Source organism: Serratia sp. 3ACOL1, assembly GCF_003668775.1.
GTDB classification, from domain to species: Bacteria; Pseudomonadota; Gammaproteobacteria; order Enterobacterales; family Enterobacteriaceae; genus Chania; species Chania fonticola.
This window is the reverse complement of record NZ_CP033055.1, coordinates 2,883,579-3,344,951: the sequence shown is the minus strand read 5'-3', so window position 1 is coordinate 3,344,951 and position 461,373 is coordinate 2,883,579. Positions and strand designations below refer to the sequence as shown.

The window sequence follows — 461,373 nt, the reverse complement described above, 5'->3', positions numbered from 1 at the left end:
GTTTCTCTTTGGTGAACTTGGGTTGAAAATCCCCCATTTCACTGTGTTTGTTGCGTTTGTTATTCACCAGGCGCCAGGCCCGGCCACGTATGTCAGTCATGTTAATGCCTCATCGGTTCATCGGGGTTCAGCAGCCGCGATAATACGAGAGGTAGTGCAGCAGCATCTTATGCCGCCCGGTAATGCTAACATTTCGGCTATAAACAATAAATCGCCTTGATCCCACCCTGTTCGAAATCGAGCGTACCGATTTCGCTTGGCTCCCTCAGCCATTGTGCTGGTAGAGTGAGGGCCAGGAAAAAACGACAAGGAGGTTTCCCAATGAACAGGCCAACCTGGGAAGAGTTCAGTTCGCTCTTCGAGAATCCCAAGCAAACCAAGGTGCGCAAGGTGCAGGCAACGCTTATCGCACGTCATCCAAACATTCTCAGTGGTTATGGGCCTGAGGATGACTATCTGGACGTTTTTAGCCGTGTGTTTGATATCGCGTTGGATTGGAAAGAGGGGATGGGCGTCTTTCTCGAATACCTGGCGGAATACTTAGGGCCGGACGTTTTGGCCGTCGAGTTTGACGATGATTATGAAGTGGCAACCGTTCGCTTTGCGGGGCGAGAGCACCTGTTTAACTGTTCCGAATTGGGCAGTGAAATGTTTGACGCCGATTTGGAAAGATTGCAAACGCTGATGAGAAGTCGCTATGTGTTCCGGCTATTCTTTCAAGGTGCGATCGACGATACGCTGAGATTCCTGGTGATCCCGGCTAATCTGTGGGAGCGGGCAGAAAAAGATTACGGCATGCAACGAATCTCGGCCTGCCTCATACCTTATGGTAGCTTGGTATCCCTTAAGGGCTATGACGCAACGCGTCGGTGGAATGGGCCCTACAGCAAACTTAAGCTGTTTCAGTTTGCCATTCCTGTGTTGATAGTGCTCGGTGCCGGGGTTGTGAGCTTCTATAATCCCCCCTCTGCTAATAGAGCAAGTGAGCTACCCACCTGTGAGAGTATGCAGAAAGTCTTCGGTAAGCTGTCAAAATCGCAAGCAGAAGCGTTGATCGATGACATGCGGCGAAAAAATACCTGCAAGCCCTAACTTATGCGATCGATATCTTTGTTCAGTAAATTCAGATGCTCAAGCAGAAACAGCGATACTGGCGGCCTTAATTGTTTCACCCCCACACATTTTGCGACTATTCCGGATCCATCGCGATGGGCATCGGTGGTACAGTGGCGCGATTTTCATTCATTTTGCTGTTTTTTTGGCTGTTGAACGCCGAGGTGTGAGTATGAGTAAGTTTATTGCTGCGGGCCTGCTGGCCGTTTTACTGTCCGGGTGTGCTACCGAATCACCTTGCGTACCGGTCTATGATGACCAAGGCCGTTTGGTACATACCAATACCTGCATGAAAGGCACCACTCAGGATAACTGGGAAACCGCCGGGGCGATTGCAGGCGGGGCGGCAGCGGTAGCTGGCCTGACGTTGGGCATTATCGCGTTAACCAAATAGTGATGCTTTTAGTAGAGGCACGTCTATGTGCCTCTACTGCTGTTCAATCTCAACTACGCTAGTCGCATGTTGCGCCTGAACATGTTTATCCCTAACAACTTTCCCTCCTCTAACCCATTACTGTTCCCCAGCGCGGGGTAAAACTGCACGATCAATAAAGCGAATTAACGCTTCACGGGAAGCAGTGCCTACTCTCTATTTAGGTATCTTTATATCAAACGGGGATGCTCAGTATTTTTCGGGTAATTTATTGATTTTAATTAATAATCCCTTTTTTATGACAATGTAGCCGCCTAAGTTCAGCTCTGACAGGGTTTTCATAATCCCGCTACGGGACAACTGAGTTCTGTCAATGATGTATTGCACTGCAGATACGGTGGCCCGGGTTTCAAAATCCTCATCGCTTAATGCACGCAGGCAGTTGCAGATAAGCTCATAGTTGGGCAGCGCTGTATTTAATTGCATATAGTCATCGTAGCGAGCGGTCAGATACATCAGCGTATAAGAAAGTGGTTTCCACAGATTCCTTTCCTCTATATGTATCAAGAGATCCTCTAGAGGAAGATGCATATATTCGATCGAGGTGTTGGCCTGAATAACAAGGTTGGCGGGGTCGTTCACTAAATTGTTGATGCCAATAATAATCGGGGCTTTAAAAATGCCGATAAGCAGTGAATCTTTGCCCCGCTTAAACTCACACTCTCCCTGTATTAGCGAAAAACACATCCTTTTGCCGTTTAAAATCAGCGGGAAGCGTTGCCCAGGTTTACCCTTGCGGATGCTGAGACTCGCCAACAGGGAGTCCTGTAACAACTGAATATGAGCGACGGGCTTAGTCTCGGAAAATTTTTTGCTGTTGTTCATGACCGACCACGAGGAAAACACGGATTGCAATGAGTATAGATGAAGTTGGTAGCAAAGATAAGCGGTTGGGGTTGCTAATGATAACCCTGCTCTAGTGCCTTCCTCTGTAGGTTGAGTCATGGTTAATCGGTGTGGGGAAACGGCTCACTGTTCAGAGGATGAACAATAGGTTGAGTCCATTTTTGGATCGTCGGGCCAAAAATGAATCACAAAGCCTTTGAGAGTATGAGGTGACTATAAGATAATGCTTAGGCGATGACGGCATTAAGCTGAACGTCAGGAGTGATATTCTCTCTTGTCAGCGAAGGCGATGGGTGTCTATTTTATTATATACTGAGGGTCTGTTTTTATTTTATCGAAATTATGAACTGGTTGATGATTATATTAACCAATCTCTGAAATGGACCCGATCGGCAGTATTTTTTATCATCACGCTATGCTGATTTTCAATATCGATAACGGAATCCTAGAGTTCATTCGAGTAAATGATATGTATGATTTGAGTAAAGTCACAGAACAGACAAAGGCGTTAGCCGCGGTTGAAGAGGTTTTAACGTCGATGAAGTCTATTGCTCAGATAAAGCAAGGAAGAACGGGGCAACGTTTTTATCTCGAGCAGAATGATCAAAGAGTCTGCTTTTTGCTTTACGGTGGAACCTGTATCGCTAAAAAAACCCAAGACTCGCTGGTGTTATCAACGATCAGATCGCCCAGTATCGTTGGATTACAGGATGTTTTCCATGTTAAATCGGATGCGCACCTGTTGGCGATCGGTGATGTTGAGTATGGCATATTATCGGTGGAGGATTTTTTTTGCCACGTAGAGAGCAAAAACCTATGGAGAAATATTTGTCTTATGTTGATGCTTTCCGCCACGCGGTTTAGTGAATATCAGCGGGAAACGGTAGGTATCAGTAATTATGAGTTGATTTGTAATTTTTTGACCTCACTGAGTATTGAAAGCTTTGAAATCAGGGCTACTACTACCGCGCTGGAGTATATTCAGGAACGTAGTCTGCTTTCCCGTAGCGGGATTATGAAAACCCTTTCATCATTGAAAGCGGGGGGCTATATCGATATTAAAAATGGGTTGCTGATAAAAATAAACTCTTTGCCAAAGAAGTTTTAATTATTGCCATAATCTTTTTGTCCCTTGGCGGTGACACTACGTCAAAACGGTGATCATGTTTCTCTACGCGTCCAGATAGCGCTCTTTTCTACATCACTTTAATAAATGGCAAGAGAAAATCGACATGATAAGAATATGTAGCTCATTGTTTTTTAGATGTAATGTGAAAGTTAATATGTAAATGAGGAAAAGTATTCCTTCGGTCCAAAATAAGACTTCTGGTGCTTAATTGTACCAAAAACTGGTTGAGCAGTTATTTTTACTATGGATAATACACATCAACAGATAACGAAGTGGTTAAGAGTAAAGTATCTTGATGTTTATCATTACCAAGCAATTACATACCTGGTCACAAGAAACACCCCAACATTCATTGGGTTAATTAAATAGTATTTAGTCAGGGTGATAATAAAATCGGATCGTTAGTCTAAAAAAAGATTTTTGATGCATTTTTGAACTAAAAACATGTTGAGCGACCATGATTACTGTGGATAATACGCATCAACAGGTAGCATAAAGATTTCGTTCTTAGCGTAACTCGCTAGTGTAAAAATCTTTTATTCTTGAAAGTGCAGAGTCAAATTCAGGTGATGTTGCTTGGTAATAGAGTTTTTTGAACCAATAAAAACCTGTGAATCCGTACGGTAAAAGCAATGTATTTTACTGTGTGGAAGGGAACTTATTACTATGGATATATTGGCGTAATAACGGGTCGCCTATCAAAAACAAAAATCATTTAGCCTGTTATATAGCCTTTTAATCACGGGAAGTTCGAGTTTAAAACTTTAAATAAAGTTATATAAAAGAATTTTTTACTTATTTTACGAGCATGGTTTTGTCTGGATTTAATCTTCGGGACGAAATTATCTCACCTCATTCAGAATAGCGAATGGATCGCTATGCTGGGTATTATGTTACACCTCATTAAACAAAGGATTATTTTCATGAAAAAATTAGTGATTGCTGTGTCTATTGCTGTTGCATCTTTGTCTTCTGCGTTCGCTGATGATGGCAAAATTAACTTCACCGGTGTAATTACTGATGATGCTTGCACCCCAGTAAACGATGTTAGCAACCCGCTGGAAGTACCTATGGGTACTGTGTCTAGCAAAGCTTTCAGCACAACTCAAACTGCAAATCCACACAAATTCTCCATCTTGCTGAAGGATTGCCCGCTTGCTGCAACAAGCGCCAAAGTGACGTTTGATGGCACCGCAGATAGCAACGTACCCTCCGTTCTGGCCCTGACTCAGGTAGCTGGTGTGGCGACCAACGTTGGTATTCAAATAACTGACAAACAAAACGTTGTCGTTCCATTGTATACCGAATCTTCTGCTTATCCGCTGACCGTGGGTGACAACTCGCTCGATTTCGTCGCTCGTTACTATAAAACTGGCACGACTGTCACTGCAGGCCCAGCCAACTCGACCACCAACTTCACGATCGTTTACAACTAATTGATTGTGTTTTTGCCCTCCCAGTAATGAAAGGGCATTCCTACGGGCCACCTCTGGTTGGCCCGCCTTTATCGGAGCACCTCGTTTTATGAATATCTGGTTTAAAGTCCTGTTTCTTCCTCTGTTAATGACTAGCGTACTGGCACAGGCTGCCGAAACTGGCGGTATCACCGTCGGCGGTACCCGGCTGGTTTATGACGGCGGAAAGAAGGAAGTTTCACTGAGCGTCACCAACTCTGACACCAACCCTTATCTCATCCAGTCTTGGGCGGAGACTCGAAATGGTGGCGCTGAGAAAGCCCCCTTTATCGTTACACCACCGCTGTTCCGTCTGGAAGGGAATCAGCAAAGCCAACTGCGTATCGTGCGCACTGGCGGCCAGTTGCCTGAAGATCGTGAGTCACTCTACTGGCTGAATATCAAGTCCATCCCTGCCACAAGTCAATCGGGGGGGCAAACACCTTGCAGATTGCGATTAAGACGAGCATTAAACTCCTTTACCGTCCGCAAGGCCTGAAGGGCGTACCTGAGAGTGTGACCAACAAACTGACCTGGTCACAGAGTGGAACCCGCCTGAGCGTTAACAACCCAACTCCGTTCGTGATGAACTTCCAACAGATCAAAGTGGGAGGGCGCGAAATCAACGATGTGAGCTATGTCCTGCCAATGAGTCAGGCAACTTTTACCGTCCCTGCCAACGTGAGTGGCCAGGTAAGTTGGAAGTTGATCAATGACTACGGCGGTGTTGGAGCAGAGCACACTACGGGCCACTGACAGTGTATTCAGGCAGGAGTGAATGTTCAGGTGTCGGAAGGGAAAATAACCTTCGTGAGCAAGGGAGTAATTAAGGATGATAAAGAATAACGGTCATGTACGGTTGCGTCTCAGCCGGCTAGCCTGTTTTGTTGCGGCTCAAATGGCGCTGCTCACAGGGACAATGATGAATGCACAGGCGCGGGACGTATTTAACCCTGCTCTGCTGGAGCTAGGTACTCCAGGACAGAACGCCATTGACCTTTCATCCTTTGAGGATAAAGGGGGCCAACTGCCCGGTACCTATCGCGTTGACATTTTTCTCAATAACGAAAAAGTAGAAACACGAAACGTTGAATTCCGACTGGCCCGCGACAGCAAAGGCCAAGAATCCCTGCAGCCCTGTATCCCGGTTGATGATTTGACCAACTGGGGTGTGATGACCAACAAATTTCCTGGGCTCGGCGCACCGGGCAGCGCTTGCGCCAACCTGGCTGAAATCCCCAGGCGAGCAGCGAGCTCCGCCTTACTGTGCAGCAGTTACTGTTGAGTATTCCCCAGATGGCCGTGAACAACTCGGCGCGTGGTACGGTTGATCCCAAGTATTGGGATGAAGGGATCCCTGCGGTCTTACTGAACTACAGCCTGTCGGGTTCCAACAACTATGCCAAAAACGGGCAGGGCAACGACAGCAACAGCCAGTACATGAACCTGCGCCCCGGCATCAATATTGGTGCATGGCGCCTGCGTAATTACACCACTTGGAACCGTAACGATAGCGGTGGTAGCGATGGCAAGGCTGAAGATCACTGGGACACGGTTTATACCTACGCTCAGCGTGACATTATGGCGCTCAAAAGCCAGTTGACCGCCGGTGACAGCTCCACTGACGCAGATGTGTTTGACAGCATCCCGTTCCGCGGCGCCCAACTGGCCTCCGACGACGAGATGCTGCCAGAGAGTCTGCGTGGTTATGCTCCCATTGTGCGTGGCATTGCTCGTACCAATGCACAAGTGACCATCCGCCAGAACGGTTACGTCATTTACCAGACTTATGTCACGCCAGGCAGTTTTGAAATTAACGATATGTATCCGACCGGCGGATCCGGCGATCTGTATGTGTCGATCAAAGAATCCGACGGCAGCGAACAGCAACTGGTGATCCCTTACGCTTCCCTGCCGGTGCTGCAGCGTGAAGGCCGCTTGAAATATGCGGTGGTTACTGGCGTTTACCGTTCCTATGACAATAGTGTGGATAAAACACCGTTGACCGAAGGGACGGTGATTTATGGTCTGCCAGCCGGTTTTACCGCCTACGGCGGTGGGCAGTTCAGCAGCAAGTATCAGTCTGTAGCGCTGGGCCTGGGCAAAAACCTCGGAGATTTAGGGGCCTTGTCCATCGATGTTACCCAGTCCTGGGCGAAGCAAAAAAATCAGGATAAAGAGAGCGGCCAGTCCTGGCGCGTACGTTACAGCAAAAACTTCGTACAGACCGGCACCAACTTCGCCATTGCTGGCTATCGCTATGCTACCGACGGCTATTGGGGCATGCAGGAAGTGCTGGATACCTACACAGACGGTAGCTCCTATTCGTTGCAGGAACGCCGCCGAAACCGTGCTGAGCTGACTGTGTCACAGGATTTATGGGAAGGTGGCGGCAACCTCGGCCTGACCGCGGCGCGAGAAGATTACTGGAATACTGACCGGCGTATGGAGTCGTACACCGCCAGTTATAACAACTCCAGGGACGGTATCAGTTATGGGCTGAGCTATACCTATAACCTTAACTCGACGGTGAACTACGGTTCCGACTCGCGCAGTAGTGGTCGTATTTACGATAGAGATCAGCTGTTTGCCTTTAATGTGAGTGTTCCGTTGAGCAAGCTGTTTGGCGATAAGACCTCAACCATCTATGCCAACTACATGCTCAATACCAGCAAGGAAGGTAATACCACCAATAGTGTGAGTGTCGGCGGTACTACGCTGGAAGACAACAACCTGAGCTGGAGTGTGCAGCAGGGCTATGGTTCACAGGGGCAAGGTAACAGCGGTGCTGTGAATACCGATTGGCGTGCGGCCTATGGTGAAATCAGTGGTGGATATACCTATGACCATAACAGCCAGCGCCTGAACTACGGTGCGCAGGGCGGGATTATCGCCCATGAGAACGGCGTGACCTTTGGCCAACCACTGGGTGAAACCGTGGCTCTGGTAGTTGCACCGCAAGCAAAAGGTGTCAGCGTACAAGGCCAGACTGGGGTTAAGACTGATTTCCGTGGCTATGCCGTGGTGCCGTATGCCAGCCCATATCGCAAGAATGATGTCACGCTCAATACCCAAACCTTCGGTGACGATACTGAAGTGGCTATCACTACTCAAACCGTTATACCAACGCGGGGTGCCGTGGTGAAAGCGACGTATCAGACCAGCGTCGGTTACCGGATATTGATGACGCTGCTCCGTACAAACGGTCAGCCGGTACCTTTCGGGGCCATTGTGACCAGCCAGGATACCAAGAACGCACAGGGCTTTATTGTGGGGGATGCAGGGCAGGTGTATCTCACCGGGCTGGGGCAAAACGGCCAGTTGAAGGTGAAGTGGGGTTCCGGAGCCGATGATCAATGTACCGTCATGTACAGTGTGCCGAAAGCAATTAGCGGCATAGCAAATATAAATGGTCAGTGCCGGTGATCTGTCGCCATTGATTATGAGGAATAAACATGAAGAAATTTATTTGTATAACAGCTTTTCTTAAAAAGAAAAAAGCATTCGGGCTGTTCATGACGGCAGTGATGGCGGGTGTGGTGAATATGTCAGTGGTTACGTCGGCAGAGGCTTGCACGCCTTTTCGTCAGACCATGAATGCTCCCGCGAAAATTAATTTAAACCCCTCGCTGGCAATAGGGAGTGTGGTGGCAACTGCCAACTTAACGTGGGCTCCGTTTTCAGCCCTCGGTGATTGCCCTGTTGCGTATAATACCCCATCAGGTGTATTTAGACTTACGGGGGAGGGGGTACCTAATGGGAATCTTTATCCCACTACCATTCCGGGGATAGCCTATCGAGGGTCGATAACTGATGGATGGGCCTCTGCATTGCAAGGTGTATGGCCACGAACAGTAACAATGCTAGTTGGTGGTCCAGGAGCAGCCGGAGGGACTGCAAAAATTGACTTTATAAAAACAGGTCCAATAGAACCAGGCGAATTTGGTGCACAGATCGTTATGAATGCCTCAATTAATAACGTACCGTGGTTTGAATTGTATCTGGCGGGCGAGATTATTATTGTACCCACGGTACCGGCATGCACAGTAACTCAGTCGGCAATTTCGGTACCTCTTGAAGATACTAATACATCTCAATTGGCTGCTCTGGGGAATACCAGTAAAGATAAAACCTTCTATATTCCATTGTCGTGCACAACGGCTACTAACATATCTCTGGCTTTCAGCGGTGATATTGCGGATGACACTAATGCGGTATTCCGTAATCTCAGTGGCAGTGCCAATGCGGCCAGTGTTGGGGTGCAAATATTGAAAGATGGCACGCCAGTGCCAACAACGCCGGGCAATTTTCTCAATCTGGGATTGAGCAATGGTAGTTTTACCGTGCCGATGACGGCCCGCTATTATGCATTAACCGATAATGTTGATGTAGGGGCTGTCAGTGCGATTGCCTATGCAACCATTGTTTATAACTGATTTTTTATTAGAAATGACCATTGCCTTTCAGGCAGTTAATTATATAAAGGAGTTTTAAAATGAATAAGTTTGCTAAAGGACTGATTGCTGCTCTGGTGGTAGGTTCCTGTTCTCTGGCTGCGCACGCGGCTGATACCACCATTAACATTAACGGTAAAGTTATCGCGGCGGCCTGTACTATCAACAACAGTGGGGCCTACACGGTCACGATGCCTGATGTCACTGCTGCAACCTTGAACCCACCAAGCTCTTCCGGTGACTGGAAAACTTTTGACGTGACCCTGAGTAATTGTCCGGTGGGGACCTCTTCAGTCACTGCGACATTTGACGGCACGGCCGATGTCGCTGATGCGGCCAAATATGCCAACACGACCGGTACGGGTTATGCTACCAACGTGTCTGTGCAGGTACAAAACCGCTCTGGCACCCCGGCTGACAAAGGCAAAAACAGCACTATGACAGTGAATGTGGACGGTAGCAAAAATGCCACTTTCGACCTGCAGGCGCGTCCTTTTAGTACCCCAGGTGGGGCGAGTGTAGGGGATATCAATACCGTCGTACTGATGAACTTCACCTACAACTGATTTGCCAATTACCTGGCAGGAGAGCTGCTCATGTTAAAACGTGTGTTTTTTCTCAACATGCTACTTCCCGCCCTCGCGGTCCTGCCGGGCACAGCAGCAAAAGCTGCTGATGTGACAATCACCGGTAAGGTTATTGCTGCATCCTGTACTGTCAGCCCGGTTTTGGTGGGGGGCAGTCGGTAGATCTGGGAACGTTGGGACGGCTCGGATTCCAACACGCTGGCAATGCCGGTGAGTGGCAACCTTTTGCCCTTAGCCTGACAGCCTGTCCGGCGGGAACCACTAAAACCACTGTAACCTTTACCGGTGTACAGGATGGTGTGGATGCAACCCTGTTCGCCAATACTGAACCGTCAGCCACTGCGGCCAGCCATATAGCCGTACAGTTGGCTGAGGATGCCAATCGCGGTGTCGTGTTGTCGGATAACAGCACCATGACTGTTGATATCGACAGCGTGAGTAATACGGCAAGTTTCCCGTTAGCGGCGCGCTTGTATACCCCCAGTGGGGGTGTTCAAGCCGGGAAAATATCCAGTACGGTACTGGTGAATTTTACCTATCAGTAAATTAGATATGACCAACGCGGTGGGCGCTCACTGCGTTGGTCTGTCTGCATGGCAGCTTGAGCTTCTCACACCATGCCAGTCGATGCCCTGTGCTTTGGGCGGGTGATTGATTAATGTTAATGATGCTACGGCATGATCATTTCACCCTGCAGTGCAGATGCACTTTACCTATCAATAAGCTCTAGTCAAGGCCGCGTCCGGTCTGATATCAAGGTTCTAACCCGCACACCAGTAAATATTTTCATGCCGGTATTATCTATTCAACCCTCCCAATATCAAGCGGGATGTTCAGTACTTATTAGATAATGTGTTGATTCTAATTAATACTAACCGATGCCAATGATTACCGATTTTTTTAACATGCCGAACAGCGATGAGTTTTGACGACATCTGAATTCATATCAGGAACATCGCGCTGTGCTCCCTTTTAACAAGGTGCATGATTTTAAAAATGTGGGTGATGAAAAAACTTACATAAATCGTTGTCCATTTTTGGATGGAGGGTGTAAAAAAACACCAGAAAACCTTTGAGCTCACTCTATCGATATAAGATAATGCTTAGAGCTAAGGGTGGTATTATTATCTGGAATATCTATTTCTGATGATGAAGGCTGCGTTTTTATTTTTATGGGACATCCAGGCAGGGAAGCTATTTGATTATTATCGAAAGCGTGAACTGGTTGAGACTTTATTATATTAATTTTATTGATGGTAATCTATTTTATCGGCATTGAGTTATTCTCATTACGTTATGGTGCCGTTACTATCCATAAGAGTATTCCATCGTTCATTCGAGTAAATGATATGTATGATTTCAGTAAGGTTATAGCTTACTCAAAACCCCACACCGTGATTGAGGAGATATTAGCGTCACTTAAACCGATTGTCCCCGTGAAAGTTGCACGGGCGGGACAACGCTTTCAGTTGGAACAGAAGGATAAAAGGATCTGTTTTTTACTTTACAGCGGCAGTTGCATTGTGAGAAGAGTAGAAGATTCTCTGGTGTTATCAACGGTAAGAGCCCCTTGCTTTATGGGGTTGCAAGATATTTATCATGCTAAACCCGATATCCATATTTTGGCCGTTAGCGATGTCGAGTACGGAGTCATAACGGTAGATGATTTTTTCGATTATGCAGACAAAGAAAATATCTGGAAAACCATTTGTTATATGTTGATGCTTTCTACCACGCGGTTTAGTGAGTATCAGCGGGAAACAGTCGGTGTTAGTAATTATGAGTTAATCTGTAATCTGTTGATGTCCCTCAGTATTGAATGCTTTGAAATAAGGGCGAGCACAACTGCATTGAAGTATATTCAAGATAGAAGTCGGCTGTCCCGGAGTGGCATCATGAACACTTTGGCGTCGTTAAAATCAGGGGGCTATATCGATATTAAGAATGGACTGCTGATGAAAATAAATGCCTTGCCTAAACGATTTTGATAATTTTTTGAAGTTCTGCGAAGTATGACTGATTGTTAAATAATGGAATGAAATATATGACGGCATTTAAAGAAATCGTGGCGCCTGTTTTATATGCCCAAGCGGATAAAACATGCTATATCAGGCAGGTATTGATTATTGATAATTGTCCGATGATCCAGATTGGGATCCGCCATGGGTTTGCTCAATCAGGCATTCAGGTCGAGGCTTACCAAACGACTCCCAAGGTAACGGGTGTATTGGAGTTGATGCACAGATACCAAGCTGATTTGGTGATGATAGAGTTATGCGGTAGTGGTGATTCGGTGCTAGAGAGCTTACGTGTGATTAGCCAACTCATCAGCAGCTGGCCTAAAATCCGTCTGATTGTGTGCACCTGCTTGACGGATAGTCGGTTGTTGAAACAATTGGTTACGATGGGGGTGAGTGGTATTTACCTTAAAAACGAACCGTTGTCAGCATTGGCACAGTGCGTATTTCAGGTGATGGCCGGTCATTATCATTACAGCTTCCAGACCGGTACGCTAGCCACAAACAGCAAGGCCTACCCCTATCCATTGACCCATCGTGAGCTGGATGTTCTTGAGCTTTTGTTTAAAGGGAAAAGCGTGACCACAACGGCTCAGGCACTACAGCGTGATATACGCACCGTTAGCGCGCATAAACGGAATGCCATGTTCAAGCTCGAACTGTATAGCGATAGCGATCTTTATCGCTGGGCAGCACAGGTGTCTGTTGCGGGCACTGCAGTCAATGGCGGGCAATAATGATGAAATCTCAATCATCAAATATCAATTTAGGTGTCTTGGCTTGCAACCCGCTGATGGCTTTGGGCCTTGCGTATTATATTGAGGATTTACAGCTCGGCCATCGCTGCCAGATGGCCACGATGTCCTTAACCGGCCTGGGGGATAGACTAAGACAGGCCACCGTTTCGGTGTTATTAGTCGATCTGAGCGGATCGCCACAGGAAATGGCCACCATAGCCCTGCGGCTAGCAATGCTACATGAGCAATGCCTGTCATTAAATATTGTGGTCTACACCACCTGTTGCGATGTGGCGATCCTGTCAACATTGCAATCTATGCAAAGGATCAGCCTGATTGCCCAGCAGGAAACGCCGGAGCAAATACGTCAGGATTTGACTGAGGCATTAACGGGGGGACACGTCCATAGCCCAAGCATCAAACTGTGTCTCAACAATATGAATGCGCTGAAACCGCTGGATCAATGCTCGTTGACCCGCAGTGAGCGCAACGTACTGATCCATTTGTATTCCGGCTTGAGTCTGACGGAGATCGCGAAATTATTAAATCGCAGTATCAAAACCATCAGCGCGCATAAATGCAGCATTATGCGCAAGCTGGGTGTCCACTGTGATGCCGAGCTTTTTCGCATTGCTCAGCAGGATGCCCTACTGGCTGGTGATGTTAAAGACGTTGCCTATGCTCTTCAACGCGCTTTAGTGGCAGGACTTTGATTTATGGAGCTCAGGAGTCCAACTTTGCAAGTAGCGGTGGTTTCGCCGTGCCAAATGGTGCGTATCGCTTTGCCAGCGCTGTTTAGCCAATGCTCCTGCAAGCTGTCCTGGCAGAGTGAGAACTATCAAGAACAGGTGTTGCAACAACTGCTGGAGTACCCGGTTGATTTGCTGATCATATCGTTACATATCTATCAGCCCAATTTACCGTGTGCTATCCGTTTGATCCAACGTTTACAGACCATACATCCTAAACCACGTTTAATCGTCACCATCGATGTGGATATCCCCTATCTGGTATCACGATTACGTGATTGGGGAATAGATAAGGTGATCACCTTGAGATTGCCATTGGCAGATTGGCACAAGCAGTTCCATCTTATTGATGGTCTTGAAATACCCTCCTTGATTGAACAACCCGCAGGCCGTCGTCAACGGATTAAGATAGCGAGCTTGTCCCCAATGGAATCTCGCATCATGCGTTATTTCCTCGAGGGTTTTTCTCTATCCGAAATCGCCGGTTTGATGATGCGAAGTATCAAGACCATTTCCGGCCAAAAAAGTCGCGCGCTGCATAAAATGGGGATCAGCCACTATGCGCAATTGGTCGCGCTGAAACCGGTATTCGTCGCAATTCAGAACGAATATGAAAGCGGCAGACTGATTAAAGCACTTCCCGACAAAGTGGTTAAATTGAGAGTGAGACGCCCGGGTTTTTGATGCGGGGCGCAGCATAGGCGCCCCGAACCTCTTACTGCTGCTGAGCCAGTTTTTTGCTGTCACAGCCGGTACTCTTGCATTCCCGCTCTACGCTTTTCAGAAAATCGATACGGCTTTGCATGGTCTTGTTTGAGCAGGCGACATTGATCATGGAGTCGTCGCTACATTGGCTGTCCCGATTTTTCAGCCATTCGATCTGCGACTGCTTCAGTGTCTGCTTTTGTGGTTGAGTCAGCAGTCCCATCACTTTCTTGTATTGCACGTTGATCTCTTGATCCAGTTGCACCATCTCCAATGCCGCGCAGTAGGTCACGTCATAAGGGGTGCGCGGGCTGTCACAACCACCAGCCAACGCAGTGGCAGAGACCAACAGCAGCGAACATCCCAAGATTGTTTCTTTAATCACTTTGCACTTCTCCGTGTTTGGTTTTGAACTGCCGAGTCCGGCAAGATAGTGCCGGACCGCGTCAAGTTTGAACTGAAGTGAATACTTCATCAGAACTGCTCCTCCAAATGTCAGATGTTTGTCCAACATTTGGGGGTCAGTTCACATGCGGCGCCCCTACGTAGAGTGCGATATCAAGCTTCAGTCGCCACCTTTTGCTTGTCGGAGTTCATGCAACTGTAGATCACCGGCAATACCAGCAGAGTCAGCACGGTAGCAAAGCCCAGGCCGAACATGATCACCACCGCCATACTTTGGAAGAAAGCATCGCTAAGCAGTGGGGCCAGGCCGAGTACGGTGGTAAAGGCCGTCAGCAGGATAGGGCGCAAACGTGAGGTAGCGGCGTCGATGATGGCCTCCAGGATCGGTTTTTCCTGCCGCTGCAACCCAATCTCCTCTACCAGCACAATGCCGTTACGGATCAACATGCCGCTTAAACTCAACAGGCCGATCAGCGCCATAAAGCCAAACGGAATACCGGTTAGCAGGAAGCCCACGGTTACCCCAATCAACGCTAGCGGAATGGTCAGCCAGATGGCGACGGCATTTTTCAGCGAGCTGAACATCAGCACGGTGATGATGAACATGATCACAAAGGCCACCGGCAGGCTGGTGAACAACCCGGCCTGGGCTTCCTTGGTACTTTCATAGTCGCCGCCCCAATTCAGTTCATAGCCACGCGGTAATGGGATGGCATCAATATCCGGTTTGATGCGTTGCAACAGTTCGGCAGAGGTTTCACCGCTCTGGGAGCTTGGATCGGCCTGAACCGTCAGGGTACGTTTGCGATCCCGACGCATGATCAGAGGATCTTCCCACTCGGTAGTAAAGCCGTTGACCACGTTGTCGATAGGAATAAACGCCTGCCGTGCCTGGCTCCAGATCATCACGTCGTTCAACCGTTCCGCATTCAGCCGCTCCGAGTCCGGCGTTCTTAACACAATCGGCATTAACCGTGTGCCATCACGATATAGGCCAACGGCGATCCCGCCAAAACTCATGCGTAGTGCACTGTCGATTTCGCGTTTATCCACCCCTAATTCACGGCCAAGATAATCCGAGAACTGCGGGCGAATGACCTTGCTGCGCTGTTGCCAGTCGTGCATGACTCCGTCGGCATTGGGGTCTGCGCTGGCGATGGTTTCTGCCTTGGCCGCCAGCGTGCGCAGCACGTTCGGATCGGGGCCGATAAAGCGCGCTTCGATGGAACTGTTATTCGAAGGCCCGAACATGATGCGTTTAGCCTGGGCGTTCACCTGGGGGAAATTATTGCGTACGTAGCCCTCTATTTGGCCGATCATGCCGGGAATTTGGTTGAGCTGTTTGGCTCGTACCATGATCTGCGCATAGTTGGAATATTGCCGCTGTGCGTTATAGGTCAGCATAAAGCGCATCGCACCCTGGCCGATGGTGACCATGGTATCGCTGACGCCGTCTTGCGCCTGGATATGCTGCTCGATTTCGGCGGCAATCTTTTCGGTATAGGCGATATCGGTGCCGTAGGGCAGCCAGAGATCGACGAAGAAGATCGGCGTATTGGACGGCGGGAAGAAGCTTTGGCGCACGTTGCCAAAACCGATCACCGAAACAACCATCAACGCGGCCAGCACCCCCAGCGTAATAGTGCGCTGGCGCAGCAGTTTGCCCAACAGGTTGCGATAGACGCGGAACAGCCAACCATCATAAGGCGATTTGACCGGCTCATCGGGTTTTGGCTCGGCCATTTTCTGTTTTTCAAACGCCCATTTGGTGAATACCGGCGTCAGGGTCAAGGCGGTGAACCAGCTCAGCATCAGCGAGATCAGCAATACCTGGAACAGTGACTTACAGTATTCGCCGGTGGCATCGTTGGATAAGCCGATCGGCGCAAATGCCAGAATGGCAATCACCGTCGCCCCCAGTAGCGGGAACATGGTGCGTTTGACCACGTTATTAATGGCCTGCAGGGTCTTCTCACCCTGTTGCCGCCCAACCAGCACACCCTCGACGATCACAATGGCGTTATCCACCAACATACTTAAGGCGATCACCAGCGCCCCGAGCGAAACACGCTGCAGCTCAATATTGAACAGCTTCATGATCAGCAGGGTGCCAAGCACGTTCAGCGCCAGCGAGGCGGCGATCACCAGCCCGCTGCGCACCCCCATAAAGATCAGCAGGGTGCCGACCACGATCAGCAGCGCCAGCAAGAAGTTCGTGATAAAACCGTTCACCGCGCCTTCTACTTCATGGGACTGATCGTAGAAAACGCTGATATCCATCCCGGCGGGGCGTTCGGCTTGCAGTTGGGCCAACCGGGCCTTGACCGCTTCGCCCACCACAATCACGTTCACATTCGGGGCAAAGGATACGCCGATAGAGAGCGCAGGCCGCCCGTTGGCACGGTAGATATTATTGGGGGAGTGGGTTACGCCCTGGCTGATGGTGGCGATATCGCGCAGGTAAACGCTGCGCGGGCTGCCCGGCTCGCTAATCAGCAGATTACCCAATTCTTGCACGCTGGCAAATTCCCCGGTGGGATGCAGCCTGATCGACTCGCTGCCCACCAACAGATCCCCGGCGTTGGACACCACGTTCTGCCGGCTCAACAGATCGTAAAGCCGCTGTGGGATAATATTGGCGGCGGTCATCTGGGCGCGGGAAATCTCAATCTGCACCTCTTCCGGGATCACCCCGACAATCCCCACCTTGCCCACGCCTGGCACCACCACTAACTCACGGCGTAACAGCTCGGCAAAGTTGCGTAGCTCCTGATTGCTAAAGCCGTCGCCATACAGCGAGAAGAAGAAGCCATACACATCACCAAAATCATCGTTCACTATCGGAGGGCTGGCACCGGGCGGCAACCGTATCGCGGCATCGCCAATACGCCGGCGCAACACATCCCAGATTTGCGGCAATTCGGCGGCTCCGTATTCGGCACGGATATTAATGGTGATCTGCGACAGCCCCACGCTGGAGATGGAGGTGACGTTATCGATATAAGGCAACTGCTGAATGGCATTTTCCAGCGGCAGGGTGACTTCTTCCTCCACTTGCTGGGCTGAAGCGCCGTCATAGCGGGTGACTACCACCGCAGTCTTGATGGTAAAGGCCGGATCCTCCAGCCTGCCGATGTTGAGAAACGCCAGCACGCCGCCAATACCTAGCAGCAGGATCGCCAGCCAGATCCGGGTGCCGTTGTTGATAAAGTTCTCTGTCAGTTTCATTACAGACCTCGCTCACGGACCCAGGCGCGCACTTCCTGATTGGGGCGCAGTTCGCGAGTACCGGCGGCGACAATCCGTTCACCATCGGCCAGACCGGATACGATCTGTATTCCGTTCGCGGTCAGTTGTCCGGTTTCAACCTGACGAGATTCCACAAACAGTTTGCCATCACGTTCCTTGATCACCCACACATGGGGCTGATTGCGTGGGCTGTTATCTGGGTTAAATATCGCTTCTACGGGCACAATGACATTGGCCTTCTGCGAAGCCCCGGCCAGATTACCGAGATTGATTTTCACGCTGCCACTCATTCCCGAGAGCATTGGCAGGTCTTGCGGGCGCGGCATCGTCAGGGTCATTTGATAGGTCAATGAGCCCGCGGTGGTATTGGTGGTGTGTTCTTTATAGCGGGCGGTAAACTCGCGGCCCGGCAAGTTGTTCAGAAGAACAATAGGCTGGTACTGTGCATTGTTTTCATCAATCACAATGAACAGATTTTCGGGGATGCTGAAGACCACATCCAGCGAATCCAGCGAGTTCAGGGTCGCTATCGGTTGGCCTGCCGGGATCACTTGATAGTTACGGGCAGTGAGCGTGGCAATCACACCGGTAAAGGGTGCACGGATTTGCATATCGTTCACTTCTTCCCTGGCCAACTTCAAGGCGGCCTGGGCCGAGTCACGCGCTGCACGATGAACATCCAGTTCGGCGCGGGGAATGACATTGCGGGCACTCAGGGTGGCGAAACGGTTGAATTGCGCCTGCGCCAGATCGAACGTGGCCTGTCGATCACGTAACCGCAGGCGTGCGTCATTACTGTTTAGTTCGGCAATCACTTGCCCCTTGCTGACCTGCTCCCCTTCACGTACCAGCAATTGCTGCAGTTGCCCTGGGCGCTTAAAGGCTAGGTCGGTACGGTCACCCGCGATAATCCTGGCTGGGAAGATGCGTACTCCTTGCTGAGCACTGTTGCTAACTTCAAAGATATTCACCGGACGGACGCTTTCGAGTTCTTTAGGCGTCTCCCTGTCACAGGCGGTAAGAAAAAGTGTGCAAAGCACAACGGCAACCAGTTTTATATTCACGATGCAATCTCTTAGGATCGGATTTTAGGGGAGCGATGAGCTAACTTATTGACCATATGCATCACGTCTTACCGCTCGTCTAGGCCAGCTCCGGCCTTTGTTCACGCTGCTGCGGGAACGTAATCTTGCTACTGTGACCGTAGGACACAACCACCTCGGATTTCACGCACTCCCGGCGCTATTCCCCTTGCCCGTTAGCGGGCGTGCGCCATCTCTATTGTTTCCTTCAGTTTCAACCACTCGTAGACTCTTCAAGCTTAGTATGCCGTTTGCCAACGTGAGTAAATTATCTTCAGCTCATGCCGTTGGCCCGGTTTCAGCTATGGCTAATCAATCAACGCTAATGATTTCCCGGCTAAGATGATCGGTAAAAGATAATCAGCACCCGCGGTGGGATGATGCCGATGATGGTACGGATTGAGATGATTCCTGGTTATGATCTGAATCATTTTCCGGATTATGGTTTTGGCTATTTTTTTACAAATCGACATCTTATTTAGGTTTTGTTTAGGAATCTTCTTTTTGCAATGTTATGTAAATAATCCTATTGGCTGTGAAATATCCCGTGATGGCGGATTTGGTATTACGTTTACGATTCATTGTCATTTACACATGTTGTGAAATTGTAATCCATAACTATTTTGTGATTATGATTTGGCGCAAGAAACCAACAAATTGTGTGATGATTAGAGGCGCATCGACGCTAAAGATCTTAATGAAATGATATTGATTGCCTAGTTCATTGAGAATAATGATTATTTTTTGAATTGTGGTTGTATTTAATCAGTAGGGAGGTGTTAATAATTTCTTAGTTAAAGTCGTTTTTAACATTTATTTATCAATTTGATTTAATGAAATAAACAACTGTGTTCGTTTTTACTACATTTTAAATGGGTTAATGTGTCTTTGGTGTTGTTATTTGTGATGTATGTTGTTTTATTTTATCACTAAAATATAACAGATACGATTAAATTGCGGGGTTTATATTTTTAATTGTTAATTTAAATGTTAATTATTTCGAGGTAAATATTATGACGGTGTAATATTCAGACATATTTTGAATTTATTTGAATTTAACTATTGCAATGAGATTTTACTCAATATACTTTCCTCCACCAGAAAGAAACTGGTAAGGAGTTAACTTCGTCATGCTAATTATGGCTCCCGTTTTTATCCGCATTTACCGTATTTCGATAATCACTTTTATATAAACTTTAGATAGAGAGCTATTATGAAAATTCGCGTACTTTCACTGTTGGTTCCGGCTTTGCTGGTTGCAGGCACCGCGGGCGCTGCTGAAATCTACAACAAGGACGGCAACAAGCTGGATCTGTTCGGCAAGATTGACGGCCAGCGCTACTTCTCCAGTAACGACTCGGTTGATGGCGATCAGTCTTATATGCGTCTGGGCCTGCGTGGCGAAACCCAAATCAACGACAGCCTGACCGGCTTCGGCATGTGGGAGTACCAGGTTAACCTGAACCAGGCAGAAAGCGAAGCCAACAACAGCTTTACCCGCGTAGGGTTTGCCGGTTTGAAATTCGCCAATTATGGTTCACTGGATTATGGCCGTAACTACGGCGTGATGTATGACATCGGTGCATGGACCGACGTACTGCCAGAGTTCGGTGGGGACACCTACGGTGCCGATAACTTCCTGTTCCAACGTGGCAACGGTTTGCTGACTTACCGTAACAGCGACTTCTTCGGCATGGTTGAAGGCCTGAATTTTGCTCTGCAATATCAGGGCACCAACGGCAGCGCCTCCGAATCCAACAACTACCGCGATGTATTGGCGCAGAACGGTAACGGCTACGGCATGTCCGTCAGTTACGATCTGGGTTATGGCATCAGCGCAGCCGGTGCGTTCTTCAGTGCCGATCGCACGGCAGACCAGAACGGCCGCAACAACCCGGCAATCCTGGGTAATGGCGATAAGGCTCAGGCCTATAGCACCGGTCTGAAATACGATGCCAATAATGTCTACCTGGCGGCCATGTTTACCCAGTCTTATAACGCTAACCGTTTTGGCAGCCGTAATAGTCAGGCTTATGGCTTTGCCGACAAGGCTCAGAATATTGAGCTGGTGGCACAGTATCAGTTCGACTTTGGCTTGCGTCCGTCCGTGGCCTACGTACAGTCCAATGCCAAAGACATTCAGGGCTTTGGCAGCCAGAACCTGGTGAAGTATGTTGATCTGGGGGCCACCTATGCCTTCAATAAAAACATGTCCACCTATGTGGATCATAAAATCAACCTGCTGGATGAAAACGACTTTACCAGCAAGGCGGGTCTCAACACCGATAACGTGACCTCGGTCGGTATCGTTTACCAGTTCTAAGCTTGTCCGTTTGGCTTAGCCCGGTACATCCGTGTATCGGGCTTCGCTACGTATGATAAAAAGCCCAGTGCCGCACACCTCGTGCTATCAACATTGCAAGTGGTTCCGCTTTATCCCTCCGATTATCGCCTCGTAATACCGTTTAGATTCTCTTTAATATCTTGCGTTCTTGATGTGGGGCTGCTTTTACGCTCAGGGAATTGTCCTTTATTAATTATTGTTATTTGGTACGGTATATCTAGTAGTGTATTTTCCTATTGTATTTAATCTTATTATTTAGCGAGAAATATCCTGCATTAGCGGCGTTATGATCTGGTTAGAATATGTCAATTGCCATAAAAATTATTATTGATCTGCTTTAAACGTCGGGCTATCCTTGGGTTAGAGCTCTTTTGATAGAGCGAAACAATTAACTTTAACTTAACTCCCTACGCTTTAATAAAGGTATGGCTAACCGTGCCTTTATATCAAGCGTAGGATTACTCTATCACTGATGATAGGCGTTACTCGGGCTGTTTTTGTTTCACTTTTATAAAAAGGACGATGTTGTGAAAAAAGTTAATACCTTCGAAGCAGATACAATTGTTGGCGGTAAATGTAAAAGAGTCTGTGCTGTTGAGTATGTGGGTGGCGCTGGTGGTGCTTGCTATCTAGTCAGAACTTGTCTGGATAAGAATGGCCGAATTGTGAGTCAGACTAGCTCATCTGTTGATCCTGCCAACTGCTCGGCTGGCCGGCCGTAAGCTCTTCCTGAGCTTCAGGATATAAGTTTGGGCTGATGCGATAGGATTTTTGCATCGGCCTGTTTGAAAAATGCTGCTTATTGATGGACAGGGATGTGATGGCTGTTGGCTCGCCAACGGCGCTACGTGCTAAATAAAAATGGCTATCCCTCCGTTATAAGATCTCATTGGTGTGCCTTTTTTAGGATGTATGGTTTATGTTCAAAAGACCCCTGCTGCTTCTCATTTATACCTTGGCGATCATCGTTATTTCCTCGTTGATCACAACGGCCTATTTCCACTATTTTGTATTGAATCAGGGCATCGAACAGCAAGCTCTGGTTGCCGTCAGCGATGACGAGATCAAGAATAGCCCGATCAAAGAGGGTAATACCATCGTCGAGATATTCTCTTACGGCTGCCACTACTGTGCCATAAACGAAGAGAATATTGCCAAGCTGGAAGCGCGTATGCCAGCAGGTACAAAACTGATCCGTCTGCATCTCAATAATGCGCAGAGCAATGGTCTGGCAAGTTTCGCCCCATTATTTGCCACCCTGACGGTGATGGGCATTGAACCTCAGCACCGTGAAAGTGCTTATAACGCCGTCATCAAACAGCAAAGCGATCTGAGTAAACCCCAAAATCTTGATAGCTGGTTGATGGAGAATGGTATCGATCTCGCGGCTTATCACGCAGCCAGTCAAACTCCGCAGGTCGCAGAGTTGCTGAGCTATATGACCATCGTGTCCGATCACTACAAAATCAACGCGACGCCAACCTTTATCGTCAGCAAGAAGTGGCTGGCTCTGCAGGATCGCGATTTCCCAGAATTTGCCGATCACCTGCTGTCGCTGCTGCAGCATGATAAACCGCTGGAGCAATAATGCGTTTCTTTGCTGTGTGGGTTTACCTGGCATGGAGAGAGGCCCTCGCAAAAATCGCGCAGAGTTTTTCGCCGTTGCGCAGAGCACAGGATAAGACCGTTTGCTGGTTGCTGCGGCATGGCGATTATCGTTGGTTTCTTGGGCTGGCGGCGCTTAGCCGCTGGCTGCGGTTGAATAACCGGGGGGAGCGCAGGCGTGCTTTTGTGGCCGCAGCCAATAAGCAATGCCTGATTGCCGATGGCCGTAAGGTGGATTTTGCCAAGATCAGCCAGCGTCGTCGCTTGCTGGATCTGGCCGCTGCCTATGCCGGTAATGCTCACCTCCTGGCCCAGTTGGAACAATGTCAGGTACAGCTCAACGCAGTCGTCGAGCCCTTGCACCGAGCAGGGCAACCGGTGGTGCTTGCACCGCTGCATATGGTCTCTGACGTATTGGCTGGCATGGTGGGGGCTGGGGTGTTTCCGGGGCAGGCAACGGTGGTGGTTTCTGCCAGTGCAGAGGTCTATCAGGAAAGAACGCGACAGCAAGCGGGAATTAACCTGACTTACTGCTCGATCCATGATGATAACCGGGCGATTGCCGGCAATTTGACTAGCGCGATTATGGCGGCGGCCGATCATCAACGCAATATCATGATTTTCCCCGACATCTCACCGGATTACACCGTTAATACCAATGAGGCGAAAACGGCGAAGCTGAGTTGTCGCCTGTTTGATCGCCCGGCCAACCTGCACAGCGGCGTTATTCGTATCGCCAGAGCCTTGTCTGCGCAGGTGGTCTCTTATTACCTGTATTACGACCAGGGAATAAAAATCCACATCTATCCGCCGATACCGGCCTGCAACCTGAAAGCCAAACTGCCGGAGCTGATTGAAACGTCGATCGTCAGGCACCCGGAAGATTGGCTGTTATGGCACTCACATTCGTTATTTTTTATCAATGAATAACCTGGAAATTAAAGAAGTCAGATCATGGAAAAGATAATCCCGGCGCTGGTGTTTCAAGGCGAAACGAATGAATGTGGGCTGGCCTGCATCGCCATGATGGCGGAAACGCAGGGCATCAGTGCGCCATTGGAAAGCTTGCGTGAGCGCTATCCCGCCTCGCAGCATGGCACCTCGCTGGCCACACTGTGCGACATTATGGCTGAACTGGCGATGCCCGCCTATCCCGTGGCCTTCGAGCACGGTGAACTGGCGGAAATACCGCTGCCTGCCATTTTACATTATGGGGCGAGCCATTATGTGGTGCTGGCCTACCGTAAAGGTAATCACGTTTGCGTGATGAACCCGGGCATTGGCCAGCAACTGTTGCCGATTGATGCGTTAAAAATGGAAATCAGCGGTTATGCGTTGGTACTGGACAGTGAAGCCCAGCCTGACCCCCAGGCGCTGGCCAATGTTCAGCCCAGTAAACGCTTCAGTGCGTCCGACACCATGAGCCTGAAAGAAACCGCGCGTATCCCTGGCATTTACCGGCTTATGATACTGGCGTTTCTGATCTCTTTAACGCTGTTTATTATGCCGACGATGGTCAGCAGCGCTATCAACCAGGTTTTTTCCAGCGCGGGAGAAACCGACTTTCCTTACTTCTACTTCCTGTTGGCATTTGTCGTTTCGACCACGCTGGCCTTTGCAGTGCGTTGGATCACCGAGCGCTTTATCAAACGCTTTGTGGTGATCAACAGCGTGGCGGGATTCTCGCGCCTGCTCAGTAATTCGTTGAACTTCTTTGATAAACGCGCGCCGGGCGAAGTCTTCAGCCGTTTTTCCAACTGGCAGATGGCGTCGGGGACTAAAATCGAGCTGGATAACGGCCTGCGTACCGATTGGATCATCGGCGCTATCGCACTGGCGGTGATGTGCTACATGAGCCCACTGCTGGCCATGGTGTCTGGTGTGGGGGTCACTCTGATGGGGTTGGTCAGCGTCTGGGCTATCTATCGTGACCGTTTTTACACCCAACAGTTGCAGGTCAAGACCGCTGAGCAGAGCGACTTTATCCTGGAGAGTATTCAAGGGTTCTCCACCATCAAGTCCGCAGGGTTGGACAGCCAGCGCAAGGGGATGTTTGCCAAGTTTGCTCTGTCGCTATTTACCTGTCGCCAGCAGCAGAAGATGTACGAGCAGGTCAAAAGCAGCCTCTATCAGTTGATAGGCAGTCTGGAGATGGTGTTCTTTATGTTGCTGGCGTTGCCGTTGCTGAAAAACGGCACTATCACGCTGGGTGAGTTCTTTGCCTACAGTTTTGTGCGTGAAATCTTCACCTCTTATATCACCAAGATTTTCTACTCCGTACTGCAAAAGAATCAGCTGCACGTGATCGATACCCGCGCCAGGGACTTGTTCCCATCACGGCCTGAACAGGATAGGGCGGAGGATGCGGTACCTGCACCGATCCCTAAATTCACTTCGCAGTTACGTTATAAAAATATCGCCTTTGCCTATGACGCCCAGCAGCCGGTATTGCACGACCTTTCCCTGTCGCTCAAACCCGGGAAAAGCATTGCTATTGTGGGTGAGTCGGGTGCGGGGAAAAGTACCTTGCTGAAGGTGATGACAGGCCTGATGGCACCGCAACAGGGGCTAGTGATTGTCGATGGCCAGCCGCTAGATTATCAGCAGGTGCACGCGCTTTTCTTCCTGCAAAGCCAGGAAGACATCTTGTTCAATGCCTCGGTGCTGCAAAATATCACTCTGTTTGATGAGGGGTTCGATGAGCGCAAACATCGGCAGATCGAGCGCTCCCTTGTAGGGCTGAATCTGAGCTCGGTGATAGAAAAACTGCCGGGGGGCTTGAATGCCCTGATCCGTGAGAGTCATGCCGGGCTATCGCTGGGGCAGCGCCAACGTCTGCTGCTGGCGCGGGCTATGTACAGCGATCGTCCGGTGCTGGTGCTCGATGAGCCTACGGCCAACCTGGATGAGGAAACGGCGCATCAGGTGATGACCACCTTGCTGACACATTGCCGCGAGCAGCATAAAACGTTGATCACCGTGACGCACAGCGAAAGCGTATTGCCGATGTTCGATCGGGTGTACCGCGTGAGCAACGGCCATGTAGTGAGCGTTGCTACGGAGCTTGAAGCGTCAGCGGCGTTAACCACGGCGGTGAGTTAATGAAGTTGAAAATGTTTGGCATGGATAAACGCAGGCTAGTGCCGATTGCCTTGCTGTGTCAGGTGGTGTTGATCGGCACGATTGCCTGGTTCATCGTTGGGCCTACGCACAATAATACCTATGACATCGAAGAGATCGCCCGTGGCGATATCGAGAAAACTGTGTTGGCCACCGGTATCCTCAAGCCGGCGCTGCAGGTCAGCGTCGGTGCGCAGGTTAACGGACAATTGCAAAAGCTGTATGTGAAGCAGGGCGATCGCGTCACCCGAGGGCAACTGCTGGCGGAAATCGATCCGACCTTACAACAGAATGAGTTGCGTAAATCGGAGGCTGCCTTGCAAAGCGCTCAGGCGCAGAAACAGGTCACCCAGGCAACGCTCAAGCAGTATCAGCAGGAATTGAAGCGTCAGATGAAGCTGGATCGTGATGGTTCAGGTGTGAAAAGCGATCTGGAGAAGGCGCAGGCGCAGTTCCAAACTCAGCTTGCCCAGTTGAAGGTCAACGATGCGCAGATCGTTCAGGCGCAGATGGAGCAGCAAACCGCGAAAGCCAATCTGGGCTTCACCCGCATCGTCGCGCCGATCGATGGCGAAGTGTTGGGGATCGTCACCAAGGAAGGGCAGACCATCGTATCGTCACAAACCGTGCCGACCATTCTGGTGCTGGCGGATGTGGACACCATGACGGTACACACCCGTATTTCGGAGACCGATATCCTGAAGGTGCGCGTCGGGCAACCGCTGTGGTTCTACGTTGTTGCCGATCCCAAACAGCGTTACGAAAGCGTGATGGGCTCGATCCAGGAAGCCCCGAACGAAGCCTTGCAGGAAGGTAACTCGTCAGGCTCTGCCAATCAGCAAGCTTCGGCGGTGTATTACAGCGGCGTGTTTGCCATTGCCAACAGCAAACGTCTGTTGCGCACCTCGATGACCGCTCAGGTCTTTATTATCACCGAACAGGTGAAAAATGCCCTGCGCGTGCCGGTGGCCGCCTTCGGTGAACAACAGGGTAAAGATCGTTATCAGGTGCAGGTGATGAACGGCAAACAGCTTGAAACACGCTGGATCCGCATCGGCCTGAACGACCGCCAGTTTGCCGAAGTGAAAGAGGGGCTGAAAGAGGGTGACCGCGTAGTATTGGCGCAGCATGCCATCGGGAGTGCTAGCAATGGTTAAGCCATCCGCTCCCTTGATCGCATTGAGCGGGATCTCCCGGCATTTTGTCTCCGGGTTGCAGACCGTGGCGGTGCTGAAAAATATCTCTCTCTCCATTCAGCGTGGCGAAATGGTGGCGATCATTGGCGCTTCCGGCTCGGGAAAATCCACGCTGATGAATATCATCGGCTGCCTGGACAAGCCCACGCAGGGGACGATGCAGATCAAGGGGATCTCCACCCAGCTTGCCAGCAGCGATCAGTTGGCCCAGCTACGCAGCCAGTACATCGGCTTTATTTTCCAGCGTTATCACCTGATGCCCTATCTGAGCGCTGCCGAAAACGTCGCCATTCCTGCCCTGTATACCGCGATGCCTGCGGCAGAACGCCAGACGCGGGCCGAATACCTGCTCACCCGGCTTGGATTGCAGCACCGAATGGATTACAAACCGGCGCAGCTCTCTGGTGGGCAACAGCAGCGTGTCAGTATTGCCCGCGCGTTGATGAACGGGGCGGAGATTATTCTGGCCGATGAGCCAACTGGTGCGCTCGACCGTGCCAGTGGTCAGGAACTGATGGGGATCTTGCATTCTCTGCACCGTTCTGGGCACACCATCATTATCGTCACCCACGACCGGGACGTGGCCAATCAGGCGCAGCGCATCATCGAAATCAGCGACGGCGAGATCGTGGCCGACCAGCGTAATGAGGCGGTAGCCCTACAGGAAACCAAACCTGCGTTGCCGGTTGCCGCGGCTACCGGGCGCAACCCGTTCTGGCCGAGCGTGCAAGAGGCGGTCAAGATGGCCTGGCGTGCGTTGCTGGGGCACCGGGCAAGAGCCTTTTTGTCGATGTTGGGCATCATTATCGGCGTCTCTTCCGTGGTGTCGTCAATGGCGGTGGGTGAGGGCGCACGTCAAAATATACTGAATGAAATTAGCCAGTTGGGTAGCAGTACCCTAGATGTTCGCCCCGGCCTGGGGTGGGATAAACCGCGTCCGGATCTCGCCCGCTCGCTGACGGTGGCTGATGTTGAGCTGTTGGAGCACCAGCCTTATGTCGACAGCGTGTCGCCGGTGGTCAGTAAAACCGTGGCCGCGGTGCGCGGTGGCAAAGAGGCGATGGCTTCGATTTCCGGTATCAGTAACGCCTATTTTCGTGTGCAGGGCCTGAATTTCCTTTCAGGTAACGGCTTTACCCGGCGCGATCTGGATGAGCGTGAGCCGGTGGTGATTATCGATCCGCAATTACGCGACACGCTGTTTGAGCCGGATGAAGTGGCTGAGGGTGGGATCGTCCAGCTTGCGGGTACCCCTTACCGAGTGATCGGCGTTGCCGAACGTAAAGGCGGCAAATACAGCGGCATGATGTTGGGCGCCTGGATGCCTTATACCGCAGTGTTGGAGCGCATGTCCGGCGATATGCCGATCGAGTCGATTATGCTGCGTGTGCATGAAGGGACCTCGCTTATCGAAGTGCAGGGGCGCGTCGAACGGCTGTTGGAACAGGCGCATGGCCGGCGCGACTTTTTCACCCAGACCAATGACCAGATGACCAAGGCCATCCGTAAAGCCTCGGATTCCATGACGCTGCTGATCACCGCCATTGCCGGGATTTCACTGCTGGTGGGCGGGGTTGGCGTGATGAACATCATGCTGGTTTCTGTCACCGAACGTACCCATGAGATCGGCATACGCCTTTCGGTCGGCGCGCGGCCTGCGGACATCATGCGCCAGTTTCTGATTGAGGCAATGGTGATCTGCTCGCTGGGTGGGTTGATTGGCATTATTGGCTCTGGGCTGGCCGGGGTGATTTTCTCCCTGGTGACACAGGAGTTCACCATGATTTTTACCTGGCCGCCGTTGGTGCTGGCCTGTGGGTTCTCGGCGTTAATCGGCCTGGGGTTTGGTTTTTTCCCGGCGCGCAACGCGGCGCGACTGCATCCAACGGAGGCGCTGGCGCGCGAATGATGAAGATCAAACTTCCTCTACTACTGTTGCCTCTGCTGCTGAGCGGCTGTGGTGCCTTGACGAAAAGCGACTATCAGCGGCCGATGCTGTCGGTGCCCGCCGAGTGGCGAGTGCAGGAGACCGGTTCTGGCTATCTGCAACACACTGACCACTGGTGGGATAACTTCGAGGATCCGCAGCTCTCCGTGCTGATTGGGCGGGTGCTGACCAGCAACAACGATCTGGCCATTGCCGGGCTGCAACTCCAGCAGGCGAGGTTGGCGGCCGGGCTGAAGAATACCAACCTGACGCCAACCGCCACGGCAAGCGGCGGGGTCAGTAATAGCAAGAACCTGCGTCAGAATACGAACTCCACAGAGTCTTACAACAGTGGGCTGGAGCTAAGCTATGAAGTAGATTTGTGGGGCAAGTTGGCACGAACCAGAGAGCAGTCGCAGTGGCAGGCTGAGGCCAAGGAACAGGATCGGCAAAATACCGCGCTGACGCTGATCGGCAACACGGCGCAGTATTATTGGCAGATCGCCAACCTTAATCAGCAAATCAAGCAACAGCAGGCAGGGCTGGAAATTGGCCAACAGACGCTGGCGATGGTGCAATCCCGTTATGACGCCGGTGCCGCCGGGCAACTCGACCTGCAACAGGCGCAGCAATCGCTGATCAATCGTGAGAACACCTACCGCACGCTGCAACAGCAGCGGGAAGAGAACCGTAATGCGCTGGCGATCCTGTTCAACCGTTCGCCCACCGATCGTCAGGCCGAACGACGCTCCCTTGATATTTCTCAGGAAGTGCCGGTAGCGAGCGCTTTGCCGGTAGAAGTCATTGCTCGTCGGCCTGATGTGCAGGCGGCAGAAAAGAGCCTGCGTGCTGCGTTGGCAGGGTCGGATGTGGAGCGTTTGAACTTCTACCCTACGCTTTCGCTGAGTGCTTCACTCAATGCGGGCAGCACGATTTTCCAGCAGTGGTTCAGCAACCCAAGCAGAAGCTTGGGGAGCAACGTTGCATTACCCTTCCTGAACTGGAATACCGTGCAACTGACCATCGAAATAGCCGATTTGGACGTCAAGCAGGCGGCGATCGCTTTCCGCAGCCAGGTCTACAATGCGTTGGCCGACGTGGATAACGCCATGTCGCAACGTCTCAGCTATCAACAGCAAAAAATCAATCAGCAACGCAACCTGCGGCTTGGTCAACAGCGTTTGGCGCTGGCCAACAGCCAGTATCAGGCCGGAGCGGTCTCTCTCCAGACTTTGCTGGATGCCGAGGATGCGTTATTGACCATCGAAAGCAATTTGTCAGATCTGCAGTACAACTATCTCAACGCCACCATGAAGCTGTGGTTGGCGTTGGGCGGCGGTGTGGAAAAAGACGGTGATATAACAGGATGAGATCATGAATAGAGAGGCTTTGCCACGTCGCGTGGTAGTTACAGGTTTTGGTGCGGTCACGCCATTAGGGATGAATACCGAGCAAAGCTGGGCGGCGATTATGGATTACCGCTTGGGTTATCGCTATTACGATAAATCTGCCGTGGGGATCCAGTCGCGTTTCTTGGGGGTGATCGACGACGAACCTGACTTGAAAGGGGTGCCTGCGGCGATCCGCCGCCGTTTGCCCCGCTTTGCCCGGTTAGCCTTGGGGGCGGCCCGCGAAGCGATGGAGATGGCCTTCCATGGGGAAAGCCCGGCAGCCTATTACGATCTGCTGGACTGCGGCACCATCATCGGCAGCGGCTGGGCGGGCCAGGATGAAATACAAAACAATCATGAGGACTTTTTGCGTGCAGGATTGGGTTCACCCTTTGGGTGTTTCCTGTCCATGCCGAATGTCGCGACGGCCGCCTGTAGCCTGTTTTGGGGGCTGCGCGGCTATCAGAATAGCCCGATTGCGGCCTGCGCCACCGGGACGATCGCCATTGGCGATGCGTTTGAGGTGATCCGCAGTGGCCGTGCCTCGATGATGCTGGCCGGGGCAGGGGAGTCGTTAAGCAGCGACACTGCCGTCTGGAATATCGATGTGCTGCGTGCTTTGACGAGTGAGCAGGACGACATCAGCAAGGCCTGCTGCCCGTTCAGCCTCGATCGTAACGGCTTTGTGCTATCCGAAGGTGCTGCCGTGTTGTGCCTCGAAGAGCGCGAAGCCGCACTGGCGCGTGGGGCAACCATCCTGGGGGAAATCAAGGGCTACGGCAATTACTCTGATGCCTTCGATTTTACCGCTCCCGCGGAAGACAAGCTTGCCCGGGTGAAAACCATCCAGCACGCCTTGCGGCAGGCCGGTGTGGTGGCGGAGGAGATTGACTATATCAATGCGCACGGTACCTCTACGCCGCTCAACGATCTGAATGAAACCCAGGCGATCAAACTGGCCTTCGGCGAGGCGGCTTATAGCACGCCGCTTTCCAGCACCAAGTCCTACTCTGGGCATCTGATTGCGGCGGCAGGCAGTTTTGAATCCATCATCTGCCTGCAAGCGTTGCAGCATCAGCTGATCCCTGCCACCTGTCACCTGAAAAATGCTGACCCGGAGTGCGATCTGGATTACGTCAGCGAAGGGCACCGCCCGGCCCGGTTACAGAACATCTTGAATCTGAGTTTCGGCTTCGGCGGCGCTAACGCGGCGTTGGTTATCGGGCAGGCATAAGTATGATCTTCAACTACACCCTGCGCGATGCCGAGGAGTGGGCCGCCTTTTCCGGCGACTACAACCCGATCCACTTTGATCTGCAACACGTACGCAAAATGGGGGCCGATCAACTGAGCGTTCACGGGATGCGTGCGATGCTGGATGTGAAACGTCATTTGAGTGCGGTGTTGCTTGCGACTCCGCTGGAGCATGACTTTTATGTTTTCAGCACCCGCATGCGCCGACCGGTGCTGTGCCAGACCCCGTATCACTTGCAGATAGCGGGCAACGGCAAGCAGATCACCGGTGAGTTGCGGGATTGTGCCACGCAGGAAAGCTGCTTCAGCAGCAAGCTGGCTCCGGCCAGAACACTAGACTTGGTGGCTTCCGATCACGAACATGCGCTGACCGTTAACGAGGTGATGGCACTCTGCCAGCCGTTCCCGGGGCAGGCATCGGATGCCGCTCAGGCGTGGAGTTTCTTTGACGCCCTGCTGTTCCAACTGCTGGTGAAATCGCCGGAAACCGTGGCGATGCTGGCGACGACGTTGCCGGAACTGCAGGCCACCACGCTGATTGAGGTGTTTGCCCAGAGCCCTGTGGTACAGACGCATCATGAAACCCACTTCAGTGCCCGATTATTCAACCCCGAAGCGCTTTTTGCACCCGAAGATCGGCTGTACTACCGCATTCAGCCGATGCTGGTGATCGGGAATGTAAGCAGCGGATTGGTGTTACGCACGGTGATCGAGGCCAGAACGCAGCAGCATCCGCTGCTCGCGACTTCCGTCACCTTAAAAACATGGCCAGTGGCCGATCATTAACATAGGGATATAACCATGGAAAACCACCAACAGGTTTACGACACCGTCACGGAAATGATTTGTGATGCCAAAGATCTCGAGATGGCCGATCTGGCGCCAGAAATGCCCCTGCACCAGTTGAAGCTGGACAGCCTGGACTATGTGGAACTGATGGTATTAGCCAAACGCGAGTTTGGGGCCACTCTCACCGCCGAAATGTTCATCAATCAGCCGACTATGACGCTGGGTGAACTCTGTCAAAACCTGGCCGATGCGCAAAAGTAATCTCATGACTAAACAATGGGTGTTGGTGACCGGTGGGAGCCGGGGGATTGGCCGCGTATTGGTGGAAGAGTTGGCCAAGCAGTGGAACGTGGTGTTCACCTGCCGTAACGGCCAGGCGGCCGGCGCGGCGGTGATTGAAGCCTGCGCGGGTTTGCCGGGCTGGGTGGAAAGCTGCGTCTGTGACGGCAGTGACGAGCTGGCGGTGAACCTTGTAGCTCCGCCGTTGCTGGCACGCCTCGGTGCGCCTTTTGCGGTGATCCATAACGCCGGGATCACGCTGGATGATTTGCATATCCAGCAAACCGGTGAGCGCTGGCGGCAGGTGATCGACACCAACCTCAACGCCATCTTCTACTGGAACCGCCACCTGCTGCCCGCCATGATGGCGCAGGGAGAAGGGGCGATGGTGCTGATGTCCTCGGTGACGGGCATCAAGGGCAACACCGGGCAAACGGCCTACGGGGCCAGTAAGGCGGCGATGATCGGCCTGGGGAAATCTCTGGCGCTGGAAGTGGCGCGCTTTGGTATCCGGGTGAACTGCCTGCTGCCCGGGATTATCGAAAGCGAGATGACGCAGGCTATTCCGCCGGAGGCGCTGAAGGCGCTGCGCAAGCAAATTCCTCTGCGTCGCTTGGGGAAAGCCAGCGAGGTAGCACGTACTACCGCGTTTCTCATCGGTGATGACAGCCGTTACATGACGGGGCAAATTTTGGTGCTAGACGGTGGTTTGACCGTCTGAGCGCGTTAATACCTCCTGTATCAAGTCGGGGCACTGTCTATCGGTGCCCCTTTTTATTGCCGTACGCTCCTGCGAATTTATTTTTCTCCGTTTGATTTTCAACCCAATCATTTTGCGTATTTTCCGATAAGGTCGCCTTTTTATATAGATGGTGGCTATGTTTTTAACTTATTTTATGTGCTTTTATTTTGGGATGATTCTCTGGCCGATCCGTTGTAGGACGCCTCTCCGTTTAATGTCCTATTGGTTGTCGGGGATGGGTATTATTCCATTTTCCATCAAGGTGCATTTATGTTGTATTTCTTGCTTTCATTATGTTGTTGTTATGTTGCATAACTCAACCCTGCTGTTTTATTAACCTATAACTGAGCTGAACTACTGATTTTAATCTAAGTGTTAGCTAAGTTGCGTTAGATCATGGGTAATTAGCATTGTTCCATGACCTGGCTGTTTCGTGATTACTTATCGGCTATACTCCGCTGAGGATCCAGGATGTTATCCGAAGGCAGGGGCAAATGCTCCTGAGCGTTGTTGTGGAAATAAAAGGGAGGAAAAATCCACATACTTTTGGTGAAAAGTCAAAGAGGTACTATGACCAGTCGTAAACATTTAACGCCTTCCGAAGTGGAAAAGCTGCTAGAGGCAACGCTGAAAGGCAAGAACCCAGAGAGAGATTACTGTTTGATTTATATGTGTTTTATTCATGGTTGCCGCGTGAGTGAAATCAATAGCTGGCGGCTGTCAGATATCGACCTTGAAGGTGGCAATATTTATATTCATCGATTGAAGAACGGCTTCTCAACGGTTCATCCTTTGTATGTGCGCGAGCGGAAATGTTTACAGCGTTGGATGGCCAAGAGAAAACATTACCGTGGCGCGGATAGCGAGTGGTTGTTTCTTTCTAACCGGGGATCTCGTTTATCACGCCAGCGTATTTATTGGCTCATTCGTAATTACAGTGAGGCGGCCAATCTGGAGGTCAATGCACATCCCCATATGCTGCGTCATGGCTGCGGTTTTGCCTTGGCGGACCGGGGAATAGATACGCGCTTGATTCAGGATTTTCTTGGCCATAGGAATATTCAGAATACGGTGCTATATACGGCAAGCAATGCCAGGCGGTTCAAGGAAGTATGGTGATTTGAGTAAGGAAAATATGTCTAATGAGTCACTTTGAACTAAATTGCAACATACTCTAAGGATACTCAAAAATAATGTCAACACTAACTATTCAATAATTCATATTGATCGATAAATTCATTAAATAACAACGAGTTAAATTGTTTTTCCCATAAAAAACCCTCATCCAGCCTTAAGTGTTTTCTTACTTGACCACCTAAAAAAATCCAAGATCGAAACTCGCCTGTTTTATAACTAGTTCATAATCCTTTTATATTTGTAATTTACAGAGCATTGAGCTATGCGTTGTTTGTTTTAAGGCCTTCCTTGGCACGTTAAACCAAAGGAGTCACTTTAGTTCAAAATGAATCGTTTGGCTGGAAAGGTATTACTGCCCCATTGCTATTTGCGGAGGCGTGTTTCAGTCGATGAACTAAATAAAAAGGAATGACATAGGGTTATGTCAAAAATAAACAAATGTGCGTATTTGAAGTGCATTATTTAAAAGGAAAAGTAGTATATGAACAAGAATCTGCTCGCCGTGGCTGTATTGGCTGCCTCCGCGTTTACCACCGCTGCGTTCGCTGCAGACGGCAAAGTCAACTTCGCTGGTGAAATCATCGATCAAGCTTGTACCGTGCATTCTGACTCAGAAAACCAGACCGTTACTCTGGGTAAAGTGTATGTCGGCGCATTCAAGGGTGGCGCTGGCGTCACTGCTGCCTCTAAGGATTTCTCCCTGATCCTGCAAGACTGCCCAGATACGGTTAAAGCGGCGACAGTGCGTTTTGATGGTATCCAGGTCGCGGGTAACGATGCCGTTCTGGCGCTGACCGATGAGCCAGGTGTTGCCACCGGCGTTGGTGTTCAGATTGCTGACAACAACAACAAAGTGATTAACCTGCACACGGATTCAAGCATTTACCCGCTGAGCAATACCGAAGATAACGTGCTCGGGTTTGTTGCACGTTATTACGCGACTTCAGCCACCGTAACGGCTGGCAAGGCTAACGCAGTGAGCAACTTTACCATTATCTATCAGTAAGTTTTATCCGCTCGGCTGATACGGGCGGTATAAGGCTGGTCAGGGGAACGAAAGTCACCCCCTGGCCTTTCTCTCAATGGTCGAAGTGGTGAATAAGCAATGAAAGTCTGGCGGAGCACAATAGTCGCAGCGCTGTTACTAACCTTTGGTGCGCAGGTACAGGCGGGCATTATTGTCGGCGGAACGCGCCTGGTTTATGACGGTGGTAAAAAAGAAGCCTCCCTGGGGATCAATAATCCGGATAAGGTGCCTTATCTCATTCAGTCCTGGGTTGACACAAACGAAGGGGATACCTCCAAGGCACCATTTATCATTACCCCCCCTTTATTCCGTTTGGATGGCGAGCAGAATAATATCCTACGTGTAGTGCGTGCAGGGGGGAATTTACCGACCGATAAAGAATCTCTCTATTGGCTGAACATCAAATCTATTCCTTCGGCCAAGAAACAGGAAAACAGTTTGCAAATTGCGGTCAAGACGCGCATCAAGCTGATTTATCGCCCTCAGGGGTTACCCGGTACGTTAGAGGACGCCGCCAAGACATTGACCTGGCAGCGTAGCGGTAACGCGGTTCAGGTGACTAATGCATCGCCCTATTTTATCACTCTATTCTCAGTCAAGGTTAATGGTAGCCCGCTGAAAAGTGTCAGCATGGTTGCACCGAAGTCCAGTGCACGCTTTGAACTACCCGAAGGTAGCTCTGGTGGGGCATTGAGCTGGGAAGTTATTAACGATTACGGCGGTATTACTAAACCGTTTATCGGGAATCTATAAAGGCATTCACCAGATTAAATACTACTAATCCCTGCACAGGTAGTACAGGGAAGGGACGCGGCTTGCCGGAATTTACTGGCGCGGCTGATAAATGGAGTTAAATGGATGAAAAACCCGAAGCGTATAGGCTCGCGCGGATTTAACCGTACCCAGCTGGCGTGGTTAATCCCATGCCAGGTTGCCATGTTAATGGGAATGTCCGGTAGCGCACAGGCCCGCGATTACTTTAACCCGGCACTGCTGGAGCTTGATAATCCGTCTCAGCGAGGGGCTGATCTGACGGTGTTTGAAGATGGTCGGAGTCAGGCCCCAGGTACGTACCGGGTTGATATCTATCTTAATGGGGCGATGATCGATACCCAGGATCTTGATTTCTCCCTGCAACGGAGCCCGGCAGGTGAGGATAGCCTGCAGCCTTGCCTAAGCAGCGATATGCTTGAGGCAATGGGGGTGAAGATCGCTTCCTTCCCCGCTATCCCGGCCTCGGGGCAGTGCGTTAATCTGGCGCAGATCATTCCCCAGGCATCGGCCACGTTCCGTTTTAATCAACAGCGGTTGGATATCAGTATCCCCCAGGCGGCATTGAACTCGACCGTCCGTGGCTATGTTTCACCAGATCAGTGGGATCAGGGAATACCGGCGCTGTTGGTCAACTATAACTTTAGCGGTGCCAATAGCTGGGCACGAAGCAGTAAGGGCTCGGACAGCAATAGCTATTATCTCAACCTGCGTTCAGGGATCAACCTCGGCGCCTGGCGCCTGCGTAACTACTCAACCTGGAATCGTGACTCTGATGGTGAAAGCCACTGGGATTCCATCAATACCTATTTACAGCGCGACATCGTAGCGCTGAAGAGCCAATTGATACTGGGCGATAGCTCCTCTCAAAGTGAGGTGTTTGACAGCGTGCCTTTCCGTGGCGGTCAGTTAGCCTCGGACGATGACATGCTGCCAGAGAGTTTAAGGGGTTATGCACCGACGGTGCGCGGCATTGCCCGCAGTAACGCTCAGGTCACAGTTCGCCAGAACGGCTATGTCATTTATCAGAGCTATGTGCCACCTGGGGCCTTTGAAATCAGCGATCTCTATCCGACGGCGGGCAGCGGCGATCTGCAAGTGAGCGTTAAAGAGAGCGATGGCAGCGAGCAGAGGTTAGTGGTGCCGTTTGCTTCCGTCCCGGTATTACAGCGACAAGGACGTTTCAAATACAGCCTGACCAGCGGCCAATATCGTTCATCCAACAGTAACGTGGATGATACGTTGTTTACTCAAGGCACGGCGATCTACGGCTTGCCGAGGGGGGCCACTCTTTACGGCGGTGTGCAGGCCGCTAGCAAATATCAGGCACTGGCTTTCGGCTGGGGGCAAAACATGGGGGTTATCGGCGCGTTTTCAACCGATGTTACTCAGGCTTGGTCTAAACCTGAATTTGCTGCCAAAGAGCGCGGCCAGTCGTGGCGTATGCGTTACGGCAAGAACTTTGTTGAAACGGGTACCAGCTTCACCTTGGCCAGCTATCGTTACTCTACGGCGGGGTTCTATACGCTACAGGAAACGTTAAATACCTATACCGGCGGCAAAACATCACAAAGTCAGAATCACAAGAAGAGTCGTGCTGAACTGTCGATGAGCCAAGCGTTATGGGAGGGGGCAGGTTCACTGTCGCTCAGTCTGTACAACGAAGATTATTGGAACGATCGGCGTCGTAACCAGTCGGTGAGCGTCGGGTATAACAATAGCTGGAACAGTATCAGCTATGGCCTGAACTACACCTTCAGCAGAGATGGTTATGACAGCAGTGGCGAACGCGTCAACTACGACGACCATATTCTCGCCTTTAATATCAGCATGCCATTGGGCGGAAGGCTATCTGACAGCTATGCAAGCTACAACCTGAATACCAGCCGTAAAGGCACCACCAGTAACTCCGTCGGCCTTAACGGTACCGCATTACCCAGTAATAACCTGAGCTATAACGTCAGCCAGGGGTACACCAGCCAGGGAGTCGGGGCTTACGGCAATAGCAGCCTTGGCTATCGTGGCGGCTTGGGCAGAGTCAACGTGGGGTATGGCTATAACCGTTCCGATCAACGCCTCAACTACGGTGTACAGGGCGGGATCCTCTTGCACGAAGACGGTTTGACACTCTCGCAACAGATGAATGAGACGGCGGTGCTGGTGAAGGCACCGGGAGCCAAGGGTGTCAATATAGCCAACCAATCAGGGGTGACTACCGACTGGCGTGGCTATGCCGTGGTGCCTTACGCCACGGTTTATCGCAAAAACAATATTGCGATAAACACCACTACTCTGCCAGATGATGTCGATATGACGATAACCAGTCAGACGGTGATCCCAACCCGTGGTGCCATCGTGCGCGCCGAGTTCAAACCTAATGTCGGCCAGCGGGTATTGATGACCCTGTTGAGGCAGGGGGCGCCAATACCGTTCGGTGCCACCGTAACCGATAGCAATGGGGGTGACAACGGCAGCATCGTCGGTGACGGTGGTCAGGTATTCCTCTCTGGGATGGCCGGTAGCGGCAAGTTGCAGGTCAAATGGGGCAACGCCGCGTCGCAACAATGCCAAGTGTCTTACAGTGTGCCGGAGCAAAAAGAAAGTGCCGGGATCCGTTTGATGAATGGCCAATGTTTATGAAGGCTTTAATGATGAATAAATGGAAATCGTTAGTGCATTATTCAGCCATCGGGGGAGTTATCGCCTTGGGGTTGGGGAGCCTGCCATCGGCGCAGGCCGCCATCGGGCAGTGCGAACCTGCAGGCTCGACTATGGGTTATCACTTTACGTTTAATCAGCTGTTCGACCATCCGGATAAGAACACGGCTGGCAAGACGTTTTATGAGGTGAATAAGGCCGAAAATGTGTGGCAGAACGAGGGGGACGGGTATCTGGTCAACTGCGACTGCGGTAGCGAAACTCGGATGAAAGAGTCGTTTATTATGGCTGTCCCAAGGGGGCGCCTCTGCCGGATGGGGATGGTAGTAGGCAGTTCTATTCGTTGAGCGGTAGCGAGGATTTTTCTGCCGCTATGGAGGTGTATATTGCCGGTGCTGTCAATAAATATTTCCCTGTGCCTTTCCCCGGCAATGGATGGATAGGGAATGGCTTTTTTAACCGGCCACAGGATTGTAAGGGCGTACTCTATGATAGTGGTGCACAAGGATTAGTTCATCTCTATTTCAGGCAGGCGGTTATTGGCACGTCGACAATAACGCATTCTCCCCTGTTGGATGTCTATATTAATTCGGATCCCAATGTAGGCCGGGGGAGCAGACCAACGGCCTCAGTGAGCATGAGCGGTAAGATCACCGTGCCGCAAAAATGCGAACTTAAAAACCCAATGATTACCGTGCCCTTTGGCAGCATTATGTCCACCGATTTTAACGTTAAGGGCCAAAAGCCAAGTACCGTCCAGATACATGAAGAAACCCTGTATCTGGAGTGCACCAACCTGTCGACGCGCGCAAAAATCAGCTTGCTGTTTGAGGGCGAGGTGAATCCTCATGATCCCACGGCTCTTAAGACCACCACTACCAACGGTTCGGTGACGTCGGATAATGATGATATTGCGATCAGAATTGAAGAAAAACGTGGTGGAAACACCCAGGTTATTACGCCTGGAGACAAACTGTCTATGGAAATGAATGGCTTGGGTAATATCGATAGTGATAGTCAGACGACATTGAATATCTACCCTATTAGCACGACCGGCAAAGCACCGAAAGTTGGAGACTTTGAGGCAACCGCGACTATTACGGTAAAAATGGAGTAATCCCATTTGCATCGGAAATCTCGGGCTTTCTGCGAAAGTAAGTTTAACTAAAATGGAGAAGGATATTTATTATGGATATGAAAGCAATTTTTAAAACGACTGCATTGTGCCTGGCTCTCGGTGGTATGGGGATCAGTTACTCGGCTCTGGCGGTCGATGCACGCATAAAGATCACCGGTACGGTTAAAGCTTCGCCGTGTTCGGTTGATGCCGTGGGGGGCGATGTCAATGTCAATCTGGGGGAGATCAAGGCACATACTCTGACCGCTGGTGCGGGGAGCGATTGGGAGAGTTTTAGTCTGGATCTGAGTGACTGCCCAGCTTCAACCACTAACGTGACGGCGGCATTCACCGGTACGGCAGCGGAGGAAAGCACGGATTTGTATAAGAACGAGGCGGCCAATCCTGCCGGTGCCGTGCAGATTGAAATGGTTGATGGCAGTTCATCAGCTAATCGCCGGTTGGGCAGCGGCAGTGATATGACCGTGGCTGTCGATCACTCCACCAGTAAGGCGAGCTTCCCACTGAAGGCGCGAGCTTTTAGCACTAACGGTGGTGCAACCCCAGGTAGTATTGAGGGCGTTGTGCAGGTGGCACTCACCTATCAGTAATCACCAGTAATACCCTCTAGCCATAAGAAAACCTGGCCCCACTTTTTTATGGTGGCTTTACCTGTGTCTGTTGGGTTAATTGCCTGGGGCTTATTAATTGTTGGTAGCTGACTTTATTTTCAATGTGTTGTTTGATCAATAAAAACAAGAAAAGATAGCCCTCATAACGATGAGAGGGAATGACATTTTTGCACACCAATTTATCAAGGAAGTAAAAAAGGGTATTTAGCAGAAATGGGAGGTTTAATATGACAGTGGTTCATACTTATCAGAGAGGGAGTGCGCATTCCCCCAGTCCTTATGGGCTAAAAGGGGACGGTGTGATTGTAATGGAATCTTGCCCCATCACGGCACTCGGAATGCGTAATATTTTGGCCCAGTCCTGTGGCCTGACGGATGAGGTACAACGGGTCAGTAATCTGGAGCAAATCCCAGGATTGATGCGCCACCGCCCGGCCCGGCTGTTGATTATGGAGCTGTGTGGTGAAGAAGAATCGGTTCTGGATGGTTTAAGGCTGATTGCACAGTGCCTGGAGCATTGGCCAACCACGGCGATGATCGTGTGTACCGCTCTTGACGATCCTCGGGTGCTGCAATTGCTGACCGCATCAGGCATCAAAGGGCTGGTGCTCAAACAGGAGCCTGGCGTTGCGCTGGCGCAATGCGTAAAGCAGGTCTTATCGGGCTGTCGTAGCTATAGCCATAAGGTGCGGCAAATGCTGAGCAGTCAGTCTGCCATTGGCAAAGCCTTGACGTCCCGTGAACTGGATGTGTTGACGCACCTGTTTTCTGGCAAAAGCGTGACCACCGCGGCGTTGATGATGCACCGTGATGTCCGCACCGTCAGCACTCACAAGCGTAATGCGATGCACAAGTTGGGCTTTCAGAATGATGGTGAACTTTATTTGCAAGGCAAGTGGATGGCAAAGACCGGCCCGGTGTTTGCCCGCTAACCCTTGATACCGCTATACACTTATTCTCTGGATGGAATCAACGAGATATTTATACAGGAGTCGTCTATGCAACCGTTGTCACAAAAGCCGCTTGGCTTGGCGTTAATGGATCGCAGCCCACTCACACTTACTGGGCTGTCTTGCTTTATTGGCACGCTTAACGTCGCCAATGAGATTATTGTGCAGGAAACCAGCATGGCTGCGGTTGCCGAAAGGTTGCTGTACCAACCTGTCGATATTCTCATCACTGAACTCAATGGACTGAATGAAACCATAGCGCAGTGCCGTGAAGTTCTACTTAATCTGTGCGCGCAGCAGCCTGAGTTACGGGTCATTGTTTACACCCGCAGCCAGACAGGGGAGGACCTGTGCAAGCTGCTTGATGTGGCCAATATCAGCGTGGTATCCCGTGGGGATGAGTTACCGCTGGTCGGGGAGTTCTTTCACCGGGTATTTAACGGTGAGCGCGTATTAAGCCCGTTGATCGGCTCTTATCTGGCGCGTAGCGATCCTGAGGATGTTTCAAGCCTGCATCATCTGACCCGTTGCGAAAATGATGTCCTGTCGTTCTTGTTCAACGGGATGAGCCTGCGGGAAATTGCTGAACTGCAACAACGCAGCATCAAGACCATCAGCGCGCACAAATGTAATGCCATGCGCAAACTGCAGGTTAAAAACGACAGCGAGCTGTTCTCGCTGAGAAAAAACATTAGCCAGCAGTTTGCCGGTGATTGATGGCTGGAAATCGCTTGATGCCCCGCCGTGCTGCCATCAAGTATGGCGGGGCATACCGCAGAGCTGACGGAACGGTACCTCGATCATCCAGCTATCCATAGATATTCAGACCGGCATTCTCGAAGCGGCCAAATCACGGCAGTATCAGGGTGATCGTGCCGCCAAGTTTGGCTTATGGCAATAAAGGCAGCCCCTGATATCCCATCGTGATCGGCTATGATATATAACATAAGAATATTGGCTGTTGCACAGCTAGCTACACTTGCGAAGTAAAGAATGCGGTGCCAGTTTGAATCGGTGGCCTGCGTTGGGTTAAATATGTATTACCCGAAAGCGTTCAACATTGCTGGCAGTATAAATAACGGTGTTCTGAATGTTGCGATGGCCCAGGTAATCTTGAATGAGTCTGGTGTCGATCCCTCTATCTGCCAGGGCATAGCCGCAGGAGTGGCGTAGCATATGGGGATGGACCTGGACGTCGATACCGGCTAATTCACCGTAGGACTTTATTAATCGGTAAAGTTGTTGGCGTGAAATTTGCCCACCGTGGCGAGAAAGAAACAGCCAGGGGCTATCAGGTTCCAGGTAGCTTGGGCGCTTTGCCAGCCAGCGGCCCAGCGCGATACGTTCGCGGATTTGAATAGGATGCTGGACCGAAAAACCGTTCTTTAGGCGGGATACGTGTAAGCGGTTGGTGGCCAGGTCAATATCCTCCAGCCGCAGTCCCCGTAGTTCGCTGACGCGTAACCCATGAATAAAGCACATCAACAGCATACAGCGATCGCGGCAACCGTTGGCGCCGTCCGGGACGGCGGAGATCATTCTCTCAATTTCAATATGGCTGAGATATTTGCGTTTTGTCATTCTCTTATCCCTAAGTTAAATAAAGCAAATATGGCGGGTGGTTTATTCATTTAAACATTGAATACCCTTATCAGCAAACAAAATAGCAGTGTGAATGCGGGGTTAATTCTGCGGCATTATCTTATTACTAGGCTTGAAGGGGGGTTAGTGGTTATTTATTAAGAAAAAATCAACTCACTTGATCATCAGGAAATCCTGTTTGATGGGTTTGAAAAGCGTATGTTTAGAAATGATTTACCTAATCTAACTGTTTAGTTGTTTATCTAATACGGTTTGAACATATTTGGGTTTATGCCTGTTTTTGAGATTTTTATTATTGTGTTAATAATATTTCTTAGCCCGATAAGCAGCTGCTTGCCCTCTATTTTCTTTAGTTATCGCCCCGCGTTTGGCCAGCACGGACAGGCCAGGGCCAGCATCTGCTCACCTAACAAAATGAGAATTGTTATTGATATCACGCTTTCGCCCACTACAATGCCCGCCAGTGCATGATTTTTGAATAGGGTTTCTGATGGAGTTGTTACGGGTGGTGTTCCAGCAGTATCGCTGGCCGTTTCTGGCGGTAATGGCGTTAACCATTGCCAGTGCGGCGTTGGGGATTGGCATCATTGCATTTATTAACGTGCAATTGATGGGCGCGGCGGGTAATCCGCTAGTGGTGTTGCCGCAGTTTCTCGGCCTGTTGGCCCTGTTGATGGCGGTTACGCTCGGCTCTCAGTTGGCGTTGACCACTTTAGGGCACTATTTTGTTTACCGGCTGCGTGGTCAACTGGTGAAGCGCATATTGGATACCCATATTGAACGGTTGGAGCAGCTGGGCAGTGCCTCACTGCTGGCTAGCCTGTCGAGCGATATCCGCAATATCACCATTGCTTTTGTCCGCCTACCGGAGTTGGTTCAGGGGGTGATCCTGACCTTGGGATCGGCTGCCTATCTGGGCTGGCTGTCGCCTGCCATGCTGGGCGTGACCGCGATATGGGTGACGATCACCATTTTGGGCAGTTGGTATCTGGTCTCGCGGGTTTATAGCCACCTGAGCAGCGTGCGCGAAGCGGAAGAGCGGCTCTATCTGCATTATCAAGCGGCGATCGACGGGCGCAAAGAATTGGCGCTGAACCGCGATCGGGCAAAAATGCTATTCCAGCAGGCTTACCAGCCCGATGCCGGTGACTACCGTTACCATATTATCCGTGCAGATACTTTCCACCTCAGCGCCGTGAACTGGTCGAATATCATGATGCTGGGCGCCATCGGCCTGGTGTTCTATATGGCAAACAGCCTGGGTTGGGCGAACACCACGGTGGCGGCGACCTACTCCCTGACCTTATTGTTCCTGCGTACCCCCTTATTACAGGCGGTTGGGGCATTCCCGACGCTGATTGCGGCCGAAGTGGCCTTCAATAAAGTGAAGGCGCTCAAACTGGCGGACTATGATCCGGCATTTCCGGCTCCACAGGCTCGCGCGTGGCAAACGCTGGAACTGCGCGACGTGGCATTCCACTATGCGGCGGGTGAACAGCAATCAGGGTTTGCGGTTGGGCCGATCAATTTGACGTTACGGCGGGGCGAACTGGTGTTCCTGATTGGCGGCAACGGCAGCGGTAAATCGACGCTGGCCATGCTGCTCACTGGGCTGTATGTGCCCGTTAGTGGGCAGATCCTGCTGGATGGTCAACCGATTACGGTTGCCGATCGTGAGGATTATCGTCGCCTGTTCTCTGCCATCTTTACGGATTTCTACCAGTTTCATCATTTGTTGGGGCCGCAAGGGGAACAACCGGACGCCGAACTGGTGGAAACCTGGTTGCAGCGCCTGAAAATGAAAAGCAAATTGGAGTTCGACGGTACGCGCGTCACCAATCCGCAACTGTCACAAGGGCAGCGCAAGCGCCTGGCCCTGTTGTTGGCGGTGGCTGAAAAACGGGATATTTTGCTGCTGGATGAGTGGGCGGCGGATCAGGATCCCCAGTTCCGCCGTACTTTCTACCGCGAGTTGCTGCCTCAGCTGCGCGAAATGGGAAAAACCGTGTTTGCCATCAGCCATGACGACCATTACTTTGAACATGCGGATCGTCTGCTGCAAATGCGAGATGGCCATCTGAGCGAACTGATTGGGGATGAGCGCCATCAGGCGAGCCGAGACTCCGTTAGCCAGCTTGATTGAATTGCTGAATTTGTCGGGGCGCACATGTTCGTCCCGACATGGCTAGCCGGTTGAGAAATATCTGTCGTCCCATAGGCCAGGGCTTGTTGAGTGATTGCTTATATCGATAATCAAAATCGCCGCCAATGATTTACTCTGTGTCTAGGGGAAAACGGTACATGGCCTTGCGCCCGTGGTACCGATTTCAATGGGCAACACGGTAGTCAGGGGGAGCAGGAACGCGCCGATGGACAATCAATCACTTATTCCCACCACAGAGGCTCCTCTAGCGGAAACGCTAAGATTTCCGCCATCCTGGAATCTCAATGAGCGGCAACAGCGCTTTATCGAAGATCTTTGGCTGGTGGAAGATCCTGCCGTGCCCGGTTCAGCCGATAATCTTGCGGCGCCCGGCCAGGATGCCGAATAGCATCTGCAGCAGCGTTAACCCCAGCAAAATCGTCAATGGCACTGTCCAGCCTTGCGTCAAATCATGCACCAGGCCAAACAAGGTCGGCCCCAATGCGGCCAGCAGATAGCCGATGGACTGCGCCATCCCTGACAGCACCGTTGCCTGATGATGGTGCTGGCTGCGCAGACCAAAGAAGGACAGCGCCAGCACCAACGAACTCCCCGCCCCAGCCCGGCAAATATCAGCCAGATCAGGGAGTGGGCAGGCAGCAACAGCAATCCGCCGACGCCAATAAAGATCAATAGCGAACTGACCAGGGCGATCCCACGCTGGTCGCGCGCGCGCGGCAGTGCGAACACCATCACAAAGTTGGCGGCGATCGCCACGATTTGATAAACAAACAGCTCGAACCCCGCCTGCTGCGGTGAGGTGCCGTGGCTGGCGGCAAAGGCGCTGAACCAACCGATAATGGTGTAGAAGGTGATGGATTGCAGCCCCATGAACAAGGCTACCTGCCAACCCAGGGCGCTGCTCCAGGGGGAGCGAAAGGTTTCTGCGGCCACCGGCGTGCCGGTTCGGGTAACCGGGTTGGGCTTGCGTTTCAGTTGGGGTAGCCAGATCGCCAGCGCGATAAACGCCGGCAGGCTCCAGCACAGCAGTGAAAAACGCCAGCCGTTATCGTTGAATGCCGCTAACGGCACCGCCATGCCGGAGGCGATAGCGGCCACCAGTGACATCACGGCCGCATAGGTACTGATCATCACCGCAGCCCGATGGGGAAAATCGCGTTTTACCAGCGTTGGTAGGACCACGTTGGCAAAGGCGATGGCCGCGCCGATCAACACCGTGCCCAACCACAGCATGCCATCCCACGGTTGTGAACGCAGCACGATCCCGGCGACCAGCAGCACCAGCGCCAGCCCAAGCGTGCGCTCAATCCCGATGCGCTTGGCCAGCGACGGTGTTAATGGCGATAACACCGCAAACAGGATCAGCGGCAGGGAGTTGAGTAACCCGGCGGCGGTGGCAGAAAGCATCAGCTGGTGCTGGATCTGTTCCAGTAACGGGCCTACGCTGGTTAAAGGGGCGCGCAGGTTAGCGGCCACCAGCATGATGCCGGCCAGCAATAAGAAACGCGTCAAACGACTGCGTTTAACAACACAATTTGCGGATGGTTCGGGTTGGGGCATGAGATCCTCGCATCAGGCATGCAGCCAATCAATACTGCACGACGGGATGCGTTGATTGACGTTAACGCTTACGTACTGGCAGGGCTGCCTGTATCTGCGTGCCAGTTTAGGAAAGATCGCCTCGCCTGACAAGAGGTTAAGGAAACCGCGCTTGGCAACCACCAAGTGACTTTGATCAACGCTAGGGAAACTATTGCTGGCAGCATTGCTCGCCATAACGGATAGTAACGGCAGTAAACTTATTGTGAGGAATCGCTATGTCTTCTTTCTACAGCCCCCGCCGTATTGTGCTTTACACCATCGCCGTGATCGTAATTTTGGTGATTGTCGGTCTGGTGACCCACCTGGGTGTCGGTTGGCTAAACTGAGCCAATTAACAGTTTTGTGATGTTGATCACCTAAGGAAAGAAAAGCCTTTTCGCTGCTGCCCGCCAAAGCCGCTTTCACTGTGCTATTTTTCACATACTCTTAACCTGCCGCCCTATCGGCCTGCGGCAGATTTCACTTTTCTCGCGCCCGGCGAGGAAATAGTTTCATTTCGTTTCGATCCGAAAGCTTTTTACCCCCATTTGCTGCTAAAACTGCCCTGTAACCCCGATCACAATTTCATTGCTTTCGCTTTGTTGTAATACCGCCGCAGTAGAGCGAAAGCCATCATCTCCCGGCCAAAACCGGAAACCTGAGGACCTATTGCTCATGCCAGTGAACACCGCTAAACGACGTGAACACATCATCGATCTGCTCTGCGAGCACGGAAGCGTGCGGGTGGAACAGCTCAGCAAACAGTTTGCCGTTTCCACGGTGACGATCCGCAACGATCTGCGCTTTCTGGAACGTAAAGGCTGTGCGCTGCGTGCCTATGGCGGGGCGATGCTCAACCAGCAGTTTGCCTTTGACCGCCCGTTACATGACAAAGGGCGTTTGAACCGCGATGTGAAATCACAGATTGCCTGCCGAGCGGCAAGCTATGTGCGGGACGGTGATGCGCTGATCCTGGACTCCGGCTCCACCACGGCCCAGATCGTGCCCTGGTTGAAACCGCGCCGCGATCTGGTGGTGATGACCAATGCGCTGAACATTGCCTATGAGCTTTCAGGTTACGACGGGGTGGAAGTGATGGTGTTGGGGGGAAGTGTCCGGCAGAACTCTTATTCGCTCTATGGCCCGGCTGCCGAGCAGCAATTGCGCCAGTACCGCTTCGACAAACTATTTTTGGGCGTCGACGGTTTCGATCTGGTTGCGGGGATCACTACGCCTCACCCCGGTGAGGCACACCTCAATCGTGTGATGTGCGAGGTGGCGCGCGAAATTATCGCGGTAGCGGATGCCAGCAAGTTTGGTCGCAAGAGCTTTTGCATGATCCGCGAAGTCGGGCAAATTCATCGGCTGATCACAGATAGCCGTCTTCCACAAGATTATCAGCTGGCGCTCAGCGATTTAGGCGTAGATGTGGTGATAGCCGATCGCGACTAGGGCGCCCTCATGGGGGATTCATGCAGCAGTGGTTACAACTGGTAGCACAGCACAAGGCCGGCCAGCCGGTGGGGATATTTTCCGTTTGCTCCGCGCATCCTTGGGTATTGCAGGCCGCTTTGCGGCAAGCAAAGGCACGTGGCACACCGGTATTGATCGAGGCGACGTCAAACCAGGTTAACCAGTTTGGCGGCTACACCGGCCAGACCGCCGCACAGTTTCGTGATGCACTGTGGCAGATGGCGGATGATATCGGGTTGCCAAGGAGCGCTATTTGGCTGGGGGGCGATCATCTTGGCCCCAACGCCTGGCAAGACCGCCCGGCATCAGAGGCGATGGCGCTATCCGAAACCCTGATTGACGACTATGTGCGCGCCGGATTTCGCAAGATCCATCTCGACTGCTCCATGTCCTGCGCTGACGATCCTACCCCGTTGGGAGATGAAGTGGTGGCACAGCGTGCGGCGCGCCTGTGCGCGGTGGCGGAACGAGCCTGGCAGCAAGCGGGTGGTGAAGCTCCGGTGTATGTGATCGGAACCGAAGTTCCGGTACCGGGTGGAGCGCAGGAAACGCTGCAAGGCATCCAGGTGACTACGCCACAGGCAGTCTTCGTCACGTTAGAGGCGCACCGTCATGCCTGGCAGCAGGCAGAGCTGAGCAGCGCCTGGTCTCGAGTGATCGCCTTGGTGGTGCAACCCGGCGTCGAGTTCGACCATCACAGCGTCGAACATTACCAACCGCAGGCGGCGCAGGAGTTAAGCCGCTTTATCGAACGCCAGCCGGGGCTGCTGTATGAGGCCCATTCGACCGATTACCAGGCACCCAAGGCCTATTCGCAGCTGGTGCGTGACCATTTCGCCATTCTGAAAGTTGGCCCGGCGCTCACCTTTGCGCTGCGTGAGGCGCTGTTTGCCCTCGATCGTATCGAGCGTGAATGGTTGGGGGAGCATCGTTCGGCCCAGCTGTGCGCCACGCTTGAGCAGGTGATGCGCGAACAGCCGCAGCAGTGGAGCCGCTATTATCACGGCAGCCCGCATCAACAGTATCTGGATCGGCACTACAGCCTGAGCGATCGCGTGCGCTATTACTGGCCGCAGCCACAGGTTCAGCAGGCAGTGGATGCGCTGATGGACAATCTACGGAGCAACCCAATCCCGCTGGCCTTACTCAGCCAGTATTTACCCGATCAGGCGCGGGCCTTGAATGCCGGTGAACTGAGCCAGGATCCGCAAGATTGGGTGATCCACAAAATTACCCAGGTGCTCGACGACTACCACTCAGCCTGTTACCCGGAGGTGCGCTGATATGCCCAATATTCTGATGACCCGTATCGATAACCGCCTGGTGCATGGCCAGGTCGGGGTGACCTGGACCAACACGCTGGGCGCCAATTTGGTGGTGGTGGCCAACGATGATGCCGCCGCCGATCCGGTACAGCAAAACCTGATGGACATGGTGGTCGCGGAAGGCGTGCAGACCCGTTACTTCACCCTGCAAAAAACCATCGACGTGATCCATAAGGCGGCGGATCGGCAAAAGATTTTTCTGGTGTGCAAAACGCCGCAGGACGTGTTGACGCTGGTGCAAGGCGGGGTGCCCATCACCTTTGTCAACGTCGGCAATATGCACTTCGCCGCAGGGAAACGGCAAATCCACAAAACAGTCTCGGTGGATGACGATGACATTGCCGCCTTTCGTGAGCTGGCGGCGTTGGGCGTAGCCTGCGAGGTGCGCCGGGTGCCGGATGAAGCCGGTGAAGCGATAGGCAAACTGCTCGCTTGAGCGCAGGGGGAAGCATGTTAACTGACGCGTTATTGATTGCATTGCTGGCGGGGCTGGCCGGGGTCGATCTGTTTAATGGCCTGACCCACTTCCATCGCCCGGTAGTGATGGGGCCACTGGTTGGCCTGATCCTGGGGGATGTCACCACCGGCTTATTGGTGGGCGGGACGCTGGAGTTGGTATGGATGGGCATGGTGCCATTAGCTGGTGCGCAGCCTCCTAACGTGGTTATCGGCGGGGTGGTCGGCACGGCGTTTGCCATCCTCACCAAGGCCGATCCCAAGGTGGCCATTGGCGTGGCGGTGCCGTTCGCCATAGCGGTACAGGGTTGCATCACGCTGCTGTTCACTGCGTTTTCACCCATGATGCACCGCTGCGATCGCATGGTGCAGGAACTGAACTGGCGCGGCGTTGAGCGGGTGAACTACCTCGGCATCAGCATTCTGTTTGTTTTCTACTTTGTGGTGGCGTTCTTGCCGATCTACTTCGGTGCCGATGCGGCCAGCGCCATGGTGCAGAAAGCGCCGACCTGGCTGCTGGATGGGCTGGCGGTAGCGGGCGGCATGATGCCGGCAATCGGTTTCTCACTGCTGATGAAAGTGATGATGAAGAAAACCTACGTGGCGTATTTCATCCTCGGTTTTATTTCGGTGACTTTTCTTAAGCTTCCGATCCTGGCGGTGGCGCTGGGGGCATTGGCGATCGCGCTGATCGATTTCTTTAACAGTCAACGGGCAGATGCGGACGTGACCAGAAAGCCTGTTCAACCGGAGGACGCCGAAGATGGCATTTGATGATTCTGACGATCTGCTGGCGCAAAAGGCCGCAAAACGCCTGGAACAGGCATTGGCCACCAGCCAGGTAGAGCAGGACGACTACGTTGGTAGCCGCCCGGCAGAAGCGCTGACGCGCAGCGATATCAACCGCATGGCCTGGCGCTCGCTGCTGCTGCAGGCATCGTTCAACTATGAACGTATGCAGGCCGGTGGTTGGCTGTACACCCTGATCCCTGGCTTGCGCAAGATCCACCGCAATCCTCAGGATCTGGCGAATTCGATGAAGATGCATATGGAGTTTATCAACGTGCATCCCTTCGACGTCACCTTCCTTTCGGGGTTGGTGCTGGCGATGGAACAAAACAAGGAAAAAGTCTCCACCATTCGAGCGGTGAAAGTGGCGCTGATGGGGCCGTTGGGAGGCATTGGCGATGCGCTGTTCTGGCTGACGCTGTTGCCGATCTGTGCGGGCATCGGGGCATCCCTGGCGCTGGAGGGCAGCCTGTTTGGGCCGATAGTGTTCTTGCTGTTGTTCAACGTGTTCCACTTCGGGCTGCGCTTTGGGCTGGCACACTATGGCTATCAGGCGGGCACCAGTGCGCTGACGCTGTTGAAAACCCATACCAAACGAATATCCCATGCGGCGTCGATCGTGGGCATGACGGTCATCGGTGCGCTGGTGGCCTCTTATGTGCATCTTTCTACGCCGCTGATCATGCATGCCGGTAAGGCCACCGTCGCGTTGCAAACGGACGTGCTCGATAAGTTGATGCCCAACCTGTTGCCGCTGTGCTTCACGTTGTTGGTGTTCTTCCTGATGAAGCGTGGTTTCTCACCGGTGAAACTGATCGGTGTGACGGTGGTGATTGGCGTAGTGGGTAAATTTATCGGTTTGCTGTGAGGAAGAGAACATGCCAGGAATTGTCATTACCGGCCACGGCGGTTTCGCCAGCGGCCTGCTACAGGCGGTAGAGCAGGTGGTGGGGGAACAACCCGCCTGTATCGCGGTGGATTTCCCTGTCCATATGGGCACGGCGGAACTGAAAGTGGCGTTGAGTGCCGCGCTGCAAGCGGTAGCGCAGCCGGACGGCGTGGTTTTTCTTACCGATATGCTGGGGGGATCGCCTTTTCGTAGTGCCTGCGAGTTGGCCGATGCGCATGGCAACTGTGAGGTGCTGACCGGGGTGAATATGCAGTTGGCTGCCGAAATGATGCTGGAGCGCGAAGGGCTGAGCCTGATCGAGTTTCGCGACATGGCGCTGGCCTGCGGCAAACGCGGCTTGACCAGCCTGTGGCACGAACGGCGTAAGGTGAAATGCGCCAACGCCGAGCCGGATGGGATTTAATCAAGGGGACCCGGTTCTCTATGGGAATGGAATCCCCTTGTATGTTGAGGCTAACTCGGTATCGGCAACGGGCTAAGTGCCATCTGGGCCGGGCCATGTTCATCACGGCTGAAACGCCAGCAGGTCTGGTGATATTTCGCCACGCTGTTGCGGTGTGCCACGCTGACCAGCGTGACTTCGGGCAATTCATCAACCAGCAGGCAATACATCAACTGCTCGGTTTCATCATCCAACGCGCTGGTGGCTTCATCCAGGAACAGCACATCCGGGCGGGTCAGGATCGCACGGGCAAACGCCAATCGCTGCTGCTCGCCCGGTGAAAGGCGATGGCTCCAGTTGGCGCTGGTATCCAACCAGCGTTGCAGGTGCTTCAGCCGACAGTTTTCCAGGACTTTCAACAACTGCTCATCGCTGTAGTCTTTATCCTGATGCGGATAGCTCAGCGCTTCACGTAGCGTACCGATCGGGATATAGCTGCGCTGCGGCAGGAACAGCGTCGTGAGATGTTTATCCAGGCCGATCTCACCGGAACCGTAAGGCCAGATCCCGGCAATGGCCCGCAACAGCGTGGATTTACCACAGCCAGAAGGGCCGACGACCAGCACGCGCTCACCGCGTTGCAGCGTCATGGTTGCCGCACTTAACAGTGGCTGTCCATCGGGCAGCGTCAGGCCAACATCGCGCAGCATTAGCGGCGAGTGGTCTTCTTGTTGCAGGCTGATACCGCGGGTTTGGTTATGGACTTCGTCCACCGCCGCGTTAAAGCCAGCCAGACGGTTAACGCAGGCTTTCCAGGTAGCCAGATCGGTAAACGCGTCGATAAACCACGACAGCGATCCTTGCACCTGGCCAAACGCGGAGGAGATCTGCATCAGCCCGCCCATCTGGATCGCACCGGAGAAATAGCGTGGTGCCGCCACCAGCAGCGGAAAGACAATGGCAAACTGGCCGTAGAAGTTACTGGCGATATTCAGCCGCCGGGTGATGCGCATGATCGACCACCAGTTGCTGCGGATGGCTTCAAAGCGGTTACTTAGCTGCTGCTTCTCTCGCGGTTCACCGTGATACAGCGCGATGGCATCGTTATTTTCACGGATACGGATCAGCCCGAAACGGAAGTTCGCCTCATAGCGTTCCTGATTAAAGCCGAGCATGACCAGCGGCTTGCCGACCCACCAGATCAGCAAGGATCCTAGTACCGCGTACAGCAGGGCAAACCACACCATATAGCCGGGCAGGGTAATGGTATGTTGGGCGATCACGAAGGTCATCGGCCCGCTGATATGCCAGAGAATGGTAATAAACGAACAGAGCGTCACCAGGCTGGAGAGCAGGCCGAGCGACAAAGATAAGGTGTACTGGGTCAGGACGTTGAGATCGTCGGAGATACGCTGATCGGGGTTATCGATAATCTGCTGCTGTTCGGTATGGTAATAGGCCTGATGTGCCAGCCACTTGCCCATAAATTTTTCCGTCATCCAGCGCCGCCAGCGCATCTGTAGGCCCTGGGTCAGATAGATCTTGTAGACCGCCAGCACGATGAAAGCCAACGCCAGATAGGTAAAGCGCCACAGCTGGGCTTTGAATACCGGGTAGTTCTTATTCTGCAGGGCATCGTAGAACACTTGGTTCCACTGGTTGATCAGCACGCTGATATAAACCAGCCCCAGAGATAGGCCCACGATGGCGATCAGCATCGCCCAGGCGCGCCATTTTTCTTCCGAAACCCAAAAGGGTTTGATCAACTGCCAGACGGCCCGTTTTTGTGTAGTGCTCGTGTTCATACAAATCCAGAAGGTATCGTTTTCTTCTAGCATGGGCACGAGGCTGGTAACAAACAAACCGCCACATGTAAGCAGTTTTGACGTGGCTCATTATTTGCAATACAGCGGAGATAAAACGAGCGCAAGTAACGTTGAGTAGCGTGAGGCGAGGGCGTCTTTGGCGCGGCGGCAAATCACAACACAAAATGAAATTGTTACAACTATGTTCGGGGCGAACATGTGCTCGCCCCGACAGATTTATTTCACGGCATCTTTCAGCAAGGCTTTCCAGCCTTCAACATTCCCCAAATACTCCTGCACGGGGATCTGGGATAGCCGCCCTTGATTATCCTCCAGGGCAAAGGTTGGGAAGCCATGCCCACGGACTTTGGCGAGCAGTGCGCGGCTGTCGGCAATATGCTGTGCCGTTGGTGCGCCGCTGCTCAAACGCATCTCGGCAATAAAGGCAGCAGGATCCAGGCCCAGCTCATTCGCCAGCGCTTCCAACACCGGCGTATCGGCAATACGTCGTCCTTCCCGGTAGTGGGCTTCCTGAATGCGGTGCAGCATATCCAGGCCTCGTCCGGCGAGCTGTTCAGCGGCCAGGATCGCAACGATCGGTGGCTCAGAGTCCATCACAGCCGTGGTGTCACGCAGTAGGCCGTTGAAGTAACCGTCGCCGAAGAGCTGGCCGGTTAGCTCGGCAATCCGCTTATCATGGGGCATCACGTAATTGCGCCATTCCTCGTTGATGGTTCGGCGGGCATTGCCGGTCATCATGCCACCGGCGTGCAGGGCAACGGTCAGGCCCGGAATAGCCTGCGCGGCCTTGGCCAGCGGTGCCGCTCCGTAGCACCAGCCGCACAGCGGATCGAAAATGTAATGCAGGGTCGTCATGTTTTTGCTCCTACCGTTTTACTGCGGCCACTTCATTTCGCCTTTCAGCACCTTGGCGCTCAGTTCCAGGCTAGAACCATCTTGCAGTTTTGGATAGTGCTGCTGCATGGCCGCGATCAGTTCAGCGGAGTTCTTGGTTTTTGGCAACTCGCTTTCCAGCGTGGTCAGATAATTGTGGGTAAAGGTCACCGACTCCAGCGTTTGTGCCGCTCCTGGCAGGAAGTGCCCCGGAACCACTACCTGCGGTTTCAGCGCCTTGATGCTTTCCAGCGTTTGCTGCCAATGCGCACGTGACTCGACAGTCTGATTATCCGCAATCCACGGATGAATATTGTCACCGGCTACCGGCACGCCACCCACCACGGCTTTCAACGATGGGATCCACACAAAGGTGCGATCCGGCGTTGGGCCATTGAGGCCTTTCACTTCGACCTGCTGGCCATCAATGCTAAAGCTGCTGCCCTGCAACGGTTGCGGTACGATCACGGTCTGCGGCGCATTCTCCTTCAGGATCGGCCCCCAATAGGCAAGTTTACCTGCCTGGGTCGCATTGATCGCTTTGATCGTTTCCGGTGAAGCAATGATGTTTGCCTCTGGGAAGGCGGCTTTGATCACGTCCAACCCGAAATAGAAATCCGGATCCGAATGGCTGATATAGACCGTGGTCAGCTTCTTACCGGTAGCCTTGATCTTTTTCACCAGCTCCTGCGCGTCGTTACGCTGGAATTGGGCATCGATCAGCGCCACTTCGTGTGGGCCGCTGACAATCTCGGAAGAGACCGGGAATACGCTCTTTTCGCCTGGGTTGTACACTTCCAGGGTCAACGTATTAGCCGCATTGGCGAAGGTGCTGAATGAAACGAAGCCTGTTACGGCCAGGGTCAGTAATGATTTCTTAAACATGTGCAGGTGCCTTTTGGGTGTTTGTTATCGTTGGCCAGATGATAGGTTGCATAGAACGGGAGAAAAACCGGATAATAAGCAATTATTCATTGCGTAAATCGAGCGAATCATGGATCGCATTACCGCCGCAGAGGTTTTTGTCACTATCGTCGAACGCGGCAGCATGATTGCGGCAGCGGATACCCTGGCGATGTCGCGGGCTATGGTGACGCGCTATCTGGCACAAATGGAACAGTGGGCCGGGGCGCGGTTGTTGCACCGTACTACGCGCAGGCTCAGCCTGACCGATGCCGGGGAACGCACCCTGGAGCGCTGCCGCCAAATGCTGGCGGTAGCGAAAGATATCGATCTGGTGGAAAACGAGCAGAGTGACGATGTACGTGGCCTGCTACGAATCACCTGTTCGCAATCGCTTGGCCAAACGGCGCTGGTGGGGGCGGTGGCGCAGTACCTGAAGCGCCATCCTCAGGTGGCGGTGGATCTGCAAATGAATAACCGGGCGGTCAATCTGGTGGAGGAGCGGATCGATCTGGCACTACGCATCACCAATGAACTGGATCCCAATCTGATTGCCCGGCCGCTTTCCAACTGCGCTTCGGTGATCTGTGCGTCTCCAGCCTATCTGGCCGCTCATGGTACCCCGCGTCACCCGCAAGATTTAGCTCTGCACAACTGCCTCACCTATTCCTACTTTGGTAAAAGCCTGTGGCACTTTGATGAGCAAGGCGTGAAGTCGGCGGTGGCGGTCAGTGGCAACCTCAGCGCCAACGAGTCGGTGGTGCTATTGGCAGGAACGCTGCAAGGGGCGGGGATCTCCATGCAGCCTTACTATTCCGCTGCGCCATTGTTGGCAAAGGGGGAGTTGGTGGAACTGTTACCGGGGTATCTGTCACAGACGATGGGGATCTACGGCATCTACACCTCGCGCCGCCAAATGCCCGCCACGTTGCGTACCATGCTGGACTTCCTGGTGGAATGGTTTGCCACCGATCCTGGCTGGCGTGCCACGCTGCGCTAGCGTTGGATCACCGAAGCCAGGCGGGCAGGCAACTGTTGCGCCTGCTGTTGCAAGTGCTGCACGAAGGCGTTGACCAGCGCGGAAGAGGGGCGGTGCAGCGGGCGGATCAGGCTCACGGTAAACGGCACCTCGACGCTGAAGGGCCGCACATGAACGCCATTATTGGCGTAATCCAACGCAGTCAGCGGGTTGACGATCGAGATGCCCACCCCGGCCTTGACCATCGCACACACCGAAGCGGCGCTGTGGGTCTCCATCACCATCCGGCGCTCGATGCCTTGTTCATGGAACAGCGCATCCAGCAGTTGCCGATAGCTGTCGGTGCTCGACAGGCTGATAAAGTTTTCTGCGTTGAAGTCCTGCGGCGTCAGCGTGCTTTTCGCAAGCATTGGGTGCCCGGCAGGCAGCACACACACTTCATTCATCGTCATCAGCGTCATGCGCTCGGTGCCTGCGGGCGTCAGGGTATTCTCCGTCAGGCCCAGATCGTGGCGCTGTGCCGAAAGCCACTCTTCCAGCAACGGTGACTCCTGCGGGATCACGCTGAAGCTCACTTCCGGATAACGATCGACAAAAGGTTTGCACACGGCAGGCAGCAGCGATTGGGAAAACACCGGCAGACAGGCAATGGAAAGCTGCGCCTGCTGGAATTGCCGGATACCGGCGGCCGCATTTTTGATGCGATCCAGGCCGTAATAAGAGCGCTGCACTTCTTCAAACAGCCGCAAGCCTTGCACCGTGGGGTAAAGACGACCACGCACGCGATCGAACAGTTGCAGTTGGATCAGCTTCTCGAAGCGGGCCAGTTCGCGGCTGACGGTCGGTTGTGAAGTTTGCAGCAGCGCCGCCGCTTCGGTCAGATTGCCGGTGGTCATCACCGCGTGGAAAATCTCAATCTGGCGCAGGGTAATAGCGTACATGGCGACACTCCACGGAGAGGGAAAGCCATATCATAAATGAATAGACTATGGCGAAATAGATATTTTTCACACCGAGGCCGCTGCGGCATGATGGTGGAAAATTTGATTATGGGAACCGAACCATGCCACGCGCCTTGAACGACACCTCTACCGCCCTGAACGCCGCCAATCTGCTGGCGCTGCCCCCACGTTTTGGTTGCCCAGTCTGGGCCTATGATGCGGATATCATCAGCCAGCGTATCAGCCAGTTACAGCATTTTGATGTGATCCGTTTTGCCCAGAAAGCCTGCTCGAATATCCATATTCTGCGCCTGATGCGCGAGCAGGGCGTCAAGGTGGATTCGGTGTCGCTGGGGGAAATCGAGCGCGCGTTAAAAGCCGGTTTTGAGCCGGGCGGCGAAGATATCGTGTTTACCGCCGACGTGCTGGATCACGCTACGCTGGCGCGCGTCAGCGAATTGAAAATCCCGGTCAACGCCGGTTCTATCGATATGTTGGAACAGCTTGGCCAGGTGTCTGCCGGGCATCCGGTGTGGCTACGTATCAACCCTGGTTTTGGCCACGGCCATAGCCAGAAAACCAATACCGGCGGTGAAAACAGCAAGCACGGTATCTGGTACGCCGATCTGCCGCAGGCGGTCGCCAAGGTGCAGCAATACGGCCTGAAACTGATCGGGCTGCATATGCACATCGGTTCCGGGGTGGATTATCAGCATCTGGAACGCGTGTGTGACGCCATGGTGCAGCAGGTGATTGCTCTGGGGCAGGACATCACGGCGATTTCCGCCGGTGGCGGCCTTTCTATCCCTTATCAGCAAGGGGAAGAGGCGATCAATACCGAACACTATTACGGCCTGTGGAACCGTGCACGTGAGCGAGTTGCCGCACATCTGGGCCATCCGGTGAAGTTGGAAATCGAGCCGGGGCGTTTCCTGATGGCCGAAGCAGGCGTGCTGGTGGCCGAAGTACGTTCGGTAAAACAGATGGGCAGCCGTCACTTTGTCCTAGTGGATGCTGGGTTCAACGATCTGATGCGTCCGGCGATGTACGGCAGCTATCACCATATCTCCCTGCTGCCTGCCGACGGCCGCAATACTGATAACCAACCGCTGCAAGACACCGTGATTGCCGGGCCGCTGTGTGAGTCAGGTGATGTGTTTACCCAGCAAGCGGGTGGCGGTATTGAAACCCGTCCGTTGCCGCAGGTGCGGGTCGGGGATTATCTGGTATTCCATGACACCGGGGCCTATGGCTCGTCGATGTCCTCCAACTACAACAGCCGCCCGCTGCTGCCGGAAGTGTTGTTTGAAAACGGTGAACCTCGGCTGATCCGTCGCCGCCAGACGATTGACGAATTGATCGGGCTGGAGCTGGTTTAAGTTGAAATTAACGCGCGTAGGGGCCAGGTACCACGGACTCGCGCAGTTTTAACTCCCCGACAAACGGCGTTAGCGGTTGTAGCGCTTCGCCGTTAATCAGACGCAGGGCTTGGGCTATCGCCGCTTCGATCATCGCGTCGATCGGCAGGTAGACGGTGGACAACGCCGGTTGCAGATAGGCGGCGCTTGGCTCATCGTCGAAACCAAACAGCGAAACGTCCTCAGGCAGGCGTTTGCCAGCCTGGTGCAGGGCCTTCATCGCGCCGATAGCCATATCATCGTTGCTGGCAAACAGCGCGCTGAATGAGTTGCCGCTAGCCAGCAGGGCCTTACAGCTTAAGTATCCGCCAGGTACGCTGCTATCACCGTTGTTGATCAAGGCATCATTGAACGCAACCTGGTGGTGTTCCAACGCCTGACGATAACCCGCCAAGCGGGATTGGGCGGTGGGTGTATCGATCGGCCCGGTGATGCAGGCGATCTCCCGGTGTCCTTGACGGATCAGATAATCCACTACGTTGAAGGCGGCCTGTTGCTGTTCGAAGAACACGCAGCGTTCACGGGCCTGCGGCAGATCGCGGTTAATGACCATCACCGGAACCGGCAGGTCTTCCAGCAACTCCATCAGGGCGCTTTCGCTCATAAAGCGGGTGTAGAGGATAATCGCGTCGCAACGGCGATCCGCCAGCAGCCGTACCGCCTGTAATTCATCTTCTGGCGTGTCGTGGCCATCGGTGACGATCAGGTGCTTACCGCTGGCCTCGACCAGTTTGGCGGCCTGGCGCAGCAAACGACCAAAGTAGGGGCCATCAAAATTGGACACTACCAGCCCAATGCTGTTGGAGCTTTTATTGGCCAGCGATTGGGCGAGAAAGTTTGGCCGGTAGCCCAGTTCATCCATTGCCTTGAACACCGCATCACGCGTGCTCTTCTTCACCTGGCCGGTGCCATTTAAAACGCGGGAAACCGTGGCTTTGGACACCCCTGCGCGCATGGAAACATCCAACATGGTGATCATCAATGGCTACCCTCTTTTAACGTCCGCTGCGGTAAATAGTGCAGAGTCTAGCATAGGGTTAGATCGGCTCGAACATGTTCGACCCCTACAAATTCAGCAACCTATGTTGTTGGGGCGCCTATCCATTGATTGGCGTAAACTGACGGTGCTGGCATTAAGGTGTTTTTCAGAGGGGATTAGCGTGTTTCGTATTGTGCATCTGGCGGACTATCCGCAGCATCAACAACAGGTTATCGATTGGCAGTGGCAGGCGTTTGGCAGCGAAAACAGCCGGGAATTCTTTGCCAGCGTGGTGGCCAGCAGCCTGCGGCATCAAGGTTTACCGATCACCTTTATCGCCCTGTTGGATGACAAGCCGGTAGGCACCGTAGGGCTGTGGCGCTGTGATTTGATCAGTCGCCAGGATTTAACGCCGTGGTTGGCCGCGCTTTACGTTGAAGAGAGCCAGCGCGGCAGCGGGCTGGGGTTGCAGCTCCAGCAATATGTGCAGGAGTACAGCCGCCGGGCCGGGTACAAGGAGCTGTATCTGTATGCCGAGTTTAGCGGTTATTACGAACGTCATGGTTGGCAGCACATCGGCGAGGCGCTGGAGTACCCGGATCGCCCCGTGCGCCTCTACCACCGCCTGCTAGATTAGTTTTGCTCGAAAGCGTTATTGATGCTGGCGACCGAATGGCGGCGTACCAGCGTCGGGCTGAACATATTGGTGATCTCCGGTAGCGGCTGGTTGTTGGCCAACGCTAATGCCAGCTCAGCTGCTTGCGTCGCCATCGCCACCACCGGGTAGCGGATAGTGGTCAGGCGTGGGCGCAGATAGCGCGAAATCAGCACGTCGTCAAAACCAATCAGCGAAATCTGGCCTGGAACGTCCACACTGTTATCACTGAGCACCGAAAGCGCCCCGGCGGCCATCGGATCGTTATAGCAGGTGATGGCGGTGAACTGCTTACCACGGCCCAGCAACTCGGTCATGGCCTGCTCGCCGCCAATCTCATCCGGCTTGCCGTAGGCAACCAGCTTCTCATCCACCGCAATACCGTGTTCTTCCAATGCATCCAGGTAGCCCTGCAATCGATCGGTAGCATCTGAAATCTGATGGTTGGAGCAGATGAAGGCGATCCGCTGGTGGCCCTGCTGGATCAGATGGCGGGTGGCCAACCAGGCACCGTAGCGATCGTCAAGCGCTACGCAGCGGGGCTCAAACCCAGGCAACGTACGGTTGATCAGCACCATGCCTGGGATCTGGCGCATCCAGACGGTCAGCTCATCGTCGGTCAGCTTCTTGGCATGCACCACCAAGGCCGCACAGCGATGGCGTACCAGTTGCTCAATGGCCTGGCGTTCTTTTTCGGCATTGTGGTAACCGTTACCAATCAGCAGAAAATTATGCGTGGCGTAGGCCACCTGCTCCACGGCTTTTACCATGGCACCAAAGAAGGGATCGGAAACGTCAGAGACAATCAGGCCCAGGGTTTCGGTGGATTGTTGTGCCAGCGCACGGGCATTGGCGTTGGGGTGATACTGCAATCCTTCCATGGCGGCCAGCACGGCGGTCCGTGAACTTTCGCTGGCTTTCGGGGAGTTATTTATTACGCGGGACACCGTGGCGACGGAAACACCCGCCAGCCTGGCAACATCCTTAATCGTGGCCATATCTGCAACACTTCCTGGGTAATCGCTTACATTCCTCAGTTTTGCGGAAAAAATCGCGCGCCGCAAGGGCTTGTATCGTTAACTTGTGGTGAGCGTTGCATTTATGGTTTTTAAATTCACCTTTTCGCCCCAAGCGGATCCCGGGTTAACGGGGGCTGCATGCGGTTAAGCGGGCGCAGCGCCCTTACATTGCATGGTATGGCTATTGAGCAAGTAACAAGAATAACCATGTCTATCAAAGGCAAAACTACATCGCTGGTTACACTTTGCGCCTGACTGTTGCGATTGGCCGCTGGCGAGAGTTTGGCGTGGCGGGGTAAATTGACTGTCCCAGAGGTATTGATTGGTGAGCAATCGACATACTCTGTATGTTGAAGCCATTTTCAATTGCACCAACCTACGCGGATGCGTAGGTTTTTTTTTGCCTGCCGTATAGTATTCTTCCCTCAGACAATTTTTAAGGCCATCAACCCCGAGGGAGAGTGGGATGATATATACCGTGTTACGTGCACTGTTTCGCCTGATGTTTCGTGTTCGTGTCGAAGGCGACGCCAAGCATTTTGAGCAGCAGAAACTGCTGATCACCCCGAATCACGTTTCTTTCATGGATGGCGCGCTGCTGGCGTTGTTCTTACCGATCAAACCGGTGTTTGCCGTTTACTCCAGCATTTCCGATCGTTGGTTTATGCGCTGGCTGAAGCCTTATATCGACTTCGTGCCACTGGATCCCACCAAACCGATGGCCATCAAGCATCTGGTGCGCATGGTTGAGCAGGGCAGGCCGATCGTGGTGTTCCCGGAAGGGCGCATTACGGTGACCGGCTCATTGATGAAGGTCTACGACGGGGCGGCCTTTATCGCCGCCAAATCTGGTGCCACCATCGTGCCGGTACGTATCGATGGCCCGGAGTTCAGCGTGTTTGGCCGTATGGCCGGGGTGTATAAACTCCGCGCCTTCCCACAGACCACCATCAGCATTCTGCCGCCAACCACTTTACCGATGCCAGAGGCGCCAAAAGCCAGTCAACGCCGGCAGTTGGCCGGTGACAGGCTGCATCAGATCATGATGCAGGCGCGCATGGATACCCTCAAACCGCAAACCCTGTTCGGCGCGCTGTTGGCCGCGCAGCATCGTTATGGCCGCTTCAAGCCCTGCATCGAAGACGTGGGCTTCAAGGAAGACAGCTATCATACGCTGCTCAAAAAATCGCTGGGCGTCAGCCGCATCCTGGAACGCTTTACCGCGCCGAAAGAGCATGTTGGCCTGCTGTTACCGAATGCCACTATTACCGCTGCCGCCATCTTTGGCGCTTCATTGCGGGGCCGTATTCCGGCCATGCTCAATTACACCGCCGGTGTGAACGGGCTGAAAAGCGCGATGACCGCGGCCACCATTAAAACCATCGTCACCTCGCGCCAGTTCCTGGAAAAGGGTAAATTGACGCATCTGCCAGAGCAGGTACCGGAGGCCAACTGGGTCTATCTGGAAGATTTGAAAGATACCGTCACCCGAGACGATAAGCTGTGGATCCTGCGTCACCTGCTCCAGCCACATAAGGCAATGGTGCCACAGCAGCCAGAGGATGCAGCGCTGATCCTGTTTACCTCCGGCTCGGAAGGCCATCCGAAGGGCGTAGTGCATTCCCATGCCAGCTTGCTGGCCAACGTGGAGCAGATCCGAACCATTGCGGATTTCACCCCGCGCGATCGCTTTATGTCCTCGCTGCCGTTGTTCCACTCTTTCGGCCTGACAGTCGGGTTGATCACCCCGTTGATGACCGGTAGCCGGGTATTCCTCTACCCAAGCCCGCTGCATTATCGCGTGGTGCCGGAACTGGTCTATGACCGTAACTGCACCGTGCTGTTTGGTACGGCGACCTTCCTCAACAACTACGCCCGCTTCGCCCATCCTTACGATTTTGCCCGCCTGCGCTATGTGGTGGCCGGGGCCGAGAAGCTGGCTGAAAGCACCAAACAGATTTATCAGGATAAATACGGCATCCGCATTTTAGAAGGCTATGGCGTCACGGAGTGCGCTCCGGTGGTGTCGATCAACGTCCCCCTGGCAGCCAAAGTTGGCACCGTAGGTCGCATTATGCCGCAGATGGAAGCACGTTTGATCAAGATGGCCGGCATCGATAACGGCGGCCGTCTGCAATTGAAAGGCCCGAACATCATGAAGGGCTACCTGCGGGTTGAGCGCCCAGGCGAACTGGAAGCTCCGGCAGCCGAGGACGAAAACGGCGTGCTGCAAGCTGGCTGGTACGATACCGGTGACATTGTCAGCTTCGATGAACAGGGCTATTGCACCATTCGTGGCCGTGTGAAGCGCTTTGCCAAACTGGCGGGGGAAATGATCTCGCTGGAGAGCGTGGAACAGTTGGCTGTGCGCCTGTCACCGGAAGGGCTGCATGCGGCCACGGTGAAAAGCGACAGCAGCAAAGGCGAAGCGCTGGTGTTGTTCACCAACGACGCCAGCATTACCCGTGATAGCTTGCTGCGGGTGGCTCGTGAGCAGGGCACCCCGGAGCTGGCGGTGCCACGTGATATTCGCCTGGTGAAGGCGTTGCCGTTACTGGGCAGCGGCAAACCGGATTTCGTTACTTTGCGCCAAATGGCTGAACAGCCGGAGAAGGCATAATGAATGCAACTGATTCCCCACTGCTGTCACGTTCAATGATCGCGGTGATCTGTGCCCAGTTTCTCTCGGCCTTCGGCGATAACGCCTTGCTGTTTGCTACCCTGGCGCTGATCAAACAGCAAATGTACCCCGATTGGAGCCAACCGATACTGCAAATGGCCTTCGTGGCTACCTATATCATCCTGGCTCCGTTTGTGGGCCAAATCGCCGACAGTTTCTCCAAAGGCCGGGTGATGATGGTCGCCAATGGCTTGAAGCTGGCCGGTGCGCTGGTGATCTGCTTTGGGCTGAACCCGTTCCTGGGCTATACCCTGGTCGGCATTGGGGCTGCGGCTTATTCACCGGCGAAGTACGGCATCCTGGGTGAGATCACCAGCGGCGATAAGCTGGTGAAGGCCAACGGGCTGATGGAAGCTTCCACCATTGCCGCCATCCTGGTGGGTTCGGTAGCCGGTGGCATGTTGGCAGACTGGCATATCGTGGCCGCACTGGCGGTGTGTGCCGTGGTTTACGGCGCGGCAGTCGTCGCTAACCTCTATATCCCGCGCTTGCCGGTTGCCCATAAGGTAGCCTCCTGGCACCCACGCGTCATGGGGAGCACTTTCTTCAACGCTTGCGTGGTGCTGTGGCGCGATGGCCAAACCCGTTTCTCACTGATTGGTACCAGCCTGTTCTGGGGCGCTGGGGTTACCCTGCGCTTCCTGCTGGTGCTGTGGGTACCGGTAGCGCTGGGCATTAGCGATAACGCCACGCCAACCATGCTCAACGCGATGGTGGCAATAGGTATCGTGGTCGGGGCCGGGGCGGCAGCCCGCTTTGTGACGCTGGAAACGGTTAAGCGCTGTATGCCTGCCGGGATCCTGATCGGCATCGCAGTGGCCTTCTTTGCCGTGCAAACCAGCATGCTGAATGCTTATGGCGTACTGCTGGTGATTGGTGTGCTGGGTGGCTTCTTTGTGGTGCCGCTGAATGCGCTGTTGCAAGAGCGGGGCAAACGCTCCGTTGGGGCGGGGAACGCCATTGCGGTACAGAACCTGGGTGAAAACACCGCCATGCTGCTGATGCTTGGCCTCTACTCTTTGGTGGTCAAATTAGGCGTACCGGTGATCGGCGTCGGGATCGGTTTTGGCGTCGTGTTCGGCCTTGCCATCACCGTATTGTGGATATCTCAGTTCCGCTCGAAAGCCTAACATCACTGGCTCACAATGTAGGGGCGCTGCATGCTGCGCCCGTTTAGATTTTCCCTACAAATTCAGCAATATTGCTAGGATGCCATCAATTTCAGGGTGCTGCTTGCAGCACCCTGAAAGCTTTATGGTGCTGGAATGGTGAAGCGGCTGTGGATCTCTTCCAGGGCCTGCAACACCTCCTCGTTCAGCACCACGTCAAAACTGTCGATATTTATCTTCAACTGCTCCAGCGTGGTGGCGCCCAGCAAGGTGCTGGCAACAAACGGCTGCTGGCGCACGAACGCCAATGCCATCTGTGAAGGATCCAGACCGTGCTTTTTCGCCAGCGCCACGTATTCGGCGATCGCCGCCTGGCTCTGTGCTGAAGAGTAGCGGGTAAAGCGGCTGAACAGGGTGTTGCGTGCCCCGGCCGGTTTGGCCCCGTTGAGGTATTTACCGGACAGCGTACCGAAGGCCAGGCTGGAATAGGCTAACAGCTCGATGCCTTCATGTTGGCTGATCTCCGCCAAACCAATCTCAAAGCTGCGGTTTAACAGACTGTAGGGATTCTGGATCGAGACGATACGCGGGAGTTCGTGTTTTTCTGCCAGTTGCAGGTAGCGCATCACGCCCCATGGGGTTTCGTTAGAGACGCCGATATAGCGAATTTTGCCGGCACGGACCTGCTCGGTTAGCGCTTCCAGGGTTTCCAACAGCGGGATGGTGGCTTTTTCATCGGTGTACTGATAGTTGAGCTTGCCGAAACAGTTGGTGGTGCGCTGCGGCCAGTGTAGCTGGTACAGATCCAGATAATCGGTATTTAACCGTTTCAGGCTGGCGTCCAGGGCGGCGCGGATATTTTTGCGATCCAACGCCTGCTGTGGGCGAATGCCCGCATCATTACCCCGGATCGGCCCGGAGACCTTGCTTGCCAGCACGATTTTGTCGCGGTTGCCGCGCGCTTTGATCCAACTGCCAATGTACTGTTCTGTCAGCCCCTGGGTTTCTGGGCGCGGCGGCACTGGATACATCTCTGCGGTATCAATCAGGTTGATGCCAGCGGCTAATGCATAATCCAGCTGTGCGTGGGCATCGGCTTCGCTGTTTTGTTCGCCAAAGGTCATGGTGCCCAGTCCCAGCACGCTCACTTCTAAAGAACTGTGGGGAATACGGTGGTATTGCATTAACGGCCTTCCTTCAATGTTAGCGCTTACGGGCGTGATGCCCGGTAAAACAGAAGCCAGAGATCCAACGGCGTAGCACGCCTTACTTGACTATAACCAAGCTAAGAAGATGGTGAAAGAGGAATATAACTGCCGGGGGTAGGGCTAAACCCCTGATTGATAATCCGTCAGGGGTCAGGATGATGCGGGGGCAGGATTAACGCTCGATAACCTGCGAGACCCGATCGCCGTTAATCTGGCGCTGGTTGCCTTGCTCGTCCTGATAGCTGATCAGGCCGGTATCCTTATCGATTTTAGGCTTACCCTGCGTGAGGATCATATTGCCGTCTTTGGTGGCCATCACATAGTCGCTGGAACAGCCTGCTAATCCGGCGACCATCATCAGGGCGGAAATAGCCATTACCCACTTTTTCATGCCGAACACCTTATATACCTAGAATAATTGTCTTAATAGAGTAGCAAACTCTGCCAAAGATGGCTTTCGGACGTATCCCATCTGTGTCAGGAGAAATGACGGTGAAAACAGGAGCGGAGGGCTAATCAAAGCGTAAAGTGCCTGGCCAGCAGCGCCCGGGTGAAGTTTTTCTTCAGATAGAAGCCGCGCGGCAAGGTGAGGATCGGTTGGCCCTGTTCGCCGGTGGCTTCGGTCAGTGCCTTGTTGTTGGCCGCTTTTGGCCGCAGCTGTAGCACTTCGCCATGGCGGGCGGTGATCCGCTCAACCTGGCCGAGCACGATAAGATCCATCAGCTCTTCCCAATCCCGGCGCAGCATCTCGGTTTCTTCCTGATTGGGTTGCCACAGCAGCGGGGAACCTACGCGGCGCTGTGCCAATGGGATTTGTCGTTCACCTTCCACTGGGATCCACAGCACGCGAGCCAGTTTGTGGCGTACGTGGCTGCTTTCCCAAGTCACGCCGCTATTGCCGGTCAGCGGAGCTACGCAGACGAAAGTGGTTTCCAGCGGGTTACCGGCGGCGTCGACCGGGATGGTTTTCAACTCAATGCCCAGCTCTGGGAAATCCTGCTCAGGCTTGCTGCCCGCCATGGCCCCCAGATAGAGCTCCAGCAGCATGCCGACCCAGCCTTTATCCCGTTTGAGATCCTTGGGAATGCTGACCTGCGCACGGGCTGCCAGTTCGCCAAGGTTAAAGCCAGCCAGCGCCTGGGCACGGGCTAATAATTGCTGCTCGTTTTCTGGCGGCAGCGGGGATAAACACGCCATAAATCAGACCTATGCATTATGGTTAAAAAACGTACCGAATTTACTCACAGCCTTAAAAGGGAAAAGCAGGCTGGGGAAAACAACAATAGTAGCATGATTTTGCATGACTTTTTGGCTACCCCATCGCGGTAGAAAATTTTCAGTGCGGGGTTGTGCACCTGTAGCCACCGACAATAAACAGGATCTTACACCTATTTATCCACAGATTTCTGGGATAACCCAACTTTTTGCCGATCACTGGTTTGATTTACAGCCTTGACGCGGGGCATTTTTTACGAATTTGGCGGTTTTATAGGTCGCTGGGTATAATAATCTGTGGATAAAATCCGCATTGGTGGATCTTTCACCAGAGAAAGATCCAAAGCGTGCATAGATCACATTTTTACCCTGTTCATAACTGTGTTTAAGTGTTTATTGTATTGTATTTAAAAGAATAATAAAAAATCAAAAATACGGCGGATTTTAAGTTCAATCGAGTTTTCCCGGCTTATCCCTAGAGTTCTTCACACACCTATCCACAGAAAAAGTGAATAAAACCGCCCTCGAACCTCGTTACATGTTTATAACTTTGCCATTATCTGTGAGTTATCCCAATGTTATCCGAGCGACGGTGCTGCAAAGCAGTGGTTTACCGCCTGTGGCTTGTGTGAAACAATCAGGTTATCAATACGAATTTATGCTTATCGAGGTAGTCCGGTGATCGATGATGATGGCTACCGCCCGAATGTTGGTATCGTAATCTGTAATCGTCAGGGGCAGGTCCTATGGGCCCGCCGTTACGGTCAGCACTCCTGGCAGTTTCCCCAAGGGGGAATAAACCCTGGCGAAACGCCTGAGCAGGCGATGTACCGTGAGCTGTTCGAAGAAGTGGGGCTGAGTAAAAAGGATGTGCGTATCCTGGCCTCAACCCGCAACTGGTTGCGCTATAAATTGCCAAAACGTTTGGTGCGTTGGGACACAAAGCCGGTTTGTATCGGCCAAAAGCAGAAATGGTTTCTGCTGCAGTTAATGTGCAATGACGCGGATATCAACATGCAGCGCAGCAGTACGCCGGAGTTTGACGGCTGGCGTTGGGTGAGCTTCTGGTATCCGGTGCGCCAGGTGGTGTCGTTTAAACGCGACGTGTACCGCCGGGTTATGAAAGAGTTTGCCGCAACCGTCATGCCAATGCAGGAACTGGCAGCGCAGCGGCAGCCTCCTGCTTATCGCCGAAAGAGAGGTTAAGTCAAACCGACTATGCTCACGCGCTTGCGAGAAATTGTTGAGAAAGTGGCCGCGGCGGCCAGTCTGACAGATGCGCTGGATCTTTTGGTCAATGAAACCTGTCTGGCGATGGACACCGAAGTCTGCTCCATCTATCTGGCAGACAACGACCGCCGCTGTTATTACCTGATGGCGACGCGCGGGTTGAAAAAGCCCCGCGGGCGAACTATCGCCCTGGCCTTTGACGAAGGCATCGTCGGCCTGGTCGGGCGGCGGGCAGAGCCGATCAACCTGGCGGATGCCCAAAGCCATCCCAGCTTCAAATATATTCCGCAGGTCAAAGAGGATCGTTTCCGATCCTTCCTTGGCGTGCCGATCATTCATCGCCGCCAGTTGCTTGGCGTGTTGGTGGTGCAGCAACGTGAACTGCGCCAGTTTGACGAAAGCGAAGAATCCTTCATGGTTACCCTGGCCACCCAAATGGCCGGGATCCTCTCGTTATCACAGCTAAACGCCATTTTTGGCCAGTATCGGCAGACCCGCATTCGAGCGCTGGCTGCGGCTCCTGGCGTGGCAGTGGCGGAGGGATGGTTAGATAGCAGCCAACCTTCACTCGATCAGGTGTATAAAGCCTCCACGCTGGATACCGTCAGCGAGCGCGAACGCCTGACACAGGCGTTGGAAGAGGCTGGGGCAGAGTTCCGCCGCTTCAGTAAGCGTTTTAGCGCCAGCTCGCAAAAAGAGAGCGCGGCGATCTTCGATCTCTATTCCCACCTGCTCAACGATGCCCGCCTCAAACGTGAACTGTACGCGGAAATCGATGCCGGTTCGGTGGCCGAATGGGCGGTAAAACAGGTGATTGAAGCCTTCGCTGCCCAGTTTGCGACCTTGCAAGATACCTATATGCGTGAGCGTGCCAGCGATCTGCGCGCGCTTGGCCAACGTCTGCTATTCCATCTCGACGATACCACCCAAGGGGCCAGCCAATGGCCAGCCCGTTTTGTGCTGGTTGCCGATGAGCTGACGGCGACCCTGTTGGCCGAAGTGCCGCAGGATCGCCTGGCTGGCGTGGTAGTGCGGGACGGTGCTGCCAACTCCCATGCCGCGATCCTGGTGCGGGCCATGGGTGTGCCAACGGTGATGGGGGCAGACATCCAGCCTGCGCTGTTGGCCCAGCGAATGCTGATTGTTGATGGCTATCGCGGCGAGCTGCTGGTCGATCCGGAACCGGTGCTGGTGAAGGAATATCAACGTCTGATCAGCGAAGAGCAGGAGCTCAGCAAGCTGGCAGAAGACGACGTTGAACAGCCCGCAGAGCTGAAAAGCGGTGAGCGGATCCAGGTGATGCTGAACGCCGGCCTTAGCCCGGAACATGAACAACTGCTGGGCACTCGCGTGGACGGCGTTGGTCTGTACCGCACCGAGATCCCGTTTATGCTGCAAAGCGGCTTCCCGTCGGAAGAGGAGCAGGTGGCGCAATATCAGGGCATGCTGCAACTCTTCTATCCGCATAAGCCGGTGACGCTGCGTACGCTGGATATCGGTGCTGATAAACAACTGCCCTACATGCCGATCAGCGAGGAGAACCCGTGCCTCGGTTGGCGGGGGATCCGCATTACGCTGGATCAGCCAGAAATCTTCCTGATCCAGGTGCGCGCCATGCTGCGTGCCAATGCGGGAACCGGCAATCTGGGGATCCTGTTGCCGATGATCACCAGCCTGGAAGAGATCGACGAAGCCAAGCGCCTGATCGATCGCGCCGGGCGAGAAGTGGAAGAGATGCTGGGATATGACATTCCCAAGCCGCGGATTGGCGTCATGCTGGAAGTGCCGTCGATGATCTTCCTGATCCCTTATCTGGCCGCACGCGTCGATTTTATCTCGGTAGGAACCAACGATTTAACCCAGTACCTGCTGGCGGTGGATCGTAATAATACCCGCGTTGCCTCGCTGTACGACAGCCTGCATCCAGCCATGTTGCAGGTGCTGAAATTGATCATCGATCAGGGGACGGCGGCTGGGTTGCAGGTGAGCCTGTGCGGTGAACTGGCAGGAGACCCGATGGGCGCTCTGCTGCTGGTGGGTATGGGTTACCGTAATCTGAGCATGAACGGGCGCAGCGTTGCACGTATCAAATATCTGTTGCGCCATATCGAACTGGAAGATGCGCAAGGGCTGGCCCAGCGGGTATTGAGTGCCCAGATGACCACCGAGGTTCGCCACCAGGTTGCGGCGTTTATGGAACGGCGTGGCATGGGTGGGTTGATCCGCGGTGGCCGTTGATTAGGCGTTGTCCAGCCCGTTAAGCGTTGACCTATTTTTTTACAGAACTTTTCCCTGCCGGCAAGCCCGGACGTGGTTAAGCCTATGTTATGATGCGCCATCTCAACGCGGTGCTCCCGTTGCACGGGCTTTGCACCGCGTTTGGCACCTGCCGCCCCCGCTTGGGGATGAATAACAGACATATTGTGGTGATAGATGAGCACTAGCTATCTGGCGTTTCCAAAATTTGATCCGGTGATTTTCTCTGTCGGCCCGGTCTCTTTGCACTGGTACGGTTTGATGTACCTGGTTGGCTTTGTTTTTGCCATGTGGTTGGCGGTACGCCGCGCGAACAAGCCCGGCAGCGGTTGGACCAAAGACGAAGTGGAAAACATGCTGTATGCCGGTTTCCTTGGGGTCTTTATCGGTGGCCGTGTCGGTTATGTGCTGTTCTACAACCTGCCGCTATTCCTGGATAACCCGCTCTACCTGTTCAAAGTCTGGGATGGCGGTATGTCATTCCACGGCGGCCTGATTGGCGTGATCGCGGTGATGCTGTGGTTTGCCCGCCGCACCAAGCGCAACTTCTTCCAGGTTTCTGATTTTATTGCCCCGCTGATCCCGTTTGGTCTGGGCGCTGGCCGCCTGGGTAACTTTATCAACGGTGAGCTGTGGGGGCGTGTCACTACCAATACACCTTGGGCGATGCTGTTCCCAAGCTCGCGTCCGGAAGATATCGCCATCGCTGCCGCCAATCCTCAACTGCTGCCGCTGCTTAACCAATATGGCGTGTTGCCACGTCATCCGTCGCAGCTGTATGAAATGGTGCTGGAAGGTATCGTACTGTTTATCATTCTGAACCTGTTCATCCGCAAACCACGCCCTATGGGGGCCGTTTCCGGCCTGTTCCTGATTGGCTATGGCACGTTCCGTATTATCGTCGAAGCTTTCCGCCAGCCGGATGCCCAGCTTGGCCTGTTTGACGGGGTGATCAGCATGGGGCAAATCCTGTCCGTGCCGATGGTGCTCGCCGGTATTATTATGATGATCTGGGCGTATCGTCGTCGTCCACAGCAACAACAGTCGTGAGGAAAAATGAAACAGTATCTGGATTTGATGAACAAAGTGCTCGCCGAGGGCACCCCTAAAGCCGACCGTACCGGCACTGGCACGTTGTCGATTTTCGGCCACCAGATGCGTTTCAACCTGCAGGAAGGCTTCCCGTTGGTGACCACCAAGAAATGCCACCTGCGGTCGATTATTCATGAGCTGCTGTGGTTCCTGAACGGCGATACCAACGTGGCGTATCTGCGCGAAAACAACGTCAGCATCTGGGACGAATGGGCTGATGAAAACGGCGATCTTGGCCCGGTCTATGGCAAGCAATGGCGTGCCTGGGGCGCGGCGGATGGTCGCGAGATTGACCAGCTAAGCACCGTGTTGCAACAACTGAAACAGGATCCGGATTCACGCCGTATTATTGTTTCTGCCTGGAACGTGGGTGAGCTGGATAAGATGGCCCTGGCCCCGTGCCATGCCTTCTTCCAGTTCTATGTGGCGGACGGCAAACTCTCTTGCCAACTGTATCAGCGCTCGTGCGACGTGTTCCTCGGCCTGCCGTTCAATATTGCCAGCTATGCGTTGTTGGTCCATATGATGGCGCAACAGTGCGATCTGGAAGTGGGCGATTTCGTCTGGACCGGTGGTGACACCCATCTGTACAGTAACCACATGGAGCAGACGCAGCTGCAATTAACCCGTGAGCCGCGTGCGTTGCCGAAGCTGGTGATCAAACGCAAACCAGCCTCGCTGTTTGATTACCGCTTTGAAGATTTTGAGATTGAAGGCTACGATCCGCATCCGCCGATCAAGGCTCCTGTCGCTATCTGATTTGCTGAGGGCCGTATCCGGCCCTCTTTCTTAATCCCGCTGAAAGTAGGCGCGCCGCATGCTGTGCCCGTGCTGCATTGCCAAAAATGCGAAGCCGTACTCAATTTCCCCCAGCTTGTTACCTACTAAGTAAAAATTCTGCGCATCATTTGCCAGCCTGAGAAAAGGTGCCTTTCATCGTACCTTTGGCCGATTACACTCGCCGTATGAACCGATATAAAAATAGCCCCGAACACCAGCAAGGCCTGACGCTGATCGAACTGTTGATCGTCATGGTACTGGCAGGGATGCTGACCTCTTGGGGGGTTAGCCAGTGGTATCACTATCAACAGGCGCTGCGGCTGGAGCAGACCGCCCAGCAACTGCTGGCATTCCTGACGCGCTTACAGGCCGATGCCAACTGGCATAACCGCAACGTTTTACTGTGGTTTCGGCCTGGGAAAATCTGGTGCATAGGCAGCGGCCCGCAGGCGGCATCCTGTACTGCATTGACGGACCGGGCCTTTACCCCAGAGCATCTGGATGTGGAGTTACAAGGTTATACCCAAAAGGAGATGGGATTTTATGGTGTACGCAACAATGCGCAGGCCGGGCATATCTTGCTGGGCAATCCGGCTGGCCGCATACGTCTGGTGCTCTCTGCCAAAGGGCGGTTGCGGCTGTGCAGCGAAGAAACCGCCATCCGGAGCCTGCCCTTATGCGCACCTTAGAACAAGGCTTTACCCTGCCGGAGGTGCTGCTGGCGATGACATTCGGCAGCCTGATTGCATTGGCGGCGGCGAAAACCTTACCGATACTGCGTCAGCAGACGGTTGATATGGGCCGTCATTATCGGTTGGATCTGGTGTTACGCCAGCTGGCTTTCGGGATTGAAAAGGATCTGCGCCGCAGCGGGTTTTGTGCCGGGCAGTGTCAGGGGCGTTCGTTGCTGATTGGCCATGCAGCGGGGGAAGCGCCGGGCAGCTGTGTGATCGTGGCCTACGATCTTAACCGCAATGGCAACTGGGAAAGCGGTGGCGATGCCGAGTATTTTGGTTACCGCCTGCGGGCCGGTGGGCTGGAGGGGCAAAGCAGCGTGACCCAGTGCCAGGGCAGCGGCTGGGAACGCTTGCTCGATCAGGAAGAGGTACGGATTGAGTCTTTTTCTGTCAACCAGATTGCAGGGCGCGATGGCAAATCCTTGATGTTATTTGCCCTAAGTGGCCGCTCAACGGTGCGGGCAAATATAGAACGCCGCCTGGAGTGGGCGGTCAGCATGGAGGCACCCTAGAGATGGATAGGCAGCAGGGGGGCAGCACATTGGCTGCGGTGATGTTGTTGCTGGTAATGGGGCTGATGCTGCTCACTGCCCAGCAGCGGCAATTGGACAGTGCGCTACTGCTGGCCGTCGATCAGCAGCGCTATCTGCGGGCCTACAACCAGGCGGCTTCGGCCTTAAGTTGGGGGCTGGCGCAGCCGTGGCCACGGGAGTCTCTACAGGCGAGCCACTGGTCTTGTCAGCAGATAAGCGGCGAGGCGTTGCAAGCCTGCGCCCGGCTCTCGGCCCGTACCGGTTTGGTGATGGTGCGTGGGGCTGGAGATTTCGCGGGAGCGGAACCTTTGTGGCTATACCAACTGGCTACACAGCAAGGCGGGGCAGGTGGCCACCTGCTGAAAGCGCAAAAAGGCGGCTGGCTGGATTTTTGTCCGGAAAAGCGGGAAAGCGACTGTGCTGATTAAACCAGCTGGCCGGCGTACTCAGCGGGGTTTCAGCCTGCCTGAAGTGTTGATTGCGGCATTGTTGTTCGCCGTCTCGCTGCTCGGGCTGTTACAATATCAGCAGGTGCTGTTGCAAGCTTTTCAACGGCAGTGGCAATATCGACAGGCCTGGTCGCTGGCGCACCAACAGCTGGAAATATTCAGTGCCGGTGCTGAAATAACCCATGCCATATCGCTACCGCCAAATTGGCACTACCAGGTCGAAACCCACCAGGCGCAAGGCTCATGCCTGCGGCGCACGGTGAAGATACAAACGCCGCTGCACCAACAGATTGAACTCAGCCGCTGGTATTGCGGCCAGTAGCGCGGGCGCAGCATGCAGCGCCCCTACGTAGTGAGCCGGTGAGGTTTGTCAGTCGTCTTGATCGGTATATTGGTCGAGATGCTCTCGATCTGTTCCTCTCCCTTTGGCCGAAGTATTCTCGATCGGTTCCCTCTCCCTGTGGGAAAGGGTTAGGGTGAGGGCGGTCACTGAAATTACGGCCAGTAGCACGAGTGTTGTTGGGCTTGCCCTGGACTGTTTTGGCCGAAGTATTCTCGATCAGTCCCCTCTCCCTGTGGGTGAGGGTTAGGGTGAGGGGAAACTATGTCGTCGGTAATGCCCTTTTTCGCTTCCAAGGAGCCTCATGTTTACGGTTTATCATTCCAATCAGTTGGACTTGCTGAAAACGCTGACCAGCGCGCTGATAGCCAGAGAACCTTTGGCCGATCCGTTTCAACAGGAAGTGGTGCTGGTGCAAAGCCCCGGTATGGCACAGTGGTTGCAGATGCAGCTGGCCGAGCAGTTTGGCATTGCCGCAAATATCGTTTTCCCGCTCCCGGCGACCTTTATCTGGGACATGTTCACCAAGGTATTGCCCGGCATTCCCAAAGAGAGCGCCTTTAGCAAAGATGCCATGACCTGGAAGCTGATGTGGCTGCTGCCAGGCATGCTGACCCGGCCCGAGTTTGCTCCTCTACAGCATTACCTGACCGATGATGCCGACAAACGCAAGATCCACCAGCTCGCCGGGCGCGTTGCCGATCTGTTTGACCAATATCTGGTTTATCGCCCGCAGTGGCTGGAAAGTTGGCAGCGTGGGGAGGCGGTAGAAGGGCTGGCGGAGGCGCAAAGCTGGCAAGCCCCCCTGTGGCATCGGTTGGTGGAATATACCCACGAGCTGGGTCAGCCTGAATGGCACCGTGCCAACTTATATCGCCGGTTTATCAGCGCGCTGGAGAATGCCACTCAATGCCCTGCGGGGCTGCCGCCACGGGTGTTTATCTGTGGGATTTCTGCCTTGCCGCCAATTTACCTGGAGGCACTGCAGGCCTTGGGTAAACATATTGATATCCATCTGATGTTTACCAACCCCTGCCGCTATTACTGGGGCGACATTCAGGACTACGCCTTTCTGGCCCGTTTGCAGAGCCGCAAACGCCGCCACTATCACCAGGCGCGGGAGCAAGGCTTGTTCCGCCAGCCGGAACAGGCAGCCCAACTATTTGATGCCGAGGGCGAACAACAGCTGAGTAACCCACTGTTAGCTTCTTGGGGCAAGCTTGGGCGCGACCATCTGTATTTACTGTCGCAGATGGAGGCGGTGCAGGAGGTGGATGCCTTTGTCGAGATCCCGGCTGATAGCTTGCTGCACGCCATTCAGCACGACATGCTGGAGCTGGAAGATCACGCACTGATCGGCACCACGCCGGAAACCCTGGAGCGCAGTGACAATAAACGCCAGCTCGATCCGCAGGATCGCTCCATCAGTCTGCATGCCTGCCACAGCCCGCAGCGCGAAGTCGAGGTGCTGCACGATCGGTTGCTGACGATGCTGGCAGAAGATCCCCAACTCACCGCGCGCGACATCATCGTGATGGTGGCGGATATCGACAGCTACACCCCGTATATTCAGGCGGTGTTTGGCAATGCCCCGGCCGGGCGCTATCTACCGTTTGCCATTTCCGACCGCAAGGCCAGGCAAGCGCATCCTGCGCTACAAGCCTTTATCTCCCTGCTGGATCTGCCCCAAAGCCGCTTTACCTCAGAGCAGGTATTGGCGCTGTTGGACGTGCCCGCGCTAGCGGCGCGTTTCTCGATTCAGGAAGAGGGGCTAAGCCTGTTACGCCACTGGACTGGCGAATCCGGGGTACGTTGGGGGTTGGATGATGACAACGTGCGTGAGCTGGATTTGCCCGCAACCGGGCAGCATACCTGGCGGTTTGGCCTGACGCGGATGCTGCTGGGCTACGCCATGGACAGCAACGCCGGAGATTGGCAGGGCGTATTACCTTACGATGAGTCGAGTGGATTAGTGGCCGAACTGGCCGGGCAATTGGCCGATCTGCTGGCACAACTCAGCCGTTGGCGGCAAATCCTCAGCGAAGAGCGGCCGTTAGCCGAATGGTTGCCGCTGTGCCGCCAACTGCTTAGTAGCTTCTTTGAGACAGACAGCGAAACCGAAGAGGCGTTGGCACTGATCGAAGAGCAGTGGCAGAAAGTGGCCAGCTTTGGCCTGGCGGCGCGCTATCCCGATGCCGTGCCGTTGACGCTGCTGCGCGATGAACTGGCCGCAAGGCTCGATCAGCAACGCATCAGCCAGCGTTTCCTGGCCGGTCAGATCAACTTCTGTACCCTGATGCCCATGCGTTCCATTCCGTTCAAGGTGGTCTGCCTGCTGGGCATGAACGACGGTGTCTACCCTCGCACTTTGCCGCCGCTGGGTTTTGACCTGATGGCGCAGCAGGTTAAGCGGGGCGATCGCAGCCGCCGTGACGATGACCGCTACCTGTTCCTGGAGGCGATCCTCTCTGCCCAGCAGCAGTTGTACATCAGTTTTATTGGCCGTTCCATTCAGGATAACAGCGAGCGCTATCCTTCGGTATTGGTCACTGAACTGTTGGAATATCTGCAGCAAAGTTATTGCCTGCCCGGCGATGAAGGGCTGGATGCGGACGGCAGCGCACGCAGGGTCGGTGAGCACTTGCTTAAACGCCATGCCCGCATGCCGTTTGCTGCGGAAAACTTCCTGCCGGGGAGTGAAGATCAAAGCTATGCGGCAGAATGGTTGGCCGCTGCCGATGGTCGTGGCGCTGCACATCCGGAATTTAATCAACCGCTGGTGGTGGAAGAGAAAACTCAGGTTTCTCTTGATGAACTGCTCCGTTTTTACCGCCATCCGATCCGTGCCTTCTTCCAGCTACGTCTTGGCGTTAACTTCATTCTGGAAGAGACCGATCTGCCGGAAGACGAGCCTTTTACGCTGGATAACCTCAGCCGCTATCAGTTCAACAGCCAATTGCTGAACACGCTGATCGAGGGGAGGATGCAGGCAAGTTGTACCAACGGGTGCGTGCATCGGGGGGATTACCTTACGGAGCTTTTGGTGAGATTTACTGGCAAAAGCAGCAGGAAGAAATGGCGGAGCTGGCCGAACGGGTGCGTGAACAGCGCCAGGAGAATGGCAGCCTGGAGTTGGATATCGACGTGGCGGGCATGCGTATTACCGGCTGGCTGCATCAGGTACAGCAGGATGGCTTGCTACGCTGGCGGCCAGCAACGCTTTCGGCCGTAGACGGCATCTTACTTTGGTTGGAACACCTGGTGTATTGCTGTGTTGGGGGGGCCGGGGAAAGCCGTATGTTTGGCAGCAAGAATTCCGCCTGGCGCTTCGCTGCGCTGACGAGCGAGGAGGCCCATGAGCAGTTGGCGGAGCTAGTGGCGGGCTACCGCCGTGGCCTGTCGCAGCCGCTGATGCTGCTCAATAAAAGCGGCTGGGCCTGGTTGAGCCAATGTTATCAGGCGCAAACGCAGCAGATAGACTGGGATGAAGAAGTTCAGGTCAAGGCGCGTGCCAAGCTGCTGCAAGCCTGGCAGGGCGATCAGCGGATCCCGGGCGAGGGGGCAGATCCTTATACTCAGCGTGTTTTCCGCCAAATGGATAATGTTCGCCTTGAACAAATCCTGAAAGAAACAGAGCGTTACCTGCTGCCCGTGGCCCGTAATAATCTTGGGTAACAATCCCTCGGTGGCACAGGTCGCAGTGAGGTGATAAAAATTTTACGCTTTTATACTCAACCATTGAGGTTAAGTCTGGTCTTACATAACGTATAGGCATATACGTTATAGAGTGGCGTACGCTGCGCCCCAACGATGTGGGCTATAGTGAGTTGAGTGTTTAAAACCGTAATGCTTTGAGTTAGAAATTGAATTTCATTGGGCATCGCTTTCGGTTGTGTCATTTTGCACCGTGCTGTCACCGTCAGGGAGTTGGCGTGACAGCCAGAGAACAGGGGTTTATTTTGGATATGCGCAGACTGTTGACCCGCATTACCGGGTTGATGTTATTGGTTATGTTTTGGGCGCCGTTAAGCTGGGCCGCACAAGGCTGGCAACCGCTGGCGGAAAAGATCAACAAAAGCGATCACGATCCGCGTGAATATCAGGCTATCAAGCTGGATAACGGCATGACCGTACTGCTGGTGTCTGACGCGTTGGCACCAAAGTCACTGGCTGCCCTGGCGCTGCCGGTAGGCTCACTGGAAGATCCCAACAGCCAACTTGGCTTGGCTCACTACCTGGAACATATGGTACTGATGGGCTCCAAGCGCTATCCAGAACCCGAGAACCTCTCCGAGTTTTTGAAAAAGCACGGTGGTAGCCACAATGCCAGCACCGCGTCTTACCGCACCGCATACTATCTGGAAGTGGAAAACGACGCTTTAGAACCCGCTGTCGACCGCATGGCCGATGCCATTGCCGAACCTATTCTGGATCCTGGCAACGCGGACCGTGAGCGTAATGCGGTGAATGCCGAGTTGACGATGGCGCGCTCCCGTGACGGTATGCGCATGGCACAGGTTGGGGCAGAAACCCTTAATCCGGCTCACCCTAGCGCACGTTTTTCTGGCGGCAACCTCGAGACTTTGCAGGACAAGCCAGGCAGCAAGCTGCATGAAGAACTCGTTGGTTTTTATCAGCGTTACTATTCTGCCAACCTGATGAAGGGCGTGCTGTATAGCAACCAATCCCTGCCTGAACTGAGAGCGCTGGCGGTCAAAACCTTCGGCCGTATTCCTAACCACGATGCGAAAGTGCCACCGATCACCGTTCCTGCGGTCACCTCGGAGCAGCAGGGCATCATTATTCATTATGTACCGGCGCAGCCGCGCAAGCAGCTGAAGGTCGAATTCCGTATCGATAACAACAGCGCCGAGTTCCGCAGCAAAACCGATACCTATATCAGCTACCTGATTGGCAACCGCAGCACCAATACGCTTTCCGACTGGCTGCAGAAGCAGGGGCTGGCAGATGCCATCAATGCGGGTGCCGACCCGATGGTCGATCGCAACGGCGGTGTGTTCTCAATCAGCGTTTCCTTGACCGACAAGGGGCTGGCGGAGCGTGACCAGGTGGTGGCAGCGATCTTCAGCTATCTGAAAATGCTGCAGGGCGAAGGGATCAAACAAAGTTATTTTGACGAGATCGCCCATGTGCTGAATCTGGATTTCCGCTATCCGTCGATTACCCGCGACATGAATTACATCGAATGGCTGGTGGACACCATGCTGCGCGTACCGGTAGAGCATACGCTGGATGCGCCGTACCTGGCCGATCGCTACGATCCTAAAGCCATTGCTGAACGCCTGGGTCAGATGACGCCACAAAATGCGCGTATCTGGTTTGTCAGCCCGAATGAGCCGCACAATAAAACGGCTTACTTTGTTGAGGCACCTTATCAGGTCGAGAAAATCAGCGCGGAACGCTTCGCGAAATGGCAACAGTTGGGTAAAGATATCGCGCTTTCTCTGCCGGGGCTGAACCCTTATATTCCGGATGAGTTTACCCTGAATAAGCCTTCACATGAGTTTACCAAACCGGAAATGGTGGTGAACCAGCCAGGGTTGCGGGTGCTGTATATGCCAAGCCGCTATTTTGCCGATGAACCCAAGGCCGATGTGACGGTCGCTTTGCGTAACGCCAAAACCATGGATTCAGCGCGTAATCAGGTGCTGTTCTCGTTGATGGATTATCTGGCGGGGATCTCGCTCGATGAGTTGAGCTATCAGGCTTCGGTGGGCGGGATTAGCTTCTCTACCTCACCTAATAATGGCCTGATGTTTAGCGCCAACGGCTTTACCCAGCGCCTACCGCAGCTGTTGACCTCGCTGATTGAAGGCTACTCCAGCTTTACCCCAACGCAAGAGCAGTTGGAGCAGGCGAAATCCTGGTATCTGGAACAGTTGGATTCCGCCGAGAAGGGCAAAGCCTTTGAGCTGGCGATCCAGCCGGTACAGATGCTGTCCCGCGTGCCTTATTCCGAGCGCAGTGAACGCCGTGAAGTGCTGAAAACCATAACGTTGCAAGACGTGCTGGCTTACCGCGACAGCCTGATGGCCGGGGCCACGCCGGAGTTGCTGGTAGTGGGTAATATGAGCAAGCAACAGGTGGACACGCTGGCCTCTTCACTGAAGAAGAACCTGGGTTGTACCGGTGTGGAATGGTGGCACGGCGAAAACGTCGTGATTGCCAAAAACCAGTTTGCCAACCTGCAGCGTCCTGGCAGCAGCACCGATTCGGCGCTGGCGGCGGTGTATGTTCCAACGGGGTATGACGAAGTGACCAGCATGGCCTATAGCTCATTGCTGGGGCAGATCATCCAGCCGTGGTTCTACAGCCAATTGCGTACCCAAGAGCAACTCGGCTATGCGGTGTTCTCCTTCGCGATGCCGGTTGGCCGCCAGTGGGGCATTGGTTTCCTGCTGCAAAGCAACAGTAAGCAGCCAGCCTATCTCTACCAACGCTATCAGGATTTCTACCCGAAAACGGAAAAGCGCCTGCGTGAGTTGAGCGATGCCGATTTTGCCCAATACAAACAGGCCATGATCAATGAGCTGCAACAGCGTCCACAAACCTTGGGTGAAGAAGCGGGCCGCTTCAGTAGCGATTTCGATCGCGGTAATTTCGCCTTCGATACCCGTGAAAAGCTGATCGCTCAGGTACAGATTCTAACGCCCGCCAAACTGGCGGATTACTTCCATCAGGCGGTGATTAAGCCACAGGGTCTGGCACTGTTGTCTCAGGTGAGTGGCAGCAGCCAGCAGAAAGCCGACTTTGCTGCGCCGGGTGAGGGTTGGGTGACCTATCCTAACGCCTCGTCACTGCAAAAAACGCTGCCTCGTAAAGTGGCGACGCCATGACGAAAGGCGTTCCTCAGCGGCTTGATCCACTGACGTTGCCGCTGTTTGGTGAACGGCTGATCGAAGCCTCGGCAGGGACAGGCAAGACCTTCACTATCGGCGCTTTGTATCTGCGCTTGCTGCTTGGCTTAGGCCAGGCAGCGGCGTTTTCGCGGCCGCTCACGGTAGAAGAGATCCTGGTGGTTACCTTTACCGAAGCGGCGACGGAGGAACTCCGGGGCCGCATTCGCAGCAATATCCACGCATTACGCATTGCCTGCATACGCGGACATAGCTCAGACCCGCTGTTTGCCGCGCTGATGGCGGAGATTGGCGATCTGCCAGAGGCCGCCGCGCAATTGCTGGCTGCCGAGCGCCAGATGGACGAAGCGGCGATCTACACTATCCACGGTTTTTGTCAGCGAATGCTTACTCACAACGCATTCGAGTCGGGCATTCTGTTTGAACAAACGCTGGTGCAGGACGAACTGCCGTTGCGCCGTCAGGCCTGCGCCGATTTTTGGCGGCGTCACTGCTACCCATTGCCACTGGGCGTTGCCCGGGCGGTTAGCCAGGAGTGGAGCGGCCCAGAGGCTTTGTTGGGCGATCTCTCGGGCTATCTGCATGGCGAAGCTCCCACTCTGCGTCAGCCACCGAAAGATGAAGAAACGGTGCTGATGCGCCATGAACAGATAGTTGCGCGGATCGATGCCCTCAAGGCGCAATGGCAGGCAGCGGCGGCCGATCTGGAGGCGCTTATCAGTCAGTCTGGCGTCGACAAACGCAGCTACAGCAGCAAGCATTTACCCAACTGGCTGAATAAGGTGGGCGAATGGGCGGGGCAGGAAACCGAAGATTACCAGTTACCTAAAGAGCTGGAGAAGTTCCGCCAATCGGTGCTGCTGGAGAAAACCAAGAAAGGTGAAGCTCCGCGGCATCCGCTGTTTGTGGCGGTTGATGAGCTATTTGCCGAACCCTTGACCCTGCGTGACTTGATCATGGCAAGGGCGTTGAGTGAAATACGCCTTTCTATTCAACAGGAAAAACGCCAGCGTGCCGAACTGGGTTTTGACGATCTGCTCAGCAGGCTGGATGCGGCACTGCAAAGCGCCGGTGGTGAACAATTGGCGCTGGCGATCCGCCAGCGTTATCCGGTGGCGATGATCGATGAGTTTCAGGATACCGACCCACAGCAGTACCGGATCTTCCAGAAACTGTATGTTGGCCGCGAAGAGTGTGGCCTGCTGCTGATCGGCGATCCCAAACAAGCGATTTACGCCTTCCGTGGGGCCGACATTTTTACCTATATGAAGGCTCGTTCAGAGGTAAGTGCCCACTACACCTTAGAGACCAACTGGCGCTCATCACCGGCGATGGTTGGCAGCGTTAACCGCCTGTTTGCTCAGGTGGAAAAGCCGTTCCTGTTTGGCCAAATCCCGTTTATCGAGGTGGCTGCCGCAGCGAAGAACCAGGAACTGGTTTTCGAGTGGCAGAATAAGCCGCAACCGGCCATGCAATTTTGGTTGCAACCCGGGGATGGGGCCGGAGTAAGTGATTACCAACAATTAATGGCGCGCTTGTGTGCAGCCCAGATCCGCGACTGGCTGAGTGCCGGGCAGGCCGGAGAAGCCTGGCTGGTCAAAGGGGATCAACGTCGCCACGTTCAGGCATCGGATATTACCATTCTGGTGCGTAGCCGCGCCGAAGCGGCGTTGGTGCGTGATGCACTCAGCGCGCTGGCCATCCCCTCGGTTTACCTTTCCAACCGTGACAGCGTGTTTGATACGCCGGAAGCCAAAGATTTACTGTGGCTGCTACAGGCGGTGCTGGCTCCCGAACAGGAGCGAACCCTGCGCTGCGCTTTGGCCACCGGGCTATTGGGGTTGGACGCCTTGACGCTGGATGGATTAAACCATAACGAGTCCGCTTGGGATGATTTGGTCAACGAGTTTGATGAATATCGTAGCCACTGGCTGCGCCGTGGCGTGTTACCAATGCTGCGTGAGGTGATGGCCAAGCGGCATCTGGCAGAAAACCTGCTGGCCAGCCCTGGGGGTGAGCGCCGTTTGACCGATGTCATGCACCTGGGGGAACTGCTGCAGGAAGCCACGGCGCAGCTGGACGGTGAACACGCGCTGGTGCGTTGGTTGGCACAGCAGATCGCTCAGCCGAATCGCCAGTCGGACAATCAGCAACTGCGGCTGGAAAGCGACCGCCATCTGGTGCAGGTGATCACCATCCACAAGTCGAAAGGGTTGGAGTTCGATCTGGTGTGGCTGCCTTTTGTGGGGAATTTCCGCCAGCAGCAGCAGGTGCTGTACCACGATCGCCAGACCTTTAAAGCCCTACTGGATCTCAATGCCAACGAAGAAAGCGTGGCCTGGGCGGAAGAAGAACGGTTGGCAGAGGATTTGCGCCTGCTGTACGTGGCGCTGACCCGTTCGGTGTATCACTGCAGCATCGGTATTGCGCCGTTGTTCCTCGGCACGCGCAAGAAGCAGGGCGATACGGATTTGCACCGCAGCGCGCTGGGATATCTGGTACAGGCGGGGCAGGCGGGCGATGCGGCCTATCTGCAAACCTGCCTGCAACAGCTGGCAACCCAAGGCATCGCGCTGTCGCTGGTGGATGCGCCGGGTGAACAGAGCTGGCAGCCCCAGATGGCCGCCGCCGCAGAACTGACGGCCAGGCAGTTTCCACGCAGGATGCAGGATTTCTGGCGGGTAACCAGCTATACCGGCTTGCAACAGCATGGCGCAAGCCGGATGCAGGAGCTGTTGCCGCGCCTGGACGTTGATGCCGTTGGTGAGGGCGATACGGCTACACCACCCGCATTTACTCCCCATACTTTTCCGCGTGGCGCGGCTCCTGGCACCTTCCTCCACAGCCTGTTTGAAGAGCTGGACTTTACCCAACCGCTAGATGAAAAGTGGCTATTGGAGCAGTTACAACAGCAAGGGCTGGAGGAGCATTGGTTGCCGGTATTATCCGGCTGGATGCAGGTGCTGTTGAATGCGCCGCTTAATAGCAGCGGCGTCGCGCTATCCGCCTTACCGTCGGGGGCCAGGCAGGCAGAATTACAGTTCTATCTGCCGATCGGCGGCCTGCTGCAAGCGCAGCAACTGGATGAGTTGGTAAAACGCTACGATCCCCTTTCTGCTGGCTGCCCGGCGCTGGATTTTCAACAGGTTCAGGGCATGCTGAAAGGCTTTATCGATCTGGTATTCTGCTGGCAGGGAAAATACTACCTGCTGGATTACAAATCCAACTGGCTGGGCGAAGACAGCAGCGCCTATACCCAAGAAGCGATGGCGCGGGCGATGGCGGAACACCGTTACGATCTGCAATACCAACTCTATACCTTGGCGCTTCACCGCTATTTGGGGCATCGTCTGGCGGATTACGATTACCCGCGCCATTTTGGCGGGGTGATTTATCTGTTTTTACGCGGGGTGGATGCCGAGCATGAGGGCAACGGTATTTTTGCCTGTCGGCCGGAGTTCGCTCTGGTTGAAGGAATGGATCGCCTGTTTAGCGGTGAAGCGGCCAACGTTGAGGATGGGCAATGATTGAGATTTTGCATCAGGCGTTGGCTCTGGGCGCCTTGCGACCGTTAGACGTGCAATTTGCCCAGGTGGTCGCCAACGATGATGAACCGGATATCCTGCTGGCAGCCGCCTGCCTGAGCTCGGAGGCTGGTGCGGGCCACGTTTGTCTGTTGCTCGAACAGCTATTGCCGGAGAATCTGTTTGGTGGCCGCCAGCCGGAGTTGGCCTTGGCCGCGTGGCAGGCTTGTGGGCAACCGGACGTGGCGAGTTGGCAACAGCGTCTGGCGGTCTCGCCAGCGATTAGCGATGGCAGTACGGCAACGCCGATGGTCCTGCAACAGCAGCGGCTGTATCTGCAACGCATGTGGCAGAGCGAAGGTGACGTCGCCACTTTTATCAGTAGCGACAGCGTGCCACAGGAACTTGAAGAGGCGCAGCTGCGCACTATCCTCGATCGGTTATTTGGCGCGGCCACGGACGAACCTGATTGGCAAAAAATTGCCGCAGCGGTAGCGGCCACGCGCCGCATCGCGATTATTTCCGGCGGCCCCGGTACTGGCAAAACGACCACTGTCGCCAAGCTGTTGGCGGCGCTGGTGCAGTTGGCGGACGGGGAGCGTCTGCGTATCCAGCTTGCTGCACCTACCGGTAAAGCAGCGGCTCGTCTAACCGAATCCTTGGGAAGCGCTAGCCGTCAGTTGGATTTAACCCCGGAGCAACGGGCCTTGTTCCCTACGGAAGCGGCAACGTTACACCGCTTGCTGGGGGCCCAGCCAAACAGCCAGCGCATGCGCTATCACCGGGGCAACCCGCTGCATCTGGATGTGCTGATAGTGGACGAGGCTTCGATGGTGGATTTGCCCATGATGGCAAGGTTGATTGCTGCCTTGCCCCCCAAGGCGCGAGTCATCTTCCTTGGCGATCGCGATCAACTGGCCTCGGTGGAGGCTGGAGCCGTGCTGGGGGATATCTGCCGGTTTGCCGAGCAGGGATATAGCGAAGCCCGTGCGGCGCAGTTGGCGCGCCTGACTGGTTGCCCTTTGCAAGGGCAGCCAGCGCAGGCCGAGGCAGCGGTGCGCGACAGCCTGTGTCTGCTGCGCAAGAGTTACCGGTTTGATGCCAAATCCGGCATTGGCCAGTTGGCTTTGGCGGTGAATGCTGGCGATAGCAAGCGCGCCCTGGCAGCGTTGAACGGCAGCTATTCTGACGTGGAGGGTTACCCACTGGCAGAAACCGAAGATTATCAACGGCTGCTGGATAGCTGCGCTGCCGGTTATCGCGACTATCTGCGGCTGGTAGCCGAAGGGGCAGGGGCCGTGACGATCCTGGATGCCTTTGGCCGCTTCCAGTTGCTCTGCGCCCTGCGCGAAGGACCATTTGGCGTTGCTGGGTTGAATGAGCGTATCGAAAGCGGGCTGCAGCGTGCCGGTTTGATCCGGCGTAATCCTGGCCCTGCCGGGCGTTGGTATTTAGGGCGGCCGGTGATGATTGGCCGCAACGATAGCGCACTGGGGCTGTTTAACGGCGATATTGGCATTGCCTTGCCCGGTGAGGGCGGCGATCTGCGTGTGCACTTCCAATTACCGGACGGCAGTATCAAATCGGTACAGCCCAGCCGCTTACCGGCGCATGAAACTGCCTATGCGATGACGGTGCATAAATCGCAGGGGTCGGAGTTCGACCATACGGCGCTGGTGCTGCCGAATCATTTTCTGCCGGTGCTGACACGTGAATTGGTTTATACCGCCATTACCCGCGCACGCCAGCGGCTTTCGCTCTATGCGGTAGACAAGGTGTTGGTAAGCGCTATCCGCACCCCCACGCAACGCCGTAGCGGGTTAGCCGAACGCTTGCAGATCGGGAAGTAACAACGGGTGGGCGCTTGCTAGTGCCGCCATACAATCAAACATAAAAAACGACAGGTGATGGGGTTTGATATCGTTGACAAACCCTCGCCGGGTTTAACACGTAGGGGCGCAGCATGCTGCGCCCGTCCAGATAATCAATGGGTTAGCTAGGGTAAGTCAAAGATCGGCCAACAGGATCTTCGAGCGGCGCTGGTAGTTATATAAAGCCTGCTTCTGCATCGGCAGCACGTCGACTTCCGCCGGAGTGAAGCCGCGCTCCTGGAACCAGTGGATGCTGCGTGTGGTCAGCACAAACAGCTTCTGTAGCCCCATCTGGCGCGCCTGGCTTTCTACCCGCTGCAGCAGCATCTCGCCCCGTGACGAACTGCGGTAATCCGGATGCACCGCCACGCAGGCCATCTCACCAATCTTCTCTTCCGGGAACGGATAGAGCGCCGCGCAGGCAATGGTCAGGTTATCGCGTTCGATAATCGTGAACTTGTCGATCTCCATTTCCAACTGTTCGCGCGAACGGCGGACTAAAATCCCTTGTTGCTCCAATGGGCGGATCAGCTCGAGTATCCCACCGATATCATTGATGGTTGCCCGGCGTACCTGCTCGGCGCTCTCCATGACGATTTGGGTACCGATACCGTCGCGTGAAAACAGCTCCTGTACCAGTGCACCATCCTCCTGATAGCTGATCAGGTGGCTGCGGCGTACCCCGCTGCGGCAGGCCTTTACCGCGCCGCGCAGGAAGCGCACGGTGCCGGAATGGTAGTCACCAGTCTCTTCCAACTGCTCAATGCGTTTTTGCGCATCGTTGGGGAACAGTTCGGAAAGGATATTGCCTTCCGCATCGGTCACCCCTTGTGATGAACAGAAGCCGATCATTTTCTCAGCCTTCAGCTTGATTGCCAACTGGGTAGCGACTTCTTCCGAGGTCAGGTTAAAGCTCTCGCCAGTTACCGATACCGCCACCGGGCCAATCAGCACGATGGCCTTACTGTCGAGTTGGCGATGAATGGCTTCTTCATCAATACGGCGTATACGGCCGCTATGGCAATAATCGACGCCATCATCCACGCCCAGCGGTTGAGCGATAATAAAGTTGCCGCTCACTACGTTGATGTGCGCCCCTTGCAATGGGGTGTTATTCAGGCTCATGGAAAGTCGTGCGGTAATATCCAGCTGTAACAAGCCAGCGGCCTGCTTGACCAACTCTAGCGTATGGGCGTCGGTCACCCGGGTATGCTTATGGTAAATCGGCTCGTAGTTATGCTGCGCCAGATTGGCGTCAATCTGCGGCCGCGCACCGTAGACCACCACCAAACGAATGCCCAGGCTATGTAACAGCCCGATATCATTGACGATACTGGAAAAGTTTTCATGTTCAATAGCTTCGCCACCCAGCATGACGACAAAGGTCTTGCCACGGTGAGTATTGATATAGGGAACTGAGTGACGAAATCCTTGCACCAGCTCTGTACTACGTTCCTTCACGGCAAGACCTCATTTGCATATTTATACGGTATTTTTGTATTTTTATTCTTTTATTGCGCCAAAGGCAAGTAGGAAATGAGAGTGATTTTTCTGACAAATGTGCTAACTGATTAATAAATTGAAAGATCATAAAAAGATTTTCTGATGACAGCGGTGAATGGATTGGGTAAAGTTTTTGCCATTGTTTTTTTTTGCTGTTTTTTTAATCGTTATTTTTACCGGAGCCGCATGCCTAACTCTAATCACAATCCGGGTCGCCGTCGTTTGTTGCAGGGGGTTGCCGCAACCTGGTTGCTGAGTGTGAGTCGCGTTGGTTTCGCCGCTGCTTCTCATGTGATTGCCGTCCGTGTCTGGCCTTCCTCGACCTATACCCGAGTCACGCTGGAATCCAATGTTCCACTGAAATACAAACAGTTTGCCCTGACCAATCCAGAGCGCATCGTGGTGGATGTGGAAGGGGTACAGCTGAATAGCGTGCTTAAAGGGATTGCCGGGCAGGTGCGCAAAGAAGATCCCTATCTGAAACAGGCGCGGGTCGGCCAGTTCGACAAGAATACCGTCAGGCTGGTGCTGGAACTCAAGCAAAGCGTCAGCCCAAATATGTTTACCCTGACACCCGTCTCCGAATACCGCAACCGCCTGGTGATGGATCTTTATCCAACCAAGGGGGGCAGCGGTGAAGAATATGATCCGCTGTTGGCGTTACTGGAAGATTACAACAAGGGCGATCTGGAGCGGACGTTACCGGCAGAAGCACCGCAAGCCGGTAAGGCTGGGCGCGATCGGCCGATTGTGATCATGCTCGATCCTGGGCACGGCGGTGAAGATCCGGGGGCTATTGGCAAAAACAAAACCCGTGAAAAAGATATTGTGTTGCAGATTGCCCGTCGTCTCAGTGCGCTGATCAAACGCGAACCCAACATGAGAGTGTTTATGACGCGCAATGAAGACGTGTTTATCCCATTAAAGGTGCGCGTAGCCAAAGCTCGTAAGCAGCGGGCCGATCTGTTTGTCTCGATCCACGCCGATGCTTTCAGCAACCGTTCGGCACGCGGTTCCTCGGTGTTTGCGCTTTCTACCAAAGGGGCCACCAGCAACGCCGCCAAGTTTCTGGCGCAAACCCAGAACGCCGCCGACGACATCGGCGGGGTCAGCAAGAGTGGCGATCGCTACCTGGATCACACCATGTTCGATCTATTGCAGACCGCCACCGTCAATGACAGTTTGAAGTTCGGTAAGGAAGTGCTGAACCGGATGGGTAAAATTAACCGCCTGCACAAAAATCGTGTCGATCAGGCCGGCTTCGCCGTATTGAAGGCCCCGGATATCCCGTCGATCCTGGTGGAGACGGCGTTTATCAGCAATCTGGAAGAAGAGCGCAAGCTGCGCACCAGCCATTTTCAGCAGCAGGTGGCGCAATCTATTCTGGCCGGGATCAAAGCCTATTTCGCCAACGGTGGCGCATTGGCACGGCGTTAAACCAGGCGTAGCCCAAGGAAGGGCGGTGTGGTTAATTGGGAAGGTAGGGGAAATTCAGATACAAAAAAACACCCGTTAAGGTGCTTGTCTGATGTAATCAAGATTGGTTGCGGGGGCCAGATTTGAACTGACGACCTTCGGGTTATGAGCCCGACGAGCTACCGGGCTGCTCCACCCCGCGTCCGTCTTGATACTGATATTATCGAACCAACCCTTCATGTGATACCGCCATTGCCGTATCGGTTGGTTGCGGGGGCCGGATTTGAACCGACGACCTTCGGGTTATGAGCCCGACGAGCTACCAGGCTGCTCCACCCCGCGTCCGTATAATACCTTTTCTTTCATCGAATCCAACACATTTTTGATACCGTTATCACAGTATCGGTTGGTTGCGGGGGCCAGATTTGAACTGACGACCTTCGGGTTATGAGCCCGACGAGCTACCAGGCTGCTCCACCCCGCGTCCGATGGAAGCGCACTATACTCTCCAGGCATTTTGTTGCAAACCCTTTTTGCATATAATTCACCGAAAGCCATTTATATGCTGAATTAGTCCCCAATTTGCGTTTTTTTTCATCATAATCATCTGGCTGGGAATTTTTAGCGGTAGCGATTCCTTTATCTATAGCCGTTTGTTATCGTTCAGCCAGTTTACCCGTATCCATTGGGTATGGAACATATCAGTCTGAGAGAGTGTGCAATGAAAGGACGTTGGGGCAAATACCTGCTCGGTGGGTTAGTGGTTGCGGTACTGGCCGGTTGTTCGTCAAAACCGACCGACCGTGGGCAGCAGTATAAAGATGGTCATCTGGATCAGTCGCTGGAGTTGGTGAATCGTCCCAATGCCAGAGGCGCCCCGATCAACGGCCAGGATTACTCTAACCAGCTGATGGAGATTAAGTACGCTTCGCCGTCGCTGTTTAACCGCAATAACTCCACCTATCAGGCAGTGCAAAACTGGATGGCGGCGGGGGCGGATACGCGCCAACTGAACCAGTTCGGCCTCAGCGCCTATCAGATGGAAGGCGTAGATAGCTATGGCAACGTCCAGTTCACCGGCTATTACACCCCGGTGCTGCAGGCGCGCTATACCCAGCAGGGCGAATTCCGCTACCCGCTGTACAGCATGCCAGCCAAAGGTAAGCGTCGCCTGCCGGATCGTGCCGGTATTTACTCAGGGGCGCTGGACAGCCGTTACATCATTGCTTACACCAACTCCCTGATGGATAACTTCATGATGGAAGTGCAGGGCAGCGGCTATGTCGATTTCGGCAATGGCCAGCCATTGGTGTTCTTTGGTTATAGCGGCAAGAACGGCCATGCTTACCGCAGTATCGGCAAGGTGCTGATCGATCGCGGTGAAGTGGCCAAGGCCGATATGTCCATGCAAGCCATTCGCCAGTGGGCGGATACCCACAGCGAAGCTGAGGTGCGCGAACTGCTGGAGCAAAACCCGTCGTTCGTGTTCTTCCACCCGGTGCCTTTTGCTCCGGTGAAAGGGGCCAGCGCGGTGCCGTTGATTGCCAAAGCCTCCGTGGCTTCCGATCGCTCCCTGATCCCGGCCGGTACCACGTTGCTGGCAGAAGTCCCGCTACTGGACAACAAGGGCAAGTTCACGGGAAAATATGAAATGCGCCTGATGGTTGCCCTTGACGTGGGCGGTGCCATCAAGGGCCAGCACTTTGATATGTACCAGGGGATTGGCCCAGAAGCCGGACACTCGGCAGGGTTCTATAATCACTATGGCCGGGTCTGGGTATTGAAAGGCGGTAATCCTGGGGCACAGCTGTTTAGTGCCAATCAACCGTTGACCACCTCGAGTGGTTCCCAGCTGGATTAGTTCGACCGTAGGGGCGCTGCATGCTGCGCCCGCAAAGCAGCGCCTAACGTTGTGATTCCGGTGGGTTTATGAGCGTCCTCAGGGCCGGATTTCCGGCCCTGACTATTTGCAACCAAGGTAAGTAAAGAGAAATGAGTACAGCCTATTCAGAGGCCTATCTACAGCGTTTTGGCGGTACGGCACGCCTGTACGGCCAATCGGCATTGGCCCTGTTTGCCCAGGCGCACGTTTGTGTGATCGGCATTGGCGGGGTCGGCTCATGGGCGGCTGAAGCGTTGGCACGCACCGGCATTGGTGCGATCACCCTGATCGACATGGATGACGTCTGCGTCACCAACACCAATCGGCAGATCCATGCTTTGCGCCAGCATGTTGGCCAGTCGAAAACCGAAGTGATGGCAGAGCGGATCCTGGCGATCAACCCGGAATGCCGGGTGACCTGCGTAGATGACTTTATTACCCCAGATAACGTCGCCGAGTTGTTGAATCATAATTTCAGCTATGTGATTGATGCGATCGACAGCGTGCGGCCCAAAGCGGCGTTGTTGGCCTATTGCCGCCGTTTCAAGATCCCGGTGGTCACTACCGGCGGTGCCGGTGGGCAGATTGATCCTACGCAGATCGCCGTGGCCGATCTGGCCAAAACTATTCAGGATCCACTGGCAGCCAAACTGCGCGAAAGGTTGAAGAACGACTTTAACGTGGTGAAAAACAGCAAAGGCAAGCTGGGGATCGACTGCGTCTTCTCCACCGAGCCGCTGGTATACCCGCAGCCTGATGGTTCAGTGTGTGCCTCGCGCAGTACCGCAGAAGGGCCGAAGAGAATGGATTGCAGCGCGGGTTTTGGCGCGGCGACCATGGTCACCGCGACCTTTGGCTTTATTGCCGTCTCCCACGCGTTGAAGAAGATGGTGGCAAAGGCGGCACGTCAGGCATAGCTGGCAGCGATAGCGTGCACCCTGGCCGCCAAGGCTGCCAGGCCGCTGGCTCGGGTGGCGCTGAGCTGGGCACGCAGCGCCAAGCTATCAAACAGTGCCAAAGGATCGATAGCTAAGACCTGCTGCGGCGTTTTGCCTTCGACTGCGGTCAGCAGGATCGCCAGCAGGCCGCGCACAATGCGTCCTTCGCTGTCGCCATAAAAATGCAGTGTTCCATCAGCCAACCTCTGGTGCCCCAACCAGACCCGGTTCTCGCAACCGCTCAGCTCCATCTCCGTTTGCCGCAGATCGGCCGCCAGCGATGGCAAGCGTTTCGCCAGCATGATCAGTTGGCGGTAACGGTCTTCCCACTGTTTTAGCGCGCTGAAGGTTGTTATCAGCGTCTCGGCGGTGATTTCACGGCCAAAAGGGTGAGGGGCAAGCATCGGTTCTCCATTTTGCATCTTATTCCGCCAGTAATTCGATGGCATTAGTTAACGCCAGCACCAGAGCATCGACGTCTTGCGGCGTGTTATAAGGCGCAAATGACGCACGTAACGTTCCGCTGACCCCTAATGCGGCGATCAAAGGTTGGGCGCAGTGTTGGCCCGCGCGTACCGCGATGTTCTGTTCGGCTAACAGGGTGACGATATCACTGTGGTGGATCCCGGCGATATCAAAGGCCAGCAGGCTGGAGCCGGAACTGCGGAAGCTGCGAAATCCGGGTAACTGCTGCAAACGCTGTTCGGCATTTTGCGCCAGGGCGCGGCTGTATTGCTCGGCGGCGGCCATATCCTGCGTTTCCAGCCAGCTCAACGCGGCACCCAGCCCCAGCACTCCGGCAATATTCGGCGTACCGGCCTCAAAACAGTGCGGCGGTTTTTGTGGCGTAAAGCCGCTGAAAGAAGCCTGCGTCAGCATTTTCCCCCCGCCTTGCCATGGCCCCATTTGGGCCAGCAACGCGGTTTTGCCATACAACGCACCAATGCCAGTTGGGCCATAGAGTTTATGCGCTGAGAAGGCGTAGAAATCGATATCCAGCCGCTGAACGTCGGCAGGGCAATGCACAATGCCCTGTGCGCCGTCGATCATCACTACTGCGTTGACCGCATGAGCCAACTCAATAGCCAGCGCGATATCCGGGCAGCCTCCCGTGACGTTAGACATTTGTCCCAAGGCCAGAATGCGGGTTTTCTCGCACAACAGCGTAGGGAGCAGCGTCAAATCTGGCAGGCGATCGGGGCCAAGCGGCAGCTTCACCACTTCGGCACCGGTCTGTTCTGCCACCATCAACCACGGGATCAGGTTGGCATGATGCTCCGCCTCGCTAACCAGGATCTGATCCCCGGGCTGCAGGCGTGGGCGAGCATAGCTCTGCGCGACCAGATTGATGGCTTCGGTGGTGCCACGGGTCCAAACGATATCGTCCGCACCGGGGGCATTAATCAAGGTAGCGACCTGCTGGCGTGCCTGCTCAAAGCGCTGGGTCAAATCCTGAGCCGCACGATGTTGGCTACGGTGTACGGTGGCGGCATCTGCGCTGTAAAACTGCTGCGTGGCGTCGATCACCGCCTGCGGTTTTAACGCGGTAGCGGCACTGTCCAGATAAATTCCCGCCTGTTGAAGGGCCGGGAACTGGCTGCGGAACAAGGTAGGCTCAAAAGGCTTCATCGGCTGATTATCAGTGGCTTTGTCAGCCATTGATCCTGTCCTATTTTGCCGTCAGAGACAAGTTATCCCGAACAATTGTCGCTGTTTCCTGGAAATCTGACGAAAGTTTGTTATGCTGAATATTGGCGTTCGAATGAGTCCCTTAAATAACAGAAATGAGTTTTACAGCATTTTTATCTACAAGGAGTCACAAATGAACAAGACAGCCGCAGTTATCGCTGCCCTGATGCTCACGTTTACCCTGGCAGCCTGCTCAAGCAACTACGTCATGCACACCAGCGATGGACGCACCATTGTCGCCGATGGAAAACCCAAGGTGGACGACGATACCGGGATGATCAGCTACAAAGATGCCAACGGCGTTGAGCAGCAGATTAACCGTGCCGATGTGAAGGAGATGGTCGAAGGTAATCAGTAATTTTCAGGCAAAAAAAAGCACCGCGAAGTTGGCGGTGCTGCATAAAATCACTATGGACAGACAGGGTAAATGTACAGGAAGTGAAAAACAGTAGCCTAGCTACCATGTCCGAATTGGCGGACAAATTGCAAACACAACATCACAACCACAAGCCAAAAGTTCATCGGCGTCCTCGACACCCAATCCCTTTTCGTTCCGGCCCAGGAAGTGTCGCCACTATAGGTATTTACTGGCGCATGCTCAACGGACAATTTATAATGGCTCGGATTAAAAAAACTAATGGCAATAGTCCACGCGGATGGGCTAGTGGCGTTATGTATCGTGCAGCCTGATCTCGTTTGCGAAACCCGGCGGCCATTTGTTACATAAATGTAACTAAAGCCGATGAATTGCAGATTGGCCGCTTAGGCGCATCCTTGCGCTCGCGGCATTTGAACATCCCTGTTCGGCACAGCCTGGCGGCGTTAAAGGCGCATTCAGCCGACAACGCCGCAGTTTGCAATACAAAAGGGTTAATTCATGTCTAAACGTCTCCCTCCTCTTAATGCTCTGCGGGTTTTTGACGCGGCAGCCCGCCATTTGAGCTTTACCAAGGCGGCAGAGGAGCTGTTTGTTACCCAGGCCGCAGTCAGCCATCAGATCAAGTCTCTGGAAGATTTCCTGGGGCTGAAACTATTTCGACGGCGTAACCGTTCGCTGTTGCTGACGGAAGAGGGACAGAGTTATTACCTGGATATCAAAGAGATTTTCTCTTCGATCAATGAGGCAACACGCAAGCTTCAGGCACGCAGTGCCAAGGGGGCTTTGACCGTCAGCCTGCCACCCAGTTTCGCCATTCAGTGGCTGGTGCCACGTCTTTCCAGCTTTAACTCAGCTTATCCGGGGATCGATGTACGTATCCAGGCCATTGACCGCGAAGAAGAAAAGCTGGCGGATGACGTTGACGTGGCGATATTTTATGGCCGTGGCAACTGGCCGGGAGTGCGCACAGAGCGTTTGTATGCGGAATATCTGCTGCCGGTTTGCTCTCCCAGCCTGTTAATGGGCGATCATGCACTGAAAGTGCCGGGCGATCTGGCTTATCATACGCTTCTGCATGATACTTCACGCCGCGACTGGTTGGCATACACCCGCCAACTGGGGTTACAGCATATCAACGTGCAGCAAGGGCCAATCTTTAGCCATAGCGCCATGGTGGTTCAGGCAGCCGTTCATGGTCAGGGGATTGCTCTGGTGAACAACGTGATGGCGCAAACCGAGATCGAAGCCGGTCGGCTGGTCTGCCCGTTTAACGATGTGCTGGTAAGTAAAAACGCTTTTTATCTGGTATGTCATGACAGCCAGGCAGAACTGGGTAAAATAGCCGCCTTTCGCCAATGGATCTTGGCGCGTGCGGCCAGCGAACAGGAGAAGTTCCGCTTTCGCTATGAACAATAAGGCCGGCTGCGGTGACGTTGTGGCTGGTGGATCTCGATTAAGGTGAATAATGATGAGTAGCCGTTCTATGCTGATTTTTGCTGCTATCAGTGGTTTTGTCTATGTTGCTCTGGGCGCGTTTGGTGCGCACGTATTGAGTAGTGCGCTTGGGGTCAATGAAATGGCCTGGATCCGCACCGGGCTTGATTACCAGGGGTTCCATACTCTGGCGATCCTGGGGTTGGCCGTTGCCATGCAGCGTCGGGTCAGCCTGTGGTTTTACTGGAGCGGAGCGCTGTTGGCGCTCGGCACCGTGTTGTTCAGCGGCAGTCTGTACTGTCTGGCGCTGTCTCACCAAAAGGTTTGGGTTTATGTCACGCCAGTAGGCGGGACCTGCTTCCTGATCGGTTGGGCATTGATGTTGATTGGCGCTTTGCGTCTGAGGAAAAAGGCCGAGCGCCATGAATAAGATCGCGTTGTACTGCCGCCAAGGCTTTGAGAAAGAGTGCGCGGCGGAAATTACCGACAAGGCCGCCCAGTTGGAAGTATTTGGCTTTGCCAGGGTTAAAGACAACAGCGGCTATGTGCTGTTTGAATGCTATCAGCCGGACGATGCCGATCGCCTGGCGAAAGAAATCCCGTTCCGTGAGCTGATCTTTGCCCGCCAGATGTTGGTGGTGGGAGAACTGCTGCGTGATTTGCCGCCGGAAGATCGGGTTTCACCGATTGTCGGCATGCTGATGGGCGTGGTCGACCGCGGCGGTGAATTACGGGTCGAAGTGCCAGATACCAACGAAAGCAAAGAGCTGCTGAAGTTCTGCCGCAAGCTGACTGTGCCGCTGCGCGGCGCATTGCGTGAGCAGAAAGTGCTGATGGCGCGTGAGAATCCCTCTCGCCCGGTGGTACACGTGTTCTTTATCGCGCCGGGCTGTTGCTACGTGGGGTATTCCTACAGCAACAACAACTCCCCGTTCTATATGGGGATCCCTCGGCTGAAGTTCCCGTCCGATGCGCCAAGCCGCTCTACGCTGAAGCTGGAAGAGGCTTTCCACGTTTTCATCCCGGCAGACGAATGGGATGAGCGTTTAGGCAGTGGGATGTTTGCGGTCGATCTGGGGGCTTGCCCTGGCGGCTGGACCTATCAGTTGGTCAAACGCAGCATGATGGTGCATTCGGTGGACAACGGCCCGATGGCCCCGAGCCTGATGGATACCGGGCAGGTGACCCATCATCGTGTCGACGGCTTCCGTTTTGAACCGACCACCAGCAAAAACTACTGGGTAGTGTGCGATATGGTGGAGAAGCCGGCAAAAGTGACCAGCCTGATGATCCAATGGTTGCTCAAAGGCTGGTGCCGTGAGGCGATCTTTAACCTGAAGCTGCCGATGAAGAAGCGCTACGAAGAGGTGGCGCAGAACCTGCAAAGCATCCACGAAGCCTTGGCCAACGAGGGGATTAGCGCAGAGATCCACGCCAAGCAGCTGTACCACGATCGTGAAGAGATCACCGTACACGTGCGCCGCATGTGGTCGGCCATTCCCGGCCGCCGCGACGAGCGCGAGTAAGGCATAGGGGCGTTGCTGCTGGCAGCGCCCTTAATTTATTGGCAAACGTAACTGTTGCAGATTGCCGTCCAGCGTTAGATCGGTACGCAAAGTGGCGACCTGCTTGCTGATATAGGCCAGCTCGCGGTGCTCTAACAGCTTGCTGTGCCACTTCTCCGGCACCTGCTCCAGGTGTTGATACAGACCATCCAGACTCCCCATCTGTTGCAGTAGCAATACCGCCGTTTTTGGCCCGATACCGGCAACGCCTGGGATCTTGCTGCTACCAATGCCTGCCAGTCCCCAATAATCCGTGAGCTGTTGCGGTAACACACCAAACTCTTGCTGCACAAACGGCATATCCAACCAGCGTTTCTGGAAGTAATCTCGGATCTGTACGCTGGGTACCAGCAGCTGGCAGTAGCCTTTGTCGGTAGAGACAATCGTCACCTGGTGGCCGCCAGCGGCAATTTTGGCCGTCAGGGTCGCAGCCAGATCGTCCGCCTCATTGCCTGCAGAATGCCAACTGGCCACCCCAAGCTCGGCAAACGCTTCGCGCAGCTGCGGCATTTCCTGATGCAGGTTTTCCGGCATCGGCGAACGTCCGGCTTTGTAATCGGGCAGAATTTGATGGCGCCAGCTCTCGCTACGGTCGTCTTCGTCGAACACCGCCACGGCGTGGGTGGGTTGGCTGTGTTGAATCAACTGCTGTAGCGCATGTTTGCAAGCGTTGACACAAGGGGATCCCTGCACCGCATGAATGCGGCGGATTAGGTTCAGAGCATCGACAATCAGTAAATGTATAGGCATAGGCAAGACAACAACGTCAGATAATAAGGGCGGCTATGACGCCGCCCAGAGGTGATGATCAGGCTACAATCTCGTAGCAAGGTACATAGGCGGTACCCGGCAGTTTCATCCTGTGCTGGGCGACAAAGCCCTGCAACAGGCTGTCCATCTGCTTCATCATCAACGGATCGCCATGCAGCTTGTAAGGGCCGAACTGTTCGATGGCATGAATGCCGTTCTCCTTCACGTTGCCCGCCACGATCCCTGAGAATGCACGGCGCAGGGCCGCAGCCAACTGTTCTGCCGGTTGATTCGGGTACAGGTTGAGGTTGGCCATGTTTTCATGGCTTGGCTCGAAGGGGAGCTGCAGGTCCGGTGCAATACGCATCGACCAGTTAAAGCTGTAGGCATCACCGGTATTACGGCGGTTTTCTTTCACCAGCGGCATGGCCTTTTTCATCTGACGGGCCACTTCGGCCGGATCGTCAATGATGATGGTGTAATGACGGCGTGCTTCCTCGCCCAGCGTATTCATGATGAATTCGTCCAGCACGCGGAAGTAATCGGCACTCTCTTTTGGCCCGGTGAGGATCAGCGGCAGGACCTGTTCGCTGTTTTCCGGATTCATCAGAATGCCCAACAGATACAGCAGTTCTTCTGCCGTACCGACCCCACCAGGGAAAATGATGATGCCGTGTGCGATACGCACAAAGGCTTCCAGACGTTTTTCGATATCTGGCATGATCACCAGTTCGTTAACCAGCGGATTCGGCGGCTCGGCGGCAATGATGGAAGGTTCGGTCATACCGATAAAGCGGCTATTGTGGTAACGCTGCTGCGCATGGCCGACGGCTGCCCCTTTCATTGGTGCTTCCATGGCCCCTGGCCCACAGCCGGTACAGATATTCAGCTCGCGCAGGCCCAACTGGCTACCGACTTTACGGGCATACAGATATTCGTTTTCATTGATCGAGTGGCCACCCCAGCACACCACCATATTCGGGTCTTCGTCGAGGTGCAGCGTGCGGGCATTACGCAGGATGGAGAACACCAGATTGGTGATATGAATGGAGTCTTCCGAATTCAGGTGTTGGAAACGCTCGGCGCTGTCAATTTGGCCGTGGACAAACAGGATATCGCGCAGCACCGCAAACAGGTTGGCCTGCAGTGAACGAATAATGCGGCCATCAACGAAAGCCTCTTCTGGCGGGTTCACCAGCTCCAGTTTTACGCCGCGTTCACGGCGCAGCACGTTGATATCAAAGTTTTCGTAACGCGACAGTAGCTGTTTGCTGTTGTCGGTCTGGCTACCGGAATTTAACACCGCCAGGGAGCAGTTGCGGAACAAACGGTACAGGTCGCTGCTGGCGGTACGCTTCAGCATGTCAACTTCCAGCTGCGACAACAAATCCATAGCGCCAAGTGGGCTGATATGTGTAATCAAGGTAACTCCTTTGCGCCCATAAACAGGGCGATAATAATCCTTACCTGTCTCTGTGCACTGCGGTAAGAATTTTGTATTGCCTACTGGAATGCCTGAGCAAAAAGCGGGCACTCTTGATTTAACCTTACCGCCGTCTCCGGATTTTTACCAATACAAACCGCCTGTTAGCTCAGTTGTTGAGCATTATTGGCGGGCTAGACGGCCATGCGACGGTTCGAACGCCACATTGCTGCGCCAAGGGTTGATATCCAGACCACCGCGCCGGGTATAGCGGGCATAAACGCTCAATTGTTGCGGCTGGCAGAAACGCAGCAGATCGTTAAAGATCCGCTCAACGCACTGTTCATGGAATTCGTTGTGATGGCGGAACGAAACCAGATAGCGCAGCAGGGCTTCACGGTTGATCTGCGGACCGCGATAGCGGATTTGCACCGAGCCCCAATCGGGCTGGTTGGTGATCAGGCAGTTGGACTTCAGCAGATGGCTGACCAGCGTTTCCTCAACGATTTGGCTACCGGCTGCGCCTTCCAGGTAGCCCGTATCGAACTCGTAGTTATCAATGCTGATGTCTTGCTGGTCAAGGCATTCGCCCTCCAACCGGGCGATTGGGCTGCCTTCAAGCCGATCGACGCTGAACAGGCTCACGCTGACATCCCCTTGCGCGCAGGCGGCGAGATCGCGTTGTAGCGTAGAGCGCACCGCTTCCCAGTCTGGGAAGCGGGTTTGGTTAAAGCTGTTGAGATAGAGCTTGAAGCTTTTGGACTCGATCAGGTTGACGCTGTTGGCGTTCAGGCTGATTTCTCCCACCGCGACCTGCGGCAGTCCCTTGGCATTGAGCCAGGAAAGTTCATACAGCGTCCAGATATCGGCACCGTGGAACGGCAGGCTATCGGGATAAAGCCCCAGTGGCTCTCGGTTCATGCTGCGAGGAACCGCTTGTAACAGTGAGGCATCGTAGCAGTCACGGTATGCGGTTGGCTTGCCCAGCGTCAGTGCCGCCAGAGCCTGATGATCTTGATAGGAGGACATGAGCTGTCACCTTGGTGTGAGATAGGTACAATAGGCACCAGTTTACCGTATGCGAGAAAAAATATGGACCATGATGTATCGCACGCCCTGCGTGAATTTACCCAGCGCTATGTCGACGAATGGCAGCAGCAGTACGGCCATGCCCCGGCTAGCCAGGAACTGTACGGCGTGGCTTCCCCCTGTATTGTCGAAAATCGCGATGATACGGTGCTGTGGCTGCCGCAGCCTTTCACGCCAGCGGCCAGCCTGGAAAAGGTGGAGCAGGCGCTGGAACTGCAACTACAGCCGGATATCCACACCTTCTATACCCAACAATATGCCGGGGATATGAGTGCGCAGTTTGGCGAGCATCCGTTGACGCTATTGCAGGTCTGGAGTGAAGACGACTTTATTCGGCTGCAGGAGAATCTGATTGGGCATCTGGTGACGCAAAAACGCCTTAAGCTCTCGCCTACGTTATTCCTGGCGACCACAGAATCGGAAATGACGGTGGTGTCGCTGTGTAATGTCAGCGGCAACGTGCTGCTTGAGCAATTTGGTAGCAAAAAACGCACGCTATTAGCCGCCTGTTTAGAAGATTTTCTCGATGCTTTACGCCCCAGAGTTAATTAATCGACTAATTTACCTTTAGTGCGTGTGCGAGATCTCTTACAAAAGCTGTGAGAGATCGCTTTTAATTTTTAACTATATTTAACCTTTTTTTAATTATTAACTATATATATCAATTTGTTACGAGTTTTTGCTGGTGTAGGTTAAGTCTAATTTACTGTAATCCGTCCTACATGCCCTTGTGAACGGAAAGGAAATAAGCGATCTTATGTCTACCGGAAGGAAGCCGGATGGAGCAGGAAAGCGTCAGGATGATGCAGCTTCAGGAAGAAGAAAGGGATGCACTCAGGAAGAGTGGAAAGGATTGGTATCAGGATGATACACAGGATGTTTCAGGATTGAAACCAAGGACACCTCCAGGACGGAGATAGAGAGCCAACACAGGATTGTTGGTGGGTCAGGAAGGCCGAGGAACCGCGTCAGGACGATGCTATAGGATTTTGCGAAGGATTGTTTTGGTCAGGATGGCCGAAAGGAAAAGTTTTCAGGGATTGAGCAGGGAGCACACTTGTAGCGGGATTAGCTATAAAACGAACCGGGGGCACTGTTAACGCAGTGCCCCCAACTTTTTGTCTGGAGCAAAGCCAGACAGCAAATTCTGCCTGACTTCCCCCTCAAGGTTTACCCGATTGCCCCCAACGTATCGCCCGTGCTTTGTTTCTTCGGTAGCAGGAACAGCGTGGCGAAAATATCCAACAGGTAAATAGCGGCCAGCAGGCTGATCGCAGCGGTAAAGGAAACCTGAGTGACCAGCGCACCGATCACCAATGGCCCCAGCCCACCGACGCCACGGCCCAGGTTGAACAGGATATTCTGCGCCGTGGCGCGAGCCTGTACCGGGTAGGTGTCAGAAATCAGTGCGCCGTAGCCACCAATCATCCCGTTAACAAACACCCCCATCAGAGCACCCGCAAACAGCATCAGCATCGGATCGGTGAGTTGCGCATAGCTTATGACCATCACCACGGCGCCAACCTGATAAATGACAAAGATGATCCAACGGGGAAAGCGGTCGGCCAATACGCCGAACAGCCAGATACCGAAGGTCATGCCGATCACCGTGACTCCCGTCCAGACGCCGGATTTGGTCAGTGAGAAGCCAAAATTTTTGGCTAGATAGGTCGGCATCCAGATCATCAGCCCGTAATAGCCAAAGTTCTGCACCGAGCAGAGGATAAAGATCCCCAGGCTGGCCTTGCTGGTGGCGCGATCTTTAAATAGCAGCTTTAATCGTTGAGTAAAGGAGAGTTGCTGTTCGCTGGTTTTTTGCTGCGTAAACTCTTTAGGTTCGCCCATGGTTCGGCGAATAAGGAAGGAAACCAGCGCTGGCAGCAGGCCCACCAGGAACATGCCACGCCAGCCGATATAAGGCAGCAACAGCGGGGTGAGGAAGGCCGCGGCAAGTACACCGAGCTGCCAACCCATGCCCACATAAGCCGAGGCACGGTTACGCTTCTCAGCGGGCCAGGCTTCGGCGATCAACGCCATGCCAATACCGAATTCGCCACCCAGCCCAATCCCGGCAAGGGTGCGATAGGCCAGCAAGTCCCAGTAGCCGACGGCAACGGCGCACAGGCCGGTAAACAGCGAAAACATCAGGATAGTGATGGTCAGCACGCGGATGCGGCCAAAACGGTCGCTGAGATGGCCGAAGATCACGCCGCCAATCACTGCGCCGATCAATGTCCAGGTCACCAGCGAACCGGCTTGTGATGAGGTGAGACCCAGTTCAGTGGTGATTACCGGCAGCATAAAGCCGAGTATCAACAGATCGAAGCCGTCCATAGCATAACCGGTAACCGAAGCCAGCATGGCTTTACCGGGCGTAGCGTGATTTTTATTGAGTGATATTGCGGGCATGTCTTTTATCATGTGTGATTTTTGGGTGCGCGTATTGTGCCGTGCCAGGCGTGGCGCCACCAGATAAAATTGGGTGCTTTGGGCTTAAATGTTATGCTTTGCGGCTCTCAGCCATAGGCTGATTTTACATACCTATACCCTATAGATTTCAAGTTGTCGCCTAGCCACAGCTTGAAAGATGACGGGGATAAATTGTTCGGGAATGTCGATGAGTATATCCAACCAGGTTCGCCACAATTTACAGGCGATTGAACAGTCCATGCGGGATCTGGCGCTGTGGCAGTTGACGCCGCCGGAAGCCGAGGCTTTTGCCAGCACGGAACCTTTTTGCATCGACAGCATGCAGGCCGAAGAATGGTTGCAGTGGATACTGTTGCCAAGGATGCACGCGCTGCTCGATGCCAATGCGCCACTACCAACGCGTTTTGCCATCACCCCCTATTTTGAAGAAGCGCTAAAGGATAAACAGCCGAACTGCCTGCCGCTGCTGTTGCTGCTACAACAGCTGGATTCACTGCTCAATATCGAGCTGTAATCGCGCTGTAAGTTAGACCTGCATGTTCGATCTGTATATGAGACCTGTATGTTCGACCGTAGGGGCGCAGCATGCTGCGCCCGCTTAGCCTCTCTGTTGTGGGCTTTACCAGCAATTTCCGATTTATGCGTAGCAATGCGCAATTCACGCGGTATGGCTAAAATAGAGTTTCCACCACCGTGTGGAACTAGTGGATAATGTGCACATTACCGCGAGTCACCAGGGAGGGTTTCGCTTGCTCAGACAAAATATATTCGGTTGGTCGGGGATCGCGCTAGGCGGTTTGGCGCTGTTATTGGCGATGGTGCATTTCTATGCCGGGCCATTTGCCCCTCAGCAGACATTGGAAAGCCTCGTTGCGGGCAAAGCGGTGGCTATCAAAGAATCACTGCTGGCCTCATTGGCTGGCCATCAAATCCCCGAAAAGGTCTCGCGGCCTCATTATGATGTGGATCGGATATTGAAGATCGTCACTGCCGTATTGGCGGTGGGGGCCGTGGTCTTGGGCGCTATTGCTGGGGCGTGTAAGGAAAACCCGCGCGCGGTTTCTGCTGCGGTCATGCTCGGTATTGGTACGCTGGCTTTTCAAATTGCCATGTTTGCTTTTGGCGTGATCATGACCATTCTTCTTATTGTATTGGTGTTGTCACTGATTTCTGGAATTGGTGCAGGCTGTTAGCTGCTTAGGTTCCTCCGTCGGGAACCTTGTCTCTGGGTGTCTTTCAAGGATTAATAAGGTGCTGCAATCATGGATTTGCTGAAGTTTATCCTCCGTTTGCCTTTTACGTTGATAAAAGGCCTGTTCCGCCTGTTGGCCGTGATTTTTGGCCTGTTGGGGCGGCTGTTCAAGCCGGTGGTGGGCAACCTGAACTGGAATGCACCTGCCTGGTGGGCAGCGGTATCTGGCGGTGTGAAGCGTGGCTTCCTGCGGCTGGAAGGCGGGGTAGACAAATATCCCAAAGCCATTAGCCTGTCGTTGCTGGTGCTGTTGTGCGCCGCGGGTGGTGCCTTCTACGGATGGCACTGGTGGCTGAATCGGCCACAGCCGATTGAACCGGCACCGATGGTGTATCAGGAAACCAGCGTGCGGGTATCCGATCCTGAGCCGGTTAACTATGCCGTGCAGAAATCTGCGCCGCAGCAGGTCACCCTCACCTTTAGAAACTCCGTGGCACCCTTGACCGATGCCGGCAAGGCCGTGGAAAAAGGTATCTCCATCAGCCCGGCCCTTGAAGGGCAGTGGAAATGGAATAATGCCTGGACCCTGGTCTTCACGCCGAAAAACCCATTGCCGATGGGCAGCAAATATGAGGTTAAGCTCGAGCCCGCCGTGTTGCTGGCCCCGCAGATTAAACTCGCCAATACCAACTACAGCTTTAGTGCCCCGGCTTTTGACTATCAACTTGGGCAAGCTGAGTATTTTCAAGACCCACAAGATCCGCAAAAGCGCAGCGCTATCTTCAACGTCAAATTCAATGCGCCAGTGGACGTGGCCAGCTTTGAAAAGCAGATCGCCATGGGGTTGATCGAAGCCAACGCCAAATCTGAGAAGAAACTCAATTTTTCCCTGGTCTACGATGCCAAGAAGCTGAACGCCTGGGTGCATTCTGAACCGCTGAAAGCGCTGGATCACGGTGGTAAAGTGCATCTGGTACTGGGCAAGGGCATCAAGTCGGTGGTGTCTGCCAATGAAATCTCTCAATCGAAAGACAGCTGGGTGTCGGTGCCAACTCTGTATAGCCTCACGGTGAAGGATGCTAGCGCCCAGGTGGTCGATAGCGATGGCAGCAAAGGCCAGCGTGCGCTGATCGTCGCCTTCAGCGACGCGATCAAAGACAAAGATGCCGGGCGTGCGGTCAAGGCCTGGCTGTTGCCGCAGCATAATCCTAACGATTCCGAAGCCAGTAACGAACCGGACGATTTTTATCAGTGGGGCGGGACCGAGAGCATCGAAAACAGCGTAATGGCCCAGTCTACGCCGCTGACGCTGACCCTGAATGAAGCGGAAGAGACCTATCAACCGCAGTTCAGCTTCAAGTTTGACGCACCGGCTCACCGCTTTATGCTGCTGGAAATCACTAACCTGATGACCTCTTCGGGCGGCTATAAAATGCCGGAGAAGGTCTACCGTATCGTCGAAGTACCAGACTTCCCGAAAACCTTGCAGTTTATGTCACAGGGTTCTCTGCTGTCGGTGAATGGTGACAAGCAAATCAGCGTGGCGGCGCGTAACGTGCCCGGCCTGCGTCTCGATATCAAGCGGGTGATCCCAAGCCAGCTGCAACATATCGTCTCATTCAAAAGCAGCGAATACTCTTCGGCCCAGTTCAACCAGCTTAACGATGAATATTTTACCGAACACTTTAAATATCAAACGGTCATCAACAACGATCAACCGGGTGAAGTGAGCTATAAGGGCATCGATCTCTCACGTTACCTGTCCACCAGCACGGATTCCCATCGCGGCGTGTTCCTGCTGACGCTGTCGGAATGGCAGCCAGAAAAGAAAAAGACGCAGGCCGCAGAGGATGAAGGCGATCAGGGCGAGCAAGAAGGGGATGATTCACCTAGCGTGGGGGATTCGCGCTTTGTTGTCGTAACCGATCTGGGCATCATTGCCAAACGTTCACAGGATAAAACGCGTGATGTGTTTGTCCAATCTATCCACAGCGGTGCGCCAGTCGGTAACGCCAAGGTTTCGGTGATCGCCAAAAACGGCGTGACGCTGCTTAGCCAGGTGACCGATGCCAATGGGCACGTGCGTTTCCCATCGTTGGACGTGTATACCAACGAACGCGAGCCAGTGATGTTCCTGGTGGAAAAAGAGGGCGATGTCTCCTTCTTGCCGACCACCCGCTACAACGACCGCGGGCTGGATTTCTCCCGCTTTGATATTGAAGGCGAAGAAACTCCGATCGATCCACGCACCCTGAGCAGTTACCTGTTCTCCGATCGTGGCGTGTACCGTCCGGGCGATACCTTCAATATTGGTCTGATTACCCGTGCGGCCGATTGGGGCGTTGCCCTGGCTGGCGTACCAGTGCGTGCCGAGATCCGCGATCCGCGTGACAAACTTATGACGACGGTGCCGCTGACTCTCGGTGGCAGCGGTTTCAATGAGTTGAGTTACACCACAGATGAGAACTCGCCAACGGGTGAGTGGAACGTCTACCTGTATCTGATTGGCAAAAATAACGACACTTCGACCTTGCTCGGCCATACCGCGGTCAACGTGAAAGAGTTTGAGCCAGACCAACTGAAGGTGAAGCTGGAGTTGACGCCGAACCGGCAGCAAGGGTGGGTAAAACCTTCTGAGCTGCAGGCGAACATCGATGTGCAGAACCTGTTTGGCACACCTGCTCAGGATCGCCGAGTTACCTCGAAGCTGACGCTGCGCCCGATGTACCCAAGCTTTGATCGCTTCCCGGATTACGCCTTCTTTGAGAACCGCCAGAATAGCGACGGTTTTGAAACTGAATTGGAAGACCGCACTACCAACGAGCAGGGCGTGGCGAACATTCCGCTGGACCTGAAGTCCTATGCCGATGCCACCTATCAGCTGCAACTGCTGTCGGAAGCCTTTGTGGCCGGCGGTGGACGTTCCGTTGCCGCCACCGCTCGTGTATTGGTATCGCCGTATGACTATCTGGTGGGCGTGAAGCCAGACGGTGATTTAGGCTACATCAACCGGGGTTCGGCGCGAAATCTGAACGTGATTGCCGTCGATCCTGCTCTGAAACAGATTGCGCTCGCCGATCTGAAGCAGGTGTTGATCGAGCAGAAATACATCTCGGTGCTGACCAAGCAGGATTCTGGCGTTTATAAATACCAGTCGAAAATGAAAGAGGTGCAGTTGTCCGAGCAGCCGTTGGCGCTGAGCGAGCAGGGCACCGATCTGACCTTGGCAACCGACACCCCGGGTGACTTCGTCCTGGTGATCGAAGATGCACAGGGCAAGGTGCTCAACCGTATCGCCTATAGCGTGGCGGGCAATGCCAACCTCAGCCGTTCGCTGGATCGCAATGCCGAACTGAAGCTGAAACTGAATCAGGCGGAATATCAGCCGGGTGAAGAAATTGAAGTGGCGATCAACGCGCCTTATACCGGCAGCGGTTTGATCACCATCGAAAAAGACCGTGTCTATGCCTGGCAGTGGTTCCACACCGACACTACCAGCTCGGTGCAGAAAATCCGGGTTCCGGCCGGGATGGAAGGCAACGGTTATATCAACGTGCAGTTTGTGCGCGACGTGAACTCCAGCGAGATCTTTATGAGCCCGCTGAGCTATGGCGTCATGCCGTTTAAAATCAGCACCAAAGCCCGGCAAAACGGCCTGGAAATAGTAACACCTGAGGTAATTAAGCCGGGTGAAAACCTGACGATGACGGTGAAAACCGATGGTCCTCAGCAGGTGGCACTGTTTGCCGTAGATGAAGGGATCTTGCAGGTAGCGCGTTACCGCCTGAAAGATCCGCTGGAGTACTTCTTCCGTAAGCGTGAGCTGAGCGTGGAAAGCTCGCAGATCCTCGATCTGATCCTGCCGGAATTCAGCAAGCTGATGGCGCTTTCGGCGGCACCGGGCGGTGATGCGGGTGAAGGGCTGGATCTCAACCTGAACCCGTTCAAGCGCAAGCGCGACAAGCCGGTGGCCTATTGGTCTGGTATTACCGAAGTCAACGGCGAGAAGCAGTTTACCTATCCAGTGCCGGATTACTTCAACGGCAAGATCCGCGTGATGGCCATTTCGGTTACGCCAAGCAAAATTGGCAAGGCCCAAACCTCCGCGACGGTACGTGACAACTTCATCATGACGCCGAACGTGCCTTACATGGTGGCTCCGGGGGATGAGTTTGATGTCAGCGTCGGGGTTAGCAATAATCTCGAAGGGTTGAACGGTAAATCTGTGGCGATCGCCGTGCAGTTGACGCCACCGCCGCAGTTGGAAGTGGTGGGTAAGGCCGAGCAAAGCCTGTCATTGGCGGAGAAGCGTGAAGGCGTGATCAACTTCCGCCTGCGTGCCAAGGCGGCACTGGGTGATGCTCCGCTGGTGTTTGATGCGCGTTATGGTGATAAAACCAGCCGCCGTACCATTAGCACCTCGGTACGTCCGGCAATGCCTTACCGTACCCAGACGGTGATGGGCCGCATGAGCGGCAGTAGCCAGAATATTGATAATCTGCGGCAGATGTTTGATGCCTATGCGCAGCGTAGCGCGGCGGTATCTCACTCCCCGTTGGTGCTGACCAACGGCCTGGCGCAGTATCTGGCGGATTATCCGTATTACTGTTCTGAGCAGATCGTCAGCCGTTCCATTCCGCTGATCATGCAAAGCCAGCATCCGGAAATGAAAAGCAGCCTGAGCCAGGCCGAAGTCAGCAAACAGCTGAAAAACCTGCTCGGCGTACTGCGTTCCCGCCAGAACGACAGCGGGGCCATTGGTGCCTGGCGTTCATCGCCGGAAACCGATCCTTTCGTCACGCCATACGTGGTGCAATACCTGCTGGAAGCCAAAGCGGCGGGTTATGCCTTGCCGGTAGGGATGCTGGAAGATGCCAACGGCGCGCTGCGTGAGCTGGCAGCCAACCGTTATGATGATATGTATCATCTGCGTCTGCGTACCTGGGCGGTCTACCTGCTGACCTTGCAGGGCGAAATTACCACCAACTCGCTGGCCTCGGTGCAGGATACGTTGCAGAAACTGTATCCAGACAGTTGGAAAACCGATCTGAGCGCCCTGTATCTGGCATCGTCTTACCGTCTGTTGAAAATGGACGATGAGGCTAATGCCTTGTTGCAGCCTAGCTGGAAGCAACTGAGCAAAGCCTATGACAAAGGCTGGTGGACGCAGAATTACTTCGATCCACTGGTGCAGGACGCAACGCGTCTGTATCTGATCGCTCGTCACTTCCCGGAGAAGGTCTCTTCCATCCCTCCGCAAGTGCTGGAGAACATGGTCAAGGCGTTGAAAGAAGAGCGCTACACCACCTATTCTTCGGCGATGAGTATCCTGGCGCTGGAAAGCTACTCGGCTCAGGTGGCGGCGCAGGCCAATGCCAGCGATTCGCTGACGATTGCGCAGCTCGGCAAGCAAGGTAACGTCGATCCGCAGGTGATTTCAGAGATGATAGGGCTGTTTGCCAAAGGCCAGTTTACCGCCGAGGCCAAGGCTATTCGCTTTACCAACAGCGCCGACGCTCCGGCCTGGTATGTGGTCACTCAGGCTGGTTACGATCTGGCTGCTCCACAGAAAGCCATTGCTCGCGGTTTGGAAATTACCCGTGATTACACCGATGAACAGGGTAAACCTGTCACTCAGGTGACGTTGGGGCAGAAGATCAACGTTCATCTGAAAATCCGCGCCAATTCGAAAGAAGGGCAGAGCAACCTGGCGATTGTCGATCTGCTGCCTGGCGGATTTGAAGTGGTGCAGCAAACGGCACCAGAGCCAGAATCGACCGGCGAAGACGGTGAAGCCAACGAGAATACGGACGCAGGGTGGCAGTCGCCACTGGCTGCCTCGGGTTCCACTTGGGCACCTGATTACAGCGATATCCGTGAAGACCGAGTGATCATCTATGGTAGCGCCAGCACCGACGTGCAGGAGTTTGTCTACCAGATTAAAGCGACCAACACCGGTAGCTTTGTGATCCCTCCGGCTTATGGTGAAGCCATGTACGATCGTGAAGTGCAGGCCATGTCTGCCAGTAGCGGTAAACTGGTGGTTGTACCGGCGGAAAGTCAATAAGCCATCGCGATGCCCCGCAGCGTTGAGCTGCGGGGTTCGTGGGTACCGAGACTCCATGACAATCCTTCCTGCATCTGCTGTGGCAAAACGCTGGCTGCAAAATATCTTGATGGCGGTATTTCTGCTGGCTCTGGGCCTGGTAGGTGCGCGGCTGTGGCCGCATCCTCCTCTTTCGCAGGGCGTGCCCTTCTCCACAGTTTACTACGATCGCCACGGGACGCTGATGCGCCTCACGTTAGCCAATGACGATCGCTATCGCCTGTGGACGCCGCTGGAAAAGATCTCGCCGCTGGCGGTGCAGGGTATTTTGCTGCATGAAGATCGCTGGTTCTATTACAACCCCGGATTTAACCCCGTCAGCCTGCTGCGTGGCTTTTGGCGCAGCTACGTAGCCGGTGGCAAAATGCAGGGCGGTTCGACCATCACCATGCAGTTGGCGCGCATGCATTGGCATCTGAATACCCGCACACCTGGTGGTAAACTGATGCAGGTACTGCGGGCCGTTCAGTTAGAACTCAGCTATTCCAAGCACGATATTCTGGAGGCCTATCTCAATTACGCCCCCTATGGCCGCAATATTGAAAGCATCGGTGCGGCCAGCCTGATCTATTTTGCCAAGGCACCGCAGGATCTCACCTTGCCGGAGGCGCTGACGCTCTCGGTGTTGCCGCAGTCACCCAGCTATCGTATCGACCCTAAAACCGGCGTGTTGGGGCAAGCCCTGACGCAGGCCCGTAACCGCCTGTTTCAACGCTGGCAAGGCGTGTATAGCACCGACAGCAGTCAGCGTGCCCTGTTTCAACTCCCTTTGGCACTGCGCCAGCCAGAACGGATGCCGTACATTGCTCCACACTTTATCGAACAGTTGCGCCAACAGACCCAGCAGTTAGTGCAGTTGGATACCCGTGTGGATACCACGTTGGATGCCGGGCTCCAGCGGCTGATCGAAAGGCAGGTGAACGCGTTTATCGTCCGTAACCATAGCCGGGGGATCCATAATGCCTCGGTGCTGTTGGTGGACAGCCGTGATATGGGGATAAGGGCGCTGGTGGGCTCTGCCGATTATTACAATCGCGAGATCCAGGGGCAGGTGAACGGGACCAATGCCAAGCGTTCCCCTGGCTCGACCCTCAAGCCCTTTATTTATGCCTTGGGGATGGAGCAGGGCGTGTTGCATCCGATGACCATCCTCAAGGACGTGCCTTCATCCTTTGGTGCCTATGCGCCAGAAAACTTTGACCGACGTTTCCTGGGGCCGGTAACGGCGACAGACGCGTTGAATTTCAGCCGTAATATTCCAGCGGTGTACGTGGCCTCCCAGCTACGGCAGCCGACGTTTTATCAATTTTTAAGCCTGTCCGGCATCGCCAACCTGGCCAGTGAAAACCATTATGGGCTGTCGTTGGTGTTGGGGGGCGGTGAAATCACAGCCCAGGAACTGGCGAAGCTGTATGCGCTGTTGGCCAACCGGGGCGCATTGCGCCCATTACGGATGCAAAAGAGTGATGCCTATCCGCCACCAATCCGTTTGATTAGTGAAGAAGCCAGCTTCACTACGCTGGATATGTTGCGTCAGCACCGCCGGCCTGGTGACACTTTGGCACAACGCTCGTCATCGCTGCCGGTCTATTGGAAAACCGGGACCTCCTGGGGCTTCCGCGATGCCTGGAGCGTCGGGATCTTCGGGCCTTACGTGCTGGTGGTATGGGAAGGGAATTTCGATAGCAGAGGCAACAATGTGTTTGTGGGGGCCGATGCGGCAGCCCCGCTATTTTTCAATATTATCGACAGCATTAACGCCAGCTATCCGGCCTTGCAGGAGCCGAAACATCCCTTCCCGAAACAGTTGAAGCGGGTGGATATTTGCCTGGCCAGCGGCAACCTGCCGACGCAATGGTGCCAGCAGAAAGGCAAAACCTGGTTTATCCCCGGCAAGTCGCCGATCAAGGTCGATACCGTCTATCGTCCGGTGGTGCTGGATATTAACAGCGGTGAGGTGGCCTGCCCGCCGTATGATGAAACACAAACCCGTACCGAAGTGTTTGAGTTCTGGCCTTCCGATCTGGCTAACGTGTTTGCGCAGGCTGGATTACCCAAGCGGGCTCCGCCGGTAAACCATTGCAAGGATAATGCGGTGGCGATCGGTGGCAGCCCGCCGCGCATTACCTCGCCGCTGAAAAATACCACCTATACCTTGCGGCAATCTCAACAGGGGCGTGACAAAATCTCCTTCAATGCGGTGACGGACGCGGACAGTAAAACGGTGTATTGGTTTGTCGATGATATTTATCTAGGCAGCAGTGCCAGTAAAACCGCCATCGATTGGCGGCCGGTCAACAATGGTCAGTATCGCATCCGGGCGGTGGACGATCATGGCCGGGCCGATAGCCGCCTGATCACCATTGAGTTGGTGAACTAAGATACCTCTCCCCTCACCCTAACCCTCTCCCACAGGGAGAGGGGACAGATCGAGCGAGTTTGAAATGGTAGTGACTTACCTTGGATAAAGAAGGTTATTGAGTTTGCTTCTACTTCCAAAACAGCTTTAGAGTTTGCTTGAGATTATCGCTTTACTTGCAAAAGAGCAGGGCCCATCAGCTCGCTATCCTTGCGAAAGAGGGTTGGGATGAGGGGGCGTAAATGCCCGCTTTCTGCGCCATCGTCTGCAAATGACCAAAAACATTACCAACGCGTAAGCCGTTATGCTCATACTCGTTGGTGATCCACGGCGTCAAATTACCCACCTGTTGCGCCGTCGCCAGCGAGAGCTTCAAATCGACATACATATCGCTGAAATAAATGGCGGCAAATACCGGTACCTGATTGTCGAGCAGGCGATCGCTGTCATACAGCGGTGACCACACGCGGCGATCGGCCAGCAGCTTAGCGGGCTCATTGAAGGGGCGCAGAGCGGCGATCTCGGTGAACATCCAGGGATAGATCATTTCCCCGGTCAGGTAGAGCGGGCGCCGATCCTCGGCGAAAGCATTGAAGTTGCCCCGTTGCCGCTCGGCGGCCCAGTTGGTGGCCTTATCCTGCGCGTAAATACTTTCATGCAGCGCGGCAAACAGAGGATTCTCCGCGTAACTGGTCAACGCCATCACCTGCGACAGGAAGGTGTCGCTGAATTCACCGTCTGGGTTAAAGGCTTCGTCAAACAGCCAAAGTAGCCGCTCGTAACCTTCACTCATGCCAAGATCGATCCCCAGGCTTTGCAGGCGGCGTACGGTCAGCCGGTCGCCATCGGGCAACAACACTTCTTCCTGCTCCAGCCTGTCGGCAATCTGGCCAAGCAGCGGCTCCAGATGTGGGTAACGCTGATAGAAGATGCGATTTTTGGCGATCACCTGCGGATAGGTATGAGCGTAGACTTCATCGGCATCGGGCTGCAGGCTGGCCAGGCCGCCGGTCATAAAGCAGCAGTGTAGGCCTTCTGGAGCCTGAGAAAGATAGGTCAGCGTGATAAAGCCGCCATAGCTTTGCCCTAGCGTGCTCCACCGGCGATCGCCAAAGCAGTTTTTACGCAGATATTCGGCATCGCTCACTATCGAGTCGGCGCGGAAGCAGGCCAGGTAATCTGCTGCCTGGTGGGCGGTTAGCCCGGCCAGACTTTTTCCTTCAATGCGGCTGCTGCGCCCGGTGCCACGCTGATCGAGCAGGATCACTCGATAACTTTTGAGGGCTTCGGCAATCCAACTGCTGCGTGCCGTAGGGCGTGGGCTTTTTCCTCCAGGACCACCTTGTAAAAACAGCAGGCAAGGGAGTTGTTCATCACGGCGTAACGGGTCAACCAACTCACGGGCAAAGATCTCAATGGTGCGGGTATCCTTGTTATCGAACCAATTCAGCGGGACCTGGACCAGGTGTTCACGTACCCAGATCGCTGGCAACAAATATTCTCGTTCAACGCTCATGTTTTTCTCTCCCTGTTATGGTGTTCTTTTTTTTCTGCCGGTTATTTTAATGCCATATCGGTGTTTACTTGGAGCGTTCAGATCTACTCTATTTTATCGATAAGCCACAATGGTCCAGAGTTTGAAGAGTGAACATCAGCGTAACAGGAGGAAGGAACTTAGCAAATGCATAAATGATTAAATTTTAGTCAATTCGTGTGAGAATGTGACTGAATAAGTATTCTTGACTGATGAATACAAAGTGAGGGCTGGTGGCGGGGAGCCACCAGTCAACATCGATCGGGCTCAGGCGTTATCTATGACGTCGGCAGCAAGGAACTCAAAGGGAGGGCTGGTTTTAAACTCAGCGGAAACCTCACCGGTAAAATCTGCCATCTCATCTTTACCCAGCGCCAGCTTTTTAACCGGAGCGCCAGCAGCAAAGTCGACCCGTTTCAGGTCTACCCAAAAAGTACTGCTGCCCAGTGCCGATTCAAAGTAGTACAGCTTGTTCTTTTGATCGGCCAAAGTGCGCCAGCGAGTGGAAGAAATATTGGGTTCTTCAGGGGTCGTGATGCCAAAGGGCACAGAAACATTGCGCATAACGCTCAGCACGCTAGAGGCTGCCAGCCTGGCCTGATGATATTTCGGGATAGCGTTGATATAAAACTGTGCGCGTACAAAACGGTCGGCAGCACGGTTTGTGCCAGGCAGCATGACGTTACCACCGATCCCTTGCCAGTACTTGGTGATGGCCAACTGCTGCTCGAAGGTAGGGGAATTGGTCAGGACCTGATAGTCGCGGCTATGGTGAATCACTAATTTGCCGTTAATGTATTCGAAAATGGCACTGTCCCCACTGGCATCGGACAACGACAAATGAAGGGAGGCCAAACGTTCCTGGCCAGGCACACCGCCGGTTACTACGATAAAGGGGGATTTTTCCAGTGCGTTAACCGCTTCTTGCACCGTGGCGAAGTTATCCAATGCATACTGTGCCCATGCTGCCAATGATAAGGTTGGCTGCTGGCCATCGAATGCCGGGTATTGAGATTCAACCAACCACAGCATATTGGCTACCAGGCCTTTTTCATTCATCCCATCGGTGGTTGCAACACCATAGGCGGAAGTCACGACGCTGCCGTATTTGGATGTCCATTTGATTGAGTTGCTGCCTGCATTACCACTGCGCTCCATTCCTTGTGGGAAAATCCACAGGTCAGAGTGCAACTGTTCTTTCCAGTCCATAGTGCGGCCGGTGATCACCAGGTTATCTTCGCCGTGGTAGACCGCGCGAGTACAGGCCATTGCCAACTGGGGTGAAAACAGAATGCCGCACATAGACAGTAAAAGGGGGGCTATCAAAAGCGTTATATTCCAATTCACTGTTATTTCTCCTTGCTACTTTTTGTACAGTGTAGGCACTACTGACCCGTGGGGCAAAAACGAGAGCGCCAAACGGGATTTTCGTTTCGTCATTATTTATGTTTGACGATAGAATCAATCAATTACCTATTTTCTCCCCCTGCAAACTGGCCAGCAGGCTGCAGCTTGCAGGGGCAAGGAGATAAAATGCATGATTAATCTATGGAAAAAATCACTCTATGAAGGTGTTGTACCAGGACGAACATCTGATCGCCGTTAACAAACCCTCAGGTTGGCTGGTGCATCGTAGCTGGCTGGACCGTCACGAAACGAGGTTTGTCATGCAAACCGTGCGTGATCAGATTGGCCAGCACGTATTTACCGTACACCGTTTGGATCGTCCTACTTCCGGCGTATTGCTGATGGCGTTGTCCAGCGACGTGGCTCGGTTATTGTCGCAACAGTTTGAACTGCATCAGGTACAGAAAACCTATCACGCGGTGGTGCGGGGCTATGTTTTAGAGGGTGGCACCGTTGACTATGCGCTGACGGAAGAGCTGGATAAGCTGGCGGATAAACATGCCACCCCGGACAAAGGTCCAAAACCGGCGGTAAGCCATTATCACCCCTTGGCAACGGTAGAGATGCCGGTGTCGATTGGCCGCTATGACACCTCGCGCTATAGCCTGGTTGAGCTGAAACCAGAGACTGGTCGTAAGCATCAGCTGCGCCGTCATATGGTGCATCTGCGCCATCCGATTATTGGTGATACCGCTCACGGCGATTTGCGGCAAAACCGTGGGATGGCCGAACATTTTGGTTGTTCACGCCTGATGCTGCACGCCAGCCATGTTCAACTTACTCATCCGGTGAGCGGCCAACCGCTGCATATTTCCGCGCCCTGGGAAGCGGATTGGCAAGGTGTCATGTCACAATTTGGCTGGCATAACGTGCTGCCAGAACTTGAGTTTCAGCAGGCTAGCGGTCAGGATAGCTAATCATTTTTTAACGGTCATAAGGGAGCAGCAACGATGGCTCAGGTCGGTATTTTCGTTGGAACGGTCTACGGTAACTCTTTGTTAGTGGCGGAAGAGGCAGAAAATATCCTGCAACAACAGGGCCATGAGGTCAAAGTGTTTGAGGAAGGGACGCTGGCAGAGTGGCAGTTTTACCGCCAGCATTATGCGCTGGTCGTGACTTCCACCACCGGGCAAGGAGACTTGCCTGACAGTATTGCACCGTTGTTCCAGGCTATCCGCGACCAGGTGGGCTATCAGCCGGAGCTGCGTTATGGCTTGATTGCACTGGGCGATAGCAGCTATGACAACTTCTGCGGTGCCGGGCGTACCTTTGATGCTTTGCTGCAAGAGCAGGGGGCGACGCGTGTAGGTGATGTACTGGAGATCGATGCGATCGAGCAACCTGAACCGGAAGTGGTTTCCTGCCCGTGGGTAGAGCAGTGGGGCGCCTTGTTGAAATAGCCTCTCGATGCCTGGTGGCGAGCAGCCAGGCACGACTTTATTCCTCCTATCTCCTGTGGTGATGATAAAGCAAAAAAAAACCTAATCCCTTAAGCACTCAAGGCCGCAGCCAGCAAGCGTTAAAGAATTAGGTTTTGCCTGCCGGAGCAGTAACAACCCTATCGATTACCGATTTACCCTATCACACAGAAAACCGGCAAAATGTGACCCCCCTCACCCTAACCCTCTCCCACAGGGAGAGGGGACTGAACGTGCCACAAGTTAACACCTGTACCTGCCTGTGACTCCGGGCTCGCTCCCTCTCCCAATCTCTTTGTTTAAGAGATCCCTGGACTCTACAGCGGGAGAGGGCAGGGGTGAGGGGCGACCAATTGTCCTAAACCGACAAATATTAGGCCGATGGTGGCGGTTATTTACCGCGCGTCAGCTTTTCCAGATCGGATTCGATCTCGGCAATCTTGTTGGTGACCACGTTTTGCAGATGCTGCAGGTCATCGAGGATCTTGCGTTTCAGATCCACTTCCACCTGATCGCGCTGGCAGAGTTGATCCAGTTCATCGATCACGTAGCGCAGGTTGGGGTTGATCTCATGGATCTCTTTGTAACCCTGGCCGGCATTGTCTGCCACCACGGTTTTGCGCTGGCGTGGATACTTGAACTTCACGCTCTTGGCAAAGAACTCGCCCTTATCTTTGCGGAAGTAAATCTTGAGGATGTCGTTATTGGCCTCCTGACGCAGGCTATAGCGATCGATATCTTCCGGTTGATTGATACCCAAGCTTTTCAGGTTGTCATACATAATAGCGCCACCTTTTAATCAACTATATTTGCCTGATTAGCCAATATGCAGTGTTGTAAGCTGCAAATCGAAACACATCAGGAATATTCCACTGCCAGAGAGTATGGCGAAAACGCCCGTCACAGACTGTGACGGCCCGCGTATTGAAGGCAAAAAAATGGCGGGTAATGCACCCGCCGTTCAAGCTTAGTCGATAGTGCGCAATAACTCATTAATCCCGACTTTGCCACGGGTCTTGGCGTCTACTTTCTTGACGATCACAGCGCAATACAGGCTGTAGGAACCATCTTTGGAAGGCAGGTTGCCGGATACGACCACGGAGCCCACAGGTACGCGGCCATAGTGCACTTCACCGGTTTCACGATCGTAGATACGGGTGCTTTGGCCCAGATAAACGCCCATTGAGATCACCGAACCTTCTTCCACGATCACGCCTTCAACTACTTCTGAACGCGCGCCGATAAAGCAGTTGTCTTCGATAATGGTTGGGTTGGCCTGCAATGGCTCCAGCACGCCACCGATGCCGACGCCGCCGGACAGGTGAACGTTTTTGCCGATCTGCGCACAAGAACCTACGGTGGCCCAGGTATCTACCATGGTGCCTTCGTCGACGTAAGCGCCGATGTTGACATAAGAAGGCATCAGCACGGTGTTACGGGCGATAAATGCCCCCTGACGCACGGTTGCCGGTGGCACTACGCGGAAGCCTTCCTTCTGGAAGCGAGCTTCATCGTAGTCAGCGAATTTCATCGGCACTTTGTCGTAATAGCGGGTTTCTGCACCGTCCATTACCTTGTTGTCGTTGATACGGAAAGACAGCAGGACGGCTTTTTTCAGCCACTGATGGGTAACCCATTGCCCCTCGATCTTCTCGGCAACGCGCAGGGCGCCGCTGTCTAGCAGGGCGATCACCTGGTTTACCGCTTCACGCGTTACGGTGTCTACGTTGGCCGGGGTAATATCCGCACGGCGTTCGAAGGCGCTTTCAATAACGTTCTGTAATTGCTGCATGCTGTTCTCTGTCCTGATTTTATTTACGAAAGGTTACTTTTATCACATTTTATCGGTTGGATTGAGTGCCTCTGTCAACCGTTGTTCTAATTTTCTGCGTGTTTGCGGATCCAGCGCCCGGCGATCGGCATCGGCCAAAATAAACAAATCCTCGACCCGCTCGCCGATGGTGGAGATACGTGCACCGTGCAGCGACAGACCCAGATCGGCGAAAACTTCACCCACGCGCGCCAGCAGGCCGGGCTGATCGAGTGCGATCAGTTCCAGATAGCTGCGGCGATCGGTGTGGGTTGGCAGGAAGCTGACCTCGGTCGGCACGCTGAAATGGCGTAGCTTGGACGACGGACGCCGAGCGCGCGGCGGTTGATAATCTCGCTGGGTGATCGCTTGCTCCAGCGCATGGCGGATCGCGGCATGACGATCCTGGGCCAGCGGGCTGCCATCCGGCTCCAGCACGATAAAGGTGTCCATGGCCATGCCGTCGCGGTTGGTGAAGATCTGGGCGTCATGCACGCTGAGATTGCGCCGATCCAGCTCACCGGCAACGGCGGCGAACAGGTAAGGGCGATCCGGGCTCCAGATAAAGATCTCGGTGCCGCCACGCGTGGCCTGGTGGCTGACCAGCACCAGTGGCTTGGTTGAGTCATGGGCCAGCAGGTGGCGGGCGTGCCAAGCGAGTTGATTCGGCGAGTGACGCAGGAAATAGTCGGCGCGGCAGCGGCTCCAGATATGGTGCAGCGCCTCTTCATCGATATTGTCCATGCGCAACAGTGCCAGCGCCTGTAAACGATGGTGGCGCACCCGCTCGCGCAGATCCGGGCTGTTCTGCATACCACGGCGCAGTTGCTTCTCGGTGGCGAAATACAGCTCGCGCAACAGGCTCTGCTTCCAACTGTTCCACAAGGTCTCGTTGGTGGCACAGATATCGGCGACCGTCAGGCAAACCAGGTAGCGCAGCCGGGTTTCGCTTTGCACTTCGCTGCTGAACTGCTGGATCACGGTCGGGTCCTGAATATCACGCCGTTGCGCGGTAACCGACATCAGCAGGTGGCAGCGTACCAGCCAGGCAACCAGCTGTGCTTCGCGTGAGTTCAAGCCATGCAATGCGGCAAACTCCAAGGCGTCTTGGGCGCCTAAAATGGAGTGATCGCCGCCGCGTCCTTTGGCGATATCGTGGAACAGCGCCGCCAGCAACAGCAATTCTGGGTGAGGCAGGCGAGGATAGAGCTCCACGCACAGCGGATGGCGTGGGCGTGTTTCCTCATCGGAGAAGCTTTCCAGCTTTTGCAGCACGCGCACGGTATGTTCATCGACGGTATAGGCATGGAACAGGTCGAACTGCATCTGGCCGACGATGCTGCCCCATTGCGGCATATAGGCCCACAGCACGCTGTGGCGATGCATTGGCACCAACGCCCGTGAGACCGCGCCTGGATGTCGCAGAATGGCCATAAACAGCTCTCTGGCCTCGGGAATGTTGCACAGTGGCTGTTTCAGGTGGCGGCGCGCATGGCGCAACTGGCGTACGGTGGTGGAGTAGATACCTTTGATTTCACGGTTGCGTACCATCAGGTAGAACATGCGCATGATGGCTTCGGGCTGGCGGATAAACAGCGTTTCGTCGCGCAAATCGATCAGATCGCCACGCAGTTGAAAATCATCGTTCAGCGGGCGCGGCTTCTCCGTGGCGTCCAATGCCAGGATCGCTTCATCGAACAGCTGTAGCAGCATGTGGTTCAGCTCGCCGACGCGGCGCGTCATACGATAGAAATCCTTCATCATGTGCTCTACCGGTTCATTGCCTTCCCCCTCGTAGCGCAGCAATTGGGCCACGCTGAGCTGGCGATCGAACAGCAGGCGGTTGTCATAACGCGGTAGCGCCAGGTGCAGGGCAAAACGAATACGCCACAGGAAGCTTTGGCATTCGTTCAATTCGTTGCGCTCGGCCTGGGTCAGGAAGCCAAAACCGACCATCTCATCGAGCGAGGTGGCGCCGAAATGGCGGCGGGCCACCCACATCAGCGTATGAATATCACGCAGGCCACCGGGGCTGCTCTTGATATCCGGCTCCAGGTTGTAGCTGGTGCCGTGATAGCGCTGGTGGCGTTGTTGCTGCTCGATCAGCTTGGCGTCAAAGAATTTGGGCGAAGGCCAGAAGCCGTCGCTGAAAATGTGCTTCTGCAATTGCAGGAACAGGGCGACATCGCCGCAGATCATGCGGGATTCGATCAGGTTGGTGGCAACGGTCAGGTCCGCCAAGCCTTCCAGCAGGCACTCTTCCAGCGTGCGCACGCTGTGGCCGACTTCCAGCTTGAGATCCCACAGCAGGGTAATGAATTCACCGACGCGAGCGGCCTGTTCATCGGTCAGGCGAGTCTGGCTGAGCACCAGCACGTCGATATCAGACAGCGGGTGCAGTTCACCACGGCCATAGCCGCCGACGGCCAGCAGCGCCGTTTCGGGGATAGTGTCAAAGCCGTAAAACAGCCACAGCCGCCGCAATAGCCGATCGATAAACTTGCTGCGCGCCGCTACCAGGCTTTCGGCACTGGCACCGGCATTGAAGGCCGCTGCCAGCCACTGCTGAAACTGCTCAAGCCGCTGTTTGAGGACCAGGCAATTGATCTCTTCATCGCCATAGGTGCTGGGAGCATCCGGCTTATTGGGTACGGCCGGGGTCTCTAGCTCACGATAATTTTCAGACATGTTTCGCCGCCCATAAAAAAAGCCGGCATAGGCCGGCTTGTCACAAGAACCCTGTGGTTCTTACATCTCGTGCGTAATGATGTTGGGGATGGTGTCATCCTTGCGCAACGTCATTATCTCGCAGCCGTTATCAGTCACCACAATAGTATGCTCATACTGTGCCGACAAGCTGCGATCTTTGGTTTTCACCGTCCAGCCGTCTTTCATGGTGCGGATGCGGTAATCACCGGCGTTGACCATGGGCTCAATGGTGAAGGCCATACCGGCCTGCAGCACCACGCCGCCGTCATCGGCATCGTAATGCAGTACCTGCGGCTCTTCGTGGAAACCTTCGCCGATGCCGTGGCCGCAATATTCGCGCACTACGGAGAACTTCTCTGCTTCAACAAACTGCTGGATGGCTTTACCCAGAGTGCGCAGGCGAATACCTGGCTTGACCATCTTCAAGGCCAGATACAGGCTCTCCTGGGTGATGCGGCACAGGCGCTCGCCCAGAATGGTCGGTTTACCGACGATGAACATCTTGGAGGTGTCGCCGTGGAAACCGTCTTTGATCACGGTCACGTCGATATTGACGATATCCCCGTCTTTCAGCACCTTGTCGTCACTTGGGATGCCGTGGCACACCACTTCGTTCACCGAGATACAGACCGATTTTGGGAAGCCGTGGTAGCCCAGGCAGGCCGAGATCGCCTGCTGTTCATTGGTGATATGCTCGTGACAGATCCTGTCCAGCTCGCCGGTGGTGACGCCGGGTTTAACGTGGGGCTCGATGATTTCCAGCACTTCTGCGGCCAGGCGGCCCGCAACGCGCATCTTTTGAATGTCATCAGGTGTTTTAATTGAAATTGCCATGAAAGTTAGTCCGCAGGTGTCGTTATGGTCGACAAGGTAGAAAGATAAGGCATTGAGTTATGGTATCAGCCCGGCTTGAGGCTGCCAAATTTCATTTGTGAAGGGCTAGGCCAACTGCAACAAAAGTTGGTGTCTGGGGCGGGTTTATGGTATAAAGCGCGCCGGCAGATCCGCATTCGGCCTTAAGTGCCAATGAGGAAATGACCGAAGTAGTTCAACTGCACTCACATTGTGTAAATAACACACACGTATCGACACATCCGCCGGGGTGCCTTGAGATGACTCACGTCATTGTCCGGGTCGGCGTTATGGGATACGTGGAGGCATAACCCCAATCAACTCTAATAGAGGTTTTAATCATGGCAACTGTTTCCATGCGCGACATGCTCCAGGCTGGTGTACACTTTGGTCACCAGACCCGTTACTGGAACCCGAAAATGAAGCCTTTCATCTTCGGCGCACGTAACAAGGTTCACATCATCAACCTGGAAAAAACCGTACCAATGGCCAACCTGGCTTTGGCTGAACTGACCAAGATCTCTTCCCGTAAAGGTAAGATCCTGTTCGTTGGTACCAAGCGCGCAGCAAGCGAAGCGGTAAAAGAATATGCTAACGGCTGCGATCAGTTCTTCGTGAACCATCGCTGGTTGGGCGGCATGCTGACTAACTGGAAAACCGTTCGTCAGTCAATCAAACGTTTGAAAGATCTGGAAATCCAGTCCCAAGACGGCACCTTCGACAAGCTGACCAAGAAAGAAGCGCTGATGCGCACTCGTGAACTGGCCAAGCTGGAAAACTCCCTGGGTGGTATCAAGGACATGGGTGGTCTGCCAGACGCTCTGTTTGTTATCGATGCCGATCACGAACACATCGCGATCAAAGAAGCCAACAACCTGGGTATCCCGGTATTCTCTATCGTTGATACCAACTCCGATCCAGACGGCGTTGACTTCATCATCCCTGGTAACGACGACGCAATCCGTGCAATCAAATTGTACCTGACCGCCGTTTCTGCCGCCATCCGTGAAGGTCGTTCTCAAGATCTGGCCGTTCAGGCGGAAGAAAGCTTCGTAGAAGCTGAATAATAAGGTCAAGCCCTTATTAACCAGGTATTGAATATGTTGGTTAGGGGGGCCTTTAAGGGCCCCTTTGCTTATCTGAATGAGAACTATCTCCGAGCGAGATAACCGAGGAAAAAGAAATGGCTGATATTACCGCTGCCCTGGTAAAAGAACTGCGTGAGCGTACCAGCGCAGGTATGATGGATTGCAAAAAAGCGCTGATCGAATCTAACGGCGACATCGAGCTGGCAATCGAGAACATGCGTAAATCTGGCGCGATCAAAGCGGCGAAAAAAGCAGGCAACGTAGCTGCTGACGGCGTGATCAAAACCAAGATCGAAGGCAACTTCGGCATGATCGTGGAAGTTAACTGCCAGACCGACTTCGTTGCTAAAGACGGCGGTTTCCAGGCTTTCGCTGACAAAGTGTTGGATGCGGCTTTTGCTGGCAAAATCACTGACGTTGACGTGCTGAAAGCGCAGTTCGAAGAAGAGCGCGTTGCGCTGGTGGCAAAAATCGGTGAGAACATCAACATTCGCCGCATTGCTTCCCTGGAAGGCGACGTGTTGGGTAGCTACCTGCACGGTGCTCGCATCGGTGTTCTGGTTGCCGCTACCAAAGGCGCGGATGAAGAGCTGGTTAAGCAGCTGGCAATGCACGTTGCCGCTAGCAAGCCTGAATTCGTCAAGCCTGAAGACGTGTCTGCTGAAGTGGTAGAGAAAGAGTACCAAGTTCAGTTGGACATCGCCATGCAGTCTGGCAAGCCGAAAGAAATCGCAGAGAAGATGGTTGAAGGCCGCATGAAGAAATTCACCGGCGAAGTCTCTCTGACCGGTCAGCCTTTCGTGATCGAACCAAGCAAGAGCGTTGCTCAGGTGCTGAAAGAGCACAACACTGACGTAACCAATTTCATCCGCTTTGAAGTGGGTGAAGGCATCGAGAAAGTTGAAGCTGACTTTGCTGCTGAAGTTGCAGCAATGAGCAAACAGTCTTAATGCTGTTAATGGAGCCGCCGCGAGGCGGCTCCATTTTATCCAGCCAGAGAAACGCCGATGGTGGGCCCCGCGTGCCCAGGCTAATCGGTTGAAAACCCCAATACTATTACTACTGCTTCTTAGGACAGAACACCATGGCAACCAATGCAAAACCCGTTTATCAGCGTATCCTGCTCAAACTGAGTGGTGAAGCCCTGCAAGGTGCAGAAGGCTTTGGGATCGACGCTAGCGTTTTGGATCGCATGGCTCAGGAAGTAAAAGAGCTGGTCGAGCTGGGCATCCAGGTCGGTGTAGTTATTGGCGGTGGCAATCTTTTCCGTGGTGCAGGTCTGGCACAAGCCGGCATGAACCGCGTAGTGGGCGACCACATGGGAATGCTGGCTACCGTGATGAACGGCCTGGCTATGCGTGATGCACTGCACCGTGCCTATGTGAACGCCCGCCTGATGTCTGCCATTCCGTTGAATGGCGTATGTGACAACTACAGCTGGGCAGAGGCGATCAGCCTGCTGCGTAACAACCGCGTGGTGATTTTCTCCGCCGGTACGGGTAACCCGTTCTTTACCACGGATTCTGCGGCCTGCCTGCGCGGCATCGAAATTGAAGCCGATGTGGTATTGAAAGCGACTAAAGTGGATGGTGTATACTCCGCTGACCCGGTGAAAAACCCGGACGCAACGCTGTACGAACAGATCACCTACCAGGACGTGTTGGAGCGTGAGTTAAAAGTGATGGATCTGGCGGCGTTTACGCTGGCCCGCGATCATGGCTTGCCGATCCGCGTATTCAACATGAACAAGCCGGGCGCACTGCGTCGCGTGGTGATGGGTGAGAACGAAGGTACTCTGATCACCAAATAACGGCTGTTTGGCCAAATTTCGCAGGAGCGGGTAACGCCAGGCGTTGTGTGCTTCTGATAAGTAAAATTCACGGGCTATACTTTTCAGTACAGCCTGCCAAGTAACCAGCTTCCAAGGGTTCGCAACGTGATTAATGAAATCAGAAAAGATGCTGATTCACGCATGGAAAAAAGCGTCGAAGCATTCAAAAACCAAATCAGCAAGATCCGTACTGGCCGTGCTTCTCCAAGCATCCTGGACGGCATCATGGTGGAATACTACGGTGCAGCAACGCCGCTGCGCCAACTGGCCAACGTCACGGTAGAAGATTCCCGTACGCTGGCGATCAACCTGTTTGACCGTTCTCTGGGCCAGGCAGTAGAAAAAGCCATTATGTCTTCCGATCTGGGCCTGAACCCAAGCTCGGCTGGCACCGTGATCCGCGTTCCGCTTCCTCCGCTGACGGAAGAGCGCCGTAAGGATCTGATCAAGGTTGTACGTGGCGAAGCCGAGCAGGGCCGTGTGGCCGTGCGTAACGTGCGCCGCGATGCCAACGATAAAGTGAAGGCACTGCTGAAAGACAAAGAAATCAGCGAAGATGAAGATCGCCGTTCACAAGACGATATCCAGAAAATGACCGATGCCTACATCAAACTGCTTGATGCGGCATTGGCCGATAAAGAAAAAGAACTGATGGATTTCTAATCTCCATCGCCTTGAAATAGAGCGTCGCCTTGGCGGCGCTTTATTTTTTGTGGTGCAGATCTCGTTTTATCGTACGCGCAGAGCGTAAACCAGCCGTGATGCAAGTTACACTGTGGTGTACTTCCGATCTCATCACGCAGTAGATTCAGAGCGACCTCATGAAGCAACTGACAATTCTGGGTTCCACCGGTTCCGTGGGCACCAGCACCCTGGCCGTGGTCAGGGAAAATCCCGACCTTTTCGCGATCAAGGCACTGGTAGCTGGCCGTAATGTGGCGGTCATGGCGCAACAGTGCATAGAGTTCCGCCCGAGCTATGCGGCAATGGCCGATGAGCAGGCCGCCAATGAGTTACGCGCCGTGCTGGCAGAAAACGGTGTGAAAACCGACGTGTTGGCAGGTGAAAAGGCAGCCTGCGAGCTGGCCGCATTAGACGACGTCGACCAGGTGACGGCCGCCATTGTCGGGGCCGCTGGGCTGTTGCCCACCCTGGCCGCTATTCGTGCCGGTAAGCAGGTGCTGCTGGCGAACAAAGAGTCTCTGGTCACCTGTGGCCGCTTGTTTATGGACGCGGTGCAAAAGAGCCAGGCACAGCTACTGCCGCTGGACAGCGAGCACAACGCTATCTTCCAGAGCCTGCCAGAAAGCATCCAACGCCAACTGGGGTATAGCTCTCTGGAAGCCCACGGCGTTTCGCGCATCGTGCTGACCGGTTCCGGTGGCCCGTTCCGTACTACGCCAATGGAACAGTTCGCCACTATGACGCCGGATCAGGCCTGTGCGCATCCCAACTGGTCGATGGGGCGCAAAATCTCGGTAGATTCCGCCACCATGATGAACAAGGGGCTGGAGTATATCGAGGCTCGCTGGCTGTTCAACGCCTCGGCAGAGCAGATGGAAGTGATCCTCCACCCGCAGTCGGTGATCCACTCCATGGTGCGCTATGCCGATGGTAGCGTGCTGGCCCAACTGGGAACGCCGGATATGCGCACGCCTATCGCCCATGCCATGGCTTATCCGCAGAGGGTCCACTCCGGGGTGGCAGCGCTCGATTTCTGCCGTATCGGGGCGCTGACCTTCTCTGAGCCGGAACGTGAGCGCTATCCTTGCCTGTATTTGGCGATCGAAGCCTTCGACGCAGGCCAGGCGGCGACCACCGCACTCAACGCGGCCAATGAAATTGCCGTAGCGGCATTTTTGCAGCAACAAATTCGTTTCACTGATATTTCAGCCGTGAACCAAAAGGTTGTTGAATGTATGGCGCTGGCGGAGCCCACCAGCATTGAGATGGTGCTGGAGATCGATCGTCAGGCGCGTGAGGTGGCTGGCGGTCTGGTTCGTAACCTGCGGGTTTAATCACTTGAGCGGGTTATGCTGTGGGTAAATTCGGCTCTGCTACATTGTCTGAATTTGCTGGTAAACTCGCCAGGCCGCCGTGTGGCCGTTTGTTCAGGCTTCACGGAGGTGTTATAGTCTGCGCCATAATCACCGGTTATACCGTTGAATAATGGCCGGATTGGCAGCCCTTTTTACCTGACAAACGCGGCCAATAGGGCAGTGCCAAGCCAGAAGACGGGGAAAACTTACGCCAATCTTTGCCGGGAGCTCCTTGGGGCATCAGGCAGGCAGACTGAAAAGCTGTGTCAGGCACACGGCTTTTTTTGCGCGTAAGGTCCGATATTCCGGCAAGGCTGTGGTGTTTCTACCGAGGAAATAAGTACGAGTTATGTCGTCCGCAAACCAACAAGAAGCTAATCTTTCTGCTCATGGGCCACGTCATGTCGCGATCATTATGGACGGCAATGGGCGTTGGGCTAAACGCCAGGGCAAGTTACGTGTCTTCGGTCATAAAGCAGGGGTGAAATCGGTACGCCGCGCGGTCAGTTTTGCCGCCAGTCACCATTTAGATGCACTCACGCTTTATGCCTTCAGCAGCGAAAACTGGAACCGCCCGGCGCAGGAAGTCTCCGCGTTGATGGAGCTTTTTGTCCGCGCACTGGACAGCGAAGTAAAAAGCCTGCATAAACATAATGTCAGGTTGCGTGTGATCGGCGATGTCAGCCGGTTCAGCGCACGTTTGCAAGAGCGTATCCGCCGCTCGGAGCAACTGACAGAAAATAACGATGGCCTGACGCTTAACGTTGCCGCCAATTACGGTGGCCGTTGGGATATTATTCAGGGAGTGAAGGATCTGGCCGAGCAAGTGCAGCAAGGTACGCTGTGCGTAGATCAGATCAGCGAAGAGTTACTGGGCGAGCGCGTCTGTATGAGCGATCTGTCTCCGGTGGATCTGGTGATCCGTACCGGTGGCGAACATCGCATCAGTAACTTTTTGTTGTGGCAAATTGCTTACGCCGAGCTTTACTTTACTGATGTACTCTGGCCAGATTTTGATGAACTTGTCTTTGAAGGTGCGCTGAATGCATTTGCACAACGCGAGCGTCGCTTCGGAGGAACAACACCTATCGACGCCAATGCGTCCTAGGGGGAACTTTTGCTGAAGTCTCGCATCATAACGGCTCTGATTTTAATTCCGATTGTTATCGCAGCGCTGTTCTTGCTGCCGCCGATGGGCTTTGCCCTGGTAACACTCGCTGTGTGCATGTTAGCCGCCTGGGAGTGGGGGCAGTTGGCTGGCTTTGCTGCCCGCCCCCAACGTATCTGGTTGGCGATATTGTGCGGTTTCCTATTGGCGCTGATGATGCTCAGCGTGCCTGCCTACCATCAGTCTGTTCACCAATTGCAGATCGCTGGCCCGCTGTGGTTATCGCTGGGATGGTGGCTGGTGGCTCTGCTTCTGGTGCTGTTCTATCCAGGCTCGGCGGCGCTGTGGCGTAATTCGCGCACCTTGCGGCTGGTCTTTGGCCTGTTGACCATCGTGCCGTTTTTCTGGGGCATGCTGGCACTGCGTCAGTTCGGCTATGAAGAGAATCATTTTACCGGTGCCTGGTGGTTGCTGTACGTTATGCTGCTGGTCTGGGGCGCAGATTCTGGCGCCTACATGTTCGGCAAGCTGTTTGGCAAACACAAGCTGGCCCCGAAGGTCTCCCCGGGCAAAACCTGGGAAGGGCTGGTCGGCGGGCTGGTCACGTCTGCCGTGATTTCGTGGCTGTTTGGCCGCTACGCGCCGCTAAACGTGGTGCCTATGACCCTATTGGTCTGTTCGGTGATTGCGGCCCTGGCTTCGGTGTTGGGCGATCTGACGGAAAGCATGTTCAAACGTGAAGCCGGTATCAAGGACAGTGGTCATCTGATCCCGGGGCACGGCGGTATTCTGGATCGTATCGATAGCCTGACCGCAGCGGTACCGGTATTTGCCTGCTTGATGCTGTTAGTGTTTTAATCCGTCATCGGCGGGGGAGTAAAGGGATTCTATGGTCAGCGTACTCTGGAACTTGGTCGCGTTTATTATCGCTCTGGGTATATTGATCACCGTGCATGAGTTCGGGCACTTTTGGGTGGCCCGCCGCTGTGGCGTCCGTGTGGAGCGTTTCTCTATCGGCTTTGGCCGTGCACTATGGCGCCGCACCGATCGTCAGGGCACCGAATATGTCGTCGCCATGATCCCCCTTGGCGGCTATGTCAAAATGCTTGATGAGCGCGTCGAAACGGTAGCTCCCGAGCTGCGTCATGAGGCGTTCAACAATAAAACCGTCTTGCAGCGCGCGGCGATTGTCAGCGCGGGCCCCATTGCCAATTTCCTGTTTGCCATTCTTGCCTATTGGATCGTCTTTATCATCGGCGTGCCGAGTTACCGCCCGGTCATCGGTGAAATTACTCCGCAATCCATTGCCGCCCATGCCGAAATTTCTCCGGGAATGGAACTTAAGTCCGTTGACGGTATCGAAACGCCTGATTGGGAATCTGTTCGTCTGGCGTTGGTGACCAAAATCGGTGATACGCAAACCGAGGTGGAAATTGCCCCGTTTGGTTCTTCACAAAAGGTGAGCAAGACCCTGGATTTGCGCCACTGGAGCTTTGAGCCGGACAAAGAAGATCCCGTGCGTTCTCTAGGCATGATCCCGCGTGGCCCGCAGATTGAATCCGTGCTGGCAGAAGTCCAGGCCGGGTCAGCTGCGCAAAAGGCAGGTTTACAAGCGGGGGACAGGATCGTTAAAGTCGATGGTCAGCCACTTGGCCGTTGGGTTACGTTGGTTAAACGTATCCACAACGCACCGGGGCAACCGCTGGTTTTAGAGATAGAAAGAAACGGCGCCCCCTTGTCTTTAACGCTGATACCAGATACAAAGCCGGTGGGAAAAGACAAAGCGTTGGGGTTTGCCGGGATTATACCTAAAGTTATCCCTCTGCCGGATGAGTACAAGACCATCCGTCAATATGGGCCGTTCTCTGCGCTGTATCAGGCGGGGGACAAAACCTGGCAGCTGATGCACCTTACGGTCAGCATGATAGGTAAATTGATTACCGGTGATGTGAAGCTGAACAACCTGAGTGGCCCGATTTCCATTGCACAGGGAGCAGGGGCATCAGCAGAGGTGGGTTTTGTGTATTATATGATGTTTCTGGCGTTGATTAGCGTCAACTTAGGGATCATCAACCTCTTCCCATTACCGGTATTAGATGGTGGGCATCTCCTCTTCCTGGCGATAGAAAAGCTGAAGGGGGGCCAGTTTCTGAGCGAGTACAGGACTACAGCTACCGCATTGGTTCGATCTTGTTGGTACTGCTGATGGGTCTTGCACTTTTCAATGATTTTTCTCGTCTTTAGGGGCGGGGACAGGTTAGGAAGAACGCATAACAACGATGGCGATGAAAAAGTTGCTCATAGCGTCGCTGCTGTTTGGCAGCGCCACCGTATACGGTGCAGACGGGTTCGTAGTGAAGGATATTCATTTCGAAGGCCTGCAACGAGTCGCCGTCGGTGCGGCGTTACTCAACATGCCGGTTCGCGTAGGCGATACCGTCTCTGATGATGATATCGGTAATACCATCCGTGCCTTGTTTGCCACTGGCAACTTCGAGGACGTTCGCGTACTGCGCGATGGTGATACGCTGATTGTTCAGGTTAAGGAACGCCCTACCATTGCCAGCATCACTTTCTCCGGTAACAAATCGGTGAAAGATGACATGCTCAAGCAAAACCTGGAAGCCTCTGGCGTCCGGGTTGGTGAAGCACTCGACCGCACCACCTTATCCAGCATTGAAAAAGGGTTGGAAGACTTCTACTACAGCGTCGGTAAATACAGTGCCTCGGTGAAAGCCGTTGTCACGCCGTTGCCGCGTAACCGTGTTGACCTGAAACTGGTGTTCACGGAAGGGGTTTCCGCCAAGATTCAACAAATCAACATTGTCGGCAACCATGCCTTCACCAACGATGAGCTGATCGCGCACTTCCAGTTGCGTGATGACGTGCCGTGGTGGAACGTAGTGGCCGATCGCAAATATCAGAAGCAAAAGCTGGCGGGGGACCTTGAGAGCCTGCGCAGCTTCTATCTGGATCGCGGCTATGCCCGTTTCAATATCGATTCGACGCAGGTCAGCCTGACGCCAGATAAAAAAGGCATCTATATCACCGTTAACATCACCGAAGGCGAGCAGTACAAGCTTTCCGGCGTGGTGGTGAATGGCAACCTGGCCGGTCATTCGGCAGAAGTGGCCCAGTTGACCAAGATTGAGCCGGGTGAGCTGTTTAACGGCACCAAAGTGACCAAAATGGAAGATAACATCAAGAAGATGTTTGGCCGTTATGGTTACGCTTATCCTCGCGTACAGACTCAACCTGAAATCAACGACGCGGATAAAACCGTGAAGCTGAACGTCAACATCGATGCGGGTAACCGTTTCTATGTTCGTCGCATCAAGTTCGAAGGCAACGACACCAGTAAAGATTCCGTTCTGCGCCGCGAAATGCGCCAGATGGAAGGGGCGTGGCTGGGTAACGATCAGGTCGAGCAAGGTAAAGAGCGTCTGAACCGTCTGGGTTACTTTGAGACGGTCGATGTTGAAACCCAGCGTGTACCGGGTTCTCCCGATCAGGTTGATATCACCTATAAGGTGAAAGAACGTAACACCGGGACGCTGAACTTTGGTGTGGGTTACGGTACTGAAAGTGGCGTCAGCTTCCAGGCGGGTGTCCAGCAGGATAACTGGCTGGGCACGGGCTACTCTGTTGGCATCAGCGGCACCAAGAACGACTACCAGACCTATACCGAGCTGTCGGTGACCAACCCGTACTTCACCGTTGACGGTGTGAGTCTGGGCGGCCGTATCTTCTATAACGACTTTAAAGCGAATAATGCCGATCTGTCTGACTATACCAACAGCAGTTATGGTATTGACGGCACGCTGGGCTTCCCAATCAACGAGAACAACTCGCTGCGTGCTGGCCTGGGTTACGTCCATAACTCCTTGTCAGAAATGCAGCCGCAGATTGCCATGTGGCGCTATCTGAACTCGATGGGCGATTATCCTGACTATATGGATCGTGCCAGCTTTACAGCCGATGACTTCACGCTGAACCTGGGCTGGACCTATAATAATCTGGACCGTGGTTACTTCCCTACCCAGGGTAACCGCACTACGTTCAACACCAAGGTGACCGTGCCGGGTTCCGACAACTCATACTACAAGATGACGTTGGACACCGCGCAGTATATGCCGCTTAACGATGACAAGACCTGGGTGTTGCTGGGTCGTGGCCGTCTGGGCTATGCCGATGGGTTGGGCGGTAAAGAAATGCCGTTCTATGAAAACTTCTATGCGGGTGGTTCAAGTACCGTACGTGGCTTCCAGTCCAACACCATTGGTCCGAAAGCCGTGTACTACAACTCCAACTCGTATTCTTGCCAGTACGCGCCAGGCACCAGCACCGCTCAGCCGATTTGTAGCTCGAACGATGCGGTGGGCGGTAACGCCATGGCCGTGGCAAGCATGGAGTTGATCACGCCTACGCCGTTCCTCAGCGAGAAATACGCCAACTCGGTGCGTACTTCGCTGTTTATCGATGCCGGTACCGTGTGGGATACCCACTGGGAAAACACCGATCAGACGCTGATGTACGGGGTGCCAGACTACAGCAAAGCGAGCAACATTCGCGTGTCTGCCGGTCTTGCGCTGCAGTGGATGTCTCCACTGGGGCCGTTGGTCTTCTCCTATGCGGATCCGATCAAGAAATACGACGGCGACAGGTCGGAGCAGTTCCAGTTTAACATCGGTAAAACCTGGTAATAACCGGTTTCACCCGTGGGCATAGCGGTACAAGAATCGCAAATGCCAGGCTTAAACAAGCTCATAGCGAGAGAAATCTCATTGTGTAATGTGATAAGTCTGGCAGATTGTGTACTTTCAAAAGTGTCATGTGACACAAATGGGTGATGGTAAGGAGTTTATAGTGAAAAAGTGGTTATGTGCCGCAGGCCTCGGTTTAGCAATGGCTGCTTCTGCAGGCGTTCAGGCAGCTGACAAGATTGCTGTTGTTAACGTTTCTAGCATTTTCCAACAGCTGCCAGCTCGTGAAACCGTAGCCAAGCAATTGGAAAGCGAATTCAAAGGCCGTGCAGGCGAACTCCAGAACATGGAACGCGATCTGCAAACCAAAATGCAGAAACTGCAGCGTGATGGTTCTACCATGAAAGCCAGCGATCGCACCAAGATGGAAAAAGACGTGATGGCTCAGCGTGAGAAGTTCTCTCAGAAAGCGCAGGCTTTCGAGCAGGACAATCGTCGTCGCCAGATGGAAGAGCGTAACAAGATCCTGAGCCGTATTCAGGATGCAGTGAAAGTCATTGCCAGCAAAGAAGGCTATGACGTCGTCGTCGATGTTAACGCTACTGCTTACTTCGCGGCAGGCAAAGATATTACTGCAGACGTGCTGAAACAGGTTAAATAACGCCATGCCTTCAATTCGACTGGCTGATTTAGCGCAGCAGTTGGATGCACAATTGCACGGTGATGGCGATCTCGTCATCACCGGCATTGCTTCTATGCATTCCGCACAGCCTGGCCAAATCACGTTTTTGTCAAACAGCCGCTACCAACAGCAGCTGGCTTCCTGCCAGGCGAGTGCTGTGGTACTCACCGAAGCAGACCTACCACACTGCCGTAGCGCAGCGCTGGTAGTTAAAAACCCTTACCTGACCTATGCGCGTATGGCGCAGTTGATGGACACCACGCCAGCACCCGCAGCAGATATCGCGCCAAGCGCGGTGATCTCTCCTGAGGCCAAGCTGGGGCAGAACGTTGCTATTGGGGCGAACGCGGTTATCGAATCCGGTGTTGAACTGGGCGATAACGTGGTCATTGGCCCGGGCTGCTTTATCGGCAAGCAGGCACGCATCGGCGCAGGTACGCGTCTGTGGGCCAACGTGACGATTTATCATGAAGTGGAAATCGGCCAGCACTGCCTGATCCAATCGGGAACGGTAATTGGTGCGGACGGTTTCGGCTACGCCAACGAGCGTGGCAACTGGATCAAGATCCCGCAGCTTGGCACGGTGATTATTGGCGATCGCGTTGAGATTGGTGCCTGTACCACCATCGACCGTGGCGCCTTGGATAACACCCAGATTGGGAATGGTGTTATCATAGATAACCAGTGTCAGATTGCACACAACGTGGTGATTGGCGAGAATACCGCCGTCGCGGGCGGTGTGATCATGGCGGGTAGCCTGAAAATCGGGCGCTATTGCCAAATCGGCGGCGCCAGTGTGATCAATGGTCACATGGAGATTGCTGACCAGGTAGTTGTCACCGGGATGGGAATGGTTATGCGACCAATCACCGAACCTGGGGTATACTCCTCTGGCATTCCGTTACAACCCAACAAAGTTTGGCGTAAAACCGCGGCGTTGGTGATGAATATCGATGAGATTAGCAAGCGCTTGAAAGCTGTCGAACGAAAAGTCGGAAAAGACTAATCACCACGGCCCGGGATGCTGGGTATAAAACGAAACGCGTTGGCAATGATGCCAAAAGCGCAAAGAGTTGTTAATTTGCGGCCTGCCTGATGATCTCCTTTTTGGGGTCAACGCAGGCCGTGTTGTTGATGCCATCAGTTTTTAGAGACAGGAAGAGTATTTTGACTACTGACACTCATACTCTAGATATTGCAGAAATTCTGGAACTGCTTCCTCACCGTTATCCATTCTTGCTGGTTGACCGTGTATTGGATTTCGAAGAGCATAAATATCTGCGTGCAGTGAAGAACGTATCCGTTAATGAGCCGTTTTTCCAGGGGCATTTCCCTGGTAAACCGATTTTTCCAGGCGTGCTGATTTTGGAAGCTATGGCTCAGGCCACGGGTATCCTGGCATTTAAGAGCGTGGGTAAACTGGAACCGGGCGAGCTGTACTATTTCGCCGGTATTGACGAAGCTCGCTTCAAGCGCCCTGTGGTGCCTGGCGATCAGATGATTATGGAAGTCACTTTCGAGAAAACCCGTCGTGGTCTGACCCGCTTTAAAGGCGTGGCGACCGTCGATGGAAAAATTGTCTGCGAAGCAACCATGATGTGTGCCCGCAGCCGGGAGGCATAATCCGTGATTGATAAAACCGCCTTTATCCATCCAAGCGCGATCGTTGAAGAAGGCGCCGTTATCGGCGCTGGTGCGCATATAGGTCCCTTCTGCTACGTCGGCTCCCAGGTGGAAATCGGCGCGGGTACGGTCCTCAAATCGCATGTGGTGGTGAACGGTATCACCAAGATTGGCCGCGATAACGAGATCTATCAGTTTGCCTCTATCGGCGAAGTGAATCAGGATCTCAAATACGCTGGCGAACCGACTCGGGTTGAAGTCGGCGATCGTAACCGCATTCGTGAGAGCGTCACCATTCATCGCGGTACTGCACAGGGAACGGGCCTGACCAAAGTCGGTAATGACAACCTGCTGATGGTCAACGTGCACGTTGCTCATGACTGCGTGGTAGGCAATTCCTGCGTGTTGGCCAACAACGCTACGCTGGCAGGTCATGTGGAGATCGACGATTTCGCCATCATTGGCGGCATGACCGCGATCCACCAATTCTGTGTGATTGGTGCCCATGTGATGGTCGGTGGTTGCTCCGGTGTCGCTCAGGACGTACCACCTTTTGTCATCGCGCAGGGTAACCACGCGACGCCATTTGGTATCAACGCCGTAGGTCTGAAACGCCGTGGTTTTGATAAGGATCAAATGCAGGCGATCCGTAATGCCTACAAGATCCTCTATCGCAGCGAGAAGACCTTCGACGAGGCTAAAGCAGAGATCGAAACCCTGGCGCAACAGCAGCCAGTGGTACAGCAGTTCCTCGATTTCTTTGCGCGTTCTACCCGTGGGATTATTCGCTGAGTTATGCCAAATCGTCCATTGACTATCGGATTGGTCGCCGGGGAAACCTCCGGTGATATTTTGGGTGCCGGATTAATTCGTGCGCTTAAGACGCACTACCCAAGCGCCCGCTTTGTCGGTGTCGCTGGCCCGCTGATGCAGGCCGAAGGGTGTGAAACCTGGTACGAAATGGAAGAGCTGGCGGTGATGGGCGTGGTAGAGGTGCTTGAGCGTCTGCCACGCCTGTTGAAGATCCGCAAGGATCTGACCCGCCGGTTCAGTGAGCTGAAGCCTGACGTGTTTGTCGGTATCGATGCGCCAGATTTCAACCTCACGCTGGAAGGCCGCCTGAAACAGCGCGGTATCCGCACTATTCACTATGTCAGCCCGTCCGTGTGGGCCTGGCGTCAGAAACGCGTTTTCAAAATTGGTAAAGCGACCGACCTGGTGTTGGCGTTCCTCCCTTTCGAAAAAGCGTTTTACGATCGTTTCAACGTCCCTTGCCGCTTTATTGGTCATACCATGGCCGATGCGATGCCATTGCAGGCGGATAAGCTGGCCGCACGCGCTACGCTGGGCATTGACCCGGGCGCTCGCTGTTTGGCATTGCTACCCGGCAGCCGTAATGCCGAAGTGGAAATGCTCAGTGGTGACTTCCTGCGTACCGCCCAATTGCTACGCGAGCATTATCCCGATCTGGAAGTGGTGGTGCCTTTGGTCAACGCCAAGCGCCGTGAGCAGTTTGAACGCATCAAGGCCGAGGTCGCGCCTGAGCTTAAGGTTCACCTGCTGGATGGCAAAGGGCGTGAGGCGATGGTGGCCAGCGATGCAGCTCTGTTGGCTTCCGGCACCGCAGCGCTGGAATGCATGTTGGCAAAATGCCCGATGGTGGTGGGTTACCGCATGAAGCCATTTACCTTCTGGCTGGCGGAGCGGCTGGTGAAAACCCCGTATGTCTCATTGCCTAACCTGCTGGCGGGGCGTGAAATCGTCACCGAACTGCTGCAACACGATTGTGTACCGGATAAGCTGGCCGCGGCGTTATTGCCGCTGCTGGAAGACAGCCCGCAGGCGGAGCTGTTGAAACAAACCTTCCTTGAACTGCATCAGAGCATTCGCTGTGGTGCCGATGAACAGGCCGCTCAGGCTGTGTTGGAGCTGGCAAAAGCATGATGGAACCCTTTGTTTACCCTGCCGCCCGGCTGTTTGCCGGTGTGGATGAAGTGGGACGCGGGCCTTTGGTGGGCGCCGTTGTGACCGCTGCGGTGATCCTCGATCCTGCACGGCCGATTGTTGGCCTGGCGGATTCCAAAAAGCTCAGCGAGAAGCGCCGCCTGGCGTTATACGACGAGATCGTGGAAAAGGCGCTGTCCTGGAGCCTGGGGCGTGCTGAGCCGGTCGAAATCGACCAACTGAATATCCTGCATGCCACCATGCTGGCGATGCAGCGCGCGGTAGCGGGTTTGCATATCGCACCGGACATGGTGTTGATTGACGGCAACCGTTGCCCCAAATTGCCGATGCGCTCGTTAGCGGTGGTGAAAGGGGATAGCCGGGTTGCGGAGATCAGTGCCGCGTCAATTCTGGCGAAGGTAACCCGCGATCGCGAAATGACCGAGCTGGATGCGATTTTCCCGGATTACGGCTTTGCCCAACACAAGGGCTATCCCACCGCGTTCCATCTGGAAAAGCTGGCCGTGTTGGGGGCTACCGAGCATCATCGTCGCAGCTTTGCCCCGGTAAGACGGGCGCTGGAGTCTGGCTCGTCAGCTAAGTAACCAAGCCGCATAGTTCACACGATGCTTAATATTACGCCCCCTCTCCTTTTGGGAGAGGGTCGGGGTGAGGGGAAATGGCTACGGTGATCTTCCCCACACCCTAATGTAACCCCGGTTCAGCAAGCTGAACCCCAACACGTTGGTATCTGGATATGGCCGAACCTCGTTTTATTCATCTGCGCGTGCACAGTGACTACTCCATGATAGATGGATTAGCCAAGATCGGCCCGTTGGTGAAAAGAGCTGCCGCGTTAGCCATGCCAGCCTTGGCCGTCACCGACTTCACCAATATGTGTGGTCTGGTGAAGTTTTATGGCAGTGCGCACGGTGCCGGGATCAAACCGATCATCGGTGCGGATTTCCATGTGCAAAGCGAAGAGCTGGGCGATGAGCTGGCACAGCTTACCGTGCTGGCAGCCGATAACGTTGGCTATCAAAACCTCACCCTATTAATCTCCAGGGCGTATCAGCGCGGTTATGGCCCGGCAGGCCCGGTGATCGATCGCGACTGGCTGATAGAACACCGCAGCGGGTTGATCCTGCTTTCCGGTGCACGCATGGGCGACGTCGGCAAGTTTCTGCTGCGTGGCAACCAGGCCCTGGTCGATCAGTGCCTGGAGTTTTACCAGCAGCATTTCCCGGACAGCTATTATCTCGAACTGATCCGCACCGGCCGTGGGGATGAAGAAAACTATCTGCACGCCGCCGTAGCCCTGGCGACCGAACGTGGGTTGCCGGTAGTCGCCACCAACGACGTCCGTTTCCTGGTGGAAGATGACTTTGACGCCCATGAGATCCGCGTAGCGATCCATGATGGCTTCACGCTCGACGATCCCAAACGCCCGAAAAACTACAGCCCGCAACAGTACATGCGCAGCGAAGAGGAGATGTGCGAGCTGTTTGCCGACATCCCGGAAGCGTTGCTAAACAGTGTGGAAATTGCCAAGCGCTGTAACGTCACCATCCGTTTGGGCGAATATTTCCTGCCACAGTTCCCCACTGGCGATATGACCACCGAAGATTTCCTGGTGCTCAAGTCCAAAGAGGGGTTGGAAGAACGTCTGGAATTCCTGTTCCCGGACCCTGAAGTCCGTGCCGAACGACGTCCTGAATACGATGAGCGTCTGGATCTGGAACTGAAAGTGATCAACCAGATGGGATTCCCGGGCTACTTCCTGATCGTAATGGAATTCATCCAGTGGTCGAAAGATAACGACGTGCCGGTAGGCCCGGGGCGTGGCTCTGGTGCCGGCTCGCTGGTGGCCTATGCGCTGAAAATCACCGATCTCGACCCGCTGGAGTTTGACCTGCTGTTCGAACGCTTCCTGAACCCGGAACGTGTCTCGATGCCCGACTTCGACGTCGACTTCTGCATGGAAAAACGCGACCTGGTTATCGAGCACGTGGCGGAGATGTATGGCCGTGAGGCGGTATCGCAGATCATCACCTTCGGTACCATGGCGGCGAAGGCGGTTATCCGCGACGTGGGGCGCGTGTTGGGCCACCCTTATGGCTTCGTCGACCGTATCTCCAAGCTGGTGCCGCCCGATCCGGGCATGACGCTGGAAAAAGCCTTTGCGGCAGAGCCGCAACTGCCGGAAATCTATGAGGCAGACGAAGAGGTCAAAGCGCTGATAGACATGGCGCGCAAGCTGGAAGGCGTGACGCGTAACGCCGGTAAACACGCCGGGGGCGTGGTGATTGCGCCAACCAAGATCACCGACTTTGCACCGCTCTATTGCGATGCCGAAGGTAACCACCCGGTTACCCAGTTTGACAAGAACGATGTGGAATATGCCGGGCTGGTGAAGTTCGACTTCCTCGGCCTGCGTACCCTGACCATCATCGACTGGGCGTTGGAGATGATCAACGCCCGTCGCGCCAAAACCGGGTTGGAGCCGATAGATATCGCGGCCATTCCGCTTGAGGACAAGAAAAGCTTCGACATGCTGCAACGCTCGGAAACCACTGCGGTATTCCAGCTTGAATCGCGCGGCATGAAGGATTTGATCAAACGTCTGAAGCCTGACTGCTTCGAAGACATGATCGCACTGGTGGCGTTGTTCCGCCCCGGCCCGTTACAGTCCGGCATGGTAGATAACTTTATCGACCGTAAGCACGGGCGCGAAGAGATCTCCTACCCTGATATCCAGTGGCAGCATGAATCGCTGAAGCCGGTGCTGGAGCCGACCTATGGCATCATCCTGTATCAGGAACAGGTGATGCAGATCGCTCAGGTACTGGCTGGCTATACGCTGGGCGGGGCGGACATGCTGCGTCGTGCCATGGGTAAAAAGAACCCGGTCGAGATGGCCAAGCAGCGCGGCGGTTTTGAAGATGGTGCCAAATCGCGCGGCATTGACGGCGAATTGTCGGTAAAAATCTTCGATCTGGTAGAGAAGTTCGCGGGTTACGGCTTTAACAAATCGCACTCTGCTGCCTATGCATTGGTGTCTTACCAGACGCTGTGGCTGAAGGCCCACTATCCGGCCGAGTTTATGGCCGCGGTCATGACCGCCGATATGGATAACACCGATAAGGTGGTGGGGCTGGTGGATGAGTGCTGGCGCATGGGCCTGAAAATCCTGCCGCCGGACATCAACAGCGGGCAGTATCACTTCCACGTTAATGACGAGGGCGAGATCGTCTACGGCATCGGCGCCATCAAAGGCGTGGGGGAAGGGCCGATCGAAGCGATTATCGAAGCGCGCAATTCTGGCGAGCAGGGGTATTTTAAAGATCTGTTCGACCTGTGCGCCCGCTCCGATATTAAAAAGCTCAACCGCCGTATTCTGGAAAAGCTGATCATGTCCGGGGCGTTCGATCGCCTGGGGCCTCATCGCGCCGCGTTGATGAACTCCCTGGGGGATGCGCTTAAAGCGGCCGATCAGCACGCCAAAGCCGAAGCCATCGGTCAGGCGGATATGTTTGGCGTGCTGGCGGAAGCGCCGGAGCAGGTAGAGCAATCCTACGCCAACGTCCCCCCTTGGCAGGAACAGGTGGTGTTGGATGGCGAACGGGAAACGCTGGGGCTGTATCTAACCGGCCACCCGATCACCCAGTACCTCAAAGAAATCGAACGCTATGCCGGTGGCCAGCGTCTAAAAGATATGCATCCGACGGATCGCGGCAAGATGACTACCGCCGTCGGGTTGGTGATTGCCTCCAAGATCATGATGACCAAACGCGGCAACCGCATCGGCATTTGTACGCTGGATGACCGCTCTGGCCGTCTGGACATCATGTTATTCACCGATGCCTTGGAAAAATACCAGCATTTGTTGGAAAAAGACCGTATCCTGATCGCGACTGGACAGGTCAGCTTTGATGACTTTAACGGCGGGCTTAAAATGACCGCTCGTGAATTAATGGACATCAGTGAAGCACGTGAAAAATACGCTCGCGGGCTTGCTATCTCGCTGACGGACAGGCAAATTGATGACCAGCTTTTGAACCGTCTCCGTCAGTCTTTGGAACCCCATCGCTCGGGGACGATTCCAGTGCATCTCTACTATCAACGGGAAGATGCACGGGCAAGATTGCGCTTTGGTGCAACTTGGCGCGTGACGCCGACCGACCGCTTGTTGATAGATTTGCGGACCTTGGTAGGTAATGAGCAGGTGGAACTGGAATTTGACTAAAATAGGAATGCTATGAGTCTGAATTTTCTTGATTTTGAACAGCCGATTGCAGAGCTGGAAGCGAAAATTGACTCGCTGACCGCAGTCAGCCGTCAAGACGAAAAATTAGATATTAATCTGGACGAAGAGGTTCAGCGCCTGCGTGAGAAGAGCGTTGAGCTGACGCGCAAGATTTTTTCCGATCTTGGGGCCTGGCAGATTGCCCAATTGGCACGCCACCCGCGCCGTCCTTATACCCTGGATTATATCAAACACATCTTTACCGACTTTGAAGAGCTGGCAGGCGATCGCGCCTATGCCGATGACAAAGCCATTGTCGGTGGTATTGCGCGCCTCGATGGCCGCCCGGTGATGATCATTGGTCATCAGAAAGGGCGTGAAACCAAAGAGAAAATTCGCCGCAACTTCGGTATGCCAGCACCGGAAGGCTATCGCAAAGCGCTGCGCCTGATGGAAATGGCCTCCCGCTTCAAGATGCCGCTGATCACCTTCATCGACACCCCAGGTGCTTATCCTGGCGTGGGTGCGGAAGAGCGTGGCCAGTCTGAGGCGATCGCCCGCAACCTGCGTGAAATGTCTCGCCTGAATATCCCGGTGATCTGCACCGTGATCGGCGAAGGCGGCTCCGGCGGGGCATTGGCGATCGGCGTGGGCGATAAAGTGAATATGCTGCAGTACAGCACCTATTCGGTGATCTCGCCGGAAGGCTGCGCCTCGATCCTGTGGAAAAGTGCCGATAAGGCACCGATTGCCGCAGAAGCGATGGGCATCACTGCACCGCGTCTGAAAGAGCTGAAGCTGATCGATTCTGTGATCCCTGAGCCTTTGGGCTCCGCTCACCGCGACGTACCGGCAATGGCGGCTTCGTTGAAAGCCCAACTGTTGGCGGACCTGGCGGATCTGGATGGCCTGAACAACGAAGAGTTGCTCAACCGTCGCTATCAACGGCTGATGAACTACGGTTATTGCTAAGTGGGCGCAGCATGCGGCGCCCCTACGGCGGGAACATGCTAGCCCTTACAAACGTCCACTCAGCAATATGAAACCGCCTCTCGGGGCGGTTTTTTTATGCACGTAAGACAGCCTAGGCTTTTTATGTTGTTATAAGCTATTGGTAGTTAACTAAAGGATAGCTGCGATGAATATCATTGCGATCATGAGCCCGATGGGCGTTTATTACAAAGACGAGCCTATCCGCGAGCTGCACGTGGCGCTGGCCTCAATGGGTTTCCAACTGGTGTTCCCGAAGAACAGCGGTGATCTGCTCAAGCTGATCGAACACAATGCGCGTATCTGTGGGGTGATCTTCGACTGGGACGAATACAGCCTGGAGCTGTGCAGCGAAATCAACGAGCTGAATGAATACCTGCCGCTGTATGCGTTTATCAACACCCACTCCACTTTCGACGTCCATCTGCACGAAATGCGTATGGTGCTCTATTTCTTCGAGTATGGTCTGAACGCTGCCGACGATATCGCCCAGCGCATTCGCCAGTATACCGATGAGTATATGGACACCATCACCCCCCCGCTGACCAAGGCGCTGTTCACCTATGTGAAGGAGGGGAAATATACCTTCTGTACGCCGGGCCATATGGCGGGCACCGCGTTCCAGAAAAGCCCGGTGGGCTGCCTGTTCTACGATTTCTTTGGTGCCAACACCCTGAAGGCGGATATTTCCATCTCGGTGACGGAGCTCGGCTCGCTGCTGGATCACACCGGCCCGCATCTGGAGGCGGAGGAGTACATTGCCCGCACGTTCAACGCGGAGCAGAGCTATCTGGTGACCAACGGCACCTCCACCGCCAACAAGATTGTCGGCATGTATTCGGCTCCTGCCGGTAGCACGGTACTGATTGACCGTAACTGCCATAAATCGCTGTGTCACCTGCTGATGATGTGTGACATCGTGCCGATTTACCTGCGCCCGCTGCGTAACGCGTACGGTATTTTAGGCGGTATTCCCCAGCGCGAATTTACCCGCGACAGCATTGCCAAGCGGGTGGCAGACACCGCCAACGCCAGCTGGCCGGTGCATGCGGTGATCACCAACTCTACCTATGACGGCCTGCTGTATAACACCGATTACATCAAGCAAACGCTGGACGTGGCGTCGATCCACTTCGATTCGGCTTGGGTGCCTTACACCAATTTCCACCCGATTTATGACGGCAAGAGCGGCATGAGTGGCGATCGCATCCCGGGCAAGGTGATCTATGAAACTCAGTCGACCCACAAGCTGTTGGCGGCGTTCTCTCAGGCTTCGATGATCCACATTAAAGGGGATTATGACGAGAACACCTTTAATGAAGCCTACATGATGCACACCACCACTTCGCCGCATTACGGCATTGTGGCTTCGATGGAAACCGCTGCGGCGATGCTGCGTGGTAATCCGGGGCGGCGCATGATTAATCGCTCCGTGGAGCGAGCCCTGCATTTTCGCCGTGAAGTGCAACGCCTGCGTGCCGAGAGTGACACCTGGTTCTTCGATATCTGGCAGCCGGAAGAGATTGACGAGGCACAGTGCTGGCCGTTGAACCCAGACGACAACTGGCATGGCTTCGGCCAGACCGACAGCGATCATATGTATCTGGATCCGATCAAGGTCACCATTTTAACGCCGGGGATGAACGAACTGGGTGAGCTGGAGGAAAGCGGGATCCCTGCCGCGCTGGTAGCGAAATACCTGGATGAGCGTGGGATCGTGGTGGAGAAAACCGGCCCGTACAACTTGCTGTTCCTGTTTAGCATTGGCATCGACAAGACCAAGGCGATGAGCCTGCTGCGCAGCCTGACGGATTTCAAACGTGCTTACGATCTTAACCTGCGGGTGAAAAACATGCTGCCGGATCTGTATGCTGAAGATCCGGACTTCTACCGCCATATGCGCATTCAGGATCTGGCTGCCGGGATCCACCAACTGATCCGCCAGCACGATTTACCGGGCCTGATGCTGCGTGCGTTTGACGTCCTGCCGGAGATGAAGCTGACGCCTTATGAGATGTTCCAGCAGCAGGTGCGCGGTAATGTTGAAACCTGCGAGATTGGCCAGTTGGTCGGCAAGGTAGCGGCGAACATGATCCTGCCTTATCCGCCGGGCGTGCCGGTCGTGATGCCGGGGGAGATGATCACTGAAGAGAGCCGTGCGGTGCTCGATTTCCTGTTGATGCTGTGCTCGATCGGCGAACACTATCCAGGTTTTGAAACCGATATCCACGGGGCCAAGTTGACCGAGGATGGGCGTTATCTGGTGAAGGTGCTGAAAACCTCACAGATTGACTCTTAAACCTGATTACGGCTCCGTATCAGCTCCCTCTCCCTGTGGGAGAGGGTTGGGGTGAGGGGTCACTAAATAACTTACGGAGTTCATCCATGTTGGCATTACGACAGGTTCACCATATAGCGGTGATTGGTTCTGATTACGCCGTCAGTAAGCACTTTTACTGCGATATCCTGGGGTTCACCCTGTTAGCGGAATATTACCGCGAAGAACGTGACTCCTGGAAAGCCGATCTGGCGCTGAATGGCCAATACGTCATTGAACTGTTTTCTTTCCCATCTCCTCCAGCCAGGCCGAGCCGCCCGGAAGCCTGTGGCCTGCGTCACCTGGCATTCAGCGTAGAGGATATCGAGGCATCGATAGCGCATTTACAGGCGACCGGGGTCGTTTGCGAGCCAATTCGGGTCGATCCCTATACCCAATCCCGCTTTACCTTTTTCAGCGATCCTGACGGATTACCGCTCGAATTATATGAACTATGAATGCTTAATCTGCTGAGAGCGGCCCAAGTTATGGGTCGTTATGCTATCATCGCGCCCTTGCCCTCAGTGTCCACAGAGTTATTTCCGCCATGCAAGAGCCTGTTTTCCGCGTCGGGGAGTGGCTGATCACCCCGGCCGACAACCGCATAAGCCGTGATGGGCGTCAACGGACGCTGGAACCGCGCCTGATCGATATGTTGCAGTACTTCGCTCAGCACCCGGACGAGGTGCTCAGCCGCGACGAGCTGATTGATAACATTTGGAAGCGCAATATCGTCACCAACCATGTGGTGACCCAGTGCATTTCCGAACTGCGCAAATATCTGAAAGACGGCGATCCAGACAGCCCCGAATACATCATCACCGTCCCCAAACGCGGTTATAAACTGACTGCACCGGTCATGTGGTGTGAAGAGGGGGAAGATGCGCCGCCGTTGGTACCCCAGGTGGCCGTAGTAATGCATGAACCGGAAGATGGCAGCGAAGAAGAGGCTCCCGCCTATATACCGCCGCGTCCGGCTACCAAGCCAAAGACCCTGTTACCCACTGCGGCAGGTCGTTTTTATCAACGCTCACCCTTTTGGGTCTGGCTGACTTTCCTGGCGGCGCTGTCTGCCTGCGTCGCCTTTGTCGGCATTGCGACCCTGTCTCAGCGCATTCCGGTGTCCACTATGCCGGTGTTGCTCAACCCGCGTGATATCGACATTCGTATCCAGGGCGGTAACAGCTGCAGCAACTGGACGCCACAGCTCTCTTATGTGGTTGGCGTGAGTGAACTGGTCACCGACGCGCTGAATACCTATTCCACGTTCCTGGTACACGATCAGACCAACTACAATTTTGCCGGGCCGAGCAGCTCCGGCAAGTCGTTGTATATCGAGTTTGTTAACCAACGCCATTACCGTGCCCAGCAATGCTTCCTGTCGGTGCGGCTGGTGGATAATGCCGACAGCTCGATCATGCTGGATAAACGCTACTTTATTACCACCGATAATCAGCTAAAAATTCAGCAGGATTTCCTTACCAGCCTGTCGGCGGCGTTGAAACAGCCTTGGCCGCAGCAACTGGCACAGCGTTTGGCGCAGCTGCTACCGCAAAATGGCCCGGCGCTGCAGCGTTTCTATCAGGCACATCAGTTGCTGGTACAGGGTGATGCGGACTCACTAACCCGTGCCAGCAGCCAATTGGAGGCGATAATCAAAGCCTCGCCAGACTTTGAGTATGCCGTTGCCGAAAAAGCGCTGGTGGATTTGCTGCGTAACTCCTACCAACCTCTTGATGCGGCCGAACTGGCACAGCTACGAACGGAAATTACCCGCCTGGAGGCGTTGCCGGTATTGGCTGATGCCCCCATCTTGCAGCAGATAGTTACCGTCGATGCGCTTTCCCAAGGGAAAACCGATGAGGCTTACCGCGCCATTAATAAAGCTATCGATCTACAGATGTCATGGTTGAACTATGTATTACTAGGCAAAGTCTACGAAATGCAGGGCCATAACCATCAGGCTGCGGATTCTTATATTACCGCCTTCAACCTTCGCCCCGGTGAAAACACGCTGCATTGGATCCGTAATGGCGTATTCCAAACCTCAGTCACCGCAGTTGTTCCTTATTTAGACAATTACGACACGCAAAAATAACTCCATTGCCAACCGCTGGCACAAATACAGCGACACTAAAAGTCTAAGGCTGGTGGGAGTCATACGGTTACGACCGTTGAGCGCAGGGATGCGCGATTCGAGCCCCCAAGGATGGGTTTACGGCGTGTCGGCGTTCTGCATGGCTCCCATCTGTTGCACCATTATTTACAGCTACGCATAGAATTTATCTTATTGTTTCTAAACAAACTTTATCTTTTCTTTAGCTCATCTTGCTATCTTGATATGTGAGTTAAAAACCTCCGGATATCATTTGTAGGATCATGAGCGTAATTTCACCTTATCTTTAGGACTTTATTTGGGCCTATCGTTAGCATCCTGATTATCAAGTCTGTTCATTAATCTCGCCTCTTAATGCTCAGCACTTATCAGCATCGATAATCAGGAGAAACTGACCATGGCTTCATCCAAGAAAATAGGGCTTATTGCCTGCACCGGCGTCGTCGCCGGTAATATGATGGGGAGCGGGATTGCCTTATTACCGGCAAACCTGGCAAGTCTGGGATCTATCGCCATCTGGGGATGGGTGATTTCTATCGTCGGCGCGATGTCATTGGCTTATGTTTACGCCCGCCTGGCGACCAAAAACCCGCAGCAGGGTGGGCCAATTGCCTATGCTGGGGAAATCTCCCCGGCGTTCGGTTTCCAGACTGGCGTGCTTTACTACCATGCCAACTGGATCGGTAACCTGGCAATCGGTATTACCGCCGTTTCTTATCTCTCTACTTTCTTCCCCGCGTTGAATAATCCGGTACCGGCCGGGATTGCCTGTATTGCCATCGTCTGGATATTCACCTTTGTCAATCTGCTGGGGGGCACCTGGGTCAGCCGTTTAACCACGCTGGGTCTGGTACTGGTCTTGATCCCGATAGTGATCACCGCCGTGGCGGGGTGGCACTGGTTTGATGTTGCAACCTATCAAGCCAACTGGAATACCTCGGGTACCACCGACAGCCATGCCGTGGTGAAAAGTATCCTGCTCTGCCTGTGGGCGTTTATCGGCGTTGAATCCGCCGCCGTCAGCACCGGGATGGTAAAAAACCCTAAACGTACCGTACCACTGGCGACCATGCTCGGTACCGGCCTGGCAGGGATTATCTATATTGCTGCCACTCAGGTGATGAGCGGGATGTTCCCTGCGGCGCAAATGGCTGCCAGCGGTGCTCCCTTCGCCATCAGCGCCTCCGCCATTATGGGTAACTGGGCGGCCCCGATGGTATCCGCTTTCACCGCCTTTGCCTGCCTGACCTCGTTGGGTTCCTGGATGATGCTGGTAGGTCAGGCCGGGGTGCGTGCGGCTAACGACGGCAACTTCCCGAAAGTGTATGGCGAACTGGATAAAAACGGCATTCCGAAGAAGGGCCTGCTGTTGGCAAGCTGCAAAATGACCGCGCTGATGGTGTTGATCACCGTGATGAACTCCAGCGGCGGCAAAGCTTCCGACCTGTTCGGCGAACTGACCGGTATCGCGGTGCTGCTGACCATGCTGCCTTACTTCTACTCCTGCGTTGACCTGATCCGCTTTGAAGGCGTCAACGTGCGTAACCTGCTGAGCCTGGTGGCGTCGGTACTGGGCTGTGGATTCTGCTTTATCGCCCTGATGGGCGCCAACTCCTTCGAGCTGTCCGGCACCTTTATCGTCAGCCTGATCATCCTGATGTTCTATGCCCGCAAAATGAATACCCGCCAGGTTGCCAAAGCAGCCGCAACGGTCAACGACAGCACCACGGCCAAAGCGCACTGAGATTGCGTGCTCTGACCCACTGAATTTACCCAGCCCCTTTCTTTCCGACCTGTCAGCCGCGACGGGAAGGGGCCCGCTTTGCCTGGAGAAATGATTATGAACGTTATTGCCATCATGAATCACATGGGTGTCTACTTCAAAGAAGAGCCGATCCGCGAACTGCATCAGGCGCTGGAAAGCCTGGACTTCCGTATCGTCTACCCTAATGACCGTGAAGATTTATTAAAGCTGATCGAAAATAATGCCCGCCTGTGCGGCGTGATTTTCGACTGGGACAAATACAATCTTGAGCTGTGTGAAGAGATCAGCCAGCTCAATGAATACATGCCGCTGTATGCCTTCGCCAACACCTATTCGACGCTCGATGTCAGCCTCAACGATCTGCGCATGCAGGTGCGCTTCTTCGAATACGCGCTGGGCGCGGCCAAGGATATCGCCGCCAAGATCAAACAGAACACCGACGAGTATATCGATGCCATCCTGCCGCCGCTGACCAAGGCGCTGTTCAAATACGTGCGTGAAGGCAAATATACCTTCTGTACTCCAGGCCATATGGGCGGCACCGCCTTCCAGAAAAGCCCGGTAGGCAGCCTGTTCTATGATTTCTTCGGCCCGAATACCATGAAGTCTGACATCTCCATTTCGGTTTCCGAACTGGGTTCGCTGTTGGATCACTCCGGCCCGCACAAAGAGGCCGAAGAGTACATCTCCCGCGTATTCAATGCCGAACGCAGCTACATGGTGACCAACGGCACCTCTACCGCCAACAAGATTGTCGGTATGTATGCCGCTCCGGCAGGCAGCACCGTGCTGATCGACCGTAACTGCCACAAATCATTGACCCATCTGATGATGATGAGTGACATCACGCCGATCTACTTCCGGCCAACCCGTAATGCCTACGGTATTCTCGGCGGCATCCCGCAGAGCGAATTCAGCCGTGCCACCATCGCCAAGCGGGTGAAAGAAACGGCGAACGCCAGCTGGCCAGCGCACGCGGTGATCACCAACTCCACCTACGACGGCCTGCTGTACAACACCGATTTCATCAAGGAAACTCTGGACGTTAAATCGATCCACTTCGATTCTGCCTGGGTGCCTTACACCAACTTCCATCCGATCTACAAAGGCAAATGCGGTATGAGCGGGGGGCGGGTTGAAGGCAAGGTGATCTATGAAACCCAGTCGACCCACAAACTGCTGGCGGCGTTCTCGCAGGCTTCGATGATCCACGTTAAGGGTGACATCAACGAAGAGACCTTTAACGAAGCCTATATGATGCACACCACCACCTCGCCTCATTACGGCATCGTGGCGTCCACCGAAACCGCCGCTGCGATGATGAAGGGCAACGCCGGTAAGCGCATGATTAACGGTTCCATCGAGCGTGCCATCAAGTTCCGTAAGGAAATCAAACGGCTGAAAGTGGAATCTGAAGGCTGGTTCTTTGACGTCTGGCAGCCGGAGCATATCGATGAGCCAGAATGTTGGCCGCTGCGTTCCGACAGCGCCTGGCACGGCTTCAAAAACATCGATAACGAACACATGTATCTCGACCCGATCAAGGTGACCATTCTCACCCCAGGGATGAGCAAAGAAGGCGAGATGCAACCGTTCGGTATCCCGGCCAGCCTGGTCGCCAAGTACCTGGATGAACGCGGCATCATCGTGGAGAAAACCGGCCCGTACAACCTGCTGTTCCTGTTCAGCATTGGTATCGATAAAACCAAAGCGTTGAGCCTGCTGCGCGCGATGACCGATTTCAAACGCTCGTTCGATTTGAACCTGCGGGTGAAAAACATGCTGCCATCGCTGTATCAGGAAGCGCCCGAGTTCTATGAAAACATGCGCATCCAGGAGCTGGCGCAGAACATCCATCGCCTGGTCGAGCATCACAACCTGCCGGACCTGATGTACCGCGCCTTTGAAGTGCTGCCAACCATGGTGATGAACCCTTACCACGCCTTCCAGAAAGAGCTGCACGGCGAAGTGGAGGAAGTCTATCTGGAGGATATGGTCGGCAAGGTCAATGCCAATATGATCCTGCCTTATCCTCCAGGTGTACCGTTGGTGATGCCGGGGGAAATGCTGACCGAAGAAAGCCGCCCGGTGTTGGAGTTCCTGCAAATGCTGTGTGAAATCGGCGCGCATTATCCGGGCTTTGAGACCGATATTCACGGGGCTTACCGCCAGCCGGATGGTCGCTACACGGTGAAAGTGCTGAAAGCGGAATAATGGCATCACAGGGGAAAGCATAGACGCTTTCCCCTTGGTTATCCTGATGGGAGTACACCATGAAAACACCCTCACAGCCGCGCGCTATCTACTATGTCGTTGCGATCCAAATCTGGGAGTATTTTAGTTTTTACGGCATGCGCGCGTTACTGATCCTCTATCTGACCCACCAGTTAGGCTATTCCGATAGCCACGCCATCACCCTTTTCAGCGCTTACGCCTCTTTGGTTTATGTCACCCCCATTCTGGGCGGCCTGCTGGCCGATCGCCTGTTGGGCAACCGCGTCTCGGTGATTGCCGGGGCGGCCTTGATGACCTTGGGCCACATCGTACTGGGGCTGGGGGCAGTCTCGGCCAACTCTCTTTACCTGGCGCTGGGCATCATTATCTGCGGCTACGGCCTGTTTAAATCCAATATCAGCTGCCTGCTGGGAGAGCTGTATCAGGCGCAGGACCCACGGCGGGAAGGCGGGTTTTCTCTGCTGTATGCCGCGGGGAACGTTGGCTCCATCCTGGCTCCGATCGCCTGTGGGTTGGCCGCTGAACGTTATGGCTGGCACGTCGGCTTTGCGCTGGCGGGAATAGGGATGTTTGCCGGGTTGATAATCTTCCTATCGGGGAGTAAACATTTTCGGCATACGCGTGGGGTGAATATTCCGCTGATACAGGCCACTACGCTAAGCTTGCCACATTGGTTCTGGCTGGTAGCCGGGGTGTTGTCTGCTCCGCTGTTTTTCGCGCTGTTGTTCATTCACGATTGGGCTGGCTATTTGCTTGGCGTCGTGTGCGCCGCTGCGGTGGTGATCGTCATGCGTATTCTCTGGCAGGTGAGCGGTGAGCAACGGCGGGGGTTATGGCAAATCATCATCTTGATGCTGCTGGGAACGCTGTTTTGGGCCTTTGCCCAACAGGGCGGCAGTTCAATCAGCCTGTTTATCGATCACTTTGTTGACCGGCAATGGTTCTCCTGGTCGGTGCCTACGGCGCTGTTCCAGTCGGTAAACGCCTTTGCGGTCATGCTGGGCGGCGTGCTGCTGGCCTGGCTGATGCGTGGCAGCCAGGGGAACGCTCAGACCGTGCGCATCTGGTGCAAGTTTGCCTTTGGCCTGCTGCTGATTGCCGTGGGCTTTATGCTGATGGCGCTAAATGCGCGCTGGGGGGAGCTGCATGGCCAGGCCTCGATGGGGATGATGGTAGCCGGGCTGGCGGTGATGGGATTTGCCGAACTGTTTATCGACCCGGTGGCGATGGCCCAAATCACCCGGTTGGATATTCCTGGCGTCACCGGCGTGTTGACCGGTATTTATATGCTGGCGACCGGCTCTGTGGCTAATTATCTCGCGGGCCTGATTGCCAACCAGACCACCGAAAGCCAATTGGGTAATGCGATGATTGAAGCTTACGGCAAGGTTTTCACCCAGATTGGCTGGGGAGCTGCAGGCAGTGCCGCCTTGGTGCTAGCGGTTCTGGTGTTGTGGTGGGGAATGACCCGGCGCAATGATAGCGCGGTTAATGCTTGATTGATGGCGGTGGGCTGGTTAACGTGCAGCTATGTAATGTCACGAAGCCCAATTGATGAAGACCCACCACCTCCTGACACAGATTGCCGACCATCTAGGGGCTGAGCGCCAACTGCTGCTGGCGTTCAGCGGCGGCCTGGATTCCAGTGTGCTACTGCACCTGTTGGTGCTATTGCGCCAGCAGCAACCGGACATTTCCCTGCGCGCAGTGCATGTCCACCATGGCCTGAGCCGTTTTGCCGATGATTGGGTGGCACATTGCCAGCAGCAATGCGAACGCTGGCAGGTACCGCTGGTGGTACAACATGTACAGCTTGAGGGACGGCCAGGGGGCATCGAGGCCGCGGCCCGTTCGGCCCGCTACGCCGCTTTTGCAGAAACGTTGGCCGTAGACGAGACTTTGCTGACGGCGCAGCATCTTGACGATCAATGTGAAACCTTCTTGCTGGCCTTAAAACGGGGCAGCGGCCCTGCGGGGCTGTCTGCCATGGCCGTACAAACCCGCTTGGGTAACAATCCCTTATTGCGCCCGCTGTTGGGAATATCGCGCCAGCAGTTGGAAGACTACGCACAACAGCACCAACTGCAGTGGATCGAGGATGACAGCAATCAGGATCCCCGTTTCGATCGCAACTTCTTACGTCTGAACGTTCTGCCAATAGTGAATCAGCGTTGGCCGCATTTTGCTGCCGCCACCGCGCGCAGCGCTGAATTATGTGCCGAGCAGGAGCAACTGCTGGATGAGCTGCTGGCCGAGCAATTAACCCAACTGCTGGATGGCGAAAACTCACTCGCTATCGCCGAATTGGCTACCTGTTCTGCGGCCAGGCGCTATGCTTTGCTACGGCGCTGGATTGGGCTGTTTGGCGTCACTATGCCAGCGCGAGATGGTTTGCATCGGCTATGGCAGGAAGTGGCGTTAAGCCGGGAAGATGCCGAACCGCAGCTGCAACTCGGGAACTACCAGATCCGCCGTTTCCGCCAGCGCTTGTACCTGCTACCGCTGTTGGCTGATCTGAGCGGCACACAATTGCCTTGGCCTAATAAGGCTCCACTGGCGTTACCAGACGGACTAGGTACTCTGTTCGTGGGCGAAGGTGAATGCCAGATACGCGCCCCTTTAGAGCATGAGTCGGTCAGCGTGCGTTTTACCGCCAAGGGCAGGGTACGGATTATTGGCCGTGCCGGTTCACGTCCGATCAAAAAACTGTGGCAAGAGTTGGCTATTCCACCGTGGCAGCGTGAACGTATCCCATTGGTCTATTATGATGAGCAGTTAATCGCTGCCGTGGGCGTATTTATTACTGAGGAAGGGCAAGCGTCTGCGGGGCAACCGGCCTGGCGGCTTGGCTGGAAAAAAAATAATAACAATCTGCTGTGAGGAGTGGGCAATGAAATTGGTAAGCGTAATGGTAGTGATGGCCGGCGTGCTGAGTTTTTCCGCCATGGCGGCGGGCGATGCGGCGGCAGGGAAGAATAAATCGGCCAGCTGCATGGCCTGCCACGGCGCGGAAGGCAAGGTTTCGGTACCCATGTACCCGAACCTGGCCGGGCAGAATCAAATGTATCTGGAGCACTCTTTGCAGGCTTACAAGAAAGGGGAGCGCTCTGGCGGGCAGGCGGAAGTAATGAAGGCCTATGTCTCGGGGTTGTCGGATGAGGATATTGCCGACCTGGCGGCCTATTACGCCAGCCTGAAGCCTTAAATGACGAGGGCAGCCCTTGGGCTGCCCTGTGGAGATGGCGTTACCGCTATATCAGTCTGACAGGCTGACAACCACGGTACCGATTTCCGGATGACTGAAACTGAGGATGTGATCCAGACGCAAGCTGAGAGCGCTACCGGCCTGATCGACAATCAGGTACTCAACGCCCTTGGTAAATTTCAACTCGGTGGCAATGCCTTCGAACTTCTCTCCGTCGCGTAACTCTAGCTTCAGAATGTAGTTATGCTGACAGGCGAGTTCCAGGCTTTCATAGTCATCGCAATTGATGGATTGGTACTCATCATTCATCAACATGGTCGCTCACCAATAAGTTAGCGGCGGCAAATGCCGCCTGTTCCCTAACGGAGGACGGTAGCTCGCTATTCGCGGCAACCTCGTCCAATGCCTTTAACACACATGCTAGTGCATCCGGCACGTAGCCTAGATCTCCACTGCCGATCTGAGCGTAAAAACGTCGTACTAACTCACAGTATTGTTGCACAATGGCCTCCCTTTAGGATCTCTGCATTATCGCCACGCAGGCTGCAATAAGGCACAGACACTCGGGGTTAAATCCTATCTAAAGGACTATAGCACAGGTGTTAGTGAGTTATTAGTTCCTCTTTTTGGGCATTAGTCCACTTCTGGCGCTCCCCGTGCTGGCTGCGGGCTGCCCTGATCAAGTACAATGTGGCCTGTTAATAAAGAGGTTACCCATGGCGCTGAAAGCAACAATTTACAAAGCCACGCTCAATATCGCTGATATGGATCGTCACTTTTACTTTGATACCACACTCACCCTGGCCCAGCATCCTTCAGAAACCGAACAGCGCATGATGCTGCGCCTGCTGGCCTGGATCTGCCATGCCGATGAACGGCTGGTGTTTACCAAAGGCCTGAGTGCGGAAGACGAGCCGGAAATCTGGCGGCGCAACGACCATAACGGGCTGGAAATGTGGATAGAGCTGGGGCTGCCGGATGAGAAACGCATCAAAAAGGCCTGCAATCAGTCACCTCGGGTGGTGCTTTACGCCTATGGTGATCGCGCCGGGCATGTCTGGTGGCAATCTATGCAGAGCAAGGTGGCCAACCACAAGAACCTGAGCATCCGTTTTCTTGATGATGAACAACTGTCCCGCTTGACCGCGTTAGCCAGCCGCAATATGACGCTACAGGCCACGCTGCAGGAAGGTACCATCTGGCTGTCAGACCTTCAGAATAGTCTGGAAATTCAATTTGCCGAATGGCAGCAGGCGCAGGTATAACCGGTGCTGGAACTGTCAAGAAACGTAGCCATACCGGACAACGAAATAGAATTAACGGCGATCCGCGCGCAGGGTGCGGGTGGCCAGCATGTGAATAAAACCTCAACGGCGATCCATTTGCGCTTTGACATCCGGGCGTCCAGCCTGCCAGAGTACTATAAAGAACGGCTGCTGGCGCTTAATCATCATTTAGTGACCGGTGATGGGGTGGTGATTATCAAAGCGCAGGAATATCGCAGCCAGGAAATGAATCGTGAAGCGGCACTGGCCCGGCTGGTGGCGCTGATCCAGCAGGCGATGGTGGTCGAAAAGACGCGCAGGGCAACCAAACCCAGCAAAGGGGCCAAATTACGCCGTCTTGAAGGCAAGGTGCGCAAAGGTGCCACCAAGGCATTGCGCGGCAAGGTTCAGCCTTAGCCTACGCCGTGGATATCAATGGATGACAACAGGAGAATAACTTGAAGCAAATAACTATCGCCCTGTTTTTAGCGGCAGGAGCCCTTTCATTGCTGGGATGTAACAATCAATACCAGCCAAAAGAACAAGCACTTCAGCCGATGCAGCAGAGCTATCAGGGCTTATTGCCTTGTGCGGACTGCACTGGGTTGGACACCTCGCTGTTCCTCGATGAGGACGGCACCTTTGTGTTGCAGGAAACCTATCGTGGCGCTAAAGGTGGCGATCAAACTTTTGCCAGCTACGGCACATGGGCGCGTACGGCGGATAAGCTGGTGCTGACCGAAAGCAACGGTGAAAAACGCTATTTCCACCCGGAAGGCAAGCAATTGAGAATGCTGGACCGCAGTGGGGCACCGATTGTCTCCCAGCTTAATTATGTGCTGACGCCGGTGACCAAAGCCTTGCCGAAAACGCCGATGCCGTTGACCGGGTTGTATACCTATATGGCCGACGCGGCGGTATTCCAGGATTGTGCCACTGGCAAAACCTTCCCGGTAGCGAATAATATTGCGTTGGAGCAGGGCTATCTGAAGGCTCAACGGGCGCCGGGCGAACCGGTATTCCTGATGTTGAATGGGCATTTCAGCGTGCAGCCTTCCATGGAGGAAGGGCAGATGCAAAAAGCGCTGATCCCGGAGCCCGGTGGCAAGATCGCTTTCGACAACAGCAAGAGCTGTGCTAACTGACCAACGGCGGCTAGCTCACTTTGTAGGGGCGCTGCATGCTGCGCCCGCTTAGCTTTGTTATCAATTTGAGCCTCTTCATTTTATGAGGGGGCTGCTAATTTGATCGGTTGATGAGGGCAGGTCTGTTGCGATTGGCTGGTTTTTTGCCAGCGCCCGCGAACGTAAATAGATCCCCGGCTTGATATGGCCAACGTAAACCAGCGCTTTGCTAGGTGCCAGCGTAGCAATATCCCCTTCACGCATATGCAGTAAATCGCCCGGGCTGACCCAGCCAGGGGCGGCCAACGTCAACGGATGCCCAGCGTTTTCAAACGCGGCAATCACAAACTCCGAGCAAAAATAGGACGACTCTGCGCCGGTCGGCGACTTGAGCTGGGCTGCGGCCAAACCTTTGACACATTGCTGGCGGAAATCGGCAGAGAAGGGGTTCAGCGAACACAGCTGCTTGGTCATCATAAAGGGCACCATCTCGGCAATGCCCAGATAGTTATACCGGCTGCCGGCCTTCTGGCTGGCGAATTGGCGGATCTGGCTAGCCTGCTCCGGTGTCAGATCGGGGATGCGCAAAGCAAACATCTTGTCGCTATGGGTCAGCGCGTCTTTCAGGCTGATAATCTGCACGCCTTCCCCTACCGCTTCGGCAACCTGGCCTTCGCCAATATACACGGCCACATGGCTGACTGACGAAGTACTCAAGATACGGATCCCGAGTGATTTCAAACCAATCGTTGAGGAGAACAGCAGGTCTCCCTCTTGCAGGTCGGCCTGATTGATTTCGCGCAGCGTTTTTCCTGGGGCGGAGCTTAACGATTGGAACTGAACGTTGACGGGATTGATGGAGTGTTTTTCACGGTCGGATAAGCCTACGTCCATGGTGCAACCGGTTAAAAACACCGAAAGCAAAGCAAACAGGCGGGTAGCCGAGGGGCTGCGTAATGGCATAAGTTAATCCTTTAACAACAACATCCATTAATAAAGCCCCCCATCTGGGGGCTTTGTCTAGCGATTAGCGTTGGATCTGGCCCAGCAGGAAATCAACGATTTCGCCGGTTTTGATCATCTGCTTCTCACCAACACGGCGGTTTTTGTACTCAATTTCTTCGCTGTCGAGGTTACGATCGCCGATCACGATGGAGTGAGGTACGCCGATCAGTTCCATATCGGCAAACATCACGCCCGGACGTTCTTTACGATCGTCCAGTATCACATCGATGCCGTGTGAACGCAGGGTATCGTACAATTCTTCAGCCAGTGCCTGCACGCGGAATGATTTGTGCATGTTCATTGGCAGAATAGCTACCTGGAACGGGGCAATCGCGTCCGGCCAGATAATGCCACGGTCATCGTGATTCTGTTCGATGGCCGCAGCCACCACGCGCGTCACGCCGATGCCGTAGCAACCCATGGTCAGCACTTGATTACGGCCATCTTCACCCTGCACGGTGGCTTTCATCGCTTCTGAATACTTGGTACCCAGTTGGAAGATGTGGCCCACTTCGATACCGCGCTTGATCAGCAGCGTACCTTTACCGTCTGGGCTGGCATCGCCTTCCACCACGTTACGGATATCGGCACTCTGTGGCAGCGGCAAATCACGCTCCCAGTTGATGCCAAAGTAGTGTTTGCCATCGATGTTGGCACCGGCGCCGAAGTCGCTCATAGCGGCTACGCTGCGATCGACAACCACTGGGATCGGCAGGTTGACTGGACCAAGGGATCCTGGGCCTGCGCCGACGATTGCACGGATTTCTTCTTCCGTGGCGAAAGTCAGTGGAACCGCGACCTGTGGCAGTTTCTCGGCCTTGATTTCATTCAGCTCGTGATCGCCGCGCACCAGCAGGGCAACCAGCTTGTGGCCACTCTCTTCACGGGCGTGCACCATCAAGGTTTTCACCGTTTTCTCTACTGGCAGTTGGAATTGCTCAACCAGTTCGGCGATGGTTTTGGCGTTCGGCGTATCGATGATGCGCAGTTCTTCCGTTGCCGCAGCACGTGGCTGAGCAGGGGCAACCGCTTCGGCCAACTCGATGTTGGCAGCATAGTCGGAACCGGTTGAGAACACGATATCGTCTTCACCGCTGTCTGCCAGCACCTGGAACTCATGTGAAGCGCTGCCGCCGATAGAACCGGTATCGGCCAGCACCGGACGGAAATCCAGACCCATACGGTTGAAGATCTTGCTGTAGGCTTCGTACATCGCGTCGTAGGTGACCTGCAGGGATTCCTGGGTGGTGTGGAAGGAATAGGCATCCTTCATCAGGAATTCACGCGAACGCATCACGCCAAAACGTGGACGAACCTCGTCACGGAATTTGGTCTGGATCTGGAAGAAGTTCAGCGGCAGCTGCTTGTAGGAGCTGATTTCGTTGCGGATCAGATCGGTGATCACTTCTTCATGGGTTGGACCAAGCACAAAGGGACGCTCGCCGCGATCGACAAAGCGCAGCAATTCCGGGCCATACTGCTCCCAGCGGCCGCTTTCCAGCCAGAGGTCTGCGGGCTGAACAACCGGCATGGAAACTTCGATCGCGTTAGCATTGTTCATTTCTTCGCGAACGATGTTTTCAACCTTCTTCAGAACGCGCAGGCCGGTCGGTAACCAGGTGTAAAGACCGGAGGCCAGCTTGCGGATCATCCCGGCGCGTAGCATCAGCTGGTGGCTGATCACTTCGGCGTCGGCAGGTGTCTCCTTCAGTGTGGAGAGCAGATATTGGCTTGTACGCATGGTGTTTTGGTTCCGTTAGAACTGCAAATTGCATCGGGCTGCCAGGGTTGGCCGCCAAAATTTTCAAAAGTGGTTTAGTTTACCAGCGCAAGCCGGTTGTCAAAAGAGAGCGGGCGGAATTTTAACGGGCGTCGAGCGACAACACTTCGCTTTGACTATCAACGATCCGCCAGCGCACGTTGAACTCCAACAACCATACCGCATATTCGCGCCCGCTGGCTTCTTCTTTTCGATAGGCGGGGCGAGGATCTTGCGCCAGAACCTGAGTGATAAAACGGCGCAGGTTGGGGTAGCGCCGCAAATGTTGCTGCAGTTGTTGTTCTGCTTCGGGCGAGAAATACACCGGCATATCACCAGCCGGAGCCGCCTGAGCAAAACCGGCTCGCGCTTGCGGATGGCTTTCGGCAAACGGCAAATAGGGTTTGATATCGACCACCGGCGTACCGTCAACCAAATCCAGGCTGCCCAACTCCAGTACCACCTCGCCCCCTTGAGTCCGTATGCCTTTCAGTTCGATCAAGGACATACCCAACGGGTTAGGGCGAAAGGTCGAACGGGTGGCGAACACGCCCATACGTGCATTGCCGCCCAGACGAGGAGGCCGCACGGTAGGACGCCAGCCTCCTTCCATGGTTTGATGAAACACAAACATCACCCACAGATGGCTGAACTCGCTGAGGCCACGTACCGCTTCGGGCTGATTGTAAGGCGGCAATAGCAACAGTTCACCGCCGCCGTCTTCAACTAGCCCAGGCTGACGGGGAACCGCGAATTTCTCTTTATACGGAGAACGGATGGTGCCGATCTGCTCAAAAACAAATTCGGTCATTTGGCAGAGACGTTAAGCGCAGAGCCTTGACAGATGGCCTGCTGGTAACAACCGGCGACGCCGCTGACAATCTGACAGTCATGCAGTAGCACCGCATTGGCCTTCATGTAGGAAGCTCGGGTCTGCATACGCTTACGTGCGGTATTCAGATTAGGCGGAGAGTCCTGAACCGTGGTCTGACAGGATTCGCCAGAAACCTCACCTAAATCGCGGAAAGGCTTGCCGACCAGTTCTTCTGCACTCTTGTACAGTTTTACCGGGGCCGGGCGGGCTGCTGGGGTGGCTTTTACCGGAGCGGGAGCGGCCGTAGTTGTTGTGCTGTTTGTTGTGGATGGAGCCGTGTGCTGCGTTGAGCATCCAGTCAGCGCGAGCGCTAACAAACAGAGAGGTAAAACACGCATTGAGAGTCCCTGCCATTTTATAATCAAAGTGGCGCTATTGAAGCAATCTCTGGCGCAAATAACAAGACGGGCCGTAGCCCGTCTTGCAATTATCGGAATAAAATGGCTATTGAATGATTACCAGCCTTTTACTGCGCCACCGTTAAAGATCTTGTTGGCCGCTTCGTTAACTTCGTCAGACTGGTAAGCCTGAACGAATTTCTTCACGTTTTCCGCGTCTTTGTTATCTTCACGGGCAACCATGATGTTGACGTAAGGTGAGTCTTTATCTTCAACAAACAGACCGTCTTTGGCCGGCGTCAAACCAATCTGGCTGGCATAAGTGGTGTTGATGATGGCCAGAGCGATTTGCTGATCGTCCAGTGAACGTGGCAGCTGTGGCGCTTCCAGTTCAACCAGCTTCAGGTTTTTCGGGTTCTCGGTCACGTCCAGCACGGTCGGCAGCAGGCCAACACCGTCTTTCAGCTTGATCAGACCCTGTTTTTCCAGCAGCAACAGTGAACGGCCCAGGTTGGTTGGATCGTTAGGCAGTGCTACCTGTGAACCTTCTTGCAGCTCATCAATGGATTTGATCTTTTTGGAGTAACCGGCGATCGGATACACGAAGGTGTTACCCACCGTAACCAGCTTATAACCACGATCCTTGATCTGTTGATCCAGGTAAGGCTTGTGCTGGAAGGCGTTGACATCGATATCGCCTTTGCTCAAGGCTTCGTTTGGCAACACGTAGTCGTTGAAGGTGACCAGCTCAACGTCCAGGCCATACTTATCTTTTGCCACTTTTTGTGCCACTTCAGCCACTTGCTGTTCAGCACCGACAATAACACCCACTTTGATATGGTTTGGATCTTTTTCATCCTGGCCACAACCGGCCAGAGCCAGAGTACCGATCAGTGCGCCGATTGTTGCGATGGATTTAAATTTTAACGACATATCCCTTCCTCAATTAGACTCGCATATGAAATACGCCTTACTCTTTATCCTGCCAGATGCAGCAAAGCTATCGAGTAGATGTCAGCGCGTGGGTAAAGTTATTTGTGGGTAACGGCCTTCACGAGACGGTCGCCACCAAACTGGATCAGATACACCAGCACCACCAGTAATATTAATACCGTATTCATCACGGTAGCGTTATAACCAATATATCCATACTGATAACCAATTTGACCTAAGCCACCGGCACCGACGGCACCGCCCATTGCAGAATAGCCCACCAGGGTGATCAGCGTGATGGTAGCGGCATTCACCAAACCTGGCAGCGCTTCAGGCAACAGCACTTTGGTGATGATTTGCATTGGGGTTGCCCCCATGGCACGAGCGGCTTCAACCAGACCTGACGGAATTTCCAACAGCGCGTTTTCTACCATACGGGCGATAAAGGGAGCTGCGCCCACGGTCAGTGGAACGATAGCCGCCTGCAAACCGATAGAGGTGCCAACGATCATGCGAGTGAACGGGATCATCCAGACCAGCAAGATGATGAACGGAATGGAACGGAAAATGTTCACCAACCCGGACAACACCTTATAGACGGTATTGTTGGCAATGATTTGCCCGGGGCGGGTCACATATAACAGTACGCCAACCGGTAAGCCAAGAACAAAGCCAAAGAAGCCGGAGACAAAGGTCATCGTAACGGTTTCCCACACGCCACGTGCCATTAACCACATCATTGCCTCAGACATAACCCAGAACCTCTACTTTTACCTGATTTTCTTGCAGGAACTCAATCGTTGCCTGTGCATCTTCATCGGAGCCGTGCAGCTCAGCCAGCATCACGCCGAACTTCACGCCGCCAGCGTAATCCATCTGTGCACTGATAATATTGTTGTTCACGTTAAAACGACGGGCCGCTTCTGACAGTAAAGGTGCATCGACCGAGCGTCCGGTAAACTCAAGGCGCAACAGTGGTTGACGGCCCCCGGTACGTTCAGGTACCAGACGTGCGGCATAATCATCCGGAATATCCAGATGCAGCGTAGCTTGGATAAACTGCTGTGCCAGCGGCGTCTTGGGATGGGAGAACACTTCGCTAACGCTGTCTTTCTCAATCAATTGACCTTGGCTGATAACCGCGACCTGATCGCAGATACGTTTCACTACGTCCATTTCATGGGTGATCAGCAGGATGGTCAGCCCCAAACGGCGGTTGATATCTTTCAGCAGTTCGAGAATGGAGCGGGTGGTGGCGGGATCCAGCGCACTGGTCGCTTCGTCGCACAGCAGCACTTTAGGATTGCTAGCCAGCGCACGGGCGATGGCCACACGCTGCTTTTGGCCGCCGGATAGATTGGCAGGGTAGGCATCGTGCTTGTCAGACAGACCAACCAGCTCCAGCAGCTCGACCACGCGTTTTTTGATTTCCGCGCGTGGGGTGTTGTCCAGCTCCAACGGTAGGGCAACGTTACCGAAGACCGTACGTGAAGAGAGCAGGTTAAAGTGTTGGAAGATCATGCCAATCTGGCGGCGTGCGCGCGTCAGCTCGCCTTCAGACAGGGAAGTCAGATCCTGGCCATCAACCAGAACGGTACCTGACGTTGGGCGCTCAAGCATGTTGGCGCAGCGGATCAGTGTACTCTTACCGGCGCCTGAGGCACCGATGACGCCATAAATCTGTCCGGCAGGAACGTGAAGAGTCACGTCGGAGAGTGCGCTAATGGAACGCGACCCCTGCTGGAACACTTTGGTGATGTTGGAAAGTTTAATCATATTCTTCTTATTTTTAGCTTGGTTGCCGTGGCCTAATAAAGAGAGACCTTGATCAGCGCCAAGGTCTGGATCAGATGTTAAGGCGTCTAGACGTCTAAGTCAACGTTAACGCTATTCTTCATCATTCTCAGTCTCGGCGAAAACATGCGATACTGTGGCGGTTTTCAGGCTTTCAGGAGCATACCGGTGACACAACGCGTTCCAGCAATTTTCTTAGATCGTGACGGCACGATTAATATCGATCATGGCTACGTCCATGAAATAGATGATTTCCAGTTTATCGATGGCGTGATTGACGCCTGTCGTGAACTGAAAAGCATGGGCTTCGCACTGGTGCTGGTCACCAACCAGTCTGGCATTGCCCGTGGCAAATTTAGCGAAGACCAGTTTATGCGTCTGACAGAATGGATGGACTGGTCGATGGCCGACCGCGATGTCGATCTGGACGGCATCTATTTCTGCCCACATCATCCTGAGGCAGTAATAGAAGAGTATCGCCAGGTTTGTGATTGTCGCAAACCGCAACCGGGCATGTTGTTACAGGCGCAGAAAGAACTGAATATCGATTTGGCCGCTTCTTATATGGTTGGCGACAAAATCGAGGACATGCAGGCAGCCGCGGCGGCAGGGGTAGGCACTAAAGTATTGGTGCGTACCGGCAAGCCAGTCACTGAAGAAGGTGAGAAAGCGGCGGATTGGGTGCTAAACAGCCTGCAAGAGCTGCCTGCAGCGATTAAAAAGCGGGTTTAAGCAGCGTTATGCATGAATAGTGAGCGGTCGGAAGAAAAGTGCATATTATCCCTTGTCATTCTGAACCAGCTCCCTATAATGCGCCTCCATCGACACGGAACATGTGAACAACTTCACAGAGTCTCCGGGGGTCGCAGAGAAAAAACCTGAAATTAAGGTTGACTCTAAAAGAGGAAAGCGTAATATACGCCACCTCGAGTTAGCAAGCGAAAGCGCGTAACTCACTGCTCTTTAACAATTTATCAGACAATCTGTGTGGGCACTCACAAGACGATATCCAGCTACTTCGGTAGCAAAAAAATATCAAGTCTTGAAGAGTGACCAAGCAGTAATTCATGCGAATGAATTATTACGAAAGTTAATTTTCGAGCATCGCTTCACGAGTTGAAGCAAATCAAGCTTTTAATTGAAGAGTTTGATCATGGCTCAGATTGAACGCTGGCGGCAGGCCTAACACATGCAAGTCGAGCGGTAGCACAAGGAGCTTGCTCCTGGGTGACGAGCGGCGGACGGGTGAGTAATGTCTGGGAAACTGCCCGATGGAGGGGGATAACTACTGGAAACGGTAGCTAATACCGCATAACGTCTTCGGACCAAAGTGGGGGACCTTCGGGCCTCACACCATCGGATGTGCCCAGATGGGATTAGCTAGTAGGTGAGGTAATGGCTCACCTAGGCGACGATCCCTAGCTGGTCTGAGAGGATGACCAGCCACACTGGAACTGAGACACGGTCCAGACTCCTACGGGAGGCAGCAGTGGGGAATATTGCACAATGGGCGCAAGCCTGATGCAGCCATGCCGCGTGTGTGAAGAAGGCCTTCGGGTTGTAAAGCACTTTCAGCGAGGAGGAAGGGTTCGGTGTTAATAGCACCGTTCATTGACGTTACTCGCAGAAGAAGCACCGGCTAACTCCGTGCCAGCAGCCGCGGTAATACGGAGGGTGCAAGCGTTAATCGGAATTACTGGGCGTAAAGCGCACGCAGGCGGTTTGTTAAGTCAGATGTGAAATCCCCGAGCTTAACTTGGGAACTGCATTTGAAACTGGCAAGCTAGAGTCTTGTAGAGGGGGGTAGAATTCCAGGTGTAGCGGTGAAATGCGTAGAGATCTGGAGGAATACCGGTGGCGAAGGCGGCCCCCTGGACAAAGACTGACGCTCAGGTGCGAAAGCGTGGGGAGCAAACAGGATTAGATACCCTGGTAGTCCACGCTGTAAACGATGTCGACTTGGAGGTTGTGCCCTTGAGGCGTGGCTTCCGGAGCTAACGCGTTAAGTCGACCGCCTGGGGAGTACGGCCGCAAGGTTAAAACTCAAATGAATTGACGGGGGCCCGCACAAGCGGTGGAGCATGTGGTTTAATTCGATGCAACGCGAAGAACCTTACCTACTCTTGACATCCACAGAACTTTCCAGAGATGGATTGGTGCCTTCGGGAACTGTGAGACAGGTGCTGCATGGCTGTCGTCAGCTCGTGTTGTGAAATGTTGGGTTAAGTCCCGCAACGAGCGCAACCCTTATCCTTTGTTGCCAGCACGTCATGGTGGGAACTCAAAGGAGACTGCCGGTGATAAACCGGAGGAAGGTGGGGATGACGTCAAGTCATCATGGCCCTTACGAGTAGGGCTACACACGTGCTACAATGGCATATACAAAGAGAAGCGAACTCGCGAGAGCAAGCGGACCTCATAAAGTATGTCGTAGTCCGGATCGGAGTCTGCAACTCGACTCCGTGAAGTCGGAATCGCTAGTAATCGTAGATCAGAATGCTACGGTGAATACGTTCCCGGGCCTTGTACACACCGCCCGTCACACCATGGGAGTGGGTTGCAAAAGAAGTAGGTAGCTTAACCTTCGGGAGGGCGCTTACCACTTTGTGATTCATGACTGGGGTGAAGTCGTAACAAGGTAACCGTAGGGGAACCTGCGGTTGGATCACCTCCTTACCTAAAGATATGCAGTTGAGTGCAGTGTCCACACAGATTGTCTGATGAAAAAGTAACGAGCAGAAATACCTTTATAGGCTTGTAGCTCAGGTGGTTAGAGCGCACCCCTGATAAGGGTGAGGTCGGTGGTTCAAGTCCACTCAGGCCTACCAAATTCGCACTTATGCTGCGTTATGCGCGCGGTCGTTTACCCAAAAGTAAACTTCCCTTCCGCATGCCTTGCCTAAGCACGAATTAACAGGATTTCCAACAGGAAAGACAGTTAGTCACGCGAATGGTAATAAAGGTTTCTGCAAGTGACTGTATGGGGCTATAGCTCAGCTGGGAGAGCGCCTGCCTTGCACGCAGGAGGTCAGCGGTTCGATCCCGCTTAGCTCCACCATATCCATATAGTCCTTGATAATACTTCAGAGTGTACTGGCAACAGTATGCTGCGAAGTATTTTGCTCTTTAACAATCTGGAACAAGCTGAAAATTGAAACATGACAGCTGAAACTTATCCCTCCGTAGAACTATTGGGGTAAGGATTAACCTGTCATAGAGTCTCTCAAATAAACAGCACGACAGTGTTCTCTGTTTACAGAAACACCTTCGGGTTGTGAGGTTAAGTGACTAAGCGTACACGGTGGATGCCTAGGCAGTCAGAGGCGATGAAGGGCGTGCTAATCTGCGAAAAGTGTCGGTAAGGTGATATGAACCGTTATAACCGGCAATACCCGAATGGGGAAACCCAGTGTGTTTCGACACACTATCGTATGGTGAATACATAGCCATACGAGGCGAACCGGGGGAACTGAAACATCTAAGTACCCCGAGGAAAAGAAATCAACCGAGATTCCCCTAGTAGCGGCGAGCGAACGGGGAACAGCCCAGAACCTGAATCAGTTCTTGTGTTAGTGGAAGCGTCTGGAAAGTCGCGCAGCAAAGGGTGATAGCCCCGTACACTAAAATGCATTAATTGTGAGTTCGATGAGTAGGGCGGGACACGTGACATCCTGTCTGAATATGGGGGGACCATCCTCCAAGGCTAAATACTCCTGACTGACCGATAGTGAACCAGTACCGTGAGGGAAAGGCGAAAAGAACCCCGGCGAGGGGAGTGAAATAGAACCTGAAACCGTGTACGTACAAGCAGTGGGAGCACCTTCGTGGTGTGACTGCGTACCTTTTGTATAATGGGTCAGCGACTTATATTTTGTAGCAAGGTTAACCGTATAGGGGAGCCGTAGGGAAACCGAGTCTTAACTGGGCGAATAGTTGCAAGGTATAGACCCGAAACCCGGTGATCTAGCCATGGGCAGGTTGAAGGTTGGGTAACACTAACTGGAGGACCGAACCGACTAATGTTGAAAAATTAGCGGATGACTTGTGGCTGGGGGTGAAAGGCCAATCAAACCGGGAGATAGCTGGTTCTCCCCGAAAGCTATTTAGGTAGCGCCTCGTGAACTCATCTTCGGGGGTAGAGCACTGTTTCGGCTAGGGGGCCATCCCGGCTTACCAAACCGATGCAAACTCCGAATACCGAAGAATGTTATCACGGGAGACACACGGCGGGTGCTAACGTCCGTCGTGAAGAGGGAAACAACCCAGACCGCCAGCTAAGGTCCCAAAGTCATGGTTAAGTGGGAAACGATGTGGGAAGGCATAGACAGCCAGGATGTTGGCTTAGAAGCAGCCATCATTTAAAGAAAGCGTAATAGCTCACTGGTCGAGTCGGCCTGCGCGGAAGATGTAACGGGGCTAAACCATGCACCGAAGCTGCGGCAGCGACGCTTAGGCGTTGTTGGGTAGGGGAGCGTTCTGTAAGCCGTTGAAGGTGAACTGTGAGGTTTGCTGGAGGTATCAGAAGTGCGAATGCTGACATAAGTAACGATAAAGCGGGTGAAAAACCCGCTCGCCGGAAGACCAAGGGTTCCTGTCCAACGTTAATCGGGGCAGGGTGAGTCGACCCCTAAGGCGAGGCCGAAAGGCGTAGTCGATGGGAAACAGGTTAATATTCCTGTACTCGGTGTTACTGCGAAGGGGGGACGGAGAAGGCTAGGCTAGCCGGGCGACGGTTGTCCCGGTTTAAGCGTGTAGGGGGGTGTTCCTGGTAAATCCGGAACGCTATCAACCCTGAGGCGTGATGACGATGCACTACGGTGCAGAAGTAGTTGATGCCCTGCTTCCAGGAAAAGCCTCTAAGCATCAGGTAACATCAAATCGTACCCCAAACCGACACAGGTGGTCAGGTAGAGAATACCAAGGCGCTTGAGAGAACTCGGGTGAAGGAACTAGGCAAAATGGTGCCGTAACTTCGGGAGAAGGCACGCTGGCGCGTAGGTGAAGAGACTTGCTCTCGGAGCTGAAGCCAGTCGCAGATACCAGCTGGCTGCAACTGTTTAATAAAAACACAGCACTGTGCAAACACGAAAGTGGACGTATACGGTGTGACGCCTGCCCGGTGCTGGAAGGTTAATTGATGGGGTCAGCCGCAAGGCGAAGCTCTTGATCGAAGCCCCAGTAAACGGCGGCCGTAACTATAACGGTCCTAAGGTAGCGAAATTCCTTGTCGGGTAAGTTCCGACCTGCACGAATGGCGTAATGATGGCCAGGCTGTCTCCACCCGAGACTCAGTGAAATTGAACTCGCTGTGAAGATGCAGTGTACCCGCGGCAAGACGGAAAGACCCCGTGAACCTTTACTATAGCTTGACACTGAACATTGAGCCTTGATGTGTAGGATAGGTGGGAGGCTTTGAAGTGTGGACGCCAGTCTGCATGGAGCCAACCTTGAAATACCACCCTTTAATGTTTGATGTTCTAACTCGGCCCCGTAATCCGGGGTGAGGACAGTGTCTGGTGGGTAGTTTGACTGGGGCGGTCTCCTCCCAAAGAGTAACGGAGGAGCACGAAGGTTAGCTAATCACGGTCGGACATCGTGAGGTTAGTGCAAAGGCATAAGCTAGCTTGACTGCGAGAGTGACGGCTCGAGCAGGTACGAAAGTAGGTCTTAGTGATCCGGTGGTTCTGAATGGAAGGGCCATCGCTCAACGGATAAAAGGTACTCCGGGGATAACAGGCTGATACCGCCCAAGAGTTCATATCGACGGCGGTGTTTGGCACCTCGATGTCGGCTCATCACATCCTGGGGCTGAAGTAGGTCCCAAGGGTATGGCTGTTCGCCATTTAAAGTGGTACGCGAGCTGGGTTTAGAACGTCGTGAGACAGTTCGGTCCCTATCTGCCGTGGGCGTTGGAAGATTGAGAGGGGTTGCTCCTAGTACGAGAGGACCGGAGTGAACGCACCACTGGTGTTCGGGTTGTCATGCCAATGGCACTGCCCGGTAGCTAAGTGCGGAAAAGATAAGCGCTGAAAGCATCTAAGCGCGAAACTTGCCTCGAGATGAGTCTTCCCTGGGCCTTTAAGGTCCCTGAAGGAACGTTTAAGACTAAGACGTTGATAGGCTGGGTGTGTAAGTGCAGCGATGCATTGAGCTAACCAGTACTAATGATCCGTGAGGCTTAACCTTACAACACCGAAGGTGTTTTAGAGTAGACGACAATTTTCAGCGAAGTTCCGAGATTGGTTCTGGTGGTTACGAAAGTAACGGCCAAGAATGAAACAGAATTTGCCTGGCGGCAATAGCGCGGTGGTCCCACCTGACCCCATGCCGAACTCAGAAGTGAAACGCCGTAGCGCCGATGGTAGTGTGGGGTCTCCCCATGCGAGAGTAGGACACTGCCAGGCATCAATTAAGCCAAGAGGCCATCCGCAAGGATGGCCTTTTTGCTATACGCAGAAAACAGGAAATAACAGTGAAAACCCCTCACCCCAGCCCTCTCCCAGAGTACCCACCGAGAACATCCTGAACACTTGTGTAGGGGAGAGGGAGCTGTCCGGCATCGTGGGTGAGCCTGTGTGGCTTCGGAAAGTTGGAACCTTTGATTAGCCCATGCCGTTTCGGCAGTGATGAGTAAGCAGAAAGATGGGTATTTCTGAGGAATATCAGCGGACTCGATCGGTTCCCTCTCCCTGTGGGAGAGGGTTAGGGTGAGGGGTCATTACTCGATCTGGCTTAAATTAACTGACCCTCAACGGGCCAGATGATAAATACTGTATCCTGTCGCAGCCCCTGCCACATCCCAGGCAAAATCCTTCCAGCTCCAGCCCGTACCGCCTTCCCGGCTGTCATACAGCTCTTTCGCCGCGCCCAAGCCTATCGAAAATAGCAGGCCAAAACTGCGGCTACGTGCTTCATTCCAGTTCTGGTGATCGCCATAGGCCGCGCCTGCGGCCGCAAATGCAGCGGAAGCGACAAAGTGTTGAGCCTTGTCTTTGCCGGTCCAGCTATCATTGGACATGTGGGTACAGCCACAGGAGAACAACAGTACCGGAAGGAGGAGAAGCGGGCGGAGTGGGCGCATAGTGAAAACATCCTGTCTCAAAATGTACAAAAAAGCCCGGCATTGCCATACCCGTCGCCTTTCAAGCTGCAGCGTTGTTACCTGCGTGCGTGAACCCCAGTCACTTACTAAAGTAAGCTCCTGGGGATACACGCACTTGTCGCCTAGCTGTGCTGTACAGGGATGTACGAATGCCACGAGCGCATGGATGCGCAAGAGCGGCCAACTTGAAATTCATAGGGTATCTGTGACATGAAATTACAATATACGGCTAATCAAGCGATCGATACGGATCCGACGCAGACGACGGATCAGCTTGCGCACCTTGACCGGATATTCCTGAATGCTTTGCAATTCGAGATAGTGCCCCACGACCGTGGTATGGGTGCGGATCGTTTCCAACTCTTTATGCCGCTGTTCCTGCATTTCGTGCTTGGGATCGTGGAACAGAATGGCGTTCTCCAGATCCAGCCGCCAGGCGCGCGGGTTGAGGTTGTTACCGGTGATCAACTGCCACTCGTCATCGACCCACATCCCTTTCAGGTGATAGCTGTTATCGCCGTCTTTCCACAGGCGCACAATCAGCTGCCCGGTATCAACATAGCGTTGCAGGCGGCTCAGGAAGCGGCGCAGGTTGATTTCGTAAAGATAAGGCAACGCACCGATAATCTTGAACGGCTGATCTTCAGGGATGTAGAAGTCATTGGCCGTCTTGTCACCCACGATGATCTCTACCTGTTTCCCTTGGCGCAGCAGATAAATGATATTGCGCACCAGCAAGGCTGGCAGGTTGAAGTAAGGCGTGCACAGCGTCAGTTTCTGATCGGTGCAGGACATCAGGTGGTGGATCGTTTTGTTCAGAATGCTCTGTTTACCCAGGCCGACTAATGGGGTGACGGCCAGCTCATCATTACTGGCATTCCCCTGAAATTGATAGGCGGCACGGCGTAGGGCAAAACGGAACAGGCGGATTTCGTTTTTGATCTCGAGGCTTTTGGGTCTGTCATCACGATCAAGGCGCTGCACGGCACCGGCGGTTAACAGATGCTGTTTGATGTAATCGCACAGGGTCACCGCCAACAGATTATTGGTGATCAACTGATAGCGATCGTAACGATACTTCTCATGCTGATGCAGATAGACATCATTAATGCTGGCACCACTGTAGAACACCGTATCGTCAACGACAAAGCCCTTCAAATGCAGTACGCCCAGCGCTTCGCGAGTATTGACCGGAACGCCGTAAATCGGCACCGAAACCTGCGGGTGCTGTGCTGCCATAGCGCAGTACCAGTCGGCATTGGTATTGGCCGCTGCCGCACCGATACGCCCACGTTGAGCGCGATGCCAGTCAACCAACACGCAGATCTCCAACTCAGGGCGCTGCTGCTTGGCTTGATAGAGCGCATTGAGGATATCGCGGCCCGCATCGTCATGCTCCAGATAGAGCGCTACCAGATAAATACGGGTTGTTGCGTTAGCGATCGATTCCAGCAGCGTTGCACGGAAATCTGCCGGCGTATAAAGGGTACGGACATCAGCAACCGTCTGGGGGAGTTTGGGCAGTTGTGCAAGGTGTTGTTGATGTTTGCTACGTTTAAATTTTGACAACATCACAGTGCGCTTCTTCTCTCATATTTGGATGGCCGGAACGCCACTTCCATGAATAAAATGCTTCGAACAATCGGGCGATAATACCACTAGTTGTCTCGATTGTGCGTATGTTTTGGCGTTAACTAGTGGATTCGTATTACATTGCGACAGCGGTCACGGCGTCGCCCCATCCTGTAGCGGCAGGGTTAAATTGACAATCCCCTCGTCAATTTGCACATCGACCTTGAACCCCAGTTTTTGTGCCAGCGTGACCATTCCGCGGTTATTCGGCATGGTAATGCCTGTCAGGCGGGTCAGGCCCTGCGCTCGCGCATAGCCAATCATTTTCATCAAGAGCTGTCGGCCCAGACCCAGGCCTTTCAGATCGGAACGTACCAGTACGGCGAACTCGGCATCGGTGTTGTCCGGATCTGACAGGGCACGCGTCACGCCGATGATCTCTTCGCCATCGCGTACCGCGACGAAAGCCATTTCTCGATCGTAGTCGATTTGGGTCATGTTAGCCAAATCGTCGTGGCTAAACTCGTTGATCTCACTAAAGTAGCGGTAATAGAGATCTTCCTTGGTGACGCGGTCGATAAAGTGCTTCAGCGCCGGTTCATCCTCCGGCAGGATCGGGCGGAACAGGCATTGTGAACCGTCTTTTAATTCAATGGTTTCTTCCAGTTCATGGGGATAAGGGCGGATCGCCAACCGCGCCTGTGGATCGCCACTGAAAGGCGTTAACTGCATGGAAACGTCCAGCAGGGTAAATTCGCTGCCGGAGGCTAATACCGGATGAATATCGAGGCGTGAGATCTCCGGGCAGTCGAGGATCAGGTTGGAAACCTGCACCAACAGGCGGCTTAAGCCGGGGATATCAAGCGGCCGCAGTGCACTGCGCCCACGGATTTTGCCTCCTTTCACTGCCTGCAACACCAGATAACGCGCCAGCGCCATATTCAGCGGCGGCAGGGCAACGGCGACCTGGTTTTCCTTGCGCCATTCGATGCCGCCTTCGCCGAGCATTATCAGCGGGCCGAAGGTCGCGTCCTGTTCAACGGCAATCCGCAATTCTTGTGCTCCGGCACGGTTGGCCATGCTTTGCACTAACAGACCGTGGATGCGCGCCTGCGGATAAGTACGCTTCACCCGATCGAGGATCGCTTCCGCTGCACGTTGCACCTCGGTGGCGGTACGTAAATAAAGCATGACCCCCTGAACTTCGGATTTATGCGAGATATCCGGAGAGCGCAGTTTCAACGCCACCGGGTAGCCAATCTGTTCGGCAATGTGCACCGCTTCGGCGCTGTCACTGGCAATCCAGGTTGGCAGGGTGCTGAGGCCGTACGCCTGCAGAATCGGCTGGACTTCATGGGTATCCAACTGGCTGGCCCCTTCGGTCAATGCCTGATGGATTAACTGGTGCGCGGCAGCGGTATTGGCCGTAAGCCCAATCGGTAGCGCCGGAGTTTCCTTCAGCTGCTTCTGGTTACGGCGGTATTCCACCATATGCATAAACGCGGTGACCGCGCCTTCTGGTGTGCGATAGGTTGGGATCCCGGCCTCGGTAAACAGGCGCCGGGCCTCCTGAGAGGAGTATTCACCACACCAGTTGGTTAACAGCGTAATGCGTTTCCCACGGGGGTGCTGGCGGATGGCCTCGATCAGCCGTTCGGCGGTCTCAGTACCCGGAGAGGCGGCGCTAGGGGCATGGATCAGCAGCAGGGCGTCATAGTCGTGGCTGTCGAGCAGCGGTTGCAGCGCGGCCAGATAGCGCTTGGGGGTTGCATCATCACGCAGATCGATAGGGTTTCCTGGCCGGATAAACTCCGGCAGGGCAGCGCTCAGCTTCTCCTGAGTCTCATCTGTCAACGTTGCCAGCTTACCGTTGCGGGAGATCAATTGGTCCAGCGCCATGGCTGCGGGGGCCGCGCCATTGCTGATTATCATTAGCCGCTCACCGCGCAGCGGGTGCATATGGCTTAAGGTTTCCACGGCGGAAAACAGCTCGTGAGTATCCTGCACGCGCAGCAAACCGGCGCGTTGGATGGCGGCATCGTAGGCGGCGTCTAATCCCTGCTGGCTGTTGAGTAGCTGCTGTGCCTGTTGGCTCCGGCCACTTTTGATCACCAGGATCGGTTTATTGCGTGAGGCACTGCGGGAGGCGGAAAGGAAACGCCGCGCGTCGTTAATGTTTTCCAGATACAACAGAATAGCGCTGGTTTTGCTGTCGCGGGCCAGGAAGTCGAGCAAATCGTCGACGTCGATATCCAGGCTATCTCCTAACGCGATGAAGTAGGAGAAGCCAACTTCCCGTTGTTGCGCCCAGTCCAGAATGGTGTTCGCCACGGCGGCAGACTGGGAGATAAACGCCAGCTTGCCTTTCTGAATGGGGACCGGCGAAAAGCTGGCGTTGATACCTTGCCAAGGTGCCAGCAAGCCCAGGCTATTTGGCCCCAGCAGACGCATTGAGTAACGTTGTGCGGTGGCCTTCAGCTCGGCGAATTGTTCCACGGGGGAGGAAAGTACGATGGCGGTTTTGCAGCCGCGTTCACCCAAGGCTTCGATCAGTGCCAGGTTACGCTGGGCGTTGGTACACAGCACGGCCAAGTCGGGAGTTAACGGCAGGCTGGCCACGTCGGGATAGGCCATTACGCCGCAGACTGCCTTGTAGCGTGGTGTGACCGGCAGTATCGGGCCGGTAAACCCGCCAGCTAGCAGATTGCGCATCATCAGGTAGCCAGCCCGGCCAGGCTGTTGCGAAGCGCCGAGCACGGCAATCGATTTGGGACGTAATAGCGCTTCTAACCCTCTCTGGCTCATGTGCGGCTCCTGCTCCTGATCGGTTTGCCTGAAAGAGGCAAATTATCGTCTGATTCTAGGCGCTTTGTGGCAGATTTGCTGTGACCGGTGCCTCTGGGCGGTGAGGTTTCCCGGCCAGATACTGTTCACGGAAGTAATTGAAATGTTGGCTCAGCCCGGTCGCGGCCTGTTCATCCCCCGCCTGTTGCAGCAGGGCGGCAGCGACTTCTGCCGTACAGTGCTGTTCGGGGCGGCTGGCAACACGTAGCAAATAGTCCGATGAGGCCAACACGTTCAGTGAAAAGACCGGGAACTGATTCAGATAGGGGCTTTTACGGAACATTTTGCGCGCTTCCGACCAGGTACCGTCAAGCATGATAAATAAAGGCGGCTTGCCACCTGCGGGCAGGCTGCTAACCACCGGGCGATCCGCATCGGCATAAGAGGCTGGGAATACCACGTAGGGCTGACGAGTGGGATCGTTGATGGCTGCCAGCAGGCCCGGATCGATTTCGGTGCGTGACCAGGTAAACGCCTGGGTATCAGGCAGGATATCGGCGATCAGGCGGCCGGTATTGCTGGGCTTTAACGGCTCTGCGCCGAACATGATCAGGCAAAAGCGGCTGTTGGCCTGCTGCGGTTTGATGGTGGCACACAGGCAGTTTTGCTGCGGCAGCAAACAACCCTGACAGCGTACGGCGCGGCTACCTCTGGCCAGAAACGGGCGTGTGGCGCGGTCTAAACGATCTTGGCGCAGACGAAGTACGGCGTTGTCAGTCATAGCTATCCTGAAAAACCGCCATTGTAGCGCAGAAAAAAGCCCGGCGGGAGAGGCGCACGGGCTATCTAGGCGATGTTATGCCGACAACAACTGGCGGCATAGTAAGCGCTTTTGCGTTAAACTAGCTCGTCAAGCCAGTTATCGAACGGCGCTTTCGGCATCGCGCCGTTGAGCATATCGACCATCTTGCCTTCACGGAACACCATGATGGTAGGGATGCTGCGAATGCGGAAGCGGGCGCTCAACTCGGGTTCGGCTTCGGTGTTGACCTTCACGAAACGCACCTTGCCAGCACGCTCCTGTGCCACGTCTTCAAAGATCGGCGCGAAGCTGCGGCACGGGCCACACCACGGGGCCCAAAAATCGACCACGATCGGCAAGTCGTCTTGCAGGAGCTGGTCCAGCGTGGCGGCGGTGGCGTTAATCACTTCACCGTCGAACAATTCATGGCCGCAGCGGCCACATTTAGCGCCGTCCGCCAGACGTTCTTCCGGCACGCGGTTGGTGGCATTACAAGCTGCACAAACTGTATTCATGGTTACCTCTGGGGCTGACGCAGCATGTTAGCCGCGTATATGTATCCTTAATGTTGCTTATTATCGGTAAAAGCGTGGCATTCGACCAAGTGATTTGTTCGATGAATTTGATAGATGCTAGCTTTTAGCGCAAGTTGGTGGCTTAGCGCACCAACATCAGGTAATCTTCGCGCCCTGCGCGTTGGTGGAGAAGACAATGAACGATTCATTTAGTGGCAAGAACGGTAAGGTTAAAGTGATGTTCGTCCGTAGTGACGACGATAGCGGCGACAACCGTAACAAGAATAAACGACCTGACGGCAAAGGCCGCCCGGCTGACAATGCACGCTCTGGCCGTGCCGGTCAGGATAAGGCGCGCGGTGGCGACCGTCGGGGTACCGATCCCCGTCGCAGCAGCAGTGAAAGCGATCGTCCTCGCCGTCCGGCGCGCACCGAAGACAGCGGTGGTTATGAATCACCGTGGAAAACCGTGTCCCGTCCTCCGCAAGAAGAACCGGCGTTCGATCATGGTGGCATCAGTGGCAAAAGCTTTATCGATCCCGAGCAGCTGCGCCGCCAACGTGCGGAAGAAACCCGTGTTTACGGCGAGAACGCCTGTAAAGCCCTGTTCGCCAGCCGTCCAGATGCCATCGTCCGTGCCTGGTTTGTGCAATCCGTAACCCCACGTTTCCGTGAGGCACTGCGTTGGATGGCGGCTAACCGCAAGGCTTACCATGTGGTGGATGAAGAGGAACTGGCCAAAGCGTCCGGTACCGAACATCACGGCGGCGTGTGCTTCCTGATTAAAAAGCGTCAAGGTCTGGATGCGCAGGCTTACCTGCAGAATGCACCGGCCAAAGATTGCGTGCTGGCACTGGAAGAAGTGGGCAACCCACACAACCTGGGTGCGATCGTTCGTTCTTGTGCTCACTTTGGCGTGAACGGCGTATTGCTTCAGGATCCAGCGGTGCTGGAGTCTGGTGCCGCGGTGCGTACGGCTGAAGGCGGGGCGGAACACATCAAGGCAATCAATGCCGATGATTTCCTCTCCGTGCTGGATACGTTCCGCAAAGCGGGTTACACCATCGTCACCACCTCCAGCCATAAAGGCACGCCGTTGGCGCAGGCTAAACTGCCAACCAAGATGGTGCTGGTATTGGGCCAGGAACGTGATGGCCTGAGTGACAGCGCTTGGCAACAGGGTGATATGAGCGTGTCTATCGGCGGGACCGGCAAAGTAGAAAGCCTGAACGTCTCGGTAGCTACCGGTATTCTGTTGGCCGACTGGTGGCGTCAGAATCAGGCGTAATCTGTTACGCAATAAAAGCTCGTTCGATTGCAGACAAAGCCCTGGCCGTAAGGTCAGGGTTTTGATCTATGTGACTAAATATGTCTGCAACTCTAGCCCTTAAAAATCAGCTTTCCCAGTTTTCTCAACTTTTATGTTGTCGGAAAATTTCTTTTGTGTCGCATAAAAGCTGCCAAGGGTAAAAGCTTTCAGCTGTTGATCCGTATCAGCCCGGCACGAAGCGCTGTCGCAAGCAGCATTGATTATCCCAAAAGTTACGGCCTTTTGTTTCATATCAAATTTGGCCTCTTCAAGACTGTTTTTTCCCATAGCGACCACACATCCAGTCACAATGGCCTGAGCTTTTTGCTCGTTCATGCGCAGTATCGTGTCATTGACGAGCTTGCTGTACCCATCATTGTTATACACATCGACGGCGAACTCGCGGCATTCATCATAATACGGACTGGTTTTGACTTCTGCGTAGGCAGGTATTTTCATGGCAGCACAACCCACCATACCAAGGCTTAATGCTGCAATCAGCGTTTTTTTTATCATGCTTTAGCCCAGAGATTCCCTGTTAGAAAAGTTTATAAATTCAACTAATATCCATTCTGGCACTGCGGCATTATTGTTGTCTTTTATGTACCCAAAATCCACAAAAATAGGTCGATGGGGAAAGCATCATTCAATTCTATGAGGCGGTCCATCTTTGAACCGCCCCATATCACAGAAGCTCTTTAGCCACTTCCATTGGAGTTTATGGACGTGACTCGATCAGTGGGCTCCGCCCCCACCGCCCCCGGAACTGAACGGTGGTTTGGCGAACCAGACCAGCGCCAGCAATATCAGGAACACCCCCGCCGAAAGCCAGAATATCTCGTTGGCCGAGATGATCAGCCCCTGCGCGGTGATCTCGTTGGCGATATACGCCGAAGCCTGCTGCTTGCTCATGCCTAGCTGCTCCAGCTTGCTGTACATCTCCTGCGACTGAGGGTTGAACGGATTCACAAACTCGGTCAGGTGCGAGTGGTGCATCGCCTCTCTGCTGGTCCACAAGGTGGTGGTGATCGAGGTGCCGATAGAACCCGCCAAGGTACGGGTAAAGTTCGACAGGCTCGATGCTGCCGCTATGCGCTCCGGCGGCAACCCGGACAGGGTAATGGTCGTCAGCGGCATAAAGAAGCAGGCGATGGCAAAGCCCTGGAAGAACTGTGGCCAGGCGGAAGCGCCAAAATCCATCCCCGGTTCAAACGTGTAGGCGCGCCAGTAGAAGCACACGGCATACATGATGAAGCTGAAGGTGACCAAACGGCGCATATCCAGACGGTTACCGAAGCGGCCGATAATCGGTGACAAGATCACCGGCAGCAACCCGATCGGCGCAGACGCCAAGCCGGCCCAGGTGGCGGTGTAGCCATATACCTCCTGTAGCAACTGTGGCAACAGCACGATCGCCCCGAAATACAGCATGTAGGCCAGGCTGATACACAGACAGCCGATGGTAAAGTTGCGCGATTTGAACAGCGACAAATCCACCACCGGGTGATCGTCCGTCAGCTCCCACACCACCAGGAACACCAACGCCACCACGGCCACGACGGTCAGGACAATGATCTCGGTCGAGTTGAACCAGTCCAGCTCCTTGCCCTGATCGAGCATGATCTGCAGCGCACCGATGCCAACCACCAGCAGCACCAGCCCGACGGTATCGATAGGTTTGATCTCGGTTTTGGTCTCCCGGCCTTTCAGCGTCGACATTGCAATCAGGATCACGAACAGCCCAATCGGGATGTTGATGAAGAAGATCCAGCCCCAGTGATAGTTATCGCTGATATAACCGCCCAGGATCGGCCCGAAAATCGGCGCGACGATCACGGTCATCGACCATAGCGCCAGGGCCATCGATCGTTTGGCGGGGGGATAGTTATTCAGCAACAAGCTCTGCGACAACGGGATCAGCGGCCCGGCGACGATGCCCTGGATCACGCGGAAGAAGATCAGCATGCCCAGACTGTTGGAGATACCGCACAGCCAGGAGGCCAGGGCGAACAGCGCCGTGGACCACAGGAACAGGCGAACTTCACCCACGCGTTTCGCCAACCAGCCGGTGATCGGAATGGAGATGGCGTTGGCCACCCCAAACGAGGTGATCACCCAGGTGCCCTGCGAGTTGGAAGACCCGAGGTTACCCGAAATGGTCGGTATCGCCACGTTGGCAATGGTGGAGTCCAGCACCTGCATAAAGGTCGCCATGGCGAGCGCGACCGTCATCCAGGCGAGCTGGGCACCTTCAAGCGGTTTCTGTGCCAAGGTAGCCTCCCGCTCGCTTAACCGGCGTTTGCATGGATCACATCGGCGATCATCTGATTCACCGGCGCCAGATCCAGCGTCAGCGCGCTGGTTTCAAACAGCGGTTTTTGTCGTACCGTATCGGAGAGCACCAGGCCGTCCAGATTGGTGGTGTCGACTTTGACCAGCGTAGAAAGACCGATACGCAGAGGATGCTCAGCAACCTGTTGCGCATCCAGTTCGATACGCACGGGTAAACGCTGCACCACTTTGATCCAGTTGCCGGTAGCGTTCTGTGCAGGCAGCAATGAGAACGCGCTGCCGGTACCCATATCGATACCCACGACCTTACCCTTGAACACCACGTCGCTACCGTACAGGTCACTCACCACGGTGGCCTCTTGGCCGATACGCATGTTGGCGATCTGCGTTTCTTTAAAGTTGGCATCCACCCAGACATGGTCTGGTGCCACTATGGCCATCAGAGGCGTCCCAGGGGAGATCTGTGCCCCCACCTGCACGCTACGGCGTGAAACGAAGCCGGTGATTGGGCTGACGATACGGGTACGCTGCAGCGCCATCCAGGCGTCGCGCATCTGTGCGGCGGCTTGCAGCACGGCGGGCTGTTTATCCAACGGGGTATTCAGCACCATCGCCTGATTGGCATTGTATTGTTGCACCGCGACTTCCAGTGCCGCTTTGGCATTGTCTACCGCGTCACGCGCATGTTGCAGCTCTTCGCGGCCAATGGCATCGGCGTTGCCCAGCACGATACGACGCTTGAGATCGTTTTCCACCTTGCTCAGCTCGGATTTGCGCAGCGCAATGTTAGCCTGATACTGCTTACCGTTGATCACCAACTGATGCGTTTGGCGCACGCTGTTGGCCAGCGCGGTTTTGGCCCGCTCAAACGCCTGTTCGGCGTCGGTAGGATCCAGCGTTAGCAGCACATCGCCTTTGCGGACAAAGTCGGTGTTATCGAAGGTAACGCTGTTCACGCTACCGGAAACCTGGGCCATGATCTGCACCTGATTGCCGGCCACGTAAGCATCGTCGGTTTCTTGGTGATGACGCAGCACCAGGAACCAATAGACTAAATAGGCCACCCCAATAATCACAAAAATAAACGTCAACAGCAGCAGCCAGAATTTACGCTGTCGTTTTTTGCCAGCCGGTTGCTGCGGGGTTTGAGTTTCCGCGCTTGCACTCATGGTCTTCTCCACGCTCTAAAATTATGCTTTAGGTTCCGCTGCCGCCGGGGCCTGGTAGCCACCCCCCAACGCGCGTACCAATGCTATCTTCGCCTGCATCAAGTTGCTGCTGGCATTCAGTTGTGCCTGTTGCTGCTGTAATAGCTGCAACAGGCTGGTCAACAGTTCATCACGCCCAATAATCCCTGCCTGGTATTTGGCGTTGGCGACCCGGTACACATCCTGCATGGATTGGGAGGCAGAGGTTGCCTGCAGCAGCTGCTTGCTACTGCTCTGTTGAATGGTGATGGCGTCGGCCGTTTCCTGTAACGCATTGACGAGCGTTTGGTTATAGGAACCTACCGCCTGATCGTAGAGTGCGGACTCTTCACCCAGCTTGCTGCGTAGCGCACCGGCATGGAAGATAGGCAGGGAAATGGCTGGAACCACGCCCCACGCCTGGCTGGCGGCTTCAAACAGATTCGGGCTGGTACCGCCGACGTTGGTGGTGGTCAAGCCAGCAAAGGCCGAGATCGACAGGCTAGGGTAGAACTCTTTGCGTGCCGCACTGACCCGTTGGTTATAGGACTCCACCAGTTGGCGCTGTGCCACGATATCCGGGCGTTTGCCCAGCAAATCCGCGGTGAGTTCGCCTTTGGGGGCTAACTGTTCTTCGCTTGGCATGGCCACCGGATGCAGAGACTGCATCGCATTCGGGCCAAGACCGGCCAGGGCGGCCAACTGGTGTTTCAGTTGTTCAATCTGTGACTGCAGCTGGATGATCTGCTGCTTGGCACTGTCGGCTTGAGCCTGGGTCTGTTGCGGGATTTCCACGCCGTAGATCCCGGCTTTATATTGTTTTTGGCGCAGGTCTGCCAGGCGTTGATTGTTATCCACCTCTTGTTGCAGCACATTCTCAAGCGCGTAATTCGCCTGTAACTGGTAATAAGCAGAGGCTACCGAACTGGTTAGCGTCAGAGCGGCCTGTGCCTGCTCGGCACGAGCGGCATCGATCTGCGCTTTTGCCGCATTGACCTGATTGCGATATTTGCCCCACCAGTCAAACTCATAAGCCAGATTCAAACCCAGCGAGTTGGTGGACTCATACACCGGGTTGGGCAGATAGCCAAAGCCCAGGTTGGTGTTTTGCGCCAGACGCTGACGGTTGATGCTGGCATTCAGATCCAGGTTAGGGCCGTTAGCGGCACTGGCTTCCCCCGCCACGCTTTGGGCTTCACGCACGCGAGCGCCCGCCTGTTGCAGCGAAGGCGAGTTTTGCAACGTCTGGGTCATCAGGCTATCAAGCTGGGGATCGTTAAGCGTGCGCCACCATTGCGGGCTGATGGCAAGCGAGCTGACTTTTGGCTGGTCAAGCTGTAGCTGCTGCGGATCCATCATCTTGGATTGCGGGGCAATATTATCGGTAGATGCGCACCCCGCCAGCAACAGAACGGCGAACAGCGGGGTGAATCTCCAGTTTAACGGGGATCGCATAAATTGATTACCTGAACAGGAATTATTGGGATAACTGTTCTGAAACTTCCATCTGATCCAAACGGGTCAACAATTTGCGCGTCAGCATTTCAAGCTGTTGCTGCTCCTCGTCGTTCAGCGTAGACCACAGAAAGTGCAGACATTTATGCTGCGGTGGCAGCAATTGTTCGAGAAACGCTTCCCCAGCCTGGGTCATATGCAGATGCAGGCAGCGGCGATCGTGATCGCTTTCCCGGCGCTCAATCCAACCGCGTTTCTCTAGTTCATCGGCAATGCGGGTGGCATTGGTGCGTGACGAACCTAGGGCCGAGCTTAGCTCAGAAGGCTGAATACTGTGGTTTTCCTGCGCATCCAGCGTAATGAGAGCCATAAACAAGGTTTCGTTGATTCCCTGTGCTTTCAGCATTTTATTGCGATTTTCCAACAGCTTGCCTTGCATATGCATGCATAGGCGGGTCAGCAGGATTTCCTGATATGGGAAGTCTTTCTGACGTTTGGCGCGGAAATTCAGCATTTGCTCTATGGGGGTAAACGAGCTTTCCATAATTTAGTGCCTCATTAATTTCGTTCGGTATAGTAACGATAGTGATTAATAATGTAAATCTTCAGCAAGGGGAATAATTTAGCAATTCGTGTCATTTGTAAGTTGTTTGTAAATGCTTAACGCCACAGACCCTAAGGTCTTGTGATTGAAGGCACAAATTCTGCCGTTCCGCAGGCTGAGATAGGTAAGGTTTGTTTATGTAACTGGGCGGGGCACTACGGCATCCTGCGGAGGGGATAGAAAGAAAACTTACCTGAGTAAGGTCGTTCATGGTGGTCCGGGGCGCAGGGTGCATAGGTCGCCAATAATTTACCGCGACAATATTACCAGAGTGTAAGTAATTTTCACACCCTGCGGCCTAATAAATTTCCTGGGTTATTATTTTCTTGCTAACTAGATCGAGGCCGGACCCTGCGGGTCATAGCGCTTGCCACGCCACCAGGTCAGCAGATTCAGCACGCACAATACGCCACCAATCGCCGCTACGCCGTTCCAACCAGCATGTTGATAAGCGGCGGCGGAAAGCACTGAACCCACGGCCCCCCCGATAAAATAGCTGGTCATGTAACCGGCGGTCAGGCGATTACGCGCCTCCGGCATGATGCGGTAAATCACGCTTTGGTTGGTGACATGCACCCCCTGCACTGCCAGATCCAGCACCAGAATGCCGATAATCAGCGCCCAGAGAGAGTACGGTGCCAACGCAATCGGGATCCAGGACAGCAACAGCAGTACCAGCCCGACGCTGGTGGTTAGCCCTGCTTTGCCCTTATCGGCCAGATGACCGGCGCGTGAGGCAGCCAAGGCGCCAGCAGCACCCACCAGGCCAAATAACCCAATCACGCCCTCGGAATAGTTGAAAGGTGGGGAAGCCAGCAGGAAAGCCATTGAGGTCCACAGCACGCTGAAGTTGGCGAACGACAAAGCGCCGATGATCGCGCGGGTACGCAGCAACGGGGTGAAGCAGAACAGGGAAAAGATGGACTTCAGCAACTGCGGGTAATTCAGGCCAGAATGCAGCTTATAGCGCGGCAAGGCACGCCACAGCAGAAGGGCCATCAGGATCATTAACACGCTGGCCACCCAGTAGATGGTACGCCAGCCGCCGAGGGCCGCCAAAGCACCGGCGACGGTACGTGCCAGCAGAATGCCGAGCAGCAGGCCGCTCATGATCACGCCGACGGTTTTACCGCGTTTTGCCGGGTGTGCCAAGGTGGCGGCGAGTGGTACTAAAAGCTGGGCCACGACGGAGAACAAGCCGGTGAGAGCCGTACCGAGGATCATCATCGATAAGGTGCTGGAAGAGGCGGTGATCAGCATGCCTCCGGCGGCTAACAGCGTCATAAAGACGATCAGCCCACGGCGTTCAAACATATCGCCCAACGGCACCAGAAATAGCAGGCCAACCGCATAGCCTAGCTGGGCCGCGGTGACGATAAATCCGGCCTGGTTAACCGATAGATTAAAGTTTTGTGCGATGGTTTCCAGCAGCGGCTGGGCGTAGTAGTTACTGGCAACCGCCAGGCCGGTGGCCATCGCGATTAACAGCGTCAGTGCAGGGCTAAGGCCCGGGTGTTCGGTTGGTTGGTTCATAGGTCTTCAATAATGGAAATCTGTGATCGAAGTATCAGGCAGAACAGAATGTTAAGGCAATGTATAATTTTTATCAGTATGCCGCAGGAAGGATGTTGGTCAGTTAAGTAAAGAAAACGGGCCCCTCACCCTAACCCTCTCCCACAGGGAGAGGGAACCGATCGAGTGGGTCTGAAAATTCGGTGATTTACCTTGGAAAAGGGGACAATCGGGTTTGCCGAGATTATCCCTTTATTGGCAAAAGAGCAGGGGCTAACAGCTCCCTCTGAAGTAAGAGGGGACAGATCGAGTGGGTCTGAAAATTCGGTGATGTACCTTGGATGAAGGGACAATCGAGTTTGCTGAGAAAGCCCCTTACTTCCAAAAGAGTAGGGGCTAACAGCTCCCTCTCCCTGTGGGAGAGGGTTGGGGTGAGGGGCGTTATGACTTGGCGGCTTCGGCGGCGGTTTTCACCCAACCGTCAAACGTGGCCTGGTGAGCCTTGATCCAGCCATTGACATGGTTTTGGATGTCAGCCTCGGAGGACTGGCCTGCATGCATCCGCAGGTTCTGCGCGTTGACGTCGGCAATCGGCAGTTTCATGATGGCAAACAGCTTGGCGGCGGCAGGGTTGGCCTGCGCCCACTGCTTATTGGCGGCAATATGCATGGTGTTGACCGGGAAGCCATAATTGGCCCCGTTCGGCAGCTTGGTATCGACATCTTTCAGCTCGCCCGGCAGGGAAGAGAACGGCACCTGCAGCCAGACAACGTCACGCCCAGGCACCATCACATCGCTGACCCAGTACGGCGTCCAGGTGTAATACAGCACCGGTTTGCCTTCTTTGAAGCGGGTGATGGTATCGGAAATCATGGCGGCGTAGTTGCCCTGATTGTGCTCCACGGTTTTGCCCAAGCCATAGGCTTCGATATGGTGATTAATCACCGTTTCACAGCCCCAGCCCGGGGTACAGCCGGTCAAGTCGGCCTTGCCGTCACCGTTGGTATCAAACAGCTTGGCAATTTTCGGATCTTTTAGCTGTTCAACGTTGGTGATGTGATACTGGTCGGCGGTTTTTTTGTCGATCAGGTAGCCCTGAGCAGCGCCGCTGACGTAAGCCCCTTCACGATAGAATTTTTTATCACCCCCGGCGGCCTGATACTGATCGGCGTGCAACTGATCCCAGTTCACTGCCAGAAAAGTAGCATCCCCTGCGGCGATGGAAGTGTAGGCCACGTTGTAGTCCACCTCACGCGGCTCTTTGACGTCATAACCGAGTTTTTCCAATGCCTTGCTGACCAGCAGCGTTTGGAAGGTCTCCTCGGAGATGGTGCTCTGTATCGGTTGTACCGAAATACCTTTTCCTGGCAAATCAGCAGCGGAAGCAACCTGTGAACCAAGCAGTGTGGTAAGGGCAATCGCCCAGATCCCTGTAGTGCGCATAGTTTTTCCTCTGTTATTGATGTTGTTTGGAGATAGCCCGCCAGGGCAGTAAGCCGCTGGCGGGTAGAACGATCAGGCTTTTTTGATAAACGGGCGAGCGATCAACCCGATTGGGCCGTGGGTATACCAGCGGCCTAGCCCTTTACTGCGGCGATCGCGCCCCAGCGACTGGGTGAGACGATCGAGAATAATGGCAAGAATAACGATACCGACGCCACCTACGGCGGCCAGCCCCATATCCAGGCGGCCGATGCCACGCAGCACCATCTGGCCCAGACCGCCTACGGCGATCATCGAGGCGATAACCACCATCGACAGCGCCAGCATCAGCGTTTGGTTAACCCCGGCCATGATGGTTGGCATGGCCAGCGGCAGCTGCACTTTAAACAGCAACTGGCGCGGGCTGGAGCCGAAGGATTCGGCGGCTTCGATCAGATCTTCCGGCACCTGTTTGATGCCCAGGATCGTCAGACGTACGATGGGCGGCAGGGCGAAGATGATTGTTACCACTACCCCCGGCACGTTACCGATACCGAACAGCATGACGATTGGCACCAGATAGACGAAGGCTGGCGTGGTCTGCATGGCGTCAAGCAGTGGCCGGATCACCTTGGCGGCATGTTTGCTGCGGGCCAACCATATGCCCAACGGCAGGCCTATCAAGATGCAGAAGAACAGGGCGGTGAGCACCAGCGCCAGCGTGACCATCGCCTGTGACCAGGCCCCGATAGCGCCGATGGCGACTAACGACAGCAGCGTGGCGGCCCCCATGCCGAGGCTGGATATCTGCCAGGCGATCAGCGAGAACAGCAAAATGGCGACTGGAGCAGGCATACCCAGCAAAAACTGCTGGAAACCGCTGAGGATGAAATCCACCGGCACGCGAATGCCCTGGAACAGCGGACGGAAGTGCAGCACCAGCCAATCAATGGCGTGAGTGACCCAGCTGTCAAACGGCACCCAAGCCTTGTGGAACGGATCCAGCAGGCTAAAGTGCTCGGGCTCCACTGGGGCGCTGTTAAGCCAGTCAGCGCTCGATGCGGCCTGATTAGCGGCATCATGGGGCACACTGTCTGCTGGTGCGCCGGTTGCCCAGGGATCGCTGCTGGTGGCAGCCTGGGTTGCCGGGGCGTCGTTAGGGGATGTGGCAGCCGTTGCCCATGGATCCTGATTATCACTCATTCGTAGGGCCCTCTTTATCTAAAGCCTGCAGCAGCATGCCTTTGGAAATAATACCGATATAGTTGTTGTCTTCCCCGACCACCGGCACGGCGCAAGGGGCCTGTGCTACCAGTGAGATCAGTTCGCTCAGCGGCATATCCGCCGGAACGGGCAGTGGGGCATCCAGCAAGGCGTCGTTCAGCGTCTGTTTAGCCGCCAGCGCCTGCTTGAGGGAGTCTATCGATACCACGCCGATAAATTTCTCGCGTTCGAGGACGTAGCCATAGTCACGGTCTTCATCACGCAGGATCTGCAACGCAGAGCGCGGACCAAAACCGGGGGTCTTACGGATCAGGGTCACCGGGCGACGTTTGGCGATATCTTTGGCACTGAATACGTGGCTGATATCGACGCCGCGGAAGAAGGTGCGCACATAATCGTTGGCCGGATTATTTAATATTTCATCCGGGGTACCCACCTGGATCACTTCGCCGCCCTGCATAATGGCAATACGATCGCCAATACGCATTGCTTCATCCAGATCGTGGGAAATAAAGACGATGGTGCGCTGATGTTTCGCCTGTAATTTGACGAGTTCATCCTGCATCTCGGCACGAATTAATGGGTCCAGCGCAGAGAAGGCTTCATCCATTAACAATATATCCGGATCGTTAGCCATGGCGCGGGCTAAGCCGACACGCTGGCGCATACCACCGGACAGTTCATCGGGATAGGCATTGGCATAATTTTCCAGCCCAACCTGACGTAACGCATCCAGCGCTTTTTCCTGGCGCTCCTGTAAAGGAATGCCCGCTAATTCCATGCCGAACGCGGTATTATTTAATACGTTCATATGCGGCATTAAGGCGAATGACTGGAACACCATGCTGATCTTATTACGCCGTACGGTGCGCAGCGCAGCATCGGATATTTTGGATATATCCTCGCCGTCAATCAGCACCTCACCTCGGGTGGGTTCTATCAGACGATTGAGAAGGCGTACCAAGGTGGATTTACCGGAACCGGAAAGCCCCATGATGACAAATATCTCGCCTTCTTCAATGGCCAGAGAGGCGTTCTTGACGCCAAGTGATAACCCCGTTTTTTCCAGCAGCTGGTCTTTCGTCAAACCTTTGTCTATCAGCTTAAATGCGCGTTCCGGGTGCTCACCAAATATCTTATATAAATTTTTAACTTCTAGTTTAATTGCCATGCAATTCGCTGTTTCCTTTGGTTTATTATCAAACGCTAAAATTGTCCTAATAGAAAATAAGAGTGCCCTATACCCTAACACACTGACATTCTGAGACAACCCTCAATGTTCATATCGTAAGATTTTTCTAGTGATATCAGGTTTGATGATTGGGCATAATTACCCGACTTTTACGCGGTTATTTAACCGTAATGAGCAACAGGAAATGGCATGATATATTGGCGACTATGGCAACTATTTGCAGGGAATATTGGCAGCGTCAAATGGGTAATTAATGCACGCATAGTAAAGTTCTGCGTGCATTGACGAACGGCAGGAAAATCAGCAGGTTTACCACCTTAGATCAGAGTGTGGGTTCTTCGCTGCTGGTGGGAATAACGACCAGTTCCACTTGCTGCTGCTGTAACACCGATCCCATTGCAGAGGGGGAGGTAGGTCGGTAAACAACGCGGTCGCCTGTCGGGTATTGCCGATTTCAACTGCCGCCGAAGCATGGAACTTGGTGTGGTCCGCAGCCAGCAGAATATGACGCGAATGCGCCATCATCGCTTTCACCACGCTGGACTCATTCACGTCAAATTCCAGCAGGTCGCCGTTGGCTTCGATTGCCCCTACGCTGGTGATCAAATAGTCGGCGCGAAAGCCTTCCACAAAGCTTACGGCGCTGGGGCCGATGATACCGCCGTTATTGGGGCGCAGTGTGCCGCCCGGCACCATCACTTCGAACTCGGTGTTTTTATACAGGATATGTGCCACCCGCAGGCTATTGGTAATGATGCGCAGGTGGCTGTGGTTCATTAGCGCCCGGGCAACATGCTCAACGGTGGTGCCGATGGTGATAAAAATGGTGGAACGATCGGGAATGTAATCGGCAATGGCCTCCGCAATGGCTATCTTCTCTTGTGTGTAAGAGAGTTCCCGTTGCTCAAAGGCCGTGTTGACCACGCTAGAGGCACGACCTGCGCCCCCATGATGGCGGCTAATCAGCCCCTGCTCGCTCAATTTGCGGATATCGCGCCTGACCGTCTGTGTAGACACTTCCAGCAATTGCGCCAGCTCGTCGATGTTCATATAGCCGCGCTTGGCGATCAACTGGATCAGCTGATCGTGGCGTGGGTTGCCGGTAAGTTCAGTCAGACTCATGCTCCACTCCCTTAATATTGTCATCGGCCAACCATATTATACAAAACTGGCCAGGAAAGAGTCAGTTTGATCACAATTGGGAATGCCAGCGCGCCCGCCAGGACGGGTACACTTCAATGCGGCAACTGCATTGGCGTAACGCACCGCCTGAGCTATATCGGGTTGTGAACCCAGGGCTACCGCCAGCGCACCGTGGAAAACGTCGCCAGCCCCCGTGGTATCCACCACCTCAACCGAAAAGCCTGGCTGATGTTTCAGTTGAGCGTTTTCCAGCCAGAAACAGCCATGTTTACCCTGAGTGACATAAACTTGTCCGTTTTTGTCATTTTTTGCTGCACGCAATCCCTGCTCGATATCTGTTTTTCCTGTCATCCGCAGCAAACCCGGTTCGGAGAAGGCGGCATGGTCGGCCAAAGCAACCAGCGGGCGGATATCCTGCGGTGTGACATCGGCGTCCAACAGGGTAGTGACACCCGCGCGCCGGGCCAAGGTGAAGGCAGTCAGCGCGCCCTGATGCCAACGCACGTCCGCCAACACCACATCGTACTGGCTAAAGTCGATGTTATGCAGCCATTCGGCATCCTCGGGTAAATCTGGGCTGGGATGGTTGATGATCATGCGTTCTCCCTGGGCATCCACCAGCACAGCCGATTGCGATGAGCGCGCCTGTGGGCAACGGCAGGCATGTCTGACATTCACGCCATAGCTGCCTAACTCGGCCAACAGGGTTTGCCCGGTGGCATCGTCCCCGACCCGGCCAATGAAATCTACCTCTGCGCCCAATCTGGCTGCGGCCACCGCAGCCGTTGCCGCCGGGCCTCCGCCAATTTCGCGGTAGTCGGTAGCAACATATTTCCCCCCGCCTTCAGGCAGTTTCTCTACGTAATACAGGCGGTCTTGCACTGCAATGCCTACGCATGCGATTCGAGTCATGGTCTGGATCCCTGGATGTTGATCTGTGTAAGCGAACGGTTTTCAGCAAAAAGTGGCTGCCGATCACGCTGCCACCATTTTAATTCACTCAAATGTTAAAAGAGTGACGGCTGTCAATTTTTTGACCATAAATTACAAATACGATCAAAAACAGACAAAAATGGTCTAATTTGTGGTCGGTGAGATGACACAGAGATGACACAGGTAACCAACAGGAGAGAACCATGGCACAGATCGCATTTATCGGGCTAGGGCAAATGGGCGCGCCGATGGCCAGCAACCTGATCAAGCAGGGGCACCGGCTGAACGTTTTTGATATCAGCCCGGCGGCGGTCAGCGCTTTGGTAGCTCAGGGGGCCAAGGCGGCAGCCAGCCCGGCGCAGGCGGCACTGGACGCGGAGTTCGTCATCACCATGTTGCCTAACGGCGAACTGGTGCATGAGGTGCTGTTTGGTGCCGAGGGGGTGTGCTGCACCTTATCGCCTGCGGCATTGGTGATGGATATGTCCACCATCCACCCACTGCAAACGGACCGGCTGATTGCCCAGATGCAGGCACGGGGCTTTAGCCTGATGGATGCCCCGGTCGGGCGGACTTCAGATCATGCTCAGGCTGGCACGTTGCTGATCCTGGCAGGTGGGACTGCCGAGCAGGTGGAGCGCGCAACGCCAGTGCTGATGGCGATGGGCTCGGAACTGATCAACGCTGGTGGGCCGGGCATGGGGATCCGCGTGAAGCTGATCAACAACTACATGAGCATAGCCCTCAACGCGCTGTCTGCCGAGGCTGCGGTGCTGTGCGAGGCGCTAGGGCTGTCATTTGACGTTGCGCTGCAAGTCATGAGCGGCACACCGGCAGGTAAGGGGCATTTCACCACCACCTGGCCAAACAAGGTGCTGAAGGGCGATCTCAGCCCGGCGTTCATGATCGATCTGGCGCACAAGGATCTGGGCATAGCGCTGGATGTGGCCAATCAGTTGCACGTTGCCATGCCGATGGGTGCAGCCTCACGTGAGGTTTATAGCCAGGCGCGGGCCAGCGGGCGGGGGCGTCAGGATTGGAGTGCCATTTTGGAACAGGTTCGGGCTGCTTCGGGCAGAGCGAATAACGCGTAACACTTAACGTAATTGCGCTTGCTATGCAGCGCGCAGAGGGGAGAAGAAATGCCTTATTTATCTGGTAACACCATGATCCAACATGCATGGGAAAACGGCTATGCCATCGGCGCGTTCAGCGCACACAACGCCGAAACCATTCGCGCCATTTTGCTGGCAGCCGAACAGGAGCAGGCCCCGATCATGATCCAGGTGGGGCAGAAAGTGATTAGCGTGATGGGTCTGGAGCCCATGAAGGCGATGATCGATGCGTTTATGCACGATATCACGGTGCCGGTGTGCATCCACCTGGATCACAGCCGCAGCTTTGAACAGACCATGCAGGCGGTGCAGGCCGGGTTCCAGTCGGTGATGTTTGACGGCTCTCACCTGTCATTTGACGAAAACGTGCGGATCACCCGTGCCGTGGCGGACGTTGCCCATGTGCTGAACATTGGGGTCGAAGGCGAAATTGGCAAGATCGGCGGCACCGAGGATGATATTTCGGTCGACGAAAAAGACGCCCTGATCACCAGCAGTGACGAAGCGCTGCAGTTTGCTCAATCGACCACGGTGGATTATCTGGCAGTGTCCATCGGCACCGCTCACGGCCTGTACAAACAGGAACCTAAGCTGGCGTTCGAACGCCTGCAAGAGATCCGCGAGATCGTCAAAAAACCGATTGTCCTGCACGGCGGCTCCGGCGTACCGGACGATCAGATCCGCAAGGCGGTCTCACTGGGGGTCGCCAAGGTTAACGTGGACACCGAACTGCGGCAGGCCTTCACCCAGGGGATGGCTGAAGTGCTCGACAAGGATCCTCACGAGTTTGTCTTGGCGGTGTCGCTCGGGCATGGCCGTGATGTGATGCAGGCCAAAGTTGCCGAAAAAATCAGGCTGTTTGGCAGCCAGGGCAAAGCCGCTCAGTTTTAAGCATCCGTTGCGCGGCAAGCTGCCGCGCTAACCATAGGGCATCGATTATGACAACCATTCAACGCCAGCATTTTGGTGAACATCAGGGGCAGGCCGTTTCCCTTTTCACGCTGACCAATGCCAACGGGATGCGGCTGTGTGTGACCGATTACGGCTGCATCATTACTCAGCTTTGGGTGCCGGATCGCCATGGGCAAGCGGAAGATGTCGTGATGGGTTTCGACAATTTGGCGGCTTATCAGGCTGGGCATCCGTTCTTCGGCGCGATTGCCGGGCGCTGCGCCAACCGTATCGCTGGTGGACGTTTCAGCATCGACGGTCAGGAATATATTCTGGCCACCAATGAACTCCCTACCGGGCAACACCTGCACGGCGGACGTCGGGGTTTTGACAAGTATGTCTGGCAGGCAAAGGAAGACGGCGACGGTATTATTTTCAGCCGTACCTCTATCGATGGTGAGGAAGGCTATCCGGGCAATCTGCAGGTTCGTCACCGCATCGGCCTGACGGAAGACAACGTGATGACGCTGAGCTTTGAGGCACAGACGGACAAGCCGACGTTGGTCAATCTGGTCAATCACAGCCACTACAACCTGCGTGGGCATCAGCACCTGATCCACGATCAGCAGCTCAAGATCGACGCCGACTTTATGACGCCGGTAGATGAAACCACCATGCTGCCCACTGGTGAAATCCGCCGCGTTGCCGGGACGGCATTTGATTTCCGCAACGCCCGTCGTCTTGGGGACGCCATGCTGCACCGCCCGGCGCAGGATTTTGATATGAACTACGTGCTCAAGCCGGCTGAGGGGGCTTTGCATCCCGCCGCCAGCCTGATTTGCCCGCAGACCGGGCGGGTGATGGAAGTGCACACCTCGCTGCCGGGCGTGCAGTTTTATAACGCCTTTAAGCTTTCCAACAAGATCTGGAATGGCAAGGCTGGCCATCGCTATCAGGCGTTTTCCGGCATCTGCCTTGAAACCCAGGCGTTCCCAGACAGCATTCACCACGCCCATTTTGGCAACGTAGTGCTGCGCCCAGGGGAAAACTATTACAGCCAGACTGAACACCGCTTCAGCACCGTGGCATAGATTTATTCGATTACTGGAAGCAATATGATGAAAAATAAAGCAAAAGTAGGTGTGTTGGCACTTGGCCGCGCGACCTTCGACGTCCCCTACGCGCAAGAGATGTTGGCGCAAGCCTGGCAGACGTTGAGCGGGATGGATATCGAGCTGGTGGGGGAGCCGGTATTGCAGTTTGATGCCGAATCGGCTCTGCAAGTACTGCCCGCACTTAAACAGGCCGATCTCGATCTGCTGCTGATCCTGCAAGTGACCTTTACCGATGCCTCCCTTACCACCGAAGTGGTGCGTGATTTCCCGGTACCCACGGCGATGTGGTCATTCCCGGAGGCCCGTACCGGTGGCCGTTTGCGCCTGAACTCTTTCTGCGGGGTGAATCTGGCTTGCCATGCCCTGAGCCGTGAAGCCATCAACGTGCAAACGCTGCACGGCCTGCCGGACGATAGCCGGGTGATTAACGAATTACAGCAGCTGGCGCAGGCCGCGGCGATCGTTAAACGCTTCAAACAGGCCAAGGTGATGGTGATTGGTGAACACCCGCTGGGTTTTGACGCCTGTAACTACAACCAGCAGCAGCTGACGCAGCACTTTGGCGTTGAGGTGACTCGCCAGCCGGTGCTGGAGTTTATTGAAGAGGTGAAGGCGCTGCCGGACAGCGTGGCCGATGCGCCTTATGCCCGCCGTGCCAAGGATTTCCCTAACCTGGCAGAGATGGATCAAACGGCCACCCGCAAAACGCTCAAGGTTTACTCTGCCCTGCGTGAAAAAGCGCAGCGTGAAGGTTACACCGGCATTGCCGTGCGCTGCTGGCCGGATTTCTTTACCGATTACGGCTGCGCTGCCTGCGGGGCGTTGGCGTTGATGAACGAAGATAAAGTGCCGTGTGGCTGTGAAGCCGACATGTTTGGCGTGCTCTCTTCGCTGATGGCGCAGTGGGCCTCTGGCAATGCGGCGTTCAATACCGACCTGGTGGATATCGATCCGCAGGATAACAGCGTGGTGTTCTGGCACTGCGGGCAGGCACCGATCGAAATGGCCGATCGCGATGGCCCGGTGCAGGCCACCATCCACTCCAACCGCAAGCTTCCTCTGCTGTCTGAATTTGCTCTGAAACCGGGGCGCATCACGCTATGCCGCATCACTCAGGGCGAGGGCAAGCTACGCCTGATGCTGGCCGGCGGCGAAATGATCAAGGCTCCGCTGGCCTTTTCCGGCACTGCCGGGACCGCGCGCCTGGATGTGGATGCAGACACTTATCGCCAGCGTCTGATTGCGGCGGGTATGGAGCACCACACTTCGCTGGTTTACGGCGAGCACCGTCCGCTGCTGCGCAAAGTGGCCGGTCTGCTTGGTTTGGACGTGATTGAACTGACCTGAGCGGGCGACCAACGCTTGGAAAAATACGGCATTTAACCTTTTGGAGAATGGATCATGGCTTCTCAGCAAGGCTTGGAACTTACGCAACACGCAGGTGGATTTACGTTGACCTTTCAGCAGCGGGTGCTGATACAGCACTCGGCTGCAGCTCCGTGCCTGTGGATTGGGCGCGGCAAGGCGGATATTGAGATGTTCCGCGGCAACTTCAGCATTAAAGACCAGCTCAGTGAAAAACTGGCGCTGACCGAAACCCAGATCGTCCCGCAGGGCAAAGGCTGGCTGATCCGCTTTAGCCGGGGCGATGTGGCCCAGTGCACGCTGGCAATCACTACCGATGCGCAAGGGCGGTTGGAAATGCAGCTGCGCAACAGCGACGGGCAGAACAACCGTATGTGGCTGCGCCTGGCTGCCCAGCAGGAAGATCACGTTTATGGCTGCGGTGAACAGTTTTCCTACTTCGACCTGCGCGGCAAGCCTTTCCCGTTATGGACCAGTGAGCAGGGGGTTGGCCGTAACAAGCAGACCTACGTTACCTGGCAGGCAGACTGCCAGGAGAATGCCGGTGGTGATTACTACTGGACCTTCTTCCCGCAGCCGACGTTTGTCAGCAGCCAGAAGTATTACTGCCACGTAGAAAACAGCTGCTACATGAACTTCGATTTTTCTGCCCCAGAGTTCCATGAGTTGGCGATCTGGCAGGATCAGGCGGTGTTGCGCTTTGACTGCGCCGACAGCTACATCAGCCTGCTGGAAAAGCTGACCGCGTTGCTTGGCCGCCAGCCAGAACTGCCGGACTGGGTGTATGACGGCGTCATCCTGGGCATTCAGGGCGGTACCGAGGTCTGCCAACAGAAGCTGGACGTGATGCGCGAGCACGGTGTCAAGGTCAGCGGGATTTGGGCGCAGGACTGGGAAGGACGGCGGATCACCTCTTTTGGCAAACGCCTGATGTGGAACTGGCGCTGGGACAGTGAGCTGTATCCGGAGCTGGATAAACGCATCCCGCAGTGGAAGAAGGAGGGGGTACATTTTCTGGGGTACATCAACCCTTACGTGGCCATCGAGAAAGAGCTGTATGCCGAAGCGGCAGAAAAAGGCTATCTGACCAAGGATTACGATGGTAAAGATTATCAGGTCGAATTTGGCGAGTTTTATGCTGGCGTAGTCGATCTTACCAAGCCCGAAGCCTATGACTGGTACAAGAACGTCATCAAAAAGAACCTGATCGAGTTTGGCCTCGACGGCTGGATGGCGGACTTCGGCGAATATCTGCCGACCGATACCGTTTTGCATAACGGCATCGATGCGGAAATCATGCATAACGCCTGGCCAGCGCTGTGGGCCAAGTGCAACTACGATGCGCTGGAAGAATGCGGCAAGCTGGGCGAGATCCTGTTCTTTATGCGCGCGGGCTATACCGGCAGCCAGAAGTATTCGGTGATGATGTGGGCGGGCGATCAGAACGTGGATTGGAGCCTGGACGACGGCCTGGCTTCGGTGATCCCGGCGGCGCTATCGTTGGCGATGACTGGCCACGGTCTGCACCACAGCGATATTGGCGGTTACACCACGCTGTTTGAGATGAAACGCAGCAAAGAACTGCTGATGCGCTGGTGTGAGTTCTGCGCTTTCACGCCGATGATGCGTACCCACGAAGGCAACCGCCCGGATGATAACTGGCAGTTCGATCATGACGTGGAAACCATCCGTCAGTTTGCCCGCATGAGCCAGGTATTCACCTCCCTCAAGCCGTATATCAAGCAGGCGGTGGCGCTCAATGCGCAGTCCGGCTTACCGGTGATGCGCCCGCTGTTCCTGCATTATGAAGACGATGCTCACACCTACAGCCTGAAATACCAATACCTGTTTGGCCGTGATCTGCTGGTGGCCCCGGTGCATGAAGAAGGGCGTACCGACTGGACGCTCTACCTGCCGCAGGATAGCTGGATCAACCTGTGGACCGGTGAACGGCATAGCGGAGGGGCCGAGGTGACGATAGCAGCACCAATGGGCCAACCGCCGGTGTTCTATCGGGCGGATAGCGAGTGGGCGGAGTTGTTTGCCTCGCTACGCACGCTGTAATCACCAACTGTCAGCCGCCCGTTGCCCAACCGGCAAGGGCGGCTATCTCTGGGAATAGGTGTTTTCCAAGGAGAATCACCATGAGTGAAGCTAACCAGGATCCGGTGAAGCTGATATTGCCCCTGCGCGAGAAATTCGCCTATGGCATGGGCGATGTCGGTTCCAACCTGCTGTTGTGTGTCGGCACGCTGTATCTGCTGAAATTTTATACCGACGTGTTGGGGATCCCCGCTGCGTGGGGCGGGCTGATCTTTCTCATCTCGCGTTTCTTTACTGCCTTTACCGACATGGGCACCGGGCTGATGCTCGATTCCCGGCGCAATATTGGCCCCAAAGGCAAATTCCGGCCATTTATCCTTTATGCCTCAATGCCGGTGGCGTTGCTGGTGGTGGCCAACTTTATCGGCGTTGGCGCCTCGTTTGATGTCACCGTTAAAACAGTGATCGCCACGCTGATCTTTATGGCGTTCGGGCTATTCTTCAGCATGATGAACTGCTCCTACGGCGCGATGGTGCCAGCGATGACCAAAAACCCGCAGGAACGTGCGCAACTGGCTGCCTGGCGGCAGGGCGGGGCGACGGTGGGTCTGTTGTTGTGTACCGTAGCGTTTGTGCCGATCCTGTCGCTGTTTGACGGGCGCCCACAGGTGGGTTATCTGGTGGGGGCGGCTATCTTCGCCTTCGTCGGCATGCTGTGCATGTGGTGGTGCTATTCCGGCGTCAAAGAGCGTTATGTCGAGATCCCGAAACCGGGCGCACCCAAGCCGGGTCTGTTGCAGTCCTTCAAGGCGATCGCCGGTAATAAACCGCTGTTTGTGCTGTGCGTGGCCAACCTGTGCACGCTGGCGGGCTTCAACATCAAGCTGGCGATCCAGATTTACTACACCCAATACGTCCTCAACGATATCACCCTGCTGTCCTATATGGGTTTCTTCAGCATGGGCTGCATCCTGCTTGGGGTACTGCTGGTTCCGACGGTGGTGAAACGCTTTGGCAAGAAAAACGTCTATCTTGGCGGCCTGTCGCTGTGGATCCTGGGCGATGCCATGAACTATATGTGGGGCAATACCTCCACGCTGTTTGTGCTGTTCTCTTGCCTGGCGTTCTTCGGGACGGCCTTCGTCAACAGCCTCAACTGGGCGCTGGTATCGGATACCGTGGAATACGGTGAGTGGAAAACCGGCGTGCGTTCGGAAGGCACGGTTTATACCGGTTTTACATTCTTTCGCAAGGTTTCCCAAGGGCTGGCGGGCTTCTTCCCTGGCGTGATGCTGGCGTATATCGGCTATGTTCCCAACGTGGCGCAGGGGCCTGGCACGCTGGAAGGCTTGCGGCAGCTGATCTTCCTCTATCCGTGTGGCCTGGCCGTGCTGACCGCATTGACTATGGGGCTGTTCTATCACCTGACGGAGAAGAACTATCTCAAGATCGTCGGTGAGCTGGAAGAGCGCAAGCGGGTGGTAAGCCCGGCTATGTAAACAGATAAAACCAACCCGTTTATGGCTGATCATTCTTGCAGCAGAAATACCCTATGGATTTCAAGTTGCAGCTAGGCGACAAGCTATCTCATCCCCAGGAGCTTACTTTTGGGTAAGTGACTGGGGTGAGATAGTGCAGGTAACAACGCTGCGGCTTGAAAGACGACGGGTATTTAAGGGTTAAGACAATAATAAGGATCTGCCAGATGGCCAACTCTTTATCCTACCAAGATCCCGTTACGCTGCGGTTGCCGCTGCGCGAAAAGTTTGCCTACGGCATGGGAGACTTCGGTTCCAACCTGATGCTGTGTATCGGTACCCTGTATTTGCTGAAGTTCTATACCGATATTCTGGGGTTGCCCGCCATCTACGGCGGCGTGATCTTTTTGATCGCCAAATTCTTTACCGCCTTCACCGATATGTTGACTGGCGTCCTGCTGGATTCGCGGCGAAATATCGGTGCCAAAGGCAAGTTCAGGCCGTTTATCTTCTATGCCTCGCTACCGGTGGCTTTGCTGGCCGTGGCCAACTTCCTCAATAGCGGGTTCAGCCTGAATACCAAAACCGTCCTGGCTACCGTGCTGTTTATGCTGTTCGGCCTGTTCTACAGTCTGATGAACTGCTCCTATGGGGCGATGGTGCCAGCCATGACCAAAAACCCGCAGGAGCGCGCGCAGCTGGCCGCTTGGCGGCAGGGAGGTGCAACGCTGGGGCTGCTGTTATGCACCGTGGGCTTTGTCCCGATCCAGATGCTGTTTACTTCACGTCCGGAGATGGGCTATCTGGTTGCCGCGGTAGTGTTTGCGACCTGTGGCGTGTTTTGCATGTGGTGGTGCCATGGCGGGGTCAAAGAGCGCTACGTTGACGTGGTACCGGCACATCATAAACCTGGCATCTTCAAATCCTTCCGCGCCATTTTCCAAAACCCACCGTTGCTGGTGCTGTGCATTGCCAACCTGTGTACGCTGGCGGCGTTTAATATCAAGCTGGCGATCCAGGTCTATTACACCCAATACGTGTTGCACGATATCCATTTGCTGCCCTATATGGGTTTTTTCAGCATGGGCTGCATTCTGATTGGCGTGCTGATGGTGCCAGCGGCGGTGAAGCGTTTTGGCAAAAAGCGGGTCTACCTTGGTGGCCTGTTGCTGTGGTGCCTGGGCGATCTGTGTAACTACGCCTGGGGCGACAGCTCGCTCTCTTTCGTAGCGTTCTCCTGCATGGCCTTCTTCGGGACGGCCTTCGTCAACAGCCTGAACTGGGCTCTGGTGCCCGATACCGTTGATTACGGCGAATGGAAAACCGGCATCCGCGCGGAAGGCTCGGTGTATACCGGCTATACCTTTTCACGCAAGATCTCCGCCGCACTAGCCGGATTGTTACCCGGCATTATGCTGACGCAGATCGGCTATATTCCGAATATTGAGCAGTCTGCCTCGGTGCTGAAAGGCCTGCGCGAGTTAATCTTTATTTATCCCTGCGTATTGGCGATGGTTGCCGCCGTCATGATGGGGTTTTTCTATAAGTTAAATGAGCAGTTATTTATGCAAATCATCACCGAGATTAATAACAAAAAAGGAAACCGTGACGAACAGGCCGAGCTTCATCCGGCAATCAATACGACAATAATCAAAGAAGTCTAAGCCAGGGTATTACCAATAATAACGCACAGCTGTCATGCCTAACGGCATGGCGGCGGGATTTTCGCATGCTTTTATCAGGATCAATTTCACAAGGAAACTCAACCATGCCTACTCTCTGGGGTTCTAGCAGCAATAAAACCAATACGATACTACTGGTAGCGGCGTTGTTTGCCTCAGCCAGCGCTCAGGCCGGACGTGCCTATCTGGAAACTCGTGAGGCTTATAATACCGCCTCTGAATTAAACGAAATCATCCTGCGCGGCGGCTATAATTTTGATGGTGGAGCCGGTGTGATGGCCACCAACGCCTATAACATTGGCAAGTTTGATCAGCTCAAGCACAGCTATAACGAGCTTGAGGGGTGGTATCCATTGTTCCGGCCAACGGATAAATGGACGGTGTCCCCTGGCGGGTTGGTCAACTCGAGCAGTGCGGGATCCGGCGGTGCCATCTACCTGGACAACAACTATAAATTCCTGCCGTTTTTCAACCTGACCGTGCGTTATCGCTATAACCATAATAACTATGATTCCATCGATTTTAACGGCAATCCGGCGCGTAATGATACCCATGAAATTGCCAACTACTGGAACTTTAAGCTCAGCGATGAGTTAAATTATACCTTCGAGCCACATTACTTTATCCGGGTAAACGATTTTAACAGCAAAAATGGCAAGAGCCACCATTGGGAGATCACCAATAAGTTCAGCTATAAAATAGATACCCATTGGATGCCCTATCTGGAGCTGCAATGGCTGGACCGTTGGAACGATTATAATAAGGAGCAGTATCGTATCCGCGTAGGGTTACGGTATACCTTTTAAACCACACAAATAAAAAATCCGGCCAAGTCTTGGCCGGGTAAAAAGAGCTGAATGTAACATTGATGCCGATATCGAAGGGGATATCTAGGAGCCATTATAGTCCCGCAATGTGACAGGCAGATGTCAGCCTAAGCCTTGCGGTATAAACGGCGCGGATGACCGATATTACCGTAGAGCATTTCGACTTGTACAAACTGGGTTGCTACGCAGTATTCCAGATAGCGGCGTGCGGTGGTTTTGCTAATGCCGGCATGTGCCACCACGTCTTCCACCGCGTGGGCTACTTCCGGCTGCTCGATGAACAACGCCTGCACCAACTCCAGGGTGATGGTTTCAATCCCTTTGGCACTGGGCTCGTTGGAAAACTGCTTGGACTGCAGGTTATACAACGCATCGACGCTGCTCTGGTCGATGACCTTGAAGGTGCGCTGGGTCTGCACAAACTGCATAAAGCGTTCCAGTGAATTGCGCAGCCGCTTATAGGATACCGGTTTGATGATGTAGTCGAAGGCCCCATTGCGGATCGCCTGGCTACAGGTATTCATGTCGCTGGCGGCGGTGATAAAAATCACCGAGCAACCGGGCTTTTTCACCGCGGCTTCTTCCATTAGCGCAATTCCCTGGCCGTCTGGCAGAAAGTTGTCCAGCAGGATCAGTCGGGGCTGGTGAGCATTCACTTTTGCTCTGGCTTCCGCCAGGGTAGCGGCATAGGCCACCACCCGCAGGTTGAAATTTTTCTCAAGAAATTCGGCGTGCAGCGTGGCCAGTTGCGGCTCGTCTTCCACGATCAGAACGTCCAGTGTCTCAGGTTGCATAGGTCGGATCCGGGTGCTTAAGCTTTGGGGATAAACAGCGAGAAAATGGCGCCGTGCGGATCGTTGTCCGACACTTCGATGCTGCCATGCGCCTGAGCGACGTGGCTAGCCACCAGGTGCAGGCCGATACCGTGGTCGCCCTTATCTTTGGTTGTCACGCCTTGTTCAAACAGCGTATCACGAACCTGCGGTGCAATCCCGGTGCCGCGATCGGCAACTTCGATCACCAGCTCGTTGCTGCTGTCATTGATATAGAGTTCTACCGCTTCGTGCGGCGCCGCGCATTGCAGCGTAGCATCGAACGCGTTATCCAGCAGGTTGCCAATAATCGACATCAGCTCGGTTTCATTCAGCGCGGCGGGGATTTGGCGCAGTTGGCAAGCGGGATCGAAACGGAGCTCGATGCCTTTTTCTCTCGCGCTGGAGTATTTGCCCAACAGCAGGCCACACAACGCGGCGGAGCTGAAGCGCTGGGAAATAAAATCGAGGATCTCCTGTGCGCCTTCCGACTGGGCTTCCACATAGCGGATGGCTTCGTCATAACGTTGCATATGCAGTAATCCGGCGAGCGTGGCCGTCCAGTTCAGCTGTTCGTGGCGCATGATGCGCAGGTTATCGGCATAGCGTTTTACTTGGCTAAGCTGGCTGCTGAGGGTGTTGATGTCGTTCTTGTCGCGGAAACTGATCACCCAGCCCTGTAGCTCCTCTTCCTGCATGATCCGCACCCGGCTGGCAATCACTCGCACATGGTTGAAACGGCACACCTCATCATGGGTGTCGTGCCCCAGTTGCGCTGCGGCAAAGAAATCGGGCTGCGACTGGATGATCTCACCGATGTGCTGGCCCAACAGATTATTGGCCGGTTGGCGCAAATCCAGCAGCTCACGCGCGGCGTGGTTAATCGTGATGATGCGCAGTTGCGGGTCTATGGCGATCACCCCTTCATAGATGGCTTCCAGCAGGGCTTTTTGCTGGCGCACCAGCAGCGCGATCTCTTTCGGCTCTAATGAAAACATCTGGCGTTTCAGGTTCTTCGATAACAGCCAGGAAAAGATAAACAGCGCCATCAATAGCAAGACGATCGAGGCCACGATCTGGGTCAGCGTATGGGCATTTAAACTGTCGATATGGGATTTAAGATAACCGACGGAAACAATACCGATCACCTGATTATTGCCATCGACAATCGGTGCCTTGCTGCGTAATGAAATACCGATCCCCCCATTGCGGATCGAGATAATACTTTTTCCTTCCAGCACCTCTTTATTATCGCCCCCCACCATGGGGGTTCCCAAACGATCGGCATGTTCGGAATGGTAAAGGTGCATGGTATGGCTATCACCGATCACAATATAGCTGGCATCGCTGCTGGCGCGGATTTTTTTCATCAGCGCGGCAATGTATTGCGTATCGTTATTTTCAACTGCGGTGACCAGGGAGGGGATCAGCGCAATTTCACGTGCCTGCACTTGGGCACGGGCACCCAGATCCCGGTGCAACTGCGCATCCAGTTTGTAGTAAGTGTAAACCCCGATCAGCGTCAGCAACACGCAGGAAAAGGCGACCAGGCACAGGAACAGTTTGATATGAAAAGAGAGTTTGATGTGCATGGTTTGCCGCGGATCCTGGTGTCTGTTTGGGTGACTACCCTATCATGAGTCGCCCTTGAAGTAATATTGCCCAAGATCAAGTTGTGAGCATCGGCACGGCTTTATTGTAAGGAGGAATATTGCACAGCGGCGTAGTGAACACTGAACGTGCGATAAAATCAGTAAAACTTAAAATAAGCCTATTATTAACGCCATTAACTCCACGGGCTATTTTACATAAAGGGTATTAACACCATAGAAACCATAACCCCCATTAAAAACCCTTTTTTATTTTGAACAAAATCACAGCGGTGACTCCAAGCGTTTCTCTATGATGGCCGAACAAACAATAAGAGGCCAGATTATGAGCACAACCGATGATTCCTACCTCGTTGCCAAAGATAAAACTGCCGATATTCCGCTGCGTGAGAAGTGGTGGCATATTCTGGATAATTACAAAATAGGGATTATACCGCTGCCCTTCTTCGTGCTGGCCGGAGTGCTGATCCTGCTCGATTGCCTGGCAGGGAAATTACCCAGCGATATCGTGGTGATGGTGGCGACGCTGGCGTTCTTCGGCTTTGCCTGCGGTGAGTTCGGCAAACGCCTGCCGCTGGTGGGGAAAATGGGGGCTGCCGCCATCTGCGCCACCTTTATTCCGTCCGCACTGGTGCACTATGGTTTGCTGCCGGACGTGGTGGTTGAATCCACCACCAAATTCTACAAGTCGACCAATATTCTTTATCTCTATATCTGCTGCATCATCGTCGGCAGCATTATGAGCATGAACCGCCAGGTGCTGATCCAGGGCTTCCTGCGTATCTTTGTGCCGATGTTGTGCGGTGAAGTGGCCGGTATGCTGGTCGGGATGGCGGTGGGCATGGCGTTGGGCCTGGATCCGTTCCAGATCTTCTTCTTCCTGATCCTGCCGATCATGGCAGGGGGCGTGGGGGAAGGGGCGATCCCATTATCGATGGGCTATGCCGCCATTTTGCATATGGAGCAGGGCGTGGCCTTGGGGCGTATCCTGCCGATCGTAATGTTAGGCAGCCTGACGGCGATCGTGATTGCTGGCCTGCTGAACCAATTGGGGAAACGCTATCCACATCTTACCGGCGAAGGTAGCCTGATGCCGAACAAGCAGGGCGATACCGAGGTCGCAGCAACGGAGAAACTGAGCGGTAACGTGGATGTCGCTACTATCGCCTGCGGCGCGCTGCTGGCCATCCTGCTGTATATGGTGGGCATGTTGTTACACCGGCTGATCGGCTTGCCGGCCCCGGTGGGGATGCTGTTTGCCGCAGTGGCGGTGAAGTTGGCACATGGCGTTTCGCCACGCATTCAGCAAGGATCGCAGGTGGTGTATAAATTCTTCCGCACTGCCGTCACCTACCCGATCCTGTTTGCCGTGGGCGTAGCCATCACGCCGTGGCAAGAGCTGGTGGATGCCTTCACCGTGCAGAACCTGATTGTGATCGTTGCCACGGTAAGCACGCTGGTGGCCACTGGTTTCCTGGTTGGCAAGAAGATCGGTATGCATCCGATCGACGTGGCCATTGTTTCCTGCTGCCAGAGCGGGCAAGGCGGAACCGGTGACGTGGCGATCCTGACGGCGGGCAACCGGATGTCGCTGATGCCCTTTGCCCAGATCGCAACGCGCATCGGCGGGGCGATCAACGTTTCGCTGTCGCTGCTGGTGCTGTCGCATTTCTATTGAGTAGTGTGTTGCCGATTTGCCCCGCGAGGATGCGGGGCTTTTTTTATGCTAGATGGCGTCAGGCATTTAGAACGCCCAGTCCTCATCCTCGGTATTCACCGCTTTGCCCATTACGTAGGAAGAGCCGGAACCGGAGAAGAAATCGTGGTTCTCATCGGCGTTAGGGGACAGCGCCGACAGGATCGCCGGATCCACTTGTGCCATTGCCGGTGGGAACAGCGCCTCGTAGCCCAGATTCATCAGCGCCTTGTTGGCGTTATAGTGCAGGAAGGTTTTGACCTCTTCCGTCCAGCCCACTCCGTCGTAGAGCTCTTCGGTATAACGCACCTCGTTGTCGTACAGATCCTGCAACAAATCGAAGGCAAAGTTCTTCACCTGCTGGCGGCGGGCCGGGCTGGCCTGCTCAAGGCCTTTCTGGAACTTGTAACCGATATAGTAGCCATGCACCGCCTCGTCGCGAATGATCAGGCGGATCAGATCGGCGGTGTTGGTCAGCTTGGCCCGGCTCGACCAGTACATGGGCAGGTAAAAGCCGGAATAGAACAGGAACGACTCCAGAAACACGCTGGCGACCTTTTTCAACAGCGGATCGTCGCTGCGATAGTGCGCCAGAATGATGCTGGCTTTTTTCTGCAGCGTGGCGTTTTCCTCACTCCAACGGTAAGCCTCATCGACATCCCGGGTTTGGCATAGGGTGGAGAATATCGAACTGTAGGAACGGGCGTGTACCGCCTCCATAAAGCTGATGTTGGAATACACCGCCTCTTCGTGCGGGGTGATGGAATCGGCGATCAGCGCCGGAGCGCCAACGGTATTCTGGATGGTATCCAGCAGCGTCAGCCCGGTAAATACGCGGATGGTAAGCTGTTGCTCCTTGGCGCTCAGCGTGGCCCAGGACGGAATATCGTTCGACAGCGGCACCTTTTCCGGCAGCCAGAAGTTGCTGGTCAGGCGGTTCCACACCTCCAGATCCTTGTCGTCATCAATCTTGTTCCAGTTGATGGCCTGCACTCGTCGCATTGTCATAATTTTCCTCACAGCGCGCAGGACACGCAGCCCTGCACCTCAGTCCCTTCCAACGCCATCTGGCGCAGGCGGATGTAATAAATGGTCTTGATACCTTTACGCCAGGCGTAGATTTGCGCGCGGTTAATATCGCGGGTGGTGGCGGTATCGCGGAAGAACAGCGTCAGCGACAGCCCCTGATCCACATGCTGCGTGGCGGCGGCGTAGGTATCGATGATCTTTTCCGGGCCAATTTCGTAGGCGTCCTGGTAATACTCCAGGTTGTCGTTGGTCATGTAAGGGGCAGGGTAATAGACCCGGCCAATCTTGCCCTCCTTGCGGATCTCGATGCGTGAGACGATCGGATGGATGCTGGAGGTCGAGTTATTGATGTAGGAGATGGAGCCGGTAGGCGGCACCGCCTGCAGGTTCTGGTTATACAGCCCGTGCATCATCACCGCAGCGCGCAATGCCAACCATTCCTCACGCCCAGGTATGGCGATATTGGCGTTGGCGAACAGCTCACGCACCCGTGCGGTTTTTGGCTGCCACGCCTGCTCGATGTATTTGCTGAAATACTCTCCGCTGGCGTAGGTGGAGTCCTCGAAACCGGTAAAACTGCTGCCGCGCGTTATTGCCAGCCGGTTGGAGGCGAGCAGGGCGTGGTAGGTCACGGTGTAGAAATAGATATTGGTGAAATCGATCCCTTCGTCCGAACCGTAGAAGATGCGTTCGCGCGCCAGATAGCCGTGCAGATTCATCTGGCCGAGGCCGATGGCATGGGAGGCCTGATTCCCGGCGGCGATAGACGGCACCGAGCCGATATCGCTCATATCCGCTACCGCCGTCAGCCCGTAGATCGCGGTTTCCACCGCCTTGCCGAAATCGGGGCATCCATGACTTTGGCAATGTTCAGCGAACCCAGGTTGCAGGAGATATCTTTGCCGATCTCGGCATAGCTCAGATCCTGATGATAACGGCTGGCGCTGTTGACCTGCAGGATCTCCGAGCACAGGTTGCTCATATTAATGCGCCCGGCGATCGGATTGCTGCGGTTGACCGTATCTTCAAACATCATGTACGGATAACCGGATTCGAACTGGATCTCCGCCAGCAGTTGGAAAAACTCACGGGCGTTGATGCGGGATTTGCGGATGCGCTTGTCATCCACCATCTCACGGTATTTTTCGCTGACGCTAATCTCAGACAGCGGCACGCCATACACCTGCTGCACGTCGTAAGGAGAGAACAGGTACATCTCTTCGTTATTCTTTGCCAGCTCGAAGGTGATATCCGGGATCACCACCCCCAGCGACAGGGTTTTGATGCGGATTTTTTCGTCGGCATTTTCCCGCTTGGTATCCAGGAAGCGCAGAATATCGGGGTGATGGGCGTGCAGATACACCGCCCCGGCCCCTTGACGTGCCCCCAGCTGATTGGCGTAAGAAAAGGCATCTTCCAGCATTTTCATTATCGGGATCACCCCGGAAGACTGGTTCTCAATGCGCTTGATTGGCGCACCAACCTCGCGGATATTGCTCAGCAGAAAGGCCACACCACCGCCGCGTTTGGAGAGTTGCAGCGCCGAATTCACCGCACGGCCAATCGACTCCATATTGTCTTCAATACGCAGCAAGAAGCAGGAAACCAGCTCGCCACGCTGCTGTTTGCCGCAGTTGAGGAAGGTGGGCGTCGCGGGTTGGAAGCGCCCGGAGATGATCTCTTCCACCAGATCCTGCGCCAGAGCGGTATCACCCGCTGCCAGCCGCAACGCCACCATGCACACCCGGTCTTCATAGCGTTCCAGATAGCGCTGGCCATCGAAGGTTTTCAGCGTATAGCTGGTGTAATACTTGAAGGCGCCGAGGAAGGTCTCGAAGCGGAATTTCTTGGCATAAGCCTGTTGGAACAGCTGCTTGATAAAGGCGAACTCATACTGCTCCAGCACCGCCGCTTCGTAATATCCCTCATCCACCAGATAGCGCAATTTTTCCGCCAGGTTGTGGAAGAACACGGTGTTTTGGTTAACGTGCTGCAAAAAGTATTGCCTGGCGGCCAGCCGATCCTTATCGAACTGGATGCGCCCTTCGGCGTCGTAAAGGTTGAGCATCGCGTTGAGCGAATGGTAATCCAGCGTGGCGCTGGCGGGCCTGGTCAGTTCTGTCGTTGCCAAAATGCGGTGACTCCCTGTTGAACGATAGCGACGTCTTGTGTAGTGCCGAGTAGCTCAAAACGATAAAGCACCGGTACCTGGCATTTTTTGGCGATGATGTCACCGGCGATGCCATACGCTGCGCCGAAATTGGTGTTACCTGCGGCAATCACACCACGCAGGTAACCGCGATTTTGCGGATCATTGAGAAAACGGATCACCTGGATCGGTACGGCACCGACGCTGCTGCCACCGCCATAACTGGGCACGATCAGGATATAAGGGTGATCCATCAGTACTTTTTTACTGCCAGCGATCGGGATGCGTATCGCTGGCAGTGCCAGCTTCTCAACGAATCTGTGGGTGTTCTCCGAACTGCTGGAGAAGTAGACCAGCGGATCCATGGCACACCTCAGGAGGTTAGGGCGTTAGCTAACGCGCCGATCTTGTCCGGGCGGAAACCAGACCAGTGATCGTCACCGGCAATAATCACCGGAACCTGCTGATAGCCCAGTGATTTAACGTGGTTCAGCGCTTGCTGATCCTGGGTCAGATCGACCACGCGATAGTCGATCCCTTGTCTATCCAGGGCACGGTAGGTGGCATTGCACTGGACACAATCTGGTTTAGTGTAAATAATAATACTCATGATTCGCATTTACCTTTTGTATTGAAGGAAAGGCGGATAAGTCAGAAAGTTGAGCATGATAGGGCGTTTCTGACGGCGTCACCAACCCAAGCGTTTCCCCCTGTGCGGATGAATGAATACTATATGTTGATATTTATATTATCAACATCACTATATGTGGTGTTTTTCGGTTTTTGGTGCGCAGGCCGCGCCGAGGCTGGAAAAGCGATGGGGAAATATTTTTTGCGATGCGGATCGAGCAGGCCGGGTTGCCCCGGCCAGCAAAATTACTGCCGCATGCTGACTGCCAGGCGGTTAAAGGCGTTCATAATGCTGATGGCAAAGGTCAGGTCGCTGATTTCGGCATCGCTGAAATGGGCTTTCAGGGCGTCAAAAGCGCTGTCCGGTGCGCCGGTTGCCGCAATCAGGGTGACCGCTTCGGCCCATTCCAACGCGGCACGTTCTGCCTCGCTGAATTCATGGCTGACGCGCCAGCCGGCCAGCGTATCCAGCTTGGCGTGGCTCGCTCCCCCTGCACGCAGCGCCTTGCCGTGCATATCCAGGCAGAAAGCGCAGCCGTTGATCTGCGAAACGCGCATAAACATCAGCTCAATGATCGCTTTATCCAGCGTGCCTTTTTCTAACCCGCCCAATGCGCTCACCATGGCTTTATAAGGGGCCGGTGACAGTTCGGCGTACTGCAAACGTTGCTTGATCATGTTCAAACCTCGGATTAATGACGTAACCAATGTATGGCGCTACTTTAGCCGCGATATGGTCTATGCTATAGAGCCATAAAATGATTATTTAACCAGGCCATGACACGTAGTGCTCATCAATTCAGACGGCCCATTTTCCCCTCACCCCAACCCTCTCCCAATGTACGGTTCGAGGTTCGTCACGAACACTTGTGTGGGGAGAGGGAGCCAGTCCGGAGTCGCCGTTGGGCGCAGGTGGTCATTTGTGGCACGGTATGTCCCCTCTCCCTGTGGGCTGTCTCTTATACACAACTCGGCATATTACTGTTTTTTATGGGAATTATTTCAAGCGAATCAATAGGGCACTCGGAAAAATTCTCTTTAAAATCAGCCTGCTATGTTTCTCAAATTACGGCCATTTGACCGCAACTTGAGATGTGTATAAGAGACAGCCCTGTGGGAGAGGGTTAGGGTGAGGGGGATTAAGCCATGACACGCCATATTTTTGCTACCCTGCGGCTGGACCACCAACAGGCCGAGCCCCTATACCGACAGATCTATCTGCGGATTAAAGACGCTATCGTGCAGGGCACCCTGATGGCCAACAGCCGTTTACCTTCGGTACGCGGCTTGGCTAGCGATCTGGGGGTAGCACGTGCGACGGTTGAGAATGCCTACGCTGCGCTGGTTGCCGAAGGTTTTCTGCAAAGCCGGGGCCAGGCGGGAACCTATGTCTCCTCCCAGTTGCTGAAAATGCCTGAGCGCGCCGAGCTCTCAGCGGCTCCCCCTTTGGCGACTCCGGCACCTTCCGCATTTCAGTCTCATCCCGCTGGGCCGACTCAGCCTTTCCAGCTTGGTCTGCCCGCGTTGGATGCCTTCCCACGGGCGGTATGGCAGCGCATCGTTGCCCGACAGTTGCGTGGCACTACGATGGCCGCACTGGCACACCCACCACCTAATGGCCTGCCGGAACTGCGCGAGGCAATCGTCCATTACCTCCACCTTTCCCGTGGCATTGTTTGTCGGCCGGAGCAGGTATTTATCTGTGCGGGTTATCAGGCTTTGATAGAGCTGGTGATCAACGCGTTGTTGCAGCCGGGAGAGGCGGTCTGGCTGGAAGACCCTGGTTATCCGGTTACCCAGCCGCTGTTTAGCGCCGCCGGAATGCAAATTGTCCCAGTGCCGGTTGATGAGGAAGGGATGGATATTGACGCCGGTATTGCCACCCGGCCAGACGCCCGCATGGCGGTGCTGACGCCGACTCACCAAAGCCCGCTGGGCGTTACCCTCAGCCTGGCCCGGCGTATGGCGCTGCTGGATTGGGCAACCCGTCACTCGGCCTGGATCATCGAAGACGATTACGACAGCGAATGCCGCTACTACGGCAAACCCTTGCCGCCGCTAAAAAGCCTCGACCGTCAGGGGCGGGTGCTGTACGCCGGGACCTTCAGCAAAACCCTGTTTCCGGCGTTACGCATGGCCTATCTGGTGGTGCCCGCAGAGCAGACGGCGGCTTTTGAGCGCTGTAGTCAGCTGCGAGGCTGTGGTTGCCCACCGTTACTGCAAGCCGGAGTGGCCGATTTTATCACCGGAGGGCATTTTTACCGCCATCTAAAGCGCATGCGGTTGCTGTATCGCCAGCGGCGCGCATGGTTGGTGCAGGCCCTGACACAGCGGCTTGCAGACTATTTGACGGTGGCACCACAGGCCGGGGGCATCCAGATGTTGGCTCATTTGAAGGCAGGGCTCAATGACAGTGAGCTGGCCAAGAGAGCCTGGCAACAAGGGTTGTCGATACAGGCATTGTCGGATTGGCAGATGTCTTCGCCTGCCGATAATGGCTTATTGATGGGCTTTGGCAACTTTACCAGCTATAGCGAAGCAGAGCGCGCGGTGGACCGGCTGGCGGCAATTATCGAGAGCGGAAAATAAAGCGGCCCACGGAAAACCGTGGGCCAGACGCACATCTGTTTTTATGGTTAAAACCAGCTACATGGGTTAACGCCGTGCAAGCAAGACGCCGAGCACGATACCAACAGCGGCACCGATGCCTACGCCCTGCCAAGGTTTGTCTCGTACATAGCTATCGGCATTGCCAACTACGTCGCGAGCATGTTGTGTCAGGCTGCTGGAACCGCTGAAGCGTGCACGGGCATCGCGTAATATCCCTTTTGCCTTGTTGTGCAGTTCATGCAGTTCTTCTTTGGTCTTGCTGCTGGAATCGCGTAATACTTCATCCAACGTATCTGCCAGCAGGTTCACGTCCTGATCGATGTCTCGTTCTACTTTATCTGTCTTGTTAAACATTCGACTCTCCGTTACGACACATGTCCTTTAAGTGTAGACCATTTTTAGAAGTGTGCTGGCGATCACGAAAATTAACGGCTATCCCCGCGAATAACGAGGCTTTTTTCTGGCTTTACCCCAGCCTGAGGGCCTGGCTACAGGCTCTGTACATTTGGTTACTCAGCGAAACCAATCACTCACGGAAGCCTGACATTGATTCCATTATTATCTCTTCAACGGCCCAACCGGGCTTACCGATAAACACAATCTGAGGATTTAAAGATGAAAAAAGTATTAGCGCTGATCGTTGCTGCCACCATGGGCCTGTCTTCTGTTGCTTTCGCTGCTGATACTGCGGCTGCACCGGCACCAACTGCGGCTCCTACTACTGCGGCTCCTGCGGCTGAGAAAGCTCCAGCTAAAGCGACTCACCACAAGAAAGAACACAAGAAAGCCACCAAAAAAGCACCAGAGCAGAAAGCTCAGGCCGCTAAAAAGCACAGCAAAAAAGCGCCAGTAGCTCAGAAAGCTCAGGCTGCCAAAAAGCATCACAAAGCCGCCACCAAACCAGCTCAAAAAGCTCAGGCCGCTAAAAAACACCACAAAGCTGCTGCTACCAAAGCGCCAGTAGCTCAGAAAGCTCAGGCTGCTAAAAAGCACCACAAAGCCGCAGCTAAACCAGCTCAGAAAGCCCAGGCTGCTAAGAAACACCACAAATCAAGCAAGAAAGCCGCTGCTCCAGCTGCTAAATAAGTGAAGATAGCGGAGCCGTCAAAGGTTCCGCATCCTCTGCTGAATACTCTGACACCCGGTTTTCCGGGTGTCTTCTTTTGAGGTGAGGTCATCATGATGAACCGCTACCTGTTTGAAGTGATCTTCAGTGCCGTCACGCTATGTGGTCTGGTGGTTGCCTGGCAATTGTTCCTGGCCAGCAGCTTCCTGTAATTATTGCCCTATAGGCGTTTCGTGCAGGTGCAGCCAGCGTAGCCCGTCGGCGGTCTGGGTAAAGACCACGGTAGAATAACGCAGGGTCGCAGGTTGGCCTGGCAGCGTTTGCTTCTCGCGATAGTTGACTACGGCCCCCGTTGCCCATTCTGCGACCATCTTCATTTCTTCGATCACAATCTCCAGCCCCGGCTTTGCAGCCCGATGCGCCTGGAAAAATGCTCCTAGCTCGTTAGATCCCAGCTTGCTGCCGTTTAGGGCAATCATGGAAAAATCTGCGTGAAACCGTGCCAAGAGCGGTTGCAGTTCCCCAGCCCCTTTTCCCAGCCAGTCGGCGATAGCCACATGGGCGTCAATCACTTCGGTAAAATAACGATTCATCAGGATCCCTGTTCAGCGTTGAGATGGCGCACGATGGCGCGGTTGGTAATACGCAGGCACAGCAGCATCGGGAACAGCGTACTGGCTGCGGCGAGATAAAAACAGTAACGATAGGCCACGATCGGTTCCAAATGGCCGAGCAACAGATTGAGCAACAGGCTGAGCAGAGTAACGCCAAAGCAAAAGCTCAACTGGCGGTTGATATTCCATAACGCGCTGGCATCGGCCAACTGGGTGTCGGCAACGGTGAGAAAGGCGCAGCTTTGTGCCGTGCTGCTACACAGGCTGCCACCCAGCCCCATCAAGGCAAACGCAAAGATTTGCCAGCTATGCTGCCCGGCATCGCCGATCTGCGATAAGGCCAGCATCCCCAGCCCTTGCAAAGCACAACCGGCAATAAACAGCGGGCGCGGGCCGCAACGGTTGAAAACCTTGCCGGTCAGGGTGATGGCGGCGAAAGAGGCCAGTGACCAGGGAACCATCAGCCCGCCAACCTGAGTGGCCGACATACCCAGCTGGTTTTGCAGATACAGCATAGCCACCAGACTGACGCCAATGAACAGACCAGGGATGCACTGGTAGACGATCATGGCGATGCGTAACTGCGGATCCAATACCAGCCGCAGGTTCAGCAGTGGGTGTGGATGGCGCAGGCTGTGCCGCAGGTAGTAAGCAAACACCAACAGCCCAGCGAACAGCAAGATTGCGCCTTGCAACAGCAAATGGGGTTCGCTCAGACGGGTCAGGCCAAGCAGGATCAAGGTGAGTGCCAGGCAGGCGCTAATCAGCCCGGTGACGTCCAGCCGTTTAACCTCGCTGGCCGCAGGCTCGTTACGCAGCCAAAAAATAGCCAACAACAAGGCCAGTGCTGCCAGTGGCAGATTGCTGAAAAATACCCAGCGCCAGTCAAGATGATCGACAATCAGGCCACCTAATGCCGGGGAGAGCGCCGGAGCCAGCAGCCCCACCAGCATGATGGCGGCGGAAAGCCCAGCGCGTTCATGGCTGCGAAACAGCTGATAGGTGAGCGTTTGGCCAATCGGGATCAGCAACCCTCCGCCCATACCTTGTATCACCCGCCAGCCGATCAGTGCTTCGATCGAGCCAGCGCGGCCTGCCGCCGTGGTTGCCAGCATAAACAGTACCAACGACAGTAAAAAAACCTGCCGCCCGCCAATACGTTGCGCTAGCCAGGCGCTGAGCGGGATCACCAGCGTCAGGCCAAGCAGGTAACCATTGCTGATCCAGGCCAGTTGGCTGATGCTGGCCTGCAAAGCATGGCCGATCGCTGGGTAGGCGACGTTGGCGATAAACATGTTGATCAGATCGACAAAGAATCCGAGCAGATAGACGATTGCCACTTTAGTGCGATAAGCCATGAAGCCTCCGGTTGAAGGCGTGCAGTGTAGCGGGCGGGAAAGGGCTGATAAATCGGCGCAGAGCGATTACACTGTCAAAAATATTTTGACAGTGGGTGGGTGAAAGATGCTCAATTTAGCCAGGTTAGCGATGTTTGTGGCGGTGGTCGACACCGGCAGTTTTACCGCTGCGGCGGATGCGCTGGGGCAAACCAAGGCGGTGGTTAGCTTTAACATCAAGCAGTTGGAAAGTGAGCTAGGCGTTTCATTGCTGGTGCGCAGTACGCGGCGGCTGTCACTCACCGATGCTGGCGAGCGCTTTTACCCGCGTTGCCAACGGTTATTACAGGATGCGGAATACCTGCTCGACGATGTGCGCCGCGATCATCATGGCTTGAGTGGCATTCTGCGCATCACCAGCACGCCGGAATATGGTGCGCAGGTGGTGGTTCCGGCCTTGGCCGCCTTCGCGCAGTTGCACCCGCGCTTACGCATTCAGCACGTTTCTTCTTCTTACCATGCGGATTTGATTTCCGAGCGGTTTGACGTGGCTATCCGCCTGGGTCAACTGGCGGACTCCAATCATCATGCGGCGCTGATCGATAATTTCGCTATCTTACCGGTGGCTGCACCGGCCTATCTGGCACAGCAGCCGATCGCGTCACTGCCCCAACTGGCTCAGGCTGCCTGGCTGGCCCACAGCCGTCTCCCTTCGCCGCTGAGTTGGCAAGTACTCACCCCTGAACGTCAGGCGGTGTTATTCAAAGTGGAAGATGACGCCAGGCTGATGGCCGATAGTGCCACTGCGTTGCTGACTTTCGCGTTACAGGGGGCGGGTGTGGCCCTGCTGCCAGAATGGCTGGTACGGCCCGTTATTGCTAACGGGCAATTGTGCCACCTGCTGCCAGATCACCAGTTTCCGGCACAGAGCATTTATGCACTCTATCCCAACACGCGCCATGTACCGGAGAAGGTCCGGGCGTTTATCGATTTCCTGCGGGCGCGGATAGCCACGGCTGAATAAAAGCCAGCACGGCAGCGATGGTTTGCTGGTGGGCATGTTCACGTTCAGCAGGAGAAGACCCACAGATAAAGGTTTCCCCTTCCTCCGCTAATATCTCCGGGGCTGTTGGGGTACAAAGCTGTAAGAAATCGAAGTGATTGCTGCCCGGCAGGACGACGGCCTTGATTGGCTGCTGCCCGCTGTGCGTTGCTAGCGACTCAGCTCCCAGGCTTTCCGGATCGTTACCTGGCATAAAATGTTGCGCGGCGATGACCAGCAGCGGCGCGCTGATTTGGCGCAGGCTGGCCGGTTGCAGATAGGGCACCATGCCTGGGTCCAAGGCGATGGCGAAGCGGATGCGGGCATCGGTGTAATTAGCGTCAAACTGGGTGGCAGAGATACTGTTCTTGTTAACACCGGCATAAAACAGGCAGTTAGGCGATCGTGGCTGCTGTTGGCAACCGGCAATAAAATCCTTTAACGCGACCCGGCCACCAATCGCAGAGATGGCGCTATAGCCACCTTTGGAATGCCCCGCCACGCCAATGGCCTGTGCGTTGATCCGCGGCTGCCATGTGCCATCCTTGAGCATGGCGTCGATCAGCGCCGAGATATCGCGCGTTTGTTGCCACAGTTCGAGCGATTTTGCCGGAATGGAATCACCGCTGGTGCTGCCCGGATGGTTGGCTGCAACCACAATCACGCCTTGTTCCACCAATGCTTTCGCCAGCCAAGCTTGGCTGCTATTGTTGCCACCGCTGCCGTGGCTGATGATCATCAGTGGAAAATGTCCGGTTGCTGGCGGGGCGTCTGGCAGAGCAGGGATGCCTGCAAATACCGGCCTGCCACCGACCTGTTGCAGCTGGCCTTGAGCGTTTGTGGGGTAATAGATACGGGTGACCAATGGGCGATCGCCGTTATAAAACGTTTGCAGGCGGCTGGCAACCTGCCAGGGGGCAGCGGTAGTGACACTGCTAAACAGCAGGCACAAGATCCATAACTTTTTCATAATGACTCCTTCAAGGGGAAAACCAAACCATGGCATCCGCGTTCTCCTGGCGCGACCTAGATCGCGATCCAGGTCGTTAAGCGATTGTTTTAGCTGATTATGGTCTCTACACTGGGGCGTTCCCGAACAACCACAGAGGTAACATGCCGCTTATCCCGCTGTCTTTTCTCTTCAGCCTGTTGTGCCTGGCATTGATCGTGCGCCTGGGTTGGCCACGGCCACACCGTTGGCTGCTACAGCTGTTGCTGTTGATCTGCGCTTGGCAAAGCCTGCTGGTGGGGATCCGTTTTGGCTATCAGCAACCTTGGGTCGCTATTTTGCAACCGCTGGGGGCCGCCCTGATCCCGCCATTGTGTTATCTGGTGCTGATGTTACAAGCCCGTGGGCCGATGGGGTGGCGCGTCGTTGGGCATCTGACGTTCCCGCTGCTGGTGTTATTGGTGCAGTGGCGCGCATTGGCGGCGCTGGATGGGCTGATCGTTATTGGCTATCTCGGTTACGGCGCGGCTATTTTGCTGTACCTACGGCGCGGCGAGAATGCCTTGCAGCAGGTGGCGCTGGCGGACAGTTGGCTGAGCTATCGCTTATGGTGCGGATTAGGCGGCCTGCTGATCGTATGCGGCCTGACCGAGTTGGCGATCACTCTGGATTATTCGCTGTTAGCCGGTAGGCATGCTGGTGCACTGGCGGCCTTTGGCAATGTGATGATGGTCCTGGGGATAGGTTTGGTGCTTGGCCGTGAGCGCCAACAGCCGGAACCCGAAGAGCAGCCCTTGCCACCAGCGAAAACCGAGGCGCTAACAGAGGATGACGAACACTGCTTTGAGCTGATCAACCAACGACTACGCCAGGACGATCTCTATCTGGAACCGGCGCTGAACCTGGCCCGGTTAGCGCGCAAGGTGGGCATACCGGCACGTAAGGTCTCTCAGGCGATTAACCAGCAGGCGGGGATGAACGTATCCCAATACGTGAATCAATTACGCATTCAGCAAGCGGCGCAGTGGTTGAGCAGCAGCGATCGCCCGGTGACCGAGATTATGCTGGAGGCCGGTTTCAGCACCAAATCCAACTTTAACCGTGAGTTTCTGCGGGTTCAGGGGATGAGCCCCAGCGAATGGCGTAGGCAACAGGCGGGTGGTCTATAGCTGCAGATTATTCCTAAACCAGAATGAGTACGGATAAATTAATTGTTTCATCTCCTGATTACGGTAAGGTCGCAAAGCTACCCAGAACTGAGAGGAGAAATAGATGTATTTACGGCCGGATGAAGTGGCTAAGGTGTTAGAGAGTACCGGTTTTGAGCGTGATTATGTCACCGATCAGACCTACGGTTTTCGCAAGGGCGAGCACTACGTGTATGTGAATCGGGAAGCGCGAATGGGCAGAATGGCGTTGGTGATCCACCCGGCGTTGAAAGAGAAGAGCCTCCATTTTGCTACGCCGACCTCGTTGATGCGAAACAGCGAGCAGTATCTTGAGTTTCCTCTGGATTTAAGCGGTGATACGCCCAACACGCGTTACGGCATTCCTCACGGTTTCAGCTCCCGCGATGCGCTCTCGCGCTATCTCTACAGCATGTTCCTTTAAACTCTCCCCCGTTGCCGGGGGAAAGCTTCACCAGTTGGTCAGCGCTTCCCGGTTATAACGTTCATTGTAGGCCCGGCGGAACTGCGCCAGTTCAAACGCATCCAGATCCAGTTCGGCAAAGTAAAACAGCGCCGCCTCGGTGTGCTCGGCGTGCAGTTCCGGCGACAGCCCGGCGCGCAGCAGCGTTTCCCGCCACAGGCCAATCTGCTCATCGTCCGCCTGCTTGATAAACGTCAGGTAGATAAACAGCATATAGGCGGCCTGATGCATCTCTTCGGTATAGCCGTTGTTCAACATGCGGATAAAGCTTTGGCTGTGGCGGCTGCCCATCTCCTGCAGCATGGACTCCACCAGCATCGGCTTTACTTTCAGCAAATGCGCCAGTGAATCTATCGCCTTGCGGGTGTCGGAAGTCAGGACACGATAGCCAATAATGAAAACTACGATCAGGGCGGCGATGATGATCCACGTCATGTATGATTTTTACCGTCTTGGTGCGCAGCATACGCGCCTGAAATTGTCAGTGTTGCTCGCCGCTGAAATTGTCTGCGGCCCGTTGTTTATTATGGACATGGCGATTAAAGGTCGCGGCATCTTGTGCCAGCGCATCCAAATGGGCACCCAGCATCTTGATCTGCTTGACCAGGGCATGCTGTTCCGGCACCGAACTGGCGGTGCTTAGTTTGTTGACCAGCTGTTCATTCTGCATGCGCAGCGCGGTTTCACGCCGTTGCGCTTCGGCCAACTGTTGTTGCAGAGCCTGGTAGCTTTGTTGCCATTCACGGTGCTGCTGTTCGAAGCTGGCTTGTAACTCATTCATTGCATTCTGAAACTGGATTTCCAGCTCGCGCATATTCATGGGTTGGATCCTTTGCGGCACTCAATAATGGCCTGCAGTATAACGAAAAGCGCTCATAACCTCACCCGTTGCCGTCAATTCCTCACTTGCAACCCTGGCAAGGCGTCTTACAATCAAGCCATTCCCACTAAAAGCAATAGTCCGCCGGTGGGTGAAATCTCCCGAGAGTGATGTGAAATGAGCAACGAAGAGAACGATTTTTTTGCCCAGGCAATGGCCGATGTCAGGCCGTTATCCGCGGGGCAATCCACGCTGTATCTCAAGGCGCAGGACCCCGTCGATAAACGTGCTCGCCGGGAAGCTCAGGCGTTACAGTTGGAGAACTTCCTCAGCACTGGCTTTCTGGACATTATTCCCTGCGATACCCCGTTGGAATATAAGGGCGAAGGTATTCAGCAAGGGGTGCTAGACAAGCTGCGTCACGGCCACTATCCGCCACAGGTCAGCCTCAATCTGCTGCGCCAGCCGGTCGAGAACTGCCGCCAGGCGCTGTTCCGCTTTATCATCCAGGCGGAGAAAGACAGCCTGCGTTCGTTGTTGATTGTGCATGGCCGTGGGCGGACAGATCAAAGCCATCCGAACATCATCCGCAGCTACCTGGCCAAATGGCTGGGGCAGTTTGAACAGGTGCAGGCGTTTTGCCGGGCACTGCCACGTGATGGAGGTGAGGGGGCGTGCTACGTCACCTTACGCAAGTCTGCCGCAGCCAAGGCGGATAACTTCGAACGCCATGCCAAACATAGCCGTTAAGGTGTAAGCATGGCGGCGCAGGGGAGCGCCGCCATAGAGGGAACGTTAGCGGTTAAACCACTTATAATCCAGAGAGTAACGGCCAGCACCTGTGACGGCAAGCAGCAGCAGGCCAGCGATAATACTGATGTTTTTAAAGAAGTTGATCTCGTTGCCGATCATTTCTGCCCCGCTAAAACGCCAGAACGGGTGGCCGATAAAGGCGGTGCCCAGCACATAGAGCGCATAAATGATGGCTATCGGCCGGGTGAAGGCCCCCAGCACGATGAAGATACCGAAAATGAACTCCACCACCACGGCGACAACCGCGGCCAGGTAAGGCATTGGCGTGCCGTAGCCTTCCATTGCCGTGACCGTGGCACCAAAGTTGGTCAGCTTCATCCAACCGAAAATCAGAAACAGGATCATCAGCAAAATTCTGGCCAACAGAATGGTGCCGTCTTTTAAACTTTCGCTCATTGTGAACCCCTTAACCACTACCCAAAATAGGTTGCTGTACCTGGTAAATACTAGATCAACTTCACATTTTATCTAGCGAGAAGGCATGAGAGAGTTCACGGAATATCAGCAGACGCCGAAGTCGTCGTCTTCGTGATAGGGGTTCACTTCATTGGCCTGTACCTCGGTGCGTTGTTCGACCCCCAGTTCAACCCAACTGCATACCAACGCCTCTCCATCCTCTTCGATAACGGTCATTTTTGGCCCACCGGTTTTACGCTGCACAAAATCACCCACGTTAAATGACATATCGTTTCTCCAGATCTGTTAGGGGGAAAACTGAGTATAGGAGACCGCAGGCATTCCTCTATAAACATCTCTCAGCCGCCACATATGCTGCGCTTATCCAGATTATCAATGGGCTAACTCAGAACGCCCCCTATCACCAAACATTGCTCCATTGCCACATTGCGTAGGGGCGCTGCATGCTGCGCCCGTTCAGATCATCAATGGCTTAGCTCGGGACGAACCCTCTGCTGCGCCCGTCCAGATACGAGGTGAATTGCCGTTTGTGCCTGAATTGGTTAAGTATTATGCTGGCAGCAGGAAAATCACTCTATTTAGGGAACATGATGACAATTGAAATTCGCCCGGCGGTGAAAGCCGATGCCAAGCTAATTCTGGACATGATTATTGAGTTGGCCGTGTACGAAAAGGCTCGTGATGAGGTGCGCACCAACCAGGCAGAGATCGAAGAAAGCCTGTTTGGCCCCAACGCCTGCGCAGAGGCGCTGATTTGCAGTGTCAACGGCGAGCCAGCAGGCTATGCGGTGTTCTTTATGAGCTACTCGACCTGGCTGGGTAAGAACGGCATCTACCTGGAAGATTTGTATATCACTCCCAAGTTCCGTGGGGCGGGAACGGGCAAAGCCTTGCTGCGCCATATCGCTCAGCTTGCTTGCGAACGCCGTTGCGGACGCCTGGAATGGAGCGTGCTGGACTGGAATCAGCCAGCGATTGATTTCTATCTCAGCATTGGTGCGGCTGCGCAAGATGAATGGGTGCGCTATCGTATGGAAGGCAAGGTACTCGAGCAGTTTGCCATGTCTTGATCTGCGCCCGCTTCGGGGGAGGCATCTCCTCCGAAGGCTGATATTTAATGCTTTTTTCCACCTCTGGCGCTATCCTCCCGCAATAGTGCTGCACCAATACCTTCATTTCCTGCTCGTTTTTTCCCCTGCTTTGTCCTGTGAGGTTTCCTACAACACCCATCGATGGGCGGCTTTGCCTCGTCTGGTTACACTAGAGCCAATAAAAATAAGGAGGTCTTATGCGGGACATTCAACAGGTTTTGGGGCGTTGGGGCGTGTGGGCACGGGAAAGTTCTTCTCTGGGATATTCGCATATCGCCGCCGGTTTTAAAGGGTTGCTGCCGGGCAGTAGCAAACAGCAGGCCTCTTGCTGTGACGAGGACGGCTTGGTGGTCGATCGCGCCGTTGCTCACCTCCAGGCCCTTCGTCAGCCGGAGGAGCTGGAACTGATCTTGCGTTACTACGTTTACGGGCAATCGAAGTCCGCCATTGCTCGAGGCTGGAAATGTTCGGAAGGCCGGGTAAGGCAACAGATGCAGGTGGCAGAAAGTTTTATCGAGGGTTGTCTGGTCAGCCAGAATATTCGTTTGGAAATGGATAGATAAACTATTACCGATAATAAAAAATAAAGGTTTTTTAAATTGAAGTGATTACTACCCCGCAATGCGGGGTGGTTTTGTTATTTTAAATAAATGGCGAAAAATAATTTAATAAAAATCTATTCGCTACGAGTTTTATCTAGTAAATTGATAGCGTGGTTATTGAGTTTCGCAGTTGGTAAAAATATTTTTTAAAATAAACTTCTCGCTACGAAATATATCAGCTAGAGTGCTATTACTGGTTTAATCCAAGGTGATGCACTCTTATCAATAGGGTTAAACCAGGAGGCGCCATGAGCACCTTGCGTATCAATGATTTGTTTGAGTCCAGGTTAACGGCCTGGGCTGAAGAGAACAATATTAAATACACCTTAGCTAATGTGACGTTTACGGCGGATGACGATCTTCATCTGGAACCGTTTATTGCTCCGGAGCCTGCGGTGGCGTTAGGTATTTCCCAAGAGGTGCAGACCTACAGCGGGAATTATCAGGTTAATATTGTGATGAAGAAAGGGACCGGCGCGAAAACGGGCTATCAACTGGCGGAGGAGATTATCTCATTATTCCCCAGGGGATTGGTGTTGGCGGACGATGCTTTTAACTGTTATGTCAATACTGGTGGCAATATCCTGCCAGCGATTGCCAAAGATGAACTATATACCCTGCCGGTCACCATCGGTTATTGGGCCGGGTATTAATGCCACAATAGTGTAGTAAACATCGCTGGGAGGGAACTTTCCAGCAAGTAAACCAAGCATACCGCCATCCGGCGGTTTTTTTATATCTGAAATTGGAGAATTACCATGGGTTTTGCATTACCAAATGGCGCCACCGTATTTGCTGGCGCGCCAACAGCACCAGGCGTAGTTACTACCGCAGTCAGCAATGCTAACGGCGCCGTATTTACCGTGGCCACCGGCCACACTCTGAAAGTGGGTGACATCGTGATGGTACGCTCCGGTTGGGGCCTGATCGACAGCCTGGTGGCCAAGATCACTGCCCAAGTGGATACCAGTATCACCATCGGTGCCATCAATACCACCGACGTGAGCTTCTTCCCGGCCGGTGGCGGCAAAGGCTCTTTGCAGAAGATCGCCAACTGGACGCAAATTCCTCAGATCACCGAGGTAGCGCAGTCTGGCGGCGATCAGCAATACGTGCAGGTGCAGTTCCTGGAAGACGATCGTCAGCGTAACTTGGCCACCTTTAAAGCGGCCAAAACGCAGACCTTTACCTTTGCGCACGATGCTTCCCAGCCAATCTACAGCCTGCTGCAGGATGCCGATCGCAATGGCGTCACGCTGGCGTTCTACATGCACGTGCCAAAAGCCAAGGAGCTGCGCTACTGGTCTGCGGTACCGGCTTTTGATCCGCAACCGACCACCGCGGTTAACCAGGTTGAAACCGTGCAGGTGGCGCTGGCGGTGCAGTCTTGCGATATGACGTTCTATAAAGTGACTGCTTAAACACGTCTATTTCCCCCTCAGGCTTGGTTGCCCGAGGGGCTAATAAGGATGAGTTAATCTGGAAAATGAGGAAATTATGGTTGAATTTAAATTGAATCCCAAGCCGACGTTTAAGGCGGATGTCTCCGTTCCGCGCCCTGGAGATGAAGATGGCGTACTGACTTTTACCTTCAAGCATAAAAAGCGTACCCAGCTAGAGCTGTTGGAAAAGTCTTTGCGTGAAACCCTGGAACTGCAAAGCGAAACGGGTATTTACAGCAATGATCCGATGGCGGATTTTTTGATGGAAATCTGCGCTGGCTGGGCTTTGCCTGACGAGTTTAATCGCGAAAATATGTTGGTGTTGTTGGATAACTACCCGCGGGCGTTTGATTCAATTGCCACTCTGTTTACCCGCGAACTGATGGCCGCACGCGGAAAAAACTGATAGCGCTTGCCAAAGCGTTTTATACGCCAGAGCCTGCCATTGAAGATCTCGGAGCCTTTGGCCTGAGTGCCGCCGATTATGATCCGGAGATCGTTGAAGCCTGGCCCGATATCTGGCCAGCGTTTCAGGTTTTTCAGGCCATGGGAACTCAGTGGCGCGTAGGCATGCAGGGTGTCAGCGGGCTGGATTATAACTGCCTGCCCTGGCTGATGACGCTTTATGGCGTGGACGATGAGGCAAGCGCGTTCAGTGATATTCGCGTAATGGAAAGCGCAGCACTTAGGATCATTCATAGTAAATAAATACTTATACCAGCATTAAGTTGGTTGGAGGGCAGTATGGCCAATTCAGACTCTATGTTGCTGCGTGAGAACATCAATAAGATGCAGCAGCTATATAATAAAGATTTACCTCAAGCAACTCTTGGCTTTGTGAGGGCTACTACTCGGATAACCGAGGCGGCCAAGTCATATTCTTTTGGGCTGCGAACCATTAATGAGAACTCCGGGGCCAAGGCGATACTGCTTATTTCCCAGTTGGGTGAGCTGGAGAAAACTATCAAAGGGGATAGGATAAGGCAAGAGAACCTCCGTAAATCATTGCGTCCATTGCCAGCTTATGAACTTAAAGTAGATCCGAAAAAAGAACCGGGTTTACTAAGTGATTATATCTCAGATAAACAGGCAGAGGCCGGTAGAAAAAGCTGGCAGAGTTACCTGGAAAGCGTAACCGATATTTCTGCTGCGGTAGTTCAGGTGGCCAAGGCCAGCCACGAGGGGCTGACGGAGATCCTTACCCGATTACTTACTACTGGCCGCTTTAGTTTTCATACTTTTTCTTCTTCTATTTTGCAGATGTCCGCCGGATTATTCAGCAAAATCATTAGCGGATTTGCGGTTGATAAAGCGGTGAAATGGATAGACTCAACCTTTTTCCCTGCGGCGGATCCCAATAAAACGGCTACGGATAACGCGGCCAAAACTGCGGCGGGCGGGGCCGATGCTGCCGCATTGGTAGAAGGTGGTGTCGGAGAGGAAAAAGGGGACTCTACCAAAGAGAAGCTGGATAAGGATAAGCAAACCTGGCAGGAATATTTCGAAAGCGTCACCGATGGTTATAAAGGGCTCAATGAAATTGGCCAGGCGGCCCACAAAGGATTATCTGACAATCTGACCGAATTGGTGACGACCGGTAAAGCTAACTTCAAGGAGTTTAGCACGTCGATTATCACCATGATTGTCCAGATGATCAATCAGATGTTGGTGGCTTATGCCATACAAGCCGCGATGGGATGGATCAAGGGGGCGTTCAGTCCTGCAGCGGACGCAGGATCGGCAAATAACGCTTTCTCTTTGGGCGCATACGACAACTTATCGTTTGATTCAGGTGGTTATACCGGCGACGGCGGTAAATACGATCAGGCGGGCGTGGTGCATCGTGGCGAGTTCGTGATGACCAAAGAAGCTACCCAGCGGATCGGTGTGGGTAATCTCTACGCCATGATGCGCGGTTATGCGGAGGGTGGCCTGGTGGGCGGCAACAAAGCCCCGATGTACGGCCTGGCAGCAGAGCAGGGGGGCGGCATTACGGTCAACAGCACCGTGGTCATGAACAATGACGGCTCGGCGAATGCGGCCAATAGCTCCTCTGCCGGTGACGGTATGGGCAAGCTGGTGCAGGGCATCGTTAATCAGGCGATCACCGAACGTTTGGGCAAAGAGCTCAAGCCTGGCGGCCTGATCTGGAATGCCTCAGCGGCCCGCTGAATCTCTTTATCAATCATCAATAGTAACAACCGCAGTCTGGCATCAGGCCTCATTAATTGCTCCTCAATCGTTGTTTCCCCTCACCCCAACCCTCTCCCACAGGGAGAGGGAGCTGGTATGGCGCCGTGTTCAGGTACATAAGTAACCTGTAACAAGGGTGATAGGAAAGACGAATGCATGATCCAATATGTGGCACGTACTGTCCCCTCTCCCTGTGGGAGAGGGTTAGGGTGAGGGGTCATTCTGGCCCTGTGACTGACGGTTATTACTGCTCGGAGTCTTTATGCTTATCGATACTTTCCAATGGCAAACCCAGGCCTCGCCTAGCGGTAACTTTGTCCATAACGTCAGAAGTGCGCAGTTCGGCGACGGCTATAAACAGGTCAGCAGCAATGGGCTGAACCAGGCGGTGCAGCAGTGGCAGTTGGCCTATACCGGCCATCCGGCCGTGACCCAGTCGATGCTGGCCTTTTTAAATCAACACGTGCTCGTCGCCTTTTTCTGGACGCCGCCCAACGGCAAGAAAGCGCTATTTCGCGTCAAGTCGGATTCAATTTCCGTCACGCCGCTTGCGCGCAATGTGGAGGCGTTGAGTTTTGCCTTTGAACAAGCCTTCGGCGTATAGGTGCAATCATGTCATTTAACAGTGAAGTGCAAAAGCTGGCGCCAGGGGAACTGATCCAGCTGATTGAAATTGATGGCACCGCCTTTGGCGCGGCCATCATGCGCTTTCATGCGCACAATATTCCCCACTCTCAGGCCGAGATCGCGGCGGCGGGCAACGATGCCCAGCGGCTGAAACCAAAATCGATCTGGTGGCAGGGAAACGAGTATGAGGCGTATCCCTACGAAATCACCGGCTTGGCAGCAACCAGCGACGGTTCACAACCAACGCCCAGGCTCAGCGTCGCCAACCTCAGCAATCTGGTGTCCTCACTGTGCCTGACCTTCAACGACATGGTGCAGGCGAAAGTGCGGGTACATGACACCTTTGCCAAATACCTGGATGCGGTCAACTTCCCCGAGGGGAACGCCCTTGCCGATGCTTCGCAGGAGCGAGTGCAGGTTTTCTACATCGACAGCAAAAGCACCGAAACCAACAGCGTGGTGGAGTTCCAGCTCTGTACACCGTTCGATCTGCAAGGCCAGCAACTGCCCTCGCGACAAATTCACGGGCTTTGCACCTGGTGCATGCGGGGTTGGTACCGCAGCGGCAGGGGTTGCGATTACAGCGGCGAAGCCTGTTTTGATAAGGACGATAAACCGATCGACGATCCGGCGTTGGACGTCTGTGGTGGCCGGGTGTCCTCCTGTAAAAAACGCTTCGGTGACGCGCAACCCCTGGCTTTTGGCGGGTTCCCTGGTTCCAACCTGTTGGGGAGGTAATGATGCAGGCTGAAATCATGCAGGCGATCTGTGAGCATGCCGCAGCGGAGTATCCCAATGAGTCCTGCGGTTTTGTGGTGCAGAACGGGCGTAAGGCGCGTTATCTACCGTGCCGCAATGTGGCGGAAAACGCGTTGGATAACTTTGTCATTTCCCCTCAGGAATACGCGCAGGCGGAGGATCAAGGCGAGATCATTCGCATCATCCATAGCCACCCAGATGTGCCCGTGTTGATCCCTTCGGAGATGGATCGCCTGCAGTGCGATCACTCGGGCATTGTCTGGGGCATCGTCTCGTGGCCCGAAGGGGATTACACCGAAGTTGTACCACGCGGTGAGCGCCCGTTGGTTGGGCGCAGTTGGCTGTTGGGCCATGCCGACTGCTGGTCATTGATCCGGGATTACTATCGCCAGGAACACAGCATCGCGCTGAATGATTACTCGGTGGAGCATGAATGGTGGATCGACGGTAAAACCCGCCTATATGACGATAACTGGTACGCCGAAGGATTCCGGGAATTTCAGGGGCCGATGCGCGCGGGCGATATGATCATGATGCAGGTTTCAGCCCCGGTTACCAACCACGCGGGCATCTATCTGGGGGACGGCATGATGCTACATCACCTGTTCGGCCAGCTCAGCCAGCGTTATCCCTACAGCGGATATTTTCAGGAGCGGACGGTACGCGTAGTCCGCAGGAAGGAGCTTCTATGATGCAAACAACAAGACTGATCCGGTTGGGTGGCCAACTGGGCAAAAAGTTCGGTAAAACTCATCGGCTGGTGGTGGCGGATACTCGCGAAGCGCTGCGCGCGCTGTGTATCACCTTGCCCGGATTTGAGAGCTTTATGATGAATGCCCATAAGGACGGCGTGCAGTTTGCCTTCTTTAATGGCCCACAGAATATCGGCCTGGCCGAGTTTGCTACCTCTAAAGGCAGCGCCGATATTCGCATTATGCCGGTGATCGCCGGGAGTAAAAGCGCCGGAGGGTTTCAGATTATCTTGGGAGTGGCAGCGCTGGTAGGGGCATTCTTTACCGCAGGCGGAACGATAGGACTTTACACTTCGGCGTTGGCTGCCTCTGGCGCAACAGCAACTCTTAGTGCCACGGCGGTTGCCGCTGTTAGCGGTTTAACAATGATGGGTGCTTCAATGGTACTCGGTGGTGTCATGCAACTGATGATGCCACAGCCGAATTTCGGCATGTCCTCTTCCCAGTCGGTAGAAAACAAACCCTCCTATGCTTTTGGCTCACCGGTCAACACCACGGCGCAGGGTTACCCGGTGCCGGTGCTGTACGGCGAACGGGAAATCGGTGGCGCGGTAATTTCCGCCGGTATTTACGCTGAAAACCAGCAATAACCCCCTTTAGGGCATTTTTCTACAGGTCGCATTCGCGACCTTTTTTGTGGGCGCAATATGACAAAGTTAACTATTCATGGGCGCAAGGGCGGTGGTGGATCGGCGCATACGCCGGTTGAAGCTCCCGATGATTTGCAGTCCAACGCTAAAATCAAAATCCTGCTGGCGCTGTCTGAAGGTGAAATTGCCGGTGAGTTAGACGGTACCCGCATTCTGCTCGACGGCACCCCGGTACATAACCCCGATGGCAGTGAAAACTTTACCGGCCTGAAGTGGGAGGTACGTAACGGCACCCAGACTCAGGATTACATCCAGGGTATGCCGGATGTAGAGTCTGAAACGCCGGTCAACGTCAAGCTGACCACCACGAACGTCTGGACCAAAACCTTCACCCGAACCGATATCGACGCGCTGCGTATACGCATGGGCTTCCCGGCGCTGTTCCAGCAGGAAGATAACGGCGATATGAACGGTTCACTGGTGGAATATCTGATCGAGCTTTCCACCGACGGCGGAGCCTATAAAACCGTGGTCACCGGTACGCTAAAGGGCAAAACCACCAGCCTGTACGAGCGCGATCACCGGATTAATCTGCCAAAAGCGACCACCAGCTGGACGCTGCGCATCAAGCGCATCACCCCAGACTCCACCAGCAGCAAGCTGGTAAACACTACCCAGATCCAGACCTACACCGAGATCGTGGACGCCAAGTTCCGCTATCCCAACACCGCCTTGCTGTTTATCGAGTTCGATGCCCAGCAGTTCAATTCAGTGCCGAAAATTACGCTCAAGCCGAAGGGCAAAATCATCCGCGTGCCGACCAACTACGATCCGTTGGCACGGACCTACAGCGGCAATTGGGATGGCAGCTTTAAATGGGCCTGGAGCAACAACCCGGCCTGGGTGTTTTACGATATCGCGCTGGACAAGAATTACGGCTTAGGCAACCGGGTGACCGCCGCCGAGATCGACAAATGGGGGCTGTACAGCATCGCGCAGTATTGCGATGAGCTGATTGATGACGGCTTGGGGGGCGGCGGTAAAGAGCCGCGTTTCCTGTGCGACGTGTATATCCAGTCGCAGCAGGATGCCTACACCGTATTGCGTGATATCGCCGCCATCTTCCGCGGCATCACCTACTGGGGCAACGACCAGCTGTTTGCCTACGCGGATATGCCGCGCGATGTGGATTTCGTTTATTCACGAGCCAACGTCATCGGTGGTGAATTTGCCTATGCGTCGGGGTCTTATAAGAATCGCTATACCTCGGCGCTGGTGAAGTGGGGCGACCCGGCCAACCATTATGCCGACGCGGTGGAAGCGGCTTACGATAACGAACTGGTGAAGCGCTACGGCGTTAACCAGACTGAAATCACCGCCATTGGCTGCACGCGGCGCACCGAGGCTCACCGCCGTGGGCGCTGGGCAATCCTGAGTAATGCCAAAGATCGTACCGTCAGCTTTACCGTCGGGTTGGACGGCAATATCCCGCTACCAGCTCGGATCATCGGCATTGCAGATGCCATGCTGGCAGGCAAGACCAACGGCGGGCGCATCCATTCTGCGCAGGATCGCGTGGTGGTGCTGGATCGTGAAGTAGCGTTTGGTAAAGGCGATCGCCTGATCGTCAATTTGCCAGACGGCACGGCGCAGACTCGTACCATCGCCAGTATCGCGGCAGACAAGCTTACGGTGACGCTGACCGCACCGTTCCGCCAGCAGCCAGAGGCTGAAGCCGTCTGGAGTATCGATTCCGACAGACTGGCGATCCAGCAGTTCCGCGTGGTATCGGTCCAGTCCAACGATGATGGCACCTTCGCCATTAACGCCGTTGAGCACGATCCGGATAAATACGCCTTTATCGATAACGGCATCCGCCTGGATGCGCCGCCAATCACCGTCACGCCACCAGGAGCGATGCCTGCTCCTGAGAATATCAGCCTCTCGCGCTACGACTATGTCAGCCAGGGGATTAACGTTGCCTCAATGCGGGTGCAGTGGCGTGCTGTGGCTGGCGCGGTGACCTATGAAGCCCAGTGGCGCAAAGATAACGGCAACTGGGTAAATGTGGGCGCGACGCCTTCACTCGGGTTTGACGTTAACGGCATTTATGCCGGTAACTACGACGTGCGGGTACGAGCGGTGAATGTGGTGGGCGTTTCCTCACAGTGGGGTCATGCCGAGCCGAGCTATCTGGCAGGAAAAGCGGGTGTACCGCCCAAGATTGTCTCATTGGCGGCAACCAAGGATGTGGTGTTTGGCATCCAGCTTTCTTGGGGCTTTGGCCAGAACTCTGCCGACGGCCTGAAAACCACCTTGATGGTAGCCAGCCGTGCGGATTTCGCCGACGAACGCTTACTGGCCGATGTGCCTTATCCGCAGCATCGCTATGACATGCAGGGCCTACGTGCCGGGCAGGTGCTGTACTTCCGCGCGGCCTTTACCGACAAAACCGGCAACCAGTCCGACTGGAGCGAGTTTGTGCACGGGATGGCTTCGGACAGCGCGGACGTGGTGTTGGCGCAGATCGCACAAAGCATTACCGAGACCGAACTGGGCAAAGATCTGTTGGAGAAGATCAACAGCCTGCCTTCGGATCAGAACGTCCAGGATCTGGCCGAGAAGATCGCCCAGGCGCAGGCCGATATCGAGGCGAACAGGGATGCGCTGCAAGGGGATGTCGATACCCTGCAAGCAGCGTTGAACAAGGTTAACGCCGAGCTGGCGGGCCGCAATGCCGATCTAAGCAATGCTGTTGATGTGCTGCAACAGGATTTGACGCAGCTGGGTAAAGCCGCCATCGAAAACAGCCTGACCATCGAGCATAACCGCCAAAAACTCGCCCAGGCCCAGGAGGCGCTGAATAGCGATATCAAGGATGCGCGCGGGGAAATTGACAGCACCCGAGCCAGCTTGGCGCGTGCAGATGCCGAACTGCAAGCCAAGGTCGATGCCCTTACCGGTGGCACCAACGCGGCCATGGCCGAGGTCGCTTCGCAAATCACTCAATTGCAGGATGATGACCAGCAACTGGCCAGCAAGCTAGATGTGGTGATTGCCAAGGCCGAGGGGAACGCTGCGCAAATCGCGCAGGAGAAAGCGGCGCGAGTGGATGCCGATGGGGCGTTAGCCAAGGATATCAGCTCGGTGAAAGCCACGGCGGATAATCAGCAGGGTTTGATTATCAAGCTGGAGCAGGCGCAGGCCGATGCCGATTCTGCTTTGGCTAAGGTGGAGTCCAACGTTTCCGCCAACGCCAAGGCAATCGGCAGCAACAAGACGGAACAGGACAAGGTTAACTCGCAGGTTACGCAGAAAACCGAAGCGCTGGCCGATCAGCAGAAGACGCAGGGCCAGCAGCTCAGTGGGCTGACTTCTGAGTTCAGTGAGAACCGGGCGGAGGTGACCCAGCAGTTGAAAACGCTGGCGGCGACAGACTCGGCTCAGGCCCAGCAGATTTCCGGTTTGCAAGCCAGCGCAGGTAGCAACACTGCGGCTATCCAGGCAGAGGCGAAATCCCGTGCCGATGCCGATGGGGCGCTGAGCCAACGGGTTGACGTGATCCAGGCGACCAGCCAGGAAAACACGGCGGCCATCACCCGCCTAGGCATCGCGCAAACCGAAGCCGAAAGCAGCACGGCCAGCCTGCAACAGGCTTTGGAGGCTACGGCCAAGGCGAATATCGAACAGGCGCTTAAGCAGGAGAACGATGTTCAACGTCTGGACGAGAGCAGCGCCCGGTTAACCACGGCGCAAACCGTTTTCGCCGATCGGCAGCAGGCACAGGCCCAGCAGATCACGCAGCTGGATGCGAATTTTGGTGATGTGTCTGCGCAGTTACAGCAGGAGATCACCACCAGGGCCAGCGAGACCGGCGCGTTATCGCAACGCTTTGACCATCTGAGCGCAGATGTCGGCAGTAATCAGGCCGAGGTGAATCAGCGTTTGCAAGCGCTGGTGGATAGCGGCAGTGCTCAAGCGTCGTTAATTACCGGCCTGGGGGCGGCCAGTGGCGAAAATAAAGCGGCGATCGCCGCTGAATCGCAAGCGCGGACCACGGCAGACGAAGCGCTATCTCGGCAATTGAGTTCGCTGGACTCCACCGTTGGGCAAAACACGGCGGCCATCAACGATCGGCTCCAGACGTTGGCCAATCAAGACTCGGCGATGGCGGAGCAGATTGGTTCATTAACGGCGACCTCCGGCGAAAACAGCGCGGCGATCGGCGAGCTGAAGCAGGCACAAAGCGACTCGGCGGGCTCACAGGCTTCACTTAGCAGCTCGCTTGAAGCCATTGCCAAGGCGGATATCGAACAGTCGTTAAAGCAGGCGGAAGACGTTATCAGCAATGACGTAGTCACCGCATCGATCAAGACCCAGCAGAACGTAATGGCGGACGATCAGCGCGCACAGGCGCAGCAGATAACCGAATTACGCGCGAGCTTTGGTGATGTTGATGCGCGCTTGATGACGGAACAGACGGTGCGTGCGGAAGCTGACAAGGCGTTATCCCAGCAGGTGACAGCGCTGGCAGGCACCGTGGGGGACAACAATGCCCAACTCAATCAGCAGCTGCAGGTGCTGGTGGATACGGACAGCGCCCAAGCCAAGCTGATTAACGATCTGACCAGCCGCACGGGAGCAAATGAGGCTTCGGTTACCGCCTTGAGTCAAACGCTTACCGATAACAGTAGCGCAACGGCTCAGCAAATTGGTGCTCTGCAATCCGCTACTGGTGACAATACTTCGGCGATTACCTCGCTGTCGAAAACCGTGACCGATAACCAATCGGCAACGGCTAACGATATCAAGTTATTGAATACGGCTGTGGGGGATAACAAGGCGGCAGTCCAACAGGTGAGTTCTGCGCAGGCGACCTTGGATGGCAAGGTCTCCGCAACCTGGTCGGTAAAAGTTGAAACCAGTAAGAAGGGGGAAAGCAGCGTTGCCGGTTTGGCATTGGGGGTTGATGACGCCGGTAACCGGCAATTCCTGGTGCGGGCCGATCGATTTGCCTTGGTGACCAAAGATGAAGGCAATGTGTCTGTTCCCTTTGCCGTGCAAAATGGCCAGACGTTTATTAACTCGGCGTTTATTGCTGATGGGACGATCACTAATGCGAAAATAACGGGTTGGATAGGCTCTGATAACTTCATTGATGGAAGACAGGGCTGGGCTATCAATAAGTCTGACGGTAACGCTCAGTTTAATCAGGTTTCTGTTCGTGGAAATATCTATGCGGATAGTGGGTACTTTAAGGGCGATATCACAGGGGCTAATGGGACATTTTCCGGGACGATACTTGCTAATAAAATAGTGGGTGATTTGGTCGATACGAATAGTATGCCTGATGTGCTTAGTGTTTCTAGGCATATCGAGAGAAATTCGTATGTAGATATCCCTTTAGTAACTATAATGGCCTCAAGTTTTGAGAAAAGAGGAGTGATTCAAGGGTTATTGCCTAATGGGTTGAGTCATTACCCTGAGCGTGGAGTGTCTGTAGTGCCTGGCAATGTCGCAAGCGTATGGGGATTCGGTAGCGCTAATGGTTCAATTAGTCTTCTTTTAAATAATAAAGTGATAGCAAAGTCATATAGGGATTATAGCGCAAATACTTATTTACCAGAAATAATAAGTACTATCCCAATAACTATTGGACCTAGTAGTGGAAATAATCAGCTAGTACTACGGCTGATCAATAATGGTAATGAGGCAAACTGGGTAGCATGTTTCTTACAATGCTCCATTATCTTATCGCGTTCAACACAGAATATTATTTTTAATAACGTCACTAACTAAAAACCGCTGCGAGCGGCTTTTCATATTTTGGAGTAAGAATCTATGTGGTACAAAACAGGCACGATCAATTTAATCGCTAATAACGCCGCCGTAACAGGTACAGGCACCGCGTGGGCCGATGCCAAGTTTGGCGTGATGCCAGGTATGATTTTATTGGCACCGGATAATAAGCTGTATGAAGTTAAACAGGTTAATAGCAATACTTCGCTGACTCTTAACAGCAACTATGCAGGCTCAACGGCCAGCGGGCAGAACTATGCGATTATTACCACCTATGAGGGTGATATCAGCCAGTTCTCCGCTCGCTTTGCGGCAATGCTGACCTTCTTCCAAGGTAGCCGCAATGATACGGTGAGCTGGTTTACTGGCTCCGGGGATATGACCTTTACCAAGGATGATGGTACAAAACTAACGGTGCCGACGTTGGCGAAGATCCAGTCGGATTATGTTTCTAGAACATCTACTCTCGACCAGAGTATTGCTAGTACAGTGCTTTTTGCCAAGCCTATTCGATTATCCAATGCATCTGGTTCGGCTGGCTTTATACCCGCATCTCAAGGGGCCTGGGTATCATGGAATAGGAAAACATCAACGGATGATGGTCTCACTGGTGCGACAGACTTCATTACTCATAAGGGGGGTTATCAAGGGGGGTGGAACTTTTGGAGTACTGATGGGTCTGCTATAAATCTTGTTGGTAAGCTAAGCTGGTCTGGATACTTATCTGTGATTGGTGGTTTGGTTTCTGTCGGTGACCAATCCATGCAGGCCGGTGTGACAACACCTAATTTATTATTAAGGTTTAAGGATGTTTCTGGCGTGGAGAAAGGAGCTGTTTATGCCCAAACAGACACCGGAGCCATGAATATTCGTTGGGGTGGTACAGCATATACAATGGCTTGTCGTACCGATGGTTTAATTACCGTGCCAAAGGGACATGTTATATCAACGGCAATATCAACTCCTCAAGAACTAACTGATATTGTGGGTAATAACAGTGCGCCACTGGCGTTTCGTGGTGCAGATACAGCAAGTTTTAATGTACCAAATAATTATAGTATAGGGACTTGGTATGGTTTTTCCGTTGTACCTACAATCGGTACATCTTTAGGGGAGGGAGTGGAACAAGGCAAACCTGTATTTTATGTTAATGCTCGTCAAGGTACCGCCTATGTATTAAAAAATATGTATATCGGCTCACTACCCGTCGTTAAGACTGGTGATTTTGGTTTGGGTGTTACAAATAGTGCAGAGGTTTTTGATTTTACTCAAAGCTCATCTCCTGCCGGTATACATCGTGCAATAGAAGGCCAAAATGGTGCTCCAGCAGGTGGCTCCGCAATGGTTGGGATGACGGCTTCTATTTCCGGGTCTTACTCGGGGCATATTTATACATCTCATGGAGCTACACCAGGGGCAATAAAACTACAGGCCGGTTGGACACGTTCCAATGGAACACTGGACTTTGTTTCCGCATGGCATAGTGGCAATACTACGGTTGATTCAAATGGTTTCATTAAGAAAGCATCACCGATCGCCCGTCTTTCCAGTAACCCAGAGAAAATGTCCGACGAATACCTGGATGGCTTTACCCTGTCCGGGCTGGCTGCGGTGAATGGCGAGGCTGCGGGCGTTACCGCAGAGCGAGTCTCGGTTGGCGTATACAAAGTGACGGGCTCGCTAGGTTTCGCGCTGGAAGGCTGGAACATCGAGGTCCCACAGGACGTCAACGGTAACCGCCTGTGCTTCGTCGCCACCGAAGCGGCCGAAGACGGCACGATCACGGTCAAGGTCAGCAAACGCCGCTTTGATATTGATACCGCAGCAATCGTTGCCGGGGAGGCGATGGATATTCCTGAAGGGCGCTGGATCGATCTGCGTTTGGAGATGCCGCCGGTTGAGGAGGTTCAGAGCGAGCCAGAACCGGAAAGCCACGAAGGCGAAATGGCGAGCGAGTAAGTTGTATCGACAGTGAAACGGTGTTGTCCTGAAGTTGCCCAGAACCGTTTTCTGTGAATAAGCTTGGAAAGTATTGGGGGGAGGCAGCCTCCCCAATATTGGATGTTTTAACGATGTTTAATAAAGCGAATAGCCATTACGCAGCAGGTTTTTGTACCGCCAGGATAAAGATCATCGGGCGTTCTTTTTCTTCATCCAGTGCCGGATTGTCGGCAATCTGCTGTGCCGAAGGACCCCACTCGTTCAGATAGCGGATGGTGAATCCCTGCTGGACCAGCAAATTGATATAGGTGCCCAGCATACGGTGCTGCTTGATCACTCCTTCCGCCAGCCAGTTGGAAATACGTTGCCCTTCTTGCTGATAGCCATTGATTGGCCAGGATTTTTGCCCTGCCTCATCCACCAACCAGCCCTGATGCTTTGGCGCAGTATAAATCGGGTGCTCGGCAGTAAAAATAAACTCCCCACCATTCACCAATGCCTGATAAACCGTAGCGAACAGCTTGCCGAGGTCTTCGATATAGTGCAGTGTCAGCGAGCTATAGACCAAATCAAAGCTGGCTGCCGGGAGCTGCAGTGCTTCCAGATCCTGCTGGAGGTATTCAATCGCCTGATCCTCGGTCATCTCTTTCGCCTTTCCCAGCATCTTCTCTGAAAGATCCATTCCCAGTACCTGGGCTGCACCTTGCTCACGAGCGCTGCGGCAGAACCAACCGTAACCACAGCCAAGATCGACCACCTTTTTGCCCTGCAAATCGGGCAGAATGCTGCGGATGGTTGACCATTCCGGCGCGCCATCTAAACCCTGCACCGAACGGCTTAGCTGCGCATAGCCGTCGAAGAAGGTTTGATTGTCATAGATATTTTGCGACATAACGTCTCCTGTATTATATAAACCGCATTACAGCGCGGCGGGTTAATGGTATTCGTTCAGCAAACAGACTGCCAACAAAAATAGGGCCTCTACCCCTTGTCTTTCAAGCTGCAGCGTTGTTACCTGCACTTGTCCACCCCAGTCACTTACAAAAGTAAGCTCCTGGGGATGGCCAAGCTTGTCGCCTAGCTGCAACTTGAAATCCAAAGGGTATAGGTGTGTATTTATGAGTGTAAAACTTTGTCATAGAGGGGCCTGAGTGAAAATTATTTCGGTGCGTCAGGAGCCAGCCTATCGCGATGTGGCTATCGATTATTTCCAGCGTCAGTGGGCATCGCCAGAGACCATGATGCTGTATCAAGACTCAATAACCCGTTGTATCGACGCGGTAAACCCGCTGCCGCAGTGGTATTTATTGCTGGATGGGGAAACGGTTGTGGGTTGCGCGGGTTTGATTACCAATGACTTTATCAGCCGCATGGAGCTGTATCCATGGCTATGTGCGTTGTACGTCGATGAGCATTATCGTGGGCAGGGCTGCGGTACATTGTTGGTTAACTACGTAGCCAAGGCTGCAGGCGAACTGGGATTTCACCGTTTGCATCTGTGTACCGATCATGTGGGTTATTACGAGAAATTGGGCTTTAGCTTTGATGGGCTTGGTTATCACCCGTGGGGGGAGTCGTCACGGGTCTATTCGTTGGATCTTGCCTAGGGGCGTAGGGGTTAAGCGGGCGCAGCATGCAGCGCCTCAACAAAAGAGTGAACGGGTTATTTGGGCTGGTTCCAAGGCATTTTGACCAACAGCGTCGCCATCCCGCAAAATCCGCTGATACCGGCAAATAGCAATCCAGCACCGACAAAGCCGGACAACAGGAAGAACAGGGGAGAGATTACATACCCCAAGATTGTCCCAGCCAGAATAAGGGAGCCAGCAGCGATCTGCACCTGTCGCATGATGGGGAGTGGCTGGTTGTTATCCTTGACGACAGCCAATCCCTGTTGCTTCCAACCGTTAATACCGCCTTCAAGCAGATAAACCTTGGCAGGCGTTGCGGCTCCTGCCAATAGCGCTGCGTTTTCTGCCGTACGGCGGCCAGACTGACAGTGAAAAATCACCACATCCTGTTCGCTAACGGCCTGTGGTTTGCCACCTTTCTCAATTTCAGGCAGCGATAGTAAGCTGGCTTGGGCAATATGCTCGTGGGCATACTCATCCATTCCGCGAATATCCAGCAGCTGCGCTCCCTGCATGATTAATTTTTGCGCTTGCTGGGCAGTTATCGTTTCTATGTTCATGGTGTCCTCAGGGGCAATAGATGGCTTTTAGCGTGCCGATGACCTGCTGCACGGCGCTATTTTTAATCGAGTAATTGATGCGCTGCCGATCGCGGGTGCTTTCAATCAGCCCTTCCTCGCGCATCTTGGCCAGATGCTGTGAGGTCGCTGATGGGCTAAGCCCGGTAGCTAGTGCTAACTCACCGGCACTGGTGCCTGGAGCATCGACCAGCATACAAAGGATCAACAGGCGGCGGGGGTTGCTCATGGCTTTGAGCAACGTCGCGGCGGCATTGGCACTGGCAAGCAGCGAGGCGTTTTCGTCAGTCATTTGTTATTTTAGTATTTGCTAAATTTAGTAAACACTAAAGTAATTGGCGGAAAAATGCACGTGTTTTTTCAAGCGGCAGACAAAGGCCAAACTTGGGCTCATGCACAACGATATATACCGGCTATAGGGAGCGGCGCGTGAGGCCTTCGTAAATCAGCTTAATGGCGAAAGCCCCAATCACCACACCGATCGCTCGGCTGGCTCCCCGTTGCATGCTGGCATAGGTGCGCCGTACCGCAGGCAAGGAGAATGCCTGGCTGAGAAAAACTCGCCAGATAACCGAACTGAGCACTATTCCCAGCCAGGCACTCAGTTTGGCCCAGGTGGGCGTATTGGCGCTGAGGGTTACGGAGAAGATACTGATGAAAAACAGCACCGTCTGCGGATTGGAGAGATCGGTGATCAGGCCCCGGCGGAAGAAGATATACCAAGGCGCACTGAGCGGTTGTTGCAGCGCAGGGGAGTGTGGCGTTACCTGCTTATTCATACTCTTATAGGCAAACCATAGAAGATATAACCCGCCGATGACCTTGATGAACGAGAAGATCCCCTCGCATTGGGTGATCAACGTTGCCATGCCAAACAGGCCCAGCCCGGAATAAAGGGCGTCACCCAGCGCTACGCCAAGCCCGGTAAGCATGCCTGCTCGGCTGCCGGAAGCCAGGCTGGTTTGCACCACGACGAACAGGTTGGCTCCGGGGTTAAAAAACGTTAACACAAACAGGCCGATCGTCAGGGTGATTGCATGTACTGGATCCATTGCGGCTATCCTTTCTGCGCTCAAACGCCAATGATATGGCTAGTCCTGCACCGGAGATGCGAATCTCATCACATCCACGACTGAGTAATGATAGAACCCTATCAGGCCCACTATAGGGCTAGGATCTAAACGGTGAAAAACCTTTAAGCAGCAGTTCTCAAATTGTGCTCGATCTGATAAAAAATAGACTTGTTGCTCGTGAAGGGACTCAACTATGACGTTTGATGAAAAGAAAGAACGGGCATTAGCGTTGATGGCAGAGAAAAAGATGTGGCGTAGCAATTATGCTCCACCACTCCTGCGCCAGTTGTGGAAGTTTGGCGTCCAGATCCCACCGCCACCGTTTATGCCGTTCTGGCTGAATGTGCTTTGCTTCGGCGTCTTTTTTGGATCTGTGTGGGGCCTGTTTATGTGGTTTACCATCTGGAACAGTGAAGGCTACAGCGTAATAATGGCGCTGCAGACAAGCTTGTTGGCTGGTGGACTGTTTGGCTTGATGATGGCGCTATATCACTATTGGCGCAAGAGGGTAAACAAACTGCCGGACTGGGACAGTCTTTGATTGGCGGGTGGGGGCATAAGTCATTCGCCTGAGCCCCCAGCAAACTGTGCTGTCAGCCTTTCGGCAATAAGGCACCAATCAGTGAGGTAAACACGCCCCCAGTGGTAAAGGCATGCGCTATTTTGTATTCCTCCCCCCTGATGTCTTTAAATCTGGCAAGGGCGGCTTGCGGGGAAGTGGATTGCAACTCTTCAAATTGCTTGGCGTAGCCTTTATCTAACAGGTGCTTTTGATTATCTGCGAAATCGGGTACAGAGTTATCCAGTACCACAATCTGCTCGTCCTTCACGAAAAAACTGTAAATCACCATAGTATCTTCCTTATTGATAGGTATGTGCGCCATCTGGCAGGGATACGGCTATGCATAGGTATACCAATAAATTACGGAGTTAGCTTGTTTTATAAGCCGGGTGACCGATAAGTTATACGATGTTAAAAGATTCGAGATCTTTCAATAGGGTGTTTGTTAGAGGCAAGTACAGCGAGTCAGTTCTGTGTTTAAAGCTGATAAAACCATATTTTAAGTAGAAAGCGCGCGCCTGTTGATCCTTCGCATCCACATGCATGGCCCAGATACCGGTGGTAGAGCGCGCGGCATTCAGAATGGCGTCAACTAGCAGTGAGCCGCCTAGTCCTTTTCCCGTATGTTGCCGAGCAACGGCTAAACGGCCTAAAAGGACAGCAGGTACGGAAGGATAACGGGGTAGCTTTTTGGTGAGGGTATCGGGCAACAAACTGATATCGATGGCACTGGATGACAGCGTGTAAAAGCCTGCAACGGTTTGGTCATCCGTGACAGCGACGTAACATTTGGTAAAGCGTTCCCGGCTATCTTGTCCGGCATAGCGTTGCAGATAGGTATCTAGCACAGGAACGCCGCAGCTGAAGTCTGCTTTATGGTGTTTCTTGGTTAAGAGTTCATAGGTAAAAGTATCCATCCATTATTTCCCCAACTCCTTGCGTCTTGCCATTGCTCGAAGCAGTGTTGGTGGAGTGACGGACTCTTCCAACAAAGAGGTTGCAAACTGTTGCTGATCTTCAATAGCTAACCTTAACAGGGCGGTTTCTTCAACGGCGCGTTTAGCCGCTTCTTGTGTGGCGGTAACGATAAAATCAGTCACTGTACGACCCTGTAGTTCTGCCGCATGCTTGATCAAGGCATGGAGTTCGCTAGAAACACGGGCTTCTAGCCTTGCTGTTGCTGCCATAATGACTCCTGATAGTATTTTTCCGGCAAATTGCCGTACGGTAAGTGTAACTGATTTACTTGAAACTGAGTAGCTTAAAAATTGTACTTCTCTGGATCGGTTCAAGCAATTAGGAACATGGCTGGAAGTGTGGTCCCTCAATGCCGACGTATATGCATTAGTTAACCAAATTCTCCGTGTGAAAAATTACTTTTTGTTGGTAACCCTTTAGTGATCTCTAATGCCCGTCAGTTAAGCAAAGCAATGCATCACAATACGTACAGTGACGCCCCTCACCCTAGCCCTCTCCCAAAAGGAGAGGGGACTGAACGTGCTACAAATTGGCTTCTGTACCTGGCTTAGGCTCCGTATAAGCTCCCTTTGAGTAGGGGGATGTTGTGGCCTTAGTAAGCGTTGGCAATGGTAACTCACTGATATTATTTATAATTACTGAATTTCAAACACAAAAAAGCCCGCAACGTGAATTGCGGGCTTTTTCGTCACTGTCGCCGGGTCTATCTGGTATCACTGGGCTGGGGGAGTCTGAATTGGTTATGTAATTCATTGAATTTACTTTGATAACTACTGGTTCAACTTTTCACTGGTGCCTATTTAGGTGCCTAAAAGTTTTTTTACCCCCTTTTTGAAGGGAGATAGAAGAGAGGTAGGGAAGAGGGCTAACATGATTTAAGTGCTCATCAGCCCGGTAGCTCGTCTGGCTCTGAGAATATGGTTATACCCGTTCTGGCAGTACCCCTGGGTAATGTTTGGCGATGATATCGTTCATCTTGTCCATCAACGCCGGTTTCTTAAATGTCAGATGCGCCGATCCTTTCATGAAGTATTTTATCGTAAAATACTCATCTTCATAAACTTCCGCCCTTTGCCGGTGGGCGCTGATATGCTCATACAGCCGAGCGGTGACATCCCTCCGATTATCCGGGATCGCCTTGCCCTCCAGCAGGAACAACATCCTTTCCAGATCCGCTAATTGATCCCGCCGGTAACTGTGGTTAAGCGTAAATCCCCATTGGTTGTAACTCACCAAACTGTTGACGATCACCTTCTTGCCAAATTTGCAGGGATGGTTGCTTTTGTAATCCCAGGAGAGCGACTTGAAGACGTTGATCACCCCTCTTTCAAACACTTCTCCCTTATCACGATGCAACTGCTCAAACGTGCTGTAAATGCTCTCTTCGCTGATGGCTGGGATAGTATCCCCTTCCAGGTTTCTGTACCACTGGTCACGGGCCTGAGCATCCATGATCGCGAGCATGCCGGAGCGCTTCATCAGATCTCGCCATATATCGCGATCAAGATTGCGGGTGATCACTGGCATGGCTGTTTCTGCTTTTTCCATCAGCCAGCAGCCGCAGCGGAAGTCCTGACGCATAGCCCAGTCTCTTGCCACTCCACCGCCAATACTGTTGGTCATGGTCGAGATATCTTCAAGTTGGTGGATAATAGACTCAATTTGCGCCAGAGCGGCATTACGCCCAACAACTATACATTCAATATTGGTTGAACAAATCACTTCGGTATGGCCGGTTAAAACTTCGGGTTCAGCATGAATAAGTGTCGACATAATTTTGTTTTCTTTTATTTAAGATAGGGATAAAAACAAGACGCCACCCAGTGGGTAGCGTTGATGCTTGTGAAGGGATCGTGCGTTACGGGAGTTATTGCGTTGGCTGATTTTTCATGGCTTGAAGGGTTAATGAGCAAGGCGATACAACATTATCGTATTTAGGTTCACTGGCTTTTTGCAGGGAATAACCGTGGTTATTGACCGCCTTGATCAACGCATCCAGCTCGATACCATCAACAGCAACGGCTATCTTCCCCATGTTCAGCCCCAGTACCTGGATACTGTCGACTTCAACATTCAGGTCGATCTTCACGGATGTACCCCCTGTCGTTGGTTTTTACCGTTGGTGATATGAGTGATGGCCTTGTAACCTCGGCGTTTCATCAGACCAGTAGCCTGTCGGGCCCGGAGAATATCGATAGGCGTAATAAACGGTGATTGTTCACGGATACTAAAACCGGTGCGATCAATACGGACCAGTTCATATTTTTCCACGATAAAATTCAGCGCATCCGCCAGGGAAATCCCTGCATTAAGATGCTCTTGGATCACACCCTCGTGACTAAAGGCGGTATCTTCCAGTGTCAGACCATAGTGTTGTTGCAATAGATGGGTCATCAATACCTGCCAGATCGCGATGGGTGATGGGCAAGACTGTGCCGCCCGTTTCGGGGTAACCAATACAGTTTGCATGATTGTTATCCTGATAGAAGGTTGGAAAAAGCGTGAATACTTGGGTGAGGGAAGGCCGTTTTATGCAGTTGTAGCTGATGTTGGATAGATAGATATATACACGTACCCGCAGGAGCCCAACGTATCGGCTTCGAGTGTCAGTCCGCTCGCATGGAGTGTGACGCAGTGTTGTTGTCGGGGATTGAGTTCAGCAGACATCAGCATCGACTCCAACTGCTGAAGCCATAGCGGGAATACCTGGTCGAGATGACGCAACTCGGCATCACTGAACTTCCCCACGATATCGGCACGGTCTGCCAGGTAATGCAGTTGGTGGCCTTGCTGTACCAGGCGAGCACCAAACTGTGGTGTGATGATACGTTTTAGTCCCCAGGCTGGTGGGGTGATATCAGCCCGCTGGGAGGGGGTATCAGGTTTACTATCGGTCATCGTTAAGTTTCCTTGAAATAGACACTGTCCCGCAATAAGGCTGGTGTGTGTCGTGGTTGAGAGAATGAGACAGGCTTTGGTGTGGCGAGTCATTACCAACTGAAGGTGGTAAAACCGGGTAAGACCTCACCCAGCGCATCAATATGTAGGTAGGTCAGTTGATAGCGTTTCATCATGGTAGTGACCAGATGACGACAAGGTTTGGAGAGTCCCAACCGTTTGAGTTGCAATATTGGGTGGGTCCACGCATCCAGACGGATCAGATAGCCGGTACCCGAAAACGAGATCCATTCGCCGTCGCTGAATTCATCCTGACAGTGGGAGATCCGGTACTACACCGTATTGTCGTCCTCGCTGATATGGGCCGAACTGCATTGCAGACCAAAACGCAAAAGCGGTGTAGTGTTGATCATTTTGTCCTCCTCACAGCCAGCCACGTTCGGCAAATGACACGATATCGAGCCCACCCACAACCAGGTGATCCACCACTCTCACATCAACCAATTCAAGGGCCGTCTTTATCCTGTCGGTGATTTGTCGATCAGCCTGACTGGGCTCGGCCAACTGGGACGGATGATTGTGCGCCAGTACGGCACTCGCCGCATTGTGCTTCATGGCAGACTTCACCAACTCACGGGGGTGAACGGTGGTACTGTTGATGGTGCCGGTAAACAACGTCTCCTGAGCTAGCAGACGGTTTTGATTGTCGAGCCACAGCACGACGAATATTTCACGCTCCAGCCCGGTCAGATGCAGGCGCAACCAGTCGCGGGTCACGCTGGTGGAGGTGAACGCCACTCCGGGCTCCCGTAACTGTTTTGCCAGCAGGTTCAGGGCGCGTCGGATGGTACGTTGTTCGCCAGGTGACATTTCAGCCGCAGTTGGGGATAACGTTATCTTCATGGTGAGAGTACCTTGTTGCTCAGTCAATCAGGGAGAAAATGGCGCGGCTGTCGGGGTGATGCAGTGCGTATTCCCGCAGGCGGTAGAAATGTTCGGTCATCGCTTCGCTCTCAGTGCGGCAAGCGTGGTGGCTGAAGGCCATCAGGCAGGCGGTGATCCCTGCGGCCTCAGCACTCATCTCGGCACCGTTACCATTCATACCGTTAAACAGTGACCACCGCTCATCGCCTTCTGGAGCCATAAAGGCCCCGCCGTTACTGAGCGTGTAAAAATCCCAGGAACCCCCGTGATAGTCGGCACACAGGCGATCCAGCCAGCCAAAGACATGAGGCTCCAGAATGAGCCATTGCGGTACGTTTCCAAAGTGCTGTAGCCAGAAACGGAGGCGCTGGCGGTTTGGCACAGCAGTGGCGGTCAGTGTGTTTGTCTGAGAGGAGGCTGTAGGCGGGGTAGAATGTGTATTCATGAAAAATATCCTTCTAAATTAAATAAATAACAAAACAGGCCCCACCGGAAAAACCGAGGGGCCTGTACGTTAGATAAGGGTAAGAAAAGTCAGTGAGCGCTTATGATGACTGCTCACACGAGGTCTGGCTGGCGTAATACTACAAAGTCCTTATTCGGAGATTAAAAACGAAAGGCCATGCTTCCCGAAGGAGGCATGGCCCGTAAGATGATCGATTGGTTGCTGATAAAGAAAGTTAACCAGCGGTATTCCTGCACCCGCTAAGGTCATCCAGCTCTTTTTTCGTATTCTTAATACCGGGAGTAAAGCTCCCTACTTTTTTATCATTAACATAAACATCGAACGTTGCGGCGTGACCAAGAGCATCAATAAACTGGATCCAGGCGTTGTCCCCATTTCGCCACCCCAGCGAAGAGGGTAACGGAAACTGTTGGTCATCGGTCACAACCGTTATTGCAGTTTTATCATCGCGTGAATCTGCACCAGTACCGTCAGGCAGGTCAATGAGCACGTGATGTTGCAAGATATTTTGCTCATCTGGGTTCATAGTGCAGTTAAGGTTAAAAACGACATTTTCCGAATTGGTGATCAGGTATTCTGTTACACCCTGACCAAAACCACTGGTCCACATATTCGGTATAGCCTGAGCGGTTGTTGCTGACACCAGAGTTGACACCATCAGCACTGCGTGAGGTAGACGCATAATTCTGTCCTTAAATCAGTAAATTGAATTTTTTGCAATCTGCATTATTTGTAATAAGCCCATGTATCCCCTGATATATTCTTGTCAGACGTTAATCAACATCAGGTCAGAATGATCAGTACCAACATCACCAACCAGGCCCAGAAATACGTGGGTTTCTGCCCAAGCGTTTTAGCCCGCCGCCACAGATAAAATGGGACCAGCTAGGCCAGCTTGCCAAAAGCCGCAGTATCCACCCCGGCTTTGCGAAAACATGATTTTCCTTATCTGTGAAACCCCCTGAGTCGCCCAGAGAAATTATTCAGTGGGATAGCTATCAGAAGCCCGGACCGAAGACGTTACTGGTATATTCACTCTTCTTTCGGGAAGTGGTTCAACAATTACCGGTGCGACGACACAATTCAGCGAGGCTTTGCTGTGCCACCCACTCCTGGAGCTTTCGGTCCTTTTCTGAGCGTTTAGCGGCCAGGGAGGCCTGTTGCTGTTTATTCACACAGTTATCTGGCATGACCATGACGACTTTCGGTGCTATCTGCTGTCTGACGTTTGCAATTTTAGCCTTAAGAACATCATCAGTATCGTGAACCGCTGGCCATGTGGGGTAAATAAGGTCATCAATAGCCTTATCCCGAACAGAGGACTGGCTATCAATAATGGCAAAATAGCACCCTTCACCTTTATCTTCTCCCTGATAAACCGTTTCAATATCGTTGTAGGTTTCACCGACAGGATTCAGTTTTAGTTGGCGAATGGTGTGAGCTTTCTTGTCAGCCAGGAAAATTGCACCGCCGCCACGGACACGTAGCAGAAACTGTTTCGTCCACGGGTAGTTATCAATCACGCTGGCTTGATAGAGCATGTTGTGCAGCTTATTGTCATCCATGCCATCGGCGGATTTCCAACCGTCAGCCTGCATGTATTGCCAGGCTTTGACTGTGCCGACGGTGTTTCCAGCGTCAGCCGGAAAAACAGCACCAAGGCAAAAACTGGCGGCCAGCACTGTAGTGGTAAGCAATTTCATTGTGATTATTCCTTCTGAGGTATAAGCCCGTTGTCAGTTGTGACAAGCAATGAATGGAAAAAGCGAAAGTGGGGTAAAGCCTGAAGAAAATCCGGGTGAGATAGGATGTCGCGCATCGCTATATCTGGAGCGAAGCTGCCGTTATGGAGCGTGACCGCCCGAATATCGGTCAGGGGAAAAACGGCAATCCGGGCCTGATGCTCACCCGTCAGATACCATTCTCCCTCACGCAGAACCAAGCGATAGGGAGCAAGGTCTGTGCAGCGACAACCGCTTCCTAGTAGCGTCACCTTCCGGTGTTCCGATACTGCGCTCACCAGTCGTGTGAACACGCCCAAGTCTGGGGATGACGCTTGGGCCACTCCCTGCCAGATAAGGCAGGGAGACTCACCAGGACCGCTCAACAGTGAAGCGACCAGATGGTTATCCATACCAGGAAACAGTGCTTCAACGCCCGACTGGCGGGCAAATGTCATCACAGCCAGCTCTCTCTGGCGGCCGCCGGACAGCAAGCGACACTGGCCCTTGCGATACTCTAGATCCAGATACATCAGCCGTTCCCGAAAGTCCCGGCGCAGGGTACGAACCGACACGCCAAATTCAGTTGCCAACGTTCGCAAATCTAGCGTTTCGCCCGCCACCAGACGGCTGATAATTAACGACAGCCTGACGGCAAGCCGGTCATGACGGCGTTCAGCCTGAGTCATGAGACAGGTTCTCCAGTGAGATAATTAGCTGAAAATAAAACAGTTATTTTAACGAGAGGCAGGGACAGGGAATGGACACAAGAAGACGTATTTTTTACTGTTGCCGAAATCAACTGTGACGGGGCTTAGAGAGAAAACATACCAAATTCGGTAGCTTATAAAACGTCATAACGGACAGGGTATGTCCCGAAGATAACGGCAGGTGCCCCAGCTCAGAAGAAAATCCAGTCCCAAACGGCACGGGCAACGGATACCACGGCCTCGCGGACGGTACGAATGATCGCTTTTAGTGGCGCGGGAATAAATGATGCCGCTTCAGCAGAATCAAACACCTCTCCCACCGCATAGCCAAAGCCCTCACGCGCCTGCTTTTTTACCGGTGCACTGCATAACCTCCCGTGCAATTGCGTCGCCAGAGGGCTGGTGGCACGGTCAGGCAGGCAACGCATCATGGTTTCGACCATTGACGGTAGATTCCATTCTGTCCTAGCCGAGACGACAGATACCGGATGATGCGGTGAAAATAGCTGGCGAATGGACTCTAACCTTGCCTCAATATTCACCAACTGATGCGGTGATGGCCCATTGCCGGTGACATACCATTCATGACTGGGTTCTATTTTGTCGGCTTGGTTAACGACAAACAGTACCCGCTGCTGGTAACCCGTCATCACTCGCCGGTAGAAGCGTTCATCGACTGAGAAAGCACGATCATCAGCTTTGATGACCCACAGGATTAAATCCAGCTCAGGGAGGATACGGCGATACAGAGATTCATATTCGCTGTCCCGTTGTTCACTTTCGCCAACCCCAGGCAAATCAACCAGCATGATTCTGTGATTGCTGCAATGCAGTCGGAAACGCAACGCATCACGAGTGCAGGCCTCAACATCACTGACCGGCGTAACCTCCCCCTGGAAAAGGGAATTGCAGAGACTACTTTTACCAGCACCAGTTTTACCCATAATACCTATCACCGGCTCGTATTGGGTCAGACTGCGGAGACGTTCGAGAATGTGGTTGCGGAGGGTGTGAGGCAGAGAGGCAAGTGGCTTCTCAATGGCCTTGAGGCCTTCAGATTTTTGCATATGGAGATCTCAGTGTGAAAAACAAAAATCCCCGCTATCCTGTCAGGATGCGGGGGATTCACCGAGATAATATCTATCTGAAATTATTTTGATCAACATGATTATTTCGTGTAGTACGGACTTCCTCTATGTGCCAGATATAGTCATTCGCACCCTGATAATTATACTTTGAAGTGATTCAGGGTATGCGCTTACTAGTTACGAATATTGTGCCAGAGTCATGTGATGTGATGATTGCCGCAACTCCGCAAAAATACACATGAAGAGGCCGGCTATTCGCCATTATTACGTGCTAGAGTGATGTTGCAGGAGGATGTTTGGTGATAGCCTAGAAACCCTAAGTGTTCGTCGATATCGGGCAGCATCCTTACGGTGCCTCACAGTATGTTTATTGGCCATCAGCAACGGATGCTAGGAATAAGTAGGTAGAAATTCATACGGAAGGAGGCAAGGTATGCCGAGAAAAACGTTCTTTTCATTCCACTATCAAGAAGATGTATGGCGTGCGTGGAATGTCAGAAACAGCTGGGTTGTGGGCAAAGATAAAGAATCAGTGGGATTCTATGATGCTAGCGTTTTCGAAGCATCACAGAAAGAAGGTGACAACATCCTGAAGAATTTTCTGCGCGAGGGGCTAAAAAATACATCGGTTACGTGTATTTTGGCTGGTCAATACACTGCTAGCAGGCGTTGGGTCCGATATGAAATTGTACGCAGCGTTTTAAAGGGAAATGGCCTGCTGACAGTTGACATTCATGGCGTAAAAAACAATGCGCAGGTTTTGGGGAAAAAAGGAATCGATCCACTTTCCGAAGTCGGAGTTTACTGTTCGAACGGACAAATTTATTTTGCTGAAATTAAAAACGGTAAATGGGTAAGGTATGAGGACTACACCTCAGCTATTCCTGCATCCGATCTGTTGTTTGCAGCCCCCACAACCTCGGCTGTAACGAGAATTTCAGATCATTCCCTAAGATATGATTACGCCGCTCAAAACGGCAGAGAAAACATATCTGGGTGGATTGAAACAGCCGCCGCACTTGCTGGCCGCTAGTCAACACGAGCTCTTACGTCTGAACGTTTTCATTTTGCCGGTGAGCTATCTGCGAACGGACTGATATGCGACGCCGTATTCTGACCAAGCTGTTCGGCTTAGAGTAGACAATCATGCCTCTAGATAAATATGGGTGCTTAGAATGGCAGTTAAACAACGCCTGGCGGGCGTGCGAATCCATCTATCCGGATCTAACAAAGAGCATAACGAAGATATTGCCCATTTTGTAGGCAAGCTGGCGGCAAAAATCTTCAGCGAAGGGGGATCGATAGTACATGGTAGTCACCCTTCGTTTAATGTTCCTCTAAAAAAGGCAGCCGAAGATTTTATTGCCGCAGGTGGAGACAAAGGCGCCCTCACTCTTGTAAGAGCAAAAAGCTTCGCTACAGATCAGTACGCTGCTGAAATCGATGATCAACGAGTGTATGCGGCCGTCGAGATAGTCCCAGTAGACTCCGAAGATGGAAAGTCGGAAAGCGGTTTGACACCCATGCGCGACTGGATGGCCGATCGCTCAGATGCGATTGTCTGTGTCGGTGGTGCCTGGTGGAATGTCAATAAAGCGAATGCGGGTGTGCCTAATGAACTTGATACCATGCTGGAGCTTGGAAAGCCCGGGTTCGTCGCAGCCGGGTTTGGCGGCGCTATTGCTGGCTATCTCAAGGAAGATCCGTCACTAACCAGCCGTCTAAGAAACGGACTGAACCAAGAGGCGAACGAGGTCATTGCGCATGGCACTAATGTTGATTCGGTTGTCGATATGATTGTCGAGCAACTCAAAAATTTGCCACTCGCACGAAGGAATGTAATGCGAGGCCGAAATTTCCGCATTTTGGCTTTAGACGGTGGTGGACTGAGGGGCACATTTACTGCAGCAGTGCTGGCCAAATGGGACGATATGCTCAAAGCCGGCGGCGGTAATGGCATCATCTCCCATTTCGATCTAGTTGCAGGTACATCGACTGGCGCTATCCTTGCCATCGGTCTAGCCCTTGGCCTGAACCCAAGTGAAATTCTGGCTTTTTACGAAGAAAAGGGCCCCAAAATTTTTCCTAAGGATCGAAAGCTGAGACATTGGCTCAAATCCAAACATGATTCAACCACCTTACGACAGCTACTTACAGAGGTGTACGGCGAAAAGACACTGGCTGCCGATTCATGCTGTCGCCTGGTCATACCTACTGTAAGAGCGAAACAGGGACAAGCAGAGGCGATAGTAACGCCTCACAGTCTAGATCGTACTGCGTATCGCGATATCTCTGCCGTCGATGCGGCCCTGGCTTCGTCAGCAGCACCAACATTCTTCGACGAGTCGACATGGGAGGGGCCAATCGCCCTCGAAACGTTCCTTGATGGGGGTGTTTGGGCAAACAATCCTATTTTGCCTGCGCTTGCGGAAGCTGTCAGATACCTAAAAATTCCACTGGATCGTATCGATGTGCTGAGCATTGGAACACTCAGCAGCGAAAGCGATTTTACTGACCAACTGGGGAAGGGCAAAGCCGGATGGGCACCTCATAGCGCTGACCTGTTTTTTGCTGCACAGGAGCACGGCGCACTCGCACTTGCTGCAAGTTTCCTAGGACCCACTCGCCATTTGCGCATCAACCAACAAACTCCTGTCGAAATCAAGCTTGATGACAGAGAGGCAATTCAGGAAATGGCTGCGCGCGGGAATGAAGCGGGAAAAGAACACTTTGCAGAAGTGCGCTCGAGGTTTTTTGATGGTCGTCATGCCGATGAATGGGAGCGTTTTTAACCAGCACTTTGCTAGAAATCAGTTCACATTATCCCAAGCTACTTTAAATAAATGAGGGTTGTATGTTCCTGGACTTGAAAATTGAGAATGTCTTTGCGTCCGTTTCAGAATGGAGTGATTCTGACGTCGCGTCCTACAAAGCGAAAAAAGACAACATTGCCATCAGGCTTGAAGAGTACCTGTTTAATGGTAACAACCTGCTGGATGCAGAGAAAATCCAGCAAAGCGTATTCCCAGAGACTGAGATTGACATATTCATCTCCCACTCACATAACGATGAAGATCAGGCCATCCGTATTGCTTTAAGCCTAGAAGAAATTGGCCTGAAGCCTTTCGTCGATTCATGCGCATGGGGCTACGCTGATGAGTTGCTTAAGAAAATTGATAACAAATTCTGTATCCCCCCGGGTTGGGAAAATTATAGCTACGCATTGAGGAACAGAACGACTACTAATGTTCACCTAATCCTAAACGCAGCGCTCCAGCAGATGATCCATCGCTCTGAGCTTTTCGTTTTCTTAGGCACGGAAAGTTCGATCAAGATTGATGAATACATGTCGGATACGGAGCGACTTTCCTCTCCCTGGATTTTCTCCGAACTTATGTTTGCACAAAATGTAAAACGGACAGAGCGCAAGCAACTCGAACTTGGAGGATTGGAGAGTTATGGGAAATTGAATGAGGCGGTGTTTGATAGTAAACCTCTTGAGTTTAGATACTTACTCCCGCAGTCCACTTACTCGATGGATTATAAGCAGTTTATTGAATGGCTAAGTTCCTACTCCCAGCCGGAGGCTCCCGATAGTATTAGGCGGATCCGCGGATTCGAACATATTGATAAGCTTTATGCGGAACTGGGGGTTGATGCGAAGCTACTAGAGGCACCTCGATTCAGCTGAGAAACCACACCTTTTGACGATAACTGTAATTGCATATAAGGGCGTCCATGCTTCCTATCTATCAGCTTGCTGTTATAGGCTCCCCTTCAGACGCGCAACTTCGCGATTTGGAGGATGCGGTTGACACTGCAGTGGCGATGTACGGGCTACGACTCGGTCAGGAGATCAGTTGGGAGGTAGCTCCCGAGATGTTTACACCAAACCAGTTGCGATCGAGTGCGGTTGTATTTTTTGGAGGAGAGGGCGTAAATCACCCAAGCTTACCGAGTTTGCTCCGCAGCGGTACTCCTGTAATTCCAGTTGTATCCGATCTACGACATATATCTGCGGAAATCCCTGAGCTGCTGCGGCCGCTAAACTGTCTGGCCTACGCAAATGGCGGTGCTAAGCGTGTCTCGATAGCTCTTCTTGAATGCGCTGGATTGCTTCCGAAACAACGAAGGGTCTTCGTAAGCTACCGTCGGGATGAGGCCAGAGTTGCCGCGCTCCAGATGTTCGATGCTCTATCAGCACGCCATTTCGACGTATTCCTTGATACTCATAGTATTGCGCCAGCAGAGGATTTTCAGACCATGTTGTGGCATAGACTCTGCGATTCTGACGTGCTGTTGATGTTAGATACTCCTGACTATTTTAATAGTCGTTGGACATCAGCTGAGTTTGGGCGGGCTCTCGCGAAAGGTATCAGTGTCCTTCGAGTCGCTTGGCCTGAAACGAAGCAGGCTCGTGGATTGGGTACTGCAAGCCTCGCTGAGTTAGCTGAAGGTGAGTTGGACGGCGGAACAGGACGTATCGAGAATTCCGCTATCGACCGCATTTGTCTTCAGCTTGAGACGGTGCGCAGCAAAAGTCATGCTGTAAGGACTATCAACCTAGTCAGCAACTTGCGCATTGGGATTGAGGCCATAGGTGGTGAAGTCATTGGTATGGGAGTGGGGAGGGAAATCAAAGTTCGTCTGCCCACAGGCCGAATAATAGTGGTCTACCCGACGGTCGGGGTACCGACGTCATCAACCATGCATGAAGCCTCAATGAACTATCCAGATGAATCAGTTGCTATACTGTATGACCATGTGGGGCTAAATCCTCAGTGGCTGAATCATATGGATTGGCTCGGCTCGCACATCCAGGCAACGAAGTGGGTGAAAGCATGCGAGGCCGGCTGGCAGTTTGCAGATTGGGAGGTTTAAAAAGTGGATTCTATTTTTCTCTCAGCAAGCGTCCCGGTCAATGGACGCGGTGATTATTACGAAACTGCTGATCCGTTCCTGATTCAGTGTGCTGTACGTGAGTTTGCCATCGCGGTCGTAAGAAAAATGAAAATCGTATGGGGGGGCACCCTGCAATAACACCCATGATCTGGAGTATTTGCGAAGATCTGGGCGTCGATTACACTCGCTCCGTTGTATTGTACCAGAGCCGATTTTTCGAAGGCCAGTACCCTGAAGAAAATGAGCGATTCGACAATGTCGTTTACACCGACGCAGTGCCTGATGATCTAGACGGCAGCCTACATCTTATGCGGCAGGAAATGTTGTCTCGATGCGACTTAGTTGGTGCAGTCTTTGTAGGGGGTATGGAGGGAGTTCAGGTTGAGTATGAGCTCTTTAAGCAATTTCATCCTGACGCAATAATTCTGCCGGTCGCCGCCCCAGGAGGCGCTGCACTGAGCCTTGCAAGGGATCATGGCTACTTCGATGGAGGCAGTCTGGAAGACGTGGATTTCGCATCTTTATTCGATCGTTATCTATCCAAACCGCTCTGCTCTCAATCCAATTGACAAGCAATAAGGCGGCATTGGGGTTGATCGGCTACGTTATCGATATTGATCTAGGAAAAATAAAAAAGGCATTTTTCACAAAGTCAGAGGCTCAGTCCGCAGAAAAAAGAGCAGTGGGTGGTCGATGAAATGCTCAGGAAATACTAAGAAACTCCTATCCTGGGCCTCAGCAGACCAATAAATTCGATATATTTCTATCCCACTCAATCAGCGACGCCGAGCTCGTTATGGGAGTAAAAACTCTTTTGGAGGAGCAAAGCCATAACCGATATCTCCATAAACCTAGAAGGAACTATCAATGGCTCGAAATGTGTTCTTCAGTTTCCACTTTGCTAACGACTTTTAGCGCACCCAGCAGGTGCGCAATATGTAGTGGTGAACTAATACTGGCCACCGCCAATGAGTGGGAGGAATTCAAAAGAAAGGGTGATACGGCGATTGAGAGATGGATCGACGATAGTCTTGTAGGCAAATCATGTGTAGTTGTCCTCGTGGGCTCAGAGACCGCTACCTGTCCATGGGTACTGGAGGAGATCGTTAGGGGTGGAACGCAGGAAAAGGCGTTGTCGCTCTTCGGATCAACCGTCTTCTTGATAGCTACCAGAAAACCTCTGTCGCTGGTTCTATCCCCTTCGATGCAGTCACACTGAAAAATGGCTATCTAGATATGCGAAGCTGATGACTCCAGCGGGGAATGATAGCAAAGAGGTTTATGCCTCCATCCAGGCCAACATCGAAAGCTAGATCGAGGACGCCATCACTACTTGTAAAAATTACAAACCTTAGAACCTCACTACTCACTGCTTTAGCTACGGCAGAAGGTCGGACATCGCAGGAGAGTCCGGTCTTCCAGATCATTATAGGGTGCACGTCTTGGTTGATATTATCATTTGAGGAAAGAAGTATGGCTCGTAATGTCACAACCGCGGAGCTAAGAAACATCTCCGCTAACAGCTCTCAAGCTACTCGCGATCACGTATTCAAATCTTTGGCAGCCACGGCTTCGATGAGTACGTTTCTATCGCACTCAAGTAAAGACAAGGGAGTTTTACCCGGCGCGATTCAGGTACTTCAGAATCATGGAGCCTCTGTGTACATCGATGAAATTGACCCCGAAATGCCACCTTACACATCCGAGGAAACCGCAGCTTTACTTAAACAACGCATTGCTCAGACAAAAAGATTCGTGCTCCTTACTACTAAAAATAGCAAGGAGAGCCGTTGGGTGCCTTGGGAATTAGGCATTGCTGATGGCGCGAAGGGGCTTTCAAAAATTGCAATATTTCCAGCCTCGGATACTGCAAACGATGATAGCTGGGTTAGCTGGGAGTACCTAGGGCTTTATCAAAGAGTCGTCTGGGGTTTATTGAAAGGACAACCACAGGAACTTTGGATGGTGCTTGATACAAAAGCAAACACAGCTGTTCCGTTGAGGGACTGGCTATCGGGGTACTGACCGCACCTCAGTGACATGGTGTGCCCATTGGATGCGTGCTTATTTGCTAATGCCTGTGGTGATAAGATGGCAGCAACTCAAGTATCTGAATTTGGATTGTAATCGACTGGTCATTCAAGTTGGAATGATTTTACGTCTTCTCGTTATTTATTATTCAGAACAGCATTATAGGATGAAGACTTTATGTATCTTGCAGAGCTCACGATAAAGAATTTTCGCAAACTGCGTGAAGCTACGCTGAAATTTCAACCTGGTTTGAATATTTTGGTTGGGCCAAACAATGTAGGGAAAAGTGCAGTGGTCGATGCTCTTCGGACGCTTCTTGCAGGTCATGATGAGATTTATCCTCGCTTCGATATTTCTGACAGGCATCGTCCACATGAAGGCGATCCAACTGGCGATATCAGTTTCCATTTTGTCTTCCGAGATCTTAGCCTTGAAGATGAAGCTGACTTTATAGCCGCACTCAAGCCATATGGGGACAAGATCATGGAGGCGCATATCCATGTTCTGTATACCGATGTGGATAAGACGGGACGATTCAAAGTCAGACGTTGGTGCGGCGATCATCCGGAAGTTTCACTAACCTCAGATATGATGGAGAACCTTCGTGGGGTTTATCTCCCGCCTCTCCGCGATGCCGCGCAGGGCCTTCGTCCTAACCGTAACAGCCAGTTGGCACGTTTACTTCATTTGCTCACCGATGAAGCAGGCCGTGATACGATCAACACGGCTTTAAAGGACCTTGACGAAACACTTAAACAGAATAAGTCCATTCAAAACACCCATAAAGCGATATCCACCAGACACGATTCCATGATGGGTGATCAGTTAGCGCAGGAGCTTGCCGTTGGGCTCAGCGTGACTGACTTTCAGCGCCTCTCTTCCCGACTGACCATGACGGCTGAAACCATGGAGATTGAAAAGAATGGATTGGGCTTCAATAATCTGATCTTCATGGCGGTAGTACTCAGTGAACTGGCTAAAAATCCTGATTCTGCTTTCAGGAGTTTGATTATTGAGGAACCAGAAGCGCATTTGCATCCCCAACTGCAACGCGTGCTGCTGCAGTACCTTTCAGGTATTCCAACGGGTGAAGGCGAAAAGCCTGTACAACTGTTTGTCACCAGCCATTCCCCGAATTTCGCTAGTAATTCAAAGCTGGACTCTCTTGTATGCCTGATCGAGAACGAAGCTGGCGTAGAGACCTTCTTTCCACGTGATATCACATTTGAAAAGGGAAAACGTGAAAAGCTGGAGCGGTATCTGGACGTAACTAGGGCTGAACTGTTTTTTGCTCGCCGGGTGATTTTCGTTGAGGGTGCTGCAGAACTCATGTTGATTGACGCGCTTGCTAAAAAGATGGACTTTGATCTCAGGAAATATGGGGTCAGTCTTATTAGCGTTGAGGGACTTAATTTTGACTCCTTCCTCCCGCTTTTTGGAGAGCAGGGGCTGCGAATTCCCGTCGCTGTAGTAACCGATGCAGATCCATTTGAAGAAGAAGAGGTTGAAGCCCTGGCAGAGGGTGAACAAGTTGAAGAGGAAATTGACGACATACTTGCTGAAGCTGCCTACCAGGAAGAAACAGACGCTCCTGATGGGGAAGAGCCTGCTGGCGATGCTGAGAAAAAGAAAAAAGTTAAAAGGAAAGAGGTGTATCCAGCGTTGGGAGATCAGGTGCGATTATCGGCAAATACCATCAAGATGAAGAATCTGGAGGATGATTTTGTGAAGGTTTTTCATGGATTGAAAACCCTGGAATACGATCTGGCACTCATCGAGACGAACCGCGACTCAATGCTTACTGCATTAGCCGACCCGCATCCAAAAATCTCAAAAGCTCTGCGTAAGATAGTTGATGCTCAGCCAGACAATACAGCAAAAGCCAAGGCGTTGTTCTGCGGTATGTTTGAGCGAAAAGGCAACGGCAATATTCAGAAAGGTCGATTCGCCCAGGCACTAGCTGAACAGATTTTAAAAGTGCCAGAATGTGAAGTGCCTGAATATCTTAAAAATGCTATCCAGCATGTCTGTCAGGGAGTGGCCAAACCATGAAACTATCAAATGAGCAGATAGACATTATCGATGCACCACTAGTGTCTATTGCTGTCACTGCATGCGCAGGAAGCGGAAAGACAGCTACAGCTATTCGTCGCCTGATCGCCATTCGACAGAAGATGCAAAGCAGTCGCGGCCGAGTTGTGTTGTTGTCTTTCTCTAATGTAGCGGTCAATACCTTTAATAAAGGTTATGCAGAGCTCGCAACTGCTCTGCCGGACGATGCTAATCGTCGACGGGTGGAGGTCGATACACTTGACGGTTTTTTTACCAAACATATTTTACGTCCCCATGCCTACCGGACTATGGCCGCGACTCAGGCTGCGTACCTGGTGTCCGGTTCGGAGCCTTTTCTAACCAGGTTTCAATATTGGCGTGAAGGCAGCCCTCCATTGCCATTAAAAGACATAAAAGTAGGTATGTTTAATAAAGATTTCTACTTTGTTATAAGCAAAGGGGATGAGCTGGAGCTGCTTGATAAAAGTGAGGTTTTAAAGATCGTTAATAGACTGGGAAAGACAGGTGCCTACACTCATGATCTTGGCCGGTATTGGGTTTATCAGACTCTAGTCTCACAACCAGCTGTACTGCGTGCGCTGGCAGCCCGCTACCCGCAAATCCTTGTCGATGAATCCCAGGATTTGGGTACAGTGCATCAGGAAATATTAGAATTACTTATATGTTCAGGGGTTCAGGTAACTCTTATCGGGGATGTAAACCAGGGGATTTATGGCTTTGCTGGTGCTGACGGAGAGTTCCTGAAGAGCTACGAGGCCCGTGCTGAGGTGACCGGCTACAAGCTTACTCGCAACTATCGTTCCCTGCCGCCAATCATTAACATCGCCAACTCTCTCTGCGACCGTAATGACGAGCCCGACCGGCAGAACGAACAAGGTGGCGCATTTTTCATCGGATATAAGGAATCTGAACTGCCCAAATTAACTGAAGCATTTAAGGCCCATATCGATGAGTTAGGCATGCAGCTTCAGGATTCAGTAATTCTTTGTCGCGGGGTGAGGAGAGCTGAAGTAATTGCGGGTAGAGCCTCCCCGCCAGGGCAAGGTATGGTCAAAGTCTTAGCAGAAGCATCGTTGTTACGAGATCAACATAGTAACTACCATGGCTGCTTTAAATTGGTCTGCCGGGCAATCATTGGCTTACTGGACAATGCCCCCATGGGCTCAGTTCAGGACTTCAGGGGCTATCACATGAAGACGGAATGAGCGGGCTGAAGCGACTACTATGGCGTTTCAGTCGCAGCGCAGATGTGGGACTCCCCTCGTCTGCGCTTACAGCGAAAACAGACTGGCACACCAAGTTATTAACGAATGTCAAAGCGCTGCTCGCAGAGATTGAAAAACAATACGGATATAAAATTGCTGGCACGCTTGGCACCAAACTGACAAAAAAATCACTACCGGAGCTGCCATTGGCGAGTACTGCAGTCACTCAGACACATGGACTCAGGGTAGAAACGGTGCACCAGGTTAAGGGGGAGTCTATCGGCGCAGTTATGTACCTGGCGAAGAAATCCCATATCGAAGCGTTGCTTTCAGGCACAGGTGATGAAGAAGGCCGGATTGGGTATGTCGCAATCACCAGGGCAAAGAACTTATTTTGGCTGGCTGTGCCACAATCATGCCTAAAAGAATTAAAGGAGAATCTCATTAGCGCTGGTTTTCAGGAACGGATCTAACCTGCCGTCATTGCCCCTGCCTGAACCGGATTAAACGCAAAACTGGACTTATGCTCAGGTTTTTATCCGCCATCCCTCTTGGATGGCGGCTTTCTTAATTGCTACTGACTTGCTTACCGTTGATTAATACGCGGCAATGTTATTAATTTACCTTCGGCATTGATAAACTTCGAACTTTCGCTTCATGCCCTGAGACATTCAACAAGTTTTTTTATGGCTTCAGTAAGGGCGAATTTCGTTCTTTGAGAGCCAGTAAATATTTTACTTCGTCGTAACAGGTTCGTAAGCGTCCAACGAAGGCCGTATTGTCTGAGGTTGGGTAACCTAAGCCCTTAAGGAGCTACAAAATCCACGTTGAGTGGGGGACTGGTCGAAGGCCAAACGAACCATGCTTCTGAATGAGCTAGAAACTGTGTAGGAAGAAGCGAAAGAAGCATTGAATAAAAAGGAGCTCAGGTCTTCTTTATCGGTGAGCAACGCGCTGATAACCCGGAGATCTTTTACGTCACCGATTGCCGGTTAATCTGCGCGATTATGGGACATATAACTTATCCCTGACGTAATAAGGCCTTCTCACGCAGAGAAGGCCACTGGCGAGTTATAAATCGATTTGGCTGCAACCGAAGTTACGATCCCCTTCCCCAAAAACTTTGCTTTCAACTTTGGTGAGGTAATCCAGTCGGGTTAACAGCGCCTGGTAGTTCTGCTGGAAGTCAGCACTATTGGTATCCAACACATAGCGACAGTTTTCAGGGAAATGGACCAGACCTGGGTGATCGTCCAATTCCAGCCTTAGGGCGCTGTACCAGGCTCCGGTGATCATCCCTCTCAGGTTATTGGCCTGATCGTAATCTCCCAAGTGGTAATAGGCGTCTTTGTTGAACAACAGGCAAGTGTGATAGTGGCATTTACCTGATTTCGAGTATTCTTTCGCCCATATCAAAAACATAGGGCTGGGGTACACTCGTTTACCTTCACGCTCTTTACGGATACGATCAGCTACCAGTTTAGCTCTGAGGGAATCCCGTGTCCGCGATATCTCTCCGGGTTCAAAGTTAGGGAAGCAGCAGATATTGTCTCCGTTATCGACAATAGGAGTGTGATGAAAATCAGTTCTTACAGCAGTAACTCTCTGGTATCGGTTGGTCAATGCATTCAGCAGACAGTTAATCTTGATCCAATACTCAAGAACGTGTTCACCATGCGTACCTTGATATGTTTTCATAATATATACCTGTAGTTGGTCCTACGGTCTGCTATAGACCGTATAAAGAGCCATACAGGCAGGGCTATATCTTACCGATGATTGAGGTATATACTGACATCAGATCTTAGTATCCCAGTACCATTTGATCCGATAATTACTTGTTAAGTAATTCTACCCTTAGATGGTTATTAGTTAGAACTAAGAGTAGACAGCCATTATAATACCTATCCAACATCTAAAATTGAGATGAGGGCAGCCCCAGCCTGCGATGACTGTTTAAAAGTTACTCTGCAATTAGCTTGCTGAATTAACCGAAAATTTCGTTATTCCAATGTCGTTTAACTGTGGATAAGCTGACGCCTAATTCTCTTGCTACCTCTGATTGTTTATACCCTTTCAACTTGAGTGTGTAGATACTGAGTTTATGCTGACTGCCTTCTTTTCGTCCAAGCGGTTTCTTGATCCTCCGGTGCTTACTTCTGCTTGATTTAAGATTCTGAATATCTACCCCTGTTTGTACCGATATCAGAAAAGACATACAGCTTTCAACAGAGGGCTCTATTCTAGTGTAAGGATGGTGGCAATAGATATTGATGTCTTTTTTGAAACAAAAAAATAAAATATCCAGTATATCCTCAACATTTCTTCCCAGGCTACTTAAGCCGTTCAGTATGATAGTGTCACCTTTGTTCGCTTTCTGATTTATCAGTTCTTTCAATAGTCGTTGATGTAATACGGACTGTTTTTCATCAACAATCTCAATCACCACATTATCAGGTGAAATGGGAAATTCTTTGCATATCTCCTTAAAGGTAACATCCTGTCTGATATGGCTTGCTGCCTTCGTATCCGAGCAAGCCAAATAAAAATGAAATACCATTTTTTAACCCCATATCAGAGAGTAATACACGATAGAATCATTACTATAAAGTCATAATAGAGAATGAGAATCACTCAGCATTGCGATTTGGATAACATCGTTAATCACTTTGCCGTTTTTGCATAATTCAGGTGTCATTTATTATTTATTTCTCCCTATAGCGAATGGATTAATGAGAATGATTTTCATTTCATTTCTAGTACACTGTGGCAGGTTAGCTTCACAAATGATCGGGAGCATGACTGCCAAATTATTGGTGTGGTAAATGTTTATCCAACAAATGTGAGGGTAATGGAAATAGATATTCTTTCTTTTTAATACCTCTTTTACCCCGAATATTATCAGCTCAGAAATAGGTAATACTACGATGTTGTTAATGTCAAAGTGGTATCCCTCATATGAGGTTTCTTTAAGGAGAATAGTATTTGAATACCCCTTAACATACTGGCTATTATCATCAGTTATTCGGTCTGTATGAATGTGGATGGCTGCTTTCGCTCTGTTTGCATCTACCAGGGCTTCAAGTCTCTCTGTTATACTTTTTTTCTCCAATTTTCCCATCGAACCATCGTTGGTTTTTTTTTGGAAATTTTCAATCGATGGTATCCAAAGCGCACTTTTAATGTGAGTATTCCAAACAGTCAAAAAAAACTCCTCATGTGTGATTTCAGGGGTGCCGCGAACCTGTGAAATATGTTCATTTATCGATTGTCTTAATAATATTTCTTCAATCTGCTTTGCTTCATAATGACATGATGTGATTTTGTTAAAAAAGGGAATTAATATTTTCATTCCTAATTCAATACCAGTAGAGCGTGAAATATCTTTCACGTAACAAAAATTATCTATATCAACAATAAGAGACTCATCCTTAAAGTTGGTGGTGACTTTTTTTGACATGCGTTCTCCAATAAAATTTTTAACGAAGGGATTACGAACTGGCAGCTATTCTGCTATTAGTAGTGAAATAGCAGTGTAAAAAGACATATACCCGCCATACTTCAAGTTGCATGTGCGTCGGCTGCTTTTGCTCACCCCTATCACTTACTTGTGTAAGCTCTTGGGGATTTGCTTAGTTGCTGCCTTCCCGCAACTCGGGTTATTTAGGGTATACACACTAATTTATCCACCCGCTGTGAAATAAATCTTCATGGAACAGAGGGGATTCGTTGTAGAATCCACTCATCAAGTTCAGCTTCTAGCCATCCCACTGACTGACTCCCCAAAGACCTTGGTCTTGGAAACGTTGAGTCAAAGCGGGGAGATTTTGGGTTCATCCAGTCATAGATTGTGGACCTGGAAAGACCTGTTTTGAGCGCGACAGCGGGTAAGCGTAGAACCTTAACATTAGATGATGTCATAGCTTGTTCTCCTGAGTCATATTTGTTTGGCTGCAGGAAGACTACGGACATGGGGGCTGTAAAAAAATAGTTGTGCCTACTCGTTTTTTTTATTTGAACATTAACTTAATTAAGTGGTTGATTTTTATGAATATGTTTTTTGAAAAAACTTACGCTCTTCTCATTGAAAGGTTCGAAGATGTCCGTGGAACGATACCTAGTTGGTTAACAAGTACCTCGTGGGAATCTGCCTGGCCGATGCTGGATTACAAAAATCCTGATGTTCAACTCTTTTTAGATCAACTCATTGGTGAATTCTCATCGACTGATCCTTACGATCGGGCGAAACTTACACTTGCTTCATTAGACCCAGCGCTAAAGCTTAAAAATAAAGATGGATGGCCTAGCGTTTTTGGGTCATTTCATAACCGCTTAGAAAGCGCACTTAGAGAGTGTCAAAGAGCCAAATATCTGCGAGATACTAATCATTTTGAAGCGTTGAAATCACTCCTCGAAGCGGTATGTCATCTTGAGGCTGCGAGAGGAATGTGTATAGCTTTTACTCAGATAGAAAGAGGTGAAGTTTCCGATTGGGTAATGTTACAGGGGGCGATTAGAGGGGGGGTGGCAAAGGCTGCTTTGAATATCCCAGTTAAAGAACAGGCTGTGAAGTTACTGTATGAAAATGTTCCCCTAATGGCGGCTGGAAAAATAGAACAAAAGCGGCTGAAGCGATAGCTGCTGAACTGTGGGAGTTTATTGAACAACAAAATAAGATTGAAAAGCGTATTACTTTGGATCCTGACAATTTAGTCATAACATTAAAACAATGGGCTTCTAAGGATAAAGATGATCAACTTCTTGAGGCTTTTAATAAAACAGTCCGAACAAAGAAAAAAAATGAAGCGCCAGAGACACTTCATTTATGCGTTATTAATGCGATATTACCCTACTAATCGCAAAAATCCTGAATGTAGATTGCCATTTTCTGCGGTAGTCACGAAATCAGCCCACCATTGCATCATCGGGCGACGTTGCTCGAGATAATCGCTGCGGTTATATGCGCGGCGTACTTCGTTTTTGTCTACGTGGGCCAATGCTGCCTCAATAACATCTGGTGGAAATCCTTGTTCGTTGAGAGCCGTACTGGCAATGGAGCGCAGACCATGAGAAACGAGTATGCCACCTAACCCGGCGCGTTTTAGCGCCGCATTCACAGTTTGACTGTTCATTGATTGAGTCGGTTTGATTCGACTGGGAAAGACAAACTCTCGATTTACACATAGCGGTTTCATCGTTTCTAAAACGGCCATTGCTTGATCTGACAATGGAACAGTGTGATCACGGTTCATTTTCATGCGTGATGCGGGGATTTTCCATTCTCGTGCTTCCAGATCTATCTCGTCCCAGCGGGCTTCAGCCGCTTCGGCAGGGCGGGTGATAGTAAGAAGTTGCCACATGAACAGGCACCGTGTTGGTAGGATAATGTTGGCGGTACGCATAGTCTGCATGAGTTGCGGTAGCTGGTCCGGACGGATGCTGGGCATGTTTTTTTTCTGAGGCTTCTCGAATGCCTTGCCAATATTGACGCTGGGGACTGCATCAATCAGACCTGTGTTTTGAGCATAAACCATGACCTCATTGATGCGTTGGCACAGGCGACGAACAGTTTCCAATGCTCCGCGAGCCTGAACAGGTTGAATTGCTTGGACCAGAGTATGTGCTTTAATATCTGTGACGCTCATATCGCCAATCGCCGGTAAAACATCCCTTTCTAGCGATCGCCAGATATCTTCTGCATAGTCCTCAGTCACACTGGTCTTCTTCACACTCCACCAACGTTCAGCTACAAGTTTGAAAGTATTAGTTTGGGCTTCAAGAGTGCTGCGGAGTTGTTCTTGCTGATGCTCCTGAGGATCGATCTGTTTTGTCAGGAGAGCACGAGCTTCTGCCCGGTAGCTTCGAGCATCGGCAAGGGTGACTGACGGATAAGGGCCAATGCTCTTTTTCGCACGCTTCTTAGTGACAGGGCGAATGTAGCGAAACTGCCAGATCTTACTGCCGCTTGATTTGATGAGTAGCTCAAGGCCATCGCCATCATAGAGAACGTAGTCCGCTTCCTTGGGTTTGGCGGATTCGATTTCCTTGACGGATAAAGGTTTGGTTTGTCTTGCCATTGCCGGGTTTCCATAGTTTTAGGCACCTCAAAAACAATAATGCTTTACGAGGTGCCTAACAAGGTGCCTAAAAGGTTCGGATTTAATTAGTTGGCTTCAGACTTCGAGGGACAAATTGAAGGTACAAAAAAGCCCGCAGGGCTTGCGCCATGCGGGCTTCTAGGACTTCGTTGGATGGCTCTGGTAACCATCAACCAAGAATTTGGTGGAGCTGGGGGGATTTGAACCCCCGTCCGAAATTACTACACCGTCGGCACTACATGCTTAGTCCAATCTTTACATTCGCCGGTCAGCTGCGGATGGACACGCCACTAACAAACTAGCCTGATTAGGTTTAGCACTTTAGCCCCAGGCAGGACTTCCATGCGATCTCTTTTGGGTTTGACCTCTCTTTATCCCCGTCTTAAGAGCGGAAGCTAGGGAGAGAGGGCTCTAAGCAGGGTATTAAGCTGCTAGTGCGTAGTTTTCGTCGTTTGCGACTATTTTTTTGCGGCTTTTTACGAGGCAAACCGCCCCTCGGCATGCTCCTAGGGCTTCGCAAATCCCGTCGAATCCAGAATCAGCCCCAAGTACTTTGTGCAGTATAACAGAAGATTACCCTGTTAAGCCAGCGGCTTAACGATTGGCATGCTTCATGATACGGGCTTTCGCCGTCTGCCACTCACGATCTTTGATGTCATCGCGCTTATCGTGTTCTTTCTTACCTTTGGCTACGCCGATCTTCACCTTGCTCCAGGCATTTTTCCAATACATGGAGAGGGCTACGACGGTATAACCATCGCGGGTAACGCGGCCAATCAGTGAGTCTAGCTCACGTTTTTTCAGCAGGAGTTTACGGGAACGTGTTGGATCGCATACCACATGAGTTGAAGCGACGTTCAGCGGCGAAATGGTGGCGCCAAACAGATAGGCTTCACCGTCGCGGAACATCACATAACTGTCGCTGATGTTAGCTTTGCCAGCACGCAGTGATTTTACTTCCCAACCTTGCAGGGCCAAACCCGCCTCGATCTCCTCTTCGATGGAGTATTCGAAACGTGCTCGCTTGTTTTGTGCAATGGTCGCGGAACCGGGTTTGTATGCTTTTTTCTTTGTCATAGTGCGCTCATTATACTGGATGGCGCAGCGAAAGAAATCCTTTCCCACTCAGCACCTGCGCAATTTCTCGCATTTTGGATCCGCGCCGCGCGTAGCAGATTTTTTGTTTGGCGCCAGATAAATGGTATTATCTGTACGTTTTTTGCCTCTCAGGAAATGATATGCCCCAGATCAGTCGATCTGCATTAGTGCCTTTCAGCGCTGAGCAGATGTATCAGTTGGTTAACGATGTTCATTCTTACCCCGATTTTCTGCCAGGATGCACCGGCAGCCGGGTGATTGCCGCTTCCCCTAATGAAATGACCGCCGCGGTAGAGGTGGCAAAAGCCGGCATCAGCAAAACCTTTACCACGCGCAATACGCTGCTGGATAACCAAAGCATCAATATGCAGCTGGTCGATGGCCCGTTCCGCAAACTGATGGGCGGCTGGCAGTTCACCGCGTTAAGCCCCGAGGCGTGCAAGGTCGAGCTGCACCTGGATTTTGAGTTCACCAACAAACTGATCGAGCTGGCCTTCGGTAAAGTGTTTAAAGAACTGGCCGGTAGCATGGTGCAAGCGTTCACTCAGCGCGCCAAAGAGGTCTACAGTGTCTGAGATACGCGTTGAGGTGGTCTATGCGTTGCCAGAACGCCAGTATGTGCGCCAGGTTAAGTTGGCCGCAGGCAGCAACGTTGAGCAGGCCATCCTGGCTTCTGGGCTGTTAGAGCTACGTAACGATATCGATTTGGCCAGCAACAAGGTGGGTATCTACAGTCGTCCGGCTAAGCTGAGCGATGTGCTCAATGATGGCGACAGGGTAGAGATTTACCGGCCATTGATTGCCGATCCGAAAGAACTGCGTCGCCAGCGGGCGGAAAAGGCAAAAAAATAAGGCGCTGAATGCGCCTTATCTTCATCAGAACGTTGTCTTCCGAGTTGCAGCCTACGACTGTCATGAAGGATCTCACTCTTCCCCCACGGGCCGGATGACAGCTCCGGCTCGGCTTACTCGGTCAGTGCCGGTTTATTCTGCAGATCCGTCAACACGCCTGCGCTGTCGAACGTCAACGTCAGCGTTTGCTGCGTGATCTTCTCATGGCCTGGCTCTTGGCGGAACACGTAGAACCATGTCTGGGTACCAAACGGATCCTGCATCATTGGCGTGCCCAATGTGTAAGCAACCTGTTGTTGCGTCATTCCCTTGTGGATTTTTGCCACGTCGGTTGGTGTCAGGTAGTTACCCTGGTTGATATCAGGCCGGTAAACCACCTTCTCAAAAGTAGAACAGCCTGCGGTCAGCATCACAAGAACCACAGCGGCAGCTGTCAGCATTTTACAGCGCATAATAATCACATTCCTTTAGGGCATAGGATGCCGATGATAATAGACCTTGCAGCAGTTGGGAACCTTTACAGGGCCTCATTATGACCTCAGGAAAGTAAAAAAGTTATGCGGCCAGCAATTCTTTTGCGTTTGCCAGCGTATTTTTAGTGACTTCACTGCCGCCGAGCAGGCGCGCCAACTCTTGCAGACGGGCACGTTTGTCCAAAGGTGACATCTGGGTTTCGGTTACCGTGCCGTCGGTTTGCTTGCTGACAAATAAATGCTGATGACCGCAACCAGCGACCTGCGGCAGGTGGGTCACGCACATAACCTGAGTTGATTCACCCAACTGACGCAGCAGGCGGCCAACAATGGCGGCCGTTGGGCCACTGATGCCTACGTCCACCTCATCGAAGATCAGCGCCGGGGTTTCCATTTTACGGGCGGTAATGACCTGGATGGCTAACGCGATGCGGGAAAGCTCACCGCCGGAGGCCACTTTTGCCAACGGCTGCAGCGGTTGCCCCGGGTTGGTGGAGACGCAGAACTCAACGCGGCTGGCCCCCTCACTGCTCAGGTATTCCGGTTCAAAGCGGACGTCGATATTAAATTTGCCGTGCGGCATCGAGAGCGCATTCATGCTCTCGGTGATCAAGGTAGTTAACTCGGCCGCATAGTGCTGCCGCTTCTGGTGCAACTGTTCAGCCAGCGCCAGTGCCTGTTGATGATGCAGGTTGACCGCTTCGCTCAGGTGTTGCTGATCGCTGGCCTGTTGGGAAAGCAGCTGTTGCTCATCCAGCAGTTGTTGATGCAGGCCGGGTAATTCTTCCGGTGAAACATGGTGCTTACGTGCCAGGCTGATTTGGCGCGACAGGCGCTGTTCCAGCTCATGCAGGCGGTTAGGATCGAGATCCATGCGGTCTGCGTAATGGCGCAGTTCATCGCTGGCTTCGCTGATTTGGATCGAGGCCTCTTCCAGCATGTCCAGCAGGCCGCTTAACTTCTCATCCATGCCGATCAGGTCCAGCAGCAGGTGCTTGGTGGTGTAGAGCTGGCTGAGCATGTTGTGTTGCTCGTCATCGGCTAGCAGTTGCAGCGCCTGCTGGCTGAGGGTCAACAACTGGCCGCTGTTGGCCAGACGCTTGTATTCGCTGTCGATCTGCTCAAATTCACCTGCCTGTGGGGCGAATTCGTTCAGCTCTTTCAACTGGTATTGCAGCAGTTGCTTGCGGGCATCGCGTTCGAGAGATTGCTGCTGATGGTGCGCCAGTTCGCGGCAGCTTTGATGCCATTGGTGGTAAGCCTGGTGCATGGCTGCCTGTAGGGCGGGTTCGCCAGCATAGGCATCCAGCAACTGTTTTTGGTGTTCGGGTTTTAGCAGCAACTGGTGAGCATGCTGGCCGTGGATCTGGATCAGGCGCTGGCCAAGTTCCCGCAATTGGGAAAGGGGAACGGCGGTGCCGTTGATAAAACCACGGGAGCGGCCATCTGTCCCGATCACGCGGCGCAGCAGGCACTCGTTGCTGTCATCCAGCTGGTTTTGTTCCAGCCATTCGCGGGCGGATGGGGTATCTGCCAGTGAGAAACGGGCACAGATATCGGCACGGGAGGCCCCAGACGTACGACGTTGCCGTCGGCGCGGTTGCCGAGGCACAGGCCTAACGCATCAATAGCAATCGACTTACCGGCACCGGTCTCACCGGTGATTGCCGTCATACCCGCTTGAAAGTCGATCTCCAACTCACGAACGATAGCAAAATTGCTGATGGTTAATTGCGCCAACATAGGGACCTTCCTGTGTATAAACACATAACTGTGATTTCATACAGTATAAACTGGTTTTATATACAGTAAAGCGGTTGGCGCCATTTTTAGAATAATTTTTTTGACCAGCCCAGTTTGGTGCTCAACGTATTGAAATAGCTGTAGTCCTTGGGATGGATCAGGTTTAAGTGGAAGTCGCTGCGGCGGATCAGTACCTCTTCGCCTTCCTGGATGGGCAGGGCGATCTGGCTGTCGCAGCTGATTTCCAGATCGCTGCCGATATGGGAAAACTTCAGGCGAATGGTGCTGTCGCCGTTGATCACCAGCGGCCGGGCGGAAAGCGTGTGCGGGAACATTGGCACCAGCGCGATGGCTTCCAGCGATGGAGTCAGAATGGGCCCGCCTGCGGAAAGCGAGTAGGCGGTAGAACCGGTTGGCGTGGCGATGATCAGGCCATCGGAACGCTGCGAGAAGGCGAAGCGATCGTCAATATAGACTTCGAACTCGATCATGTGCGCCACCTTGCCAGGGTGTAGCACTACTTCGTTAATCGCGGTGCTGACGCGGCATTGCTGGTGCTCTTTATGGACGATGGTTTCCAGCAGGAAGCGCTTCTCGTCAATATATTCCCCTTCCAGCACGTCCGCCAACTGCTGGAGTGCGTTGTCCGGGTCAAGATCTGTCAGGAAGCCGAGATTGCCACGGTTTACCCCGATCACCTTGATGTCATAACGCGCCAATACGCGCGCTGCGCCCAGCATGTTACCGTCACCACCCACCACGACGGCCAGATCGGCCCGTTGACCAATCTCCGCCAGGCTGCCGGTATCTACGTCTTTCATGCCCAAATCTTGGGCAATCTGGCGTTCAAGGATCACCTTGTAGCCACGGGCAACCAACCATTCGAACAGCATTTCATGAGTAGCCAATGCGGAAGGGTGACGCGGGTGCCCAACAATGCCAATACATGCAAATTTTTTCTTCATCGCTGCCATTTTCCTCACCAGGGACGGTTTATGCCCCACATTGTGACCGGTTGACTTGAAACCCCGGTTTTGATCCCCATAATAAGCCAAGTTGCGAGATTAATGCTAAAACGCGGAGATATTCATGAGTAGTAAAGAACAGAAGACGCCAAACGAGCAAGCCTCGGAAGAAATGGAACAGCAAGCACAGCACGAGGAAGCCATGGCGGCAGGCGCCGATCTGCGCGATGATCGCATTGCCGAGTTGGAAGCCCAACTGGCTGAAGCTCAGCAACGCGAGCGTGACAGTGTGCTGCGTGCCAAAGCCGAAATGGAAAACGTTCGCCGCCGTAGCGAGCTGGATGTCGAGAAGGCTCACAAATTCGCGCTGGAAAAATTCTCCGGTGATTTGCTGCCGGTGATCGACAACCTGGAGCGTGCGCTGGATCTGGCGGACAAGAACAACCCTGAACTGGTCGCGATGATCGAAGGGATTGAACTGACGCTGAAGTCACTGCTGGACGCGGTACGCAAGTACGGCATCGAAGTGGTAGGCGAGCTCAACGTGCCATTCAACCCGGACGTTCACCAGGCGATGAGCCTGATGGAATCAGCCGACCATCAGCCGAACCATGTGATGATGGTGATGCAGAAAGGCTACACGCTGAATGGCCGCCTGCTGCGCCCGGCGATGGTAGCGGTATCCAAAGCCAAGTCTTAATAAGATCTGGCGAGGATAAAGGCACCTGAGCGGTGCCTTTTTTGTGCCTGGATCATTCCTGTGGCAGGTGTGGCACCCAGTCAATCGGTGCCAGGCCTTGTTGTTCCAGTAACTGATTGGTTTGCGAAAAGTGGTGGCAACCCAGGAAACCGCGATGGGCAGAAAGCGGGGAGGGATGCGGCGCTTTCAACACATGATGGCGCTGGCGATCGATAAAGCTCCCTTTCTTTTGTGCGTGTGAACCCCACAGCAGGAACACGACACCCTCGCGATTTTCGTTTAGCGCGGCAATGACCTTGTCGGTAAAGGTCTCCCAGCCCAGATTGGCGTGAGAATGCGCCCGGCCACCTTCAACGGTTAATACGGTATTGAGCAGCAGTACGCCTTGCTCGGCCCAGCTTTGCAGGCAGCCGTGTGTCGGGCGTTCAAAGCCGGGGATATCCGTCACCAGCTCTTTGTACATATTGACCAGCGAAGGCGGCGCAGGGATGCCTGGGCGCACGGAAAACGACAGGCCATGGGCCTGGTTCGGACCGTGATAGGGATCTTGCCCCAGGATCACCACTTTGACGTCTGCCAACTCGGTAAAGCGGAAAGCGTTAAACACGTCTTTCTGCGGTGGATAAATGGTCTTACCAGCCTGGCGTTCATTAGCTACAAAGGCGAGTGTATCCAGAAAGTAGGGCTGCTCTTTCTCTTTGCCGATGACGTCGTGCCAGGTGAGGGAGGTAGACATAAGCACTCTCCTTTGTTTTTGTTAGCAATTCATGGTGCATAGCTTACCGTTAACCTCTGCTCGGCGAAACCCGCTTTTTCAATGGGTATGGCGAGCGAGACTTACAAATATTTTTGAAAATTTACAAAAATAATTTTAACGAGCAAAAAGGTAAAATTGATATAAAACATAAATTTGCCTCTGATGCTCATTCGACTACCCCGTAAAAATTGATTTTAGTCAAAGAATTGACCCGGTTTGACTGGTATACAGAACAACAAGACAACATTGGTTTTACCAAATGGCCGGGAACCACAACCGAGTTTTCGGCGACGTAGAAATTTTTCTCCCTATTACGGAGGCAACAAAATGATTACTGGTATTCAAATCACTAAAGCGAACAATCAAGCACTGGTGAACTCTTTCTGGCTGCTGGATGAAGAGAAATCAGAAGCGCGCTGTGTATGTGCCAAAGCGGATTATGCGGAAGATCAGATCGTGCCTGTTAGCGAACTGGGCCAGATCGAGTACCGCGAAGTGCCGATGGAAATGCAACCTACCGTGCGCGTAGAAGGTGGTCAGCACCTGAACGTGAACGTGCTGCGCCGTGAAACGCTGGAAGATGCCGTTAAGAACCCAGAAAAATACCCGCAGCTGACCATTCGTGTTTCTGGTTATGCGGTGCGTTTCAACTCACTGACGCCAGAACAACAACGTGACGTTATCGCACGTACCTTTACCGAAAGCCTGTAATTTTCGGCTAGGTAGACAAAAGGGAGCTTCGGCTCCCTTTTTTAATGCCTTCACGGCAGAAAATAGATTTTGATCACATTACCCGCAAAAAATAATCATTCTCATTACAGAACTCGTATGACTCGCCGATAGCTAAATCAGTTCCATTTGGGGCTGTCTATGGATAAGGAGTCTTTATGAGTTTGCCTTTGAGTTTCATCTCGACGATGACGCCCATCACCGCTGCATCTGCTTCGTCACTCCCGCTTCAAGACGCAATAAAACCAGTCCAAACCGACGAGCCACAGGTGACAAAAGTTGCTGTGTCGCTCCCCTCTGAAAATAGTCGTAATGCACAAAACCTGTTGAATTCACTGACTCGCGATCTCTCTGCTGCGGTACCTTTGGCCCCAAGGCTGGAGATGTCTCGTGGGCAAGAGTCTCAGCAGGGCGATTACTCTTTGGCGCTATTGGCCAAGGATGTCTACAACCTCACTGGGCAGGGTGCAGAGGGCTTTTCGCGCATGAGTGATAACGATTTGCTGAGTGTTGGCATTGACCCCGCAAGTTTATTGGATGCAGCCTCAGGGTTACAGGCGGGTATTTATTCGAATAAGCAGCACTATGTGCTGGCTTTCGCTGGTACTAATGATATGCGCGATTGGCTGAGCAATGTGCGTCAGGCTACGGGGTACGACGATGTGCAGTACAATCATGCCGTGGCGATTGCCAAAAATGCCAAAGCTGCGTTTGGTGACGGCTTAGTGATCACCGGCCATTCGTTGGGGGGAGGGTTGGCAGCAACGGCGGCGTTGGCAACCGGTTCTCTGGCGGTAACATTCAACGCCGCTGGGGTTTCCGATCATACTCTGAACCGTTTCGGTATTAATCCGGCTGCGGCAAAGCAAGATGCAGAATCTGGCGGGATCCGTCGTTACAGTGAACAATACGATATGTTGACGGGGACGCAGGAGTCGACCTCTCTGCTTCCAGATGCTATCGGGCATAAAATAACCATTGCCAACAATGAGACTCTGAGCGGCACTGATGCTTGGCGGCCGAGCAAATATCTCGATCGCAGCATGACGGCACATGGCATCGATAAGGTAATCAGTTCAATGGCGGAACAGAAGCCATGGGAGATCAAGGCGAATGCCTAAAAGGTGGTGCAGAGGCTGCTGGATAGCGGCTCTCGTTTTGCCCCTGTTTGGGATCGCTGGGTTATTGATGGTAGCCAAGGAGCACTATATGGAACAGCAAAATTCGCCATTTGCGGGTACCGATATCCTGTCTTTATCACAGGCGGTGGCTGAGGATGATGTTTGGCAAATTAGCCAGCAAGCAACAGCTGAACGGCTTGATGTGCGGGGAGATTTGCAGATCACACTGTTGCAATGGGCGATTCTGCAGCAGAGGCCAGGCAGTGTACAGGCATTGATACAGGCGGGGGCAGATATTGGGCAACCAGGTATGGAGGGCAACGGGGCATTGCATACGGCGGCGATGGTTAAGGATGCGCAATATTTACGCTTGTTATTGCAACAGGCTCCCCAGGTTAATATGCGTAATCTGGTCACTGGTGCTACGCCATTAGCCGCTGCCGTGCTGGCGGGGCGGGAGGAGCAGGTGCGTATGCTGTTGAATGCCGGGGCTGATAGTTCATTGAGTGACAGAGTAGGGGATACGCCCTTGCACCTGGCCGCAAAAATCAACGCACCACAGTTGGCGCTGCTCCTGTTACAAACGGGGGCTGATGCCAAGGCACAAAATCAGCAAGGGAGAACGTTCCAGTATTACTTTGCCCAGACGCCAGTGCATTTGCAGAATAGCGAGTTGCGTGAGCAGTACCGTCAATTGGAGAGCTGGCTCAAAAGTCAGCAATTGGCTGGGCACTATACTCAGCCTTGAAAATAAAAAAACCGCCTTCAAAGTGATGGCGGTTTTTTGATGGCAAAGAGATTATTGTGCGTCTGGTTTGGCTTTTGGCTGGCGGCGCTTACCGACGTTTTTTGCGTCGCGATGGCGTACCTTCACCTTGGCCTTCTCTTTGTTCTTCAGCTTGTCTTCGATGCGCTTGGCCAGCACCTTCTTCGAAGGTTTACCGTTGCTCTTCTCGCTAGGTACCTTGGTGGACGGACGCAGTTCGTCGATCACTCGGGCTTTCAGTGGCTCATTGAGGTAACGCCCCACTTTGCCCAGCAGCAGATGGTCGTGCGCCTCTACCAGCGAAATGGCGGTGCCTTTACGCCCGGCACGGCCAGTACGGCCAATGCGGTGCAGATAGGTATCGGCAGTGCGCGGCATATCGAAGTTGAACACGTGGGTGATATCCAGGATATCCAGCCCGCGCGCCGCAACGTCGGTGGCGACCAGCACGTTGACGCGGCCATCCATCATGCGTTTTACCGCTTCGTTACGCTTGGCCTGCACCATTTCCCCTTCGAGATAGCAGGTATTGATGCCAGCTTCACGCAGCCAGGCGGCCAGCTCATGCACGCGCTCACGCTTACGCACAAAGATCACTGACTTCTGCACGTCCGGCTGTTGCAACAGATGCACCAGCAGGGCGGTTTTATGCTTCACGTCATCGGCGCGGTAATACCATTGCAGGATTTTTTTACGTTCGCGACGTGATGGATCGGCTTCAACCTCAACCGGTTCCTTCAGGATGCGCTCGGCAAACTCGCGGATGGCTTCGCCTTCCAGCGTTGCGGAGAACAGCAACGTCTGGGTACGCCAGCGGGTTTCGGCCGAGATGGTTTCGATGTCTTGCGCAAAGCCCATATCGAGCATGCGGTCTGCTTCATCCAGGATCAGCGTTTCTACCGCGCGGCAGTCAAAGTTTTCTTCTTTGATGTATTGCAGCAGGCGGCCGGTGGTAGCAACCACCACGTCCTGGTTTTCACTAAAGACTTCGGCGTGGTTCATATACGCCACGCCGCCGGTGATGGTGGCGATATCCAGCGAGGTATGCGCAGCCAATTCACGAGCCTGATCGGCCACCTGCATTGCCAGCTCACGCGTCGGGGTGAGGATCAGTACGCGCGGTGGGCCAGACTTCTTGCGTGGGAAATCCAGCAGATGCTGCAGAACTGGCAGCAAGAATGCGGCGGTTTTGCCCGTGCCGGTCGGTGCCGAACCTAATACGTCGCGCCCGTCCATGGCTGGCGGGATCGCCTCGGCCTGGATAGCGGTGGGGCGATCGTAGCCTTTATCACGCAAAGCGAGGATCAGGCGCTCATCGAGTTCGAGTTCGGAAAAATTGGTTGCTGTCATTATCTACCTCTACTTGGGGCGCCGATTATAGACGGGATGGCCGCAGGGTTCACCCTTTTTAACTTTTACCCTAGATCAGTTTGCCTTATGCTACGCCAGTTTTGTCTGCTGGTGGCCATTGTGAGTAATCAAATTAAAACAAAATCGACCCCGCGCCGCGGCGGTTTTACCTTTAAACAGTTCTTTGTCGGCCACGATCGTTGTGCGATGAAGGTGGGTACCGATGCGGTTATGCTCGGCGCCTGGACTGCCGTGGATAACGTGCAGCGGGTGCTGGATATTGGCTGCGGCAGTGGGCTGATCGCCCTGATGTTGGCGCAGCGCACGGCTAGCGAGGTCACCATCGATGCGGTTGAGCTGGATAACGCCGCCGCCTTGCAGGCACGTGATAACGTGTTGGAGTCACCTTGGCCGCAGAAGATCCAGGTGCACAGCCAGGATATTCATCATTTTGCCCAGCAGCATGCCCATTGTTACGATCTGATCGTCAGCAATCCACCGTATTTTGAGCCTTCCGTCGCCTGTCGCGATCTGGCCCGCACCAACGCCCGTTATACCGAAACCCTGACTCATGACGCCTTGCTGGATAGCGCCGAACGATTGATAACGGCGGAGGGGCAGTTCTGTGTGGTGCTGCCTTGCGAGATTGGCGAAGCTTTTGAAGTGAATGCCCACCAACGTGGCTGGCACACCGCACGGCGGCTGAACATCAGCGACCGGGCCGACACGCCAAAGCACCGCTTGATGCTGGCATTAGCGCGTAAACCGGTGGCGAAAGAAGAGGCGGAGTTGGCAATAAAACTGGCGGATGGCAGCTACACCACCGACTTCCGCCAGTTGATTACCGATTTCTATCTGAACTACTGAAACCTCAGGGTTGCAGAATGGTGGGTTTTGGCTCCGGCAACATGTCCGGGTAATCCAGCGTGTAATGCAGCCCACGGCTTTCCTTGCGCTCCATCGCACTGCGTACAATCAGTTCCGCCACCTGCACCAGATTACGTAGCTCCAGCAGATTGTTGGAGATGCGGAAGTTGGCGTAATACTCGTCGATCTCCTGCTGCAGCGTATTGATGCGGCGTAGCGCCCGCTCCAGACGTTTGGTGGTGCGCACGATCCCGACGTAGTCCCACATAAACAGCCGCAGTTCGTGCCAGTTATGCTGGATCACCACGCGTTCATCCGAATCATCCACCCGGCTTTCATCCCACTGCGGCAACTGTTTGGCCAGCTTGATGGCAGGCAGGCGCGTCAGAATATCTTCGGCGGCGGACCAGCCATAAACCAGGCATTCCAGCAGCGAGTTGGACGCCATGCGGTTGGCGCCGTGCAGGCCGGTGTAGCTCACTTCGCCAATCGCATACAGGCCGTCCAGATCGGTACGGCCATGCTGATCGACCATCACGCCGCCGCAGGTGTAATGCGCCGCAGGGACGATCGGGATTGGCTGTTGCGTCAGGTCAAAGCCTAGCGTCATCAGCTTTTCGTGGATCATCGGGAAGTGTTGAGTGATGAATTCCGCCGGTTTGTGGCTGATATCCAGATACATGCAGTCGGCACCCAGGCGCTTCATCTCATGGTCAATCGCGCGGGCGACGATATCGCGTGGCGCCAGTTCACCACGGGGATCAAAGTCTGGCATAAAGCGGCTGCCGTCTGGGCGTTTCAGGTGGGCACCTTCGCCGCGCAGCGCTTCGGTCAACAGGAAGTTACGTGCCTGCGGGTGGAACAGGCAGGTTGGGTGGAACTGGTTGAATTCCAGGTTGGCCACCCGGCAGCCAGCGCGCCAGGCCATGGCGATGCCGTCGCCCGAAGAGATATCCGGGTTGGTGGTATATTGATAAACCTTGGCCGCTCCGCCGGTGGCTAACACCACCGTTTTGGCACGGTAGGTTTCCACCTGCTCCCGCTCACGGTTCCAGACGTAAGCGCCCACTACGCGCTTGGTGCCCGGCAAGCCAATCTTGTTGGAGGTGATCAGGTCGACCGCATTGCGGCGTTCCATCACGCAAATATTGGGGTGAGCACTTGCTTTCGCTACCAGGGTAGTCTCTACTTCTTTGCCAGTGGCGTCGGCGGCGTGCAGGATGCGCCGATGGCTGTGCCCGCCTTCCCGCGTCAGGTGATAGCGTTCTTCACCCTGGGAATTGGTTTCGGTGTCGAACAGCACGCCCTGATCGATCAGCCACTGTACGCAGTGGCGTGCATTGCCGGCAATAAACTCGACGGCGTCTTTGTCACACAGGCCGGCCCCGGCGATCAGCGTGTCATCAACGTGTGAGGCGATGCTGTCCGTTTCATCAAACACCGCGGCGATCCCGCCTTGGGCATAAAAGGTGGCGCCTTCATTGAGCGGACCTTTGCTGAGTACAGTAACCTTGCAATGTTGCGCCAAGCGCAACGCCAGGGAGAGGCCAGCAGCACCGCTACCGACGATCAATACATCGCTAACATGTTCAGATGATGGTTGCATAACGTATGATGTGTGCAGAAGAAGAGTGAAATTCATGTTAGCCTACTTGTCCGGGCAAAAGCCACGGACAAGGTGACATCAACAAAAAAACAATGGCGGTATGGAACTTAGCGTTCCGTATGAACTCCAAGCGAGTGCTTGCTCAGGAAAATAATGTATGGCTGGCGGTACAATTTCACGCGTGGAGATAGATTTGGGGAGAATTTACCTCGGATGAGCGAGCAGTTAACGGATCAGGTTCTGGTTGAGCGGGTCCAGAAGGGCGATCAGAAATCGTTTAACTTACTGGTAATTCGTTACCAGCATAAAGTGGCGAGTCTCGTTTCGCGCTACGTACCACAGGGTGACGTGCCGGATGTGGTGCAGGAGTCGTTTATTAAAGCTTATCGCGCACTGGAGTCGTTCCGTGGCGATAGCGCCTTTTACACCTGGTTGTATCGAATTGCTGTCAATACAGCAAAAAATTATCTGGTTGCTCAGGGCCGGCGCCCACCATCAAGCGATGTGGATGCCAATGATGCCGAAAATTACGAAAGTGCGGGTGCACTGAAAGAAATTTCGAACCCTGAGAACTTAATGTTGTCAGAAGAACTGAGACAGATAGTTTTCCGTACCATTGAGTCACTCCCAGAGGATCTTCGCATGGCGATTACCCTGCGGGAGTTGGATGGTCTAAGCTACGAAGAGATAGCCGCCATCATGGATTGCCCGGTCGGAACCGTACGGTCACGTATTTTCCGTGCTCGGGAGGCTATCGATAATAAAGTTCAACCGCTGATCCAACGTTAGCGATAGCGGACACTGGAAGGGTACTTAGGCATGCAGAAAGAAAAGCTTTCCGCTCTGATGGATGGTGAAATGCTCGACAATGAGCTGCTGAGTTCATTGAGTAAAGATCGGGCGCTTCAACAAAGCTGGCAGAGCTATCACCTAATCCGTGACACGTTACGGGGTGATGTCGGGCAAGTCATGCATTTCGATATCGCAGACCGTGTTGCTGCCGCATTGGAAAAAGAGCCCGCTCGTCTGGTTCCTTCGGCAATCCCCGAATCTCAACCGCAACCTCACACCTGGGGTAAACTGCCGTTCTGGCACAAGGTTCGTCCTTGGGCTAGTCAGCTAACTCAAGTCGGCGTTGCTGCTTGTGTCTCTCTGGCAGTGATCGTGGGTGTGCAACAGTACAATCAGCCAACTGCCCAATCAGGCGCGGCTGAAGCACCAGCGTTCAATACGTTACCCATCATGGGGCAAGCTTCCCCGGTCAGCCTGGGCGTCCCGGCAGACAGTTTCTCAACCGGCAGCGGTCAACAGCAGCAGGTGCAGGAACAGCGTAAGCGTATCAATGCCATGCTGCAGGATTATGAGCTGCAACGCCGTTTGCACTCCGATCAGCTGCAACTTGAACAAAGCAGGCCACAGCAGGCCGCCGTTCAGGTTCCTGGAACTCAGTCTTTAGGAATGCAACAGCAGTAATGAAGCAAATCTGGTTCTCCGTTTGTCTTTTAACGGGCGGCCTGCTCAATTCAAATATCGCCTCGGCGCAGGAACCTGCGTCCGGGGCGTTATTGCAACAAATGAGCAGTGCCAGCCGTTCACTCAATTATGAACTCGCCTATATCAGCATCAGCAAGCAGGGGATAGAGTCGTTACGCTATCGCCACGCGGTGATCGATAAACAGCCCTTGGGGCAGTTGCTGCATATGGACGGCCCTCGTCGGGAAGTGCTGCAACGTGGCGGTGGGATCAGCTACTTTGAGCCTGGTCTGGAACCGTTCACGCTGTCTGGCGATCACATCGTCGACGCCTTGCCCGCCATCGTATTTGCCGATTTCGACTATCTGGCGAAATACTACGACTTCATCTCCGTTGGTCGCACCCGCATTTCCGATCGGCCTTGTGACGTTTACCGCGTCGTGGCTCGTGACGGCTCCCGTTACAGCTATGTGGTCTGGATGGATATGGAGACCAAGCTGCCGCTGCGGGTTGATTTGCTCGATCGTGATGGCGAAACGCTGGAACAGTATCGGGTCATCTCGGTCGTGGTGGGCGAACAGGTGAAAAACGTCATGCAACCTTTGCTCAAGGCCAATCTGCCACCGCTATTGACCTTACCCGCGGCTGAAGACGTTAAGCTGGCCTGGAATGCTGGTTGGTTGCCCGCTGGCGTTAACGAGGTGGCGCGTAATCGCCGCAAGTTACCGAATGTCGCGGTGCCGGTTGAATCGCGGCTTTATAGCGATGGCTTGTTCAGCTTCTCGGTTAACATCAGCCCTTCGGGCAGCAATACCAGCCAACAGTTTTATCGTCAGGGCCGCCGCACCATCCAAACCGAAATTCGTAATGGCAATGAAATTACCGTGGTGGGGGAATTACCTCCTTCAACGGCGAAACGCATTGCCGACAGCATTACTTTCAAGGTAGCGCCGAAATGATGAAAGAGTGGGCCACGGTCATCTCGTGGCAACAGGGCGTGGCACAGCTGCGTTGTGAGCCTAAAGCTGGCTGCGGCAGCTGCACCGCGCGCTCTGGCTGTGGTGCTCGCGCATTCGACGAACTGGTGCCTGAAAGTGAACATCACCTGCAGGTGGCAATTGCCCAGCCTCTGGAACCCGGGCAGCGTGTTGAAGTCGGTATCGCCGAAGGCAGCCTGTTGCGCTCGGCGATGCTGGTCTATCTGACCCCGTTATTAGGCATGATGCTAGGTGGTGGCCTGCTGCAATGGTGGTTGGGCAGTGACGCCGCGGCGGCACTCGGTGGGATTTTAGGGGGCGGCCTCGCTTTCCTGATCGCACGCGCCTTGGCAAAACGCCTCGGCGAACAGGCCAATTATCAACCCGTGGTGCTGCAAATCGGTTTGCCGCCCGGTGCCTTGCGGTTGAATACCGAAACCGAATCCCCGATCTAATACGGCGGCCGCGTCATCGCCGGGTTGTTATAGGCGGGGATGCGGTTGTTGATCATATGCTCCATCAGCGCAATAAACAGATCGGCGCTGAACAGCGAGTCATAACCCAGCGAAAACAGCTCATTGCCTTGTAGATCCAGCAAACGAAGGGTGCCATGCTGCTTATTGTTTTCCAGCCGGTGGATCTTTTCGATCTGAATCTGAGCCTGGGCGGAACTCACCGTCGTAGCGCTAAGCCGTAATGTTTGAGTCGGTTGCTCTTGCCACGAACCAAGCCAGCCCCTACCGCTAATGAGATAGCCGAAGGTCAATATTTCCCCCTGATAAAGCGAATTTAATGCCAGTGGTCCACGCTGCTGGATCTGTTGCTGGATCAGGGTTTCAATCAGCTGCCGGGAGTGAGAGATATTGCTCTTGATGCTGTACCAGAACGCCGCCTCCGAGGTACGAAACGCCATACTGTCGTTTAGCCCGCCAAACAGCCTGCTACCGTGAGAATGGTAGATATCGGCAATCTTTTCAAACGCAATAAACCGTTCTTTATGACTGTGGTGATCCAGCACGCGTACGCCGTGCTCATACAGGCGATAGGTCAGCATTGGTCGCAGATAATGACGCAATGCCAACAACGTAGTGCCTAACAGAATGGTTGCCGTGCCGGCTTGCAGTAAGGCCAGAACGTGAGGATCTTCCATGTTGCTCAATAACGGCATTAACAACAGCGCCGCACCGAGAGTGAACAGCAGCGTTACCGCTGCCAAAATGCCCCAGTTGACCTTGGAAAAATCGTGCCGGCTCAGCATTTGCCCTTTATCGATCATGATAAACCTTCCAATCAATGTTCAGAGGAGATGCTGGTGAACTCTGGTGGGCTTGCCGATGTCGTAGTGCCCTGAAGTCTGTTTTTATCCAAAGTTCTTGCCACTTGTAACCGAGGGGCAAAGGAGCGTATATCAGGTTTATCCTAAAGCGGTTGCGTTGTGGTTTAACTGTAAGTTATTGATAAAAATATTATTTATTAAACAATTAAGATTGGGTTTATTGCGTAATTGCGTAATATGTATTACCACCGGGTAAATAGTGTCTGGCCAAGAGGATTGGCGCAATTAACCCACAATTTTTATCAGGCCTTCGCCGCGTTAATATCTGCTTTCATCAACTGCGGCGCGTTGTAACACTAAACTACGTATAATCGAATAGCTTCCCAACACCGATTGCTAGGTTTTCAGTGTTGTGGCATGTAGAATGCTGCGATTCAGGCGAAAAATAGCCGACCCATTCACCGTCGCTTTATGTCCATGCGGGTTCCATAGGCGAGTAATTCAGAAATACCAAGGCAGAAAAACTAATTAAATGAAACACATAAGAAATTTTTCTATCATTGCCCATATTGACCACGGTAAGTCGACGCTGTCTGACCGTATTATCCAAATCTGCGGCGGCCTGACCGAACGTGAAATGGCCGCACAGGTACTGGATTCTATGGATCTGGAACGTGAGCGTGGTATTACCATCAAAGCGCAGAGCGTAACGCTCGACTATAAAGCCAAGGATGGGCAGGTTTACCACCTTAACTTTATCGACACCCCTGGGCACGTTGACTTCTCCTATGAGGTTTCACGCTCACTGGCCGCCTGTGAAGGTGCATTGCTGGTGGTGGATGCCGGGCAGGGCGTAGAAGCCCAGACCTTGGCTAACTGCTATACCGCACTGGACATGGATCTGGAAGTGGTGCCGGTGTTGAACAAGATTGACCTGCCTGCCGCCGATCCGGATCGCGCCGCACAGGAAATCGAAGATATCGTGGGCATTGATGCGACTGACGCGGTGCGCTGCTCGGCAAAAACCGGCGTTGGCGTGCCTGAAGTGCTGGAGCGTCTGGTGCGTGATATCCCGCCACCAGAAGGTGATGCGGATGCTCCGCTGCAGGCGCTGATCATCGATTCCTGGTTTGATAACTACCTTGGCGTTGTCTCCCTGATCCGCGTGAAAAACGGCACCCTGCGCAAGGGCGATAAAGTTAAGGTCATGAGTACTGGCCAAACTTATAACGCTGACCGTTTGGGGATTTTCACCCCGAAACGTGTTGATCGCGACGTGCTGAACTGTGGCGAAGTGGGTTGGTTGGTCTGCGCCATTAAAGATATCCTCGGCGCGCCAGTGGGCGATACCTTGACGCTGGCTCGCCAGCCAGCAGACAAAATGCTGCCAGGCTTTAAAAAAGTGAAGCCACAGGTGTATGCCGGCCTGTTCCCGATCAGTTCCGACGATTATGAAGCCTTCCGTGATGCGCTGGGCAAGCTGAGCCTGAACGACGCCTCCCTGTTCTATGAACCAGAGAGCTCTACCGCGTTGGGCTTTGGCTTCCGCTGTGGCTTCCTGGGTCTGCTGCACATGGAGATCATTCAGGAGCGTCTGGAGCGTGAATACGATCTGGAACTGATCACTACGGCACCTACGGTAGTGTATGAGGTCGAAACCACCGGCAATGAAACCATCTACGTCGACAGCCCTTCCAAGCTGCCGCCGTTGAATAACATCGCTGAACTGCGTGAGCCGATTGCTGAGTGTCACATGCTGATGCCGCAGGAATATCTGGGCAACGTGATCACGCTGTGTATTGAGAAGCGTGGCGTACAGACCAACATGGTTTACCATGGTAACCAGGTGGCGCTGACCTACGAAATCCCAATGGCCGAAGTGGTGCTAGACTTCTTTGACCGCTTGAAATCCACCTCGCGCGGTTACGCGTCACTGGACTATAACTTCAAACGTTTCCAGACCTCGGACATGGTGCGCGTTGACGTGTTGATCAACAACGAACGCGTAGATGCGCTGGCGCTGATCACTCACCGTGATAACGCGCAGTATCGTGGCCGTGAACTGGTTGAGAAAATGAAAGAGCTGATCCCACGCCAGCAATTTGATATTGCGATCCAGGCGGCGATCGGCACGCATATCATCGCTCGTTCTACGGTGAAACAGCTGCGTAAAAACGTGTTGGCCAAGTGCTACGGCGGCGACGTCAGCCGTAAGAAGAAGCTGCTGCAGAAGCAGAAAGACGGTAAAAAACGCATGAAGCAGGTGGGTAACGTTGAGTTGCCGCAGGAAGCGTTCCTGGCCATTCTGCACGTGGGTAAAGACGGTAAGTAAGAGCGAAAGCTCGCGTAACTAGGGAGTTTGCATGGCGAATATGTTTGCCTTGATCCTGGCGTTAGCCACTTTGGTGACCGGGATCATCTGGTGCTTTGAGCGCTTTAAATGGGCGCCGGCACGCCGGGCGAAAATCGCGGCGGTCAATGCACAGGCGGCTGGAACGATCGACGAAACGGCCTTGGCGAAAGTGGCCAGGCAGCCGGGTTGGGTTGAAACCGGGGCTTCGGTCTTCCCGGTATTGCTGTTGGTGTTTGTGGTGCGTTCGTTTATTTACGAACCGTTCCAGATCCCTTCAGGCTCAATGATGCCGACGCTGTTGATTGGTGATTTCATTCTGGTGGAAAAATTTGCCTACGGCGTAAAGGATCCGATCACCCAGACCACGCTAATTGAAACCGGTCATCCCAAGCGCGGCGATATTGCGGTATTTAAATATCCACGCGACACCAAACTGGATTATATCAAACGCGTGATTGGCGTACCTGGCGATCGCGTGACCTATGATCCGGTGAATAAGCGCGTGACGGTGCAAGAGTCCTGTAATAGTGGCCAGGCGTGTGATACCGCATTGGCGGTCACCTACAGCGATATGCAACCGAGCGATTTTGTGCAGATGTTTACCCGCAGCGGCATGGGCGAAACCAGCAATGGTTTCTTCCAGATCCCACTGACGGATAACGTGCCACAGGGCGGTATTCGCCTTGGCGAACGCAAGGAAACTCTGGGCAACGTGACTCACCGCATTCTGACCGTGCCCGGTGCACAGGATCAGGTCGGTGCTTACTATCAGCAAGCAGGCCAGCAGTTGGGCGAGTGGGTAGTGCCAGCCGGCCATTACTTCATGATGGGCGATAACCGCGATAATAGTGCAGACAGCCGTTATTGGGGATTCGTACCTGAGAAGAATCTGGTAGGTAAAGCCACCGCGATCTGGATGAGTTTTGAAAAGCAGGAAGGTGAATGGCCAACGGGCGTCAGATTGAGCCGTATCGGTGGTATTCACTAATAGCGTTTTGCAAACTGCAGCCAATTAGGCTGCAGTTTGACAGGCAATGGGTCTATATAATCGCAGCAATATATTTCCACTCGTTGTAGAATAGCCCCTCGAGCGATAAAAGTTGGCCCCTTTTGGGCGCCACTGCAAACGAAACAGCTTTGGATTGGCTTTTGGCAAAGCAGGCCTGTTCCGTATGCTGCAAGTTTTTGACGCATTCTTGATCTATTGGTAACTCATGAACCCCATCGTAATAAACAGGCTACAGCGGAAGCTGGGCTACACTTTTCAACAGCAGGAGCTCTTACTGCAAGCGTTAACTCACCGTAGCGCCAGCAGTAAACACAATGAACGTCTTGAGTTTCTGGGTGATTCGATCCTTAGTTTTGTCATCGCCAATGCGCTCTACCAGCGTTTTCCTCGCGTAGACGAAGGAGACATGAGCCGCATGCGTGCCACGCTGGTGCGGGGCAATACGTTGGCGGAGATGGCGCGCGAATTCGATCTGGGCGAGTGTTTGCGCCTTGGGCCGGGTGAGCTGAAAAGTGGTGGATTCCGCCGCGAGTCGATCCTGGCGGATACGGTGGAGGCACTGATTGGCGGTGTGTTCCTGGATAGCGATATTCAAAACGTTGAGCGACTGATTTTGGACTGGTATCGTAGCCGGTTGGACGAAATCAGCCCCGGTGATAAGCAGAAAGACCCGAAAACCCGCTTGCAGGAGTTTTTACAAGGTCGTCATCTGCCGTTGCCAACATATCTGGTGGTGCAGGTTCGCGGTGAGGCGCACGATCAGGAGTTTACTATCCACTGTCAGGTGAGTGGTTTGAGCGAGCCCGTCGTGGGCACCGGCTCAAGCCGCCGTAAAGCCGAGCAGGCGGCAGCGGAACAAGCGCTGAAAAAGCTGGAGCTTGAATGAGCGAAGAAAAACAATACTGCGGTTTTATTGCGATCGTAGGTCGTCCCAACGTGGGCAAATCCACGTTGCTGAACCAACTGCTGGGGCAAAAAGTCTCCATCACCTCGCGTAAACCACAGACGACCCGTCACCGCATTATGGGTATCGATACCGATGGCGCTTATCAGGCTATTTACGTCGACACCCCGGGTCTGCATATCGAAGAAAAGCGCGCCATCAACCGTTTGATGAACCGCGCGGCCAGCAGCTCAATCGGCGACGTCGAGCTGGTGATCTTCGTCGTAGAAGGCACGAACTGGACTGCCGATGATGAAATGGTGGTCAACAAGCTGCGCGGCCTGAAAAGCCCGGTGCTGCTGGCGATCAACAAGGTCGACAACGTTACCGACAAATCCAAGCTGTTGCCGCACATTGCGTTCCTTAGCCAGCAGATGAACTTCCTCGATGTGGTGCCGATCTCTGCCGAAAAAGGCATGAACGTGGACACTATCGCGGCTATCGCACGCAAAGTGTTACCGGAAGCGGAACACCACTTCCCGGACGATTACATCACTGACCGTTCCCAGCGCTTTATGGCGTCGGAAATCATCCGTGAAAAGCTGATGCGTTTCCTGGGTGAAGAACTGCCTTACTCGGTGACGGTCGAGATCGAACAGTTTGTACCGAATGCGCGCGGTGGTTACGACGTGCACGGTCTGATCCTGGTTGAGCGTGAAGGCCAGAAGAAGATGGTTATCGGCAACAAAGGTTCGAAGATCAAGACTATCGGGATTGAAGCCCGTCAGGACATGGAACAGATGTTTGAAGCCAAAGTGCATCTGGAACTGTGGGTGAAAGTGAAATCGGGCTGGGCGGACGACGAACGTGCGCTGCGTAGCCTGGGTTATACCGACGACCTGAAGTAATACCTCCTATGGATGGCTGGGAGCGCGCTTTCGTCCTGCATGGGCGACCCTTTAGTGAAACCAGCCTGATGCTGGACCTGTTTACGGAAGGTCATGGGCGGGTGCGCTTGCTGGCAAAAGGCGCACGCAGTCGCCGTTCCAATCTAAAGGGTTGCTTGCAACCCTTTACTCCTCTGTTAGTACGCTGGGGCGGTCGTGGCGAAGTCAAAACGCTGCGCGGTGCCGAAGCTGTCTCCCTTGGTTTACCCCTCAGCGGCATGATGCTTTACAGCGGCCTTTACGTGAATGAACTGTTGTCACGGGTGCTGGAGCAGGAAGGCAACTATTCGGTATTGTTCTTCGATTATCTGCAATGCTTACAGGCCCTGGCGGCGGAAGACAGCTCCCCGGAGCATGCCCTGCGGCAGTTCGAGTTGGCGCTGTTGGGGCACCTGGGTTACGGGCTGGATTTCCTCCATTGTGCTGGCAGCGGCGAGCCGGTGGATGACGGCATGACCTATCGCTATCGCGAAGAAAAAGGCTTTATTGCCAGCCTGGTGGTGGATCATTACAGTTTTACCGGCCGTGAACTCCGCGCTCTGGATGAACGCCAGTTCCCCGATGCAGAAACCCTGCGTGCAGCCAAGCGCTTTACCCGCATGGCGCTGAAACCCTATCTCGGCGGTAAGCCGCTGAAGAGCCGTGAACTGTTTCGCCAGTTCGTGCGCAAACAACCCGATACCCCCGTCGACGAAGCCTAAGCGGTTTCTGCTTTTGCCGTTTTGCTCGCCCGTGTAAACTGCTGCTACTGAAAATGACTTAGTAGAGGGTTGTCATGGCTGATTTACTGCTGGGCGTCAATATCGATCATATTGCCACGTTACGTAACGCGCGCGGCACCAACTACCCGGATCCGGTGCAGGCGGCATTTATTGCCGAGCAGGCGGGGGCCGATGGCATCACCGTTCACCTGCGTGAAGATCGCCGTCATATCACCGACCGCGACGTGCGTATCCTGCGCCAAACCATCCAGACCCGTATGAATCTGGAAATGGCCGTCACCGATGAAATGCTCGATATCGCCATTGAGCTGAAACCTCAGTTTTGCTGTCTGGTGCCGGAAAAACGTCAGGAAGTGACCACCGAAGGCGGGTTGGACGTGGCCGGTCAGCAGGACAAAATGGCCGTGGCGGTTGAACGCCTGGCACAGGCTGGCATTTTGGTTTCGTTGTTTATCGATGCCGATCACCGTCAGATCGACGCGGCGGTGGCCGTAGGCGCACCTTATATCGAGATCCATACCGGTGCCTATGCCGAAGCGCAGGGCGATCTGGCCATTCAAGCCGAGCTCAAGCGCATTGCCAAAGCGGCCACCTATGCGGCCAGCAAAGGCCTGAAGGTGAATGCGGGCCACGGTTTGACCTATCATAACGTGCAGCCGATCGCCGCGCTGCCAGAGATGTATGAGCTGAATATCGGCCATGCCATCATTGGCCAGGCGGTGATGAGCGGTTTACCTGCCGCGGTGGCGGACATGAAACTGCTGATGCGGGAAGCGCGTCGCTAATGGCGGTACTGGGCTTGGGAACCGACATCGTGGAGATGGCGCGTATCGAAGCAGTGGTGGAACGCAGCGGCGATCGCCTGGCTCGCCGGGTGCTAAGCCCGGCCGAATGGGAGGTGTATCAGCAGCATCAGCAGCCGGTACGCTTCCTGGCGAAACGTTTTGCGGTCAAAGAGGCCGCCGCCAAGGCGTTCGGCACCGGCATCCGCAACGGCCTGGCGTTCAATCAGTTCGAAGTGTTCAATGATGGCCTGGGTAAACCCAATATCCGGCTGCATGAACGTGCTGCCGAACTGGCTCAGGAGATGGGGGTGAAATCGATCCACGTTTCTCTGGCGGATGAACGCCGCTATGCCTGTGCTACGGTGATCATCGAGGGGTAATTGCCCAGAGTGGTTGCCAGGTGCCGGAGTCAATCTAGTCCCCTCATCCCAACCTTCTCCCACAGGGAGAAGGGGCTGGCCGGAGCGCTTGGTTGGCCTGTGCACCTTCTGGAAATGGGTGCAAAAAGGAAGGATGGTGGGGTATTACGCAGAAAAATTAGCGAACTCGATCGGTCCCCTCTCCCTTTGGGAGAGGGTTAGGGTGAGGGGCTATTGACTCACAAGCTATCGGCATGGTGCAGCACGACAAACTTGTCCCACAGCTGTTCCTGGTTCTCTACGTGCTGCGGATCGGTAATGATGGTGTTATCGATCGGGCACACCTGCTGGCAGGTTGGGGTCTCGTAATGCCCCACGCATTCGGTGCAGCGGTTGGCATCGATCTGATAAATCTCATCCCCCATCGAAATCGCCTGGTTCGGGCATTCCGGCTCGCACATATCGCAGTTGATACATTTGCGTGTGATTAGCAGGGCCATGGCAACTCTCTCATTATTTACAGGGGTATTTCGCGGAGCGCAGATTATACGCCTTACACCCGTTTTTTCACTAATTGTTCGCTGTGGTGGATGCGATCGTGGGTATGATCGAGCTCGTGCTGGAGCAGCGCCATAAACAGCAGGTCGGTCAGGGCGAACTGCGCGGTGCTGGAAGATATCGCCGCGCTGCGGATATTGGGTTCTTGCGCAATGGTATAAAGGCAGTGATCGGCCCGTTGCTGTAGGCCATTAGGCGAGAAGCTGGTCAGTGCCAATACCTTGGCTCCGGCAATACGTGCTTCTTCGGCGGCCAGGTTGATTTCACGCCGTTCGCCGCTAAACGAGATCGCCAGCAGCAGATCCTCCCTACTCAGCGCCTTTATCGTCGCCAGTTGAACGTACATATCCGCTTCTGCCACCGCCATCACGCCAATCTTTAGCAGCTTGAACGACAGGTCTTTGGCCACCAGCCCGGAAGCCCCGATGCCGACCAAGATCACCCGCCGCGCCGCACGCACCATCTCCAGGGCGGTAAGCAGCCGCTGTTCACTGTTGATATCCAGAGTAGCTCGTAATGCGGCCTGCTTTTCCAGCAGCAATTTCTCACCGACGGTTTTGAGTGGATCGCTGCTCAGAATGTGGTTATGGACCGTCACCACCGGTGCGACCTGCGGTTGAGCCAGCACCTCACCCAATGCCAGTTTCAGCGCCGGAAATCCCTTGTAGCCCAGTTTCTGGGCGAACTTGACCACGCTTGATTGGCTGACACCGGCCAACTGGGCCAGCTTTTGTGAGCTGAGGTGGCGGGCCTGTTCGGCGTTATCCAACAGAAAGTCCGCCAGTTTGCGATCGTTTTGTGCCAGCGTTGGGTAAATCTGACGAATGCGAAGAAGGGTACTCATGGTTTTTTCCTTTGAGCCAGCCAGCATTCTGCCATGCCGGTGGTAAAACGGGCAGCAATCATTTTTGTGAGCAGGTCGCTAAAGCGCTTGCAGCAACACTATGGCTATAGGGTGGTATTGATGGGTTAACGCGCCTTTGGCGTTGGCCAATGTCGGTTGTATCTGGTCGGTCTAGTGATTACGATAATAGCCGGTTGTATTTTCACCTGCATAATGGGGTCAACGATCCTGAGGAGTAACGTTTGACTGACAAACCGGTTGCACAGGCCCAGCGCGTGGTATTTTTCGATCTGGATGGCACCTTGCATCAGGAAGACATGTTTGGCAGTTTCCTGCGCTTTTTGCTACGGCATCTGCCGTTGAACCTGGTGCTGGTGGTGCCGCTGTTGCCCATTATCGGATTGGGTTTGTTGATCGGTGGGCGGGCAACTCGCTGGCCCATGAGCCTGCTATTGTGGGCAATGACCTTTGGCCGCTCAGAGGCTAGGCTGAAAGCGCTGGAGGCGAAATTCGTCGACTATTTTCGCCGTAAGGTCACCGCTTTTCCGGTCGTACAGATGCGTTTGCGTCAGTACCTGGATGCCCAGGATGCTCAAGTGTGGTTGATCACCGGCTCGCCGGAACGGCTGGTGGAGCAGGTTTATCGGGATTCTGCGTTCCTGCCACGGGTACGGCTGGTGGGGAGCAGCATTGTGCGTCGCTACGGGGGCTGGGTGTTGCCCATGCGCTGCCTGGGAGTACAAAAGGTGGTGCAACTGGAGCAGCGTCTGGGAGCGCCATTGAAATTGTTCAGTGGCTACAGCGACAGCAAGCAGGATAACCCTTTGCTCTATTTTTGCGAACACCGTTGGCGGGTGGGTAAAGAAGGCGAGTTACAGCAGTTGGATTAAATAAGGCTCCCCCAGTAAAACGAGGGAGCCTGGCAGCGGTTACATGGCTGCTTTAAAGATTGCCATAATCTGTTCGTGGCTTGCCTGGATTGGATTGGTGAATCCACAGGCATCGTTCAGGGCGTTAGTGGCTAACGTAGCAAAGTCTTCTTCTTTGACCTGCAGATCGCGTAAGCCAGCAGGAATTCCCACATCTTTCGCCAGTTGGCGAATGGCGGCGATACAAGCGGCAGCCCCTTGCTCATCGCTAAGGCCTGCAACATTTACGCCCATAGCGGCGGCAATGTCTTTAAGACGCCCTGCGGCAACCTGAGTATTGAACTCTTGCACGTGCGGCAACAGCACGGCGTTACACACGCCATGTGGCAGGTTGTAGAAGCCACCCAACTGGTGCGCCATAGCGTGCACATAACCCAATGAGGCGTTATTAAATGCCATACCGGCCAGGAACTGGGCATAGGCCATGTTCTCGCGCGCCTGCATGTTTTGCCCGTCGTTGACCGCATCACGTAAAGACTCGGCAATCATGGTGGCGGCTTTCAGCGCGCAGGCATCGGTGATTGGGTTGGCGGCGCTGGAGACGTAAGCTTCGATAGCGTGGGTCAGAGCATCCATACCGGTGGCGGCGGTCAGGCCTTTCGGCATGCCAGCCATCAGGTGAGGATCGTTGACCGACAGGATCGGGGTGACGTGCTTGTCGACAATCGCCATTTTGATGTGGCGCGCTTCGTCGGTGATGATACAAAAACGTGTCATCTCGGAAGCGGTACCCGCAGTGGTGTTGATCGCAACGACCGGCAACTGCGGCTTAGCTGAGCGATCAACCCCTTCATAGTCTTTGATTTCCCCGCCGTTAGCGGCGACCAGGGCAATCCCTTTCGCACAGTCATGCGGCGAACCGCCACCCAGAGAAACGACACAGTCACAGTGATGTTCGCGCAACAGTGCCAGGCCCTGTTTTACGTTTTCCGTGGTCGGGTTGGGATGTGTGCCGTCATAGACGCAGCTTTCAATGTTCTGTGCCGCTAACAGGGCTTGCACCTGAGCTACGACGCCAATGCCGTTCAAAACCTTGTCGGTCACGATCAGTGCGTTATGCAGACCATGCTCTTTCATGGTTTTTGCCGCGTCTTCCAGACAGCCGGAACCAATCATGTTGACGGAAGGGATAAAGAATGTTGAGGCAGCCATAACCTACTCCTTATAAAGGCTTTTTGCGTGAGATAAACATTATCTCGCTAATGCTTAAGAGAATATGATCTATCACAATTTAGTTAGAAAAAATTTGCTTAATTTTACAGCTTGATTTTCCACCAGTTTATAACGTTTATCTGAAATTTTAAGAAATGAACAAAATTTAATCATCATTAAATATGATGTTATTGATTTGTTGGTGGTGTTTTAAGCGATCGACAAACGTGGCGGGTTCAGGGTTTTTCAAGCTTATTTGCATCAACAAGGCCGAGTGGCTGCGGCAAAAGGGACTAGTGTGTATAATGCCCGCCGCGATGCGCACGAGGATTGATGTAGTGAATGAATATAGTGATGAGTATTGGATGCGTCAGGCGTTAAGCCTGGCTCAACGTGCGCAGGAAGAAGGTGAGGTGCCGGTTGGGGCGCTGCTGGTGCTGGACAATCAGGTGATTGGCGAAGGTTGGAACCGGCCGATCGGCCGCCACGATCCCACCGCTCATGCTGAAATCATGGCGCTGCGGCAGGGGGGAGCGGTTTTGCAGAATTACCGCCTGCTGAATGCCACGCTGTATGTCACGCTGGAGCCTTGCGTGATGTGCGCCGGGGCTATGGTGCACAGCCGCATCCGTCGTTTGGTATACGGTGCGGCCGATGAAAAAACCGGTGCAGTGGGTTCACTGGTGGATATTCTGCGCCATCCGGGCATGAATCATCAGGTAGAAATCGTATCGGGCGTGCTGGCAGAAGAGTGCGCCGCCACCCTCAGCAACTTTTTCCGCATGCGCCGCGAGCAGAAAAAAGCGCTGAAACTGGCGCAGCGAGCCGGAAAAGACCCGCAATAACTACTTATCGTGATAATAACTACAGGGCGAGCGCCAGCTTGGCTTCCACGGCCGGATAGCCCTTGGCCAGTTCGGCCTGTTTCATCGCTTCTACTGCCTTCTTCTCTTTTTCCAACAGATAGCCCACCAGGCTGACCTGATAACGGCGGATGTTTTCCACGTAGTTATAGGCTTCGCGGCCACGGGCATAGCCATAGGTGAGTGATGGATAGTAGCGCTTCTGGCTCAGCATCGGCAGGCGCTGTTTCACATCGACCCAACTGTCGGGGTTGCCTTGCTGGCTTTTGGTGAGTTTACGTGCGTCCAGCATATGGCCCCAGCCCATGTTATAGGCGGCCAGTGCGAACCAGATCCGTTCATCTTCCGGCACCGTATCGGGCACTTTCTCCATCAGACGCTGCAGATAGAGCGCCCCGCCTTGGATACTCTGTTCCGGATCGAGCCTGTCGGTGACGCCCAGGCCTTCGGCGGTGGCTCTGGTCAGCATCATCAGCCCACGGACACCGGTGGGGGAGGTCGCCTGCGGATTCCAGTGTGATTCCTGGTAGGCGATGGCGGCCAACAGCTTCCAGTCAATTTCGCTGGCATACTTTTCAAACAGCGAGCGGAAAGTGGGCAATACCGAGTCGATGGCCGACAGGAAGGTTTTGGTATCGACGTAGTCAAAACTGCCCACGTGCCCCAGATACTTCTCTTCTAATCGGGCCAGCGTGCCGTCTTCTACCCTTTGGCTATAAAAATCCAGCAGCGCGGCGTACAGGCTATCGTCATCGCTGCGCTTCAGATACCAGGTCACTGGTTCTTCATCGGTAATGTCAAAAGCGACGGCCAGCTGTGGATGGATGCGCTGCAGCAGGGCAATGGTCACGGAATCGCCGATGGTGTAATCCAGCTTGCCATCGGCCACCTGTTCCAGCAGCTCTTTCGAGGTCATATCGCTTGACGCTTCCCAACTGAGGTCGGGGTATTTGCTTTGTTTGAGCTGCTTTAGCGTGCTGACGTGCGCTGAACCGGAGGCCACCGCCAGCTTGCCTTTGATATCGGCAAAGGTTTTTGGCCGCGTGGTTCCCAGCCGGTAAACCAATTGCTGGGAAACGGAATAATACGCAGGGCCGGTACTGGAGCGGCTGAGGCGATCCCGGTTGTAGATCAGCCCGGCGGCGAGAATATCGGCATTGTCATCATCAAGATCGTCAAACAGGTCATTGATGTTTTGATGTGGGATCACCACCAGCTTGACCCCCAGGTAGTTGGCAAAGCTTTTGGCCAGCTCATAGTCAAGGCCACTCGGCCCCTGCGGGGTAGTGAAATAGGTTAACGGTGAGTTTAACGTGCTGACGCGCAGTTCCCCCCGTGCTTTGATCGCCTCGAGTTGGCCTCCTTGTCCACCACGCCAGGCGATATTGGGCCACAGGGCAAGCGCCAGCAGCAGGGCCACAACACCGATTAGAATGTAATTTATTTTTAGGCGTTTCAAATAGTTATCTCAAATAGATGCACACTTTATGTTGACCGTAATCAGGATTTTTTCATGGTTAAATCACCAGTGCCGGGGCATTTTGCGCAACATTACGCCAGCGCGCAACTTTATTGATAGGTTATGAGAATTCGGTAGCGAGAATAGCTTTTATCAATAATAGCTACGCAAACGGTTTCGTCGGCGGCGCGGATTATCTATAATGGCGCGCGTTTTCCCCCTGTTGCGCCCAATGAAGTGCTGAACCCAGTTGCTTCGAAGACGAGAGAACTTTGATTATGGAAATACTGCGTGGTTCGCCCGCTTTGTCGGCTTTTCGTATTACCAAACTACTGTCCCGCTGCCAGGATGCTCAACTCCCGATCGGTGATATCTATGCCGAGTACGTTCACTTTGCCGATGTCAGCGCACCACTAAGCGCCGAAGAGCAGGCCAAGCTGCAGCGGTTGCTCAAGTACGGCCCTTCTCTCGCTGAACATGCTCCGCAAGGCCGCCTGCTGTTGGTGACGCCGCGCCCGGGCACCATTTCGCCGTGGTCTTCCAAAGCCACCGATATCGCCCATAACTGTGGCCTGACGCAGGTGGTTCGTCTTGAGCGCGGCCTGGCATTTTATGTCACAGCGCCGACCTTGACCGATGCCCAGTGGCAACAGCTTGCCACCTTGCTGCACGATCGCATGATGGAAACGGTATTCAGCGAGCTGCAACAGGCGGAAACACTGTTCTCTCATCATCAGCCCGCACCGTATCAGACGGTGGATATCCTGGCGCAAGGCCGCAGCGCGCTGGAACAGGCCAACACCAAGTTAGGGTTGGCGCTGGCGCAGGATGAGATCGACTACCTGCTGGCCGCTTTTACCGAGTTGGGGCGCAACCCAACGGATATTGAGCTGTACATGTTCGCACAGGCCAACTCCGAACATTGCCGCCATAAGATTTTCAACGCCGACTGGATCATCGACGGCGAACAGCAACCGAAGTCGCTGTTCAAAATGATCAAAAATACCTTTGAGCAGACGCCGGACTACGTGCTTTCTGCCTATAAAGACAACGCGGCGGTGATGGAAGGCTCCCAGGTGGGGCGCTTCTTTGCCGCGCCGCAAAGCGGCCTGTATGACTATCATCAGGAAGAAGCACACATCCTGATGAAGGTGGAAACCCACAACCACCCAACGGCGATCTCGCCTTGGCCAGGCGCTGCGACCGGTTCTGGCGGTGAGATCCGCGACGAAGGCGCAACCGGCCGTGGTGCGAAGCCGAAAGCTGGCCTGGTAGGGTTCTCGGTTTCCAACCTGCGTATTCCGGGGTTCGAACAGCCTTGGGAACAGGATTTCGGCAAACCGGATCGCATCGTCACCGCGCTGGATATCATGACCGAAGGTCCATTGGGCGGCGCGGCATTCAATAACGAGTTTGGTCGCCCGGCGCTGGTCGGTTACTTCCGTACTTATGAAGAGCGCGTCAATAGCCACAACGGCGTTGAGCTGCGTGGCTACCACAAACCGATCATGCTGGCAGGCGGCCTGGGCAACATCCGCGCCGATCATGTGCAAAAAGGTGAGATCACCGTGGGTGCCAAACTGGTGGTGCTGGGTGGCCCGGCGATGAATATCGGTTTGGGCGGTGGGGCGGCTTCGTCGATGGCCTCTGGCCAGTCTGATGCCGATCTGGATTTCGCTTCGGTACAGCGTGATAACCCGGAAATGGAGCGCCGCTGCCAAGAGGTGATTGACCGCTGCTGGCAGATGGGCGATAGCAACCCGATCCTGTTTATTCACGATGTGGGTGCTGGTGGCCTGTCGAACGCGATGCCGGAACTGGTTAGCGACGGTGGCCGCGGTGGTCGTTTCGAACTGCGTGACATTCTCAACGACGAGCCGGGTATGAGCCCGCTGGAAGTGTGGTGCAACGAATCCCAAGAGCGTTATGTGATGGCGGTAGCGCCTGAGCAGATGGCGACCTTTGAGGAAATCTGCCGCCGTGAGCGCGCACCTTTCGCGGTGATTGGCGAGGCGACGGAAGAACGCCATCTGACGCTCAACGATCGCCACTTTGACAATCAGCCGATCGACATGCCGTTGGATGTGCTGCTGGGCAAAACGCCAAAAATGACCCGCGACGTGAAACGTCAACAGGCGAGCGGAGAAGCGTTGCAGCGTGCTGGCATCACCATTGCCGATGCGGTCAAGCGCGTGCTGCACTTGCCAGCCGTCGCGGAGAAAACCTTCCTGATCACCATTGGTGACCGTACCGTCACCGGCATGGTTGCGCGTGACCAGATGGTCGGCCCGTGGCAGATCCCGGTAGCCGACTGTGCGGTAACCACGGCCAGCCTGGACAGCTATTACGGGGAAGCGATGTCGATCGGTGAGCGTGCTCCCGTCGCATTGCTGGATTTTGCCGCCTCTGGCCGCCTGGCGGTAGGGGAAGCGCTGACCAACCTGGCAGCGGTGGAAATCGGTTCGCTCAAGCGGGTGAAACTTTCCGCCAACTGGATGGCTGCAGCGGGCCACCCTGGCGAAGATGCCGGTCTGTATGAAGCGGTGAAGGCGGTGGGTGAAGAACTTTGCCCGGCGTTGGGTATTACCATTCCGGTGGGTAAAGACTCGATGTCGATGAAAACCCGCTGGCAGGAAGGCAATGAACAGCGGGAAATGACGTCACCGCTGTCTCTGGTGATCACCGCATTTGCTCGTGTGGAAGATGTGCGCCACACCGTGACGCCGCAACTGCGTACCGACAAGGGTGATAGCGCGCTGTTACTGATCGACCTGGGTAATGGCCACAATGCCCTGGGGGCAACGGCGTTGGCGCAGGTTTATCGCCAACTGGGCGATAAGCCAGCCGATGTTCGCAACGTGGAGCAATTGGCCGGTTTCTTCAACGCGATGCAGCAACTGGTGGCAGATCGTGTGCTGTTGGCCTATCACGACCGCTCCGATGGCGGCCTGTTGGTCACCTTGGCCGAGATGGCGTTTGCCGGGCATTGCGGCGTGGAAGTCGATATTCAGGCGCTGGGTTCCGACGCCTTGGCTGCCTTGTTCAACGAAGAGCTGGGTGCAGTGATCCAGGTTCCTGCTGCGCAGCTGGCGGCCGTACAGCAAGTATTTGCCCAACACGGTCTGACGGATAACGTGCATCACCTTGGCCAGGTGCTGAGTGGCGATCGTTTCGTTATCACCAGCGCTGGCAAACCGGTGTACAGCGAAAGCCGCAGCACCCTGCGTACCTGGTGGGCTGAAACCACCTGGCAGATGCAGCGCCTGCGTGATAATCCGGAATGTGCCGATCAGGAGCATCAGGCCAAGCAGGACGAACGCGATCCGGGCCTGAACGTCAAGCTGACCTTCGCAACCGATGACGACATCGCGGCACCTTATATCGCCAAGGGCGCACGCCCTAAGGTTGCGGTATTGCGTGAGCAAGGGGTTAACTCCCACGTTGAGATGGCGGCGGCGTTCCACCGTGCCGGTTTCGATGCGGTTGATGTTCACATGAGCGATCTGCTGGCTGGCCGCCGCGATTTGCAAGAGTTCCACACGCTGGTTGCCTGCGGTGGTTTCTCTTATGGTGATGTGTTGGGGGCTGGTGAAGGTTGGGCGAAATCGATACTGTTCAACGAGCGCGTACGCGATGAGTTTGCCGATTTCTTCCATCGCCCACAGACCTTGGCGCTGGGCGTTTGTAACGGTTGCCAGATGATGTCCAACCTGCGTGAACTGATCCCGGGGGCTGAACATTGGCCGCGCTTTGTGCGCAACCTGTCGGATCGTTTCGAAGCGCGCTTCAGCCTGGTGGAAGTGGCCAGTAGCCCGTCGCTGTTTATGCAAGGTATGACAGGCTCGCGCATGCCGATTGCCGTTTCTCATGGTGAAGGCCATGTAGAAGTGCGCGATGCGGCGCATCTGGCGGCATTGGAACATCACGGCCTGGTTGCGTTACGCTTTGTCGACAACCATGGTCAAGTGACCGAAGCTTACCCTGCCAACCCGAACGGTTCACCGAATGGGATTACCGCAGTGACCAGCAGCAATGGCCGCGCCACCGTAATGATGCCGCATCCGGAACGCGTGTTCCGCACCGTCAGCAACTCCTGGCATCCAGAGGAGTGGGGTGAAGACAGCCCTTGGATGCGCATGTTCCGCAACGCTCGCAAGCAACTGGGGTAATTTAACCTGAGGTTTGCGTGAAAGTTTACTGAGGCGCCGCATTGGCGCCTTTTTTATATCCATATTTTTTAATGAGTTAGGTTATATGTCGGTTTTTTGAGACAAAGGCCATATTGCCTGTCTCTAAAAAGAGACATTTAACTCATTGATTTTAATCACGGTTAATTCGATTGGGTTAAGTTGTCGTGTTTTGGCGACGGTGTGTCGGATTATTACTCAAACTTGGCTGCCTTGGTAGGGTGTCACAAGTGGTGATAAAATATTTTATCTTTAATAAACATGTAATTATAAAATATTTTGTAAAGTTGGCACGGAAGGTGCATTATAACTATCAGTTGCTCATTCACCTTTTTATGATTGGCCCCGTCTAGTACGGAATAGCGCCTCATAAGCCTCCGAATGATGCCTAAGAAATGGTGCCTATCGTCCAACCAAACCGATAACAGACGCGCAAGCGACTTTATCAAGCATCGGACGACACGTGGAGTGAGGCACCGCCTAGTATCCAACTGTGATGATATGTTCATCAATCCCGGATACTTTTTGGATGCTATTCGTCCTGATCAGATGCCAGCCTAGTGCTACATCACCTGGGGACGAGGAGTAAGGGCATCCACATATTCCTTGCGATGGGGCATCATGCCCCAGCGTCAACATCCAAACCGCATTGCCTCCGTAATTTCCCTCAATACGTTCTCAAACCACATCAGTTTCCTCTTTTGGGATAACGCGTTTTTGCTTATCTGAACGCCATTAATCCGCTGCCGGGCTTTTCTCTCCCCGGATTGTCGGTTAGCATCTGGGCAGACTAGAGATAATGAGATGATTTCTTTGAAAAGATGGCGTCTATTTCCACGCTCGTTGCGCCAATTGGTCGTAATGGCGTTCCTGTTGGTGCTGTTACCGCTGCTGGTATTGGCTTATCAGGCCTACCAAAGCCTGGATCATCTCAGCGCGCAGGCGGCGGATATCAACCGTACGACGTTGGTGGATGCCCGCCGTAGTGAGGCAATGACCAGCGTTGCGCTGGAAATGGAGCGCAGCTATCGCCAGTATTGCGTACTGGTCGATCCGACCCTGGAACGGCTGTACCAGAACCAGCGTAAACAGTATTCACAAATGCTGGATGCCCACGCCCCGATCCTGCCGGACGAACGTTACTACCAGACGCTGCGTAAACTGCTGACTCAGCTTGCCACCATCAAGTGCCAGAGCAGCGGGCCGGACAAGGACGCTTCACTGCTGTTAGAGTCTTTTTCACATTCCAACGCCGAAATGGTCCAGGCCACCCGCACCGTGATCTTTTCCCGTGGGCAGCAGCTGCAACAGGCGATCGCCGAGCGTGGCCAATACTTTGGCTGGCAGGCGCTGTTGCTGTTCCTGGTCAGCGTGCTGTTAGTGGTGCTGTTTACCCGCATGATTATCGGGCCCGTCAAGGCCGTTGAGCGTATGATTAACCGTCTGGGAGAAGGGCGGCCCATCGGCATGACGGCGTCCTTTAAAGGCCCGCGTGAACTGCGTTCTTTGGCTCAGCGCATCGTCTGGTTGAGCGAGCGCCTGGCCTGGCTGGAATCGCAGCGCCATGAGTTCCTGCGCCATATCTCCCATGAGCTGAAAACGCCGCTGGCCAGTATGCGTGAAGGCACCGAGCTGTTGGCCGATGGTGTGGCAGGCCCGCTCACCTCCGATCAGAAAGAGGTGGTGGCGATCCTCGATCAGAGCAGCCGCCATCTGCAATTGCTGATTGAGCAACTGCTGGATTACAACCGCAAACTGGCAGATGGCCCATCGGAACATGAAAACGTCGAGCTGGAAGAACTGGTGGATATGGTGGTCGCCGCCCACAGTTTGCCGGCACGTGCCAAGATGATCCGCACGGAAGTCAAACTTGAGGCGGAAATCTGCTGGGCAGAGCCTACGCTATTAATGCGCGTACTGGATAATCTCTACTCCAATGCGGTGCACTACGGCAAGGAATCCGGTAACATTTGGATCCGCAGCCGCCAGGTCGGCCAGCGGGTACAGATTGACGTTGCCAATACCGGCAGCGCGATCCCGCAAGCGGAACGAACCATGATTTTTGAGCCTTTTTTCCAGGGGAGTCACCAGAGAAAAGGGGCCGTTAAAGGAAGCGGACTGGGGCTGAGCATTGCACAGGACTGTATTCGCCGTATGCGTGGCGAATTGACATTGGTGGATCTCGCTGATGCCGACGTCTGCTTCCGTATTGAATTGCCATTAACCGCCGAGAATGAATAAATAATGTACACAGGGTCTAATCGCGCTTATCAATCGCAGACCGAAGGTTCACCGCGTGTTTCTCTACGCGCACCGCTCGGCAAACATTCGCTTTCTTTTTTGGGCACGATCCTTTTTGCCCCGTTTCTGCTGATCGGCTGTGTCGATCGTGCTATCAGTAGCGGCCCGGCCCAGCAGCAACAGGAAGCGATCCCGGATACCAAGGTGGTGGATTACCGCATTGCGTCTTGCGATACGCTATGGCAGCTTGACGAAAAAGAAGCCTTGGAAAACTCACTCTTTTGGCTGCGGGCGATGGACTGCGCCGATCGTATCGGCTCCACGCAGGCCAGAGCGTTAGCGAAAACCCTGCCGGGCAACAATTGGCAGAACGTGTTCAAGCAAAGCATTTTGCTGGGCAGCGCTGAGCCGAGCTCGAACGAGCGCCGCCAGATCATCGATCGTCTGAACAGCTATCGCCTCGAATTCCCTAACTCGCTACGCCCATTGCTGCAACTGTGGCGTCAGCAGCAGGCGTTGCAAGTGAGCCTGTTTGACGAGCGGGCGCGTTACCAGCACTTGCAGGAAAGCTCAGACAGCCAGATCGACTCGTTGCGCCAGAGTCAGAGCTATTTACAGAGCCAGTTGCAGGAGACCTCCCGCAAACTGGAGAACCTGACCGATATCGAACGCCAGCTCTCATCACGCAAGCAACTGCAGGGGGAAATCCCGGAAAGCAGCGTGGCGCAGCCTAAAGCAGATGCCGCAGGTAAGCCCGCAGCGCCCGCCAAAGCGGCCGAGCCTGCAGAGCCAGCCCCGGTGACTGAAACCGGAACCGCCTTGCCGGTAGAGCCGGAAGAGACCTACACGCCGCCCGCGGCTAACAAGGAGTCCCCAGCGCAATGACAGCTCGCAAACCGGCCAATCTTTTGTTGGTTGACGACGATCCCAGCCTGCTTAAGCTGTTGGGAATGCGCCTGACCAGCGAAGGTTTTCACGTTACCACGGCGGAAAGCGGTCAAGAGGCTTTGCGCCTGCTGGCCCGCGAAAAGATCGACCTGGTGATCAGCGATCTGCGGATGGATGAAATGGACGGTATGGCGCTGTTTGCCGAGATCCAGAAATACCAGCCGGGGATGCCGGTGATCATTCTGACCGCCCACGGTTCTATCCCGGACGCGGTGGCGGCGACCCAGCAGGGGGTGTTCAGCTTCCTGACCAAGCCGGTCGATCGTGATGCGTTGTATAAGGCGATCGATGAAGCGTTGTCGCTGTCGTCGATCCCAGCCGGTGATGACAGCTGGCGTGAGGATTTTGTCACCCGTAGCCCGATTATGCTGCGGCTGCTTGAACAGGCTAAGATGGTCGCTCAGTCGGACGTCAGCGTGCTGATCAACGGCCAGAGCGGCACCGGTAAAGAGGTGCTGGCACAGGCCATCCATGCGGCCAGCCCACGGGCCAAGAAAGCCTTTATCGCCATCAACTGCGGTGCGTTGCCGGAGCAACTGCTGGAGTCGGAGCTGTTTGGCCATGCCAAAGGGGCGTTCACCGGTGCCGTCAGCAGCCGTGAAGGTTTGTTCCAGGCGGCAGAAGGGGGCACGCTGTTCCTGGATGAGATTGGCGATATGCCGCTCTCGCTGCAGGTAAAATTGCTACGCGTGTTGCAGGAACGCAAGGTGCGCCCACTGGGAAGCAACCGCGATCTGGATATTGACGTACGCATCATTTCCGCCACCCACCGCGATCTGCCTAAAGCGATGGTAAAAAACGAGTTCCGTGAAGATCTCTATTACCGTCTGAACGTGGTTAACCTGAAAATACCGGCGCTCAACGAGCGGGCCGAAGATATCCCACTGCTGGCCAACCATTTGCTACGTGCTTCGGCGCTGCGCCACAAACCTTTTGTACGCAGCTTCTCCTCCGATGCCATGAAACGCCTGATGACCGCCAGCTGGCCCGGCAACGTGCGCCAGTTGGTGAACGTGATCGAGCAGTGTGTGGCATTGACCACGGCGCCGGTGATCAGTGAAGCTCTGGTTGAGCAGGCGCTGGAAGGGGAAAACACAGCGCTGCCAACCTTTGTCGAGGCGCGCAACCAGTTTGAATTACACTATCTACGTAAACTGTTGCAGATCACCAAGGGTAACGTCACCCAGGCCGCGCGCATGGCGGGCCGTAACCGTACTGAGTTCTATAAATTGTTGTCGCGCCATGAACTGGATGCCAACGATTTCAAAGAATGATGTTTTCTTTTCTGAACCTGCATGCGCAGGTTCTCAACAAAGTAGCCGGAATGATTTACACTCCGGTTTCTTTGTTGTGGCATGGCAGACCATAGAGATATGAGCAGATCACTTTCCATTGCGTTGGCCCAGCTGAATTTGCTGGTGGGCGATATTGAAGGCAACAGCGAGCGCATGTTGCAAACCGTGCAGGAGCAGCAGAAGGCGGGAGCCGATCTGGTCATGTTCACTGAACTGGCGCTGTCCGGCTATCCGCCGGAAGACCTGCTGTACCGTGATGATTTCTACCAGCGCTGCGATACTCAGCTAAGCCGCTTGCAGCAGGCCTCCGCCGATGTGGCAATCCTGGTTGGCCACCCGTGGCGTGAAGACGGCAAACTGTATAACGCGCTGTCATTGTTCTCTGAGGGGGCTTTGCAGGCTCGTTACTTCAAGCAACAGCTGCCTAACTACGGCGTATTCGATGAGAAGCGCTATTTCCATGCGGGCGATAAAAACTGCGTGGTGGAGCTGAAGGGCTACCGCCTGGGGCTGCTGATCTGCGAAGACCTGTGGTTCCCGGAACCGGTCGATGCGGCGAAAGCGGCGGGGGCAGAGATCCTGCTGTCGATCAACGCTTCCCCGTATAACCGTGAAAAGCCGTATATCCGCAAAACCCTGATGTCTGGCCACTGCCAGCGTACCGGTCTGCCGTTGGTCTATCTGAATCAGATCGGCGGGCAGGACGAACTGATTTTCGACGGCTGTTCAAAAGTCTTTGATGCCGCTGGCAATATGACTCACCGCCTGGCGGCTTTCGCCGAGCAGGTGACTCTGCTTGAGTTCAAAGGCCTGGAAGTGGTGCCGATGACGGCCCCAGCGGCAGAATTACCGCAGCTGGCGCAGGTGTATGAAGCGCTGGTGCTGGCCGTACGCGACTATGTGACCAAGAACGGTTTCAAAGGCGCAGTGCTGGGCTTGTCCGGCGGGATCGACTCGGCGCTGACCCTGGCGATCGCCGTGGATGCGTTGGGCAAAGACAAGGTTCAGGCCTTGATGATGCCGTTCCGCTATACGGCGGATATCAGCATCGCCGATGCCAAGGAAGAGGCCGAAATCCTCGGCATCGAATTTGACGTCGTCTCGATTGAACCGATGTTCGACGCCTTTATGGGTCAGCTCGCCCCGATGTTTGCTGATACCGCACGGGATACCACCGAAGAAAACCTGCAGGCCCGCTGCCGTGGCGTGGTGCTGATGGCGCTGTCCAACAAACGCGGCAGCATCGTGTTAACCACGGGTAACAAAAGCGAGGTGGCTGTCGGTTATTGCACGCTGTATGGTGATATGGCCGGTGGCTTCGACGTATTGAAAGATGTGCCGAAAACCCTGGTGTTCAAGCTTTCCGAATACCGTAATACCGTCTCCTACGTGATCCCTCAACGGGTGATCGATCGTCCACCGTCTGCCGAGTTGGCGCCGGATCAGCTCGATCAGGACAGCCTGCCGCCGTATGACATTCTGGATGCTATTCTGGAAGGTTATGTCGAGCGCGATAAATCGGTCGCCGATCTGGTTGCTGAGGGCTTTGAAGAAGCCGTGGTGCGCAAGGTGATCCGCCTGGTGGACATCAACGAGTACAAACGCCGTCAGGCCGCCGTCGGGCCGCGCATTACCGCCCGTAACTTTGGCAAAGACCGCCGCTACCCGATCACCTCCGGCTTTGGCCGTAAAAATTGGTAATTAAGGAATAAAAATGAAAAAAATTGACGCGATTATCAAGCCCTTCAAACTGGATGACGTGCGTGAAGCACTGGCCGAAGTAGGTATCACCGGCATGACGGTGACCGAAGTGAAAGGCTTTGGTCGCCAGAAGGGCCATACCGAGCTGTACCGTGGTGCTGAGTATATGGTCGACTTCCTGCCAAAGGTTAAAATCGAGATCGTAGTGGCTGACGATATCGTGGATACCTGTGTGGAAACCATCATGCAGACGGCGCAGACCGGTAAAATCGGCGACGGTAAAATCTTTGTCTTCGACGTGGCCCGTGTGGTGCGTATCCGTACCGGCGAGCAGGACGAAGAAGCAATTTAATCGCAGACTGTGGAACGGGCGCAGCATGCGGCGCCCCTACGGTCAAACACTTGCGACTCCTACCCAACAATATTCCCATCCCCAGGCTCACCATGCTACGTCCGTTTGGTTGCGTCTGGTGGTTTTTGTGCAACTTGCGACTCCCCTATTCGGCGACATTGTCATCCCCTGGCTCAAAGCGTAGGGGCGCTGCATGCTGCGCCCATTTGGTTACGTCTGGCGGTTTTTGTGCACTCCCTCCCTTTTTGCGTTCTAAAAAAGCGAACGATATCGCGTTTTTCACACATTTCCTGATGGCTTACCGGTGAGCATCTACACTCAAACCAACTGTTTTGTTTGAGGTTGCTACCATGATGACGTTACGCCAAATCCGCCATTTTATTGCCGTGGCCGAAACCGGGTCGATCTCGGCGGCGGCGCAGGCGGTGTTTGTGTCACAGTCTTCGCTCACGCTGGCGATCCAGCAGTTGGAAACCGACATTGGCGTCCGGCTGTTCGAGCGCCACGCCAAGGGAATGAACCTGACCCACCAGGGGCACCAGTTCCTGCGCCAGTCCTACCTGATCCTGGCAACGGTGGATAATGCCAAGCGCAGCCTGCAGCTGGGCACCGAAAGCCTGAGTGGCAAATTGACCATCGGCGTCACCAGCCTGGTGGCGGGGTATTTCCTGGTGGAGCTGCTTAAGCGCTTCAAGTCTGCCTATCCCAATGTAACCATCCAGGTGGTTGAGGACGAACGACCCTATATCGAGCATTTGCTGGTGAGCGGTGAAATAGATATCGGGGTGCTGATCCTGTCGAACATTGAAGACCGCGATGCCTTACAGACCGAAGTGCTGATGCACTCCCCGTATCGCCTGTGGCTGCCGCCGCTGCACCCGCTGCTGGAGCACGAAAGCATCGGTTTGGCAGACGTGGCCAAACAGCCGCTGATCCAACTCAACGTTGATGAAATGGACGTTCATGCCCGGCGCATCTGGGGGCGAGCGGGCCTGAAGCCGGAGATCGCCATGAAAACCGCCTCCACCGAAGCGGTGCGCAGCCTGGTGGCCGCGGGCATGGGCATAGCCATCCTGCCGGATATGGCTTACCGCGCCTGGTCATTGGAGGGCAATATGATCGAAGCGCGCAAACTGGTGGATTTGCTGGAACCGCTGGATATCGGCCTGGCCTGGCGGCGTGGCAGCGCACGGCCTGAATTGGTGACGCCATTCCTCACCATTGCGCGTGAGAACAGCAAAACGAACATGACCGGCCTCAAGCCTTCGATTTAATCGAACGCTGCCTTCAGTATTTAGAATTTGTTGTCCGCAGTGCGCTCGCTTAGTCTGATTAAAACTAACTTATCACATTTAGTTAACGTTTTTGTCACATAAGGCGGCGCAATGGCAGAGTTACATTTGGTTTCAGGTTTGTCCTGTCGGCAATTCATTAACGGCGAGTCGGTCGAGGGTGAAGGCCATCAGGAGACCATTGTTAATCCTGCCAGCGGTGAAACCCTGGTTTCCATTGCTGAGGCAACGCCAACCCAGGTGGGGCAAGCAGTTGCCGCCGCGCAGCAGGCATTTTCCCACTGGTCACGGACCACTCCCGCTTTCCGAGCAACAATCCTGCTGCGTATTGCCGATGCCATCGAACGGCAGGCAGAACATCTGGCGCGCCTTGAAGCGCTGAACTGCGGTAAACCTTTCCATCAGGCACTGAACGACGATCTCCCTGCAGCCATTGACGTATTCCGTTTCTTCGCCGGTGCCGTGCGCACCCAGCAAGGTCAGTTGGCCGGTGAATATGTTGAGGGCCATACCTCAATGATCCGGCGTGACCCGATCGGCGTGGTGGCCTCCATCGCGCCATGGAACTATCCGTTGATGATGGCGGCCTGGAAGATTGCTCCGGCGCTGGCTGCGGGCAACACCGTAGTATTCAAACCCTCCGAACATACCCCATTGACCATTCTGGCCTTGGTGCCTGCGTTGCAGGAAATCCTGCCGCCAGGCGTGTTGAACATTGTCTACGGCGGTGGCGAAGGGGTAGGTAGCCATCTGGTTGGTCATCCGCAGGTTCGCTTGGTTTCGGTTACCGGCGATATCGTTACCGGGCAAAAAATCCTGCAGGCGGCGGTCAAAAGCGTCAAGCGCACCCATCTGGAGCTGGGCGGTAAAGCCCCGGTGATCGTCTGTGACGATGCCGATCTGGATGAGGTCGTCAGCAGTATCCGCACCTTTGGTTACTACAATGCCGGGCAGGATTGCACCGCGGCCTGCCGCATTTACGCCCAGGCAGGCATCTATCCGAAGCTGGTGGAAGCCTTGGGGGAAGCGGTCTCTAGCCTGCGCTTTGCCCGCAAGCGCGACGAAGATAATGAAATCGGCCCGCTGATCAGCAGCCGCCAGCGTGACCGTGTGGCCAGCTTTGTCGAACGGGCTCTCAGCCAACCACATATCGAATTGATCACTGGCGCGGCGGCGCACTCTGGCCCCGGCTTTTACTACCAGCCCACGCTATTGGCTGGCTGCCTGCAAACCGATGAAATCGTCCAGCGTGAAGTGTTTGGCCCGGTGGTCAGCGTGACGCGTTTTGACACCCTGGAGCAGGCAGTGACCTGGGCCAACGACTCCGAATACGGTTTGGCCTCCTCTGTGTGGACACAGAATATCGACCGTGCGCTGCACATCGCGGCGCATCTGCAATATGGCAGCACCTGGATCAACACCCACTTTACGCTGGCGAGCGAAATGCCCCACGGCGGCTTAAAGCGCTCCGGCTACGGCAAAGATCTCTCCAGCGATTCATTACAGGATTACAGCGTTGTCCGGCACGTGATGGCGAAATTCAAATCTACGTTCTAGTCATACGGCCGATAAAAAATCGGCGGCAACCGTTCCTTGCCGCACTTTAAACATACGCAACACCGAGGTAATTACGATGGGAAAAACACACGCAATCACCACCGTCACCGCGCTCTGTATGACGATCCTTTGCGGTATGGCTCAGGCCGCCGATACGCCGCAGCAGTTGGGCAAAGGGGAAGGGCGGTTGGACATCATCGCCTGGCCTGGTTACATCGAACGTGGTCAGTCCGACAAGAATTACGACTGGGTGACCCAGTTTGAGAAACAGACCGGCTGTGCGGTGAATGTGAAAACCGCTGCGACCTCTGATGAAATGGTCAGCCTGATGGCGAAAGGCGGTTACGATCTGGTGACCGCTTCCGGCGATGCCTCGTTGCGCCTGATCTTCGGCAAGCGCGTGCAGCCAATCAATACCGCGCTGATCCCTAATTGGAAGAATATCGACCCACGCCTGTTGAACGGCCCTTGGTACAACGTGGCGGGAAAAACCTACGGTACGCCGTATCAGTGGGGACCAAACCTGCTGATGTATAACACCAAAACCTTCCCGACGCCGCCAGACAGCTGGGCCGTGGTGTTCCAGCAACAAAACCTGCCGGACGGCAAGACCAATCAGGGCAGGGTGCAGGCTTACGACGGCCCAATCTACATCGCCGATGCGGCACTGTTCCTGAAAGCCACTCAACCCCAGCTTGGCATCACTGACCCTTACCAACTGAACGAAGAGCAGTATCAGGCGGCACTGAAACTGCTGCGCAGCCAGCATGCGTTGATCCACCGCTACTGGCATGACACCTCGGTACAGATGAGCGATTTCAAAAACGAAGGCGTGGTGGCCTCCAGCGCCTGGCCATACCAGGCCAACGCCCTGAAAGGCGAAGGCCAGCCTATCGCTACCGTATTCCCGAAAGAAGGGGTTACCGGCTGGGCAGATACCACCATGTTGCACGCCGAGGCTAAACATCCAAGCTGCGCCTACCAGTGGATGAACTGGTCGCTGGAACCGAAGGTACAGGGTGACGTTGCGGCCTGGTTTGGTTCGTTACCAGCAGTTCCAGCAGGTTGCAAAGCCAGCACCCTGCTCGGTGACAAAGGGTGTGAAACCAACGGCTTCAACCAGTTCGACAAGATTGCCTTCTGGAAAACGCCACAGGCTGAGGGCGGCAAGTTCGTCCCTTATAGCCGCTGGACCCAGGACTACATCGCCATTATGGGCGGTAGATAACTATCACTGTTCTCACCTGCGAGCGCCAGACGTCTCCCCTGTGGGGGACCGATCGAGTTTGCTGAGATGACCTTTTTACTTCCAAAAGAGCAGGGTCTAACAGCTCCCTCTCCCTTTGGGAGAGGGTTGGGGTGAGGGGCAATATTTTGGAGCGTACATCATGACCATTGCAGTGCAATTTATCGATGTCTCGCGCATTTTCGGCGATGTTCGCGCCGTAGATCGGGTTTCTGTTGAAATACAGGACGGCGAGTTTTTCTCCATGCTTGGGCCTTCTGGCTCGGGTAAAACCACCTGCCTGCGGTTGATCGCCGGTTTTGAGCAACTGAGTTCGGGCTCCATCCGCATTCATGGGCAAGAGGCCAGTAACCTGCCGCCTTATCAGCGCGATGTGAATACCGTATTCCAGGACTATGCGCTGTTCCCACACATGTCGGTGCTGGAGAACGTGGCGTACGGGCTGATGGTGAAAGGCGTTGCCAAGCGTGAGCGGCTGGCGCGGGCGAATCAGGCGTTGGAAAGCGTGGCGTTGGGATTCGCCGCCGAGCGTAAACCGGCGCACCTTTCGGGTGGTCAGCGTCAGCGCGTGGCTCTGGCCCGTGCATTGGTTAATCGCCCACGCGTCCTACTGCTGGACGAGCCGCTCGGGGCGTTGGATCTGAAACTGCGCGAGCAGATGCAGGGGGAGTTGAAGAAGCTGCAACGCCAACTGGGCATCACCTTTATCTTCGTTACGCACGATCAAAGTGAAGCCCTGTCGATGTCCGATCGGGTGGCGGTGTTCAACAATGGACGTATTGAGCAGGTAGACGCGCCACGCGAACTGTATATGCGGCCAAGAACGCCGTTTGTTGCCGAGTTTGTCGGCACGTCCAATGTGGTACGCAGCGAATTGGCGGAACGGTTGTTGGGGCAATCGGCCACCTTCTCGATCCGCCCAGAGCATATCCGCCTGTTGGATCAAAGCGGGGCAGCGCAGGGGGAAGTTCAGGTTCAGGGTACCTTGCAGGATATCCATTACCAAGGAGCGGCGACACGCTATGAAATCGCCCTGAGCAGCGGTGAGAAACTGCTGGTCAGCCAGGCTAACCCACAGTGGCAGGCCGTGGCACAGCAGCGCCTGATCGGTCAGCCGGTCACCGCCTGTTGGGCCAGAGAGGCAATGGTACCGCTGCTGGAGGAAAGGTGAGATGGACATGAGCATCGAGCAGCCGGCAGCGCCCGGCGGTAAAATTCGCGCGATTTCAACCTACCTGTACCGCAAGCCAACGCTGTATCTGCTGCTGTTGCTGGTGCCACCGCTGCTGTGGTTTGGGGCGGTGTATCTTGGCTCGCTGCTGAGCTTGCTGTGGCAGGGTTTTTACACCTTCGACGATTTCACCATGACGGTGACGCCGGATCTGACCTTCGCCAACCTGAGCGCGCTGTTCAACCCGGCCAATTACGACATCATCGTCCGTACGCTGACCATGGCGGTAGTAGTTTCGCTGGCCAGTGCGGTATTGGCATTCCCGATCGCCTATTACATGGCCCGATACACCAGCGGCAAGGTAAAGGCGTTCTTTTATATCGCCGTGATGATGCCGATGTGGGCCAGCTACATCGTTAAAGCCTATGCCTGGACGCTGTTGCTGGCGAAAGACGGCGTGGCGCAGTGGTTCCTGCAACATATGGGGCTGGAGCCGGTATTGGCGAGCATTCTGAGCATTCCCGGCGTTGGGGGTAATACGCTATCCACTTCCGGTCTTGGGCGCTTCCTGGTGTTTGTCTATATTTGGCTGCCGTTCATGATCTTACCGATCCAGGCGGCGTTAGAGCGCTTGCCACCTTCGTTGCTGCACGCTTCTGCGGATCTGGGCGCGCGCCCGTCCCAAACGTTCCGCTATGTGATCCTGCCGCTGGCGGTACCGGGTATCGCAGCCGGTTCCATCTTCACCTTTTCACTGACGCTGGGCGACTTTATCGTGCCACAGCTGGTGGGGCCGCCGGGCTATTTTATCGGCAGCATGGTGTATGCCCAACAGGGGGCGATCGGCAATATGCCGATGGCGGCCGCCTTTACGCTGGTGCCGATCGTCCTGATCGCCATTTATCTCTCGATTGTGAAACGCCTGGGGGCCTTCGATGCACTCTGAACGCGCGCCGTTAGGGCTGAAACTGGCCGCCTGGGGTGGCCTGATCTTCCTGCACTTCCCGATAGTGATTATCGCCATGTACGCCTTCAACACCGAAGACGCGGCGTTCAGCTTCCCACCGCGGGGTTTTACCCTGCATTGGTTCAGCGTGGCGGCGGGGCGGCAGGACATTATTGATGCGGTACTGCTTTCGGTGCAGATCGCCTGCCTGGCCACGGCGATTGCGCTGGTGCTCGGCACGCTGGCCGCCGCGGCGCTGTATCGCCGGGATTTCTTCGGCAAGGACAGCATTTCGTTGCTGCTGCTGTTACCTATTGCCTTGCCGGGGATCGTCACCGGTCTGGCGCTGCTGGCGGCCTTCAAGGCGCTGAATATCGAACCGGGGATCATGACGATCGTCATCGGTCATGCCACCTTCTGCGTGGTGATCGTGTTCAACAACGTGATTGCTCGCTTTCGCCGTACCTCACACAGCCTGATCGAAGCCTCGATGGATTTGGGGGCTGATGGCTGGCAGACCTTCCGTTACGTGATCTTGCCGAATCTGGGCTCGGCACTGTTGGCGGGGGGCATGCTGGCGTTTGCCCTGTCATTCGACGAAATCATTGTGACCACCTTCACCGCCGGGCACGAACGTACGCTGCCGCTGTGGTTGCTGAACCAGTTGGGCCGCCCACGTGATGTGCCGATCACCAACGTGGTCGCGCTGTCGGTGATGGTATTGACGATGTTCCCGATCCTGGGCGCGTACTACCTGACCAAAGGCGGAGAGAGCGTCGCCGGTAGCGGAAAGTAATGCCTCAATCCCTAAATAGCTGATGCCAATATTTTCAAAGGATAACCTTATGCAAAGCCAACTGCTGATTAATGGTCAACTGGTTACCGGCCAGGGCGAAAAGTTGCCGGTCTACAACCCGGCGACGGGAGAAGTGATTGTGCAGGTGGCCGAGGCCAGCGCACAGCAGGTTGAAGAGGCCGTGCAGGCCGCCGATGCGGCGTTTGAACAGTGGGGGCAAACCACCCCGAAAGAGCGCGCCGAACACTTACTGGCGCTGGCGGACGTGATTGACCAGCATGCTGAAACCTTCGCCAAGCTGGAGTCCCTCAACTGTGGCAAGCCTTATCATTGCGCGCTGAATGACGAACTGCCAGCGGTAGCCGATGTGTTCCGCTTTTTCGCCGGTGCCAGCCGTTGCCTGAGTGGCATGGCTGCAGGTGAATATCTGGCCGGCCATACCTCGATGATCCGCCGCGATCCGCTGGGCGTGGTGGCTTCGATTGCTCCCTGGAACTACCCGCTGATGATGGCCGCCTGGAAGTTGGCACCCGCGTTGGCGGCGGGGAACTGCGTGGTGATCAAACCTTCTGAACAGACGCCGCTAACCACCTTCAAGCTGGCCGAACTGGCCGCTGGCGTGTTCCCGCCGGGCGTGCTCAACGTGCTGTTTGGCCGGGGTGCCAGCGTGGGCGATGTGCTGACCGGCCACGACAAGGTGCGGATGGTGTCTCTTACAGGCTCTATTGCTACTGGCGAACATATCATTGCCCATACCGCTCCAGGAATTAAACGCACCCATATGGAGCTGGGGGGCAAAGCGCCGGTAATCGTCTTCGATGATGCCGATATTCAGCAGGTTGTTGACGGCATCCGCACCTTCGGCTTTTACAATGCCGGGCAGGATTGCACCGCCGCCTGCCGGATCTATGCGCAAAAAGGCATTTACCCACAACTGGTGAAAGCGCTGGGTGAAGCGGTGGCCAGCTTGAAGATCGGGCCACCGGAGGACAGCAGTACCGAATTAGGGCCGTTGATCACTTCCCAGCATCTGGAGCGGGTGATTGGCTTTGTTGATCGGGCCAAAGCACTGCCTCATATCCAGGTGGTCACCGGGGGCGAAAAAGTCGCTGGCCCTGGCTTCTATTTCCAACCAACGCTGTTGGCAGGCGCGCGCCAGGAAGATGAGATCGTCCAGCGTGAAGTGTTTGGCCCGGTAGTGACGGTGACGGAATTCGACGACGAGGCGCAGGTGCTGGCCTGGGCCAACGCCTCCAATTACGGCTTGGCTTCCTCTTTGTGGACGCGTGACGTAGGGCGTGCCCATTGCCTGAGCGCGCGTTTGCAGTATGGCTGCACCTGGGTGAACACTCACTTTATGCTGGTGAGCGAAATGCCGCACGGCGGGCAGAAGCTGTCTGGCTATGGCAAAGACATGTCGATGTACGGACTGGAGGATTACACCACCATTCGCCACGTCATGTTCAAACACTAATCTGCTTGATCTGACAGGATTTATACGCACAATAACGCGGCTCTCAGGCTGGCTTCGGCTGGCCTGATAATAATAAAGAATAAAAGGACGCTTTTATGGCTATCACCCGTCGCGATTTTCTTAATGGGGTGGCGATCACCATCGCCGCAGGGCTAACGCCGATGCAGATCCTGCGCGCATCGCCGCAAGCCGCCCATCAAACCCTGTATTACCCACCCGCGTTAACTGGTCTGCGTGGCAATCACCCAGGCTCATTCGAACATGCCCATCAGTTGGGGCGTGATGGCAAAACCTTTGATTTTGGCAGCCTGCCGATCGAGGAAGAATTCGATCTGGTGGTCGTCGGCGCGGGTATCAGCGGCCTGGCGGCGGCCTGTTTCTGGCAGCAGATGAAGGGCAAACAGCAACGTATTTTGCTGATTGATAACCATGATGACTTTGGCGGCCACGCCAAGCGTAACGAATTCAGCAGCGAGAACGGCACCCTCCTCGGCTACGGGGGCAGCGAATCGTTACAGTCGCCACGTTCCAACTTCAGCCCGGTAGCCATGGGGCTATTGAAAAACCTGGGCGTTAGCCTGGACGGTATGGAAAAGGCCTTCGACACTACTTTCTACCCGGATCTGAATCTCAGCCGTGGCGTCTATTTCGATCGCCAGAACTTTGGCGTTGATAAGGTGGTGAGTGGCGATCCGGGCCGAGTGGTGGCGGATGATATTCCGCGTGACCGCCTCAATGGTCGCTCTTATGAAGATTTTATCAACGACTTCCCGTTGCCGCAGGCCGATCGCCAGGCCTTGATTGCGCTGCACACCGTTGAAAAAGACTACCTGCCGGGCCTGAGCCAGGAAGAGAAGATGGCCTGGTTGGACAAGCACAGCTATAGCCAGTTCCTACGCGAGAAAGTGGGGCTGAGCGAAATGGCGATCCGCTATTTCCAGCAAACCACCAACGATTTTCAGGCCGTCGGCATTGATGCGACCTCATGCAGCGATGCCCGAATCTGTGATCTGCCGGGCCTGAACGGCATGAACCTGCCGCCGCTGGATGAGGAATCGCAGGCCGATCTCGACGATCCCTATGTGTTCCACTTCCCGGATGGCAATGCCACGCTGGCTCGCCTGATGGTGCGCCATTTGATCCCGGCGGTGGCACCGGGTGGCAAAGATATGAACGACGTCATCCTGGCAAAGTTTGATTACAGCCAGTTGGATCGCCCCGAGTCACCGGTGAAACTACGCTTGAACAGCACCGGGCTGCACGTGGCCAACGTGGGTGATAAGGCCGAGGTGGCCTATATTAACGGCGAGAAGATGGTCAAAGTACGTGCCGGGCAGGTGGTGATGGCCGGTTACAACATGATGATCCCTTATCTGATCCCGGAAATGCCTCACGAGCAGCAAGAGGCGCTGAAGCAGAACGTCAAATCGCCGTTGGTGTACAGCAAGGTGGTGATCCGCAACTGGCAGCCGTTTATCAAACTGGGGGTGCACGAAGTCTATGCCCCGACTGCGCCTTATAGCCGGGTGAAACTGGACTACCCGGTAAGCATGGGGGGATATCAGCACCCACGCGATCCAAACCAGCCTATCGGGCTGCATATGGTGTATGTGCCAACATTGCCCGGCAGCGGCCTTAGCCCGCGTGAACAGTCGCGCAAAGGAAGAGCGCTGTTGCTAGGAACTCCGTTTGAGGTACACGAGCAGATGATCCGTGAACAGTTGCAGGGCATGTTAGGTGATGCCGGATTTGATCATCAGCGGGATATTCAGGCGATCACCGTCAACCGCTGGTCGCACGGTTACTCCTATTTCCTCAACGGCATGTTCGATGATGAAGATGGATCCCAAAAGATTATCGAAACCGCGCGGCAGCCGATCGGCAAGATCGTCATTGCCAATTCCGATTCCGACTGGAGCCCCTATGCCAACTCGGCGATCGATCAGGCTTGGCGAGCCGTGAATGAACTGGCCTACGGCAAGGTTGCTGCCAAGGAGGGGGTATGACTCTGCGCCCGTTGTATCTGATGCTGTTACTGGCTGGTGGCTCGGCTCACGCCATGTCCGCCGGTGAATACGTGGCCAAGGCAGGGGACTGTACGGCTTGCCATACGGCTCCGGGTGGTAAGGAACTGGCGGGCGGGATGAAGTTCCCGACGCCGGTAGGGGATATCTATGCCACCAATATCACGCCGGATAAACAGCAAGGTATTGGCAGCTACAGCTTTGCAGAGTTCGACCGTGCCATGCGGCAGGGCGTGGCCAAAGATGGGCATCGTCTGTATCCCGCCATGCCTTATACCTCCTACGCCAAAATGAGCGAGCAGGACATGCGCGCTCTGTATGACTACCTGATGCACGAAGTCCCGGCGCAAGACACTGCCAACCGGGAAAGCGATATCAGCTGGCCAATGTCCATGCGTTGGCCGTTAGCGGTATGGAATACGCTGTTCCATGAAGACCAAACCTATCAGCCAGACAGTAAGCAAAGCGCCCAGTGGAACCGCGGCGCCTATCTGGTTCAGGGGTTGGGTCACTGTGGCAGTTGCCATACTCCGCGCGGCTGGGCGATGCAGGAAAAAGGGCTGAATAACCAATCCCTGAGTTCCTGAGCGGTGCAGAGTTGGATGGTTGGTATGCGCCGAGCCTGCGTGGGTTGAAGCCGGATGATGTGGTTGCGCTGCTGAAAAGCGGCCGTAGCCAACATGCGGCAGTGGCCGGGCCAATGAGCGATGTCGTAGCGCACAGCACGCAATACCTCAGCGATGACGACTTAAAGGCTATCGCGCAGTATGTACACAGCCTGGAGATAGAGGCACCGAAACCTGTAGCAACCATGGCGGCATCAAGCGCAAGTATGGCTTCAGGCGGACAGATCTATGCGATGTACTGTTCAACTTGCCATGGCAATAAGGGGGAGGGGAGCGACAACGTCATACCTGCTCTGGCGGGCAATCTGTCGGTGACGGCGGATAATCCGCTGACTGCGTTGCGCGTGGTGCTGGAGGGTGCTCATACGCCTGTCACCCAACATGCCACGGCGATCGTTATGCCGGGCTATGGCTGGGTGCTCAACGATCAGAAGGCTGCCGATCTGATGAGCTATCTGCGCGGGAGCTGGGGGAACCAGGCTGCGCCGGTAACGGCGGAGCAGGTACGGGATGCTTGGAAGCGGACTAAATAACAGGGTGTAGGGGCGCAGCATTGCTGAGCCCCTTACCTGAAGCCTTACAGCACCTTATGCGGGCCGAAGCATTCGTAGTGGATACGTTCGGCCTCCACGCCCATCTCAAGCAACTGCTTACCCACGTGCTGCATAAACGGCACTGGGCCACAGAAGTAGTAATGCATCTGCGGATCGCTCAACTCGCTACGCAATGCGCTCAGATCCATCAGGCCCTGGCTGTGATAATCGCGGCCCTGCACATCATCGGCATTAGGTTCACGGTACCAGACATGACGGCTCAGATTAGGCATGCGCCCGGCAATATCCGCCACTTCGTCGGCAAAAGCATGCACCGAGCCGTTTTCTGCTGCATGCAGCCAGTGGATGTTGGCCGGATGCTGATTGTCGTGCAGGGTGTTAAGCATCCCCAGCATTGGTGTTTGGCCAACACCTGCCGAGATTAATGCCACCGGCGTAGTAGGTTCTACCTGCAGGAAGAAATCGCCGTGTGGTGCCGCGAGATGAATGATATCGCCTTCTTTGGCCTGTTGATGCAGGAAGTTGGAAACGGCGCCCTGTTCCTCACGTTTGACCGCGATACGGTAATATTCCCCGTTCGATGCGGTGGTGAGTGAATACTGGCGGATCTCCTGATGTTGCAGGCTACCATCGTTAATATAAACCGCCAGATACTGACCTGGTTGGTAATCGGCCACGCGGCCGCCGTCTACCGGTGCCAGTACAAAGCTGGATATGACCTCGCCCTGCGGCTGTTTTTTCACGATGCGGAAGGCTCGCAAATCACGCCAGCCGCCGTCACTCTTTTCCGTTTCCTGATAAATCTGGCCTTCACGCTGAATAAACACGTTGGCCAGCACCCCGTAGGCTTTTCCCCAGGCATCAAGCACTTCCTGACCAGGGCTTAACATTTCGTCCAACGTGGCTAACAGGTGGTGGCCGACAATCTGATACTGATCGGGCTGGATATTGAAGCTGGCGTGCTTCTGGGCAATGCGTTCTACCGCAGGCAGCAGGGCGGCCAGGTTTTCCAGATTACTGGCGTAAGCGCAGATAGCATCGAACAACGCCTGGCGCTGATCGCCGTTACGCTGGTTGCTCATATTGAAAATATCTTTCAATTCAGGGTTATGAGCAAACATGCGATCGTAGAAGTGGGCGGTCAGTTTGGGGCCGGTTTCGGCTAACAGGGGGATGGTCGATTTAACGGTGGCGATGGTTTGACTATCCAGCATGGTGAGGCTCCTTGGGGATGTTTTTATGATTATCTAATAGATGTATTTTATATGCATCTTATGAAATTTTCTCATGCTTGTAAATATCCCTGTTGTTGTTGCGGGGTTGTTAACCGTCGATCGCCTTCACAGAACATGAAAAAAGCGCATTTTGTTGATGAGTAAAACTCCGTTGCCAAAATGCGTCCTTTAAGGGTTCAAAGCCTTACGCCACCTGATGCCAATCGTTTGCGTAAAAACCTCTGTCAAGACCTATCTTCAATAGGCCGAAACGGTTTACACTGTGGCCCAGCACCCATAGGGGTAAATTAAGCTAGCTGATTTCAGTCAGGAGATGCCGGATGTTAAAGCGTGAAATGAACATTGCTGATTATGATGCCGAACTGTGGCATGCAATGGAGCAGGAAGTGGTGCGTCAGGAAGAGCACATTGAGCTGATTGCGTCTGAGAACTACACCAGCCCGCGCGTAATGCAGGCCCAGGGTTCCCAACTGACCAACAAATACGCAGAAGGCTATCCGGGCAAGCGTTACTACGGCGGTTGCGAATACGTTGATATCGTTGAGCAACTGGCGATCGATCGCGCCAAAGAGCTCTTCGGTGCCGACTATGCCAACGTGCAGCCGCACTCTGGTTCTCAAGCCAACTTTGCCGTTTATACCGCACTGCTGCAGCCGGGCGACACCATCCTGGGGATGAACCTGGCACACGGCGGCCACCTGACGCACGGTTCACCGGTGAACCTGTCCGGTAAGCTGTATAACGTGGTGCCTTACGGCATCGATGAATCCGGGCAGATTGACTATAACGATCTGGCCAAACAGGCGCAGACCCACAAACCAAAAATGATCATCGGCGGCTTCTCGGCCTTCTCCGGTGTGGTTGATTGGGCAAAAATGCGTGAAATCGCTGACAGCATCGGCGCTTACCTGTTCGTGGATATGGCACACGTGGCAGGCCTGATTGCCGCTGGCGTTTACCCGAACCCGGTTCCTCATGCTCACGTCGTGACCACCACCACTCACAAAACGCTGGCAGGTCCGCGTGGCGGCCTGATCCTGGCCAAAGGTGGTGATGAAGATCTGTACAAGAAGCTGAACTCTGCCGTCTTCCCTGGTGGCCAGGGCGGCCCGCTGATGCACGTGATCGCCGGTAAAGCGGTAGCGTTGAAAGAAGCGATGGAGCCTGAGTTCAAGGTTTACCAGCAGCAAGTGGCCGATAACGCCAAAGCGATGGTGAAAGTGTTCCTGGATCGCGGTTACAAAGTGGTTTCTGGCGGCACCTACAACCACCTGTTCCTGCTGGACCTGGTCGATAAGAACCTGACCGGTAAAGAAGCCGATGCCGCGTTGGGCCGCGCTAACATCACCGTTAACAAGAACAGCGTGCCAAACGATCCGAAGAGCCCGTTTGTGACCTCTGGCATCCGTCTGGGTACCCCAGCGGTGACTCGCCGTGGCTTTAAAGAAGCCGAAGTGCGTGAACTGGCTGGCTGGATCTGTGACGTACTGGACAACCTGAACGACGAAGCCACTATCGAACGTACCAAGAAGAAAGTGCTGGATATCTGCGCTCGCTTCCCGGTTTACGCCTAAGTACTTCGATTGGTTTGCAGATAAACCCGCCTCGGCGGGTTTTTTTTGGTTTTGTTGCAGCTAAACTGTGAACTACTTTGCACTCTAGCCCTTTGGGCATGAATGAAGATTGCTGCAAGGTGTGAGCTCTGTCAAAGTATTGCCCTCATCCTGGAGGGAACATGGTTCTGCAATCAACGCGTTGGCTCGCTCTCAGTTATTTCACGTACTTCTTTTCCTATGGCATCTATCTACCGTTTTGGAGCGTTTGGTTAAAAGGTGAAGGTATACCGCCTGAAACCATCGGTATCTTGCTCGGCGCTGGCTTGGTAGCGCGCTTCCTCGGTAGCCTGCTGATTGCTCCACGCGTTAAAGATCCCTCCTATTTAATCACCGCGTTGCGTTTGTTGGCATTGCTCTCTCTGGCGTTTGCCGTCGGCTTCTGCTTCGGTAATGGTTGGGCCTGGCTGATATTGGTGATCGCCGGTTTTAACCTGTTCTTCTCCCCGCTGGTTCCCCTGACCGATGCGTTGGCTGCCACCTGGCAACGGCAGATCACTCTGGACTATGGCCGGGTGCGGCTGTGGGGATCGCTGGCCTTTGTGATCGGCTCGGCGTTAACTGGCAAGCTGGTGTCCGTTTGGGGCCATAATGCGATTTTGATCAGCCTGCTGGTCAGCATCCTGGCGATGCTGGTGGGCATGTTGCTGAAACCGAGCGTGCAGCCACAAGGTGAGGCTCGTGCGCAGAATGAACCTAGCCGCTCCTGGCGTGAACTGCTCAGCGAAGGGCCTGTCTGGCGTTTTCTGCTGTGCGTGACGCTGTTGCAAGGGGCACATGCCGGTTATTACAGCTTTGCCTCTATCTATTGGGAAGAGGCGGGTTACTCTGCGGCGACTATCGGCTACCTGTGGTCTTTGGGCGTGGTCGCCGAAGTGGTTATCTTTGCCAGCAGCAATTTCCTGTTCCGTCGCTGGAACGCGCGTAATCTGCTGTTACTTTCCGCAGTATGCGGCCTGTTGCGTTGGGGCTTGATGGCAACCACGACGGAAATCGGCTGGCTGCTGCTGGTGCAGGTGCTGCACTGTGGTACCTTCACGGTCTGCCATCTGGCGGCAATGCGCTTTATTGCGGCGCGTCAGGGGGCAGAAGTCATCCGTCTGCAGGCGGTTTATTCGGCGCTGGCGATGGGCGGCGGCATTGCCGTGATGACCGTGGTGGCCGGCTTCCTGTTCGAGCATTATCAGGGCGGAGTGTTCTGGGTGATGGTCGCGGTGGTGGTGCCAGCGCTGTTTATTCGCCCACCGGCGGTGGCGGTTAACAGCGGCCGCTAATGGCTTTCCAGCAGCGCACGGATCGCCTTGCGCTGCTGACGCTCCAGCGGCAATTCGGTAATAATCAGTGTGGGTGGTTGCTCCTGGCTCGGTGTGGCGTAGGGGCTGATCACCAGCGTAATCCCTTGCGGCGCGCCTGCGAGCAGATAATCGTGCAACGGCTGATATTTGATATTCAACGGCAATAGCGTCAGTTCGCGGATCTGATATTCCACTTCTTCTTCCAACTGCGGGTTATCCAGCGTCAGCAACAGTATCTGCTTTTCCTGCAGCGCGTTGCCCTGCATCAACCAGGCACCAAAGCTGATCGCCACTAGCCCTGCTTCTTCCCGCGAAAATTGAATCTCATATTCTTGTTCAAACGGTGCTAATGCCTCCTGCGTGGTGCGCATCAGACGGGGATATTTACGGACCACCTCTTCCAGTAGCGTATTGTCGATGCCGATAGCAAACCGGCAGCGTTCCACGGCAGGGGCCAAATGGGCAAACAGCTGGCTGATTAATCCCTCCTGGCTGCTGAAATGCATGCCGGAGATCTGCTGGAAGCGTTCCACCACCTGCCCGATGGCCGCCATCAAGCGTTGGTCCTCTGGCGAATCGCTGCTTTGGTAGCTGTGACTTTTCAGCAGGGTAAACATCAACGCCAGGAAGTCGCATTCTCTACTATCACCGAGCTGGCCAAATAGCTGATTCAGCGCTTGATGCAGTTCCGCTGCCGCCAGGTGCTCTGGCTTGCTTTGCAGCCACTCATGCTGGCGGCGATCAAATTGAGGATGGCGCTGATGCTGGCTAGCCCAGACGCAATAACAAAGATAGTGTTGCAAAAACAGTCGGTCACGCTGCTCAAAACGGCGGTTAAGGCGCTGTTCACATTGGTTGATGCACAATTCCAGTGCCGGAAGCTGTTGGTGCTGAAGCTTCATCGCCTGCTGAAACTGAGGGCCAAAGTGTTGTTCGACAAACTCAGGGCTGCAACGCAAGGCTCGCCGTAGCCATTGGAGCAGACACAAGCGAAGATCCAGCGCGCTGCCCTGGATCTGGTAGCCTTCGTCGGGGTCGCCGCTGATTTCCAGATGATGGAAATGCTGGATCTCGCTGGCAACCTCGGCTATATCTTGCCGGGTAATGAGCAGGTCTACGCCGTTGATTTGGCCGATTGTCTCCAGTTGTACCGAGGGCACTGGCGCATACAGCATCAGCAGTAAATGACAGCGCCGTTGTTGACCGGAGAACTCAGGCGCAGAAGAAGTCTCCAGGCTCATATCACCTTCTGGCAGGTCGTGTTTAAATTATGTTTAAGCATAGCAAAAGGCTCTGCGGGGCGTGGCTGTTGCCCCTGCTTTTACTTCGGCTTACTACTTTCGTCACAGTTATTCGGCTTGTTCACGCCGGTTGAGGTTTTGTTGATGTTATATTATAACAATAAAAAGTATGCTTGGATGATGAAACTCCGCGCCCTGGTGGCCTGCTTGGTAATGATGATCAACATGGGGGCACTGGCCCACCCACACAGTTTTATCGATATGAACACCACCTTTGTGGCTAAGGATCAGAAGCTGACCGGTTTAAAAATGGTTTGGGTAATGGATGAGATCACTTCGGCGGATCTGCTGTATGACGCAGAAAATGCCAACAGCGATTCAGAAGTCTGGAAAAAACTGGCGGCGGAAGTGATGGCTAACGTCCTCGGGCAGCACTATTTCACCGATATTTACCGCGCAGGCAAACCGGTGAAATACCTCAACTTGCCAACCGAATACCATCTATCCCGGCAGGGCCATAAAGCCGTGCTGGAGTTTGTGTTGCCGCTGGCGGAGCCACAGCCGCTGGTAGGTAAGCCGTTTGAGATTGCCACCTACGATCCCACCTATTTTGTGGACATGACCTATCAGGATCAAAAGGCGTTGCACTTGCCGCCAGAAATGGCCAAGCAGTGCAAATTCAGCCTGATGACACCAAAGCCGAATGAGTCGTTGCAAGCCTACGCACTGTCTCTCGATAAGAACGACTCGCCCGGCGAAGATATGGCGTTGGGGCAACAGTTTGCCCAGCGGGTGACGTTAACATGTCAGTAAACCTCAGCCAGGCCAGCAAACCTCAGCGCCATTGGGCCTTCAGCCTGTGGCCGTTGTTGCTGTTCTTCATTTTGCTGGCTGCGGTGGCTCAGTGGGTTTGGCATTACTGGCCGCAGTTGTTGATGCAAAGCGTGGTGTGGCAGAAAGGGCTACATCAGGAAATGGCGGCGTTGCTGCAACAGGTAAAAGCGGATCCCCAGCAAGCGGGAGTGGCGCTGATGTTGTTCAGTCTAGGCTATGGCGTATTGCATGCCCTGGGTCCGGGCCACGGTAAAGTGGTGATCGCCACCTATCTGGCTACCCACCCGGCACGGTTGAAAAGCAGCCTGAAGCTGACGTTTGCCGCCTCCGTGGTGCAGGGATTGGTCGCGATTGCCCTGGTCACGCTAGTGCTGGTGGTGCTGCAGCTCTCTTCCCGCCAGTTGCATCAAAGTAGTTTCTGGCTGGAGAAGGGCAGTTTTATTCTGGTGATCCTGCTCGGCGTCTTGCTCAGTTGGCGGGCATTAAAGCGCTTGTTTATGGCGGTGAAAGCCATGCACCCTCGGCCTGCACTGCGCATCAACAGCTTGCAGCCTTTGCCAGCCGATCATGTGCATAGCGCGAATTGTGGTTGTGGCCACCGGCATTTGCCGAGCGATGAGGAACTGCAAGCTGGTAATGATTGGCGTACCAAAACGGCTATTGTGCTGGCAATGGGGCTACGGCCTTGCTCCGGGGCGATCCTGGTCTTGCTGTTTTCCAAGGTGATCGGCGTTTTTACCTGGGGCGTGTTGTCGGCACTGGCCATGGCACTGGGTACCTCGATCACGATTTCCGGATTGGCGCTGCTGGTGCATTACAGCCGTAAGCTGGCGATACGTATCAGCCGTCAACGCGCACCGGCGGCCTGGAGTGCGGTTGCTTGGGGGACGTTGGCGTTAGCCGGAGGTTTGATTCTGCTGTTTGCCGGTGTGCTGCTGTATGTCAGCGCTCAGCCGGAATTTGGTGGCGGGATACGGCCTTTTTCCCGTTGATCGCGAGATTAAATATTGAACACAGAGCTAACATAAGTAAAATAACCTAATGTAATCCCTCAGGATTTCTTATAAGGAAAGAGAGGTTTATCATTAGTTTCTATGAGTTCCAAGCCAGATTCCGGCGTATCTATCAGGAAAATATTGCCTGGAAGTTATTACGCGCAGATAACGCCCCGTTGATATTGGCTTTCGTCGCCGATCTGTTCAGTGAAGAAAATGAAGTGCCCTATGGGCGAGCCCGCATTCTGTTGGAAAGCATCCTTGAACAGTGCCGCCTCCAGGGCATTTGGATCACCGAAAGTCCAGCGACCAGCTATCTGAACCAATGGATCCAGGCAGGGTGGTTACGTGAGTTGGACGGCCATCTGACCAAAACCGATGCCTGTGAGACAGCCCTACGCTTCAGCCTCTCCTTAGACCAGCACAATGCCACCACCACGGCCTCACATTTACGCATCGTACAAGATGCGGTACGTGATTTTGTCATTTCTATTTCCCCCAATCCCGATCGCCGTTTGGCGGTGCTTGAGCAGAAAAGGCGTGAAATTCAACGTGAAATCGACGCGGTTAAGGCCGGGGTGATCGTTGAGTTGTCACCTTCTCAGCAACGAGAGCGCTTACGGGAAATCTATCAGTTGGCTTCGGTGCTGACGGGGGATTTTCGCCGTGTCGAAGACGAAATCCGCACCATGGATAAAGATATTCGTATCCAGATGATCGAACAGGGAGCAAGCCGAGGGGAAGTGCTATTGGCGGTGTTGGAAAAAGAGCAACTGTTGACCGAGACTGACGCTGGCAGTGCCTTCGAGGGGTTTTTCCAATTGTTGTGCGATCAAAACCGTACGACGGAATTTCGTGAGCAGTTACAGGTGATCCTGAATCTCCCGGTCGCAGAATCATTAACGGCCCAGCAGAAGCAGTTTCTTGGGCAACTGATGCGTGAGCTGAGCCGTGAAAGTGAACGGGTATTTCTGATCCGCCGTAAGACCGAAGAGAGCTTGCGTGCTTATATCGAAAGCGGGACATTGTCTGAACAGCGCGCGGTGGATCGTCTGTTGGGGCGGCTGGAGCGGTTGGCGATCCGCTTCAAGGAAGACCAGAACAGCTTAAAAATCAGCACCTCGGTACGTCTACCCACTGGGCATATTCGCTTTTACTCGCCAGATGCGCTGCTGCTGAAGTCTCCCGATGAGCAGTTGGATACCTCTGGCGTAGAAGTTCAAACTAACGGCAGCATTCCCAGCGACGATATGCTGGACTATCTGGACACGGTAAGAATGCTCGAAGTGGCGCAGTGCCTGCTGGAACTATTGCAACGTGGTGGCCCTATGACCCTTGCCGCATTGGCACAGCAGCAGCCGTTAGAGATGGGGCTGGAAGAGTTGGTTGCCTGGTTGCGCGTTGCCAAAGCGGTGAAAGCGACAGAGCTGGATGAAAAGGAAACCATAATGGTGACGGATAAACAAGGTGTGCAACTGAATGCGGTGATACCCGGCTATCTGCTGAGTGCGGCCATGTTTCCCGCGAACTTGGGGGAGCTGGCGCTGTGAGCGAAGAGAAAGTGTCATCAGGCGATTTACTGGATCGCATGCGGCGTTTAAGCCAGCTTAGCAAGGAGCAACGGGAACGAACTCCCGAACCTGAACAAGTGGCAAAACAGCCGCAAGAGCGGCTGGATTTGGAGCTGGATTTGGTGGCACCAGAGCTTGCTACCGCTGAACCAGAGATAACGGAAGTTGATACCGAGGTGTTAGCTCCGGAGATCCGGCGTACTCTCGTTAGCCTGCTGCGTGTTGGCGTCGTACTGGCCGCGCAAAAGCCCAAGCTGTTTGAAGCCTTATGTCGCCATCAGGCCGTCATCGGTAATCACCTGGCCAATATGTATCTACGTTTATTGCTGGATGAACCGGGCGGAGTGGCTTTTGTCCTGCAGCAAGATCTGGAGGAAGATGAAGAGACGGAAACCATTTCCCTGATTAACCGCCGGACCTTGTCCTTGTATGACACCTTACTGCTGTTGGTACTACGCAAGCATTATCAGGAGCGGGAACGCGCAGGCGAACAGCGTGTGATCATTGACATTGAGCGTATCGAAAGCCACCTGACGCCCTTTCTGCCGTTAACCAATAACAGCAAGGCGGATAGAAAGAAGCTGAATTCGGCGTTAGATAAAATGGCCGAGCGCTATATTTTGTCGGCGATCCGTGGTGAGAGTGAGCGCTATGAAATTACCCCGGTCATTCGTTATGTGGTCAATGCGGCATTTTTGGAGGCTATGCTCGAAGAGTATGAGCGGCTGGCTCTGAATGCGGGAACCTCTCCGGCTAACAAGGAGGAAGCAGATGATGGCGAAGAGTGAACAATTGACGCTGGCTGGTGCTGATTGTGGGCAAATCAGACTGGCTGAGTTATCCGTCTATAACTGGGGCTCATTTCATCAACTGCATACGGCCGTCATCGATCCGTTGGGCACGCTGGTGACCGGGGATAACGGGTCAGGTAAATCGACGCTGATCGATGGCCTGATGGCGCTGCTGCTGCCCGCGGGTAAAGCCTCGTTTAATATTGCCGCGGCGCAGGGGGATCGCACCGATCGTTCGCTGGTGTCCTATATGCGCGGCAGTTTCGGCTCGGAGCATGACGGAGCCAAAACGCGGGTCAAAAGCAAGCGTGAAGGGCCAGTGCTTACCGCATTAAGGGCGTTATACCGTGCCGACGATGGCTCTTGCATCGTGTTGGCAGCGCTATTCTGGACCACCAAACACAGCCACGCGCTGGCGGACATTAGCCGGATCTATCTGGTGGCCAGGCGCGATGTTGCCTTGAAAGAGCTGTTAGATCGCTTTGGTGAAGGCAACGTACGTGGCTTGAACCAATGGTTGAAAGAAGATCCCGCCATTACGCCATGCGGCGATAATTTTAGTGATTATCAGGAAACTTACCGGCGCTGCCTGCATATGGAAAATAAAAATGCTCCGGCATTGCTGGCGCGGGCGCTGGGTTTAAAGAAAATCGATGATTTAACCGAATTGATCCGTGAACTGGTGTTGGAAGCCAGCGGTGTTAAAGACGATGCCCGCCGAGTGGTGGATGAGTTTGCCGATCTGGTGGCGATCCATGAACGTTTGCTGGATGCTCGCAATCAGCGGGATCACCTGATCAGATTCCCCGATTTAGATCGTAGCTTGCGCAGCAGTGAAGCGGAGATCAAACGGCTGACGGCCCAGCTTGATGCCTTACCGGTTTACATGGGGGAATGTGGTTTTCGCCTGTGGGATAGCCGGATCAAAGGGTTACAAAACCAACTGGACGCGCTGGCGCTGGAAATCAGGCAGTTGGATCGCGATGAGCAAGAAACCCAGGAGCAGGTTGAAAAAACGCATACGGATTATATTAACGCCGGTGGCGACCGGATCGAAATCATCAAACAAGAGTTGGCGCAGGCTCAGCGTCAACTGGAAAGCGTGGGAGTTAAAGCCTCGGAGTATCAGCAAGAGGTTAAAGCGCTGGGGCTGGAGACTAGCCTGCGTGAAGGTGTCTTTCTGCATAATCAGGCGATTTCGCGAGAAAAGCTGCAAACCATTAGCGATGAAAAGCGCGCAGCTCAAGATGGATTTGGCGCGCTGAGCGCCGAGTTGGCAAACTTGCAGGGGCAGTTGCGCCAACTTGAACAGGAATTGGAAGGGATACGCGCCCGGCCCGATTCGAATATCGATCTGCGTTTCCAACGTTTGCGTGACGAAATGGTGGCTGCCTTGGCGTTGCCACGTGAACAATGTCTGTTTATTGGGGAGCTGTTGGATGTTGACCCGGATCAGCAACATTGGCAGGGGGCTATAGAACGGGCATTGGGCGGTATACGCACGACGCTAGCCGTGCCGGAGGCGAGTTTTCATTTAGTGACCCGCTGGCTGAATCAGCGCCATACCGGGCTTCATGTTCGAGTGCAGGTGGTTCGGGAAGCTGTCGCGTCAGCCCAGCCCGCGTTCCATCATGATGGCTACCTGCATAAATTAACCTGGCGCGAGCATCCTTACCGCAGCTGGCTGCAACACCATCTGGCGCGTTTTGATTTGCACTGTGTCGATACGGTCGAAACCCTGGATGCCACCGCATTTTCCATGACTCAGCAAGGGTTGATCCATCGCGACCAAGGTCGTTTTGAGAAAAAGGATCAGCATAAGGTTGACGATCGGCGGGCATGGCAACTGGGGTTTTCTAACCAGACGCGTATTGCGTTGTTAGAGCAGGATATCAAGTCATCAGGCAGTGAGCTGAGCAAAACGCAAAAGGCGCTGGAATCGGCGCGCATCGATCTGGATGAGGTGAACCAGCGGGAGGCGTTGTGGCAAAAACTGCCTCGCTATCGTTGGGAAGATATCGATGCTCCGTTGTGGCAAGGCAAGGTTGGCCGGATTGAGCAGCAGCTTAATCAGTGGGTGGCTTCGGGGAGCGATCTCCAGCAGTGTAAAGCAAGTTGGGAAGAGGCCAAGCAGCGTTTAGCCACTTTGCGGGGAGAGAAAGACCGCAAGAATGCCAGCCAAGGCGGGTTGGATAATGAAAAAGCCAACGCGCAGCGCGAGCAGGATAAAGCCAGCAAGGCTGCTGAGCCTGGGATGGAAGACGAAGTGCGTCTTCTGCTGCAACAACGAGTCGGGGCTTTGGACGACGCGGAGCTGTCTCAACTGGCGTTTTTGGCTGAATCACATCGCAAGCGGTTGGTGACAGCTCAGGATAAAGCCAGCGATCGCAAGAACACTGCCCTACGGGAAGCGGTGGGCAGCATGTCATCCTTCCGTACCAAGTGGGAAATTATCGCAGGCAGTTGGGGAGCCGGTGTCGACAGTCTGCCAGAGTATTTACAACACCTCGAACAGTTGGAGCGTGAAGGTCTGCCAGCCTTGGTGGAGCAGTTCAAAGCACGTCTAAACAAGCACGCCACCCAGTCAATGGTGCGTATTCGTCAGCGCATTGATGCCGAACGCGATGATATTCTGGAGCGGATTGCGACGATCAATAAAGTGCTGGCTCGCACCGAGTTCCGGGCCGGGAGCTACTTGAAGTTGGGTACCAAGACCGAACTGTATCCTCATGTGCAGGATTTTAATCGCCAGTTGGATAAGGTTTTCGCTCAGGCAACCAGTGACGATCATCTGGCCCGCTATCAGCAGCTAAGGCTGGTGGTAGGGATCCTCGAGAAAGCCAGCAATCCGGTTTCTTCGGGAACGCAGGAAAGCCTGCGCCTGTTGGATGCGCGTTATCAAATGTCTTTCTTTGCCGAAGAGCGAGATATGGCCAATCATGAGGTGCGTGACGTCCTGCTATCTTCGGGCGGTAAATCCGGTGGAGAGAAAGAATCCTTCGCTGGCACTATTGTCGCCGCCAGCCTGGCCTATGTGTTGACGCCCGAAGGCCAGGATCGGCCGGTTTACTGTACGGTGTTTCTGGATGAGGCCTTTTCCAATACGGCGGAGGCCGTCAGCCGCCGGGTATTGCAGGTCTTCCGTGAGTTGCACATTCACGTCAATATCATTACGCCCTATAAGAACCTCAACCTGGCGCGTGAATCTGCGCGCTCTTTACTGATTGCCGAACGTGATGCCAAGAACCATGAAAGCCGCCTGTGTGAAGTCACCTGGGCGGAAATCGATCGGCGCTTGGATACGGCACGCCAACGCCGTGCGCAAAACCTGGGCATCGAATTGACCGAGGTTGGTCAACATGGCGGATGATTGGGGGCGTTTGCCTGAGCAGGCTTATGCCATGATCTCGAAGCGTGAGTGGCTTCACCGGGGCAATTTGAAAGCCCGTCTTTTAGGGGAACGCCCTTTTCCCATACGCGTTTCGCTGAAACCACCGACGAATCGGGCAATATTAGCTGACCTGGCCCATTTTCAGCGTTACGTCGGTGCCTGGCGGCAATTTCCGCAGCAGCAATGGCTTGAGTGGGAAGAACGTAATTATCGAACGTTAGGGAGCCAGCGGGTGCCGATGGCGTTGGTGCTTGAGGATATCACCAGCTTGTTGGCTTATCTGGGCAAAGAGGCGCAAGCCCGCAGCGATAGCTGGGTACGAAATATGGCGCCATTATTGGCGATAGAGGCCAAATTGTACCCGGTATTGGTGAATTACCTGGAGTTATTAGCCTCGTTATCCCCAATAGATATTCAGCGGTTACAGCAGTTAATTCCTCAGCTTAAACCCGGCATGGGGAATGGCCAGTATCTGCGTGCTTTACCGCTGCAAGGCGTTGATACCAAATTTGTCGAGCAATATGTTCGCTTGATTAGCGATCTGCTCGATTGCCTGCATGATGGAGCGATCGAAGCACAAGGTGGTTTGGCTAACTGGCTGGATGTTAAAGGCAATCATAAAGGCTGGTTAACGGTACGCCCGCTATGCGCCGCCGCGCAGGCCAGGCTGGGGGGATTAGGGTTGTTGCAGTTAACGGTGGATGAGCTGCGACAACAACCGTTACCGGCCAAACATATTCTGGTGGTGGAGAATGTGCAGTCAGGATTGGGATTACCCTTATTGGCAGATACGATAGCGGTAGCCGGCGGAGGGAAGAATGTCAGTTGGCTGGATGCTCCCTGGCTGGCCGATAAACAGGTCGCTTACTGGGGCGATATCGACTCGTGGGGATTGCATGTGTTGAGCGATGCCCGCAGCAAATTGCCACAACTGACGGCTCTGATGATGGATCATACTACCGTGATGCGTTATTCAGCGATGATGGTTGATGAGGATTCTTCGATGACCGTAGTGCCAACGCACCTGACGGCGGATGAACTAGTGCTGTTTGAGGCGTTGATCGCGGGAAATTACCCAGGAACGCGTTTGGAGCAGGAGAAGCTGGCGCCGGATTATATCCAACAGCGGCTGAATGAATGGTTGAGCAGTTTGCAGTAGAAAACGTGCTTGTTATTAAACGGGCTCAGCATGCTGAGCCCCTACGGCCGAATCCTACAAATTCAGCAGCATTGCCGACAACCCCACCGGCTCAAAACGTAGGGGCGCTGCATGCTGCGCCCGTCTGGATAATCAAGGGGTAATGCCACATCAGTAGCCTGATGCCGCCCGAGATTAACGCTTCAGCGCTTCACTCAGTTCTTCACGCATATTGGAAAGCAATGCTTTCACCACACGCGGGTTACCGGCAACCACGTTGCCAGAGCTGAAGTGGTTATGCCCGCCAACAAAGTCGGTGACCAAGCCACCAGACTCACGTACCAGCAGTTCGCCAGCAGCAAAGTCCCAAGGCTTCAGGCCAATCTCAAAGAAACCATCAACGCGGCCAGCGGCAACGTAGGCCAGATCCAGCGCAGCGGAACCGGTACGACGGAAGTCGGCACATTGGGTGAACAGTTTGCCCAGCACGTTGATGTAAGCCGGTGCGTGCTGTTTGACTTTGAACGGGAAGCCGGTCGCCAGGATGGTGCCATCCAGATCTTTGGCATTGGTGCCGCGCAGACGGTAACCGTTGAGCTGGGCGCCCTGGCCACGGGTGGCGGTGAACAGTTCGTTGCGCATTGGATCGTAAACCACGGCCACTTCGGTACGGCCTTTAATGCGTACGGCGATGGAAACGGAGAAATGTGGTAGACGTTTGATGAAGTTGGCGGTGCCATCCAGTGGATCAATCACCCATTGTACATCCTGATCTTCACCGGTTAACTCACCGCACTCTTCACCAATTACGGTGTGTTTCGGGTAAGATTTACGGATGATTTCGATGATCAGACGCTCAGCCTCGCGATCGACGTTAGTGACAAAGTCGTTAGAACCTTTTTGTGTCGCTTCTACAGCGTCTGGAGTCTCGTAATTTTTGGCAATCAGGTTGCCAGCCTTGCGCGCAGCGCGCACGGCGATAGTCAGCATCGGATGCATGGGTATCTTCCACAGGATGTTAAAGAACAGGAAACGGCGCGAAGTATAGCAGGTGTTCGGCAAAATACCTACGACTGTGTTAGGATGCTACGATTTTCCGCAACGCTCAGAGTTTGTATGCTGCACAATATCCGCATTGTTCTGGTTGAAACCTCTCATACCGGCAACATGGGCTCTACTGCCCGTGCCATGAAAACCATGGGGTTAACCAACCTTTATCTGGTCAATCCACTGGTGAAACCCGATTCCCAGGCGATCGCCCTGGCCGCAGGCGCCAGCGATGTGATTGGCAACGCCACGATTGTCGATACCTTTGATGAAGCCATTGCGGGTTGCCGCTTGGTGGTAGGCACCAGCGCTCGTTCGCGCACTCTCCCATGGCCGATGCTGGAACCTCGCGAATGCGGCGTACGCGCGGTACAGGAAGGCGAGCAGGGGCCGGTTGCGTTGGTCTTTGGCCGTGAACGCGTTGGGCTAACCAATGACGAATTACAGAAATGCCATTATCATGTCGCCATTCCTGCCAACCCGGAGTACAGCTCGCTGAATCTGGCCATGGCGGTGCAAATCCTGGCGTATGAGGTTCGCGTTGCCTTCCTCGATCGCCAGCAGGAAGAGGCTGCACCGGTGGAAGAGTCGCCGTATCCGCTGGTGGATGATATTGAACGCTTCTATCAGCATCTGGAGCAGACGCTGGTGCGCACCGGCTTTATCCGCGCCGCCCATCCAGGGCAGGTGATGAACCGTTTACGCCGCCTGTTTGCTCGGGCACGCCCGGAAGCGCAGGAGCTGAATATCTTGCGTGGCATGCTGACCTCGATCGAGAAACAGGATAAACAGCAAGGTAATTAATTTTGCTGTCACCCGCAGTTACGCAAGATAGTATTGCTTATCTGGGGGTTATAAGGTGTATTTTATATGCATCGGATAGCAAAGCGCACAAAAAGCACGAATACTTGAGTAAATTAGTAGGTTAAATAGTTGACTGATTTACTCGGGAATGTCAGAATTTGGCCCATGTTTGACCAACAGGTAACCAATTAGCTATGAGACTGACATCCAAAGGCCGTTATGCAGTAACTGCCATGCTCGACGTGGCATTACACTCCCAGGAAGGGCCGGTACCACTGGCGGATATTTCCGAACGCCAAGGTATCTCGCTCTCTTATCTGGAACAACTGTTTTCCCGTCTGCGTAAGAATGGCCTGGTGGCCAGCGTGCGTGGGCCAGGCGGTGGTTACCTGTTGGGCAAAGACGCGGACGCTATCGCCGTAGGCGCGGTGATTTCCGCAGTCGACGAATCTGTAGACGCCACCCGTTGCCAGGGTAAAGAAGGCTGCCAGGGGGGCGATCGTTGCCTGACCCATACTCTGTGGCGCGATCTGAGCGAGCGCATCAGCGGGTTCTTGAACAATATTACGCTGGCCGAACTGGTGAACAACCAGGAAGTGCTGGACGTGGCAGACCGTCAAAATAGCGATACGCGCCGCACGGCCAACGGTCGTCTGCAAGAAACGATCAACGTTAATCTGCGCGCATAAGCAGCTGACGACTAATTTATTGGTTTTTGGAAGTGATGTACGGAGTACAAGAGCAATGAAATTACCGATTTATCTGGACTACTCGGCCACGACCCCTGTGGACCCGCGTGTTGCCGAGAAGATGATGCAGTTTTTGACCCTGGACGGCACTTTCGGTAACCCGGCCTCCCGTTCCCACCGTTTCGGCTGGCAGGCGGAAGAGGCGGTTGATATCGCCCGTAACCAAATCGCTGAACTGGTTGGCGCGGACCCGCGTGAGATCGTCTTCACCTCTGGGGCCACCGAATCCGATAACCTGGCGATCAAAGGCGCTGCCAACTTCTATCAGAAGAAAGGCAAGCACATCATCACCAGCAAAACCGAACATAAAGCCGTGCTGGATACCTGCCGCCAACTTGAGCGCGAAGGTTTTGAAGTCACCTATCTGGCACCGCAGAGCAACGGGATCATCGATCTCCAGGTTCTCGAAGCCGCGATGCGTGAAGACACCATCCTGGTTTCCATCATGCACGTGAATAACGAAATTGGCGTGGTGCAGGACATCGCCGCCATCGGCGAAATGTGCCGGGCGCGTGGCATCATCTATCACGTCGATGCAACCCAGAGCGTAGGTAAACTGCCTATCGATCTGAGCAAGCTGAAAGTAGATCTGATGTCCTTCTCCGGCCACAAGATTTATGGCCCGAAAGGTATTGGTGCCCTGTATGTGCAGCGTAAGCCGCGCATCCGCATCGAAGCCCAGATCCACGGCGGTGGCCATGAGCGCGGTATGCGTTCCGGTACCCTGGCAGTACATCAGATCGTTGCCATGGGTGAAGCCTATCGTATTGCCAAAGAAGAAATGGCCAGCGAAATGGCACGCCTGCGCATTCTGCGCGATCGTCTGTGGGACGGCGTGAAAGATATGGAAGAAGTGTATCTGAACGGCGATCTGCAACACGGTGCACCGAACATTCTCAACGTCAGCTTCAACTATGTTGAAGGTGAGTCGCTGATCATGGCGTTGAAAGACTTGGCGGTTTCTTCAGGCTCAGCCTGTACTTCTGCCAGCCTTGAACCCTCCTATGTGCTGCGTGCACTGGGTATGAGTGATGAGTTAGCGCACAGCTCGATCCGTTTCTCCCTGGGGCGTTTCACCACGGAAGAAGAGATCGATTACACCATTTCGTTGGTGCGTAAATCCATTGGCCGTCTGCGCGATCTCTCCCCACTGTGGGACATGTTCAAGCAGGGCGTGGATATCAACAGCATCGAATGGGCACATCATTAATTCTCAGGCTCCAGGAGCAACGTCATGGCTTATAGCGAAAAAGTAATCGATCATTATGAAAACCCGCGTAACGTAGGGTCGTTTGATAACGAAGATCCTACCGTCGGTAGCGGTATGGTAGGGGCACCGGCCTGTGGCGACGTGATGAAGCTGCAGATCAAGGTCAACAACGAAGGCATTATCGAAGATGCCCGTTTCAAAACCTACGGCTGCGGCTCCGCCATCGCCTCCAGCTCGCTGGTGACCGAATGGATGAAAGGCAAGTCTCTTGATCAGGCCGAAGCGATCAAAAATACCCAGATCGCCGAAGAACTGGAGTTACCTCCGGTTAAAATTCACTGCTCAATTCTGGCCGAAGACGCCATTAAAGCAGCGATCGCCGACTACAAGAGCAAGCACAGCGCCAAGTAGTTATTATTGAGTCAGTTAGCCCGCTTTGCGGGCTAAGATTGAAGAGGTTGTTATGTCGATTACCATGAGCGACAGCGCCGCGCAGCGGGTTCAGGCATTTTTGGACCACCGTGGCAAAGGTCTCGGCCTGCGTCTGGGCGTGCGAACTTCCGGCTGTTCCGGAATGGCGTATGTGCTCGAATTTGTTGATGAAACGAACGACGATGATATCGTTTTTGAAGACAAAGGCGTCAAGGTGATCATTGACGGCAAGAGCCTGGTCTATCTGGACGGTACCGAGCTTGATTTCGTCAAGGAAGGTCTGAACGAAGGCTTCAAGTTCAACAACCCGAACGTCTCAAGCGAGTGCGGCTGCGGCGAAAGCTTTAACGTCTGACAGTCCATCGTGCTCCCCCGTGACCCACGGGGGAACCTCAATCATCACGATAACGCCCCGAGCACGCTATGGATTACTTTACTTTATTCGGGTTGCCGGTCCGCTATAGCGTAGACGGCAGCTTGCTTACCTCACGCTATCAAGATTTGCAGCGCCAATTTCACCCCGATCGCCATGCCCTCCAACCGGAGCGTGAACGCCTGATGGCGTTGCAGCAGGCGGCGACCATCAATGAAGCCTATCAGTCGCTGAAGCACCCGTTAAAACGTGCCGAGTATATGCTATCTTTGCACGGCTTTGATTTGGGCAACGAGCAACATACCCTGCGCGACACCGCGTTCCTGATGGAACAGTTGGAGCTGCGTGAAGAGCTTGATGCCATTGAACGCTCGCCGGATGCGCAAAACGCACTGGCTGCCTTCGCCACGCGCCTGAACAAGACCTTCAAACAGCGTAGCGCGCAGATGCTGCAGGAGCTGGATGATCAGCAGTGGTCACAGGCTGCCGATACCGTGCGCAAGTTACGCTTTTTGGACAAGCTCCAGCAACAGATTGAACAACTCGAAGAAAAATTGCTGGGTTTTGAGTAATAGATTCTTGATCTTGATTTTGGAAGCTCTGTAAATGGCCTTATTACAAATTAGTGAGCCTGGCCTCACGGCTGCGCCGCATCAGCGCCGCCTGGCTGCCGGTATTGATCTGGGGACCACCAACTCGCTGGTGGCTACGGTGCGTAGCGGCCAGGCCGAAACGCTGGCCGACATTGAAGGGCGCTATCTGCTCCCTTCCGTGGTGCATTATCAGGCCACCGAACATCAGGTTGGCTGGAGCGCTCGTGCACAGGCGGCACAAGATCCGGTCAATACGGTCAGCTCTGTCAAACGCATGATGGGCCGCTCTTTGGCGGACGTGCAACAACGCTATCCAAACCTGCCGTATCAGTTCCAGGCCAGCGATAACGGCCTGCCAATGATCGTGACCGCCGCAGGCCTGGTTAACCCGGTTGGCGTATCTGCCGATATCCTCAAGGCACTGGCTACCCGCGCTAAAGCGGCGCTGGAAGGTGAACTTGATGGGGTGGTGATCACCGTTCCTGCTTACTTTGACGACGCTCAACGCCAAGGCACCAAAGACGCTGCGCGTCTGGCTGGCCTGCACGTGCTGCGCCTGTTGAATGAACCGACCGCCGCAGCTATCGCCTACGGGTTGGACTCAGGTCAGGAAGGGGTGATCGCTGTTTACGATCTGGGTGGCGGTACCTTCGATATTTCCATTTTGCGCCTCAGCCGTGGCGTGTTTGAAGTGCTGGCTACCGGCGGTGATTCCGCATTGGGTGGCGATGACTTCGATCATCTGCTGGCGGACTGGCTGCGTGAACAGGCCGGCATTAGCGATCGTAGCGATCATGGTGTGCAACGCCAATTGCTGGATGCCGCGATTGCGGTCAAAATCGCCCTGAGCGATGCGCAGAGCACCACGGTAGATATTGCTGGTTGGCAGGGTGAAGTGACCCGCGAACAGTTCGAAACGCTGATTGCTTCGCTGGTGAAACGTACCCTGATGGCTTGCCGCCGCGCGCTGAAAGATGCCGCCGTCAGTGCCGATGAGGTGCTGGAAGTGGTGATGGTGGGCGGCTCAACCCGTGTGCCATTGGTACGCGAACAGGTGGGCGAGTTCTTTGGCCGTACGCCGCTGACGTCGATCGATCCGGACAAGGTGGTGGCGATCGGTGCTGCTATCCAGGCGGATATCCTGGTAGGTAACAAGCCGGATAGCGAAATGCTGCTACTGGACGTGATCCCGCTGTCGCTTGGCCTGGAAACCATGGGTGGCCTGGTTGAGAAGGTGATCCCGCGTAACACCACCATTCCGGTGGCGCGTGCGCAGGAGTTCACTACCTTTAAAGACGGTCAGAGCGCGATGATGATCCACGTGCTGCAAGGCGAGCGTGAACTGGTGCAAGATTGCCGTTCGCTGGCGCGCTTTACGCTGCGTGGCTTGCCGCCGCTACCTGCCGGTGGGGCACATATTCGTGTGACTTTCCAGGTGGATGCAGACGGCCTGCTGAGCGTGACGGCGATGGAGAAATCCACTGGCGTCGAAGCCTCCATTCAGGTCAAGCCATCGTATGGCCTGTCCGATGCCGAAATTGCCGGCATGTTGAAGGATTCGATGGCCAATGCGCAAAGCGATGTCGGTGCTCGCAAGCTGGCGGAGCAACGGGTAGAAGCTTCCCGTGTGCTGGAAAGCCTGCAAGGTGCACTGGCCAGCGATGCCGCTCTGTTGAGTGACGAAGAAAGCCTGGCTATCAACAACGCGGTAGCCGAGCTCCAGCAAGTGATGCAAGGCTCCGATCCTGCTGCGATCGAGGCTGCAATAAAAATAGTCGATGCAACAACCCAAGATTTTGCCGCGCGCCGCATGGATGCCTCCATTCGCCGTGCGCTGGCTGGCCATTCTGTGGATGAGGTTTAACCATGCCGAAAATTGTTTTCCTGCCCCATCAAGATCTATGCCCGGAGGGGCAGTACTGGAAGCGGAAGTTGGGGAAACTATCCTCGATGTCGCACTGCGTAACGGTATTGAAATTGAACATGCCTGTGAGAAATCCTGCGCCTGTACCACTTGCCACTGCATCGTGCGTGAAGGGTTTGATTCCCTGGCCGAAAGCAGCGAGCTGGAAGACGACATGCTGGACAAAGCCTGGGGGCTGGAGCCGGAAAGCCGCTTGAGCTGCCAGGCCCGGGTCACCAAAGACGATCTGGTGGTCGAAATGCCGCGTTATACCGTCAACCACGCACGCGAGCACTAGGAGCTACTAATGGGACTGAAGTGGACAGACAGCCGCGAAATCGGCGAAGCCCTGTACGATGCCTATCCAGATACCGATCCGAAAACCGTGCGTTTCACCGATATGCACCAGTGGATTTGCGATCTGGAAGAATTTGACGACGAACCGCAGGCTTCCAATGAAAAAATACTGGAAGCGATCCTGCTGGTCTGGTTAGATGAAGCAGAGTAAATAGCGAAATGGGCTGCCAAAGGCAGCCCCTTTATTTTGTATCCGACATACCCGTCGTCTTTCAAGCCGCAGCGTTGTTACCTGCGCTATCTCACCCCAGTCACTTACCCAAAAGTAAGCTCCTGGGGATGAGATAGCTTGTCGCCTAGCTGCAACTTGAAATCCATAGGGTATACAATAAAAATCCCCAATGAATTTCGCTTGATAGAGTGAAGAATGAAGGGGGGAATCCGGAGTAAGGCTATGACAACCGAAATCATGCAGATCACGCTATCCCAGCAACCCGCCGATGCGCGCTGGGGTGAAAAGGCGCTGCTGAGCACCAATGACCAAGGCATCACCATCCATCTGAGCAATTCCGGCAAACTGGGCCTGATCCAGCGTGCGGCACGCAGGATCGATGGCCAGGGCATCAAGAAAGTGAAACTGGCCGGGGAAGGCTGGGACCTGGAAAACAGCTGGGCGTTTTGGCAGGGCTATCGCGGGCCGAAAGGGCAGCGTAGCGTTGAATGGGCTGAGCTGCCGGAAGCGGAAAGCCAAGAGCTGCAACAGCGCCTGAAGATTGTCGATTGGGTGCGTGACACCATCAATATGCCAGCGGAAGAGCTGGGGCCAGAGCAACTGGCAACCCGCGCGGTTGATCTGATGTGTGCTGTCGGTTGCGATGCCGTCAGCTACCGCATCACCAAAGGTGAAGACCTGCGCGAGCAGAACTACGCCGGTATTCATACCGTTGGCCGGGGTTCCGATCGTTCTCCGGTGCTGTTGGCGCTGGACTTTAACCCGACGGGCAACCCAGAAGCACCGGTATTTGCCTGCCTGGTAGGTAAAGGGATCACCTTCGACAGCGGCGGCTACAGCCTCAAGCAGAGTGCGTTTATGGACTCGATGAAGTCCGACATGGGCGGCGCGGCCACCATCACTGGCGCATTGGCATTGGCGGTGGCACGCGGCTTGCAGCAGCGCGTCAAACTGTATCTGTGCTGTGCGGACAATATGGTCAGCGGTAACGCCTTTAAACTAGGCGACATTATCCGCTATCGTAATGGCAAAACCGTTGAAGTTATGAATACCGATGCGGAAGGGCGTCTGGTGTTGGCCGATGGCCTGATCGACGCCAGCGCGCAAAACCCGGAGTTGATCATTGACTGTGCGACCTTGACTGGCGCAGCTAAAACGGCGGTAGGGAATGATTACCACGCGCTGTTCAGCTTTGACGATGCGCTGGCGCAAGAGCTGTTGGCCAGTGCGGATGAAGAGCACGAGCCGTTCTGGCGTCTGCCGCTGGCGGAGTTCCACCGCAGCCAGTTGCCGTCAAACTTTGCTGAACTGAACAACGTTGCGGGACCGGCTTACACCGCTGGCGCCAGCACCGCAGCGGCTTTCCTGTCACACTTTGTGCAGAATTACCAAAAGGGCTGGCTGCATATCGACTGTTCTGCCACCTACCGTAAAGGTGCCGTGGATCAGTGGTCAGCAGGCGCAACGGGTTTGGGCGTGCGTACGCTGGCCAACCTGTTGCTGAGCAAGGCCAAGTAACCGCCCCTCACCCCAACCCTCTCCCATAGGGAGAGGGAGCCGTTCGGTGTCGTGGGCAGGTGTAGACGTTAATCTGTAACAGGATGAATGTTAAGGACGTGTACCGTAATAAAGTGGTGGCACGTTCAGTCCCCTCTCCCTGTGGGAGAGGGTTAGGGTGAGGGAAAGATCGCTGAAGCAGGAAAACTTCTCACCTCGATTATCCCAAATTTTCCGTAGGGGCCCAGCATGCTGGGCCCCTGATACATTGAAGGAGTCGGCAATGAGTTCCCACCACCATCATGATGATGACGCCGTTGCGGGCGAAAACGAGCTTGAGCGCCTGCTGGGGCTGGCGGCCTCGGAACCGGCGCACCGCCCGGCGTTTTTCCGCGAACTGCTGGATTCAACGGTCTACATTCTGGGTGACAGCGAGCAGGTGCCGCACGACGGTGAAATTACGCTGAATGCCGAGACGCCGGTGAACATTCAGCACTGGGAAAAGCAGGATGGCAGCAGCGTGGTGCCTTTCTTCACCTCGTTGGAGGCGCTGCAAAACGCGGTGGAGGATGAGCAACCCTTTATCGCCATGCCCGCTCGCGTGCTGTTTGAAATCACCCAAGGTGCCGAACTGTTCCTGAACCCGAAAGGCACCCATGGTAAGGAATTCCTGCCAGCCGAGATCGCCATGCTGTTGGCTACCGGTGGCGTAGTGAAACCGGCAGAGCGCTATATCGATACTGAAACCCAGTTGCTGCTGGGGCAGCCTGAAGAGTATCCGGCGGCGATGGTGGATGCGCTGACGACCTTGTTCAGTCAGCGGAAACCGGTACGCCGCGCTTTCCTGGCGTTGATGCACGATCGCGCCGTAGATGAGAAGCCGAACCTGCTGGTGGGTCTGGAAGTGGATGGCGACCCGGCAGAGATTGAAGCGTTGATCAGCGAAGCCGGTATGGTGGCTAGCGAAACTGCGCCGAACGATGAGCCAGTTGATTTTTGCCTGGTAGAAGAGAATGCGCGGGGCGTGAGCCATTATCTGATCACCCATACCCAGGCCTTCTATCAGCGTCGCTGGGGCAGTTGGCTGCGAAATATGATCCCATCGACCGATAAAACCCAGTAAGCCGATAGGTCAGGATCCAATTTGTCGCTGACTATCGAGGATTAAGATAATTTTTTTTTAATGAAATGTTGATTTTCCCGTAGGCAAGCGTTAACAGCGCACATATAATCTGCGCCACTTGAAAGGCCGGCACCTCACCTTATCGCCCGGCCTGTTTTGGAAGACATAATAGAGGCCATCATGACCGTAGAACGTACCTTTTCCATCATTAAACCAAACGCTGTAGCTAACAATGACATCGGCGCTATCTATGCTCGTTTCGAGCGCGCGGGTTTCAAAATCATCGCATCTAAAATGTTGCGTCTGACTCGCGAACAGGCCGAAGGCTTCTACGCTGAGCACAAAGGTCGTCCTTTCTTCGACGGTTTGGTGGAGTTCATGACCTCTGGCCCGATCGTGGTACAGGTTCTGGAAGCCGAAAACGCCGTACAGCGTAACCGTGACATCATGGGCGCAACCAACCCGGACAACGCATTGGCCGGCACCCTGCGTGCTGACTATGCAGACAGCTTCACTGCCAACGCCGTTCACGGCTCAGACGCAGTAGAATCTGCCCAGCGTGAAATCGCCTATTTCTTTAACGAAAGCGAAATCTGCCCACGCTAATTGCGGGCGTTTTTCTGCTGAAATAGGCTATTTACCGGCAGATACAATAAAAATGCCGTGAAAGCCGTTCAGACGTAGAAACCCGCTACTAAAATTTGTACAATGCCGCGCCCCAGGGAAGCTATCTTGCCTGGGGCGTGCTTTTTCCGTTAGTTTTGCCAAACTAATGGGGCGAATCGCTTCGCCGCAGAGAACATGGGCGCAGCATGCAGCGCCCCTACACACTCCTTCAAGCCATAACGTGTAATAACGAGGCTAAGAGATCATTATGTTAGAACCCATCGCGCCCGAGCATACCTTGTCTGAAAATAATTCCCTGACCGTGCAAACGGAACAACCGGCTACCGCCAAAATCAACCTGCTGGATTTGAACCGTCAGCAATTGCGCGAATTCTTCGCCAACATGGGTGAAAAACCTTTCCGCGCCGATCAGGTGATGAAGTGGATGTATCACTATTGCTGCGACGATTTTGAGCAGATGACCGACATCAACAAGGTGCTGCGCAATAAATTACAGCGCGTGGCGGAAATCCGTGCGCCGGAAGTTGCAGAAGAGCAGCGTTCGGCCGATGGCACCATCAAGTGGGCCATCAAGGTGGGCGATCAACAGGTCGAAACCGTCTATATCCCAGATGGCGATCGCGCCACCCTGTGCGTGTCTTCACAGGTAGGCTGCGCACTGGAGTGCAAATTCTGTTCCACGGCTCAGCAGGGCTTTAACCGCAACCTGCGCGTCTCGGAAATCATCGGCCAGGTTTGGCGTGCTGCTAAAATCCTGGGTGCCATCAAGGTCACCGGCCAACGTCCTATCACCAACGTGGTGATGATGGGCATGGGTGAGCCGTTGCTTAACCTGACCAACGTGGTGCCAGCGATGGAAATCATGCTGGATGACTTTGGTTTTGGTCTGTCCAAGCGCCGCGTTACCTTGTCTACCTCCGGTGTCGTACCCGCTTTGGACAAATTGGGCGATATGATCGATGTGGCCCTGGCCATTTCGCTGCATGCGCCTAACGACAAGATCCGCGACGAGATCGTGCCGATCAACCGCAAGTACAATATTGAAACCTTCCTGGCGGCGGTTCGCCGTTATCTGGAAAAATCCAATGCTAACCAAGGGCGGGTCACCGTTGAGTACGTGATGCTGGATCACATCAACGACAGCACCGACGATGCGCACCAACTGGCGGAAGTGCTGAAAGATACGCCGTGCAAGATCAACCTGATCCCATGGAACCCGTTCCCTGGGGCACCTTATGGCCGCAGCTCCAACAGCCGCGTCGACCGTTTCTCCAAGGTGTTGATGGAATACGGCTTTACGACTATTGTTCGTAAAACCCGTGGCGATGACATCGATGCTGCCTGTGGGCAGTTGGCGGGAGAGGTGATCGATCGTACCAAGCGTACCCTGAAAAAGAAAATGGCCGGGGAACCTATCAACGTACGAGCGGTCTGAATCCTATAGCATGATTTTTTTGTTATCTAACAGCCTGTTATGTGAGCAGCAATCCTTCAGGCGATCGGGTAACATCGGATAAGGAAATGAGTGCAAGCATGAAGCTGAAACTGTGGGGTGTATTATTGGCGGCCAGTTTGCTGGCGGGCTGTTCCAGCTCGCAACCCGATAACGACGGGCCAGCGGTGGCGGCAGGCCAGACCCGGTTGCAACTGGGTCTGGAGTATCTGAACCAGGGCGATCTACCGGCTGCCAGGCAGAATCTGCAAAAAGCGGTCGATGCGGCCCCACAGGATTATCGTACCCAATTGGGCATGGCACTCTACAATCAGCGGATCGGTGATAACGCCGCCGCTGAACAGCGTTATCAGCAAGCGCTTAAACTTGCACCGGGTAACGGTACCGTATTGAATAATTACGGTGCGTTTCTCTGTAGTTTAGGGCAGTATGTACCGGCCCAACAGCAGTTTAGCGCTGCGGCACTGGCGCCAGAATATGGCCAGGTTGCCGACAGTCTGGAAAACGCAGGTTACTGTTTCCTCAAGGCCGGTCAAAATGATGAAGCTCGTAAGTTATTAACGCGAGCGCTGAAGATCGATCCGGACAAGGGGGCTCCGCTGCTAGTGGAAGCAGAAAAGCAATTTGGAGAAGGGAAGCGCGCGCAGTCGCAACTTTTATTGGACAGTTATCAACATGTTCTGCCGGCGAGTGCCGACAGTCTATGGCTACAGATTCGTTTCGCCGCGTTAGCGGGCCGTCAGGATAGCGTTCAACGCTATGGCAAACAGCTAGCGCGAAGTTTTCCACAATCCAAACAGTACCAGCAGTTCTTAGCTAATGAATACTGAAGATTCCCAAGATAAAACCGTATCTATGACAACAGGTCAACGCCTGCGCCAGGCTCGTGAACAACTCGGGCTGAGTCAACAGGCCGTGGCTGAACGCCTGTGCCTAAAAATGTCTACCGTGCGCGACATTGAAGACGACAATATGTCTGCCGATCTGGCTTCAACGTTCGTGCGTGGTTATATCCGTTCCTATGCCAAGCTGGTGCATTTACCAGAAGATGAACTGTTGCCGATGATGGAAAAACAGGCACCGGTGAGAGCGGCGAAAGTGGCTCAAATGCAGAGCTTCTCTTTGGGTAAGCGCCGTAAAAAGCGTGATGGCTGGCTGATGAGCTTTACCTGGCTGATTGTGTTTGTGGTCGTGGGTTTGACCGGTGCCTGGTGGTGGCAGAATCACAAGGCTCAGCAGGAAGAGATCGCCACCATGGCGGATCAATCTTCCGCACAGCTGTCTCAGCATGGTGAAGGCCAGCCAGTGCCATTGACCGACGGTAACGCGGATAATGGCGCATCGGCAGTTGTTCCAGACAACAGCCCTGCGCCGTCAACCAATAACGCTGCTACGACTCAACAGGTTCCGGTTGTGCTTGACCCTCAGGCGGCTCAACAGCCTGCGGTGGTAGCACCAAGCCAGGCTACTATCCCGGATGCGACATCGACTGCGCCAGTCGCCCAGGCTCAGTTGCCTACCGGTGCTGCTGGTGTCAGTGCTTCTGAGGCTGATGCCAACGGGCTGGTGATGGATTTTTCCGGCGACTGCTGGGTACAAGTGGTTGACGCGACGGGGAAATCCTTGGTCAGCGGCATCCAGAAAAGCGGTTCCCGGCTGAATCTGGCTGGCAAGGCACCGTTTAAACTGACCCTTGGCGCACCGGCTTCGGTACAGGTCCAATTCCAGGGTAAACCGGTCGATTTAAGCCGGTTTGTCAAGTCAAACCGTGTTGCTCGTCTGACCGTTGCCGCGCAGTAATTGCGCGGCTATTGTCGTTATGTCTGAGCAGCAGTGGAGAGTAACTGATGCATAACCAAGCTCCCATTAACCGTCGCAAATCTACCCGTATTTACGTCGGTAACGTGCCTATAGGCGATGGAGCGCCGATTGCCGTGCAATCGATGACCAACACCCGTACCACCGATGTCGAAGCGACGGTTAATCAGATCCGGGCTCTGGAGCGCGTGGGGGTTGATATCGTTCGCGTTTCCGTTCCCACCATGGACGCCGCCGAGGCGTTTCGGCTGATCAAGCAGCAGGTCAACGTACCGCTGGTGGCCGATATCCATTTCGATTACCGCATTGCGTTGCAGGTTGCCGAATACGGCGTTGACTGCCTGCGTATCAACCCAGGCAACATTGGTAACGAATCTCGCATCCGTTCAGTGGTTGATTGTGCGCGTGACAAAAATATCCCGATCCGCATCGGCGTTAACGGCGGCTCGTTGGAAAAAGATATTCAGGAAAAGTACGGCGAACCTACGCCGGAAGCGCTGCTGGAATCCGCCATGCGTCACGTGGATATTCTGGACCGTCTCAACTTTGACCAGTTCAAGGTGAGCGTAAAAGCGTCCGACGTGTTCCTGGCCGTGCAGTCCTACCGGCTGCTGGCTGCCCGTATTGACCAACCCTTGCATCTTGGCATCACCGAGGCGGGCGGAGCACGCAGTGGCTCAGTGAAATCAGCCATTGGCTTGGGCATGCTGCTGTCGGAAGGGATCGGCGATACGCTGCGCATTTCGCTGGCGGCGGATCCGGTTGAAGAAGTGAAAGTTGGCTTTGATATCCTGAAGTCCTTGCGCATCCGCGCCCGTGGCATCAACTTCATTGCCTGCCCAACCTGTTCACGTCAGGAGTTTGACGTCATTGGCACCGTCAATGCGTTGGAACAACGCCTGGAAGATCTCATCACCCCGATGGATGTGTCCATTATCGGTTGCGTGGTGAACGGGCCGGGCGAAGCCCTGGTGTCTACCATTGGGGTAACCGGTGGGCACAAGAAGAGTGGCTTCTACGAAGACGGCGTGCGCCAGAAAGAGCGTTTTGATAACGAACAGATGATTGACCAGTTGGAAGCGAAGATCCGGGCCAAAGCGGCCATGATGGACGAGTCCAAGCGCATTTCGATCAATCTTCTGGAAGAATAAGTCGGCGGCTATTGGCCCGCTGATTGATAATCCGAGGACTGGATTGCGCATCTGCGTTGAATAGCGGGTGGCAAAGTCCCTATAATCGGATCCATTTTATATAAACGGACAGAGAACTCACGTGGCAAAAAACATTCAAGCCATTCGCGGCATGAACGATTACCTGCCGGAAGAAACGGCACTGTGGCAGCGTATTGAAGGCACACTCAAGCAGGTGCTGAGCGGCTATGGCTATAGCGAAATCCGGTTGCCGATTGTAGAGCAGACCCCGTTATTTAAGCGCGCCATCGGTGAAGTGACCGACGTCGTGGAAAAAGAGATGTATACCTTCGAGGACCGCAACGGCGAAAGCCTGACGCTGCGCCCGGAAGGAACGGCTGGCTGCGTACGCGCCGGTATCGAACATGGTCTGCTGTACAATCAGGAACAGCGTCTGTGGTATATCGGCCCGATGTTCCGTTATGAACGTCCGCAAAAAGGCCGTTACCGCCAGTTCCATCAGTTAGGCGCAGAGGTATTTGGCCTGCAAGGTCCTGATATTGACGCCGAGCTGATCCTGCTGACCGCCCGCTGGTGGAAAGCCCTGGGTATTGCCGAACACGTCAATCTGGAACTGAACTCCATTGGTTCACTGGAAGCTCGCGCCAACTATCGTGACGCTCTGGTGGCTTTCCTGGAACAGCATCAGGAAAAACTCGACGAAGACTGCAAGCGCCGCATGTACAGCAACCCACTGCGCGTGCTGGATTCTAAAAATCCAGAAGTGCAAACCCTGCTTAATGATGCGCCGCGTCTTTCCGACTATCTGGATGAAGAGTCCAAAGCCCACTTTGCCGGGTTGTGTGAACTTTTAGCTCAGGCCGGTATCCCATATACCGTTAACGAGCGCCTGGTGCGCGGCCTGGATTATTACAATCGCACGGTGTTTGAGTGGGTCACCACCAGCCTGGGCGCTCAGGGCACCGTGTGTGCCGGTGGCCGTTACGACGGCCTGGTTGAGCAACTGGGTGGGCGCGCTACCTCTGGCGTGGGTTTTGCCATGGGGCTGGAGCGTCTGGTACTGCTGGTTCAGGCGGTTAATCCGGACTTCAAGGCACCGGCCACCATCGACGTGTACGTCATATCGAGCGGTGCGGGTACCCAGAGTGCGGCCATGTTGCTGGCAGAGCAGGTTCGTGATGCTGCGCCGCAGATTAAATTGATGACCAACTATGGCGGCGGCAACTTTAAAAAGCAGATCACCCGTGCGGACAAGTGGGGCGCGCGTATCGCCCTGATCCTGGGTGAGAACGAAGTCGCAGCACAGCAGGTAGTGATTAAAGACCTGCGCAGTGGTGAACAAGAAACGCTGGCGCAAAGCGAAGTCGCTGCGCGTCTGGCTTTGATGTTAGGTTAAGGAGAAGGACACCGTGGAAGTCTATACCACTGAAAACGAACAGCTTGACGCCGTGCGCAACTTTTTTGCCGAAAACGGTAAAGCTTTGGTTGTGGGTGTGGTGCTCGGTATTGGTGCCCTGGTTGGTTGGCGCTATTGGCAGAGCAACCAGACCTCCAGCATGATGGCTGCCTCACAGTCTTATCAACAGGTTGACGTTGCCCTGGCATCGGGTAAAGCCGAAGACGTGGCAACGGCAGAGAAGTTTATCCAGGCGAACGACAACAGCTACGGCGTGTTCGCGGCTCTGGATTTGGCTAAACACTTTGCAGAACAAGGTGATTTTGCCAAGGCAGAACAACAATTGGTGGTGGCACAGGGCCATGCCAAAGATGAAAACCTGCTGGCGTTGGTAAACCTGCGTCTGGCTCGTATTCAGATGCAAGAGAAAAAGCTGGATGAAGCGCTGAAAACGCTGGATGGCGTGAAAGGCGAAGGTTGGATGGCAATGATGCAAGACGTACGCGGCGACGTGCTGTTGGCCAAAGGCGACAGCAAAGGTGCACGCGAAGCTTACAGCAAAGGCATCGAATCCAATGCTTCTCAGGCGCTTGCGGCAGTGATGCGCATGAAATTGAATAACTTGTCCAGCTAAGGGGAATTCCCATGCAATTGCGTAAAACACTCTTGGTCGGACTGGTTTCCGTGACTTTGTTGAGTGGTTGCTCGCTGTTTAGTGGCGAAGAAGACGTGGTTACCATGTCGCCGCTGCCAACGGTTGAAAATCAGTTCACGCCGAACAAAGCGTGGAGCACGTCGGTCGGTGATGGCATTGGCGAGTACTACTCTCACCTGCGCCCGGCTTATCAGGACAGCACGGTTTATGCTGCCGATCGTCGCGGTACGGTGAAAGCGATGGACCTGGCCGACGGGAAAGAAAAATGGAAGGCCGATCTCTCAGAGAAAACCGGTTTCTTCTCCAGTAACCTGCCTGCGCTGCTGTCTGGCGGCCTGACGGTGTCTGGTTCCAACGTGTACGTTGGCAGTGAGAAAGCGGTTGTATATGCGCTGAATACCGAAGACGGTAAAGTCGCCTGGCAAACCAAGGTTGCGGGTGAAGCGATTTCCCGTCCTGTGGTCGCCGAGGGGCTGGTGCTGATCCATACCACCAACGGTCAGCTGCAAGCGTTGAACGAGTCTGATGGTGCCATCAAGTGGACGGTCAACCTGGATATCCCTTCACTGTCACTGCGTGGTGAGTCTGCTCCGGCAACGGCCTTTGGTGCAGCGGTAGTTGGCGGTGACAACGGTCGCGTCAGCGCTGTGTTGATGCAGCAGGGCCAGTTGATCTGGCAGCAGCGTATTTCCCAGCCAAGCGGTGCAACCGAGATCGACCGCCTGAATGACGTAGATACCACGCCGGTGATTATTGACAACGTGGTCTATGCCTTGGGTTACAATGGCAACATGGCGGCGCTGGATCTGCGCTCCGGCCAAATCATGTGGAAACGTGATATGGGCTCGGTGAACGACTTTATCGTCGACGCAGGCCGTATCTATGTGGTCGATCAGAATGACCGTGTAGTGGCGATGAATACCGAAGGTGGCGTTAACCTGTGGCGCCAGAGCGATCTGTTGCACCGTAACCTGACTGCACCAACGCTGTATAACGGCTACTTGGTCGTCGGCGATGCCGAAGGTTATCTGCATTGGATCAATACCACCGATGGCCGTTTTGTGGCTCAGCAGAAAGTGGATAGCTCCGGCTTTCTGTCCGCGCCAATTGTGGCCGGTGACAAACTGCTGATCCAGGCGCGTGGCGGCAAGGTTTACGCCTTCACTCGCTAACAGTTTTTACTCAGTAGATCGCAAATTGCGGTTAGTGATATTTACTACACGCCGTTTGATAGGTCTTACCCTATGGATTTCGAGTTGCAGCTAGGCGCCAAGCTATCTCATCCCCGGGAGCTTACTTTTGGGTAAGTGACCGGGGTGAGATAGTGCAGGTAACAACGCTGCAGCTTGAAAGACGACGGGTAATGGGATAACGGCTCCTGCTATCAGGGGCCGTTTCGTATTTTTAAGCTATGCCGCTGCTGTCTATTGCGCTGCATAGTAACGCATTGATTATTAAGTAATGAGGCTTCAACATGATACCTGTCGTTGCGCTGGTCGGGCGCCCGAATGTCGGTAAATCCACCTTGTTTAACCGTTTAACACAGACGCGCGATGCGCTGGTGGCGGATTTCCCCGGGCTAACGCGAGACCGCAAGTATGGTCGTGCTGAAGTTGAGGGCAACGAATTTATTATCGTCGATACCGGGGGTATTGACGGGACGGAAGATGGCGTTGAAACGCGCATGGCTGGTCAGTCGCTGCTGGCGATCGAAGAGGCCGATATTGTCCTGTTTATGGTCGATGCCCGTGCCGGGTTGATGCCTGCCGATCAGGGGATTGCCCAGCACCTGCGTAATCGCCAGAAGGCGACGTTCCTGGTTGCCAACAAAACCGATGGCATGGATCCGGACACCGCGACGGCAGATTTCTATTCCTTGGGCCTGGGCGACGTCTATGCGATTGCCGCTTCCCATGGCCGTGGCGTCACGCAGCTGATTGAGCACGTGCTGGTGCCATTTATCCCGGCAAAACCGGAAGAAGTCGAGCTGACCGAAGAAGAAGCCAATGCCGCCTATTGGGCCGAGCAGAGCGGTGAGCTGGAAGACGGTGAATATGAAGATCCGGAAGACGACTTCAACCCGCAGGATCTGCCGATCAAACTGGCGATCGTTGGCCGCCCTAACGTAGGTAAGTCGACGCTCACTAACCGTATCCTCGGCGAAGAGCGTGTCGTTGTGTTTGACATGCCAGGCACGACTCGCGACAGCATTTACATTCCGATGGTGCGTGACGAGCGCGAATACGTGCTGATCGACACCGCCGGGGTGCGCAAGCGCGGCAAGGTTACCGAAACCGTAGAGAAATTCTCGGTGATCAAAACGCTGCAGGCGATCGAAGATGCCAACGTAGTGTTGTTGGTGGTCGACGCCCGCGAAGGCATTTCCGATCAGGATCTGTCGCTGCTGGGCTTTATCCTCAATAGTGGGCGCTCACTGGTGATTGCGGTCAACAAGTGGGACGGCATGAGTGAGGAAGATCGCGATCACGTCAAAGAGATGCTCGATCTACGCCTGGGCTTTGTCGATTTCGCGCGTGTGCACTTTATCTCTGCGCTGCACGGCAGCGGTGTGGGTAACCTGTTCGAATCTGTGAACGAAGCCTATGAGTGTGCTACTCGTCGCGTAAACACCTCGATGCTTACCAAGATCATGCAGATGGCTGCCGAAGACCATCAGCCGCCGTTGGTGCGTGGCCGCCGCGTGAAGCTGAAATACGCACACGCAGGGGGTTATAACCCGCCTATCGTGGTGATCCACGGTAACCAGGTGTCCGATCTGGCAGACTCCTACAAACGTTACCTGATGAACTACTTCCGTCGTTCACTCAAGGTGATGGGGACGCCGATCCGTATCCAGTTCAAAGAGGGCGAGAACCCGTTTGCGGGTAAGCGCAACACCTTGACGCCAAACCAGATGCGCAAGCGCAAGCGCTTGATGAGCCACCTGAAGAAGTCAAAATAACAATCGTAGGGCGTGGAATTGATACCGCGCCCTATTTTTATCCTGCTTAAACCGTTCTATTATCTGCCAATCTCACTTCTTCACCGACCCTGCAAAGGAACCTCATGTCCTGGGAAACCTGGAGTTTTGCCTTTAGCGTCACCGTACCCAACTTATTGATGATGCTGCTGGGGATCCTGCTGCGCCACTGGCGGCTGATGGACGATCGCTTTATCGATGGGGCCACCAAGCTGGTATTTAATCTGGCGTTGCCCTGCCTGTTGTTCTTCAGCATTGCCACTAACCACCCGCAACTGCGCGATAATTTTGCTCTGGTGATCTACGGTGCAGTAGGGACGATTGTGACCTTCCTGTTGCTGGAGATCGCAGCCAAGTGGCTGGTGAAAGAACCACGCGAGCGTGGTGTGTTCGTGCAGGGGGGATTCCGGGCGAATACCGCGATTGTCGGCCTGGCTTATGCCATGACCGCCTACGGCGATGAGGGCGTCGCGATTGCCTCGCTGTATCTGACCGTGACGGTGATCCTGTTTAACGTGCTGTCGGTCATCACCCTGACGCGTAGCCTACAAGGCGGCAACGGGCAGAAGATCAAACATCTGTCATTGCTGCGCAGTATCGTGACTAATCCGCTGATCTTGGGGCTGCTGAGTGGTCTGGCCTATGCGCAGACCGGGCTGGGGATTGCGCCAGTGCTCAAGCAGACCGGCAGCTATATCTCAGGCCTGTCACTACCGCTGGCCTTGCTGTGTACCGGGGCCAGCCTCGATCTGCGAGCCATGTTCCGCTCTTCCAACGTCGCGGCGTTGTCGTCGTCGGCTAAACTGTTTTTGGTACCGGTGTTGATGACGTTTGGGGGTTGGCTTTGCGGTTTCGAGGGCGCTACGCTCGGCATTATTTTTATGTTCTCGGCGACGCCAACCGCCTCCGGCAGCTATGTGATGACGCGTGCCATGGGGGGCAACGCGACGTTGGCCGCCAATATTATTGCGATCACCACGGTGGGATCCTTCTTTACCACCGCGTTGGGGATCTCTTTCTTGCGCTCGTGGGGCGTGATTTAAACCAGGAGGAAAGATGGACGCCTTATGTCCGGTTTGTGCCCAGCCGATGAGCTGGGTGAATGGCCACTATCATTGTGACGGCTGCAACAGCGATTACCGGCAGCTTGCTGAGTGCCCCGACTGCGGGCAACCGTTGCAAGAACTGAAAGCCTGTGGCGCCGTGGATTATCTTTGCCAGCATGGCCACGGGCTGATCTCCAAAAAGCGGGTGAAGTTCAGCTATCAACCGGTGGAATGACCTCATGCATCATAGAGCCGATGGTCGTGCGTGCTGACCGCTGGCGACACCTTGTTTTGGCTGAGGCGTTTAACCGAGGCCCGTACCGCCAAGCGCCCGTGCAACAGCATATTGCTGGGTGGCGCATCCGGGCGCAGCATACGGCGCTGCAATAGAGCGATGGCCTCTGCACCCAGCTCATCACGAGGAACGTGAACCGAGGTCAGCGGCACGTCGTGGATCTCCGCCAGATTAAAACCATCCGTACTCATCACCGAAATATGTCCCGGCACGCTGATGTGCATTTTCTTTAGCGCATTGACGGCACCCACCGCCATATAGTCCCCCCCTGCCAGGATCGCCGTCGGCAATTGTGCCCGATCGGTAACGCTGTTGATAAAGGCCGTGATGGCCTGCTCGGCTTCTTCGCTGCCGAAACCGGAAGTGGTGACCAGATGCTGGCGATCATCGAAGGGAATATTGTGCTGCATATAGGCCTGTTTGATCCCCGCCAGCCGCAGCTCCATGGTATTGCGCCGCAGACATTGCAGATTGAGGATACGGCTGTGGCCCTGTTGCAACAGATAGTTGGCGGAATACTCCCCAATCAGTTGATGGTCGGGGGAGACGCTGTCTAGCCGCATCTGGCGATCGGTGCAGTTAATCAGAATGCAGGGCTTGTTCAGATCGGCGGCCAGCGTATGGATATGCTCGTCATCAATACCGATGATCAGCACGGCTTCGGTTAACGGATCGCTCATCTTTTCCACAAACAGCATGCTATCGCTGTGTTGCTCCTCTAACCCGCAGTAGCGGATCCTGACATCATGTTGCGCCAGTGCGGTGGTTATCCCCTGGATCACCTTGTAGTAGAAAATATCGGTGCGGACATCAAAAGCGCGCTGCGGGGCAAATACCATCACGTTGTTCAACATCAGCCTGCCGTTAGAAAGCCCCTGCAAAATACCGTTTTGCTGTGCGCAGGCCAGCACCCGTTGCCGCGCCTCGGCGCTGGTGTTGGCTTTCCCGGCCAACACGCGTGAAACGGTGCTGATAGAAAGGCCGGTTTGGCGTGCAATTTCCTGTATTTTCAGCTTTCCGTTCATTTTGTGATCTCCTTCAAATTCGGTCGTGAGAATATTTTCACGGCGTATATCTATCTTTCAGACGGCTCTCTATGGCTATAACGGCGAAATTTTAACTGTCGTATGAAAATTTTTGCAAAATTCGCCATTTCACTCGCACTCTCCGCTGGTTAGTCTGCGTTGGTACACCAATTTTATAGATTTATCAGTCCAATTTATTGGATGGAATACAAGTAAAACAACATTAAATCATAGGGTTGTCGCAGCATTGACGTTGTATTTGTGGCCGGCGTCACAAATAACGCTGTTAACACCTCCGTTAGCAAGAGTTGCCCTACCAAAAAGGCGTATGGTCGCCGCGGAGATCAAGATGAGTGTAGAAATCAATCAAACGGTAGTCGCCAGCAGCCGCCGTAAATTCAAATCGTTGCGCTGGTGGATGTTGGCCCTGTTCCTATTGGGCGTCACGGTTAACTACATTACCCGCAACTCGCTGGGGATTCTGGCACCTGAGCTGAAAACCAGCCTCAACATGACCACCGAGCAATATTCCTGGGTGGTCGCCTCCTTCCAACTGGCTTATACCCTGTTCCAACCGATCTGCGGTTGGCTGATAGACGTCATCGGTCTGAAGATGGGGTTCCTGGTTTGTGCCAGCATCTGGGCGGTGGTATGCATGATGCATGCTGGCGCGGGCAGTTGGTTGCAACTGGCGATCCTGCGTTTCTTCATGGGTGCAGCTGAAGCGGCGGCTACCCCGGCTAACGCCAAAGCGATTTCTGACTGGTTCCCGAAAAAAGAACGGCCGATTGCTGCTGGCTGGGCAGGGGTTGGCTTCTCGATAGGCGCGATGTTGGCTCCGCCGATCATTGTGATTGCCCACGTTTCCTTCGGCTGGCAGGGGGCATTTTTGTTCTCCGGTGCTCTGGCGCTGATCTGGGTGGTGTTGTGGTGGGTGTTTTACCACTCGCCGCAACAGCACCCGAACCTGAGCCAAAAGGAGTTTGATCTGATCAACGAGGATAATGAACCGGTACTGCCGAAGCTGCCGTTCTTTAAATCGTTGGCGATCCTGTGCAAAAACAAAAAATTCTACGGTATCGCCATCCCAGCGTTTCTGGCTGAACCGGCTTGGGCAGTATTCAGCTTCTGGGTGCCGCTTTACTTGGCCACCGAGCGCGGCATGGATCTCAAACAGATCGCCATGTTTGCCTGGCTGCCGTTCCTGGCGGCGGATATCGGCAGCGTCGCCAGTGGTTATCTCACTACGCTGTATCGCAAATGGTTCGGCTGTTCCCGCGTGAACTCGGTGGTGGCCAGCTCGGTGACCGGAGCCTTCATGATGGTATCGCTGGCGTTTGTCGCGATCACCAAAGATCCCTACATCGCGATCGCGCTGATCTCCATTGGTGGCTTTGGACACCAGGTGATCTCGTGCATGTTGAGCGCACTGGTAGTGGAATCCTTCGATAAAAACCAGATGGCGACGGTAAACGGTATGCGCGGCTCCAGCGCCTGGATCGCCAGTTTCCTGTTCACGCTGTTGATTGGTGCCGTTTCCGACACCGTCGGCTTCAACCCGCTCTTCGTCGCCATGGGCTTCTTCGATCTGATTGGTGCGATGTTCCTGATCGGTTTGATCGCCGAGCGCGGCAAAAAACCTTCACCTACTGTGTAAGTTGGATAATTATGAAAACGTTAAAAAACTGGACGCTGGCTGGGCAATATGCCGACCGTGTTGAACTGCTGGTGGACGAGCAACACCTGTTCTGCTTGTACGTGTTGGAAAACAATCTGTTCCGCGTGCTGATTAAACGCCACGGCGAACTGGCACTGGATCGCACCTGGAGTATCGCCCCGCAAGAGGATGTGCCTTGGGAAGGACGGGATCGCCTCAGCGTCGCCGGTTTTGGCCTGCCGGGCTATCAACTTAGCCAGCAGGCAGACAGTTTGACGGTCGCGACCCCGCAGCTGCGCGTGACGATACATCAGCCGCTATGGCTGGAATGGGAATACTGCAATGCGGCGGGGGAATGGCTACCACTGGCTGCGGATCGCCCAACCAGTGCCTATCTGCTTAATGCGCACGGCGACGGCGTGGCGCACTATCAGCGCCGCCATCAGGGCGAACGTTACTATGGGTTAGGTGAAAAAGCGGGCGATCTGGAGCGAACTGGTCGCCGCTTTGAAATGCGTAACCTGGACGCGATGGGCTACAACGCCGCCAGCACCGATCCGCTCTACAAGCATATCCCTTTTACCATCACGCGCCGGGAAGAGGTCAGCTTTGGCCTGTTCTATGACAACCTGAGCAGCTGCTGGCTGGATTTGGGTAATGAGATCGACAACTACCATCTGGCCTATCGCCGCTATCAGGCCGAGGCGGGCGATCTGGATTACTATCTGTTCCTGGGGCCAAAGGTGCTCGACGTCACCAAAGCCTTCGTGCGCCTGACCGGTAAAACCCATTTTGGGCCGAAGTGGAGCCTGGGTTACAGCGGATCGACGATGCATTACACCGACGCGCCGGATGCCCAGCAGCAGTTGCAGCAGTTCATCCAACTGTGCCGTCAGCACGCCATCCCGTGCGATTCGTTCCAGCTCTCTTCCGGCTATACCTCGATCAATAACAAACGTTACGTCTTCAACTGGAACTACGACAAGGTGCCGCAGCCTAAACAGCTTAGCCAAGCCTTTCACGATGCAGGGCTGAAGCTGGCGGCGAATATCAAACCCTGCCTGTTGCAGGATCATCCCAAATATCAGCAGGTGGCGGAACTTGGCTTGTTTATCCGCGATTCGCAAAGCGACGGCCCGGAACGTTCCAGCTTCTGGGATGACGAAGGGTCGCATCTCGACTTCACCAACCCGGCAGCGGTGCGCTGGTGGCAGCAGGGGGTGACGGAGCAACTGCTGGAAATGGGGATTGACTCCACCTGGAATGATAACAACGAGTATGAAGTGTGGGATGGAGAAGCGCGCTGCCACGGTTTTGGCAAGCCGATTGCCATCAAGCATATTCGCCCGGTGATGCCGTTGCTGATGATGCGTGCCTCACTTGAAGCACAGCAGCGTTTTGCGCCGAACCTGCGGCCTTATTTGATCTCGCGCTCCGGCTGCGCCGGTATGCAGCGCTATGTGCAAACCTGGAGTGGGGACAACCGCACCAGTTGGCAAACCTTGCGCTACAACACTCGTATGGGGGTGGGGATGAGCCTGTCCGGGTTGTTTAACGTTGGGCACGATGTGGGCGGTTTCTCCGGCGATAAACCGGACGCGGAACTGTTGGTACGTTGGGTACAAAACGGGGTCATGCACCCGCGCTTTACCATCCATTCCTGGAATGATGACGCTACCGTCAATGAACCCTGGATGTACCCGGCGGCTACGCCGATGATCCGTGATGCTATCAACCTGCGTTATCGGCTGATGCCGTACTTCTACACGCTGCTGTGGCAGGCAAGCCATGATGATGAGCCGATGCTGCGGCCAACCTTCCTCGACCATGAACATGATGAGCACACCTTCGGAGAAACCGATGATTTCCTGATTGGCCGCGACCTACTGGTGGCCAGCGTGGTGGAGCAGGGGCAGCGCCAGCGTGAAGTCTACCTGCCGGATAACGTTGATGGCTGGTACTGCTTCTATAGCGGCCAATGGTACGGCGGTGGCCAGAGCATAGTGCTGGAGGCACCGCTGGAGCGCTTGCCGTTGCTGGTACGCGCTGGGGCCGGGCTCCCGATGTCACAACGGTTGGGGCATGTAGACAATGCGGCAGACGATCGCCGTGAACTGCGGCTGTTCCCCACCAAGGGCTGCGGATGGTCCTCAGGCCTGCTGTTTGAAGACGATGGGGAAAGCCATGGCTGGCAGCAGAATAATGCGCTGTGGCTCCGCTGGGAGGCGGTGAGTGACAATCAGCGCATCGAACTGACCTTCACCCACGAAGGACATTTCAAACCGACGTGGCAGGCGCTGAACATTGTGTTGCCAGCAGGCGAGACTCGCGAGCTGTGGGTGAATGGGGTTTGTTGTGATAGCTATGTGCTGTGACTAATGCCATATCCCAACCCTCTGCAGAGGGTTGGGGAAGTATCAAACTGGATGAAGTTTTGCCTAAAAAAGAAGAAGTCGATCAGCTCTGCCACTAACCGCTATTCCACCACGCGTTTCTTACGCGGTTTTTTCGCCACGGTGACGGTTTTGACTTCGCTCTCCACCCAGCCATCCTGCAGGCGGGTTTTCAGCATTTCCCCAACCTGTGCCTGCTTGGTGGTTTTCAGTAACTCACCCTGTGGCGTCTGCGTTACGCTATAGCCGCGAGCCAAGGTTGCCAGTGGGCTAACCGCCTCCAGTTGGCTACAGGCGACGCCAAAGCGTTGGCGATAGCCATTAAGTTGCCGCTCCATCCCCTGTTGCAAACGGTATTCCTGCTGCTGAACACGCTGCTGTAAGCGGTGGATACGGCCCATCGGCTGTACCTGCGCCAAGCGCTGCTGCACGCGTTCACTGCGGCGAGAAGATAGCCGTAATTGCTGCTGCATCCCTTCTTCAAGACGGCGCTGTAGCTTGAATAGCAGCGTTTGCTGTCGTGCCAGCCGCAGGTGTGGATGCTGCTGTTGCAGACGGTGATTGATGCGGGTGAACTGCTGCTGGCGCTGCGCCAGATAATAGTCCATCGCCATTTCCAGCCGTTGTTGCTGTGACTGCAATTGGCGCAGCAGCTCAAGCTGATTACGGCTGACCAACTCTGCGGCAGCTGAAGGGGTGGGAGCCCGCAGGTCGGCAACAAAGTCGGCAATGGTAACGTCGGTTTCATGGCCGACGGCGCTGACGATCGGGATACGGCTGGCAAAAATTGCCTTCGCGACGCGTTCGTCGTTAAAACTCCATAAATCTTCTAACGAGCCACCGCCGCGCCCGACGATCAACACATCACACTCATCGCGGCGGTTGGCGGTTTCGATCGCGCGAACGATCTGCAACGGAGCTTCTGCCCCTTGCACGGACGTGGGGTAAATCACGATCGGCAGTGAAGGATCGCGTCGCTGTAGCACCTGCAAAATATCGTGCAGAGCCGCGCCGCTGGCGGAGGTGATCACCCCAACGCATTTGGCCGGGCTTGGCAGCGGTTGCTTGAACTGCTGATCAAATAAACCTTCGGCTGCCAGGCGCTGTTTCAACTGCTCGAATTGCTGTTGCAGCAGGCCGTCACCGGCAGGCTGCATGCTTTCGGCGATCAGCTGGTAATCACCACGTGGTTCATACAGGGTGATGCTGGCCCGCACCAGAACCTGCTGGCCATTTTGCGGGCGAAAGGTGGTGCGCCGGTTGCTGTTGCGGAACATCGCACAACGCACCTGGGCACGGTCATCTTTCAGCGTGAAATACCAGTGGCCGGAGGAGGGCTGGGAGAAGTTGGAGATCTCGGCGGAGAGCCAAATCTGCCCCATTTCCATTTCCAGCAGCTGTCGAACCGTCTGATTGAGGCGGCTTACGGTAAAAATGGACGGTGAAGTAGGTAGTGACATGTGACCCAGATCAAATTTCAAAACAAGCACTTAATTGGTCGATATTACAGCTCGGCGAAAGGTAATCAAGAGTTTTTGTAAGAAAGTGCTGGAGGCAACCGATTACGCTCTGTATAATGCCACGGCAATATTTTATCTTTTCCGCATCCACCTTGGTGAGATATTGCCCATGCTACGTATTGTAAAAGAAGCTCTAACGTTTGATGACGTTCTCCTGGTTCCAGCCCACTCCACAGTTCTGCCTAATACCGCAGATCTTGGCACCCAACTGACCAAATCCATCCGCCTGAATATCCCTATGCTGTCCGCAGCCATGGATACCGTAACCGAATCCAACCTGGCTATTGCGCTGGCGCAGGAAGGCGGTCTGGGCTTCATTCACAAAAACATGTCCATTGAGCGCCAGGCGGAAGAAGTTCGCCGGGTGAAAAAACATGAAAGCGGCGTGGTCACGGACCCACAGGCCGTTACTCCTTCCACCACACTGGCAGAAGTGAAAGAGTTAACCGCGCGTAACGGCTTTGCCGGTTACCCGGTTGTGACCGAAGAAAACGAATTGGTGGGGATCATTACCGGCCGTGACGTGCGCTTCGTAACCGATCTGACTCAGCCTGTCACCGCAGTGATGACGCCAAAAGAGCGCTTGGTCACCGTCAAGGAAGGCGAAGCGCGTGAAGTCGTGCTGCAAAAAATGCACGAAAAACGCGTTGAAAAAGCGCTGGTGGTGGACGACAGCTTCCACCTGTTGGGCATGATCACCGTCAAAGACTTCCAGAAAGCAGAGCGTAAACCTAACGCCTGTAAAGATGAGCATGGCCGTCTGCGCGTAGGCGCTGCGGTGGGTGCCGGTGCCGGTAACGAAGAGCGTGTTGATGCGCTGGTCGCTGCCGGTGTTGACGTACTGCTCATCGACTCTTCACACGGCCATTCCGAAGGCGTGTTACAGCGTATCCGTGAAACCCGTGCCAAATACCCAGACCTGCAAATCCTTGGCGGTAACGTTGCGACCGGGGCTGGTGCCAAAGCCCTGATGGAAGCCGGCGTGAGCGCGGTGAAAGTCGGTATCGGTCCTGGCTCTATCTGTACAACTCGTATCGTCACCGGCGTAGGTGTTCCGCAGATCACCGCTATCGCCGATGCGGTAGAAGCGTTGGAAGGGACTGGTATCCCAGTTATCGCTGACGGTGGTATCCGCTTCTCTGGCGATATCGCCAAAGCGATTGCTGCCGGTGCGTCCTGTGTGATGGTTGGCTCAATGCTGGCGGGTACGGAAGAATCTCCGGGCGAAATCGAGCTGTATCAGGGCCGTTCGTTCAAATCTTACCGTGGGATGGGTTCTCTGGGCGCAATGTCCAAAGGTTCCTCGGACCGTTACTTCCAGACCGATAACGCCGCTGATAAACTGGTGCCGGAAGGTATCGAAGGCCGTGTGGCCTACAAAGGCATGCTGAAGGCGATCGTACATCAGCAGATGGGCGGCCTGCGTTCCTGCATGGGCCTGACCGGCTGTGCGACCATCGACGAACTGCGTACCAAAGCCGAGTTTGTGCGCATCAGCGGTGCCGGTATTCAAGAAAGCCATGTGCATGACGTGACCATCACCAAAGAATCACCAAACTACCGCATGGGCTAATGCTTTAACCTCTCTCCTGAGGGAGAGGGGCAGGGATGAGGGGGCAACCTCTCATCCCAAATACCCTTTTTGCTCTTTTTCTCTGTTGCTGGAATTTGCCTCACATGACAAAAAATATTCATAAGCATCGCATCCTGATCCTGGATTTCGGTTCACAATACACCCAACTGATTGCCCGCCGCGTGCGTGAGATTGGTGTTTACTGTGAGCTGTGGGCCTGGGACGTCAGCGAAGAGCAGATCCGCGAATTCAATCCAAGCGGCATCATTCTCTCCGGTGGCCCGGAAAGCACCACCGAACTGAGCAGCCCGCGCGCGCCAGAATATGTCTTCACCGCCGGCGTACCGGTATTGGGCGTGTGCTACGGCATGCAGACCATGGCGATGCAACTGGGCGGCCATGTACAGGGTTCAACCGAGCGTGAGTTCGGTTATGCGCAGGTGGAAATCACCCAATCAAGCGCCCTGATCCGCGATATCGAAGATGCGATCAGCCCGGCAGGCAAACCGGTATTAGACGTATGGATGAGCCACGGCGATAAAGTTACCGCTATCCCGTCTGATTTCGTCACCGTTGCCAGCACCGATACCTGCCCGTTTGCCATTATGGCCAACGAGGAAAAACGCTTCTACGGCGTACAGTTCCACCCGGAAGTGACCCATACCCGTCAGGGCCAGCGTATCCTGGAGCGTTTCGTACTGGATATCTGTGGTTGTGAAGCGCTGTGGACACCAGCCACCATCATCGAAGATGCCGTTGCGCGTATTCGTGAGCAGGTCGGTGAAGATCACGTGATCCTCGGCCTGTCTGGCGGCGTGGATTCATCCGTTACCGCCATGCTGCTGCACCGTGCCATTGGCAAGCGCCTGACCTGCGTATTCGTAGATAACGGCCTGCTGCGCCTGAACGAAGCTGACCAAGTGCTGGAAATGTTTGGTGACCACTTCGGCCTGAACATCGTGCACGTAGCGGCAGAGAACCGTTTCCTGAGTGCGCTGGCGGGTGTGGATGAGCCAGAAGCCAAGCGTAAGATCATTGGCCGCGTCTTTGTCGAAGTGTTCGACGAAGAAGCCTGCAAGCAGAGCGCTGTGAAGTGGCTGGCTCAGGGCACCATCTACCCTGATGTGATCGAGTCTGCCGCTTCCGCTACTGGCAAAGCGCACGTGATCAAATCGCACCACAACGTCGGTGGCCTGCCGAAAGAGATGAAGCTGGGTCTGGTGGAACCGCTGAAAGAGCTGTTCAAAGACGAAGTGCGTAAGATTGGTCTGGAGCTGGGCTTGCCGTACGACATGCTGTACCGCCACCCGTTCCCAGGGCCAGGTCTGGGCGTGCGCGTATTGGGCGAAGTGAAGAAAGAGTATTGCGATCTGCTGCGCCGTGCCGATGCGATCTTTATCGAAGAGCTGCACAAAGCCGATCTGTACAACAAGGTCAGCCAGGCGTTCACCGTGTTCCTGCCGGTGCGTTCTGTCGGCGTGATGGGCGATGGCCGTAAATACGATTGGGTTGTCTCTCTGCGTGCGGTAGAAACCATCGACTTTATGACCGCACATTGGGCACACCTGCCTTACGATTTCCTTGGCCGTGTTTCCAACCGTATCATCAACGAAGTCAACGGTATTTCCCGTGTGGTTTATGATATCAGCGGGAAGCCACCGGCGACGATTGAGTGGGAATGATTAACTGTTAGTTAACCGCCACTAATAGCATGTTAGCTTTATTATTAAGCCATTTATTTTAAATGGCTTTTTAGTTTTTTGCTTTTGGCGCTATGGCGGCTACTGAAATGAGTAACCCGGTACCTGCTGCAGTGATTAATGGGAAAATAAAAGCATCTGAGGTTCGTAGCGGGTTTTTTATGTCAAACAGCATCACAATGAAGAACAGGCTGGTGGCAAATGTTGTTGATGAATAGAGCTCACCAACCTTGCTAGGCAGATTTTCAAACTTAAGTGGTGGGCTAACCGTTGAACGCCAGTCCCAAACTAGATGCACCACCATATAACCTAGGCATATGACGCAATAGAAGCGAGTGAGTTGCTCCGCATCTTGTGGTGCATACCATTGAAAAAAGTGCTCCACCTTAAGCGACTCTTCCTTTCGCGGCCAGGCCACCAATAATGATCGCGCCGACGATTGCAAAAGCATATGCAACCCCTGCTGTTACGGTGAACGCAGGGATTAACATGGACAGGCCACCTGATATTGCGAAGCCCAAGCCTGCGCCACCTATGATAGCTTTCACCAATGTTGTTACATTGAAGTTCATATATCCTCCTTACCCAGACGATTTGCAACGCCCCTCTTTCTTGCAAGCTAATGAAATCAGGTGGTTTACTATCCTCATTTACTCCAGTGAGGTTACCAAAAAGGTACACCGTTTGTTCAGTATATGCTCAACAAACTTTGATGTGAACATCACAATGCTCCTTAAATGCTACCTAGATTCCATAAATCGCATACGGATCGTATTGGCTCACCACCACCTCTATGGGGGCGCAGAGTACAGCATGCGCTGCCTCTTGTAATCTTGCTGTAGTCTCAGGGCTTGCCCCCTATTACAGGGGAATTCCAGCCTGTTCCATCAAACCAAATAAGCCTATTGTTCATTGTGTTAGCCTCGAAAGTTTTGCCATCGGCATGATGTGGTGGCAGAATACGGCAAACTAAATTTTAAGAATTTATCGCATTGAATACTTTTTTACGTTATGCATCTGTAGGTGTGTTGAACACCTTGGTTCATTGGGCTGTGTTTGCGCTCATATTTTTTAGTGGTTTATCACAATCAATATCCAACGTGGTGGCCTTTTGCATCGCGGTGACCTTCTCGTTCTTTGCAAACGCCAGGTGGACCTTTAAAAAAGAAGCGACTACTGTCCGCTACATGGCGTATGTGCTGTTTATGGGGGGCATGGCATTTTGCGTAGGCTGGATCGCAGACAAAGTAAACGCTAACCCAATAGTCACACTGATTACTTTTTCTGCAGTAAGCCTCATCTGTGGCTTCATTTATTCTAAACTAGTTATTTTCAAGGATGATAAATGAAAATATCGCTGGTGGTTCCTGTATTTAATGAAGAGGAGGCTATCCCTCTCTTCTATAAGTCCGTTCGTGAATATAAAGAGTTTGCAGACAAAGATATAGAAATTGTGTTTGTAAACGATGGCAGTTCTGATAAAACAGAGAACATAATATCAGCCTTGTCTCTAGCTGATGAAAAAATAAAAGTTATAAATTTCACGCGTAATTTTGGGAAAGAACCCGCTTTATTCGCCGGGTTGGAAGCCTCTTCGGGTGATGTCATCATTCCTATTGACGTAGATCTCCAGGATCCAATAGATGTTATCCCGCTATTGTTAAGTAAATGGGAAAATGGTGCGGATGTTGTTTTAGCCAAACGCATAGATAGACAGTGTGATGGAAGAATAAAGCGTAAAACGGCAGAATGGTTTTATCGCATTCACAACCAAATAAGCAAACCGGCCATAGAAGAAAATGTCGGAGATTTTAGGCTTATGTCTCGGGAAGTTGTGGATAACATCAAATTACTTCCCGAAAGAAACCTGTTTATGAAAGGGATATTAAGCTGGGTGGGCGGGAAGGTTGACATTGTCGAGTATTCAAGAGCCCAACGAGTTGCTGGCTCAAGTAAATTCAATGGCTGGAAACTCTGGAATCTGGCGATAGAAGGTATCACCAGCTTTTCGACCTTTCCCCTACGGGTATGGGCATATATCGGTTTTTTCGTTGCCACTTTATCCTTTACTTATGGCGCATGGATGATTCTGGATAAATTAATTTGGGGCAATCCGGTACCGGGCTATTCCTCTATTATAGTTTCCATCCTCTTCCTTGGAGGTGTGCAGCTAATAGGAATAGGTGTACTAGGTGAATATGTTGGACGGATTTACATAGAAACAAAACGCAGGCCGCGTTACATAGTTAAAAATTGAGATGGAAAATCAGATGATCTGCAAAGACGATAAAAAAACATTAGCCTTGTATTCAGGGTTGGCTCTGCTGTTTATATATCCTCTTATTCAAGCTGGGGTGTTTTACAGGGATGACTTAGACCGAGCGATTACAGGTCAATATGGATGGCGTGGATTAGGGCGGCCAATCGCGGATATTCTGATGAAAATCCTATCGGCGAGTGGGCGCTATAATCTTGACCTGTTCCCCTATACAATGATTGCATCTTGTCTGTTTATAGGTGCCGCTTCTTTATTGCTTTTTAAACATTTGGTTAAAATGGATGTTCCGCATGCCAAGCTTGTTGCGGCCCTTTTGATTTTCAATCCCTACCTATTACAAAATATTGCCTATAGATACGATTCTTTAGGCATGGTTATTGCCTTATTTCTTGCTGTGTTAGCCTATACCTATAGGAACGACAGCATAATTCGTGAAAGCTCAATAAAAATAATGGCTGGCGTATTATCGCTAACCATCTATCAGCCGTGCATGAATATTTTCATCGGCCTGCTTGCCATTGATATGATGATTATTGCAGTTAAAAGTGAATTTGCAATAGCCCAATCGATAAAATTAATAATAAACAAGGCAGTGACATTTGTTTGTTTTTATCTTGTTTATATGCTGTTTTTTGCTGTAAGAAACAACTCTCGTTCAGACATTGTTTTGCCGAATGCTGAGGGTGCGGAAAAACTGTTAAGCACGATAAAGGGATTAAAAGAACTGGTTTTGTCGTATTTTTACGGCCCTGTTTATATCTATTTCCTGGTGCCTGTAGTGGTTGCTTTGGTCTTCATGATAGTCAGCAACTATGCACATACAAAGAAAATAATTTCTTTCATGATATACGCTTTGCTGTCATGCTTTATTTTCTTGGTGTCTCTAATGGGGCCAACAATCCTTCTGCAAGATGCTCCCGTATTCCCAAGGACTTTGGTTTCATTTTCGGTACTACTGGTTATTATTGCCATTCCGATTATGTATTTTTCTCCTAGATTAAAATATCTATCGCTCGTCCCTCTAATCACCGTTTTTGCATTCAGTGCTCAGCTAAGTAGCGCCATCAAGTCACAGCGTGAATATGAAGATTTTGTTTTTAACATGATTGCCAGAGAAATGCTGAGCTACCCAAATATAGAGTCTATCGGCACTACTGGGCAAGTGAATATTAACGAAAGAACAAAGTTAATCATGGAAAACAAGCCGCTGATTGACCATTTTCTTAGCCCGGCCTCTGAGTTTATCTCATCTTTCCAGTTGATTAATAAGGGATTAACGCAAACATTGCATGGTTACGGTGATGAACAAACCAATATGGATAGACTTGCAGGTATGAGAGAAAAAGGCATTAAGCCGGTATCCTCTAATAAGGACTATTCGTTATACGTTTCTGGCAATGAGGCCATAGTCACATTGGGATCCGCTAACAATTAACTATTTGTATTGGCTCAATAATTTTTAACTGAGCCCATAAATTTGGTTGATCTGCATCAAGTGGTTATCCAGGCCTGAGTTCGGTATTCAAACGGACTCAGGCCAGCCTGACAGGCATTGCTTTGCTACTTCTGAAAATTATCCATCAATATATAGCTGGCATCCTTACGTTTATGTTGATCAATTAACGGCACCAGGCGTTTAAAGTGTTCGCTCGCGCAGTGAGCATCCAGCGCCGCGCGATCGGGCCACTCTTCGATAAAGATAAAGTGCCCGGCATCCTTTTGATCGACATACAGATCATAAGCGATACAGCGGGGTTCCTGCTTGGTGGCTTCAACCAGTTCTTGATAAAGCGGCAACACCGTTTCTATCGCTTCAACCTTGATAAAATCTTCGGCAATGACTTTCAGCATTTTTATTCCTTATCCACTTTTACGACTCGGGTATTGCCTAAGTTGAGTGCTTGCCCGGCATGACCGATTGGTGTCATGCGAGGTATTGGCTGACCGCTGTCGTTTTCCACCAGGCGTGAATAGTCCTCTCCTGCTGCAAAAAGATGGTCTTCTCCCCATTGGCGTAGTGCGACGATAATCGGGAAGATTTCTCGGCCTTTATCGGTCAGCAAATACTCCTGATAGGCGCTGCCATCGGCGGCAGGGCTAACTTGCAAAATCCCTTGGGCGACCAGCGTGCGTAGCCGAGTGGAAAGAATATTCTTTGCCATCCCCAGATTCTTTTGAAACTCACTAAACCGGCTGATGCCGTCAAAGGCGTCGCGGATAATCAGCAGTGACCACCAGTCACCCAGCACATCCAAGGTTCGTGCTACCGGGCATTGAGCATCCTCAAGGCTTTTACGTTTCATGCTGCGGCTCCAGAATTATTCTGGTTGCATTATAAAACCTCTTTCACTAAAGTGCATTGAGTTTAATAATGAAACCACTTTTAACGAGGCGCTTGATGAGTGATAAACCGCTGGAAGCCTTCCGCTCGCAGTCTGTTGCGCTTTTACCTACGTCACTGGTGCTGCTGTTGGCAGCAGCCTGCGCTTTCAGCGTGGCCAATGTTTATTACGCACAACCGCTGCTTGATGCCATTGCGGTGGATTTTAAGATCAGCCTGGCAAGAGTAGGGATGGTGATCGCAGCGACCCAGGTCGGCTGTGCCTGTGCGCTGTTATTGGTGGTTCCTTTGGGGGATTTGCTGGATCGCCATCGCCTGTTAGCGTTGCAGCAAATACTGTTGATGGTAGCGTTGCTAATGGTCGGAATGTCGAGCAGCAGCCTGGTGTTACTGGCGGCTATGCTGATGGTGGGGCTGTTGGGAACCGCGATGACGCAGGGATTGATTGCCTTTGCCGCTACGTTAGCCTCCCCGAAGGAACGTGGACGCGTAGTGGGGGCCGCTCAGGGAGGAGTGGTGATGGGGTTACTGCTGGCGCGCACTCTCTCTGGGTTGCTGGCGGATATCGGCGGTTGGCGAACGGTCTACTTTTTCTCAGCGGCTATTACCCTGATATTGCTTCCTGTTCTAGCTCGTTTATTGCCAAAGCAGCCAACTTCCGAGTTGAAGTTAAGTTATTGGCAACTGCTGGGCTCAATGCTGAGCCTGTTGCACCATGACCGGATTTTGCAGATACGCGGTATGTTGGCGTTGCTGATGTTCGCGGCATTCAGCATCTTCTGGAGCACGCTGGTTCTCCCTTTGAGCCAACCCCCATTTCTTTTTTCTCATTCGACCATTGGTGCATTTGGGCTGGTAGGGGCAGTCGGTGCGCTGGCGGCGATGAGAGCCGGGCATCTAGCTGACCAAGGCTGGGGGCAGAGAGCTAGCGGGATATGCCTGCTATTGCTGATGATCGCTTGGCTGCCGCTTGGGTTGATGGAGCGAGGAATGGCGTACCTGATTGGCGGTATCATCCTGCTGGATCTTGCCGGGCAGGCGATCCATGTCCTCAACCAGAGCATGATTTTCACTGCGCACCCGCAGTCCCACAGTCGTCTGGTCGGGTGCTACATGCTGTTTTATGCCGTTGGCAGTGGGTTGGGGGCGTTTGCCGGTAGCCATATTTATGCGTGGGCAGGCTGGCATGGCGTATGCTGGCTGGGCGGCTCGGTAAGTCTGGTGGCATTGCTGTTTTGGTGGCGTACGCTGAAATATTGCCGTTGACCCTTCCATACGCCAGTGCAGGTTTATTCAGCAGCTTTTTTTTCCGCCATACCCTGGATAAACAACAATCCCAACGCAATGACGACTGGGATAAACACCAGCATATTCAGCCAGAACCAGCCGAGAATATGCATCATCTGCCCAGATAACAGAGAGGCTAATGCGGTGGTACCGAAGACAAAAGAGTCATTCAGAGATTGAACCTTCAGCCGTTCTTGATGCGTGTAACAAGCGCTCAGCATGACGGTCGCGCTGACAAAACCAAAGTTCCAGCCGACGCCCAGCAGGATTAATCCGCCCCAGAACCAGATGACCTCGGTGCCTATCATGGAAACCGCAGCGGCGCAGGCCGTCAGCAATAGCCCGCTGGCGCAGACGTTACGAGGCCCGAAACGCGATATCAGCCTGCCAGTGATAAACGCCGGCGCGTACATGGCCAGAATATGCCATTGGATACCTAATGTGGCGGTGGACAGGCTGTGTCCGTGATGGATCATTGCCAGCGGCGTTGCGGTCATCATAAACGTCATCAGCCCATAAGAGACCAAGGCGGCGACTGCGGTGGTGATAAAGCGCAATGAACCGGCTATTTCCCTCAGAGAGCGAATTTTATCTGTTGATGTTGATTGAACGGGTTCGGAAAGTGGGTTTGGTTGAGCCGCCAAGCGAGCGGTCATGCGCCGCATTTGCCATAAAAGCAGCAACGCAATCAACGCCAGCAGAGACTGCCCGAGGAAACTGGCCGAAAGGGGGACTGGTAATAGGTTTTGCGTCCAGATCACCAGTTGTGGGCCAATTACCGCTGCCAACAGTCCGCCGAGCATAACCCGGGAGATCGCCACGGGTTGCTCAGGTTTGGCGACATAATCCGTTACCGCAAAACGGTAGCTTTGTACGCACGCCGCGTAACCCCCGGCCATCAGGCAGCCCAGACAGAACAGGATGAAGGAGCCGTTTATGACGCCCCATGTAGCTATTACCCCCCGATGAACGCACTGAGCGCACCAAGGGTATAGGCGTTAACACGCCCAAAACGGGCTATCAGGGCTCCTACAGGTAACACCGACAGGGCCAGGCCAATGTTGAAGAGACTGACCGGTAGCGTGGATAAGGCTTTATTACTGCTTAATGTCTCACCCACCAATCCGCCTAGCGAGATGATAATCGCAGGTGAGGATGCCCCTATCGCCTGAAGGGCAAAAAGCAGATGTACGTAGCGCTTTGTTTGTGCGCGGTAGGTGTCTATCCCTGTATTGACGCCAGCCGGATCCACGATGGCTATTCCTTGGTTGGTTATGGGTAGTGAATATCCTGAATGAACCAGGCGCAATATTGAACTGACCCCATGACGCCTGATTCGGTAATAGCGATCAATAGTACCCTAGCAATTTCCACCAGGCGAGGCCGACAACGAAGATCAGAATGACGTTGAACGTCACCACGCAAAAATTGATTTTGTAGAAACGTGGCCGTTCAAAATATCCCTGGGCGAAGTAAATGGGGCCAGGGCCGCCGCCATATTCGGTATTTCCCCACATCAGATTGCTGAAAATACCAAAACAGATGGCAACCATCATCGGTGGTGCGCCAGCAGCGATGGCGGTAGCTGCGAACGGAGCATACAGCGCGGCGACGTGGCCGGAGGCCGTGGCAAACAGATAATGCACATAGATATACAGTATCCCCAGAATGACAAACGTCTGCATTGCGCCAAAACCGCTAATAGTGGTTTCGAGCTTGGTGGTCATCCAACTGATAAAACCGAGGCTGGATAGCCCGCCCGCCAGGCTGATGATGACGCTGAACCAGATCACCGTATCCCACGCGGCCTGATCTTTAAGCAGATCTTTCCAACTCACCGCATGAGTAGCAAACAGATAGGCAGCCAACCCCAGCCCTACCGTGGTAGCCGATAATCCTGTCAGCAGACTGGTGCCCCAGCCCAGCAGTGCCAAGATAAAACCCAGCGCGACCTTTTTTTCAACGCCTGACATCGCACCTAGCTCATTGAGAGCACGGCGTCCCATGTCTTTCGCTTCCGGGGTCTTTTTAAGTTCTGGGTTCAAGATCTTATAGACCAGCAGTGGCATCAGGAAAAAGCACACCATGGCGGGAACGACCGCGGCCACGAACCAGCCACCCCATGTTATTTCAACCCCCAATGAATCTTTTGCCAGACTGCCCACCAGTGGGTTCGCCGCCATACCTGTCAGAAATATGGCACCGGTAATGGGGGTGAACTGGAAGCACACCATAATCAGAAAGTCGCCGATCTTTTTACCGCTCTTACCTGGTGCCGAACCTAAGACTTCATTGATAGAGCGTACGATGGGAAAGATGATACCTCCCGATCTGGCGGTTACCGAAGGCATGGCCGGAGCCATAATCAGATCGGATACCCCTAGCGAGTAGGCAATCCCCAGGCTACTGCCACCAAAAAGTGACAGCATTTTATAGGCGATGCGCTTACCCAGACCGGAGGTAACGAACCCCAGTGACAGGATATAAGCACAGAAAATCAGCCATACTGTCCCACTGGCAAAGCCGGATAAGGCTTTAGCCTCCGTCAGGGTTCCGGTAAAAATGGCGACGCAAAGCGCGACCAGCATAACGGCCCCGGAGGGCAGTGGTTGAGTCAGAATTGCTGCAATAGTTGCTGCAAAGATGGCGAACATCTGCCAAGCCTGCGGTGTTAATCCCTCGGGTACCGGATAAAACCAGATCGCCAAGCCTAAAAGCAGGGGGATCAGGGTGGCGATAGCTTTTTTCTTACTGTCGGGTGATCCTGCTGACATAATTATCTCCTTATACAAGGATTGAATTTCCTGCGGATGCGTTAGCCCTGTTTGGCTGAATGTTGTACTGCCCGATCCACCATTTGCGGTGCCATACCCAAATAATTGGTCGGGTCGGTAAGCTGCTCAATCAGCTCTGGCTGCAGACGGCTGGCAATGGCCGGCAACGCGTTCAGCACATCGGCGAGGCGTCCTCCCTGTTCATTGACAATACGGCAGGCGTCATACACCACATCATGGGCATCCTGGCGGCCAATATAAGGTGCAAGCCCCATCATCACGGCTTCGGCTACGATCAACCCATTAGTCATGTTCAGGTTTTTTGCCATGGCAGCTTCATCCACAATCAGCCCACCGAGCATAAATCTTGCCTGCTTCAGTGCACCGGCGCTGAGAATGAAGCTTTCTGGGATGGCTATCCATTCGGCATGCCAGGGCCCGGTGGCGCGCTCAAGATCCTGGACCATCGCATCCAACATCAACCCAGCCTGTTGACGGACCCCTTTGGCGCAGGCCAGCATAAGTTCACTGGAAATAGGATTGCGTTTTTGCGGCATGGTACTGCTGGCACCACGGCCTTTGACGAAGGGCTCATAGAGTTCGCCGAATTCGTTTGAGGCCATCAGCATGACGTCATAGGCGATTTTGCCTAACGATCCGGTGATCAGACCCAACAGGTTAACGGCTTCGGCAAAACCGTCGCGTGCTACATGCCAGGTGGAGTCCGGAGTACCCAGCCTCAGCTCTTCCATCATCGCCTGCTGCACAGCCAGCCCCTTATCCCCCAGCGATGCCAACGTCCCGGCGGCTCCGGCGAATTGGCCTACCAGGACGCGCGGGCGGGCTTGCGCCAGGCGTTCGGCGTGTCGATCAAACATATTGAGCCAGATTGCCGCCTTATAACCGAAGGTGATCGGCAAGGCTTGCTGCAAATGGGTGCGTCCGGCCATTGGGGTGATTCGGTAGCGCTGTGCCATGTCAGCCAGAATGCGGCGTAGTTCGGTGATATCGGTTTCGATAAGTTCGAATGCATCGCGGATTTGCAGGACGACAGCGGTATCCATAATATCTTGTGTCGTTGCCCCCCAGTGAACGTATCCCCCTGAGCTGCCAGCCTGCTTCGATATCTGATGCACCAACGGCAAAATGGGATAGCCAACGATTTCGGTTTCATGACGCAGTAGGTCAAAATCCAGCGTGTCTGCACTGCAGCTGGCCGCGATTTCCTCTGCGGCTTCCGCTGGGATCACCCCACAGCGAGCTTCGGCTTTGGCCAGAGCGACCTCCACCTCGACGTACTTGCGTACCAACTCGCGATCATCAAAAATGGCACGCATTTCCGGGGTACCAAAAGCGTCACGGAACAGAATAGAATCAAGAACATTAGAAGCCATATTGCCTCCCTGAGTGTAAGAATGGTGGTAAGATTTATTTCATATGTCATATAGGGACAGGTGGCTAAACAGCAGCTCGTGAGGCGCGAGGAAACGAGGACTCTTGCTGTTCAGGTTTCCTTGAATGTCCGTACATTTGATATGTCCGGACAATATATAATGTACGGACATTTGAGCAAAGCTGTCTTGCTACAACTTTGTGATGTTGATCTGAAAGTTTTTTCGGGAGTAACGGCCAGACCGCTATGAAAGAATCTCTTTATAAACGTATTGCTCGTGAGCTGGTGCAAAGCATTGCCTCGGGTAAGTACCCGGTTGGCACGTTGCTGCCACCTGAAATGGAGCTGTGTGAACAGTTTGATGTCAGCCGACATACCATTCGTGAAGCCTTGCGTGATATCACCGAGCAGGGATTGATCGTCAGGCGCAAGGGGATTGGCACTCTGATAGTGGAAAAAAAATCAGACAGCGCTATGAATCACCCGCTGGCCAGCCTGGAAGATTTGCTTTTCCTGGCCAACAACAACCTTCGGGTGGTTAAAAAGATTGATGAGGTGGTGGCTGATGAGGAGCTATCTCAAGTGATCGGCGGTTCGCCGGGTTCGCGCTGGTTACATATCGCCAGTATCCGCGAAGACGGCGCAAAGAAAGACGCGCCCATTTGCTGGACAGACAGCTATACCCGCCTGATTTACGACAAAATACGTCGCCTGGTGCGCAGCGACCCGTATGCATTGATCAGTGAGCTGATTGAAAAACATTATGGGGTCAAGAGTGAAGAGGTTCGGCAGACCATAACTGCCGTTGGCGTATCGCCGAAAATTGCCAAAGTGCTTGGTGTTGAACCCGGCTCACCCGCGCTGAGAATTGTTCGTCGTTACGTTGACCGCCATGGTGAGACGTTCGAAACGACGGTGTCTATCCATCCGGCGGACAGATACGCTTGTTCCATTGTGCTGAAACCGCAAGCTTAAGAACAACGCTATCTTTTCGACGAATGCATCAGGTAATACTCTTCTCCGCCGTCACCACCGGTGGAGACGCTCTGCCAGCCGTGTTTGTGATAGAACGCTAGCGCCTTGCGGTTTTTCACCAGGCACTTGAGCGAGCCGGTTGAGGTAAACGTCTGCTCTGCGGCATGCAATAGCGCGCTGCCCACGCCCTGCGGCGGCAACAGGGGGTCGACATACAGGTTATGAATAAAATTATCGGCGCGATAAATCGAGACAAAGCCGAGCAGCTTGCCGTCCTGTTCGGCTACCCAGATCTCTTCGCCAATCGTTGAACGATCAAAATCTTCCAGCCGGTAATTTCGCGTGTCACGCCAGGTAAAGGCGGCTTGGCGAGCGGCCAAATACAGGCTGCGCAGGAAAGGGCGATCGGCCTCTTGGTAAGGTCTTATGTGCATGGCGGCTCCTGATGATTTGCTAGCACTATAGCTGACAATCAACTCATTTCAACGCTGGTACCCAGGCGTTGAGCCAACCCTTTGGCCCCGGCCCGCATCACCGCATCGTGGTTCCAGCGAAATAACGGTGCTGCCAGTGGTGCCAGATAGTTCATCCAGCGCGTAGTGGTTCGGACATGCCAGGTATAACGCGCAAGGGTATAAACCCCATCGGAACTTAACAACCATTGGCCGACCCCCTCTACTTCGCCGCTGGCTTGCCCCTCCAGTAGCTGTAACGGCACAATATTCACGATACGCATATCGAAGGTGATGCGGTAAGGCAGCACGCCTTGCCAGGTATAATGATGTAGCGCCCCGATCCCAAGCTCATTGCCTTTTCCTATTTCGACCACCTGTAACAGGTTTTTCCACCAGCTTGGCCAGATATCGGGATGATAGAGTACCTCCCACACCGTCTGTAATGGGGCTTTGATACGCCAGGTGGTGACGAACTGGTAGTTGGCCATAACTTGGTTTTGCCTTAAGGGGTAAAGAAGTCAGCGGGAAAATGCAGGTTGAACACCAGCGCATCCATTATCACGGTTTCCATTTCTCGATCGTCGCTATCGTAGCTAATCACCTTGGTTGGGAAACCGTGGCTGTCTTCTAGCCAGACCTCATAACGGTGAACGCCATCAATGCTAACCCCAGCCGCTCCAAGGATGGAGAGATGCAAAACGGCTTGGCCTGCCAAGGCTTCTTTGCCGATCACGGTCGTTTTTCCCCCTTGCTGAAGGTGACGAATATTACGCAGCAAGGTGCCGACGTCCGATTGGTCTACGCGATGGCCGTTAGGGCCTTGTACCAACGAGTTGCTGGGTGACAGGCTCAACACTGGCAGAGTGCCGATACCGAATGGCCATACGCGCACCTTAGCGCTATCGGGATCATAGATCAGCACGGCTCCGTGATGAGGTTCGCTGAAATCCATCCGCACATAACCCGATTTACGGTAGCTGTAACGCATCTGGGTACGGTCGCCTTGTGCCGAGCGGGAGTCGATCCTGCATTGGTACGCAGCAATCTGCGCAAATTGCTCCTGCGCCAGAACAATCGGATCCGGTGGAATTGTGGGAGCCGCAATGGCGCTGGTTATCAACGCCATTGCCAGTAGCCATTGGTTGCCAAATAAGTGGTTGATACTTTTCTCCCTGTGGAATCCTGGCCGGGAAAGGCTGGCCTCATTAATTAAATATAGGATCTGGATCACAGGCGATGGCGGTTTTATTCTCCAAACATCATGCTATTCGAGTTTTTGGGGCTTGATAGGCAACTTACCCTGACGCCAATAAAAAAGGCTTCATTCCTTTCGGTTTGAAGCCCTGAGTCATCTTTCAAGCGTCAGCGTTTACTTCACATCGACCTGATAGAAAATGTGTTTGCCGAACGGGTCGATTTCGTATCCGGTGACCTCTTTACGCACTGGCTCAAAAATCGTCGAGTGGGCAATCATCACCGCAGGCATCTGATCGTGCATCATCTGTTGGGCTTCTTTGTACAGCGCTACACGTTTTTCGTGGTTACTTTCGGCGCGAGCTTCCAGGATCAGCTTATCAAAAGGCTGATAGCACCACTTCGACGAGTTAGAGCCGCCGTTGGCTGAGGTACAACTATACAGCGGGCCAAAGAAGTTATCCGGGTCGCCGGTTGCCGTGGTCCAGCCCATCAGTGCGGCTTGATGCTCGCCGTTTTTCACCCGCGTCAGGTACTCGCCCCACTCAAAGGTAACCACTTTGGCCGTTACGCCCACTTTCGCCCAGTCTGCCTGGATCATCTCGGCCATGCGCTTGGCATTCGGGTTATATGGGCGCTGAACCGGCATTGCCCACAGATCGATGGTCATGCCGTTGGCGAAACCGGCTTCTTTCAACAGCGCTTTGGCCTTCTCAGGATCGTAATCGTAGTCTTTCAAATCCGCATCGGCACTCCACACGCCTGGCGGCAGTATATTTTTCGCCGCAGTGCCAGTACCTTGGAATACTGCCTCGATGATTGCCGGTTTATTGATGGCCAACGCCAACGCCTGACGGACCTTCACATTATCCAGCGGTGCCTTCTGGGTGTTAAATGCCAGGAAGCCGGTGTTCAAACCCGCTTTTTGCATCAGGTTGATGTCTTTATTTTCCCTCATGCGCGGCAGGTCTGCCGGGTTAGGGAACGGCATCACCTGGCATTCATTTTTTTCCAGCTTGGCGTAACGGATCGACGCGTCCGGCGTGATAGAGAACACCAGACGGTCGATTTTCGCTTTGCCCTGCCAGTAATCAGGGAAGGCGCTAAACAGGATGCGGGAGTCTTTATGATATTGCTTCAGTTCAAACGGCCCGGTGCCAATCGGGTCCATATCCACACGCTCTGGTGTGCCCGCCTTCAACATGCTACTGGCGTATTCCGCAGAGAGAATTGAGGCGAAATACCAGCCTAAATCGGCAACAAACGGCGCTTCCGGATGAGCCAGCGTGAAACGCACGGTATGGTCATCAACCTTGTCGATCGCGGTGATTAGCTTGCCGAACTCCAGGCTTTCGAAGTTGGAGTAGTTGCCATTGGAAACGTTGTGATAGGGATGGTTTGGATCTTTCTGGCGCATAAACGAGAAGATCACATCATCGGCGTTAAAATCGCGCGTTGGCTTGAAATATTTGTTGCTCTGGAACTTCACCCCTTGGCGCAGATGGAAGGTGTACACCTTACCGTCTTCGCTGACGTCCCAGCTTTCTGCCAGGCTAGGCTGCAGTTCGGTGGTGCCGACTTTGAAATCCACCAGTCGGTTATAGATCGGCACCGCGCTGGCATCTACGCTGGTCCCGGAGGTGTAGAGTTGCGGGTTAAAGTTTTCTGGTGAACCTTCTGAACAATAGACTAACGTTTTTGCTGCTACCCCAGAGCTTATTGAGAGCGCTGCTATGGCCAGCGCAAGCTTTGTAATTTTAATTATCATCACTATCTTCCTGTTGGTGAGCCTACCACTGAAAAATAAAGCTTGTACTAAAGCGCTTAATAAATAACATTAAATTTACATTGTCAGCAAACAACATCGAACGATAACAATGAGGTCAACGCTAGCCTCGGTAAAGGCGGTAGTTGGCAAAGATAAACTCTAACGAAAGGGTGAATTCTGAAAGATTGCTCTGGTGATCCTAGCCATGGAAGCCTTGCAAACGGGATGCGTTCATATACAACACAATGTCTTCACCGCTCGCCACGCAGTTAACCCAACGTTTCTTCCGCTACCTGGCCGTCACCAGCCAGAGCAACCCAGCGGTAAGTACTTTGCCCAGCACTCCTGGCCAGTTCGCTATGGCGGAGATGCTGGCTGAGGAACTACGCCAACTCGGCCTGGATAATGTGGTTATTGACGAACATGCCACCGTCACCGCAGTGAAAAAAGGCAACGTACCCGGCGCTCCACGTATCGGGTTCATCACCCATATCGATACCGTTGACGTCGGTTTATCGCCGGACATCCATCCACAAATCTTGCGCTTTACCGGTGAGGACTTGTGCCTGAACGCGCAGCAAGATATCTGGCTACGCATTGCTGAACACCCGGAAATCAAAGCCTATCCGGGGGAAGAGATTATTTTCAGCGACGGCACCAGCGTGTTGGGGGCGGATAACAAAGCGGCCGTCGCGGTAGTGATGACGGTGTTGGAAAACCTTACCGCCGAGGACCAACACGGCGATATCGTGGTGGCGTTTGTACCGGATGAAGAGATTGGCCTGTGCGGTGCCAAAGCGCTGGATCTGGCGCGTTTCGACGTCGACTTTGCCTGGACCATCGACTGCTGCGAATTGGGCGAAGTGGTGTATGAGAACTTCAACGCCGCCAGCGCCGAACTGCGCTTTACCGGCGTGACCAGCCACCCGATGTCTTCCAAAGGCGTGCTGGTGAACCCGCTGCTGATGGCGATGGATTACATCAGCCACTTCGATCGCCAGCAGACTCCTGAGCATACCGAAGGGCGTGAAGGCTATATCTGGTTTAACGGCATGCAGGCATCACAAAGCGAAGCGCTGCTGAAAGCCAATATCCGTGATTTTGATTTGGCGAACTTTGAGCGCCGCAAACAGCAGATTGGTGAAGTTGCGGAGAAGATTGCTGCGCAATATCCCACTGCCCGCGTTGAGTATCACATCACCGATACCTACAGCAATATCAGCAACGCCATCACCGATGACCGCCGGGCCATAGATTTGATTTTTGCCGCACTGGCCGAGTTGAACATTGAGCCTAAAGTCATCCCGATGCGCGGCGGCACAGACGGTGCTGCGTTGTCCGCCAAGGGGTTATTAACGCCCAACTTCTTTACCGGAGCGCACAACTTCCATTCGCGGTTTGAGTTTTTACCCCTTAAGTCGTTCGAGGCTTCCTACAATGTGGCGTTAACGCTGTGTAAGCTGGCGGCTAAATAAGGGCGGATATCGCTTCAACATTATCGCAACCAGGCTTGTTCAAGCCTGGTTAGCGAAAGTTCTATTGGTTTGGTTAATTCCAATAAACAAGAAAGCCGCTATTTTTTCACTATCCCTGAAATATCATTGGTATTGATCAGATGATAATCGCCGTTCATGCCGGTATAGCTGGTCATACCGCTACTGCGGTCAGTGTCAGGTTCACCGTGAGCCTGTAGGATATCGCCATATTTAGTCGTGATAATGTAGTCACTGGTGCAACCCGCCAGCGCCAGTGTTAGGACAATGAGAGGCAGAAAAGTCAGTTTTTTCATTAGGTAACAGGCTCTTTTCATTTTAACTGCCTCATATTACAGACAAAGTGGCCCGAGATGCAAAGGCTACCTTGTTACACTTCAGCGCGTTTGGGTTTCAAAGATATCCGTCGACAAATGGGTGTAGTCCACCTTCTTGAGCTTAAAGTTGGTGATATAGACGGGGCCGGCTTTTTGCTCGGAAAGAAACGAGTATTTCGGCGTTAGCTCTTTGGCTTTAATCCCGGTCCACGAGGCGAAAAAGGTCAGGAAATCATTGGCTGAACGAGGGGCTTTAATCAGGCGGTGTGCGGTGTCATCGCTGGAAAGCACCATAAAGGGGACCTGAAAATTTTGCTGAAACTGGTCATCGTGCGCCAGATATTGCACCTGGGTACCGCGCTCTTTAAACGCCAGACCGTGATCGGAGAAGTAGACCATTGAGAAACTTTCCCCGGTGTCGCGTAACTGCTGATAGAGCTGTTTCAGCAGGTTGTCAGTTTGCGTCATGGTGTAAAGATAGCAGGAGGTCTCTTTGGATTGCACAAAGTCCGCGTATTTCCCCTGAGTCCGGTCGCAGGCTTGCGGATGTGAACCCATCAGGTGCAAGACGATCAACTGCGGGTTAGTGCTGCGTGGGGCGGCAAAAACCTGGGCGGTCATCTTGAGCAGTGTTTCATCATGGGTATTCTTATCCGCTTCAAAATCACCGTTTTTCAGGAACTGCACTTCATCGGCACGTTTGGCAATGCTGGCGATGGCGGTGTCATATTCACCAATTTGGCCTTGGTTGGAGAACCACCAGGTCTGAAAACCTGCCCGATTGGCCAACGTGACGAAGTTATCCTGATACTGCGGCTTGCCGTTAATGACACGGGTTAACGTCATGCCGAGCGATTTCTGTGTTGATCCGCTGGCCGCAATATAGTTAAGCAACAGCGTACCGTTTACGTGGCTGGCAAAGGGGGTATTGTCCCAGTGCCCACCAAACGCCCCTAAGGCATCTCGCCGCGCGCTTTCGCCGATCACTACCATGTAGATATGATATTTCGGTTTCACCGCCAGCACGTTCCAGGAATCTTTCAGCTGTGAAAACGCCTGCATACGGGCTTTTTCATCAATCACTTCCTGGTTATTGGCGATCACATCTCTGACGAAACGAAACACGGGATAACCAGAATCGGTCAATTTAAACACGCCACCGTACGCCAGATTCTGTACTGGCGTGACAAAAAAGCAGACCACGCTGATGGTGAGACATAAGCTCTGGAGGGTGTTCCAAGCCCCTTTCGGGGTTGGCTTACGGCGCAATGCGATAATGCCCAGTGCCAGAATAAACAGGGACACCAGATAGCTGTACCACGGGAAGATGGTCAATATCTCGCTGGACTCTTCCACCGTAGTCGAGTGTAACGCCAGCAGGGTATTAAAATTGGGCGAGCCATAGGCCTGAGAAAATGGGAAATACATGGCGGCGATGAGGCTACACAGCCCGATCACACTCTTTTGCAAGCGCGGGCTGAGGCGCCACAGCAGCAGTAACACACAACTGAACGCCACGGCATACAGCAGACTAAATGGATAGCCCAGAGCGAAGTTGATCAGCAGCGACTGCAGGAAGTAAAAGCCTGTCCACGGGGTTAGGGTGACGTCACGCGCTGCCAAGGTATCTTTAACCGTTGAATTCATGTTTACCGAAAGTTATCAAATGCCGTGTGGTAACTCTGACAAGAAAAGAGTCATAAATCCGTTTGGTTGACGGAAAGGGGAGGAGGGATAGACCGCATCCAGCGAGCCGCAACATGTACCCGGATGCGAGAAGATAGAGCCGAATGAAAACAAGATCAACTGATAATTATCGGCTGTTTTGAGAGGTTGATTGCAATTTCGAACGTAAGGAGAGGTAACGGTAGGAACGTGCTGATTTTCAAGAAAAATGCAGGCCCCTCAGTGAGGACGGATCGCTATCAGTACGCCCCATTTCTGGAATAACGCAATCAGGTTAATCAGTGATTGCCGGAGTTGGAGTAACGCTACTGTCGCTTAAATCTGGCGTTATTGAAGCGGGGGCGGAAATATCCTCGGACGAGGAGTGTTCAATCAGCTTAAATAGCTCGATCCGTTCATCAGCGGTAAAATCCCGCCATTCGCCCAGTGGCAACCCTTTCAGTACGATGTTCATAATACGTTCGCGCTCAAGCTTGATGACTTCATAACCAAAATATTTGCACATGCGGCGGATTTGGCGGTTAAGCCCTTGCACCAGGGTGATGCGAAACACCTGCGGGGCTTCTTTCTCCACTTGGCATTTTTGAGTCACCGTGCCCAGGATGGGGACGCCCGCACTCATGCCCTGAATAAACTCATCGGTCACCGGTTTGTTGACGGTCACCAGATACTCTTTTTGATGATTGTTGCCAGCACGGAGGATCTTATTGACCAGTTCGCCGTCATTGGTCAGGAAAATCAGCCCTTGGGAGTCTTTATCCAGGCGGCCAATGGGAAAGACGCGTCTGCTGTGATTAACGAAATCACCGATGTTATCCCGCACGTGCTTCCCCATGCTGGTGATGATGCCAACAGGCTTATTCAGTGCGATAAGCACCAGATCGCCCGCATCACGCGGTTCGATCGGCTGGCCGTTAACTTTCACCACATCCCCGACCAATACCTGATCGCCCACTGAGGCTAACTTGTCGTTGATGAAAACGTTGCCTTGCTTGATGTGGCGGTCGGCAGAGCGACGAGAACAAATGCCGCTGTCGCTAATGTATTTGTTCAGGCGGATAGATGAGTGAGTGAGCATGGTTTCCCCGTTAAACGCGAACTATACATTACCTGGGGGGCATGACGTCTCCTTTTTGTTTTTTGACGCTATTGCATGATTGACCTCACTGGCTGCAGCCTCAATAATGGCATACGTCGACACGGGGTGCCCTTAGGGGCTGAGAAATTACCCGTATTACCTGATCTGGATTATGCCAGCGTAGGGATGTCGCGGTATCTCAACCGGTACCCGCCTTCTTGAACGCCGGTTGGGGGCATTATGTTTACTCGACCTGAAGTGTTACCCGGCACCCGTGCCGCGGCCTGTTTTAACCAATTTAAACGCCAACCTCCATTGATCCATTGCCTGACCAACGAAGTGGTGCAAGAGCTGACGGCTAACGTGCTGCTGGCGCTTGGCGCTTCTCCAGCCATGGTGGTGGAACCGGAAGAGGCCGCGCAGTTCAGCCGCGTGGCCGATGCGCTGTTGATCAATATCGGTACCCTGCACGCAACGCGGGCAGAATCGATGTTAGCCGCCATTGAGGCTGCCAATCGTGCTGATAAACCCTGGTTACTGGATCCGGTTGCCGTTGGGGGATTGGAATATCGCGCTACCTTCGCCCGCCGTTTGCTCACCCTGAGGCCAGCAGCGATCCGTGGCAACGCGTCGGAAATCATTGCATTGAGTGGCCTGCAGACCAGCGCCCGTGGCGTGGATAGTCAGGATGACTCGCTGGTGGCGTTACCCGCAGCACGCGTATTGGCACGTAATTGCGGGGCCATTGTGGCCGTCACCGGTGAGACAGACTACATCACCGATGGTGAACGAGATTGGGCCGTCACGGGTGGCGATGTATTGATGACGCGCGTGGTGGGGACGGGCTGCGCGCTTTCGGCCGTCGTGGCAGCATTTTGCAGTTTGCCGGGCGATCGGCTGGATAACGTTGCCACCGCTTGTCGGGTGATGGCGCTATGTGGTGAAAGGGCCACGGCGAAGTGTTCTGGCCCTGGCAGCTTTACTGCTGCCTTCCTGGATGCTCTCTACCACCTGCGCATGGAGGATCTGCTATGAAACGGATTAACGCTCTCACCATCGCTGGCACCGATCCTAGTGGCGGAGCCGGTATTCAGGCCGATCTGAAAGCCTTCTCCGCGTTGGGGGCCTATGGCACCAGCGTGATCACTGCGCTGGTGGCGCAGAACACCCGTGGCGTACAGTCGGTATATCATATCGAACCGGCATTTGTGGCCGCCCAGTTGGATTCGGTACTCAGCGATGTGCGCATCGACAGCGCTAAAATTGGCATGTTGGCCAATGCCGATATCGTGCGCTCAGTGGCCGAGCGCCTAGGCCATTACAAGCTACCTTATGTGGTGCTGGATACGGTGATGCTGGCTAAAAGTGGTGACCCGCTGCTGGCACCGGAAGCGGTGGAATCCATCCGCCGTGAGCTAATGCCATTGGTTTCCATTATCACGCCGAACTTGCCAGAGGCCGCTGCTTTGCTGGCCTGCGCTCCGGCACAAAACGAATCGCAAATGCGTGAGCAGGGCCACGCATTGTTGGCGATGGGCTGTCAGGCGGTGTTGATGAAGGGCGGCCACCTAAGTGAAGAGGAAAGCCCAGACTGGTTATTTACTCCCGGCTTTGAGCAGCGCTTTAGTGCGCCGCGCATAGCGACCAGGCACACGCACGGCACCGGTTGCACCTTATCTGCGGCACTGGCTGCCCTGCGCCCACGCCACCAGAACTGGGCCGATACCGTGGCAGCGGCAAAAAACTACCTGCAACTGGCTTTACAGCAGGCCGATAGCCTGGAGGTGGGGCAGGGTATTGGGCCGGTACACCATTTCCATGCATGGTGGTGAGCCTGAGGTTGAGTTTATGCTGGCGAAACGGGTGGCGGCATTAACCGAAGATATTGGTGACAAGCAGAGAACCCTAGCCAAAATGTCGGAAGAAATGTCGGAAGAAATGTCGGAAGAAATGTCGGAAGAAAATTTATCACCGCTTCCAGGAAGGAAAGCGGTTAATCAGGGTTGGGGTAACCAAAAAAGGGTACTGGCAGGTTGTCTGACGAAAAACGCTGAGCCAACTTTCCCGTTTAATTGTGGTCTGAGCTACTTGGAGCTACGCTTTTGATTTACCGAGGGAGAAGACCATGATAGGAAAAAAGAGGTTGCTGGGAGCCCTGGTTGCGACCCTGCTTGGATTTAGCACCGGCAGTTTTGCCGAACAGATTATCACTGCCTCAGATCTGATCCAGCAGCCGGGCTACCAAACCAGTTGGAAAAATATGGTGAAGGGCCAAGCACAGTTACCGGGTTGGGCGCGCAAAGGGATCGGCACTTCCACGCCAGCCGAAACCGTCACCTGGCAAGGGCAAAGCTACCAGATCGGTAATATCTGCAAGCCGCATGACTGCGCCAATAACTTTATGATTGTGGCTTTTAAAGCAGACAAGTCCCAGGCTTGGGGCGTGCGGGTTGAAGTGCCCAATAAGCCGCAGGCCATCGATCATCCGAAGAAATACGCCAAATATCAATGGCTGGGTAAACCGGATGATCAGATGAAAGCGTTGCTGAAGAAGCAGTTTGAGGGTAATCCAGACTGGAAGTAACGCTGCTGAGGGGCAAAGCTACGCGCCAGGGTAGTTAAGCGGGCGTAGCATGCTACGCCCCTACGTGATATCAGCCGATCCCGGCCTGATGCAGGTCGTGCAGGTTGATTGCCCCTACCAGTACGCCATCGATGTCCACCACCGGAGCGGCGCTGATATGTTGTTCGTGCAGCGCTTCCAGGGCTTCCCCGGCACGCCACTGTTCTGGCAACCGGTAGCCGGGGCGAGTGATCGCCGGGCTGAGGCCGTCATTGAGGCTATTGCCATTCACCAACCAGCGGCGCAGGTCACCGTCTGTAAACACCCCCACCACTTTTTGCTGTGCATCACATACGGCTACCAAGCCTAGGCCGGTACGGCTCAACTCCAGCATGGCTTCCATCACGTTGGCGCTTTCTTGCACCATCGGCAGACGATCGCCGGTACGCATCAAATGATGGACGCGATTTAGCAGGCGAGCACCCAGGCTGCCACCTGGATGGGAGCGGGCAAAATCCTCGGCATTAAAACCGCGCTGGCGCATCAGGGCCATCGCTAATGCATCCCCCATCATCAGCGTAGTCACTCCGCTGGAGGTTGGTGCCAGGCCCATCGGGCAGGCTTCACGTTCAACGCTGATATCTAACGTACAGGCAGCCCCGAGCGCCAGTGGCGACTCTTTGCCACCGGTCATGGCAATGACTGGGATCTTGCTCTCTGCCAGCAGAGGCAGGATCAGATCCAGTTCTTTGGCGCGGCCTGAATAAGAGATAAAGATCACCACATCATCGGTGCCGATCATCCCCAAATCGCCATGCAAGGCTTCCGCCGGATGGACGAAAAACGACGGGGTGCCAGTGCTGGCCAATGAAGCGGCAATCTTCTTGCCGATATGGCCGGATTTACCAATACCGGAAATCACCGCCTTGCCACGGCAGTTGAGCAGCAGTTCACAGGCTTGGACAAAGTTGTCATCCAGGCGTGTCAGCAGGCGCTGCGCTTCGGTCAGCTCAATTTCCAGCGTTTCACGGGCAAAGTTGAGCAGGGCAGTGGCGTTACTCATCAAGGGGGTCTCCTACCAGAATGATTTTGATACCTTTGGCCTGTAGCGCAGCCAGGTAATCCGGGTTGATGCCGTTATCGGTGATCAGGGTATCCACAACGCTCAGATCGCACACCACGTTGGGGCTTTTGCGGCCAAACTTCGAGGAATCGACCAGCAACACAATGCGGCTGGCGGCTTCACACATCGCCTTGCTGACATTATGCACCTCATTAAAGGTGGTGACACCCGCATTGAGGTCGACACCGTCGGCCCCAATAAACAGCTTATCGAAGCTGAACTGCTGAAATGCCGACTCTGCCAGGCTGCCATGGAAGGAGGCGGATTTTTTACGGTAGGTGCCGCCGGGCATCAGGATGGTTTGATCGTTATCCAGTTCCACCAGCGCGTTAACGATAGTCAGGCTGTTGGTCATCACGGTGATGTTATTGAACTGCGCCAGATGGGGCACCATCTGCAATACCGTGCTGCCTGCGTCAAAGATCAGCGAATCACCATCGTCGATCAGCTTGATGGCCGCATAGGCGATCTGGCGTTTCTTTTCGGTGTTGATATGGGTTTTACGATCGATGGGCTGATCGCCATCGTCACGGCTAAGCACCACGCCGCCATAGGTGCGGATCACCTCGCCTTCTTCTTCCAGCAAGGTGAGATCTTTACGGATGGTGGTGCCGGTCGTGGAGAAATGCTCTGCCAGGGCATCCACTGCCGTTTTGCCATGCCGCTGCAAGTATTCGAGGATAGCGGCTTGCCGCTGCTTTGGTTTCATAGAGATCCCTGTTCACAAGAGTTGACCATTCCTCTCGGTGATATAGTTCACTATGAAAGGTAATGTCTTTTAATGTGAAAATATCATGATTTCGGTGCGATCGCTAACGATAGTGCAGTTTGGCATGCCCGATCCTCAGGGAAGATCACATCTGGGCAGAGTTGTTGCTGGTGCATGCCATGTAACTGTGTGAGTTGTTTCGGCTGGGCGAAGATGGTCAGGCCGCGCATCAGCATGCTGCCACATACTCGCTGCTGGGCGTCAAACGCCAGTGCCAATACCACGCGGGGTTTGAACCGGCCCCCAGAGCGGCCAACGCCCACTGTGCCCAACTGGCATAGGCTCTCGAACGCGCGGTTAAAGCGTTGGAGCTGCCACCAACCCAAGGCGATTTGCAGCAGCCAGGCGATAACGGCGAAGGTAATGAGTGCGCTGGTCATACGGTTGTTCTCCTGTGTGAAGATAAAGGTGAGAGTCCGGTGATCGTCCCCTCACCCTAACCCTCTCCCACAGGGAGAGGGGACTGTACGTGCTACGAATTAACTTTCGTACCTAGCCATTGAGCCTATGCCACAGATGATCTCCAGCACCTTACCGCGACACCGAACTGGCTCCCTCTCCCTAAAACAGGTGTCCATGAGGAGCACGGTCTATGCATTGGGAGAGGGTGGGGGGCTGTTAGGTACATATTTTAGTTAGCCCTTATTCCCAGCCCGTAAATCAGAACATCACCTGCCCGCCAGTAATGTTAATCGACTGGCCGGTGCAGTAAGAGGCTTTATCGCTGGCATAAAACAGCAGCGTGTTCAGCACGTCCTGGTAGTCACAGCCGCGTTTCAGCGGCACCTTATCGGTGTAATATTTCTCAACTTCTTCCGGCTTGATGCCCAGCTTCTGCGCATATTGCGGCAATAGCGACTGGAACATCGGCGACTTCAGCAGGTTACCGAGCATCAGAGAGTGCACGGTAATACCGTAATCGGCCAGATCGAGCGCCAGCGACTGCGTCAATCCAACTCCTCCGAACTTGGCGGCGCTGTAGCCGGAATTATGCTTGCTGCCGACCTTGCCGGATTTAGAGTTGATTTGAATGATGCGCCCGGCAATACCGTCGCGGATCATCAGGCGAGAGAACTCGCGGGCACACAGGAAATAACCCACCAGGTTCACCTGCAAGGAGCGGTCAAAATCCCCCAGTGGGAAATCGGTGATCGGCGCGGCTTTGGCCATCCCGGCGCTGTACACCAACAGGTTGGTCTGACCGAAAGCCCGGTCGACCGCACCAGCCAGCGCGATAACGCTGGCCTCATCGGTGGCATCGGCCTGGAAACCGATGGCGCGATCGGCCCCGAACTCCTGATTGATTTGCTGTGCCACCAGATTGGCGTTGTCGGCATTCAAATCGGCGACCGCAACGCGATAACCCGCTTCAGCCAGGCCATGGCACAGGAAAGCCCCCAACGTTTGGCCACCGCCAATCACTACAGCTACTTCAGACATGTTCTACTCCTTATGCGATAAATTTCAGTGTGCTGCCTAACGGGATATCAGCGGGCGTGCTGCCTGTTACGTGGATCGTGCCAGGGAATTCGGCCTGAGTTTCTCCATCAAAACGTACGGTGATATGGCCCAGTTCGCGCAGGTTCTGGGTGGCAACTTCTCCGACGGCGGTGATGGGATAGCGCCGATCGCCAAGCTCCATTACGCCCCCGGTTTGTAATTCACCAGCGGTCTCGCCGTGCTGGTGGATGAAGCAGTACTCTTCAATATCTGCAGGAGCGCCTTCGCGGAAGGTGATCAGCATGTTGTCCAACAGTGCGTCACGGGCGCAGCCGCCAATCTGGGTGATAGTGGTCTGGAAAATGGTGCTCATGGTTTTCCTCCGGGCAATTTATTGATAGATAAAGGCCGATGCGGCCCAGGCGATCAGTACCGTAGGTGCGCCAGTGAGGAAGCGCCCAACCAGTACCGAAGGGACGCCGACACGCACCGTATCCTGCTTGGCCTCTGCCAGGGACAGACCCACCGGGATAAAGTCACAGGCGGCCTGGGCGTTAATGGCGAACAGCGCCGGGAGTGCCAACTGAGGGGGAATATGGCCAAGACCAATCTGTACGCCCACCAACACGCCGATGACCTGAGCGATGACGGCGCCAGGGCCGAGGAACGGTGAAAGCAGGGGGAAGGAACAGATCAGCGCCAACGTCACCAAGCCGATTGGGCTGTTGGCCAGCGGCGTCAGGCCGTGGGCGATAAAGTCACCCAGACCAGAGGCCATGATGATGCCGATCAGCGCCGAGACGAAGGCCATAAACGGCAGAATGGTTTTTAACACGGTGTCGATGGTGTCACGCCCAGACTGGAAGAACACCGCCACCACCGAGCCCATACCCATGCCAACCTTGGCCAACAGGCCATCGCTCTGTTCGGTGATTTTTTTGCTGGTATCGTAGTCACGAACCTTTGGTTGTGGCTGTTTTTCGGTGAGCGGAGGAGTTTCAGCCCCTTGTGCAACCTCAATCAGGCTGATGTTGTTTTCCCGTACGCCGGAAACGTAAATATCCTCCAGAATAAACTGTGCCAGCGGACCAGAGCGGCCAGTTGAATGAATATTGATAGTCGGGATGCGGCGTTTAGGGTAGATGCCACAACGCAACGTCCCCCCACAGTCAATAATCGCCAGACCAATCTCTTCCGCCGGTGGTTCGCCTTCTTTGAAACCGTCTACCGCAGGCCAGCCGGTTAAATCGCTGAGTTTGTCGACGATCGCCGGGCGGGTACCGGCGGTGATATAGACGATTTTCTTACCTGGCTCGATAGGTAACTGTAGTGGGCCACCCCAGCCGCCAGCACCTTTCTCAATACGGATATAAGCACTCATGCTGCGCTCCACAAATTAAAGTTGAACCTGGCGATCCAGTTGGATGCCCATCTTGCGTTCAAATATGCTGGTGGTGAGATCGGTGATCCAACCGCGGAAGAAGTTAGTGAACAGTCCAACCAGGAAGTAACTCACTGCCAGAGGAGCCAACGGCAGGCCAAGCGTGGTCAAACCGCTGGCAATTCCGAGGTAAACGAACAGTTCACCAGGGTTGATATGAGGGAACAGGCCGTTCATGGAGTGGCAACTGTAGGAGGCTGCGGCGTAATAACTGGGTTTATATTTCTCTGGCATAAAACGTCCGAGACTCAACGTCATCGGATTACAAAACACAAAGGTGCCGATCAGGGGGAGTAGCAGGTAGCGTGAAACCGGGTTACCGGCACAGCGCTGTGCCAAACGTTCGATACGTTCCTGGCCAACAAAGTTGATCAACGCGTTCATGATAACTAACAGGCTGATCAACAACGGTAAAATGCCGGTCACCATACCGACAAACACTTCCCCGCCTTTTTGGAACAGGCCGATAAACCATTCGGCTCCGTGGGTTATTAGCTCAATCATTTTTTTCTCCTGTGATGGATGCTATGGCCTGGAGCGAAGTGCGGCTCTGTCGCCATGGGTCATACAGTAACCACTTTGGTTCGGCTTTTGTTTTAAATGGATCACACTTTGAAAGATAAATATTTTATTGTGAAAGATTAAGTTGAAAGAAAAACAATCATTGATGAAGGGAGAGGGGAGTTAGGACATGAAAAAGGCCCAGCAGAGCTGAGCCTTGAAGACTAATGATTTGATAAATAACGATTAAGCGATGGTGACGCTGTTGTCGAGATAGGTGTCCTGCACGGCATTGATCAGGGCGATGCCATCCTTCATCGATTTCTTGAACGCTTTACGCCCCAGGATCAGGCCCATCCCGCCAGCCCGCTTGTTGATCACGGCGGTACGCACTGACTCTTGCAGGTCGTTTTCCCCTGCCGCGCCGCCAGAGTTGATTAAACCGGCACGGCCCATGTAGCAGTTTGCCAACTGGTAGCGCACCAGATCGATCGGGTGATCGGTGGTCAGCTTGTCATAGACGCGATCGTCGGTATAACCGAATTTCACCGCACGGTAGCCGCCGTTGTTCTCGGCCATTTTCTGTTTAACGATATCGGCACCGATGGTGGCCGCGATATGGTTGGCTTGGCCGGTCAGATCGGCGCTGGAATGATAATCGACACCATCCTTATTGAACGCAGGGTTACGTAGATAGGCCCACAATACGGTCACCATACCCAGTTCGTGAGCGCGCTCAAAGGCGATCGAGATTTCTTCAATCTGGCGGCGTGATTGCTCTGAACCGAAGTAAATGGTTGCACCAACCGCCACCGCCCCCATGTTGAACGCCTGCTCAACGCTGGCATACAGGGTCTGGTCGTATTGCGTTGGGTAACTCAGGGTTTCGTTGTGGTTCAGTTTGACCAGGAACGGGATCTTGTGGGCGTAGCGGCGGGAGACCGAAGCCAGCACGCCGTAAGTGGATGCCACGCAGTTACATCCGGCTTCGATCGCCAGTTCAACGATGTTTTTTGGATCAAAATAGAGCGGGTTGGCGGCAAATGAGGCCCCGGCAGAGTGCTCCACGCCCTGATCGACCGGCAGGATAGATAGATAACCGGTGCCCGCCAGGCGGCCATGGTTGAGCAAGGTTTGCATTGAGCGCAGCACGCTGTTTGGGCGGTTGTTGTCGATCATCACCCGATCAACAAAGTCGCCACCGGGCAGGTACAGATTTTCCGCAGGGATGGTGGTGCAGCGGTGTTGCAAAAGGTCTTCCGCTTCCTTACCTAACAATTGTGCAATATCTGTCATGATTCACTCCCGTTAAAGCTTCCTATACACCGGTAAGTCTGGGTATTTGGCCACCGGCGTAGTCAAAAGCGGTGATTGAAGCTATGCAAAAGATACTAATCAAAACCTGATGATGCGAAGAGACAATAGATGCGATTGAGAATAAATGCCATTTAAACGAGACAACATTCAGTAATCAGATCGCGGAGTAGGGGCGCCGCATGCTGCGCCCGCTTGGTTGTACGTGGCACTTGTTTAGATAATCAGCGGGGTTACTCGGCTTCAAACCAGTCGGTGTTTTGCAGGGCAATCGGGGTGATCGAATAGATCATTTCCTGCAAATGCTCATGAATAGCCCGCTCCGCCGCATCCGGATCCTGGGCTTTCAGTGCCTCAAAAATACGGTAATGCTGGTGGATCAGATTCTCCGGCGGTGACACTTCGCTCAGGCTGAGGAAGCGCACCCGGTCCATCGTCGCTTTGATGGTCTCGATGGTTTCCCACGCCAGGGCACAGTTGGCCATTTGCGTCAGCAGATGGTGGAATTCGTCGTCCAGCGCCAAAAACTCACGGATCTGATTATTCTGTGCCGCCAGCTCCTGGCGATGCAGGTTATGCTCCAGCGTCATCAACTGCTCGGGGGTGATGCTGGTGGCAACGCGCCGCACGATGGCACATTCCACCGCCTGACGGATAAAGCGCCCGTCGGCCACTCGTTTGGCGGAAATTTTCATCACGAAGGTACCGCGCTGCGGCAAGATCTGCACCAACCCGGCTTCAGCCAGTTTGATAAAGGCTTCGCGCACCGGTTGGCGTGAGACGCTGAAACGGGTGGAGATCTCTTTCTCGGAAAGCAACGTGCCCGGTGGGATGGTGCAATCGACAATATCTTTGCGCAGGAAACGATAGATCTGCTGATTGACCGGGACATTATTCGTGAGGACGTACGATTCTGACATGGCGACAATCAATATATGAAAGTAGTAGTGAATGCCACCATACTAGCAGATTAACCTGTGAAAGAGGGCGGATAAATCCACCCGCATTCTAGGCTTTTCTATTAACGCGCCAGCACCCTTGCCACCGTTGCTTTAGCTCCCCGCGCCAACAGTGCCAGATAAGCATTGGTCACGGCATTGACGAAGCGTTGGTTATCCGGCAGGTCGCGTCCGAACACCGAGGTCATTTGCAGTAACGCCATCACGCGAGGCTCACCTTCAGCACTGTTGGCGACGCGCCGGGCAATTTCCTCACGCAAGGGATCGCTGATGTCGATCGGTTGACCCTGTTCGTCCTTACCGCCGACGTAACGCATCCAGCCCGCTACGCCTAGCGCCAGACAGTCAAAATCACGGCCGTTGGCCAGGTGCCAGCGCACCGAATCCAGCATGCGCTGCGGCAGCTTTTGCGTGCCGTCCATGGCGATCTGCCAGGTGCGGTGCTTCAACGCCGTATTGCGATAGCGTGCCAGCAGGGAATCGGCGTATTTCTCCAGATCGGTGCCCGGGGTGTTCAGTGTTGGAGCCTGCTCAGCCAGCATCAGATGGCGGGCGGCCTTGACGTAATGCTCATCCTGCATACAGTCGCTGATGTGTGGGTAACCGGCTAGATAACCCAGATAGGCCAGGAACGAGTGGCTACCGTTCAGCATACGCAGCTTCATCTCTTCGAACGGCAAGACATCGCTGACCAGTTCGGCACCGGCTTGTTCCCATGCCGGGCGGCCCGCAACAAAATTGTCCTCAATCACCCATTGGCGGAACGGCTCGCAGGCCACTGCTGCTGGATCCTGCACGCCGGTTTGCTGTGCGACCAAGGCCAGGGTGTCTGGCGTCACAGCAGGCACGATGCGATCGACCATGGTCGAAGGGAAGGTGACGTAGGTTTCGATCCACGTTGCCAACGCCGGATCGAGCGCTTTGGCATAGGTGGTGATCACGTTACGGGTTACATGGCCATTTTCCGGCATATTGTCGCAAGACATTACGCTGAACGCAGGTTGCCCGGCCGCTTTACGCTGCGCCAAGGCTGCGACGATGACCCCAACGGCGCTCTGCGGCTGATGCGGATTAGCCAGATCCCGCACAATTAGCGGATGATCAAGCTGCAACTGGCCGGTGGCGGGGGAATGACAGTAGCCTTTCTCGGTGATGGTCATGGACACAATCGCCACTTCGGGCTGGGCCAGGGCCTGGAAAACGGCGTCCAGCCCGTCGACCTGCGCATGCAGCGCCTGTTTTACTACACCCACCACCCGGCATTGCCAGGCATCGGCTGACATCTCTGCCACGCTGTAGAGCATATCTTGCTGTTTGAGATCGGCGATTTGTTGCTCGCCGCCGATCAGGTTGATTTCGCAGTAACCCCAGTCGCTGCCGTGCTCCTGTGCCAGGATATCGGCGTATACCGCCTGGTGGGCGCGATGAAAGGCACCAAAGCCCAAATGAACCAGGCGTGGAACCAGTTTGCTACGATCGTACTGCGGAACAATGGCGTTGGCCGCTAACAGCTTGGTATCCATGTTAAAACTCACTGTATGATGGTTTGATAGCCGCAGAACGCTCTCTGCGGCAGAGAATTGAAGGGGGATTAATGACTGCTGACGCGTTGGGCTATCGGGAGCGCTGGGCTTTCCGCGGCATCTTCCGCCAGGCTCAGGTCGCGATCTCTGACTTCTGGCATCAATATCGCTGCCAGCAAGCCGATAACGGAGTACAGGATCATCATGACGGCGATTGGCCACCAGGAGTCGGTCATATTGCAGAAGATACCGGCTAATACCGGGCCGAAGCCGACCGCCACCAAACCACCGGCCTCTTTGGAGATCGCCATGCGGGTAAAGCGGTTACGTGAACCAAACATTTCCGCCATGGTGATGTTTTCCAGCGCAAACAGGCCCAGCACCGCGACGTTATGGATAATAATGATCGAGGCCATAATCACGTTCACCTCATTGGTCTTGTCCACAATCATCGAAATCATTGGGTAAGCCAGAATGATGGCGGAGATATTGACCAGGATATAAGGTACGCGGCGGCCGATCTTGTCGGAGAGCCAACCAAGGAACGGGATGGTAATAAAGCCGATGGCGGAGCTGATCATCAAGGCGTCGGTTGGGATAGCCTTCTCAAACAGCAGGGTTTGCACCAGATAACCGGCCAGGAAGGTCTGGATCAGACCGGAGTTGCCTGCCTGACCGAAACGCAGCCCGGTAGCCAGCCAGAAGGATTTGCTGCTGAACATTGCCGACAGCGAATGGGTATTGTCAGCCACGGCGTTAGCCGGTGTTGCGGTGGTGCTGTCGTCGTTAACCTTTTCAAACACCGGGCTTTCTTTCAGGTTCATACGCAGCCAGATGGCGAACAGCATAACGACCACGCTGGCCAGGAAAGGTACGCGCCAGCCCCAGGCCAGCAGCTCTTCTTTAGACAGGAAGAAGAACATGACGGCCCAGATGGCGGTTGCCGACAGCGTGCCGCAATTGGTGCCCATGGCCACCAGTGAGGAGATAATCCCACGTTTACCTTTAGGCGCATATTCCGCCAGCATGGTTCCTGCTCCGGAAATTTCCGCACCGGCGCCCAGCCCTTGAATAATACGCAGTAACACCAGTAACAGAGGGGCGAAAATACCGATTTGCGCATAGGTTGGCAGCACACCGATTAAGGTGGTGCAGATCCCCATCATGGTAATGGTAATAAACAGCACCCTTTTACGCCCGATGGTGTCCCCCATGCGGCCAAAGAAGAAGGCACCCGCGATACGGGCGATATAACCCGCGCCGTAGGTTCCCATCGCCAAGATTAATGCCATGGCGGCGGACTGTTCCGGGAAAAATATTTCATGGAAGACTAATGCTGCACCTAGCGAATAAAGCTGAAAATCCATAAATTCCAGTGCGGTACCAAGCCAGCCAGAAACGGCCGCCTTGATCAGGTCCGAGGTACTTCTTTCCGGCTGAGTGTTGTCAATTTTTGCGTTCATCATTGTTCTGTTCTCTGCAAATTGTTGTTGTAAGGACGGCAAAGATGAGGTTCAGAAGCCCCTGTTTCTTTCCAGCTACAGCAGGCCGTAGCTGGAAAGTGGTCAGGTCAGAATTTCAGTAAAACCTTACAGCACTGCTTTTGGTCTTTTTCGAAGATCTCCATCGCCTCAAGCACTTGCGTAAACTTGAACTGATGGGTGATCAACTTCTCTGGTTGGATCTGGCGTTGCGTCATCCAGGCAATCACCTGCGGGAAGCGGTTGCTGTTGAGGCGTGAGCTGTAAATCGAGATCTCTTTGCTGGTAATGGCCTGCTGGCTGATCACGCAGGGTTCGGCAGAGAAGCCCATAATGCCAATGCGTGCAGCGGGAGAAGCCAAGCCGATTGCCTCTGGCAGAATGGCCGGGTGGCAGGCTGCATCAATGATCAGCGTTGGCCGGATGCCGAGTTTTTGTAACTCGCTGGCCAAATCAAGCTGGCTGTTGTTGATCACCACATCTGCACCGTTGGCAGTGGCCATCGCCAGGCGCTCATCGATACGGTCAGCCACCACAATCTGTTTAACGCCGTAAACGCCGCGCAGCGCCTGAATAGAGGTGAGGCCCATCGGCCCGGCACCATACACCAACGCCACATCTAACGGGCCAGGTTGCAGTTGGCTACAGATATTGGCGGCAATGGTGAAGGGTTCGACCATCGTGGCTTCGTTGTCTGGAATGCTGTCCGGAACTAGATGGGCATTTTTGGCCGGTAGCGTCACATATTCGCTGAATCCGCCGTCACGGTGCACGCCAATGACCTGCAGTTCTGTGCAGACGTTTGGCCTGCCCACCGAGCAGGGATAGCAATGGCCGCAACTGACAACCGGATCGCCCACTACGCGTTCTCCGATGCGGGACGGGGCGACACCTTCGCCGATAGCGTCGATATGGCCAAAGAACTCATGGCCGATCACGCGCGGGTATTTGGCAAACGGATTATGGCCCCGATAGATATGCACGTCGGAACCGCAGATCCCGGCGCTAGCCACACGGATCCGGACTTCACCTTGCTGCGGCGATGGCAACGGGCGTTCTTCAATCACCAATTGCCCTGGCTGTTGAACAGTAATGCTTTTCATAGAAATTCCTCGGTTTACCAGTTCCACAGGGTGCCGTCTTCCAGGCGCGCTACCGGCAGGTAGGCAGGATCGTAGGGATATTTGGCAGCCAGTTTTTCGTCAAACTCGATGCCCAACCCTGGTTTTTCACCCGGATGCATGTAGCCGTTGTCGAACGTCCAGTTATGTGGGAACACTTCGAGCATCTGTTCGGAGTAGCCCATATATTCCTGCACGCCGAAGTTCGGCACCCACAGGTCAAAGTGCAACGCCGCCGCCATGCAGATTGGTGAAAGATCGGAAGGGCCGTGTGAGCCGGTACGCACCTGATACAGCGAAGCAAAATCGGCGATACGGCGCATGCCGGTGATGCCCCCGGCGTGGGTGATGGTGGTACGGATGTAATCGATCAGCTGCTCTTCAATCAGCTGTTTGCAATCCCAGATGCTGTTGAACACCTCACCGACCGCAATCGGGGTCACGGTATGTTGGCGGATCAGGCGGAAGCACTCCTGGTTTTCGGCCGGGGTAGGGTCTTCCATCCAGAACAGGCGATATTGCTCAACGCTTTTGCCAAAGCGGGCCGCTTCGATTGGCGTCAGGCGGTGATGCATGTCGTGCAGCAGATGTTCGTCAAAACCGAATTTGTCACGTACGGCTTCAAACAGTTTAGGGGTGAAGTCGAGGTATTTCTCGGTTGACCATAGCTGCTCTTCCGGCCAGTTACCTTTGGTCGCAGGCTCATACGCCAGGCCTTTACCCTTGGCCATACCGTAGGTGGTTTTCATTCCTGGTACGCCGCATTGTGCGCGGATTGCCTTGAAGCCCAACTCCTTGTGCTTGGCATAATCGTCCAGCACTTCGTCAATCGAGTGGCCGGTGGTGTGGCAGTACACCATGACGCCGGTACGTGAAGCGCCACCCAACAACTGGTACAGCGGCATATTGGCCGCTTTGGCTTTGATATCCCACAATGCCATATCCACAGCAGAGATTGCCGACATAGTCACCGGGCCACGGCGCCAGTAAGCACCTTTGTAGAAGTACTGCCAGATATCTTCAATTTGATGAGCATCGCGGCCGATCAACTGCGGGCAGACGTGATCTTCCAGATAAGACGCGACCGGCAGTTCACGGCCGTTCAGGGTCGCATCGCCGATCCCGGTTAGTCCACAGTCGGTAGTGATCTTCAGGGTGACGAAATTTCTCCCCGGGCAGGTGACAAACACCTCGGCTTTAACAATTTTCATGACTTCCACATCCTGTTGTTGCTGATAACGTATGAGCGGAAATTAACCTTGAACTAACTACCATACAAGTATGATTTGTGAGAATTGCCGCTGAAGATCACATTTATTGGTGGATCGCAGACATGGGCTGGCGGTTTTATCTTGAGGTAAAAGGAGGGATGTTAGTTCGCAGGCGTGTTCAGGAGTGGGGGCTAAACAGGGTTAAAGCCTGCGCGTTCTGAGCTAACTAATCGATTATTTTAACGGGCGCAGCATGCAGCGCCCCTACGTGAGGAAACCGCGTTTATTCCAGCAGATCGCAATTTGGCGGTAAGCGGCACTCGATAGCATTAGGCAGCACCTCAATGCGGAAATCACGACCTTTCAGCGGTTCGCCATCAAGGTTAAAGGTGATTTCATGCGGCGCGGTGATTTCCAACCATGGCAACGAGGCATCGACTACGTTGCTGTTTTCCTCACCGCTAAACAAGATATTGACCAGCGTAGGCAGCAACTCTTCGGCAGTGAGCAGGCGCACCTGCAATAAACCATCGTTAATCAGCGCGCCAGGGCAAAGTTTCTGCCCACCCCCGGCCTGCCTACCGTTGCCGATACCAATCACCAGCGCTTCTCCGGTCCAATGGAAATCTGGCCCGCGGATCTCGCAACTGTCGGCTTTCAGGGCATCCAGGCGCAGCAACCCATGGATGAAATAAGAAACGCCCCCCAGCGCCGCCTTCAGTTTTTCCGGGGTTTCGGTGGTGATGCGGGTGCCAAAGCCGCCGGTCGCCATATTGATGAAATAGCGTTCGTCATTGACCTTGGCCAGATCGATCGGTACCGCTCGGCCCTTGATGGCTAACTGCAAGGCCAAATCTGGCTGTAGAGGAATAGAGCAGGCGGTAGCAAAGTCGTTGGCGGTACCCAGCGGCAGTATGCCGAGTATTGGCCGAAACTCTGAGGGCAGTTGTGCCAGTGCGGCAGCGACTTCGTTGATGGTACCGTCGCCACCACCGGCGATCACGGTTTCAACCCTCAGTTGGCTAGCCTCTTTGACGTAACGAGCGGCATCCCCCAGTTCCCAGGTGACGCGGACATGCAGGGTCTGGCCCTCATTACGCAGCTGGTTCACCGCTGCGCGAACTTCCTCGTTGCCGGAGCTTTTACCATTGATGATAAGCAGTGCTGGTGCATATTGGTGCATTCCTGATCCTTGTGGCGAAAAACGAATCGGCTGTCAAAGGGTGGCCAGATGGGTTTCCATGTAGCTAAACCCCTAACCCAAGTCGTTAACGATAAACCACAAGCCAGTGGCGGGCCATAAGAATATTCAGGTAATGCCGAGTTTGGCTGCTACAGGGTATTTATATAGTCAATGCCCAATGGGGGTAATACCTTTCTCTCACGCGAGTTAAGCGTTGGTATTAACGACCTTATTAATCGCTATAGAATAATTTATATATTGCAAGGGAAATGATAAGCCGCTTGGCGTAATGCAAGAAATATCCTAAAAATGCCAATGAAATTTTCAGCTGATTGAAATTAAAGGGGATAAAAAAGAAAAGGCCAACCCAAGGGAGATTGGGCTGGCTAAGGAGGTGGTTCCTAGTATTGCTATGCAAATATTTTCGTTATTAGTTTTAAGCAGCCTGATAATAACCAAGCCGCGCGCTAATTGATGTGATCTGATTCTAATATTTGCCAAAAATTGCCACCCAGGTGGGTGGCGATAAACATCTTAACCGTTCTGGCTATCGTCCTGCGGCAAATTGCGGATCAACAACGCATAATTTAGGTCGATATCCTCGGGGATCGGCAAATAAACGATATGGCCGTTGCCCGGAGCGACATCGATCGTCTCGCCTTTCTTGTTTTGCAGGCTTTCCAGGGTAAACAACACGTTACCCCCTGGCGTCATCATCTCGACGCTGTCACCAACCAGGAATTTATTTTTTACATCCACTTCCGCCCAGCCGTTACGGCGCACCCCGGTAAATTCCCCGACAAACTGCTGCAGTTCGGAAATGGAGGAACCGTAATCATAGTTCTGGTGGGCATCGTGCGTATGGCGGCGCAGGAAACCTTCTGTATAGCCACGATGAGCCAGGCCTTCCAGCGTGGTCAGCAGGCTAGGATCGAAGGGTTTACCGGCAACGGCGTCGTCAATGGCACGGCGATAAACCTGCGCGGTGCGGGCGCAGTAATAAAACGACTTGGTCCGGCCTTCAATTTTCAGCGAATGTACGCCCAACTGGGTGAGCCGCTCTACGTGCTGGATGGCTCGCAGATCTTTTGAGTTCATGATGTAGGTGCCGTGCTCGTCCTCAAACGCGCTCATGTACTCGCCGGGTTTCTGCGCTTCGGAAAGCATAAAGACTTTATCGGTTGGCGCGCCAATGCCCAGCGTCGGCTCAACGTTTTGCACCGCGATAGGCTCATGCAGATGCACGATGCTGCCGGTATCGTCTTCCTTGCCTTCTTCTGCCTTATACTGCCAGCGGCAGGCATTGGTGCAGGTGCCTTGGTTGGGATCGCGTTTGTTGATGTAACCGGAAAGCAGGCAGCGGCCGGAATAGGCCATGCAAAGTGCGCCATGCACGAAGATCTCCAGCTCCATCTCTGGCACCTGGCTACGGATTTCCGCCACTTCATCCAGCGACAGTTCGCGGGAAAGGATCACTCGCGTCAAGCCCATCTGCTGCCAGAACTTCACCGTTGCCCAGTTGACCGCGTTAGCCTGCACCGAGAGGTGAATGTCCATCTGCGGGAAGGCTTCGCGCACCATCATGATCAAACCGGGGTCGGACATGATCAGCGCGTCCGGGCCCATGTCGATCACCGGTTTCAGGTCACGCAGGAAGGTTTTCAGTTTGGCGTTGTGTGGCGCGATGTTAACCACCACGTAGAATCTTTTGCCTAGCGCATGGGCTTCGTTAATCCCAAGCTGCAGGTTCTCGTGGTTAAATTCGTTATTACGTACGCGCAGGCTGTAACGCGGCTGGCCAGCGTAAACCGCATCGGCCCCATAGGCAAAGGCGTAACGCATGTTTTTCAGCGTTCCCGCCGGGGAGAGGAGTTCTGGTGTAAACATAGTGATTCTCGGTCTGATTTCAGGTCAGCACCGCGCCACCCAATGGCGCAGTGAAAGCGGGGGATTGTAGCGGCAGCCCGCCAAGAAATCAGCAATTAACCGGAAATTTTCAAGGGAGATTGATCTTCATCATCAGAAAAACCGCGCGGTAGCGGATACCGCGCGCAGGCCGGATGAGATTTATGCGCTTAAATCGCGCACGTCGGTGGTAGGGCCATTTTTGATCACCGACTGAATACCGCTTTTCGCTGCGCTATCCGAGCTGTACATCTGGCTGGTGCCAATCACCTGATGGTTTTTGGCTTTCAGCACGAAATAGGGTTTGTTGTTGCTGCTGATTTTCACTTCAAACTGCGCCTCATGAGGCGAATTGGTTTGCACGGACGCAATCCCGTTTTCCGCCGAGGCTTTGCTGGCATACATCTCGCTGGAGAGAATGATCTCGCCATTGCTGGCCTTCAGGTTGAAGTGATACTGCCCGTTGCTCGATTTTGTCAGCTCATAATGTCCGCTTGCCATGGTCCTGCTCCTGATTAGTGCCAATAAGTGAGATAAGTGTAGCTAATGTCTCAGCAAGCGTTTTTTTTAACGGTGAAGTAATGCGTAACAGTGCACAGAAATGGGTGGCTTTTTGTGCTTTTGGCCAGATTGGGCTGGAGGTAGGTTGCCCTGGTTACATTGGCGATTGCGTAACGGTTCGCATCGTTGGCATAAAACGTTAGACGGCAGATGATTTTGCTACGTTGTGAGGATAGGGTGGCTGATATCCGCATTCCTTATGCGAACAAAAAACAGGCAGCTTGGCCTTGGCATCCACTCAAAATAGGCATATGCTTTGGCCTATGCCAGTGTGAGGAGGTGCAATATGGAAAGAGTCGCCAAGCTTTTTAAAAACGGTAGAAATCAGGCGGTAAGATTGCCAGTGGAATTCGAATTCGATGTCGATCAGGTTTATATTCGCCGGGATGAACAGGGTAACGTTATCTTGTCGAAGCATCCAATGAAATTGGACTCCTGGCAACCGCTACTGACCATGTTGCAAAACGTGGCGGTTCCTGCTGACTTCCTGACTGCTGACGATCGCCAGCAAGGGGTAGCAGAACGGGATCCGTTCAAGGAGGAGCAGTAAGTCATGTATATGTTCGACACTAACACGGTGAGCCAGCTTTTTCGTCAGCATCCTCGGCTGCTTGCGGCTATGGGCCGGGTACCGCCATCGTCGGTGTGTATTTCCAGCATAACCCAGGCGGAACTGCTTTATGGCGTCGCCAAGCGGCAGAACAAGGCGCTAAAACAGACGGTGATGATGTTCCTGGACGCCGTCACCGTTTACTCCTGGGACTCTGCGGCGGCACATTGCTATGGTGTCATGCGAGCAAGTATGGAAAAACAAGGCAGACCGATGGGGGCGTTGGATCAGCTTATTGCCGCACATGCGGTAAGCCGTGGCGCAACCATAGTGACCAGCGATCGAGCTTTCACTATGGTCGCGGAGCTTGAGGTGGAAGACTGGACGCAGTAAGCGTCACAGCCCATTGACCAGCCGACACTGTTCGGCTTCCCAGCGGTAGCCCACCCCGTAGACCGAGCGGATAAACGCCTTGTCACCGTCGATCAGCTCTAGCTTGCGGCGCAGGTTCTTGATATGGCTATCGATGGTGCGGTCAGTCACCACCCGGTAATCGTCATACAGATTGTTCAACAGTTGTTCGCGTGAAAACACATTGCCCGGCTGGCAGGCCAGGGTTTTCAGCAGGCGGAATTCCGCCGGTGTCAGATCCAGGATATGGCCCTGATAGCTGGCTTGAAAGCGCGGCTCATCAATGTGCAACAGAGACTCATCGTCACTATGTTCCTGTGGACGATAGCAACGACGCAAGATGGTTTTCACCCTGGCAACTACTTCGCGAGGGCTGTAAGGCTTGCAGATGTAGTCATCCGCCCCGATCTCCAGCCCCAGCAGGCGGTCGATCTCTTCGATTTTGGCGGTCACCATGATGACGGGGATGTCGGTAAAGCGCCGTAGCTCACGGCAAACGGTTAAGCCATCGCAGCCTGGCAGCATCAAATCCAACAAAATAAGCGCCGGTGGCTGCTCATGCACCGCCGGGATCACTTCGCTGCCGTTGCTCAGCCAACGGGTGGCGTAGCCAGCAGCCTGCAAGTAATCTACCAACAACTGGCCCAGCTTGGGTTCATCTTCCACAATCATGATCTGTAGTGACTGATTTTGGTTTTCCATCAAACAACCTTATTATTCACCAGAGATGGGGAAATCTACTGTAATGCGCACGCCGCCTAAAGGCGAGTGTTGTGCACGGATCTCGCCGCCATGTGCCTCCACAATGTTCTGACAGATGGAGAGCCCCAGTCCCGAACCGCCGCTAGCGCGGTTACGCGATCCTTCAGTGCGATAAAAGCGTTCGAAGATGAGAGCCAACTGCTCGTCGTTCACTCCCGGGGCACTATCCTGCCAGTAAATCCGCACCGTTCCCGGCAGGCGTTCGATACCAATCTCCAACCGGCCACCGGCATCGGTATAGCGTTGGCTGTTTTCCAACAGGTTGTTGAATAACTGGAGCAGTCGGTCCGGATCGCCAAACAGTGGCATCTGTTCCGGCAGGTAGGTGACGATTTCCAACTGCTTGGCATGAAAACGCTCACGGAAGGCCGCCACTGCGATCTGCACCAGGTGCACGCAATCTACCGGCAATTTACGGTAGGCGAGGGCACCGAGATCGGAGAGTGACAGTTGGTGCAGGTCGTCTACCAATTTGGTGAGGGTTGAGACTTCCGCCTGTAGCGAACTGAGCGAAGCCGGTGTGGGCTGGCGAACGCCGTCTTGCAGCGCCTCTAACTCACCACGCAATACCGCCAGTGGGGTACGCAGCTCGTGGGAAACATCCGCCATTAACGCCCGCCGCATCTGTTCGTTCTTTTCCAGCGAGGTGGCAAGCTGGTTGAAATCCTGCGCCAGCCGGCCCAGCTCATCCTGGCTGCTGACCGCCACCCGAGCGCTGAAATCACCCGCCGCCAGCCGATGAGTACCACCGACCAGGCGTTTGACCGGTGCCAGCAGGCCGCGCGACATCAGCCAGGTCACTGCCGCCGCCAACAAGGTGGATAGCCCAACGATCATCCAACTGGTGCGCCGCTGTTGGCGATCGAAGTTGATGTCCGCATTGCGCGTCAGTTTTTCCGGCGGAGTAGCTACCACCCAACCGACGATCTGATTGTTGTAGTGGATCGGGTGGCGGGTGCTCTCTTTAGGGATCGGGCCGGAATGACCCACCAGCCGGTTATACTGGCTGTCCACCACCCAGAATTGGGTGCGCCAGCCCTTGGGGGGCAGATTGTGGCTGCTGTCGCTGTTCTGCTCAAACGAACGCATGATCTGATACACCACCTGATCGTTGTTACGCAGAAATTCCCAGTTGCCGTGGCGGCGATACTGATCTTCCAACGCGTCGCCGAGCATGCTGATGCGTTGTTCATTGCTGTGCTTGATGTAATCGATAAAACCCCGTTCAAAGCTGACGCGTACGCCCCAGTGCATGGTGATCAACACCAACATGCAGGTGGCGAAGATCGCCATAAACAGCTTGCCGGTTATGCCAATTCTCATCAGATTGCCTCCGGGAAACCTGGGCCTTTAGGCCGGGGAGGAAAGGAGGCAGTTTTCAAGCTAACTTCTTTTTGTTTTTTCACTATAACTTCTGTAATTTTGTACATATGAAACGCGCCTACAAATATCGGTTTTATCCAACACAGGATCAGATTGAGTTTTTAGCTCACACCTTCGGCTGTGTGCGTTTTGTCTACAATTCAGTTCTCCGCTGGCGTACTGATGCGTACCGCGAACGACAGGAGAAGATCGGCTACATTCAGGCCAATGCCCGACTAACCGCCCTAAAAAAAGAGCCTGAATTTACCTGGCTGAATGATGTTTCCTGCGTCCCGTTACAGCAGACTCTTCGCCACCAACAGACCGCCTTTTCTAACTTCTTTGCGGGGCGTGCCAGGTACCCAACATTCAAAAGCAAACACCACAAACAATCTGCTGAATTTACGGCGAGTGCCTTTAAATACCGTAACGGCACGCTGTACATGGCTAAAAGCACGACGCCACTCCATGTTCGCTGGAGTCGTGAACTCCCCTCGACACCTTCAACCGTCACCATTTCCAAAGACGCATCAGGTCGATATTTCGTGTCCTGCTTGTGCGAATTTGAACCAAAATCACTGCCTGTTACCGCAAAAATGACGGGCATTGATATGGGTTTAAAAGATTTGTTCGTCACTGATAGCGGATTTAAAACCGGCAATCCCCGCCACACGGCGAAGTACGCGAAACGTTTAGCGTTGTTACAGCGCCGATTGAGCAAGAAGCAAAAAGGTTCAAGGAAACGTGCTAAAGCAAGATTAAAAGTCGCAAAGCTCCACGCTAAAATTGCTGATTGCCGAATGGACAGCCTGCATAAGTTGTCCCGCAAACTGATAAACGAGAACCAAGTTGTTTGCGTTGAATCCCTGAAAGTGAAAAACATGCTCCGTAATCCCAAACTGTCGAAAGCGATATCCGATGCCGGATGGAGTGAATTTGTGCGGCAGCTACAGTACAAGGCGAAATGGTCTGGACGTTCTGTTGTTGCCATAGATCAGTTTTTCCCGTCGTCAAAACGCTGTAGCTGTTGCGGCTTCACCATGGAAAAAATGCCACTTGATGTTCGTCACTGGCACTGCCCTGAGTGCGGAGCTGAGCATGATCGAGATATCAACGCGGCGCGTAATATCAAAGCTGCCGGGCTGGCAGTGTTAGCCCACGGAGAGCCTGTAAATCCTGAATCGCAGCACGCGGCTTAGGTTCGGCTCTGTGAAGTGGGAGTCCTCGCCCTTTAGGGCGGGGAGCAGTCAATGTGTCCTCGTGGAGCCAGTGCCCGGCTCTTTGGTCAACGTACGGTTGGGGGCGATGTCGGTCGGTACGCGGGCGAAAGCCAGCGCCGGCAGGGCAATAATCAGCGCCATGCAGCCATAGCTGTAAATAAAGGCGTTGTGGATAGCCGGGCTATCGGCCACCACCTGATGATGCGCGAAGCTGCCAATCAGGATCCCTGCAATGCTGACGCCCAGGCTCATGGATAGCTGCATCACCATCGATAGCAGGCTGTTGCCGCTGCTGGCCAGCCGATCGGGCAGATCTTTCAGCGTCAGGGTATTCATGGCGGAAAAACGCAGGGAGTTAACCATGCCCTGGAAGAACAGGACCACCGGCAGCAGATAAACCCAGCCCAGCATCGCCACCAGCGGAAAACTCAGGGTGACCAGCGCCAGCATCAGCGTGGCGGCCACCAGCACATTACGATAACCGAAGCGGTTAACCACCTGCACCACGATGCGCTTCATGCCCATGCTGCCGATGATCATCGGGATCATCATCAACCCGGCGTGGAACGGGGAAAAGCCCATGCCCACCTGGAGAAATAACGGGGTCATAAAGGGCAACATACCGCTGCCGATCCGCCCTAACAGGCTACCGGTCAGGCCGACGCGATAGGTTTCTGTCTTGAATAATCGCAGTGAGAACAGCGCGCGGCTGTTACCACGGGCGTGCAACCAGTAGCCAGCCAGCGAAGCGCAACCCATTGCCACCAGCCCGGCGATGGTAGCAGAGGAAAGCCCCATGCCTTTATGCCCGTCTAGCGCCAGCGTCAGCGTCGCCATGCCGATCGCCAACATGATAAAGCCGCTGATATCGAAACGCCGGGTCTGCATGGTGTAATTGGGCATCAGCAGCGCGGTGGCAATTGCCCCGGCGATACCCACGGGAATGTTGATCTGGAAGATCCAGTGCCAACTGGCGTATTGCACCAGGAAGCCCCCCAATGCTGGCCCCATCAGCGGGCCGATCTGGCCGGGCAGGGTGACGAAGGTCATTGCCGCCATATACTGTTCACGCGGGACGATTTTCATCACCGTCAGCCTGCCGACCGGCACCATCATCGCACCGCCGATGCCCTGTATCACGCGGGAGGCCACCAGCTCATTCAGGGTTTCCGAACGGGCGCACAGGATCGACCCGAGCGTGAACAGCACGATGGCGCTGAAGAACACCCGTTTGACGCCTACCCGATCCGCCAGCCAGCCGCTGGCGGGCAGCATCACCGCGACCGTCAGCACATAGGAGACAATCACCGACTGCATGCGCAGCGGGTTTTCCCCCAGACTGGCCGCCATGGAGGGCAACGCGGTATTGACGATGGTGGTATCCAGCGTCTGCATGAAGAAGCCGAAAGCCACGATCCACAGCTGCCATCGCACCGAGGTGGACCCTAGCGGGGCGCTGGGTTTGATGCTCATCTCATAAGCCCTTTATCTCCCGCGTTGCTGCCGATCAGTGAGGCAGCGGCGTCAGTTTTTTACCGCGACGGAACTTCATCTGTAAGCGGTCAAAGTACAGATAGATCACCGGCGTGGTATACAGCGTCAACAATTGGCTCATCAGCAGCCCCCCGGCAATGGTGATCCCCAGTGGCTGCCTCAGCTCCGCCCCATCGCCGCTGGTCAGAACCAGTGGTAAGGCGCCAAACAGGGCCGCCAACGTCGTCATCATGATGGGGCGAAAACGCAGTAAGCAGGCCTGGAAGATCGCCTCACGGGCGCTGATCCCGCCGTTGCGTTGCGCATCCAGGGCAAAATCGACCATCATGATGGCATTCTTTTTAACGATACCAATCAACAGCATAATACCGATTAGCGCAATCAGGCTAAACGGTGCGTCAAACAGTTCCAGTGCCAATAGCGCCCCGACCCCGGCAGAAGGCAGCGTGGATAGTATGGTCAGCGGATGGATATAGCTCTCATACAAAATACCCAGCACGATATACACCGTGGCGATGGCCGCCGCGATCAGGAACAGCTGTGATTGCAATGTTTCCTGGAACACCTGTGCGGTACCGGCAAAAGAACCTCGCACGGTGGAGGGAACTCCCAGTTGCGTCATGGTCCGTTCGATGGCTGCCGTCGCCTCGGACAGGCTGCCACCGTCCGGCAGGTTGAACGAGATGGTGGAGGCTGCCGACAGCCCCTGATGGTTCACCGCCAGCGGTGCGTTGGCTGGCCGCCATTGGGCAAAGTAAGACAGCGGGATCGGCTGGCCGCTGCTGTTGATCACAAACATTTTGTCCAGCGAGCTCACGTCCTGGGTATAGGGAGGTGCCACCTCCATCACCACTTTGTATTGGTTCAGCGGCTGATAGATGGTGGAAATCTGGCGCTGTCCGAAGGCGTTGTTGAGCAGGTTGTTGGCGTCGTTGACCGAAATGCCCAGCCGCGACATGGTTTCGCGATCGTAGGTCAGATCCATTTCCGAGCCTTTGTCCTGCTGATCGGAGTTGACGTCCGCCAGCTCCGGCAAGGCTGCCAGCGCGGTGCGGATCTTTGGCTCCCATTCGCGCAGTGCGCCAAGATCGTCGGCCAACAGCGTGTATTGATAGCTGGCGTTGGCCTGCCGCCCACCGACGCGGATATCCTGCACCGCCATCAAGAACAGGCTAGCCCCCGGTTCTTTCGCCAGTTTGGCACGCAGGCGAGCGATCACCTTTTGGGCATCATCGGTGCGTTCCGACAGCGGCTTGAGGGAGATAAACATCGAGCCGCTGTTGGTGCGCGAACCGCCGGTGAAACCGGTGACGTTATCCACATCCTTGTCTTCCCGCACGATCTTCATAAATTCTTGCAGCTTACCGCGCATTGCCTGAAACGAAATGCTCTGGTCGGCTTGGATAAAGCCCATCAGGCGGCCGGTATCCTGCTCGGGGAAGAAGGTTTTTGGAATACTGATATACAGCCAGACGTTGAGGGCAATCGTGGCCAGGAACACTGCCATGACCCAGAGGGAATGGCCCAATACCCAGTTGAGCGAGCGGCCATAGCCCTGCTGTAAACCCAGCAACATGCGGCCAAAACCCCGAATACGCCGCTGTTCGCGCGGTGGCTGGTAGCGCAGCAGATAGGCACACATCATCGGCGTCAGCGTCAGTGAAATCAGCAATGAAAGCCCGATCGACACCGAAAGCGTCACGGCAAATTCACGGAACAGCCTGCCTGGCAAACCAGCCATAAACAGCAAGGGAATAAACACCGCCACCAGCGATACGCTCATGGAAAGCACGGTGAAGCCGACTTCACGCACCCCTTGCAGGGCGGCTTTGATCGGTTTCATTCCGGCCTCGACGTGGCGTGAAATGTTTTCCAGCACCACGATGGCGTCATCCACCACAAAACCGGTGGCGATGGTGAGCGCCATCAGCGACAGGTTATTCAGGCTGAAGCCGCACAGGTACATGGCGGCGAAGGAACCGATCAGGGAAACCGGTACGGCCACTGCCGGGATCAGCGTGGCGCGGCCAGAGCGCAGGAAGATGAAGACCACCAGGATCACCAGCCCGATGGCTATTACCAAAGATTGCTCCACCTCGGCCAGCGAGGCACGGATCGTCGGTGAGCGATCCTGAGCAATACTCAGCTCGATCGAGGCGGGGATGTTCTCCCGCAACGCGGGCAACTCGGCGCGGATACGATCCACGGTTTGAATGATATTGGCACCGGGAGCACGGCTAATGGTGAGAATGATGGCCGGTTTGGCGTTGGTCATCCCGGCGTTGCGTACGTCCTGGACCGAATCAATGACGTTGGCCACGTCGCTCAGCCGTACCGCCGCGCCGTTATTATAGTGAATAACCAACGGTTGGTAGGCCGCCGCGGTTTTCAATTCGTCGTTAGCCTGGACCTGCCAGCGCTGCTGTGGGTCATCCACTGCGCCTTGCGGGCGGCGCACGTTGGCGTTGGCGATGGTTTGCCTTACCGCATCCAGTGAAATCCCCTGGTTGAATAAGGCGCCGGGATTAAGCTCCACGCGTACCGCAGGTAAGGAACTGCCGCCGACCGAGACATCGCCTACGCCTTCCGTCTGGGCAATTTTTTGCGCCAACTGCGTAGACGCGAAGTCATACAGCTGCCCTTGGTTGTAGGTATCCGAAGTCAGCGTCAGGATCATGATTGGCGCGTCGGACGGGTTGATCTTGCGATAGGTGGGGCGGCTTGGCATCCCGGTAGGCAACAGACTTTGGGCGGCGTTAATCGCGGCCTGTACGTCACGCGCAGCCCCGTTGATATCGCGATCGAGATCGAACTGTAGGATCACCCTGGTGCTGCCAAGTGAACTTGTCGAGGTCATTTCATTCACCCCGGCGATCCGGCCCAGGGCCCGTTCCAGCGGTGTGGCCACCGAGGAGGCCATGGTTTCCGGATCGGCGCCAGGCAACGAAGCGCTGACCAGAATGACGGGGAAATCCACCTGCGGCAGCGGCGATACCGGCAGCAGCCGGAAGCCAATCACCCCGGCGATGGTGATCGCCAGAGTCAACAGCGTTGTGGCAACCGGCCGGTAGATAAACAGGGCGAAGAATTTCACGGCAGCTCCTGCGGTTCTGGCTGGCGATGGGTATTGCGCGCCAATTTATCAAACAGCAGGTAAATCACCGGCGTGGTGAACAGCGTCAGGATCTGGCTCATCACCAGGCCACCGACCATACAGACGCCCAGCGGGCGGCGCAGTTCGGCCCCGACGCCGGTACTCAGCATCAGCGGCAATGCCCCCAGCAGCGCGGCCAGCGTGGTCATCAGGATCGGGCGAAAACGCAGCAGGCAGGCCTGATAGATGGCGTCGTACGGCGTCATCCCTTGCTCACGCTCGGCAGCCAATGCAAAGTCGATCATCATGATGGCGTTCTTTTTCACGATGCCGATCAGCAAGATGATGCCGATAATGGCGATCACATCCAGCTCATGCCCGGAGAGCATCAGCGCCAGCAGGGCTCCGACACCGGCGGTGGGTAGGGTAGAAAGAATGGTCACCGGGTGGATAAAGCTCTCATACAGCACGCCCAGCACGATATACATCGCGACCACCGCCGCCAGGATCAGCCACAGCGTGCTGCCAAGGGCAGCCTGAAATGCCAGCGTGGCGCCCTGGAACTGTGTGGTGATGTCTTTGGGCATATTGAGGTCTTTCTCAGCCTGAGTGATCGCCTCTACCGCTTCCCCGAGCGAGTAATTACCGGCCACGTTAAACGACACGGTGGCCGAAGGGAATTGATCGAGATGGTTGATCGACAGCGGGCCGAAACGCTCTTCTATCTTGGCGATGGTGCTCAATGGCACGATGGTACCGTTGCTGCTGGTCAGGCGGATATCGTTTAACGCAGAAAGCCCTGGTGTGCTGGAGACATCATGCTCCAGCACCACCCGATATTGGTTGGCCTGGGTGTAAATGGTTGAGATCAGGCGCTGACCGAAGGCGTTATACAGCGCGCTGTCGACATCGCTCATGGTGATGCCAAGGCGCGAGGCCGAGTCTCGATCGACATTCACATAGGCCACCAGCCCCTGATCCTGCCAGTTGCTGGTCACTTCGGCCAGTTGCGGCGCCTGCTGCAATTCGGCCATCAACTTCGGCACCCACAGGCTGAGTTCATCCAGTGACATCGCCTGGAGGGTGAACTGGTACTGCGTACGGCTCACCTGGGTGTCGATGGTCAGATCCTGCACCGGTTGCAGATACAGCTTCAAGCCGGGGAACTGCGCCGTCTGTTGCTGCAGGCGGGTAATGATCGCCGGGATGCGATCGCTCCGTTCGCTCAGCGGTTTAAGGTTGATCTGCAAACGGCCGCTGTTGAGCGTAGCGTTGCTGCCGTCCACGCCGACAAAGGACGTCAGGCTTTCTACCGCCGGATCCTTGAGGATTTCGGCAGCAACCTGCTGCTGGCGCTCGGCCATGTTACTGAATGAAACGCTCTGTGGCGCTTGCAGCGTGCCCTGAATGATGCCGTTATCCTGTACCGGGAAGAAGCCTTTCGGCATTAGCAGATACAGCAACACGGTCAGCGCCATAGTGCCGAAGACGACGCCTAACGTCAGCCACTGATGGTTCAACACCACTTTTAGCCACACGCCGTATTGGGCGATCACCCGGTCAAAGAAGCGCTCGGAAGCACGAGAGAAACGGTTTTGCTTACGCAGCGACTCGTGGCTAAGCATTCGGGCGCACATCATCGGCGTTAGCGTCAGCGACACCAGCGCGGAAATCAGGATCGCCACTGCCAGCGTCACCGCAAACTCACGGAACAGGCGGCCAACGATATCCCCCATAAACAGCAGTGGGATCAGCACTGCTACCAGCGAGAAGGTCAGCGAGATAATGGTAAAGCCGATCTCCCCGGCCCCTTTCAGCGCCGCGTCGAGCGGTTTTTCACCTTTTTCGATATAGCGCGAGATATTCTCGATCACCACGATGGCGTCATCCACCACAAAGCCGGTAGCGATGGTCAGCGCCATCAGCGTCAGGTTGTTGATGGAGAAGTCGAGGAAATACATGACGGCAAAGGTGCCTACCAGGGAAAGCGGCACCGCCACGCTCGGAATAATAGTGGCGGGAACGTTACGCAGGAAGACGTAGATCACCATGATGACCAGGGCGATCGCCAGCAGTAGCTCAAACTGTACGTCGCTGACCGAGGCCCGGATAGTGGTGGTGCGATCGGTCAGCACCTTCACATCTACCGACTTTGGCAGGCTCTTGATCAGCTCTGGCAGCATTTCGCGAATACTGTCAGCGGTGGTGATGACGTTGGCACCCGGCTGGCGCTGAATATTCAGCACGATGGCCTGCTCTTTATTGGCCCATGCCGCCAGGCGGTTGTTCTCTGCGCCTTGCTCAATGGTGGCGATATCTTGCAGGCGGATGGCCGCGCCGTTCTGATAGGCGATAATCAGTTGCCGGTAATCTTCAGCGGTTTTCATCTGATCGTTGGCAGAGAGCGTGACCGAACGCGTCGGGCCATCCAGGCTACCTTTGGCCGAATTGACGTTGGCGTTACTGATGGCGGTGCGAATGGTTTCGCTATCCAGCCCATAGGCGGCCACCGCCGTAGCATTGAGCTTCACCCGCACGGCCGGGCGTTGTCCGCCAGAAATGGTGACCAGACCGACCCCGTTAACCTGCGAAATCTTTTGCGCCACCCGGGTTTCCACCATGTCTTCTACCTGGGTCATCGGCATGGCGGTTGAGGTGACGGCCAGCGTCAGGATCGGTGGATCGGCCGGGTTAACCTTGCTGTAAATCGGCGGGTAGGGCAGATCGCTGGGCAGCAGGTTGGTGGCGGCATTGATGGCCGCCTGCACTTCCTGCTCGGCAACGTCCAGCGGCAGTTCAAGCTGGAATTGCAGAGTGATCACCGAGGCGCCACCGGAGCTTTGCGAGGCCATCTGCTTAAGGCCGGACATCTGGCCAAACTGGCGCTCCAACGGCGCAGTGATCGCCGAGGTGACCACATCCGGACTGGCACCAGGATAGAGCGTGACGATCTGGATGGTTGGGTAATCCACTTCCGGTAGGGCGGAAACCGGCAGCGAGCGATAGCCAATGATCCCGGCCAGCATGATAGCCAGCATAAACAGCGTGGTGGCTACCGGGCGAAGAATAAACAGGCGGGAAGGCCCACCGCCGCTATGGGGGGACATCGACTGCATCAGGAATTCCCCTGAGGTTTAGCGCGGTGTTTCGGTTGCTCTGCATTCGGGGTGGCTGCCGCGTTATGAGGCGCCACCACTTCAACCTGCATACCTTCGGTCAGGCGGTCGATGCCGTCGGTCACGACGCGGTCGCCCGCATTGACACCGGCGCTAATGACCACCTGCTGACTATCCTGAATACCGGCGGTAACCCGATGTTTGCTGACCTTATTGTCTGCGCTCAGCAGCCAGACGAAGTTGCCTTCGTTGCCCATTTGCAGTGCGGCAGTAGGGATCACCACCGCATTTTGCAGGGTGGCAACCTTCAGCCGGGCGTTAACGAACTGATTCGGGAACAGCGCATCGTCCAGATTGTCGAAGCGAGCCTTCAGTTTGATGGTACCCGTCGCGGTATCGATCTGGTTATCCAGGCTCAATAGCTCACCGGTGGTTAACAACTGCTGGTTGGTGCGGTCCCAAGCTTCGACGCTCACCGGGCCAGCTTTCTGCGCTTTGACCAGATCGGCGATATTGCTCTCCGGCAGGGTGAAGACCACATCGATCGGATGCGTTTGGGTGATCACCACGATGCCGGTAGTGCTGCCGCTGGCGATGTAATTGCCCACGTCAACCAGCTTAAGGCCCACGCGGCCATCTATAGGTGCGGTGATTTTGCTGTAGGTTATTTGCAGTTTGGCGCTGTCCACCGCCCCTTGATCGGCCTTGATCGCCCCTTCGGTCTGGCGAACCAGTGACTCCTGGGTATCCAGCTCCTGGCGCGATACCAGGTTGGTTTTTGCCAACTGTTGGTAACGGGCGAGGTCGCGTTTGGCATTGGCCAACGTCGCCTGATCTTTGGCTAACTGCCCCAGAGCCTGAGTTAATTGCACTTCGTAAGGGCGTGGGTCGATCTCAACCAGCAGGTCTCCCGCCTTGACCTGTTGGCCTTCGGTAAAGTGTATCGCCATCAATTGACCATCGACGCGGCTGGTGACGGTCACGGTGTTGGCCGCGGTGGCGGTGCCCAATCCTGAGAGGAAACGCGGCACGCTCTGCACTGTGGCGGTGGCGGCCTGTACTGGAGACATAGGAGCCCCTCGTCTACCACCGGCTCTGCCTGCAGCTCCTGCTGGGCCTGAACCTGCCTGCTGCGCACCCGGCGCTGCATCGGTAGCCTGTGGCGCGCTAAAGTGACGCCAGATCAGAATGGCGGCAAGCACCACGATAACTATGGCTAGCAGGCGCAAGAGCAGTGAGCGGCGTTTGGGTTTTGTATTCATGGCGTTGGGCATTCTCTCCAGAGACAGTCGTGCGGGCAATCAGTTGCCAAAAGTGATACTCCTTACAGGATACTAGTTTAGCGAGCCGTCACGGTGTAAAAATGAAGGAAATATGGAGGAAGCGTCAGGTTTGTCGGCGGAGAATGTCTATTTTACCGAAACAACGCTTAGCTAGACATTTTCTGACATATAACCGATTCGTTTTAGCGTTCCAGCCGTTTTCGCGCTAATAATTTAGGGCGAATTTTTCCTTTTCCCTCAGGAGCCACATTATGAGCAAGAAACCGTTGGGTCGTTCAGGCATTCAGGTCCCGCAACTGACCTTTGGCGGCAACGTATTTGGCTGGACAGCAGACGAGGCCACGTCTTTCAGCCTGCTGGATGCGCTGGTAGCCAATCAGCTGAATTTTATCGATACCGCCGATGTCTATTCGAGCTGGGCGCCGGGCAATCAAGGCGGTGAATCAGAAACGGTGATTGGTAACTGGCTCAAGAAAAGCGGCAAGCGTGATCAGGTGATCATCGCAACCAAGGTGGGAAAACCGATGGGTGAGGGCAAGCAAGGCTTGTCGCCACGCTATATTCGTCAGGCTGTAGAGGATTCGTTACGCCGCCTGCAAACCGATTATATCGATCTTTATCAGTCCCATGATGACGACCAGGACACTCCGCTGGCGGAAACTCTGGCGGCGTTTGATGAATTGATCAAGGCCGGGAAAGTGCGTGCCATAGGCGCTTCAAACTATCAGGCAGATCGGCTGGTGGAAGCGCTGAAAGTCAGCGAGCAAAACGGACTGGCGCGCTATGAAACCCTGCAGCCGGAATACAATCTGTATGCTCGTGAAGGTTATGAACAGGCGCTGGAAACGGTGGCGCAGCAACAGGGGTTGGGGGTGATCAACTTCTTCTCACTGGCCAGTGGTTTCCTTACCGGCAAATATCGTAGCGCACAGGACGTGGGTAAGAGCCAGCGTGGGGATACCATTGTATCGCGTTATCTGAATCCGCGCGGTTTCCGCATTCTGGCGGCCCTCGATCTGCTGGCGGAGAAACACCAGACCACACCCGCACAGATTTCGTTGGCTTGGCTGATTGCTCGCCCAAGCATCACCGCGCCAATCGTCAGCGCCACCTCGTTAACCCAGTTGGATGAGTTGGTGAGTGCCACACGGCTGCAATTGGCCGCCGAGGATATCAAGACGCTGGATGAGGCAAGTGCCTGAAATTAGCGGCGGATTTGCGCCAAATCGCCCTCAGAAAGGCCGGTCAATTTTATTATCATAGCGAGGTCAAAGCCATCAGCCAGCATGGCACTCGCTATTTTCAGGATGGCTTCCCGCCCTTCTTCCCGTCCTTCTTTTCGCCCTTTTTCGATACCCTGCTCGAACCCTTTTTGCTCGAGATATTCTGCAATAGTCATCAATTCCTCCTCATGCCGTGGCGTGCGCCTGGCCAACTCACGGATCAACCTCTCCGGTTCAGTCGTGCTCCCCACCTGCAGCATATAGTTCATCAACGATATGAGTTGTTCTTTCGTAGTGTATCCGGCCAGCAACAATGTGACCAGTTGATCTCGCAGCTCGAACAGGTCACGCTGCCGTACGTGCTTTTGCAATAGCTCCAAAATGGCCATACGGCGATGCTGCATAATCTCATCGTCCGGTATGACCGTAACATCAACCAGCGGAAAATGCCCGGCAAACAGCTGCTTGGCCAACTCTGGGTCACTGAATTCCTCTAACCAACTCATTGAATAGGGATAAGGCGTCACCTGGCCGTGATAAAAGAGCATGGGAATAACCAGAGGAAGCTGGTCGTACCCTGCTTCAAGGTGGCGTTGCATTGCCGCAATGGCATAGCGTATTAAACGAAATGCCATATGTTTGTCTGGAGTACTTTGATGCTCGATAAGGGCATAGACATAGCCTTTCCCCTTTCCCGCTCGCAATGAGTAGAGCACGTCAGAGTAATAGGTACGCAGGTCACTTTCGATAAAGCTGCCGGACTCTAACTTTAACGTATTCAGATCGCAAACTTGCAGCAATGCAGACGGTAAATGTAATTCCAGAAAGTCACGAGCCGTATCAGGATGAGTAAGAAACTTTTTGAATACTGAGTCATGCAGAGTGGGGGTGGTTTTTTTCATGCAGGTCCTCCCTGGACGTAACATAAAAAAACCTACTACAGATTTTCACTGGTTCACATTACGACTGCACGGGCTCTGAATCTGTCTCGCAAAGTCCCTTAGGGTGAGGGTAGCGATACAACACATGCTTGCGTAACGGATGGCACAGTGGTAAACGGGGATGCTCGAAGGTTTCACCGCTGAAGTTCATCCCGATGCGCTCCATCACTCGGCGGGAAGGGAGATTAATTTCAGCAGTAAAGGACACTACTTCTGACAGTTGCAGCGTATTGAGAGCGATATCCAGCGCGCAACGTGCCGCTTCGCTGGCATAGCCTTGGCCCCAATGCTCCTTCGCCAATCGCCAGCCAATTTCCACGCAGGGCGAGCAGGGCAGATCGTCACCAGGAATGGCTAGCCCGACAAAGCCGATAAAGGCAGCCTGATGCTTCACCTCGACGGCCCACAGCCCCCAGCCGTGCTGTTGCATAAATTGGCGGATGCGATTTGCCTGGGCATCGCTTTCAGCGCGGCTTAGCGCTGCCGGGAAGTATTTCATCACCTCTGGGTCGCTATTGAGCGCGGCAAAGGCGGGCAGATCGCTATCTTGCCAACCGCGTAGCAGTAATCTGGGTGTTTCACCCGTGATGATAGCCATAATGCTCCATTGTCAGGGGCGTTAGCCGCCCCTGCGTTAATCAACGAAACAGCGTCTGCGCCCAGCGTGCCAACCCGGCGGTGACCGAGCCAAAATCGTTGCCCCCGACTATCGGGATCCCTGGCAACTGCTGTTGCAGTGCGGTTCGCAGCAGTGGTGAGCGTGCGCTACCACCGGTCAGGTAGATAACCTGCGGCTTGCTTTGGCTGGTGGCCAGGGCGGCGCTAACCTGTTCCTGGATACGCAGCAGAGGTTGGGCAATGGCATCGGCCAACTGTTCCTGGCTGATCATCTCTGCCAGCTCCGGCTGCACAAAATCCAGTTGAGCGCTGATGCTTGCCTGACCCGATAGCGCGATTTTACTCTCTTCCGCCGCACGTACCAGCCGATAGCTCAGGCGCTGCTGATGGACTTTCAACAGACGTTTCACCTTCTCGGGTTCGGCCGCGTCGCGGATCAGATCGCGCAGCATACGGCCATTGGCCGTGCTGTAGAAATCGATTTGGGCCGGGACATCGTTGGTCGCTACCGCGTTCCAGTAAGGCAATGCAGGCATGGCAATACCTTTCTCGGTTTCACCGCCCATACCGAACAGCGGCATCAGCTGTTTGAACGCCAGCATAATATCCAGATCGTTACCGCCCACGCGGCAACCGCTGTGCCCCAACAGGCTCTGTTGGCGATCGGCACGATCGCGCCATTGTGGCCCCATCAGCAGCACCGAGCAGTCGGTGGTGCCGCCGCCGATATCGACCACCAGCACGGTTTTCTCTTCGCTCAGCGTCGCTTCAAAGTCCAGACCGGCGGCAACCGGTTCGAACTGGAACTCGATCTCTTTGAAACCGGCCCGTTGTGCGGCACGATGCAAAATCCCCTGCGCCTGCTGGTTAGCCTCTTCACCGCCGGTGCCCTGGAAGTTGATCGGGCGGCCAATGACGGCCTGATCGATGCTGGTTTGTAATACGCCTTCCGCCTGGCGCTTGATGTGGAACATCATGGCACACACCAGATCTTCAAATAGCGCAATCTGCTGTGGCTTAAGGCCGTTAGCCCCTAGGAAGGATTTCGGTGAGCGGACAAAATACACTTCTTCCGGATCTTCGATGTAGTGGGCCAGCGCCTGCAGGCCGAACAGCACGCTGTCGCCGTTGACCGGAATATCTTCTTCGCGGTTGAAGGTGATGGCGCGGCGCAGCAGTTGCTGGTTTTCCTCGCTGCCGGTTGGCACCTGCCAGTGGCGATGCAGGCACTCACTCACCGCTTCACGCGTCGGTGCGCACAGCATTGAAGGGAGATACGGTTCGTTGTTTTCCAACGTCAGTAATTCAGGGCCCTGATCGCGCATAACGGCGACAGAGCAGTTGGCAGTGCCATAATCGAAGCCAATAAACATTTTTCGTTCCCCATGCCGATGAAGGGGGGCGACTTTACCCGAGACTGGTCTGCCGAGCAACGAGTGGGCGGCTAACTGGTGAAAAATTTAGCGGTAATTGCGGCGGCATGGTTAACTTGAACCAGGTTGGAGACAAGGGTACCGAATTTGTAGGGGCGCCGCACATGCTGTGCCCGTTTAACAGCACCCCGACAAAGTGAGTCAAGCAGGTTAATGTCCGATTCCCGCACGTCAGCCACAGGTCCGAGCGCCATAATGAACAAAAAACTGACTCCGAGCGATGCCATGAAGAATCAACAACAGGCGCTGTATAGCGCGCTGAGTGCGCGTGACCGTAAGTTTGACGGACGATTTTTTGTCGGTGTCTCCTCCACCGGTATCTATTGCAGGCCGGTATGTAGCGCCCGCACGCCGAAAATCGAAAATTGTACGTTTTACCCCAGCGCCGCTGCCGCCGAACTGGCCGGTTTTCGCCCCTGCCTGAAATGTCGCCCTGAATTGGCTCCAGGGCTGGCGCTGATCGACCTGGGCAATCGCTATGCTCAGGTTGCGGTTCAGCTGATCGAGCAGGGCTATCTTTCAGAGCACAGCTGTGAACAACTGGCTACCCGCCTGGGGATTTCCGATCGCCATCTGCGGCGCATTTTTGCCGAGCAGTTCGGCGCCTCCCCTATTGATTACGCCCAGTCGCACCGTCTGTTGCAGGCCAAACGGCTGCTGGCGGATACCGATTTGCCCCTGAGCGAGGTGGCGTTTGCCGCCGGGTTTGGCAGCCTGCGGCGTTTCAATGAGCTGTTTAAGGCCCGTTATCGCCTGATCCCTTCGGTATTACGTAGCACTGCTGGCCGTAGTGAGCGTGCCGCCACCAGCGGACTGGTGTTTCATCTGGGGTATCGGCCACCTTACGATTGGCCGCGTATGCTGGGGTTCTTACAGACGCGTGCGGTCAGCGGCGTGGAAAGCGTTGTCGGTCAACAATACTGCCGTTCGATCGCGGTGGAGCAGGGCGGCGTCGAATATTGCGGTTGGGTGAGCGTCCAGCCGGAAGAGGCGCGTAACCGGGTGCGGGTGGAAATTGCCCCGTCACTTAGCCGGGTGACGACCGAAGTCCTGCGGCGCATTCGCCAACTGTTCGATCTGGATGCCGCGCCGGACCGCATTTGCGAGGCGTTAGGCGCGCTAGCGGCGGATACGCCCGGCTTACGTTTGCCTGGCTGCGTCAGCAGCTTTGAGCAGGCTACGCGTGCGGTGTTGGGGCAGTTGGTCAGCGTCAAGATGGCAGCTACCTTTGCCGGACGGATGGCCGAACGCTGGGGAACGGCGCTGGAGCAGCCGTATGGCGATATCACTCATGTTTTTCCGCAGGCGGCGCGGATCGCCCAGCTGCAACCGGAAGATCTGCGTCCATTGGGCGTACAGCTGAAGCGTGCGGCGGCGCTGATAGAAATTGCGCGTAGGGTGACTGAAGGGCGTTTGCAGCTGGATAACGTGCTGGATATCGAACAGGGTATCAAAGAGTTAACTGCATTACCGGGGATAGGCAGTTGGACCGCCAGCTATATTGCTATGCGGGCCTGGTCATGGCCGGACGTTTTTCTGGCGGGGGACTATCTGATCAAACAGCGTTTCCCCGGCATGACGCCGCGCCAGATTGAGCGCTATGCCGAACGCTGGCGGCCTTGGCGCTCCTATGCCACCTTGCATCTGTGGCATAACGATCGTTGGGCACCTTCAGTGAATACCGAAGTAACCGCCGCTGAGTAAATCGCTCAGCGGTAGCTCCAGCGCAACGGTGTCACCGTCTACCAGATCGACCCCGATGGCAGTCAGCGCACTTAGCGTAACCTGTTGATGTGCGGGGCCGGCCAGAGTTTGAATATTAATACGGTGCGCGGCACCATGGATCATCGACACCATCAGTTCATCCATTTGATTGCAGTGGACGTCGGTGATAAAACGTTCGTCAATGCGGATGTAATCGATAGTCTGGCCGTTTAACTGATCGAAGGCGTTCAGGTTGCGGCCAAAACCATTGACGATCAGCTTGCAGCCCATCTGCTGCAAACGGCGGATAAAGGCGCCGCCGTCCTCTGGGTGATCGAGCACGATGGTCTCGTCCACCATCAGATACAGCGCGCTAGCCGGCAGCACGGAAGCCGCCAGTAACTCCAGCAAATAATTTTGAAAATCAAGATCCAGCACGCTGTCTGTGGCCAATGGCAGCGCAATGGCCAGCCCCTTGCGGCGTAGAGCTTCGCCGTGTCTTTCCAGTACCTGGCTTACCAACCAGCGATCGACATCCGGTAGCAGGCCGTAGAGCTGGGCAGCGGCGAGGAAGGACTCAGAGGCCAACAGGCGATCATCGGGTGGGCGAACGTGCAGCTTTAACTGGTAGAAACAGACCGCCTGCGGCGTTTTAGGCGGTGAGGCAGCCCTGACGTGTAACAGCAATTGCTGATCATCGATAATATTCAGCACTTCCTGGCGCGTTAGCAGCTCATGCTGGCGCTCCATCTGCTGTTTTTGCCGGGCTTCATAAATATAAACCTGACCGCGGCCATGGTGCTTGGCGGTATAACAGGCGATATCGGCCTGTGCCAATAGCTCGCTGCTCTTGCCGCTGGTGGCCCCGATTGGTGTAATACCGGCGCTGGCGCCGACATGATAAACCTTGCCTGCCCAGCAGAATGGGTGTTCGCCGACCTGCTCGATCATCTGTTGCATCAGCAGCTTGGCCTGCTCCAACGAACAGTCGAACAGGATCAGACCAAATTCGTCGCCACCGAGCCGTGCCAGGCAGTCGCTGTTACGCAGTTGGCGTTGCATCAACTGGCCAATCTCTCTGAGCAAGGCGTCGCCTGCCGCGTGTCCGGCACTATCGTTAACCGCCTTGAACCTATCGAGATCGAGGAACACCAGCGAGTGCTGTTGCTGGTTTTCGGCCGCGCTGGCAATAGCGCCCTTCAGCCGCTTTTCGAAGCTGGTACGGTTTTTCAGGTTGGTCAGTGCATCGTGTGAGGCGTTGTAGCTGAGCTTTTTCATCAGTTGCCGCGAGGCGCTAACATCCTGCAACACCATCACTGCCCCCATTACCTCACCTTCGATGGTTTTCAGCGGCGATACCGATTCCTGTACGTCGAAGCGGCGGCCGTCGCGGCTATGCAGTACCAGCGCGTATTCTGCTGGCAGGGGGGGCCCCTCTTGCAGACAGTTTTTCACCGGATTTTCTATCTCTGGGCCATCCTGGCCGTTGGTCATCCGCACCACGCCGTTGATCGGCATACCGAGCGCCATCTCCAGCGGCCATCCGCACATTTGTTCAGCTACCGGGTTCATAAAGGTGATACGCATGTCGCGGTCGGTGGAGATCACCCCTTCGCCGATGGCGTCCAGCGTAATGTGTAAACGTTCCTTCTCTTCGTGCAGCGCTTCGGCCAGCGATTTGATTTCCGTCATGTCGATATTGGTACCGATCATCCGCTTTGGCTCACCATGCTCATCGAAAATGGTATTACCCTGGGCGCGAATATGGCGTATTCCCCCCAACCGGGTCTTGATGCGGAATTCCATCACAAACGGCCGGTGCTGATCGGTAAGCGTTGCCATTTGCCGCCCGATGCGTTCACTATCCTCCTCCAGCATCAAAGAACTCCACAGTGCCAGGGTGGGGGGTTGATCCGGTGTCAGTTCGTACAGCTCGAACATCCGTTTGTCCCAGGTGAGTTTATCCCCAGCCAGAATCCATTCCCATACGCCGATCCCGCCAGCCTGATTGGCTAGCGTTATGCGTTCCACCAGGCTGCGGTTCTCCGCTTCGGTACGTTTTAGTTCGTTGATATCTTCTACTTGAGAAATAAAGTACAGCGGTTGGCCCTGCGGATCGCGTACCAGAGATACCGCCAGCAGTGTCCAGACGCTCTCACCGTCGCTGCGGATATAGCGTTTTTCCATGGTGTAGCTGCTGATGTGGCCATCTACCAGGTCTTGTAACTGTGTCAGGTCGGCATTTAAATCATCGGGATGAGTGATTTCTTGAAACGTCAGGCGGCGCAGGGTTTCTGGAGGATAGCGTAACAGTTTGCACAGAGCCTGATTGACCTGTAACCATTTCCCTTCTGGTGACACCAGCGCCATGCCGATGGCCGAATACTCCAACGCATTACGAAAACGCGCTTCGCTTTCCACGATATGCTCTTTTTCCACACGGAAGGCATGCATCACCATCGCCATGGCATGGGCCGGGATCAGGATCAACATCAGCGGCAGGTAGATTGTCACATCGCTTAAAAACGCCCCCCTATCCTGAAAATGCAACAGCCCGAGCGAGATCATCACCGTAATCATCAGGGTCGTGGTAAAACAGATGATAAAGGCTTCGAGCCGCGGCAGGCTGATCGCTGCCCACAGCAACGGCAGGATGATAAAGGTAAATGGGAAGGGTAGGTTGAGCAGCGCCAGATAGCTGAAGACCAGTGTCCCCAGCGATACCAGCAGCAGTTCAAACAGGTTTAGCGTTCTTAACATTGAGCGGCGATAAACCAGCCCGATCGGCGCCAGGGCCAGTACGCCAATCGCTTCGGAAATAAACCAGGTGCTGAAGGGCTGCCAAAAGGTTTCCCCTGGTTCCGGCGCTACTGTGGCCGCCAGTAGTGCGCTGAACATAGGCATGAAGATCACGGCGCAGAAAACAAATTTCAACCAGCTTGCCAAGTCGTTTAACGGATCGTTCGGCTGCAGTATTCGCCGTAATAGCAGGGTACAGACGGTGGCTTCCAGCAGGTTAATCAGTGTGAGTTTGACCGGGAACCAACTGAGGCCGAACAGCAGGAAACTGGCAATACACATGCCGATCCCGCAGAGGATCAAGTGCAGTGGCCAATTGCGCGGCGGCTGGTGGAACATCAGCATAATAACGGCGGCAGTTGGGAACCACAGCGGGGTAAAGTGGCTGGATTCTGCTGACAGCGTCAGGCACAGGTAGGCCAGCAGAAACACAATCAGTGCGCTCAGCAACGAGTGAGTGAACAAGGTACCTTTAGCTTTGAGTGGGTGCTGCGCTGCGCTGAGATCCATCGGTAACCTTCACTTTGTGCTATCGACCACTGAACCCTGCCGCCATAGGGAAGTACAGCGGACGAGGAATACCTATCCAAGTATATACCCAACCTGTATCAAGACACACCGTTGCGATTCGGCACTTCCTCCGCAAGGGAAACCCGCGATTTGCTCTGGCCGAGCTATCGGTGACACTGACTAAAGCAGGAACACGGTCGCCAGCCCCAGGAAGATAAAGAAGCCGCCGGTATCGGTCAGGGCGGTGATCAGTACGCTGGAGCCCACGGCAGGATCGCGGCCCAGTTTGAGCATGGTCATCGGTATGATCACCCCCATCAGCGCGGCTACCAGTAGATTGAGCATCATGGCCAGCGTCATCACGCCCCCCATTGCCAGGTCGCCATACAGCAGATAGGTGACCAGCCCCATGATGCCACCCCAGACGATCCCGTTGATGATGGCTACGCCCAGTTCTCTGAACAACAGGCGCGAAATATTGCCCTCTTCGATCTGATGCAGCGCCAGCGCGCGCACGATCATGGTAATGGTCTGGTTGCCGGTATTGCCGCCGATACCGGCGACGATGGGCATCAGGGCGGCCAACGCTACCAATTGTGAAATGGTGTGTTCAAACAGGCCAATGACCCTGGAGGCGATAAAGGCGGTACAGAGGTTGATTGCCAGCCAGGCCCAACGGGTTTTCACCGCTTTGCTGACCGGGGCAAACACGTCTTCTTCCGGGCTTAACCCGCCCATACGACGCAGAGTGGTGTCGCTTTCTTCGTTAACCACGTCAACGATTTCTTCGATGGTTAATCGCCCCATCAGTTTGCCTTTGGCATCGATCACCGGGGCGCTGATCAGGTCATAACGTTCGAACGCGCTGGCTGCAGCTTCGGCTTTGTCTTCCGGCTGGAAGGTGGTGGGATCGCTGTCCATCACCTTAAATACCGGGGTTTGCGGATCGTTAAGCAGGATCGCGGTCAGCGGCAGTTCGCCTAACAGGGTATTTTTGCGATCGGTGACGAACAGTTTATCGGTGGCGTCCGGAATGGTTTTGCGCTGACGGAGGAAGCGGTGTACGGCCCCCAAAGAGACATCAGGGCGTACCGAGACCAGCTCGAAATCCATCATCCAGCCGACGGTATCCTTGCCGTAATGCACCATCTCGCGTACCTGCTCACGCTGCTCTGGTTCCAGTGAGGTCAGCAGGCGGCCCATCAGGTTACGTGGCAGGTATTGCGCCAGATAGGCCTGTTCATCGACATCCAGGGTTTTGATCGCCTTGAGCAGGTCTTTATCGCTCATCTCTTCGATCAGGCTATCCCAGACGGGTTCGGCAACTTCTACCAGGGTTTGCCCGCGCTTGGTGTTATCCACCAGCCGCCACAGCGCCAGGCGTTCATCTTGCGGCAACGCTTCTAGCAGGTCCGCCAGGTCAGCGGCGTGCATATCTTGCAGCAAGTGGGTGATTTCGGCGGTATGATTAAGCAGTTCGCCTTCGCTGAGTTGTTTTTCATCCCCTGAGCGACCAAGAATGCCGTCAATCAAAGGGGTATTATTTAACAGTAGGCTTAGAATGCGCTGACGATACTCAGCGACTTTTTTGACGTTATGTGTTGCGGCGGACATGGAATTCCTTAACGCTGACTTGGCACACCGGGTTCCTTTTAGACTATCTTTAAAAGATAGAGCATAGCGGCAGTTGGCGTGATTTTTATCAATCTGATGGCGCAGGGTCAGCAGCTTTGGCGTGCCAGTGACTCAGGGTGATGGTCGCTTGGTAGGGCAAGATAATCACCGATTATCCACGCGGGCTTCCTGGGTCTGCGGTTCAGGCAGCGATCTTTTTTCCTGATGATGGGGAATAGCGGCAATGGCGGCATACAGCAGGCGACCGACTAGAATGATGAAACTGATCAGCAGCACGACTTTGGTCATGCGCCCGGTTGTGGTCTTTCTCATGGTTCATTGAGCCCGTCGGTTTTTCCCATTGGCATTGTACAAGCACCCTGTTGGGGCTGCCGCTGGAAAATGATGGTGGCGATTACTGTTGTTTAACGCATGCCTGCCATGGCTAACATTGATTTAAAATTGTAAATGGAATTCTAGGCTCTGATGACAAAAGATGTCCATTTATTTCCGTGCGTTTGACTGAGCAATTTAGTTGTGGTTTATGTCCACCGCTTTTTAAGCGGTCACGCTAAATGCATGGGATATAGATTTTGTCTGATTTTTTGTTGTCTATTAATAGGTTATTATCAGCCTATGAAGTGGCGTATGGATTTTTCTTAGCCTTTTCTCTATTAATTGATCGTGGTCAAATCTTAAGCTATCGCAGAGAATAGAATTCACAGCCATTCTTGATGCTGGAAGTGCATGTCTCAGCTTGCTCCCCGAATGGTTCTGTGGTGGGATCGGATCCTGCTTTTTCTGCGATTTAAAACGCTTAAGCGACGAAGTGAATCACGCCTTAGCGGATACTGTGTCTTGATGGGTATTTTAAAGTTCTGGAATAATTTACGTGACCGTTGGTGGGGGCAGCCTATAGTGCTGAGCCTGCTGCTGGTGCCGCTTGCAGGCTGGCTATCGCCACGCCTGATGCTGCCTGATGGCAAAGTGTATCTGGTTTATCTACCGCTGGTGGTCTGCTTTTCTTTGCTGATGGTTTATGACTGGCGTGCCATGCCAGGCATCGCTTTGGCTATTCTTATCCGCTACTCCAACCGTTCCGGCAGCGAAGTTGACGTGATCATGACGTTGCTGTATTTGGGATGTCTGAGCATTTGCTGGTGGGGTTATCGCTGCCAGTCGCAGCGCCACTGGTGTGTGGGGCTCACCGAGTTAAAGCTGGGTAAACACCGGCTGATCTGGCTGGTGCTGATGCCGCCAGTGTTGTTTATCTTTGGTTTACAGCTGGTTATCGGCCTCGATTTGCTGCCGGATGAACTCGGCATGCTTTCCGGTAGCGGTAATCATCTACACGCACTGATCAATTTTCAGGCCATTTTGATTGGCTGCCTGTCATCCATGCAGCTGTTCTATTTCGCCTTACGGATCATTAAGAACCCCAAATTTGCCCGCGTATTGTGGGGCCGGATCAGCCGTGAGATGGCGCCGTCGGTCAAAAAGAGCGAGTTGCAACTGTGGTTGGTGGTGCTGGTTGCCTTGGTGGGGGTGCTTGCCTACCACACGGCAGATACCAACGCGATGCAGGTGCCCGACTACAGTCTGACGCTGTTATTGCCGGTAATGCTGTATAGCGCCATGCGCTTTGGTTACCTGTTCAACTGTATTATCTGGGCGGCAACCCTGCTGGTGCTGTTCTTTAACTATCCGGGCTATGTGCAATGGGACAGCCTGCTGCATAACCTGACCATGATCTCGTCAATGATGCTGGCGTTCACCCTCAGTATTTTGCTGACATCTGCGGTGCATACTCGCCAGCGGATGGACCATGCTAAGGCGCAAAGCGCCTCGTTGAAAGATCCGGTCATCGGCTTACCCAACCTGCGCGCATTGAAGCGCGATTTGGCCAAGGTGCCGCGTTCTACGCTGTGTTTCCTGCGGATTTCCGAGCTGGATTTGCTCAGCCGAAACTATGGCATGCAGCTGCGCATCCGCTTCAAACAGAAGCTGGCGAGCAGCCTGCGCACGGTGCTGGAGGAAGGGGAAGACGTCTATCACCTGCCGGGGTACGATCTGGTGCTGCGGCTCAACGGTTCCGACGGTGAGGCCCGGGTGGCCAAAATCCACAGCACGCTGGAGAAGTTTCGTCTGGTGTGGAACGGTCTGCCAATCCATCCGCCGTTGGGAATTAGTTACTGTGGAGTCTATTCGGAAGTGGAACACCTGCATCTGTTACTGGGGGAATTGAGCTCGTTGGCGGAAATGTCTCTGACCAGTGGCCGGCCTGAAAACGTGCAGAACGATCATCATGTGGTTCAGAATGAAATCAAGCGCAAGGTCGCCTTGTTACACTGGGTGCAACGCTCGCTGGATAACGACGGTTTCATGTTGATGGCTCAACCGATTGTCGGGGTTCGCGGCGATTCTTACCATGAGATCCTGCTGCGTATGCTGGATGATGAAGGTAACGTCATTCCTCCCAACGAATTTCTACCGGTGGTGCATGAATTCGGGTTGGCTTACCAGTTGGATATGTGGGTACTACGCCAAACCTTGCAGTTTATGCAGCTCCATCGTGAAGGTATGCCTAGCGCGCGCTTTGCCGTGAATCTGTCACCTTCTTCGCTGTGTCGCCCGAGCCTGTGCCAAGACGTGCGCGATGCCCTGCGGCAATACCAGATTGAGCCTTATCAACTGGTGCTGGAGGTGACGGAGTCTCATCTGGTGCAGGATGTGAAATATGCCAAGAACTCGCTGAAAGAGCTGCGCCAGTTAGGTTGCCGCATTGCCCTGGATGATTTTGGCACCGGCTATGCCACCTACGATCGCCTGAAGGAGCTGCATGTCGATATCTTGAAGATCGACGGCAGTTTTGTGCAGGATATGCTGACCAGCAAGGTGGATTACCAGATCATTGCGTCAATCTGCAAGGTGGCGCTGATGAGAAGGTTGTCGATTGTGGCGGAATATGTCGAGTCGCCCGAGCAGTGCGATGCGCTTAAAAGCCTGGGCGTGGATTATATGCAGGGCTACTTTATCGGTAAACCTCGGTTGTTGGCGTCTCTGGTGCCGATGGAGCCAATGCCGGAAGACGAAGAGTCTGACTGAGAATATGGCCCCTCACCCTAACCCTCTCCCACAGGGAGAGGGGACCGATCGAGTACGCTGATTTTCTGCGTCATACCCCATCCTCGTTCTTCTTACTCCGTATTTACCGAAGCAGCACAGGCTAACCAAGCGCTCCGGTCAACTCCCTCTAGTACAGGGCTGTCTCTTATACACATCTCAAGTTGCGGTCAAATGGCCGTAATTTGAGAAACATAGCAGGCTGATTTTAAAGAGAATTTTTCCGAGTGCCCTATTGATTCGCTTGAAATAATTCCCATAAAAAACAGTAAGATGCCGAGTTGTGTATAAGAGACAGAGTACAGGGAGAGGGGGACCGATCGAGTACGCTGATTTTTCTTCGCCACACCTTGGCTTTATTATTCAATATGTTATGAAGTAACGTAGCCAAACAAGTGCTCCGGTCAGCTCCCTCTCCCTGTGGGAGAGGGTTGGGGTGAGGGGAAGCAAACGGTTATGCTCCATCAGGATATCACCAGAAATTCAATGAATTAAGCCGCAGGTTTTGCGTCTGCGTCCTGCTCGCCTTCTTCTTCTATCACCAGTTTCCAGCCAACCACGTCATTCCAGTATTCCTGCTCACGCTCAAAATCGAGCTGTACCAGGTTGTTCTGCGTCAAATAGCCCACCGGGAAGCGCAGCGTCCAGTGATTGTCATCTGTTACCAAGCGCAGAGTTTCCGGCGTGGTGGTGGCCTGACGCTGATTGTTAAGCAGGGTGCTCAGGCGTAACAGCTGGATCAGCGGCAGATAGTACTTCTTCTTGAACAGGTTCAAACGGGGTAACTCTTCGAGCTTGATCGCTTTACGCTGGAAACGCACCAGCGCGGATAGCAGCAACTGCTGCTCCTGGTTGAAGCCTGGCAGGTTGGTATTTTGCAGAATATAGGCGGAGTGGCGGTGCATACCGCTATGGTTGATGCTCAGCCCCACCTCATGCAGCATGGCGGCCCATTTCAACAGCGCTTCCAACTGTGGCTGCACCAGCTTGGTGTTTTGTGCCATCCACTGGGCGTACAACAGCTCGGTGGTTTCGAGCACGCGCTTGGCCTGCTCGCGGTCAATATTATAGTGATCGGCCAGGCTTTTGGCCGTGCGGCTGCGAATATCCTGGTGGCGGAAGCGGCCTTCCATTTCATACAGCACGCCTTCACGCAGGGCACCGTCGGACAGACGCAGATCGCGGATTGCCAGCGCATCAAATACCCCACACAGGATCGCCAGCCCCGGCACAAATACCGATTGACGATCTTCCGACAGGCCTGGCAGGCTCAGGGCGCTGAAGTTTTTAAACTGCAACACCTGCTCAACCAGTAACTCCAGCCGTTCAAGAGTAATCAAACCGTCTTTTTCACCCATGGCCACCAAAACTTCGTGAGCGGCCTTGATGGTGCCAGATGCCCCCAAGGCATATTGCCAACCCTGGATGCGGTATTGCCAGGCCAGGGTTTCCAATTTTTGTGCGGCGGCCAGGCGTGCCCGCCTAAAGTTGGTTTTGCTGATCTCCCCTTCAGGGAAGAACATGTGGGCAAAGCTCACGCAACCCATGCGGCGGCTCTCTGCCAGCAGAGGCTCGAAATCCTCCCCGATCACCAGTTCGGTAGAGCCACCGCCGATGTCGATCACCAGCTTGCGGCCTTTTTCCGGCTGGGTATGTTCGACCCCCATAAAAATCAGACGGGCCTCTTCCTGCCCGGCGATGATTTCGATCGGATAAGGGATCACTTTTTCCGCCCGCTTGAGGAACACCTCGGCATTCACCGCCTGACGCAGGGTGTGGGTACCCACTATAGTAACGTTATCCGCCGGGAACCCCTGTAATCGCTCGGCAAACAGCGCCAGGCAGGCCAAGCCCCGCTCCATGGCTTCTTCACTGAGCACGTTTTCGCTGTCCAATCCATCGGCAAGGTGTACCCGCTGTTTTAAACGGCCTAACACCTGTAAGGCGCCGTTAACGACGCGGGCGATCACCATATGGAAACTGTTCGAGCCAAGATCGATGGCAGCGATTTCCTGTGGCTTAGTATTGGTTGCAGTGCTTTTTAGCGGCATAGTGGCTGGCCTAGTTGTCCGGTTGTTCCAGAGCTTTTAAATACTCATAAATGGCCACCTGTGCACGGACCTTGCGGCGATTGCCACGCGGTACATACTGGTTGCTCAGTTCTTTATCGATATAGCGGGCCTTGACCGTATCGCTAAACAGCAGCTCCAGAATATCCAGAACGCGCTGCTTGAGCGCCGGATCCAGCAGCGATACTGCCACTTCGATACGGTAATCTATGTTACGGGTCATCCAGTCGGCGGAAGAGAGGTAAACCCGTTTGTCACCTTTGTTTTCGAAAACGTATACCCTATCGTGTTCCAGATAACGGTCGACGATGCTGATAACCTGAATATTGTCACTAATTCCCGGCAGGTTGGGGATCAGCGAACACATGCCGCGCACCAACAGACGGATTTTCACGCCGGCAGCGGCTGCGGTATATAACCGATCTACCAGCCCTTTATCCACCAGATTATTTATTTTCAACATAATAGCGGCGTTTTCACCGGCTAATGCGTTGGCAATTTCACGATCGATCAGATCGTACAGCATGCGGCGGGAGTTCTGCGGCGAAACCATCAGGTTGTCGAAGGAGACCGGCCGGTACGGATTTTCAATAAAATTGAATACCCGGCGTACTTCGTTAGTGATGCGCGAATCGGCGGTCAGCAGCGAGTAGTCGGTGTAGATACGGGCGGTTTTTTCGTTAAAGTTGCCGGTACCAATATGAGCATAGCGCACAATATCGTCGCCTTCACGGCGCGAGATCAGGAATAGTTTGGCGTGAATTTTCAGCCCCGGCGCGGAGAAGATCACGTGCACCCCGGCCTCGGTCAAGCGTTTGGCCCAGTGGATGTTGGCCTCTTCGTCGAAGCGTGCCTGTAGCTCCACCACCACGGTCACTTTCTTGCCGTTATGCGCCGCATGGATCATCGATTCGATAATGCGTGAGTCTTTGGCTACCCGATAGATATTGATTTTTATCGCCAGCACGCTGGGATCGAACGACGCCTGACGCAGCAGCTCCAGCACGTGTTCAAAGGTGTGGTACGGGTAGTACAGCAGCACGTCTTTTTCGCGGATGGCATCGAAGCCGTTGCGGAATTTATCGAACCAGATATGCCGCAGGCGCGGTAGCGGGCGGTTGACCAGATTGGCCTTGCCGACGTTGGGGAAACTGATGAAGTCTTTAAAATTGTGGTAACGGCCACCGGCGATCACCGAGTCGTAGTTGGATATCCCCAGCTTGTTACGTAGCAGCTCTACCATCTCGTTGGGCATATCGCGCTGATACACAAAGCGTACCGGCTCGGCGGTCAGGCGCTGTTTCAGGCTCGACGACATCAGTTCCAACAGGCTGGATTCCATTTCGGTCACCAGATCGTATTCTGCATCGCGCGTCATTTTCATCGAATAGGCGTTGAGCGCGTCATAGTCGAAGAAGCCCTTGAAGATGTCATCCAGGCAATAGCGCAGGATGTTATCCAGCAGGATCATCGGCTTGCGTCTGCGGGGGGCTTCCGGCGGCAGATTGACGAAACGGGGCACTTTATCGGACGGAATTTCCAGTAACGCATAATCGATGCGCGTACCGCGAATGATCTCCACCGCCAGATAGGTGTAATCGTCCTTCAGGAACTGCACCAGATTGGTGTCGTGATTGATCAGGATCGGCGTGATGTGCTGGCGCAAATGATGCTTGAAGTATTGCCGCAGCCAGATTTGCTGGTTCTCTGACACCTGGCGCTCGTTGATCAGGAAGATCTGGTTGCGCGCCATCTCTAGCAGCAGATCGTTGTACAGGCCGTCGAACTCCTGATCGGTCTTCAGCACCTTGGCCTGAATTTTTTTCAGCAGATGACGTGAAGCGCCACCTGAACCCTGTTCTTCGCTGATCAAGATGCGCCGTTTCAGATCGGCAAAGCGGACTTTATAGAATTCGTCCAGGTTATTGGAGTAAATGCCCAGAAATCGCATGCGCTCAATCAAGGGATTGCTCTTATCTGCGGCTTCCTGCAACACGCGTTCATTAAAGGATAACCAGCTTAATTCTTTGTCGATGTAGAGCTTTTCCTGACCCATTGCTACTCCAGTTCAATTTTAGAAAAGGATCGGACTTATCGCCGAATACCGCTCTAGTGTCCTTCTTCATTATTGCGAGAGATTGACAACAATGTCCAACATATCTGCGGAGTTATCCCGCCGCATTGCCCGCTGCAAATTGTTATTCGTCCAGCATGGCACCCGGCAACTTTGTCATGCAAACGTCACAAAACTGACATAAGATGCCCGGTTATCTTTGGGTGCAAGCCCGACAACGGAACCGACGACAGGCAAATGGCACAGACAACGCTTAACCAACATCCCCGGGATCGCCTGCGTGCGCACGTTGATCGTGGCGTACAAGGGGCCGTGACCGTCAGCGGGCTGCTGGTATTGATGACGCTGATGCTGATCTTTGTCTATCTATTGCTTTCGGTTTTACCGCTGTTCAAACCGGCCTCGCTAGGCACTTCACGCGTATTGCCAATGAGCTACAGCTCCCCGGCGCTGGCCATCGGGATGGACGTACAGCAGCGTATTGGTTATCGCATCGATCGCCAGGGGGAAGGGTATTTTTATCAGTTACAGGCACCGAACCATAACCCTATACAGCAAACGCTACTGAGCCAGCCTACATTATTGGCTCAGGCGGTTGGAGAGCGTGACCTGTTTGCCCTGGCGCGTGCGGATGGCAGATTGATGGTTGCCCAGGCCGATTTTGCACCGGCGGGCGGTGGTGAACCGCAGTGGCGTTTTCCGCTGGGGCAGGAGGCCTTGGCGTTTGATCCCCATGGGCATGCACTGACATTGCTAAGCTTGGCGCAAGTCCGCCGGGGCAACTTCCTGCTGGCGGCGGTAACGGATGACAACCGGTTGCTGTTTGGGCGTTTTAGCCCGACGCCTCAGGGCCAACCCACGGAAATCCCTTTGGCCACCGCGCCACAACAACTGCTGCTAACGCCGGATGGCCGCCAGCTTTATCTGTTAACCGGCAACCAACTGGCCCGCTATCAGATTGAAGGGGCACAGCCGCAGCTGCGTGAGACGCGAACCTTGGGTGAACATCCTCCCTACCGCCTGACGGCGTTGCCAGGGGGGAGCGCATTATTGATCCAGGCTGGTGACGGTAGCCTGCGTGAATGGTTTGACGTGGAGAAAAACCAGCGCTACCAGTTGGCACCAATACAGCAATTTACCCATCAGACTACCGCACAGGAGTTGTTAGTAGCCGAACCGTATCGGCGGGTGTTCGCAACTTTGCAGCCGCAGGGCGAGTTCGCCTTGTTTTCCAGTATCCAGTCCAAGCCGTTACTGAAGGACAAGCTCCCCGCTAACGTACAACAAATGGCGTTTGCCCCGCGTGGCGACGGGCTATTGCTGGAAACGGCCCAGGGTTGGCAGCATTATGCCGTGGATAATCTCTATCCAGATGTTACCTGGCGTTCACTGTGGCAGCGGCTGTGGTATGAGAACTACCCTGAGCCGGCGTATGTGTGGCAATCCACTTCGGGTGAAGATAGCTACCAGGCTAAATTCAGCCTGATGCCGGTGATCTTTGGCACCTTCAAGGCGGCAGCATACTCCATGTTATTTGCCATCCCGCTGGCGCTGGCCGGGGCGATCTATACCGCCTGCTTTATGTCGGCAGGGTTAAGACGGGTCGTCAAACCGGTGGTTGAGGTGATGGGCGCGTTGCCAACGGTAGTGATTGGGCTGGTGGCCGGTATCTGGCTGGCACCGATGATCGAGCGCTATCTGCTGGCCGTGCTAGCCTTGCCGTTCCTGTTGGCCGGGGTCGTGCTGTTATGCAGTTGGCTGGTTAACCGATTTACGGCGCGGCCTTGGTCACCGGGTTGGGATTTACTGTTGCTGTTACCGGTGGTGGTGCTGACCGTTTGGCTGGCGCTTGCCGCAGGGCCTTGGCTGGAGCTTAAGCTGTTTGGTGAGCCGCTGCACTTCTGGTTGGGCGAGGATTTCGATCAGCGTAATACGTTGGTGGTGGGCGTGGCGATGGGCTTCGCACTGGTGCCGATTATCTTTTCACTGGCAGAGGATGCGTTGTTCAGCGTGCCGGCCTCGCTTAGCCGGGGTTCGTTAGCCTTGGGGGCCACCCAGTGGCAAACCGTATTGCGCGTGGTGCTGCCTTCCGCCAGCGCCGGTATTTTTTCTGCGCTGATGATCGGTTTTGGCCGCGCGGTGGGGGAAACCATGATCGTGCTGATGGCCACCGGCAACACGCCGTTGATCGACGGCAGCCTGTTCCAGGGCTTACGGGCGATGGCGGCCAATATCGCTATCGAAATGCCAGAGGCCGTCACGGGCAGCAGCCATTATCGGGTGTTGTTCCTGACCGCGCTGGTGCTGTTCATCTTTACCTTTGTGTTTAACACGCTGGCGGAGGCGGTACGTTTACGCTTGCGTAAGCGCTATACGCTGAACCAGGAGACACCATGAGAAGCTGGGTGAAAAGCGGCTCCCCGTGGATTTGGCTGACGGCGGCATCGGTGGCCATCAGCCTGCTGGCGCTGATCGGCATTTTACTGCTGCTGGCCGGGCAGGGGACGCGTTATTTCTGGCCTAGCCCAGTCTATCAGTTCGAGCTGAATCAGACGGCCGCAGGCCCGGTATCGGTAGTGGGTGAGCTATATCAACGACAGACGATCTCGCGCCAGCAACTGCAAGACGCCGGTGTTGTGTTGCCACCAGGTGACGCGCAGAGCTTTATCCGCTACCTGATCAAAGTGGGGAACCGGGAAAGCGAAGGGCAGGATTTCCGTACTTTGCTGGCCAGTGACGTCATTAGCATGACTACCCCACGCGATTTATTGGTGTTGGAGCGTAACAGCAATGGCACCGCGTACGGCTACCTGGCTGGTTTACTGGAAGATGGCCAACCATTGACCGGCAGCGACCTGAGCCAGGCGTTGCAACAGCGCTTGCCGCAGATTGCGGCACTGACGCGACAGGCGCGTGATATTCAGTTCCGCGACATGGCACGGATTAACGAACAGTTTGAGCATTTACGCCTGCATGAAAAGAGCCTGCAGCGTGAGAATAAGCTGGATGCGCGCTGGCAAGCCTCTATCCGTGCCGAACGGCAGGAGTTGCAACGCCAATACCGCCAGCTTGCTGGCAAACTGCAAGGGTTGGAACGCGATCGCCAGCGTGATGCTTTACTGCTGCGCGACATGCACGGGCAGGTTCACACCATTCCCCTGAGCCAGGTGCGCGATGCCTGGTATCCGAACGACATGAGCAGCGGGCAGAAGCTGGCGCATTGGACCAAGCAAGTACAAAAATTCCTGACCGACAGCCCACGGGAAGCCAATACCGAAGGGGGCGTTTTCCCGGCGATCTTTGGTACCGTGTTGATGGTGATCCTGATGTCGATTGTGGTGATGCCGTTTGGCGTGATTGCCGCCGTCTATCTGCACGAGTATGCCGGTAATAATCTGCTGACGCGGCTGATCCGCATCTCCGTAGTGAATCTGGCGGGGGTGCCGTCGATCGTCTACGGCGTATTTGGTCTGGGGTTCTTTGTCTATATGGTGGGGGGCTCGCTCGATCGGCTGTTTTACGCCGACTCCTTGCCGAACCCGACGTTCGGCACACCGGGCGTGCTGTGGGCCGCATTGACCCTGGCATTGCTGACCTTGCCGGTGGTGATTGTTGCCACTGAAGAAGGGCTGTCGCGTATTCCCGTTTCGTTGCGCCAAGGATCATTGGCTCTGGGAGCCACCCGGGCGGAAACCCTCTGGCGGATCGTGCTGCCGATGGCGGCACCGGCGATGATGACCGGCCTGATCCTGGCCGTAGCACGAGCGGCGGGGGAAACGGCACCGCTGATGCTGGTTGGCGTGGTGAAATCGGTACCGGTGCTGCCGGTGGACGATATTTTCCCCTATTTGCACCTGGAACGTAAATTCATGCACCTGAGCTTCCAGATCTACGATATGGCATTTCAGAGCCCCAGCGTAGAAGCGGCGCGGCCACTGGTGTTTGCCACGGCATTCCTGCTGGTGGTCATTGTGGTTGGGTTGAACCTGACGGCAATGGGCATCCGGCATTCGCTAAGGGAGCGGTATAAAGCATGGTCGCAGTAACAAGGTTGAATCTTTTGGGGAGTGCCAAATGAGTCTGATAACGCCGGGCAGTCTACCCCGGTTAGACGTCCAGCATCTTGCCGATGAACATACCGCGCTGGCGGTCAACGGCCTGGATCTGTTTTATGGTGACAAGCAGGTGCTGCACAATATTTCCCTGCGTATTCCCAAACACCGGGTGACAGCGCTGATCGGCCCTTCAGGCTGCGGTAAGTCGACGCTGTTGCGCTGTTTTAACCGGATGAACGATCTGGTGGATCGCTGCCGGATTGACGGCGAACTGCAGCTTAATGGCGAAACCATTTCAGGCCCGCAGATTGACGTTGCCGCTTTGCGGCGGCGCGTGGGTATGGTATTCCAGCGGCCAAACCCGTTCCCGAAATCGATCTACGAAAACGTAGTCTACGGCCTGCGCTTACAGGGAGTTCGTGACAGGCGCATTCTGGATGAAGCCGTGGAGCGATCCTTACGTGCCGCTGCGCTGTGGCACGAGGTGAAAGATCGGTTACGGGAAAATGCGTTCCGTCTCTCCAGCGGCCAACAACAGCGGTTGGTGATTGCACGGGCGATCGCGGTTGAACCGGAAGTGTTGCTGCTCGATGAGCCGACCTCTGCGCTGGATCCGATTTCCACCTTAACCATCGAGGAATTGATTTCGGTGCTGAAACAGCGCTACAGCGTGGTGTTGGTGACCCACAACATGCAGCAGGCTGCACGGGTTTCCGACTATACGGCGTTTATCCACCAGGGGACGCTGGTGGAATATAACGATACCGACGCGATTTTCACTTCGCCACGCCAACGCCGTACAGAGGATTACATCACTGGCCGCTATGGCTGACGGGCGAGAGGCTTAATTGGCATGCTTGCTCGGCTGTGGGGTCGGTTGTTCCTGCTGTTCAGGTTCAACCTTTTTCAGTGCGGTCACTTTTGCCTGAGCGGGCTGGGCTTGAGGAGGCGTTTTTTGCATCAGTTGGGATTGGCCAATAAACAGGCCGCCTTTCTCGATGGAGATTTCGTCGGCGAAAATATCACCGCGCATGCTACCCTTCGGCTGGATTGACAGCGAGTCGGCGAAGCAACGGCCTTCAACGGGGCCATTGATCATGATCTGCTGGGCACGGATCTCGCCTTTGACATGACCGCTGGTTTCAATGCGCACCATGTGGCTGCAAATGATGTTTCCCTCAACCCGGCCTTCGACAATGATATTGCCATCGCCTTCGATCACACCGGTGAACAGCGCACCATTGGAGATAAAGGTGTCCTTCTTGGCACGGATTGGCTTGATGGCGTCGGCAACTTCAGGCAGGGCGTTTGGCTCAGAGTGAGCAGCCGGCTGAGGTTCAGGCTGATCGATCAGCTCCTGCGCTTTTTCCTCATTAACAGCTTTATTTTTCTTGTTGAATGACAGCATTTGATTCGTCCTTGTTATTTTGTAGATAAACGCCAGCGTTGCCAACAGTGCCAGAACCAAGGCGGCCAGCAGCGCGCGTTTTAAGTAGATACCGGTGAAGCTGATCCCTGTCAGCCAGAGAACGATGGACAACGTCCATAATCCCCATATACACCATAATAAGTTGTAATTACGCATGTTTTTCAGGCCGTTTGAAGTCCATTCGCCGCGAAAGTGCGGGATGCCAGGCGGCAGCCAGCGTGACGGTTCCTGTAGGGCTATCCGTAGTGCTCGGGATGATACCTAATATTGTCGCCTAATTCACCACTCGGTTGGCCAACCCGAGTCTATAGCCATGCAGAAATTAATTTATTATTTGTATGATTCACGATAATGAATTGATTTTTTAAATATATTAGCGTCGAGTGGACATAAACTATTAACTAGCTCAAACGTACAAGATTTCCTGTTGATCTTCATCTATCTGTCATCAGGGGGGATATTCATCGCCCCCTGCTTTCAACTTACTTCATCAGAGGCTTATCACCAGACTGGGCAGTCTTGAACTTCGCTAAATACTGTGGCTGGAAGATGCACATGCGCAGCACGGTGCGGTAAGCGCCGCTAACGAAGAATTCGTCAATCAGTTCGCCTTCGACCTCAAAGCCCAGCTTGCTGTAAATATGGATCGCCTTCGGGTTTTCTTTATCGACGATCAAATACAGCTTATACAGGTTAAGTACCGAGAAGCCGTAGTCCATCGCCAGTTTGGCTGCGGTGCTGGCGTAGCCTTTGCCTTGATGAGCCGGATCGATGATGATCTGGAATTCGGCACGGCGGTGGATATGGTCGATCTCTACCAGTTCAACCAGCCCGACCTTGGCTCCTTCATGCTCGATGATAAAACGCCGTTCGCTCTGGTCGTGAATGTGTTTATCGTACAGATCGGAAAGCTCGACAAAGGCTTCATAAGGTTCTTCGAACCAGTAGCGCATGACGCTGGCGTTGTTATCCATCTGGTGAACAAACGCCAGATCTTCCCGCTCCAGCGGGCGTAGCCTGACGTTGGTGGTGCTCGACATACATTCTCCTCGGTTCATTAATCTGGCAAAAGTATAACCTCAGGAGCTGATTGAAGGCCAAAAAAAACGGTACCGTGAAAGGCACCGTTTAGATTGCGGTTAAATTGCGGGTCAGTCGGCGGCATAACCTTGTGCTGACAGGCGTTCACCATCCAGCCAGGCAGCGTTATCGCGCATTGCCAGCCGCCCTTCGATAAACCAGCTCACCACCAGCGGGTATAGGGTGTGTTCCTGGGTCTGCACACGCTCAATGACCTCATCTTCCTCGTCACCGGGGAAGATCGGCACTTTGGCTTGCAGGATCACCGGGCCACCGTCGAGCTGCTCCGTGACGAAATGCACCGAAGTGCCATGTTCGGCGTCGCCGTTGTCGATAGCCTGGCGATGGGTATGCAACCCGGGGTATTTCGGCAGCAGGGAAGGGTGGATATTCAGCATACGCCCGGCATAGTGCTGCACAAAGGCGTTGCTGAGAATGCGCATATAACCGGCCAACACCACCAAATCGGGTTGGTATTGGTCGATAGCTTGCGCCAGCGCGGCGTCAAAGGCTTCGCGATCGGCAAAGTCTTTGGCATCCAGCGCTTGAGCGGCAATGCCAGCTTCCTCGGCACGCTGCAGGCCATATGCCTGCGCGTTATTGCTGAATACCGCCACGATAGTGGCGGCGATCCGGCCCTGTTGGCAGGCGTCGATCAGCGCCTGGAGATTACTCCCCTGGCCGGAGACCAACACCACAATCTTTTTCATCACTGGATGACCACTTGTTGTTCGTCAGAAGAAGCGGTCAGTTTACCAATCTGCCAGGCTTTTTCACCCGCGGCGGTCAATATTGCGATGGCTTTTTCTACCGACTCCTGTGGTAGCGCAATCACCATACCGACACCGCAGTTAAAGGTACGGTACATTTCATGACGGCTCACGTTGCCCGCCTGCTGCAACCAGCTAAACACGGCAGGCCACTGCCAGCTCGACTCGTCGATCACCGCCTGCATCCCTTCTGGCAATACGCGTGGGATGTTTTCCCAGAAGCCGCCGCCGGTCAGGTGAGCAATCGCGTGCACTTCCACTTTCTCGATCAATTCCAGTACCGATTTGACGTAAATCTTGGTCGGCTCGAGCAGATGGTCTGCCAGCGGTTTGCCTGCCAGATCAGTGGTGGTGGGGTCGGTTTTGCTCACTTCCAGGATCTTGCGCACCAGCGAATAACCGTTGGAATGCGGGCCTGAAGCGCCCAGAGCGATCAGCGCATCACCAGACTGTACTTTGCTGCCGTCGATGATTTCTGATTTCTCAACCACGCCCACGCAGAAACCTGCGACGTCATAGTCTTCACCGTGGTACATGCCGGGCATTTCCGCGGTCTCGCCACCGACTAACGCACAGCCGGACTGTTTACACCCTTCGGCAATCCCGGTGATCACGCTGGCGGCGGTATCCACATCCAGCTTGCCGGTAGCGAAGTAATCGAGGAAGAACAATGGCTCGGCGCCCTGAACCACCAGATCGTTAACGCACATCGCCACCAGATCGATACCGATGGTGTCGTGGCGTTTTAAATCCATTGCCAGACGCAGCTTGGTACCCACGCCGTCGGTGCCGGAAACCAGTATCGGCTCGCGGTATTTCTGCGGCAACGCGCACAGGGCGCCAAAACCGCCCAGCCCACCCATGACTTCCGGGCGGCGGGTCTGTTTCACTACACCTTTGATGCGGTCTACCAATGCGTTGCCAGCATCGATATCGACACCTGCGTCTTTATAGCTGAGAGAGGTTTTGTCGGTCACTGCGCGATCCCCACGACGGTTTGCGGTTTGAGAACGGTGCTTCCGGCGGTGATGCCGGAACCAGGCGCGGCAATTCTAACAGCGCAAGCAAACGTTTGCGAGAACCATGTGAGCCCGCTCGAACTTTTCGTCTTCTATACTGTTGATCACTCTTTTGTTGATCTCGATCCGGCTATTGGTAGTGGCGTCGGAAGCAAAAGGCGGTATAATCCCGCGATTTTTTTGGCCGTCAACCACCTTAATAGGAGAAAAATGATGAAGATCGTTGAGGTGAAACACCCGCTGGTTAAGCACAAGCTTGGTCTGATGCGCGAACATGATATCAGCACCAAACGCTTTCGTGAGCTGGCTTCTGAAGTGGGTAGTTTGCTGACCTATGAAGCGACCGCCGATCTGGTAACCGAGAAAGTTACCATCGAAGGCTGGTGTGGGCCGGTTGAAGTTGAGCAGATTAAAGGGAAAAAAATTACCGTAGTGCCAATCCTGCGTGCCGGTCTGGGCATGATGGAAGGGGTACTGGAGCACGTACCGAGTGCTCGTATCAGCGTGGTTGGGGTTTATCGTGATGAAGAAACCCTGGAGCCGGTCCCATATTTCCAGAAACTGGTTTCCAACATTGACGAGCGTATGGCGCTGGTGGTTGACCCAATGCTGGCTACCGGTGGTTCGATGATCGCAACCATCGACCTGCTGAAGAAAGCCGGTTGTAGCAGCATCAAGGTGCTGGTACTGGTCGCTGCTCCTGAAGGGATCGCCGCGCTGGAGAAAGCGCATCCGGATGTTGAGCTGTATACCGCGTCGATCGATCAATGTCTGAATGACAAAGGGTACATCGTGCCTGGCCTGGGTGATGCAGGCGATAAGATATTTGGTACCAAATAATAAATAAGCCGACCTGAGAGTCGGCTTTTTAATGCCCTTTGGATTACCAACCCTGGTAATCCATTGAGCATTGATCACCAAGCCAACACAACTGATACTAACTCAGAGGAAAAACACCCCATGACCCGTCGCGCCATCGGCGTTAGTGAACGCCCGCCGCTGTTCCAGACCATCCCACTCAGCTTCCAGCATCTGTTTGCCATGTTCGGGGCCACCGTGCTGGTGCCGATCCTGTTCAAGATCAACCCGGCGACGGTGCTGTTGTTCAACGGCGTGGGAACATTGCTGTATCTGTTTATCTGTAAGGGCAAGATACCCGCCTATCTGGGTTCCAGCTTTGCGTTTATTTCACCGGTGTTGCTGCTGTTGCCGCTGGGGTATGAGGTTGCACTGGGTGGTTTTATCATGTGTGGCGTGCTGTTCTGCCTGGTCGCGCTGATCGTCAAGAAGGCCGGAACCGGTTGGCTGGACGTGATGTTTCCGCCTGCGGCGATGGGCGCAATCGTTGCCGTTATCGGTTTGGAGCTGGCGGGCGTGGCGGCCAACATGGCCGGATTGTTACCGGCGGAAGGTACCTCCGCAGACAGCACGACCATCACTATTTCACTGGTGACGCTGGGTGTTACCGTATTGGGCTCGGTGCTGTTCCGCGGCTTCCTGGCGATTATCCCGATCCTGATCGGGGTGTTGGTAGGCTATGCGCTGTCGTTCTTTATGGGCGTGGTGGATCTGACGCCAATCCGTGACGCGCACTGGTTTGCCTTGCCGACCTTCTACACGCCACGCTTTGAGTGGTTTGCCATCTTCACCATTCTGCCTGCGGCATTGGTGGTGATTGCCGAGCACGTTGGTCACCTGGTAGTCACGGCGAATATCGTCAAGAAGGACCTGCTGCGCGATCCGGGCCTCCACCGCTCAATGTTTGCCAACGGCATTTCCACCGTGATCTCCGGCTTCTTCGGCTCTACGCCTAACACCACCTATGGTGAGAACATCGGTGTCATGGCCATTACCAAGGTTTACAGCACCTGGGTGATCGGCGGAGCGGCAATTCTGGCTATTCTGCTTTCCTGCGTAGGCAAGCTGGCGGCGGCGATCCAGGTGGTACCGGTGCCGGTGATGGGCGGTGTTTCCCTGTTGCTGTATGGCGTGATTGGCGCTTCGGGTATCCGCGTATTGATCGAATCCAAGGTGGATTACAACAAGGCGCAGAACCTGATCCTGACCTCGGTGATCCTGATTATCGGCGTTAGCGGCGCGAAAGTGCATATCGGTGCGGCGGAGCTGAAAGGTATGGCATTGGCGACCATCGTCGGCGTCGGCCTGAGCTTGCTGTTCAAACTGATCAGCCTGTACCGCAAGGAAGAAGAAGTGATCGATGTGCCAGAAGAGCGACTGGACCAAAAATAATCGGCAAAGCTCTATTAGCTTGCTGGTAGAGCGGGCCTGATGGTGATTGTGCCAATATTATTCACCTTAACGGTGGGAATATTGGCTTCATGACCAGGCGATGTTCCTTGAGTGCTTCTAGGTCCACTATAGCCTGCTTGCTGTGTCTTGATAGCAAGCTATTGGCACGGATAATTGGGCAACAGTGTAGTATATCTGCCAACGGTTGCCCGGTTATAACCGATTACAATAAAAGACCGGAATGTCGGTTTCATAGATAAAGTACCCTTGCTTACCTGCCGGGCGTATGGTGTAGCCTGACAAACTGTTTATTTTAGAGAAAACATCTGGCACAAGGCGTTTTTCGACATTTTCAGGGATGGTATCTCGGGCATACTTATTGATATAGAGGGTTTTGAAAAAATACAAGCCATTATCGTCAACTTGGTAGCTGGTAATGACATCACGCCTGATAAAGTACGTGTTCTTCCCATCATAAAAGTTTGCAGTTATTGAGAATTTACCTCTGCCATCATCTTTGTCGCTGTCGCCTTTTAAATTTATTATAATGTTATAGTTTGCAACCACTTCAGGTTTTGGAACAAAAAATTTAAAATAAAGTTTAGATTCGCAAGAGATAGTCTCTGTTTTGTTATCTAAATAAAGAAAGTAATACGTTACGGCCAGTATGGCACATATTAATATTACTAATGGAATAATGACTTTAGTTTTCATAGCCAGTCCAATGATATGATTTACAATTACTTCTAGCATCACCATCAATGCGGTTGTCACATAAGAAAATTGATTCTCGTTTAATTGCAGGGTTTCCAAAGTAATACAAAGACTGGTTCCCTACGTTATTACACTCAATGTTGTGATTTTCAATTCTTGATTTAATATATAAGAGGGTGAATTTCCCATCCTCTCCGTAAATGTCACAGTTTTGATACTTCCCAATTAAGGTGTAATCGACTTCTAAAGGTTTTTTGGTGTTATAAATATAAATTGATGAGGCAATAATGAGGGTGAAAACCACCACTAAAGAATAGACGCTGCGTTTTTTTAGAAAACTTGGTTTTTTCTTGGGTAACTCATTGATTGCTAATGCAGGTTTTTCTTCCACCTGTTGATGTTGTTCTTGATGATCTTCTTGTTTTACGTATTCAACTTCATCTTGAAATGGCTCAATAGTAAATTCTTGCGGGATATTGAACCCGGATCGCGGAGTTGTTTTAATAATGTTTTTATCTAATCCCAGTGAGCAAAGGTGTTTTCTCAGGATATAGATATGTTGATATAGGGTATTAGTACCTACGATGACGCCTTTCTGTCCCCAAATGTCATCGATAAGATCATCTGGAGAGACAATTTGATGATCGGCATCAATGAGTTTCTGTAAACATTTAGCCGCAGGGTTAGAAAGCTTTACTTTTACTTCTGGCTCATTAAGGTTGAAAATTTCCCCATGATCATTATTGTAAACTATCTTTTTATCTATCAAATAGTAACCAACCATCTCAATCCTCTGAGTAATGAACGCCACCCTTAAGGATAAGATTATTCCCAGTGCATGTAAAGTCTTATCCGTATTTAGTACAATCCGCCGCAAACTCATTGCCCAATACGGGTGGGGATATAAGATGAAAAAACCGAGAGGTTTTAGGGGAGGTTACTCCGAAGTATTCTGACTGGCTACGTACGTCTTGAGCGTTCCCCCCTGCGCCACATGTGAAGTACAATCTTTATCCTGGAAGCCCCGTTTTGCTCTGCATTCGCAAATGCGTATTCTGCTGACTAAGTCGGTGTGTCCCAAAAGACTTTAAATTATCCATCATCACGCTGATAGACAACTTGGACGATTAGCCAAGCGGGCGCAGCATGCTGCGCCCATACAGAGCAATTCTGTTTATTGATTAGCGGGCTGAGCCGGTTGTTCGGTTTTACCGTCTGCTTGTTGAGCCTTATTGTCCATGCTGTTCTTGAGCTGTTCGGTTTTTGCCTTGGCCTGTTGCGCCAGATCGTTCGCTCCGTTAATCGCGTCGGCCTTGATGTTTTTGGCTTGATCGATCAGCTGCTGGCTTTGTTTGTCAGCATCCTGTTTGATTGCTGCGGCCTTGGCCTTGGCATCATCAGTGAGGGCATCCGCCTGCTTGGCGGCGTCATCTTTAATGGCGGAAGCTTGGTCCTTCAACTGTTCCGTCTGGGCCGCCGCGGCCTGCTTGATCTCTTCCGCTTTGGCCTTGGCATCGTCGGTCAGTTGATCCGCTTTCTTTTCCGCCGCATCTTTCATTTGTTCGGCACTGTCTTTGGCCTTATCCAGATGGGAATCGACCTTGGCATCATCGCAGCCCACCAGCAGTAAACCTACCATTGAGGCCAATAGCACTTTATTCCACGCTTTCACGGTCTAGCTCCTTTCGGTCATCTTCAATTTGTGCGATTTATCTTAGAACAGCTTTGCCGTATAAGACAAATTTGGCAACTAAATCGCGTTGTTCTCATGGCGGGTTCAACAGCGGTTGCTTTCTGTGGTAGACTCTTCGCGTTTTCCTGCCAGTTTTGGTTGAGGTGCTTTTCTGAATACGCCGGCACAGCTTTCACTGCCACTTTATCTACCCGATGATGAAACTTTTGCCAGTTTTTATCCGGGTGAGAACCCATCCTTATTAGCCGCGATCCAATCCGCAGTCCGTCAGGAGCATGGTAGCTACATCTATTTCTGGTCACGCGAAGGCGGGGGACGCAGCCATTTGCTGCATGCGGCCTGTGCCGAACTCTCGCAGCGTGGCGAAGCGGTAGGCTATGTGCCCTTGGATAAGCGGGCCTATTTTGTGCCCGAAGTGCTGGACGGCATGGAACAGCTGGCATTGGTCTGCATCGATAACATCGAGTGCATTGCCGGTGATGAGGAATGGGAAATGGCGATTTTCAATCTCTATAACCGCATTCTGGAAACCGGCCGCACCCGCCTGTTTATCACTGGCGATCGTCCGCCGCGCCAGCTAAATCTGCATTTGCCGGATCTGGCCTCGCGCCTGGATTGGGGGCAGATCTACAAGTTACAGCCACTGTCGGACGAAGAGAAACTACAGGCGTTGCAGCTGCGCGCCAAACTGCGTGGTTTCGAACTGCCGGAAGACGTGGGCCGTTTCCTGCTCAAGCGTCTGGATCGTGAAATGCGCACGCTGTTTATGACGCTCGATCAGCTGGATCGCGCGTCGATCACGGCACAGCGCAAGCTGACCATTCCGTTTGTGAAGGAAATTCTGGGGCTGTAGCTAGCCACTATTCCCCATTCCCACTCTTTAGACTATTCAGCCTTCGTGTAACAGCGCACTGCGGAATGACAGGATGTGCGCCTGTGCAGCACTGGCGGCCGCGTCGCTGTCCTGTGCGGCCAACGCACTGATAATCGCCCGGTGTTCATCGATAACTTCCTGCATATGCCCTTCCCGCGACAGCGTGCTGGCCCAGAAACGTTGGGCTCTGGCGTGCAGTACGCTCAGAATATCCGTCAACATGTTATTCCCGGCGATCTGCGCCAGCTCCTGATGGAATTGATGATCTAACGTCATCATCCGTACCCGGTCACGATCCAGGCTGGCGGCTTCGATCTGCTGATTCAGCGCGTTCAGTGCGGCAACCTGTGGCTGGGTGATCTTGGCACTGGCCAGGCGCATACACAGCATTTCATTGGCCAGCCGGACATCAATCAACTCTAACGCATCGTCTATCGACAGCGGCGAGACCATCACCCCTTTGCGCGGGATCACCTGCAGCAAGCCCTCATTCGCCAGACGGTGGATCGCCTGATTGATCGGCGTTCTGCCCATATCCAGCTCACCCATTACCTGCGCGGTATTGAGGTATTCACCCGGTTTGTAACTTAACGTCACCAATGCCTGCTTGAAGCGGCGGTAGGCCACTTCATTGAGTGACAAACCGGCTTCCTCTGCTACCGGGAACCCTCGATCTTCTGCGTCAATGGTCTTCACATACTACTCCTGCAAGAAGAAATTTTTAGACATGGTACACAAAAACGTCACATGGCAGTCGCTTAGTTGTTAACTGAAGATATAGTGAAATTTCACACTATTTTAACCAAAGGGATACAATTGCCATGAGGCTGACCTTTACTTTACCAGAAACCTGTAGTGCCAAGACGCTGGATGCTGACATCGATCATCTGGTCATCGCTGGCTGGACCGGTCGTGATTATAAGGCAATTCAACATCATATCCAGGAGCTGGCCGAGCTGGGCGTCCCTCAACCCAGCAGCGTCCCGCTGTTTTACCGTGTGGCGGTTAATCAACTCAGCCAAAGCGAATGCATCGAAGTGATCGGCGAGGCGACCTCTGGCGAAGCGGAACCGCTGATTTTCAGCCATGGCGGCGAACTGTATGTCTCATTAGCGTCCGATCATACCGATCGTCAGTTGGAAGTACACAGCGTAGCACTGTCCAAGCAGATCTGCGTTAAACCGGTAGCACGTGCTGCCTGGCCGTTACACGAAGTGAGCGATCACTGGGACTCCTTGATCTTGCGTTCATGGATAAAGGAAAACGGCGCGTTTCAGCTTTATCAGCAGGGGACTCTCGCCAGCCTGCGCACCCCCGGTGACTTGCTCGAACGCTATCTGAGCGGGCAGCAACTGCCAGAAAGTGGCATGACGCTCCCCCAGCTACCGAGTGACGGCTTGGCAATGACCTGCGGCACGGTGGCGGCGATCGGGGGGATCCGGCCATCAGCCGAGTTCCGTATGGAACTGGTGGATGAGGTGTTGGGGCGCACCATTGCCCATAGCTATCGCAGTATCGAACTGCCGGTGGTGGCGTGATGGCTAAGTTAACGCTTGTGCAGGCCGTCGCCGGGTTGGCCAGTGGAGAGTTTACCTCTAGGCAGTTGATCGCCGATGCCTTGGCGAAAATCGCCGATCCGCAGGGGGAAGGGGAGCGAACTTTTACTCAGGTGTATGCCGATTGGGCACAACAGCAGGCGCTGGCGGCCGACCAACGTCGCGCGGCAGGCAAACCGTTGTCTCCATTGGATGGCGTGCCGATCTCAATCAAAGACCTGTTTGACGTGAGTGGACAGGTGACTACTGCCGGTTCTCGGGTGCTGGCCGGTGCTGCGGTGGTCAAGAAGCACGCTGCGATAGTGGAGCGTCTGTTGCAGGCGGGAGCGGTGGTGATCGGTAAAACCAACATGACCGAGTTTGCCTACTCCGGGCTGGGTATCAATCCGCATTTTGGCACTCCAGCTAACCCCTGGGATCGCGCTACCCAGCGTATACCCGGTGGCTCATCTTCCGGTGCGGCGGTCGCGGTAGCCGACGGTATGTGCTGCGGTGCAGTTGGCAGTGACACCGGGGGATCGGTGCGTATTCCGGCCGCTTTCTGTGGTTTGACCGGCTATAAGCCTACCGCCCGTCGAATTGCCAGCGGTGGACTGCTGCCGTTGTCACCTTCGCTGGACTCAATCGGGGTGATTGCTCATGACGTTGCCAGCTGTATCGCATTGGATGCGGCAATCGCCGAACAAGCGCTACGGCCTGAGTCACAATCCTTGGCGCAGGCACGTTTTGCCGTTCCGCAAACGCTAGTGCTGGATGGGTTGGACGAAGAGGTTGCAGAGGCGTTTCAGCGTGCCTTGAAACGTTTGGCTCAGGCCGGTGCGCGGATTGAAGCTATCCCTTGCAGTGAATTTGCCGAATTGGCGGAGATCAACGCTGCGGGTGGTTTTACCGCACTGGAGTCTTGGCATTGGCACCAGTCGTTGATTGCTGAAAATGCCGAGGGTTATGACCCGCGAGTGCTGTCACGCATTCGTCGTGGCCAGCCGTTGGGCGAGAGCGATCTTCAGCAGCTACGGCAGTTGCGTGCCAGTTGGCAACAGCGGGTGACGGCCAGGGTGCAGGGCTTTGACGCCTTGTTGATGCCAACCGCGCCGCTGATAGCACCACTCCTTGCCGAACTGGCAGAGGACGACGAAGCCTACTTCCGTGCCAACGGTGCCGCGCTGCGTAATCCTTCTGTAATCAACTTCCTCGACGGCTGTGCGTTATCACTACCCTGCCAACGGCCAGGTGAGGCCCCCGTTGGCCTGATGGTGGCCGGGTTACCCATGAATGACCAGGCGCTGCTGGGCTGGGCGCTAACGATCGAACGTTGCCTTGCCGGCGCGTAATTTTTCGGCAGGGTGCCACCTTGCCTTACTGACTCTACCAGGAGAATACCCATGACCGGTTCCCCGAACGGAATGCTGTTTGTTGCAACGGATGTCGCCGTGCAGGATGAGGCGGATTTCAATCAGTGGTACGACCGTGAACATGTAGAGGAGCGGGTGCGTGTTTCCGGTTTTCTCTCCGGTACGCGCTATCAGGCGCTACAGGGTGGGCGCAAATACCTCGGGCTGTATAAAACCGCCTCTCTGGCCAGTTTTACCTCCCAGGCCTATCGCAACGCTTTTACCCAACAGACGCCGTGGTCGGTTGCCTGCCTGGGAAAGATGCGCGATCCCATGCGCCGGGTTTGCACGGTTGAAGCCGTCACCGGCCAGGGCAGTGGTAGCCATCTGAGCATCATCACGCTGGCAGTGAGTGAGCAGGATGTTCTGAAAAACGATGTTAAGCACATGGGTTCCGTGTTGGCTGAACAGCCGGGCTTTGTGCGCAGCAGCCTGCTGTTGCCAAACGCCGAGCTCAGTTCACCGCTTCCGCAAGAGTCGCGGGAAAATCGTCAACTGGTACCGATGGTGTTGATCGAAAGCAGTAGCGCAGAGGCGGGGCAGCGTTTGAGTGAGCTGGCTTACCGCACGTTGAAAATCCCTGCTGGCGAGGCGGTGCATTACGCACTTGGCTGGCAACTGACCTCACAGGAGCTGGCATCATGAATACGTCGACCACTGAAACGCCGATTGTGGACTTATCGGTGAAAGATCACGCCGTCGATCCTCCTAAAACCGGCAGGCTGGCGGCAGCCAGTTCGATAGGCACCGCGCTGGAGTGGTATGACTTCACCGTTTACAACATCATGGCTGCCTTGATTTTCAACCATGTTTTCTTCCCGTCATTCGATCCGCTGGTCGGCACCATTCTGGCGTTTTCCACTTATGCGGTCGGCTATGTTTCACGGCCCATCGGCGGCATCGTGTTCGGGCATCTTGGTGACGTGCTGGGACGGCGTTTTGTGTTGGTCGCCACGTTGGTGATCATGGGCGTGACCACCACGCTGATGGGGTTACTGCCCGGCTATGCAAGTTGGGGGATTTGGAGCCCGATATTGCTGGTGGCACTGCGCTTTATCCAAGGAATTGCGCTGGGTGGGGAATGGGCTGGAGCCGTGCTGCTTTCGATGGAACACGGTAAGCCACATCAGCGTGGGCGTAACGCCTCATTTGCGCAGGTCGGCCCCTCCTGTGGTTCGCTGATTGGCACCGGGCTGATCGCGTTGGTGACCATGGCAATGTCGGCAGACGATTTCCAACAGTGGGGCTGGCGCATTCCGTTCCTGTTGAGCCTGGTGTTGGTGATCTTTGGCCTGTGGCTGCGCCGTGGGGTCGGGGAAACACCGGCGTTCCTGAAATTGGAAGCGTCGAAGGATGTTACCCATTCGCCGATCCGCGAGGTTTTCACCCAACACCCACGTTCGCTGCTGATCGCCGGTGGTTCGCGCATTGGCTCCGACGTGCTGTACGCGTTGGTGGTGGTGTTTACCCTGACTTACGTGACCACGGTGCTGAACCTGCCACGGCCACTGGCGCTGACGGCCACCATGCTGGGAGCGATCGGCAACGCGATTACCGTACCGATGTTTGGCGCCTTATCCGATCGCTTAGGCCGCCGGCCAGTGTATATCGGCGGGGCACTGGCGGGGATAGTCTGGGCTTTTGCCTTCTTCGTGTTGCTCGATAGTAGTCAGCCGGTGTTGATTTGTACCGCAGTAGTGATTGGCTTGCTGATCCATGCGGCGATGTTCGGCCCGCAGGCGGCCTTTATCACCGAACAGTTCCCGACCAGGGTGCGCTATGCTGGTTCTTCGCTGGCTTATACTCTGGCGGGGATCGTGGGGGGTGGCTTTGCGCCGTTGATCATTGCTTCGTTATTCACTTCTTTTGACAGCACGCTGGCGATATCGGCCTACGTTGTGCTGGCATTGCTAATTACCTTGTGGGTGTTGCTAGCTGCCCGGGAAACAGCGCATAAACCGTTGTAAATACAGCAGCCGGGCGGCTGAACGCCCGGCTTGCCGTCAAGGGATCACAAGATCTCCAACACCTGCTCCGGTGGCCTGCCAATGCGGGCTTTACCGCCTTTGACCACGATTGGGCGTTCGATCAGTTTCGGATTGCTCACCATCGCTTGCAACAGTTGCTCTTCGCTCAGGATTTCATCCGCCAGTTTCAGCTCTTTGTAGAGATCTTCTTTCTTGCGCATCAATTCGCGGGCAGAAGTGAAACAAAGTTCTTGTAACAGCTTTTTCAACTCGGCGACGGAAGGCGGCGTATCCAGATACAGCACCACTTGCGGTTCGACGCCATGCTGTTCCAGCAGTGCCAGCGTCTCACGGCTCTTCGAGCAGCGTGGGTTGTGATAAATAGTGACGTTTTTCATTTTTTCTCTTTCCTTGTTCAAATCAAGTGCGTTGGAACTTGCTGAAGGTTCTTTGCAACTGACGCAGTTGGTCAATCCGCGCGTCGTAGCGAGCCTGTTTCAGGCTGCCCAGCTTTTGTAATGAGCTGGCGTTACTGAGCAAACCTATCGCCTGATCCAGACGGCCTGCCAGCGCCAGGCTTTCTGCCCGGGCGGAGAGTTCTTCATCGCGTAGACCTTGGGCAGCACTGGCCTGAGCCAGCAGATCCCAGCCGTTCGGATCGTTCGGATGGGCAAAGGTATAACGGTTGAGGATTTTTGATGCTTGAGCGGGTTGATTGCCCTCAACGTAGGCGTTCGCCAGGTTGAGCAGCAACACCGGGTTATTGCTTTGCGCCGCATTGACCGCCTCAAGGCGAGCAATGGCCTGAACGGCTTTATTCTGACCCAGATCGATGTCGGTCAGCAGGTCCAGCATCCAGACGTTTTTCGGATCCTTTGCCAGCAGTGGCTGAATAAGATTGCGCGCTTCGTCGTATTTCTTGGCTTCATAGAACAGGATCGCCCGGCCATATTTGGCGGCTATTTGCTCGCGAATGTTGCCTTTGCTGTAAGTGTCCAGCAGGTCCTCGCTCAGACCATAGCCTTCCGAGCTGTACATGCCCAGCGTACGGACCCGCGCTAGCAGATAGTCTTGGCTGGATTGCACCAACTGGCGTGGCATTTGGTTGGCGCGGTTGCGGGCATCGGAAAGCCGGCTGTCTGGCAACGGGTGCGTCAGCAGCATTTCCGGTGGTTTTGAGGCGTAGCGGGACTGATCGGCCAGCCTTTGCAAAAAGTCTGGCATCGCTTCGGGATCGAACCCCGCGCGCTGCAATACCTGAATACCGATACGGTCAGCCTCTTGTTCATTCGCTTGGGTGAAGCTGATAATCCCCTGCTGCGTTCCTGCCAGCGTACCGCTCAGCGCCGCCATGCCCATGGTTGGGTTGGCCATCGCCAGCAGGATAGAACCCAGTGCGCCCACCCAGGTCAGTGGCGCGTTGCGTTGCTGGTCTTCCATTGCGCGGGCCAGGTGGCGCTGGGTCACGTGTGAGATTTCGTGCGCCAGGACCGAGGCCAGTTGGCTCTCGTTGTCGGTTTCACGGAACAGGGCTGAGTGCAGCACCACGTTGCCGCCGAAGAAGGCAAAGGCGTTGATCTCGTCGTTACGGACTAGAAAGAAGTGGAACGGGGTGCGTACCGAATAGGCGCTGGCGACCAGCCGGTTACCCAACTGGTTGATATACTGGGTCAATAGCGGATCGTTGATCAACGGGGCGCTAGCGCGTAGCTGCCGCACGTAAAAATCGCCCATGGTCAGTTCCTGGCCGATGCTCAACGTCCCCCCTGCGGAAGTCCCCATATCCGGCAGTTGGTCTTGCGTTTGGGCGTTAACCGGCGCCAACGCAGAGGTGCAAAGCGAGCCGAGCAGCAGGACTGTTAACGCTGTTTTAGTCAACCGGATGGTCATAGTCAGGTCATTCCCTCAATAAAGTCATCAAGTAAGACGTCAGTATCAGATAAGAGTTCTTCTTCCGTGCCAGACTCTCCAGTACAATCAGCGCGAAAGTGCGTTGGCTCACAAAAATGCATTTTCAGGGGATCGTGCGCCTGAGCGGCAAAACGCTATCACATCATAGCCAGCCACAACCCACATTGAAACGCTGCACGGTGATAACCGGGCTAAAATTATTTAAAAATCATGTCATACCTGCTCGGCCGCATAGGGATTGGCGAGCCTCACCCCCCATTGATGGAATAAGGAGCAATCTCTGATGTTGGAGTTGTTATTACAGTGGTACCGACGTCGTTTCACCGATCCGCAGGCTATTGCGTTGCTGGTGATCCTGGTTGCCGGGTTCTGCATCCTTTATTTTTTTCACGGTATCTTGACCCCCTTGCTGGTGGCGCTAGTGCTTGCTTACCTGCTGGAGTGGCCTACCGCACGCCTTCAGCGCCTGGGATGTTCGCGCACCTGGGCGGCAAGTATCATGCTGATCGTGTTTGGCGGTATTGCCATGCTGTTGGTCTTCGTGGTCGCGCCAACCGCCTGGCAGCAGGGCATCAACCTGATGACCGATTTACCGGGCATGCTCAATCAGTTCTACAACTATGCGGCGACCTTGCCGACACGCTACCCGGCGCTGGTGGATGCGGGCATCATTGATATGATGGCGCAGAACCTGCGTGAGCGCCTGTCGGGCATGGGAGAATCGGTGGTGAAATTCTCACTGGCCTCACTGGTTGGGCTGCTGACGTTGGCCATTTACCTGATCCTGGTCCCTTTGATGGCGTTCTTCCTGCTGAAGGACAAAGAGCAGATGATCAATGCGGTGCGCCGTGTGCTGCCGCGCAACCGTGGGCTGGCAGGGCAGGTATGGATCGAGATGAACCAGCAGATCACCAACTATATTCGCGGCAAGGTGTTGGAGATGGTGATCGTCGGGGTGGCGACCTATCTGGTGTTCTTCATCCTGGATATGCGTTATTCCCTGCTCTTGGCGGTGTTGGTCGGCCTCTCGGTGCTGATCCCATACATCGGCGCAGTGCTGGTGACGATCCCGGTGGTGGTGGTGGCCATGTTCCAGTGGGGCATTGGTGCCGACTTCTGGACGCTGATTATCGCTTATCTGGTGGTGCAAGGGTTGGATGGCAATCTGCTGGTGCCGATCCTGTTCTCCGAGGCGGTCAACCTGCATCCGCTGGTGATCATTCTCTCGGTGATTATCTTCGGCGGTCTGTGGGGGTTCTGGGGCGTATTCTTCGCCATCCCATTGGCGACGCTGGTGAAAGCCGTGATCCACGCCTGGCCAGATGACATGCTGGTGGATGTGGGTGACGAGGTGAAGTGAGGAAATGAAGCGCAGCAACGGATGCCGCTGCGCTTTACTTTTTACTGCTGCAGGTAGTTCAGAACGATTTCGTGGTGATTGGTGGTCTTGAAATCATCGAACACTTTCTCAACCTTACCGTCGGTGCCGATCAGGAAGCTGATACGGTGAATGCCGTCATAGGTTTTGCCCATGAAGGTTTTCTCGCCCCAAACGCCAAACTGCTGAGCTACCTGATGATCTTCGTCGGATAGCAGCGTGAAATTGAGCAGTTCTTTCTCAACAAAACGCGAGAGCTTTTCGGGTTTATCGGTGCTGATGCCCAGCACTTCGACGCCCGCCTTTTTCAATTCATCCATGTTATCCCGTAACCCGCAGGCTTGCACGGTGCAACCTGGCGTCATGGCTTTGGGATAAAAGTAAACCAGTACTCGTTGTCCCTGGAAGTCGGCCAAGTTAATTTCCTCGCCATCCTGGTCGAGTAAACTAAATTTCGGCGCTGTATCACCGGCTTTCAATGGGCTCATAACTACTCTCCATCTCTCTCATCATGCTGTGGATAGTTCACCACGCTAATACTGCCTTGCGCATTCAATTCTGTACATAGGCGATAAAAGGCTTGTTCAATATTTGTGGCATCCTGACCGCCGGAACTGTGAGCGGTGATCTGAATATAGAGCTGCGAGGGCTGCTCACCTTTTGCTGGCTGAGTCCGTGACACCAGCTCGGCAATGTTCATCTGGCTCGAATCAAACAGGCCGGTAAACCGCTCGATGATATGCGGAGAGTCTTTCACCTCAACCTGTACCCACACTGTAGCGGGCATTGGCGGTCTTTCTTGCGAGTTTGTGCGTTTCATCACGATCAGTAAATCCAGCTCGGCGCCTTTTTGCGGCAAAGTGGATTCGATCAGGGTAATCGCGTTCCAGCTACCTGAAAGCAGCATGATGAAGGTGAACTCTTCACCCAGCATGGCCAGACGGCTATCTTCGATATTGCACCCGCAGCTACTGACGTGGCGGGTGATGGCGTTGACGATACCGGGGCGATCGGCGCCCAGTGCGGTGATCACCAGATAGTGTTCATCAGGCTTAGGCAAAATGCAGCTTCCTGTCGTACTGAATGGGGTTACCATGGTAAACACAAAAAAAACCGCCTGCCAAGCGCTTAGACACGTTGTTTGCTTGCTTTTGGATAGGTGACAAAAGTACCATGGGTAACTTGTTTGTGAAGGGGACGGCCAATGTTTACGGGAAGTATTGTTGCACTGGTTACGCCGATGGACACCAAAGGTGCTGTCGATCGTGCGAGCCTAAAAAAACTGATTGATTATCATGTAGCCAGTGGGACTGCGGCGATCGTTTCCGTAGGAACTACCGGCGAGTCCGCCACGCTGCCCCATGACGAACATGTGGACGTGGTCTTGCAGACGCTGGAACTGGCCGCAGGCCGTATTCCGGTGATCGCCGGCACCGGTGCCAACGCTACCAGCGAGGCTATCTCACTGACGCAGCGTTTCAGCAATACCGGTGTCGTGGGCTGCCTGTCAGTCACGCCTTACTACAACAGACCGACCCAGGAAGGTCTGTATCAGCATTTCAAAGCCATTGCCGAAAGCACCGATCTGCCGCAGATCCTCTATAACGTGCCTTCACGCACCGGTTGTGACATGCTGCCGCCAACGATTGCTCGTTTGGCCAAAATTAAGAATATTGTTGCCGTTAAAGAGGCAACAGGGAACTTAAGTCGTGTTAGTCAGATCCAAGTGCTGGTTGATGATGAAGACTTCATTTTGCTGAGCGGCGACGACGCCAGCGGTCTGGACTTCATGCAACTGGGTGGCAAAGGGGTGATTTCCGTGACGGCCAACGTGGCAGCGCGTGAAATGGTCGAACTCTGCCGCCTGGCGGCGCAAGGCAATTTTGCCGAAGCCCGCCGTTTGAATCAGCGCTTGATGCCTTTGCATCAGGATTTGTTTGTAGAAGCAAACCCAATTCCGGTGAAATGGGCCTGTAAGGCATTGGGATTGATGGCAACCGATACGATGCGTCTGCCTATGACGCCGTTGACCGACGCTGCCCGTCCTGTCGTGGAGCGTGCGTTGAAAAGCGCCGGTTTGCTGTAACTCTTAGGGAGATTTGATGGCTTATTCATTGCAAAAGTCGACGCTAGCAACGGTCGTGGGATTAGCGCTGGTGATGACGCTGGCGGCTTGTTCTACCGATCAGCGCTACAAACGCCAGGTTAGCGGCGATGAGGCCTATCTTGACGCCGCACCGCTCAAACCGTTGAGCGCGCCGTCCGGCCTGATCCTGCCGGTACAAACCGGTAATTATGAAGTTCCGGCAAACGCGCAGAAAGGCGCTGTTGGCAAGCAACTGGATATCCGGCCACCGGTACAGCCGCTGGCACTGTTGAGCGGTTCCCGTGGTCAATATGCGGGTGACAGCGGCACGCTGCTGCTGGAAAGCAGCCCGCAGAACGATAACCTGTGGTCGCGCGTAGCCAGCCTGTTGCAGAGCAAAAACATTCCGATCGCCTCACGTACGGATGCCAGCCAAACGCTGACCACCGACTGGGTGAAGTGGAACCGTCTGGATGAAGACAACCAGTACGAAGGCCGCTACCAGATCACGGTACAGAAACAGGGTTACCAGCAAGCGCTGGTGGTGAAAACTCTTGAACTGCGTCAGCAGGGGCAAACCGACAAGGTTACCGATCCTTCTGAAGTTCAGCGCTACAACGGTATGATGATGAACACCATCGTTGAAGGCCTGGATAAGCAGGACAGCCTGTCGAGCAGCCAGTCCGCTAACCGTATTGGCGTATTGGACGTGCAGAGCGGTGCGGATGACACCGGCCTGCCGACGCTGATCGTGCGTGCGCCGTACACGGTAGTGTGGGATCGTTTGCCACCGGCACTGGAAAAACTGGGGATGAAAGTGGGTGACCGCAGCCGTCCGCAGGGTAGCGTCGCCGTAACCTACAAATCCCTGAGCAGCAGTGATTGGGATGCGTTGGGCGCGAAAGATCCTGAACTGAAAGAGGGTGATTACAAACTGCAGGTAGGTGATTTGAATAACCGTACCAGTTTGCAATTTATCGATTCCAAAGGTAAGCCGTTGACCCAGTCGCAGAACGATGCGCTGGTAGCTGTGCTCCAGACGGCTTTCAGTAAAACCAGCGTTAAATAAATACATCTAGGGGCTACGGCCCCTTTTAGACTGGTGACAAACAGCCGAAAAACGTGGTTTTCGACTGTTTGGCGAAGTTCAAAGACAGCATCCTTGGTATTTATCAGCCCTGAACAGGGGGCTTTTAACGTCAGAGGACTATGTCAGCGGTCTGAGGGGCTATGGCCCCTTTTTGTTTTGCTGATACGGTATCGTTTGCGTCGCAGATTTGGCACAATAGTTATCAGCAAACCAAAGAACTTATCAGGTCAATTTTGTGCCCAGTAGGCTGTCTGGCAGCCGGAAGGTACCATCTCATTGGAGTAAGTTAAGATGCAAAAGCTAGCTGAACTGTATCGCGGCAAGGCAAAAACCGTCTACACCACCGAAAACCCGGATCTGCTGGTGTTGGAATTCCGTAACGATACGTCAGCACTGGATGGTCAGCGCATTGAGCAGTTCGATCGCAAAGGGATGGTGAACAACAAGTTCAACCATTTCATTATGAGCAAGCTGGAAGAGGCCGGTATCCCAACGCAGATGGAACGCCTGCTGTCAGATAACGAAGTGCTGGTGAAAAAGCTGGAGATGGTCCCGGTTGAGTGCGTGATCCGTAACCGCGCTGCGGGCTCTTTGGTCAAGCGCTTGGGTATCGAAGAAGGCTTGCCGCTGAACCCGCCGCTGTTTGATCTGTTCCTGAAGAACGACGCGATGCACGACCCAATGGTGAACGAATCCTATTGCGAAACCTTCGGTTGGGTGAGCAAAGAGCATCTGGCGCGGATGCGTGAGCTGAGCTACATGGCTAACGACGTGTTGAGCAAACTGTTTGACGATGCAGGCCTGATCCTGGTCGATTTCAAGCTGGAGTTCGGCCTGTTCAACGGCGAAGTGGTGCTGGGCGATGAGTTTTCCCCGGACGGTAGCCGCCTGTGGGACAAGAATACCCTGGCCAAGATGGACAAAGACCGCTTCCGCCAGAGCCTGGGTGGCCTGATTGAAGCCTACGAAGAAGTCGCTCGCCGTATCGGCGTGAAGCTGGACTAATCGTTAAATCATGCCCCTCACTCTAACTCTTTCCCTATAGGAGAGTGCTAGAGTGAGGGGCAAAGCATCGAACCGAGCCTTTCATCCCTCATTCAGCACTTTCCAGAAAATTACTGCATTCCCTCCGCCACGAACGCCTTATAATAGTAACCAGGGCAAGTTTCCTACGATTATTAAAAATCATCTCTGGAGTTTATTTATGCGTTGGCAAGGGCGTCGTGAAAGTGACAATGTCGAGGATCGCCGTGGGCAGTCTTCAGGTCTGGGCGGCGGCGGTGGCGGCCCCCGGATACCTATCGGCGGCAAAGGTGGCCTGATCATTCTGGTAGTGGTGCTGGTTGCCGGTTACTACGGGGTAGACCTGACTCCGCTGCTGAATGGTGGAGATGTTTCCCCACAGTCTCAGCAGCAAAGCGCCAGCATCAGCCCGCAAGACGATCAACTGGCCAAGTTTACCTCGGTGGTGCTGGCCTCTACCGAAGATAACTGGCAGGGCATCTTCAAGCAGATGGGGAAGAACTATCAGGATCCCAAATTGGTGATGTACCGGGGCGCGACGCGTACCGGCTGCGGCACCGGCCAATCGGTGATGGGGCCGTTCTATTGCCCGGCGGATGATACGGTCTATATCGATCTCTCGTTCTACCAGGATATGAAAACCAAGCTGGGTGCGGGCGGTGATTTTGCCCAGGCCTATGTGGTTGCGCATGAAGTGGGCCACCACGTGCAGAATCTATTGGGGATTGAGCGTAAGGTTCGCCAGATGCAGCAAGGGGCTAGCCAGGCAGAGGTTAACCGCCTGTCGGTGAAAATGGAGCTTCAGGCTGACTGCTTTGCTGGCGTTTGGGGCCACTACGCCGAGAAACAGCAGATGCTGGAAGCGGGCGATCTGCAAGCCGCGCTGAATGCCGCGCAGGCGATTGGTGACGACCGTTTGCAGCAGCAAAGCCAGGGGCGAGTGGTGCCAGACAGCTTTACGCATGGCACCTCGCAGCAGCGTTATACCTGGTTCAAGCAAGGGTTCGATAGCGGCGACCCTAACACCTGCAACACCTTCGCCTCCCGTTGATATTACTCAGTGCCGGTGCCTAGAGCCCGGCACTCTGCTTTCAGGCCTCAATATTCATGTTACAAAAAATGCAACAACGCATGCAGCAGCAGGGTATTCGGCGGCTGTTGGTGATCAGCGGCGAACCGCAATGGTGCCGAGATCAGGCGCAGCAACTGGTGGAACAACTGCCGGGTGACTGGCCTTGGGTCGGTAATGACGCGCCCGCAGGAATCGATGCGTTGGCGAGTAGCGCGGTCAAAACCCTGTTGGGGCAAGAGCGGTTGCATGCGGTATTTGATGCGTTAGCGGGGCTGGACGTTGAAGCGCTGGCCCAGCTCTGCGGGACATTACAA

At 54.0% G+C, this 461,373-nt stretch carries 401 protein-coding genes, 5 tRNA genes, 3 rRNA genes, 1 other RNA gene, 13 pseudogenes and 1 riboswitch (2 of these 424 running past the window's edge); of the genes and pseudogenes, 251 read left to right on the top strand and 172 right to left on the bottom strand.

The window, feature by feature from the left end; genetic code table 11:
* On the bottom strand, window positions 1–100 hold the start of the coding sequence (locus D9980_RS15065; RefSeq protein ID WP_024484986.1) for a hypothetical protein. Its footprint begins 119 nt before the window's first position; only the first 100 of its 219 coding nucleotides appear in the window; the start codon lies at window positions 98–100; its stop codon lies beyond the left edge, outside the window.
* A 221-nt stretch (window positions 101–321) separates the two neighbouring features.
* Between D9980_RS15065 and D9980_RS15060 the strand changes: the two genes are divergently transcribed.
* Together D9980_RS15060 and D9980_RS15055 are read left to right on the top strand one after the other, a co-directional pair.
* On the top strand, window positions 322–1,092 hold the full coding sequence (locus D9980_RS15060) for a hypothetical protein (RefSeq protein ID WP_121607731.1): 771 nt from the start codon (window positions 322–324) through the stop codon (window positions 1,090–1,092).
* A 193-nt stretch (window positions 1,093–1,285) separates the two neighbouring features.
* Entirely contained in the window at window positions 1,286–1,507 is a 222-nt protein-coding gene (locus tag D9980_RS15055; RefSeq protein WP_021179822.1) for a hypothetical protein, read from the top strand.
* A 228-nt stretch (window positions 1,508–1,735) separates the two neighbouring features.
* Here the strand turns inward: D9980_RS15055 and D9980_RS15050 are convergent, their stop codons facing one another.
* The gene (locus D9980_RS15050) at window positions 1,736–2,371 is read right to left on the bottom strand and encodes a helix-turn-helix domain-containing protein (RefSeq protein ID WP_162304272.1); all 636 of its coding nucleotides are present in this window, start codon (window positions 2,369–2,371) and stop codon (window positions 1,736–1,738) included.
* Between the two features lie 400 nt (window positions 2,372–2,771).
* Here D9980_RS15050 and D9980_RS15045 point away from each other — a divergent pair, with 400 nt between their 5' ends.
* From D9980_RS15045 to D9980_RS14995, 12 genes and pseudogenes are all read left to right on the top strand, one after another.
* Window positions 2,772–3,500, top strand: coding sequence for a helix-turn-helix domain-containing protein (locus D9980_RS15045; RefSeq protein WP_121607729.1), 729 nt, complete (start codon window positions 2,772–2,774; stop codon window positions 3,498–3,500).
* 944 nt (window positions 3,501–4,444) lie between these two features.
* Entirely contained in the window at window positions 4,445–4,957 is a 513-nt protein-coding gene (locus tag D9980_RS15040; RefSeq protein ID WP_121607728.1) for a fimbrial protein, read from the top strand.
* A gap of 88 nt (window positions 4,958–5,045) precedes the next feature.
* Window positions 5,046–5,731: pseudogene (locus tag D9980_RS15035) on the top strand (molecular chaperone).
* Window positions 5,732–5,807: 76 nt separating this feature from the next.
* A pseudogene (locus D9980_RS15030) lies at window positions 5,808–8,401 on the top strand (fimbria/pilus outer membrane usher protein).
* Window positions 8,402–8,430: 29 nt separating this feature from the next.
* Window positions 8,431–9,411, top strand: a complete 981-nt coding sequence (locus D9980_RS15025; protein WP_121607727.1) for a fimbrial protein — start codon at window positions 8,431–8,433, stop codon at window positions 9,409–9,411.
* 59 nt (window positions 9,412–9,470) lie between these two features.
* Entirely contained in the window at window positions 9,471–9,995 is a 525-nt protein-coding gene (locus D9980_RS15020) for a fimbrial protein (RefSeq protein WP_121607726.1), read from the top strand.
* 30 nt (window positions 9,996–10,025) lie between these two features.
* Window positions 10,026–10,178 carry a hypothetical protein gene (locus D9980_RS26695; protein WP_162304271.1) on the top strand — a complete coding sequence of 51 codons (153 nt, stop codon included), beginning with the start codon at window positions 10,026–10,028 and terminating at the stop codon, window positions 10,176–10,178.
* A gap of 11 nt (window positions 10,179–10,189) precedes the next feature.
* Complete coding sequence (locus D9980_RS15015) at window positions 10,190–10,561, top strand: fimbrial protein (protein ID WP_238393642.1); 372 nt, start codon at window positions 10,190–10,192, stop codon at window positions 10,559–10,561.
* Between the two features lie 804 nt (window positions 10,562–11,365).
* A complete protein-coding gene (locus tag D9980_RS15010) occupies window positions 11,366–12,004 on the top strand; it encodes a helix-turn-helix domain-containing protein (RefSeq protein WP_162304270.1) in 639 nt (212 codons plus the stop codon).
* A 56-nt stretch (window positions 12,005–12,060) separates the two neighbouring features.
* Complete coding sequence (locus tag D9980_RS15005; protein ID WP_162304269.1) at window positions 12,061–12,771, top strand: response regulator transcription factor; 711 nt, start codon at window positions 12,061–12,063, stop codon at window positions 12,769–12,771.
* The gene (locus D9980_RS15000) at window positions 12,771–13,484 is read left to right on the top strand and encodes a LuxR family transcriptional regulator (protein WP_121607722.1); all 714 of its coding nucleotides are present in this window, start codon (window positions 12,771–12,773) and stop codon (window positions 13,482–13,484) included. The genes D9980_RS15005 and D9980_RS15000 overlap by 1 nt, the downstream gene beginning before the upstream one ends.
* Before the next feature lie 54 nt (window positions 13,485–13,538).
* The gene (locus D9980_RS14995; protein WP_162304268.1) at window positions 13,539–14,204 is read left to right on the top strand and encodes a LuxR C-terminal-related transcriptional regulator; all 666 of its coding nucleotides are present in this window, start codon (window positions 13,539–13,541) and stop codon (window positions 14,202–14,204) included.
* Between the two features lie 31 nt (window positions 14,205–14,235).
* Here the strand turns inward: D9980_RS14995 and D9980_RS14990 are convergent, their stop codons facing one another.
* The 3 genes from D9980_RS14990 to D9980_RS14980 all read right to left on the bottom strand — a co-directional run bounded on the left by D9980_RS14990 (window position 14,236) and on the right by D9980_RS14980 (window position 18,943).
* Window positions 14,236–14,700, bottom strand: a complete 465-nt coding sequence (locus tag D9980_RS14990) for a lysozyme inhibitor LprI family protein (protein WP_121607720.1) — start codon at window positions 14,698–14,700, stop codon at window positions 14,236–14,238.
* An 83-nt stretch (window positions 14,701–14,783) separates the two neighbouring features.
* Window positions 14,784–17,858 (bottom strand): efflux RND transporter permease subunit, encoded by a 3,075-nt coding sequence (locus D9980_RS14985; RefSeq protein ID WP_121607719.1) that lies wholly within the window; start codon window positions 17,856–17,858, stop codon window positions 14,784–14,786.
* Complete coding sequence (locus D9980_RS14980; protein WP_024485001.1) at window positions 17,858–18,943, bottom strand: efflux RND transporter periplasmic adaptor subunit; 1,086 nt, start codon at window positions 18,941–18,943, stop codon at window positions 17,858–17,860. Before D9980_RS14980 ends, D9980_RS14985 begins: the two co-directional genes overlap by 1 nt.
* Before the next feature lie 1,231 nt (window positions 18,944–20,174).
* Here D9980_RS14980 and ompC point away from each other — a divergent pair.
* The 21 genes from ompC to D9980_RS14875 all read left to right on the top strand — a co-directional run bounded on the left by ompC (window position 20,175) and on the right by D9980_RS14875 (window position 42,617).
* Window positions 20,175–21,284: a porin OmpC gene (gene ompC / locus D9980_RS14975; RefSeq protein WP_024485002.1), complete on the top strand. Its 1,110-nt coding sequence runs from the start codon at window positions 20,175–20,177 to the stop codon at window positions 21,282–21,284.
* A gap of 548 nt (window positions 21,285–21,832) precedes the next feature.
* Window positions 21,833–22,027 carry a DUF4762 family protein gene (locus tag D9980_RS14970; RefSeq protein WP_121607718.1) on the top strand — a complete coding sequence of 65 codons (195 nt, stop codon included), beginning with the start codon at window positions 21,833–21,835 and terminating at the stop codon, window positions 22,025–22,027.
* A gap of 197 nt (window positions 22,028–22,224) precedes the next feature.
* Window positions 22,225–22,893 carry a DsbA family protein gene (locus tag D9980_RS14965; RefSeq protein WP_024485003.1) on the top strand — a complete coding sequence of 223 codons (669 nt, stop codon included), beginning with the start codon at window positions 22,225–22,227 and terminating at the stop codon, window positions 22,891–22,893.
* On the top strand, window positions 22,893–23,840 hold the full coding sequence (locus tag D9980_RS14960; protein ID WP_121607717.1) for an ABC transporter: 948 nt from the start codon (window positions 22,893–22,895) through the stop codon (window positions 23,838–23,840). Before D9980_RS14965 ends, D9980_RS14960 begins: the two co-directional genes overlap by 1 nt.
* Window positions 23,841–23,864: 24 nt before the next feature.
* The gene (locus D9980_RS14955; protein ID WP_121607716.1) at window positions 23,865–26,012 is read left to right on the top strand and encodes a peptidase domain-containing ABC transporter; all 2,148 of its coding nucleotides are present in this window, start codon (window positions 23,865–23,867) and stop codon (window positions 26,010–26,012) included.
* Window positions 26,012–27,187 (top strand): efflux RND transporter periplasmic adaptor subunit, encoded by a 1,176-nt coding sequence (locus D9980_RS14950; protein WP_121607715.1) that lies wholly within the window; start codon window positions 26,012–26,014, stop codon window positions 27,185–27,187. Before D9980_RS14955 ends, D9980_RS14950 begins: the two co-directional genes overlap by 1 nt.
* Window positions 27,180–29,135 (top strand): ABC transporter permease, encoded by a 1,956-nt coding sequence (locus D9980_RS14945; protein WP_121607714.1) that lies wholly within the window; start codon window positions 27,180–27,182, stop codon window positions 29,133–29,135. The genes D9980_RS14950 and D9980_RS14945 overlap by 8 nt, the downstream gene beginning before the upstream one ends.
* The gene (locus tag D9980_RS14940; protein WP_121607713.1) at window positions 29,132–30,523 is read left to right on the top strand and encodes an efflux transporter outer membrane subunit; all 1,392 of its coding nucleotides are present in this window, start codon (window positions 29,132–29,134) and stop codon (window positions 30,521–30,523) included. Before D9980_RS14945 ends, D9980_RS14940 begins: the two co-directional genes overlap by 4 nt.
* Before the next feature lie 4 nt (window positions 30,524–30,527).
* Complete coding sequence (locus D9980_RS14935) at window positions 30,528–31,778, top strand: beta-ketoacyl synthase (protein ID WP_121607712.1); 1,251 nt, start codon at window positions 30,528–30,530, stop codon at window positions 31,776–31,778.
* 2 nt (window positions 31,779–31,780) lie between these two features.
* Window positions 31,781–32,584: a MaoC/PaaZ C-terminal domain-containing protein gene (locus D9980_RS14930; protein WP_237734019.1), complete on the top strand. Its 804-nt coding sequence runs from the start codon at window positions 31,781–31,783 to the stop codon at window positions 32,582–32,584.
* A gap of 15 nt (window positions 32,585–32,599) precedes the next feature.
* On the top strand, window positions 32,600–32,848 hold the full coding sequence (locus D9980_RS14925) for an acyl carrier protein (protein WP_121607710.1): 249 nt from the start codon (window positions 32,600–32,602) through the stop codon (window positions 32,846–32,848).
* A 4-nt stretch (window positions 32,849–32,852) separates the two neighbouring features.
* Window positions 32,853–33,587 carry an SDR family NAD(P)-dependent oxidoreductase gene (locus D9980_RS14920; protein ID WP_121607709.1) on the top strand — a complete coding sequence of 245 codons (735 nt, stop codon included), beginning with the start codon at window positions 32,853–32,855 and terminating at the stop codon, window positions 33,585–33,587.
* Between the two features lie 591 nt (window positions 33,588–34,178).
* Entirely contained in the window at window positions 34,179–34,727 is a 549-nt protein-coding gene (locus D9980_RS14915; RefSeq protein WP_021179836.1) for a tyrosine-type DNA invertase, read from the top strand.
* A 499-nt stretch (window positions 34,728–35,226) separates the two neighbouring features.
* On the top strand, window positions 35,227–35,751 hold the full coding sequence (locus D9980_RS14910) for a fimbrial protein (protein ID WP_121607708.1): 525 nt from the start codon (window positions 35,227–35,229) through the stop codon (window positions 35,749–35,751).
* A gap of 99 nt (window positions 35,752–35,850) precedes the next feature.
* Window positions 35,851–36,525: a molecular chaperone gene (locus tag D9980_RS14905; RefSeq protein WP_121607707.1), complete on the top strand. Its 675-nt coding sequence runs from the start codon at window positions 35,851–35,853 to the stop codon at window positions 36,523–36,525.
* 105 nt (window positions 36,526–36,630) lie between these two features.
* Entirely contained in the window at window positions 36,631–39,183 is a 2,553-nt protein-coding gene (locus tag D9980_RS14900; protein ID WP_121607706.1) for a fimbria/pilus outer membrane usher protein, read from the top strand.
* Window positions 39,174–39,548: a hypothetical protein gene (locus tag D9980_RS14895; protein WP_121607705.1), complete on the top strand. Its 375-nt coding sequence runs from the start codon at window positions 39,174–39,176 to the stop codon at window positions 39,546–39,548. The genes D9980_RS14900 and D9980_RS14895 overlap by 10 nt, the downstream gene beginning before the upstream one ends.
* Window positions 39,545–40,318, top strand: coding sequence for a fimbrial protein (locus tag D9980_RS14890; protein ID WP_162304267.1), 774 nt, complete (start codon window positions 39,545–39,547; stop codon window positions 40,316–40,318). The genes D9980_RS14895 and D9980_RS14890 overlap by 4 nt, the downstream gene beginning before the upstream one ends.
* A 71-nt stretch (window positions 40,319–40,389) precedes the next feature.
* Complete coding sequence (locus D9980_RS14885) at window positions 40,390–40,929, top strand: fimbrial protein (RefSeq protein WP_121607703.1); 540 nt, start codon at window positions 40,390–40,392, stop codon at window positions 40,927–40,929.
* Between the two features lie 359 nt (window positions 40,930–41,288).
* Window positions 41,289–41,882 carry a response regulator transcription factor gene (locus D9980_RS14880; RefSeq protein WP_237734020.1) on the top strand — a complete coding sequence of 198 codons (594 nt, stop codon included), beginning with the start codon at window positions 41,289–41,291 and terminating at the stop codon, window positions 41,880–41,882.
* Between the two features lie 66 nt (window positions 41,883–41,948).
* Window positions 41,949–42,617, top strand: coding sequence for a response regulator transcription factor (locus D9980_RS14875; protein ID WP_121607701.1), 669 nt, complete (start codon window positions 41,949–41,951; stop codon window positions 42,615–42,617).
* 312 nt (window positions 42,618–42,929) lie between these two features.
* Here the strand turns inward: D9980_RS14875 and D9980_RS14870 are convergent, their stop codons facing one another.
* Window positions 42,930–43,481: a tyrosine-type DNA invertase gene (locus D9980_RS14870; RefSeq protein WP_021179844.1), complete on the bottom strand. Its 552-nt coding sequence runs from the start codon at window positions 43,479–43,481 to the stop codon at window positions 42,930–42,932.
* Window positions 43,482–43,992: 511 nt separating this feature from the next.
* Here D9980_RS14870 and D9980_RS14865 point away from each other — a divergent pair.
* Both D9980_RS14865 and D9980_RS26690 read left to right on the top strand, forming a co-directional pair.
* Window positions 43,993–45,645, top strand: a complete 1,653-nt coding sequence (locus D9980_RS14865) for a multidrug ABC transporter permease/ATP-binding protein (RefSeq protein WP_121607700.1) — start codon at window positions 43,993–43,995, stop codon at window positions 45,643–45,645.
* Window positions 45,646–45,871: 226 nt separating this feature from the next.
* The gene (locus D9980_RS26690) at window positions 45,872–46,054 is read left to right on the top strand and encodes a hypothetical protein (protein ID WP_162304266.1); all 183 of its coding nucleotides are present in this window, start codon (window positions 45,872–45,874) and stop codon (window positions 46,052–46,054) included.
* On the opposite strand, the pseudogene D9980_RS14860 reads toward D9980_RS26690, so the two are convergent.
* A pseudogene (locus D9980_RS14860) lies at window positions 46,013–47,226 on the bottom strand (CynX/NimT family MFS transporter). The gene D9980_RS26690 and the pseudogene D9980_RS14860 overlap by 42 nt on opposite strands.
* A 696-nt stretch (window positions 47,227–47,922) precedes the next feature.
* Here D9980_RS14860 and agaR point away from each other — a divergent pair.
* From agaR to agaF, 6 genes are read left to right on the top strand one after another with little or no spacing between them, the layout of a single operon-like run.
* Complete coding sequence (gene agaR / locus D9980_RS14855; protein ID WP_121607699.1) at window positions 47,923–48,699, top strand: transcriptional repressor AgaR; 777 nt, start codon at window positions 47,923–47,925, stop codon at window positions 48,697–48,699.
* Window positions 48,700–48,719: 20 nt separating this feature from the next.
* Window positions 48,720–50,003, top strand: coding sequence for a D-tagatose-bisphosphate aldolase, class II, non-catalytic subunit (locus D9980_RS14850; protein ID WP_121607698.1), 1,284 nt, complete (start codon window positions 48,720–48,722; stop codon window positions 50,001–50,003).
* A 1-nt stretch (window position 50,004) separates the two neighbouring features.
* Window positions 50,005–50,481, top strand: a complete 477-nt coding sequence (gene agaV, locus D9980_RS14845; protein ID WP_121607697.1) for a PTS N-acetylgalactosamine transporter subunit IIB — start codon at window positions 50,005–50,007, stop codon at window positions 50,479–50,481.
* A gap of 14 nt (window positions 50,482–50,495) precedes the next feature.
* Window positions 50,496–51,275: a PTS N-acetylgalactosamine transporter subunit IIC gene (agaW, locus tag D9980_RS14840; protein WP_024485028.1), complete on the top strand. Its 780-nt coding sequence runs from the start codon at window positions 50,496–50,498 to the stop codon at window positions 51,273–51,275.
* A complete protein-coding gene (locus tag D9980_RS14835) occupies window positions 51,265–52,158 on the top strand; it encodes a PTS system mannose/fructose/sorbose family transporter subunit IID (RefSeq protein WP_121607696.1) in 894 nt (297 codons plus the stop codon). The genes agaW and D9980_RS14835 overlap by 11 nt, the downstream gene beginning before the upstream one ends.
* A 10-nt stretch (window positions 52,159–52,168) precedes the next feature.
* Complete coding sequence (agaF, locus tag D9980_RS14830) at window positions 52,169–52,603, top strand: PTS galactosamine/N-acetylgalactosamine transporter subunit IIA (RefSeq protein ID WP_121607695.1); 435 nt, start codon at window positions 52,169–52,171, stop codon at window positions 52,601–52,603.
* 50 nt (window positions 52,604–52,653) lie between these two features.
* On the opposite strand, the gene D9980_RS14825 is transcribed toward agaF, so the two are convergent.
* From D9980_RS14825 to D9980_RS14815, 3 genes are all read right to left on the bottom strand, one after another.
* A complete protein-coding gene (locus D9980_RS14825) occupies window positions 52,654–54,387 on the bottom strand; it encodes an ABC transporter ATP-binding protein/permease (RefSeq protein WP_121609030.1) in 1,734 nt (577 codons plus the stop codon).
* Window positions 54,388–54,624: 237 nt separating this feature from the next.
* Window positions 54,625–55,263 carry a DsbA family protein gene (locus tag D9980_RS14820; RefSeq protein ID WP_121607694.1) on the bottom strand — a complete coding sequence of 213 codons (639 nt, stop codon included), beginning with the start codon at window positions 55,261–55,263 and terminating at the stop codon, window positions 54,625–54,627.
* An 18-nt stretch (window positions 55,264–55,281) separates the two neighbouring features.
* Window positions 55,282–56,166, bottom strand: coding sequence for an MBL fold metallo-hydrolase (locus D9980_RS14815; RefSeq protein WP_121607693.1), 885 nt, complete (start codon window positions 56,164–56,166; stop codon window positions 55,282–55,284).
* A 109-nt stretch (window positions 56,167–56,275) separates the two neighbouring features.
* Between D9980_RS14815 and D9980_RS14810 the strand changes: the two genes are divergently transcribed.
* The gene (locus D9980_RS14810; protein ID WP_121607692.1) at window positions 56,276–57,184 is read left to right on the top strand and encodes a LysR family transcriptional regulator; all 909 of its coding nucleotides are present in this window, start codon (window positions 56,276–56,278) and stop codon (window positions 57,182–57,184) included.
* Here the strand turns inward: D9980_RS14810 and D9980_RS14805 are convergent.
* Entirely contained in the window at window positions 57,181–58,104 is a 924-nt protein-coding gene (locus tag D9980_RS14805) for a LysR family transcriptional regulator (RefSeq protein ID WP_121607691.1), read from the bottom strand. The two genes, D9980_RS14810 and D9980_RS14805, sit on opposite strands and share 4 nt — an antisense overlap.
* A 122-nt stretch (window positions 58,105–58,226) precedes the next feature.
* Between D9980_RS14805 and lysA the strand changes: the two genes are divergently transcribed.
* Window positions 58,227–59,483, top strand: a complete 1,257-nt coding sequence (gene lysA, locus D9980_RS14800) for a diaminopimelate decarboxylase (protein ID WP_121607690.1) — start codon at window positions 58,227–58,229, stop codon at window positions 59,481–59,483.
* A 7-nt stretch (window positions 59,484–59,490) separates the two neighbouring features.
* Here the strand turns inward: lysA and D9980_RS14795 are convergent, their stop codons facing one another.
* Window positions 59,491–60,501, bottom strand: coding sequence for a LacI family DNA-binding transcriptional regulator (locus D9980_RS14795; RefSeq protein WP_121607689.1), 1,011 nt, complete (start codon window positions 60,499–60,501; stop codon window positions 59,491–59,493).
* 181 nt (window positions 60,502–60,682) lie between these two features.
* Here D9980_RS14795 and D9980_RS14790 point away from each other — a divergent pair, with 181 nt between their 5' ends.
* Window positions 60,683–61,138, top strand: coding sequence for a GNAT family N-acetyltransferase (locus D9980_RS14790; protein WP_121609029.1), 456 nt, complete (start codon window positions 60,683–60,685; stop codon window positions 61,136–61,138).
* Here the strand turns inward: D9980_RS14790 and galR are convergent.
* On the bottom strand, window positions 61,135–62,154 hold the full coding sequence (gene galR, locus D9980_RS14785; RefSeq protein WP_024485039.1) for an HTH-type transcriptional regulator GalR: 1,020 nt from the start codon (window positions 62,152–62,154) through the stop codon (window positions 61,135–61,137). The genes D9980_RS14790 and galR overlap by 4 nt on opposite strands.
* 487 nt (window positions 62,155–62,641) lie before the next feature.
* Between galR and aas the strand changes: the two genes are divergently transcribed.
* Both aas and lplT read left to right on the top strand, forming a co-directional pair.
* Complete coding sequence (gene aas / locus D9980_RS14780) at window positions 62,642–64,795, top strand: bifunctional acyl-ACP--phospholipid O-acyltransferase/long-chain-fatty-acid--ACP ligase (RefSeq protein WP_046807994.1); 2,154 nt, start codon at window positions 62,642–62,644, stop codon at window positions 64,793–64,795.
* Window positions 64,795–65,985: a lysophospholipid transporter LplT gene (gene lplT, locus D9980_RS14775; protein WP_024484276.1), complete on the top strand. Its 1,191-nt coding sequence runs from the start codon at window positions 64,795–64,797 to the stop codon at window positions 65,983–65,985. The genes aas and lplT overlap by 1 nt, the downstream gene beginning before the upstream one ends.
* 122 nt (window positions 65,986–66,107) lie before the next feature.
* Here the strand turns inward: lplT and D9980_RS14770 are convergent, their stop codons facing one another.
* The 3 genes from D9980_RS14770 to mutH all read right to left on the bottom strand — a co-directional run bounded on the left by D9980_RS14770 (window position 66,108) and on the right by mutH (window position 68,369).
* The gene (locus D9980_RS14770) at window positions 66,108–67,148 is read right to left on the bottom strand and encodes an NADP(H)-dependent aldo-keto reductase (RefSeq protein ID WP_021179864.1); all 1,041 of its coding nucleotides are present in this window, start codon (window positions 67,146–67,148) and stop codon (window positions 66,108–66,110) included.
* Window positions 67,149–67,344: 196 nt separating this feature from the next.
* A complete protein-coding gene (locus D9980_RS14765) occupies window positions 67,345–67,563 on the bottom strand; it encodes a YgdI/YgdR family lipoprotein (protein WP_024484278.1) in 219 nt (72 codons plus the stop codon).
* A gap of 125 nt (window positions 67,564–67,688) precedes the next feature.
* Window positions 67,689–68,369 (bottom strand): DNA mismatch repair endonuclease MutH, encoded by a 681-nt coding sequence (mutH, locus tag D9980_RS14760; RefSeq protein WP_021806136.1) that lies wholly within the window; start codon window positions 68,367–68,369, stop codon window positions 67,689–67,691.
* A gap of 696 nt (window positions 68,370–69,065) precedes the next feature.
* Between mutH and rppH the strand changes: the two genes are divergently transcribed.
* The 12 genes and pseudogenes from rppH to recD all read left to right on the top strand — a co-directional run bounded on the left by rppH (window position 69,066) and on the right by recD (window position 88,056).
* Window positions 69,066–69,593, top strand: a complete 528-nt coding sequence (gene rppH / locus D9980_RS14750) for an RNA pyrophosphohydrolase (protein WP_021179868.1) — start codon at window positions 69,066–69,068, stop codon at window positions 69,591–69,593.
* 12 nt (window positions 69,594–69,605) lie between these two features.
* A complete protein-coding gene (ptsP, locus tag D9980_RS14745) occupies window positions 69,606–71,855 on the top strand; it encodes a phosphoenolpyruvate--protein phosphotransferase (protein ID WP_121607688.1) in 2,250 nt (749 codons plus the stop codon).
* Between the two features lie 195 nt (window positions 71,856–72,050).
* A complete protein-coding gene (lgt, locus tag D9980_RS14740) occupies window positions 72,051–72,923 on the top strand; it encodes a prolipoprotein diacylglyceryl transferase (protein WP_121607687.1) in 873 nt (290 codons plus the stop codon).
* 6 nt (window positions 72,924–72,929) lie between these two features.
* The gene (gene thyA, locus D9980_RS14735; protein ID WP_021179872.1) at window positions 72,930–73,724 is read left to right on the top strand and encodes a thymidylate synthase; all 795 of its coding nucleotides are present in this window, start codon (window positions 72,930–72,932) and stop codon (window positions 73,722–73,724) included.
* A 206-nt stretch (window positions 73,725–73,930) separates the two neighbouring features.
* Entirely contained in the window at window positions 73,931–74,434 is a 504-nt protein-coding gene (locus D9980_RS14730; protein WP_121609028.1) for a prepilin peptidase-dependent protein, read from the top strand.
* Window positions 74,422–74,994: a prepilin peptidase-dependent protein gene (locus D9980_RS14725; RefSeq protein WP_121607686.1), complete on the top strand. Its 573-nt coding sequence runs from the start codon at window positions 74,422–74,424 to the stop codon at window positions 74,992–74,994. Before D9980_RS14730 ends, D9980_RS14725 begins: the two co-directional genes overlap by 13 nt.
* 2 nt (window positions 74,995–74,996) lie before the next feature.
* On the top strand, window positions 74,997–75,443 hold the full coding sequence (locus tag D9980_RS14720; protein WP_121607685.1) for a YgdB family protein: 447 nt from the start codon (window positions 74,997–74,999) through the stop codon (window positions 75,441–75,443).
* A complete protein-coding gene (locus tag D9980_RS14715) occupies window positions 75,433–75,786 on the top strand; it encodes a prepilin-type N-terminal cleavage/methylation domain-containing protein (protein WP_121607684.1) in 354 nt (117 codons plus the stop codon). The genes D9980_RS14720 and D9980_RS14715 overlap by 11 nt, the downstream gene beginning before the upstream one ends.
* Window positions 75,787–76,108: 322 nt before the next feature.
* Window positions 76,109–79,479: pseudogene (gene recC / locus D9980_RS14710) on the top strand (exodeoxyribonuclease V subunit gamma).
* Between the two features lie 290 nt (window positions 79,480–79,769).
* Window positions 79,770–82,661, top strand: coding sequence for a pitrilysin (ptrA, locus tag D9980_RS14705; RefSeq protein WP_121609027.1), 2,892 nt, complete (start codon window positions 79,770–79,772; stop codon window positions 82,659–82,661).
* Entirely contained in the window at window positions 82,658–86,209 is a 3,552-nt protein-coding gene (gene recB, locus D9980_RS14700) for an exodeoxyribonuclease V subunit beta (RefSeq protein ID WP_121607683.1), read from the top strand. Before ptrA ends, recB begins: the two co-directional genes overlap by 4 nt.
* Window positions 86,206–88,056 carry an exodeoxyribonuclease V subunit alpha gene (gene recD / locus D9980_RS14695; protein WP_121607682.1) on the top strand — a complete coding sequence of 617 codons (1,851 nt, stop codon included), beginning with the start codon at window positions 86,206–86,208 and terminating at the stop codon, window positions 88,054–88,056. The genes recB and recD overlap by 4 nt, the downstream gene beginning before the upstream one ends.
* 156 nt (window positions 88,057–88,212) lie before the next feature.
* Here the strand turns inward: recD and argA are convergent, their stop codons facing one another.
* Entirely contained in the window at window positions 88,213–89,538 is a 1,326-nt protein-coding gene (gene argA, locus D9980_RS14690) for an amino-acid N-acetyltransferase (RefSeq protein ID WP_121607681.1), read from the bottom strand.
* A gap of 228 nt (window positions 89,539–89,766) precedes the next feature.
* On the opposite strand from argA, the gene amiC reads away from it, so the two are divergent.
* Window positions 89,767–91,017, top strand: coding sequence for an N-acetylmuramoyl-L-alanine amidase AmiC (gene amiC, locus D9980_RS14685; protein WP_024484292.1), 1,251 nt, complete (start codon window positions 89,767–89,769; stop codon window positions 91,015–91,017).
* Window positions 91,018–91,121: 104 nt separating this feature from the next.
* Here amiC and D9980_RS14680 read toward each other — a convergent pair.
* The 3 genes from D9980_RS14680 to D9980_RS14670 form a co-directional block, all read right to left on the bottom strand.
* Window positions 91,122–91,198 (bottom strand) — tRNA-Met (locus D9980_RS14680).
* A 63-nt stretch (window positions 91,199–91,261) separates the two neighbouring features.
* Window positions 91,262–91,338: transfer RNA gene (locus D9980_RS14675), tRNA-Met, on the bottom strand.
* Window positions 91,339–91,403: 65 nt separating this feature from the next.
* Window positions 91,404–91,480 (bottom strand) — tRNA-Met (locus D9980_RS14670).
* Window positions 91,481–91,717: 237 nt separating this feature from the next.
* On the opposite strand from D9980_RS14670, the gene mltA reads away from it, so the two are divergent.
* A complete protein-coding gene (gene mltA, locus D9980_RS14665; RefSeq protein WP_121607680.1) occupies window positions 91,718–92,857 on the top strand; it encodes a murein transglycosylase A in 1,140 nt (379 codons plus the stop codon).
* A 131-nt stretch (window positions 92,858–92,988) separates the two neighbouring features.
* Complete coding sequence (gene tcdA / locus D9980_RS14660) at window positions 92,989–93,795, top strand: tRNA cyclic N6-threonylcarbamoyladenosine(37) synthase TcdA (RefSeq protein ID WP_024484294.1); 807 nt, start codon at window positions 92,989–92,991, stop codon at window positions 93,793–93,795.
* On the opposite strand, the gene csdE is transcribed toward tcdA, so the two are convergent.
* Entirely contained in the window at window positions 93,786–94,220 is a 435-nt protein-coding gene (csdE, locus tag D9980_RS14655) for a cysteine desulfurase sulfur acceptor subunit CsdE (protein WP_024484295.1), read from the bottom strand. The two genes, tcdA and csdE, sit on opposite strands and share 10 nt — an antisense overlap.
* Window positions 94,221–94,239: 19 nt before the next feature.
* Complete coding sequence (gene csdA, locus D9980_RS14650) at window positions 94,240–95,445, bottom strand: cysteine desulfurase CsdA (protein ID WP_121609026.1); 1,206 nt, start codon at window positions 95,443–95,445, stop codon at window positions 94,240–94,242.
* 193 nt (window positions 95,446–95,638) lie between these two features.
* On the opposite strand from csdA, the gene D9980_RS14645 reads away from it, so the two are divergent.
* The 4 genes from D9980_RS14645 to rlmM all read left to right on the top strand — a co-directional run bounded on the left by D9980_RS14645 (window position 95,639) and on the right by rlmM (window position 98,844).
* Window positions 95,639–95,863 carry a YgdI/YgdR family lipoprotein gene (locus tag D9980_RS14645; RefSeq protein WP_121607679.1) on the top strand — a complete coding sequence of 75 codons (225 nt, stop codon included), beginning with the start codon at window positions 95,639–95,641 and terminating at the stop codon, window positions 95,861–95,863.
* Window positions 95,864–96,382: 519 nt separating this feature from the next.
* Window positions 96,383–97,300: a transcriptional regulator GcvA gene (locus D9980_RS14640; protein WP_024484298.1), complete on the top strand. Its 918-nt coding sequence runs from the start codon at window positions 96,383–96,385 to the stop codon at window positions 97,298–97,300.
* 52 nt (window positions 97,301–97,352) lie between these two features.
* Window positions 97,353–97,748, top strand: a complete 396-nt coding sequence (locus tag D9980_RS14635) for a DUF423 domain-containing protein (RefSeq protein ID WP_024484299.1) — start codon at window positions 97,353–97,355, stop codon at window positions 97,746–97,748.
* Entirely contained in the window at window positions 97,741–98,844 is a 1,104-nt protein-coding gene (gene rlmM, locus D9980_RS14630; protein ID WP_021179890.1) for a 23S rRNA (cytidine(2498)-2'-O)-methyltransferase RlmM, read from the top strand. Before D9980_RS14635 ends, rlmM begins: the two co-directional genes overlap by 8 nt.
* Before the next feature lie 30 nt (window positions 98,845–98,874).
* On the opposite strand, the gene xni is transcribed toward rlmM, so the two are convergent.
* The 3 genes from xni to queF form a co-directional block, all read right to left on the bottom strand.
* On the bottom strand, window positions 98,875–99,633 hold the full coding sequence (gene xni, locus D9980_RS14625) for a flap endonuclease Xni (protein ID WP_121607678.1): 759 nt from the start codon (window positions 99,631–99,633) through the stop codon (window positions 98,875–98,877).
* A 58-nt stretch (window positions 99,634–99,691) separates the two neighbouring features.
* The gene (ppnN, locus tag D9980_RS14620; RefSeq protein ID WP_024484302.1) at window positions 99,692–101,056 is read right to left on the bottom strand and encodes a nucleotide 5'-monophosphate nucleosidase PpnN; all 1,365 of its coding nucleotides are present in this window, start codon (window positions 101,054–101,056) and stop codon (window positions 99,692–99,694) included.
* Between the two features lie 183 nt (window positions 101,057–101,239).
* Window positions 101,240–102,085: an NADPH-dependent 7-cyano-7-deazaguanine reductase QueF gene (gene queF / locus D9980_RS14615; protein WP_121607677.1), complete on the bottom strand. Its 846-nt coding sequence runs from the start codon at window positions 102,083–102,085 to the stop codon at window positions 101,240–101,242.
* A gap of 63 nt (window positions 102,086–102,148) precedes the next feature.
* Between queF and syd the strand changes: the two genes are divergently transcribed.
* Complete coding sequence (gene syd, locus D9980_RS14610; protein ID WP_121607676.1) at window positions 102,149–102,697, top strand: SecY-interacting protein; 549 nt, start codon at window positions 102,149–102,151, stop codon at window positions 102,695–102,697.
* 618 nt (window positions 102,698–103,315) lie between these two features.
* Here syd and D9980_RS14605 read toward each other — a convergent pair.
* Entirely contained in the window at window positions 103,316–104,554 is a 1,239-nt protein-coding gene (locus D9980_RS14605; protein ID WP_121607675.1) for an MFS transporter, read from the bottom strand.
* 208 nt (window positions 104,555–104,762) lie between these two features.
* Here D9980_RS14605 and D9980_RS14600 point away from each other — a divergent pair, with 208 nt between their 5' ends.
* The 4 genes from D9980_RS14600 (at window position 104,763) to pbpC (ending at window position 114,253) form a co-directional block, all read left to right on the top strand.
* On the top strand, window positions 104,763–105,089 hold the full coding sequence (locus D9980_RS14600) for a YqcC family protein (RefSeq protein WP_024484306.1): 327 nt from the start codon (window positions 104,763–104,765) through the stop codon (window positions 105,087–105,089).
* Window positions 105,090–105,324: 235 nt separating this feature from the next.
* Window positions 105,325–105,768 (top strand): hypothetical protein, encoded by a 444-nt coding sequence (locus tag D9980_RS14595; protein ID WP_121607674.1) that lies wholly within the window; start codon window positions 105,325–105,327, stop codon window positions 105,766–105,768.
* A 69-nt stretch (window positions 105,769–105,837) separates the two neighbouring features.
* Entirely contained in the window at window positions 105,838–111,834 is a 5,997-nt protein-coding gene (locus D9980_RS14590) for an MG2 domain-containing protein (RefSeq protein WP_121607673.1), read from the top strand.
* 55 nt (window positions 111,835–111,889) lie between these two features.
* Window positions 111,890–114,253: a penicillin-binding protein 1C gene (gene pbpC / locus D9980_RS14585; RefSeq protein WP_121607672.1), complete on the top strand. Its 2,364-nt coding sequence runs from the start codon at window positions 111,890–111,892 to the stop codon at window positions 114,251–114,253.
* A gap of 175 nt (window positions 114,254–114,428) precedes the next feature.
* On the opposite strand, the gene D9980_RS14580 is transcribed toward pbpC, so the two are convergent.
* Both D9980_RS14580 and D9980_RS14575 read right to left on the bottom strand, forming a co-directional pair.
* Window positions 114,429–115,748, bottom strand: coding sequence for an alpha/beta fold hydrolase (locus tag D9980_RS14580; protein ID WP_121607671.1), 1,320 nt, complete (start codon window positions 115,746–115,748; stop codon window positions 114,429–114,431).
* A 285-nt stretch (window positions 115,749–116,033) separates the two neighbouring features.
* The gene (locus D9980_RS14575; protein WP_121607670.1) at window positions 116,034–117,068 is read right to left on the bottom strand and encodes a linear amide C-N hydrolase; all 1,035 of its coding nucleotides are present in this window, start codon (window positions 117,066–117,068) and stop codon (window positions 116,034–116,036) included.
* Window positions 117,069–117,331: 263 nt separating this feature from the next.
* Between D9980_RS14575 and truC the strand changes: the two genes are divergently transcribed.
* Window positions 117,332–118,090 (top strand): tRNA pseudouridine(65) synthase TruC, encoded by a 759-nt coding sequence (gene truC, locus D9980_RS14570; protein WP_121607669.1) that lies wholly within the window; start codon window positions 117,332–117,334, stop codon window positions 118,088–118,090.
* Window positions 118,091–118,123: 33 nt separating this feature from the next.
* Window positions 118,124–118,573: a flavodoxin gene (locus D9980_RS14565; RefSeq protein WP_121607668.1), complete on the top strand. Its 450-nt coding sequence runs from the start codon at window positions 118,124–118,126 to the stop codon at window positions 118,571–118,573.
* 409 nt (window positions 118,574–118,982) lie between these two features.
* Here the strand turns inward: D9980_RS14565 and D9980_RS14560 are convergent, their stop codons facing one another.
* The 4 genes from D9980_RS14560 to map form a co-directional block, all read right to left on the bottom strand.
* The gene (locus D9980_RS14560; RefSeq protein WP_021179904.1) at window positions 118,983–119,372 is read right to left on the bottom strand and encodes a DUF3461 family protein; all 390 of its coding nucleotides are present in this window, start codon (window positions 119,370–119,372) and stop codon (window positions 118,983–118,985) included.
* A 186-nt stretch (window positions 119,373–119,558) separates the two neighbouring features.
* Window positions 119,559–120,383 (bottom strand): 2,3,4,5-tetrahydropyridine-2,6-dicarboxylate N-succinyltransferase, encoded by an 825-nt coding sequence (dapD, locus tag D9980_RS14555; protein ID WP_121607667.1) that lies wholly within the window; start codon window positions 120,381–120,383, stop codon window positions 119,559–119,561.
* 42 nt (window positions 120,384–120,425) lie between these two features.
* Window positions 120,426–123,089, bottom strand: coding sequence for a bifunctional uridylyltransferase/uridylyl-removing protein GlnD (glnD, locus tag D9980_RS14550; protein ID WP_024484314.1), 2,664 nt, complete (start codon window positions 123,087–123,089; stop codon window positions 120,426–120,428).
* A gap of 60 nt (window positions 123,090–123,149) precedes the next feature.
* Window positions 123,150–123,944: a type I methionyl aminopeptidase gene (map, locus tag D9980_RS14545; protein WP_021179907.1), complete on the bottom strand. Its 795-nt coding sequence runs from the start codon at window positions 123,942–123,944 to the stop codon at window positions 123,150–123,152.
* 359 nt (window positions 123,945–124,303) lie between these two features.
* On the opposite strand from map, the gene rpsB reads away from it, so the two are divergent.
* From rpsB to D9980_RS14420, 25 genes and pseudogenes are all read left to right on the top strand, one after another.
* Window positions 124,304–125,029 (top strand): 30S ribosomal protein S2, encoded by a 726-nt coding sequence (rpsB, locus tag D9980_RS14540; protein WP_021179908.1) that lies wholly within the window; start codon window positions 124,304–124,306, stop codon window positions 125,027–125,029.
* A gap of 116 nt (window positions 125,030–125,145) precedes the next feature.
* The gene (tsf, locus tag D9980_RS14535) at window positions 125,146–126,000 is read left to right on the top strand and encodes a translation elongation factor Ts (RefSeq protein WP_024484315.1); all 855 of its coding nucleotides are present in this window, start codon (window positions 125,146–125,148) and stop codon (window positions 125,998–126,000) included.
* Window positions 126,001–126,134: 134 nt separating this feature from the next.
* The gene (gene pyrH / locus D9980_RS14530; protein WP_021179910.1) at window positions 126,135–126,860 is read left to right on the top strand and encodes a UMP kinase; all 726 of its coding nucleotides are present in this window, start codon (window positions 126,135–126,137) and stop codon (window positions 126,858–126,860) included.
* A 126-nt stretch (window positions 126,861–126,986) separates the two neighbouring features.
* On the top strand, window positions 126,987–127,544 hold the full coding sequence (gene frr, locus D9980_RS14525; RefSeq protein ID WP_121607666.1) for a ribosome recycling factor: 558 nt from the start codon (window positions 126,987–126,989) through the stop codon (window positions 127,542–127,544).
* Window positions 127,545–127,702: 158 nt separating this feature from the next.
* Window positions 127,703–128,899: a 1-deoxy-D-xylulose-5-phosphate reductoisomerase gene (ispC, locus tag D9980_RS14520; protein WP_024484317.1), complete on the top strand. Its 1,197-nt coding sequence runs from the start codon at window positions 127,703–127,705 to the stop codon at window positions 128,897–128,899.
* Between the two features lie 370 nt (window positions 128,900–129,269).
* Window positions 129,270–130,028, top strand: a complete 759-nt coding sequence (gene ispU / locus D9980_RS14515) for a (2E,6E)-farnesyl-diphosphate-specific ditrans,polycis-undecaprenyl-diphosphate synthase (RefSeq protein WP_021179913.1) — start codon at window positions 129,270–129,272, stop codon at window positions 130,026–130,028.
* A gap of 9 nt (window positions 130,029–130,037) precedes the next feature.
* Window positions 130,038–130,886, top strand: a complete 849-nt coding sequence (gene cdsA / locus D9980_RS14510) for a phosphatidate cytidylyltransferase (RefSeq protein ID WP_021179914.1) — start codon at window positions 130,038–130,040, stop codon at window positions 130,884–130,886.
* Window positions 130,887–130,917: 31 nt separating this feature from the next.
* Window positions 130,918–132,272 (top strand): annotated as a pseudogene (gene rseP, locus D9980_RS14505) (sigma E protease regulator RseP).
* Window positions 132,273–132,307: 35 nt separating this feature from the next.
* The gene (gene bamA, locus D9980_RS14500) at window positions 132,308–134,731 is read left to right on the top strand and encodes an outer membrane protein assembly factor BamA (protein ID WP_121607664.1); all 2,424 of its coding nucleotides are present in this window, start codon (window positions 132,308–132,310) and stop codon (window positions 134,729–134,731) included.
* A gap of 163 nt (window positions 134,732–134,894) precedes the next feature.
* A complete protein-coding gene (skp, locus tag D9980_RS14495; protein WP_121607663.1) occupies window positions 134,895–135,392 on the top strand; it encodes a molecular chaperone Skp in 498 nt (165 codons plus the stop codon).
* Window positions 135,393–135,396: 4 nt separating this feature from the next.
* Window positions 135,397–136,419: a UDP-3-O-(3-hydroxymyristoyl)glucosamine N-acyltransferase gene (lpxD, locus tag D9980_RS14490; RefSeq protein WP_024484321.1), complete on the top strand. Its 1,023-nt coding sequence runs from the start codon at window positions 135,397–135,399 to the stop codon at window positions 136,417–136,419.
* Between the two features lie 161 nt (window positions 136,420–136,580).
* Window positions 136,581–137,036 (top strand): 3-hydroxyacyl-ACP dehydratase FabZ, encoded by a 456-nt coding sequence (fabZ, locus tag D9980_RS14485; protein ID WP_021179919.1) that lies wholly within the window; start codon window positions 136,581–136,583, stop codon window positions 137,034–137,036.
* Window positions 137,037–137,039: 3 nt separating this feature from the next.
* Window positions 137,040–137,828: an acyl-ACP--UDP-N-acetylglucosamine O-acyltransferase gene (lpxA, locus tag D9980_RS14480; protein ID WP_024484322.1), complete on the top strand. Its 789-nt coding sequence runs from the start codon at window positions 137,040–137,042 to the stop codon at window positions 137,826–137,828.
* A gap of 3 nt (window positions 137,829–137,831) precedes the next feature.
* Window positions 137,832–138,980: a lipid-A-disaccharide synthase gene (gene lpxB, locus D9980_RS14475; RefSeq protein ID WP_024484323.1), complete on the top strand. Its 1,149-nt coding sequence runs from the start codon at window positions 137,832–137,834 to the stop codon at window positions 138,978–138,980.
* Window positions 138,977–139,585, top strand: a complete 609-nt coding sequence (rnhB, locus tag D9980_RS14470; protein WP_024484324.1) for a ribonuclease HII — start codon at window positions 138,977–138,979, stop codon at window positions 139,583–139,585. The genes lpxB and rnhB overlap by 4 nt, the downstream gene beginning before the upstream one ends.
* 152 nt (window positions 139,586–139,737) lie before the next feature.
* Window positions 139,738–143,226: a DNA polymerase III subunit alpha gene (gene dnaE / locus D9980_RS14465; RefSeq protein ID WP_024485575.1), complete on the top strand. Its 3,489-nt coding sequence runs from the start codon at window positions 139,738–139,740 to the stop codon at window positions 143,224–143,226.
* A 12-nt stretch (window positions 143,227–143,238) separates the two neighbouring features.
* Entirely contained in the window at window positions 143,239–144,198 is a 960-nt protein-coding gene (accA, locus tag D9980_RS14460; protein WP_021806103.1) for an acetyl-CoA carboxylase carboxyl transferase subunit alpha, read from the top strand.
* A 166-nt stretch (window positions 144,199–144,364) separates the two neighbouring features.
* Window positions 144,365–146,515 (top strand): lysine decarboxylase LdcC, encoded by a 2,151-nt coding sequence (locus D9980_RS14455; protein WP_121607662.1) that lies wholly within the window; start codon window positions 144,365–144,367, stop codon window positions 146,513–146,515.
* A gap of 86 nt (window positions 146,516–146,601) precedes the next feature.
* Complete coding sequence (locus D9980_RS14450; protein WP_121607661.1) at window positions 146,602–146,991, top strand: VOC family protein; 390 nt, start codon at window positions 146,602–146,604, stop codon at window positions 146,989–146,991.
* An 89-nt stretch (window positions 146,992–147,080) separates the two neighbouring features.
* Entirely contained in the window at window positions 147,081–148,631 is a 1,551-nt protein-coding gene (cadC, locus tag D9980_RS14445; RefSeq protein WP_121607660.1) for a lysine decarboxylation/transport transcriptional activator CadC, read from the top strand.
* Between the two features lie 415 nt (window positions 148,632–149,046).
* Complete coding sequence (gene cadB, locus D9980_RS14440; protein WP_121607659.1) at window positions 149,047–150,393, top strand: cadaverine/lysine antiporter; 1,347 nt, start codon at window positions 149,047–149,049, stop codon at window positions 150,391–150,393.
* A gap of 96 nt (window positions 150,394–150,489) precedes the next feature.
* Window positions 150,490–152,628, top strand: coding sequence for a lysine decarboxylase CadA (cadA, locus tag D9980_RS14435; protein ID WP_121607658.1), 2,139 nt, complete (start codon window positions 150,490–150,492; stop codon window positions 152,626–152,628).
* Between the two features lie 59 nt (window positions 152,629–152,687).
* Complete coding sequence (gene dtpD / locus D9980_RS14430; protein ID WP_121607657.1) at window positions 152,688–154,148, top strand: dipeptide permease DtpD; 1,461 nt, start codon at window positions 152,688–152,690, stop codon at window positions 154,146–154,148.
* 55 nt (window positions 154,149–154,203) lie between these two features.
* Window positions 154,204–155,529, top strand: a complete 1,326-nt coding sequence (gene tilS, locus D9980_RS14425; protein ID WP_121607656.1) for a tRNA lysidine(34) synthetase TilS — start codon at window positions 154,204–154,206, stop codon at window positions 155,527–155,529.
* Between the two features lie 10 nt (window positions 155,530–155,539).
* Window positions 155,540–155,854 carry a cytochrome c gene (locus tag D9980_RS14420; RefSeq protein WP_121607655.1) on the top strand — a complete coding sequence of 105 codons (315 nt, stop codon included), beginning with the start codon at window positions 155,540–155,542 and terminating at the stop codon, window positions 155,852–155,854.
* A gap of 51 nt (window positions 155,855–155,905) precedes the next feature.
* Here D9980_RS14420 and rof read toward each other — a convergent pair whose 3' ends face one another.
* Together rof and D9980_RS14410 are read right to left on the bottom strand one after the other, a co-directional pair.
* Entirely contained in the window at window positions 155,906–156,163 is a 258-nt protein-coding gene (gene rof / locus D9980_RS14415; RefSeq protein WP_223499701.1) for a Rho-binding antiterminator, read from the bottom strand.
* Window positions 156,156–156,356 carry a YaeP family protein gene (locus D9980_RS14410; RefSeq protein WP_024529521.1) on the bottom strand — a complete coding sequence of 67 codons (201 nt, stop codon included), beginning with the start codon at window positions 156,354–156,356 and terminating at the stop codon, window positions 156,156–156,158. Before D9980_RS14410 ends, rof begins: the two co-directional genes overlap by 8 nt.
* Window positions 156,357–156,570: 214 nt before the next feature.
* Between D9980_RS14410 and D9980_RS14405 the strand changes: the two genes are divergently transcribed.
* From D9980_RS14405 to nlpE, 3 genes are read left to right on the top strand one after another with little or no spacing between them, the layout of a single operon-like run.
* Window positions 156,571–157,119 carry a YaeQ family protein gene (locus D9980_RS14405; protein ID WP_021806096.1) on the top strand — a complete coding sequence of 183 codons (549 nt, stop codon included), beginning with the start codon at window positions 156,571–156,573 and terminating at the stop codon, window positions 157,117–157,119.
* 3 nt (window positions 157,120–157,122) lie between these two features.
* Window positions 157,123–157,536: an alternative ribosome rescue aminoacyl-tRNA hydrolase ArfB gene (gene arfB / locus D9980_RS14400; RefSeq protein WP_024485567.1), complete on the top strand. Its 414-nt coding sequence runs from the start codon at window positions 157,123–157,125 to the stop codon at window positions 157,534–157,536.
* Window positions 157,537–157,577: 41 nt separating this feature from the next.
* Window positions 157,578–158,264: an envelope stress response activation lipoprotein NlpE gene (gene nlpE / locus D9980_RS14395; protein ID WP_024485566.1), complete on the top strand. Its 687-nt coding sequence runs from the start codon at window positions 157,578–157,580 to the stop codon at window positions 158,262–158,264.
* Window positions 158,265–158,339: 75 nt separating this feature from the next.
* Here nlpE and D9980_RS14390 read toward each other — a convergent pair whose 3' ends face one another.
* The 7 genes from D9980_RS14390 to metN form a co-directional block, all read right to left on the bottom strand.
* Window positions 158,340–159,206 carry a YaeF family permuted papain-like enzyme gene (locus tag D9980_RS14390; RefSeq protein WP_121607654.1) on the bottom strand — a complete coding sequence of 289 codons (867 nt, stop codon included), beginning with the start codon at window positions 159,204–159,206 and terminating at the stop codon, window positions 158,340–158,342.
* A gap of 64 nt (window positions 159,207–159,270) precedes the next feature.
* Window positions 159,271–160,989 carry a proline--tRNA ligase gene (proS, locus tag D9980_RS14385; protein ID WP_024485564.1) on the bottom strand — a complete coding sequence of 573 codons (1,719 nt, stop codon included), beginning with the start codon at window positions 160,987–160,989 and terminating at the stop codon, window positions 159,271–159,273.
* A gap of 121 nt (window positions 160,990–161,110) precedes the next feature.
* Entirely contained in the window at window positions 161,111–161,818 is a 708-nt protein-coding gene (tsaA, locus tag D9980_RS14380) for a tRNA (N6-threonylcarbamoyladenosine(37)-N6)-methyltransferase TrmO (protein WP_024485563.1), read from the bottom strand.
* Window positions 161,815–162,219, bottom strand: a complete 405-nt coding sequence (rcsF, locus tag D9980_RS14375; RefSeq protein WP_024485562.1) for an Rcs stress response system protein RcsF — start codon at window positions 162,217–162,219, stop codon at window positions 161,815–161,817. Before rcsF ends, tsaA begins: the two co-directional genes overlap by 4 nt.
* 117 nt (window positions 162,220–162,336) lie before the next feature.
* Window positions 162,337–163,152, bottom strand: a complete 816-nt coding sequence (locus D9980_RS14370) for a MetQ/NlpA family lipoprotein (protein WP_024485561.1) — start codon at window positions 163,150–163,152, stop codon at window positions 162,337–162,339.
* A 98-nt stretch (window positions 163,153–163,250) separates the two neighbouring features.
* Complete coding sequence (locus tag D9980_RS14365; RefSeq protein WP_121607653.1) at window positions 163,251–163,904, bottom strand: methionine ABC transporter permease MetI; 654 nt, start codon at window positions 163,902–163,904, stop codon at window positions 163,251–163,253.
* Complete coding sequence (gene metN / locus D9980_RS14360) at window positions 163,897–164,928, bottom strand: methionine ABC transporter ATP-binding protein MetN (protein ID WP_024485560.1); 1,032 nt, start codon at window positions 164,926–164,928, stop codon at window positions 163,897–163,899. The genes D9980_RS14365 and metN overlap by 8 nt, the downstream gene beginning before the upstream one ends.
* 186 nt (window positions 164,929–165,114) lie before the next feature.
* Between metN and gmhB the strand changes: the two genes are divergently transcribed.
* From gmhB to rrf, 6 genes are all read left to right on the top strand, one after another.
* Window positions 165,115–165,678 carry a D-glycero-beta-D-manno-heptose 1,7-bisphosphate 7-phosphatase gene (gmhB, locus tag D9980_RS14355; protein ID WP_021179944.1) on the top strand — a complete coding sequence of 188 codons (564 nt, stop codon included), beginning with the start codon at window positions 165,115–165,117 and terminating at the stop codon, window positions 165,676–165,678.
* Window positions 165,679–166,081: 403 nt separating this feature from the next.
* A 16S ribosomal RNA gene (locus D9980_RS14345) occupies window positions 166,082–167,622 on the top strand.
* A 75-nt stretch (window positions 167,623–167,697) separates the two neighbouring features.
* Window positions 167,698–167,774: transfer RNA gene (locus D9980_RS14340), tRNA-Ile, on the top strand.
* Window positions 167,775–167,928: 154 nt separating this feature from the next.
* Window positions 167,929–168,004: transfer RNA gene (locus D9980_RS14335), tRNA-Ala, on the top strand.
* Window positions 168,005–168,224: 220 nt separating this feature from the next.
* Window positions 168,225–171,132: ribosomal RNA gene (locus D9980_RS14330) — 23S ribosomal RNA — on the top strand.
* A gap of 102 nt (window positions 171,133–171,234) precedes the next feature.
* A 5S ribosomal RNA gene (gene rrf / locus D9980_RS14325) occupies window positions 171,235–171,350 on the top strand.
* Together the 16S, 23S and 5S rRNA genes with 2 tRNA genes alongside form the textbook arrangement of a ribosomal RNA operon.
* Window positions 171,351–171,694: 344 nt before the next feature.
* Here the strand turns inward: rrf and D9980_RS14320 are convergent.
* From D9980_RS14320 to trxC, 5 genes are all read right to left on the bottom strand, one after another.
* Complete coding sequence (locus tag D9980_RS14320; protein ID WP_121607652.1) at window positions 171,695–172,027, bottom strand: YfiM family lipoprotein; 333 nt, start codon at window positions 172,025–172,027, stop codon at window positions 171,695–171,697.
* Window positions 172,028–172,264: 237 nt separating this feature from the next.
* Complete coding sequence (gene pssA / locus D9980_RS14310; RefSeq protein WP_024484854.1) at window positions 172,265–173,620, bottom strand: CDP-diacylglycerol--serine O-phosphatidyltransferase; 1,356 nt, start codon at window positions 173,618–173,620, stop codon at window positions 172,265–172,267.
* A 153-nt stretch (window positions 173,621–173,773) separates the two neighbouring features.
* The gene (locus tag D9980_RS14305) at window positions 173,774–176,425 is read right to left on the bottom strand and encodes a bifunctional acetate--CoA ligase family protein/GNAT family N-acetyltransferase (protein ID WP_121607651.1); all 2,652 of its coding nucleotides are present in this window, start codon (window positions 176,423–176,425) and stop codon (window positions 173,774–173,776) included.
* Window positions 176,426–176,480: 55 nt separating this feature from the next.
* Window positions 176,481–177,185: a tRNA-uridine aminocarboxypropyltransferase gene (locus tag D9980_RS14300; RefSeq protein ID WP_024484852.1), complete on the bottom strand. Its 705-nt coding sequence runs from the start codon at window positions 177,183–177,185 to the stop codon at window positions 176,481–176,483.
* 116 nt (window positions 177,186–177,301) lie between these two features.
* Window positions 177,302–177,721, bottom strand: coding sequence for a thioredoxin TrxC (gene trxC, locus D9980_RS14295; RefSeq protein ID WP_024484851.1), 420 nt, complete (start codon window positions 177,719–177,721; stop codon window positions 177,302–177,304).
* A gap of 196 nt (window positions 177,722–177,917) precedes the next feature.
* Here trxC and D9980_RS14290 point away from each other — a divergent pair, with 196 nt between their 5' ends.
* Entirely contained in the window at window positions 177,918–179,009 is a 1,092-nt protein-coding gene (locus tag D9980_RS14290) for a tRNA/rRNA methyltransferase (RefSeq protein ID WP_121607650.1), read from the top strand.
* Between the two features lie 99 nt (window positions 179,010–179,108).
* Here the strand turns inward: D9980_RS14290 and D9980_RS14285 are convergent, their stop codons facing one another.
* From D9980_RS14285 to D9980_RS14235, 11 genes and pseudogenes are all read right to left on the bottom strand, one after another.
* Entirely contained in the window at window positions 179,109–179,546 is a 438-nt protein-coding gene (locus D9980_RS14285) for a hypothetical protein (RefSeq protein WP_121607649.1), read from the bottom strand.
* Window positions 179,547–179,765: 219 nt separating this feature from the next.
* Complete coding sequence (gene emrB / locus D9980_RS14280) at window positions 179,766–181,262, bottom strand: multidrug efflux MFS transporter permease subunit EmrB (RefSeq protein ID WP_235166970.1); 1,497 nt, start codon at window positions 181,260–181,262, stop codon at window positions 179,766–179,768.
* A gap of 56 nt (window positions 181,263–181,318) precedes the next feature.
* Window positions 181,319–182,491, bottom strand: a complete 1,173-nt coding sequence (gene emrA, locus D9980_RS14275) for a multidrug efflux MFS transporter periplasmic adaptor subunit EmrA (protein WP_121607648.1) — start codon at window positions 182,489–182,491, stop codon at window positions 181,319–181,321.
* 21 nt (window positions 182,492–182,512) lie between these two features.
* On the bottom strand, window positions 182,513–183,964 hold the full coding sequence (locus tag D9980_RS14270) for an efflux transporter outer membrane subunit (RefSeq protein WP_121607647.1): 1,452 nt from the start codon (window positions 183,962–183,964) through the stop codon (window positions 182,513–182,515).
* A 22-nt stretch (window positions 183,965–183,986) separates the two neighbouring features.
* On the bottom strand, window positions 183,987–184,508 hold the full coding sequence (mprA, locus tag D9980_RS14265) for a transcriptional repressor MprA (RefSeq protein ID WP_021178983.1): 522 nt from the start codon (window positions 184,506–184,508) through the stop codon (window positions 183,987–183,989).
* A 393-nt stretch (window positions 184,509–184,901) separates the two neighbouring features.
* Window positions 184,902–186,101 carry an MFS transporter gene (locus D9980_RS14260; protein WP_024484845.1) on the bottom strand — a complete coding sequence of 400 codons (1,200 nt, stop codon included), beginning with the start codon at window positions 186,099–186,101 and terminating at the stop codon, window positions 184,902–184,904.
* A gap of 420 nt (window positions 186,102–186,521) precedes the next feature.
* Window positions 186,522–187,523, bottom strand: coding sequence for a glycine betaine/L-proline ABC transporter substrate-binding protein ProX (proX, locus tag D9980_RS14255; protein WP_121607646.1), 1,002 nt, complete (start codon window positions 187,521–187,523; stop codon window positions 186,522–186,524).
* A gap of 72 nt (window positions 187,524–187,595) precedes the next feature.
* Complete coding sequence (proW, locus tag D9980_RS14250; RefSeq protein WP_024484842.1) at window positions 187,596–188,705, bottom strand: glycine betaine/L-proline ABC transporter permease ProW; 1,110 nt, start codon at window positions 188,703–188,705, stop codon at window positions 187,596–187,598.
* Window positions 188,698–189,897, bottom strand: coding sequence for a glycine betaine/L-proline ABC transporter ATP-binding protein ProV (proV, locus tag D9980_RS14245; protein WP_121607645.1), 1,200 nt, complete (start codon window positions 189,895–189,897; stop codon window positions 188,698–188,700). The genes proW and proV overlap by 8 nt, the downstream gene beginning before the upstream one ends.
* 343 nt (window positions 189,898–190,240) lie before the next feature.
* Window positions 190,241–191,040 (bottom strand): annotated as a pseudogene (locus D9980_RS14240) (DeoR/GlpR family DNA-binding transcription regulator).
* A 36-nt stretch (window positions 191,041–191,076) separates the two neighbouring features.
* Window positions 191,077–191,973 carry a sugar kinase gene (locus D9980_RS14235; RefSeq protein ID WP_121607644.1) on the bottom strand — a complete coding sequence of 299 codons (897 nt, stop codon included), beginning with the start codon at window positions 191,971–191,973 and terminating at the stop codon, window positions 191,077–191,079.
* A gap of 224 nt (window positions 191,974–192,197) precedes the next feature.
* Here D9980_RS14235 and yihU point away from each other — a divergent pair, with 224 nt between their 5' ends.
* The 8 genes from yihU (at window position 192,198) to ompL (ending at window position 202,489) form a co-directional block, all read left to right on the top strand.
* Window positions 192,198–193,088 carry a sulfolactaldehyde 3-reductase gene (gene yihU / locus D9980_RS14230; protein WP_121607643.1) on the top strand — a complete coding sequence of 297 codons (891 nt, stop codon included), beginning with the start codon at window positions 192,198–192,200 and terminating at the stop codon, window positions 193,086–193,088.
* A 48-nt stretch (window positions 193,089–193,136) separates the two neighbouring features.
* Window positions 193,137–194,000 carry a class II fructose-bisphosphate aldolase gene (locus tag D9980_RS14225; protein WP_065686682.1) on the top strand — a complete coding sequence of 288 codons (864 nt, stop codon included), beginning with the start codon at window positions 193,137–193,139 and terminating at the stop codon, window positions 193,998–194,000.
* Window positions 194,001–194,047: 47 nt separating this feature from the next.
* Window positions 194,048–195,091 carry an aldose epimerase family protein gene (locus D9980_RS14220; protein ID WP_121607642.1) on the top strand — a complete coding sequence of 348 codons (1,044 nt, stop codon included), beginning with the start codon at window positions 194,048–194,050 and terminating at the stop codon, window positions 195,089–195,091.
* 24 nt (window positions 195,092–195,115) lie between these two features.
* Window positions 195,116–196,462 (top strand): L-fucose/L-arabinose isomerase family protein, encoded by a 1,347-nt coding sequence (locus D9980_RS14215; protein WP_238393641.1) that lies wholly within the window; start codon window positions 195,116–195,118, stop codon window positions 196,460–196,462.
* 54 nt (window positions 196,463–196,516) lie between these two features.
* Window positions 196,517–198,544: an alpha-glucosidase gene (locus D9980_RS14210; protein WP_121607641.1), complete on the top strand. Its 2,028-nt coding sequence runs from the start codon at window positions 196,517–196,519 to the stop codon at window positions 198,542–198,544.
* 80 nt (window positions 198,545–198,624) lie between these two features.
* Entirely contained in the window at window positions 198,625–200,022 is a 1,398-nt protein-coding gene (locus tag D9980_RS14205) for an MFS transporter (RefSeq protein WP_024484834.1), read from the top strand.
* A 206-nt stretch (window positions 200,023–200,228) separates the two neighbouring features.
* The gene (locus D9980_RS14200) at window positions 200,229–201,665 is read left to right on the top strand and encodes an MFS transporter (protein ID WP_121607640.1); all 1,437 of its coding nucleotides are present in this window, start codon (window positions 200,229–200,231) and stop codon (window positions 201,663–201,665) included.
* 104 nt (window positions 201,666–201,769) lie between these two features.
* Window positions 201,770–202,489 carry a porin OmpL gene (ompL, locus tag D9980_RS14195; protein WP_121607639.1) on the top strand — a complete coding sequence of 240 codons (720 nt, stop codon included), beginning with the start codon at window positions 201,770–201,772 and terminating at the stop codon, window positions 202,487–202,489.
* Window positions 202,490–202,617: 128 nt separating this feature from the next.
* Here the strand turns inward: ompL and D9980_RS14190 are convergent, their stop codons facing one another.
* Window positions 202,618–203,304 (bottom strand): response regulator, encoded by a 687-nt coding sequence (locus D9980_RS14190; protein WP_121607638.1) that lies wholly within the window; start codon window positions 203,302–203,304, stop codon window positions 202,618–202,620.
* 17 nt (window positions 203,305–203,321) lie between these two features.
* Window positions 203,322–204,914 carry a sensor histidine kinase gene (locus D9980_RS14185; protein WP_121607637.1) on the bottom strand — a complete coding sequence of 531 codons (1,593 nt, stop codon included), beginning with the start codon at window positions 204,912–204,914 and terminating at the stop codon, window positions 203,322–203,324.
* Between the two features lie 343 nt (window positions 204,915–205,257).
* On the opposite strand from D9980_RS14185, the gene D9980_RS14180 reads away from it, so the two are divergent.
* The gene (locus D9980_RS14180) at window positions 205,258–206,610 is read left to right on the top strand and encodes a 2-hydroxycarboxylate transporter family protein (protein ID WP_121607636.1); all 1,353 of its coding nucleotides are present in this window, start codon (window positions 205,258–205,260) and stop codon (window positions 206,608–206,610) included.
* 66 nt (window positions 206,611–206,676) lie between these two features.
* Here D9980_RS14180 and nrdF read toward each other — a convergent pair whose 3' ends face one another.
* From nrdF to D9980_RS14155, 5 genes and pseudogenes are all read right to left on the bottom strand, one after another.
* Window positions 206,677–207,636, bottom strand: a complete 960-nt coding sequence (gene nrdF, locus D9980_RS14175; RefSeq protein ID WP_024484828.1) for a class 1b ribonucleoside-diphosphate reductase subunit beta — start codon at window positions 207,634–207,636, stop codon at window positions 206,677–206,679.
* Window positions 207,637–207,644: 8 nt separating this feature from the next.
* Window positions 207,645–209,788 (bottom strand): annotated as a pseudogene (gene nrdE / locus D9980_RS14170) (class 1b ribonucleoside-diphosphate reductase subunit alpha).
* Entirely contained in the window at window positions 209,770–210,171 is a 402-nt protein-coding gene (nrdI, locus tag D9980_RS14165) for a class Ib ribonucleoside-diphosphate reductase assembly flavoprotein NrdI (protein WP_024484826.1), read from the bottom strand. The pseudogene nrdE and the gene nrdI overlap by 19 nt, the downstream one beginning before the upstream one ends.
* A gap of 8 nt (window positions 210,172–210,179) precedes the next feature.
* Entirely contained in the window at window positions 210,180–210,416 is a 237-nt protein-coding gene (gene nrdH / locus D9980_RS14160) for a glutaredoxin-like protein NrdH (protein ID WP_024484825.1), read from the bottom strand.
* A 266-nt stretch (window positions 210,417–210,682) separates the two neighbouring features.
* Window positions 210,683–211,114 carry a carboxymuconolactone decarboxylase family protein gene (locus D9980_RS14155; RefSeq protein WP_121607635.1) on the bottom strand — a complete coding sequence of 144 codons (432 nt, stop codon included), beginning with the start codon at window positions 211,112–211,114 and terminating at the stop codon, window positions 210,683–210,685.
* 468 nt (window positions 211,115–211,582) lie between these two features.
* Here D9980_RS14155 and D9980_RS14150 point away from each other — a divergent pair, with 468 nt between their 5' ends.
* Window positions 211,583–213,025 (top strand): PLP-dependent aminotransferase family protein, encoded by a 1,443-nt coding sequence (locus D9980_RS14150; protein WP_121607634.1) that lies wholly within the window; start codon window positions 211,583–211,585, stop codon window positions 213,023–213,025.
* Window positions 213,026–213,091: 66 nt separating this feature from the next.
* On the opposite strand, the gene D9980_RS14145 is transcribed toward D9980_RS14150, so the two are convergent.
* A complete protein-coding gene (locus D9980_RS14145) occupies window positions 213,092–213,400 on the bottom strand; it encodes a YqjD family protein (RefSeq protein WP_121607633.1) in 309 nt (102 codons plus the stop codon).
* A gap of 261 nt (window positions 213,401–213,661) precedes the next feature.
* Here D9980_RS14145 and asr point away from each other — a divergent pair, with 261 nt between their 5' ends.
* Window positions 213,662–214,132: an acid resistance repetitive basic protein Asr gene (gene asr / locus D9980_RS14140; RefSeq protein ID WP_024530923.1), complete on the top strand. Its 471-nt coding sequence runs from the start codon at window positions 213,662–213,664 to the stop codon at window positions 214,130–214,132.
* Between the two features lie 192 nt (window positions 214,133–214,324).
* Here asr and D9980_RS14135 read toward each other — a convergent pair whose 3' ends face one another.
* Both D9980_RS14135 and D9980_RS14130 read right to left on the bottom strand, forming a co-directional pair.
* Window positions 214,325–214,705 (bottom strand): DUF4440 domain-containing protein, encoded by a 381-nt coding sequence (locus tag D9980_RS14135; RefSeq protein ID WP_121607632.1) that lies wholly within the window; start codon window positions 214,703–214,705, stop codon window positions 214,325–214,327.
* The gene (locus D9980_RS14130; RefSeq protein WP_121607631.1) at window positions 214,705–216,084 is read right to left on the bottom strand and encodes an MFS transporter; all 1,380 of its coding nucleotides are present in this window, start codon (window positions 216,082–216,084) and stop codon (window positions 214,705–214,707) included. The genes D9980_RS14135 and D9980_RS14130 overlap by 1 nt, the downstream gene beginning before the upstream one ends.
* Window positions 216,085–216,190: 106 nt before the next feature.
* Between D9980_RS14130 and D9980_RS14125 the strand changes: the two genes are divergently transcribed.
* Entirely contained in the window at window positions 216,191–217,087 is an 897-nt protein-coding gene (locus tag D9980_RS14125) for a LysR family transcriptional regulator (protein WP_121607630.1), read from the top strand.
* Here the strand turns inward: D9980_RS14125 and D9980_RS14120 are convergent.
* Window positions 217,047–218,075, bottom strand: coding sequence for a dienelactone hydrolase (locus tag D9980_RS14120; RefSeq protein WP_121607629.1), 1,029 nt, complete (start codon window positions 218,073–218,075; stop codon window positions 217,047–217,049). The two genes, D9980_RS14125 and D9980_RS14120, sit on opposite strands and share 41 nt — an antisense overlap.
* Window positions 218,076–218,218: 143 nt before the next feature.
* On the opposite strand from D9980_RS14120, the gene D9980_RS14115 reads away from it, so the two are divergent.
* Entirely contained in the window at window positions 218,219–219,223 is a 1,005-nt protein-coding gene (locus D9980_RS14115; RefSeq protein WP_121607628.1) for an AraC family transcriptional regulator, read from the top strand.
* Between the two features lie 103 nt (window positions 219,224–219,326).
* On the top strand, window positions 219,327–219,665 hold the full coding sequence (locus D9980_RS14110; protein WP_021178947.1) for a DUF2002 family protein: 339 nt from the start codon (window positions 219,327–219,329) through the stop codon (window positions 219,663–219,665).
* A 27-nt stretch (window positions 219,666–219,692) separates the two neighbouring features.
* On the opposite strand, the gene D9980_RS14105 is transcribed toward D9980_RS14110, so the two are convergent.
* Window positions 219,693–220,139 carry a DUF1198 family protein gene (locus tag D9980_RS14105; RefSeq protein ID WP_121607627.1) on the bottom strand — a complete coding sequence of 149 codons (447 nt, stop codon included), beginning with the start codon at window positions 220,137–220,139 and terminating at the stop codon, window positions 219,693–219,695.
* Window positions 220,140–220,185: 46 nt separating this feature from the next.
* The gene (locus D9980_RS14100; RefSeq protein WP_024485125.1) at window positions 220,186–220,524 is read right to left on the bottom strand and encodes an MbeD/MobD family mobilization/exclusion protein; all 339 of its coding nucleotides are present in this window, start codon (window positions 220,522–220,524) and stop codon (window positions 220,186–220,188) included.
* A 177-nt stretch (window positions 220,525–220,701) separates the two neighbouring features.
* On the opposite strand from D9980_RS14100, the gene smrA reads away from it, so the two are divergent.
* The gene (gene smrA, locus D9980_RS14095; RefSeq protein WP_037376550.1) at window positions 220,702–221,274 is read left to right on the top strand and encodes a DNA endonuclease SmrA; all 573 of its coding nucleotides are present in this window, start codon (window positions 220,702–220,704) and stop codon (window positions 221,272–221,274) included.
* Window positions 221,275–221,319: 45 nt separating this feature from the next.
* Here smrA and D9980_RS14090 read toward each other — a convergent pair whose 3' ends face one another.
* Together D9980_RS14090 and D9980_RS14085 are read right to left on the bottom strand one after the other, a co-directional pair.
* A complete protein-coding gene (locus D9980_RS14090; protein WP_024485123.1) occupies window positions 221,320–221,733 on the bottom strand; it encodes a DoxX family protein in 414 nt (137 codons plus the stop codon).
* Between the two features lie 105 nt (window positions 221,734–221,838).
* Complete coding sequence (locus D9980_RS14085) at window positions 221,839–222,021, bottom strand: YodC family protein (RefSeq protein WP_024485122.1); 183 nt, start codon at window positions 222,019–222,021, stop codon at window positions 221,839–221,841.
* Between the two features lie 323 nt (window positions 222,022–222,344).
* Between D9980_RS14085 and D9980_RS14080 the strand changes: the two genes are divergently transcribed.
* From D9980_RS14080 to D9980_RS27020, 13 genes are all read left to right on the top strand, one after another.
* The gene (locus D9980_RS14080; RefSeq protein WP_024485121.1) at window positions 222,345–222,824 is read left to right on the top strand and encodes a GNAT family N-acetyltransferase; all 480 of its coding nucleotides are present in this window, start codon (window positions 222,345–222,347) and stop codon (window positions 222,822–222,824) included.
* A gap of 218 nt (window positions 222,825–223,042) precedes the next feature.
* Window positions 223,043–223,408 carry an antiterminator Q family protein gene (locus D9980_RS14075; protein WP_021807641.1) on the top strand — a complete coding sequence of 122 codons (366 nt, stop codon included), beginning with the start codon at window positions 223,043–223,045 and terminating at the stop codon, window positions 223,406–223,408.
* Between the two features lie 287 nt (window positions 223,409–223,695).
* Complete coding sequence (locus D9980_RS14070; RefSeq protein WP_121607626.1) at window positions 223,696–224,100, top strand: phage tail terminator-like protein; 405 nt, start codon at window positions 223,696–223,698, stop codon at window positions 224,098–224,100.
* 105 nt (window positions 224,101–224,205) lie between these two features.
* The gene (locus D9980_RS14065) at window positions 224,206–224,868 is read left to right on the top strand and encodes a phage tail protein (RefSeq protein WP_059201585.1); all 663 of its coding nucleotides are present in this window, start codon (window positions 224,206–224,208) and stop codon (window positions 224,866–224,868) included.
* 76 nt (window positions 224,869–224,944) lie between these two features.
* Window positions 224,945–225,295, top strand: coding sequence for a phage tail assembly chaperone (locus D9980_RS14060; protein WP_037412449.1), 351 nt, complete (start codon window positions 224,945–224,947; stop codon window positions 225,293–225,295).
* Complete coding sequence (locus D9980_RS27300) at window positions 225,292–225,597, top strand: DUF1799 domain-containing protein (protein WP_024485117.1); 306 nt, start codon at window positions 225,292–225,294, stop codon at window positions 225,595–225,597. The genes D9980_RS14060 and D9980_RS27300 overlap by 4 nt, the downstream gene beginning before the upstream one ends.
* 36 nt (window positions 225,598–225,633) lie before the next feature.
* Window positions 225,634–227,061, top strand: coding sequence for a phage tail tape measure protein (locus D9980_RS26685; RefSeq protein WP_162304265.1), 1,428 nt, complete (start codon window positions 225,634–225,636; stop codon window positions 227,059–227,061).
* A 283-nt stretch (window positions 227,062–227,344) separates the two neighbouring features.
* Window positions 227,345–227,686, top strand: coding sequence for a phage tail protein (locus D9980_RS14045; protein ID WP_024486957.1), 342 nt, complete (start codon window positions 227,345–227,347; stop codon window positions 227,684–227,686).
* A gap of 8 nt (window positions 227,687–227,694) precedes the next feature.
* Complete coding sequence (locus D9980_RS14040; protein WP_121607625.1) at window positions 227,695–228,447, top strand: phage minor tail protein L; 753 nt, start codon at window positions 227,695–227,697, stop codon at window positions 228,445–228,447.
* 2 nt (window positions 228,448–228,449) lie between these two features.
* Entirely contained in the window at window positions 228,450–229,160 is a 711-nt protein-coding gene (locus D9980_RS14035; protein WP_121607624.1) for a C40 family peptidase, read from the top strand.
* Window positions 229,157–229,810, top strand: a complete 654-nt coding sequence (locus tag D9980_RS14030; protein WP_121607623.1) for a tail assembly protein — start codon at window positions 229,157–229,159, stop codon at window positions 229,808–229,810. Before D9980_RS14035 ends, D9980_RS14030 begins: the two co-directional genes overlap by 4 nt.
* A gap of 57 nt (window positions 229,811–229,867) precedes the next feature.
* Window positions 229,868–235,609, top strand: a complete 5,742-nt coding sequence (locus tag D9980_RS14025; protein WP_121607622.1) for a DUF1983 domain-containing protein — start codon at window positions 229,868–229,870, stop codon at window positions 235,607–235,609.
* A 42-nt stretch (window positions 235,610–235,651) separates the two neighbouring features.
* A complete protein-coding gene (locus D9980_RS27020) occupies window positions 235,652–237,568 on the top strand; it encodes a hypothetical protein (RefSeq protein ID WP_238393640.1) in 1,917 nt (638 codons plus the stop codon).
* Between the two features lie 136 nt (window positions 237,569–237,704).
* On the opposite strand, the gene D9980_RS14015 is transcribed toward D9980_RS27020, so the two are convergent.
* The gene (locus D9980_RS14015; RefSeq protein ID WP_121607621.1) at window positions 237,705–238,442 is read right to left on the bottom strand and encodes a bifunctional 2-polyprenyl-6-hydroxyphenol methylase/3-demethylubiquinol 3-O-methyltransferase UbiG; all 738 of its coding nucleotides are present in this window, start codon (window positions 238,440–238,442) and stop codon (window positions 237,705–237,707) included.
* Between the two features lie 259 nt (window positions 238,443–238,701).
* Here D9980_RS14015 and D9980_RS14010 point away from each other — a divergent pair, with 259 nt between their 5' ends.
* On the top strand, window positions 238,702–239,157 hold the full coding sequence (locus D9980_RS14010; RefSeq protein WP_121607620.1) for a GNAT family N-acetyltransferase: 456 nt from the start codon (window positions 238,702–238,704) through the stop codon (window positions 239,155–239,157).
* Between the two features lie 56 nt (window positions 239,158–239,213).
* Here the strand turns inward: D9980_RS14010 and D9980_RS14005 are convergent, their stop codons facing one another.
* The 3 genes from D9980_RS14005 to D9980_RS13995 all read right to left on the bottom strand — a co-directional run bounded on the left by D9980_RS14005 (window position 239,214) and on the right by D9980_RS13995 (window position 240,811).
* Window positions 239,214–239,741 carry a rhodanese family protein gene (locus D9980_RS14005; RefSeq protein ID WP_121607619.1) on the bottom strand — a complete coding sequence of 176 codons (528 nt, stop codon included), beginning with the start codon at window positions 239,739–239,741 and terminating at the stop codon, window positions 239,214–239,216.
* 7 nt (window positions 239,742–239,748) lie between these two features.
* Window positions 239,749–240,051: a helix-turn-helix transcriptional regulator gene (locus D9980_RS14000; protein ID WP_024485301.1), complete on the bottom strand. Its 303-nt coding sequence runs from the start codon at window positions 240,049–240,051 to the stop codon at window positions 239,749–239,751.
* Between the two features lie 121 nt (window positions 240,052–240,172).
* The gene (locus tag D9980_RS13995; RefSeq protein ID WP_121607618.1) at window positions 240,173–240,811 is read right to left on the bottom strand and encodes a LysE family transporter; all 639 of its coding nucleotides are present in this window, start codon (window positions 240,809–240,811) and stop codon (window positions 240,173–240,175) included.
* Window positions 240,812–241,025: 214 nt separating this feature from the next.
* On the opposite strand from D9980_RS13995, the gene D9980_RS13990 reads away from it, so the two are divergent.
* Window positions 241,026–241,373: a DUF6404 family protein gene (locus D9980_RS13990; protein WP_121607617.1), complete on the top strand. Its 348-nt coding sequence runs from the start codon at window positions 241,026–241,028 to the stop codon at window positions 241,371–241,373.
* Window positions 241,374–241,425: 52 nt separating this feature from the next.
* Here the strand turns inward: D9980_RS13990 and D9980_RS13985 are convergent, their stop codons facing one another.
* From D9980_RS13985 to D9980_RS13915, 15 genes and pseudogenes are all read right to left on the bottom strand, one after another.
* Window positions 241,426–241,683, bottom strand: a complete 258-nt coding sequence (locus D9980_RS13985; protein WP_121607616.1) for a hypothetical protein — start codon at window positions 241,681–241,683, stop codon at window positions 241,426–241,428.
* Between the two features lie 112 nt (window positions 241,684–241,795).
* Window positions 241,796–242,311 (bottom strand): GNAT family N-acetyltransferase, encoded by a 516-nt coding sequence (locus D9980_RS13980; RefSeq protein ID WP_121607615.1) that lies wholly within the window; start codon window positions 242,309–242,311, stop codon window positions 241,796–241,798.
* Window positions 242,312–242,314: 3 nt separating this feature from the next.
* Entirely contained in the window at window positions 242,315–242,581 is a 267-nt protein-coding gene (locus D9980_RS13975; protein WP_121607614.1) for a DUF1778 domain-containing protein, read from the bottom strand.
* Between the two features lie 712 nt (window positions 242,582–243,293).
* Window positions 243,294–244,145 carry a DUF4942 domain-containing protein gene (locus D9980_RS13970; protein ID WP_121607613.1) on the bottom strand — a complete coding sequence of 284 codons (852 nt, stop codon included), beginning with the start codon at window positions 244,143–244,145 and terminating at the stop codon, window positions 243,294–243,296.
* 94 nt (window positions 244,146–244,239) lie between these two features.
* Complete coding sequence (locus D9980_RS13965) at window positions 244,240–244,461, bottom strand: DUF5983 family protein (protein WP_121607612.1); 222 nt, start codon at window positions 244,459–244,461, stop codon at window positions 244,240–244,242.
* Window positions 244,458–244,841, bottom strand: a complete 384-nt coding sequence (locus tag D9980_RS13960; RefSeq protein WP_121607611.1) for a TA system toxin CbtA family protein — start codon at window positions 244,839–244,841, stop codon at window positions 244,458–244,460. The genes D9980_RS13965 and D9980_RS13960 overlap by 4 nt, the downstream gene beginning before the upstream one ends.
* A 60-nt stretch (window positions 244,842–244,901) precedes the next feature.
* On the bottom strand, window positions 244,902–245,270 hold the full coding sequence (locus tag D9980_RS13955; RefSeq protein WP_121607610.1) for a type IV toxin-antitoxin system YeeU family antitoxin: 369 nt from the start codon (window positions 245,268–245,270) through the stop codon (window positions 244,902–244,904).
* A 92-nt stretch (window positions 245,271–245,362) separates the two neighbouring features.
* Window positions 245,363–245,557 carry a DUF5983 family protein gene (locus tag D9980_RS27015; RefSeq protein WP_238393727.1) on the bottom strand — a complete coding sequence of 65 codons (195 nt, stop codon included), beginning with the start codon at window positions 245,555–245,557 and terminating at the stop codon, window positions 245,363–245,365.
* 136 nt (window positions 245,558–245,693) lie between these two features.
* Window positions 245,694–246,173: a DNA repair protein RadC gene (radC, locus tag D9980_RS13945; RefSeq protein ID WP_115115199.1), complete on the bottom strand. Its 480-nt coding sequence runs from the start codon at window positions 246,171–246,173 to the stop codon at window positions 245,694–245,696.
* Between the two features lie 19 nt (window positions 246,174–246,192).
* Entirely contained in the window at window positions 246,193–246,639 is a 447-nt protein-coding gene (locus D9980_RS13940) for an antirestriction protein (RefSeq protein ID WP_121607609.1), read from the bottom strand.
* Between the two features lie 235 nt (window positions 246,640–246,874).
* Complete coding sequence (locus D9980_RS13935; RefSeq protein ID WP_172668986.1) at window positions 246,875–247,342, bottom strand: hypothetical protein; 468 nt, start codon at window positions 247,340–247,342, stop codon at window positions 246,875–246,877.
* Window positions 247,343–247,443: 101 nt separating this feature from the next.
* Window positions 247,444–247,590: pseudogene (locus D9980_RS27010) on the bottom strand (DUF4339 domain-containing protein); the annotation flags it as partial.
* 125 nt (window positions 247,591–247,715) lie between these two features.
* Window positions 247,716–248,363, bottom strand: a complete 648-nt coding sequence (locus D9980_RS13925; protein ID WP_121607608.1) for a hypothetical protein — start codon at window positions 248,361–248,363, stop codon at window positions 247,716–247,718.
* Window positions 248,364–248,368: 5 nt separating this feature from the next.
* Entirely contained in the window at window positions 248,369–249,070 is a 702-nt protein-coding gene (locus tag D9980_RS13920) for a YafY family protein (protein ID WP_121607607.1), read from the bottom strand.
* A gap of 212 nt (window positions 249,071–249,282) precedes the next feature.
* Window positions 249,283–250,158 carry a GTPase family protein gene (locus D9980_RS13915; protein ID WP_121607606.1) on the bottom strand — a complete coding sequence of 292 codons (876 nt, stop codon included), beginning with the start codon at window positions 250,156–250,158 and terminating at the stop codon, window positions 249,283–249,285.
* Window positions 250,159–250,612: 454 nt separating this feature from the next.
* Here D9980_RS13915 and D9980_RS13910 point away from each other — a divergent pair, with 454 nt between their 5' ends.
* The 10 genes and pseudogenes from D9980_RS13910 (at window position 250,613) to D9980_RS27005 (ending at window position 260,863) form a co-directional block, all read left to right on the top strand.
* Window positions 250,613–251,212: a TIR domain-containing protein gene (locus D9980_RS13910; RefSeq protein ID WP_121607605.1), complete on the top strand. Its 600-nt coding sequence runs from the start codon at window positions 250,613–250,615 to the stop codon at window positions 251,210–251,212.
* A 142-nt stretch (window positions 251,213–251,354) separates the two neighbouring features.
* On the top strand, window positions 251,355–252,971 hold the full coding sequence (locus D9980_RS13905; protein WP_121607604.1) for a CBASS cGAMP-activated phospholipase: 1,617 nt from the start codon (window positions 251,355–251,357) through the stop codon (window positions 252,969–252,971).
* A 62-nt stretch (window positions 252,972–253,033) separates the two neighbouring features.
* Entirely contained in the window at window positions 253,034–253,870 is an 837-nt protein-coding gene (locus D9980_RS13900; RefSeq protein ID WP_121607603.1) for a toll/interleukin-1 receptor domain-containing protein, read from the top strand.
* A gap of 47 nt (window positions 253,871–253,917) precedes the next feature.
* Complete coding sequence (locus D9980_RS13895; protein WP_121607602.1) at window positions 253,918–255,060, top strand: toll/interleukin-1 receptor domain-containing protein; 1,143 nt, start codon at window positions 253,918–253,920, stop codon at window positions 255,058–255,060.
* 3 nt (window positions 255,061–255,063) lie between these two features.
* Window positions 255,064–255,650 (top strand): annotated as a pseudogene (locus D9980_RS13890) (hypothetical protein).
* Window positions 255,651–255,877: 227 nt separating this feature from the next.
* On the top strand, window positions 255,878–256,300 hold the full coding sequence (locus D9980_RS27295) for a TIR domain-containing protein (RefSeq protein ID WP_202913957.1): 423 nt from the start codon (window positions 255,878–255,880) through the stop codon (window positions 256,298–256,300).
* Between the two features lie 254 nt (window positions 256,301–256,554).
* Window positions 256,555–257,106, top strand: coding sequence for a toll/interleukin-1 receptor domain-containing protein (locus tag D9980_RS13880; protein WP_121607601.1), 552 nt, complete (start codon window positions 256,555–256,557; stop codon window positions 257,104–257,106).
* Window positions 257,107–257,289: 183 nt separating this feature from the next.
* The gene (locus D9980_RS13875; protein ID WP_121607600.1) at window positions 257,290–259,164 is read left to right on the top strand and encodes an ATP-dependent endonuclease; all 1,875 of its coding nucleotides are present in this window, start codon (window positions 257,290–257,292) and stop codon (window positions 259,162–259,164) included.
* A complete protein-coding gene (locus D9980_RS13870; protein WP_238393638.1) occupies window positions 259,161–260,390 on the top strand; it encodes an ATP-dependent helicase in 1,230 nt (409 codons plus the stop codon). Before D9980_RS13875 ends, D9980_RS13870 begins: the two co-directional genes overlap by 4 nt.
* Window positions 260,387–260,863 carry a hypothetical protein gene (locus D9980_RS27005; RefSeq protein ID WP_238393637.1) on the top strand — a complete coding sequence of 159 codons (477 nt, stop codon included), beginning with the start codon at window positions 260,387–260,389 and terminating at the stop codon, window positions 260,861–260,863. Before D9980_RS13870 ends, D9980_RS27005 begins: the two co-directional genes overlap by 4 nt.
* A gap of 598 nt (window positions 260,864–261,461) precedes the next feature.
* Here the strand turns inward: D9980_RS27005 and D9980_RS13865 are convergent.
* The 4 genes from D9980_RS13865 to D9980_RS13850 form a co-directional block, all read right to left on the bottom strand.
* On the bottom strand, window positions 261,462–262,088 hold the full coding sequence (locus D9980_RS13865; RefSeq protein ID WP_121607599.1) for an inovirus Gp2 family protein: 627 nt from the start codon (window positions 262,086–262,088) through the stop codon (window positions 261,462–261,464).
* A gap of 289 nt (window positions 262,089–262,377) precedes the next feature.
* Window positions 262,378–262,950, bottom strand: coding sequence for a recombinase family protein (locus D9980_RS13860; RefSeq protein ID WP_121607598.1), 573 nt, complete (start codon window positions 262,948–262,950; stop codon window positions 262,378–262,380).
* A 141-nt stretch (window positions 262,951–263,091) separates the two neighbouring features.
* Entirely contained in the window at window positions 263,092–263,850 is a 759-nt protein-coding gene (locus D9980_RS13855; RefSeq protein WP_121607597.1) for a hypothetical protein, read from the bottom strand.
* A gap of 248 nt (window positions 263,851–264,098) precedes the next feature.
* A complete protein-coding gene (locus D9980_RS13850) occupies window positions 264,099–264,311 on the bottom strand; it encodes an AlpA family transcriptional regulator (protein WP_121607596.1) in 213 nt (70 codons plus the stop codon).
* Between the two features lie 126 nt (window positions 264,312–264,437).
* On the opposite strand from D9980_RS13850, the gene D9980_RS13845 reads away from it, so the two are divergent.
* The gene (locus D9980_RS13845) at window positions 264,438–265,028 is read left to right on the top strand and encodes a hypothetical protein (protein ID WP_162304264.1); all 591 of its coding nucleotides are present in this window, start codon (window positions 264,438–264,440) and stop codon (window positions 265,026–265,028) included.
* Window positions 265,029–265,234: 206 nt separating this feature from the next.
* On the opposite strand, the gene D9980_RS13840 is transcribed toward D9980_RS13845, so the two are convergent.
* The 3 genes from D9980_RS13840 to smpB all read right to left on the bottom strand — a co-directional run bounded on the left by D9980_RS13840 (window position 265,235) and on the right by smpB (window position 267,565).
* Window positions 265,235–266,467 (bottom strand): integrase domain-containing protein, encoded by a 1,233-nt coding sequence (locus D9980_RS13840; RefSeq protein ID WP_121607594.1) that lies wholly within the window; start codon window positions 266,465–266,467, stop codon window positions 265,235–265,237.
* A gap of 203 nt (window positions 266,468–266,670) precedes the next feature.
* Window positions 266,671–267,034, bottom strand: a transfer-messenger RNA (tmRNA) gene (gene ssrA / locus D9980_RS13835).
* Between the two features lie 48 nt (window positions 267,035–267,082).
* Window positions 267,083–267,565 carry an SsrA-binding protein SmpB gene (gene smpB / locus D9980_RS13830; protein WP_021178921.1) on the bottom strand — a complete coding sequence of 161 codons (483 nt, stop codon included), beginning with the start codon at window positions 267,563–267,565 and terminating at the stop codon, window positions 267,083–267,085.
* Window positions 267,566–267,726: 161 nt separating this feature from the next.
* On the opposite strand from smpB, the gene D9980_RS13825 reads away from it, so the two are divergent.
* Both D9980_RS13825 and D9980_RS13820 read left to right on the top strand, forming a co-directional pair.
* A complete protein-coding gene (locus D9980_RS13825; RefSeq protein ID WP_021178920.1) occupies window positions 267,727–268,161 on the top strand; it encodes a type II toxin-antitoxin system RatA family toxin in 435 nt (144 codons plus the stop codon).
* Window positions 268,154–268,438: an RnfH family protein gene (locus tag D9980_RS13820; RefSeq protein WP_121607593.1), complete on the top strand. Its 285-nt coding sequence runs from the start codon at window positions 268,154–268,156 to the stop codon at window positions 268,436–268,438. Before D9980_RS13825 ends, D9980_RS13820 begins: the two co-directional genes overlap by 8 nt.
* Window positions 268,439–268,551: 113 nt before the next feature.
* On the opposite strand, the gene bamE is transcribed toward D9980_RS13820, so the two are convergent.
* The 3 genes and pseudogenes from bamE to nadK form a co-directional block, all read right to left on the bottom strand.
* Window positions 268,552–268,890, bottom strand: a complete 339-nt coding sequence (gene bamE, locus D9980_RS13815; RefSeq protein WP_021178918.1) for an outer membrane protein assembly factor BamE — start codon at window positions 268,888–268,890, stop codon at window positions 268,552–268,554.
* A 103-nt stretch (window positions 268,891–268,993) separates the two neighbouring features.
* Window positions 268,994–270,654: pseudogene (gene recN / locus D9980_RS13810) on the bottom strand (DNA repair protein RecN).
* Between the two features lie 86 nt (window positions 270,655–270,740).
* Window positions 270,741–271,619, bottom strand: coding sequence for an NAD(+) kinase (gene nadK, locus D9980_RS13805; RefSeq protein WP_121607592.1), 879 nt, complete (start codon window positions 271,617–271,619; stop codon window positions 270,741–270,743).
* A 124-nt stretch (window positions 271,620–271,743) separates the two neighbouring features.
* Between nadK and grpE the strand changes: the two genes are divergently transcribed.
* Window positions 271,744–272,319 carry a nucleotide exchange factor GrpE gene (gene grpE, locus D9980_RS13800; RefSeq protein WP_121607591.1) on the top strand — a complete coding sequence of 192 codons (576 nt, stop codon included), beginning with the start codon at window positions 271,744–271,746 and terminating at the stop codon, window positions 272,317–272,319.
* A gap of 52 nt (window positions 272,320–272,371) precedes the next feature.
* On the opposite strand, the gene ung is transcribed toward grpE, so the two are convergent.
* The gene (gene ung, locus D9980_RS13795) at window positions 272,372–273,055 is read right to left on the bottom strand and encodes a uracil-DNA glycosylase (protein ID WP_021178914.1); all 684 of its coding nucleotides are present in this window, start codon (window positions 273,053–273,055) and stop codon (window positions 272,372–272,374) included.
* Between the two features lie 348 nt (window positions 273,056–273,403).
* On the opposite strand from ung, the gene grcA reads away from it, so the two are divergent.
* The 3 genes from grcA to D9980_RS13780 all read left to right on the top strand — a co-directional run bounded on the left by grcA (window position 273,404) and on the right by D9980_RS13780 (window position 275,674).
* Complete coding sequence (gene grcA, locus D9980_RS13790) at window positions 273,404–273,787, top strand: autonomous glycyl radical cofactor GrcA (RefSeq protein WP_021178913.1); 384 nt, start codon at window positions 273,404–273,406, stop codon at window positions 273,785–273,787.
* A gap of 176 nt (window positions 273,788–273,963) precedes the next feature.
* Entirely contained in the window at window positions 273,964–274,926 is a 963-nt protein-coding gene (locus D9980_RS13785) for a DUF2974 domain-containing protein (protein WP_121607590.1), read from the top strand.
* A complete protein-coding gene (locus tag D9980_RS13780) occupies window positions 274,919–275,674 on the top strand; it encodes an ankyrin repeat domain-containing protein (protein WP_121607589.1) in 756 nt (251 codons plus the stop codon). Before D9980_RS13785 ends, D9980_RS13780 begins: the two co-directional genes overlap by 8 nt.
* A 51-nt stretch (window positions 275,675–275,725) precedes the next feature.
* Here D9980_RS13780 and srmB read toward each other — a convergent pair whose 3' ends face one another.
* Complete coding sequence (gene srmB / locus D9980_RS13775; protein WP_024485802.1) at window positions 275,726–277,042, bottom strand: ATP-dependent RNA helicase SrmB; 1,317 nt, start codon at window positions 277,040–277,042, stop codon at window positions 275,726–275,728.
* An 87-nt stretch (window positions 277,043–277,129) separates the two neighbouring features.
* On the opposite strand from srmB, the gene D9980_RS13770 reads away from it, so the two are divergent.
* Window positions 277,130–277,909: a tRNA1(Val) (adenine(37)-N6)-methyltransferase gene (locus tag D9980_RS13770; protein WP_121607588.1), complete on the top strand. Its 780-nt coding sequence runs from the start codon at window positions 277,130–277,132 to the stop codon at window positions 277,907–277,909.
* Window positions 277,910–277,913: 4 nt separating this feature from the next.
* Here D9980_RS13770 and nadB read toward each other — a convergent pair whose 3' ends face one another.
* Complete coding sequence (gene nadB / locus D9980_RS13765; protein WP_024529381.1) at window positions 277,914–279,515, bottom strand: L-aspartate oxidase; 1,602 nt, start codon at window positions 279,513–279,515, stop codon at window positions 277,914–277,916.
* Between the two features lie 213 nt (window positions 279,516–279,728).
* Here nadB and rpoE point away from each other — a divergent pair, with 213 nt between their 5' ends.
* Genes rpoE through rseC form a run of 4 tightly spaced genes read left to right on the top strand, consistent with a single transcriptional unit; the run spans window position 279,729 to window position 282,420 of the window.
* Window positions 279,729–280,304: an RNA polymerase sigma factor RpoE gene (rpoE, locus tag D9980_RS13760; protein ID WP_012146382.1), complete on the top strand. Its 576-nt coding sequence runs from the start codon at window positions 279,729–279,731 to the stop codon at window positions 280,302–280,304.
* A 30-nt stretch (window positions 280,305–280,334) separates the two neighbouring features.
* Window positions 280,335–280,988 carry an anti-sigma-E factor RseA gene (gene rseA, locus D9980_RS13755; protein WP_024485799.1) on the top strand — a complete coding sequence of 218 codons (654 nt, stop codon included), beginning with the start codon at window positions 280,335–280,337 and terminating at the stop codon, window positions 280,986–280,988.
* Window positions 280,988–281,947 (top strand): sigma-E factor regulatory protein RseB, encoded by a 960-nt coding sequence (gene rseB / locus D9980_RS13750; protein WP_121607587.1) that lies wholly within the window; start codon window positions 280,988–280,990, stop codon window positions 281,945–281,947. Before rseA ends, rseB begins: the two co-directional genes overlap by 1 nt.
* Window positions 281,944–282,420: a SoxR-reducing system protein RseC gene (gene rseC, locus D9980_RS13745; protein ID WP_021807684.1), complete on the top strand. Its 477-nt coding sequence runs from the start codon at window positions 281,944–281,946 to the stop codon at window positions 282,418–282,420. The genes rseB and rseC overlap by 4 nt, the downstream gene beginning before the upstream one ends.
* On the opposite strand, the gene D9980_RS13740 is transcribed toward rseC, so the two are convergent.
* Entirely contained in the window at window positions 282,417–283,241 is an 825-nt protein-coding gene (locus tag D9980_RS13740; RefSeq protein ID WP_121607586.1) for a hypothetical protein, read from the bottom strand. The genes rseC and D9980_RS13740 overlap by 4 nt on opposite strands.
* 532 nt (window positions 283,242–283,773) lie before the next feature.
* Between D9980_RS13740 and lepA the strand changes: the two genes are divergently transcribed.
* From lepA to acpS, 7 genes are all read left to right on the top strand, one after another.
* Complete coding sequence (gene lepA, locus D9980_RS13735) at window positions 283,774–285,573, top strand: translation elongation factor 4 (RefSeq protein WP_121607585.1); 1,800 nt, start codon at window positions 283,774–283,776, stop codon at window positions 285,571–285,573.
* Window positions 285,574–285,604: 31 nt separating this feature from the next.
* Window positions 285,605–286,582, top strand: a complete 978-nt coding sequence (gene lepB / locus D9980_RS13730) for a signal peptidase I (RefSeq protein ID WP_121607584.1) — start codon at window positions 285,605–285,607, stop codon at window positions 286,580–286,582.
* Window positions 286,583–286,808: 226 nt separating this feature from the next.
* Window positions 286,809–287,489, top strand: a complete 681-nt coding sequence (gene rnc, locus D9980_RS13725; RefSeq protein WP_021178901.1) for a ribonuclease III — start codon at window positions 286,809–286,811, stop codon at window positions 287,487–287,489.
* Window positions 287,486–288,394 (top strand): GTPase Era, encoded by a 909-nt coding sequence (era, locus tag D9980_RS13720; RefSeq protein ID WP_037413081.1) that lies wholly within the window; start codon window positions 287,486–287,488, stop codon window positions 288,392–288,394. Before rnc ends, era begins: the two co-directional genes overlap by 4 nt.
* Window positions 288,395–288,402: 8 nt before the next feature.
* A complete protein-coding gene (recO, locus tag D9980_RS13715) occupies window positions 288,403–289,134 on the top strand; it encodes a DNA repair protein RecO (RefSeq protein ID WP_021178899.1) in 732 nt (243 codons plus the stop codon).
* Between the two features lie 74 nt (window positions 289,135–289,208).
* The gene (pdxJ, locus tag D9980_RS13710) at window positions 289,209–289,940 is read left to right on the top strand and encodes a pyridoxine 5'-phosphate synthase (RefSeq protein ID WP_065686630.1); all 732 of its coding nucleotides are present in this window, start codon (window positions 289,209–289,211) and stop codon (window positions 289,938–289,940) included.
* Entirely contained in the window at window positions 289,940–290,320 is a 381-nt protein-coding gene (gene acpS, locus D9980_RS13705; RefSeq protein WP_024486233.1) for a holo-ACP synthase, read from the top strand. Before pdxJ ends, acpS begins: the two co-directional genes overlap by 1 nt.
* A 218-nt stretch (window positions 290,321–290,538) precedes the next feature.
* On the opposite strand, the gene D9980_RS13700 is transcribed toward acpS, so the two are convergent.
* Complete coding sequence (locus tag D9980_RS13700; RefSeq protein ID WP_021807691.1) at window positions 290,539–290,799, bottom strand: YfhL family 4Fe-4S dicluster ferredoxin; 261 nt, start codon at window positions 290,797–290,799, stop codon at window positions 290,539–290,541.
* Window positions 290,800–290,852: 53 nt separating this feature from the next.
* Window positions 290,853–291,701 carry a MurR/RpiR family transcriptional regulator gene (locus D9980_RS13695; protein WP_121607583.1) on the bottom strand — a complete coding sequence of 283 codons (849 nt, stop codon included), beginning with the start codon at window positions 291,699–291,701 and terminating at the stop codon, window positions 290,853–290,855.
* Window positions 291,702–291,943: 242 nt separating this feature from the next.
* On the opposite strand from D9980_RS13695, the gene yfhb reads away from it, so the two are divergent.
* Window positions 291,944–292,591 carry a phosphatidylglycerophosphatase C gene (gene yfhb, locus D9980_RS13690; protein WP_021178894.1) on the top strand — a complete coding sequence of 216 codons (648 nt, stop codon included), beginning with the start codon at window positions 291,944–291,946 and terminating at the stop codon, window positions 292,589–292,591.
* A 39-nt stretch (window positions 292,592–292,630) separates the two neighbouring features.
* Here the strand turns inward: yfhb and yiaY are convergent, their stop codons facing one another.
* Window positions 292,631–293,782, bottom strand: a complete 1,152-nt coding sequence (yiaY, locus tag D9980_RS13685; protein WP_024484270.1) for an L-threonine dehydrogenase — start codon at window positions 293,780–293,782, stop codon at window positions 292,631–292,633.
* A gap of 338 nt (window positions 293,783–294,120) precedes the next feature.
* Here yiaY and tadA point away from each other — a divergent pair, with 338 nt between their 5' ends.
* Window positions 294,121–294,627 (top strand): tRNA adenosine(34) deaminase TadA, encoded by a 507-nt coding sequence (tadA, locus tag D9980_RS13680; RefSeq protein ID WP_024484269.1) that lies wholly within the window; start codon window positions 294,121–294,123, stop codon window positions 294,625–294,627.
* Between the two features lie 19 nt (window positions 294,628–294,646).
* Here tadA and mltF read toward each other — a convergent pair whose 3' ends face one another.
* Window positions 294,647–296,104 (bottom strand): membrane-bound lytic murein transglycosylase MltF, encoded by a 1,458-nt coding sequence (mltF, locus tag D9980_RS13675; RefSeq protein WP_024484268.1) that lies wholly within the window; start codon window positions 296,102–296,104, stop codon window positions 294,647–294,649.
* Window positions 296,105–296,379: 275 nt separating this feature from the next.
* On the opposite strand from mltF, the gene purL reads away from it, so the two are divergent.
* The 15 genes and pseudogenes from purL (at window position 296,380) to D9980_RS13600 (ending at window position 318,493) form a co-directional block, all read left to right on the top strand.
* Window positions 296,380–300,273 (top strand): phosphoribosylformylglycinamidine synthase, encoded by a 3,894-nt coding sequence (gene purL, locus D9980_RS13670; RefSeq protein ID WP_202913997.1) that lies wholly within the window; start codon window positions 296,380–296,382, stop codon window positions 300,271–300,273.
* 822 nt (window positions 300,274–301,095) lie between these two features.
* Window positions 301,096–302,532 carry a HAMP domain-containing sensor histidine kinase gene (locus tag D9980_RS13665; protein WP_037376562.1) on the top strand — a complete coding sequence of 479 codons (1,437 nt, stop codon included), beginning with the start codon at window positions 301,096–301,098 and terminating at the stop codon, window positions 302,530–302,532.
* A 3-nt stretch (window positions 302,533–302,535) separates the two neighbouring features.
* On the top strand, window positions 302,536–303,417 hold the full coding sequence (gene qseG / locus D9980_RS13660) for a two-component system QseEF-associated lipoprotein QseG (RefSeq protein WP_121607581.1): 882 nt from the start codon (window positions 302,536–302,538) through the stop codon (window positions 303,415–303,417).
* Window positions 303,414–304,754: a two-component system response regulator GlrR gene (glrR, locus tag D9980_RS13655; RefSeq protein WP_021178888.1), complete on the top strand. Its 1,341-nt coding sequence runs from the start codon at window positions 303,414–303,416 to the stop codon at window positions 304,752–304,754. The genes qseG and glrR overlap by 4 nt, the downstream gene beginning before the upstream one ends.
* Before the next feature lie 99 nt (window positions 304,755–304,853).
* On the top strand, window positions 304,854–306,476 hold the full coding sequence (locus D9980_RS13650) for an NAD+ synthase (RefSeq protein ID WP_121607580.1): 1,623 nt from the start codon (window positions 304,854–304,856) through the stop codon (window positions 306,474–306,476).
* Window positions 306,477–306,489: 13 nt separating this feature from the next.
* Window positions 306,490–306,828 (top strand): nitrogen regulatory protein P-II, encoded by a 339-nt coding sequence (gene glnB, locus D9980_RS13645; RefSeq protein WP_004847623.1) that lies wholly within the window; start codon window positions 306,490–306,492, stop codon window positions 306,826–306,828.
* A 350-nt stretch (window positions 306,829–307,178) separates the two neighbouring features.
* On the top strand, window positions 307,179–308,102 hold the full coding sequence (locus D9980_RS13640; RefSeq protein WP_121607579.1) for a LysR substrate-binding domain-containing protein: 924 nt from the start codon (window positions 307,179–307,181) through the stop codon (window positions 308,100–308,102).
* 111 nt (window positions 308,103–308,213) lie between these two features.
* On the top strand, window positions 308,214–309,677 hold the full coding sequence (locus tag D9980_RS13635) for a gamma-aminobutyraldehyde dehydrogenase (protein WP_121607578.1): 1,464 nt from the start codon (window positions 308,214–308,216) through the stop codon (window positions 309,675–309,677).
* A 118-nt stretch (window positions 309,678–309,795) separates the two neighbouring features.
* The gene (gene ydcS / locus D9980_RS13630; protein WP_370454342.1) at window positions 309,796–310,905 is read left to right on the top strand and encodes a putative ABC transporter substrate-binding protein YdcS; all 1,110 of its coding nucleotides are present in this window, start codon (window positions 309,796–309,798) and stop codon (window positions 310,903–310,905) included.
* A gap of 160 nt (window positions 310,906–311,065) precedes the next feature.
* Window positions 311,066–312,094, top strand: a complete 1,029-nt coding sequence (locus tag D9980_RS13625; protein ID WP_121607577.1) for an ABC transporter ATP-binding protein — start codon at window positions 311,066–311,068, stop codon at window positions 312,092–312,094.
* Window position 312,095: 1 nt separating this feature from the next.
* A complete protein-coding gene (locus tag D9980_RS13620) occupies window positions 312,096–313,040 on the top strand; it encodes an ABC transporter permease (RefSeq protein WP_121607576.1) in 945 nt (314 codons plus the stop codon).
* Entirely contained in the window at window positions 313,030–313,836 is an 807-nt protein-coding gene (locus D9980_RS13615) for an ABC transporter permease (RefSeq protein ID WP_021178881.1), read from the top strand. Before D9980_RS13620 ends, D9980_RS13615 begins: the two co-directional genes overlap by 11 nt.
* A 49-nt stretch (window positions 313,837–313,885) precedes the next feature.
* Window positions 313,886–315,310, top strand: coding sequence for an aminobutyraldehyde dehydrogenase (gene patD, locus D9980_RS13610; protein WP_121607575.1), 1,425 nt, complete (start codon window positions 313,886–313,888; stop codon window positions 315,308–315,310).
* Window positions 315,311–315,405: 95 nt separating this feature from the next.
* The gene (locus D9980_RS13605) at window positions 315,406–317,316 is read left to right on the top strand and encodes an FAD/NAD(P)-binding protein (RefSeq protein ID WP_024484258.1); all 1,911 of its coding nucleotides are present in this window, start codon (window positions 315,406–315,408) and stop codon (window positions 317,314–317,316) included.
* Window positions 317,313–318,493: pseudogene (locus D9980_RS13600) on the top strand (cytochrome c). The gene D9980_RS13605 and the pseudogene D9980_RS13600 overlap by 4 nt, the downstream one beginning before the upstream one ends.
* Before the next feature lie 44 nt (window positions 318,494–318,537).
* On the opposite strand, the gene hmpA reads toward D9980_RS13600, so the two are convergent.
* A complete protein-coding gene (gene hmpA / locus D9980_RS13595; protein WP_121607574.1) occupies window positions 318,538–319,728 on the bottom strand; it encodes an NO-inducible flavohemoprotein in 1,191 nt (396 codons plus the stop codon).
* 341 nt (window positions 319,729–320,069) lie between these two features.
* Here hmpA and glyA point away from each other — a divergent pair, with 341 nt between their 5' ends.
* Both glyA and D9980_RS13585 read left to right on the top strand, forming a co-directional pair.
* Window positions 320,070–321,323: a serine hydroxymethyltransferase gene (gene glyA / locus D9980_RS13590; protein ID WP_024484255.1), complete on the top strand. Its 1,254-nt coding sequence runs from the start codon at window positions 320,070–320,072 to the stop codon at window positions 321,321–321,323.
* Between the two features lie 161 nt (window positions 321,324–321,484).
* Window positions 321,485–322,636 (top strand): 3-phenylpropionate MFS transporter, encoded by a 1,152-nt coding sequence (locus tag D9980_RS13585; RefSeq protein WP_121607573.1) that lies wholly within the window; start codon window positions 321,485–321,487, stop codon window positions 322,634–322,636.
* On the opposite strand, the gene csiE is transcribed toward D9980_RS13585, so the two are convergent.
* Window positions 322,633–323,898, bottom strand: a complete 1,266-nt coding sequence (csiE, locus tag D9980_RS13580) for a stationary phase inducible protein CsiE (protein ID WP_121607572.1) — start codon at window positions 323,896–323,898, stop codon at window positions 322,633–322,635. The genes D9980_RS13585 and csiE overlap by 4 nt on opposite strands.
* 144 nt (window positions 323,899–324,042) lie before the next feature.
* Between csiE and D9980_RS13575 the strand changes: the two genes are divergently transcribed.
* The 6 genes from D9980_RS13575 to D9980_RS13550 all read left to right on the top strand — a co-directional run bounded on the left by D9980_RS13575 (window position 324,043) and on the right by D9980_RS13550 (window position 332,639).
* Window positions 324,043–324,711, top strand: coding sequence for a DUF1007 family protein (locus D9980_RS13575; protein WP_121607571.1), 669 nt, complete (start codon window positions 324,043–324,045; stop codon window positions 324,709–324,711).
* The gene (locus D9980_RS13570) at window positions 324,702–325,724 is read left to right on the top strand and encodes a nickel/cobalt transporter (RefSeq protein WP_121607570.1); all 1,023 of its coding nucleotides are present in this window, start codon (window positions 324,702–324,704) and stop codon (window positions 325,722–325,724) included. Before D9980_RS13575 ends, D9980_RS13570 begins: the two co-directional genes overlap by 10 nt.
* 179 nt (window positions 325,725–325,903) lie before the next feature.
* Window positions 325,904–327,277, top strand: a complete 1,374-nt coding sequence (locus D9980_RS13565; RefSeq protein WP_238393635.1) for a DUF3375 domain-containing protein — start codon at window positions 325,904–325,906, stop codon at window positions 327,275–327,277.
* Window positions 327,274–328,086 carry a DUF4194 domain-containing protein gene (locus tag D9980_RS13560; RefSeq protein ID WP_238393634.1) on the top strand — a complete coding sequence of 271 codons (813 nt, stop codon included), beginning with the start codon at window positions 327,274–327,276 and terminating at the stop codon, window positions 328,084–328,086. Before D9980_RS13565 ends, D9980_RS13560 begins: the two co-directional genes overlap by 4 nt.
* Window positions 328,070–331,459 carry an ATP-binding protein gene (locus tag D9980_RS13555; protein WP_202913956.1) on the top strand — a complete coding sequence of 1,130 codons (3,390 nt, stop codon included), beginning with the start codon at window positions 328,070–328,072 and terminating at the stop codon, window positions 331,457–331,459. The genes D9980_RS13560 and D9980_RS13555 overlap by 17 nt, the downstream gene beginning before the upstream one ends.
* Complete coding sequence (locus tag D9980_RS13550) at window positions 331,449–332,639, top strand: DUF3322 domain-containing protein (RefSeq protein ID WP_121607568.1); 1,191 nt, start codon at window positions 331,449–331,451, stop codon at window positions 332,637–332,639. Before D9980_RS13555 ends, D9980_RS13550 begins: the two co-directional genes overlap by 11 nt.
* A 174-nt stretch (window positions 332,640–332,813) precedes the next feature.
* Here D9980_RS13550 and suhB read toward each other — a convergent pair whose 3' ends face one another.
* A complete protein-coding gene (gene suhB / locus D9980_RS13545; protein ID WP_021178863.1) occupies window positions 332,814–333,617 on the bottom strand; it encodes an inositol-1-monophosphatase in 804 nt (267 codons plus the stop codon).
* A 117-nt stretch (window positions 333,618–333,734) separates the two neighbouring features.
* Here suhB and trmJ point away from each other — a divergent pair, with 117 nt between their 5' ends.
* The 22 genes and pseudogenes from trmJ (at window position 333,735) to D9980_RS13435 (ending at window position 354,239) form a co-directional block, all read left to right on the top strand.
* A complete protein-coding gene (gene trmJ / locus D9980_RS13540) occupies window positions 333,735–334,469 on the top strand; it encodes a tRNA (cytosine(32)/uridine(32)-2'-O)-methyltransferase TrmJ (protein WP_024484246.1) in 735 nt (244 codons plus the stop codon).
* Window positions 334,470–334,663: 194 nt separating this feature from the next.
* Window positions 334,664–335,158, top strand: a complete 495-nt coding sequence (iscR, locus tag D9980_RS13535) for a Fe-S cluster assembly transcriptional regulator IscR (RefSeq protein WP_021178861.1) — start codon at window positions 334,664–334,666, stop codon at window positions 335,156–335,158.
* A gap of 55 nt (window positions 335,159–335,213) precedes the next feature.
* Window positions 335,214–336,428, top strand: a complete 1,215-nt coding sequence (locus tag D9980_RS13530; protein ID WP_121607567.1) for an IscS subfamily cysteine desulfurase — start codon at window positions 335,214–335,216, stop codon at window positions 336,426–336,428.
* Between the two features lie 24 nt (window positions 336,429–336,452).
* The gene (gene iscU / locus D9980_RS13525) at window positions 336,453–336,839 is read left to right on the top strand and encodes a Fe-S cluster assembly scaffold IscU (RefSeq protein WP_004952090.1); all 387 of its coding nucleotides are present in this window, start codon (window positions 336,453–336,455) and stop codon (window positions 336,837–336,839) included.
* A 52-nt stretch (window positions 336,840–336,891) separates the two neighbouring features.
* Window positions 336,892–337,215 carry an iron-sulfur cluster assembly protein IscA gene (iscA, locus tag D9980_RS13520; protein ID WP_021178859.1) on the top strand — a complete coding sequence of 108 codons (324 nt, stop codon included), beginning with the start codon at window positions 336,892–336,894 and terminating at the stop codon, window positions 337,213–337,215.
* A 68-nt stretch (window positions 337,216–337,283) separates the two neighbouring features.
* Window positions 337,284–337,805, top strand: a complete 522-nt coding sequence (gene hscB, locus D9980_RS13515; protein WP_121607566.1) for a co-chaperone HscB — start codon at window positions 337,284–337,286, stop codon at window positions 337,803–337,805.
* A gap of 34 nt (window positions 337,806–337,839) precedes the next feature.
* Window positions 337,840–339,690 carry a Fe-S protein assembly chaperone HscA gene (hscA, locus tag D9980_RS13510; RefSeq protein WP_021807190.1) on the top strand — a complete coding sequence of 617 codons (1,851 nt, stop codon included), beginning with the start codon at window positions 337,840–337,842 and terminating at the stop codon, window positions 339,688–339,690.
* 2 nt (window positions 339,691–339,692) lie between these two features.
* Window positions 339,693–340,027 (top strand): annotated as a pseudogene (gene fdx, locus D9980_RS13505) (ISC system 2Fe-2S type ferredoxin).
* A gap of 9 nt (window positions 340,028–340,036) precedes the next feature.
* A complete protein-coding gene (iscX, locus tag D9980_RS13500; RefSeq protein ID WP_021178855.1) occupies window positions 340,037–340,237 on the top strand; it encodes a Fe-S cluster assembly protein IscX in 201 nt (66 codons plus the stop codon).
* 243 nt (window positions 340,238–340,480) lie between these two features.
* A complete protein-coding gene (pepB, locus tag D9980_RS13495) occupies window positions 340,481–341,776 on the top strand; it encodes an aminopeptidase PepB (RefSeq protein ID WP_024484242.1) in 1,296 nt (431 codons plus the stop codon).
* A gap of 262 nt (window positions 341,777–342,038) precedes the next feature.
* The gene (gene sseB, locus D9980_RS13490; protein ID WP_121607565.1) at window positions 342,039–342,878 is read left to right on the top strand and encodes an enhanced serine sensitivity protein SseB; all 840 of its coding nucleotides are present in this window, start codon (window positions 342,039–342,041) and stop codon (window positions 342,876–342,878) included.
* A 180-nt stretch (window positions 342,879–343,058) separates the two neighbouring features.
* Window positions 343,059–343,484 (top strand): nucleoside-diphosphate kinase, encoded by a 426-nt coding sequence (gene ndk, locus D9980_RS13485; protein WP_004952077.1) that lies wholly within the window; start codon window positions 343,059–343,061, stop codon window positions 343,482–343,484.
* 268 nt (window positions 343,485–343,752) lie between these two features.
* Window positions 343,753–344,940: a bifunctional tRNA (adenosine(37)-C2)-methyltransferase TrmG/ribosomal RNA large subunit methyltransferase RlmN gene (locus D9980_RS13480; protein WP_024484240.1), complete on the top strand. Its 1,188-nt coding sequence runs from the start codon at window positions 343,753–343,755 to the stop codon at window positions 344,938–344,940.
* Window positions 344,941–345,038: 98 nt separating this feature from the next.
* The gene (gene pilW, locus D9980_RS13475; protein ID WP_021807187.1) at window positions 345,039–345,788 is read left to right on the top strand and encodes a type IV pilus biogenesis/stability protein PilW; all 750 of its coding nucleotides are present in this window, start codon (window positions 345,039–345,041) and stop codon (window positions 345,786–345,788) included.
* Window positions 345,778–346,758 (top strand): cytoskeleton protein RodZ, encoded by a 981-nt coding sequence (gene rodZ, locus D9980_RS13470; RefSeq protein ID WP_024484239.1) that lies wholly within the window; start codon window positions 345,778–345,780, stop codon window positions 346,756–346,758. The genes pilW and rodZ overlap by 11 nt, the downstream gene beginning before the upstream one ends.
* A 47-nt stretch (window positions 346,759–346,805) precedes the next feature.
* The gene (gene ispG / locus D9980_RS13465) at window positions 346,806–347,927 is read left to right on the top strand and encodes a flavodoxin-dependent (E)-4-hydroxy-3-methylbut-2-enyl-diphosphate synthase (protein WP_024484238.1); all 1,122 of its coding nucleotides are present in this window, start codon (window positions 346,806–346,808) and stop codon (window positions 347,925–347,927) included.
* A gap of 121 nt (window positions 347,928–348,048) precedes the next feature.
* Window positions 348,049–349,323, top strand: coding sequence for a histidine--tRNA ligase (gene hisS, locus D9980_RS13460; protein WP_121607564.1), 1,275 nt, complete (start codon window positions 348,049–348,051; stop codon window positions 349,321–349,323).
* A gap of 13 nt (window positions 349,324–349,336) precedes the next feature.
* Window positions 349,337–349,957, top strand: coding sequence for a YfgM family protein (locus tag D9980_RS13455; RefSeq protein ID WP_024484236.1), 621 nt, complete (start codon window positions 349,337–349,339; stop codon window positions 349,955–349,957).
* 11 nt (window positions 349,958–349,968) lie between these two features.
* Window positions 349,969–351,150 carry an outer membrane protein assembly factor BamB gene (bamB, locus tag D9980_RS13450; RefSeq protein WP_065686604.1) on the top strand — a complete coding sequence of 394 codons (1,182 nt, stop codon included), beginning with the start codon at window positions 349,969–349,971 and terminating at the stop codon, window positions 351,148–351,150.
* 302 nt (window positions 351,151–351,452) lie between these two features.
* Window positions 351,453–352,940 (top strand): ribosome biogenesis GTPase Der, encoded by a 1,488-nt coding sequence (gene der, locus D9980_RS13445; RefSeq protein ID WP_024484234.1) that lies wholly within the window; start codon window positions 351,453–351,455, stop codon window positions 352,938–352,940.
* Window positions 352,941–353,044: 104 nt separating this feature from the next.
* Window positions 353,045–354,001, top strand: coding sequence for an AEC family transporter (locus D9980_RS13440; protein WP_121607563.1), 957 nt, complete (start codon window positions 353,045–353,047; stop codon window positions 353,999–354,001).
* A 13-nt stretch (window positions 354,002–354,014) separates the two neighbouring features.
* On the top strand, window positions 354,015–354,239 hold the full coding sequence (locus tag D9980_RS13435) for a zinc ribbon domain-containing protein (protein WP_024484232.1): 225 nt from the start codon (window positions 354,015–354,017) through the stop codon (window positions 354,237–354,239).
* Window positions 354,240–354,241: 2 nt separating this feature from the next.
* On the opposite strand, the gene D9980_RS13430 is transcribed toward D9980_RS13435, so the two are convergent.
* Window positions 354,242–355,324 (bottom strand): LacI family DNA-binding transcriptional regulator, encoded by a 1,083-nt coding sequence (locus D9980_RS13430; protein ID WP_121607562.1) that lies wholly within the window; start codon window positions 355,322–355,324, stop codon window positions 354,242–354,244.
* Window positions 355,325–355,673: 349 nt separating this feature from the next.
* Between D9980_RS13430 and D9980_RS13425 the strand changes: the two genes are divergently transcribed.
* Window positions 355,674–356,981: an MFS transporter gene (locus tag D9980_RS13425; protein WP_024484230.1), complete on the top strand. Its 1,308-nt coding sequence runs from the start codon at window positions 355,674–355,676 to the stop codon at window positions 356,979–356,981.
* Between the two features lie 11 nt (window positions 356,982–356,992).
* Window positions 356,993–359,356: a glycoside hydrolase family 31 protein gene (locus tag D9980_RS13420; RefSeq protein WP_121607561.1), complete on the top strand. Its 2,364-nt coding sequence runs from the start codon at window positions 356,993–356,995 to the stop codon at window positions 359,354–359,356.
* Window positions 359,357–359,457: 101 nt separating this feature from the next.
* Here the strand turns inward: D9980_RS13420 and xseA are convergent, their stop codons facing one another.
* Window positions 359,458–360,834, bottom strand: coding sequence for an exodeoxyribonuclease VII large subunit (gene xseA, locus D9980_RS13415; RefSeq protein ID WP_121607560.1), 1,377 nt, complete (start codon window positions 360,832–360,834; stop codon window positions 359,458–359,460).
* Between the two features lie 169 nt (window positions 360,835–361,003).
* On the opposite strand from xseA, the gene guaB reads away from it, so the two are divergent.
* Window positions 361,004–362,467, top strand: coding sequence for an IMP dehydrogenase (guaB, locus tag D9980_RS13410; protein ID WP_037411907.1), 1,464 nt, complete (start codon window positions 361,004–361,006; stop codon window positions 362,465–362,467).
* A gap of 104 nt (window positions 362,468–362,571) precedes the next feature.
* Entirely contained in the window at window positions 362,572–364,149 is a 1,578-nt protein-coding gene (gene guaA, locus D9980_RS13405) for a glutamine-hydrolyzing GMP synthase (protein WP_065686599.1), read from the top strand.
* A gap of 70 nt (window positions 364,150–364,219) precedes the next feature.
* On the opposite strand, the gene D9980_RS13400 is transcribed toward guaA, so the two are convergent.
* Window positions 364,220–364,552 carry a hypothetical protein gene (locus D9980_RS13400; RefSeq protein WP_237734194.1) on the bottom strand — a complete coding sequence of 111 codons (333 nt, stop codon included), beginning with the start codon at window positions 364,550–364,552 and terminating at the stop codon, window positions 364,220–364,222.
* Between the two features lies 1 nt (window position 364,553).
* Entirely contained in the window at window positions 364,554–364,739 is a 186-nt protein-coding gene (locus D9980_RS13395) for a hypothetical protein (RefSeq protein WP_121607559.1), read from the bottom strand.
* 420 nt (window positions 364,740–365,159) lie between these two features.
* Between D9980_RS13395 and D9980_RS13390 the strand changes: the two genes are divergently transcribed.
* The 3 genes from D9980_RS13390 to D9980_RS13380 are packed head-to-tail and all read left to right on the top strand — an operon-like array spanning window position 365,160 to window position 367,880.
* Entirely contained in the window at window positions 365,160–365,516 is a 357-nt protein-coding gene (locus tag D9980_RS13390) for a GtrA family protein (RefSeq protein ID WP_121607558.1), read from the top strand.
* A complete protein-coding gene (locus tag D9980_RS13385; RefSeq protein ID WP_121607557.1) occupies window positions 365,513–366,424 on the top strand; it encodes a glycosyltransferase family 2 protein in 912 nt (303 codons plus the stop codon). The genes D9980_RS13390 and D9980_RS13385 overlap by 4 nt, the downstream gene beginning before the upstream one ends.
* Before the next feature lie 13 nt (window positions 366,425–366,437).
* A complete protein-coding gene (locus tag D9980_RS13380) occupies window positions 366,438–367,880 on the top strand; it encodes a glucosyltransferase domain-containing protein (protein WP_121607556.1) in 1,443 nt (480 codons plus the stop codon).
* A 125-nt stretch (window positions 367,881–368,005) separates the two neighbouring features.
* Here the strand turns inward: D9980_RS13380 and D9980_RS13375 are convergent, their stop codons facing one another.
* Window positions 368,006–368,296, bottom strand: a complete 291-nt coding sequence (locus tag D9980_RS13375; protein ID WP_121607555.1) for a putative quinol monooxygenase — start codon at window positions 368,294–368,296, stop codon at window positions 368,006–368,008.
* A 2-nt stretch (window positions 368,297–368,298) separates the two neighbouring features.
* Complete coding sequence (locus tag D9980_RS13370) at window positions 368,299–368,748, bottom strand: helix-turn-helix domain-containing protein (RefSeq protein WP_121607554.1); 450 nt, start codon at window positions 368,746–368,748, stop codon at window positions 368,299–368,301.
* Between the two features lie 95 nt (window positions 368,749–368,843).
* Here D9980_RS13370 and D9980_RS13365 point away from each other — a divergent pair, with 95 nt between their 5' ends.
* Entirely contained in the window at window positions 368,844–370,052 is a 1,209-nt protein-coding gene (locus tag D9980_RS13365) for an MFS transporter (protein WP_121607553.1), read from the top strand.
* Between the two features lie 23 nt (window positions 370,053–370,075).
* Here D9980_RS13365 and D9980_RS13360 read toward each other — a convergent pair whose 3' ends face one another.
* The 4 genes from D9980_RS13360 to D9980_RS13350 all read right to left on the bottom strand — a co-directional run bounded on the left by D9980_RS13360 (window position 370,076) and on the right by D9980_RS13350 (window position 374,241).
* On the bottom strand, window positions 370,076–370,972 hold the full coding sequence (locus D9980_RS13360) for an MFS transporter (protein WP_238393633.1): 897 nt from the start codon (window positions 370,970–370,972) through the stop codon (window positions 370,076–370,078).
* Between the two features lie 56 nt (window positions 370,973–371,028).
* Window positions 371,029–371,325, bottom strand: coding sequence for a hypothetical protein (locus D9980_RS27000; RefSeq protein WP_238393632.1), 297 nt, complete (start codon window positions 371,323–371,325; stop codon window positions 371,029–371,031).
* A gap of 97 nt (window positions 371,326–371,422) precedes the next feature.
* A complete protein-coding gene (locus D9980_RS13355; RefSeq protein ID WP_121607552.1) occupies window positions 371,423–372,847 on the bottom strand; it encodes a DASS family sodium-coupled anion symporter in 1,425 nt (474 codons plus the stop codon).
* Between the two features lie 41 nt (window positions 372,848–372,888).
* Window positions 372,889–374,241, bottom strand: coding sequence for an adenylosuccinate lyase family protein (locus D9980_RS13350; RefSeq protein WP_121607551.1), 1,353 nt, complete (start codon window positions 374,239–374,241; stop codon window positions 372,889–372,891).
* Between the two features lie 245 nt (window positions 374,242–374,486).
* Between D9980_RS13350 and D9980_RS13345 the strand changes: the two genes are divergently transcribed.
* On the top strand, window positions 374,487–375,215 hold the full coding sequence (locus tag D9980_RS13345; RefSeq protein WP_024485812.1) for a GntR family transcriptional regulator: 729 nt from the start codon (window positions 374,487–374,489) through the stop codon (window positions 375,213–375,215).
* An 8-nt stretch (window positions 375,216–375,223) separates the two neighbouring features.
* Here D9980_RS13345 and D9980_RS13340 read toward each other — a convergent pair whose 3' ends face one another.
* The 4 genes from D9980_RS13340 to D9980_RS13325 all read right to left on the bottom strand — a co-directional run bounded on the left by D9980_RS13340 (window position 375,224) and on the right by D9980_RS13325 (window position 378,632).
* Window positions 375,224–375,649: a GNAT family N-acetyltransferase gene (locus D9980_RS13340; RefSeq protein WP_121607550.1), complete on the bottom strand. Its 426-nt coding sequence runs from the start codon at window positions 375,647–375,649 to the stop codon at window positions 375,224–375,226.
* 38 nt (window positions 375,650–375,687) lie between these two features.
* Entirely contained in the window at window positions 375,688–376,158 is a 471-nt protein-coding gene (locus tag D9980_RS13335) for an SRPBCC family protein (protein ID WP_121607549.1), read from the bottom strand.
* A gap of 14 nt (window positions 376,159–376,172) precedes the next feature.
* Window positions 376,173–376,796, bottom strand: coding sequence for a DUF1571 domain-containing protein (locus D9980_RS13330; RefSeq protein ID WP_121607548.1), 624 nt, complete (start codon window positions 376,794–376,796; stop codon window positions 376,173–376,175).
* A 243-nt stretch (window positions 376,797–377,039) separates the two neighbouring features.
* Window positions 377,040–378,632: an ABC transporter substrate-binding protein gene (locus D9980_RS13325; RefSeq protein ID WP_121607547.1), complete on the bottom strand. Its 1,593-nt coding sequence runs from the start codon at window positions 378,630–378,632 to the stop codon at window positions 377,040–377,042.
* A 245-nt stretch (window positions 378,633–378,877) separates the two neighbouring features.
* Between D9980_RS13325 and pepT the strand changes: the two genes are divergently transcribed.
* A complete protein-coding gene (gene pepT / locus D9980_RS13320; RefSeq protein ID WP_121607546.1) occupies window positions 378,878–380,107 on the top strand; it encodes a peptidase T in 1,230 nt (409 codons plus the stop codon).
* A 98-nt stretch (window positions 380,108–380,205) separates the two neighbouring features.
* On the opposite strand, the gene D9980_RS13315 is transcribed toward pepT, so the two are convergent.
* The 3 genes from D9980_RS13315 to rluF all read right to left on the bottom strand — a co-directional run bounded on the left by D9980_RS13315 (window position 380,206) and on the right by rluF (window position 383,206).
* Window positions 380,206–380,421 carry a YgdI/YgdR family lipoprotein gene (locus D9980_RS13315; RefSeq protein WP_121607545.1) on the bottom strand — a complete coding sequence of 72 codons (216 nt, stop codon included), beginning with the start codon at window positions 380,419–380,421 and terminating at the stop codon, window positions 380,206–380,208.
* An 81-nt stretch (window positions 380,422–380,502) separates the two neighbouring features.
* Window positions 380,503–382,089, bottom strand: a complete 1,587-nt coding sequence (locus D9980_RS13310; protein ID WP_121607544.1) for a phosphoethanolamine transferase — start codon at window positions 382,087–382,089, stop codon at window positions 380,503–380,505.
* A 313-nt stretch (window positions 382,090–382,402) separates the two neighbouring features.
* Window positions 382,403–383,206, bottom strand: coding sequence for a 23S rRNA pseudouridine(2604) synthase RluF (gene rluF / locus D9980_RS13305; protein WP_121607543.1), 804 nt, complete (start codon window positions 383,204–383,206; stop codon window positions 382,403–382,405).
* Between the two features lie 112 nt (window positions 383,207–383,318).
* Window positions 383,319–383,410, top strand: a riboswitch (TPP riboswitch).
* 36 nt (window positions 383,411–383,446) lie between these two features.
* On the opposite strand from rluF, the gene thiM reads away from it, so the two are divergent.
* From thiM to D9980_RS13285, 4 genes are read left to right on the top strand one after another with little or no spacing between them, the layout of a single operon-like run.
* Window positions 383,447–384,241, top strand: a complete 795-nt coding sequence (gene thiM, locus D9980_RS13300) for a hydroxyethylthiazole kinase (RefSeq protein WP_121607542.1) — start codon at window positions 383,447–383,449, stop codon at window positions 384,239–384,241.
* Window positions 384,238–385,038: a bifunctional hydroxymethylpyrimidine kinase/phosphomethylpyrimidine kinase gene (thiD, locus tag D9980_RS13295; RefSeq protein ID WP_121607541.1), complete on the top strand. Its 801-nt coding sequence runs from the start codon at window positions 384,238–384,240 to the stop codon at window positions 385,036–385,038. Before thiM ends, thiD begins: the two co-directional genes overlap by 4 nt.
* A 16-nt stretch (window positions 385,039–385,054) precedes the next feature.
* Window positions 385,055–385,312, top strand: coding sequence for a hypothetical protein (locus D9980_RS13290; RefSeq protein WP_162304263.1), 258 nt, complete (start codon window positions 385,055–385,057; stop codon window positions 385,310–385,312).
* Window positions 385,313–385,331: 19 nt separating this feature from the next.
* Window positions 385,332–385,790: an inhibitor of vertebrate lysozyme family protein gene (locus tag D9980_RS13285; RefSeq protein WP_094982774.1), complete on the top strand. Its 459-nt coding sequence runs from the start codon at window positions 385,332–385,334 to the stop codon at window positions 385,788–385,790.
* A 70-nt stretch (window positions 385,791–385,860) separates the two neighbouring features.
* Here D9980_RS13285 and gutQ read toward each other — a convergent pair whose 3' ends face one another.
* The 16 genes from gutQ to D9980_RS13205 all read right to left on the bottom strand — a co-directional run bounded on the left by gutQ (window position 385,861) and on the right by D9980_RS13205 (window position 402,241).
* Window positions 385,861–386,832 carry an arabinose-5-phosphate isomerase GutQ gene (gutQ, locus tag D9980_RS13280; RefSeq protein WP_121607539.1) on the bottom strand — a complete coding sequence of 324 codons (972 nt, stop codon included), beginning with the start codon at window positions 386,830–386,832 and terminating at the stop codon, window positions 385,861–385,863.
* Window positions 386,825–387,601, bottom strand: coding sequence for a DNA-binding transcriptional repressor (locus D9980_RS13275; protein ID WP_121607538.1), 777 nt, complete (start codon window positions 387,599–387,601; stop codon window positions 386,825–386,827). The genes gutQ and D9980_RS13275 overlap by 8 nt, the downstream gene beginning before the upstream one ends.
* An 83-nt stretch (window positions 387,602–387,684) precedes the next feature.
* Complete coding sequence (gutM, locus tag D9980_RS13270) at window positions 387,685–388,041, bottom strand: transcriptional regulator GutM (RefSeq protein WP_021807153.1); 357 nt, start codon at window positions 388,039–388,041, stop codon at window positions 387,685–387,687.
* Window positions 388,042–388,321: 280 nt separating this feature from the next.
* Window positions 388,322–389,101 (bottom strand): sorbitol-6-phosphate dehydrogenase, encoded by a 780-nt coding sequence (gene srlD / locus D9980_RS13265; RefSeq protein ID WP_121607537.1) that lies wholly within the window; start codon window positions 389,099–389,101, stop codon window positions 388,322–388,324.
* A 10-nt stretch (window positions 389,102–389,111) separates the two neighbouring features.
* Window positions 389,112–389,474: a PTS glucitol/sorbitol transporter subunit IIA gene (srlB, locus tag D9980_RS13260; RefSeq protein WP_021178804.1), complete on the bottom strand. Its 363-nt coding sequence runs from the start codon at window positions 389,472–389,474 to the stop codon at window positions 389,112–389,114.
* Between the two features lie 18 nt (window positions 389,475–389,492).
* Window positions 389,493–390,482: a PTS glucitol/sorbitol transporter subunit IIB gene (locus D9980_RS13255; protein ID WP_024486184.1), complete on the bottom strand. Its 990-nt coding sequence runs from the start codon at window positions 390,480–390,482 to the stop codon at window positions 389,493–389,495.
* A 15-nt stretch (window positions 390,483–390,497) separates the two neighbouring features.
* Window positions 390,498–391,046, bottom strand: a complete 549-nt coding sequence (locus D9980_RS13250; RefSeq protein ID WP_021807150.1) for a PTS glucitol/sorbitol transporter subunit IIC — start codon at window positions 391,044–391,046, stop codon at window positions 390,498–390,500.
* A gap of 243 nt (window positions 391,047–391,289) precedes the next feature.
* Window positions 391,290–392,339, bottom strand: coding sequence for a class I fructose-bisphosphate aldolase (fbaB, locus tag D9980_RS13245; RefSeq protein WP_021178801.1), 1,050 nt, complete (start codon window positions 392,337–392,339; stop codon window positions 391,290–391,292).
* 251 nt (window positions 392,340–392,590) lie between these two features.
* Window positions 392,591–393,277 (bottom strand): GntR family transcriptional regulator, encoded by a 687-nt coding sequence (locus D9980_RS13240; protein ID WP_024486183.1) that lies wholly within the window; start codon window positions 393,275–393,277, stop codon window positions 392,591–392,593.
* A 101-nt stretch (window positions 393,278–393,378) separates the two neighbouring features.
* Complete coding sequence (locus tag D9980_RS13235; RefSeq protein ID WP_121607536.1) at window positions 393,379–394,839, bottom strand: mannitol dehydrogenase family protein; 1,461 nt, start codon at window positions 394,837–394,839, stop codon at window positions 393,379–393,381.
* A 68-nt stretch (window positions 394,840–394,907) separates the two neighbouring features.
* Complete coding sequence (locus D9980_RS13230; protein ID WP_202810682.1) at window positions 394,908–396,302, bottom strand: MFS transporter; 1,395 nt, start codon at window positions 396,300–396,302, stop codon at window positions 394,908–394,910.
* Window positions 396,303–396,409: 107 nt separating this feature from the next.
* Window positions 396,410–397,423 (bottom strand): Zn-dependent oxidoreductase, encoded by a 1,014-nt coding sequence (locus D9980_RS13225; RefSeq protein WP_121607535.1) that lies wholly within the window; start codon window positions 397,421–397,423, stop codon window positions 396,410–396,412.
* Window positions 397,424–397,437: 14 nt separating this feature from the next.
* Complete coding sequence (manD, locus tag D9980_RS13220; RefSeq protein ID WP_121607534.1) at window positions 397,438–398,652, bottom strand: D-mannonate dehydratase ManD; 1,215 nt, start codon at window positions 398,650–398,652, stop codon at window positions 397,438–397,440.
* Between the two features lie 283 nt (window positions 398,653–398,935).
* Complete coding sequence (yegS, locus tag D9980_RS13215) at window positions 398,936–399,835, bottom strand: lipid kinase YegS (protein WP_121607533.1); 900 nt, start codon at window positions 399,833–399,835, stop codon at window positions 398,936–398,938.
* A 534-nt stretch (window positions 399,836–400,369) separates the two neighbouring features.
* On the bottom strand, window positions 400,370–401,722 hold the full coding sequence (gene yegQ, locus D9980_RS13210) for a tRNA 5-hydroxyuridine modification protein YegQ (RefSeq protein ID WP_021178794.1): 1,353 nt from the start codon (window positions 401,720–401,722) through the stop codon (window positions 400,370–400,372).
* Window positions 401,723–401,902: 180 nt separating this feature from the next.
* A complete protein-coding gene (locus D9980_RS13205; protein ID WP_024486176.1) occupies window positions 401,903–402,241 on the bottom strand; it encodes a YegP family protein in 339 nt (112 codons plus the stop codon).
* Between the two features lie 346 nt (window positions 402,242–402,587).
* On the opposite strand from D9980_RS13205, the gene D9980_RS13200 reads away from it, so the two are divergent.
* Both D9980_RS13200 and D9980_RS13195 read left to right on the top strand, forming a co-directional pair.
* Window positions 402,588–402,851 carry an antitoxin gene (locus D9980_RS13200; RefSeq protein WP_021178792.1) on the top strand — a complete coding sequence of 88 codons (264 nt, stop codon included), beginning with the start codon at window positions 402,588–402,590 and terminating at the stop codon, window positions 402,849–402,851.
* Window positions 402,852–402,854: 3 nt separating this feature from the next.
* Window positions 402,855–403,244, top strand: a complete 390-nt coding sequence (locus D9980_RS13195; RefSeq protein WP_121607532.1) for a type II toxin-antitoxin system VapC family toxin — start codon at window positions 402,855–402,857, stop codon at window positions 403,242–403,244.
* Between the two features lie 3 nt (window positions 403,245–403,247).
* Here D9980_RS13195 and baeR read toward each other — a convergent pair whose 3' ends face one another.
* Entirely contained in the window at window positions 403,248–403,964 is a 717-nt protein-coding gene (gene baeR / locus D9980_RS13190; RefSeq protein WP_024486275.1) for a two-component system response regulator BaeR, read from the bottom strand.
* Between the two features lie 12 nt (window positions 403,965–403,976).
* Window positions 403,977–405,347, bottom strand: coding sequence for a two-component system sensor histidine kinase BaeS (gene baeS, locus D9980_RS13185; RefSeq protein WP_065686566.1), 1,371 nt, complete (start codon window positions 405,345–405,347; stop codon window positions 403,977–403,979).
* 107 nt (window positions 405,348–405,454) lie between these two features.
* Here baeS and D9980_RS13180 point away from each other — a divergent pair, with 107 nt between their 5' ends.
* Window positions 405,455–406,585 (top strand): RNA-guided endonuclease TnpB family protein, encoded by a 1,131-nt coding sequence (locus D9980_RS13180; protein WP_121609020.1) that lies wholly within the window; start codon window positions 405,455–405,457, stop codon window positions 406,583–406,585.
* A 48-nt stretch (window positions 406,586–406,633) separates the two neighbouring features.
* On the opposite strand, the gene D9980_RS13175 is transcribed toward D9980_RS13180, so the two are convergent.
* From D9980_RS13175 to D9980_RS13160, 4 genes are read right to left on the bottom strand one after another with little or no spacing between them, the layout of a single operon-like run.
* Window positions 406,634–408,079 carry an MFS transporter gene (locus D9980_RS13175; RefSeq protein ID WP_121607531.1) on the bottom strand — a complete coding sequence of 482 codons (1,446 nt, stop codon included), beginning with the start codon at window positions 408,077–408,079 and terminating at the stop codon, window positions 406,634–406,636.
* A gap of 34 nt (window positions 408,080–408,113) precedes the next feature.
* Window positions 408,114–411,194 carry a multidrug efflux RND transporter permease subunit MdtC gene (gene mdtC, locus D9980_RS13170; protein WP_121607530.1) on the bottom strand — a complete coding sequence of 1,027 codons (3,081 nt, stop codon included), beginning with the start codon at window positions 411,192–411,194 and terminating at the stop codon, window positions 408,114–408,116.
* A complete protein-coding gene (locus tag D9980_RS13165; RefSeq protein ID WP_121607529.1) occupies window positions 411,191–414,310 on the bottom strand; it encodes an MdtB/MuxB family multidrug efflux RND transporter permease subunit in 3,120 nt (1,039 codons plus the stop codon). The genes mdtC and D9980_RS13165 overlap by 4 nt, the downstream gene beginning before the upstream one ends.
* On the bottom strand, window positions 414,310–415,572 hold the full coding sequence (locus D9980_RS13160; RefSeq protein ID WP_121609019.1) for an MdtA/MuxA family multidrug efflux RND transporter periplasmic adaptor subunit: 1,263 nt from the start codon (window positions 415,570–415,572) through the stop codon (window positions 414,310–414,312). Before D9980_RS13160 ends, D9980_RS13165 begins: the two co-directional genes overlap by 1 nt.
* 272 nt (window positions 415,573–415,844) lie before the next feature.
* Here D9980_RS13160 and D9980_RS13155 point away from each other — a divergent pair, with 272 nt between their 5' ends.
* Window positions 415,845–416,795, top strand: a complete 951-nt coding sequence (locus D9980_RS13155) for an aldo/keto reductase (protein ID WP_121607528.1) — start codon at window positions 415,845–415,847, stop codon at window positions 416,793–416,795.
* A 2-nt stretch (window positions 416,796–416,797) separates the two neighbouring features.
* Here the strand turns inward: D9980_RS13155 and D9980_RS13150 are convergent, their stop codons facing one another.
* The 3 genes from D9980_RS13150 to yegD are packed head-to-tail and all read right to left on the bottom strand — an operon-like array spanning window position 416,798 to window position 419,748.
* Window positions 416,798–417,742, bottom strand: a complete 945-nt coding sequence (locus tag D9980_RS13150; protein ID WP_370454323.1) for an Rpn family recombination-promoting nuclease/putative transposase — start codon at window positions 417,740–417,742, stop codon at window positions 416,798–416,800.
* Window positions 417,743–417,776: 34 nt separating this feature from the next.
* On the bottom strand, window positions 417,777–418,355 hold the full coding sequence (locus D9980_RS13145) for a GNAT family N-acetyltransferase (RefSeq protein ID WP_370454322.1): 579 nt from the start codon (window positions 418,353–418,355) through the stop codon (window positions 417,777–417,779).
* A 40-nt stretch (window positions 418,356–418,395) separates the two neighbouring features.
* On the bottom strand, window positions 418,396–419,748 hold the full coding sequence (yegD, locus tag D9980_RS13140) for a molecular chaperone (protein ID WP_121607525.1): 1,353 nt from the start codon (window positions 419,746–419,748) through the stop codon (window positions 418,396–418,398).
* 255 nt (window positions 419,749–420,003) lie between these two features.
* On the opposite strand from yegD, the gene alkA reads away from it, so the two are divergent.
* Window positions 420,004–421,512: a DNA-3-methyladenine glycosylase 2 gene (gene alkA / locus D9980_RS13135; protein WP_121607524.1), complete on the top strand. Its 1,509-nt coding sequence runs from the start codon at window positions 420,004–420,006 to the stop codon at window positions 421,510–421,512.
* Here alkA and D9980_RS13130 read toward each other — a convergent pair.
* From D9980_RS13130 to D9980_RS13120, 3 genes are all read right to left on the bottom strand, one after another.
* Window positions 421,480–424,821: a diguanylate cyclase gene (locus tag D9980_RS13130; RefSeq protein WP_121607523.1), complete on the bottom strand. Its 3,342-nt coding sequence runs from the start codon at window positions 424,819–424,821 to the stop codon at window positions 421,480–421,482. The genes alkA and D9980_RS13130 overlap by 33 nt on opposite strands.
* 180 nt (window positions 424,822–425,001) lie before the next feature.
* Window positions 425,002–426,435 (bottom strand): magnesium transporter, encoded by a 1,434-nt coding sequence (gene mgtE, locus D9980_RS13125; RefSeq protein WP_121607522.1) that lies wholly within the window; start codon window positions 426,433–426,435, stop codon window positions 425,002–425,004.
* 165 nt (window positions 426,436–426,600) lie between these two features.
* Complete coding sequence (locus tag D9980_RS13120) at window positions 426,601–426,768, bottom strand: YfgG family protein (RefSeq protein ID WP_065686557.1); 168 nt, start codon at window positions 426,766–426,768, stop codon at window positions 426,601–426,603.
* Between the two features lie 528 nt (window positions 426,769–427,296).
* On the opposite strand from D9980_RS13120, the gene D9980_RS13115 reads away from it, so the two are divergent.
* The gene (locus D9980_RS13115; RefSeq protein WP_121607521.1) at window positions 427,297–429,540 is read left to right on the top strand and encodes an EAL domain-containing protein; all 2,244 of its coding nucleotides are present in this window, start codon (window positions 427,297–427,299) and stop codon (window positions 429,538–429,540) included.
* Between the two features lie 509 nt (window positions 429,541–430,049).
* Here the strand turns inward: D9980_RS13115 and ppx are convergent.
* Together ppx and ppk1 are read right to left on the bottom strand one after the other, a co-directional pair.
* Window positions 430,050–431,609, bottom strand: a complete 1,560-nt coding sequence (gene ppx / locus D9980_RS13110) for an exopolyphosphatase (RefSeq protein ID WP_121607520.1) — start codon at window positions 431,607–431,609, stop codon at window positions 430,050–430,052.
* Between the two features lie 10 nt (window positions 431,610–431,619).
* Window positions 431,620–433,683, bottom strand: a complete 2,064-nt coding sequence (gene ppk1, locus D9980_RS13105; RefSeq protein ID WP_121607519.1) for a polyphosphate kinase 1 — start codon at window positions 433,681–433,683, stop codon at window positions 431,620–431,622.
* 255 nt (window positions 433,684–433,938) lie between these two features.
* Between ppk1 and D9980_RS13100 the strand changes: the two genes are divergently transcribed.
* The 3 genes from D9980_RS13100 to pstB are packed head-to-tail and all read left to right on the top strand — an operon-like array spanning window position 433,939 to window position 438,588.
* Window positions 433,939–436,098: an ABC transporter permease subunit gene (locus D9980_RS13100; protein WP_121607518.1), complete on the top strand. Its 2,160-nt coding sequence runs from the start codon at window positions 433,939–433,941 to the stop codon at window positions 436,096–436,098.
* Entirely contained in the window at window positions 436,095–437,747 is a 1,653-nt protein-coding gene (pstA, locus tag D9980_RS13095; protein WP_121607517.1) for a phosphate ABC transporter permease PstA, read from the top strand. The genes D9980_RS13100 and pstA overlap by 4 nt, the downstream gene beginning before the upstream one ends.
* A gap of 28 nt (window positions 437,748–437,775) precedes the next feature.
* Entirely contained in the window at window positions 437,776–438,588 is an 813-nt protein-coding gene (gene pstB, locus D9980_RS13090) for a phosphate ABC transporter ATP-binding protein PstB (RefSeq protein ID WP_065686551.1), read from the top strand.
* Window positions 438,589–438,600: 12 nt separating this feature from the next.
* Here the strand turns inward: pstB and D9980_RS13085 are convergent, their stop codons facing one another.
* The 4 genes from D9980_RS13085 to purM form a co-directional block, all read right to left on the bottom strand.
* Entirely contained in the window at window positions 438,601–439,296 is a 696-nt protein-coding gene (locus D9980_RS13085) for a polymer-forming cytoskeletal protein (RefSeq protein ID WP_238393714.1), read from the bottom strand.
* Between the two features lie 371 nt (window positions 439,297–439,667).
* On the bottom strand, window positions 439,668–440,225 hold the full coding sequence (gene speG, locus D9980_RS13080) for a spermidine N1-acetyltransferase (protein ID WP_024484910.1): 558 nt from the start codon (window positions 440,223–440,225) through the stop codon (window positions 439,668–439,670).
* Window positions 440,226–440,336: 111 nt separating this feature from the next.
* The gene (purN, locus tag D9980_RS13075; RefSeq protein WP_024484909.1) at window positions 440,337–440,975 is read right to left on the bottom strand and encodes a phosphoribosylglycinamide formyltransferase; all 639 of its coding nucleotides are present in this window, start codon (window positions 440,973–440,975) and stop codon (window positions 440,337–440,339) included.
* Complete coding sequence (gene purM / locus D9980_RS13070; protein WP_021807122.1) at window positions 440,975–442,012, bottom strand: phosphoribosylformylglycinamidine cyclo-ligase; 1,038 nt, start codon at window positions 442,010–442,012, stop codon at window positions 440,975–440,977. Before purM ends, purN begins: the two co-directional genes overlap by 1 nt.
* A gap of 255 nt (window positions 442,013–442,267) precedes the next feature.
* Between purM and upp the strand changes: the two genes are divergently transcribed.
* Together upp and uraA are read left to right on the top strand one after the other, a co-directional pair.
* Window positions 442,268–442,894, top strand: coding sequence for a uracil phosphoribosyltransferase (upp, locus tag D9980_RS13065; protein ID WP_024484908.1), 627 nt, complete (start codon window positions 442,268–442,270; stop codon window positions 442,892–442,894).
* A gap of 120 nt (window positions 442,895–443,014) precedes the next feature.
* Entirely contained in the window at window positions 443,015–444,304 is a 1,290-nt protein-coding gene (gene uraA / locus D9980_RS13060; RefSeq protein WP_021178765.1) for a uracil permease, read from the top strand.
* A 213-nt stretch (window positions 444,305–444,517) separates the two neighbouring features.
* Here the strand turns inward: uraA and D9980_RS13055 are convergent, their stop codons facing one another.
* The 4 genes and pseudogenes from D9980_RS13055 to D9980_RS13045 form a co-directional block, all read right to left on the bottom strand.
* Window positions 444,518–445,018, bottom strand: coding sequence for a hypothetical protein (locus D9980_RS13055; protein WP_121607516.1), 501 nt, complete (start codon window positions 445,016–445,018; stop codon window positions 444,518–444,520).
* Window positions 445,008–445,802 carry a winged helix-turn-helix domain-containing protein gene (locus tag D9980_RS13050; protein WP_162304262.1) on the bottom strand — a complete coding sequence of 265 codons (795 nt, stop codon included), beginning with the start codon at window positions 445,800–445,802 and terminating at the stop codon, window positions 445,008–445,010. The genes D9980_RS13055 and D9980_RS13050 overlap by 11 nt, the downstream gene beginning before the upstream one ends.
* A 153-nt stretch (window positions 445,803–445,955) precedes the next feature.
* A pseudogene (locus D9980_RS27290) lies at window positions 445,956–446,139 on the bottom strand (IS200/IS605 family transposase); the annotation flags it as partial.
* 53 nt (window positions 446,140–446,192) lie between these two features.
* The gene (locus D9980_RS13045) at window positions 446,193–446,690 is read right to left on the bottom strand and encodes a hypothetical protein (RefSeq protein WP_046807980.1); all 498 of its coding nucleotides are present in this window, start codon (window positions 446,688–446,690) and stop codon (window positions 446,193–446,195) included.
* A 172-nt stretch (window positions 446,691–446,862) separates the two neighbouring features.
* Between D9980_RS13045 and hda the strand changes: the two genes are divergently transcribed.
* A complete protein-coding gene (gene hda / locus D9980_RS13040; protein WP_024484905.1) occupies window positions 446,863–447,564 on the top strand; it encodes a DnaA inactivator Hda in 702 nt (233 codons plus the stop codon).
* 36 nt (window positions 447,565–447,600) lie between these two features.
* Here the strand turns inward: hda and D9980_RS13035 are convergent, their stop codons facing one another.
* Window positions 447,601–448,281, bottom strand: coding sequence for a GntR family transcriptional regulator (locus D9980_RS13035; protein ID WP_024484904.1), 681 nt, complete (start codon window positions 448,279–448,281; stop codon window positions 447,601–447,603).
* Between the two features lie 125 nt (window positions 448,282–448,406).
* On the opposite strand from D9980_RS13035, the gene D9980_RS13030 reads away from it, so the two are divergent.
* From D9980_RS13030 to D9980_RS13015, 4 genes are read left to right on the top strand one after another with little or no spacing between them, the layout of a single operon-like run.
* The gene (locus D9980_RS13030; RefSeq protein ID WP_121607514.1) at window positions 448,407–449,123 is read left to right on the top strand and encodes a DUF2848 domain-containing protein; all 717 of its coding nucleotides are present in this window, start codon (window positions 448,407–448,409) and stop codon (window positions 449,121–449,123) included.
* Entirely contained in the window at window positions 449,123–450,472 is a 1,350-nt protein-coding gene (locus D9980_RS13025; RefSeq protein WP_121607513.1) for an amidase, read from the top strand. The genes D9980_RS13030 and D9980_RS13025 overlap by 1 nt, the downstream gene beginning before the upstream one ends.
* A gap of 51 nt (window positions 450,473–450,523) precedes the next feature.
* Window positions 450,524–451,177: a DUF4286 family protein gene (locus D9980_RS13020; RefSeq protein ID WP_121607512.1), complete on the top strand. Its 654-nt coding sequence runs from the start codon at window positions 450,524–450,526 to the stop codon at window positions 451,175–451,177.
* Entirely contained in the window at window positions 451,174–452,499 is a 1,326-nt protein-coding gene (locus D9980_RS13015; RefSeq protein ID WP_121607511.1) for an MFS transporter, read from the top strand. Before D9980_RS13020 ends, D9980_RS13015 begins: the two co-directional genes overlap by 4 nt.
* A 44-nt stretch (window positions 452,500–452,543) precedes the next feature.
* Here the strand turns inward: D9980_RS13015 and arsC are convergent, their stop codons facing one another.
* The gene (gene arsC, locus D9980_RS13010; RefSeq protein WP_121607510.1) at window positions 452,544–452,897 is read right to left on the bottom strand and encodes an arsenate reductase (glutaredoxin); all 354 of its coding nucleotides are present in this window, start codon (window positions 452,895–452,897) and stop codon (window positions 452,544–452,546) included.
* Window positions 452,898–452,919: 22 nt separating this feature from the next.
* Entirely contained in the window at window positions 452,920–454,389 is a 1,470-nt protein-coding gene (locus D9980_RS13005) for a M48 family metallopeptidase (RefSeq protein WP_121607509.1), read from the bottom strand.
* 304 nt (window positions 454,390–454,693) lie between these two features.
* Here D9980_RS13005 and D9980_RS13000 point away from each other — a divergent pair, with 304 nt between their 5' ends.
* Window positions 454,694–455,770: an AI-2E family transporter gene (locus D9980_RS13000; protein WP_121607508.1), complete on the top strand. Its 1,077-nt coding sequence runs from the start codon at window positions 454,694–454,696 to the stop codon at window positions 455,768–455,770.
* 41 nt (window positions 455,771–455,811) lie between these two features.
* Here the strand turns inward: D9980_RS13000 and bcp are convergent, their stop codons facing one another.
* Both bcp and D9980_RS12990 read right to left on the bottom strand, forming a co-directional pair.
* Entirely contained in the window at window positions 455,812–456,276 is a 465-nt protein-coding gene (gene bcp / locus D9980_RS12995; protein WP_021178751.1) for a thioredoxin-dependent thiol peroxidase, read from the bottom strand.
* A 2-nt stretch (window positions 456,277–456,278) separates the two neighbouring features.
* Complete coding sequence (locus D9980_RS12990) at window positions 456,279–456,884, bottom strand: glycine cleavage system transcriptional repressor (RefSeq protein WP_071784392.1); 606 nt, start codon at window positions 456,882–456,884, stop codon at window positions 456,279–456,281.
* Between the two features lie 108 nt (window positions 456,885–456,992).
* Between D9980_RS12990 and dapA the strand changes: the two genes are divergently transcribed.
* The 5 genes from dapA to D9980_RS12965 form a co-directional block, all read left to right on the top strand.
* The gene (dapA, locus tag D9980_RS12985) at window positions 456,993–457,874 is read left to right on the top strand and encodes a 4-hydroxy-tetrahydrodipicolinate synthase (RefSeq protein WP_021807111.1); all 882 of its coding nucleotides are present in this window, start codon (window positions 456,993–456,995) and stop codon (window positions 457,872–457,874) included.
* 16 nt (window positions 457,875–457,890) lie between these two features.
* Window positions 457,891–458,943: an outer membrane protein assembly factor BamC gene (gene bamC, locus D9980_RS12980; RefSeq protein WP_121607507.1), complete on the top strand. Its 1,053-nt coding sequence runs from the start codon at window positions 457,891–457,893 to the stop codon at window positions 458,941–458,943.
* Window positions 458,944–459,255: 312 nt separating this feature from the next.
* A complete protein-coding gene (gene purC, locus D9980_RS12975) occupies window positions 459,256–459,969 on the top strand; it encodes a phosphoribosylaminoimidazolesuccinocarboxamide synthase (RefSeq protein ID WP_021178747.1) in 714 nt (237 codons plus the stop codon).
* A gap of 199 nt (window positions 459,970–460,168) precedes the next feature.
* Window positions 460,169–461,038, top strand: a complete 870-nt coding sequence (locus D9980_RS12970) for a neutral zinc metallopeptidase (protein WP_046807978.1) — start codon at window positions 460,169–460,171, stop codon at window positions 461,036–461,038.
* Window positions 461,039–461,094: 56 nt separating this feature from the next.
* A protein-coding gene (locus tag D9980_RS12965) for a tRNA(Met) cytidine acetyltransferase TmcA (RefSeq protein ID WP_121607506.1) crosses the window boundary here: on the top strand, window positions 461,095–461,373 show its start. Its footprint extends 1,731 nt past the window's final position; only the first 279 of its 2,010 coding nucleotides appear in the window; the start codon lies at window positions 461,095–461,097; its stop codon lies beyond the right edge, outside the window.

Excerpts from the sequence above, each read along its gene's own strand:
- D9980_RS14145 (WP_121607633.1), bottom strand. The coding sequence starts at position 213,400 with ATGTTTAACAAGACAGATAAAGTAGAACGAGACATCGATCAGGACGTG.
- D9980_RS13055 (WP_121607516.1), bottom strand. The coding sequence starts at position 445,018 with ATGAAAACTAAAGTCATTATTCCATTAGTAATATTAATATGTGCCATA.
- mltA (WP_121607680.1), top strand. The coding sequence starts at position 91,718 with ATGAAAGGACGTTGGGGCAAATACCTGCTCGGTGGGTTAGTGGTTGCG.
- D9980_RS14130 (WP_121607631.1), bottom strand. The coding sequence starts at position 216,084 with ATGGCTTATCGCACTAAAGTGGCAATCGTCTATCTGCTCGGATTCTTT.
- D9980_RS13845 (WP_162304264.1), top strand. The coding sequence starts at position 264,438 with ATGAATATGTTTTTTGAAAAAACTTACGCTCTTCTCATTGAAAGGTTC.
- D9980_RS14005 (WP_121607619.1), bottom strand. The coding sequence starts at position 239,741 with ATGAACATAGAAACGATAACTGCCCAGCAAGCGCAAAAATTAATCATG.
- csdE (WP_024484295.1), bottom strand. The coding sequence starts at position 94,220 with ATGCTTGCCCCTCACCCTTTTGGCCGTGAAATCACCGCCGAGACGCTG.
- D9980_RS14925 (WP_121607710.1), top strand. The coding sequence starts at position 32,600 with ATGGAAAACCACCAACAGGTTTACGACACCGTCACGGAAATGATTTGT.
- D9980_RS13355 (WP_121607552.1), bottom strand. The coding sequence starts at position 372,847 with ATGTCAGCAGGATCACCCGACAGTAAGAAAAAAGCTATCGCCACCCTG.
- smpB (WP_021178921.1), bottom strand. The coding sequence starts at position 267,565 with ATGACAAAGAAAAAAGCATACAAACCCGGTTCCGCGACCATTGCACAA.
- xni (WP_121607678.1), bottom strand. The coding sequence starts at position 99,633 with ATGCCTATACATTTACTGATTGTCGATGCTCTGAACCTAATCCGCCGC.
- D9980_RS13895 (WP_121607602.1), top strand. The coding sequence starts at position 253,918 with ATGCTTCCTATCTATCAGCTTGCTGTTATAGGCTCCCCTTCAGACGCG.
- D9980_RS14995 (WP_162304268.1), top strand. The coding sequence starts at position 13,539 with ATGGTGCGTATCGCTTTGCCAGCGCTGTTTAGCCAATGCTCCTGCAAG.
- D9980_RS14810 (WP_121607692.1), top strand. The coding sequence starts at position 56,276 with ATGGATCGCATTACCGCCGCAGAGGTTTTTGTCACTATCGTCGAACGC.
- D9980_RS13990 (WP_121607617.1), top strand. The coding sequence starts at position 241,026 with ATGACGTTTGATGAAAAGAAAGAACGGGCATTAGCGTTGATGGCAGAG.
- D9980_RS14300 (WP_024484852.1), bottom strand. The coding sequence starts at position 177,185 with ATGACTGACAACGCCGTACTTCGTCTGCGCCAAGATCGTTTAGACCGC.
- lysA (WP_121607690.1), top strand. The coding sequence starts at position 58,227 with ATGCCACGCGCCTTGAACGACACCTCTACCGCCCTGAACGCCGCCAAT.
- D9980_RS13025 (WP_121607513.1), top strand. The coding sequence starts at position 449,123 with ATGGCTAAGTTAACGCTTGTGCAGGCCGTCGCCGGGTTGGCCAGTGGA.
- alkA (WP_121607524.1), top strand. The coding sequence starts at position 420,004 with ATGAACAAAAAACTGACTCCGAGCGATGCCATGAAGAATCAACAACAG.
- bamC (WP_121607507.1), top strand. The coding sequence starts at position 457,891 with ATGGCTTATTCATTGCAAAAGTCGACGCTAGCAACGGTCGTGGGATTA.
- D9980_RS14645 (WP_121607679.1), top strand. The coding sequence starts at position 95,639 with ATGAACAAGACAGCCGCAGTTATCGCTGCCCTGATGCTCACGTTTACC.
- lepB (WP_121607584.1), top strand. The coding sequence starts at position 285,605 with ATGGCGAATATGTTTGCCTTGATCCTGGCGTTAGCCACTTTGGTGACC.
- D9980_RS13995 (WP_121607618.1), bottom strand. The coding sequence starts at position 240,811 with ATGGATCCAGTACATGCAATCACCCTGACGATCGGCCTGTTTGTGTTA.
- D9980_RS13375 (WP_121607555.1), bottom strand. The coding sequence starts at position 368,296 with ATGCTGAAAGTCATTGCCGAAGATTTTATCAAGGTTGAAGCGATAGAA.
- D9980_RS13825 (WP_021178920.1), top strand. The coding sequence starts at position 267,727 with ATGCCCCAGATCAGTCGATCTGCATTAGTGCCTTTCAGCGCTGAGCAG.
- D9980_RS14180 (WP_121607636.1), top strand. The coding sequence starts at position 205,258 with ATGAGCACAACCGATGATTCCTACCTCGTTGCCAAAGATAAAACTGCC.
- thyA (WP_021179872.1), top strand. The coding sequence starts at position 72,930 with ATGAAACAGTATCTGGATTTGATGAACAAAGTGCTCGCCGAGGGCACC.
- dnaE (WP_024485575.1), top strand. The coding sequence starts at position 139,738 with ATGGCCGAACCTCGTTTTATTCATCTGCGCGTGCACAGTGACTACTCC.
- emrA (WP_121607648.1), bottom strand. The coding sequence starts at position 182,491 with ATGAGTGCAAGCGCGGAAACTCAAACCCCGCAGCAACCGGCTGGCAAA.
- D9980_RS14225 (WP_065686682.1), top strand. The coding sequence starts at position 193,137 with ATGCCTTATTTATCTGGTAACACCATGATCCAACATGCATGGGAAAAC.
- ispU (WP_021179913.1), top strand. The coding sequence starts at position 129,270 with ATGTCGTCCGCAAACCAACAAGAAGCTAATCTTTCTGCTCATGGGCCA.
- D9980_RS14805 (WP_121607691.1), bottom strand. The coding sequence starts at position 58,104 with ATGTACGCTATTACCCTGCGCCAGATTGAGATTTTCCACGCGGTGATG.
- D9980_RS13290 (WP_162304263.1), top strand. The coding sequence starts at position 385,055 with ATGCTGGCGAAACGGGTGGCGGCATTAACCGAAGATATTGGTGACAAG.
- rodZ (WP_024484239.1), top strand. The coding sequence starts at position 345,778 with ATGAATACTGAAGATTCCCAAGATAAAACCGTATCTATGACAACAGGT.
- D9980_RS13700 (WP_021807691.1), bottom strand. The coding sequence starts at position 290,799 with ATGGCCCTGCTAATCACACGCAAATGTATCAACTGCGATATGTGCGAG.
- trxC (WP_024484851.1), bottom strand. The coding sequence starts at position 177,721 with ATGAATACAGTTTGTGCAGCTTGTAATGCCACCAACCGCGTGCCGGAA.
- speG (WP_024484910.1), bottom strand. The coding sequence starts at position 440,225 with ATGTCGAGCACCACCAACGTCAGGCTACGCCCGCTGGAGCGGGAAGAT.
- D9980_RS14915 (WP_021179836.1), top strand. The coding sequence starts at position 34,179 with ATGACCAGTCGTAAACATTTAACGCCTTCCGAAGTGGAAAAGCTGCTA.
- D9980_RS14590 (WP_121607673.1), top strand. The coding sequence starts at position 105,838 with ATGGATTTGCTGAAGTTTATCCTCCGTTTGCCTTTTACGTTGATAAAA.
- D9980_RS12970 (WP_046807978.1), top strand. The coding sequence starts at position 460,169 with ATGCGTTGGCAAGGGCGTCGTGAAAGTGACAATGTCGAGGATCGCCGT.
- lepA (WP_121607585.1), top strand. The coding sequence starts at position 283,774 with ATGAAACACATAAGAAATTTTTCTATCATTGCCCATATTGACCACGGT.
- purN (WP_024484909.1), bottom strand. The coding sequence starts at position 440,975 with ATGAAAAAGATTGTGGTGTTGGTCTCCGGCCAGGGGAGTAATCTCCAG.
- D9980_RS14135 (WP_121607632.1), bottom strand. The coding sequence starts at position 214,705 with ATGAATCGTTATTTTACCGAAGTGATTGACGCCCATGTGGCTATCGCC.
- yegD (WP_121607525.1), bottom strand. The coding sequence starts at position 419,748 with ATGTTTATTGGCTTCGATTATGGCACTGCCAACTGCTCTGTCGCCGTT.
- ispC (WP_024484317.1), top strand. The coding sequence starts at position 127,703 with ATGAAGCAACTGACAATTCTGGGTTCCACCGGTTCCGTGGGCACCAGC.
- D9980_RS13870 (WP_238393638.1), top strand. The coding sequence starts at position 259,161 with ATGAAACTATCAAATGAGCAGATAGACATTATCGATGCACCACTAGTG.
- D9980_RS14215 (WP_238393641.1), top strand. The coding sequence starts at position 195,116 with ATGATGAAAAATAAAGCAAAAGTAGGTGTGTTGGCACTTGGCCGCGCG.
- hscB (WP_121607566.1), top strand. The coding sequence starts at position 337,284 with ATGGATTACTTTACTTTATTCGGGTTGCCGGTCCGCTATAGCGTAGAC.
- D9980_RS13335 (WP_121607549.1), bottom strand. The coding sequence starts at position 376,158 with ATGGCCAACTACCAGTTCGTCACCACCTGGCGTATCAAAGCCCCATTA.
- D9980_RS13310 (WP_121607544.1), bottom strand. The coding sequence starts at position 382,089 with ATGAATTCAACGGTTAAAGATACCTTGGCAGCGCGTGACGTCACCCTA.
- D9980_RS14210 (WP_121607641.1), top strand. The coding sequence starts at position 196,517 with ATGGCTTCTCAGCAAGGCTTGGAACTTACGCAACACGCAGGTGGATTT.
- D9980_RS14320 (WP_121607652.1), bottom strand. The coding sequence starts at position 172,027 with ATGCGCCCACTCCGCCCGCTTCTCCTCCTTCCGGTACTGTTGTTCTCC.
- D9980_RS14720 (WP_121607685.1), top strand. The coding sequence starts at position 74,997 with ATGGATAGGCAGCAGGGGGGCAGCACATTGGCTGCGGTGATGTTGTTG.
- D9980_RS14940 (WP_121607713.1), top strand. The coding sequence starts at position 29,132 with ATGATGAAGATCAAACTTCCTCTACTACTGTTGCCTCTGCTGCTGAGC.
- D9980_RS13195 (WP_121607532.1), top strand. The coding sequence starts at position 402,855 with ATGTATATGTTCGACACTAACACGGTGAGCCAGCTTTTTCGTCAGCAT.
- D9980_RS13900 (WP_121607603.1), top strand. The coding sequence starts at position 253,034 with ATGTTCCTGGACTTGAAAATTGAGAATGTCTTTGCGTCCGTTTCAGAA.
- D9980_RS15060 (WP_121607731.1), top strand. The coding sequence starts at position 322 with ATGAACAGGCCAACCTGGGAAGAGTTCAGTTCGCTCTTCGAGAATCCC.
- thiD (WP_121607541.1), top strand. The coding sequence starts at position 384,238 with ATGAAACGGATTAACGCTCTCACCATCGCTGGCACCGATCCTAGTGGC.
- D9980_RS13860 (WP_121607598.1), bottom strand. The coding sequence starts at position 262,950 with ATGGTATTTCATTTTTATTTGGCTTGCTCGGATACGAAGGCAGCAAGC.
- D9980_RS13225 (WP_121607535.1), bottom strand. The coding sequence starts at position 397,423 with ATGAAAAGCATTACTGTTCAACAGCCAGGGCAATTGGTGATTGAAGAA.
- csdA (WP_121609026.1), bottom strand. The coding sequence starts at position 95,445 with ATGAAGCCTTTTGAGCCTACCTTGTTCCGCAGCCAGTTCCCGGCCCTT.
- queF (WP_121607677.1), bottom strand. The coding sequence starts at position 102,085 with ATGTCCTCCTATCAAGATCATCAGGCTCTGGCGGCACTGACGCTGGGC.
- map (WP_021179907.1), bottom strand. The coding sequence starts at position 123,944 with ATGGCAATTTCAATTAAAACACCTGATGACATTCAAAAGATGCGCGTT.
- ispG (WP_024484238.1), top strand. The coding sequence starts at position 346,806 with ATGCATAACCAAGCTCCCATTAACCGTCGCAAATCTACCCGTATTTAC.
- tilS (WP_121607656.1), top strand. The coding sequence starts at position 154,204 with ATGAAGACCCACCACCTCCTGACACAGATTGCCGACCATCTAGGGGCT.
- pstA (WP_121607517.1), top strand. The coding sequence starts at position 436,095 with ATGAGAAGCTGGGTGAAAAGCGGCTCCCCGTGGATTTGGCTGACGGCG.
- nrdI (WP_024484826.1), bottom strand. The coding sequence starts at position 210,171 with ATGGATCCGCTGGTCTACTTCTCCAGCAGTTCGGAGAACACCCACAGA.
- galR (WP_024485039.1), bottom strand. The coding sequence starts at position 62,154 with ATGGCCACGATTAAGGATGTTGCCAGGCTGGCGGGTGTTTCCGTCGCC.
- D9980_RS13345 (WP_024485812.1), top strand. The coding sequence starts at position 374,487 with ATGAAAGAATCTCTTTATAAACGTATTGCTCGTGAGCTGGTGCAAAGC.
- upp (WP_024484908.1), top strand. The coding sequence starts at position 442,268 with ATGAAGATCGTTGAGGTGAAACACCCGCTGGTTAAGCACAAGCTTGGT.
- D9980_RS14835 (WP_121607696.1), top strand. The coding sequence starts at position 51,265 with ATGGCATTTGATGATTCTGACGATCTGCTGGCGCAAAAGGCCGCAAAA.
- D9980_RS14560 (WP_021179904.1), bottom strand. The coding sequence starts at position 119,372 with ATGTATGACAACCTGAAAAGCTTGGGTATCAATCAACCGGAAGATATC.
- D9980_RS14120 (WP_121607629.1), bottom strand. The coding sequence starts at position 218,075 with ATGAAAAAGTTATGGATCTTGTGCCTGCTGTTTAGCAGTGTCACTACC.
- proX (WP_121607646.1), bottom strand. The coding sequence starts at position 187,523 with ATGCGCACTACAGGGATCTGGGCGATTGCCCTTACCACACTGCTTGGT.
- lgt (WP_121607687.1), top strand. The coding sequence starts at position 72,051 with ATGAGCACTAGCTATCTGGCGTTTCCAAAATTTGATCCGGTGATTTTC.
- D9980_RS14635 (WP_024484299.1), top strand. The coding sequence starts at position 97,353 with ATGAGTAGCCGTTCTATGCTGATTTTTGCTGCTATCAGTGGTTTTGTC.
- D9980_RS13920 (WP_121607607.1), bottom strand. The coding sequence starts at position 249,070 with ATGACTCAGGCTGAACGCCGTCATGACCGGCTTGCCGTCAGGCTGTCG.
- D9980_RS13640 (WP_121607579.1), top strand. The coding sequence starts at position 307,179 with ATGATGACGTTACGCCAAATCCGCCATTTTATTGCCGTGGCCGAAACC.
- D9980_RS14365 (WP_121607653.1), bottom strand. The coding sequence starts at position 163,904 with ATGTCTGAGGCAATGATGTGGTTAATGGCACGTGGCGTGTGGGAAACC.
- lplT (WP_024484276.1), top strand. The coding sequence starts at position 64,795 with ATGAATGCAACTGATTCCCCACTGCTGTCACGTTCAATGATCGCGGTG.
- D9980_RS14405 (WP_021806096.1), top strand. The coding sequence starts at position 156,571 with ATGGCGCTGAAAGCAACAATTTACAAAGCCACGCTCAATATCGCTGAT.
- D9980_RS13955 (WP_121607610.1), bottom strand. The coding sequence starts at position 245,270 with ATGACCGATAGTAAACCTGATACCCCCTCCCAGCGGGCTGATATCACC.
- D9980_RS14200 (WP_121607640.1), top strand. The coding sequence starts at position 200,229 with ATGGCCAACTCTTTATCCTACCAAGATCCCGTTACGCTGCGGTTGCCG.
- D9980_RS13380 (WP_121607556.1), top strand. The coding sequence starts at position 366,438 with ATGATCTGCAAAGACGATAAAAAAACATTAGCCTTGTATTCAGGGTTG.
- yegS (WP_121607533.1), bottom strand. The coding sequence starts at position 399,835 with ATGCACCAATATGCACCAGCACTGCTTATCATCAATGGTAAAAGCTCC.
- D9980_RS14015 (WP_121607621.1), bottom strand. The coding sequence starts at position 238,442 with ATGTCGCAAAATATCTATGACAATCAAACCTTCTTCGACGGCTATGCG.
- D9980_RS13250 (WP_021807150.1), bottom strand. The coding sequence starts at position 391,046 with ATGATTGAGCTAATAACCCACGGAGCCGAATGGTTTATCGGCCTGTTC.
- der (WP_024484234.1), top strand. The coding sequence starts at position 351,453 with ATGATACCTGTCGTTGCGCTGGTCGGGCGCCCGAATGTCGGTAAATCC.
- bamA (WP_121607664.1), top strand. The coding sequence starts at position 132,308 with ATGGCGATGAAAAAGTTGCTCATAGCGTCGCTGCTGTTTGGCAGCGCC.
- trmJ (WP_024484246.1), top strand. The coding sequence starts at position 333,735 with ATGCTGCACAATATCCGCATTGTTCTGGTTGAAACCTCTCATACCGGC.
- glyA (WP_024484255.1), top strand. The coding sequence starts at position 320,070 with ATGTTAAAGCGTGAAATGAACATTGCTGATTATGATGCCGAACTGTGG.
- metN (WP_024485560.1), bottom strand. The coding sequence starts at position 164,928 with ATGATTAAACTTTCCAACATCACCAAAGTGTTCCAGCAGGGGTCGCGT.
- D9980_RS14725 (WP_121607686.1), top strand. The coding sequence starts at position 74,422 with ATGCGCACCTTAGAACAAGGCTTTACCCTGCCGGAGGTGCTGCTGGCG.
- D9980_RS13430 (WP_121607562.1), bottom strand. The coding sequence starts at position 355,324 with ATGAACGGAAAGCTGAAAATACAGGAAATTGCACGCCAAACCGGCCTT.
- guaB (WP_037411907.1), top strand. The coding sequence starts at position 361,004 with ATGCTACGTATTGTAAAAGAAGCTCTAACGTTTGATGACGTTCTCCTG.
- D9980_RS14950 (WP_121607715.1), top strand. The coding sequence starts at position 26,012 with ATGAAGTTGAAAATGTTTGGCATGGATAAACGCAGGCTAGTGCCGATT.
- D9980_RS14090 (WP_024485123.1), bottom strand. The coding sequence starts at position 221,733 with ATGAGCGAAAGTTTAAAAGACGGCACCATTCTGTTGGCCAGAATTTTG.
- gutM (WP_021807153.1), bottom strand. The coding sequence starts at position 388,041 with ATGACCAGCGCACTCATTACCTTCGCCGTTATCGCCTGGCTGCTGCAA.
- agaR (WP_121607699.1), top strand. The coding sequence starts at position 47,923 with ATGCCAGTGAACACCGCTAAACGACGTGAACACATCATCGATCTGCTC.
- iscA (WP_021178859.1), top strand. The coding sequence starts at position 336,892 with ATGTCGATTACCATGAGCGACAGCGCCGCGCAGCGGGTTCAGGCATTT.
- D9980_RS14155 (WP_121607635.1), bottom strand. The coding sequence starts at position 211,114 with ATGATCAAGCAACGTTTGCAGTACGCCGAACTGTCACCGGCCCCTTAT.
- D9980_RS13315 (WP_121607545.1), bottom strand. The coding sequence starts at position 380,421 with ATGAAAAAACTGACTTTTCTGCCTCTCATTGTCCTAACACTGGCGCTG.
- D9980_RS14565 (WP_121607668.1), top strand. The coding sequence starts at position 118,124 with ATGGCTCAGGTCGGTATTTTCGTTGGAACGGTCTACGGTAACTCTTTG.
- D9980_RS14985 (WP_121607719.1), bottom strand. The coding sequence starts at position 17,858 with ATGAAACTGACAGAGAACTTTATCAACAACGGCACCCGGATCTGGCTG.
- rpsB (WP_021179908.1), top strand. The coding sequence starts at position 124,304 with ATGGCAACTGTTTCCATGCGCGACATGCTCCAGGCTGGTGTACACTTT.
- D9980_RS14100 (WP_024485125.1), bottom strand. The coding sequence starts at position 220,524 with ATGAATATGCGCGAGCTGGAAATCCAGTTTCAGAATGCAATGAATGAG.
- D9980_RS14065 (WP_059201585.1), top strand. The coding sequence starts at position 224,206 with ATGGGTTTTGCATTACCAAATGGCGCCACCGTATTTGCTGGCGCGCCA.
- D9980_RS14070 (WP_121607626.1), top strand. The coding sequence starts at position 223,696 with ATGAGCACCTTGCGTATCAATGATTTGTTTGAGTCCAGGTTAACGGCC.
- D9980_RS14040 (WP_121607625.1), top strand. The coding sequence starts at position 227,695 with ATGTCATTTAACAGTGAAGTGCAAAAGCTGGCGCCAGGGGAACTGATC.
- amiC (WP_024484292.1), top strand. The coding sequence starts at position 89,767 with ATGCCTAACTCTAATCACAATCCGGGTCGCCGTCGTTTGTTGCAGGGG.
- D9980_RS14730 (WP_121609028.1), top strand. The coding sequence starts at position 73,931 with ATGAACCGATATAAAAATAGCCCCGAACACCAGCAAGGCCTGACGCTG.
- D9980_RS14190 (WP_121607638.1), bottom strand. The coding sequence starts at position 203,304 with ATGCAACCTGAGACACTGGACGTTCTGATCGTGGAAGACGAGCCGCAA.
- D9980_RS14955 (WP_121607716.1), top strand. The coding sequence starts at position 23,865 with ATGGAAAAGATAATCCCGGCGCTGGTGTTTCAAGGCGAAACGAATGAA.
- D9980_RS14765 (WP_024484278.1), bottom strand. The coding sequence starts at position 67,563 with ATGAAAAAGTGGGTAATGGCTATTTCCGCCCTGATGATGGTCGCCGGA.
- D9980_RS13435 (WP_024484232.1), top strand. The coding sequence starts at position 354,015 with ATGGACGCCTTATGTCCGGTTTGTGCCCAGCCGATGAGCTGGGTGAAT.
- D9980_RS13570 (WP_121607570.1), top strand. The coding sequence starts at position 324,702 with ATGTCAGTAAACCTCAGCCAGGCCAGCAAACCTCAGCGCCATTGGGCC.
- D9980_RS15040 (WP_121607728.1), top strand. The coding sequence starts at position 4,445 with ATGAAAAAATTAGTGATTGCTGTGTCTATTGCTGTTGCATCTTTGTCT.
- D9980_RS13605 (WP_024484258.1), top strand. The coding sequence starts at position 315,406 with ATGGCTATCACCCGTCGCGATTTTCTTAATGGGGTGGCGATCACCATC.
- grpE (WP_121607591.1), top strand. The coding sequence starts at position 271,744 with ATGAGTAGTAAAGAACAGAAGACGCCAAACGAGCAAGCCTCGGAAGAA.
- iscR (WP_021178861.1), top strand. The coding sequence starts at position 334,664 with ATGAGACTGACATCCAAAGGCCGTTATGCAGTAACTGCCATGCTCGAC.
- emrB (WP_235166970.1), bottom strand. The coding sequence starts at position 181,262 with ATGACGGTCGCGCTCGCCATGGCGACCTTTATGCAGGTGCTGGACTCC.
- iscX (WP_021178855.1), top strand. The coding sequence starts at position 340,037 with ATGGGACTGAAGTGGACAGACAGCCGCGAAATCGGCGAAGCCCTGTAC.
- D9980_RS13555 (WP_202913956.1), top strand. The coding sequence starts at position 328,070 with ATGATGGCGAAGAGTGAACAATTGACGCTGGCTGGTGCTGATTGTGGG.
- D9980_RS15055 (WP_021179822.1), top strand. The coding sequence starts at position 1,286 with ATGAGTAAGTTTATTGCTGCGGGCCTGCTGGCCGTTTTACTGTCCGGG.
- D9980_RS13160 (WP_121609019.1), bottom strand. The coding sequence starts at position 415,572 with ATGAATACAAAACCCAAACGCCGCTCACTGCTCTTGCGCCTGCTAGCC.
- pepB (WP_024484242.1), top strand. The coding sequence starts at position 340,481 with ATGACAACCGAAATCATGCAGATCACGCTATCCCAGCAACCCGCCGAT.
- D9980_RS14850 (WP_121607698.1), top strand. The coding sequence starts at position 48,720 with ATGCAGCAGTGGTTACAACTGGTAGCACAGCACAAGGCCGGCCAGCCG.
- ompC (WP_024485002.1), top strand. The coding sequence starts at position 20,175 with ATGAAAATTCGCGTACTTTCACTGTTGGTTCCGGCTTTGCTGGTTGCA.
- D9980_RS14875 (WP_121607701.1), top strand. The coding sequence starts at position 41,949 with ATGCAACCGTTGTCACAAAAGCCGCTTGGCTTGGCGTTAATGGATCGC.
- ydcS (WP_370454342.1), top strand. The coding sequence starts at position 309,796 with ATGACGATCCTTTGCGGTATGGCTCAGGCCGCCGATACGCCGCAGCAG.
- D9980_RS13970 (WP_121607613.1), bottom strand. The coding sequence starts at position 244,145 with ATGTCGACACTTATTCATGCTGAACCCGAAGTTTTAACCGGCCATACC.
- baeS (WP_065686566.1), bottom strand. The coding sequence starts at position 405,347 with ATGAGAATTGGCATAACCGGCAAGCTGTTTATGGCGATCTTCGCCACC.
- nadB (WP_024529381.1), bottom strand. The coding sequence starts at position 279,515 with ATGCAACCATCATCTGAACATGTTAGCGATGTATTGATCGTCGGTAGC.
- tcdA (WP_024484294.1), top strand. The coding sequence starts at position 92,989 with ATGAGTACAGCCTATTCAGAGGCCTATCTACAGCGTTTTGGCGGTACG.
- D9980_RS14080 (WP_024485121.1), top strand. The coding sequence starts at position 222,345 with ATGACAATTGAAATTCGCCCGGCGGTGAAAGCCGATGCCAAGCTAATT.
- D9980_RS15005 (WP_162304269.1), top strand. The coding sequence starts at position 12,061 with ATGACGGCATTTAAAGAAATCGTGGCGCCTGTTTTATATGCCCAAGCG.
- D9980_RS14205 (WP_024484834.1), top strand. The coding sequence starts at position 198,625 with ATGAGTGAAGCTAACCAGGATCCGGTGAAGCTGATATTGCCCCTGCGC.
- D9980_RS13425 (WP_024484230.1), top strand. The coding sequence starts at position 355,674 with ATGAGTGTAGAAATCAATCAAACGGTAGTCGCCAGCAGCCGCCGTAAA.
- glnD (WP_024484314.1), bottom strand. The coding sequence starts at position 123,089 with ATGTCTGAAAATTATCGTGAGCTAGAGACCCCGGCCGTACCCAATAAG.
- rcsF (WP_024485562.1), bottom strand. The coding sequence starts at position 162,219 with ATGCGTGTTTTACCTCTCTGTTTGTTAGCGCTCGCGCTGACTGGATGC.
- acpS (WP_024486233.1), top strand. The coding sequence starts at position 289,940 with ATGGCGGTACTGGGCTTGGGAACCGACATCGTGGAGATGGCGCGTATC.
- sseB (WP_121607565.1), top strand. The coding sequence starts at position 342,039 with ATGAGTTCCCACCACCATCATGATGATGACGCCGTTGCGGGCGAAAAC.
- ppx (WP_121607520.1), bottom strand. The coding sequence starts at position 431,609 with ATGCCGCTAAAAAGCACTGCAACCAATACTAAGCCACAGGAAATCGCT.
- lpxB (WP_024484323.1), top strand. The coding sequence starts at position 137,832 with ATGCCAAATCGTCCATTGACTATCGGATTGGTCGCCGGGGAAACCTCC.
- D9980_RS13325 (WP_121607547.1), bottom strand. The coding sequence starts at position 378,632 with ATGATAATTAAAATTACAAAGCTTGCGCTGGCCATAGCAGCGCTCTCA.
- accA (WP_021806103.1), top strand. The coding sequence starts at position 143,239 with ATGAGTCTGAATTTTCTTGATTTTGAACAGCCGATTGCAGAGCTGGAA.
- D9980_RS13850 (WP_121607596.1), bottom strand. The coding sequence starts at position 264,311 with ATGACATCATCTAATGTTAAGGTTCTACGCTTACCCGCTGTCGCGCTC.
- D9980_RS13635 (WP_121607578.1), top strand. The coding sequence starts at position 308,214 with ATGGCAGAGTTACATTTGGTTTCAGGTTTGTCCTGTCGGCAATTCATT.
- D9980_RS14105 (WP_121607627.1), bottom strand. The coding sequence starts at position 220,139 with ATGACGTGGATCATCATCGCCGCCCTGATCGTAGTTTTCATTATTGGC.
- mprA (WP_021178983.1), bottom strand. The coding sequence starts at position 184,508 with ATGGAAAGCTCGTTTACCCCCATAGAGCAAATGCTGAATTTCCGCGCC.
- D9980_RS14770 (WP_021179864.1), bottom strand. The coding sequence starts at position 67,148 with ATGCAATACCACCGTATTCCCCACAGTTCTTTAGAAGTGAGCGTGCTG.
- D9980_RS13205 (WP_024486176.1), bottom strand. The coding sequence starts at position 402,241 with ATGGCAAGCGGACATTATGAGCTGACAAAATCGAGCAACGGGCAGTAT.
- dapA (WP_021807111.1), top strand. The coding sequence starts at position 456,993 with ATGTTTACGGGAAGTATTGTTGCACTGGTTACGCCGATGGACACCAAA.
- D9980_RS14045 (WP_024486957.1), top strand. The coding sequence starts at position 227,345 with ATGCTTATCGATACTTTCCAATGGCAAACCCAGGCCTCGCCTAGCGGT.
- cadB (WP_121607659.1), top strand. The coding sequence starts at position 149,047 with ATGGCTTCATCCAAGAAAATAGGGCTTATTGCCTGCACCGGCGTCGTC.
- D9980_RS14795 (WP_121607689.1), bottom strand. The coding sequence starts at position 60,501 with ATGATCACCATGTTGGATGTTTCCATGCGCGCAGGGGTGTCCAAAGCC.
- D9980_RS13155 (WP_121607528.1), top strand. The coding sequence starts at position 415,845 with ATGAGCAAGAAACCGTTGGGTCGTTCAGGCATTCAGGTCCCGCAACTG.
- D9980_RS14125 (WP_121607630.1), top strand. The coding sequence starts at position 216,191 with ATGCTCAATTTAGCCAGGTTAGCGATGTTTGTGGCGGTGGTCGACACC.
- D9980_RS14815 (WP_121607693.1), bottom strand. The coding sequence starts at position 56,166 with ATGTTTAAGAAATCATTACTGACCCTGGCCGTAACAGGCTTCGTTTCA.
- D9980_RS14390 (WP_121607654.1), bottom strand. The coding sequence starts at position 159,206 with ATGCCATTACGCAGCCCCTCGGCTACCCGCCTGTTTGCTTTGCTTTCG.
- dtpD (WP_121607657.1), top strand. The coding sequence starts at position 152,688 with ATGAAAACACCCTCACAGCCGCGCGCTATCTACTATGTCGTTGCGATC.
- D9980_RS13000 (WP_121607508.1), top strand. The coding sequence starts at position 454,694 with ATGTTGGAGTTGTTATTACAGTGGTACCGACGTCGTTTCACCGATCCG.
- D9980_RS13150 (WP_370454323.1), bottom strand. The coding sequence starts at position 417,742 with ATGTTACGTCCAGGGAGGACCTGCATGAAAAAAACCACCCCCACTCTG.
- D9980_RS13420 (WP_121607561.1), top strand. The coding sequence starts at position 356,993 with ATGAAAACGTTAAAAAACTGGACGCTGGCTGGGCAATATGCCGACCGT.
- D9980_RS26695 (WP_162304271.1), top strand. The coding sequence starts at position 10,026 with ATGTTAAAACGTGTGTTTTTTCTCAACATGCTACTTCCCGCCCTCGCG.
- D9980_RS14880 (WP_237734020.1), top strand. The coding sequence starts at position 41,289 with ATGCGTAATATTTTGGCCCAGTCCTGTGGCCTGACGGATGAGGTACAA.
- D9980_RS13350 (WP_121607551.1), bottom strand. The coding sequence starts at position 374,241 with ATGGCTTCTAATGTTCTTGATTCTATTCTGTTCCGTGACGCTTTTGGT.
- bamB (WP_065686604.1), top strand. The coding sequence starts at position 349,969 with ATGCAATTGCGTAAAACACTCTTGGTCGGACTGGTTTCCGTGACTTTG.
- D9980_RS26685 (WP_162304265.1), top strand. The coding sequence starts at position 225,634 with ATGGCCAATTCAGACTCTATGTTGCTGCGTGAGAACATCAATAAGATG.
- D9980_RS13985 (WP_121607616.1), bottom strand. The coding sequence starts at position 241,683 with ATGGTGATTTACAGTTTTTTCGTGAAGGACGAGCAGATTGTGGTACTG.
- yegQ (WP_021178794.1), bottom strand. The coding sequence starts at position 401,722 with ATGTTTACACCAGAACTCCTCTCCCCGGCGGGAACGCTGAAAAACATG.
- D9980_RS14185 (WP_121607637.1), bottom strand. The coding sequence starts at position 204,914 with ATGCACATCAAACTCTCTTTTCATATCAAACTGTTCCTGTGCCTGGTC.
- D9980_RS14370 (WP_024485561.1), bottom strand. The coding sequence starts at position 163,152 with ATGTCGTTAAAATTTAAATCCATCGCAACAATCGGCGCACTGATCGGT.
- rlmM (WP_021179890.1), top strand. The coding sequence starts at position 97,741 with ATGAATAAGATCGCGTTGTACTGCCGCCAAGGCTTTGAGAAAGAGTGC.
- smrA (WP_037376550.1), top strand. The coding sequence starts at position 220,702 with ATGAGCAACGAAGAGAACGATTTTTTTGCCCAGGCAATGGCCGATGTC.
- iscU (WP_004952090.1), top strand. The coding sequence starts at position 336,453 with ATGGCTTATAGCGAAAAAGTAATCGATCATTATGAAAACCCGCGTAAC.
- D9980_RS14060 (WP_037412449.1), top strand. The coding sequence starts at position 224,945 with ATGGTTGAATTTAAATTGAATCCCAAGCCGACGTTTAAGGCGGATGTC.
- dapD (WP_121607667.1), bottom strand. The coding sequence starts at position 120,383 with ATGCAGCAATTACAGAACGTTATTGAAAGCGCCTTCGAACGCCGTGCG.
- xseA (WP_121607560.1), bottom strand. The coding sequence starts at position 360,834 with ATGTCACTACCTACTTCACCGTCCATTTTTACCGTAAGCCGCCTCAAT.
- D9980_RS13665 (WP_037376562.1), top strand. The coding sequence starts at position 301,096 with ATGATTTCTTTGAAAAGATGGCGTCTATTTCCACGCTCGTTGCGCCAA.
- aas (WP_046807994.1), top strand. The coding sequence starts at position 62,642 with ATGATATATACCGTGTTACGTGCACTGTTTCGCCTGATGTTTCGTGTT.
- D9980_RS13175 (WP_121607531.1), bottom strand. The coding sequence starts at position 408,079 with ATGAGCATCAAACCCAGCGCCCCGCTAGGGTCCACCTCGGTGCGATGG.
- D9980_RS13880 (WP_121607601.1), top strand. The coding sequence starts at position 256,555 with ATGGCTCGTAATGTCACAACCGCGGAGCTAAGAAACATCTCCGCTAAC.
- D9980_RS14895 (WP_121607705.1), top strand. The coding sequence starts at position 39,174 with ATGTTTATGAAGGCTTTAATGATGAATAAATGGAAATCGTTAGTGCAT.
- D9980_RS14605 (WP_121607675.1), bottom strand. The coding sequence starts at position 104,554 with ATGCCCGCAATATCACTCAATAAAAATCACGCTACGCCCGGTAAAGCC.
- rpoE (WP_012146382.1), top strand. The coding sequence starts at position 279,729 with ATGAGCGAGCAGTTAACGGATCAGGTTCTGGTTGAGCGGGTCCAGAAG.
- D9980_RS13770 (WP_121607588.1), top strand. The coding sequence starts at position 277,130 with ATGCTACGCCAGTTTTGTCTGCTGGTGGCCATTGTGAGTAATCAAATT.
- D9980_RS14580 (WP_121607671.1), bottom strand. The coding sequence starts at position 115,748 with ATGAGCGTTGAACGAGAATATTTGTTGCCAGCGATCTGGGTACGTGAA.
- srlB (WP_021178804.1), bottom strand. The coding sequence starts at position 389,474 with ATGAGCACCATTTTCCAGACCACTATCACCCAGATTGGCGGCTGCGCC.
- D9980_RS14115 (WP_121607628.1), top strand. The coding sequence starts at position 218,219 with ATGCCGCTTATCCCGCTGTCTTTTCTCTTCAGCCTGTTGTGCCTGGCA.
- thiM (WP_121607542.1), top strand. The coding sequence starts at position 383,447 with ATGTTTACTCGACCTGAAGTGTTACCCGGCACCCGTGCCGCGGCCTGT.
- D9980_RS14965 (WP_024485003.1), top strand. The coding sequence starts at position 22,225 with ATGTTCAAAAGACCCCTGCTGCTTCTCATTTATACCTTGGCGATCATC.
- rseC (WP_021807684.1), top strand. The coding sequence starts at position 281,944 with ATGATGAAAGAGTGGGCCACGGTCATCTCGTGGCAACAGGGCGTGGCA.
- D9980_RS13395 (WP_121607559.1), bottom strand. The coding sequence starts at position 364,739 with ATGAACTTCAATGTAACAACATTGGTGAAAGCTATCATAGGTGGCGCA.
- D9980_RS13130 (WP_121607523.1), bottom strand. The coding sequence starts at position 424,821 with ATGGATCTCAGCGCAGCGCAGCACCCACTCAAAGCTAAAGGTACCTTG.
- D9980_RS14910 (WP_121607708.1), top strand. The coding sequence starts at position 35,227 with ATGAACAAGAATCTGCTCGCCGTGGCTGTATTGGCTGCCTCCGCGTTT.
- pbpC (WP_121607672.1), top strand. The coding sequence starts at position 111,890 with ATGACAATCCTTCCTGCATCTGCTGTGGCAAAACGCTGGCTGCAAAAT.
- guaA (WP_065686599.1), top strand. The coding sequence starts at position 362,572 with ATGACAAAAAATATTCATAAGCATCGCATCCTGATCCTGGATTTCGGT.
- D9980_RS14220 (WP_121607642.1), top strand. The coding sequence starts at position 194,048 with ATGACAACCATTCAACGCCAGCATTTTGGTGAACATCAGGGGCAGGCC.
- truC (WP_121607669.1), top strand. The coding sequence starts at position 117,332 with ATGAAGGTGTTGTACCAGGACGAACATCTGATCGCCGTTAACAAACCC.
- yihU (WP_121607643.1), top strand. The coding sequence starts at position 192,198 with ATGGCACAGATCGCATTTATCGGGCTAGGGCAAATGGGCGCGCCGATG.
- D9980_RS13620 (WP_121607576.1), top strand. The coding sequence starts at position 312,096 with ATGGACATGAGCATCGAGCAGCCGGCAGCGCCCGGCGGTAAAATTCGC.
- D9980_RS14025 (WP_121607622.1), top strand. The coding sequence starts at position 229,868 with ATGACAAAGTTAACTATTCATGGGCGCAAGGGCGGTGGTGGATCGGCG.
- yiaY (WP_024484270.1), bottom strand. The coding sequence starts at position 293,782 with ATGGCTGCCTCAACATTCTTTATCCCTTCCGTCAACATGATTGGTTCC.
- D9980_RS13865 (WP_121607599.1), bottom strand. The coding sequence starts at position 262,088 with ATGAAAACATATCAAGGTACGCATGGTGAACACGTTCTTGAGTATTGG.
- csiE (WP_121607572.1), bottom strand. The coding sequence starts at position 323,898 with ATGAGCCTGGAGACTTCTTCTGCGCCTGAGTTCTCCGGTCAACAACGG.
- D9980_RS13905 (WP_121607604.1), top strand. The coding sequence starts at position 251,355 with ATGGCAGTTAAACAACGCCTGGCGGGCGTGCGAATCCATCTATCCGGA.
- rnhB (WP_024484324.1), top strand. The coding sequence starts at position 138,977 with ATGATGGAACCCTTTGTTTACCCTGCCGCCCGGCTGTTTGCCGGTGTG.
- D9980_RS13240 (WP_024486183.1), bottom strand. The coding sequence starts at position 393,277 with ATGTCAGAATCGTACGTCCTCACGAATAATGTCCCGGTCAATCAGCAG.
- asr (WP_024530923.1), top strand. The coding sequence starts at position 213,662 with ATGAAAAAAGTATTAGCGCTGATCGTTGCTGCCACCATGGGCCTGTCT.
- recD (WP_121607682.1), top strand. The coding sequence starts at position 86,206 with ATGATTGAGATTTTGCATCAGGCGTTGGCTCTGGGCGCCTTGCGACCG.
- D9980_RS13050 (WP_162304262.1), bottom strand. The coding sequence starts at position 445,802 with ATGGTTGGTTACTATTTGATAGATAAAAAGATAGTTTACAATAATGAT.
- suhB (WP_021178863.1), bottom strand. The coding sequence starts at position 333,617 with ATGCATCCGATGCTGACTATCGCCGTGCGCGCTGCGCGCAAGGCTGGC.
- D9980_RS14930 (WP_237734019.1), top strand. The coding sequence starts at position 31,781 with ATGATCTTCAACTACACCCTGCGCGATGCCGAGGAGTGGGCCGCCTTT.
- D9980_RS13360 (WP_238393633.1), bottom strand. The coding sequence starts at position 370,972 with ATGGCCGGGGGTTACGCGGCGTGCGTACAAAGCTACCGTTTTGCGGTA.
- D9980_RS15020 (WP_121607726.1), top strand. The coding sequence starts at position 9,471 with ATGAATAAGTTTGCTAAAGGACTGATTGCTGCTCTGGTGGTAGGTTCC.
- D9980_RS14260 (WP_024484845.1), bottom strand. The coding sequence starts at position 186,101 with ATGAACCAACCAACCGAACACCCGGGCCTTAGCCCTGCACTGACGCTG.
- syd (WP_121607676.1), top strand. The coding sequence starts at position 102,149 with ATGGACCATGATGTATCGCACGCCCTGCGTGAATTTACCCAGCGCTAT.
- D9980_RS15045 (WP_121607729.1), top strand. The coding sequence starts at position 2,772 with ATGGACCCGATCGGCAGTATTTTTTATCATCACGCTATGCTGATTTTC.
- D9980_RS13585 (WP_121607573.1), top strand. The coding sequence starts at position 321,485 with ATGGTTCTGCAATCAACGCGTTGGCTCGCTCTCAGTTATTTCACGTAC.
- D9980_RS14035 (WP_121607624.1), top strand. The coding sequence starts at position 228,450 with ATGCAGGCTGAAATCATGCAGGCGATCTGTGAGCATGCCGCAGCGGAG.
- D9980_RS27020 (WP_238393640.1), top strand. The coding sequence starts at position 235,652 with ATGTGGTACAAAACAGGCACGATCAATTTAATCGCTAATAACGCCGCC.
- nrdF (WP_024484828.1), bottom strand. The coding sequence starts at position 207,636 with ATGACAATGCGACGAGTGCAGGCCATCAACTGGAACAAGATTGATGAC.
- srmB (WP_024485802.1), bottom strand. The coding sequence starts at position 277,042 with ATGACAGCAACCAATTTTTCCGAACTCGAACTCGATGAGCGCCTGATC.
- rseA (WP_024485799.1), top strand. The coding sequence starts at position 280,335 with ATGCAGAAAGAAAAGCTTTCCGCTCTGATGGATGGTGAAATGCTCGAC.
- D9980_RS13910 (WP_121607605.1), top strand. The coding sequence starts at position 250,613 with ATGCCGAGAAAAACGTTCTTTTCATTCCACTATCAAGAAGATGTATGG.
- purC (WP_021178747.1), top strand. The coding sequence starts at position 459,256 with ATGCAAAAGCTAGCTGAACTGTATCGCGGCAAGGCAAAAACCGTCTAC.
- D9980_RS14455 (WP_121607662.1), top strand. The coding sequence starts at position 144,365 with ATGAATATCATTGCGATCATGAGCCCGATGGGCGTTTATTACAAAGAC.
- D9980_RS13780 (WP_121607589.1), top strand. The coding sequence starts at position 274,919 with ATGCCTAAAAGGTGGTGCAGAGGCTGCTGGATAGCGGCTCTCGTTTTG.
- D9980_RS13940 (WP_121607609.1), bottom strand. The coding sequence starts at position 246,639 with ATGAATACACATTCTACCCCGCCTACAGCCTCCTCTCAGACAAACACA.
- D9980_RS14960 (WP_121607717.1), top strand. The coding sequence starts at position 22,893 with ATGCGTTTCTTTGCTGTGTGGGTTTACCTGGCATGGAGAGAGGCCCTC.
- D9980_RS14110 (WP_021178947.1), top strand. The coding sequence starts at position 219,327 with ATGTATTTACGGCCGGATGAAGTGGCTAAGGTGTTAGAGAGTACCGGT.
- rof (WP_223499701.1), bottom strand. The coding sequence starts at position 156,163 with ATGAATGATGAGTACCAATCCATCAATTGCGATGACTATGAAAGCCTG.
- pilW (WP_021807187.1), top strand. The coding sequence starts at position 345,039 with ATGAAGCTGAAACTGTGGGGTGTATTATTGGCGGCCAGTTTGCTGGCG.
- D9980_RS13340 (WP_121607550.1), bottom strand. The coding sequence starts at position 375,649 with ATGCACATAAGACCTTACCAAGAGGCCGATCGCCCTTTCCTGCGCAGC.
- D9980_RS13925 (WP_121607608.1), bottom strand. The coding sequence starts at position 248,363 with ATGAAATTGCTTACCACTACAGTGCTGGCCGCCAGTTTTTGCCTTGGT.
- rnc (WP_021178901.1), top strand. The coding sequence starts at position 286,809 with ATGAACCCCATCGTAATAAACAGGCTACAGCGGAAGCTGGGCTACACT.
- tsf (WP_024484315.1), top strand. The coding sequence starts at position 125,146 with ATGGCTGATATTACCGCTGCCCTGGTAAAAGAACTGCGTGAGCGTACC.
- agaW (WP_024485028.1), top strand. The coding sequence starts at position 50,496 with ATGTTAACTGACGCGTTATTGATTGCATTGCTGGCGGGGCTGGCCGGG.
- D9980_RS13915 (WP_121607606.1), bottom strand. The coding sequence starts at position 250,158 with ATGCAAAAATCTGAAGGCCTCAAGGCCATTGAGAAGCCACTTGCCTCT.
- D9980_RS13365 (WP_121607553.1), top strand. The coding sequence starts at position 368,844 with ATGAGTGATAAACCGCTGGAAGCCTTCCGCTCGCAGTCTGTTGCGCTT.
- ndk (WP_004952077.1), top strand. The coding sequence starts at position 343,059 with ATGACCGTAGAACGTACCTTTTCCATCATTAAACCAAACGCTGTAGCT.
- D9980_RS14865 (WP_121607700.1), top strand. The coding sequence starts at position 43,993 with ATGGAGTTGTTACGGGTGGTGTTCCAGCAGTATCGCTGGCCGTTTCTG.
- D9980_RS13100 (WP_121607518.1), top strand. The coding sequence starts at position 433,939 with ATGGCACAGACAACGCTTAACCAACATCCCCGGGATCGCCTGCGTGCG.
- D9980_RS13165 (WP_121607529.1), bottom strand. The coding sequence starts at position 414,310 with ATGCAGTCGATGTCCCCCCATAGCGGCGGTGGGCCTTCCCGCCTGTTT.
- D9980_RS13370 (WP_121607554.1), bottom strand. The coding sequence starts at position 368,748 with ATGAAACGTAAAAGCCTTGAGGATGCTCAATGCCCGGTAGCACGAACC.
- D9980_RS13785 (WP_121607590.1), top strand. The coding sequence starts at position 273,964 with ATGAGTTTGCCTTTGAGTTTCATCTCGACGATGACGCCCATCACCGCT.
- cadA (WP_121607658.1), top strand. The coding sequence starts at position 150,490 with ATGAACGTTATTGCCATCATGAATCACATGGGTGTCTACTTCAAAGAA.
- ppk1 (WP_121607519.1), bottom strand. The coding sequence starts at position 433,683 with ATGGGTCAGGAAAAGCTCTACATCGACAAAGAATTAAGCTGGTTATCC.
- bcp (WP_021178751.1), bottom strand. The coding sequence starts at position 456,276 with ATGAGCCCATTGAAAGCCGGTGATACAGCGCCGAAATTTAGTTTACTC.
- recB (WP_121607683.1), top strand. The coding sequence starts at position 82,658 with ATGACGAAAGGCGTTCCTCAGCGGCTTGATCCACTGACGTTGCCGCTG.
- D9980_RS13575 (WP_121607571.1), top strand. The coding sequence starts at position 324,043 with ATGTTATATTATAACAATAAAAAGTATGCTTGGATGATGAAACTCCGC.
- arsC (WP_121607510.1), bottom strand. The coding sequence starts at position 452,897 with ATGAAAAACGTCACTATTTATCACAACCCACGCTGCTCGAAGAGCCGT.
- D9980_RS14285 (WP_121607649.1), bottom strand. The coding sequence starts at position 179,546 with ATGATAAAAAAAACGCTGATTGCAGCATTAAGCCTTGGTATGGTGGGT.
- glrR (WP_021178888.1), top strand. The coding sequence starts at position 303,414 with ATGACAGCTCGCAAACCGGCCAATCTTTTGTTGGTTGACGACGATCCC.
- fbaB (WP_021178801.1), bottom strand. The coding sequence starts at position 392,339 with ATGACAGATATTGCACAATTGTTAGGTAAGGAAGCGGAAGACCTTTTG.
- D9980_RS13015 (WP_121607511.1), top strand. The coding sequence starts at position 451,174 with ATGAATACGTCGACCACTGAAACGCCGATTGTGGACTTATCGGTGAAA.
- D9980_RS13180 (WP_121609020.1), top strand. The coding sequence starts at position 405,455 with ATGAAACGCGCCTACAAATATCGGTTTTATCCAACACAGGATCAGATT.
- D9980_RS14150 (WP_121607634.1), top strand. The coding sequence starts at position 211,583 with ATGACACGCCATATTTTTGCTACCCTGCGGCTGGACCACCAACAGGCC.
- D9980_RS13840 (WP_121607594.1), bottom strand. The coding sequence starts at position 266,467 with ATGGCAAGACAAACCAAACCTTTATCCGTCAAGGAAATCGAATCCGCC.
- D9980_RS15025 (WP_121607727.1), top strand. The coding sequence starts at position 8,431 with ATGAAGAAATTTATTTGTATAACAGCTTTTCTTAAAAAGAAAAAAGCA.
- D9980_RS13935 (WP_172668986.1), bottom strand. The coding sequence starts at position 247,342 with ATGCGTCTACCTCACGCAGTGCTGATGGTGTCAACTCTGGTGTCAGCA.
- nrdH (WP_024484825.1), bottom strand. The coding sequence starts at position 210,416 with ATGAGTATTATTATTTACACTAAACCAGATTGTGTCCAGTGCAATGCC.
- D9980_RS13980 (WP_121607615.1), bottom strand. The coding sequence starts at position 242,311 with ATGGATACTTTTACCTATGAACTCTTAACCAAGAAACACCATAAAGCA.
- D9980_RS13275 (WP_121607538.1), bottom strand. The coding sequence starts at position 387,601 with ATGAAACCAAAGCAGCGGCAAGCCGCTATCCTCGAATACTTGCAGCGG.
- hscA (WP_021807190.1), top strand. The coding sequence starts at position 337,840 with ATGGCCTTATTACAAATTAGTGAGCCTGGCCTCACGGCTGCGCCGCAT.
- srlD (WP_121607537.1), bottom strand. The coding sequence starts at position 389,101 with ATGTCTGAAGTAGCTGTAGTGATTGGCGGTGGCCAAACGTTGGGGGCT.
- mutH (WP_021806136.1), bottom strand. The coding sequence starts at position 68,369 with ATGGCGTGTTTATCCCCGCTGCCGCCAGAAAACGAGCAGCAATTATTA.
- D9980_RS14600 (WP_024484306.1), top strand. The coding sequence starts at position 104,763 with ATGAGTATATCCAACCAGGTTCGCCACAATTTACAGGCGATTGAACAG.
- pepT (WP_121607546.1), top strand. The coding sequence starts at position 378,878 with ATGTCTTCACCGCTCGCCACGCAGTTAACCCAACGTTTCTTCCGCTAC.
- D9980_RS14235 (WP_121607644.1), bottom strand. The coding sequence starts at position 191,973 with ATGACTCGAATCGCATGCGTAGGCATTGCAGTGCAAGACCGCCTGTAT.
- D9980_RS13230 (WP_202810682.1), bottom strand. The coding sequence starts at position 396,302 with ATGAACGCAAAAATTGACAACACTCAGCCGGAAAGAAGTACCTCGGAC.
- D9980_RS13615 (WP_021178881.1), top strand. The coding sequence starts at position 313,030 with ATGCACTCTGAACGCGCGCCGTTAGGGCTGAAACTGGCCGCCTGGGGT.
- D9980_RS14905 (WP_121607707.1), top strand. The coding sequence starts at position 35,851 with ATGAAAGTCTGGCGGAGCACAATAGTCGCAGCGCTGTTACTAACCTTT.
- cadC (WP_121607660.1), top strand. The coding sequence starts at position 147,081 with ATGCAAGAGCCTGTTTTCCGCGTCGGGGAGTGGCTGATCACCCCGGCC.
- D9980_RS14820 (WP_121607694.1), bottom strand. The coding sequence starts at position 55,263 with ATGACGACCCTGCATTACATTTTCGATCCGCTGTGCGGCTGGTGCTAC.
- D9980_RS13960 (WP_121607611.1), bottom strand. The coding sequence starts at position 244,841 with ATGCAAACTGTATTGGTTACCCCGAAACGGGCGGCACAGTCTTGCCCA.
- D9980_RS13020 (WP_121607512.1), top strand. The coding sequence starts at position 450,524 with ATGACCGGTTCCCCGAACGGAATGCTGTTTGTTGCAACGGATGTCGCC.
- radC (WP_115115199.1), bottom strand. The coding sequence starts at position 246,173 with ATGAAGATAACGTTATCCCCAACTGCGGCTGAAATGTCACCTGGCGAA.
- D9980_RS13330 (WP_121607548.1), bottom strand. The coding sequence starts at position 376,796 with ATGGCGTTGATAACCAGCGCCATTGCGGCTCCCACAATTCCACCGGAT.
- D9980_RS27005 (WP_238393637.1), top strand. The coding sequence starts at position 260,387 with ATGAGCGGGCTGAAGCGACTACTATGGCGTTTCAGTCGCAGCGCAGAT.
- uraA (WP_021178765.1), top strand. The coding sequence starts at position 443,015 with ATGACCCGTCGCGCCATCGGCGTTAGTGAACGCCCGCCGCTGTTCCAG.
- gutQ (WP_121607539.1), bottom strand. The coding sequence starts at position 386,832 with ATGAGTAACGCCACTGCCCTGCTCAACTTTGCCCGTGAAACGCTGGAA.
- era (WP_037413081.1), top strand. The coding sequence starts at position 287,486 with ATGAGCGAAGAAAAACAATACTGCGGTTTTATTGCGATCGTAGGTCGT.
- grcA (WP_021178913.1), top strand. The coding sequence starts at position 273,404 with ATGATTACTGGTATTCAAATCACTAAAGCGAACAATCAAGCACTGGTG.
- D9980_RS12990 (WP_071784392.1), bottom strand. The coding sequence starts at position 456,884 with ATGGTAACCCCATTCAGTACGACAGGAAGCTGCATTTTGCCTAAGCCT.
- recO (WP_021178899.1), top strand. The coding sequence starts at position 288,403 with ATGGATGGCTGGGAGCGCGCTTTCGTCCTGCATGGGCGACCCTTTAGT.
- patD (WP_121607575.1), top strand. The coding sequence starts at position 313,886 with ATGCAAAGCCAACTGCTGATTAATGGTCAACTGGTTACCGGCCAGGGC.
- D9980_RS14305 (WP_121607651.1), bottom strand. The coding sequence starts at position 176,425 with ATGAGCCAGAGAGGGTTAGAAGCGCTATTACGTCCCAAATCGATTGCC.
- D9980_RS14900 (WP_121607706.1), top strand. The coding sequence starts at position 36,631 with ATGAAAAACCCGAAGCGTATAGGCTCGCGCGGATTTAACCGTACCCAG.
- D9980_RS13200 (WP_021178792.1), top strand. The coding sequence starts at position 402,588 with ATGGAAAGAGTCGCCAAGCTTTTTAAAAACGGTAGAAATCAGGCGGTA.
- D9980_RS14945 (WP_121607714.1), top strand. The coding sequence starts at position 27,180 with ATGGTTAAGCCATCCGCTCCCTTGATCGCATTGAGCGGGATCTCCCGG.
- agaF (WP_121607695.1), top strand. The coding sequence starts at position 52,169 with ATGCCAGGAATTGTCATTACCGGCCACGGCGGTTTCGCCAGCGGCCTG.
- D9980_RS13115 (WP_121607521.1), top strand. The coding sequence starts at position 427,297 with ATGGGTATTTTAAAGTTCTGGAATAATTTACGTGACCGTTGGTGGGGG.
- tsaA (WP_024485563.1), bottom strand. The coding sequence starts at position 161,818 with ATGACCGAATTTGTTTTTGAGCAGATCGGCACCATCCGTTCTCCGTAT.
- D9980_RS14640 (WP_024484298.1), top strand. The coding sequence starts at position 96,383 with ATGTCTAAACGTCTCCCTCCTCTTAATGCTCTGCGGGTTTTTGACGCG.
- D9980_RS13650 (WP_121607580.1), top strand. The coding sequence starts at position 304,854 with ATGAGCAGATCACTTTCCATTGCGTTGGCCCAGCTGAATTTGCTGGTG.
- D9980_RS13550 (WP_121607568.1), top strand. The coding sequence starts at position 331,449 with ATGGCGGATGATTGGGGGCGTTTGCCTGAGCAGGCTTATGCCATGATC.
- nadK (WP_121607592.1), bottom strand. The coding sequence starts at position 271,619 with ATGAAGAAAAAATTTGCATGTATTGGCATTGTTGGGCACCCGCGTCAC.
- proV (WP_121607645.1), bottom strand. The coding sequence starts at position 189,897 with ATGGCAATTAAACTAGAAGTTAAAAATTTATATAAGATATTTGGTGAG.
- D9980_RS13030 (WP_121607514.1), top strand. The coding sequence starts at position 448,407 with ATGAGGCTGACCTTTACTTTACCAGAAACCTGTAGTGCCAAGACGCTG.
- hmpA (WP_121607574.1), bottom strand. The coding sequence starts at position 319,728 with ATGCTGGATAGTCAAACCATCGCCACCGTTAAATCGACCATCCCCCTG.
- qseG (WP_121607581.1), top strand. The coding sequence starts at position 302,536 with ATGTACACAGGGTCTAATCGCGCTTATCAATCGCAGACCGAAGGTTCA.
- D9980_RS13695 (WP_121607583.1), bottom strand. The coding sequence starts at position 291,701 with ATGAGTACCCTTCTTCGCATTCGTCAGATTTACCCAACGCTGGCACAA.
- D9980_RS15000 (WP_121607722.1), top strand. The coding sequence starts at position 12,771 with ATGATGAAATCTCAATCATCAAATATCAATTTAGGTGTCTTGGCTTGC.
- D9980_RS13740 (WP_121607586.1), bottom strand. The coding sequence starts at position 283,241 with ATGATCGATAAAGGGCAAATGCTGAGCCGGCACGATTTTTCCAAGGTC.
- lpxD (WP_024484321.1), top strand. The coding sequence starts at position 135,397 with ATGCCTTCAATTCGACTGGCTGATTTAGCGCAGCAGTTGGATGCACAA.
- pssA (WP_024484854.1), bottom strand. The coding sequence starts at position 173,620 with ATGTTGTCAAAATTTAAACGTAGCAAACATCAACAACACCTTGCACAA.
- D9980_RS13975 (WP_121607614.1), bottom strand. The coding sequence starts at position 242,581 with ATGGCAGCAACAGCAAGGCTAGAAGCCCGTGTTTCTAGCGAACTCCAT.
- D9980_RS14920 (WP_121607709.1), top strand. The coding sequence starts at position 32,853 with ATGACTAAACAATGGGTGTTGGTGACCGGTGGGAGCCGGGGGATTGGC.
- D9980_RS14825 (WP_121609030.1), bottom strand. The coding sequence starts at position 54,387 with ATGAACACGAGCACTACACAAAAACGGGCCGTCTGGCAGTTGATCAAA.
- D9980_RS13285 (WP_094982774.1), top strand. The coding sequence starts at position 385,332 with ATGATAGGAAAAAAGAGGTTGCTGGGAGCCCTGGTTGCGACCCTGCTT.
- ptrA (WP_121609027.1), top strand. The coding sequence starts at position 79,770 with ATGCGCAGACTGTTGACCCGCATTACCGGGTTGATGTTATTGGTTATG.
- D9980_RS14420 (WP_121607655.1), top strand. The coding sequence starts at position 155,540 with ATGAAATTGGTAAGCGTAATGGTAGTGATGGCCGGCGTGCTGAGTTTT.
- ung (WP_021178914.1), bottom strand. The coding sequence starts at position 273,055 with ATGTCTACCTCCCTCACCTGGCACGACGTCATCGGCAAAGAGAAAGAG.
- D9980_RS14885 (WP_121607703.1), top strand. The coding sequence starts at position 40,390 with ATGGATATGAAAGCAATTTTTAAAACGACTGCATTGTGCCTGGCTCTC.
- proS (WP_024485564.1), bottom strand. The coding sequence starts at position 160,989 with ATGCGTACAAGCCAATATCTGCTCTCCACACTGAAGGAGACACCTGCC.
- D9980_RS13875 (WP_121607600.1), top strand. The coding sequence starts at position 257,290 with ATGTATCTTGCAGAGCTCACGATAAAGAATTTTCGCAAACTGCGTGAA.
- proW (WP_024484842.1), bottom strand. The coding sequence starts at position 188,705 with ATGAGTGATAATCAGGATCCATGGGCAACGGCTGCCACATCCCCTAAC.
- rluF (WP_121607543.1), bottom strand. The coding sequence starts at position 383,206 with ATGCTCACTCACTCATCTATCCGCCTGAACAAATACATTAGCGACAGC.
- pdxJ (WP_065686630.1), top strand. The coding sequence starts at position 289,209 with ATGGCTGATTTACTGCTGGGCGTCAATATCGATCATATTGCCACGTTA.
- ompL (WP_121607639.1), top strand. The coding sequence starts at position 201,770 with ATGCCTACTCTCTGGGGTTCTAGCAGCAATAAAACCAATACGATACTA.
- D9980_RS13005 (WP_121607509.1), bottom strand. The coding sequence starts at position 454,389 with ATGACCATCCGGTTGACTAAAACAGCGTTAACAGTCCTGCTGCTCGGC.
- D9980_RS13440 (WP_121607563.1), top strand. The coding sequence starts at position 353,045 with ATGTCCTGGGAAACCTGGAGTTTTGCCTTTAGCGTCACCGTACCCAAC.
- D9980_RS15050 (WP_162304272.1), bottom strand. The coding sequence starts at position 2,371 with ATGAACAACAGCAAAAAATTTTCCGAGACTAAGCCCGTCGCTCATATT.
- bamE (WP_021178918.1), bottom strand. The coding sequence starts at position 268,890 with ATGCGCTGTAAAATGCTGACAGCTGCCGCTGTGGTTCTTGTGATGCTG.
- D9980_RS14030 (WP_121607623.1), top strand. The coding sequence starts at position 229,157 with ATGATGCAAACAACAAGACTGATCCGGTTGGGTGGCCAACTGGGCAAA.
- mgtE (WP_121607522.1), bottom strand. The coding sequence starts at position 426,435 with ATGTCCGCCGCAACACATAACGTCAAAAAAGTCGCTGAGTATCGTCAG.
- D9980_RS13120 (WP_065686557.1), bottom strand. The coding sequence starts at position 426,768 with ATGAGAAAGACCACAACCGGGCGCATGACCAAAGTCGTGCTGCTGATC.
- D9980_RS13385 (WP_121607557.1), top strand. The coding sequence starts at position 365,513 with ATGAAAATATCGCTGGTGGTTCCTGTATTTAATGAAGAGGAGGCTATC.
- D9980_RS14290 (WP_121607650.1), top strand. The coding sequence starts at position 177,918 with ATGAACGATTCATTTAGTGGCAAGAACGGTAAGGTTAAAGTGATGTTC.
- D9980_RS26690 (WP_162304266.1), top strand. The coding sequence starts at position 45,872 with ATGGACAATCAATCACTTATTCCCACCACAGAGGCTCCTCTAGCGGAA.
- D9980_RS13530 (WP_121607567.1), top strand. The coding sequence starts at position 335,214 with ATGAAATTACCGATTTATCTGGACTACTCGGCCACGACCCCTGTGGAC.
- D9980_RS14575 (WP_121607670.1), bottom strand. The coding sequence starts at position 117,068 with ATGTGCGGCATTCTGTTTTCACCCCAGTTGGCAATGGCCTGTACTCGC.
- pstB (WP_065686551.1), top strand. The coding sequence starts at position 437,776 with ATGAGTCTGATAACGCCGGGCAGTCTACCCCGGTTAGACGTCCAGCAT.
- D9980_RS14075 (WP_021807641.1), top strand. The coding sequence starts at position 223,043 with ATGCGGGACATTCAACAGGTTTTGGGGCGTTGGGGCGTGTGGGCACGG.
- D9980_RS14270 (WP_121607647.1), bottom strand. The coding sequence starts at position 183,964 with ATGCGATCCCCGTTAAACTGGAGATTCACCCCGCTGTTCGCCGTTCTG.
- rseB (WP_121607587.1), top strand. The coding sequence starts at position 280,988 with ATGAAGCAAATCTGGTTCTCCGTTTGTCTTTTAACGGGCGGCCTGCTC.
- manD (WP_121607534.1), bottom strand. The coding sequence starts at position 398,652 with ATGAAAATTGTTAAAGCCGAGGTGTTTGTCACCTGCCCGGGGAGAAAT.
- D9980_RS14935 (WP_121607712.1), top strand. The coding sequence starts at position 30,528 with ATGAATAGAGAGGCTTTGCCACGTCGCGTGGTAGTTACAGGTTTTGGT.
- D9980_RS13145 (WP_370454322.1), bottom strand. The coding sequence starts at position 418,355 with ATGGCTATCATCACGGGTGAAACACCCAGATTACTGCTACGCGGTTGG.
- D9980_RS14990 (WP_121607720.1), bottom strand. The coding sequence starts at position 14,700 with ATGAAGTATTCACTTCAGTTCAAACTTGACGCGGTCCGGCACTATCTT.
- D9980_RS14085 (WP_024485122.1), bottom strand. The coding sequence starts at position 222,021 with ATGTCATTTAACGTGGGTGATTTTGTGCAGCGTAAAACCGGTGGGCCA.
- D9980_RS13480 (WP_024484240.1), top strand. The coding sequence starts at position 343,753 with ATGTTAGAACCCATCGCGCCCGAGCATACCTTGTCTGAAAATAATTCC.
- baeR (WP_024486275.1), bottom strand. The coding sequence starts at position 403,964 with ATGGAAAACCAAAATCAGTCACTACAGATCATGATTGTGGAAGATGAA.
- D9980_RS13625 (WP_121607577.1), top strand. The coding sequence starts at position 311,066 with ATGACCATTGCAGTGCAATTTATCGATGTCTCGCGCATTTTCGGCGAT.
- ptsP (WP_121607688.1), top strand. The coding sequence starts at position 69,606 with ATGCTCACGCGCTTGCGAGAAATTGTTGAGAAAGTGGCCGCGGCGGCC.
- D9980_RS13235 (WP_121607536.1), bottom strand. The coding sequence starts at position 394,839 with ATGGATACCAAGCTGTTAGCGGCCAACGCCATTGTTCCGCAGTACGAT.
- D9980_RS14000 (WP_024485301.1), bottom strand. The coding sequence starts at position 240,051 with ATGACTGACGAAAACGCCTCGCTGCTTGCCAGTGCCAATGCCGCCGCG.
- D9980_RS14450 (WP_121607661.1), top strand. The coding sequence starts at position 146,602 with ATGTTGGCATTACGACAGGTTCACCATATAGCGGTGATTGGTTCTGAT.
- D9980_RS13255 (WP_024486184.1), bottom strand. The coding sequence starts at position 390,482 with ATGAGTGCTTATATCCGTATTGAGAAAGGTGCTGGCGGCTGGGGTGGC.
- pyrH (WP_021179910.1), top strand. The coding sequence starts at position 126,135 with ATGGCAACCAATGCAAAACCCGTTTATCAGCGTATCCTGCTCAAACTG.
- D9980_RS27295 (WP_202913957.1), top strand. The coding sequence starts at position 255,878 with ATGGGAGTAAAAACTCTTTTGGAGGAGCAAAGCCATAACCGATATCTC.
- D9980_RS13855 (WP_121607597.1), bottom strand. The coding sequence starts at position 263,850 with ATGTCAAAAAAAGTCACCACCAACTTTAAGGATGAGTCTCTTATTGTT.
- D9980_RS14870 (WP_021179844.1), bottom strand. The coding sequence starts at position 43,481 with ATGACAAAACGCAAATATCTCAGCCATATTGAAATTGAGAGAATGATC.
- agaV (WP_121607697.1), top strand. The coding sequence starts at position 50,005 with ATGCCCAATATTCTGATGACCCGTATCGATAACCGCCTGGTGCATGGC.
- D9980_RS15010 (WP_162304270.1), top strand. The coding sequence starts at position 11,366 with ATGTATGATTTCAGTAAGGTTATAGCTTACTCAAAACCCCACACCGTG.
- glnB (WP_004847623.1), top strand. The coding sequence starts at position 306,490 with ATGAAAAAAATTGACGCGATTATCAAGCCCTTCAAACTGGATGACGTG.